Source organism: Cyanobium sp. NS01 (assembly GCF_014280235.1).
GTDB lineage: Bacteria > Cyanobacteriota > Cyanobacteriia > PCC-6307 > Cyanobiaceae > NIES-981.
In genome coordinates this window covers 883,122-1,318,897 of record NZ_CP047940.1, presented here as the reverse complement: position 1 = coordinate 1,318,897, position 435,776 = coordinate 883,122, and the positions used below count along the sequence as shown (strand labels likewise).

The window sequence follows — 435,776 nt, the reverse complement described above, 5'->3', positions numbered from 1 at the left end:
GCGCTTCGGTTCGGTGCAACCCATCGGCAGCAAGGGCGTGGAGTTCCTGTTTGATTACGACGGACGCATCTTCTCAGCCACGGCCGATTGCCAGCGAGGGGAACTCAATGGGGAGCGCCCCTATACCCCGGCTGAAGCCGAACTGCTCAATGCGGCCTGTGCCGTGGCTTTTGCGTCGTTCTGAACAAACCCCGAACCCTCAGGATGTTCACCGATGAAACTTCTATCAAGTCTGATGGCTTGCTTCTTCCGCTTCTGTGGCGAACACTGATTTGCTCAACCAAGCGCGCTAAGCGTGATGCGCTCCTGCATGTAGGCGATGGCTTCCGCCTCCACTCGCTGCAGCGGAATGCCCTTGAGATCAGAGACAGGCCGAAACCCGGCAACTCTGAGCTACTCCATTGCAGGCTGAATCGAAACCTGCGTTCGCCCATGGCGGCTGGAACGGGATGACGCTGAAGGGATGAGACTGCTGGCCCTGAATGACAGCGAGCTGACGGGGGGTGGGCAGATTGAGGGCGCTGATCAGGAGGCGGCCGCTGCTGGTGATCATGACGCTCAAAGCTTTCAAAGCTGAGCCGCATGGGGTGCATCTTTGGCCATGGGATCTGGGCGACGGCGCAGCAGTCAGGCCTGAGCCACGCCAGCCTGAATCTCGCCAGAGGGATCCAATCGGGATACGGGCTCACCGGCTGACTGCCAGCCGGCAAAGCTGGGCGGGAATCCCCTGACCTGATCAAATCCCTGCAACTGGAGTGCCATCACTCCCATCGCTGATCGGTAGCCCGTCGAGCAATACAACACCACGGCTTGATCCGTGGGGATGAGGTTGAGGCGGTGCTCGAGATCCTTGAGAGGAATGTTGATGGCTCCTGAGATATGTCCTGCCTGGTATTCAGAGGGCTGGCGCACATCAACCAGCAAGGCCTCGTCACTTCCGATCAGGCGCTTCAAGGCTGGAACTGTGCGAACAGCGTAATAGTCTCCCGGCATGGAAACGAGATAACGATCAACGGCGCTCTCCAATGTGGGCTCAGGTGGTGTGGAAGCAGCCATGGCGATCGGCTGAGCTCCCACGCCAAGCAGAACGCAGGCCATCAGGATCAGGCCAACAACCGCCGTTTCAAGTGATATCCAGATGCGCTGGTGCCAGATGGGACGGTCTTGACCATGATCGTCTTGAAACGGTTTCACTGCTCTTGCCTGGCTCGGCCACGCCGGCCCCTGGAGTTGCAGGGTGAAACTCCTGTGCACATTGCACTCGTGCATCGCCATCCGTGAGGGAGGCAGGGAGGTTGTCGTCATCGTCAGACATGAGAACGGGATGGGCTGGAGCCGCAGGAGACGCTGATGGCCCCGCTCCAGCGGGGGCTCGACCTGGCACCCGATCCTCCTGTTAACACAGTAGCGTTGAACGACGTTATGTTGCGATAGGCGTTATGGGCATTCCTGTTGCCGTGGATCGAGTGGCTGGCCGCCCGGGTCACTGCTGCTCGCCTGGGCCCTTGCTGAGGTCAGTGGCTGCAGCTGTTCTGCTTGCTCTGGTGTTGATGGTGCTGCCACTCCAGGCCACGGCAGCGGACGATCCGCTGCGCTGGAGCCTCACCGACTCCTCGGGCCATCTCTGGGGCCTGACCCTGTTTGAGCAGCCCGATCCCGCCTACCCAGCCGGCTGGCGCCTGCGCCTGAACGCCCGCTCACCCGGGCAGGCGGTGGATCACCAGCGGCCGCTGCTGCTGAGCGATGCACTCGGCGGCGACTGGCTGCTGCCGAACCGCAGTGGGGAATTGGTGGCCCTCGGAGCGGAGGATCTCCCTGAGACCTCGGCCCAGTTCGACGCCGACGCCATGGAACCGAGGCCGAGTGAGGTGCTGCCGCTGCAGCTGCAGGTGCCGACCGATGACCGGGAGGGCGCCGTGAAGGTGATGCTGCCACCCGACGTGGTGCAGGTCCTGCATGGCCTGCCTCCGCACCGCTGACATCACTGGGCTGAAGCCATGAGCTCCCCCCCCCCCCTGTTTCAACCAACCTCACGATGCCGAGCCACCTCAACGAACGACTGCAGAAATGGGGCTTCTCCTGGGAAGGTCTGCGGAACAACCGCCATGGCGAGTGGTGGGTGCTGGCCCAGATGATCCTGATCTCCGCCCACTGGCTGCCACCAACGCCTGCCCCGGCGGCACTGGGGATTCACTGGCCGCTGGCGATGCGACTGATCGGTGGGTTCACGATCCTGACCGGCCTGTTCATCGGCGGCCAGGGAGCTCTGAACCTGGGGGACAGTCTCAGTCCGCTGCCCGAACCGATCGCCGGAGCGCCCCTGGTCACCGAAGGCGCCTACGCCCGCTGCCGCCATCCCCTGTATCAGTCGCTGCTGCTCTGTTCCCTGGGGGTGACGCTGGCTCTCGGCAGCCTGCTGCATCTGGGCCTGCTGCTGGCCTTGGCGACCGTGCTCAGCCTGAAGGCCCGTCGCGAAGAACAGCGGCTGTGCTCCATGCACGCCACCTATGCCGACTTCATGGCATCCACCCCGGCGATCATTCCCTTTGTTCCAGGCCTCGACTGGCGCTAGCCCCTGCCTGCAGCACCGCTGTCCACCCGTCAGGCCATTTCTGGGCAAGGCGTGCGCCATTTCGACATCAGCTGGTGGCCGAGTGTCAATTCACCAAACTGGCGGCTCAGGATTCGCGGCAAGATTTCCACTGGATCAGCATGACTTTGCCCCGAAAAAGAAGCGGGCACTTTCCCCCTCGCCCTCCCGCTCACTGGCTCCTAGCGAGCGATCATCCTTCTGGTCGGCATCGGGCTGCCCGCCACGGCAAACCAGCAGCGTGGTGAACAGCCCGACCACATCTGAACAACTGTGGCGGGACTGCCATCGTTCGTGGCCGAGTGATCCCGCCTGTGTCAGGGACTGATGCGACCCACCGCCCTCCTGGCCTGGTTGAGGATGTTGCCCTCCAGGGGCACATAGCCGAGGCTGGCAGCCTGGTTCTGAGCCGCCGGGCTGAGCAGGTGGTTCATCGCCGTGCGGATCGAGTTGGTTTTGGCGCCGTTACCGCGCTGGTAGGCCAGGATCCAGGTGAGGGTGGAGATGGGGTAGCTGTTGGCGCCGGCGGGGTTGGGATTCTCGCCGGCGAGGTTGCCATCCAGCTTGATGTTGTTCAGCGCCGCTGCGCCGCTGGCACGGGTGGGCATCACGAACCTGCCGGCCCTGTTCTGCAGTGCCGCTGATTTCAGCTTGCCCCTCACGAAGGCCTGGTTCACGTAGCCGATGCCGCCTGGGGTGTTGGTCAGCACGCCGGCGACGCCTTCATTGCCCTTGCCGCCCAGACCCACAGGCCACTTCACCGCCTTGCCCTCTCCCACCTTGCGCTTCCATTCGGGCGAGAAGGCGCTCAGGGAATTGGTGAAGGCGAACGTGGTGCCGGAGCCGTCGGAGCGATGCACCACGGTGATCTTGCCGCGACCACACCTGAGCTGCTCCCAGCTGGTGATCCTGCCCAGGAAGATATCCACCAGCTGCTTCTGGGTGAGATTCAGCTTGGCGCAGTCGGCTTTGTTGAACGCCACAGCGATGGTGCCGCCCACGGCGGGGAACTGCACCACACCTCGCTTCACCTTGGCCGATTCTGCAGACCTGATCGGCTCATCGGTGGCGCCGAAATCCACACTGCCGGCCACGAACTGACGCACCCCGGCACCTGAGCCCACCGACTGATAGTTGACGCGAACCCTGTTGGCCACACCGGCGAAGGCTCTCTGGTAGAAGGGCGCCGGGAAACTGGCGCCGGCACCGCTGATCGTGGCCTGGGCCAGGGAGGGATGGATCACGGCGGTGACTGCCGTCAGACCGGCAGCCGTGGCGCCGATGGCGATGCAGGCTTTCTTGGCGAACGTCATGGGTTGGGAGTGGACGGGGAAGTCACTCCCTTGTTAGCCGCATGAAATGGTCAGATCCCTATCGCCTGATTAACGAATGGTCAAGGCTTGGTGGCACGCCCAGATTCAGGGCTTCGAGCTGATCGCGGCGGGCGAAGATATCGGCGGGTGTGCCCTCCAGCACCAGCCGCCCGCCCTCGATCACGAACAGCCAGTCGGCCCAGCTGTTCAGGAACTCCATGTCATGGCTGGCCACCAGGATGGTGGTGCCGCTGGCATGAATCCGCTGCAACTGCTGCAGCAACGCCCGGCCATGGCCCGGGCTCAGATAGGCGGTGGGCTCATCGAGCAGCAGCAGCTCGGGCTCGAGCACCATCACATCGGCCAGGGAGAGGCTTTTTTTCTGGCCCATGCTGAGCATGTGGGTGGGGCGCTCCAGCAAGGCCTCCAGCCCGAAGGTCTCCGCCGCCTGTTGCATCCGGCGGCGGATTTCAGCCTCATCCAGGCCCAGATTCACCAGACCGAAGGAGAGGTCCTCCTCCACCGTGGTGGCCACCAGCTGATGTTCCGGGTTCTGAAACACCAGCCCCACCTGCTGGCGCAGGCGGCGCAGGGATCCGCGCGCGTAGCGGATTGGTGCCTCTCGCCAGCGGAGTTGGCCCTGCTGAGGGCGCAGCAGGCCATTGGCCAGCAGGAACAGGGTGGTTTTGCCGCAGCCGTTGTCGCCGATCAGGCCGCAGCGCCACCCCTCGGGCACGTCCAGGCTGAGGCCGCTGATGCACGCTTCGAGGGCGCAGGGGTAGCGGAAGCCCACCGCCTCGAAGCGCAGCAGGGTTGTTGCCGGCTTGCCGCCATCGGGGGGCTGCGCTGGAGTCATCGCCCCAGCCCCAAGGACAGGGCACCGAGCAGGGCACAGCCGGCGATGGCCTCTCGCTGATGGCGCGGCGAGCCCCGGTGTCGCTCTGCAGCCAGCACCCGCAGCTCGCCGTCAAACCCCCGGGCCGCCAGGCCCATGGCGAGGCCCCGGTAGCTCGCCAGGGAGCGATGCAATAACTGGGCCACCAGCACCCCCAGACTCTTCAGTCGCTGCCTCCAGCCGCGCCTCCCGGCCCTGGCCTGCTGCGCCACCCACAGCTCGCTGGCGATGCCCATCAGGGTGAAGATGAAGCCATAGGTGAGCACCAGCAGCTCCAGCAGCAGGGGCGGCAGTCGCAGGCGCCGCAGCACAGCGATCAGCTCACTGAAGGGCGTGGTGAGCAGCACGAACATCAGACAGCTGCTGGCGGCCAGCGAGCGGCTGATCAGCAGCGCGGCCTGCCCCACCCCCTGCTGGCTCACGTAAACCATCCAGCCGCCGGCCAGGGGCCGGGCCAGCTGCTGCCACACGTCCCCGCGAGCGGTGGCGGTGAAGGCGTCGAGCGGCACCGCCTGCAGCAGCAGGGCCGGCAGGCTGGCGATGGCGAACCCCAGCGGCAGCAGCAGCAGCGGCAGGTAGAGCCGCGCCGGGATCGCGGCGTACACCACGATCCAGAGCGCCAGCCAGAGGCTGATCAGGCCCTGGACCAGCGGAGGTGCCACCAGCCCCAGCAGCAGCAGCACCGCCGCAAAGGCCAGCTTCTGCCCCGGGGGCAACCAGCGCAGCCGGTTGCCGTAGGCCAGGGCGTCAATCCGGTGACTCATCGCCCCTGTTCAGAGCGCGTCCTTTGTAGAGCCCGATCACGTAGCCGATCACACCGGCGCCAAGGGCCGCCTGGCTGGCGAACAGCAGGCTTTCCACCTCGCCGCTGGGCAACGCCACCACCGCGTTGAACCAGGGCCTGTAGCTGGGCTGGATCTCGCTGATGGCGTCCATGCCCTGGCCGTCGGCGCCGGAGAATTCGCCGCGCACGACCAGCACGGGCAGGGCGCTCAGGGCCACCACGGCGAGCACCAGCAGCCAGTTGCCCTGGGGGCGTTGCTTTCCAGAATCGGTCATGGGGTCAGCTCTCCTGGTGGAGCAGGCGGAGGGTCTTGAGCTCGGGCTGGCCATAGGACTGCAACCAGTTCCACACCAGCACGGTGAGCAGGCCTTCGGTGATGGCCAGGGGAATCTGGGTGATCGCGAAGATGCTGCCGAATTTCAGGAATGAGGCCATCACCCCACCGCTGGCGGCGGGGAAGGCGATCGCCAGCTGGCCAGCGGTGACCACGTAGGTGGCCAGATTGGCGAGGGCGGCGGCGGCGAACACCGCCAGGCGCCTGTGGCCGCTGCTGCTGAAGAGCTGAAAGGCGCCCCATGCCACGAAGGGCCCCACGATCGCCATCGAGAAGATGTTGGCGCCCAGGGTGGTGAGCCCACCGTGGGCCAGCAGCAGCGCCTGGAACAGCAGCACGATGCTGCCGATCACGGTCATCACCGTGGGGCCGAACAGCATCGCGCCCAGGCCGGTGCCGGTGGGGTGGGAGCAGCTGCCGGTGACGGAGGGAATCTTCAGGGCCGAGAGCACGAAGGTGAAGGCGCCGGCCAGGGCCAGCAGCAGCTTCAGCTCCGGGTGGCTGCGGCTGATGCGCGTCAGCGACCGCAGGCCCACCGCCAGGAAGGGCAGCGAGATCAGCCACCAGGCCACGGCCCACTGCAGCGGCAGGAAGCCCTCGGCGATGTGCATCGCCTGCGCCGGGGCAGGCGTTAACAGAACAAGGCAGAAACTGAGCGCAGCCATCAACGACAGGCTGGCCAGCTTTGCTGGCGTGGTCTTCACTCTGTACCTCGCAGGTAAGACAGTTGAGTTGTGAAGAACGGCAGGTGTTCTGACTGATCAGGGTCCTGGGACCCTGAAACACAGTTGCGGGACAGCGGCCGATTTCAACGGCACTTTCCCTGTTGCCTCCGGCGGCTGAACCCCGCCGGAACCGTTCTGAATCCGAGCATACCCATGGCGGCTCAGCTCTTTCTCGCCCCGCTTCAGGTTTCGTGTCCGATTTCAGGGAGGCCGGCGTGCTCAGTAACCTGGGTGCTCCGTGTTCCCCCCGCGTCCATGGACTTTTTCGAAGTGCTCTGGCACGGCGAGGGCATCGGTGATGGCGGCGATCTGGAGGAGGCCCTGATGGCCTATGCCCTGGTGAAGCCCGACGACGGCGACTGGGCCGCCGCCTGCAGCGCCCCCGGCGCCGCTCCCTGCATCCGTCGCTACGCCTCCTTTGACGCCTTCCTCGACAACGCCGATGAGCTGGAGACGATTCCGGTCACGGCGGCGATGATCGAGGCCTGCCTGGCGCAGCTGCCCTGAGTTCCGCCCCACGACGAGCCCGGCCGCAGCGCTGATCCCGCCTGTCACTGCGCCAGCACCCGTGGGATCGCCTCCAGCCGCGTGGTGGCGGCCCGGGAGAGCCTGTCGCGCCGCATCGCCCAGGGCGGTTGCAGTCCGCAGGCGGCCCACTGCACGGTGCCGCGCCCGTAGCGGCGGTTGAGCCGGTCCACGGCGGCCATCAGGGCAGCGCGGCGCTGCTGCTGCTCCGGCGGCATCGGTTGCAGCAGGTGGTGTTGCAGCAGCTCCTCGCCCTGCAGCTGCAGCAGCAGCACGCCGGCCTTCTGCAGCGGGTGCTGGGGACGGAACAGGGCCTCGGCCAGGGGCAGGGCCGCCGCCAGCAGCACGGCGGTGTCCTGGCTGGGCAGCGCCAGGGTGAGGGTGGCGCTGTTGCTGTAGAAGCTGGTGCCGTTGAACGGGTTGCTGCGCACGAACACGCTCAGGGCCCCGGCCCGCTGCCGTTGGCGGCGCAGCTTCTCGGCCGCCCGCACCGTGTAGGTGGCCACCGCCTGGCGCAGCTCCGCGGCCGTGCGCACCGGCTGGCTGAAGCTGCGGCTCACGCAGGTTTCCTGCTTCGGCGCTGGCACCAGGGTGAGCGGCAGGCAGCGGTGGCCCCGCAGTTCCTGCTGCAGCCGCAGGCCCACCACGCCGCACTTCTGGCGCAGCTCACCGCTCGGCATGTCGCGCAGGGCGAGGGCATGGGCGACGCCCCGCAGCCGGCACCAGCGGGCCAGGCGTCGGCCGATGCCCCACACGTCTTCGATCGCCACCTGCTGCAGCCAGGCGGAGGGGTCGCTGCAGGCTCCCAGGTCGAACACATGGCCATGGGCCGGTTGCCCCTTGGCGAGGCGGTTGGCCAGCTTGGCCAGCACCTTGGTGGGGGCGAGGCCCACCGCCACCGGCAGCCCCAGCTCCCGCTGCACCGCCCGCCGCAGCTCCAGCCCCCAGGCGGTGAGATCGCTGCCCGGCGGCCGGGGCAGCAGGCCGAAGGCCTCGTCGATCGAGTAGATCTCCAGCTCCTCCACCCAGCGCTCCAGGGTGGCCATCAGCCGCTGGCTCATGTCGGCGTAGAGGGCGTAGTTGGAGCTGCGCACCACCACGCCGAGGCGCTCCAGCTGGCGCTGCACCTGGAAGTAGGGCTGGCCCATGGCGACGCCGAGCCGCCTGGCCTCGGCACTGCGCGACACGATGCAGCCGTCGTTGTTGGAGAGCACCACCAGCGGCCGGCCCAGCAGGGCGGGCTCCAGCACCGCCTCGCAGGAGGCATAGAAGTTGTTGCCATCGATCAGGGCGATGGCCGTGCTGGTCGGCATGGCCCCCTCAGCAGCGGCGGATCACATGGGTGGCCACCCCCCAGATGCGGGCGTCGGGATGCGGGTGCAGCGGCAGGGACGGGTAGGCGGGATGGGCCGCCTCCAGCCACTGCCGGGTTCCGCGGCCGGCCAGGCGTTTCACGGTGAAGCCGCCATCGAGCAGGGCCACTACCACCAGGCCCGCCCGCGGTTCGAGCTGCCGGTCCACCACCAGCAGGTCGCCGTGCCGGATGCCGGCATCGCGCATCGAGTCGCCGGCCACCCGCAGCAGCAGGGTGGCGCCGGGGTGGGGCACCAGCAGCCGCTGCAGGTTGAGGCCTGGCTGGGCGGTGGCCTGGCTTCTGGCCTGGGCGCTGGCGTGTGAGCTGGCCTGGCTGTTGGGGCGGCGCCTGGAGATGTCGGCCACGCCGCGGGGATCGTCAATCCACAGACTAGTACAGATGTACTGAGTGGATGCGGTGTCAGGGGCGCTGTTCTCCATACCATGGGCTCAACACCGCAGCCGATCAACGGTGGCCACGGGGATGGGCGCAACCACGCTGAGGCTGGGCACGGCGGGGGCGGGGCTGCTGCTGGTGCTGTTCCTGCTGGTGCATCTGGCCGGCGTGCTGCCGGCGGTGCTGGCCCCCGAGCGCTTTGAGGCCTATGCGGCCGGTCTGCATCGCGCCGCCTGGCTGCCCCTGGTGGAGCTGGCCCTGCTGGCTGCGGCACTGCTGCATCTGGGCCTGGGGCTGGCCAAGGTGATCGCCAACCGTCGCGCCGGCAACAGCGCCAGCCTCAGCAGCCGTCGCGGCCAGCCGCTGGCGGCTCTGGCGGCCCGCAGCCAGGCGATCGGCGGCGTGGGGCTGCTGCTCTTTCTGGCGGTGCATCTGGGCCAGCTGCGCTGGCCGCGCCCGCCGCAGGGGGCCGAACGGGCCGCCCTCGAGGCAGTGCTGCGCCAGCCGGCCATGCTGGCCCTCTACCTCGCCGCCGCCGCCGCCGTGGGACTGCATCTGCTGCATGGCTCGGAGGCCGCCCACCGCAGCCTGGGCCTGCTCGATGCCGGCAACGGCCCCCGCATCCGCCTGGCGGGGCGCCTGCTGGCCCTGGTGGTGGCCATCGGCTTCGCGGCGGTATCCGTGGCGCTGGCCCTCGGCCTGGGGCTGCCTCTGCAGCCGGGGCCATGAGCGGACTGCCCGATGCCCAGCTGCCCGGTGGTCCGCTGCCGCAGGCCTGGCAGCACTGCAAGGAGGGGCTGCCCCTGGTGAGCCCGCAGCGCAAGCGGCAGCTGCGGCTGCTGGTGGTGGGCAGCGGCCTGGCCGGCGCCTCGGCGGCGGCCACCCTGGCCGAACAGGGCTACCAGGTGCGGCTGCTCAGCTTCCATGACAGCCCGCGCCGGGCCCATTCAGTGGCGGCCCAGGGGGGCATCAATGCCGCCCGTCCCCGGGCCGCCGATGGCGACAGCATCAGCCGCCTGTTCGCCGACACCGTGCGCGGCGGCGACTTCCGCGCCCGCGAGGCGGGCTGCTGGCGGCTGGCGGAGATCAGCAGCGGCATCATTGATCAGTGCGTGGCCCAGGGCGTGCCCTTCGCCCGGGAGTACGGCGGCAGCCTGGCCACCCGCAACTTCGGCGGGGCCCTGGTGAGCCGCACCTTCTACGCCCGCGGCCAGACGGGCCAGCAGCTGCTCTACGGCGCCTACCAGGCCCTCATGCGCCAGGTGGCCGCCGGCCGGGTGGAGCTGCTCTGCCGCCGCGATGTGCTGGAGATCATCACCGTGGAGGGGGTGGCCCGCGGCGTGGTGGCCCGCCATCTGATCAGCGGTGAGCTGGAGGTGCACACCGCCCAGGCCGTGCTGCTGGCCAGCGGCGGCTACAGCAACGTGTATTTCCTCTCCACCAACGCGCTCAAGTCCAACGCCAGCGCCATCTGGCGGGCGCATCGCCAGGGCGCCCTGCTCGCCAACCCCTGCTTCACCCAGATCCACCCCACCTGCATCCCCAGCGGCGACGCCTACCAGAGCAAGCTCACCCTGATGAGCGAGAGCCTGCGCAATGACGGCCGCGTGTGGCTGCCGCTCCAGCCGGCCGATCCGCGCCCGCCGGCCGAGATTCCCGAGCAGGAGCGCGACTACTTCCTGGAGCGTCTCTATCCCGCCTACGGCAACATGGTGCCCCGCGATCTGGCCTCCCGGCGGGCCCGGGAGCTGTGCCAGGCCGGCCATGGCGTGGGGCCCGGCGGCCGCTCGGTGTACCTCGATCTGCGCGATGCGATCAGCAGCCAGGGCGCCAGCACGATCGAGAGCCGCTACGGCAATCTGCTGCAGATGTATGAGCGGATCACTGGCGAGGATCCCTACACCACGCCGCTGCGCATCTACCCGGCGCCCCACTACACGATGGGCGGCCTGTGGGTGGACTACCGGCTGATGAGTTCGATTCCGGGGCTGTTCGTGCTGGGTGAGGCCAACTTCTCCGAGCACGGCGCCAACCGGCTCGGGGCCAGCGCCCTGATGCAGGGCCTGGCCGATGGCTACTTCATCGCACCGCTCACGGTGACGGCCTGGCTGGCGGGCCATGCCACCCCTGCCATCGCGGCAGACCACCCGGCCTGCCGCGAGGCCCGCGCCCGGGCCGCTGGCCGCATCGCCGCCCTGCTGCAGGTGGCGGGCCCACGGCCCGTGGATGCCTTCCACCGGGAGCTGGGGGCGGTGATGATCGAGCGCTGCGGTATCAGCCGCGACGCCGCCGGCCTCAGGGCCGGGCTGGCGGAGGTGGCGGCGCTGGAGCAGCGCTTCCATGCCGAGGTGCGGCTGCCGGGCACGGCGGCGGGGCCCAATCCGGAGCTGGAGAAGGCGCTGCGGCTGGAGGATTTCTTCGGCCTGGCCCAGTTGATGCTGCGTGATGCCCTGGCCCGCGAGGAGTCGTGCGGGGCCCACTTCCGCGAGGAGCACCAGACCGCCGACGGCGAGGCCAGGCGTGATGACAGCCGCTTCGCCCACATCGCCGCCTGGGAGCACCGGGGCGGCGCCGACCCCGTTCGCCATGCTGAACCCCTGCGCTTCACCAGCCTCGAGCCCAGTGCCCGCAGCTACCGCTGAGCCCCACCCATGAGCAGTCGCACCCTCTGCCTGCATCTGCGCATCTGGCGCCAGGAATCAGCCCAGGCTCCTGGCGGCTTCTGCGACTACACCCTGGAGTCGGTGTCGGCCGATCTGTCGCTGCTGGAGGCGCTGGATCAGCTCAATGAGCAGCTGATCACAGCGGGCGAGCGGCCGGTGTCGATGGAGCACGACTGCCGCGAGGGCATCTGCGGCAGCTGCGGCTTCCTGGTGAACGGCCAGGCCCATGGCCCCCGCGCCGCCACCAGCGTCTGCCAGCTCTATCTGCGCCAGTTCAGCAGTGGTGAGCGGCTCACCCTCGAGCCCTGGCGTGCGGCGGCCTTCCCCCTGGTGCAGGACCTGGCCGTGGATCGCTCCGCCCTCGACCGCCTGATCGCCGCCGGTGGCTACTGCTCGGTGAACACCGGCCAGGCGGCGGATGGCAACGCCATGCTGGTGGGGGCCGAACAGGCCCGATCCGCCTTCGACACAGCCACCTGCATCGGCTGTGGCGCCTGCGTGGCCAGCTGCCGCAATGCCTCCGCCAGCCTGTTCGTGGCCGCCAAGCTGGCCCACCTGGGCCAGCTGCCCCAGGGCCAGCCGGAGCGCGCCCGGCGGGCGCGGGCGATGCAGCAGCAGATGGGTCAGGAGGGTTTCGGCAGCTGCAGCAGCCATCTGGAATGCGAGGCCGTGTGCCCCCAGGAGATCTCCGCCGACTGGATCAGCTGGATGCACCGCGAGGAGCGCCGAAGCGCCGGATGAAGGCAGCCAGGGCCATCGGCCCGCAGCGCCGCTGCCAGCCCACCTCACCGGGATACTGCCGCCAGCAGGAGAGGTGCACCCCGCTGGAACGCAGGCAGAGGAGGTAGCGGTAACCCGCCTGACGGCAGGCGGGATGGGCCTCCGCGGCAGCGATTGCCGGCAGGGGAGCAAAGATCTCGGCCAGTTCCGCCGCGCTGGCCGCCGGCTGGCCCGTGGCCTGCAGCGGCGCCGCCAGCAGGCCGGCGATCCGCTGGGGGAAGCCATCCCCGGCCAGCCACCAGTGGCGCTGGGCGGCACTGCGCAGATCCACCAGGGAGATCAGCGCTCCGCCGGACCCTAGGGGGCAAGACCCGGGGGCAGACGGAAGGGCGCTGGGCGGAGCAGCAGGTGAAGGGGCTGTCGGTGCGACGGCCTGGCGAAGGGGCACGGCGGAGCAGAAGCGATCTCCTGTTCAGTGCCCCGGGCGTCTCAACCGGGTTCAGAGCGCCACGGAGGGCTGGCAGAACAGCACGATCAGCCAGATAGCCCCCACGATCGGAATCAGGCTGAGCAACAGCCAGGGCCAGGGCTTGCCGATGTCCCGCAGGCGCCGCACACAGATCAGAATCCCCGGCAGCCGGGATCGCTAGGACGACAAACCCGTACCTGAGTACCTCCAACGGTTGCCCAGTACTTCGGCATTGAAGACACTTCCAGGTGAAAGGCGATTCAATTATGAAAAACCTGGCCCCTACTCGTGTTCTCCACTGAGCAAGCAAGCCGATTATAAGCGGATGGACTTAGATGACTCCACTGGGAGTCGAGCGATGACATGAGGGGATGCTGCCTAGCGTATTGCATCAATTGCTTGACGTCTCTCCGATTCAAGCTAATCTTTAATTGAAGGTGTAGCTTCTATGGAACAGTCTTCTCCGGGACTCGAGGATGCACGAGCATACTCTCAGAGAGTCAAAGATCTGAGAGAGCTCAAGCTTGCGTCCATAAGGATCGGATGGATGTTTGCATTCCACCTGTTCTTAGGCTTCTTTGCATCACTTTACTATTCTATCAGGACAGGCCATTGGAAGCCTTTTTGGTGTGCAACCATTGTTGGGGTTCCAGTTGCAATTTTTTATTTGGCAGCGATTAGCACAGCTTCTTCAGATGTATCTGGAGCGATTGCGCTGCTTTCGGTGCTAGGGTTTATTCCGCCGCTTATGTCATTTCTCATGTTTAGTAGTAAGGCAAATGAAATGAGAGTACGCCGTAAGATAGCCGATCCAATAGAGGCTGATATGATGATCTATCAAGCGCTCTCTGGCAAAGCCAGCTCGCGCCCTTAAGGCGGAGTCCGGCTCTAAAAACATCGAATTACTTCCCGATCACCCATGGCCATGGTTGTTCATGAAACCGTGGCCATGTGCTGCATCAGATCGATGCACTTGCAGCTGTAGCCCCACTCGTTGTCGTACCAGGCCACCAGCTTCACGAAGGTGTCGGTGAGGGCGATGCCGGCGCCGGCATCAAACACCGAAGTGCAGCTCTCACCGAGGAAGTCCGTGGACACCACGGCGTCTTCCGTGTAGCCGAGGATGCCGGCCATCGGCCCTTCGCTCGCGGCCTTCATCGCCGCCTTGATCTGGTCGTAGCTGGCCGGACGGGCCAGGTTCACGGTGAGGTCCACCACCGACACATCGGGGGTGGGCACGCGGAAGGCCATGCCCGTGAGCTTGCCATTGAGCGCCGGGATCACCCGGCCCACGGCCTTGGCCGCACCGGTGGAGCTGGGGATGATGTTCTGGCCCGCGCCACGGCCACCGCGCCAGTCCTTGGCCGAGGGGCCGTCCACGGTCTTCTGGGTGGCGGTGGTGGCATGCACGGTGGTCATCAGCCCGCTCTCGATGCCGAAGCTGTCGTGCAGCACCTTGGCCATCGGTGCCAGGCAGTTGGTGGTGCAGCTGGCGTTGGACACGATCGCCTCGCCGGCGTAGCTGCTGTGGTTCACGCCCATCACGAACATCGGCGTGGCGTCCTTGGAGGGGGCGCTCATCACCACGCGCTGGGCGCCGGCCTCCAGGTGGGCCCGGGCGCTGGCCTCGGTGAGGAAGAAGCCGGTGCTCTCGAGCACGTAGTCGGCCCCGATCTCGCCCCAGCGCAGGTTGGCGGGATCCCGCTCGGAGCTCACCCGGATCGCCTGGCCATTCACGATCAGTTTGTCCCCCTCGACACTCACCTCGCCGGCAAAGCGGCCATGGGTGGAGTCGTGGCGGAGCATGTAAACCAGGTAGTCGAGGTCGATCAGATCGTTGATGCCCACCACTTCCACGCTGCCGAGACTCACGGCGCGGCGGAAGGCCAGGCGTCCGATGCGGCCGAAGCCGTTGATGCCGATGCGGAGGGTCATGGGTGACGGCGCAGCAGAAGGGAGCTCAGGATTCTGAGCCTACGGACTGAGCGGGCCTGGGCTGAACACCGCGCTCGGGCAGAGGCTGCTGCGGCCATCGGCGAAGGCCATGCCGATGCGCACGTTGCGATGGGCGGTGGCGCCGTCAGCAGACTCGGTGAGCACGGCCATCAGCTGTTCGCTGTAGCGCTGCCGCTGCGTCGCGGTGATCAGGCCATCGCGTTCGAGGGCACAGAGGGTGCGCATTGCCCCGTTGCCCTTGCCGAACATCAGCATGAACGACTCCTTCTGCGTGGCTCCGGTGCCTTCGGGGGGCGCCTGGGCAGCGGCTCGAGTGCCAGCGAGCACTGTGATCGCCAAGGCACTGAGCCCGATCGAACCCAGGCGGGTCACGGCACGCCTGATGGAACCGAGCCCGACCAAGGCGGTGACTTTCCCTGCGCTGAAGGCCTGGTGGCGCAGGCTGGTCAAGGCAGGGCTTCGTCGTCTTCCAGCAGCAGTTGCTGGAAGGCCGTGTAGAGCTCCTGATGTTCGCCGATCAGCCGGGGGTCGGGGCGGCCCAGACCCTTGCCGTTGCTGCTGGCGTTGGCTTTGCCGGGGCGGGACGACTCCCGATTTGATGGCGCTTCGGCCCTCGAGCCAGGCGTTGTCGCAGGCGCCGGTTGGCGCTTCAGACGGGCGGCCTCCAGCGTCCGCAGCCGATCCAGCAGGTGCGGCGGCACGGTGCCATCGGCGCTGGCCTGAATCAGCTCAGCGAAGAGCGTCTCCGGATTGGTCTCCGTTTCCAGCTTGTGGCGGGGCTGGTCGGCCCTGGGTCTGCGGGCCGCGGGGGGCTCGGGGACGGGCAGGGGCTTGGGCAGCGAACGGCCCAGCTGACGCAGGCGCTCCAGGCTTTGGGCGTCGAAACTCATGGCACAGGTGAGGCGGATCTGGGTCGGCGCTCAGCCGCAGTTGAGGCTGTCCCGGGTGTCGCGCCCGGTGATCGGATTGGTGCCCCGGGCCGCCGCGCAGAGCACCTTGAGAGCATCGCCGCGCAGGGGCACATTGGTGAAGTCGGCGCCGTCAATGATCACGTCCGTGAACTTGGCGTTGAAGGCGAAGGCATCCTCCAGCACGGCGTTGGTGAGATCGGTGCCGTTGAACACCGCTGAATCGAGGGTGGCCTCGCGCAGGTTGGTGTTGCTCATGTCGGCATCCTGCAATTTGGCGCCGTAGAGGCTCGCTCCCTGCAGATCGGAGCCCGAGAGGTCGGCGTCGCGCAGGTTGGTGAGGTTGAAGGTGCCGCCGCGCAGGTCCTGGCCGTGATAGTCGGCACCGATCAACACCTGCTTGGCCACATCCACGGCGGCGAAGGCCGATGCCGGACTCCACAGGATCAGAGCCAGCACCAGACTGAGCCACACCCCGCCACGCCGGGGCCACCAGCCGGCCCGGCCGGGTGCGACGGCAGAGAGCGGGCTCTCAGGAGTGGGGGGCACGGCCATCGGGCTGATGCGGCCGCTGGCCGCTGGATCGGACAGCTCATGCTGATGCACCGCATCGGCTCCTGTGGCACCCGCTTGGCCAGCGGCTGTGGCAATGCTGCCCGGCAGGATCGGGCGCCGGCCGCCGGCGCCCCCAGCGGAGCAGGGAATGGCGGCGCGATCGACCCTGCAGCGGCGGGGAGACTGGGCCGAACAGCGGGCCCTGCGCCTGCTGGGCTCCCGCGGCTGGACCCTGCACTCGCGGCAGTGGCGCTGCCGCTGGGGCGAGCTCGACCTGGTGCTCAGCAAGCCGCAGCGGCTGCTGCTGGTGGAGGTGAAGGCCCGCTCCCGCTGCGGCCCCGACGGCTGGGGCCAGGCGTCCCTGGGGCCCCGCAAGCGGCTCAGGCTGCAGCGGGCCTGGAGCTGCTGGCTGGAGGCCCACCCCGCCTGGGCCGACTGCCCCGTGGAACTGGTCTATGCCCTGGTGGCGCTGCCCCCCTCGCGCCGGGCGGTGCGCTGGATTCAAGTGAGCTTCTGAACGGGCGCCGCAGGCCGGGCCCCCTGTTCAGGGTGTGGCCTCCTGGGCGCCATCGCCGCTCGGCGAGGGGGCCGCGGGGTCGAACCACACGGTGCAGCGATAGCGCACGTTGTTCATCCCCACCTCAATCTCCTCACAGCGCTCCCGGGTCTCGGTGGCTCCGGCCGGCATCTGTTCGCGGGCCCGCTGCAGCGCATTCTCCCGGTTCCAGATCGACGAGGCCGTGGCACTGCCGGCCAGGGCTGGCGCGGCCCCTGCCAGAGCGGTGGCCACCGCAGCGGCCAGGGCAGCGGCCAGGGCGCAGACCGGAGCCAGGGGGGGAGAAGCGTGAGCCATGGCGCCAGCAGAAGGGCTACACCCTTACTAGCGGCGCTGGCGCCGGCGGACAGGCAGGCTGAGGTCCGTGCCCGCCCCACCATGACCTTCGCCGCCCATCGCGCCCGCAAGCGCTTCGGCCAGCACTGGCTGATGGACGGGGCCGTGCTGGATCGGATCGTGGCGGCCGCCGAGCTGGAGGCGGGGGAGGTGGTGCTGGAAATCGGTCCTGGCCGGGGCGCCCTCAGCGAGCGCCTGCTGGCCAGCCCGGCCGCCCGGGTGGCTGCCATCGAGCTCGACCGCGACCTGGTGGCCGGCCTGCAGCAGCGCTTCGGTGCCGATCAGCGCTTCCAGCTTCTGGAAGGCGATGCCCTGGCCGTGCCCCTGCCCGAGGCCCACAAGGTGGTGGCCAACATCCCCTACAACATCACCGGTCCACTGCTGGAGCGGCTCGTGGGCCGGCTCGATCAGCCCGTGAGCCCGCCCTACCGGCGGCTGGTGCTGCTGCTGCAGCAGGAGGTGGGCGAGCGGATCCGCTGCCGGCCGGGCAGCTCCGCCTATTCCGCCCTCAGCGTGCGCATGCAGCTGCTGGGCGAGTGCCGCGGCGTCTGCGCCGTGCCCCCCCGTTGCTTCCAGCCCCCGCCGAAGGTGCATTCGGAGGTGATCGTGATTGATCCCCACCCTCCGCAGCAGCGGCCGGAGCCCGCCCTGGCCCGGGCCACCGAACAGCTGCTGCGCCGCTGCTTCGCCACCCGCCGCAAGATGCTGCGCAACAGCCTGGCGGGCCTGGCCTCGCCGCCGCAGCTGGATGCCGTGGCCGAGAGCGCCGGTGTGAGCCTGCAGCAGCGGCCCCAGGAGCTCGCGCCGGCGGCCTGGCTGGCCCTGGCGGCGGGCTTGAATCGGCCCAGTTGAATCGGGTGCCGTTGCCCGGGCGCAGCCATGGCTGAACTGATCGTGTGGTCCCCGGCCAAGATCAACCTGCATCTGGAGGTGCTCGGCCTGCGCGGCGACGGCTTCCACGAGCTGGCCATGGTGATGCAGACCATCGCGCTGCTCGATCGGCTGCGGCTCAGTCCCAGCGCCGATGGCCGGATTCAGCTGAGCTGCGACAACCCCAGCCTGCCCACGGACGGCGCCAACCTGATCGTGAGGGCGGCTGAGCTGCTCAAGGCCCGGGCAGGACTGCCCGAGCTCGGCGCTCACCTGCACCTCGACAAGCGCATCCCCGTGGGAGCCGGCCTGGCGGGGGGCTCCAGCAATGGCGCCGCCGCCCTGGTGGGGTTGAACCATCTCTGGGGTCTGGGCTACAGCGAGGCTGAGCTGGCGCTGATGGCGGCCGAGCTGGGCTCCGACATGCCCTTCTGCATCGGCGGCGGCACCCAGCTCTGCTTCGGGCGGGGGGAGCGGCTCGAAGCCCAGCCGGCGCCCCGGGGTGGCGGTTGGGCCGTGCTGCTGCTCAAGCATCCGGCCGCCAGCGTCAGCACCCCCTGGGCCTACCGGCAGAGCCGCCAGCAGCGGCAGGCGAGCTACCTGGAGGGCGAAGCGGCCTTCGAGCAGCGGCGCCAGGCCCTGCGGCAGGGGCCATTGCTGCGGGCCCTGCAGGGTCTGGAGGCGCTGCCGCCCCTGCGCAACGATCTGCAGGCGGTGGTGGAACCTGCCGAAGCCACGGTGCGCCAGGGGCTGGCCCTGCTTCGCCGCGCCGACGCGGCCCTGGCCGTGGCGATGAGCGGCTCCGGGCCCAGCCTGTTCGCCCTGTTCGCCGATCTGGAGGCGGCCCGCCGCAGCCAGGCCAGCCTTGCCTCCGATCTCGCCGCCGCTGGATTCGACAGCTGGACCTGCCCCCTGCGGCCGCAAGGTGTCAGCCTGGAGGCGTGACTGAGCTCCCTTCCCCATCCAACGACGGCCCCGCCGGTGCCTCCTCAGAGGCCCCCAGCGAGAGACCCCGCAAGGGGCCCCTCAGTTTTCTATCGGGATCTCTGACGGCAGGGATGCTGGGCTGGCTCACCCTGGGCCTGAGCCAGCGCGTGGTGCTGTACTACGGCGCCCACCCGCCCCACTACGACTCCGCCATCGCCCAGAGCATCGCCACGGCGCTCAAGACGCTGATCATCGGCATGAGCTTCCTGGCCACCTTCACCTTCGGCTTCATCGCCCTGGGTCTGGGCCTGGTGTTCGTGCGCAGCCTGGCGCCTGGATCCCCATCCGCTCACAGCGGCGACACCGAAGCGGAGGAGGCCACCTAGCCTGCCGTCATGACACTGCACGATCTGGGCCTGCTGGTCACCCTGCTGCTGCCGGGCATGTTGCTTTCGGTGCTGATCCTCAGCACCTTTGCCGCTGGCGGCTGAGCGCTTCAGGCCGAGATGCGCCTGAGGCTGAGATAGGTTGGCGCCCAGTCGGTGCTTGCCAACGCGTGGCCGAAACGCTGCTGTTCAACGCTCTCCGCGAAGCCATCGACGAGGAGATGGCCCGCGATCCCTATGTCTGCGTGATGGGGGAGGACGTGGGCCAGTACGGCGGCTCCTACAAGGTGACCAAGGACCTCTACGAGAAGTACGGCGAGCTGCGGGTGCTGGACACCCCGATCGCCGAGAACAGCTTCACCGGCATGGCCGTGGGGGCTGCCATGACCGGCCTGCGGCCGATCGTGGAGGGCATGAACATGGGCTTCCTGCTGCTGGCCTTCAACCAGATCTCCAACAACATGGGGATGCTGCGTTACACCAGCGGCGGTAACTACACGATTCCGGCCGTGGTGCGCGGACCCGGCGGCGTCGGCCGCCAGCTCGGCGCTGAGCACAGCCAGCGGCTCGAGGCCTACTTCCATGCCGTTCCGGGCATCAAGATCGTGGCGGTGAGCACGCCCACCAATGCCAAGGGGCTGATGAAGGCGGCGATCCGTGACAACAACCCGGTGCTCTTCTTTGAGCACGTGCTGCTCTACAACCTCAGCGAAGACATTCCCGAAGGCGATTACATCTGCGCCCTCGATCAGGCCGAGGTGGTGCGCGAGGGCAGCGATGTGACGATCCTCACCTATTCGCGCATGCGGCAGCACTGTCTCAAGGCCGTGCAACAGCTCGAGGCTGAGGGGATCGATGTGGAGCTGATCGACCTGGTCAGCCTCAAGCCCTTCGACATGGCCACCATCGCCCGTTCGATCCGCAAGACCCACAAGGTGATCGTGGTGGAGGAATGCATGAAGACCGGCGGCATCGGCGCCGAGCTGCTGGCCCTGATCACCGAGCACTGCTTCGACGACCTCGACGCCCGGCCGCTGCGGCTCTCCTCCCAGGACATCCCCACCCCGTACAACGGCGGGCTCGAAAACCTCACGATCATCCAGCCCCATCAGATCGTCAAAGCCGCCCAGGACCTCACCAGCGGGTCGTTCTGAGATGGCACGACAACAGGGGTGGTTCGCCCTGATCCTGGCCCTGGCGATCGCCGCCTCGGCCCTGCTCGTCACCTTCCCGCTGCAGCTGGGCCTCGACCTGCGCGGCGGTAGCCAGCTGACCCTGCAGGTGATGCCCGCCGGCGCGATCACGTCGGTGGATCAGGAACAGCTCGAAGCGGTGAAGGAGGTGCTGGAGCGCCGCATCAACGGCCTCGGCGTGGCCGAGTCCACCCTGCAGACCGTGGGCAACGACCAGCTGGTGCTGCAACTTCCCGGTGAGCAGGACCCCAGCCGGGCCGCCAAGGTGCTGGGCTCCACTGCCCTGCTGGAATTCCGCGCCCAGCGGGCCGGCACCGAACAGGAGATGCAGGGGCTGCTGAGCCTCAAGCGCCAGGCCGAGGCCGTGCTGAACCTTGAGCGCCAGCGTCGCAGCGCCCTCAACAACCCCGCTGCGGCCGGCGCTGATAACGAGGCCGCCCAGCCCCCCGCCGATTTTCCTGAAGACCAGCTGGCCCAGGCCCTGCGACAGCTCGACATCGCCGTGCCCGCTGGCGCCAGCGAGATCGACCAGTTGGAGCTGCTGCTCGACGCGGTGAACACCCAGATCGTGGCGCTCTACGAGCCCGCCGCCTTCACGGGCAAGGAGCTGGTCACGGCCGGACGCCAGCAGCAGCAGAGCGGCAGTGGCTGGGAGGTGACGCTCAGCTTCACCCAGACCGGTGGTGAACAGTTCGCCAACCTGACCCGCAACATCGCCGGCACGGGGCGCCTGCTCGGCATCGTGCTGGATGGCCGTTCGATCAGTGAGGCCAGCGTGGGGCCCGAGTTCCAGGCCGCCGGCATCGCCGGCGGGGCCGCCAGCATCACCGGCAACTTCACGGCCGAAGAGGCGCGGGATCTCGAGGTGCAGCTGCGCGGCGGCTCGCTGCCCCTGCCGATTCGGGTCGTGGAGGTGCGTACCGTCGGTCCCTCGCTCGGCGCCGACAACATCCGCTCCAGCCTGGTGGCCGCCCTGCTGGGCCTGGCACTGGTGGCGGTGTTCATGGTGCTGGTGTACCGGTTGGCCGGAGTGGTGGCCGTGCTGGCCCTGAGCCTCTACGCCCTGTTCAACCTGGCGCTCTATGCCCTGATCCCCGTGACGCTGACCCTGCCGGGCATCGCCGGCTTCATCCTCTCCCTCGGGATGGCGGTGGACGCCAACGTGCTGATCTTTGAGCGGATCAAGGACGAGCTGCGCTCGGGCAGCACCTTGATCCGCTCGATCGAAACCGGCTTCAGCCTCGCCTTTTCCTCGATCCTGGATGGCCAGCTCACCACCCTGATCAGCTGCGTGGCCCTGTTTGCCCTGGGCACGGGCTTCGTCAAGGGCTTCGCCGTGACCCTGGGCATCGGCGTGCTGCTCAGCCTGTTCAGTGCCTTCACCTGCACCCGTACGCTGCTGCGGCTGCTGATGAGCTATCCGGCCCTGCGCCGGCCCAGCTACTTCCTGCCGCGGATCCAGCTGCCCGCGGCCACCTCCTGATCTCCCTGCCCCGCTCCGTGTTGTTCCCTTGGCGCCGATGACTCTTCTGAGCAGCCTGCTGGGTGTGCGGGTCAACCGCCGCCGCCGCCAGTTCTGGGCCATCTCCGCCGTGGCCCTGGCGCTGAGCCTGCTCGGTCTCGGACTCTCCTGGAGGGCGCCCAGCATCGGCGCGCCCTTGCGCCTCGGCCTGGATTTCACCGGCGGCACCCAGATCCAGATTGCCCGACTCTGTGGAGAGCGCTGCGCTGAGCTCGGCAGCGACGCGGTGGAAGTGCGGCTGGAAGGCCTCACCCTGCCCGTTGAAGACGACGGGGCTCGGCCCCCCAGCCTGGGGGGCTCCTCTGTGCAGCTTCTCGATGGCGGAGAGCAGGTGCTGCTGCGCCTGCCCAGCCTCAGTGCCGCCCAGGGCCAGGCCGTGGTGGATGGTCTGCAGTCCCTGCTGGGCCCCACCGATCCAGCCGGTCTCGCCGTGGAGACGATCGGCCCCACCCTCGGCGCCCGACTGCTGCGGGCCAGCCTGATCTCCCTGGCCGTGAGCTTCGTGGGCATCTCCGCCTACATCACCTTCCGCTACGACCGCCTGTTTGCCCTGCTGGCCCTGCTCTGTCTGGGCCATGACGTGCTGATCACCTGCGGGGTGTTCGCCTGGCTGGGGCTGCTGGCCGGGGTGGAGGTGAACAGCCTGTTTGCGGTGGCCCTGCTCACCATTGCCGGCTATTCGGTGAACGACACCGTGGTGATCTTCGATCGCATCCGCGAAAAACGGGGTCAGCTCAAGGAGTTGCCCCTGGCCGATCAGGCCGATGCCGCCGTGTCCGCCACCCTCACCCGCTCCATTTACACCACCTTCACCACCCTGTTGCCGTTGGTGGCCCTGATTCTCTTCGGTGGCAGCACCCTGTTCTGGTTCGCCGTGGCCCTCAGCGTGGGCGTGCTGGTGGGCGCCTGGTCGAGCGTGGCGGTGGCGCCGACCCTGCTCCCCGTGCTGGCGAAGTCCTGAGAGCCATCCCCCCCATGAGCTCCCTGCCTTGAAGCGCCCGATTCCGGCCCTGCCGATCCTGCTGGGCCTGCTTGCCCTGGTGGATCTGCGCTTCGATCTGCGCCTGCTGGCCGACCACTTCACCTTCACCACCCTCTGGAACACCGTGGTGCATCACGCCCTGGCGGTGCTGGTGCTGCTGCTGCTTCCGGACCTCTGGCGCCGTTACCGCTGAGCCGGGCTCAGCTGGTCCAGCGGTCCATCACCCGCTGCACCACCACGGTGCTGAAGATCACCTGGAGCACCACCACCAGCGGCAGGGCCAGCAGCACCCCCGGCAGGCCCAGCAGGGTGCCCAGGCTGAGCTGGGCCATCAGGGCCACGGTGGGCAGCAGATTCACCGTGCGGCTGAGCAGGATCGGGGTGAGCAGGAAGGCCTCGCCGTTCTGCAGCACCAGGCGCAGCACCAGCACCTGCAGCACCTTGGTGGGCGACACCAGCAGCGCCACGGCCAGTGGCAGCAGGGTGGCGGCGGTGGGGCCGATCGTGGGCACGAAGGTGAGCAGGCCGCACACCAGGGAGCTGAGCAGGGCCAGGGGCACCTGCAGCAGGCTCAGGCCGGCCCAGGTGAGCAGAAACACCGTCACCGCCGAGAGGGTCATGCCCGCCAGCCAGCCCCCCAGGGCCTCGCGGCACTCCTCGAGCAGCTGCACCATCTGCGGGCGCCACTTGGCCGGAGTGATCGCCACCACCAGCTGTCGGTGGTGCCGGGGGTCGAGGGCCAGCAGAATCGCCAGCAGCACCATCAGCAGCAGCTGCACCGTGCTGTTGGCGGCTCCCCCTGCCACGCCGAGCAGCTGGGCGCCCAATGGCTGCAGGCCCTCCCAGCTGTTGAGCCGCTCCAGGGTCTGGTCGAGCCTGGGCAGCCAGGTCACCCGGGCGATCAGCTCGGCCAGCCGAGCCCCCACCTCCGGGATCAGTTGGCCCAGCTGGCTGATCTGGCCCAGCAGCTCCGGCAGCAGCTGCTGGGTGAGCCAGGCGCCAAGCACCAGCAGGATGGCGATCACCAGGGCCAGGGCCTGGGTGCGCTGCAGGCGCAGCCGCCGCATCAGCAGTGTGGTGGGCACATCCAGCGACACCGCCAGCACCACGGCGCCGAACAGCACCAGCAACACCCAGCGCAGGGCCCAGGTGAGCATGGCCAGCAGCACCAGCACCAGCACGCCCAGCACAGTGCGTCCATCCAGTCCCGTGCTGGGCCGGCGGCGCGGACTCCTGGGCGGGTGGGCAGGAGGCACGGCTGCCATCAGCTGGCCAGGGGCGGCCGCTTCCAGCGGTCGAGCACATCGTGGATCAGCACCTCCTTCACCACCACCTGGAGGCACACCGCCAGGGGCAGGGCCAGCAGCAGCCCGAGCGGGCCGAACACCACGGTGAACAGCAGCTGGGCCGTGAGGGTGAGGCCGGGCAGCAGATTGAGCTGGTGCTGCATCACCGAAGGGGTGATCAGATAGCTCTCCAGGTTCTGCACCGCCACATAGAGCAGCAGCACGGCCAGGGCCTTGATGGGGCTGTCCAGCAGCGCCACCGACATCGGGAACACGGTGCTGAGCGTGGGGCCGATGTTGGGAATGATGTTCAGCAGCCCCGCCAGCACCGCATTGGCGGCCACCAGCTTCACCCCCAGCAGGCTCAGGCCGATCGCCGCCAGCACCCCCACGCACAGGGAGCTGATCAGCACGCCCACCATCCAGCCGCTGAGGGCATCGCCGCAGCTCACCAGCACCTTGCGAAACCGCCGCCTGTAGAAGGAGGGCACCAGCAGCACGGCGATCTCCCGATAGGCCAGGGGCTGCAGGGTGATCATCAGGGCCACAGCCACCACGAACAGCAGCTGCAGCAGGCCCGTGCCCAGGCCGCCGGCCAGGCCCAGCAGCTGCAGGGCTCCACCCCTGAGGTTGCTGGGTTCACCGCCGCTGAACAGACCCTCGCGCAACCAGTCCAGGCCGCCATCACTGCGGCCGTAGAGCATCTGGCTGGCCCGGGAGATCAGGTCGCGGGTGAGATTCAGCAGGGTGGTGGCCGCTGCGGGCAGCTTTGACACCAGTTCCCCGAACTGCTCGACGAAGGGCGGGATCACGGCCGTGGCCAGCACCGCCAGCACCACCGACACCAGGCCGAGGCTGAGCACCACGGCGAGGGGACGGCCGCATCCCAGCCGCTGCCGCATCCAGCCGATCAGGGTGCAGAGGGCCATGGCCACCACCACGGCCGCGAACAGGGTGAGCAGGCTCTGGCGCAGGGTCCAGAGCAGGGTCAGGGCTGCCACCAGGGCCAGCAGGCCGAGCCATTGGCCGAACCGCAAGGTCTCAGTCCTCGCTGGGGGCGTCGCTGGCGGCTTCGCCCTGGTCAGCGGCGGGCTCAGCGCCGCCCCCGCTCGAGAAGCCCAGCTCGTGGCTGTCCGCATAGCGCTGGGCAAAGCGCATGAACCGCTCGAAATCGGCGGTGGTCTTCCAGGTGTAGGTGGCCTCGAGGGCGCTGGCCTTGCCGTTCACGAAGCGCGCCTTGACCTCCCGGGTCACCATCTCCCCCTCCTCATCCACCAGGAACATGCCGGTGATGTCTCCCATGGTTTCCGGGGCCAGGGCCTGGGGCTCCTCGAACACGAACATCGCCTGGCCGGTGCGCCCGTCCCGGGAGCGCGTCAGCCGAATGTCGGGCACGACCGGTTCATCCACACCACGGAAGAACTGAATGGCTGCACCCATGGGGAAGAGGCAAAGGTCAATCCTAGGCAGTGGCCCTGGAATGGCCCCACCATGGCGCTCAACCTGTCTCCTGGCCTCGCTGCCGCCTGACATAGTGGAACCAGCGGGCCCTGCTCAGACACGCTCAATCCATGCTCTCCGGCGCACCGGTTTCCGCCAACGTCAGCCCTGAGGATCTGCTCCAGCGCTTCCAGGCGGCCACGGCCCGGCAGCGCCGCGCCCTGCTGGGCCCCGTCCAGCAGCGGGTCGCAGAACTGCGGCCGCTGCTGGCCGATCACCTGGCCGGCCTGGATGCCACAGGCGACGACTGGGCTGCCGGCGCCCTGATTCAGTTGCTGCTGGAGACCCCCAGCGCCGAGGCCCAGGCCTTTCTGGACCTCCATCCCCAGGGCTGGCTGGCCACGTCCAGTGCCGCAGGCATCGACTACGCCCCCTTGCAGCTGCAGCTGGCCCGGATGGCCTTTGAGGAGGCCGATCGCCTCACCAGTGCCATCCTGCGGGAGCTGGCCGGCGCCGCCGCGGTGACCCGTGGCTACGTCTATTACAGCGAGGTGCCTGCCATGCCGGCTCCAGATCTCGAAGCGCTCGATCGTCTCTGGGTCTGCTATTCGCGCGGGCGCTTCGGTTTCTCGGTGCAGGGCCGACTGCTGCAGGCTTGCCAGGGGCGGTGGGAGCAGCTCTGGCCCCGTCTGGGCTGGAAGCAGGACGGGCGCTGGACCCGCTATCCAGGCTCCTTCGCCTGGACCATCGACGCTCCTGAGGGCCACATGCCCCTGGTGAACCAGTTGCGAGGGGTGCGCCTGATGGATGCGCTGCTGAACCAGCCGGCCCTGCAACAACGCATCAACCGATGACGCCCCAGGCCTGTTGCACCACCCCCCTGCCATCTAGGGTCAATCCAAGGCCAAGAACCTGCGGTTGATGGCGCTTCGCTGGTCTGATTTCATCACTCCCTCCACACTGCAGCTGGCGCCTCTGGTGGAGTTGCTGCTGGAACCTGTGCGCTGCCTCCAGCTGCAGGCCGAGCTGCAGCTGGGGCTGCAGGAGGCTCTGGTGAATGCCGTGCGCCATGGCAATGGCTGTGATCCGGCCAAGTGTCTGCGCATTCGCCGGATCGAGACACCCCGCTGGGTGGTGTGGCAGGTGCAGGACGAGGGCCCTGGGGTGCCTGAATCGGCGCGCTGCTGCCAGCTGCCCCTGGCCCTGGACTCCTGCGATGGCCGGGGCCTGTTCCTGATTCACCACTGTTTTGACGACGTGCGCTGGAGTCCGCGCGGCAACCGCTTGCAGCTGGCCGTGAGGCGCGAGCGGCTGCGGCCGGCGCTCAGCGCCCGTGGCTGGGGCAGCCTGGATCGCTGATCTCGGCCCTCAACCAGAGCAGGGCGTGCTCCACCAGGGCGAGGGCCTCCTGCCTGGCCGGCGTGCTCTGACGGCTGCCGGGATCATCGCAGCTGGTGAGCTGCACGAGGGCGGCGGCCAGCTGTTCGGCGCCGCGGCGGCAGCGCTGAGTCTTGAGGGCGTGCCAGTCGCGGTCACCGATCGTGAGCGAGCGATGCAGGCAGCGGGCCTGGTCGGCGGCCCCGTCGGGCCAGCCAGCGCCTGCAGTGGTCGACGAAACCCCAGAGGGCCGTGTTGAAGCCGTGTCCACTGGACGAAACTGCATCGGCTGAACCATCCTGACGCTTCTGCCGCGCACCTGGGCTGGAACCACCGATGCGGACTCCGCCTCACCGTCTGCGCCGCCGCGGCGCCCATGGGCCTCGGCGACCCGTGGCCCTGCTGCACCATCTCGATGGCCTGCTGACCCTGGCGGCCATGGCGGCGCGGGTCAGCGGCGTTCGGCAGCGCCGCCAGCGGCAGCGGCTGGCCCTGGCTCAGCGCCTGCTGGATCCCCTGCCGGGGGAGCTGGCCTCGCCCCAGCGCATGGAGGTGTGGTTCTGGCGCCTGTGGCGCTGGGGCACCCCCGGCTTGCTGCTGGCCTGGTGGTTGAAGAGCTGAAAGGCTGTGCCTCAGTGCTAGTTTCTGCGCCGCAGACAGAGCGGCGGCTTGGGATGGGACTGTTCGATTCCCGGGATCGATTTCTGCAGTTCTGTGAGCCCTTTCAGCAGCTCACCAATTCCCAGAGCCTGCAGGATCTGTTTGCTCTCTATTGCCAGGGTCCCAAGCCAGGCTATTTCCTCGAATTCGGCCTCGCTAACGGCAGTCGCCTCTCCAACACCCTGCTGCTTGAGATCATGGGCTGGAAGGGTCTGGGAGGAGAGCCCAATCCCCTGTTGCGGCGCGATGCTGAGGCCCGGCGTTCGATTCCGGTGGTGGCTGAGGCCCTCTATTCCCGCAGCGGCGACACGCTGAGCTTTGCCTGCAACGGCCTCTACGGCGGCCTGGACGCCACGGGCGAGCGCCGGGTGATGGAGCCCCGTTCCGGTTTCACCGACACGATCGAGGTTCCCACGATCACCTTGGGAGACCTGCTGGATCGGCACAACGCCCCCAAAGTGATCGACTATTTCTCCCTGGATGTGGAGGGGGCCGAGCTGATGGTGCTCAGCCATCTCCCCCTGGATCGCTATCGCTTCCGTTGCTTCACGATCGAGCACAACTTCTCGCCGGAGCGGAAAAAGATCCTGCGGCTGATGCAGCAACAGGGATTCCGCCGGGTGTTCAAGCAGCTCAGTGGTCACGACGACTGGTACGTGAACACGGCGTCCCGTTTCCGCGGCTGGCCCACGCGGTTGCTGAGGCGCCTCGATGACGAGCGCGGCCGTCTGCACCTGGCCCGCATTCAGGCGGGCGTGCTGCACGATCCGGAGCAGGGGATCGCCAGGCTCTACGCCGTGATCTTCTCGAAGGCCAGGCCCCACCCCCGCGGCTTCCTGGAGTTGGCCGCCCTGCTGGAGTCCCAGGGTCGCCCTCTGGAGGCAGCGGGCGTTCTCGAACGTGGCCACCGGCTTCACCCTGCCAATGCCCGGCTGGCCGGTCGCCTCTCGGCGGTCAGGGCCAACGGGGAAACCATGCCGAGAGATCCCGCCCCTGCCCTGGCCCCCGGCTCAGGCCAGGGCTCAGCCAGCCACGAACTGTGAAGGAAAACCGGCGTTGGTATTGATGGCTACAGACCTGGGCGAGACTCGATGCCACGAAACCCTCCAAGAGACGTCATGGCTGCCCGTCCCCTGCCGATCCCGCTGCCACTGAGGACGCCTGGCGGGCCCCGACCCGATCCCACCTTCCTGGCCTGGGCCCAGCAGCACAGCCGCGAACGGCGTCGCCATGACGCCGAGCTGGCCCAGATCAGCCGCCATCCCGAGCTCAACCCCACCGCTGATGCGGCGCATCAGCTCAGGGCCTGGGCCACCCGCCACGCCCATCAGAAGCATCTGCACGACAGCGCCCTGGCCCAGATCCGCCCTCACGCGTCGTAGTACATCACGAACTCGTGGGGATGGGGCCGCTGGCGCAGCTGCTGCACCTCCTCGTATTTGAGATCGATCCAGTTGCTGAGGAAGTCGGCGCTGAACACGCCACCCTCCATCAGGTAGTGCTTGTCGGCATCGAGGGCTTCGAGCGCCCCATTCAGGGAGGCCGGCACCGTGGAGATCCGCGCCAGCTCCTCAGCGCTGAGCTCGAACAGGTCCAGGTCGGTGCCGTCGCCGGGGTCGATCTGGTTCTTGATACCGTCGATGCCGGCCATCAACATCGCCGCAAAGCCCAGGTAGGGATTGGAGAGGGCATCGCCGGAGCGGAACTCCAGGCGCTTGGCCCTGGGGCTCGGGCCGGTCAGCGGAATCCGCACGGCTGCTGAGCGGTTGCCCTGGGAATAGACCAGGTTCACCGGTGCCTCGAAACCGGGCACCAGACGCTTGTAGCTATTGGTGGTGGGATTGGTGAAGGCGAGGAAACTGGGGGCGTGCTTCAGCAGGCCACCGATGTACCAGCGGGCCGTCTGGGAGAGGTTGGCGTAGGTGCCTTCACCGAAGAACAGGGGATCGCCTCCCTTCCAGAGGCTCTGGTGCACATGCATGCCGCTGCCGTTGTCGGCGAACACCGGTTTGGGCATGAAGGTGGCTGTCTTGCCGTATTTCTTGGCAACGTTGCGCACCACGTACTTGTAGATCATCACGTTGTCTGCGGCACGGATCAACTCGGCGAACTTCATGCCGAGCTCGTGCTGCGCCGTGGCCACCTCATGGTGCTGTTTCTCGATCGGCACCCCCAGACTGGCCATGGTGAGCAGCATTTCGCTGCGCATGTCCTGCATCGTGTCGTTGGGACCAACCGGGAAGTAACCCTCTTTCAGGGCGATTTTGTAGGCCAGGTTGCCCCCTTCCTCCTGACGGTTACTGTTCCAGGGAGCCTCGATCGAATCGACGCTGTAGAAGCTGCTGCCGTTGCCGGAGTTGAAGCGCACATCGTCGAACACGAAAAACTCCGGCTCGGGCCCGAAGTAGGCCATGTCGGCGATGCCGGTGGAGCCCAGATACTCGAGCGCCTTCTGGGCCAGGGCGCGCGGGCAGCGCCCGTAGGGCTCACCGCTGCGCGGCTCCTGGATCGAGCAGATCAGGCTGAGGGTCTTGTGGCTGTAGAAGGGGTCGATCCAGGCCGTGGCCGGGTCAGGCACCATCGCCATGTCCGACTCATTGATGGCCTTCCAGCCGCGGATGGATGAGCCGTCGAATGCCACCCCACTGGTGAAGGCGTCCTCGTCGATCAGATCCCTGTGGACAGTGAGGTGTTGCCACTTGCCATGCAGGTCAACGAACTTGAGGTCGATCAACTCAATGCCGTCGTCCTGGATCTGACGCAGGACGTCCTGAGCGGTTTTGGCCATGGAGCAATGCAGGGGTGGTGCCGGCCCTTGGCGGCGTGGCCGGAAGGTAGGGAGCCCGCCAACCGTCAACCTGTAGCGCTTGCTACCGAAGTTCCAGGCCTGCTTGCGTAACTGTTTCTCTCAGATCGGCCAGATCGCGCCCTACGCCTGGGTTCTGGCCAGTCATGAGTGCTAGCTTCCGCCGCAGGTGCGTCGAACTTTTCGAACCATGCGCGATGCCATCACCGGTCTGATCGGCCTCTACGACCAGCTGGGCCGCTACCTCGACCGGGATGCGATCGATCGCATCAATGCCTACTTCGCCGAATCGGCCCTGCGGCTGCGGGCCGTGGAGCTGATCAACCGCGAGGCCGCCGCCATCGTGCGCGAGGCCTCCCAGCGGCTCTGGCTCGATGACCCCGAGCTGATCCTGCCCGGTGGCAACGCCTACACCTCCCGCCGCCTCTCGGCCTGCCTGCGGGACATGGACTATTTCCTGCGCTACGCCAGCTATGCCCTGGTGGCCGCTGATGCCTCGATCCTCAACGAGCGGGTGCTCAACGGCCTCGACGACACCTACAAGAGCCTCGGGGTGCCTACCGGCCCCACGGTGCGCAGCATTGCGCTGATGGGCGATGTGGTGTGCGAGCTGCTGGCCGCCGAAGCCAACGCTGACCCCTCGGCCCTGGCCGCCGTGGTGCGCCCGCCCTTCGAGCACCTCTGCCGTGGGCTGGGTGCCAGCAACGTGCGCGCCCGCTGAATCCTCCCGACATCCTCCTGACGGTTGGCCTGCGGTGGTGCTTCGTAGGCTGACTGTCAGGATCTGAGTCCGAACGTTCACCTTTTCCTCCCCCGGCCCCTTGTCTGCGCTGCCCTCCGTCAACAACGCCCATCGCCGTGCGCTCGGGCCCATTGCCACGCCCGATCGTCTGTTGCTTGGCCCAGGGCCCTCCAATGCCCACCCCACGGTGCTGCAGGCCCTGGCCCGTACGCCGATCGGCCACCTCGATCCGCTGTACGTGGAGCTGATGGGTGAGGTGCAGGAGCTGCTGCGCTACGCCTGGCAGACCGACAACCGGCTCACCATCCCCATGAGCGGCACGGGCAGCGCCGCCATGGAGGCCACCCTGGCCAACACCCTCGAGCCGGGTGACAAGGTGCTGGTGGCCGTGAAGGGCTACTTCGGCCTGCGGCTGGTGGACATGGCCAGTCGCTACCGCGCCGAGGTGGTGACGATCGAGCGGCCCTGGGGTGAGGCCTTCACCTACGAGGAGATCGAGGCGGCCGTGAAGCTGCACAGGCCGGCGGTGCTGGCCATGGTGCATGCCGAGACCTCCACGGGCATCTGCCAGCCGATGGATGGCATCGGCGACCTCTGCCGTTCCCACGACTGCCTGCTGCTGCTGGACACGGTCACCTCGCTTGGTGCCGTGCCCGTGTACCTCGATGACTGGAAGGTGGATCTGGCCTACAGCTGCAGCCAGAAGGGTCTCAGCTGCCCTCCCGGGCTGGGTCCGTTCACGATGGGGCCCCGGGCTGAAGCCAAGATGGCAGCCCGCCAGGGCAAGGTGCCCAACTGGTATCTCGATGTCACCCTGCTGAACCGCTACTGGGGCAGCGACCGGGTGTATCACCACACCGCTCCGGTGAACATGAACTTCGGCATGCGCGAGGCCCTGCGGCTGCTGGCCGAGGAGGGGCTGGAGCAGGCCTGGGCCCGCCACCGCCGCAACGCCGAGCGGCTCTGGGCCGGCCTGGAAGATCTGGGCCTCTCCCTGCATGCCCCTGAGCACCTGCGTCTGCCCACCCTCACCACGGTGCGCATCCCCGAGGGCGTGGATGGCAAGGCCTTCTGCCTGCACCTGCTCAACGCCCATGGCATCGAGGTCGGTGGTGGTCTCGGTGCCCTGGCCGGCAAGGTGTGGCGGATCGGGCTGATGGGCTTCAACAGTCAGCCGGAAAACGTGGATCGCCTGCTGGAGCTGTTCCGCACCGAACTGCCAGCCTTCCATCCTGGTGCGGCATCGGATCGGCCGGCTGCCGTCGCTGTCTGAACCAGTGCCGAAGCTGGCGGCCGGCAGCTTCGGCCTCCACGCCGGCCACCACGCGCATGTGATGGTGGGCACTGGGATGGCGCACCAGATCCAGGGCTCCTCCCACCCCACCGCGCTTGGGGTCTGGGGCGGCGTACACCAGGGTGCCGAGGCGGGCCTGCACCAGGGCTCCGGCACACATGGGGCAGGGCTCGAGGGTCACCAGCAGGGTGCACTGGTTCATTCGCCAATCGCCCAGCAGGCGGCTGGCCTGGGCAATCGCCACCAGCTCCGCATGGCCGAGGGGATCCTGGCGGTGGTGGCGGCGGTTGCCCCCCCAGCCGATGCAACGCCCGCCGGCATCGAGCACCACCGCCGCCACCGGAATTTCGCCGCTGGCCCCGAGGCGGCCGGCGCAGCGCAGCAGGCGCTCCATCCAGAAGCTGTAGTGCACCCGCATGTCGCCGGGGGCGTCGTGGCTGGCGCTGCTGGCCATTGCTGCTCCCGCAGGCCCTGGTTGCTTGTGGCTCCGCGAGCCTGCAGGTGAGAATGGCACGATCCGATCGTCCGCCGTTGGCTAGCGCGCCACCAGCCCCGAGGGCGATTCCGCCCCTGCCCTTCGCCAGCCCGCACCAGCTCGATCAGCGCCTGCAGGAGTTTCTGGAGCAGGCCTCGCAGCAGTTGTGCGCCTGGCTGGCCAGTGCGTCCAGCCGAGGGCCCCTGCCGGCGCTGAGCGTGCTGCCCGGCGTCGAACCCGAGCAGGGCGGTCTGGCGAACGCGCGGCTGCTGGCCGATCTTCAGCTGGTGATGGACGGCGCCTACAACCCTGCCCACCCCGGCGCCCTGGCCCACCTCGATCCGCCGCCCCTGCCCGCCTCGATCGCGGCCGACCTGATCTGCGCCGGCCTCAACAACAACCTGCTGGCCGAGGAGCTCTCCCCCAGCCTGTCTCGCCTGGAGCGCCACCTGGCCTCCTGGCTCGCCGAGCAGCTGGGCCTCGGCCCCGGCAGTGGTGGCGTGGCGGCCAGCGGCGGCACCCTGGCCAACCTGATGGCCCTGGTCACCGCGCGCCAGCAGGCTGGCCTCGGCTGCCGCGCTGATGCTGTGGTGGTGGCCAGTGCCGATGGCCATGTGTCCCTCAACAAGGCGCTCACCGTGATGGGCCTGCCGCCGGCGGCCCTGTGGGCCGTGCCCACGGCCGCCGACGGCGGCATGGACCCCGCCGCCCTCGATCACACCCTGCAGCACCTGGCGGCCCAGGGGATCCCGGTGATCGCCGTGGTGGCCACCGCCGGCACCACCGTGCGCGGCAGCGTCGATCCCCTGGCCCGCAGTGCGGCGCTCTGCCGCCGCCACGGCCACTGGCTGCACGTGGATGGGGCGATCGGAGCCGTGTTCGGCCTCAGTCCCCGCCATCGGCACCGGGTGGAGGGGCTGGCGCTGGCGGATTCCGTCACGATCAACCCCCAGAAGCTGCTCGGCATCACCAAGACCTCCTCCCTTTTGCTGCTGCGCCGGCCCGAGGCCCTCGAGCAGGCCTTCGGCACCGGCCTGCCCTACATGGAGCCGAGCTGGGGCGGCGGCCACGGCGGCGAGTGCGGCCTGCAGGGCACCCGCCCCGCCGACGTGCTCAAGCTCTGGCTGGGCCTGCGGCAACTGGGCCTCGACGGCATCGAGGCGGTTCTGGACGGCGCGATCCAGCGCCGCCGGCAGCTGGTGGAACTGCTGGGCAGCCTTCCCGCCCTGGAGCTGCTGCAGGGGAGGTTTCACCTGCTGGCCTTCACGCTGCGCGGCGCGGAGGCCAGCGCCGCCGAGACCTGGAGCCTCACCACGCGGCACCGTCTGCTGGAGCAGCAGCTGATGCTGTCGCGGCCCCTGCACGGCGGTCGCCATCACCTCAAGGCCGTGCTGGGTAATCCCCACACCACTGGGGCTGAGCTGCAGCGGCTCAGGGCCGTGGTGGCCGCCTCCCTGCCGGTCCGTTCGGGCCACCTGTCGCGGACCAGCCGATGACCCCTGACCCCAGTCCGCGCTCCAAGTGGGTGGCGATCATCACCGGGGCGATCTCGATCCTGGTGGCCGTGCTCTACCTGGGCCTGATCCTGGTGCTCGACAGCCGGGGCCCCTTGCAGCCGCCCCCGCCGGAGGCCCTGGGGTTCGGCAGCGTCGGCGCTTCGAGGCCGGCCGCCGGCCTCACGCCCCGGGTCTGGGGGGCAACTGCCGCTCCTGCTGCCGCAGGGGTTCCACCACACGCCTGAAGGCCTCGGCCAGGAAGCGGCGCAGGTCGCCGTCGCGACGGCCCAGGTCGTAGTGGCGCTGCACCACCTCCTGCATGCCGCCGTCGCCCCAGTCCTGGTCCCGCTCGAAGTAGGTGATGAAACTCTGGCCGGCCACCCGCGTCAGCCAGGCCGCACTCACCGCCTGGATCGCCCGGCTCACCACCAGGGCCGGCAGCGACAGGCTCAGGGCCGCACTCACCAGGCTCACGCCCCCCTTCACCAGTCCCAGACCCGCCAGGGTGCGGCCCACCGACAGGGCCAGCTCCTGGGCGTTCTGGCGGCTGAGATTCACCCCGTAGACCTTGGCGATCTCCACCACCATCTGGGCATTCACGGCCGCCGCGCCGAGCAGATCGACTCCCGGCAGGGGCGTCACCGCCAGCACCGCGGCACCGATCCAGCTGTAACGCTCCACCACGGCGTCGGCGTCAGCCCGGCGCTGTTCTGCCAGCAGCTGGCGGCTGGCCTCGCCCAGCTGCCGGCACTGCAGCAGCAGGTTGTCGGCAATCAGTTCCTCCCCCTCGGCGTGGAGCACGGCGGCGAGCCGCCGCAACAGGGCCGCCACCTCCGGGGCGGGCTGCAGCGGCCGTCCCCCTGGCATCGGCACGCTCTGGGGAGCAGCGCTGGCCGGCAGCACATCCTCTGGCGCGAGCAGGGCGCTGCAGCGGCGGCGCAGCAGGGCGAGCAGGCGCTGCTCCTCCTGCTCGCCGCGCAAATCGCACTTGTTGAGCACCAGCAACAGGCGCTTGCCCAGGCCGGCCAGGGTTTCCAGCACCTGGAACTCCGTGGCCCGCAGGTCGCCATCCACCAGCAGCAGCAGCAGATCGGCGCGGCTGGCCTGGGTCCGGGCCAGCCGCTCGCGTTGCTGGCCGGCATCCCCCGCTTCCAGGATCCCGGGGGTGTCCACGAGCCACACGGCCCGCCGCAGGCCCTGCAGGCGCAGCCGGTAACGGCTGCTGCGCTCGGTGACCCCCATCGGCGCCCCCACCTCCCCCACCAGCTGCCGCAACAGGGCCCGGATCAGGGAGGTCTTGCCGCAGGAGCCGCTGCCGAACACCACGATCACCAGGTCACCCCGCTCCAGCTCAGCGGCCATGCGCTGTTGACGGTCCTGGAGGGCCTGGCGCTCCACCGCGTCGCGCACGCGCTCGAGGGTCTGATCGATTGCTTCCAGCTGGCGGGCTGCGGCTTCGCGGCGGTTGCCCGGCGGCTCAGCAGGGGGGCGGGCGCCGGCGGCCTGGCCGGGCCCGCGAGCCCCGCCCCGGCCCAGCCCCCGCAGCCAGGGCCAGGCCAGCTGCGCCAGCAGCAGGGCCAGCGCCAGCAGCAGCACGGCCACCACCGGCCCCACCAGGCCGTAGGGCAGCACGGCACTCAGCTGCCACACCAGCTGGTTGATGGCCTGCAGCACCACCCCCACCACCACCAGCGCCAGCAGCAGCAGGCCGGCGGCGATCCAGAGGCGGGTGCGCTGTTTCACCGTTCAGGAGGTGGCGCGCAGGATCTCGGCCCACAGCCCGGCAGCCAGGGCACTGGAGCCCCGGGTGGGACTGTTGTCGTCGTTGCCCAGCCACACGCCCACCACCCAGTGGCGCTCGGGAGCGATCCCGATGAACACCAGATCGCGGTTCTCGTTGCTGGTGCCCGTCTTGCCGCCTTCGCGGCCCCCGAGCCGCGCTGCCCGCCCGGTGCCGCTGGTCACCACGGCCCGCAGCATCTGCTGCATGGAGCGCGCTGTCTTCTCGCTCACCACCCGCCGGCCCGGTGCGGTGCTGGCCGCGCTCTCGGCCGCCTCGCGGCGGCAGCTGGCGGGATCCTTGCCCCGGCAGGTCTCGGCGTCCACGAGCCGCTTGATCGTGCTGGGGGCGTGCCAGGTGCCGTCATTGGCCACGGCGCCATAGGCGGAGGTGAGCTCCAGCAGGGTCACTTCGCTCTGGCCCAGGGCCAGGCCCGGGATGGGGCTGAGGGGGCTGGTGACGCCCAGATCCCGGGCCTGCTGCACGACGGCTTCGAGGCCCACCTTCTGGGCGGTGCGCAGGGCGGCGGTGTTGCTGCTGCGGGCGAAGGCGCTCAGCAGGCTGAGCTTGCCGCTGCAGTCGCTGCTGAAGGTCTGGCCACGCCAGCGCAGGGGCCCGCAGTTCACCCCATCGCCGGATCCGGCGCCCCGCTCCAGAGCCGCCAGGTAGGGGAACAGCTTGAAGGTGCTGCCCTGGGAGCGCTGGGCCATCGAGGCCCGGTTGTACTGGCTCTGCTGGTAGTCGCGGCCGCCGGCGATCGCCACGATGCCACCGTTGCGCACATCGAGCACCACCACGGCACCCTCGCTCACATTGAGTCCACGACTGCTGTTCAGCCGCTGCCGCAGCACCCGCTCCACCTGCTCCTGGACGCCTGGATCGAGGTGGGTCTCGATCAGAAAATTGCCCTCGGCCGCCACGGCCGGACCCACCAGGTCCTGCAGGTCGCGGCGCACCTGATCGGTGTAGAAGGGCGCACCGCGCCGCTCGGCGGCCCGCTTGCAGGCCTCGGGCGCCACCTGCACCGGGCTGCGGCGGGCGGAGCGGCCGGCATCCGCACCGAGGCGGCCGGAGTCCACCATTTTGCGCAGCACCGCGTTGCGGGATTCCAGGGCGGCCTGGGGCGCCACACAGGGGTCATAGCCATTCGGCGAGGGCAACAGGCCCACCAGCAGGGCCGCTTCCTGCAGCTCCAGCTCGGCGGCGGGCTTGCCGAAGAAGTGCCGCGAGGCATCCTCAAAGCCCCAGCCCACCCCGAGATACACCCGGTTGAGGTAGCTGAGCAGCAGGTCGTGCTTGCTGAACAGGGCCTCCAGCTGCAGCGCCACCAGCAGCTCCCGCCACTTGCGCCCCAGGGTCTCCCCCTGACCCACCTGGTCGGGATAGAGGCTGCGGGCCAGCTGCTGGGTCAGGGTGCTGCCCCCCTCCAGCACCCGGCCGCCGGCGAGGTTCGTCACCAGGGCCCGGGCCGTGCCCACCGGGTCCACGCCGGGGTGCCACCAGAAGCGAGCGTCCTCACTGGCGAGCAGGGCGTCCACGAGCACCGGCGGGTAGTCGCCCAGCTTGGCCAGCTCGCGGTGCTCCAGGCCCTGCACCGAGTTGATCGGCTTGCCCTGCCGGTCGTAGAGGGCCAGGGGCCCCCGCACCGTGGCCAGGCTGCCGCGGATCGGCCCCTGGGCCACGGACAGCGCCAGCAGTGCCAGGCCGCCGCTGGCCACTGCCGCCAGGCCAAGGGCCAGGCCCCGCAGCAGGCGCTGGGAGCGGGGTTGGGGGCGGCGCTGGAAGTCCAGCTCGGGCAGGCCTGGTTGGTGGGTGGGGCCGAACCGCACCGTGTCGCCATCGCGCAGCAGCAGGTGCTGGATGCGGCGGTTGCGCCACCACAAGCCGTTGGTGGAGCCGTTGTCGGAGAGCAGCCAGGCGCCGCCGCGCTGCTCCAGCAAGGCGTGCTGACGGCTCACCGCCGTGTGCTCAATCGGAATCTGGCCGTCGGCATCGCGGCCGATCCGGTAGGCCCCGCTCTGGATCGTCACCGTCCGGCTGGGCAGGCCAGGCACATGGATCTCCACCTGGCACTGGCCGGGTTGGCGCCAGCGGCGCCAGCGCCGGCGCAGGGTTTCAAGCACGCCGCGACCCCCTGTCGCCCAGCAGATCGATGGCCAGGCAGAGCACGGCCAGGTTGATGGCGATGTCGGCCAGGTTGAACACCGGAAAATTGATCGGCACCAGGGCCAGGAAGTCCACCACGGCCCCCAGCCGCCAGCGGTCGATGCCGTTGCCGACGGCGCCGCCCAGCAGAAAGCCGAGGGCCAGGCTGCGGGACAGTCGCATCGTCCCCTGGCGGGCGATCGCCACCACCAGGCCTGCTGCCACCGCCAGGCTGATCACGCCGAGGGCCTGGGTGGCGCCGCTGAACAGGCTGAAGGCCGCCCCCGTGTTCCAGGTGAGCAGCAGCTCCAGCAGCCCGGGCAGGAACGGGCGGGGCAGGCCGGGCTGCAGGGCCTGCTGGGCCCAGGCCTTGCTGGCCTGGTCGGCCAGCACCACCGCGGCCGCCAGCAGGTAGCTGATCCTCTGCTGGCGGCTCATGAGGGCACCAGCAGCAACTTGCGCAGGGCCACCGCCGCGGTGGCCACGGCACAGCACAGCAGCAGCTGGCTCAGCAGCGGCCCCACCGAGAAGCTCATCAGCAGCGGCAGCACGCCGCCGGGCCAGCGCCCGGCCAACGCACCGATCAGCAGGTTGAGGGCACCGCACACCTGAATCACGCCCACTCCCACCGCGCTGGCCAGGGTGAGGTTGAGCAGGTCGCCCATGCCGCGCTGCCGGGCCAGCCGGCCCGTGAGCCAGGCGGCGGGCACGAAGCCGGCCAGGTAGCCGAAGCCCGGATCCAGCAGATAGGCGCTGCCACCGCCGCCCTGAAACACCGGCAGCTGGAACAGCCCCAGGGTGAGGTAGGCCAGGGCGGCCAGCAGGCCGCTGCGGGGGCCGCAGACCACCGCCGTGAGCAGCAGGGCCGGCACCTGCAGCGTGATCGGCAGGGCCGTGAGGGCCCACTGCCCCTGGCCCACCGGAAGGGGCACAGCGGCCTGGATCAGGCCCCCCACCAGGATCAGCAACAGGCCTGCAACCGCTCCAATCCAGTTCGCCAGGGCCCGCAAATCGTCCAGGAATGGTCTGGCCACAGTCTGCCGCGCCGTGGACACGCTGCCAGGGCACCATGATGACCAGGCCCGTCTGGGCGCACTGCCGGCGCCGCACCATGACCAGCACCCCCCAGCCAGAGCAGCAGCCGAGCCAGGAGCCCCAGTCGAGCCTGGAACCGGTTGAGCCGGCCTGGGCGATCGGCGCTGCAGTGTGCCTGCAGCACACTCCCCGCTATCTCAAGACTGCGGACCCCATGCCGATGCTGCGCCCCCCCGACCTGGTGGATCTGAATGAGGTGGGCACCGTGGTGGGCCAGCGCTCGATGGGGCAGCTGGCGGTGCGCTTCCGGCGCGGCACATTTCTGATCGCGGCCGCAGCTCTCGTGGCTGCCCCTGATGGCCAGCCCGCGAGCCCCTGAGTCCTGGCGTTTGGCCTGAGCGGCCCTGCTTCAGCCAGCCTTGCTGGCGCTGGGCCGCAGATTCTGCAGGCCGCTCAGGAACATCGGCACGAAGCGATCGAAGAACTGCTCCGGTTCCTGCTCCCAGACGCGCTTGGCCGCCAGGAAGCGGGACTTCTGCAGGTCAGGAGCCAGCAGGGTCTGGGGCAGGCGCTCCAGCAGGTAGGCGGGCCGTTGCCAGGCAGGGATGGTGCCGGCGATCTCCACCAGGTTGGAGAGGCGCCGCAGTTCGGCACCTGCGGTGATGTCCATGCCGGCGGCGTAGGCGGCGTGCTCAATCAGGGAATAGCGGTGCTTGGCCTCATCCACCCTGGCCCGATCGGCGGGGCTGCGGCTGGCAATGGCGTTGAGCCAGCGGTTGCCCCAGCGCACGTGGCCGGCTTCTTCCGGCAGGATTTTCTCCAGGGTTTCCCGGATCCTGGTGTTCTCCTCGCTGGCCGGGGCGCTCTTCAGGGCGTGAATGTGGGCCGAGAAGGTCTGGCAGCCGCGCTTTTCCGTGGCATTGATGGAGGCCAGGGCAGCCACGACGCCCTCGTCCTTGCGCCCGTCCGATGCGGAGCTGTCCAGCAGCCGGTTCAGTTCATCGATGTAGGAGGACGTGGGTGGATTGCCGATCGGCACATCCATCTCGAAGAGCAGGTCGGTGAGCCAGGCCGCGTGGCGGGCCTCATCGTTGACGTGGTGGGAGAGATCGCGCACCAGTTCGGCCGGCTCACCGTCAAGCAGCTCGATCAGGCTGGTGAGCTCCAGGCAGGAGCGCTGTTCGTTGAAGCGGTAGCCATTCAGAAACAGCACCTGAAGTTCGCGCTTCTGCACCACCTGAGCCATCACGTCCCGGGCGCTGAGATTGTTCGAGAGCTTCCGGGGATAGGTGACAGGCATTGCTGGCCAGAATCGTGGGCTGACGTTAACGACTCCCTGAAGTCGCCGGCGGCAGCGCTGCCCTGCTGCTCCAGGAGCTCCACACGGCCTCGGCCGCCGCCACCGCCGTTGCCGCACCACACAGGCTGAGGCGGGGCTCAGCCAGATGGCGCCGCGCGGCAGCCAGCAGGTCATCGGCGCTGAGCTGCTCTGCCGCCAGCAGGGAGCGGGCGACGTAGCCGTCGCCCAGGCCATGGCCCATCACCAGCGCGTGACGATCGGCGATCTGGCCGCAGGTCTGGCGGCCCATGGCGTCCTGCCCCCGGAACTTGGCCCTGGCCAGGCTGAGTTCCGCGGTACTGAGGGGCGTTTCCAGCTGGCGCTGCCACTCCTCCAGCAACGCGGCCATCGCTTCCCCAGCCCGCTCAGTGGAGCTGGAGCAGTGCCACACGAAGGGGCTCGGGCCGCAGCGGGCCGGCAGGTGCACGCCCACGTCGTAGGCCAGGCCCCGTTCCTCCCGCATCACCACGAACAGTCGACTCGACATGCCGAGGCCGAAGTGGGCCTGCAGCAGGCGCAGGGCCAGGGCGTCCGGGTGGCCCAGAGGCACAGTCGCCGCCCCGAGCATCACCACCACCTGCTCGGTGTCCTGGCACAGCAGCACGGGAGCCACTCCTGTCCCCGCCGCCGCCGTCGGCTGGGGCACGGGCAGGGCTGTCTGCCACGGTGTCAGGCCCAGCTGGCGGTTGAGCTGGCCCTGCAGATCGGCCGCCGCCGGCAGGTCGCCGCAGACGGCCAGCAGGGCTCCCTGGCGGCCGAGGTCGTCCACCAGGGGGGCCAGGGCGGCGGCCGTGAGTTGCTCCAGCTCGACTTCCACCCCGAGCGGATCGTGGCCGTAGGGGCCGTTGGCGTAGAGGAGCTCCCGCAGCCCGTCATGGGCGAGCTGGAAGGGGTCCTCCCGCTGGCGTTGCAGGCTCTGCAGGTTGAGTTGCCGTTCCAGCTGCACCTGCTCCGGGGCAAGGCCGGGCTCGCGTGCCATCGCCAGCAGCAGCGGCAGCAGTTCCGAGGCATCGTCACTGGCGCACTTGAGGCTGATCACCAGGGCGTCCTCATGGGCCTCACAGCGCAGGGCGGCGCCGCGGCCCTCCACCAGGTCGGCGAGCTGTTCGGCCGTGAGAGCTCCGCAGCCACGGGTCATCACCCCAGCCAGGAGCTGCATGGCGCCCCGGCCGCCAACGGGATCGCGGCTGCTGCCGCCCCGGATCCAGAGCCGGGCTGCCACCAGACCCACGCCCGGTCGTTGCTGCAGCAGCAGGGGAAGGCCGCCGGCGAGCGACAGGCAGGTCCAGCTGCTCATGCGGGCACCGCCTCAAGCACACAGGCCAGGGCGGGATCGAGCAGGGGCACCAGCTGTCGCTGCAGGGCGTCCGCGGTCCAATCGTGCAGATGCTCCAGAGGCAGCCCCAGGTCCTGGGGCCGCCCCCAGAGCAGGTTGTTGCCGATGGTGCCGGCCACCCCAGCGGGTGACTCCAGCGAAAAGCGGTAGCCGTTGGCCACCAGGTGCAGGGCCCGCTGCCACTCCGGCTCGCCGATCGCCTCCTGCTGCAGCTGCAGCCAGGCTGCGTCGATGGCCTGACGCACCGCGCCGAGATCCTCGGGTTCGCAGATGGCCTCCAGCAGGGCGAAGCTGCCGCACTCCATCACGTGCAGATCGAGGTCGATGCTCTCCACCAGCTGCAGCTCCTCCCGCAGCAGGGCCACGAGCCGGCTGCGGCGGCCTTCCGCCAGCAGGGTGGTGAGCAGATCCGCTCCCATCACGGCGGCGAGGTCGCTGGCGGGAGGCAGGGCCCAGAGCATCAGCAGCCGGGCGGCTTCCAGCCGGGGCAGGGCCAGCCGGTGCGTGCCCGGCACCACGCCCATGGGCGAGCGGCGCGGCGGCTCATCCCGCCGGGGCAGGCCGGCCAGGGGGCTGGCGCCGATGCGGCTCTTCAGTGCTGGTGCGAGGCTCTCCAGGGCGCCGGCCACGGCGAGCACGCAGCGCTCAGCGCCGTACAGGCGCTTCTGGAAGGACGCCATGGTGGCAGGCGTGTGGGCCAGCAGGGCCTGGCGTTCCCCCAGGATCGGCGCCCCGTAGGCGTGGCTGCCGCAACCCAGCCGCAGCAGCCGCTGCAGGGCCACATCGTCCGGCTGGTCCTCGCTCTGGGCCAGCTCCTCGAGCACCACCTGGCGCTCCATCTGAAAGGGCTCGTCCACCAGGGCGGGCTCGAGCACCAGATCCAGCAGCAGATCCAGGGCCTCAAGGGCGGCCTCCGGGGGGATCAGCACGTGGTAATGCACATCGTCGAAGCCCGTGGCCGCATTGCTGCTGCCGCCCAGGGCCTCGATCCGCCCATCGAATTCGCCTGGCCCCAGCCGCGCACTGCCCTTGAACACCATGTGCTCCAGGAAGTGGGCCAGACCGCTCTCGCCCGACTCCTCGAACACGCTGCCGGCCCGGCACCAGAAGTCGAGGCACACCAGGGGACTGTCAGCCAGGGGCAGCAGCACACTGCGGGCGCCGTTCGGCAGGGTGTGGATGTGCGGTGACGCCAGGCCTGGCAGCAGAACGGGGGTGGAAGCCAGGGGCAAGGCGAAGGGACGTGGCAGGATCTGCATTCTGCTGACTGGGGACACGGCTGTGAGCACCGTCGACGCCGGATCTGCCCGCAGCGGCGCCCAGTCCGGGGGCATTCATCCCCTGGTGGATGCCCTGGCCGCGCGCATCCGCGCCAGCTGGGAGCGCATGCCAGAACTGGCCCCCCTGGCCATCGACCCCGACCTCGAGGCCATCAGCGGCAGCCTCGACGGCGAGAAACTGTTCATCCGGAACGAGCTGCGCCAGTGCCGCGGCCTGCGCAAGCTGCACCTCGAGACCGCCCGGCTGGGGGCGGGGCTGCAGATTCTGCACTGCGTGCTCTTCCCCGACCCCCGCTTCGACCTGCCGGTGTTCGGTGCCGACATCGTGGCCGGACCGGCCGGGGTGTCGGCCGCCATCGTGGATCTCTCCCCCGTGGCTGACGCCCTGCCTGGAGCCATCGAGGCGGCCCTCGCGGCTCGCCCCCGGCGCAGCTACGCCCAGGAGCGGGAGCTGCCGGGCTGGGGCTCGATCTTTTCGCCCCATGTGCGCTTCATCCGCCCCGTGGGTCCGGAGGAGGAGCAGGCGTTCATCGACGAGGTGGGCGAGGTGCTGGAGGTGCTCACCGCCGCGCTGCGGGACACCCCGCCTCAGCCCCTGGACGACCCCGCTACCGTCGATCGATGGAACGGCCAGCTCCGGTACTGCAAGCAACAGAAACAAAACGACAAGACACGGCGGGTGCTGGAGAAGGCCTTCAGCCCGGACTGGGCCGACCGCTACATCGAAGAGCTGCTTTTCGACGATCCACCGGCCCTGTGAAGCTGCTGGGTGTGGAAACCTCCCGGCGCAGGCTCCTTCTGGCTGTGGGCGGCACCGTGCTGGTGGTGCTGGTGGGTTGGGCCGTGGCGCAGCGGCTGAGGACCGCGTCCACGTCGATGCCGGCCCAGACCGCTGGCAGCGCTGAGCGGCCCGCCGCCCCGGAGGCGGTCGCGGCCCTGGGCCGTCTCGATCCGAGCGGCGAGGTGCGCAGCCTGGCCGCCCCGATCAGCGGCATCGGCGGCAGTCCTCGCATCACACGTCTTCTGGTGCAGGAGGGCGATGCGGTGAGCGCCGGCGACCTGCTGGCGGTGTTTGACACGGCCGCCCCGCTGCAGGCCCAGCGCCGCGTGGTGGAGGTGCGCATCGCCAATCTGCGCAGCCGCCTCACCGTGCAGACCCGCGACATCGCCCGCTACCGCTCCCTGAGCCGCCAGGGCGCCATTCCGAGCGGTGAACTCGACACCCGCGAAACCACCCTGCTCGAGCTCGAAGGTCAGCTGCAGGAGGCCCTGGCCGAGCGCGATCGCCTTGAGGCCGATCTGAAGCTCACCTCGCTCAGGGCCCCGATCAGCGGCACGGTGCTGCGGCTCCATTCGCGGGTCGGCGAGCGCCCGGGTGAAGACGGCGTGCTCGAACTGGGGGCGAACCAGCGCATGGAGGCCTTGATCGAGGTCTACGAGAGCGACATCAACCGGGTGCGGCTGGGGCAGGCCGTGACCATGACCAGCGAAAACGGCGGCTTCGAGGGCAAGCTCAGCGGCGAGGTGGTGCGGATCAGTCCCCAGGTGCGCCAGAGGGCCGTGCTCGAGACCGATCCCACCGGCGACGTGGACGCCCGCATCGTGGAGGTGCGGGTGAAGCTCGACCCCGATGATGCCCAGCGGGTGCGCGACCGCACGGGCCTCAAGCTGATCGCCCGCTTCACCCCCTGATGTTGCAGCGCCTCTGGCAAGCGCGCCGGATTCCCCTGGCCTGGCTGCTGCTCTCCCGCCAGCCCCTGCGGCTGGCGGTGGCCCTGGCGGGGATCTCCTTCGCGGGGATCCTGATGTTCATGCAGCTGGGTTTCCGCGATGGGCTGTTCGACGCCAGCGTCACGATCCACAAGCTCTTCGACGCCGATCTGGTGATGATGAGTCCCCGCACCATGAGCTCGATCGGCATGGCTGGCTTTCCCCGGCGCCGGTTGATCCATGCCATGGGGGACCCCGCCGTGCAGGGCGCCACCCCCGTGCACTGGAACCTGCTGCTCTGGCGCAACCCCGTGAGCGGCAACACCCGCTCGATCCTGGCCCTGGGCTTCGAGCCGGCCGATCCCCTGTTCCTCGACCCGGAACTCGCTGAGAAGGCCCGCAGCCTCACCCAGAAAGGGCGGGTGCTGTTCGATGAGCGCTCCAGGCCGGAGTTCGGCCCGATCGCCGAGTGGTTCAAGCAGGGCCGCACGGTGGAAACCGAAGTGGCGGGCACCCGGGTGCGGGTGTCGGGGCTGGTGACCCTGGGCCCCTCCTTCGGCGCGGACGGCAACATCCTCACCAGCCGCGAGACCTTCCTGCAGCTGCTGCCGGGCACGCCCCCGGGCAGCATCGAACTGGGCCTGATCCGGCTGCGGCCCGGCAGTGACATCGAGGCGACCCGCCAGCGCCTGGAGAGCAGCCTGCCCAGCGACGTGCGGCTGTTCACCAAGGCGGGCTTCGAGGAGTTCGAGAAGACCTACTGGCGCACCAGCACGGCGATCGGCTTCATCTTCACCCTGGGGGCCGCCATGGGCTTCGTCGTGGGCTGCGTGATTGTGTACCAGATCCTCTATTCCGATGTGAGCGACCACCTGCCTGAGTACGCCACGTTGATGGCCATGGGCTATCGGCTGCCGATTCTGCTGGGGGTGGTGGCGCGGGAGGGCCTGATTCTGGCGGTGCTGGGCTACCTGCCGGCCTATGCCGCCGGCCTGGGCCTCTACGCCCTGGTGCGCAACGGCACCAACCTGCCCGTGGCCATGAACAGCGTTCGGGCCACGGTGGTGTTCAGCATGATCCTGGTGATGTGCCTGGGATCGGCGGCCCTGGCCATGCGCCGCCTCGGTGACGCCGACCCCGCTGAGATCTTCTGATGGCCCGATCCCCGAGTGAGCCCCTGGTGGCCGTTGAGGGCCTGAGCCATTGGTATGGCGAGGCAGAGATGCGCCGCAGGGTGCTCCAGGACGTGACGCTGACCATCGCGCCAGGGGAGGTGGTGCTGCTCACGGGGCCCTCCGGCTGCGGCAAGACCACCCTGCTCACCCTGGTGGGAGCCCTGCGCAAGGTGCAGGAGGGCTCGGTGCGCCTGTTCGGCTGCGAGCTGCACGGGGCGGGTCGTTCGATCCGTCAGCAGCTGCGCCAACGCATCGGCATGATCTTCCAGGGCCATAACCTGCTGCGCTGCCTCACTGCCGAGCAGAATGTGCAGATGGGGGCAGACCTGCTGCCGGGCCTGGGCTACCGCGCCCGCCGCGATCAGGCGCGCGAGTGGCTGCGGGCGGTGGGCCTGGGCGACCACCTCAACAAGCTGCCCCACGACCTCTCCGGCGGCCAGAAGCAGCGGGTGGCGATCGCCCGGGCCCTGGCCGCCCAGCCCCAGTTGCTGCTGGCCGATGAACCCACCGCCGCCCTCGACAGCCAGAGCGGCCGTGAGGTGGTGGGGCTGCTGCGCCGCCTGGCCCGCGAGCAGGGCTGCGGCGTGCTGATGGTGACCCACGACCCCCGCATTCTCGATGTGGCCGATCGGCTGCTGCAGATGGAGGATGGCCGGCTGGCCGAGGCCTCCCTGGAGCTGGCGGGGGCCGTCGGCCCTTGAGGGAAGGGCGGTGAGTAGGATCCAGTCATCTCAACCCCCACGATGCCTCCCGTATGTCCAAGCGCAGGAATCTGAAGAAGGAAAAACAGGAACGCAACCGCGCCTACGCGCGCAAGTTCAAGAAGCGCAAGCTGCGCAACGATGGTCGCGGTGAAGGCGTGGGTAACGGCGTGACCGGCACGGCCAACAACGGCGGCGCCGCCGACTGATCAGTCGGCCTGGCTGGCGAGTGGCTCGGTGGCTGAACAGCTCTCCGCGCCAGAGCAGGGACCCCGAGGGGTCCCTTTCTCTTGGCCCTGCCCTCGAGCCTGAAGACCAGACCGTGATGCCCAGACCATGATGATGGTGGCCAGGTCATGGCAGCCGGTTCGGTGCGCTGCAGCGGGTTCATGTTTCTCAGCGTTGTCATCCCGACCTACAACCGCCTGCCGATCCTGCAGAAGTGCCTGGCGGCCCTGGAGCAGCAGGATTTTCCTGCCAGCGCAGGCGACTACGAGGTGGTGGTGGTGGATGACGGCTCCACCGACGCCACCGTGGCCTGGATCGAGGCCGAGGCGGCGGCCCTGCCGCACGTGCGCCTGCTGCAGCAGAGCCATGGCGGTGCGGCCGCGGGCCGCAACCGCGGCGTTGAGGCCGCCCGGGGCGAGGTGGTGGTGTTCATCGACAGCGACCTGGTGGTGACCCCGTGCTTCCTGCTCTGCCACACCCAGGCTCTGGAGCAGGCCTGGCAGCGCCTCGGCCACCAGCGCTGCTTCACCTACGGGGCTGTGATCAACACCTCCAACTTCAACGAGCCCACGGCGGAGCGCCACAAGTTGCGCGATCACTCCTGGGCCTATTTCGCCACCGGCAATGTGGCCATCGCCCGCGAGCTGCTGGAGCAGGCCGGGCTGTTCGACACAGGTTTTCAGCTCTATGGCTGGGAGGATCTGGAGCTGGGCGAACGGCTCCGGCGCCTGGGGGTGGCGCTGATCCGCTGCCCCGAGGCCGTGGGCTACCACTGGCACCCGGCCTTCCGGCTGGAGCAGATCGCCGACCTGATCCGGGTGGAGCGGGAGCGGGCCAGGATGGCCCTGGTGTTCTTCCGCAAGCACCCCAGCCAGCGGGTGCGGATGATCATCCAGTTCACCTGGTATCACCGCCTGCTCTGGGAGCTGCTCACCCTGGGCGGCCTGCTGAATGAGCGCAGCCTCAGGCCGGTGCTGGCCTGGCTGGTGCGCCGCGATCGGGCGGCCCTGGCGCTTGAACTGTTGCGGATTCCTCTCAATCGCCTCGGGGTGCGCACCCTGCAGCTGGAGGCACGGCGCCAGGGCCTGGCCTGAGCGCATGTTCCAGGGTCCGTGAGGCATCGCTTTGATAAGGTGCTCTGGTCCAACTTCATTCCGCACACCTGCGTGTTTCGGGTGATCACGGGCTCCAACCCAACCGGGGACGCCACCGCAATCGGTGCTGTCTGCGGAGAGTGGAGCGCTTCGATCCCTAGGCAGGTGGAGGCAAACCCGAAACCCCCCACACCATGGCTGTTGTCACTCTCTCCGAAATGATGGAGGCTGGCGCCCACTTTGGGCACCAGACCCGTCGCTGGAATCCCAAGATGTCGCGCTACATCTACTGCGCGCGCAATGGGGTTCATATCATCGATCTTGTGCAGACTGCTGTCTGCATGAATAACGCCTACAAGTGGGTCCGCAGTGCGGCTCGCAGTGGCAAGCGTTTCCTGTTCGTGGGCACCAAGAAGCAGGCCTCCGAAGTGATCGCCCTGGAGGCCAGCCGTTGCGGCGCCGCCTATGTGAACCAGCGCTGGCTGGGCGGCATGCTCACCAACTGGACCACGATGCGGGCCCGGATCGAGCGCCTCAAGGATCTGGAGCGCATGGAGGCCTCAGGCGCGATCGCCATGCGTCCCAAGAAGGAAGGGGCTGTGCTGCGCCGCGAGCTCGACCGCCTGCAGAAATACCTGGGTGGCCTGAAGAGCATGCGGCGCCTGCCCGATGTGGTGGTGCTGGTGGATCAGCGCCGTGAAACCAACGCCGTGCTCGAGGCCCGCAAGCTCGATATCCCCCTGGTGTCGATGCTCGACACCAACTGCGACCCCGATCTCTGCGACGTGCCGATCCCCTGCAACGACGACGCCGTGCGTTCGGTGCAACTGGTGCTGGGCCGGCTGGCTGATGCCATCAACGAAGGCCGCCACGGCGGCGAGCAGGGTCAGAACGACGAGGCCTGAGCAGACCAGCCTGAGCCGGAGCCCACGCTCCGCCCCCTGACTACCCTTTCACCCTGAGTTCCTCACCCATGGCTGAGATTTCAGCAAAGCTGGTCAAAGACCTGCGCGACAAGACCGGCGCCGGCATGATGGATTGCAAGAAGGCGCTCACCGAAACCAAGGGAGATGCCGACAAAGCGATCGAGTGGCTGCGCCAGAAGGGCATCGCCTCCGCCGAGAAAAAATCGGGCCGCACCGCTGCCGAAGGCGCCATCGGCTCCTACATCCACACCGGCGCGCGGGTTGGCGTGCTGGTGGAGGTGAACTGCGAAACCGATTTCGTGGCCCGCGGCGAAATCTTCCAGGAGCTGATCCGCAATGTGGCGATGCAGATCGCAGCCTGCCCATCGGTGGAGTACGTGAACACCGATGCGATTCCAGTTCAGATCGCTGAGCGGGAAAAGCAGATCGAGATGGGCCGCGATGATCTGGCCGGCAAGAAGGAGGAGATGAAGGAAAGGATCGTGGCCGGCCGGATCGGTAAGCGCCTCAAGGAACTGGCCCTGATGGATCAGCCCTACATCAAGGACAACACCCTCAGTGTGGCTGAACTGGTCAAGCAGGTGGCCGGCAAGGTGGGGGAGAACATCCAGGTGCGACGGTTCGTACGCTTCAATCTCGGTGAGGGGATTGAAGTGAAGCAAATGGACTTCGCCGCCGAGGTGGCCGCCATGCAGGCCTCCTGATCTGCTGGACCCCGACCCGATCCGATCCATCCCAGCGGACCGTTCCGCCCCCCCTGCCGTGGAAGCACTCCAGGATGCCCACCGCAGACTCGGCGCCATCAGGGCGGGGCTGGAGCAATCCAACCCCGAGCTCTACCGCCACCTGGCTCTCTACCTCCAGGTGCTCAGAGACGCTCTGCTGAATGCGATTCAGCAGGCCTGTTTCCATCTGGCCACCCAGATCGAGCCGGAGCGCTACGCCAATCTCTCCGCCCGGCAGCGCCGGCAGTGGCACCTGCGCATGGCCGACCTGGCCAGGCGGGCCAAGACCCTGCTGACGGTGGAGCAGGTGGCGGCCATGGCGGCCCAGATGGCACGGCTGCGCCAGCGTCAGGCCAAGGAGGAACGGGCCCGGTTCCAGGACTCCCTGGCCCAGGAGCCCGGCCGAACTGAATCCGGCACCCCCGAGGGCTCCAGCCGGTCGGGCCGCTCGATCGAGCTGGGTCTGGAGCCGCCGATCGATCTCCAGCGGCTGGGCTCAAGCGGCCCCGATCTGACAGGCCTGCTGCAGGGGCTCGGCCCAGGTTCGGGTGCTGGGTTCAAGCCTGGATTCAGCCCGGATGTCAGGCCTGAGCCTGCCCACCAGAACTCCATCGAGCCCTCTCCCCCCGAGCCTGCGCCATCGGAGCCAGCCCCAGCCGAGCAGCCCCCAGCGGATGCGGGCCCGGCTCAGAGCCTCCAGGCCATGCTGCAGGCCTTCTCCGAGGCTCTCGAGACTGAGCGCCCAGAGGGCCCCGCACCGACCGATGCTGATGCCGGCGGCAGCGATGGCCACGGCGGCGCGGCGGGCCCGCCCTGGCAGCAGGCCGACCGTGAGCAGGACGCCCGCCACCCCTGGAGCGGCAGCCGCCTCCCCACCGACCCCATCGACCTGCTCATCTGGCTGGAGGGCTACGAGAATGCGCTCAGCCGGCGGCTGCGCAATCTCTCCCATGCCCTCAACGTCGATGGCCTGCGGCTGGGTGTGACACCGGGGTTGTTGCCCGTGGGCCTGCTCGATGCGGCCCTGCAGGGTGAGGTGGACGTGCTGCCGGCTCCCCCCAACCTGCTGCGCTTGCAGGTGCCGGCGGAGGAGAACGGCTCGGGACCCTCCATCGTCCTGGCGGCCGTGCTGCTGCGGCTCGCTGATCTGGAGTTGGAGAACCCTCGCCTGCGCACCTGCCGGCAGCGGCTGCAGCAACACGGCCTGGAGGTGCGCAGAATGGCGCAGCGTTACCGCCGGGTCCAGCGGCGGGTACGAATCCTGGAGGCGGAGCAGCTGTGGCTGGAGGACAACCGGGAGTCCACCGGTCGCCCCCCCCCGGGCAACCCCTAGACGCCACGCCCGGCTCGCCGGGCCCTGCCCCAGCCAGCGAGTGGCTGCGCCTCCTGCAGCAGGCGTTGCTGCTCGAAAGTGAGCGTGGTTTCGCCGATCTGCTCGGGCGGCGGGAGCGGTTCAGCAGCTTTCTGGCCCGCAGCCTCCAGGCCCCGCCCCAGGAGATCACTGCCGGCCACTCCCGCTGCCTCGAACTCGCGGCTGCCTTTGCGGGCTACCAGGGGCTGAGTTTGGCGCGGCGCCAGAGCCTGGTGCGCGACTGCCGCCAACATCTGCACCAACTGCGCCAGGGCCTGGAGCCAGCCAGGCCGATGGGGCCGCCCCGGCTGCGGCTCATGGCTGCGGCACCGCCGCCAACGCCCACGGCTGCCGGCGGCCTGCTCCCCGACACGCCCCTGGGGGAGATCCGTGGCGTCGGTCCACGCACGGCAGCCCGGCTGGCTCAGCTGGGGCTGTTCGTGGTGCGCGACCTGGTGCACTACTACCCCCGCGACTACCTCGACTACGCCAACCTGGTGCGCATCGAGGGGCTGCGGGCTGGCAGCACCGCCACGATCGTGGCCACGGTGCGCCGCTGCCTCGCCTTCGCCAGCCCCCGTAACCCCAACCTGGCGATCCTGGAGCTGCAGCTCAGCGATCCCACCGGTCGCCTGCGGGTGAGTCGCTTCATGGCCGGCAAGCGCTTCACCAGCCCGGGCTGGCTGAAGAGCCAGCAGCGCCTCTACCCGCCGGGCGCCAGCCTGGCCGTGAGCGGTCTGGTGCGCGAGACGCCCTATGGCCCGGCCTTTCAGGACCCGCTGATCGAAGTGCTGGAGAGCCCCCAGGCGCCCCTGCGCTCCGAGGCGATCGGCCGGTTGTTGCCGGTCTACGGGCTCACTGAGGGTCTCGGGGCCGACCGGCTGCGCCAGGCCGTGGCCAGCGTGCTGCCTCTGGTGGAGTCGTGGGGAGACCCGCTGCCGCCCCCTCTGCGCCGCGCTGAAGGGCTGATGGCCAGGCCTGAGGCCCTGCGCCAGATCCATGCCCCCCGGGATCAGGAGAGCCTCAGGGCCAGCCGCCAGCGGCTGGTGTTCGATGAATTTCTGCTGCTGCAGCTCGGCCTGCTGCAGCGCCGCCGCGCCCTCACTCAGCGGCCCTCCCCACCCCTGCAGAGCCCCAGCAGGAACAGCCTGGTGGCGAGGTTCCTGGAGCTGCTGCCCTTCCAGCTCACCGCGGCCCAGCGGCGCGTGCTGGAGGAAATCCGCGCCGATCTGGCCCGTCCCCAGGCGATGGCCCGGCTGCTGCAGGGGGACGTGGGCAGCGGCAAGACCGTGGTGGCGATCGCCGCCCTGCTCACCGCCATCGACGCCGGCTGCCAGGGGGCCCTGATGGCCCCCACCGAGGTGCTGGCGGAGCAGCATTACCAGAAGCTCTGCGGCTGGCTGCCCCAGCTGCACGTGACCTGCGGGCTGCTCACTGGCTCCACCCCCGCCCGCCTGCGCCGCCAGCTGCTCAACGACCTGACCCAGGGCACCCTGCAGCTGCTGGTGGGCACCCATGCCCTGCTGGAAGATCCCGTGGCCTTCGCCCGGCTCGGGCTGGTGGTGGTGGATGAACAGCACCGCTTCGGCGTGGCCCAGCGCAACCGGTTGCTGGCCAAGGGCCTCCAGCCCCACCTGCTCACCATGACGGCCACGCCGATTCCCCGCACCCTGGCCCTGTCGGTGCACGGCGACCTGGAGGTGAGCCAGATCGACGGCCTGCCGCCGGGCCGCACGCCGATTCAGACGCGCCTGCTGCGCGCCGGCGAGCGCCAGCTCGCCTACGAGCTGATCCGGGAGGAGGTGGCCAGGGGTCAGCGCGCCTACGTGGTGCTGCCCCTGGTGGAGGAGTCTGAAAAGCTCGACCTCCGCTCCGCCGTGGCCGTGCACCGCCAGCTCAGCGAGGAGGTGTTCCCGGAGCTGCAGGTGGGCCTGCTGCATGGCCGCCTGGCGGGTCCCGACAAGCAGGCCACTCTCCAGGCCTTCGCGCGGGGGGAGAGCCAGGTGCTGGTGAGCACCACCGTGGTGGAAGTGGGTGTGGATGTGCCGGAGGCGAGCGTGATGGTGGTGGAGCACGCCGAGCGCTTCGGGCTCGCCCAGCTGCACCAGCTCAGGGGCCGGGTGGGCCGGGGCGCGGCAGCGTCCCACTGCCTGCTCATCAACGACAGCCGCCAGGCCCTGGCCCGGCAGCGGCTCGATGTGCTGGTGCGCTCCAGCGATGGTTTCGAGATCGCCGAGATGGACCTGCGCCTGCGGGGGCCTGGCCAGGTGCTGGGCACGCGCCAGTCGGGCCTGCCTGATCTGGCCCTGGCCAGCCTCATCGACGACGGAGCGGTGCTGGAGCAGGCCCGCGACGTGGGGGGGCGGATCCTGGCGGAGGACCCATCCCTGGAGCGTCACCCCCGGCTCCTGGCCATGCTGCAGAGCCAGCGCGCCAGGCTGACTGCAGGAGCCCGGCTGAACTGAGGGCCCGAGGCCCGCTGAACGCAGCGGCACGCCGTCAGGCCACACTGAAGGCTGCACTGGAGTGGCGATGCCGCGGCGTCCCTGGAATTCCGTCCCCATCGAGCCGCGGCGGGATCCCCTGGTTCCCCTGCCGCCCAACCTGTTGCGACTGGAACCCCACCCCTACACAGCCCTGGGGGCTCCCTATGGCCCTGGAGGATCGCCGTTTCAGCTGCGCCAGGAGGTGATCGACCGACTGCTCGACTCCCAGGAGGCTCTGCAGGAACAGCAGCCCGACTGGCGCCTGGCCATCTTTGATGGCTGGCGGCCCCTGGCCGTGCAGGCCTTCATGGTGGAGCACACCATGCTTGAGCTCTGCCGCAAGCGCGGCGTGGATCCGGCCGAAACCAGCCCTGCCCGGGAGGCCCTGACGGCGGAGGTGGGGCGCTTCTGGGCCGATCCTGATGAGGATCCAGCTGCCCCGCCCCCCCACAGCACCGGCGCAGCCGTGGACCTCACCCTGGTTGACCATCGGGGTTTGCCCCTCGACATGGGCTCGGCGATCGACGCCATCGGAGCCGTGTCCTCACCGGACCACTTCGAGTCTGTGGCCCAGGGAGCGGCCAAGCCGGCCCAGCGCACCTGGGCGCGGGGCTGCCACAGGCGACGGCGTCTGTTGCGTCAGGTGCTGCAGCAGGCCGGCTTTGCCCAGCACCCGAATGAGTGGTGGCACTTCAGCTGGGGCGATCAGCTCTGGGCCTGGAGCCGGGGCGAAGCCAAGGCCTGCTACGGAAGGGTGGAGCCGGAGCCGGGCTGAGCGGTGGCCGGCGGCGCGGAGGAGGATGCCGGCGCCATCAGATCCAGGTAGAGCGCATTGGCCTCATCGCGCTGCATCAGGCCCTTGGCCACGCAGCGTCGCAGGCTTGAAGCCGTCATCTCCCCCTGCAGGGTCCTGAGCCGGGCGATCACGGCCGGGCTCTGGTCGGCGAAGGGCTCCAGGTGGCGCTCGAACGCCTCGCGGATCGCCTCGGCTTGGCAGCTGAGCGGATCCGGGTCATAGATCGTCGGTGTGGAGGGGGGCGGCGCTGGCGACCTCCGGCCCTGGGCGGCCAGAGGGGTGACAGTGGCGGAGCTGAGCAGGGCCAGGGCAAGCGATGCGGCCCACACGGGGGGGGGGCCGCAGGAGCGGCCGCGCCGCGGAACGGTGCCCACGTCAGGCCGAAGCCAGCAGGGCCTGCACAGCAGGCCGTCCGCTTCTGGCCACGAAGTCGCCGAAGCTCAGCCGGCCCCCGGCGTCCTGCCAGGCCCGCAGCAGCGGCTCGAGGGTCTGCTCCAGGTCGTCGAGGGGCATCTTCTCGAGATAGGGCTCCGCCAGCCGACTGAGGTTGGGGGTGCCGCCCAGCCACAGCTGGTACTGGTTGACGCCGCTGCCCACCAGCCCGATCTCCGCCATGTAGGGCCGGGCGCAGCCGTTGGGGCAGCCGGTCATGCGCACCAGCACTGGCTTGCTGATGGCGAGCCCCTGCATCAGGGTGTCGAGCCGGCCGATCACATCGGGCAGGATGCGCTCGGCCTCGGTGACGGCCAGGCCGCACAGGGGCAGGGCCGGGCAGGCCAGGGCATGGCGCTCCAGGGGGGGCGGCGCGTCCGGTGTCTCGAAGCCGAGGGCGATCAGCTCTGCCCGGATGCTGGCCTTCTGGGCGGTGCCGATGTTGCAGAGCAGCAGATCCTGGTTGGGCGTGAGCCGCAGATCCAGCTTGTAGGTGTCCACGAGGTGACGCAGGCCACGCTTGAGCTCGCCGCCGATGCGGCCGCAGAGCACCGGCAGGCCCACGAACCAGAGCCCGGGGCTCTGGCGATGCCAGCCCAGGTAGTCCTCCAGCCTTGGCTTAGGCTCCTGGCGCATGGCCTTGATCGGATGGGCGAAGTAGCGCTGCTGCAGCTCCTGCCGGAACCAGTCCACGCCCCGGTCGTGGATGAGGTACTTCATCCGCGCGTGGCGGCGTTGGTCGCGGTCGCCATGGTCGCGCTGCAGAGCCACGATCGCCTGCACCAGATCGAGGATGTGCTCGTAGGCCACTGACCCGAGCGGATCGGCGGTGCGGGCGAAGGTCTCCTCCTTGTTGTGGGTGCGGCCCATGCCGCCGCCCACGTAGACGTTGGCCGCCAGGGGCCGGCCCTGGGGGTTGCAGAACAGCACCAGGCCGATGTCCTGGGTGAGCAGATCCACCGAGTTGTCCCCGGGCACCGTGACCGCCACCTTGAATTTGCGCGGCAGATAGGTGCCGCCATAGAGCGGCTCGGCGGCATCGCCGCTGAACACGGCGCCCTCGGCCTGGCGGGCCTTGGCGCGGCGCACCGGCAGGTTCGGCTTGATGCGGTAGCTCAGATCGCCGTCCACCCAGAGGTCGAGATAGGAGCCCTCGGCGGCCTGGGGAGCCAGCAGATCGGCGATGGCGTCAGCGAGATCGCGGGCCGCCGGGTACCCGCCCGTGCTGTAGGGGGCGGCGGGCGCCATCACGTTGCGGTTGATGTCCCCACAGGCGGCCAGGGTGGACCCCAGGGAGCGCACGATCGTGCCGATCACCTCCTTGAGGTTCTCCTTGCGCACCCCATGCATCTGGAAGGCCTGGCGGGTGGTGACCCGCAGGGTGGCGTTGCCGAGCCGATCGGCCAGCTCGTCGATGGCGAGATAGAGCTGGGCCGGAACGCGGCCAGCCGGGTTGCGCAGGCGCAGCATCATCTGCCACTCCTTGTCGTGGCCCTTCTGGCGCTTGTCGCGGTTGTCCTGCTGGTAGCTGCCGTGGAACTTGAGAATCTGGACGGCGCTGTCGGTGAAGTTGGGCGCCTGATTGCCCAGCTCGCTCAACAGCGGTTCGCGCAGGTGACCACTGCTGGCCTTGAGTTGTTCGAACTTCGTCGGCCCTGACGTCACGATTGCGGCAACCACCCAAAAGCCTGTTGACGGTAGCGAACAAGGCCCACCAGCAGCCTGATCGGTTGCAGACGGCTCCATACAGTTGGCGGTTGCTGTTGCGGTTGGCGTGTCCACCTTTCTGCTGGAGATCGGAACCGAGGAGCTGCCGGCCGATTTCGCTCGCCTGGCCGTGCCCCAGCTGCAGGCGCTGGTGGCCCGCGACCTGGACGACCAGCGCCTCAGCCATGGCCGCCTGGAGGTGACCAGCACACCACGGCGCCTGGCCGTGGTGGTGGACGGGCTGCCCGCCTGCCAGAGCGAGCGGCGGGAGGAGCGCAAGGGGCCGCCAGCCAGTCAGGGCTTCAAGGACGGCATGCCGACCCAGGCGGCTCTGGGCTTTGCCCGGCGCTGCGGCGTCGAGCCGGCGGCGCTGGAGGTGCGCCCCACGGCCAAGGGCCCGTTTGTGTTCGCGCGGCTGCTGGAGCCTGGACGGCCCACCCGTGAGGTGCTGGCGGAGTGCATTCCCGCTTGGATTCAGGGGTTGCAGGGCCGCCGCTTCATGCGCTGGGGGGAAGGAGACTTCCGCTTCTCCAGGCCGGTGCGCTGGCTGGTGGCCCTGCTCGATGCCGAGGTGCTGCCGGTGCGGCTGCCGGGCAGTGATCCAGAGGTGCGGGCCGGCCGCCTCAGCCGGGGGCACCGGCTGCACCCGCAGCCGGTGTCGATCGCCGCGGCGGACCAGTACGGGGCCAGCCTCGCCGCCGCCGGGCTGGAGGTGCACCGGCAGCTGCGGGCCGAGCGGATCAGCCAGGGCATCCAGCGGGCGGCCGACGCGCTGGAAGGCCGTCCGGACCTGCCCGGCGACCTGCTGGAGGAGCTCACCGATCTGGTGGAGCAGCCGCTGCTCCTGCAGGGGGCGCTGGACCCCGCCTACCTGGCCCTGCCAGCCGAGGTGCTCTGCACCGTGATGCGGGCCCACCAGCGCTACGTGCCGCTCTACCGCCGCAACGCCGCGGTGGATCCCCTCGCCTTTGAAGCACGGGATGTGCTGCTGCCCGCCTTCCTGTGCGTGGGCAATGGCTCGCCGGACTCCCTCGACACCGTGCGCCGCGGCAACGAGCGTGTGCTGCGCGCCCGGCTCGCCGATGCCCGTTTCTTCCTGGAAGCCGACAGGGCCGTCTCCAGCCTGGAGCGGCGCGAACAGCTGGCCCGGGTCACCTTTGCCGAGGGACTGGGCTCCCTGCGCGACCGGGTGGAGCGACTCGAGTGGTGCAGCCAGGAGCTGCTGCAGGCCCTGGCGCTGCCCCCGGACGTCGCCGAGGCGGCCCTGCGGGCGGCCCACCTCTGCAAGCACGATCTGGTGAGCCAGATGGTGGGCGAATTCCCCGAGCTGCAGGGGATCATGGGCGCCAAATACCTGCTGGCCGAGGGCGAGCCGCGGGCGGTGGCCCTGGCGGTGCTCGAGCACTACCTGCCGCGGGGTGCCGCAGACGCGCTGCCCCAGAGCGCTGCCGGGGCCGTGGTGGCTCTGGCCGAACGCCTGGAACTGCTGTTCAGCATCTTCGCCAAGGGTGAGCGGCCCAGCGGCTCCTCCGATCCCTACGGCCTGCGGCGGGCGGGCAATGGCCTGCTGCAGATTCTCTGGCAGCAGGGTTGGCGGCTGGATCTGCAGGGGCTGCTCCTGGCCGGCAGCCGCCGCTGGGCCAGTCAGTTTCCTGAATTCCGGATCGAGCCGGCGGCCCTGGCGGCCGACCTGGGCGACTTTCTGGCCCAGCGCATCGCCAGCCTGCTGGAGGAGGAGGGCCTGGCGGCCGACCTGGTGGCGGCGGTGGCTGGAGCCGGGCTGCCGAGGCAACGGCTGCTGGCCGATCCCGGTGCGGTCCGTCAGCGGGGGCTGTTGCTGCGCGAGCTGCGTCAGCAGGGGCGGCTGGCGCCGTTGCAGGCTGTGGTCACCCGGGCCACAAGACTGGCGGAGAAGGGAGCTCTCGATCAGCACACGCTCAGCCCCGAAGCCGTGGTGGAGCCGGCCCTGTTCGAGAAGCCCAGCGAGGCGGCCATGCTTGCCGTGCTGCAGCGGCTGGAACCACTCGCCAAGGAGGCTGCTCAGAAGGCCGCGTTGCCTGGCTTGGCGGCGCTGGCGGCGGCCCTGCAGGAGAGCGCTGCTGCCCTGGCCGCCTTCTTTGATGGCGACAGCAGCGTGATGGTGATGGCTGAAGACAGTCGCATCCGCAGCAACCGTCTGGCCTTGTTGAGCGTGCTGCGCAACCAGGCGTCGGTGCTGGCTGATTTCAGCGCACTCCAGGCCTGAAGCCTCGCTTCAGGCGCTCCGCCGGATCACTGGCCGGCCAGCACAGGTTCCCGTTCCTGATCGGCTGACTTGTCCTGGCTCTTGCCGGTGCCATTCGCCGGGCTGGCTGCTGCCTGGGCAGCCAGTTCACCGCGCATCTTGATGCCGCCCTTGATGGTGCTGACAGCCAGCATGGCGGCCACTTCATCGTCATCGCGCACGGCGCTGTCGACGGGTTTGTAGGTCTGGGGGGCAAGGGCATTGCCGCGCAGCACGGCGGCCATGGTGAGCACGGTGAGCTTGATCTGTTGCCAGGGGTTCATCGCCACCACCCGCTTGTAGAGGTAGCTGTCAAAGGTGAGGCGCTGCACATCTTTGTCATCGCACATCTCCACGAACGCTTCCCTGGCAGCGTCATTGGAGTAGAAGATGTTCTGCAGAATCTCAAGCACCTTGTAGGTGGCACCGTACTGGCGATCCCAGGTCTTGATGTATTTCTTGAGATCGGCCTGGGTGGGAATGCGCTGTCCCGCCTGGCTGCTGGCCACGATCTGCTCGGCGCACATGCGGCCACTTTTGGCTGCAAAGTAGATGCCTTCGCCGGAGCTCTTGGTCACGTAGCCTGCGGCGTCGCCCACCAGGGCCATGCGGCCCACCACGCGGCGAGGCCTGGGATGCTCAGGAATGGGGTGGGCTTCCACCTTGATCACCTCGCCATTGACGAGCCGCTTGCGGGCCCGCAGCCGGATGCCTTCCTGCAGACCCTTGATCAGAGACTGGTTGTTCTGCATGGTGCCGGTACCGACGGCCACATGGTCGTACTTGGGGAAGACCCAGGCGTAGAAGTCCGGCGAAACGTCGGTGCCGACGTACATCTCAGCGAGGTCTTCGTAGTAGCTCATCTCCTTGGCCGGCAGCCGGATGCGCTCCTGGAAGGCGATGGCCACGTTGTAGTCGCCGGCATCCATCGCCTTGGCGACCCGGCTGTTGGCCCCATCAGCGCCCACGATCAGGTCAACTTCGAGGGTTTTGCTCTCACCGGTGGCCTCGCCGGTGCCGTAGTCGGAGTAGGTGAGGGTGTACGGGCCCTGGCGGTTGACGCCGGTGTCGATCTTGGTCACCAGACCGTTGACCAGATGGGCACCGAGATCAGCGGCGCGGTTGCGCAGGAAGGAGTCGAGCACCTCCCGGCGGCACATGCCGATGTATTCGTTGTTGTTGTCCAGATGAATATCCACCTCCCGGTTGGAGGGAGAGATCATGCGCATGTTCCGAACCTTGCGATCGATGATCGAATCGGGAAGGTCGAATTCGGAAACCATGCAGAGTGGAATCGCCCCACCACAGGGTTTGGCGTTGTCGAGCTTGCGCTCGAAGATCCACGTCTGGATACCGGCCTTGGCAAGCACCTCGGCGGCACAGGACCCACTGGGGCCACCGCCCACCACTGCGACACGCAACATCAGTTGAATGCTCCGCCAAAAGAAAGCTGTTGGCCGAAACTAACACCGCTGCCTGGTCTGGCGGGGGGATTTCCGGTTTCGCCAAGGAGATTGTGATTTGCCGCCGGCAACAACGGGCCGACATGGATGCAATCGCATTTACCCCAGAGGCCGAATCGTGGCGCGAGTATGACGAAGCTGTAACAATTTAAGGCCTTGGTTTGGGGCGCCCGTCGGCCTGGCGCGCCTCACTGGCTCTTGGGCCCCGGGTCCGCTTGCATGGGTGCTGTGATGCCGCCCTGGCGTGGCGCTGAACCCCAGACTGCCCACCCACCGCTCCTCTGGCGTCGTGCAGCCCGATGACATCCCTGTGGCTCGCCGGCAGCTGCCTGCGGCAGCACCGACGCACCCACTGGCGCGGCTGGGGCGGCTGGGCCTCTCTCTGGTTCTGGTGCTGCTGGCCGGGGGGCTGCTGCTGCCCCAGAGCCGCCAGGCCCTGCAGCGGTGGCTGGCCCCCAGGCCGGTGGAGGGCCTCGATGCCAGCCAGACCGCCGATGGCCGCCTGCTGGGTCACTTCCCCTATGACGAGGCCGACCCCGCCGTCCTGGTGAGCGTGGCGCCGGGGCAGGAACTGCATCGCGACGCCGCCGAAGCCCTGGCCGCCATGCGCCGGGCCGCGGAGGCCGACGGCATCTCCCTGGTGCTGCTGAGTGCCTACCGCTCCAGGGCCCTGCAGCGGGAGATCTTTTTCGATGTGAAGGCGGAGCGCAACCAGAACGCCCGCGAGCGGGCCGAAGTGAGCGCACCGCCCGGCTTCTCTGAACACAGCACGGGGTATGCCATCGATCTGGGCGATGGCCGCATGCCCCAGACCCATCTCTCCGAGGACTTTGCCGCCACGCAGGCCTTCCGCTGGCTGGAGGACCATGCCCAGCGGTTCCATTTCACCCTGTCGTTTCCCGCAGGCAATCCCCAGGGCGTGAGCTACGAACCCTGGCACTGGCGCTTCGAGGGCACGGCCGAGGCGCTGAAAGTGTTCGAGCCCGCCCAGCGTCTGGCCCCCTGAGCCGGGATCAGCCTGGCAAGGGGATGGAGTAGTCTGTTTTCTTGGCTACAGACTGAACCGTAGGAATTCTCAATTTATGAGCGGCGCACATTCAGGCACGCCGATTCGCAATATTGCGATCATTGCCCACGTTGACCACGGCAAAACCACCCTCGTCGACGCGCTGCTGGCCCAGTCGGGCATCTTCCGCGACAACGAAGCGGTGCCCACCTGCGTGATGGACTCCAACGATCTGGAGCGCGAGCGCGGCATCACGATCCTCAGCAAGAACACGGCGGTTGATTTCGAAGGCATTCGCATCAACATCGTCGACACCCCTGGTCACGCTGACTTCGGCGGCGAGGTGGAGCGCGTGCTGGGCATGGTGGATGGCTGCCTGCTGATTGTGGACGCCAACGAGGGGCCCATGCCCCAGACCCGTTTCGTGCTCAAGAAGGCCCTGGAGAAAGGGCTGCGTCCGATCGTGTTTGTCAACAAGATCGACCGGGCCCGGGTGGATCCGGAGATCGCCGTGGACAAGGTGCTCGACCTTTTCCTCGAGCTCGGTGCCGACGACGACCAGTGCGATTTCCCCTACCTGTTCGGCAGCGGCATGGGCGGCTACGCCAAGCCGGACATGAAAACAGAGAGCGACACCATGCGTCCGCTCTTCGACGCCATCCTGCGCCATGTGCCGCCGCCGGTGGGGGACCCCGCCAAGCCGCTGCAGCTCCAGGTCACCACCCTTGACTACAGCGATTTCCTCGGCCGGATCATGATCGGCCGCATCCACAACGGCACCATCAAGGCGGGTCAGCCCGCTGCTCTCCTGCGCGATGACGGCAGCGTCAAGCGCGGCCGGATCAGCAAGCTGCTCGGTTTCCAGGGCCTGCAGCGGGTGGAGATCGCCGAGGCCAGCGCCGGCGACCTGGTGGCCGTGTCCGGCTTCGATGAGGTGAACATCGGCGAGACGATCGCCTGCCCGGACAATCCCGAGGCGTTGCCTTTGATCAAGGTGGATGAGCCCACCCTGCAGATGACCTTCGTCATCAACGACTCCCCCTTCGCCGGCAAGGAGGGCAAGTTCGTCACCAGCCGTCAGGTGCGCGATCGGCTGCAGAAGGAATTGCTCACCAACGTGGCCCTGCGGGTGGAGGACACCGACTCACCCGACCGCTGGTCGGTGAGCGGCCGGGGTGAGCTGCACCTCGGCATCCTGATCGAAACGATGCGCCGCGAGGGCTATGAGTTCCAGGTGAGCCAGCCCCAGGTGATCTTCCGCACGATCGATGGCACCCCCAGCGAGCCCTACGAAACCCTCGTGCTCGACGTGCCGGAAGCATCCGTGGGTGCCTGCATCGAGAAACTCGGTAGCCGCAAGGCGGAAATGCAGAACATGGAAACCACCAGCGACGGCCGCACCCTGCTGGAATTCGTGGTGCCGGCCCGCGGCCTGATCGGTTTCCGCGGCGAGTTCATCCGTGCCACCCGCGGTGAGGGAATCATGAGCCACTCCTTCCTCGACTACCGGCCCATGCAGGGCGATGTGGACACCCGCCGCAGCGGCGTGCTGATTGCCTTCGAGGAGGGCACGGCCACCTTCTATGCCCTCAAGGGGGCCGAAGATCGCGGCCAGTTCTTCATCACTCCTGGCACCAAGGTGTACAAGGGCATGATCGTGGGTGAGAACAGTCGGCCCCAGGATCTCGAGCTCAACGTCTGCAAGGCCAAGCAGGTGACCAACATCCGCTCCGCTGGCGCCGAGGTGCTCGACACCCTGCAGTCACCTGTGCAGATGACTCTGGAGCGCGCCCTTGAGTACATCGGTCCCGATGAAATGCTGGAGGTGACACCGGAATCGATCCGGCTGCGCAAGCTGCCCTCCAAAAAGGCGGCCAAGCGCTGAGCGTTCAGGTTCAGATCAAGGTCCGATCCAGGTCCAGCTCCATGCTCGATCCCGAAGAGTCAGCCCTGCTGGGCGATGCCCGCCTCGGCGCCGCCATCGCCCAGTTCAATGCCGGCGACTGGTATGGCTGCCACGACGGCTTTGAGGAGCTCTGGCACGAGACGGCAGGCCCGACCCGTCCGGTGCTGCAGGGCCTGCTGCAGATTGCCGTGGGCCAGCTTCACCTCGAACGGGGCAATCGGCGCGGTGCCACCATCCTCACGGGTGAGGGGCTGGGGCGCTTGCGCGACTGCCCGCAGGACGCCCTGGGCCTGGATCTCGCAGCCGTTTGCCGCAGTGCCGGCCTCTGGCTGCAAGCCCTGCAGGGCCCTGAGCAGAACCCGGACCTGGAGCCGCCCCGGCTGCTTCCAGCCAGGGCAGCGTCGCAGCCCTCTGTAGATTGAATTCTGCGTTCAGGCAGCCCCGGTCCTTGCCCCTGTCTGCCTTCCATCCCGCCAGCGTTGCCCTGCTGGGTCTGGCTGCGTTTGGCCTCCCCGCCTCCACCCTGGTGGCAGGAGCCAGGGCCCAGGAGATGGCCTCGCCAGCGGCCGCACCCGAGACGGCCCCTCTGACCGGCGTGGTGACGATCGAATCCGACCTGCAGAGCGCCGACAACGCCACCGGAATCCTCTCCGCCAGCGGCAATGTGCGGATCGTCTACGGCGATCAGGGGGTGGTGGCCACGGCCCGCCAGGCCCAGTACTTCAGCCGTGAGGGTCGCCTGGTGCTGAGTGGCGATGTGGACGTGCTTCAAGGGGATGGCAACAGCATCCGGGCCGAGCGGCTTGTGTACTTCGTGGAGAACGAACGGCTGGTGGCCGAATCGGCCCCCGGCGAACAGGTGACCACCCTCTACCGCTTCCCCCCCACCCAGGCTCCGGCCCCCGCCGCCCTGCCATGACGCTGGAGCTGAAGCAGGTGGTGCTGGCCATCGGCGGCCGGGTGCTGGTGGACCATGTCTCCCTGCACCTCGAACCGGGCGAGGTGGTGGGCCTGCTGGGTCCCAACGGCGCCGGCAAGACCACCACCTTTGGCCTGGTGACGGGCCTGATCCGCCCCGACGCCGGGGCCGTGCTGCTTGACGGCCGCGAGATCAGCAAGGTGCCGATGCCCCAGCGGGCCCGCCTCGGCATCGGTTACCTGCCCCAGGAACCGAGCGTGTTTCGCCAGCTCGACGTGCGCAACAATCTCAGGCTGGCCCTGGAATCCAGTCGCACCCCCAGGCCTCTGCGCCGCGAGCGGCTCGAACACCTGATCGAGGATTTTCACCTCAGCGCCTTTCAGCACCGCCGCGGCTACCAGCTCTCGGGCGGCGAGCGGCGCCGCACCGAGGTGGCCCGCGCCCTGGCGGTGGGAGCGGAAGGCCCCCGCTACCTGCTGCTGGATGAGCCCTTCGCCGGGGTGGATCCGATTGCCGTGGCCGATCTGCAGGACCTGATCCAGCAGCTGCGCGGCCGGGGCATGGGGCTGCTGATCACCGACCACAACGTGCGCGAGACCCTGGCCATCACCGATCGGGCCTACATCCTCTCGGAGGGCGCCATCCTGGCTTCAGGCACGTCCGAGCATGTAGGGAACGATCCCCTCGTGCGGCAGCACTACCTGGGGGAGGGTTTCAGACTGTGAGCGGCACCCCTCTGGCCCTGGATCGGCTGCAGCGCCAGGTGCTGGCGCCCTGGCGGCGGCTGCCGCTGCTGGATCGCTGGCTGCTGGGCGAGTTGTTCGGCCCGCTGGTGTACGGCGTGGCGGCCTTCACGGCGGTGTCGCTGTCGGTGGGGGCCGTGTTCGAGCTGGTGCGGCGGGTGGCGGAATCGGGCCTGCCGCTCGACGTGGCCCTGCAGGTGCTGCTGCTGGAGCTGCCCTCGTTTCTGGTGCTCTCCTTCCCCATGGCCACCCTGATGGCCACACTGCTCACCTTCAGCAAGCTCTCCGGCAACAGCGAACTCACGGCACTGCGCAGCGTTGGGGTGCCCACCTGGCGGATGGTGATGGCGGCCGTGGCTCTCTCGCTGGTGATGACGCTGCTCACCTTCGGCTTCAACGAAGCGGTGGTGCCGCGCACCCTGAGCCAGGCCGAGGCCACCCTGAGCCGGGCGATCGGCAGGGCCGTGGCCGGCGAGCAGAAGGACAACGTGCTCTATTCCCGCTACGGCAGGGTCGAGCAACCCGATGGCAGCACCAGGCGCGGCCTCACCCACATCTTCTATGCCCAGCGTTTCAACCAGGGTGTGATGGAGGATGTGACCCTGGTGGACATGAGCCGTTCGGCCCATCGGGTGATGCTCACGGCCAAGCGGGCCCGCTGGAGTGATGCTGAGGCCCAGTGGGAGTTTCTCGATGGTCGGGTGTTCGGCATCGGCGGCGCCGATTCCGACGCGATCACCTCCGCCCGCTTCGATCGCTACCTCTATCCGCTCGGCAACCAGCCGATGCGGGTGGCCAAGCTGCCCACCGACGCCAACGAGATGACCATCGGTCAGGCGCGTACGGCGGAACGTCTGCTGCGGGAATCGGGCGACGAGCAAGCGGCGCGCAAACTGCGGGTGAGGATCGAGGAGAAGTTCGCCTTTCCGGCGGTCTGTCTGGTGTTTGGCCTGATCGGCAGCAGCCTGGGGGCCAGGCCCCACTCGCGGCGCAGCCGCAGCCAGGGGTTCGGCCTCAGCGTGCTGCTGATCTTCGGCTATTACCTGGTGGCCTTCAGCTTCAGTTCCCTGGGCGTCAAGGGCACACTTGAGCCCCTGTTCTCCGCCTGGCTGCCCGTGGTGATCGGCCTGGTCACAGGCTTCGTGCTGTTACGGCAGGCCAGCCGCTGACAAGCTGACGCCATCACCAGCCAGACTGGGAGATGACTCTGCGCTGAAACCTTGCCTGATCTGCTCCACGATCCGGTTCTTGCCCTGGGCCTCGCCGCCTTCGCCCTGCTGCTGCTGGTGCTGCCTCTGGCGTTCTGGGCCCTGAGTGGCGGTCGCAACAGCTCCGTGGTGCGGGTGCTGATCGCCACGGCCAACCTCTGTCTCACCGCCCAGCTGGTGCTGCGCTGGATCGATTCCGGCCATTTCCCGATCAGCAATCTCTACGAGTCGCTCTGTTTCCTGGCCTGGGGCTGCACCCTCACCCAGCTGCTGGTGGAGCGCAGCTGGCCATCACCGCTGGTGCCGGCTGCCGCCACGCCGATGGCGCTCGGCTGCGTGGCCTTCGCCAGCTTCGCCCTGCCCGATCGGCTTCAGGAGGCCTCCCCCCTGGTGCCCGCCCTGCGTTCCAGCTGGCTGGTGATGCACGTGAGCGTGATCATGTTGAGCTATGCGGCCCTGCTGGTGGGATCGCTGCTGTCGGTGGCTGTGCTGTTCACCGACAGGGGCCGGGCCCTGGAGCTGCGCAGCAGCTCGATCGGCAGCGGCGGCTATCGCCAGGCCCAGCTGGCCTGCGATGGTCCGGGTGCCATGGCGGCGCCGATGAAGCTCTCCAGCGTGTCGATTCCGATCGCCGAGCAGCTCGATTCACTCAGCTACCGCACGATCACTGTGGGCTTTCTGCTGCTCTCGGTGGGATTGGTGAGCGGCGCGGTGTGGGCCAACGAGGCCTGGGGCAGCTGGTGGAGCTGGGATCCGAAGGAAACCTGGGCCCTGATCTGCTGGCTGGTGTATGCCGCCTACCTGCACACCCGCCTGATCCGTGGCTGGCAGGGTCGCCGCCCGGCGATCGTGGCCTCGGTGGGTCTGGTGGTGATCGCCGTCTGCTACATCGGCGTCAACCTGCTGGGCATCGGCCTGCACAGCTACGGCTGGTTCTTCGAGAGCTGAGCGCTGAGACACCAGATCTCCCCCTCGGGGGAGCCTGGCCGGTTCAGCTGTTCAGACCGCCACGGGGGCGGGCCGGCGGCTCTGACGGATGCCGGTGATGGCGTCGGCATAGCTGGGCTGGTTGAACACGCCCGAGCCGCTCACGATCGCGTTGGCTCCGGCTTCGATCACCTTCCAGGCGTTCTCGGCCTTGATGCCGCCATCCACCTCGATCCAGGGATCGACGCCCTTGGCATCACACATCCGCCGAAGGTCACGAATCTTGTCCACCTGGCTGTCGATGAAGCTCTGGCCCCCGAAGCCGGGGTTCACGCTCATGACGAGCACGAGATCGCAGAGTTCAAGGCAGTACTCGAGCGTGTCGATCGGGGTGCTGGGGTTCAGCACAGCACCGGCCATCTTGCCGAGATCGCGGATCTGGGCCAGGTTGCGGTGCAGGTGCGGACAGGCCTCCACCTGCACCGAAATGATGTCAGCGCCGGCCTTGGCGAAATCAGCCACATACTTTTCGGGCTCCACGATCATCAGATGAACGTCCAGCGGCTTGCTGGTGACCGGCCGCAGCGCCTGCACGATCAGGGGGCCGATGGTGATGTTGGGCACGAAGCGGCCGTCCATCACGTCCACGTGGATCCAGTCTGCACCGGCCGCATCGACGGCCCGCACGTCATCCCCGAGCCTGGAGAAGTCGGCGGAGAGGATCGATGGTGACACCACCAGGGACTTGCTGCTCATGGGACGGCCGCTGGGCTAGGGGAAATTCAGTGTAGTTAAGGCCCCGCCAGGCCCTTGGCTGCGCCCCCGGGCCGGCCGGGAGGCGCTGCCATCGCTGATACAGTGAGGCCCGCTTCCTGACTGAGATTCCGCACAGCAGCTGCCATCTCAGGCCCGATCACGAAGCCTCCTCCCCTCTTGCCGGACCACTGTGGATCGCACCCTTATCCAGGAAATTCTCGAAGTTGTCGAACAGGCCGCCATCGCCTCGGCCGAACTCACGGGCCTGGGCAAGAAGGACGAGGCTGACGCGGCTGCCGTGGAGGCGATGCGCAAGCGCATGGGCCAGATCGCCATGCAGGGTCGCATCGTGATCGGCGAGGGCGAGCGGGATGAGGCGCCCATGCTCTACATCGGCGAGGAGGTGGGCAGCGGCACCGGCCCCGGCGTGGACTTCGCCGTGGACCCCTGCGAGGGCACCAACCTCTGCGCCAACAACCAGCGCGGCTCGATGGCGGTGCTGGCCGCCTCAGATCGTGGCGGCCTGTTCAACGCCCCGGACTTCTACATGAAGAAGCTGGCGGCGCCCCCGGCCGCCAAGGGCAAGGTGGACATCCGCAAGAGCGCCACCGAGAACATCGAGATCCTCAGCCAGTGCCTCGGCATGGCCAAGAGCGACCTGGTGATCGTGGTCATGGACCGTGCCCGCCACAAGGACCTGATCGCCGAGATCCGCGCCACCGGCGCCCGGGTTCAGCCCATCTCCGACGGCGACGTGCAGGCCGCCATCGCCTGTGGCTTCGCCGGCACCGGCACCCACTGCCTGATGGGCATCGGCGCCGCACCTGAGGGCGTGATTTCAGCCGCCGCCATGCGCGCCCTTGGTGGTCATTTCCAGGGCCAGCTGGTGTACGACCCTGCCGTGGCCCAGACCAAGGAGTGGGAAGGGCTCACCCGGGAGGGCAACCTGGCCCGCCTGGCCGAGATGGGCATTGCCGATCCCGACAGGATCTACGAAGCCAACGAGCTGGCCTCCGGAGAGAACGTGGTGTTCGCTGGCAGCGGCATCACCGATGGCCTGCTGTTCCACGGGGTGAAATTCGAGAAGGACTGCACCCGCACCAGCTCGCTGGTGATCAGCACCCTCGACAACTCCGCACGCTTCACCGACACCGTGCACATCAAGGCCGGTGCCCAGAGCATCGCGCTGCGCTGAGCCGGCACCGATCAGCTCACACCGCGCTGCCACCATGCACATCGCCGTTGTCGGTCTGAGTCATCGCACGGCTCCAGTGGAGATCCGGGAGCGCCTCAGCATCCCGGAGCAGGCCATGGATGCCTCGCTCCAGCAGTTGCGAGACGACGATCAGGTGCTGGAGGCCTCCATCCTCAGCACCTGCAACCGGCTGGAGATCTACACGCTGCTGCGCCATCCGGAGCAGGGCATCTCCTCGATCGGGGCCTTCCTCAGCCAGCACTCCGGCCTGGCGGTGGATGAGCTCACCCCCCACCTGTTCACCTACCACCACGAACAGGCTGTCGACCACCTGCTGCGGGTGTCGGCCGGTCTGGATTCGCTGGTGCTGGGCGAGGGCCAGATCCTCTCCCAGGTGAAGAAGATGGTTCGGCTCGGCCAGGAGCACCGCTCACTGGGCCCGATTCTGAACCGGCTTCTGAACCAGGCGGTGAGCACCGGCAAGCGGGTGCGCACCGAAACCAACCTGGGCACGGGTGCCGTCTCGATCAGCTCGGCGGCGGTGGAGCTGGCCCAGCTGAAGGTGGGCCAGGCGCGGGGGGTCGATGACCTGGTATCCCTCGATCAGGAGCAGGTTGCCGTGGTGGGGGCCGGCCGCATGGCGCGGCTGCTGCTGCAGCACCTGCAGGCCAAGGGATGCCGGGGTGTGGTGCTGCTCAACCGCACCGTGACCCGAGCCGAACAGCTGGCGGCCGATTTTCCGGTATTGCCGGTGCAGTGCCGCCCCCTCGAGGATCTCGACCACTGCCTCAGCACCTGCTCGCTGGTGTTCTGCAGCACGGCCGCCGAGGACCCGATCATCAGCGCCGAGCGCCTGACCGGCCTCAACCGCCGCAGCTCCCTGATGCTGGTGGACATCGGCGTCCCCCGCAACATCGCCGCCGACTCCGCCGAGGTTCCTGGTGTGCAGGCCTACGACGTGGATGACCTGCAGGAGGTGGTGGCCCGCAATCAGGAAGCCCGCCGTGAGATGGCCGCCGAGGCCGAAGGACTGCTGCATCAGGAGTCTCGCCTGTTTCTGGAATGGTGGGACGGTCTGGAGGCGGTGCCCGTGGTCAACAGACTGCGGGTGCGGTTGGAGGACATCCGCGAGCAGGAGCTCCAGAAGGCCCTCAGCCGCATGGGGCCCGATCTGTCAGCCCGGGAACGCAAGGTGGTGGAAGCCCTCAGCAAGGGCATCATCAACAAGATCCTTCATACGCCGGTCACCAACATCCGGGCACCCCAGCCGCGCACCCAGCGGCGCTCGGCGATGCGGGTTCTGGAGGAGCTGTTTGAGCTTCAGGAGGACGATCCCAGGCCGTGATCTCCCTTTACGTGACCTGCATCACCTGATCGAGGTGTTGGTCACCACAGTTGAAGCCGGGCCCGCGCCCGGCACTGCCCCGCCGGAACCCCAGTCCTGTACGGTCGCCCCATCAGAGTAGGAATCAGGAAACATGAAACGCGTTCTAGCCATCATTCTCGGAGGGGGAGCCGGTACACGCCTCTACCCACTCACCAAGATGCGTGCCAAGCCGGCGGTACCTCTGGCCGGCAAGTATCGCCTGATCGATATTCCCATCAGCAACTGCATCAACTCAGAGATCAACAAGATCTATGTGCTGACCCAGTTCAACAGTGCCTCCCTGAATCGACACCTGTCGATGAGCTACAACCTCTCCGCCGGCTTCGGCCAGGGCTTCGTGGAGGTGCTGGCTGCCCAGCAGACCCCCGACAGCCCGAGCTGGTTTGAGGGCACGGCCGATGCGGTGCGCAAGTATCAGTGGCTGTTCCAGGAGTGGGACGTGGATCACTACCTGATCCTCTCCGGCGACCAGCTCTACCGCATGGACTACAGCCTGTTTGTCCAGCACCACATCGACACCGGTGCCGATCTCTCCGTGGGCGCCCTGCCGGTGGATCCTGTCCAGGCCGAGGCCTTCGGCCTGATGCGCACCGATTCCCAGGGCCACATCCAGGAGTTCCGGGAGAAACCCAAGGGTGCCGACCTGGAGGCGATGCGTGTGGACACCGAGAGCCTGGGCCTCTCCCACGAGGAGGCGGCGCTGCGGCCCCACCTGGCTTCCATGGGCATCTATGTGTTCAGCCGCCAGACCCTCTTTGATCTGCTGAACACCAATCCCACCGCCAAGGACTTCGGCAAGGAGATCATTCCCATCTCGTTGGCCCGTGGAGATCAGCTGCGCAGCTACCTGTTCAATGACTACTGGGAAGACATCGGTACAATTGGTGCCTTCTATGAAGCCAATCTAGCTCTCACCCAGCAGCCCAACCCTCCATTCTCGTTCTACGACGAAAGGTTTCCGATTTACACACGCCCCCGCTACCTGCCGCCCAGCAAGCTTCAGGACGCCCAGGTCACCGAGTCGATCATCGGCGAGGGTTCCCTGCTGAAGGCCTGCAGCGTGCATCATTGCGTGCTGGGGGTCAGGAGCAGGGTTGAAAACAACGCGGTTCTGCAGGATACCCTGGTGATGGGCTCGGATTACTTCGAGTCCTCCGAGGAGCGCAAAGCCCTGAGGCAGAGCGGCGGCATTCCGATGGGCGTGGGCAGTGGCACCACCGTGAAGGGCGCCATTCTCGACAAGAACGTGCGCATCGGCAAGGACGTGACCATCATCAACAAAGATCACGTGGAGGAGGCGGATCGCCCCGAACTGAACTTCTACATCCGCAACGGAATCGTGGTGGTTGTGAAGAACGGCACCATCGCTGATGGCAGTGTGATCTGAGGCTCCAGGGCCTAATCAGGCCAGGAGATGCTGACACAGGCGCCCGGGTTGTGACGGTTCAGCCCCGCAGGCCGGTGCTCTGGCCACACTGAGGGCACAGCCCTTTTTCCAACTGCATGGGTACGGCACATTTCGGTCTGATCGGTCTCGGCGTGATGGGCGAGAACCTGGTTCTCAATGCCGAGCGCAACGGGTTTTCGAGCGTTGTCTACAACCGCACCTACGCCAAGACGGAGGCCTTCCTGCAGGGCCGGGGCGCCGGCAAGGACATCGTTGGCGCCAAAACCCTGGAGGAGTTCGTAGCGGCCCTGGAGCAGCCCAGGCGGATCCTGATGATGGTGAAAGCCGGCCAGCCGGTGGATGACACCATCGCCTCGATTGCCCCCCTGCTGGCGGAGGGCGACCTGCTGATCGATGGTGGCAACTCCCTCTACACCGACACGGAACGGCGGGTGGCGGAGCTGGAAAGCAAGAGCTTCGGCTACATCGGCATGGGGGTGTCCGGCGGCGCCAAGGGAGCCCTGGAGGGCCCCAGCATGATGCCCGGCGGCACCCGCAGCGCCTACGACGCCATTGAGCCGCTGGTGCGCAAGATGGCGGCTCAGGTGGAGGACGGCCCCTGCGTCACCTACATCGGTCCAGGCGGTGCCGGTCACTTTGTCAAGACCGTGCACAACGGCATTGAATACGGCATTGAGCAGATCCTGGCCGAGGCCTACGACCTGATGAAGCGCTGCAGCGGCATGGGCGGCGACGCCATGGCCGATGTGCTGGGTCTGTGGAACAGCAGCGAGGAACTGGCCTCCTTCCTGGTGGAGATCACCGAGGTGTGTCTGCGCACCAAGGACCCCGCCAGCGGCGGCGATCTGGTGGAGATGATCGTGGATGCGGCCGGCCAGAAGGGCACCGGACTCTGGACGGTGGTGAGCGCCCTGGAGATGGGGGTGCCGGTGCCCACCATCTATGCGGCCCTGAATGCCCGGGTGATGAGCTCCCTGCGGCCGGAGCGCCTCGAAGCCGAGGCGGTGCTGCCCGCCCCGCCGGCCCATGCCGTCGATCTCGGCGATGCCGCTGCGGGCCTGCCCCCCCTGCGCGATGCCTGCATCGCCGCCTGCATCGTGAGCTACGGCCAGGGCATGGCCCTGCTGCAGGAGGCCTCCAAGCTGCACGACTACGCCCTCGACTTCGCGGCCATCGGCCAGATCTGGAAGGGCGGCTGCATCATTCGCGCCCGACTGCTGCAGCGCATCCAGGATGCCTACACCGCAGCGCCCGAGCTGCCGAACCTGATGCTGGATCCCTGGTTTGCCGAGCAGATCAACCAACGGCTGCCGGGGCTGCGCCAGATCGTGGCCGGGGCCGCCCTGGCTGGGATCCCTGTGCCCTGCCTCTCGAGCACGCTCGACTACATCGACAGCTACCGCACCGCTCGCCTGCCCCAGAACCTGGTGCAGGCCATGCGCGACTGCTTCGGCTCCCACACCTATGAGCGGGTCGATCAGCCAGGATCGTTCCACACCGAATGGATCAGCTGAGGCGCAACCGATGCAACCTGCCAGCACCCGATCGGAGGGCACGGCCTACAGCGTGGAGCGATGGGACAGTGGCGAGCAGCTGGCCCACCGCGCCGCCGAGCTGATCGCCACGGCCATCGACCTGGGCCTGGCCCAGCGGGATCGCTGCCAGATCGCCCTGGCCGGTGGCACCACCCCCGAGGCGGCCTACAGCCGGCTGGGGCAGGAGCGGCTGGCCTGGGATCGGGTGGATGTGCTGCTGGGCGATGAGCGCTGGGTTCCAGCCGATGACCCGTCCAGCAACACCCTGATGCTGCGGCGTTCGCTGCTGGCCCAGCCCCCCGGCAGCGGCGCCCGCCTGCACCCGGTGGCCACCGACCTGGCCAGTCCGGAGCAGGGGGCCAGGGCCTATGCCGAGCTGCTGCGCCTGCTCTGCCCCGGCGATCCGCCGATTCTGGATCTGGTGCTGCTCGGCCTCGGCGACGATGGCCACACCGCCTCTCTGTTTCCGGGCACCGGCGCCGCCCTGGAGCGCCAGCGGCTGGTGACGGTGGGCGAGGGCAAGGGACTGCCCCGGATCACGCTCACGGCGCCTGTGCTCTCGGCAGCGCGGCGGGTGATCTTCCTGGTGAGCGGTGCGGCCAAGGCCCAGGCCCTGCAGCGGCTGCTGGATCCGATGGAACCTGCGGAGCGCACCCCGGCGCGGCTGGTGCAGCCCTCCACCACCATCACCGTGCTCGCCGACCACGGGGCGGCAGGGGCGCTGGCGTGATCGAGATCGTCACGGGGGATGGTTTCAGCGGCTGGCAGGCCCTGAACGACACGATCATGGGGGGCCGCAGCCAGGGGCGCTGTCAGGCCGGTCCTGGCGGTCTGCAGTTTCAGGGCGAGCTGGTGGAGGAGGGCGGCGGGTTCGTGAGCTGTCGCTCGCCCCTGTTCTCTCCGCCCCTGGATCTCTCCAGCGCTGAAGGCCTGGAACTGGAGCTGGCGGGCGGTGGGCGGCGCTTCAAGCTGGCGCTGGCCTGCGCTGACGGAGTGGCCGGACTCACGGAACTGATCCCCGGCGGTCTGCGCTGGGTGGTGGAGTTCGCCACCCAAGCCGAAGGCAGCACGCAGCTGAGCGTTCCCTTCAGCAGCCTGCGCCCCTCGGTGCGGGCCCGGCCGGTGGGCCTGCCGCTGCGTTTCGATGCCTCCCGCATCAACCGGCTGCAGTTGCTGCACTCCCGCTTCGGCGATGACGGCAGCCCCAATGCGGGTTTCCGGCCCGGCCCGATCAGCTTCAACCTCCAGGCCATCCGTACCTATCCCTGACCCCAGCGACCTGCCCGAGGCCGACCTGGCCCAACGCGTGGCGGCGGCGGCCGACCTCTGCCGCAAGCCGCTGCGCCACGCCGTGCTGGCCGCCACCGATCCAGCCAAGCCGGACGCGCCCAGCCTGGAGCAGATGGCCGAGCTGCAGGACTGCTGCCTGAAGCTGGAGGTGCGCAGCCCTGCCGGAGAGCGCCTTCCTGAGGAAGACCTGGAACTGGAGCTCTACCGCAGTGGCGATGACCTCCACCTCACCCTGGCCTGGGCTGCGGACCCGGAGCTCCCCATGCTCTGGCAGGGGCGCCATCCGGTGTGGATGAGCAGCAACGGCAGTCGCTGCGAACGGCCAGGGGCGGGGCTGCCGCTAGAAGCGCTGGCGCGGCGGCTGCGGGCCCTGCTGAGGCCGGAACCGCCCGCTCCGGATCTGCTCAAGCCAGATCGGTGACAGCTCCGAGGCTGCTGCTGCTCACCAGGCGGGCGTACTTGCCCAGCACGCCCGTGCGGTAGCGGGGTTCGGGGCGCACCCAGGCCGCCCTTCGGCGCTCCAGCTCTTCAGCAGCCACGTTGAGCTGCAGCAGCAGCTGATCGGCATCCACGGTGATGCTGTCGCCCTCCTCCACCAGGCCGATGGTGCCGCCAACGGCCGCTTCCGGCGCCACGTGGCCCACCACCAGCCCATAGGAACCCCCGGAAAAGCGACCATCAGTGATCAGGGCCACCGATTCCCCCAGCCCCTGGCCCACGATCGCGGCGGTGGGGGAGAGCATCTCGCGCATGCCGGGGCCGCCCACCGGCCCCTCGTAGCGCACCACCACCACATCCCCGGCATGGACAGCGCCGGCCAGGATCGCCTCCAGAGCACTCTCCTCACTCTCGAACACCCGCGCCGGCCCGGTGATCACCGGGGTCTTGACGCCGGAGATCTTGGCCACGGCTCCCTCTTCCGCCAGGTTGCCCTTGAGGATCGCCAGATGGCCCTTGGCGTAGAGGGGCCGGCTGAGGGGGCGGATCACATCCTGGTCTGCCGGTGGGGTGGAGGGCACGTCGGCCAGCACCTCGCGCAGGGTGCGGCCCTCGATGGTGCGGCAGTCGCCATGCAGCAGGCCGGCCTCCAGCAGCAGCTTCATCACCTGGGGGATGCCCCCGGCCCGGTGCAGTTCCACCGTCACATAGCGGCCACTGGGCTTGAGATCGCAGATCACCGGCACCCGCTGGCGGATCACTTCGAAGTCGTCGATGCTGAGGGGCACGCCGGCCGTGCGCGCGATGGCGAGCAGGTGCAGCACCGAATTGGTGGAGCCGCCCACGGCCATGATCACGCTGATGGCATTTTCAAAGGCCTCCCGGGTGAGCAGGTCGCGGGGGCGGATGTCGGCGGCGATCGCCCGCACGAGCACTTCGGCGGAGCGGGCGGCACTCTCGGCCTTCTCCGGGTCTTCGGCCGCCATGGTGGAGCTGTAGGGAAGGCTGAGGCCGAGCACCTCGAAGGCCGAACTCATCGTGTTGGCGGTGAACATGCCACCGCAACTGCCGGCACCGGGGCAGGCGTTCTTCTCGATGGCGGTGAGCTCGGCCTCGTCGATGCGGCCGCCGGAAAACTGGCCCACGGCCTCAAAGGCGCTCACCACGGTGAGATCGCAGGGCCCGAGTCTGCCGGGCTTGATCGTGCCGCCGTACACGAAGATCGCCGGGATGTTCATGCGGGCCATGGCCAGCATGGCTCCGGGCATGTTCTTGTCGCAGCCGCCCACCGCCAGCAGGCCGTCCATGCTCTGGGCGTTGCAGGCGGTTTCGATGGAGTCGGCGATCACCTCGCGGCTCACCAGGGAATACTTCATCCCCTCGGTGCCCATGGAGATGCCATCGCTCACCGTGATGGTGCCGAAGGTCTGGGGCATCGCCCCCGCCAGCTGGGCAGCCTGCTCGGCCCGGCGGGTGAGGTCGTTGAGGCCGAGGTTGCAGGGCGTGATCGTGCTGTAGCCGTTGGCGATGCCGATGATCGGCTTGCCGAAGTCGCCGTCGCCGAAGCCCACGGCCCGCAGCATGGCCCGGTTCGGGGAACGCTGAACGCCCTGGGTGATGGCAGCGGATCGGAGCATGGCCTCAGCGGAAAGTGCCTGCAAGCAACTTACCCCGAGCCCTGACGGCCAATGCTGAGGGTTTCCAGCTGACGGCGCACATCCTCGATGGCCTCGTTGAGCTGGTGCACCTTCTGGTGCAGCTCCCGGTCATTGCTGGCCGTCAGGGAGGCCGGTGCCGGCAGGCCCTCCACCGCCCCACCGCTCTCCTGCAGCCGCGAGAGCCGCAGCACCCGCTGCTGGCGCATGCTGCCGCGGCGCTGATCCGCTTTCGACAGCAGCCACCAGCCCAGGCCGGCCGCGCCGAGCACGGCTCCGGCCAGGGCACTGATCAGAAGGGCCGAGGAGTCGCCGGCAGCGGCGCCGGCCGCCGCACCGCCTGGGTGTCTCTGACCAGCCTGGCGATCAGCCATCAACAGTGCACAAGTGTTCCAACCCTAGGCAGAGGCAGCGGCCGGGACGACAGCTCCGTTTCCGGGGATGCCGAACAGCCTTTCAGCTACAGCGCCGATACCCGGCTCAATCGCCCCATCGCCGGTCAGATCAGGATCGATGCAGCCGGCGTAGAGGGTGAGGCTGGGGAACTGCTCACCGATGGCCTTCAGGCCCGGCGAGGCCACCAGGGCCGTGATCACCCGCAGCCGGTCGCCCTCAACCCCCCGCTGCCGCAGTTGGTGCAGCAGCTCCAGCAGGCTGTGGCCGGACGCCACCTCCGGTGCGAACACCAGCACGCCGCAACGGCTCTCGATCTCTGCTGGCAGCAGGGTGCCGAGGCGATCCACGTGGCGCACACGGGCCGCCGGCAGCACCGCCCGGGCCCCATCCCAGAGCCCCAGCCCGGCCGTGAGCACGGGCAGGGCCAGGATCGGCACCTCCCCATCCACCACCCGCCCTTCGGTGGCGCCCAGACAGCCCTCGATGGCGGTGTTGCGCTGGGGCAACCAGTCGCGCACGGCCTCGTAGGTGAGCCAGCGGCCCAGCTCAGCTGTGGCGGTGGCGTAGACGGCTGCTGGGGTGTGCCTGCTGCGCAACACACTGAGCCAGTGGCCGATCAGGGGGTGGGGGGGAACCACCACCCGCAGGGTCATCCCCATGGTTGCCATAACTTGATGCCTCACCGTAGTTGTGCGTCCATGGCCGGCATCCGCTCGCCGCTCCAACCCCTGCCGCGCCTGCTGCTGCTGGGCGTTCTGTTGCTGGGGGTTCTGGTCGGCGCTTCGCCGGCGGCTCTGGCGATCACCGCCCCCGAGCTGCGCGGCCAGCGGGCCGTCCAGGATCTGCAGCCGGACATGCACGGCCGCAACCTGCGTCAGCAGGAATTTCTCAAGGCCACGCTGGATGGCTTCGACTTCAGCGAGGCCGACCTGCGCGGCGCCGTGTTCAACGGCAGCTCCCTGCGGCAGGCCAATCTGCAGGCAGCCAACCTCGAAGACGTGGTGGCCTTCGCCAGCCGTTTTGACGACAGCAACCTGGAGGGGGCCGTGCTGCGCAACGGCATGCTGATGCAGAGCCGCTTCCGCGGCAGCCGGATCGACGGGGCCGACTTCACCGACGCCGTGCTCGACCTGCCCGAACAGAAGGCGCTCTGCGCCCGGGCCAGCGGCACCAATCCGCTCACGGGAGTGAGCACCCGCGAGAGCCTCGCCTGCCGCCCATGACCACCCAACCTTCCGTCCGTCTTCCCGTCACCGTGGTGACCGGCTTCCTGGGCGCCGGCAAGACCACCCTGCTGAGGGAGCTGCTGCTGCATGGAGGCCAGCGTCTGGCGGTGCTTGTCAACGAGTTCGGCGAGGTGGGGCTCGATGGGGCCCTGCTGCGCAGCTGCGGCTTCTGCCCTGAGGAGGAGATCGGCTCGCGCCTGGTGGAACTCACCAACGGCTGCCTCTGCTGCACGGTGCAGGACGATTTCCTGCCCACCATGCAACAGCTGCTGGAGCGGGCCGACCAGCTGGACGGCATCCTGGTGGAAACCAGCGGGCTGGCCCTGCCGGAACCGCTGCTGGCGGCTCTGGGCTGGCCCGAGATCCGCAGCCGCACCTGGGTGAATGGCGTGGTCACAGTTGTGGATGGGGCCGCCCTGGCCCAGGGGTCGGTGGTGGCGGATCCTGCGGCCCTGGAGGCCCAGCGCCTGGCCGATCCAAGCCTCGACCACCTCACCGCCATCGATGAGCTGTTCGCCGAACAGCTGGAGTGCGCTGATCTGGTGCTGGTGAGCCATGGCGATCAACTCGATGCCGCTGGTCTCGAGCGCATCCAGGAGCGGGTGACGCCGCTGGTGCGCCCCGGCACGCCGCTGCTGCCCATGGAGCGCGGTGGCATCGATCCGGCATTGGTGCTGGGGCTGGCCGCAAAGCAGCCTGACGGCTCTGCCGCTGAGCATCTCAGTGCCGATGACCACCCCCACGACGGCGACAACCACGACCATCACGACCACACCCATGTGGCGATGGAGTCGGTGGCGCTGGAGTGGAACGGTGAGCTGGAGCGCTCATCCCTGGAGGCTGCCATCCGCCGCCTCTGCCAGGAGAAGGGGATTGTGCGGGTGAAGGGCCGGCTCTGGATGCGCGGAAAGGACAGGCCCCTGGTGCTGCAGGCGGTGGGCCCGCGGCTGGAGAGCTGGTTTGAGCCTGCCCCCCAGCCCCATGCCCCCGGGGTGGAGCTGGTGCTGCTGGGCTTCGGGCTCGACCGGCACCAGCTGGAGCAGGCCCTGATCCAGCAGCCCTGATCCGGGGCTAGCGCCTAATCCAGGGGGAAATCGCCCTGGGCGCAGACCCCGTTCCAGCAGAGGGCGGGGTCGTCTGTCCAGCGGGCCTCGACGGGAATCCAGACAGGCGAAGGATTGCCAGGGCTGGGTCGCTGCATGGTCACGGCCCCGCGGCCGTCATGGCGGAACTCCAGGCGCTGATCGTCGAGCAGCAGACTCCAGCGCTCTCCCAGCCTCTCCACCAGCAGACTGCAGGCGCGCCACGGGCCTGAGCTCTGGCGACAGCGCAGGGGAATCGGCTCGAGTGGCCGCACAGGTTCACGCTCCGCATGGGACCCTTCGGCCTGCGTCCCACCGGCCGGGGGCCCTTCAGGTGGAGGGCTGGCCAACGCGGGCAGCAGCAGCAGCAAGGCCACCAGGCAGCCGTGACCGAGGCAAGCCAGCATGCGGTGCCCTGCACAACGACCCCTTCAACCTGTCCACGGGGCGGGGATGGGGGCCATTGGGCTGCCAAGATTTAACAAACAACGGCTGTGTCGTGCCCGTCTTCAGCGCTCGCGTGCAGGTCTCCCTGCGACCTTCGGTTCTCGACCCTGCTGGGGAGGCCACCAGGGCGGCAGCGGCCCGCCTGGGGGTGACCAGCCTGCGCCGACTGCGCATCGGCAAGGCGATCGAGCTGGAACTGGAGGCTGCTGATGCCACTGCAGCCAGGCAGCAGGTGGAGCTGTTGGCGCAGCGGTTGCTGGCCAACCCGGTGATCGAGAACTGGAGCCTGGAGCTTCAGGAGCACGGCCAGGTCCAACCCACAGGAGCGCCGCTGTGAGCGTGGGGATCGTGGTGTTTCCCGGCTCGAACTGCGACCGGGACGTGCGCTGGGCCCTGGAGGGGTGCCTGGGGCTCGAAACCCGTTTCCTCTGGCATGAAGAGCGCGACCTGGGCGGGCTCGATGCCGTGGTGCTGCCGGGGGGCTTCAGCTATGGCGACTACCTGCGCTGCGGCGCGATTGCTCGCTTTGCTCCCGTGCTCGAGGAGGTGCGCAGCTTCGCCGAGGCCGGAGGGCCGGTGCTTGGCATCTGCAACGGCTTCCAGGTGCTCACCGAAATGGGCCTGCTGCCCGGGGCACTCACCCGCAATGGCCGCCTGCACTTTCTGTGTGAGCCTGCTCTGCTGGAGGTGAATCCCGGCCCGTGCCGCTGGCTGCAGGGCTACGGGGAGAAGGAGCGCATCAGCCTGCCGATCGCCCATGGAGAAGGCCGCTATCAGGTGGAGGCTGATGATCTGAAAGCCCTGGAGGAACACGGCCAGGTGGCGATGCGCTACGCCGCCAACCCCAATGGATCAGTGGGCGATGTAGCCGGCCTCTGCAACAGAGCCGGCAATGTGTTGGGGCTGATGCCCCACCCGGAGAGGGCCTGTGACCCAGTCCTGGGGGGCATCGATGGCAGCCGGCTGCTGCAGAGCCTGCTCAGCTGACGGCAGCGAAGAAGTCTTTCGACTTCACGGGGTCGGGGTTCATGGTCTTGTCGCCGGGCTGCCAGTTGGCGGGGCAGACCTCATCGGGGTGGCTCTGCACGTACTGGAAGGCCTGCAGCACCCGCAGGGTTTCGTCGACGCTGCGGCCCACGGGCAGGTTATTGATCGTGCTGTGCATGATCACGCCTTCGGGATCGATGATGAACAGACCGCGCAGGGCGACGCCGGCGTCTTCGTCCAGCACCTCGTAGGCGCGGGCAATCTCCTTCTTGAGATCGGCCACAAGTGGGTAGCTGATGTCGCCGATGCCGCCATTCTTGCGGTCGGTCTGAATCCAGGCCAGGTGGCTGAATTCGCTGTCCACGGACACGCCCAGGACTTCGGTGTTCTTGGCGGCGAAGTCGCCGTAACGGTCGGAGAAGGCGGTGATCTCCGTGGGGCACACGAAGGTGAAGTCGAGGGGATAGAAGAACAGCACCACGTACTTGCCGCGGTACTGGGAGAGGGAGATCTCCTTGAACTCCTGATCCACCACGGCAGTGGCGGTGAAATCAGGGGCCTGCAGGCCGACGAGGCGGGTCATGCGCAAGTGCGAGCGAAGGGGGTGGAGGACGCCATCGGGCTCAGCTGAGCGAACTCGATCCGACTTCCAGTTACATCCTACAATTTATCACAAGCTTCTGCAGGCCAGGCCATAGGCTGGCAGCAACTCGTGGAGTTGATGGAATGGGTTGGGATCCAGGCGTGCTGCGCAAATACAACACCACAGGCCACTTCCGCCTGCTGAGCCAGCTGCGCGGCGAGCTCAAGGCCCATCCCCTGGTGCGCCCCAAAGAGGGCCAGACCATCGGTGAAGTGAATCGCAGCAAGGGGCTGATCCGGGCGATGGAGGCCCGGGGCACCGGTCGCAGCCGCCGCGCCGTGGCGGCGGCCCAGGCCGCAGCGGCCTTCCCGGTGGTAGTGAGCGACGAGAGCCTGGAGGCCGCCCAGCGCGACCCTGAACTGGGCCTGTTGCCCAACGCCACCGCTCTCGACTGAATCAGCTGGGGCTCAGCGCAACACGACACAGGTCTTGTTCAAAGACCCAAGAAACGCTGGTCATGCCAGGAGAGGCCAAGGCGGCATGGCTCGGGGGAGACTTGAACTCCCGACCTTGGGGTTATGAATCCCACGCTCTAACCAGCTGAGCTACCGAGCCCTACTGGCCTCTCCAGCCGGCTGACTGTATCAGGCGCGGGGTGGCAGGAACTGGAGCGGGTTGGCTGCACCCCGGGAGGGGGGATGGATCTCGAAGTGGAGGTGGGGACCCGTGCTGCGGCCTGTGCTCCCCATCAGCGCAATCAGGGTGCCCTGGGCCACGTCCTGGCCGGCCGTCACCATCAGGCGGCTGTTGTGGGCGTAGAGGGAGCGGCTGCCGTCTGCGTGGGCGAGGGTCACCAGATAGCCGTAACCGCCGTCATGCCAACCGGAGAAGGCCACTCGGCCCCTGCGGGCCGCCACGATCGGCGTGCCCACGTTGTTGGCCACATCAATGCCCTTGTGCATGCGTCCCCAGCGCCAGCCATAGCCGGAGGTGAACACGCCCTTGGTGGGCCAGATCCAGCCATCGGGAACAGGCTGTCTGCTGTCGAAGCTGTTGTTTTCCGTGCCGAGGCCAGGAATCTGGGGCCAGCTGAGGCCGCCGCTGGTGGAGGGCTTCAGGCCCAGGACTGCCCGCTGCCGGACCGGTTCGGCCTGGACCAGCTTCACTTCATTGCCGGCCACCAGACGGGCGGTCTGCATGCCGGGGTTCAGCTTCAGCAGCTCAGCCATGGTGAGGCCGTAGCGCTGGGCGATGGCCATCACGGTATCGCCGAGGCGCACCACACCCTTGGACTGCAGCGGGGGAGGGGACTGAAGGGGAGGCGTGCGGCGCAGCTCAGAGGTGTCGACCGAGGCCAGCAGCTTCACGGCGCGGGTCTGCTGCGCCGGTACCACCAGCCACTCACCGCGATCAAAGCGATGGTCGGTGTCCACGTCGTTCAGATTGGCCAGCCGCTCGCTGCCGATGCTGAGGTCGCGGGAGAGCTCATCGATGCTCACCGGCTGGCGCACCTTCACCCAGAGCTTCTGGGCGCTGGGGCGTGGCCGGGCCGCCAGCAGGGTGTCGATCGAGGCGTCATCCGACTCTGCGGGAGTGAAGGCCTGGGTGACGGCAGGCACGGTGGCCGCCAGGGCTGCAGAGAGAAGGATGGACGTTTTGATTGGTGACAAAGGCTTCAAAGGTTGTTCCCCAAAACGACAAAGCTCAGTAGAGAAGCCGAGATCCCTGAGCCGCGCAGACCGTAGCGGACGAGCCCCCCAGGATCAAGTGCGTCTCGACACGGAATCCATCGGGACGGTTGCTCCCGCCCGCTGCCCAGGGACCGCACCAGGCGGGGGCACGCCTGCCTCAGCCTGGGATCTCAGCCGCTGATCGGCTCCTGCTGACGCAGGGCCTCGAACAGCACAATCCCCACCGACACCGACAGGTTGAGGCTGCGCACCCCGCCCTCGGGATGCTGGCGTGAGCGAGCCATCGGAATGGTGATGGCCTCGTCGGCCTGGGCCAGCACGGGGGGGGGCAGCCCATCGCTCTCGCGGCCGAACAGCAGCCAGTCGTCGGGCCGGAAGCGGATGGCGGTGTAGGGGGTGGTGGCGAGGGCGCTGAGGGCCAGCAGCCTTCCTCCGCACTGCTGGCGCTGACGCTCGAAGGCGGCCCAGTCGGCGTGGCGGCTGAGGGGCACGTAGGGCCAGTAGTCGAGCCCGGCCCGCCGCAGGCTGCGGTCGCTGATCTCGAAGCCGAGGGGCTCCACCAGATGCAGCTCCTGGGCCGTGGCGGCGCAGGTGCGGGCCACATTGCCGGTGTTGGGCGGAATCTGGGGCTGATAGAGCACGATTCGTGGCATGGGATCAGCGCGGCACAGGCTCACTGATGGCCTGCAGGTCAAGGGCCCGGCCGGCCACCACCAGCCAGGAGCGCTGGCAGCGGCGGGCCAGTTCCTGCTCCAGGGCGCCGAGCCGGTCGCGGAACAGGCCGCCGATCGCCGTGGGGGGGACCACGCCCCAGCCCGTCTGCTCACTCACCAGGATCAGCCGTCCCGGGCAGGCTTCCACGGCGCTGGCCAGGGCCTCCACACTGGCCTGCCAGCTGAGCGGCGGCTGCTCCAACCCCCAGGCCACCCAGGAGCCGAGCGCATCCACCAGCGCCAGTTCAGTCGGCTGCAAGTGGCTCAGGCCCTCCGCCAGCCCCTCCTGCAGCTCCGCCAGAGCCCAATGAGGCGGGCGGCGTTGGCGGTGGATCTCAAGCCGGGCCTGCCAGTGGGGATCCTCGAGATGGCGCCCGGCGGTGGCGACATACAGCACCGGTCCGGGATGCTGCCGTGCCAGGTGCTCGGCCCAGCGGCTCTTGCCACTGCGGGCCGGGCCGGTGACCAGCTGACGGCGGGGGGCCAGGGCCCCGCCGCTGGAGGCCGGAGAATCAGCCGCCACCATTCATGTTGCGCAGGGTGGCCACAGAAGAGGGCGACACGCGGTTGAGGTAGCGGAAGATCCAGTACTTGAACACCGTGGCCAGGATCACCGGGAAGGTGGCAATGAACAGCAGGATGAAATTCGCCTGGGCGGGAAGACCGAAGTGGTTGGCCACCCCATCCAGCAGCACGGTCCAGCCCTCGGGGCTGTGAAAGCCCACAAAGATGTCTGTGAACAGAATGATCGCAAAGGCCTTGGCGCTGTCGCTCAGGCCATACACCAGTTCATCCAGAAAACTGCGCAGCACCTGCAGGTCGCGGCGCCACACCACGCACACCAGCACGAAGCCCACCAGCCCGCCCAGGTCGGCGAGCACGTTCTTGATGGCGTGGGTGCTCTCCTGATCCGCCTCCTGTTTCAGCTCCTGGGCGCGCTGGGCCAGCTTGGTGTGCAGCTCGGTGGCACTGGGCAGCTCCTGGCCCCTGAGCAGCGAATCGAATTCGATTTCGGCCCGGTACACCCGCAGTTGCTCGACGGCCCGCTCTTCCAGCTGGGGTTTGGGGTAGCTCAGAAAGGCATAGTCGGTGGCGAAGCGATCCACCAGGGGCGACACAACATAGGTGCGGCTGATCTGCTGCACGAGCACAGGCACCAGCACCAGCAACAGCAGAATCCGCAGCGACACCAGGGTGGAATCGCGGCGCCGGCGGAAGCCGGCCACCATGTTGGCCTCAGCCTCCGGATCGAGCTGGCGGCGCACCTGGTTCACCACGCCCAGCAGGCTGCGGGGCAACACCTCGGGTGTGCGGCTGATGGCGGGCAGGGGATTGCGCCTGCCGTCGTAGCGTGCCAGCACCGATTCGATCAACTGCAGCTGGCGCAGCTCCTGGCCGACCAGCTCACTGCGATGCTGCCCCAGGCTCGCCAGGCTCTGCCGGCAGACCTCCAGGGCCGCCTGGAAACGGCGCAGCAGCTGCGCCTGGGCGCCGGCGGGCAGGGGCAGCACGATCTCAGGCCGCACCGGGCGGTCGTTGTAGTGCTCCAGCTCGATGGTCTGAATCAGCAGGGCAGCCTCATAGCCCCGCTCCAGGTCGTGGCTGAGGTCGAGCGCCTGGGCGCGGCGGAAGGAGCCGAGCCAGTTGGTGATGGCCATGGATGCTCAGCGGGAGAAGACCCACCAGGTGGCCATCGGCACCACCGTGCCCACCACCAGCAGCACGATCACCCAGGTGAAGGCCTTGCTGTCAGCGGTCTCCTCCCGGGTGGGCACATTGGTCGGCAGTGTGGAGGCCTCCACCTGCAACGGCTCGCCGGGATCCTCTCCGGTGTCCAGCACGGTCTGCAGGCGGGCGATGCCATCGAGGCTGGCCTGGCGGAAGCGGGCCCCTTCGCGGATCGGCTGGGCCATGGTGGTGCGGGCCGTGCTCTTGAGCAGCTCGGCGTTGAGCCGGCTGTCGAGGGCCGCAGACGCCACCACGGCGGCGGTGTTGGTCTTGGTGTCGATCAGAAACAACAGCTGGCCCTTGTCACTGCCCTGCACCGCCCAGCGCTCCAGCAACTGCTGACCGAGCTGGCGCAGGCTGATGCCGTAGTCCAGCCGCTCCACGGTGACCAGATGGGCCTCCACCTGGGCGGCCTGCAGAGCATCCAGCTCCCGGCTCAGCTCGCCATTGGCGGCGCGGCTCAGCACCTGGGCCTGATCAAGCACCCGCTCCTGGGGCGCACCGGCAGGAAAACTCGCCGCCGACACAGCCAGGGCAGGGGTGGCGGCCCCGAACAGGAGCAGCAGGCTCACCAGCGCCGCCCAGCAGCGCCGCAGGCTGGGGCCGATGGGGCGTGGCTGGGACAGGGGCATCATCAAGGGCCTGGGCGCGCGTGCCTTTAGTTTGCCTGCTCTGGCCAGGCCTGGCTGAAGGTCGCCTGGTTCCCATCGCGCCGCCGCTGCCATGAGCCTGCCCGCGCCAGCGAAGCTGTGCCTCAGCTGCGGGCTGCTTGGCCTGGCGCTCACGGTGTCGAACCAGCTCACGGCCGGAAGCCTCAGCCCCCCCCTGGAACGGGCCGGCGTGCTGGCCAGCCTGCTGGCGGTGGGGCTGATGCTGGTGGCCGTGCTCTGGACCAGGGCCGTGCCGGAAGCGGCGGCCCGCGCGCCGCTGACGGGCCGGGAGGGGTTGGAGCTGGCCGAGGGGCTCTCCGCTGCCGTGGCCGAGGAGCTGGGCTGGGGCAGCCGGATGCTGCTCACGGCCACCCCCGCCGCCGTGGTGCTGGTGCAGTGGAACCAGAACTGCCTGCTGCGGCGTGGCCTGTTGGCCGACACCCCCTTCACGCCAGGGGCCATCTGCCGCCAGGCCATGGCCAGGGGCCGGGTCATCTCCCTGGTGAACCTGGCGCTCTACCCCGGCCGGGAGGAATTTGCGGCCCTGTTGCCAGAGTTGCCTGCCGTGGTGGTGCAGCCGCTGGGGGAGGCGGGTGTGCTGGTGGTGGGGGGCTGGGCGCCGCGCTGTTTCAGTCGCGCCGACCTCACCTGGATCGAGGGCTGGAGTCAGCGGCTCACAGAGCGATTGGCGGGCGTTTGCGCTCCCCCCGGGGTGCCGCCGGATCCGGCCCCAGGGACGGAGCGCGGGGAACCTGCAGCTGGGTCCTGACGCGACCGGAGCCACCGCCCCCGAAGCGGACAAAGCCATTCTCCGCCACCTTGCCCGTGAGGCGATCGGCCCGGGTCAGCTGCTTGTTGGCCTCCCGGCGCAACACCACGCCACCGCTAGCCTCCAGGGCCCCACTGTCCCAGTTCCACTGGCAGCGCTGGGCGGTGAGGCGGTCACCGGGTTGGCTGAGCTGGCAGCCGGAGCCCACCACGGCCAGGGAGGTGCCGAAATCGATGCTGAGTTGATCCCCCACCAGACGGGCTTCCCCCATCTGGGCCTCGAAGGGCGAGTCGGTGCTGAGCAGGCGGCGGGGGAGGTCGATGCGGACGTCCCGGGCCGTGAGTGTGCCGTTGCGGTCGGGGTCGTCCACCCGAACGGGGCCCTGCAGATCGATGGTCTGGCGGCGGGTATCGGCGGTGAGCGACGGTGCGGTCAGCCGCTGGGGAGCGCGGTCTGGCAGCTGGCGCTCGCCCCGCACCGGCCCGCGGCCCTGCAGGGAGCCGGTGCGGGGCAGCCAATCAACGCCTTCCATGGCCAGGCGGAGGGGATCGGGCCCGCTGCGCACCAGGGTGGGAGCACCCCGCAGCTCCAGGCGATCGGCATCGATCAGAAAGCGCGCCCGCTGGCTGGTGAGCCGCAGGTCGGCCTGGGTGGCCACGGGGTTGCGGTCCAGTTCCATCAGCTCGCGGGCCGGATACCAGCGCACCCGCTGGGCGGTGATCACCAGGGGCTCGGCCCCATCCTCGAGCCGCTGCAGCCGGGTCGCTCCCTCCAGCTGCACCACCTCGCCGTCATTGAGCACCACGCCGTTGGCGGCCGTGAAGCGGTAGGCCGGCTTGCCGTTGCTGTAGAGCACCCCCTTGAGATCGCGTGACTGAGCCACCCGGCGGCTGAGGTCGTAGCGGGTTTCCGGGCTGGTGAGTTCCCAGAGGGGCCGCCCCTGGGCGTCCTGCTGGCGCAGGTTGAGGCTGCGGAACACAAACGGCTGGGCCGCCTCCGGTTCACGCGGGCGGCTGCGGCAACCAGCCGCCTGAAGCAGCAGAGCCAGGCTGAGCAGGGCAGCGCCGAAACGCCTCACAGGGGGCCGTCGAGCTCGAGCCGCAGCATCACGGGCTCCGGTTCAGGCAGGGCCTGGCCTGGCTCCAGAACGCCCCAGCGCTGGGCCTCCAGCCAGGGGGAGGCCGCCGTGGCCAGCGAGGAACCTGGCCCTGGGCCGGAGTCAGCGTCGCTGCCCAGGGGCTCCTGAGCCAGCTGGGCCAGCATCCGGCCGGAGAGCTCCGGCACCAGCGGCGCCAGCAGCACCGCCACCCAGCGGGCCGCTTCCAGCACGGCATAGAGATCAGCGGCCACCGCCGCCTCCTGGCCCGGTTGCTTCATCTGCTTCCAGGGGGCCTGATCGTTCAGATAGCCGTTGGCGGTGCCGGCCAGCTGCAGCACGGCCTCGGCGGCGCGGCGAAATTTGAGGGCATCGAGACCCTCGCGCACCTCGCCGGCGGCATGGGCAGCCGCCAGAGCCAGGGGGTGCTGGTCGCTGAGGGCGGTGCCGGCTGGTGGCACGGCAGCCGCGAACCACTTGCGGGCCATCGAACTGGTGCGGTTGAGCAGGTTGCCGATCGTGTTGGCCAGGTCGTTGTTGACCAGATCGCTGAAGCGTTGCTGCTGGAAGTCGCCATCGTCCCCGAATGGGATGTCGCGCAGCAGATACCAGCGCACCGCATCGCGGCCGCAGCGCTGCAGCAGCACGTCGGGATCGAGCACGTTGCCCAGCGACTTGCCCATTTTCTGCCCCTCCCGCGTCAGAAAGCCATGGCCGAAGACCCGCTCCGGCAATGGCAGGCCGGCGGAGAGCAGCATGGCCGGCCAGTAGACGGCATGGAAGCGCAGGATGTCCTTGCCGATCACATGCAGCTGGGCGGGCCAGCCCTGCTGCAGCAGCTGATCGAGGTCCGGTGGCGCCGCCCCCGGGGCTGGGTCCTCCAGCAGGGCCGACAGATAGCCCAGCAGGGCGTCAAACCACACATAGAAGGTATGGCCCGGATGGCCCGGCACCGGGATCCCCCAAGGAAGATCGAGGCGGGAGATGGAAAAATCGCGTAGGCCCTGGGCCACGAAGTTCTCCACCTCACGGCGGCGGCTGGCCGGTTCAATGAAACCGGGCTGGCGGATCAGGCTCTCAATGGCCTCCTGGTAGCGGGAGAGCCGAAAGAACAGGTTCAGCTCATCGCGCCATTCCAGGGGCTTGCGGTGGATGGAGCACTCCGGATCCTGGGCCTCGTGGGGATCGTCCTTGAACTCCTCGCAGGCCACGCAATACCAGCCCTGCTGCCGGCCCTCCACCACATCGCCACTGGCCTCCACCCGGGCGAAGAACTGCTCCACCAGCTGGCGGTGGCGGGGGTCGGTGGTGCGGATGAAGCGGTCGTGGCTGATCTGCCAGCGCTGCCAGAGATCCCGGTAACCGGCACTCACCTGGTCGCAGTGGTCCTGGGGGGAAACGCCGGCGGCCTCGGCGGTGCGTTGGATCTTCTGGCCGTGCTCGTCGCAGCCGGTGATGAAGGTGACCCGCTCACCCCTCAGGCGCTGGTAGCGGGCCATGGCGTCGCAGGCGATGGTGGTGTACGTGCTGCCCAGGTGGGCGCGGTCGTTGACGTAATAGAGCGGGGTCGTGAGGGTGTAAGACATGCGGCGGGAAATGGCCCTGTGCCGGTGCCGGATCCTACTGAGCACTCCGCTGCCTCCTCCGCCGATCAACCCCATGCAAGACGAGCGGTTTCCCATCGTGGTGTGGGGCGGCGGCAGCGGCGGTGTGGCGGCCGCCCTGCAGGCAGCCCGGGCCGGCAGTGCCACCCTGCTGCTCACCCCGGGGGGCTGGCTGGGCGGCATGGTGAGCGCCGCCGGCGTCTGCTGCCCTGACGGCAACGAGCTCAGCCCCTGGCAGAGCGGCCTCTGGGGGGCCCTGCTGCGGGAGCTGGCCCGCCGCGAACCCGGTGGGCTCGATCACGACTGGGTGAGCTGCTTTGGCTACCGGCCGGCCACGGCGGAGGCGATCCTGCGCCACTGGGTGGCCGGCACAGAGGGGCTCACCTGGTGGCCCTGCTGCCGCCTGCGGCAAGTGGATCGCCAGGGTGACCGCATCAGCCGGCTGCTGGTGGAGCGCTCGGGCCCTGGGGGGCCTGATGGCGCGGGAGCCCCTGCGGACACCGTGGCGCTCCATCCTGAGCTGGTGATTGATGGCAGTGATCGGGGCGAGTTGCTGGCCCTGGCCTCGGCCGGTTTCCGCCTCGGCTGGGAGGAGCAGGAGCTCTGGCAGGAGCCCAGTGCCCCGTCGCGGCAGCGCCTCAGCAGCGAACCCTTCTTTCAGGCCCAGCCCGTGCAGTCGCCCACCTGGGTGGCGATGGGCCGCCTGCGCGCCCAGCAGGGGTGTCCCGCCGGCAAGCGCAGCCTGCCGCCACCCTTCGCCGGTGCCACCAGCCGCTTCGGCCTGGAGCGCACCCTCACCTATGGCCGCCTGCCCGGCGACCTGGTGATGCTGAACTGGCCCCTGCACGGCAACGACTGGCACGGCCAGGGCGACTGGCCCAGTCAGCTGGAGCGGGCCTTCAGCCTTGAGGCGGCTTCAGATCCCTGCGCCCAGGGAGAGCTCGAGCAGGCGATGCAGGCCCATAGCCTCGCCTTTGCCGCCGCCCTCGAGGAGGCCAGCGAGGGCTGGCTGCAGCTGGCCGAGCTGTTTCCCCTGCACCCCGGCAGCGCCGACCTGGCGGGGCCGTCGCCCCTGGCCCTGATGCCCTACTGGCGCGAGGGCCGCCGGCTCAAGGGGCTGAGCACGGTGCTGGAGCAGCAGCTGCTGCCCCAGGCCGAGGGTGCCTCCATCGCCCCCCTGCCCTGGCGGCAGGGCCGCATGGAGGCGATCGCCGTGGGCAACTACGCCAACGACCACCACTACCCAGGCCCCGACTGGCCCCTGGCCCCGAAGAGCTGCCGCTGGGGCGGGCGCTGGAGCGGAACCCCCTTCTGCATGCCCTATGGCGCCCTGGTGAGCGCCGACACGGTGAACCTGCTGGCAGCCGACAAGGCCACCAGCGTGAGCCACATGGCCAACGGCGCCACCCGCCTGCAGCCCCTGGTGCTGAACGTGGGTCAGGCCGCGGGCCTGGCGGCGGCCCTGTGCCTGCGGCTGGGCTGTCGGCCGGCGGAGCTGCCGGTGCTGCAGCTGCAGCAGGCCCTGGTGCAGGACACCCTGGCGCCGGCTGGCCCCCTGCCCCTGTGGGATACGCCCTGGCATCACCCCCACTGGCGGCAGCGCCAGCTGGCGGCCCTGGCGGATCCGGCCCTGGTGGGAGTCGATGGCGCCCTGGCCCGGGGCGGTCGCGCCGAACGCGGTGCAGATCTGGACCCCCACCAGGCCCCGGCCGAACCCCACGAGCAGATCTGGTCTGGCCTGTTGACCCCAACCGGCGACGGAGGCTACGTGCTGGAGCAGCGAACCAGCCGCTGGCCCGTGATCAGCCTGGAGCCGGCCCTGCACGGCTGGCTGCAGGAGTTGTCCGGTCCTAGGCAGCTGAGCCTGGTGGGCTGCGCCAACCCCTGGGGCCCCTGGTTGCGGGTGTCGAGGCTGGCGAGCTGATCAGCTCCTGGCGATCAGTCGCAGCTGGTCGCGCAGCGGATCCACCTGCTGCACTCTCACCAGCAGGGAATCGCCTGGCTGGGCCCCCGCTGAGCACTCCGCAGCCAGATCCATGGCCAATGTCTCCAGGTGCAGCAGACCAAGCCCGTCCTGGGGCCGAAGCCAGCGCAGGAAGGCCGCCTCCCACTGCTCGCTGCGATGGGCTTCGAACCACACCTGCTGCCAGTGGCGCTGATCGTCACGGCTGATCTGGATGCCCTGGCGGATCGGCGCCTCGATCGCCTGGAGCACCTCCTGGAGGGCCTCGGCATCGAGGGTGGGCTCCCCCTGCTGCTGGGCCCAGATCTGGCGCTGCACCAGCAGGTCGCCGTAGCGGCGGATCGGCGAGGTGGCCTGGACATAGGCCTTGAGGCCGAGGCTGAAGTGCGGGCTCGGCTGGCTGCCCGTGTGCCCGCGGCTGAGGCAGCGCTTGAGGGCCGCATGGCGCACCGGCCCGGCGGGGAGGGCCTTGAGCTCGGCGTCCGGTGGCAGTTCGGCCGGCAGCTGGCTGCGGTAGGGCAGGGCCAGCCCGTGCTCCTGCCCGTAGCCCGCCACCACGGCACCGGCCAGGATCATGGCCTCGGCCACCAGCTGCCGGGACGCCCCGGGCTCGGTGATTTCCAACTGGGGCTCGCCGTCAGACACCCGGATGCGTCCTTCCGGCTGATCCATCAGCAGCGCCCCCTGGGCCAGCCGCCACTGGCGACGCCGCTGCAGCAGCAGATCCAGATCGCTGAGGTCCGGGTCCTGCGGTGGCGCCAGCTCGATCAGCTCATCGGCGTCGGCATAGCTGAGCCGGTAAACCGGCCGCACCCAGCTGCGCAGCAGGCGGCTGCTGGCCACGGCCCCTTCCTCGGTGAGTTCCACCCCCAGGCTCCAGGCGGCATTGCGGCAGCCGGCCCGCAGGCTGAGGGGCCCGGTGGCCAGGGCCGTGGGGAACATCGGCAGGGTGCCGCTGGCCAGGTAGAGGCTGCTGCCGCGGCGCCGGGCTTCCAGGTCCAGCGGTGACCCCGCGGCCACCAGGCGGCCTGGGTCAGCCACGTGGATCCACAGGCGCAGGCCGCCCTGCGGCAGGCGTTCGAGGGCGAGGCCGTCGTCGATGTCCCGGGTGTCGGGGTCATCGATGGTCACGCAGTGCTGATGGCTGAGATCCAGGCGTTGCTCATCGCCGGGCTGGGGCTCGGCAGCCTGGGCGATCAACCGCTCGGCTTCCGCCTCCAGCGCGGCGCTGAAGCCCTGCTGCCAGCTGCTGGCCTGCAGGGAAGGCAGGCGGTGGCGGTCCCAGTGGCCCAGGTCCACCAGCAGGTGGCGAATGGCGCCGCCATCGGTCGTGCAGCGGGCCGCGTGCAGGGCGCGGGCCAGCTCCACCGGCAGGGGGGTGTCCTGGTCGCCGCTGGCCCAGGCCAGTAGCAGGTCGAGTTCAGCCTGGTGCTCCAGCGCCAGCGCCTGGCGCTGGATGGGGGCCCGCCGCCGCAGGGCGTCATGCCACTGGGCCTGGCGCTGCTGCTGCCGGGCCAGGCGATGGCGCTCCTGCCTCAGGCGGCGCAGATCGTCGAGGGGTCGGGCGCTGATGCCCTGCTGGCGGCTGCGGAACCAGAGCTGGGGGCCCTGGAGCCACTGCCAGCAGGCGGCCATCACCTGGGGTTGGCGGCTGGAGGCCACCAGCTCGGCCCAGTCGTGAAAGGGCCAGAGGTCCTGGTCTTCGCTGAGCAGAAGCCAGGCGGCGGCGAAATCGCGGCGTCGCGGCAGGCTCTGCGCCACCTCGGCCTCGCTGAAATCCCAGGGGGCAACCCCCAGCCGTGGCGGCGCTGAGGCAGCACCGGCAAGGGGAAGGATCAGCTCCACCTGGCGGCGGGGGAGCTGCTGCTGGCGGTGGTGGAAGCCCACGCTGAGCTCCAGCCTGGATCCCTGGATCTGGAGCACCACAGCGAGGTGGGCACCCCGCTCGTCGCTCACGCCGACCAGATCGCCGGGATGGAGTGCGGCCTGGGCCAGAGGATGCTCAGCCTTCGGGGTTCACGAACGGCAGCAGCGCCACGATGCGGGCCCGTTTGACGGCGTTGGTGAGGTCACGCTGCTGCTTGGCGGTGAGGCCGGTGAGGCGGCGGGGAAGGATCTTGCCGCGCTCGGTGATGAACTTCTTGAGCAGATCGACGTCCTTGTAGTCGATCGGATCACCGGGCTTGATCGGCGATAGACGCTTCTTGAAAAATGAACTGGCCATGGGAGAGAACGAAGGGAGAGGGGGAAGAAGACAGGCAAGGCCGTTGCGTCACCTGGCCACGACCAGCGCGCGGCTCAGGTGGTCGGGTTCACTTGATTTCCTTGTGAACCGTCGACTTGTTGCAATGGGGGCAGAACTTCTTCAGCTCCATGCGTTCGGTGGTGTTGCGGCGGTTTTTCTCCGTGGTGTAACGGGAGACACCAGGAGACCGCTTGGCGGGGTTGGACCGGCATTCGGTGCACTCGAGAGTGATCACGATCCGGACGCCCTTGTTCTTAGCCATGAAGGACGTTGCGCCGCGTGTGCGATGCGAAGGGGACAAGGATGGACTTTACCTTCCCGCCCCACTCCCCCCCGGCTTCCGCCAGTCAGCGGGGGCCAGCCGCCCGTGGCTCCCTAGGATCCGCCCCTGGCTGACGCAGAACGGGAACCATGCGGGTATCGCTCCAGTGGCTGAAGGAGCTGGTCCGCATCCCGGAGTCCGGCCGATTCAGCTGGCCGACGCCTGAGGCCTTGGCGGAGCGGCTATCCGTGGCCGGCTTCGAGGTGGAGGCGATCGAGAACCTCGCCGAACGCGCCGCCGGCGTGGTGGTGGGCCTGGTGCAGGCGCGCGATCCCCATCCCGACGCCGACAAGCTGAGTGTCTGCCGGGTGGACGTGGGCGCCGCCGAGCCGCTGCAGATCGTCTGCGGGGCCGCCAACGTGCGCGCCGGCATCCACGTGCCGGTGGCCCTCGTGGGCACCACGCTGCCGGCGGTGAACCTCACGATCAAGCCGGCTGAGCTGCGCGGTGTGGCCAGCAGCGGCATGATCTGCTCGCTCAGTGAGCTGGGGCTCGAAGGCAGTTCGGGCGGCATTGCCGTGCTTGAGGAGCTCGTGGCTGAGCTGCCGGCGCTGGGCAGCCCGGTCGGTCCGTGCCTGGGGCTCGACGACGTGGTGCTGGAGCTGGCGATCACCGCCAACCGCCCAGACGGGCTGGCGATGCAGGGCATGGCGCGCGAGGTGGCGGCGCTGCTGGGGCTCCAGACCTGCCTGGATGTGCCCCCCCAGGCCTGCGCTTCTGCGCCCCTGCCGGTGAGCCCTGCCAGCCGGCAGGTGATGCAGCGCGGCGGACTGTTCAGCCTCACAGCCCTCACAGGCCTACAGGTGGCAGAGTCGCCAGCGTGGCTGCAGCGCCGCCTGCACAAGGCCGGCATCCGGCCGATCAACAACGTGGTGGACATCACCAATCTGGTGATGCTGGAAACGGGCCAGCCCCTGCATGCCTTTGACCGCGACCGCGTGGCTGCCCTCAGCGGCGGTCAGCCCGATCCGGCCCTGCTGGGTCTGCGCCAGGCCACGGATCAGGAGCCGTTCACAGCCCTGGATGGGGAGAGCCGCCAGCTCAGTGACGAGGCCCTGGTGGTGACCTATGCCGACCAGCCGATCGCCCTGGCCGGCCTGATGGGCGGCGCCGCCGAAGCCGTGGCGCCCGACACAACCGCCATCTGGCTGGAAGCCGCGGTGTTTGCCGCCCAGGACGTGCGCCGCTCGGCCCGCAGTGTGGGCCTGCGTACAGAGGCCAGCAGCCGCTTTGAGAAGGGCCTGCCCCTGGAGGCCACCCTGGCCGCCAGCGACCGGGCCTGTCAGCTGTTCCAGCAGCTCTGCGGCGCCCGGGTCGAGCAGCGCTGGCTGCAGCAGCGGCCCCTGAGCCCGGCAGCTCCCCTGCACCTGCGCCGCGATGCCCTCAACAACCTGCTGGGCCCGGTGCTGATCGAAGGGCAGCCCCAGGATCTGGAGGACAGCCGCATCGAGGCAACCCTGGCCGCCCTGGGCTGCAGCCTGGAGCCCGACGACGAGGGCTGGACCGTGCAGGTGCCCCCCTCCCGGGCGATCGATCTACAGCGGGAGGTGGACCTGATCGAGGAGGTGGCGCGGCTGGTGGGCTACGACCAGTTCGCCAGCCACCTGCCCGACCCGATGGAGCCGGGCGGGCTGGAGCCGGCCCAGCAGGCGGAGCGGCGGCTGCGCCGAGCCCTCTGTGGCGCCGGCCTGCAGGAGCTGTGCAGCTTTTCCCTGGTGGCCGAGGCACCGGGCCGGTTGCCGCTGGCCAATCCCCTGCTGGCCGACTACGGCCATCTGCGCGACAGCCTGCACGGAGAACTGCTGGCGGCGGCGCTGCGCAACCTGCAGAGCGGCCAGCAGGGCTTCTGGGGCTTTGAGATCGGCGCCGTGTTCACGGCAGACGGCGATCAGCGCCAGCTGCTGGCCGGGGTGATCTGCGGGGAGCGCCGCTCAGAGCGCTGGACCAGCAGCGGCAAGCCCTGCCCCCCCGATTACTTCCGCGCCCGCGGGATCCTGCAGCAGGGGCTCGCGGCCCTGGGCCTCAGCACCGAAGACCGCCCCCTCGCCGACGAGACCCTGCTGCATCCGGGCCGGGCGGCCCAGATCGTGCTGGAAGGCCGCCCGGCCGGCTGGTTCGGTGAGCTCCACCCCGCCGAGGCCGATCGGCTGGACCTGCCCCAGGGCTGCCATCTGTTCCAGTTGGAGCTGGCTCCCCTGCTCGCCGCCGCCACCCGTGCCAACCGCTGGCAGCCGGCGTTCCGTCCCTTTGCCACCGTGCCGGCGGCGGAGCGGGACCTCGCCCTCGTGGTGCCGCTGGCCACCCGGGCGGCCGCCCTGCTGCAGGTGATGCGCAAGGCGGGCAAACCGCTGCTGGAGCAAGTGGAGCTGGTGGACCGCTACCAGGGCGCCCAACTGGGCGCAGACCAGTGCAGCCAGGCCTTCCGGCTGCGCTACCGGGAAGCCGGCCGCACCCTCACCGACGCCGAAGTGGAAAAGGCCCATTCCAAGATCCGTCAGGCCCTGGAAACCCAGCTCGGGGCACAGCTGCGCAGCTGAGTCGCCTGCCGGCGCCCTCAGCCGTGGGCGGGTGGCCTGGCATCGGATCGGCGCAGCACGGCCAGAGTTTCCACGTGGCTCGTCTGGGGAAAGAAATCCAGCGGCTGCAGCTGATCCAGTGCGAACAGCTCGCCTTCCAACAGCAGTGCCAGGTCGCGGGCCAGGGTGGCAGGATCGCAGCTGAGGTAGAGGAGGCTGGCGGGAGGCTGGTGGCGCAGCGCCTCCAGCACCGCCGGCTCCAGCCCCTTGCGGGGAGGATCGAGAAACACCGCCTGGCAGCGCTCCAGCCAGGTCGGCAGCAGCTCGGCCACCGCTCCAGCCTCAAAGCTCGCCACAGCCTCGAGGCCATTGGCCGCCGCGTTGTGTTCGGCCAGCCGCACCGCCTCGGGATTGCGCTCGAGGCCGTGGACGCGCCAGCCGCAGCGCGCCAAGGGCAGGCCGAAGGTGCCGATGCCGCAGTAGGCGTCGATCAGCAGGCCGGGCAGCTGGCTGGCCAGGGCGTTCTGCAGCAGGGGCACCACCCGTTCGGCCTGGGGGGTGTTCACCTGAAAGAAGGTGTCGGAAGCGATGCGCAGCTCCAGGCCGGCAAAGCGCTCCACCAGCCAGCTGCGGCCCGCCACCAGCTCCGTGCAGGGGCCCAGCAGGGTGTTGGTGGCCAGGGGCTGCAGGTTGAGCGTCACCCCCACCAGCTCCGGCCAGCGCTTCAGCCAGCGGTCCGCCCAGCGGGGCAGCTGATCCAGCTCAGCGTGGCTGCTCACCAGGGTGAGCAGCAGTTCTCCGGTGTGCTGCCCCAGCCGCAGGGCCAGATGGCGCAGACCGCCATCGGCCTCCAGTTCCCGGTCCACCGGCCAACCGGCGTCGCTGAGATCGGCCTTGAGCGGAGCGATCAGGCCATCGAGCCGCGGATCGAGCACCGGGCAGTGGTTCATGTTCACGATCCGGTGGGTGCCGCGGCGGTAGTAGCCCGCCCGCACCAGGCCGTCATCCCGGCGTTCCAGCGGGATGATCGCCCGGTTGCGGTAGCCCAGGCTGGCCGGTGCGGCCACAGCAGGAGCCACGCTGCTCTGCAGCCCCCCCAGACGTTCCAGGGCCTGCTGCACCCGGCTGCCTTTCCAGGCCAGCTCCGCCCCATCCTCCAGATGCTGCAGGCTGCAGCCGCCACAGCGCTGGGCCAGGATGCAGGGGGACTGACGGCGCTCGGGGGCCGGTTCGATCACGCCCACCAGCTCGGCAATCCAGTGACGCCTGGCCCGGTGCACCAGCTGGGCAGCCACCATCTCGCCGGGCAGGGCGCCTGGCACGAAACAGGCCATGCCATCCACCCGGCCCACGCCCTGGCCGTCATGGGTGAGACCATCCACCCGGAGATCCACCCGTTGCCCCACCGTTGTGCTCACCACTGAGCCTCGACCCTAGGCCGTGCAAAGGGGCGTTACACCTTGAGTGCTGATGTCGGCTTGGCGCGCCGGAGTCGATACAGTGACGCCTGCATCTGGTCGCTGCAATGAGCGTCGTTCGGGATCTGATCCTTCAGGCAGACGACCAGCTTCGCTATCCAAGCGGCGGCGAGCTGCGATCGATGGTGGACTACCTCAGCGGCGGCGCCCGGCGCCTGGCGGTGGTGCGTTCCCTCACCGACAACGAGAAGAAGATCGTTGACGAAGCCGCCAAACAGCTGTTCAGCCGCAAACCCGACTACGTGGCTCCCGGCGGCAATGCCTACGGCCAGAAGCAGCGGGCTCAGTGCCTGCGCGATTACAGCTGGTACCTGCGCTTGGTCACCTACGGGGTGCTGGCTGGCAGCACCGAACTGATCCAGCAGATCGGCCTGGTGGGAGCCCGCGAGATGTACAACAGCCTGGGCGTGCCGATGCCCGGCATGGTCGAGGCGATGCGCACCATGAAGGATGCCGCCCTCTCCCTGCTGTCCACCGACCAGGCCGCCCTCGCCGGTCCCTACTTCGACTACCTGATCCAGGGGATGCAGACCCCCACCTGAAGCCTTTCGGCTCCGGCACTCAGCGACTCACCACCTCCCAGGCCCCACGATCTGCCGCACCCTGCAGCTTGTGGGGCTTTTTCGTGGCGAACGCTGCCGCTGCATTGGGCGACGCGTAGCGAGCCACTTTTCGCATCCAGCTCGTCCCGCCCTGGTCTCTCGCCGGGACCCAGAGCGAGTCCCAGGAGAGATGATCGAGCCACCCTCAAGGCCTCCACCCAGATCTGTCGCATAGGGGGACATCGGTAGCCAGCCAACAAGCCACGCATGTGTCCCCCGCCAGCAGAGCAGCTCAAGATCCTGAAAGCAGGCCCTGGCGCCGAGCCTGGAACCACTGGCCACCGAGGCTGCTCAAGCCATTGGACCAAGCCAGAGAAACCCTGGGCGCGCTCATGAAGACAGTCTCAGCGGTCGCGCGTGAGTCCCTATCACAGTCTCGCTAAGAGCCGTAACTGGGACTCTCTAGAGAGCCCAGCAGGTTGGCGACTTCCTTCCCTGCCAGCGACCCTGCGTACCTGCATTAGACACAGGTACGCAGGGTCAGAGAGTTCAGTGTCTGCAGTGTCTTTCAACAGCAGGGCCAGTTTCTGGACACGATGCGAGAGGCTGTCTGGACAAGGCAATCCTCGCTCCTGAGCCCATGCATCAGTGTTGAGCCGTCTCCATGCGCAGCTCACCAGGGCTTGCGGGAGTGGACGGGAAGCCGTTCAAAGCGTAACGACGAGTGTCTGCCGCGAGCGAGCAGCCGAGTCAAGGCTGGTTCCTCCAGGGTCCAACGGCCCGGAAAGCGCAGGTGAAAACACTGAAAAAACACGATCCCACCTGTCGCTCTCAGGTCCCAGTCGGGACGCGCAGGTAGTCCCACATGGGACTGGCAAGAACAGCGTAAGACGCAGGGGCGACTCCGCGCTCCAGCCGGGTGGTGTCTCCAGCCAATCAGGTTGAACTGCGTCTTTGGGCCCCCACGCACTCCGTGTGCGAAGTCGCCCGCCCGCAAGGCTGGACGGGCGCCCCCGTTTCTGCGCCAGCGAATTCGATGGCTTGTGACAGGACGATCGGGGGGCCAAGCGAGAGGCGCAGGCGTCTCAGTCAGGTCTCGGCAAGGGACCCATAGCGGGACTCGACCGGGTCGTGTGAGATGCCTATGTTCGATGCCATTCCCGCCTCTGACGGACATCAGCATCAGCGCGTGCGGTACAGCTCCTTGAGCAGCTGGTAGGCCTCGTTCAGGCGACGCATCAGATCATCCGACCCTCCCGCGTCTGGATGGTGGGCCATGGCCATCTCGCGGTAGGCCTCGCGGATCTGGGGCAAGGTGAGTCGTTCGCCCGGATCCGTGGGCAGCTCCAGCAACTTCAGGGCCCCCAGCAACGTCATGGTGTGCTCCAGGCTCTGGAACGAAGTGCCGCTGCGGCGCTGGCGGAAACGGTGCACGAAGCGTCGGATCAGCGTGGGGATGCGGAGCTCGAGGGTGGCACTGCTGAAGGGGTCTTCCAGCACGCCGGCCATCACCATCACCTTGGCGAAGCTGGCCGGACCCTCAGGCCAGGACGGAGCCACCAGACGCATCACCTCCCGGCCCAGCGACCAGGTGAACAGCCGCCCCTCGCTCTGGTCACTCTGGGGCCAGATGTCCTGGGCGATCCAGAGCATCGCGGCCTCGAGCACCGGCGCCGAGGCGGGCTGGGCATAGAGCTCCTGCCAGTGCTGATCTGCCCTGGCCAACGCCAGGGTGAGGCGTTCAACCGGCACCTGGGGCATCGGCTCCAGGCGGGTGGGGGGTTGCTTGGCCTCTGGATCGAGGCTGCGCCGCAATTGGTCACTGCGGCGTTGCACGAAGCCCGGCAGGTCGATGCCGCGCCTGGACCGGCGGGAGCCTGAACCACCGCTGGACTCAGGGTCCACCCGCTCGTCGGCGGCGGGCTGATCCCGGCGTGACAGCTCCGAGAGGGGATCCACCAGCAGCTCTCCCGGTCGGCTGCCGGCCAGGAGTACAAGGGCGCCGCATTCATCGAAATCGCCGTTCTGCTCAGGCGACGCTGCGGAGGATCCTGCCGCCGCTGACAGCGGCGGGGCCAGGCTGGGCGGGTCACCTGCCTGGCAGGGGTGCTCCACTGGTGCCGCCGACACGACTGCCACGCCAGGCTGGGGCGGCTCCAGAGCAGGTGGATCGACGACTGACTGGCCGCCTGAGCCTGCCGAGGGTGCTGCGGCGTCGGCCCCCAGCTCCAACTGCTGTGGTGCCAGGGATGCAGAGCCATAGAGATCCACCTCCTCGCCCTCAGGACCGAGCAGGTGGTGCAGAAGCCGCTCCAGCACAGCGCCGCGACTGCGGCAGCCGAGTTCTGATTTGAGCACGTCGATGCGGCTCACCAGCTCGGCTGAGAGGCGCAGGCTGACCTGCTTGAAGTCCCTGGGGTCGTCGTCAGCCATGCCGCCCCGAGCCCGGGAGCCAGCTCACCGCTGCATCAGCTCACGCATGATCCGTCGCTGGGCATCGAGGGCCTCCTGGTAGCGATCGAGCAGATCGGGATTGACCGTGGTGGCGGCCTGTCCCCTTGGCAACGCAGCTGGGCGGGTGACCGCAGGGCCGGGGCGCGCGGCCTGGGGAGCGGGCATGACGCGGGCGGGCGCGGGGTTGACTGCCCTTGGTGGGGCGGCCGCCCTGGGAGCCGGGGCCGGCTGGCGGGGAGCGGGAGCCACTGGCCTGGGGGCAGGAGTGGCCGGGCTGGAAGCGGCCTGGGCCTGTTGCCGCGCCTGCACCATGGCGAGCTGGCTGATCGGAACCACACTCAGCAGATGGCCGGGCGTGGCATCAGCGGGGTAGACGAGACTGACGCGCACCGGATAGCTGCTCCCCCCACCAGGAAGATTGAGCGTGGCGAGGGAGAGACTCTCGCCCGAGCGCATACCCACATGGACCTCCTGCAGTCCTTCGGGTGTGCGGATCTGAATCGAGCCGCGGAAGGCGGTGAAGGTGTTGACGCCCGGGATCGTGGGATGACTCATCACCAGCTCGTAGGGACCGGAACCTTTCAGGTTGAGATCCACATCGAAGCGCACGCCGTAGGTGCCGACGTTGTCGAGAGAGGAATCGATCATGCGGCTGGCCAGCTGGTTCACCTGCACATCACGGGTGCCGAAATGATGGCGGTCAGTGCTGGTGAGCGGCACATGCAGGGGACCTTGGCGCTTCAGGTCATGGGTGATGGAGGCCTGATATTCATCCCCCAGGGCCACCCCGCCGACCCGGGAAAACACCCGGCGATTCTTGATCGCGGCGAGCTGATTGAGATACACGCGCCCAGGTGCCAGGCGTCGTTGATCCAGAACCCTGACCAGATCTGCATCGCTGTAGGGATTGCTGGCAGCCACCACCGCCATCTGGAACGGCCCGTTGCTGCGTCCCCGCAGCAGGGCATTGGCGATGCCGAGGGCCGGCAACTGGGTGCGGAACAGCACCACGCGGCTGCGGGCGGGGATGGTGATCGTCTCACTGAGACCACGATCCAGACTGCCCCGCAGCATCTGGACCGCCGTGGCGTCCCCGGGGCCGGTGTTCCAGGGGCGGACACCCAGGGGTTTGACGCCCATCAGGTTGTTGGCCAGGTAGGGCGCCTCGAAGCTGTTGCGAACGGCACCGCGATCAAAGCTGATCTGAATGGGCCGTTGGCCCGGGTTGATCAGGATCAGCCCAAGGGTGAGCTCGGTGCGGCGCTCACCGGGGCGGATCTGCTTGCGGTAATCCGGGAAATATTTGTGGTGCATGTGCACCCCGAAGTCACCGTTGAAGGTGAACTCAGCGTTCTTCAGGGCAGCGCCGTTTTCTGCCGCGTAGGTCACCCCTGGTTCCGTGGTGATCAGAATGCCCGGACCCTCCACCTCCTCGGGCTGGTTGGAGTGCAGCACCGGTACGCTGTTGAAGTTGCCATTGAGTGCCCTGGCCCGTTGACCGGCCATCAGGGCCACGGCCGCCTGGGCGGGCTGGGCAGCGACCCCCACCGTGGCAATGGCCACCACCAGGACCATGCGACAGAGGCCGCCTGGGTTGGGCAGCAGCCTTGGAGCAACCAACGATCTCAATCGTCTAAGGGGGGAGAGTGCTGTGGTGCTGCGGTGCCCTTGGACGGGTCGGCGCCGCAGAGAATGCCTTGGAGAGCAGAAGCCGTTCAGGGAGCAACCACGCAGGCGAGGGCCATGCAAGGACGTCCGCGGCGCTGCATCTGAGCGGGAGAATCCGGATCACCTTACCGGAGCCGATCCCCGCTGGGTTCAGCCGCTGCTCCGCCGGGGCATGGATCGAGGGCCCGCTCTCAGGCGGGCCTGGCCACCGCTAGAACCTTGTTCTACGACTCCACTTCCATGTTTCCCCCCTTCGGTTGCTGTGGCCCTGCTGAGGCCGCCGGCGATGGTCTGCGCCGCCACCAGGAGCGCAAGCTGCGCATGCTGCGCTTCTGGCGCGATGGCATCGAGCGCCAGCTGGCGGCGGTGAGCGCGGCGATCAGCACCCTGGAACAGCAGATGCAGCGGGATGCTGCTGAACCTCAGGGCTGAGCAGCCAGCCCCGCAGCTCGGCGAGCCCCTTGCGCAGCCGGCGTTGCACCGTCATGGGGCTCACCTGCAGGGCCGCTGCCGTTCTCCTGTAACTCCAACCCCCCAGGATCACCTTCTCCACCACGAGCCGCAGGGGTTCCTCCAGCCGGGCCAGCAGCAGCGCGGGAGCCTCCTGTGAGCCGTGGTCATGGTCCTCGTGGCTGGCGCCATCCCCGTGGCCGGCCTCAAGCTGCAGCTCCTCCAGCGAGGGCAGACGCACCAGTCGCTCGGCGGCCATCAGCTGCTGCCAACGGTCCTGGCTCAGGCCCAGCTGGCGGCGCAGCTCCTCCTCCGTGGCGGGGCGATGGTGGGTGGCGAACCACTCAGCTCTCAGCCGGGCCAGCCGCTGCCGCTGTTCATCGAGGCGCCGGGGCAACCGGATCGGCAGAGCCACGTCGCGGAGGTAGTGGAGCAGGGCCCCCCGGATGTGGGGCCGGGCGAAGGCCTCGAAGGGCGTGGCCATGGCGGGCCGGTAGAGCTCGGCGGCCCGCAGCAGGCCCATCAACCCCACCTGGATGAGGTCGTCGAGGGGTTCCGGGCAACGGTGGTGGTAGTGCAGGGCAATCGGCCGCACCAGGGCCCTGTACTGCTCCACGCGGCGGTTGCGGGCCGCGACGCCGCTGGCGCCTGGAGCTGGGGCGAGGCCAGCGACGGATTTGGAACGAGTGGCTGTAGAGGTTGTCATAGGAGGGTGCCAACGGAAGAGTGGCTAAGAGCAACCCCATCGGGCTGCCTTGTTTCCAGCGACGCCCATCCCCCGCTGCCCTGGCAACCGTGGAACCACTGAATCTCGGGGCCTGGGCCTCAGAGCGGTGTGGCCACCCGCCGCAGCAGCTCCCAGGGGCCGTGGCACAACAGCCAGGAGAGATCGGAGCGCTTCGTGGCCAGCAGATAGCCGGCGAACCCGAGCCCGTTGACGCTGTAGCCGGCGCAGTGCTCCTGCTCCCGCCGCACCGTCAGAAACCACTCGTCATCGAAGAGCAGGTTGTAGGGATGGCGTGGCTGGGGATCGTGCCGGGGATCCCCCAGGCCGAGCTCTTCCGCATGGCGCAGGTAGAGCGCTTGCAGCTCCGAGGGATCGTTGGGGCACTGGCGGGCACTGAGCCGGTAGCACCAGGGCCAGGCAGGGCTCTCCTGGCGGAGCTGGCTGCGGAACGTCTCCACCAGGGGACAGCTGGCTTCGCCGGCGTGGCGAGGCAGCAACTGCAGATGGCGATGGGGCTGGCTGGCCCCCGCAGCGGCGCAGCTGTTGAAGAACCAGAAGCCCGCGGTGTCCTCGGCCAGGTAGGCCACGGCCTGCCAGTCGGCCAGGGCGATCCAGCCGGCCTGGGGCGCCCAGTCCTGCGTGATCACCAGCAGGTGGCCAGGCTGCACGGGGAACTTGTTGAGCAGCAGCACGTGGCTGTGGCCCAGTCGCTCCACCTCCAGCGCCCGATCCCAGGGCAGGAAGGGATTGGGCCGAGGCCCCTCCCGGCGCAGGTGCTTGGGAGTGGCGCTCAGCAGGCGGCGCAGCACGAAGGGCTGCAGGGCGGGCTGGGCCACCAGCTCGGTGCGCAGGGGCACCAGATCACCACTGCCCTGGGCGGCCTGGGAGATCTCCAGCGCCGCCTTCCAGAGCCGTTCAACCCGCACCGGCCTTCAGACGCGCCAGCGAGGCCCCCTGGTAGTAGTGGCCGAGGATCTGGTTGTAGCGGTACCCCTGCTTGGCGAGGTCCTGGGCGCCGTGCTGGCTCATGCTGGCGCCGAGATGGCCGTGGGCTTCCAGGCTGATCTGTCGGTTGGCGGCGTAGAGGCTCTCCACGATCGCGCCCTGGTAACTGAGGATCAGGCCCGCAGTGGAGGCGGCAGCCTGGCGGGTCGGCTCGCTGACGCTGGCCATGCCTCGGTAGGCCTGCCAGCGGGTGGTGTCGCCGAGATGCCAGTGCCGGTCGGCGGGCCTGGCCATGTGGGCCAGGGCATAGGAGCGGGCCGCCACCGCCTGGGCCCGCAGGGCCTCCGGCGACCAGCTGCTGGGCATCTCCGCCCCTACCACCGAGGTGATGTAGGTCTCGAGGGGGAGGTGGTTCACCAACCGCAGCCGGCCCTGCTGCTGGATCAGCCGGATGCGGCCGGCATAGGGCTGACCGTTGACCAGCAGCGCTTCGCCGCTGGTCTGGAACCAGGCTTCCGGCACGGCCTGCAGCGCACCAGAGAGACGCACCCTCTCGCCGGCACCACCCTGCTGGAGCAGGGCCCCGTCGCGGCTGAGCAGTTGCCAGGGTCCCCGGGCCGAAAGGCTGGGGTCGGCGCCGGCCCGTAACAGGGCCACGCGGATCTCGAGGTCGAGCGGGGCGGCGGCGGCGGGCTCAGCCAGCCCCAGCGAAGGGGCCTCAGGGGTGGGCAGGGGGTCCATCCTGCGGGCCTCGAGGCTGCGCAGCTGGTCGGCGTCGTCATCCGTGTCAAGGGCCGGCGGTGGCACCGCCATCAGCGTGTCGAGCAGCTCCCCCTGAACGCTGCCGTAGGACTGGGGAGCCAGGGTCTGGGCGGCAAAGCCGGTGGCCACGGCCACGACGGCCAGGGGCGTGGCCACCAGCATCTGCCGGGTGAAGGGGCTGTTCAACCTCAGCCCAAGCGGCCAGGAAAGTCGTCTCCAGAACCGAGATGCACGTGTCCGTCCCAAAGGAGATGCCCCGATCCGCTCAAGCGGATCATGCCTGAAAACGCGGCCTCGCACACCATGCCGCCCGGCCTGGGGGAACACTGCCAGCCCGCCACCCTGGGCAGCTCCAGCTGCTGCAGCCACCAGGGCGCTACCAACGCATGGGCAGAGCCCGTGACGGGGTCTTCATCGATGCCCAGCCCGGGCGCCAGAAACCGCAGCTGGTAGCGGCAGGTCTCGTTGAGCACAGCCGGCGCCGCCGGCCCCTCAGCAGCGAGTGGCTGCATCAGCACCAATCCAGGGCGTTGGCCGGGCGGAATGGCGCTGGCCGGCAGAACGGCTGAGGCCAGGGGGGCGGAGGCCGGCAGCAGCAGCACCGTGTAGCCGAGAGGGGACGTCCAGTGGCCCTCAACGCCGCAGGCCAGCCATGTGCTCACCAGGTTGCCTAGTTCCTGGGGCAGCGGGGCAGGCACCAGGCCACTGCTGGGCAGCACGATCCAGCCGGCAGCCAGGCCAGCCGCCATTGTTGCGGGGCTGGTGAGCAGCCTGGCCTCCAGGGGGCCGCTGAGGCTGTGGAAGCGCAGCGTCGACCCCGGCGCCACCAGGCCCCAGTGGCCCAGGGCCAGCAGCGCCGCCAAGGTGGCATGGCCGCAGAGGGGCACCTCACAGGTGGGCGTGAACCAGCGGAGCTGCCACTCCTGCTGCTGCCGCCAGAGGAAGGCGGTCTCCGATTGGTTGAGGCTGCGGGCCAGCCCCTGCAGGCAGCTGTCCGGCAGCGGCTGGTTGACCAGCACCACAGCCGCTCCGTTGCCGCTGCAGGGCCCTGAGGCAAAGGCCTCCACCAGCACGGCGGGAAGCTTCATGGCTGCGCCCACGGCTGTGGCTGTGGCTGACCCTGGACCTCGGGCCGCAGCTGGCGCTGCATCAACGCCTGGGCCGCCTGGTCTGGACTGCAGCGACCATCCAGCAGAGCCACCACCTGGGCCGTGATCGGCAGCTGCCAGCCATGGCGATCCGCCAGCACCAGGGCCGCACGGGCCGTGCGCAGGCCCTCCACCGTGGCCCCGATGCTGCGCTCCACCTCCGCCGGGGCCAGCCCCTCCGAGAGCAGCCGGCCGCTGCGGTAGTTGCGACTGAGGTCGCTGGTGGCCGTGGCCATCAGGTCGCCCAGGCCAGCGAGGCCATAGAGGGTGGCGGGCTGGCCCCCGAGACCGGCGAGCACCACACCGATCTCCGCCAGGCCTCGCGTCAGCAGGGCAGCCCGGGCGTTGGCCCCCAGGGCGAGACCGTCGGCAACGCCGGCCGCCACGGCGATCACGTTCTTGAGTGCCCCTGCCACTTCGGTGCCGACCGGATCGGGATTCGTGTACAGCCGCAGGGTGCTGCTGCTGAGCTCGGCCTGCAACCGCTGGGCCAGCGGCAGGTCGTCGCTGGCGAGCACCGCGGCGGCGGGCAGGCCCTGACGCAGTTCCGCAGCCAGGTTGGGGCCGCTGAGCACCAGCAGCGGCACCGCGCCGAGCTGGCGGCGCCAGAGCTGGCTCGGAGTGGCCAGCAGGTCGAGGTCGAGGCCCTTGGTGCAGCTCAGCAGGGGCGTGCCCGAGGGCCAGTGGGGCCCAAGCCAGCGGGCCAGGCCTTCGATGCCCGCCATCGCCACAGCCGCCACCACCAGATCGGCCCCAGGCAGCACCCCGGCGGGGGCGACCCCATCGCGCCGGGACCAGCTGCTGAGGCTGTGGCCCTGCTGCTGCCACAGCTCAGCCAGGGTCTGGCCCCAGGCTCCGCGGCCGAGCACGGCGATGCGAAGGGGCATGGGGCAGCGCGGCGAGGGAGCCGTCAAGGTTGGCACCATGGGGCCTCCTCGGCTCCCCCCCGGGCCCGCTTCTCCTGAGCCGCCATGGCCCGTGCCGATTCCGTCTTCCGCTCCTGGTGTGGTCGGGCCCTGGTGGTGGGCTGCGGCGGCATCGGCCAGGCCCTGCTGCGGGAGCTGGCCCGCCGTGCGCCGGCTCTGGAGTTGCTGGGGGCCTCCCGGCGCGACTTCCGCACGGCTGAGCCTGCCGTGGCCTGGCTGCCTCTGGATGTGACCTGTGATCACAGCCTGCAGCAGCTGGGCGAGTCCCTGGCGGAGGGGCCACCGCTACGGCTCGTGCTCAACAGCACCGGGCTGCTGCATGACACCGAGCTGCAGCCCGAGAAGCGGCTGTCCCAGGTGAGCCGCTCGACCCTGGAGCGCAGCTTCGCGGTGAACGCCTTTGCCCCGATTCTGCTGGCCCAGGCGATCGAGCCGTTCCTGCCGAAGCAGGAGCCCTTTCATCTGGCCAGCCTCTCGGCCCGGGTGGGCAGCATCGGCGATAACGGCCTGGGGGGCTGGTATGGCTACCGGGCGGCCAAGGCCGCCCAGAATCAGCTGTTGCACACCCTGGCCCTGGAATGGCGCCGGCGGCTGCCGCTCGGCTGCGTCAGCCTGCTGCATCCCGGCACCACCGCCACGGCCCTCTCAGGGCCCTTTCAGGCCAATGTGCCCCCCGAGCGGCTGTTCAGCCCCGAGCGGGCCGCTGGCCACCTGCTCGATGTGCTCGAGGGGCTGGGGCCGGAGCAGAGCGGGCGGTTCTGGGCCTGGGATGGAGCGCCGATCCCCTGGTAGCGACAACGGGCTGGGCACCAGCTCAGGCGGCGTGCTGACGCAGCACCTCCAGGGGGATCACCTCCAGGGTGCTGGCCTCGGTGGCCTGCAGCCGCACCGGTGGCGCCATGCCGTCTTCGTAGGCCTCCAGCCAGCGCGGTGCGCAGACGCACCAGTGGTCGCCGGCTCGCAGGCCGGGGAAGCCGTACTGCGGCGCCGGGGTGCTCAGGTCGTTGCCCTGGGCGCGGCTGTAGTTGAGAAAGGCCTCGTTGACCACACAGCACACGGTGTGGCGGCCCAGGTCGGCGCCGTTGGTGCGGCAGTTGCCGTCGCGGAACCAGCCGGTCATCGGCTCACAGCTGCACAGCTCCAGGGGCTCCCCGAGCACGTTCTGGTCGGCCACCGGCCTGGTACTGGTCTGGGTCACGTGGTCCAAACAGACTGCGTTGGCCAGTCTGGCGAATGTGACGGACTGCCCGCCATCTCGGCAAAGTTCGGCCAGATGGTTGACGGATTCCGGGGGGGAGGCGTTAAAGGTCGGAGAGCGCGATCCAACCGTCGTTCTGTGCGCCCCCCTACATGAGCTGGGAATTCACCGAGGATGCGGCCTTCCTGGCCCTCTGCGATGCCTACAAAGAAAGTGGTGAACCCTCCGCCATGGAGTTCCTGGCCCACGGGGAGGGGGCGTTCCATTTCCAGGAGCTCACCCAGAACGCTGCTGGGGAGGGCCTCGACCTCAGCGACTCCTCTGACCTGGAGCAGTTCCAGCAGGAGGTGATCGACAGCCTCGAGGAGATGTGCAGCTGAGGCCGGAGCCCAGCCCCGGCGCTCAGCCTCGCCAGCTGCTGTGATCAGGCGTAGAAGAAGGCGATCTCCTTGGCCTTGAGCCCCTCCCAACCGGCCGCCTTGAGGCGGGCATCGAGGCTGGCCTGGTCCAGATGCTTGGAGCCGGTCTTGACCACCCGGTTGCGCATCGATTTGGTCACGCCGCTGCGGGCCCGGCGGCTTTCGAGCTCCATCACCTCTCTGTAGAGGCTGAGCATGCCTGCGGGGATGGGTGAACCGTCCAGGTCCACTCCCGCCTGGATGGCGGCATCGACACCATCAGGACCGGCAATCGCCATGGAAACTCCAGGGAGGAGCCCCCAGGCTACGGGGCCTCCAGGGCCCCCTGGCGCGCCGTCAGGCACTGAAGTAGCGGGCTTTGCTGTGCAGGGCCACCAGGGCCGTGGTGCTCTGCTCGGGCTCCAGCTGGTCGCTCTCGTCCATGCTCAGCCCGATGCGCTCAGCGCCGAGCCACGCCAGTTGCTGGCGCGAGTCGGCCACGTTCGGACAGGCCGGGTAGCCGAAGGAGTAACGGCTGCCCCGGTAGCGCTGGGCGAGCACGTCGCGCAGTGCCTGGGGCTCCTGGGCCGCGAAGCCCAGCTCGCGGCGGATGCGGGCGTGGAGCCACTCGGCGAGGGCCTCGGCCATCTGCACGCCCAGGCCGTGGAAGTAGAGGTAGTCGGTGTACTGGTCGGCCGCGAACAGCTCCCGGGCAAACTGACTGGCCCGCTCGCCCATGGTCACCGCCTGCATCGGCATCACGTCGGTGGCCACGGGCTCGCCGGCGGGGCCGCTGGCCAGGTCGCGGTAGAAGTCGGCGATGCAATAGCGGTTGCCGCCGCGCTGGCGCGGCAGTTCGAAGCGGCCCAGCTGCTGAGCGGGGTTCCGGGGGTCAAACAGCAGCACGGCATTGCCCTGGCGGCCGCAGGGGAAATAGCCATAGGCCACCCGGGGAGTGAGCAGCTGCTCCTCGAGGCAGCGCTGCTGCCACTGCTGCAGCACCGGCTCCGCCTTGGCGACCAACATGGCCTCGTAATCCTCGCGGCTCTGCTGCTGGGTCTTGCGCAGCTGCCACTGACCGGCAAAGAGGGCGTTGCGATCGAGATAGGCGAACACCTCGTGCAGGGGAATCTCGGCCTCGCTGAGCACGCGGCTGCCCCAGAAGGGCGGTTCCAGGGCCTGCTCCTCCGGCACGGTGTCGGAGCGGTGATCGTTGGGGCCCGCCTGGGCTTTCTGGAGGGCTTCTGCCAGCGCCGCCTCGGCACCTGTGGCTTCCCCGTCATCTGGCCGGGTGGACGGGCTGTCGCCGGGCTCCACAGCCGGACCGTCACTGAGGCCCACACCCTCCGGGGTGCCGTTGAGAAACCCTTGCCGGTCGTCCCAGCCCTCGGCCGCCTTGGCCTCCATCAGGGCGTCCATGAAGCGCAGATCCGCAAAGGCATCACGGCCATACACCACTTGGCCCGCATAGGTGGCGCGGCAGTCGCCGTGCACGAAGCGGGGCGTCAGCGCCGCGCCGCCGAGAATCACCGGGGCCGTGATGCCCACCTCATTGAAGGCCGCCAGATTGTCCTTCATGAAGGCGGTGGACTTCACCAGCAGGCCACTCATGGCAATGCAATCAGCCTGGTGCTTCTGCTGGGCTTCGATGATGGCATCACAGCTCTGCTTGATACCCAGGTTAATCACTTCGTAGCCATTATTTGTGAGGATGATATCAACGAGATTCTTGCCGATGTCGTGCACATCGCCCTTCACGGTGGCGATCAGAAACTTGCCCTTGCTGGAGCTCTCGCCTTCGAGCCGCTCCATGTGTGGCTCCAGGGTGGCCACGGCAGCTTTCATGGTTTCGGCGCTCTGCAGCACAAACGGCAGTTGCATCTGCCCTGAGCCGAACAGCTCGCCCACCACCTTCATGCCATCGAGCAGGAAGGTGTTGACGATGTGCAGGGCCGGGTAACGCTGCAGCGCCTCTTCAAGCGAGCCCTCCAGCCCGATGCGCTCACCATCGATGATGTGCTGCTTGAGCCGCTCTTCCACCGGCAGATCAGCCAGGGAAGGGCCTGAGGCACGGGCCTCCTTGGCGCTCACTCCTTCAAACAGGGTGGTGAGCTCTGTGAGGGGGTCGTAGGTGCAGATGGCCCCCGGCTGGTCACTCTCGAAACGGCGCTCGTCGTAGATCAGATCACGGCACACCTGCTGGTGCTCCTCACTGATCTTGACCAGTGGCAGGATCTTGGCCGGGCTCACGATGGCCGCATCCATGCCGGCCTGGCAGCACTCGTGCAGAAACACCGAGTTCAACACAATGCGGGAAGCTGGTGAGAGTCCGAAGCTCACATTGCTGACACCGAGCACCACGTGAACACCCGGCAGGTTCTCGCGGATCATGCGGATCGACTCCACCGTGGCCATGGCATTGCCCCGGTCTTCCTCGATACCCGTGGAGATCGGCAGAGCGAGGGGATCGTAGAAGAGCTCATGGGCCGGAATGCCGAACTCCAGGGCATCCCGGTAGGCGCGCTGGGCAATCGCGAACTTGCGCTGCGCCGTGCGGGCCATGCCTTCCTCGTCGATCGTGCCCACCACCACGCCAGCCCCATACTGGCGGGCCAGTTCAAGCACCTTGAAGAAGCGTTCGTCGCCGTCTTCGTAGTTGGTGGAGTTGAGGATGCACTTGCCACCGGCCACCTTCAGGCCCGCCTCCATCTTCTGCCACTCGGTGGAATCGAGCATCAGCGGCAGGTTCACATTGGTCACCAGCCGACTCACCAGGTCGTGCATGTCGCGCACGCCATCGCGACCCACATAGTCCACGTTCACATCGAGCACGTGGGCGTTCTCCTTCACCTGGCCGCGCGCCACCGCCACCAGGCCATCCCAGTCCTCCTCGGCCAGCAGCTCGCGCACCTTTTTGCTACCGCTGGCGTTGAGGCGTTCGCCGATGATCAGGAAGGAATTGTCCTGGTGATAGGGCGTGGTGCCGTAGATCGAGGCCGCCGCCGGCTCCACCTGCAGCAGCGGCCGCGCATGGCGGGTTTCGGGGGTACGCACGGCCCGTGGCGCCGGCCTGAGGCTGGCCGCCATCTCCGTGAGGGCACCGATGTGAGCCGGGGTGGTGCCGCAGCAGCCGCCGATCACCTGCACGCCGAGATCTTCGACGAAGTGCATCAGCTGCATCGTCATCTCCACCGGCGTCAGCCGGTAGTGGGCCACGCCGCCCACGTTCTCCGGCAGACCCGCGTTCGGGATGCAGCTCACCACGAAGGGACTGTGGGCGCTGAGGTAGCGGATGTGCTCCTTCATCTGCTCCGGCCCGGTGGCGCAGTTGAGGCCCAGCACATCGATCGGGAACGGCTCCAGGATCGCCACCACAGCCGCGATGTCGGAGCCCACCAGCATGGTGCCGGTGGTTTCCATGGTGACGCTCACCATCAGTGGCCGGCGCTCACCGGTGCGCTCGAAGGCCACCTCGATGCCCTGCAGGGCGGCCTTGATCTGCAGCACGTCCTGGCAGGTCTCCACGATGAAGAGATCCACATCGCCGGCCAGCAATCCCTCGGCCTGCTCGGCGAAGGAGGCCTTCATGGCGTCGAAGTCCACATGGCCCAGGGTGGGCAGCTTGGTGGTGGGGCCCATGGAGCCGGCCACGAAGCGGGGCTTGTCGGGGGTGCTGTAGGCGTCGGCCACCTCGCGGGCCAGTTCGGCGGCGCGCTTGTTCAGCGCAAAGGCCTGGTCGGCGATGTCGTATTCGGCCAGCACCAGGGAGGTGGCCCCGAAGGTGTCGGTTTCGATCACATCGGCGCCCACCTCCAGGAACTGCCGGTGCACGGCCTGCACCGCATCCGGACGGCTGATCACCAGATACTCGTTGCAGCCCTCCAGGGCCGCACCGCCGAAGTCCTCGGCGCTGAGATCCATCTGCTGCAGCGAGGTGCCGGTGGCACCGTCGAACACCAGCACCGGGCGCTCAGGGGCGTGCAGGCGCTCGAGGAAGCCCAGGCGCTGGGGCTTGGATCCCTCCGCAGCGGCCGCAGCGGCCGGACTCGATGACAGGGCTGGGGTCATGGCGACGTGGTCATGGCTGGGGCGTCAGCTGTCGAGGCGAAGGCGGGTCACCCAGTGCTCATAGGCGGGATCGCGGCCTTCCGTGATCGCCACGAGCCGCTCGCGCAGCCGCTCCATCACCGGACGCTCCGTGGGCAGGTCGGTGGTTTCCACCCGCCGCACCGGCGTCACCTTGGCGGCCGTTCCGCTCAGGAACACCTCCTCGGCGATGAACAGCTCGCTCTTGTCCACGCCGCGCTCGATCACCTCCAGGCCCATGGAGCGGGCCAGTTCGATCACGCTGGCGCGGGTGATGCCCTCGAGGATGTCCTGATCCACCCCGGGGGTGATCAGCTGGCCGTCGCGCACGAGGAACAGATTCATGCCACTGGCCTCGCTCACCTTGCCGCGGCTGTTCATCAGGATGGCCTCGTCGAAACCGCTCTGCACGGCCTCCGTCTTGGCCAGGGAGCTGGTGATGTAGGCCCCACTGATCTTGCCGCGCAGGGGCAGGGAGCGATCCTCCTGACGGGTCCAGGAGCTGATGCGGCAGCTCACCCCCTCCGGCGAGAGGTAGTCGCCCAACTCGAGCCCGTAGATCAGGAAGTTGGTTTCGATGTTATGCAGGCGCGGAGCGATGCCGAGGTCGCTGGTATAGACAAACGGACGCAGATACACCGGGCAGCTGGGCTGGTTGGCCTGCAGAAAGGCCACGATGGCCTCGTGGATCGTGGCCTCAGGCAGATCGGTGAGCAGCAGCCGTGCGCTCTGGCTCAGGCGCCGGGCATGGCGATCAGCCCGGAACAGCAGAATCTCCCTGGGGTCGGCCGGATTGGGCAGGGCGCGCATGCCGCCGAAGGCCCCCGTGCCGTAGTGCAGGGCGTGGGTGGCCACCGAGAGCGTGGCGTCCTCGAAGCGCACAACCTTGCCACCGAACCAGGCATAGGGCAGGAACTGATGCATGGGTGCGCGGGCTGCGGGTAGGGCCTGGGTGCCCCGATCTTCTCACTGCAGCCAGCAGGATGGGGGGCATGCACAGGCTGGCGGCGCAACCGGGGGGATCGGAACAGGCTGATGCTGGCGCCTATGTGGAGCAGCCCGCGGCCCCGGTGCTGCTGCTCACCAGCGCAGACACCGATCTGGTCAGCATCGAGCGGGTGCTGTCGGCTGAGCCGGCACTGGTGGGGGCTGAGCTGCGGGGCCTGAACCTGGCGGCCCTGGCCCACCCGGCCGTGATCGACCACTACCTCTCCAGCACCGTCCGCCACGCCCGGCTGGTGGTGGTGCGTCTGCTGGGTGGGCGCGGCCATTGGAGCTACGGGCTCGACCAGCTCAGGCTCTGGGCACAGGGGAGCCTGGCTCCGGGCGGCCAGGGGGGCAGCAGGCTGGCTCCACGGCAGCTGGTGGTGCTGGCCGGCACGGCGGAGGATGAGCAGGCGCTGGCTTGCTGCGGCACGGTGGACCCCGAGCTGGCCCTGGCCCTGGGGCGCTGCCTGCGCGAGGGCGGAGCGGCCAACGTGCGGCTGGTGCTGGCTGCCCTGGGTGCGCTGGCCCGGGGGCAGGTGCCGGCGACCCCAGTGCCGCAGCCGCTGCCGGACCCCACGCCCCACGACTGGCGCGACGAAGGCGGACCGCGGGTGGGGGTGATCGCCTATCGCGCCCTGCTGCAGGCCGGCGATGTGGACCTCATGGAGAGCTGCCTGGCGGCCCTGCGGCGCCAGGGCCTCTGCCCCCGGGGTCTGTGGGTGAGTGGTCTGCGCGAGCCGGCCGTGCAGCGGGGGGTGGCCGATCTGCTGGGCCGCGAGGCGGTGGAGGCCGTGCTGTGCAGCACCTCCTTCGCCTCGGTGCAGTTCGAGGAGGCCGGCCTGGGCGCGCCGCTGTGGGAGGCCCTGGCCGTGCCGGTGCTGCAGCTGCTCTGCAGCAGCCGGCCGCGCCAGGACTGGCAGGCCAGCAGCATCGGCCTGGCCCCCACCGATCTCACTCTGCAGGTGGCACTGCCGGAGCTGGACGGCCGCATCACCACCCGGGTGGGGGCCTTCAAGCAGACGCGCCGGGCCAGTGAGCAGCTGGCCTCCGCCCTGCAGGGGTACCACCCGGACCCGGAACGGCTCGACTGGATCGCCGCCCTCACGGCCCGCTGGGTGACGCTGCGTCGCACCGCGCCCCAGGAGCGCCATGTGGCCCTGGTGCTGGCCAACTACCCCACCCGCAACAGCCGCCTGGCCAATGGCGTGGGGCTGGACACACCGGCCTCCACCGCCCTGATGCTGCGCTGGTTGCGGGACGCGGGCCTCAGCCTTGGTGACGGCCCCCTGCCCGAGGACGGTGACGCCCTGATCCAGCAGCTGCTGGCAGGCCTCACCAACGACGCCGAGAGCGGCCACCGCCCCGCCCTCGACCAGTTGCCGTTGGAGCACTACGAGGCCTGGTATGGCGAGCTGCCGGTTGAGGGCCGCAATCGGCTGGAGGCGGTGTGGGGGCCACCCGGCCAGGACGCCGGCCTGGTGCCGGGTCGCCACGGGCGGCTGGCCTTTCCGATCCGGGGGCTGCGCTTCGGCCACGTGGTGGTGCTGATCCAGCCCGAGCGCGGCTACGACCGCGACCCCAGCCTCTGCTATCACTCTCCCGATCTGCCGCCCACCCACGCCTACCTGGCCCAGTACCTCTGGTTGCGGGAGCTTTTCGGCGCCCATGTGGTGGTGCATGTGGGCAAGCACGGCAACCTGGAATGGCTGCCCGGCAAGGGCCTGGGCCTCTCGAATCAGTGCTACCCGGAGTGGGCCCTGGGGCCGATGCCCCACCTCTATCCCTTCATCGTCAACGACCCCGGCGAGGGATCCCAGGCCAAACGCCGCAGCCAGGCAGTGATCCTCGACCACCTCACCCCGCCCCTGGGCCGGGCCGGCCTGCACGGTGAGCTGCAGCAGCTGGAGGCCCTGCTGGATGAGTACTGGGAGGCCTGCCAGCTGGGCAGCGAGCGACGCGTACCGCTAAGGGCCACGCTGCTGCAGCGGCTGCAGTCCCTGGAGCTGCCCCTGGGGAACGTGGAGGAGCGCAGGGAGGCGGAGCTGGAGGCTCGGCTGGAGGCTGCGGACGGCTACCTGTGCGAGCTGAAGGAGGCCCAGATCCGCCTGGGGCTGCACACCTACGGCCAGCTCCCCGCCGAGGCGCCCCTGGCGGAGCTGCTGCTCTGCCTGGCCAGGCCCCCCCAGGCGGGGGTGGCGGGCCTCACCCAGGCCCTGGCGAGGGACCTGGGCCTGGAGCTCGATCCCTGGGCCGACACCGAAGAGCTGCCCCTGTCCACCGGTGACCGCCAGCGCCTGCTGGCCCGCGCTGCCGGCAACGCCACGGCCCTGAGAAGCGTGGGCGATGCGGTGGCCTGGCTGGAGGAGCACGCCCTGGAGCTCTGCCAACGGGAGCTGGACGATTCGCCCAACCGCGGCAAGGAGGCACCCCAGACAGCGGTGGGGGTCCTCGTGATCGGTGAGAGCACTCAGGCGACCCTGCAGCACCTGCGCCAGCAACTCCTGCCACGCCTGCTGGCCTGCGCCGACGCGGAGAAGCAGGCCTTCCTGGGGGGCATCGCCGGCGAGCGCATCGCCGCGGGCCCGGCCGGCGCCCCCACCCGCGGCCGGCCCGACCTGCTGCCCACCGGCCGCAATTTCTACTCGGTGGATCTGCGCGGCCTGCCCACCGAGGCCGCCTGGGACCTGGGCCGCCGCAGCGCTGAGCTGTTGCTCGAACTGCACCTCCAGGACGAGGGGGAGCCCCTGCGCCAGCTCGCCCTTTCGGTGTGGGGCACCAGCACGATGCGCAACGGCGGCGAGGACATCGCCCAGGCCCTGGCCCTGCTCGGGGTGCGGCCGGTCTGGGACGGCCCCAGCCGCCGGCTGGTGGATGTGGAGGTGATTCCCCTGTCCCTGCTGGGGCGCCCCCGGGTGGATGTCACCCTGCGCATCTCAGGCCTCTTCCGCGACGCCTTCCCCCAGCTGGTGGCCTGGGTCAACCGGGCCACGGCCCTGGTGGCCGGCCTGGATGAGGACGGCAGCGCCAACCCCCTGGCGGAGGCGGCCCGGCGCGAGGGCCACAGCGCCCGGGTGTACGGCTCCGCCCCGGGGGCCTACGGCGCCGGCCTGCAGGGCCTGATCGACAGCGGGGCCTGGGAGCAGCGGGCCGAGCTGGGGGAGGCCTTCCTGGCCTGGAGCAGCTGGCGCTATGGCCCCGCAGACGGCACATCAGGCGGGGCCCCAGCTGCTGGCCTGCTGGCCAGCCCAGACCGGGGTGGCCTGGAGCAGCGGCTGCGGGCCGTGCAGGTGGTGCTGCACAACCAGGACAACCGCGAGCACGACCTGCTCGACTCCGATGATTACTACCAGTTCCAGGGGGGCCTCAGCGCCGCTGCCGAAGGCCTGCAGGGCCGGGCGCCGGCACTCTGGTTCGGCGACCACTCGCGCAGCTCACGCCCCCGCCTGCACCGGCTGGAGAAGGAGTTCGACAAGGTGCTGCGCAGCCGGGTGCTCAACCCCCGCTGGATCGACGCCATGCGCCAGCACGGCTACAAGGGCGGCTTCGAGATGGCCGCCAGCCTCGACTACCTGTTCGCCTACGACGCCAGCACCGGCCGGGTGCCGGACTGGAGCTACAGAGCGATCTGCGAGCGCTGGCTGCAGGATCCCGAGGTGCGCGCCTTCCTGGAGCAGCACAACCCCTGGGCGCTGCGGGACATGGGCGAACGTCTGCTGGAAGCCCACCACCGCGGCCTCTGGGAGGGGGCCAGCGACACCCAGCTCGCCGGCCTCAGGCAGTTGGTGCTGAGCAGCGAAGCCAGCATCGAGCAGGCCTGAGCTCAGCTGTTGAGGTCCTTGACCATCTGGCGGAAGGGATCGATGGCGCCGGGCTTGCCCGTGGGCTGCTGGGTGATCTGGGGCTGGGCGGTCTTGGCGGCGGCGGCCTCCTCCTTCTCCTGCTTGATGGCCGCGGGCCCCCCGGGCACGTTCACCCCGGCGGAGGAGCCCTTCTTGCGCTGGTCCAGCTGGGCCGCGGACATCTGCTGGGGGAAGGTCTTCTTCACCGGCGTGGGCACGCCTCCGGAGAGGTTCAGCCGCTGATCAGAGGCGACACCGCCGGGCATGCCTTCGGACATCCTGTCGAGCTTGGTCTCCATCGAGGAGACCTCCACCACCATCTCCTTGTTGCCGGGGTTGTCGGCGCTGCCTGGGAAGGTGTGGCGAATGGTGTTGGAGCGCTTCATCAGGTTGACGTCGCCCAGGCTGCTGGAGGCGTCGGGGTCCAGGAACATGGCCTCCGTCTTCTTGGCGGGCTGGCGCTTGGTGACTGGGGCGCTCTTCGCATCGGAGCCGGAAGAGAACAGGCGATCAAACAGACCCATCGACTACCAAGAGAATGCTTCTACAAACCCTAGCGGCCATGGAGGTGCAGGCCATGGGTATCCGTACCACAACTCATCAATAGGCCCCGGGCCAGCAGGTCTCTGGCGATCGCCTCGCAGACGAGCGGGGTGGGCTGCCAGCGGGGCTGCATGCCGTAGTCGTACCAGGCCTCAGCGCCATCGAAACCGAGCTCGGCCGCCGCGGCGATCAGCCGCTGGAAGGGCAGCCGGTAACGGGCCGGATGGGCCAGCAAGGCCAGGCCCCCTGCGGCATGGATCGCCTCCACCACGGCGGCGGCCCGCAACTCAGGACCCACCACGGCCTGGCCCAGCAGGTAGGGCGCCAGGCTGGGGTGCTGTTCGGCGAAGCCGAGGGCAAGCACATGCACCAGGCAACCCTCCAGCAGGCAGCTGATCTCAACGCCCCGCCAGAGGGTGGGGGCCCGGACCCCGGCGGCTTCTGCCGCCTCAAACGCCTCAAGCACCAGTGGGTAGGAGCCGAGGGCGTGGTGGTCGGTGACGGCCAGGTGCTCCAGGCCGATGGCCAGGGCCTGCTCGGCGAGGCCACCCGGACTGAGGCTGCCGTCGCTGCAGGTGGTGTGGCAATGAAAGTTGAGCTTGCTGGGACAGCTGCCAGGCTCCACATCGGCCAGCACCGCCGCCAGGGGATGCTGCGATCGAATCAGGCTGCCGGAGCGCATCGCCATCACCCCGTTCAGGCCCCGCCGGCCAGCTGCTCAGCCCTGAGCCGCCGCCAGCGGGCATAGAACTGGATCGAGGCCGCCATGGCCACCACCAGGGCCACCAGGAACCAGGTGGCCGCTCCGGTGGGGAACTGGTTCTTGAACACCACCAGCATCACCACCACCACCAGCAGCAGGGTGGGAAGTTCATTCAGGGCCCGCAACTGGCGGCCGCTCCACTGGCAGTCCTGGCGCTGCAGCTGACCCATCAGCCGGTAGCAGAAGGCGTGGTAAGCCAGCAGCGCCACCACGAAACCCAGCTTGGCGTGCATCCAGCCCTGCTGCAGCCAGGCGGGATTCACCAGCAGCAGCCCTACCGCACAGACCACCGCCACGACCATCCCCGGGGTGGTGATGATGTTGGCCAGGCGCCGCTCCATCAGGCTGTATTGCTGGTGGAAGGCCTGCTGCAGGGGCGGCTCCAACGCCTCCGCCTCACGGTGGTAGATGAACAGCCGCACCAGATAAAAAAGCCCGGCGAACCACACCACCACTCCCACGATGTGGAGGGTCTTGAACCACAGGTAGGCCTCAGGAGGCCAGGTCATGGCGAGCAACATGCCGCACTGGTGGGGCTTGTTCAGGGTAGGGGGCACCACCGGCGGCGGCCGGTGGCCTCCGAACGGGTCAGCTGATCGCCAGCATGGAAGCTGTCTGGAGCAGGCCGTGATACAGCCAGCCTCCCCGATCGTGCTGGTCTTCGATGGGGGTTGTCCCTTCTGCCGCCACTTCGCTGAACTGAGCGAGCTGCGCAGCGGCATCCCCCGCCTCGAGATCCGCGATGGACGGGCCGACACGGCCCTGCGCCGGCAGCTGGGCGCCCGCGGCTATCACCTGCGCGACGGTGCCATGGTGCTGGAAGGATCCAGGGTGTGGCATGGCGCGGAGGCAATCGCCTGGATCTGCGCGCGAATGGAACCCAGCGCGGCTCTGCTGCGGGTGCTGGCCCCGCTGATGGCCGACAGCCAACGCAGCCGCATGCTCTACCCGGGGCTGTTGCTGGCCCGGCGCCTCGCCCTCGGCTGGCGCGGCCTGCCGGTGGATCCAGAGAGCGAGGGCCTGGCCGGGAGCGGCTGAGGCCTCAGAGTGAACGGCCTCAGGAAGAAGCGCGGGCCTTGCCTGCAGCGGCGGCGGCCTCCCAGGCGGTGACGCCGGCCAGCACAAGAAACCCACTTAGGCCGATCAGCTGGTTGCGTTGCATCAGATCAGGCTGCAGAACCGGGTCGAATCCCTGGGCCTGCAGGGCCCCGGCCACGAACCAGGCCGTGGCCAGGGCTGAGGTGATCCAGTAGGCCTTCCAGCGCCGTTGGTAGATGTAGCCCGTGCCGAGCCCCGGCACCAGGTTCAGCACAACCGCCACCCAGAGGCTGCCGCTGGCCAGGATCTGCTGCTTGCTGAGGGGTTCCATGGGCGGCAAGGGGGAACAGCCAGGCACGTTGGCCCCACCTCTAGCGCACGGGAATGGGTCTGGCGCACTGGAATGGGCCCTAGGCTCCTCGCCAGCGCAGGTCCAGTCCATGGTCACAGAGAAGATGAAGCAGTACATCCCGCCGGCGGGCTCCGAGGCATTCAGCTACGAGCCGGTGGAGCGTTTCGGCGAAGGTCTCACCACCAACCGGCCCTGGAATGTCTCTGCCCTCAGCGGCGTGGAGCGGCTCAACGGCCGGGTGGCGATGCTCGGCTTCCTGGCCGCCGTGGTGGGGGAACGGCTCAGCGGCGAGGGCATCGTGGGCCAGCTGGCCGCAGTGCTGCGCTGGTATCTGGGCTGATGCCGGTCATGATCCAAGGCATGCTCGCCTGCCTGGTGGCCCTGCTGCTGCTGGTGCCCGCCCCGGCCCTGGCCACCGACCTCCAGCTGGAGCTGCGCCGCATTGATGCCACGGGCGTGGGCGATCCGATCGGCAGCCTCAGCCTGCGCGACACACCCGGGGGCCTGGAGATCCAACCCGCGCTGGCAGGCCTGCCCCCCGGGGAGCACGGCTTTCACCTGCATGCCCTCGGCAGCTGTGAGCCTGGCATGGGTGAGGCAGGGCCTGTGGCCGGCCTCGGCGCTGGCGGCCACTGGGATCCGGACGGCAGCGGCCACCATGACGGCCCCAACGGCAACGGCCACCGCGGCGACCTGAGCCGCCTGATCGTGGCTGCCGATGGCAGGGCCCACGAGGCGGTGCGGGCCCCACGGCTGCAGGTGAGCGACCTGGCCGCGAAGGCCCTGATCGTGCATGCCGGCGGGGACACTTACACCGACACGCCGCCGCTTGGGGGTGGTGGAGCCCGTATCGCCTGTGCGGTGGTGCCCGCCTGATCCGGGCTGAAAGGTTGCACTCGGAGCCCTAGGGTGGACCCGGGTAACAGCAACCTTTGGGTGTGATCAACATGTTCACAATTGAAAAGGCCACCAGCATCTTTCCGGAGACACTCAAGGCGGATGTGGTGCCTGCCATCACCGCCCGCTTTCGTCTCCTGAGTGCAGAGGACCAGCTGGCACTGATCTGGTTCGCCTATCTCGAGATGGGGCGCACAATCACGATCGCGGCTCCTGGCGCCGCCAGAATGCAGTTCGCGGAAGGAGTGCTCAATCAAATCAAGGCGATGAATTTCGCCGAGCAGAGCCAGGTGATGTGCGATCTCACCAACCGCACGGATTCACCGATCTGCCGCACCTATGCGAATTGGTCTGTGAACATCAAGCTGGGCTTCTGGTATCAGCTTGGCGAGTGGATGGCAGCGGGCCTGGTGGCTCCGATTCCCGAGGGATACAGCCTTTCGGCCAACGCGGTGGCCGTCCTGAGCTCGCTCAAGGAAGTGGATCAGGGCCAGCAGATCACCCTGCTGCGCAACTTTGTGGTGGACATGGGCTTTGACCCGGCCAAGGGTGAAGGCCAGCGGGTGATGGAACCCGTGGTGGCCCCCACGCCCGAAGACAGCCGCCAAAAGGTGTTCATCGAGGGGGTGATCAACCCCACCGTGAACAGCTACATGGACTTGTTGAACGCCAACGATTTCGACAACCTGATCCAGCTCTTCCTGCCTGACGGAGCCCTGCAGCCGCCGTTCCAGAAGCCCATCGTGGGCACTGATGCCGTGCTGCGCTTCTTCCGGGAAGACTGCCAGAACCTGCGGCTGCTGCCTGAGCGGGGCTACGCCGAGCCCGCCGACGGCAATTTCACCCAGATCAAGGTCACCGGCAAGGTGCAGACCCCCTGGTTCGGAGCTGGAGTGGGCATGAACGTGGCCTGGCGTTTTCTGCTCGATCCCGAGGGCAAGATCTACTTCGTGGCGATCGACCTGCTGGCCTCACCGGCTGAGCTGCTGAAGTTCGCCCCTTGAGCCCATCGCTGTGAGTGGCACCAGTTGCAGGGGCTTGCTTCTCGCCGCTGGGATCGTGCTGGGCTGGCTGCTCAGCCTGGTCGCCCTGGTCGCCCTTGACGCGCTGGGGCTGGCTGGGGGCCTGCTCGCCGTGGCGGTGATGGCCCGCACCCTGGCCCAGACGGGCCTGTTCATCGTGGGACATGACGCCATGCACGGTGTTCTGCTGCCGGAACATCCCCGTTGGAACGACCGGCTCGGAGCCGCCAGCCTGGGGCTCTACGCCGCCCTTCCCTACGGCCGCTGCCACCGCAATCACCTGTGCCATCACCGCGAGGAAGCGACTCCTGGAGACCCGGACTTCCACCCGGATCCCCACGCCGGCCCGTTGCGCTGGTATGGCCGCTTCATGGGGGGCTACCTCTCCAGCAGCCAGATGGCCAGGTTGTTGGTGGGCTGGATGGGGCTCACCGTGCTGCTGCACAGCCTGGCTGGGCTGGGCTGGGACAGGGCGGCCCACAGCGTGCTGCTCTGTTGCACCCTGCCCCTGCTGCTCAGCTCCCTGCAGCTGTTCCTGGTGGGCACCTATCTGCCCCATCGCCAGCAGCGTTCCGGCTCCGGTGGTGCCACCAGCCTGGATCTGCCGGTCTGGGCATCGTTACTGGCCTGTTATCACTTCGGCTACCACCGGGAACACCATGAGGCGCCCAGCGTCCCCTGGTTTGCCCTGCCCCGGCAGCGACTCGCGTCGGGCGACGCAGGCTCGGTATCCTTGGACACAAGGAATTGCTCGGACCGCTTGCCGTGATAGAGACCACCCTGGAGGGATGGACAGAGACTGAGCAATCAATCGCCCGCGAAGCCTTTGATCGGGCCTACCGCCGCGCCATCGCCAAGCTGATCGCCAGGGTGAGGGCGAGTGTGGAGGAGTTGGAGAGCGCCGACACCGTATGGCGTCTGCACGACTACCTCAGCATTGAGCGCCACACCATGGAAGGTCGCTTCGACTTCCGCCTGCAGGGCATCCTGTTTGTGTTTGCCAGCCTGGTGAAGGATGGCCTGCTTGACCTCAGCGAACTCGACGGTCTCGAGACGCAGAAACTGGCCAAGATCACGGCGATGTCGCGCTTCTAACCCCCCTCTGACGGACCTGGGGAGACTCCCCAGAGCCCATGGGAGTGGCCTGATCAGGGCAGAAAACCCAGGTCCCGGAGCTGGGGCACCAGCCATAGGGGGATGCCATCCAACTCCCAGCGCCAGAAATCACCACGACCCAGGTAAACCGCCTCCCGACTGAGAAACGCCTGAGCGAGGGTGGCAAGGTCGATCTGCCGAAGCGCGTCCTCGCGGTTGGAGCGACGCAGCCGGGCTGAGGCTGACTGAGCTTTGGGGCGAGCTCGGCCAGGCCATCGGGTGAGTCCCTGCAGGTCAACGGCAGTGGTGCCTGTCATGGGCTTCCGGCTGACTCCGGTAGCTGAAGAGGCCCAAAGGTAACCGCACCTGTTCCAAAACGCTCACAGCTGTGCTGCCCAGTGCAACAAACCGCCCAGCGGCAGAGGGGAACCCAGCCGACCAGAATGGCCCTATGACCCATGGCCAGCTTGGTTTTTCCTCCCCCGCCCTGCTGCTCTGGTGCGGGCTTGTGGCACTCAAGCTGGTGGGCTGGCAGCAGCGCTGGCGCCAGCATCAGGCTCGGCAGCTGGGCCAGGCCTTCCAGGTCGAACTGCGGCGGCGCCAACAGGCCAGGCCGTCTTACTTCTGGAAGCGCTGATCGGTTTCCAGCCAGCGTTCCAGGGCAGCCAGGCCCTCGATCGAGGCCCAGATGGTGAGACCGAACACCAGCACCCCACCGGCCGCCAGGATCGTGGCCACCAGCAGGGGAATGGCCGCCAGAGCCACCAGGGGGATCACCACCACGGCACCCACGGCCGCCAGGCCCAGCACAGGGGCCACGAGGGCCGATGGGGGACCATGCCGGAGCGATTGAAGCGAGGCCATGGCACCCTTAGCCCATCAATGGATCCATTCTGCTCTGCACTCCCCGTGGCTTGCGTTGCCCCTGGGACGGTGAACCGCACCACCTGCAGGGCGGTGGCCAGCGGGCCTCAGGTGGGCAGGCTGTGGCGCAGGGTCTGCTCGAACTGCACCAGGTGGCGACGGTTTTCCTCACTGGGGTCCTGCAGGTAGCGCTGGCGCAGGTCCTGCAACAGGGCCGCCATGCTCGGCGGCAGCAGCGGGTGCTGCCCGGCGGCATCCAGCCCCAGCAACAGCGTTTCCACGCCACAGCTCTCGAGCAACTCCGGATCCTGGGGAGCGGGCCCATAGATCAGCACCGTGGCGCCGGCGGGGGCATGGAAGGTGAGCAGCTCAAAGGGGAAAATCACCCTCTCAAGGGCGAAGCCAGTCGATCCGCTGCAGCAGAGCATCACCAGGTGGGAGCGCTCATTGCGGTAGCCACAGTCGAGCATCGGTTCGAGCATGGGTCCACGCGCCTGGAACACCACTGTTTCGGGTCTGCCCCAGGCAAATCCGTGGTAACGCGCACCGAATCAGCCCGATGAGCAACTGCACTCATGGGCAAACGGGCTGTTTGGTGGCAGCCCCACAGAGGGATGTGGTCAGTTCTTCCTGCGGCAGTAGCCACCACCCACGTTCATCCAGCCCTCCAGGCACGCCTTGCCGTTGGTGGGCGTGACCGTGTAGTTGAAGGCCCCCAGGTTGCTGCACTTGCCGTTGAACAGATCCACATAGCCCAGCGGACAGATGGTGCCGATCTTGGGCACCACTTTCTGGGCCATGGCCGGAGGGGCGATCAGGGCCAGGCCCGAGCAGGCCAGCAGAGTGGCCAGGGAGCGAGGCAGGAGAGGTCGCAGCACGGGTCGCAGCAGGAAAGAAAGAACGTTGTCCTCAGCATGCCTCAAAGAGCCGGCCAGAGCACCTCAATCCAGCGATCACCGCTGAACAGCCCCTGCCCCCAGCGCTGCTCGAGGTCGGCCAGGGGCTTGGCGGCCACAGCCTGTTCGGCCCCGAGCCCCTGCTGCTTCAGAGCCGTCAGGCGCTGCTGGGCCGTGGCGAGCATGGCCCGGTAGGTGGCGAGGTCGTCGCGGCTGCCGACGCTGCCATGGCCCGGAATGATGCGAGTGTCGGGCCCGGCCAGGGCCAGGACCCGATCGACGCCGGCAATCGCCCCCGCCAGGGTGCCGCCGTTGCCGGCGTCGATGAAGGGATACATGCCGTTGAACCAGACATCCCCGGCATGGATCACATCCGCCTGCTCGAAGCGCACCAGCACGTCGCCATCGGTATGGGCCGCCGGCAGGTACTCCAGATCCAGCTGTTCGCCGTTGAGCGAGAGCTGCAGGCTCTGCTCGAAGCTCACCACAGGCAGGGCCTCCGCTGGAGCCGGAGGGGTCACCAGGTTGAAGGCCGGAATGCTGGAGCCCTCCGCCAGGCGGCGACGCACGTTCTGGTGGGCCACGATGCGGGCGCCGGTGCGGGCGAAGCCGGCATTGCCGTCGGTGTGATCGAAGTGGAAGTGGGTGTTGATCAGCCAGGTGGGGTCGCTGCCTCCCAGGGCCCTCACCGCCGCGCGCACGGCGGTGCCCAGACGCTCGAACTTGGCATCCACGAAGAGAGTGCCCTCGGCTCCGGTGAGCACGGCGATGTTGCCGCCCTCGCCGCCGATCACCGCCACTGCCCCCCGCACGGGTGAGGCCAGAAAGGGTTCGGCTGCTGCGCCATGAGCACTGCGCAGCCAGGGACTGTGCCATGGACTGAGCAGCCCCACGGTCAGGGCCGCACTGAGGGCAAGGACAGGCAGCCAGCGGGAGCGGGGCGGCACGGCTGTAAGACAGAGAGCAGCACCATTCTCCCGGCGGCCGGACTCCGCAGAGCTGCGGCCGCCGGGGCTCTGCGATTTCAGGCCCAAGCTTCCTCCCGCAGGGCCTGCCATTGGGTCTGCAGCGATTCCGGCACGCGCCTGGGCAGGTAATCACGGGGATCGCTGGGGCCGTGACGCAGCACAGCGTTCACCAGCAGAGCTGGGGTGCGCCCGCGGTTGATGGCGCCGTGGGGAACGCCGGGGGGGATGCGCACCCAGACGCCTTCGTCTTCCCGCAGACAGATGCGTCTCAGGCTCCTTTCCTGGAGCACCACCAGGTCGATGCAGCCGCGCAGCACCATCAGCTGATCGGTCTGCTGTCGATGGCAGAAGAGCTCACAGGCCGCCTGGGGGCTGATCTCGGCGATCAACGTTTCATCACAGGGCTGGGGTCTGGAGAGAAAGGCTTGGCCGGAACGGCTGCCGGCGAAGGGCAGGAGTTCCACCTGGCGCGCAAGGGACATCAACGAAATCACAAGTGCGTGAAGTTTCGCGACCGGTTCGGCCTTGATGTCGCATTAGCTGATACCCAATGGGCCAACTCCCCTGGCCTGTGACGGTTTCCGCACGGCGGGGGAGCGGGCCAAGCGGGCGCTCAGGCCATGTCGAGATCGGCATGCAGCAGATCCATCGCCGCGTGCACCGGGATCGTCACGGCGTCGCCCAGCTGGAGTGTGGCGGCCAGGTTGCTGAGGATGTTGCGCTCGTCGTCTTCCAGGGGGCCATCGGAGCGCATGATCTCCGCCGCCACGGCATAGGCGGTGGCGCGCTGGCCGGCGTTGAGCACCTCAGCGGCACGCACCATCAGGTGCTGGGGACCATCGCGGCGCAGGGTGGCCATCAGGCCATCCATCAGGCCCACCATCTGCTCAGGGGTGTAATCGCGGTAGGGATGGCGGTAGTCGAGCGCATGCCGCAGAGCCCTGGAGCCGGCCATGGTGAGGCTGCCGTCCCAGGAGACAGCCGCCAGGGCCAGGGCCACGAAGGCCACGGCGGGATCGAGGGGCGCTGTGGTGTCCAGGGCCGTGGGAGAGCTGAGCGTGGAGGTCATGGGGAGCGACGGCGAAGGGCCCTGGTTCCAGGGAGAACTCCAGCCAAGACCTGGGCCACAGCCCTTGGCGGTAGCGATGCAGACCATGCCGCCACAATGAAGAGGAATACTCAGCCCACCCCTGGACCCGGCGCTGCATCGTCCGTGGGGCCGTCGACCCAGCCCTGGTAGAACGCCTCGATCTGGCCGGAGCGCAGCATCCGCAGCAGGCTCACGTCCAGAGGCTTCTCCAGGGGGCTGTTGAGCGGCATGGCAAAGCCGTAGGTCTCCTGGGCCAGGCTGAACGGCGCCAGCTTCAGATCCAGCCGGGGATTCTGGCTGAGGTAATAGCGCAGGGCTGGCGAGTCGTAGATCACGGCATCCACCTTGCCGGCCGCGAGCTTGGCCACCGCCGCCTGCAGGGTGGGTTGCTGGCTGAGGCTGGCCCCGCTCAGACGCCCCCACTTCTCACTGGTGGTGCCCTTGACCACGGCCACGGGGCGGTTGCGCAGGCCCTCCACCGACTGGATGCCGCCACCGGGCACCCGGGCCAGGGACACCGTGAAGGCCGAGGCCAGGCCGGCGGTGATCGAGGACACGGCCAGCAGAGTGATCATCATCCACACCGCGGCAATCACCCGGCCCAGACGAGTCACCGGGGCCCGGTCGCCGTAGCCCACCGTGGTGAGCGTGACGATCGCAAACCAGAGGCCGTTGCCCACCCCGTGGAGGTAGTGGGGTGGGAAATGCTCTGGATTGCGGCGTCGCTCCGCCAGCCAGATCAGGTTGCCCACCACGAACAGCGACAGCAGCAGCAGCCCGATCGACGACAGCGCCGCCACCTGAAAGAAGGGCCTGACTCGCGCCCACAGCCCCCCATCCCGCAGGGGCACCAGCACGCCCACCTGGCCGAAGAAGTAGGGCTGGGTGAACTCGATGGCCCCACTGCTGAGGCGCTCAGGGGTGATGCTGATCGGGCCGATCGCCAGGTCGAGTTCACCGCGCTCCAGGGCCTTGAGGTTGGCGGCGGTGTTCGCCTTCGGTACGAGCTCGGCCTGGAAGCTGTTCTCCTCCGCCACCACGCGCCAGAGATCAGGTGTGATGCCTTCCAGCACATCCCCCCGCCGGATCAGGAAGGGCGCGTTGCCGCTGATCCCCACCCGCAGGGGCCTGGCTGAGGCAGGTTGCAGCCCCAGGGCGGTTGGCAGCAGCAGCGCCGCGCCGACCAACGCACGACAGAGCAGGGAGGCGGCGCGGCCGGGGATGTTCAACACAACAGCTGTCGCGACCCTGGCGACCCTAAGGGCCGCGAGCCGGCTCAGCAGCAGCGCTTCAGCGGCGGCCGGAGCGCATCAGCGAGACCACCAGCCACACCCCCAGCACGTTGGCGGCCACGAACAGCCCCTGGCTCACCTGGCGCAGCAGCTGCAGCTCCGACTGGGTGGCCATCACCGTGGCACTGAGCAGCAGGGCCGCCACCAGGATCGCCAGAGCGATGCGCCGCGAGAGCACATCAAGGTTGCCCAGCACCCGGTCCAGGCCCTGCAGCTGAAAGGCGAACACCAGTTCGTCGCCGCTGAAGCGCTGGAGCAGGCCACTGAGCTGGCGCGGGGAATCGAGCAGGAGGCTGCGCAGGTCGAGGCCGAACTGCATCACCCTCTGCTGGGGAAGCAACAGGGCGCGGGCCATCAACCGGCTCACCAAGGGCTTCATCGCCTCGCTGAAGCTGAACTCCGGCGACAGCTCCCGTCCCACCCCCTCCAGGTTGGTGATCGCCTTGACGAACAGGCCGAGGTTGCCCGGCACCTGCAGGCCGGTGCTGCTTGCGATCTGCAGCATGTCGGCCAGGAAATGGGCGAAGTTGAGCTGCTGCAGGGGCTTGGCGAAGTTGGCGCGGATCAGCTGGTCGAGCCGGCGCCGCAGCCCGCGCCGATCGACGCTGCTGGCCAGGGGCGGCGCCAGATGCACCAGCAGATCGGTGGCCCGGGCCGGATCTTCGTTGATCAGGGCCAGCACCAGATCCAGCACCATCGTGCGGGTGCGGGGATCGAAGCTGCCCACCATGCCCAGATCCAGGATGGTGATCGTGCCGTCGGCCGCCACCATCAGGTTGCCGGGATGGGGATCGGCGTCGAAGAAGCCCTCCACGAAGAACTGCTCCACGAAGGCGCCCAGCAGGGCATCGGTGGCGGCCTCCACCCCACCGGAGCACTGCTCCAGGGCGGAGCGGGCCTCAGGGCTCAAGATCGGATCCCCCGCCAACCACTCCAGCACCAGCACCGCCGGGCCGCTGAACTCCCGGAACAACCCGGGCACCCGCAGCCGGCCATCGCCCACGAAGCTGGAGCGCTTCAGCACCTCCGCCAGCCGTTCGGTGTTGCCGGCCTCGCGGCGGAAGTCGATCTCACCCTCGAGGGCAGCCACCAGTTGCTCCGCCAGGCCCGGCAGGTCGTAACTCGAGCCCAGCGGTGTCTGGGCGGCGAGGGCGGCGATCTGGCGCAGCAGCTGGCCGTCCTCCTCCACCTGGCGCTCGATGCCGGGGCGGAGCACCTTCACGGCCACGGCCCGGCCATCGGCCAGCTCCGCTCGGTGCACCTGGCCGATGCTGCCCGCCGCCACCGGAGTGGTGTCAAAGCTGGCGAACACCTCCTCCGGGGAGCGCTGCCACTGCTCCAGCAGGCGGCCCTCCACCTCGGGCCAGGGGGCCGGTGGCACGGAACTCTGCAGCCGCGCCAGGGCTCGAACGTAGGCATCCGGCAGCAGGTCGGGGCGGGTGCTGAGCAGCTGGCCCACCTTCACGAACACCGGCCCCAGCTCGGTGAGCATGCGGCAGAGCACCTCCGGCGCCGGCAGGCTCGGCTGGGTGTCGGCAGCGGCTCCGAGCTGGGCGCTGAGCAGACCAAGCAGGTAATCCCACTGGTGCTGGGACACCACCTTGACGATCTCGAGGGCGCGGGAAGAGCCACTCAGCATGCGGAGCCTGATCAAACACTGCCGCCATGGTGGCGGCTGGGAGCAGGCTGGAGAGCCCGGGCAGGCCTGCGATGGGCGAGGCATGATCGAGCGCCAAGCTGATGGCGGCAGCGTCAGGGCTCCAGGCCTGATCCGGCCGCTGGCTCCCCGGGACATTCCCCAGGTGGTGGCCTGGGCCCGCGCGGAGGGATTTTGTCCCGGCCAAGGAGATGTGGCCAGCTTCCGCCACACCGACCGCCAGGGACTGTGGGTGAAGGAGCTCGACCAGCGGCCGATCGGCTGCATCGCCGGCGTGCGCTACAACGCCAGCTACGGCTTCATCGGGCTGTTTCTGGTGGATCCGGCCCAGCGGAGCCGGGGCCACGGCCTCGACCTGTGGCGCACCGCCATGGGCCACCTGGCTGCCCTGCCCTGCATCGGCCTGGAGGCGGCGCCCGAGCGGGTGGAGGACTACCGCGGCTGGGGCTTCCGGCCGGCCTCCCCCACCCGGCGCTGGCAGGTGATGGCGACGGGAGACGAGCGCCCGATCGATCCCCACGACGGCCTCGACCTGCTGCAGGGGAAGCGGTTGCCGCGGCGGGCCGTGCAGGCCTACGACGCCCTGCGCGAACCGAGCCCACGCCCCCACTTTCTGGCCGACTGGCTGGGCCAGGAGGCCGGCAGCGTGCTGGCCCTGATCGACGGGCAGGGCCAGTGCCACGGCTTCGGCCGGATCCGGCCCTGCCTGCTGCGGCGGGGAACGGGCTGGCGCATCGGCCCCCTGCTGGCCGACAGCCCGGCGCTGGCCGAACGCCTGCTGCTCGGCATGCTGGCCCGCCACCCCGGCGTGGTGCTGATCGATGTGCCGGGCGCCAATCCCCACGGGGATCCGCTGATGCGGCGGCTCGGCTTCCAACCCCTGAGCACCGTGCTGCGCATGTACCGGGGGGAGCCACCGCGGGTGGGACTGGGCGACGTCTACGGCCTGGCCTGCCTGGAGCTGGGCTGAGACAGCCGCTGCCTGCCGCCAATCCGCCACGCGATTCCGGCTGTAGACCAGAGACAGGATTCAGGGATCACCATGCCCCGGCTCAAGATGGGATGGCCACTTCTGGCCTCACTCGGCGCCGGCCTGGCTGGGCTCCTGGTGCTGCCGCTGCTGATGCCAGGCCAGCTGCCCCTGCGCCCCGGTGCCGCCAGCGCCGCCGCCCTGCCCGATCCGGCCCTGGATCCGGGCCGTCGCCCCGGCCCCGACCAGACAGCCGTGCTGGCGGGTGGCTGTTTCTGGGGCATGGAGGCGATCTTTGAAGAGGTGCGGGGGGTCCGCAGCGTCGAGACCGGCTATGCCGGCGGCTCCGGCGCCACGGCCCGCTACGCCGAGGTGAGCCGGGGCACCACCGGCCACGCGGAGGGCATCCGCATCACCTACGACCCGGGCCAGGTGAGCTACGGGGAACTGCTGAAGGTGTTCTTCGCCGTGGCCCACGACCCCACCGAGGTGAACCGCCAGGGGCCCGATGTGGGCGAGCAGTACCGATCGGCGATCTTCAGCGACGATCCTCTCCTGCAGAACGTGGCGCGGCAGTACATCGCCCAGCTCAATGAAGCCGGCAGCTTCGCGAAGCCGATTGCCACCCAACTGGAGAGCAGCGCCCGCTTCTACCCCGCCGAGGACTACCACCAGGACTTCGTGCGGCGGAATCCACGCCACCCCTATGTGCTGGTGCACGACATCCCGAAGCTGGAGACGTTCCGCAGCACCTTCCCTGAGTTACGGCAGTAAGGACCGGTGGCCGGGGCCAGCAGCTTCGGGTGCATGGTGGGGTCCACTACCCCATGCACCAACACCCCGATGAGCCAGCCCAAGGAGCCGCCCTGGCAGGGGTTGAACCAATCGGCGCTGCTGCGGTTCCTGCTGCTGCTCGCCTGCGGCTGGGCGCTGGTGCAGCTGGTGGCGTTCTTTCGGCCGGTGCTCACCCTGTTCATCGCCGCCGCGGTGCTGGCTGTGCTGCTGGAGTATCCGGTGCGGCGGCTGGTGGGCCTGGGGTGCAGCCGGGGCCTGGCGATCCTGATCACCGGCCTGGCCGCCTTCGGCAGCGGCAGCCTGTTGGTGGCCGTGCTCGGCTTCCAGCTGGTGAACCAGGGCAGCAGCCTGCTCAACGACCTGGTGCTGGGGCTGCAGCGCCCCGATCTGCCCTTCCACGACTACTTCAGGACGATCCAGCTCGCCCAGGTGCTGGACCTGCTGCGCGACAGCCTCGGCAGCGGCCTGGGAATGATCGGCGGGGCCTTCTCGAACCTGTTCGCCGGCGTGATTCTGCTGGTGATTGTGATCTACATGCTGGTGGACAACGGCGCCACCTGGAGTCAGGTGCTGCAGCTGTTGCCTGAGGTGGTGCGCGGGCGTTTCGACCGCAGCGTGCAGAAGAATGTGCTGGGGTTCCTGCGCGGCCAGATCACCCTGATGCTGTTTCTGAGCCTGGCCAGCTTTCTGGTGTTCGCCCTGATGGGGGTGAAGTTTGCCCTGATCCTGGCGATCGTGGTGGGAGTGCTGGATGCCATCCCCGGCATCGGCGCCACCCTGGGCGTGATCGCGGCCAGCAGCGTGGTGTTCCTCACCCAGGGCCAGTGGCTGGCCCTGCAGGTGGTGATCGCTTCGGTGGTGCTGCAGCAGATCCAGGACAATCTGATCCACCCACGGGTGATGGGCCGGGCCCTGCAGATCCGCCCGGTGGTGCTGTTCTTTGCCCTGTTCGTTGGAGAGCGGCTGGCGGGCCTGCTGGGAGTGTTCCTGGCCATTCCCGTCACGGGGATGATCCTGGGCTGGGGTAAGGAAGAGGAGCAAGACTCCGCCTCCAGCCCTCAGCGGGGTGGCCCGTTGTAGATCAGTTCGTCCACGATCGTTCCATCCGGAGAGATACGAATCTCCGTTTCCAGGCTGGGGGCAAGATCTCGCTCCTGCCAGGCCGGTGGGCCGCCCATGAAGCTGAAGACGAAACCGTCGCTGTCGCTGCTCACGAGGCAGGGATTATCGAGGGCTGCGGTGGCGAACATGCAGCTTGCCGGGCGGTAGACCTGAAGCCCTCCGTTGATCTTCACGCTGCGGGTGCGGGCCGTGTTGATGGCGCGGACAGCCTCAATGGGCACCCGGTCCTGGGCCTTCAGGGCCGGAGCGGCGCCCAACAGGGCGGAAAGGACGCCGAACACCATGAAGGCACGGGCAGCGCCTGGCATCGGGATCTGCATGACGGGCAATGGCGGCTTGATCCGATCTAGTTCCTGACCCGGTGGAAGGCAAGACCGCAGCGCAGCTTCTTCAAGACCCACCCAGCTCAGGAGAAAGGCATCTCAGGGGGAAGTCTGCTCAGGGCGGGGTCTGCTGAAGGCGGGGCCACCGTGGCGCGCCGGAGGAAGGCTTCGGCTGCAGCAGCCAGGCCATCGCGACGTTGGCGATCCATGCGATCCAGCAGGCGCACCATCATCGAGAGGCGGGGATTGGCCTGGAAGAAGGCCCGGTGGCGCTCGATGAAGCGCCAGTAGAGACCATCCCAGATGTCACACCAGGGGCCCCGTTTGACATCGCTCATCTTGAGGATGTAGTTGGAGCCGCAGATGTAGGGCTTGGTGGCAAACAGGCCACCGTCACTCATCAGGCCCATGCCGTAGACGTTCGGCCCCATCACCCACTCATAAGAATCCAGGTAGCGCTCCATGAACCAGCGGTGCACCTCCAGAGGCTGGATCTCGCAGAGGAGCATCAGGTTGCTGATCACCATCAGCCGCTCGATGTGGTGGTTGTAGCCCGTGCGGTTCAGCCGTCCGATCGCCGCATCCAGTGGTGGCAGGCCGGTGCTGCCATCGCTCCAGCAGGGGGCCAGCCGGCGCTGGTGGTTCCAGAAGTTGCTGGCGGCCTGACGCTCGCCGTGGACGCGATCGATGCCGCGCACGAACTCCCGCCAGCCGATCACCTGGCGCAGGAAACCCTCCAACGAGGCGATCGGTACCGGCGCGCCGGCGGCATCCCGGCGGTGCGCATGGGCCAGGGCGGCCTGGATCACCCCGGCCGGGCTCAGCAGGCCGATGTTGAGCAGGGGAGAGAGCAGGGAATGGTGCAGGGTGCCCCGGCTCTGGCTGAGGGCGTCCTCGTAGGGGCCGAAGGCATCGAGCCGCTCCTGCAGAAACCGCTGCAGCCAGGCCTCGGCGCCGTCGTGATCGAATGGAATCCATAGTTCCCCCAGCTCGCCGGGGTGAGTGGCGAAGTGGGTGGCGATCAGCTGCCGCACCGCCGCTTCATGCGGGCTGGCCGCCACGGTGGGGAGCGGTGGCTCCTGATAGTTCTTCGGCAGCCGGCGGCGGTTCTCGCTGTCGAAGCTCCAGCGGCCGCCGCTGGGGGTGCCGTCGGCCTCGAGCAGCAGTCCCAGGCGACGGCGCTGCCGCTCGTAGAAGGTCTTCATGAAGGGGCGGCGCCGCCCTTCGAACCAGCCGCGGCTCTCGGCCACCGACTCCAGGAAGGCTGGGGAGGGCAGTAGCGTCAGCCTCACCTCATGCTGCCGGCAGAAGCCCTGCAGCCGCTGCTCGAAGCCCCAATCGGCGATCTCCGCCACCCTCAGCTCCTGTTCTTCGCCCAGCTCCGCCGCCAGCCGCTCCCAGAACGAACAGCCCGCCGAGGCCGGCAGCTCGAAGTAGCGCACGGCCACCCCCTGCCCGATCAGGGCGTCGCGGAAGCTGCGCATCGCCACGAAGGTGTGGAGCAGGCGAAGTTGGTGGTACCGATAGGCGGAGGCCACGGCGAGGTCTTCGATCATCAGCACCCGGCTGGCGGCACCGAGCAGCAGTGATGGGGCGCTGAACCACTCGCGGTGCAGCTGATCGCCCAGGATCAGGGTGAGGCCCATCAAGGGCGGTGCAGCAGATGGAGCTCCTAGCAGCTCCTGGTCCAGGGCAGCCCTCCGTCGGGCCGGTGGGCGCGCGCTCCGGGTTCCGCTTGGCATAGCTTGAGGAAACTTGAATAGCCTGTGATTTCGTACCGACCCCTGGTTCTGGTTCACGGGCTGCTCGACACTCCAGCGGTGTTCAACAGACTCCAGCGGGCGCTCGGGGGGCAGCGACAGAGCGTCCTCATCCCGGCCCTGCCCCTGCGCCTGGGTCTCACGCCGATCGAAGAGGCCGCTGATCTGCTGGGAGCCCACATCCGGGAGAACCTGGGGCTGCACGACTCCATCGACCTTCTGGGTTTCTCGATCGGAGGCGTGATTGCGCGTACCTGGATTCAGCTCCAGGGAGGACACGAGCGGACACGACGCTTCATCAGCGTGGGCAGCCCCCAGCAGGGGACCCTCACGGCACAGCCATGGCCAGGACGCATCTTCAAGGGACTCGCTGATCTCAAGTGGGGCAGCGGCCTGCTGAAAACCCTGAACGGCAACCTGGACACCCTCCAACGGGTCGATTGCCACAGTTTTTACTCTGCCATTGATCTGGCCGTGCTGCCGGGCTGGCGCGCCGTGCTGCCAATCGGCACCAGGACCCAGCTGCCTGTGGCGACCCATCCCCAGTTGCTGCGAGACCAAGCCGCCATCCGTCCCCTGTCCGAGGCGTTGATCCGCCTGTGATTGAACCCTGGGGGTCCCCCCTCCCCCCTCCCCCCTGCCCATAGGGTGAGTTGGTACAGCGGGTGCGCTGTCTATGGGCTGGGTTGGCGGTTCAATCGTGGTTCGGTGGCTCCTGGGGTGGGTTCTGGGCCTACGTCTGCCCGTTCTCCCCGTCGGCTCGCCTGTTGATCCGCCCTCGGTGTCGGTGCTGATCCCCGCCCGCAACGAGGAATCCACACTTCCCCATCTGCTGAGTGGTCTGGCCCGGCAGAGCCTCATGCCCCTGGAGGTGATCGTGGTGGACGACCACTCCACGGATCGCACCACCGCTATCGCCGCTCAGCCCTGGAGCGGCCTGGCTGTGACCGTGTGCAGTGCGCCCCACCTGCCCCAGGGCTGGTGCGGCAAGACATGGGCGCTGCACAACGGCGTGTTGGCCAGTCGTGGCGAGCTGTTGGTGTTCCTCGATGCCGACACGGAACCCACCCCTGACTTCCTCCACTGCCTGGTGGCAGCGCACCAGAAGCTCGGTGGGCTGGTGACGGTGCAGCCTTACCACCGCACCGAGAAGCCGTATGAGCAACTCTCGCTGTTGTTCAACCTGGTAGGGCTGATGGCCGTCCCCCTGGGAGCCAACTGCGGGGTGGCCTTCGGGCCGGCGATGGTCAGCCGCCGCACCGACTACGACCGCAGCGGCGGTCATGAGGCCGTCGCCGGCAAGGTGGTCGAAGACTGGTACCTCGCCCATGCCTACGAACGGGCCGAGCTGCCGGTGAGCGCGTTCCTCGGCGATGGCCAAATCGCCTACCGCATGTACCCGGGCGGGCTGCGCGACATGGTGGTGGGGTTCAACAAGAATTTCGCCACTGCTGCCGGTGAAGTGCGCTGGAGCTGGATGCTGGCGGTGGTGCTCTGGCTCTCCGGGCTGTTCTGGGCCGCCTGGTGCCTGCCGGCCTCACTGCTGGGCTGGCCACTGGTGGGTGACCACTCCATTCTCAGCAATGTGCTGGTCTACGGGGCCTATGTGATCCAGCTGCTGGTGATCAGCCGTCCAATTGGTCGCTTCACCTGGATCAATCTGCTGTTTCCGATCCCGGTCCTGTTCTTCCTCGGGGTGTTTCTGCAGGCGATTTTCAAGCTGGAAAGTGGCGAGGTGCTCTGGAAGGGGCGCCTGTTCAGCACCCGTTAATGGCCCCATTCAGTGGCTGGGGTGCGGTGGCCGCTACGGCGATCCTGTGGCTGTTCTGGTCGCTGCTGATCGGGGCCCTCGCCAACCAACTTCCGGATCGGCTGCTCGGCGGGCGTGATCCCTGCCGAGCTGACCACCCGGGTGCTGCACCGCTGCGGTTCTACGAGCGATGGCTGGGGATTCGGATCTGGAAGCCCTGGATTCCCGATGCCGGCAACGCCCTACCTGGAGGCATCCGCAAGGGGAGCCTGGCCCGTCGGGACCCGCGGGCCCTGCAACGGCTGAGCCTGGAGACCCGTCGGGCGGAGCTGGTGCACTGGGTGCTCTGGCCCGCCTGGATGGTCACGACCCTCTGGCTGCCTCCGTCTGGGGTGCTGATCAACCTGATCTTCGCGACCCTGTTCAACCTGCCCTGCCTTCTGCTGCAGCGCTACAACCGATTGCGCCTCGGCAGGACGCTGAGCAGGGCACTCCGCAGTCATCACCCCAACAAGCGGCCCTCCACGGGGGCATGAGGCCGGGGGCTGAGGGGGGGTGAACATCCCCGTCAGCGACACACCAGCGCAGCATCCAGCTCCAGCTCCAGCTCCAGGCCCTCCTCCTCCACATGCCTGGCCAGGACAAGCCGGTGGACTCCCCCTTCGGTCACGAAGCCATCCTGGACCGGCTCAAACGTGGCGCAGGCCCGCAGGGGGATGTCCAGAGTGATGCGCCGGGATTCACCAGCGGCGAGAAGCAGGCGCTGGAACGCCACCAACGTTCGAGCCGGACGCTCGATCTCCCGAGCGGGCGGCTCCAGGTACAGCTGAACCACCTCGGCCGCCTCCATCTCGCCTGTGTTGGTGATGGTGACACTCGCTTTCAGCTGATCCATCCGCCCATCGGCGCGCTGGAGCTGAGCTGTCAGGGCGGACGCTGTGAACCGGCTGTAGGACAGCCCGAAGCCAAAGGGATAGGCGGCGGGATGGCCGTCACGCTGCAGGCGCCGGTAGCCATGCCAATGGTCGTAGACCACATGCCGTGCCCGGGGTTCGAAGGGCGGCAGGTAGGCGGTGTCAGCCGCCATCGAGAAGGGCAGGCGCCCGGAGGGCGACACCCGGCCGAGCAGCACATCGGCCAGAGCCGCACCTCCTTGCTCACCCGGATACCAGAGCAGCAGCAGGCCAGGGACCAGTTGCCGCCAGTCCTCGATCAGCAGGCCCCCGCCGCCCATCAGCACCACCACGGTGCGGGGATGGGCGGCGGCGACCTGGCGAATCAGGGCCACCTGATCCGCCGGCAGGCTCAGGTCGGTGCGATCCCCGGCGGCAAAGTCGCCGCCCTGACGGGCGGAGGCAAAGCTGGTGGTCCAGGCGATCATCTCGGCGACAGGTCGCCAGAGCGGCATCAGCCGGCGCCGCCCCAGCAGCCGCAGCAACCAGCCAGGCGGGGGGATCAGGCGCAGGATCGGGGCGATGTCCCCGGGGTGGATGTGCTCCCCCTCCAGGCGCCAGTCGAGCCCGACCACCACCAAGGCGGCATCACAGCGGGCCGCCAGCTCCGCCGCCTCCTGGGGGCTGTCGCCACTGGCCTGCTCGATCCGCAGCTCTGAAGCCGCGTCCCGCAAACCCTGCAGCGGCGTCACCACCGCTCCGGGCAGGGGTCTGGTGTCTGAAGAACCGCGATCGCCCAGGTTTGGCAGCGACGCCAGCCGGCCGATCACCGCCAGCGAGGTGAGACCGCGGAAGGGCAGCACCTGCCCTTCGTTGCGCAGCAGCACGATCGAGCTGGTGGCCGCTTCGCGGGCCAGGGCCCGGTGCTGCTGGCACGAGCGCAGCGAGGCTGGGTACGTTCCAGGTGGCACACCCAGCTGCACCTGCAGCAGCCGCCGCACGGCCTCGTCGACACACCCCATTGGCACCCGGCCATCGGCCACGGCCTCGGGCAGGCAGCCTGCGAACACCATGGGAAAGGGCATTTCCAGGTCCTGGCCCGCCAGCAGGGCGGCGACGCCATCCCGCAGGCCGAAGATGAAATCAGTGACCACGAAGCCACTGAATCCCCACCGCTCCTTGAGGATCCGCCGCAGCAGCTCAGGCTGCTGACCGCACCAGTGGCCGTTGACCTGGTTGTACGCGCTCATCACCGAGCCGGCGCCGGCCTCCACGCAATCGCGGAAATGGGGCAGATACAGCTCATGAAGCGCCCGCTGCCCGACCTGCACGTCCACCAGGAACCGGGAGCTGTCGATCGAGTTGAGGGCGAAGTGCTTGACGCAGGCCACGGCATGGCGTTCCAGCCCCCGGGTCATGGCGGCCCCCATGGCGCCCACGTGCACCGGGTCTTCCCCATAGGTTTCCTGGGCCCTGCCCCAGCCAGGGTGACGCAGCAGGTTGACGCATACCCCGGCCACCCAGTTGGCCCCGAAGGATCGGGCCTCAACAGCGATGGCCTCGCCGATGCGCTCCTCCAGCTCGGGGTCCCAGCAGGCACCGCGCGCCATCGGCACGGGGAACGTGGTGGCGCCACCCTCGAGCACCACGCCCCGGGGACCATCGACGAACTGAAGGCCCTTCAGGCCCAGCCGAGGCAGCTGCCCCGCCGGCCAGGGATGGCGGTGGGAGGCCTGAGTCAGAGCAATGTCCGCCATGCCGGACCAGAACGGCGTGTCGCCATCGAGCAGGGCCAGCTTCTCGGCCGTGGAGACCTGTGCCAGCAGCTCCTGGGCCCGGGCCTCGAGCCTGGACGCGGGGTCATTCATGGTTCCCCCCGAGGCCCTTGCTGCGTGGACCTATCCAAACCGATCAATCCCAGGAGCAGAGAACCTGTTGATCAGTCTCAAGCCGAGACGATCAGCCCTGGGACCCCTCGCCGGCCAGACGGCAGGCGCGGCGGGCCACCGCCGCCGCGTAGCCCCTCTCCACCGTGCCGCTCTCGGGGCTGAGGTGGCCGTCACGGCAGTCCACCACCAGCCGTTCCCGATGGCCCCGCTGGTCGTCCACCCGCAGTCGCAGCTGCCAGTGGTGCTTGGCACTGCGGGTGATCTCATCGGCGCACACCGGCCCCACGCAGAGGCCCGGGGCGGCCAGGGCCGGCACCGGCGCCAGCAGGGTGGCCAGCTGGAGCAGGCCGCCCAGCACCAGGGCCAGCAGCAGGGGCCAGGGCCGCCCTGGGACACGCTGAGCGCTGAGCTCCCTCAACTGGCCAGCTCCAGGGGCTGGTCAGCCTCCCGCTCGGCCGGCGGCTCCCCCCTCTCGCCGCTTTCCGCCTCGCCCTGGGGATGGAAGTACTCCCACACCTGGCGGGCCAGGGCCGGCCCCATGCCGGGGGCGGTGGCGATCTGCTCGGGGCTGGCCAGCTGGATGGCATCGATCGAGCTGAAATGGGCCAGCAGGTCCTTGACCCGCTTGGGGCCCAGACCGGAGATGTCGGAGAGCCGGGAGCGCTTCATGCGCTCGCCGCGCTGCTGGCGGTGGAAACTCACCGCGAAGCGGTGGGCCTCATCGCGCAGCCGCCGCAGCAGCTGCAGCCCCAGCTGCTCGGGCTCACTCTCGAGCGGGCTGGTCGCCCCAGGCACGAACACCTCCTCCCGCTGCTTGGCCAGGGAACACACCACCAGGTCGTCGTGGAGGTTGAGTTCCCGCAGGGCCTCCATCACGGCGGAGAGCTGACCCTTGCCGCCGTCGATCATCACCACATCGGGCCAGTCGTTGAGGCCGCCGGTGTGCAGGGCGGTGCCGGCCTGACGGCGCAGCTCCAGCAGGTCGGCGCCCTCGGCCTTGGCCTGGGCCCAGCGGCGGAAACGGCGCCGCATGATCTCGGCCATGGCCATGAAGTCGTCGGAATGGCCGGCGCGGATCGAACTGCTCTGGATCCTGTATTTGCGGTAGTGGTGCTTGGCCGGCAGGCCGTCGATGAACACCACCTGGGAGGCCACCGCATCGCTGCCCTGGATGTGGCTGATGTCGTAGCCCTCCACCCGGCGCGGCGCCACCGTGAGCTCCAGCAACTGGGCCAGATCCTCCGTGGCCAGCAGGTTCTGTTCGCTGGCCCGCTCAGCCCGCAGCAGCTCATAGCTGGCGTTGCGCACCACCAGATCGATCATCTCGGCCTTCTGCTGGCGCTTCGGCACCGCCAGCCGCACCTTGCGCCCCCGCTGCTCACTCAGCCAGCTGCTGATCAGCTCCTGCTGGGGCAGAGGGAACTGCAGCAGCAACTCCGGCGGGATCTCCACCGACTCCACCTGGCTGTAATGCTCCTCCACCACCCGTTGCAGAATGCGTCCCAGGGCGCCCTCCTCGAGGGCTGGCAGCTCCGTGACCTCCGCCATGTAGCCCAGCCGCCCCACCAGCTTGCCGGCCCGCACCTGGAACAGCTGCACCGCCGCCACCCGTTCGCCGGCGGCCAGGGCCACCACGTCGCGGCTCACCGAGCTGTCGCCGCTGCTCATCTTCTGGTCGGCGGTGAGGGTGTCGATGCCCTGGAGCTGATCGCGCACGCGGGCGGCACTCTCGAAATCCAGCCGCTCGGCGTAGCGCTCCATCTGGCCCTGCAGCAGGGCCAGCAGCTCGTCGTTGCGGCCCTGGAACACCATCGCCACCTGGCGCAGCGTCTGGTGGTAGTCCTCGGAGCTGATCTTCTGCTGACACACGCCCGGACAGCGGCCGATGTCGAAATTGAGGCAGGTGCGGTCGCGGTACAGGGGCCGGGGCCGCTGGCGCAGGGGGAACACCCGCTTGACCACGGCGAGGGTGCGGCGCAGCAGGCCCACGTCCACGTAGGGGCCGTAGAAGCGATCCAGGGGGGAGCGAAAGCGGCGCTGGCGGGTGATGAAGATGCGGGGGTAGGCCTCGCTCCAGGTGATGCAGAGGTAGGGGTATTTCTTGTCGTCCTTGAGCAGCACGTTGAAGTGCGGCTGATGGTGCTTGATCAGGTTCGACTCGAGGGCCAGGGCCTCGGCCTCACTGTCGGTGACGATGAACTCCAGCTCGCAAACCTGGCGCACCATCAGGGCGATGCGGGGGCTGTGGCCGTGGCCGCTGCCGCTCTGGAAGTAGCTGCGCACGCGCTGGCGCAGCACCTTCGCCTTGCCGATGTAGAGAATGCGGTCGTCGCTGTCCCGCAGCAGATAGCAGCCCGGCTCGGAGGGAACCTCCTTGAGCCGGGCCGCCAGCCGCTCGGGTTGCTGGATCAGGGGCGAAGTGCTCACCGCCGGCGCCGCCCTGGCGAGGGCCTCAACCGCCGTACTTCCAGCCCGTGCTGCCCAGCTCCAGGGCATCGCCGTCACGGTGCAGGGTGGCGGCCTTCACCTCGCCCACGAACACGGTGTGGTCGCCCAGGGCCACCTGGCCCACCAGCTCGCACTCCACGGCGCCGAGGGCGTTGTCCAGGATCGGCAGGCCCAGCTCGCCCATCTGGAAGGGAGCGGCATCGAAGCGGCCACCCATCCCCTTCTGGGGCTTGAAGAACACGGCGGCGAGATCCTTCTGGTCGGCGGCGAGCACGTTGAGGGCGAACTTGCCGGTGCGCTGGATGATGCCGTTGCTGGTGCTGTCGGCCCGCACGGCCATCACCACCAGGGGGGGCTCGAAGGAGCCCTGGGTCACCCAGCTGGCCGTGAAACCATTCACCTCCTCCCCCTCGGCCACCCCGCAGATGAACACCCCGTGGGGAATCTTGCGCAGCAGGGTTTTCTTGGCTTCAGCGTTGAGGGTGGAGGTGGCCATGGCGGACGGGAGGCCCCGGGGGGGCACATGGAACAATCCCAACTCTAGAAACCCGGCAGGGGCAGGCATGGAGCGGGCCTCACCCATAGGCTGGCCGGATGCGCGCCCTCTACCCCGGCAGCTTCGACCCCCTCACCCTCGGCCACCTCGATCTGATCGAGCGGGCCAGCCGCCTGTTCGATGGCGTGGTGGTGGCCGTGCTCCAGAACCCCGGCAAGCAGCCGGCCTTTCCGCTTGAGCAGCGACTCGAGCAGATCCGCACCGCCACGGCCACGCTCGGCGGGGTGGAGGTGGGCAGCTTCGATGGCCTCACCGTGGAGTGCGCCCGTCGCAACGGCGCCCAGGTGATCCTGCGCGGTCTGCGGGCCCTGAGCGACTTCGAATTCGAGCTGCAGATCGCCCACACCAACCAGAGCCTTGAGCCCCGGGTGGAGACGCTGTTCCTCGCCACCGCCGTGCACCACAGCTTTCTGAGCAGTTCCGTGGTGAAGGAGGTGGCCCGCTTCGGCGGTGATGTGCACCACATGGTGCCGTCTGGAGTGGCAGAAGACCTCTCCAGGCTTTTTAATCGGACGGAATGCGGGACGTCCAGCCATGGCTGAAGCCAATATCACGGTGCTCGATCAGCTCGACCAGATCGAGGATCTGCTGCTGGAGGGCACCCGGGTGCCGTTCAGCGGCGGCCGCCTGGTGAATGAGCAGGACGCGATCGAGGTGATCGATGCGGTGCGGGAGGCCCTGCCCAGCCAGCTGACCCAGGCCGTGGATCTGCTGCGTCAACGGGAGGACTTCATCGCTCAGGCCCGCAAGCAGGCCGAGGAGATCGTGGCGGTAGCCAAGCGGGAGCGCGAACAGCTGATCAGCTCCGCCTCCGTGCGGCAGGAAGCCGAGAAGCAGGCCGCCGAGTTGCGGGAACAGGCCCGCCAGCAGGGCGACCACCTGATGATGCAGATCCGCCAGCAGGCCGCCAGCGCCGAGCAGGAGCAGCAGACCCGCCTGGCCCAGATGGAGAACCAGTTCGCCACCAGGCGTCAGCAGCTGGAACAGGAGGCGGCTGAGCGCAACAAGGTGCTGATCGAGCAGCACGAGCGCAACCGCCAGCAGGCGATGGCCGAGCTGGAGCAGGTGCGGCAGGAGGGCCTGCGCGTTCAGCGCGAAAGCCAGGCCGAAGCCGAGCGGCTCCACAACGATGCTCTGCAGTTCCGCCAGCAGACTCAGCAGCAATGTGACGCCGCCATTGCCCGCACCCGCCAGGAGGCCGCCGGCATCAGCGAGGGCGCCAACCGCTACGCCGAACAGGTGCTCGGTGAACTGGAAGGCCGGCTGAAGGAGCTCAACCAGGTGGTGGTGAGTGGCCGGCGCGAGCTGGTGCGCCTGCAGACCCCCGACATGCAGCAGGAGACCACCAAAGCGGCCGCATCGGTCGAGCCCACGGCGATCGGCGGCGGTGGTCGCCGCCGCCGGCTTGCCAACCGCCTGGGCCAGCTGGCCGGCTGATCAGGCCGGGCAGAGTTGGGTCTGCTGCGCCTGGCGCAGCAGCTGACCGATGCGGGTGTCCGGGTTGCCGGATCCATTGCTGATCGCGCTCACGTAGCGGGGGCCTCGGCTGGTGAGCAGCACCCCACTGATCGAACGCACGCCCCTGAGGGTGCCCGTTTTGCCGAAGAACTGGCCCTGCAGGGGTGTGCCCTTGTAGAGGTGCCGCAGGGTGCCGCGCTGGCCGGCCACCGCCATCGAGGCCAGGTAGTTTCGGCTGTAGGGGTGCTGGTCCATGCGCAGCAGCAGGGCCGTCACCGAACGGCTGGTGAGGCGATTGGTGCGGTCCAGGCCACTGCCATCGGCAACGCGCACGCCCTGCATGGGTACGCCCTGCTGGGCCAGCCACTGGGTGGTGAGCTGCTGGGCCTGGGCCAGATTCCAGCTGCCGGCGGCCTGACGCATCAACACCTCGGCGGTGAAGTTGTGGCTCTCGGTGTTGGCCAGGCTGAGCAGGTTGTGCATGGGCGCCGAGTTCTCCTGGTGCAGCAGCACGGCATCAGCTGGAACCGGGTTGGCGGCCACAAACACCACCTGAAGGCTGCCGCCCTGCTGGCTGGCGCTGCGCTGCATCAGGGTCTGGAGCCGGGAGGGTGGGTTCAGCACCGAGTCGTGGATGGCGTTGCTGGTCACCGCCAACCGGGTGATCGGTGCGCCGTAGGCGTAGTAGCGGTCATCGACGCTCCAGCCCCGCGGCCACCAGGCCTGCTTGGGTTCCTCGGCCACCTGCAGGCGCACCTGAGAGCCGGGTTGGCCGCTGGAGCCGCCGGAGCCCATGGCCAGTTTCGTGAGCCGCTGCAGCTGGGGCAGGGCCAGATCGGGGTCGCCCTCGCCGGTGAGCCGCAGGGAGCCATCGGGAAGGCGCCAGAGGCGGGTGGCGAGGCGGTAGTCCGGCCCCAGCCGATCGAGGGCGTAGGCGGTGCTCACCAGCTTGGCGTTGGAGGCGGGCACCCGCGGCCGCAGGCCATTCACATCGGCCAGCAGCTGGCCTCGGCCATCGGCGATCGTGACGCTCCAGACACCGGCCTCGCCACCCAGCACGCTCTGAACCCGCTGCTGCAGGGCTGGACAGCTGACCTGGGTCTGGAGCTTGGGCAGGCCGATCGGCGGTGGCGCCGCCGGCAGCTGGGCCAGGGGGGCTGGCTCCAGCTCGAAGGCCCTGATCGCCGGCCTGGTCTGGGCCTGGGCGGCGCTGGCCAGAAGGGGCAGGCCAAGGCTCAGGGGCAGGGCCAGGCCCGGCGCCAGGCAGGTCAGACGGCGGTTGAACCCAGCCATGTCAGCCCTCCTCGATGGCGATGCCGGTGACGTTGCCGTTGACCCGGTAGCCCTGGCCCTCGATCTCGATCGGAGCTCCGACCTTCACGGTCTGGTTGCCGAACACCACGCCGCCGCTCGCCTTGCGGCCCTGGGCCTTGAGCACGAAGCGGGCGTCGAGGTTGCTGAAGTCGCGGCCGGTGGGATCAGTGGCCGTGACCACGGAGCCATCCGGCTGAACGGCCAGCAGGCGCCGCTGCAGGGGCTGGATGCGCTCGATATCCACCGAGCCGTGGGGTTGGTTGCGGATCACGATCGCCACCTTGCCCTCGGCCCTGGCGGCCTCAATCAGGCCGGCAGGGTCGGCCACGGGCACGCCGCGCACATCCACCAGCACCGTCACGGGCACCACATCGCCAGTGGCCTGGGCCACGGCCCCGGAGAGCTTCGGGCTCCAGATCACGCCGGCGGCGGCGAGCACCACGGCAGCCAGGGCAGCGGCATCCACCACACTCCAGCGACGGGGCCTGGCGGCAGAGGTCTCGGGGCTCATCGGCAGGCGCGGCGTTCGGCGCACTGTAAAGACGTTGGCCAGCCCGCACCAGTTGGCCCTGAACGGTTGGGCGCCGCTTCAGTTCTGCAGGCCCTCGATGAGGCTGTCCAGGGCCTTGAGGCTGCCGGCCATGCCGGCACCGCCCTCACCCGCCAGGGCCTCGGTGCGCTGCTCGGCATCGGGTTTCTGCTCAAAACCGGCCACAAAGCGATGGCCGTCGGGGTCGCGGCGGTAGAGCTCCCAGGCGGCGGGGTAAGCGCGCCGCAGCGCTCCATCGCCCAGGGGAATCAGCGCGTAGGCGCTCTGCCAGCCGGAGAGGAAGCCCTTGCGGCGTTCGCGGGCCACGCTGCCGATGCCCACAGCGGCATCCTCCAGGCTGCCGTTCAGCATCAGCACCAGTCCCCGGTGCAGGGCGCACACCTGCTCCACCTCCTCGTAATCGGCCGGGGTCGGCGCCACCAGAAGGATCACCCCCTCGCTGCCGCCATCGGCCTGCTGCAGCCGCATCTGGTCCCGCAGGCTGCCCAGCTGGGGGGCCAGGTCAGGGGCATCGCGCTTGGCCAGAGCCGTGGCGCCGGCGTCTGGGAACAGCATGCGGAGGTCATCGCGGCCCTGGCCAAGGTTCGCCAGCAGGCGCAGGGCCACGGGCATCAGCCTCAGCCCCTCGAAGCGGAGCTCGGCGGTCCAGAGGCCTTTGCTGGCGCTGTCGAGGGCAGCCTGAATGGCCTGCAGGGCCTCGGCCTCGGCTGTTCGCAGATCGGCAGGGAGCATGGTCAGGCCGGGGGTTCCACGGGCCGGGAGTGGGGCGACCTTAACCAGGGCATCGCTGATCCAGCTCCCTCCAGGCTGCCGCCAGGGCCGGCGGCACCAGCTCCAGGCTGGCGGCATCAAGCCAGGGGCCCAGGCTCAGCCGCAGGCCCGCGGCGGCCGCAGCCGTGGAGTACCCCATCGCCCGCAGCACCGGGCTGGCCCCCAGCCCGGTGGCGCTGGAGCCACTGCTGCAGGCCGAGCCACTGCTGGTGGCCAGGCCATGGCGCCACAGAGCCCGCACCAGTTGCCGTCCCGACAACGGCTCGCCGCCGCTGCCGCGCGCCAGCAGGCTGATGTGGTGCGGCAGCCGCTGCAGTGGGGCCTGGCGTGGATCGACACCGGTGAGCTCCAGGCCGGGCTGCCGCAGCAGCGCGGCCAGCAGCTGATCGCGCTGGGCAGCCAGCGGGTCCTGGCCGTCGTGCTGCCGAAGGCGCTCCTGGGCCAGCTCCAGGGCCGCTGCAAACCCGGCCACCAGGGGCACGGGCTCGGTTCCGCCGCGGCGGCCGCCCTCCTGGCCGCCACCGCGCATGGGCGCAACGAAGGGCAGCCCTGGCCGCACCAGCAGGGCTCCCACGCCCCTGGGCCCCTGCAGCTTGTGGGCAGCGCAACTGAGCAGATCGACCGGCAGTTGGTCGAAGTTGACCAGCCGGTGGCCCACCAGCTGGACCGCATCCACATGCAGGGGCACCCCGGCCTGGCGGCAGCGGGCACCGATGGGCTCGATCGCCTGCACCGTGCCCACCTCGCTCTGGCCCCAGATGATCGACACCAGCCGGGTGGGCGGCTCCAGCAGCGCCTCGAACGCCGCCAGGTCCAGGCGGCCGGCACGGTCCACCGGCACCGTCTGCACCTGCCAACCCCGCTCCTCAAGCCGTGCCGCCGCTGCCGTGGTGGCGGGATGCTCCACCGCCGAGAGCAGCAGGCGACCCGGCGCCAAGGGAGCCGCCGCACCGAGCAGGGCCATGTGGATCGCCTCGGTGCCCCCCGAGCTGAACACGAGGGCGTCGGCGCCGCAGCCGAGGCCAGCGGCGATGAGCATCCTGCAGCGCTCCAGCAGGTCGGCGGCCTCCAGGCCGAAGCCGTGCAGGCTGGAGGGGTTGGCCCAGGCGGTGCGCTGGGCCGCCGCCATGGCCGCCAGCACCTCCGGCGCCGGCGGAGCGGTGGCGCAGGCATCGAGGTAGAGCGGTGCCGGATCAAGCGGTGCCAGCTCAGCCACCACCGCGTCAGCCGCCGAAGCTGGAGGGGCGTTCAGCGCGGGCGCGGGTGCGGTCCTCCAGAGACGTGGTGGCCAGGTTGACCAGGTCGTCGAGGGAGCTGGAGCTGAGCAGGGCCGCCACTCGGGCCCGGGCCTCGGCGGAGGGGCAGGCCTCCGGGCGGATGCAGCCCTGGGCACACACCGTGGCGCAGTCGATGGCGGGGGGTTGGTCAGGGTCCGCAGGCAGCACGGTGGAGTCGGCCAGAGGCTCAGAAGCGGCAGATGCTGCCTCGGCGGGGATCTCTGCTGGGGTACCGGCCTGGTCCCAGACGGAGGGGGCCAGCACCGCATCGAACACCGCCTCGGCGGGGCCGGTCATCAGCAGGTGGTCGCTGTCGGAGTCCCACGCGATCAGCAGCGGGCCCCCGGGCAGGTCGAGACGGGCGCGCCGATCGGCCAGGCCAAGGCGGTGGCACACCACCAGGGTGGCGCAGGCGCCGGTGCCGCAGGCCAGGGTGGGGCCAGCGCCGCGCTCCCACACCCGCATCACCAGATGGCCGGGATCGAGCACCTGCACGAAATGCACGTTGGTGCGGGCGGGGAAGGCGGGATGCACCTCCAGCGCCGCGCCAAAGCGCTCCAGGTCGATCGCCTCCACATCCGGCACCGGGATCACCACGTGGGGATTGCCCATGCCCGCGGCCCCCACCGCGAAGCGCTCGCCGGCGGCCTCCAGGATTCCGGCGGGGATGCCGGCCTCGCCGCGCTCCAGGGTGGTGGGAACGGCGTCTGGCTCCAGAAAGGGAGCCCCCATGTCCACCCGCACGCTGCCATCGGCCTGCAACTCGGGAACGATGGGACCCGCCAGGGTTTCGATCTGCCAGGAGCGGCCGGGGAGGTCGCCGTCGCTGTCGGCGAGAAAGCGGGCCAGGCAGCGGATGCCGTTGCCGCACATCTCCGGCTCGCTGCCGTCGGCGTTGAAGATGCGCATCCGCAGCTCGCCGCCCTCTCGGGGCGGCAGGGCCAGGATGAGGCCATCGGCGCCGATGCCGAAGCGCCGATCACAGAGCAGCTGAATGCGCTCCGCTGTGAGCCCGAAGCCGTCATCGCTGCTGGCGGCCTCGCGTGCATCGAGCATCAGGAAGTCGTTGCCCAGCCCTTGGTATTTGCTGTACTGCAGCACGATGGGAGGTCCCCAGCCTGATGTGAATCCTATGCAGAGCTTCCTCGAAGCCCGCTCCAGCGTTCTCGACACCTCCCTGCCCAGCGTCCGCCACGTGCAGGACCTGATCCGCCGGCGCCAGACCGTGGCGATCCAGGTCAGCGGCGGACCGGCCCTCGAAGGGGTGATCCGCTGGCAGGACGTCCACGCCATCGCGCTGCAGCAGAGCAGCGATCCCCCCGAGGGACCGCCGCTCATCCTGATCAACCGCGACCAGGTGAGCCTGATCCGCTCCCTGGGCTGAGATCGACGCTCCCCAGGCCTGTGGCACGATCACAGCTGGGATTCCGACCTGCTGACGTGAGCGAGAGCAACCGCTACCAACCGCAGGTCATCGAAGAGCGCTGGCAGGCGATCTGGGAGGAGCAGCAGGCCTACCGCACCCCAGCGGCCCCAGCCTCCGAGGCCGAGCCCTTCGTAGCCCTGTCGATGTTTCCCTACCCCTCGGGGAACCTGCACATGGGCCATGTGCGCAACTACGTGATCACCGATGTGATCGCCCGGGTGCAGCGCATGCGCGGCAGGGCGGTGCTGCAGCCGATGGGCTGGGATGCCTTCGGGCTGCCGGCGGAGAACGCGGCGATCGAGCGGGGCGTCGACCCCGGCGCCTGGACCGACCGCAACATCGCCGCCATGCGCAGCCAGCTGCAGCGGCTGGGCCTCTCGATCGACTGGGACCGGGAAGTGGCCACCTGCCACGCCGACTACTACCGCTGGACCCAGTGGCTGTTCCTGCAGTTCCACGCCGCCGGCCTGGCCTATCAGAAGGAGGCCACCGTGAACTGGGACCCGGTGGACCAGACGGTGCTCGCCAACGAACAGGTGGACGGTGAGGGCCGCTCCTGGCGCTCCGGCGCCCTGGTGGAGAAGCGTCGCCTGCGCCAGTGGTTCCTGAAGATCACCGCCTACGCCGACCAGCTGCTCGACGACCTGCCCAGGCTCACGGGCTGGCCGGAGCGGGTGCGCACGATGCAGGCCAACTGGATCGGCCGCAGCACGGGCGCTGAACTCAGCTTTGCCGTGGTCGATGCCGACGGCCGCGACACCGACCAGCGCATCCGCGTGTTCACCACCCGCCCCGACACCCTCTACGGCGTGACCTATGTGGTGCTGGCGCCGGAGCATCCCCTGGTGGCGCCGCTCACCAGTCCCGAGCAGGAGCTGGCGGTGACGGCCTTCTGCGATCTGGTGAGCCGCCAGAGCGACCTGGAGCGCACGGCAGACGACAGCCCCAAGCGCGGCATCCCCATCGGCGCCCGGGTGCGCAACCCCGCCAGCGGCGCCCTGATCCCGCTCTGGATCGCCGACTACGTGCTGGCTGACTACGGCACCGGCGCCGTGATGGGCGTGCCCGCCCACGACCAGCGCGATTTCGTGTTCGCCCGGCAGTACGAGCTGCCGGTGCTGCAGGTGATCATCCCGGAGGGCAGCGACGAGCACGCCTACGAGGGCGGCGCCTGGACCGAACCGGGCATGCTGATTCACTCAGGCCCCTTCACCGGACTCGCCAGCGCCGAGGCCAAGGCGGCGATCACCACCGCCGCCGAGCAGCAGGGCTGGGGTGAGGGCACGGTGCAGTTCCGCCTGCGCGACTGGCTGATCTCCCGCCAGCGCTACTGGGGCTGCCCGATCCCGATGATCCACTGCGAGAGCTGCGGCGTTGTGCCTGTGCCGGCCGAGCAGCTGCCGGTGGAGCTGCCCCGGGATGTGGCGATCAGCCGCAAGGGCGGCTCCCCCCTGGCCCAGCTGGAGAGCTGGTGGCAGGTGGACTGCCCCAGCTGCGGCCGGCCGGCCCGCCGCGAGACCGACACCATGGACACGTTCATGTGCTCCAGCTGGTACTACCTGCGCTACAGCGATCCCCAAAACAGCGCCCTGCCCTTCGGCCGTGAGGCGGTGGACCGCTGGCTGCCGGTGGACCAGTACGTGGGCGGCATCGAGCACGCCATCCTGCACCTGCTCTACGCCCGATTCTTCACCAAGGTGCTGCGGGACCGCGGCCTGCTGGGCTTCGATGAACCCTTCCAGCGGCTGCTCACCCAGGGCATGGTGCAGGGCATCACCTACAGGAACCCCGGCAGCGGCCACTACATCGCCCCGGCCGATGTGGCTGACCCCACCGACCCCCGCGATCCGATCAGCGGCGAGGTGCTCGACACCTACTACGAAAAGATGTCGAAGTCGAAGCACAACGGCGTCGATCCAGCCCGGGTGATCGAGCGCTACGGCGCCGACACGGCCCGCATGTTCATCCTGTTCAAGGCCCCCCCGGAGAAGGATCTCGAGTGGGACGATGCCGACGTGGAGGGCCAGTTCCGCTTCCTGCAGCGCCTCTGGCGGCTGGTGGAGGCGGCCCAGGCCAGGGGTCTGCGGCTGGCTGGGTTCAGTTCGGAGGGCCCTTCCAGCGGCCTCGGCAGCGCTGACCCGCCGCAACTCAGCCCAGCCGAGCGGGAGCTGCGCCGCGCCGTGCACACGGCCATCGCGGCGGTGAGCGACGACCTCGACGGCGATGTTCAGTTCAACACCGCCATCGCCGAGCTGATGAAGCTCAGCAATGCCATGGCCGAACACCTGGAGGCCAGCGGCACCGCCGTGGCCCGGGAGGCCCTGGCCAGCCTGCTGCTGCTGCTGGCACCGTTTGCTCCCCACCTGGCCGAGGAGCTCTGGAGCCAGCTGGAAGGCGGTGGCAGCATCCACGGCCAGGCCTGGCCCCAGGTGGATGCCACGGCCCTGGTGCGCGACACGATTCCCCTGGTGATCCAGGTGAAGGGCAAGGTGCGCGGCAACCTCGAGGTGCCGGCCGATGCGGACAAGGCCACCCTGGAGCGGATCGCCCTGACCAGCGACATCGCCGCCAAGTGGCTGGAGGGCAAGCCCCCCAGCCGGGTGATCGTGGTGCCGGGCAAGCTGGTCAATCTGGTGCCGTGACAGCGTCGCTGCCGCCCCGCAGCTGGCCGGCATGGAGCTGGCCCGCATAGGGGCCCCGGCCATCGAGGCAGGCGCTGCCGCAGTGGCAGCCCAGGCTGATCGCCAGTGCCGCCTCCCAGCCCGCCGCCAGGCCGGCGCTCACTCCGGCGGCGAAGCTGTCGCCGGCGCCGTAGCTGTCGAGCACGGGGCGCTGCCGTGGGGGCGCCAGGAAGGCCCCGAACGGCCAGGCCTCGCCGCCGGCTGCCCCCGCGGTGGCGATCCGCAGGGTCGGGGCGGGATCGAGGGCCCCCGGCGGCACCTGCTCGGCTGGATCGAGGCCGCTGCCGATCAGGGCGTCGAGCCGCACCCCGGCCTGCTGCAGCACCGGCAGCCGCACCCGGGGCGTGGCCGCCAGCAGCCGCGCCGCCCTGGCCTGGCGCAGGGCCGCGACATCGGCGGCCGTCACGAACACGCCATCCAGCCCGGCCAGGCTCTCCCAGGGCAGGGGATCGGCGGCCTCGGGACTGAGCCGCTCGCCGATCACGGTGATCGTGCGCTCGCCGCTGCGATCCACAAAGGTGAGGCCGCGGCGGGTGGGCGCCTGACGCCAGGCGACTTGGAGGTCGAGGCCGAGGGCCGTGAGCGCCGCCGCCGCCTGCTCCCCCACGGCATCCCTCCCCAGGGCGGTGAAGAAGGGCACCGGCCGCCCCAGCAGCCGCGCCAGCTGCACGGCCACCACGGCGCCGCCCCCCGCCGGCAACTCCAGGGCGGAGGGGCAGGAGAGGATCTCGCCCGGCCGGGGCAGGTGCTCCACCTCCAGGAACGTGACCACCTCCACATGGCCCACCACGGCCAGCTGCAGCGGCGGTAGCGGCGGCAGGGCCTCCAGGGGCAGGGGCGCAAAAGGGCTGATCGGCGCAGTGGACAACGGCATCGACGCGGCCGGGCCGTGCCCGGCGACCGCAGGCTCCACAATGGCGGTCAGTGAGGGCTCCGCGGTGCGGCTGCTGCACACCTCCGACTGGCATCTGGGCCGCAGCTTCCACGGCCACGACCTGCTGGCCGCCCAGGCCGAGGCCATGGACCGGCTGGTGGAGCTCAGCCGCGAGGCAGCGGTGGAGCTGGTGGTGATCGCCGGCGACCTCTACGACCGCGCCATCCCCCCGGCGGAGGCGGTGCGCCTGTTCACCGACACCGTGGCCCGCCTGCGCAGCAACGGGGCGGCGGTGGTGGCGATCGCCGGCAACCACGACTCCCACGTGCGCGTGTCGGTGTACGACGAGCTGCTCTCGGCGCTGGAGGTGACGATCCGGGGCCGCTGGCAGCGCTCCGATCAACCCGTGCTGGTCAGCCCCCGCTCTGGCGGCGGCCCCGTGGCCATCTATCCACTGCCCTACCTGGAGCCGTTGCTGGATGGGCCCGGTCTGCAACAGGACACGGAGCAGCCCCTCACCAGCCAGCGCCTGCGCCACCCGGAGGTCACCGAGCTGGCCCTCAACCGCATCCGTGCCGACCTGGCCCGCCGCCCCGGCAGCCGCTCGGTGCTGGTGGCCCATGCCTTCGTGGCAGGCGGCAGCAGTTCGGAATCTGAGCGGGAGCTCTCGGTGGGCCATGCCGAAGCGGTGCCAGTGGCCATGTTCGGGGGCTTCCACTACGTGGCCCTCGGCCACCTGCACCGCTCCCAGCAGCTGGATGGCCCGCGCCTGGCCTACAGCGGCACCCCCCTGCCCTACTCCTTCTCGGAGGAGAGCCACGTGAAGTCGGTGCGGCTGGTGGAGCTCGCCGCCGATGGCACCCCCAGCGTGGAGGTGGTTCCCCTGGGGGTGGGGCGGCCCCTGCGCAGCCTCAGCGGTGACCTGGAGAAACTGCTGCAGGATCCCGAGCTGGCCGCTGCCGAGCAGGCCTGGGTGCGGGCCGAGCTCACCGACCCGCTGCTGCCCCAGCAGGCGATGGCGCGGCTGCGGCAGCGCTTCCCCCATGTCGTGGAACTGAGACACCGGCGGCCCGAGGGCGAAGCCCTGAGCAGCAGCGCCCGCAGCCAGCGGATCCGGGCCGCCCGCAGTCCTGAACAGCGCCTGCTGGCCTTCTTCGCCGATCAGCAGGGCCGCCCTCCGCTGCCGGCGGAGGAGCAGCTGCTGCGGCAGGCCCTGGCGGCAGCCGGCAGAACGGGGGAGCGATGAGGCCGCACCAGCTGGAGATGCAGGCCTTCGGGCCCTACGCCGAGGCGGTGACGATCCCCTTCGATGCCCTCTCCCGCGATGGCCTGTTCCTGATCCACGGCAGCACCGGTGCCGGCAAGACCTACCTGCTTGATGCCCTCTGCTTCGCCCTCTACGGCGACGTGAGCGGGGAACGCAGCGTCAAGGGCCTGCGCTCCGACCATGCGCCGCCCCAGGCCATTCCCCAGGTGGCGCTTGAGTTCTCCGCCGCCGGAGCACGCTGGCGGGTGGAGCGCCAGGCCGCCTGCGAGGTGGCCAAGAGCCGCGGCGAGGGCACCACCAGCAAGCCCGCCAGGGCCAGCCTCTGGCGCTGCCAGGGGGAAGAACGGCAACCGGTGGCCTCCGGGATCGCCGAGGTGGGGCGCGAGGTGGGGCGGCTGGTGGGGCTGGACGCCGCCCAGTTCCGGCAGGTGATCCTGCTGCCCCAGGGCCGCTTCGCCGATGTGCTGCGGGCCAGGCCCGAGGAGCGCGAAACCCTGCTCAAGACCCTCTTCGACACGGCCCTCTACCAACGGGCCACGGAGTGGCTCTCGGAGCAGGCCAGACAGGCCCGGGACCAGCTGGAGCAACGGCAGAGCCAGCAACGGCAGACCCTCAGCCAGATCGCCGAGGCCTGGGCGCCCTGGCAGAGGGAGTGGCCGCAGCAGCTGGAGCTCATCGATGGTGGCCCCCCCGAGCGCGCCGCCGTGCAGGCTGCGATCGAGGGCCTGCTGCGGCAGGCCAGGGAGCAGCTTTCAGCGGCTGAGGCGGCCTTCAGCGGCCGCCAGAGCGCCCTGGGAGACTGCCGAAGCCAGCTGGAGCAGTGGCAACGGCGCCAGCTGGCGCGCCTGCGGCTGCAGGCCCTGGAACAGGAGCTGCCGGCGATCGCCGCCCTGAGGCAAGGTGTTGAGCGCGCCGAGCGCGCCGAAACCGTGCGCGCCAGCCTGGAGGCCGCCGCCGCCGCCGAGCAGCAGCTGCAGCAGGCCGCCAGCAGCTGCGCTGAGCAGCTCAACCAGTTGCGGCAGCAGCGGGATCGGGCCCAGCAGCTGCCTGAGGCCGTGGCCCAGCTGGATCTGAAGCAATGCCCCGAGCCCCGGCTCCTCAGCGGCTGCCTCAACCTGCTGGCCACCCGGGAGCGGGAGCTCGAGCACGTGCTGGGGCTGGCCAGGGAGGTCCATCAGGCCAGGCAGGCGATTCAGGAGGTGAGCCGGGCGCTCCGGGAGGCCACGGACCGCAGCCGCCAGGGCGAGGAGAAGGTGGCTGAGCAGGAGCAGGGCCGCAGCGCCCTGCAGGAGCGGCTGCAGGCCTGCCGCTCCGCCCGGGATGGGCTGGCGGGGCTGGAACAGAGGGCCAGGGCGGCCCAGTCCCTCACCCAGACCCTGCAGCAACGGCAGCAGGTCCAGCGGCAGCTGGGCAGCGCCGCTGGAGCCGCCCTGGAAGCGGAAGCCCGGCAGCAGCAGGCGCGAGGCCACCAGCTCGACCTGCGCGAACGGCAGCTCCAGGGCATGGCAGCTCGCCTGGCCACTGGCCTGCAGGCCGGCGAGGCCTGCCCGGTGTGTGGCTCCCTGGACCATCCCCAGCCGGCGGCGGCCCAGGCCGATGCCGTGGCCGATCAGGCCATGGAGGCAGCGGAGCGCCAGCTGGAGCTGGCCAGCCTCGCCCTTTCCCAGGCCCGCGCCGGGCAGGCGCGACAGCAGGCGCTGCTGGAGGGCCTGGAGGCCCAGCTGCGGCAACTGGCCTGGGGCGAGAGCCCTGAGACCAGCCCGGCCCAGCAGGCCCCCGCGGCAGCCCAGGCAGCCGAGGCAGCTCAAGCGGCCCTCACCAAGGCCCAGCAGGAGGCCAAGGCACTGCCGCAGCTGGAGCAGGACGTCGCCAGCGTCGATCTGCGGCTGCAGCGCTACCGCAAGCGGCTGGAGGCGCTGCGGGAGGAGGGCGGCAGCCACCGTGAGCGGCTGGCCCAGCAACAGCAGCACGCGGCCACGTTGCAGGCGCGGCTGGAGCAGAGCCTGGGGGGCGACCACGACCCCACAACCCTGCTCGAGCAGGTCCAGGCGCTGCGGGCGGGCTTCGAAAGCCTGGCGGAGGCGGCCCGGCTGTGGAGCACGGCGGCGGCCCGGGAGGCGGAGGCGCGGCGCCGCCTTGACGCCGACCTGGCGGCCGCGCACTTCGCCGATCGCCGCGCCCTGGCCGAGGCCCTCGCCGCGGCGGAGCAGCGTCAGACCTGGACCACCCGTCTGCGGCAGTTCGAGCTGGAGCTGCAGCTGCAGCAGAAGGTGCTGGCCGAGCCGGCCCTGCAACAGCTTCCCGAACCCAGCCCAGACCTGGCCGGCGCCGAGGCGGCCCTGGCCGCCAGCGATGCAGCCCGAAGAGCCGCCCTGGCCCGCTTCACCCGCGCCGAAGGCGCCTACGCCACCATCACTGACCTGCTGGCGCGGCATCGGCAGGGGGAGAACGAGCTCGCCGCGGAGCTGACCCACAGCGACCTGGTGCAGGGGGTGGCGGCCCGCTGCCAGGGCAGGAGCGAGCCGAACATCTCCCTGCAGCGCTGGGTACTCTCCGCCTACCTGGAAGAGATCTGCGGCTACGCCAACCAGCGGCTGGGTCAGATGACCGCCGGCCGCTACGAACTGCGGCTCTCCGATGCCAGCGGCCAACGGCGCGGCAGCCAGGCGGGCCTCGGCCTGCGGGTGCTGGACGCCTACACCGCCGAGGAGCGGGAGGTGTCGAGCCTGTCGGGGGGTGAGACCTTCCAGGCCTCCCTGGCCCTGGCCCTGGGGGTGGCGGATACGGTGCAGGCCCACAGCGGCGGCGTGGCCCTGGACACGCTGTTCATCGATGAGGGGTTCGGCAGCCTCGATGCGGACAGCCTGCAACTGGCCATGGATGAACTGGATCGCCTGCGGGAGGGCGGACGCATGATCGGCCTGATCAGCCACGTGGGCGCCCTGCGGGAGCGGATCCGCTGCGGGCTTGAGGTGATCGCTTCGGAGCGGGGCTCCCGGGTGGTGCTCGGTACCGTGACGTCACCATGAGCAGCCCTGTCCGTCTGAGCGCGCTCCAGGCTCTGCTGGGGGGGCTGCTGGCCCTCGTGCTGACCCTGCTGCCCCTGGGCCCGCTGCGGCCGGGGCTGCAGGCGATGCCGCTGCGCCAGGGCAGCCCGGAGCGGCCCCTGCCGGAGAGCAGTGAAGCCCTGGCCAACCGTTCCCCGTTCAGCCAGAGCGCCTACTACCCCCTGGCCCTGCAACCGGATCGGCAGCTCTACCGGCCCCATGCCGACTGGCTGGGACAGCTGATCCTGCCCTCGGTGGAGGAGAAGGCCCTGCGCCGCGGCGACTGGGTGTGGCTGGATCTGGAGCAGGCGCCACCGGGCCAGGAGGCCCTGATCGGCCAGCGGCTCGGCCTCACCTGGGCCGACCAGCCCCGCCTGCAGGCGATGGTGGAGGCCGTGAGCACCGATGTGCGCCTGGGCCAGGCCGCCCGTGACGCCGCTGCCGCCGCCAACGTTGTGCCCACCCGCCTGGATGGCCGCCTGGCCGTGGGGCCGCTGCAGTCCCTGGCCGGAGCCCGCCCCCAGGACAGCGTCAATGTGCGGCTGGAAGGGGTGAGCCTCGAGGGCGACACGCTGCGGATCAGCAAGCCGCCGCTGCAGACCACTGGGCGCTGGCTGGGGCTGGTCACCGTGCTGGGGCGCGACAGCAGCAGCGGCGATCCCCACCGGTGGCGGGTGCGGCACTACGACCGCTCCGACGCTGACTTCTCCGGGGTGGAGGAGTCGATCAGGATTCCGAAGCTGCCTCCGGATCGCTTCGGGCGGGTGATGCTGGATCCGAGCGGGCTGGTGGCCTCGGAGCTCAACCCCGAGGGCTGGCTGATCAGCGGCGCCCCGGGCCCCGATGGGGTGTTCACCGTGCAGGCGCTGCAGCCGCGGGCCCTGCTGAGCCTCAAGCCCACGCGGGTGGTGCGAGGCACGGCCGCAGGGCTGAGGGAGATCGACCGCGAAAACTGGGCGAAAGCAGCCCTGCGCCGGGGCACGCTGACCAGCACCGCCATCACCTCGAAGCCAAAGGAGCTGCCCCTGGCGCAACCCGGGCAGCGGGCTCTGCTGATCCATCTGTTCGGCGGCATCGGCGGACGCGATGGCGAACCTTCCCCGGCCTGGACCACCACCGGCCATCTGGCCCTCGGCGAGGCCGAAGTGGTGCTGGATCCATTCAGCGGCGAGCCCCAGCTCGATTTGCGCTACCACCAGATCTATGCCAACAACCCCAACGGCATCGTCTCGGGCAGCCAGGACTGGAGCGCCTACGCCGGCAACCTGCAGCGGGGCTGGCTGGGCACCCGCCCCTTCTCGGATGTGCTCGTGCCCCTGGACGGGCCGCTGCTGGATGCCCTGGCCCTGCAGGCGGAAATCATCAGTGCCCGCTACCGCACGGGCGATGGCCACGGCGTGGCGCTGGTGACGCCTGCCACCTCCTGTGTGCAGGATTCCAGCCAGGCCCTCTGGATCGCCCTGGATCAACTGCGCGCCGAACAACGGCTGGCCGGGATCGCGCCTGATCCGGACAGCCGTCTAAGTCGCCTGGGGCGTGGCCTCGAGGAGCTGCTCACGCCCTTCGGCATGGTGCGCCCCGACTGGCGCCACAACGCCCAGGTGACCGCCATGGCCGGCACGGGGTTGCGCCAGGACTCCCCAGGCGGGCCCGCCCAGCCCGCCTTCATGGCCAACCAGGGGCCGGTGGCGGTGCTGCTCAGCCTGCGCTCGATGCTGCCGCGCCGGGCCCATGACGGCCTCGCCTCCGTGTTCCTGCGCCAGGGGCTGCCGCTCTGGATCCTGCGCACCAACCAGATCCCCGGCAACAACCCCGCGCTGGAGCCGGTCGCCCCCACCACCGTGCTCGGGCATCTGCCGGTGGTGGGCACCTTGGTGCCGCGGCTGATGGATGGCCTGGTGCCACCGTTGCTGGGGGCTCCCCTCGGCTTTTCGGTGCTGGTGCTGCTGCTGTATGGCGCCCTGGCCCTGGGGATTGGATTCGCCAGCGGCTTCCTGAACGGAGCCTGGCGCTGGGGAGGGCAGGGCGGGGCAGGCTGGCCCGGCCTGCTGCGCCGCGCCGCTGCTCTGCTGGTGCTGCCGGCGCTGGTTGAGGAGCTGATCTTCCGAGGCCTGCTGCTCCCCCATCCGCTCGAAGGGGTGCCTGGCCCTGCCATGGCGGCCTGGGGGGCCCTGAGCGTGGGTCTGTTCGTGGCCTACCACCCCCTGGCGGCCCGCCTCTGGTACCCCCAGGGCAGGGCCGTCTCTGACGACCCCCGCTTCCTGTTGCAGTGCACCCTGCTGGGCAGCGCCTGCGTGCTCGTCTACGGCCTCACCGGCTCGCTCTGGTCGGCGGTGGGGCTGCACTGGCTGGCTGTGGTGGTGTGGCTGGAAGCCCTGGGGGGCCAGCAGCGGCTGGAGCCCAACAGCCTGGACTGACCAGCCGCCATTCCCCTCGTGCAGCGCCCAGAGCTCAGTCGAGCGGCACCTCGACAAACTCCACCAGCCCCTCCCGCAGCAGCACTTCAGCGATGGCCGGGCCCGTGGACACGGCGCGGATGCGCTCGCTGACGCGATCGAGGGCCTGCTGGGGATCGCTGCCCTGGGGCAGGGTGGCCAGCACGTCGGGAAGGGCCAGCTGACCGATGGCGATCACTGGCTGACCGGCCACCATGCCGGCCTGCAGGAACTCCGTGAGGGTGAGGATGCCCAGGGGCGAGGCGGTGCCGGTGGCCAGGGCCAGGTTGGTGAGGCGGGTGGCGATGCTGGTGCAGCGGTGGGCGATCGATCCGGCACCCACGGCCCCGGTGATCTCAGCCACCGGGGCCAGATTCGTGGAGCTGAGGGCCGGCACCGCCATCGGGTTCGTCACCACATTGAAGGAGGGTTTGGGGATCAGGCCGAGGCCGATCCAGTAGCTCCCCTCGGCTTCGACACAGCCAAAGCCGTAGACGGCCTCACCGCTCAGGCGGGCCACGCCGGGTTCACCGGCCCCGGAGGCGGGCATGGCAGCGGCGGCGGCAGGCAGGGCCAGGGGCAGGCCGACGGCCAGGGCCGCGCTGGCCAGCAGCTGGCGCCAGCGCCGTGCGGCCGGGTCAGGGGAGAGGGCGGTCTTAGGAGCAGGCAGATAGGGTGCTGGGCGTGGCTCAGGCATTGGCTGCTGGTGGATCGGCAGCCCCCATGATTGCCGCAGCAGGCCCCACTGACAGGGCTTCGTCGCCATCGGCCGGGATCCGCTCCGCCAGGGCCAGGCAGGCATCCATCTCCTGCCAGAGCAGTTCTCTGCGCTCCGCGGTGACGGCATAGGAGCGGTGATGCAGATCCCGCCCCATGTAGAGGAGGGCGGCGCGGACCCGGCGCCAGTCGTCCGGGCCCAGGGGCGAAGCCGGCGACGGGCCCGCTGGGCTGGCCCCGCTCATGCCACCAGCACAGGGGCCGAGCGGCGACGGGCCCGGGGGGATGGCGGCCGGGCAGGTCCAGCCACCACGCGGGCCTTGCCATGGGCAGCGCTGCTGACAGGGGCCGTGGGGCGACGCCTGAGGCCCTGGCGCAGGGCCAACCAGCCATCGACCAGCCAGACCACGGCCATCAAAACCAGAACCAGGAGCTCGGGGGCTGACGTTGAGGTGCCCGGAGCTGAGGTGGCCGGAGCTGAGGTGGCTGGGGTTGGCTGCGCTTCCACGGCAGGCTGGACCAGAGCCAGAGTCTGGAGGGCCACCGGGGTTTCCAGCAGCGCGTCCCAGGGGGCCGCCGGATGGGCCCGGAAGAAGCCATCCGAACGCCTGCTCAGCAACCGTTCCGAGAGGGTGGGATTCATGGGCGCCCTGGCGCTGCGGCGCCCAGCTGGTGCTCCTGTCTTAACGCCCTTTGGCCCAACTGCCAGTGGCAGGGGAAGCGGCCTGGCCCGGGTCCGTTCCAGCGGTGGCGTCAAGCCGAGGCGGCCAGGCGCTGGCGCAGCAGGGGCAGTTCCCGATCGATCAGCTCCCGGGCCTCCTCCAGGTTGGAGACCTGGCCGAGGGGCACGCCGCTGCCATGGGTGATGCGGAACAGCGGCGGGGCCGAGGGTTCGGCGGCCAGCTCAACGCTGCAACCGCGGTGGCTCCAGGAGGCAAGGGCTGGGGGTCGGTCCATCACGCTCTCCCTTGAGTCTCATGCCTTGATTCCACTGAAGGGGAAGGGTCTTGGTTTGGCAAGGCCGCGGTGTGCGCCTGCGCACCGGGCGGTGGCGAGCGGGCAGGATGGGCCCACTGACGGATGGACCATGGAAGCGAGCTGGAAAGGTGCCGTGATCGCCAGCAGCGACGACATCGTGATGGTGGAGGGGAACGCCTACTTCCCCGCCGAGGCCCTCAACAGCGCCCTGGTGCGGCCCTCCGAGCACCGCAGCGTCTGCGGCTGGAAGGGGGAGGCCCACTACTACGACGTGGTGGTGGACGGAGCGGTGAACGCCAATGCCGTGTGGACCTACCCGGAACCGAAGGAGGCCGCCCGCCAGATCCAGGGCCGGGTGGCCTTCTGGAAAGGCGTCAGCGTGCGCTGAGCAGCGCCGCGATGCCTGCCGATCCGGCCGTTCTCGACGTTGACCTGCTGCGCTTCGAGCGGGGCGATCAGCGTGCCCGTGAGGCCGTGGTGGACGGGGTGCGCCGCAGCCTGGCCACCGGCTTCGTGACCACCAGCCACGACCTGCCCCTGGACCTGCTGGATGAGGCCTATGGCCTGCTGGAGCAGTTCTTTCAGCTGCCCCAACCCCGCAAGCAGGCCTTCCGGGTGGAGGGCGCCAGTGGCCAGACCGGCTACACCGGCACCCTGGTGGAAACCGCCGCCGGGGCGTCCCTGGCCGACTGGAAGGAGATGCTCAACTGGGCGGAGCCGATTCCGGCGCACCACCCCCTGCGTCGGCGCTACCCCCTCCTCTACCCGGAGCAGGGCCTGCCCGAGGCCGCGGTGCCGGGTATCAGCGCGGTGCTCACCGCCTTCCACGCGGCCATCGCCGCGCTACAGCGCCGTTTCCTGCGGGTGATCGCCGTGGGTCTGGGGCTGGATGAGGCGATCTTCGAGGCGATGGTGGCCGAGGCGCCCACCCTCACCCGGGCGGTGCACTACCCGCCCATGCCCCAGGCACCGGCGGGGGGCCACCTGTGGGCTGCCCCCCACGCCGACATCAACCTGATCACGGCCCTGCCCCGGGCCACAGCGCCGGGGCTGCAGGTGTTGGTGGGGGAGCAGTGGCTGCCGGCCACGCCGCCCGAGGGCCATGTGATCCTCAACAGCGGCCTGATGCTGGAGCGCCTCAGCAATGGCCTGATCCCCAGCGGCTGGCACCGGGTGATGGCCGATCCCGCCGCCAGCGGCTCCCGCCTGAGCGTGGTGCAGTTCTGCCATCCGCGACCCACCACGGTGCTGCAGCCCTTCAACGCCTGCTGCAGCGCCGAGCGCCCCCAGCGCTGGGCAGGGGAGCTGGTGGCTGATGTGCTGGAAGACACTCTCTACCGGATCAATCTGCTGACCGCGGATGGTGACGGGGGCAGCCAGGCGACTGCTCCAGCCGCCTAGCCACGCTGGTCGGCATGCTGGAGCCCTGATCCCACCCCCTCGCGATGGCCTGTTCCAGCTGCGGCAGCTGGTCGGTGAAGGCAGACCGCAGCCTGGCCGGCCGCTTTGTTTGCGGGCGCTGCGGGCGCCCGCTCGGCCTCAAGGCCGAGAAGCAGGTGAGGCGCCGCAGCGGAGGCTCGGGGCGGCGCCTGCCCCGCCCACGGCTTTGGTGGCTGCTGGGTCTGCTGGCGCTGGGAGCCCTTCTGGCCAGTCTGGAACCGGGCCGACGCAGCCCCAGGCCGTTGCCGCCCTCAGGCTCCCAGCCACCGGGACGGGCGCTCTGACCCCCTGAAGCCAGCAGCTAGCGGGAAGCGGAGCCACGGGCTGCCGCCTGGTCGCCATCCCACTGGAAGCCATCATCGTTCCAGGCGCTGGGATCCTCGATCGGCTCCAGGTGGGTCAAAACATGGCTGCGGGGCAGGGCAGCGGCAATGTCGTGCTCCAGGGCGGAGCAGAAGTCATGGCCCCGCTGCACGCTCCAGTGGCCCGGCACCAGCACGTGCAGGCTCACGAAGCGGCGGGAGCCGGCCACCCGGGTGCGCACGGCGTGGAAGGCCACCTGATCGCCGCTGCGGGCTGCCAGCAACCGGGCGAGCCGCTGCTGGTCGGGCTCGGCCAGGGAGCGATCCATCAGCCCGGAGGCCGTCTCACGCAGCAGCTGCCAGCCCGTGAACAGGATGTTGGCCGCCACAGCGATCGCCACCAGGGGATCCAGCACCGTGAGGCCCGTGAGCGGCACCAGCACCAGGGACACAACCACCCCAAGGGAGGTCCAGACATCGGTGAGCAGGTGCTGGCCATCCGCCCGCAGGGTGATCGAATCAAAGCGCCGCGACGCCCGCAACAGCAGCACCGCCACCAGGCCGTTGAGGGCCGTGGCCAGCAGCGACAGCATCAGGCCCAGGCCCACCTGCTGCAGGGGCTGGGGGTTCAGCAGCCGGCCAAAGGCGCTCTGCAGGATCAGCAGCGCCGCCAGCACGATCAGGGCGCTCTCGAGGCCGCTGGAGAAGTATTCGGCCTTGAAGTGGCCGTAGTTGTGCTCGCGATCGGCGGGCCTGGCCGCCAGGGTGAGGGCCCAGAAGGCCCCCAGCGCCGCCGCCAGATTCACCAGGGATTCGAGCGCGTCGGAGTACAGGCCCACCGATCCCGTGAGGCGCCAGGCCGCGAGCTTGATCACCATGGTGCTCACGGCCGCCCCAACGGACAGCAGGGTGTAGGAGCGGGGCGAACGAAAGCCGATCACAGGACCCTGGCGGGCTCGCATTGTGAAGCCCCCCGGAGCCTGGCGGCGGTCTGCTGGGCGACCGTGGGCCAGGCGAGGGCCTAATTTGCGGGCCTTGGTGTCGTCCGTTCACGCCCCTCTGCCCATGCGGTTTCTGGCCCTGCACCTCGAACCAGGCAGCGACGTGCGCCAGTCCCTGGAGCAGCTGGCCGCCCAGGAGGGCGGCCACGGCTTCGTGCTGAGCGTGGTGGGGAACCTCACCCAGGCCTCCTTCCAGTGCCCCGGCGAGGCCGGCCCCACCGTGCTGACGGGAGAGCTGGAGATCATCACCCTGCAGGGCACGGTGGCCGCCCGGGGGGTGCACCTGCACCTGAGCTTCTCCGACAACGCCTGCCAGGTGTGGGGCGGCCACCTGGAGCCCGGCACGCTGGTGTACAAGGGCGCCGACCTGCTGGTGGGGCTGTTCGATGCGGAGCCGGGCCCCGAGCAGCAGAGCGCTGAACCCCTGATGGTGCCCCTGGCCCAGGCCGCCACGGTGCCCCGGGTGGAGGTGGCGGTGCTGCCGGGCTGCCCGTTCTCAGCGCGGGCGCTGCGCATGCTGCGCACCCTTGGCATTGCTCACCGGGTGATCGAGCCCAGCCAGCCGGGCAGCGTGCCCCAGGTGTTCATCGACGGCGCCTTCATCGGGGGCTATGACGCCCTCGCCGAGCTTCACGCCCGCGGCAGCCTCGATGGCCTCCGCGGCGCCTGAAGGGTTGTGTCCGCTCAAGCCCGCCTGTTGCCATGACCAGCCTGCAGCTGCACACCCAGGCGGGCTGCGGGCTGGCGATCGGCCGCTACCCACGCTTCCGCTACGACGCCCGGGGCGGCAGCGGCAGGGCAACCTGCACCCCTGTTGACGACAGGCTGGAGATCGTCTTCGACCCAGCCGACCTCAGCATCCCCCCGCTGAACTGGCGCACAACGCAGGTGCTGGTGCTGCCCCTGCCGCCGGGGCTGCAGATCGCCATCGAACCCCTCACTCTCGCCGGCCAGCTCGTGCCGGCCAGCGGCGCCGTGACGCTGCGCTTCGAGGCGCGCTTCCATTGCAGCTGGGCCGGGCTCTACCGTCCGCCGCCGCTGCTGGTGACCACGGATCTCAGCACAGGATCGGTGGCTGGCCAGCGCCACCACGCCAAGGGCAGCCCCCTGGATGCCCGCGGCCAGGGTTGTCTGGTGGGCGTGGCGCGGGTGCCCCCCAGCGGCGATCCCTGGCTCGACGGCTTTCTGGGCCTGCCGGATGACGCCCTGGCGGTGCTGCGCTGTGGGTTTGATGGGTTGAAGGGGGAAAGGAGTGCAATGGATGCCGCAGACCTTCCATAGCCAGTCGTGTGATTTACATCATTTCGGGCCGGATGCGGTTTCCCGAATCTCCATTGAGGACTACAGCCGGGGTCTGCAACTAAGAACTGCAGCTGCAACGCCACCTACAGGAAGCCATCGAGATCACCAGCCGTGGAGTGAGCTTTGTGGTCAGCTCGGGCACCGGTTCAGGGCAGTCAATCGGCTTGCTCATGCCGATCGGCACTGGACAGGATCAAGGGATCCGAAGGTGATCGATGATGCCCAGGGCCTGGAGATCCCGGTGCTCGGGGTGCGAGTGGAACCGGAAGTAGGGCGTCAGCTCGGCAAGAGCCACAGCACCTGCGTGTGTAAGGCCCTGCACCACTACCTGCAACGCTTCGGCAACGCCGAGGAGGCCAGGCGACAGTCCCAGCTGCTGGCGGCCCAGGAGCCTCAGGGGCATTGGAGCGAGCAGCTGCCGGATTGGGGCGACTGGACGGCATGACGGCGCTGCTCTTGAGCCGCGGCACCGTGGTGACTGTGGCCAGTGCCGGGGTGTACTCGGGCAAGCCCAGGCCGACAGTTGTGGTTCAAGCTGATCGCTGGCTGCAGGCGCACCCCAGCGTCACGCTCTGCCCGCTCACCAGCACCCTGTTGGAGGCCCCACTGGTGCACATCGCTGTGGCACCAAGCGATCGCAACGGCCTGCGCAAGCCATGTCAGCTGATGGTGGACAAGTTGTTCACTGTTCCGGTCGTTGCCATCGGCGGCATCCTGGGCCAACTGGAGCCCCAGCGGCTCATCGAGCTGGACCTGGCCCTGCGTGGCTGGCTGGAGCTGCCATGAGGTAGCCAAAGCTCGCTCGTTCGGTTTGTCATCCCCAGGCCCGGCTTGGTCGTGAAGGTGCTTGCTGGGCCCGGCCCTTCCACCACCTGGATTCGCCTTGGCCTTGGAGCAGATCGCTGAACGGCTGCTCCAACAGGGCAAGATCATCAATCGTTCCAAGCCAGTTCGCGACGCACGCAATCCCTGTTCAAGCTCAGGATTCATCAGCACCGGAACTCACTCCTCCAGCCTCGCGGTGGTGCCACTCGGCACAATGGCGAGGCCGATCGGGGCCAGGGCGATCAGCGCCAGCTTCACGTGCTGGATGCCGAAGGGGATGCCCACGATGGTCACGAAGCAGGCCAGGGCCGAGCTGAGGTGGCCGATGGCCAGCCACCAGCCCGCCAGCAGGAACCAGATCACATTGCCCACCAGCCCCAGGGGGCCGGTGCCGAAGTCGGAGCGGCCGGTGAGTTCCTGGCGGCTGATCGCCTCCTTGCCGAAGGGCCAGAAGGAGAAGTTGCCGATCACGAAGCAGGCCCGGGCCCAGGGAATCCCCACCACGGTGAGGGCCGCCACCAGGCCGGCCAGCCACTAGCCCAGGCCCATCACAAAGCCCCCCAGCACAAACCAGAGAACGTTCAGCAGAAAACCGAGCATCCCTTCACCTCTGCGCAGCAGTGTGGCGCTGGCGCAGCTTCAGCCTGCCCCGGCTGCCCTAGTTTGACCCGGTGGCCCTGGCCCTGGCGCCTGACGCTGCCCCCCCATGTTCTTCCGGATCCACCACACCCTCCACTACCACTACGACCAACCCGTGTTCCTGGAGCCGCACACCCTGCGGCTCACCCCCCGGCAGAGCGCCACGCAGCGGCTGCTGAGCCACACCCTCACAGTGCGGGAACCGCCGGCCGGCAGCACGCCAGTGGAGGAGCCCGGCGGCGCCGACACCACTGAGATCTGGTTCACGGGCCTGCGCCAGGAGCTCTGGATCCACACCACCACCGTGGTGGAAACGCTGCGCCGCAACCCCTTCGACTGGATCCTCACCGATCCCAGCGCCCAGACCCTGCCCCTGCGCTACCCCCCCGCCACCGCGGCGGCCCTGGCCCCCTTCCTGGGCCAGGCGGAGCCGAGCGTGGCGGCCTGGGCCGCAGAGCTGGCGGCCGAGGCCGGCCAGCGCAGCACGGATCTGCTGCTGTTGCTGGCCGACCGCATCCACCACGGCTTCGAGCACATCGGTCGCTTCGACGGCGAACCGATGGCGCCCGCTGACACCCTGGCCCAGCGCCGCGGCGCCTGCCGCGACACGGCCATGCTCTACGTGGCGGCCTGCCGCAGCCTCGGCCTGGCGGCCCGCTTCGTGAGCGGCTACTCGATGCACCACCCGCCAGAGGTGAGCGAGCACGAGCTGCATGCCTGGGCGGAGGTGTGGCTCCCCGGCGGCGGCTGGCGCGCCTACGACCCCAGCCTCGGCCTGGCCGTGGCCGATGGCCACGTCACCCTGGTGACGGCCGCCGATCACCACCTGGCGGCGCCCGTGAGCGGCCACTACCGGGGCACCGGTGTGGGCTCCCACATGCACTACCGGGTGAGAGTGGAAGCGGGGCCTGATCCCGAGGGATTCCAGCCGCGCCAGGGCATGGCCGTGCTGGCCGACCCACGGCTGAACCGCGACACCGCCTTCAGCCCCGAGGAGCGGCGCAGCCTGCAGCTGGAGGCCCGGCTGCCAGCAGCGGTGGAGAGCCTCGAGCAGCAGGTGGAACGGGTGTGGCAGGGCTTCGCTGGCCTGCAGGGCAGCCTCGAGCGCTTCACCTACCTGGACCGGCTGCGCCGCAGCAACCGAACCCTCTTCCACGCCTTTCTGCAGGAGCACATCGAGGCGGCCCTGCCCGTGGTGTACACCCCCACCGTGGGGCGGGTGATCCAGGGCTTCAGCTACAGCCACCAGCCGCCTGACCTGGGCGCCTACCTCACGCCGGAGATGGAACCGCGGCTGCCCGAGCTGCTGCGCCAGGCCGCCGAAGGCCCGGTGGATCTGATGCTGATCACCGATGCGGAAGGAATCCTGGGGCTGGGCGACCAGGGCGTGGGCGGCATCCACATCTGCCAGGGCAAGCTGGCCGTCTACACCCTCTGCAGCGGCCTCCACCCGGGCCGGGTGCTGGCGGTGGCGCTCGATGTCGGCACCGACAACGCCGCCCTGCTGAACGATCCCCTTTACCTCGGCAGGCGTCAGCCGCGGCTGCGGGGCGAGGCCTACGACCGCTTCCTTGACGCCGTCGTGGCGGCGGCCCAGCAGGTGTTCCCGGGCGTGTTTCTGCACTGGGAGGACTTCGGCAAGCTCCAGGCCCGGCGGGTACTGGATCGCTACCGCGAGCAGGCCCCCAGCTTCAACGACGACATCCAGGGCACCAGCGGCGTGGCGGCGGCGGCGGTGCTGGCGGCCTGCCGGGGGCTGGGCACCGGTCTGGCCGAGCAGCGCATCGTGATCTTCGGTGCCGGCACAGCCGGCTGCGGCATCGCCGAACGGCTGCTGAGGCTGCTGCAGGCCGCCGGCCTGAGCGCCCTCCAGGCCCGCCAGAGGATCTGGGGCCTCGATCGCCGCGGGCTGATCGTGGCAGCGCCTGGATCAGAACCCCCCGCCGCCCTGGCCCGGCCTGCCGAGGAAGCGGAGCGCTTCAGCCGCAACGGCCAGGGGCAGATCGGGCTGCTGCAGGTGGTGCAGCAGGTGCGGCCCACCGTGCTGATCGGCACCTCCACCGTGGCCGGCGCCTTCGACCAGGCAGTGGTGGAGGCGATGGCCGCCGGCACCGAGCGCCCCGTGATCCTGCCCCTCTCCAACCCCACCAACCTGGCCGAGGCCAGCCCCGCCGATCTGCTCGCCTGGAGTGGCGGCAGGGCCCTGGTGGCCACGGGCAGCCCCTTCGCCCCGGTGCCCTGGGACGGCCAGGAGCGCGTGATCGGACAGTGCAACAACTGCTTCCTCTACCCCGGCCTGGGCTTTGCCTGTGTGGCCGTGGGCGCGACCCGGGTGAGTGAGGCCATGATCGATGCGGCCCTGGAAGCCCTGGCGTCCACCATTCCCGCCGCCCGGGATCCGCTGGAGCCGCTGATGCCACCCCTCACCCGGGTGCAGGCCGTGTCCCGGGCGGTGGCGGAGGCGGTGGCCCTGATGGCCGTGCAGCAGGGGCTGACGGAGCGGGCCAGCACGCCGGCCGAGGCGCTCCAGTGTCTCGATGCAGCCCGGTGGGAGCCCCGTTACACCGCCAGCTCGGCCGTGGGGTAGGCCCGTGGCGGCACCGGCCGCTGGGACCGGGCGGGGGCGGTCAGCTGGATCGGCACCAGGCTGCGCCGGAACCAGTCGTCGGGGGGAATAGGGCTGAGCAGACGGCCCAGCACCGCCAGCAGGGCCAGTGGCTCAAACGGCGCCCGCCGGTGGGGCCAGAGGCCGCTCTGGCGGTAGAGCCGCTGCTGCAGGGTCCGCTGCTGGCGGGGGCTGAGGCCACTCCAGAGGGCTCCGAGGCGATGGCCGCGGCACGCCGCCAGCTGCAGGGGCCAGCACTCCTGGCCCCAGGTGAGCTGCAGCAGTGAGGCAGGACCAGCCAAGGAGAGCGCCACCTGGCCAGCCTGCCGAGCACCTGGAGCCAGGGCCAGCTCCACCCCCTCCTCGCTGATCGCCCGCAGCAGCACCGGCTGGCCATCCAGGCAGGCGGGTTCACGCACGGCGAACCAGGGCAGAGCGGAACGTCGCGGACGGTCCCAGCAGCAGCGCAGGGCGAGCAGCAACAGCAGGGCGTTGATCAGGCTCCAGCTCACCCCCAGAGCCAGGCTGGCAGGGGTGACCGGCGCCAGCGCCGGCCCAGTGGGATCCTGCGCCCAGCCGAACAGATTGAGCAGGGCCAGCAACTGCAACAGCAGCAGCACCAGCAACGGCAGCCAGAGGCGGGGATCGGCGGCCTGCCTGCCGGCTATGGCCAGAGCCTTGGGGGTCACCTGGAAGCGCAGCGGGCGCTGCAGGGCCCAGCGGCAGATCGTCGCCACCAGCGGGATCAACACGATCCAGCGGTAGAGCTCAGGCAGCAGGCCGGTACGGGCCTGGTTGCTGAACCAGCGGGCCAGCAGCAGCTGGGCGCCAAAGAAGGGCAGGGCATAGCGCAGCAGGCCTGCGGCGGTGATCTGCAGAGGCAGCACGCCCAGCACGCCGATCATCAGCGGCATCAGGGCCAGCAGCAGCTGCGGCAGGGCGTTGAACCAGTGCAGGATGCCCTCCAGAAAGGCAAGCCGCTGCAGGGGCGTCAGCCCGGCAATGCGCAGCGGACTGGCGCCGGTGCGCAGGGTCTGGAGGGTGCCGCTGGCCCAGCGGCAGCGCTGGCGCACCAGGGCCGAGGCCGTGAACGGCGCCAACCCGGCGCTCAGCTTTTCGGGCAGATACACGCACTCCCCACCCGCCGCCGTCAGCCGGATGCCGGTGGCCAGGTCCTCCGAGGAGGTGCCCGTGTCGAAGCCCCCCACGGCCAGCAGGGCCGAACGGCGCACCAGGAACGACGTGCCGGCGCACACCACAGCGCCGACGCCCTGGCGCACCGGTTCGATCCAGCGGTAGAAGCTCTCCTCGTCGGGCATCAGCCAGCCCTCCAGCCGCAGGTTGCGGATCACCGGATCGGCGGTCATGTAGGTCTGGGGCGACTGCACCAGCGCCACCCGGGGCTCATCGAACAGCCCCACGCTGCGCAGCAGGAACGTGTTGAGCGGCACCACGTCGGCATCGAACACGGCGATCAGCTCGCCCTGCAGCAGGGGCAGCACGTGGTTGAGGTTGCCGGCCTTGGCATGCTCGCGGCCCCGGCGGAAGCTGTAGCGGCAGCCCAGCCGCCGGCAGAGCGCCTTCAGCTCAGGACGAGCGGCATCGTCCAGCAGCCACACCTGGGCCCGGGGATAGGTGAGCGCCAGGCAGCCCAGCAGGCAGCGCTCCACCAGCTCCAGTGGTTCCCCGCAGGTGGGAATCAGCACATCCACCCAGGGCAGGGGCAGCGAGGCGGATCCCGCGGGCTCCAGACGACGCTGCAACCGGGCGGCTGCCCGATCCGCCCGAGGGGTGATGCGCGGGTCAGGGGCAAGGCTGAAGCCGAGCTGCAGGAAGCTGTGGGCCAGCAGCCAGGTCTCGGCGAGCAGCACCAGCACACTCATCGAGCCGCTGAGCCAGTCGTCCAGCACCAGGGTGCTGGTGAGGCGCCACCACCAGTAACGGCCAGCCAGCAGGGCCAGCAGGGCCACGGCCCAGGGGAGACGCATCAGAGCAGGTCAGGGCTGGGGCGCCGGCGCTGGTGCCGGCGGTGGACACACCTTGTTGGTGAAGTCACAGGCATAGACAACCGACTTCTGCCAGCTGAGCGGAATCTCCAGCAGATCCCGCGGGCCGCTGATGCCCTGGGCCACGAAAATCAGCGCCGCGATCACATTGGCCGTGATGTGCAGCCGCCGCCAGCGCAGTTGCCGCAGAATCTCAGGCCGGGCCGCCACTGAGAACAGCATCAGGCCGGTGAGCCCCATGCCGCCCCAGAAGTGGGATTGCCAGAAGGCCGGATCGAGGGGATTGTCACTGAGGCGCCACACCTCCGGCTGCAGGCCCAGACCAATCACGCCGGCCCAGCAGAGCAGGGCGAAGCTGGCCCGGTAGATCGCCTCCTTGGCACGCCAGAGCGCCACCAACGCCGCCACGGTGCCAGCCAGCACGAGGAGCAACAGGCCGCTGCGGCCGGGCGTGAGTGCCGAGGGCTGCTTGGTGCTGATCACCACCACCATCGCCAGCAGTTCGATGCCCACCACCGCCGCCGCCAACCAGCGGCCGAAGTCCACATGCTCGCCGCCCACGCTGGGGGGCAGCTTCAGTTTCTGCACGCGCCGCTGGCGGGTCTGCTGGGCCAGGCGCAGCACCAGGCCGAGCAGGGGGTACACCAGCACCACCGCCAGGGCGGGATGCAACACCCAGAGCCAGTCCGTCGTTGTCATGGGCGTAAGGGCGCTGAGCAGAAGCTGCTTGTCAACTACAACCTAGGAAGCGGATTGGATTGGGCACGATCGTCAACACCTGCTGACGACCACGCGATGACGGGATCAATCGACCAGGAGCAACAGCTGCTCACCATTCACACCACCGTGGCCAACCTGGACGACGCCAGGCAGCTGGCGCGCCGGGTGGTGGCGGGAAGGCTGGCCGCCTGCGCCCAGCTGCAGCCGATCGACAGCCTCTACTTCTGGAAGGGCGAACTGGTTGAGGAGCAGGAGATCCGCATCAGTTTCAAGACCAGCAGGGGGCAGCAGCCGGCCCTGATGGAGCTGATCCGGGAGGCACACCCCTACGAGCTGCCGGAGATCTCCACCACCCCGCTGCAGGATGTCGATCCGGCCTATCGGCGCTGGCTGATCGAGCAGGTCCAGCCCTCAGGGGCGCCGGCTCCAGCACAGGAACCGAAGAAGGAGCCGGAGCAGGAGCCAAAGAGCCCCTGGCAATCCGATCCCATCGCCGAACGGTAGTCATGGATACAGGCACGCCCTGGGCAGCCTGTGCTCCCTTGCGGAACAAACCATGACGACTCTCCTCCAATCCCTGGCCCTGGCTGTGGTGCTGGCCGGCTCCTTCGGCGGCCTGGCCCAAGCCGAGCAGCGCGGTGGCCCCCATTCCGGTGGCTACCGGCCGCTCTCCCCTGCTGAGCACGCCCAGATGAAGGACGACTGCGCTGCCCCCAGCGCTCCCTGCGGCTGGTGATCCCAGCCTCTGGGCAGCACGGCTGAACTGAAGCGCCATTGCACCCCGCTTCAGCCCGGCCTTCACTGGAGCCGGCCAGACAATCCGGCTCCTGGCCGTCGCCATGCTGCTCTCGTTGCTGCTGATCGCCCTGCTCACCGGGGCTGGCTGGTGGCTGGCCGAGGCCACCGCGATCGGCCGTCAGCTGGGCACCACCCTGTTGGTGCTGTTCCTTGGCCTGCTCACCACCAACCTCTTCGGCTGGAAGGCCGAGGCGGCGGCCGAAGCCGTGGTGACAGGGCCGCTCACCTCCCTCGCCATCGCCCTGTTGCTGCTGGCGGTGGATCTGCGCCGGGTGTGGCCCGGGGCGCAGCGGCTGCTGCAGCCCTTCGCCACGGCGGTGCTGGCGGCCGTGCTGGGCACCGGCCTGGGGGCATGGCTGCTGGGCGGGCGGCTCGGTGCCGATCTGCCGGCCCTCAGCGGTCTGTTCACGGCCACCTTCAGCGGCGGCAGCCTCAACTTCGTGTCGGTGGCCCGCACCCTGCAGCCCCCTGAGGGCCTGGTGCTGGTGGCCACCGCCGCCGACCATGTGGTGTTCAGCCTCTGGTTTCTGATCAGCCTGGCCCTGGGACGCCGCCACAGAGCTCACCCAGCCGAATCCCTCAGCGCCACAGCCGGCGCCGAGCACTCGGCCAGTCCTGAACAGATCGCCAGCTCCGCAGCCTGGGAGCCCACCAGTGCCCGCCCCCGCGACCTCCTGAGCCGGGCCGGCGGCGTGGCCCTGCTCTGGGGGGTGGTGATCGTGGTGATCAGCGAGGCGGCCACAGGCGTCCTCCAGAACTGGTGGCCCGGCGCCCCCGGCATCCTGGTGCTCACCAGCATCGCCCTGGCGGCGGCCCAGCTACCGGCCCTGTCCCAGTTGCGGCTCAGCTATCCGCTGGGGCTGCTGCTGATCCAGCCTTTCTTCACCGTGATCGGTCTCAATTCACCCGTGCAGGGCCTGCTGGGGGAAGGCCGCTGGGTGTTTGCCCTGGCCAGCCTGATCGTGGCCGTGCAGGCGCTGGTCGTGCTGCTGGTGGGCCGCTGGCGGCACTGGGGACTGGCCGACAGCCTCGTGGGCTGCCAGGCCGCCGTGGGTGGCCCCAGCACCGCCCTGGCCCTGGCCGGCGCCCTCCAGCGCCCCGATCTGGCCCTGCCGAGCGTGGCGATCGGCCTGCTGGGCTATGTGGTGGGCACCTACCTGGGCCTGGTGATGGCAGGCCTGCTGGCGGGCTAGGGGATTGGCCGCCGCCGGGCCTGCCGTTGCTGCCATCGGGCCCCCAGAATGCCGACCGGTTCGGAGGCGCGGCGATGCCGATCATCGACGTGCGCCAGTTGAGGAAGCATTACCGGGTGGCCGAGAAGCGCCCGGGGCTGCGCGGCACCCTGGAGCACCTGGTGCAGAGGCGCCACCGAGATGTGCCGGCCGTGCAGGGGGTGAGCTTCCAGATCGAACCCGGCGAAATGGTGGGCTTCCTGGGCCCGAACGGCGCCGGCAAGACCACCACCCTCAAGATGCTCACCGGCCTGATCCACCCCAGCGGCGGCTCCGTGCAGGTGGCGGGCTGTGTGCCCTTCCAGCGCCAGGAGCGCTTCCTGCAGCAGATCACCCTGGTGATGGGCAACCGCCAGCAGCTGATCTGGGATCTGCCGGCCCTGGACAGCTTACGCGTCAATGCCGCCGTCTACGGCATCGATGACAGCACCGCCGAGCATCGCATCGCTGAGCTGGCCGAGATGCTGGAGCTGGGCAGCGAACTGCGCCGTCCGGTGCGCAAGCTCTCCCTCGGGCAGCGGATGAAGGCCGAGCTGCTGGCGGCGCTGCTGCATCGGCCGGCCGTGCTCTTTCTCGATGAGCCCACCCTCGGCCTCGACGTCAACGCCCAGGCCCGCGTGCGGGAGTTCCTCGCCGACTACAACCGCCGCACCGGTGCCACGGTGCTGCTCACCAGCCACGACATGGGTGACATCACGGCGCTGTGTCCGCGGGTGCTGCTGATTCACCAGGGCCGGCTGTTCCACGACGGCTCATTGGAGCGGCTCACCCAGGACCTTGCCCCCCACCGCCAGGTGCGCCTGGAGCTGCAGCAGCTGCAGCCGGCCGGCTGCTTCGAGGCCTACGGCCTGGTGGACGAGCACCAGGGCCACCATGTGCGGCTGCGCATCCCGCGCCAGCAGCTCACGGAGCAGGTGGCCGCCCTGCTCAGCCGCTTCGAGGTGAGCGATCTGGAGGTGGCCGACCCCCCGATCGACGAGCTGATCGGCGGGCTGTTCCGCCGCGAGGCCGGCCGATGAGGGGCCTATGGCGCCCGCGACGGACCTGGCGCATCGCCCGGGCCCTGCTCGTGACCCAGTACGCCTACATGCTCGAGTACCGGGCCGAAATCGCCCTCTGGGCGCTCTCGGGCGTGCTGCCGCTGATCATGCTGGGGGTGTGGAGCGGCGCTGAGGCCAATGGCGCCTCCGGGCTGGATCCGATCCAGCTGCGCCGCTATTTCCTGGCCGCCTTTCTGGTGCGCCAGTTCAGCGTGGTGTGGCTGATCCACGTGTTCGAAGAGGACACCCTGCAGGGCAAGCTGTCACCCCTGCTGCTGCAACCCCTGCTGCCGTTGTGGCGCTATCTGGCCGCCCACGTGGCCGAGCAGGGCACCCGGGTGCCATTCGTGGCCCTGATGCTGCTGCCCCTGGCCCTGCTGCTGCCCGGCGGGCTGTGGCTGCCCCCGGCCCCGCAGTTGCTGCTCGGCCTGGTGGCGATCGGGGCCGCCTTCCTGCTGCGCTTCCTGCTGCAGACCGTGGTGGCGATGGCCTGCTTCTGGACCGAGCGCGCCGCCGCCCTGGATCGGCTGCTGCTGATTCCCTACCTGTTTCTCTCCGGCCTGGTGGCCCCCCTCGACAGCTTCCCTCCGGGCCTGCGACGGCTGGCCCTCGCCACCCCCTTCCCCTGGATGGTCGACTTCCCGGCCCGGCTGCTGGCGGGGTTGCCGGTGTCGGCCCCACTGGGCTTCGCCACCATTGCCGCCTGGTGCGCCCTGTTGCTGCCGATCGCCGCCTTCCTCTGGCGCCGGGGATTGAGGCGCTATTCCTCCATGGGGGCCTGATGACGACACCCCTGCTCGCCTCCAGGCTCGGGCGCTACCGGCGCAGCCTGGGCCGCTTCTGGGCCACGGCCCTGAGCGCTGAGCTCGAATACCCGGCCAACTTCTGGATCGAGGCCCTCTCGGTGCTCGGCAACCTGGCCGGCAGTGTGTTCGTGCTGGGGCTGCTGTTCGGAGGGCCGCAGCGGCAGAGCACCGCCAACCTGGGCGGCTGGAGCTGGGATGAGGCCCTGGTGGTGCTGGGCCTCTACACCGTGCTGGATGGCTTCACCACCAGCCTGCTGCAGCCCAACCTGAGCCGCATCGTGGGGCATGTGCAGAACGGCAGCCTCGACTTCGTGCTGTTGAAACCCCTGGACAGCCAGTTCTGGCTCTCCACCCGCATGATCTCGCCCTGGGGCCTACCGGGGATCCTGGCCGGTTTCGCTCTGTGCGGCTGGGCAGCCGCCCGGGCCGGGGCCAGTTGGACTCCCCTGGGGCTGGCCCTCAGTGCCGCCCTGCTGGTGGCCAGCGCCGTGATCCTCTACAGCCTCTGGTTCGTGCTGGCGGCCCTCAGCATCTGGTTCGTGAAGGTGTGGAACGCCACCGAGGTGCTGCGCTACACCCTGGTGGCCGGCCGCTATCCGGTGACGGCCTACCCCCAGGCCCTGCGGCTGGTGTTCACCTTTGTGCTGCCCGTGGCCTTCCTCACCACGGTGCCGGCCGAGGCAGTGCTCGGGAGAGGAGAGCCCCTGTGGGTGGTGGGCGGCCTGGCCATGGCGACGGCCACCTTCCTGGGCAGCCGCTGGTTCTGGCGCTACGCCCTGCGCCACTACACCAGCGCCTCCAGTTGATCGGGCTGGGCCACCACGAGTTCCTCGGGGCGGCCCCAGTCGCCCTCCACGACGTAACCGGGCTGGTTGGCGCAGAGGTGGCGCAGGATCCAGAACAGCGGCTCGGCGGAGGGCACCTCCAGGGCCTGGCGCATCTGCTCCAGGCTGCGGGGCTGGCCATCGGCGAGCAGCTCATGCAGGCGGCCCTGCAGTTCCAGGATCGAGGCGGCGGCCAGCTTGCCGGCCTCCACGCCGGGTTGGTCGTAGGCGTTGATGTTCACCAGTTCGGCGTAGAAGCCCACGGCGCGCTCGAACAGGGCCACCAGCACGCCCAGGCTGCGGGCATCGAAGCGGCGCAGGGTGATCGAGAGGCTCTGGCGGCCGCTCTCCATCAGGGCCGTGCGAGTGCCCTGCAGGAACCCCTCCAGCACGTCCCCGGGGCACTCGCCGTTGAGGGCGGGAAGGTCAGCGGGGTCGTCGAGGGCCTCGATGAAGGTCACGAAGAAGTTGTCCACGCCATCGCGCAGCTGCTGCACATAGGCGTGCTGGTCGGTGGAGCCCTTGTTGCCGTACACGGCGATGCCCTGGTTCACCACCTGGCCGTCGCGATCGAGACGCTTGCCGAGGCTCTCCATCACCAGCTGCTGCAGGTAGCGGCTGAACACGGCCAGCCGGTCGCGGTAGGGCAGGAGCACCATGTCGCGCTGACCGCGGCCATGGCCGGCCACGTGCCAGGCGGCTGCCATCAGGGCCGCGGGGTTCGCCTCCAGCTCGGGGCAGCGGGTGGCGGCATCCATCTGGGCGGCGCCATCGAGGAAGGCGCGCAGATCGGCCCCCACCAGGGCGGCGGGCAGCAGCCCCACGGCGCTGGTGATGCTGGTGCGGCCCCCCACCCAGTCGAACATGTCGAAGCGGGCCAGCCACTGCTCCTGCACGGCAAGGCTGTCCAGACGGCTGCCCACCATGGTCACCGCCACGGCCTGCTGGGCCCAGTGGCCGCCGAGGCTGCCCAGCCGTTCGCGCACCTGCTCCATGGCGATGCGCGGCTCGGGCGTGCCGCCGGACTTGCTCACCACGATCACCAGGGAGGTACGCAGGCGCTCCCCGAGCCGGGCCAGGGTGCGGCTGATGCCCTGGGGATCGACGTTGTCGATGAAGTGGAAGGGCAGGCCGCAGCCCTCCTGTTGCAGGGCCTCGATCACCAGCAGGGGGCCAAGACCCGAGCCGCCGATGCCGATCCAGAGCACATCGCTGAAGGGCACCCCTCCGGGGGCCTGCAGGCTGCCGGAGAGCACCCCGGCGCCGAAGGCCTCGATCTGGTCGATCTCGGCGGCGATGTGATCGGCGGTGGCGGCATCCGGTGCCAGCTCGGGGGCCCGCAGCCAGTAATGGCCCACCATCCTCTGCTCATCGGGGTTGGCGATGGCGCCCCCCTCCAGGGCCGCCATCGCCGTGAAGGCCGAGGCGAAACCTGGCGCCAGGCGGCTGAGGTCGGCCTGGTTCAGGGCCATCCGACTCACATCGAGCCAGACTCCCAGGCCATCGTGATACCAGAGCAGGTCACAGAAACGGCTCCACTGGGTGGCGGGGCTGGAACCATCGAAGTCGGCAGGCATGGAGTCGGCTGGGGTTGCGCCCTGGGGCGCCGGGTCTGACGCCCAGAAACTAGGGCTGATCCCGGCGGGCCCCTGTATCAAGTGCCGGCCACAGGACCGTTCGGCTCCGGGATCAAAGGCTGGACAGGCTTCTTAAGATGAACTTTGGCTTTGTTGTGTTGCCTGTGCCCCTGCCTCTCACGCCCGAACTGCGCCCTGCAGGGCAGTCGTGTCGCCGCCGTGCTGGGCTGTGATCGATTGCGCCCTGCCGGCAATGAGGCCCCTCGGGGGAGGGGTGCGGCTGAGGCGGCGGTTCGGCGTGCTGGCGGCCCTCGGCTTGGCCCTGCTCAGTCCGGCGGGGCGCTTGGAGCCCCAGTCGCCGCTGCTGATCGATCCGGGCCTGAGCGGCAGCGTCAACACGCCCGATGGCGGCACCCAGGCCGATCCGCTGCAGTTTTCGGCCAGTGAGCTGCAGGAGCTGCAGCGCCGTTTCGGTGTGCATGGCCCCCAGCCCCGCCTGGCCCAGCTGTTCACCGAGGGCATCGACCAGTTCGAGCCCCTGCGCAGCCATGCCCTGGGGAGGCTGGAGGAACTGCGGCCGGTGATTCTGAGCGAGTCGGCCCGCCACCACATCAACCCGATGCTGGTGACGGCCGTGTTGTTCGATGAGATGCGCCACGCCAAGCCAGGGGAAGATCTGCCCCTGGCGGCCCACTCCGGCCTGTTCAGCACCCATGGGCCCGCTCAGCTGGGCCTCGGCGAGATGGTGCACCAGGGGCTCCTGGAGGCCGACGCCTCCGACGAGCAGGTGATGGAGGCGCGTCGTCAGTTGCTCGATCCAGAACAGAACGTGCGCCTGCTCGTGGGCAAGTTCGCCCGCCTCAGCCACGATCTGGACTTCCCCACCGACCGCGTGCTCCAGGCCAGTGCCAGTCCCCGTGAGGCCAAGGCCCTGGCCACCCTCGCCTACCTGCACAACGGCAAGCTCGACTATCACCGCCGCATCCTGCGCTCGATGCAGGATCCGGAACTGCACGCCCTGCTCTACGGCCAACGCCGGCCGGCCCTCTCGCCCCTGATCTGAATTCAGCTGCGGCTCAGGTCAGTTGAGGGCCGTGGTGGTGGCGGGGCGGTCGCAGAAGGCCTGCAGAGCTGAAAGCCTCGTCTTCAGGGCCTGCCAGTCGAAGCTGCGGGGATCCATCCGCTCGCCGCCCAGATCCACCGCCTGGTGGGTGGTGATGTGGTCAGGGGAAATGGGGAAACGCTCCATCCAGTCGGCCAGCAGCACCGCCAGGGCGTCGTATTGCGCCGGCGTGTAGCCGCTGTGGCTGGGGCCGGTGTCCTCGCCATCGAGGGGAGTTTCCAGGCTCACATGCAGGGCGAAGTTGTTCACCGAGCCGTTGAAGTCGGGATTGGTCACCACCCACTGGCCTCGGAAGGCGGAGTTGCCCGCCCCGAAGGCACGGGAGCTGGGGTCGAGCAGCAGCACCGTCTTGCCATCCAGGCCGATCACGGCGTGGTAGCTCACCTGGTCTTCGTCGCGGGGATGGGGGGTGAGGAAGGTGTTGATCGCCGAGCCGATGCCGAAGACCGTTTCATGGAGAATCACCACCCGGGGGGTGGGATCGAGGGGGTTGCCGAAGGCATCGCGGTTGAAGCGGGTGCCGTAGTTGCTGGGGTCGATCCTGAGCCGCAGGGGTGCGGTGCGCAGGCGTTCGAGCTGGGCCCGCAGCCGCGGTGAATCGGCTGAACCCGAGCCCGCACAGGTGCCGCCCGCCAGGGGCGAAGTCCAGTCGCTGGGAGCGGGGGGAGCGGGGGCATTGCGCCGGCCCGCCCGGGGCGCCATGGGGGGCGAGCGCACCTCCTCCAGCAGTTCCATCAGGGTGGCCTGGCTGGGGTCTCCAGCCGAGGCGCCGCCCAGGGTGGCTGCGAGCCAGCCGATGCCGGCGAGAAGAAGCACACCCGAGGCCGCGACGCCGGCCACCATGTAAGGACGCTGGCGCAGGTTCACGGCAGCTCCAGGGACAGCCAGCGATGGCGGCGGTCCAGGCTGGCCGCGTCCGCCTCGGCGTCTGGCTTGAGGTCCCAGGCCTCAATGGCGGGGGAGGCTGGTCTCAACAGGGTGGTTTTCACCTGGCCATCGCGGGCATAGAGCAGCGGGATGCCGGCTTCAGCCGTGCTCAGGGCAGCCTCGGGCTGCAGCAGCTGGGCCACGTCGTCTGGTTGATGGAGGCGCCACCCGTGCAGGGCCAGCAATTCATCGCCCACCATCAGTCCAGCCTGCTGGGCAGGAGAGTCCCGCACAACGCGCTGCAACGTCAAGCCCCCTGTGCCACTCTTCAGCCGCCACCCCACCCAGGCGCCACTCTGGCTGCGGGGCTGGAGGCTGAGTCCCACATCGGCCAGATAGGCGGCCAGGGGGGGATCCTCCAACCCCTCCAGCCACGCCGGCAGCAGGGCCTGCAGATCCGGGGCCTGGGCGGCGAAGGCCTCCAGCAGATCGGTTTCGCGGTAGCCCCGGCCCACGCAGCCGAGCCGGCGCCAGAGCTGGCGCAGCACCACCGGCAGCCCACTGCCGACGCGGCGCAGGTGCAGGTCGAGCGCCAGGGCCAGCACCGCCCCCTTGAGGTAGTAGCTGATCTGATTGTTGGGGGCATCAGCGTCAGCGCGGTAGAGCTTCACCCAGGCCTCCTCGCCGCTCTGACGCAGGCTCTGCACGGCCCGGCCCGGGGTGAGCAGATAGCGGCTGAGATCGGCGCCGAGATCGTCGAGCACCTCAGCGGCGCTGCACAGCCCGGCGCTGTGGGGCAGGAGCTGGTCCACGTAGCTGGTGATGCCCTCGGCAAACCAGAGCGTGGGGATCACCACAGCCTGGCCGTAGTCGTAGGGACTGAGCTCGGCCGGCCGCAGCCGCCGCACGTTCCACTGGTGCAGGTATTCGTGGGCCACCAGCTGCAGCAGCTTGCGGCGCCCCGCAGGCTGCGCCAGGCGGCGCCGGCCGAACTGCAGCACCGTGCTGCTGTCGTGCTCAAGGCCGCCATAGCCATTCGCGTTCAGATGAAGCACGAACAGATAGGCAGCGGCGGCAGGCCGCTCCACCCCCATCAGGCGGCAGCAGGCCAGACACACCCGTTCAACATCCCCCAGCCAGCGGGGGGCCGGCGAGGGCAGATCCTCCCCTGAAAGAGTGCGGCCCCAGCTCACCCAGCGATGGGGGACCCCGGCCACGCTGAACTGGTGACAGCGGTGAGGCCCCACCTCCACCGGCGTGTCCACCAGCTGATCGAAGCTGGTGGCCCGCCAGCCGCCGGAGGGGTCCTCAGGCAGGGGAACAAAGGCCTGCCACTGCGGCGGCAGCCGCAGCTCCAGGGTCTGGGGGCTCCAGCGCTCCCCCTCCAGCTCGAGCACCACGGCGGCCAGGGCCAGAAAGCCGTGATCGCCGTCGAGGTGGCAGGTGCGCACCGTGAGCTCGGTGGCCAGGATCCGGTAGCGGATCTCCACCGGTTCCAGACTGGGCAGCGCCACCTGCCACTGGCTGGTGCCGACGCGGCGCAGAGGCAGGGCCTGCCCCCCCTGGTGCAGCTCCAGACCCTCCAGCTGCCGCACGTAGTCGCGAATCAGGTAGGAGCCGGGCGTCCAGGCCGGCAGCGCGAAGCGCAGCTGCGGGCGCCGGGGCGTGTGCTGCAGCCTCACCCCCACCAGGTGGCTGCTGGGCTGACTGAGATCGAGCTGAAAGCGAGGGCAGGCTGGGGCAGGCGACGACACAGGCTGGTTCAGGTGCTGACGCTCACCTGGGCATCGCTGAAGTGGAGCGCAGCGTCCCTGAGGGCCATCCGGGCGGCGTAGGCGCGGGTGAGCCGACCCAACAGCCCCTGCAGGGAGCGGCTGCGGCTGAGGCGCTGCAGATCGCCCACCAGAGCGAGGGAGTTGTCGGGCTGGCGGCGCCAGCCCAGGCACAGATCCGCCTCCACCCTCACCTGCAGCGCCACGGACTGGCGCTCATCGGCGAAGCCCCGCAGCACCCCGCCGTAGCTGGGGGTGAGCCCGAGGGCCTCAAGGCTGGCGGCCAGTCCCTCAACGTCGCGGAACTGGGTGGGCAGGATGGAGAGATGGGACATGGAGCCGAGGCCCGCTTTGTCTGACCCTAGCGATCACTGGCCCAGCATCCAGTGGCCGTTGCCACCCCAGGCCGCTGTCGGTGGCGGCCAGGGGGACCGGCCGTTGCGCCTCGGCGTGATGGCCTCCGGGGCAGGCAGCAATTTCGAGGCCCTGGTGGAGGCCACCCGCCGCCCGCCTCCGGCCCTGCAGGCCGAGGTGGTGCTGCTGGTGGTGAACAACCCGGGCTGCGGTGCCCAGCAGCGGGCCGAGCGGCTGGGGGTTCCCTGCCAGCTGCTCGATCACCGGCTGCAGCCCAGCCGCGCCGCCCTCGATGCCGCCCTGATCGCAGCCTTCGATCAGGCCCGGGTGGATCTGGTGGTGATGGCCGGCTGGATGCGGATCGTCACGCCCTCGTTGATCAATGCCTTTCCGCAGCGGTTGGTGAACCTTCATCCCTCCCTGCTGCCCAGCTTCCGCGGCCTCGATGCCGTCGGCCAGGCCCTGGCGGCGGGGGTCACCCTGAGCGGCTGCACCGTGCACCTGGTGAGTGAGACGGTGGATGCGGGCAGGATCCTGGTGCAGGCGGCGGTGCCGGTGCTGCCGGGCGACAGCCGCGAGCAGCTGGCGGCACGCATCAGGCCGCTGGAGCATCGCCTCCTGCCCCTCGGGGTGTGCCTGGCCGCCCAGGCGCTCGGACTGGCGAGCTAGGGGTAGAAGGGCAGCAGGGGCAGGCCGGCAGTGGCCTCCAGGCCGGCCATCAGATTGAGGCACTGCACTCCCTGGCCCGCCTGGCCCTTCACCAGGTTGTCGATCGCGCCCATCACGATCAGCTGGCCCGTGCGCGGGTCGGCCTGCACCGAGAGCAGGGCACGGTTGGTCTGCCGCACCCACTTGGTGGAGGGGTAGGTGCCCACCGGCAGCACCTGAACGCAGGGGCTGTTCGGGTAGGCGGAGCTCAGCACCGTGCGGCAGTCCTCCGCGGTGAGGCCGGGGTCGCGCAGGCGGGCGTAGAGGGTGGCCAGCAGGCCACGCACCATCGGCACCAGGTGGGGGGTGAACTGCAGCTGGATCGGTTGGCCGGCCACCTGAGCGGCGATCTGCTCGATCTCGCTGGTGTGGCGATGGCCCACCACGCCATAGGGGGCGATCGCCTCGGCGGCCTCAGCCAGCAGCAGGTTTTCCTTGGCGGCGCGACCGCCACCGCTGGTGCCGGTCTTGGCATCGATCACGATGCCGCTCGTTTCGATCAGGCCCTGCTTGAGCAGGGGCAGCAGACCCAGCAGGGAGGCGGTGGGGAAACAGCCGGGGGAGGCCACCAGGCGCGCTGTGGCCAGGCGGCGGCCCTCCCACTCGGGCAGGCCGTAGACCGCTTCGGCGCAGAGGTCGGCATCTGTGCGGGGGACCGCCTCGGCCTCGGCGCTGTACACCGCCTGCCAGGCCTCCAGGGAGCGGTAGCGGTAGTCGGCGGAGAGATCCACCACCCGCACGCCGCGCTCCAGCAGCGGCGGCACCAGCCGGGCGGCGAGGCCGTTCGGCAGGCTGAGCACGGCGAAGTCGGCGGCGGCGGCGATCGCGTCGGGGTCAGGGCTCTGCACCAGCGGATCGCCCGGCAGGGGCAGGAAGGGCGTGATCGCGCTCCAGCGTTTGCCACTGCTGCGCTCGCCGCCCAGGAAGCTCACCTCAAAGCCGGGATGGCCCTGCAGCAGCCGCAGGGTCTGGAGGCCACCATAGCCGCTGGCACCGATCACCGCGACGCGCTTTCTGGCCATGGCGGAGCCCCGATGGAGAGGTGGTGCGGGCTTTATAAAGGATGATTGCACCGGGCCCCTGGGTCCGACCGCCCCCGTTGACCGCCCTGAGCAACCCATCCGTCGCCAGCTCCGAGGCGACCGTGACCGGTGCCATCCGCTTCGATGCCATCGCCGATGCCCTCGCCGCGATCCGCAACGGTGAGTCGATCGTGGTGGTGGACGACGAAAACCGCGAAAACGAAGGCGACCTGATCTGCGCCGCCCAGTTCGCCACCCCCGAGCAGATCAACTTCATGGCCACCGAGGCGCGGGGCCTGATCTGCCTGGCCATGGAGGGCGAGCGCCTCGATGCCCTCGATCTGCCCCTGATGGTGGATCGCAACACCGACGAGAACCAGACGGCCTTCACCGTGAGCGTCGATGCCGGCCCGGAGAACGGGGTGAGCACTGGCATCTCGGCCGATGACCGGGCCCGCACCATCCAGGTGGCCATCCATCCCGGCAGCCGCCCCAGCGACCTGCGCCGGCCGGGCCACATCTTTCCGCTGCGGGCGCGCCAGGGGGGCGTGCTCAAGCGGGCGGGCCACACCGAAGCCGCCGTCGACCTGGCCCGGCTGGCCGGCCTCTACCCCGCCGGAGTGATCTGCGAAATCCAGAATGCCGATGGCTCGATGGCGCGGCTGCCCCAGCTGGCCGCCTACGCCCGCCGCCATGGTCTGCGCCTGATCAACATCGCCGATCTGATCGGCTACCGCCTCGACACGGAGCGCTTCGTGCGCCGTCAGGCCGAGGCCGCCCTGCCCAGCAGCTTCGGGGAGTTCAGAGCGATCGGCTACCGCAATGAGCTCGATGGCAGCGAGCATGTGGCCATCGTCAAGGGCCATCCCGAGCAGGCCAGCGCGCCCGTGCTGGTGCGGGTGCACAGCGAATGCCTCACCGGCGATGCCTTCGGCTCCCTGCGCTGTGACTGCCGGCCCCAGTTGGAGGCAGCCCTGCGGATGCTGGAGGAGGCCGGCGAAGGGGTGGTGGTGTACCTGCGCCAGGAGGGCCGGGGCATCGGCCTGATCAACAAGCTCAAGGCCTACTCGCTTCAGGACACGGGCCTGGACACGGTGGAGGCCAACGAGCGGCTGGGCTTCCCCGCCGACCTGCGCAACTACGGCGTCGGCGCCCAGATCCTCAGCGACCTGGGTGTGCAGCGGCTGCGGCTGATCACCAACAACCCCCGCAAGATCGCCGGCCTGGGCGGCTATGGGCTGGAGGTGGTGGACCGGGTGCCCCTGGTGATGGATCCCGGCACCCACAACGCCGCCTACCTGGCCGTGAAGCGCTCCAAGCTCGGCCACCTGATGGGAGACGGGCCGAGCTGCCCCCTGGGGCTCACCGCCGTACTGGCCTGGAGTGGCGTCGCCGACGAGTCAGGCGGACGACCGGACGCCGCCCGGTCGGAGCGGCTGGACCATCTGCAGGCCTGGGCCCTGGAGCAGGGGCTGCTGCTGGGGCGCGAGGAGCACCCCCGCCTGCTGGCCCTGCTGAACCAGCCCGGCCTGGCTCTGCTGCTCAGTTCAGGGAGGGGGGCAGACGGCCTGCGGGAGCAGGGCATCAGCGACCTTCTACGCCGGCTGGCCGCCTGGCCCCACACCGAAAGCGTGGCGCTGCTGCTCACCCCCGATGCCCAGCGCACGGCCCATCCCAGCGCCCAGCTGCAATGCCAGCACCGCCCCCTGGCGGAGCTCCAGGGGGGCGGTGTGGCGGGGCTGCCGCTGCAGGCCGAGGCCTTTCTGGTCTGGCGCTGAGCCCGGCAGCGACCGCAGCGGATCGGTCGCGCGGCAAGCTCAGTCCTGAATGGTCAGCTTGTTGATCTTGCTGCCGTTCTTGAGGGCCTGCACCACATCCATGTTGGTGGTGTGGCCGAACACCGTGTGCACGCCGTCGAGGTGGGGCTGGGCCTCATGGCAGATGTAGAACTGCGAGCCGCCGGTGTTCTTGCCGGCATGGGCCATGGCCAGGGTGCCCGACTTGTGCTTCTGGCCGTTGATCTCGCAGTCGATGTGGTAGCCGGGGCCGCCGGTGCCGGCCATGCCGGGGGCACCATCACGGCTGTTGGGGCATCCACCCTGGGCCATGAAGCCCGGGATCACGCGGTGGAAGGCGAGGCCGTCGTAAAAGCCCTCCTTGGCCAGCTTGGTGAAGTTGGCCACGGTGTTCGGGGCGTCGGCATCGAAGAGCTCGAGCTCGATGCTGCCGGCATCCGTCTCCATCAGGGCTTTGGTCATGGGGGAATGGCTGAAAACACGACTGTATGGGGCCGGCACGACAATGGGGCCGGTTTGCGCCGCCCGCCAGAGCGCGGCTCCCACCCGAAGCCCCCGATGCCAACACCCCCCATCACCACCACCCCCGCCCCTGCCGAGCAGGCCCCCACCAGCGCCGCTCCCGATCTGCGCCGTGCCCGCCTCGGCGTGCTGGGGGGCAGCGGCCTCTACGCCATGGACGGGCTGGAGGACATGCGCGAGATCAGCGTCGAGACGCCCTTCGGCCCCACCTCCGACAGCCTGCGGCTTGGGCGCATCAACGACCTGGAGGTGGTGTTCCTGGCCCGCCATGGCCGCCACCACAGCTTCACGCCGAGCGAGGTGCCCTACCGGGCCAACCTCTGGGCCCTGCGCTCGCTGGGCGTGCGCTGGATCCTGTCGGTGTCGGCGGTGGGATCCCTGCAGGAGCAGTTCCGGCCCCTCGACATGATGGTGCCCGATCAGTTCATCGACCGCACCCACCAGCGCCCCCTCACCTTCTTCGGCGAGGGAGTGGTGGCCCATGTGACCGCGGCCGATCCCTTCTGTGGCGCCCTCAGCCGCCTGCTGGCCGATGTGGGCGACAGCCTGATGCCGCCGGGCCGCCACATGCACCGCGGCGGCACCTACCTGTGCATGGAGGGGCCTGCCTTCTCCACCCGGGCCGAGTCCGAGCTCTACCGCAGCTGGGGCTGCGGCGTGATCGGCATGACCAACCACACCGAGGCCCGCCTGGCCCGCGAGGCCGAGATGGCCTACGCCACCCTGGCGATGGTGACCGACTACGACTGCTGGCACCAGGAGCACGCCTCGGTGACGGTGGAGCTGGTGATCGACAACCTGCGCTCCAATGCCGCCCTGGCCCAGCAGATCGTGCGGCTGGCGGCCGAGCGGGTGGGCGAGCTGCGACCCAGCAGCAGCTTTCACCAGGCCCTGCGTCATGCCCTGATGACGCCGGCCGAGCAGGTTCCCGCCGAAACGCGCCGCCGCGTGGACCTGTTCACCAGCCCCTACTGGGGGCCGTTCAGCGGCTGATCGCCCCGGCCGCTGCAGGGTCTGCTCAGCCCAACGTGGCTCCCAGGGCAGCGAGGGTGCGGCGCAGGCTGGGCCCATGGGCCGCCAGGGCCTCGGCTGCAGCGGCGGCCTCCAGCCCAGCGGCCTGCATCAGCAGGGCCAGTTTCACGGAACCGCCGGAGCGCTCCAGCAGTGTCATGCCTGCGCTGCGCTCCACCCCGGCCAGGTCGCGCAGGATGCGCAGGGCCCGGTCCTCCAGCTTGGCGTTGGTCACCGCCACATCCACCATGCGGTTGCCGTACACCTTGCCCAGGCGCACCATCACGCCGGTGGAGAGGATGTTGAGCGCCATCTTGGTGGCCGTGCCCGCCTTGAGGCGGGTGGAGCCCGCCAGCAGCTCGGGGCCGGTGAGCAGGCGGATGTCGATGCTGCAGGGCATCGGCACCTGGTCGGCGGGCACGCAGGCCATGGCGATGGCCAGGGCGCCGATGGCCGAAGCATGGGCCAGGCCGCCGAGCACATAGGGGGTGGTGCCCCCGGCCGCAATTCCCACCAGGCAGTCGCCGGGCCCGAAGCCCAGGGCCTGCAGATCGCTGCGGCCCGCGTCTTCCAGGTCTTCCAGCCCCTCGGAGCTGCGCAGCAGGGCCGGCGCGCCGCCTGCCAGCACCCCCTGCACCAGCTCCGGCGGGCTGCAGAAGGTGGGCGGGCACTCCGCCGCATCCAGCACCCCCAGCCGTCCGGACGTGCCGGCACCCAGGTAGAAGAGACGCCCCCCGGCCCGCAACCGGGCGGTGATCGCCTCGATGGCGCTGCTGAGGGCAGCGGCGGCGGCGGCCACCGCCCGCTGGGGTTCGAGGTCGTTGTGGATGAACAGCTCCACGAGCTCGGCGGTGGGGAGCTGATCAAGGCTGGCGCTGAGGGGATTGGCCTGTTCGGTGAGCAGATGGCCCCGATCGGCCCCCGTGGCGGCGGCCGGACTCACAGCAGGCCCTCCAGCTGGCGCCGAAAGGCCTCAAGCTCGGGATCGCCGCTGCTGATCGGTTCGGCCGGGGTCTGCTCAACGGCAGGATCAGCACCTTGCTGGCCGGAGGCTTGGGGGGCCTCCGAGGCGGCCACGGCGCCGGCGGCGGCGGTCTGCTCCTGCCAGGTGGTCACGTCCATGTTGCGCTCCGGCGGCGCGATCAGCAGCCGGTCCTCCGGGCTCTGGGGCAGGAAGCCCACGGGCACGAAGCGGGCCTCATAACCCGATTCCTGGCAGAACTGCTCCATCTCAGGTCGCTCGAGGGCCTCCACACAGGGCACGGGGAAGTCCTGGGCTTCCAGCAGACCCGCATAGCGCTCGGCGTCATCGCGGGCCTCGAACAGCAGCACCACCGTGCGGCCGTTGATCTCGAGGGAATGGATCCCCTCCTGATCGGTTCCGGGATCGAAGAGCAACACGTGCACCGGCATGGGAGGAGCTGGGAGGAGGGGCGCAGGAGCTCCACTCTCTCATCGCCCGCCTGATTCCTGGGAAGCCTCCTGAGCGGGCTCCTCGGCAGCCTGGTCGGCCAGCTCCTGGAGGCGGCCATAGAGGGCCTCTTCCGCATCGGCCAGTTGATCCGGCAGCACGATGCGCACCTCCACCAGCTGGTCGCCCCGCTGGTCGCCCCGCTCCATTCCCCGGCCCCGCAAGCGCAGCAACCGACCACTGGACGAGCAGGGCGGCACCGTGAGTTTTACCGGGCCGCGCAGGGTGGGCACCACCACCACACAGCCCAGGGCCGCTTCGGCGGGAGTGAGATCAAGGCTGTACTGCACCCGCAGGCCATCGATGCGCAACCCCTCCTCCGTGCGCACCCGCAGCTGCAGAAAGTGATCCCCACCGCCGGGGGCGACGCCCTCCAGGCGCAGCCGCCAGCCATCGCCCGCCATGGCCGGTGTCCACACTTCCACGGCGGTGCCGTCGGGCAACTCCAGCTCCACCCGCTCCCCGTGCAGCGCCTGCTCGGGGCTGAGGACCACCGTGCTCTCGGCATCCGTGCTGGCCTGCACCGGAGGCGGCGGGGCTGGCGAAGGCGTCACGGAGCCGCCCGGCCCTCCCCAGTCACTCGCCGGGTCAGCGCTGCCGTCGGCATCGCCTCTGCCGCTGTGGGCATCGAAGCCATCCTCCGCAAATGGCTCCTCCTCGAAGGGTTCCGACGACGTGGCGTCAACACCCGATGCCCCGTCATCGAACGGAGTGGAGCGAGAGCGCTGCCGCTGCCCGAAGAGCGCCTCGAGGTAAGTTTCGAAACGCGGAAAGCCGCTGGCGAAGGGATCCGTGGGCACCGCCGTTCCGGAGTCTTCGCCTCGCTCCCAGGCCGCTCGGCGGCGGGGGTCGGAGAGCACCGCATAGGCCTCGTTGACCAGCTTGAAGCTCTCCTCGGCGCTGGGGTCGTTGCCGTTGAGATCGGGGTGAAAACGCCTGGCCTGGGCGCGGAAGGCTCGCTTCAGGCTGGGGAGATCGGCACCCGGGTCAAGGCCGAGCACCGCCCAGTAGTCCGATGGGGCCGAGGAACGCACTGCCACAGGAGTCAGCCGTCAGCCCAGGGATCGTCATCGGGCACCCGGGAGACAGGCCTTCCCTGGCGGGAGGCGCCCTGGAAGGAGCCCCGGCCGGTGGGGTCCGCTGGCTGGGCAGGACGCGAGCGGGGCCGGTTCAGATCGAGGTCTGGATCGTCTGACCGACCACCCCTGGCACCACCCCTGGCACCATCCCAGCGATCCTCATCCCAGCGGTCGTCATCCCTCTGGACGTCGGCCCTCTGGTCGTCCAGGTCAAGCTGATCAGAGCCTGAGTAGCCCATTGGCTGCTCACCACGGCCGTAGCCCCGATCTCCATAGCCGCTGGCGGCAGAGCTGCGGTCGCCGTAACCGGGCTCGGCATAGCTGCGGTCGGTGTAGCTGCGGTCGTCGTAGCCGGGTTCGCTGTAGCCGTAGCCCCGATCGCGTTGATTGCGGCCTGGCGAGCCCAGGTTGTCGTAACCACCACGGGAACGGCCGGCGGGCATGGCCCAGGGGTCACTGCCCGGCCGACTCCAGTCATCCCAGTCGTCATCGTCGGCAAACAGCTCATCCTTGAGCGAGCCCAGGGTGTTCTTGAGGCCCTGCAGCGGACCCTGCTCACTGCGACGCTCGCTGAGCAGGCGCCGGTTCAGGGCGTACACGGCCTCCTGCAGTTGGCTGACAGCCAGCTCCAGCTCCCCGACATCGCTGCTGCCGCTCTGCTCCAGGGCCATCAGGTCCTGCACGTCGCGCAGAGCCAGCTCCACAGCCCGCTGCTGGCGCTCGGCACCGTAGGGGCCCAGTTCCACAGAGGCATCCCGCAGCCGCCGCTCCGCCTGGGCGATCAGGGTGAGGGCCTTGTTGCGGCGGTCGAGTGCGGAGCGCTTGCGCCTGTCCTCCGCCGCCTTCTCCTCAGCCTCCTGCAGCAGCCGGGCGATCTCCTCCTCGCTGAGGTTGGAGCCTCCCTGGATGCTCACGCTCTGCTGGCGGCCCGTGGTGCGGTCAGTGGCAGACACCTGCAGCAGGCCGTTGGCGTCAATGTCGAACGACACCTGCACCTGGGGCACTCCGCGGGGAGCCGGCGGGATGCCGGAGAGGCGGAAGCGGCCGAGACTCTTGTTGTCGGCGGCCATCTGCCGCTCCCCCTGCAGCACGTGGATCTCCACGGAGTTCTGGTTCGCCTCCGAGGTGCTGAACAGGTCGCTCTTGCGCACCGGGATCGACGTGTTGCGTGGGATCAGCACCTTCATGGCGCCGCCGATCGTCTCCAGACCCAGACCGAGGGGCGTCACGTCGTTGAGCATCAGGTCGCGCAGCTCACCGGTGAGGATGCCGGCCTGCACCGCGGCGCCGATCGCCACCACCTCATCGGGATTCACCGACTGACAGGGCTCCCGCGGCACCAGGGTGCGCACCATCTCCTGCACCATCGGCATGCGGGTGGAGCCCCCGACCAGCACCACGTCGTCGATCTCATCGGCGGCCAGGCTGGAATCGCGCAGGGCGCGCTGCACCGGGCGCAGCAGCCGATCCAGCAGATCGGGGCAGAGGGCCTCGAAACGGCGGCGCTCCAGGCTGGTTTCAATGTGCAGCGGGCCGTCGGAGCCCGTAGCGATGAAGGGGAGCGAGATGGGCGTGCTCTGGACCCCACTGAGCTCCATCTTGGCCTTCTCCGCCGCCTCGGTGAGGCGTTGCAGGGCCTGGCGGTCACGGCGCAGGTCGAGGCCGTGCTCCTGCTGGAAGCCATCGGCCAGCCAGTCCACGATGCGGCGGTCCCAGTCGTTACCGCCCAGCTGGGTGTCACCGCTGGTGGCCTTCACATCGAACACCCCCTGGGCGATCCGCAGCACCGACACGTCGAAGGTGCCGCCGCCGAGGTCGAACACCAGCACCCGCTTCACGGCGGAGCGATCGAAGCCGTAGGCCAGCGCCGCCGCCGTGGGCTCGTTCAGGATCCGCTCCACGCTGATGCCCGCCAGGCGGCCGGCGTCGCGGGTGGCCTGGCGCTGGGCGTCATTGAAGTAGGCGGGCACGGTGATCACGGCCGCCTCCACCGGCTCACCGAGGTAGGTGGCGGCATCGTCCACCAGCTTGCGCAGGACGCTGGCCACCAGTTCTTCCGGCGCGTACTCGCGCTCGGTGGCGGGGCACACCACCCGCACGTTGCCCTGGTCGTTGGCGCGGATCGTGTAGGGCACGCCCAGGCTCGATTCCTCGAGCTCGTCCCAGCGGCGCCCCACGTAGCGCTTGAGGTTGGCAAAGGTGTTGCGGGGATTGAGCACCAGCTGCCGCCGCGCCAGCTGCCCCACCAGCAGCTCCTGGTCGCGGTTGAAGCCCACCACCGAGGGGGTGGTGCGGCTGCCCTCGGCGCTGGCGATCACCGCCGGACGGCCGCCCTCCAGCACCGCCACCACCGAATTGGTGGTCCCGAGGTCGATGCCGACGATGCGACCCATGAACTGCGCGGCCCCGTCACCCCTGTGGCGCCCCAAAACTACCGGGCTGGCCGGCGTTAATCACGACTTAATGCACCGGCAGGGAGCGCTTCGTACATTCCTGGGGACCGGACCGCCCGTGGACTGACCACAGCGCGCCCGGATCGCCATGACCGCAGCCGTGCCCCCCATAGCCAGCGACGACGCCTTCACGCTGCGCCGCCGACCCCCCTCAGACAAGCTGGTGGACATCGGTTTCCGCCAGCTCACCCTCTGCCTGGCCTCGGTGGTGGCCATTGCCCTGCTGGGCATCTTCATCGTGGTGCTGCGGGGCTCCCAGGACGCCATCCAGGCCTTCGGACTGCGTTTCCTCACCACCTCGGCCTGGGATCCGGTCAACGATCAGTACGGCGCCCTGATCGCCATCTACGGCACGCTGGTGAGCTCGCTGCTGGCCCTGCTGATCGCCGTTCCCCTCGGCGTGGGCACGGCGATCTTCATCACCGAAGACCTGGTGCCGACGTTCGTGCGCAACGCCGTGGGTCTGATGGTGGAGCTCCTGGCCGCCATCCCCTCGGTGGTGCTGGGCCTCTGGGCCATCTTCGTGATGGAGCCGGCCATCCGGCCGGCCCTGAATCTCCTCCACGGCCTGCTGGGCTGGTCTCCGTTGTTCGACACCGTGCCGCGCGGGCCAGGCATGGCCCCAGCGATCCTGATCCTGGTGGTGATGATCCTGCCGATCATCACCGCGATCTCCCGCGATGCCCTCAACCAGGTGCCGGTGGAACTGCGCCAGGGGGCCTACGGGGTAGGCACCACCCGCTGGGGGGCCATCACCAGCGTGATCCTGCCGGCGGCCGTCTCGGCCATCACCGGCGGGGTGATGCTTGCCCTGGGCCGCGCCATGGGGGAAACCATGGCCGTGACCATGATCATCGGCAATGCCCTCAACTTCAGCTTTTCGCTGCTGGCTCCGGGCAACACGATTGCGGCGATGCTTGCCAACCAGTTCGGGGAGGCGAGCGGCATCCAGGTGTCGGCTCTGATGTATGCGGCCCTGGTGCTGATGGTGCTCACCTTCCTCGTCAACGTGTTAGCCCAGTGGCTGGTGCGTCGTCTCAGCCTCCGCTACTGAATTCCCACCCATGGCGACCATCTCCACCGCCCGCGACGAACGCGAGCTCACAGAGAGCCTTTTTGCGAGGCGGCCTCTCACTTTCGATCGCTCCCTGAAGCGCAACAGGATCAACCGGCTGTGCACCGGCATCGCCGGATTGTTTGCCTTGACGGCGGTGCTCCCCCTGTTCCTGGTGATCCTCTACGTGCTCCTGCAGGGCGGCCGGCTGATCAGCTTCAGCATGTTCACCGAGCTGCCGCCCCCTCCTGGCCTGGACGGCGGCGGCATCGGCAATGCCATCCTGGGCACCATGCTGGTGACCCTGATCGCCTCCCTGATCGCGGTGCCGATCGGTGTTGGCGGTGGCATATACCTCACGGAATATTCCCAGAGAGGCTGGTTTGCCAAGTTCGTGAGCTTCGGCAACGACGTGCTGGCCGGCGTGCCCTCGATCATCTGCGGCGTGTTCGTCTACGGCATCGTGGTGGCCACCCGCATCTTCTTTGATCAGAGCTACAGCGCCATGGCCGGTGGCATCGCCCTGGCCACCCTGATGTTGCCCACGGTGATCAAAACCACCGATGAGGGCCTCAAACTCGTGCCCCAGGAACTGCGCTGGGGGGCCTACGGCGTGGGGGCCTCCAAATTTGTGACGGTGATGCGCATCACCCTGCCGGCGGCGTTCACGCCCATCGCCACAGGCGTGGTGCTCGGCATTGCCCGGGCCGCCGGGGAAACCGCCCCGCTGATCTTCACGGCTCTGTTTTCACCCTTCTGGCCGGAGGGGGTGTTCAACCCGATTGCCACCATGTCGGTATTGATCTTCAACTTCGCGATCATGCCCTACGAGGCCCAGAACGAACTGGCCTGGGCGGCCTCCTTCGTGCTGGTGATGATGATTCTCGTGGCCAATCTGCTGGCCCGCTGGATCGCCAGTTTCTCTCGCGCCTGAGCGCCACCTGGTTCTTCCCTGCACCTCCAACACCATGACCACCGCCAGCACGATCAGCATGTCCCACACTCCGGCCTCCGCTCCCGACACCTGCCTGGCCCTGGAGAACGTGACCATCTCCTACGGCAGCTTCGAGGCGGTGAAGAACGTCTACATGGACATTCCACGCGGCAAGGTGACGGCCTTCATCGGCCCTTCCGGCTGCGGCAAATCCACGGTGCTGCGGGCCCTCAACCGCATGAACGACCTGATCCCCGGCTGCCACCTCAAGGGCCGCGTGGTGTTCGACGGACATGACATCTACGCCCCCAACGTGGATGCGGTGGAGGTGCGTCGGCGCATCGGCATGGTGTTCCAGAAACCCAACCCCTTTCCCAAGACGATCTACGAAAACATCGCCTTTGGAGCCCGCATCAACGGCTACCGGGGCGACATGGATGAACTGGTGGAGCGCTCCCTGCGCAAGGCAGCGGTATGGGATGAGTGCAAGGACAAATTGAAAGAGAGTGGTCTGGCCCTCTCCGGCGGCCAGCAACAGCGCCTCTGCATCGCCCGGGCCATCGCCACCGAGCCGGAAGTGATCCTGATGGATGAACCCTGCTCCGCCCTTGACCCGATCTCAACCCTCAAGATCGAGGAGACGATGCATGAGCTCAAGCGCAGTTTCACGATCGTGATCGTGACCCACAACATGCAGCAGGCCGTGCGGGTGGCAGACCTCACCGCCTTCTACAACGCCGAGGCGGTTTCAGGTGGCTCCGGCAAGGTGGGCTATCTGGTGGAGTTCAGCGAAACCGAAAAGATCTTCAACAATCCAGCCCAGCAATCCACGCAGGACTACGTCACCGGCCGCTTCGGCTGAAGCCAGCCTTTTGGCGAGCATGAAAAAGCCAGCACAAAGGCTGGCGGGGAAGCGGAGAGGGAGGGATTCGAACCCTCGATAGAGTTGCCCCTATACAGCATTTCCAGTGCTGCGCCTTCGACCACTCGGCCACCTCTCCAGCGGCTAAATGGGGCACTCAGGTGGCAATGTAGCAGCATGACCACGACCTACCCGATCACCGTCCACTGGCGCCAGAGCGGACGCACCATCCGCCATCAGGTGCCGGAGGGGGCCTACATCCTGCGCAGTTTTGAGGAGCAGGGTGATCCGCTGCCATTCAGCTGCCGCAACGGCTGCTGCACCGCCTGTGCCGTGCGGGTGCTCAACGGCCAGATCGACCACCGCGAAGCCCTGGGCCTGTCGCGCGAACTGCGCGAGCGCGGCTACGGCCTGCTCTGCGTGGCCCGGGCCATCGGCCCCCTGGAGGTGGAAACCCAGGATGAGGATGAGGTCTACGACCTCCAGTTCGGCCGCCACTTCGGCCGCGGTCAGGTGAGCCCCGGCCTGCCCCTGGAGGAGGAATGAGCGGCCCCGCAGCGGCCTCCGATCGGGCCCTGGTCGAGTCGGGCCTGACGCCCTCCGAGCGGGACAACCTGGTGGCGGTGGCCCGGCGGGCTGCCGAGGCCGGGGGCGCCCTGTTGAGCGAGAAGTACGGCCGCGTGCGCCAGGTGCGGGAAAAGGGTCGCTGTGGCGATCTGGTCACGGAGGCGGACCTGGCCGCCGAGGCCGCCGTGCTGGCCCTGCTGCAGCGGGAAACGCCTGAGTTCGGGGTGCTGGCCGAGGAGAGCGGCCGCCGCAGTGGCCAGGGCTGCTTCGAGTGGTGCGTCGACCCCCTCGACGGCACCACCAACTTCGCGCATGGTTATCCGTTCTTCGGCACTTCAGTGGGGCTGTGCTGGCAGGGCACACCCCTGCTCGGCGCCCTGGCGGTGCCGGCTCTGCAGGAGCTCTACTGGGCCGCGCCGGGCCTGGGCAGCTGGTGCGACGACCAGCGCCTGGGCTCCAGTCAGCGGCTGCAGGTGAGCGACTGCGCGCGCCTCCAGGACGCCCTGCTAGTGACCGGCTTCGCCTACGACCGCTTCCAGCGGCTCGACAACAACTACGCCGAGTTCGCCCACTTCACCCACCGCACCCATGGGGTGAGACGCGGCGGGGCCGCCGCGGTGGACCTGGCCTTCGTGGCCGCCGGCCGCCTGGATGGCTACTGGGAACGGGGCCTCTCCCCCTGGGACCTGGCCGCCGGCGTGGTGCTGGTGGAGCAGGCCGGCGGGCGGGTGAGCAGCTATGGCGGCGGGCCCCTGGTGCTGGAGCAGGGCCGGCTGATCGCCTGTGCTCCAGCCCTGCAGCCAGCCCTGATCGAGGGCCTGGCCGCCTGTCGGCCCCTGACCGGCGCCAGCTTCGGAGCTCCGGAGCTGGATGGGGCCGCCGCCCAGGCCGCTCCATAGGATCGGGCGGCGTTCCAACCGCCTGCCTCCATGGCCCTGCAACCCGCCGCCGGCGCCCGGGATCTCAACCCGCGCCAGGTGGAGCGCAACCGACGCATCTGTGCCGATCTGGCGGCGATCTACCGGCTGTGGGGCTACCAGGAAGTGGCGCCGCCCGGCTTCGAGCGGCTCGACACCCTGGCCGCCGGCGGGGGCATCGATGGCCGCGAGTTGGTGCGCCTCGCCGCCGACGAGCCGCTCGGGCTGCGGCCTGAGTTCACCGCCTCGATCGCCCGGGCCGCCGGCACCCGCATGGCCGAGCGCCCCAGGCCCCTGCGCCTCTGGACCGAGGGCAGCACCTTCCGCAGCAGCGTGGGCGATTCCGGCCTGCAGCGCATCCACGAGCAGCTGCAGAGCGGCGTGGAGCTGCTGGGAGAAGCGTCGGCGGCAGCCGATGCCGAACTCACCCGGCTGCTGCTGGCGGCAGCCGGCAACCTCGGTCTGCGCCTGGAGCACAGTCCGAGGCTGCTGGTGGGGCATCACGGCGTGCTCGGCGCCCTGCTGCAACAACTGCCCGCCGCCCAGCGGGCAGCCGCCCGCGCCGCCCTCACCAGCTTCGATCCGATCGCCCTGGAGCAGCTCCAGCTGCAGGGCACCGATCGTCAGCGGCTCAGCGCCCTGATGCGGCTGCGGGGCGAGGCCTCCCAGGTGCTGTATCAACTGGAGCAGTGGCTGGGTCCGATCCCCTTGCTCGAAGAGCTCAGCCACACCCTGGCGGTGGTCACCCCGGCGGCGCAGCGGCTCGGGGTGGAGGTGCAGCTCGATCCCACCTACCAGCCCCACTTCGCTCTCTACGACGGGCTGGTGCTGAAGCTGGTGTGCCAGGGACCCGACGCCCCGGTGGCGATCGCCGGTGGCGGCCGCTACGACGCCCTGGTGGGGCGCTTCAGCGGCGAGGGCCAGGCCGCCGCAGGCGTGGGCTTCGCCTTCCATGTGGAGGCCGTGCGCGAGCTGCTGGCCACGGGGGCGGGCAGCAGCGCCTTGAGCGAGCCCGGCAGCGGCCCCGAGCTGGTGGCCTATGGCGCCCCGCAGCAGCTGGCCCAGGCCCTCGACAGCCTCGAAGCCCTGCACCGCAGCGCCATCAGGGCCGAACTGCTGCCGAGTCCATTCAGCAGCCACGCCGCCGCTGAGGCGGTCGCCCGCGAGCGGGCCTGCTCCAAACTGCACTGGCTGGCTCCCTAGGATCCGCCGCAGTCACGCCTGTCCTGATGGCCCACACAATCGTCACCAACGTCTGTGAAGGGGTGGCCGATTGCGTCGATGCCTGTCCGGTGGCCTGCATCCACCCCGGCAAGAGCGCCAACAGCAAGGGCACCGGCTTCTACTGGATCGACTTCGACACCTGCATCGACTGCGGCATCTGCCTGCAGGTGTGTCCCGTCAACGGCGCCATCCTGCCCGAGGAGAAGCCGGGGTTGCAGCAGGGCGGCTTCCAGTAGGTTTCAGGCTCCGAATCCTTTTTATGTCCTGGATTGGCGGGAGCCTTGCGATGCTCTCCACCCTCTCGATCACGGCTGTGGCGGGGCTCAGCCCGGCCCAGGCCAGCTGCAGGTTCCTGGTGCCCCTGGGCGGGGGCGGCGATCCGGTGGTGGCCAAACAGATCGGTCCTGACCGGGCCCTGGGCCGCACCAACTGGAACACCGATTTCGTTGTGGATCGCGACTACAAGAGCTACCGCTTCTTCTTCACCTCCGCCTCCACGGAGCGGGCCCTGTTCCCGATTGCGGGTTTCATGGTGTTCACCGATGGGGCCAACCTGCAGGTGATCAATGAAACGCCCACGTTCAATCCAGGCGAGGGCCGCGAGTTCGGCCCCTTCAAGGCCGTGCCGGGCCGGCGCAGCCGGCTGATGAACTTCCGTGTGGGCTCCAGCAACCACCCAGGCTCCCTGGGCTTCAGCTATCGGATTTCCGTGAAGGGCTGTGAGTAGGGGGCGTCGCCAGGGACAGGCTGGGTGAGTCGTCCAGGCGTCAGACGCTTCTGGTCGTGGTTGAGCACCTGGCTGGTGCTGGCGGTGCTGGCCTCGGCGCTGCTGCCGGGCTCGGAGCCCTTGCGCCAGGAGCCGGCGGGGGCGCCGCCACCACTGCGCCGGGAGCTGCGCAAGTTCTGAATGGGGCCGGCAGGTCAGCAGCAGACTGGCTCCCCAGTCGGCTCGGACACCTGTGGTCTTCAATCAGCAGTCCCTCGATCGAATCGGCCGCTTCGGGATCCGTGCCCTGCGCATCGTGGCCAGCACCATTGCCATCGTCGCCGCGGTGCGGGGCGACTGGGGCACCGGCGTCAGCGGCGGCCTGGCCTGGCTGCTGTTCGTGCAGGTGGAGCGCAACCTGCCTCCGGCGGCGGAGGTTGACAGCGACATTGCGGCTGCCAACAGAGGCAAGGTTGAAAGAGATACGAAACCAGGGGAGGACGTGCTCACTGATTGATGGCACCGTCGCCAGGCGAAGGGCTGACGGGCACTGGCTGATCCAGGGTGATCTGTCAACCACTGCTGGCCAGAAGTCCTTGGCCTTGTTGTGTCCAGGCTGACGCCTCAGCGGCAACCCCTGCCCACATGCATCCTGATCGACACCCGTTTGCCCTCGGGCCTGTGCTGCAAGCAAGGGCCGAGTCCCTTTGCGTGGGCTCAATCCCGAGGCCTGTGACCTGATCGGGTAGGGGTGATCAGAGAGGCGAAGCGGCGGGGAACTTGTCCATGAGCATCGTGATTGCCTGATCCCAGTGCTGCAAATCTACCTAGGCCTCGGGCTGAACGTCCGGGGATAGAAGATGAACTCCAACAACCCATTGTAGGGGGCCTGTCCCTGGGTAGCTGACACCCTGGCAGATGCGGCCAGCGGAAGGCCCATGGCAATCAACAACCAGGAATTGCAGCAGCCTGCATTACCAGTTCACTGGCGGCAGAACCTCAGTTGGGCATGGGCTGCTGCAGGGAAGGTAGCAGCGCTGCCACCGGCGTCACAGGCGGCCCCATTGCTTTCCGCAGGGACTGGTAACGACGGCAGTTCAGCACTGTTAGGAGGCCTGCACCTAGTCCTTCAAGCGACTCTAGTCCTTGTGGCAGCCTGCCCCCTCAGCCCAATAAAAATGATAAGAAATCCTACTAAAACTCCGTTTAGCATTCAGAACAGCCTGAGATCAGATAGGAAGGTATCGATAGTGCTTTCCTGGGGTCTATGCCGCGTTTCAACAATACCGGCCAGTCTGGAGCCGACGGCGCAAACGCAGGCACCAATGGGTCACGAGGTTTTTCCTTTCAAATCTTTTCAAGGGCATCTAGCGGCTTCACGGGTTTTAGAGGAGATAATGGGGTACTAATAGTCTCTCCAAGCGGCAAGAATGGAGGCACCGGCGGCACTGGATTCACCGGACAATCTGGTGGGAATGGTGGGGACGGAACAAATGGAGACTCGGGTGGTAATGGAGCCTTCGGGCTGACGATCGCACGGCGTCAATTGAGGAAGGCCCGTTCCAGATTTGTCATCAGAGGCACTGGTGGAAACGGTGGCGCTGGCCAAGATGGAGGATCTGGAGGCTTTGGTGGTAGAGGCCAGGGTGGCGGAAGAGGAGGTGCAGGAGGTGCAGGAGGCAACGCCTTTCCTACTTCTTTCTCCCTTGGAGGTGTTGGAGGTAACGGTGGCAGAGGAGGTCGGGGTGGCAATGGTGGTGCGGGCGGAGATGGTGGAGATGGCGGAGATGGTGGGGACGGCGGGAACGGGATCATTTTCCAAGGCCGTCGCCTCAAACTCGGCAACAAGTCAGACAGAATCATCGGCAGAGGCGGATTAGGTGGCAACCAGGGTGCAGCAGGATTCAGTGGCTCAGGTGGATCCCGAGGCGATCGCGGTTTTGGTGGTAGCGGGGGCCAGGGTGGGTTGAGTGGAACCTTGTTCATTAGGAGGTCATCAGGATCCTCTGGCCCTCGTGGTTTTTTTGGCTCCTTCGGCGCACAAGGCCAGGCTGGTGAGACAGGCTCGGCTGGCAAGCGGGGTTTTGGCATCTTTTTAGCTGGCAAGCTCAACACGCGTGGTGGCCGCGACAGGGTTGACGCGCGCGTTGGAGGCTTCGGAGGCGGTGGCACCTTGCTTCTTGGCGGTGACAATGACAGAGTTTTTGGCTTCGGAGATATCACGTTGAATGGCCAGAGCGGTAGAGACAGACTCTCTCTTCCTGGCACTGCCAGTGATTACACACGATCCCAAAATGGAAGGAGAACACGCTTCAGCCAAGGAGGAGTCACCATGACCGTGATTGGCTTTGAATCCATCTCCTTCTTAGGCTAATCATCACACTCTCATCACCTCAATCTAGTTCAACCAGGACTGAGCACTTCGTGAGTGATTGTCACCACGGTTTACTCTTCGTGACGATCGATCACGGTGGATCTGAAGGCATTGCAGGTTACACCTTGAATAATTGCATCAGCATGAAATCCTCATGCATTGGGGCCTAACGCTCCCCTAACAAATGTGCTTCGGAACTGTCAACACACTTTCGCTGCCACGAACAGATAAATCAGCAGATATTGACCGGCCCAGCGAGCCCCGACCACCAGTCTGCGGTCTATCAGTTTTGCGTATCGCCGCTCGCCCTCCCGGCTCAGCCGGGGCATGGCGATGCCATGTGCCGCACGCATGGCCGTTGACAGTCACCCGATTCATCGCTAGTACGTGCGTACTACGCGTCATGAAGAATGACGATCGCCTCCCCTTACGCCGTCTTCCGTGCCGCCGATCTGGGCTGGTCTCACGCTGCCTTCCTGCCCCTTGGGGCACCCGTTGGTTCGACTGGCCAGAGACGACCCAGCAAGCGTTCACCCCGCCGGCTGATCCTGGAACCCAGGACACTGGAGCAGCTTGAGCTCTGGACAATTGAGTCCGACGTCTTGGCCTCCCCATGAGTTCCAGACCGGCGTCCAGGGCAGCCATAGCAGCGACTGGCTGCGGCCAGGGCTGGAGAAGCAGGACGGTTTCCTGCCCATGGCGCCCCCTTGGCGAGACGCCGTGCAGCGATGGATCCTGAAGGTCACGACATTGCCAGCGGAACTGTGCTTCAAGCCGAACAGGGCCAGATCCAGATCCATACCGAGAACATCTTCCCGATCATCAAGAAGGCCGTCTACAGCGGCCATGAGGTGTTCCTGCGGGAACTGGTGAGCAATGGCGTCGATGCCATCAGCAAGCGCCGCATGGCCGCCATGGCCGGCGACTGCAGCGAGGGCGAGGAGGGCAGGATCCAGATCCGCGTCGACCGCGAGGCCAAGACCCTCACCATCTCGGATAACGGCATCGGCATGAGCGCCGACGAGGTGAAGCGCTACATCAACCAGGTGGCCTTCTCCAGCGCCGAAGACTTCCTCGAGAAATACAAGAACGAGGGTGATGCCATCATCGGCCACTTCGGCCTCGGCTTCTACTCCAGCTTCATGGTGGCCAGCCAGGTGGAGCTGGTGACCCTCAGCGCGCGGGAGGGCAGTGAGGCGGTGCGCTGGAGCTGCGATGGCTCCCCCAACTTCAGCCTGGAGGCCTCAGAGCGCAGCGAGCCAGGCACCGATGTGATCCTGCATCTGATGGAGGAGGAACTTGAGTACATCGAGCCCTCCCGCATCCGCACCCTGATCACCACCTACTGCGACTTCATGCCCGTGGCGGTGCAGCTGGAGGGTGAAACCGTCAACAAGCGGGAGGCTCCCTGGCGCAAGAGCGCCCGCGAGCTCAGCGACGACGACTACATCGAGCTCTACCGCTACCTCTACCCCTTCCAGGGCGACCCCCTGCTCTGGGTGCACCTCAACACCGATTACCCCTACACCCTGCAGGGCATCCTCTACTTCCCGAAGTCCAGCGGCCGGGCCGACTGGGAGAAGGGCGAGATCAAGCTCTACTGCAACCAGGTGTTCGTGAGCGATTCGATCAAGGAGGTGGTGCCCCGCTATCTGCTGCCCCTGCGCGGCGTGATTGACTCGCCGGACATCCCCCTCAATGTGAGCCGTTCGGCCCTGCAGACCGATCGGCGTGTGCGCTCAATCGGTGGCTTCGTGGCCAAGAAGGTGGGCGATCGCCTCAAGGAGCTGCACCGCGACGACCCCAGGCGCTATGCCGAGATCTGGGAGTCCGTGGCTCCCTTCATCAAGATCGGCGCCATGGAAGACGACAAATTCGCCGACCAGGTGGCGGATCTGGTGCTGTTCGGCACCACGGCTGCAGCCGCTGCCTGTGAACCCGACGGCGAAGCCACCGAGGGCAGCAGCCTCGATCCGATCCCGGCAGAGGGCGGCAAGGCCTTCACCACCCTGCTGGGCTACCGCGGCCGCCTCAGCGGGGATCACGACAAGCGTGTGCTCTATTGCACCGACGAGGCTGGCCAGGCGGGCCCCCTGGCCCTGTGGAAGAGCCAGGACGCCGAAGTGCTGCTGGCCGACACCTTCATTGACACCCAGTTCATCCCCTGGCTGGAGATGCGCCACGAGGATCTCAAGTTCCAGCGGGTCGATGCCGAGCTGGATGACTCCCTGCAGGAGAAAGAGAGCGAACTGGCCGATGCCGAGGGCAAGGACAGCTCGGAGAAGTTGCGGGAACTGTTCAAGAGCGCCCTCAACGACGACCGGGTGACCCTCCAGATCCAGGCCCTCAAGGGCGACAACGCCCCCGCCGCCCTGATCCTGCTGCCGGAGCAGATGCGCCGCATCAACGACATGGGCGCCCTGATGGAGCAGCGCCTGCCGGGCCTGCCCGATCACCACGTGCTGCTGATCAACCGCCGGCACCGGTTGGTGGAAGGACTGCTGAAGCTCAGCGCCGGCTCAGTGATCACCGGTTCGGGCAGCTCCCCCAGCCAGGAGCTGGCCAGCGCCCTCAGCGCCCACCTCTACGAGATGGCCCGCCTGGCGGTGGGCGGCCTCGAGCCCAACCAGCTGGCCGGCTTCCAGCAACGCAGCGCCGACCTGATGGGTCAGCTGATGGAGCGCGGCCTCTGAGCCCCTGCGGAGACGGCACTCAAGGCCTCGACTCTTTGGTAAAGTCTCCGCTTGGGCTGATGCCCAGAAGTTGTTCTGAACGGTTGTAGGTCATGTCCCGGGTCTGCCAGCTCACCGGCAAGCGCGCCAACAACGGCATGGCCGTCTCGCACTCCCACGTGCGCACCAAGAAGCTCCAACAGGTGAATCTCCAGGAGCGCCGCCTCTGGTGGGCCGAGGGCAAGCGCTTCGTGAAGCTGCGGGTGTCCACCAAAGCCCTCAAGACCATCCAGAAGAAAGGCCTCGGTGCCTACGCCAAGGAACTGGGTGTGAACCTGGCCAAGCTCTGAGTACGTGCTGCCCTCCTGACTCCGGCCTCATGCTTCGCCGCAAGCTCCTGGCCAGCGCCGTGCAGGGCAGCCTGCTTGCCGCGGCTTCGCTGCTGATCCGTCCGGCTGGTGCTTGGGCTCTTGGTGGAACACTGCCTGAACTCAACGCTCCGGCACCCCAGTTCCGGTTGCCCGGTGTGGCCCCCGACCCGGCTGGCCTCCGCGGCCCAGCCGATCCGCTGCCCACGGAGCTGTCCCTGGCAGATTTTGCCGGCCGCTGGTTGGTGCTCTATTTCTACCCGCGCGATTTCACCGGCGGCTGCACTCTCGAAGCCCGCGGTTTCCAGAACGACCTGCAGGCCTTTCAGCGGGCCGGCGCCGACGTGGTGGGCGTGAGCGCCGACGACGCCGACTCCCACGCCTCCTTCTGCAGTGAGGAAGGGCTGGTGTTCCCGCTGCTGAGCGACCCTGGCGGGAAGGTGAGTCAGCGCTACGGCTCCTGGATCGCTCCGTTCTCGCAACGCCACACCTTCCTGATCGACCCCAGCGGGGTGCTGCGCAGCCGCTGGGTGGCCGTGCGCCCCAGCGGCCACAGTCGTGAGGTGCTGGCGGAACTCTCCAGGCTGCAGGCGCTTTCGGCCTGAGCTGAGCGTCAGCCCTTCACTCCAGAGCCTCCTGCTGGGGGGCAACGGCTGGCTCAGTGTCCGGTAGGTCGAACAGGAAGGTGCCGGCCAGTCGCTTCAGCAGCTTGTTGGTGGTGGCGGAGGCGGTGCTGATCTGCTGCAACGTCTCCACCAGAACCGGAGACGTGGTTTTCATCACCTCGGTGGCCTCGGATGAGGCCTCCCCCATAGCCGCGCCGGTCTGCTGGTAGAGCCTGAGGGTGTCGCGGGTGGCCTTGGCGGTCGCACCCGACTCCCGCTCCAGGGTGCCGACCAGGCGGCGCACATCCCCCAGGGTGCCATCGACCTGGTTGGTGACCGTCGGGAGGTCTTTCTCCACCACCGCCGCAATCGCCTGAAGAGTGCGATCGAGCTGCAGGCGGGTCTTGGCCAGGTCACTCAGCAGGTCGGCGGGAGAGCTGGAAGGATTGAAGGGAACGGTGAGCGCGGCAGGAGGCCCATCGGCGTCAGGGGGGGCGATGTCCGGGGAGAGCGTCACCACGGTGTCGCCGATCAGCCCCTCCTGAAGGGCCGTGGCCCGGCTCTTCGGGCCTACCAGGCGGCGGTAGGCCGAGGCGATGCGCAGCCTCACATCCACCCGACCATCACTGGCGAGCTTCACGGACTCCACCTTGCCGATGCGGTAACCGGAGAGGGTCACATTCACCCCCGGCCAGAGGCCCATGGCCTTGTCGGTGCGGAAGTCCACCACACTGCTGCCGCGCCAACGCATGCGCTCATGGATGAGGTTTCCAGCCACCCAGCCCATCAGGAGCAGGGATCCGGCCAGGAACAGCCCGCCCAGCCGGCTGACTGGTGGGCGCCAGCCGGGCTGGGTGGAAGGAAGCTCAGCGAGCGCAGGCCCATCGCCGTTGGCTGGGGAACTCATGCGTAGGTGCCGTGCAAGGGGGTGAGCAGGGTCAGCCAGACCACCTCAAGCCCAACGACCACCAGAAGGCATTCGGGCAAGGCATCGGCCAGCAGGGGAGCGAGCTCAGCCTGGCGGTCATTCGCCTGGGCAGCTTTGCGCAGGCACACACACTGAGCGGCACCGGTCAGAACTCCGGCGCGCAGCAGGCACCTGAGCAGATCGGACGCTTCCATGAGGCCGATGAGTTCGTGGACCTCACTAACAAGACCCAGGCCTGCGCGCGGTGTGGCCAGCAGCCCGCCCAGCAGCAGCCCCCCCTCGAACCACGGCACCAACAGCATGGCACTGCAGACAGCGGCCCCGAGCTCGCCCCGCTGACCCCTCAACCAGCGCAGCGCGGTGGTGGAAGGCGCAGCTCGATCCAGCCGCCGCACAGCATGGGCCAGCCTGAGCGGAGCACAGCGGCAGATCCAGATCAGGCTCACTCCCATCGGCGTGACCAGCTGCAGCGATCCCAGCACAAGCACCTCCAGGCTCTCGTTGCTGCTCTCGCCAACGCTGGCTGTGAGCAGGCGCACCATGACCATGCCCACCAATGCTCCAACCAGGAGGGCCAGCGGGGCCGTTTCGGCAAGGTCCTGGAGAATCCTGCGCCGCATGGCGGGCTGATCGGGGTTGAAACGGCGCCACCCTATGGGCCTGAGGCCCACGATGCTGATTGCTGGCAGGGTGGCTCGGGGCCGGAAAAGATGCTTGATTTGCGCAGTCACATCAGCCATCCCCCCAATAACCATGAGGTCCAAGACGCTGCAATGGCCTTCTCGCTGGAACCCAGCCGGCGCACTGGCAGCGCTCCTGGGACTGGGCCTGGGGCTGGTCCTGGGTGCCTGTGTCCAGAAGACGAGCACGTCTGCGGCACCGGAAGCGGAGCAGGCGGCCAGCCCAGCCTCCGCGGTGGCGGCCGAGCCCGGGCTGAGCTCCTCGTCGAAAGAGGGCAAGCCTCGTAGCTGGGTCGTGCGCGGCGATGGGGTGAACCTGCGCGAGAAGCCGTCCCTGTCCGCTGCCGTGCTCACCACCTTCCCCGAGGGGAAGGTGGTTGACAATCTCGGCTGCAGGCAGGCGGAGGGGCGCGACTGGTGCGATGTGCAACCTCTCGGTGGCGGGCCCAGGGGCTTCGTGGCAGCCGAGCTGCTGAAGCCTGCGGTGTCGCCCGATGGCGCCGTGGCCCGGGGGGACGACACGTCCGCCTTGCGTGCCGGGGAAGGTGATTTCGATGCCACCGGCACGATGCCCTGCGCCATGGCCCAAGGTCAGCCGATGGGCACGTGTCCGTTCGGTGTAGCGCGAGCCGGAGGGGGTGACGCCACAGTGGTGGTGACCCGCCAGGATGGCCGCAAACGGGCCCTGTTCTTCCGCATGGGCAAGGCCATCGGCGCTGACACCAGCCAGGCCGATGGCAACCCCGCCTTCTCCTCCAGCAAGGAGGCGGACCTGTACACCATCCGGGTTGGCAACGAGCGCTACGAATTCCCGGAGGCCGTGATCTTCGGCGGCTGAGTTGGCTGGTCTGAAGGCCAAGAACAAGTTCACAGCTCTGCTTTCACCGCCGACCAGGCGGAGCGGCCTTGGAGCGTCTGCCATCTCTGCACAGCTGCATGGTTAGAAGCACTGCAGCGATCGCAAGAACAGAAGCTGATTGCAGCAAAGGAATGGTGATTACACTGAAACGCTGCACCAGTCTGTGCGCCGGCACGGTGTGGAAGTGATAGCTATCCACTCCGAACAGGATGATGCCTACAAACGACACAATCAGCACAGCGATAAATACTGGCAGGGAAGAGCGTTGCCTGCGACGCTGCCAGCAGGCCAAGAGCCCCAAGAGCCAATAGGGCATCGCCACAAGGAGCAAGTAGGGCAGATCACTGCTGCGCAGACCAGTGCTGCTGCTGGTGATCAAGATCAGGCTGAGCGCTGTGGCAAGACAACACAGAAGGATGCTCCAGTGGCCCATCACCGGCAGGAACGAGAGACCCAGTGCGGCCATGGGAAAAGCAATCCCAGATGGGCTCCAGTGCAACAGGCCACCACCAGGATCATGACGAGTGGCTTGCCAACCAACAGAGAGAACAGTATCAGTTCGCCATCACGCTGAGGTCCTGCACATCGGCACAAGTCGAGACGAGACAGCGCCTCGCCTCGTTACTGCAACTGCCGCACACACCATTGGGGCGCAGCATCACTGCTGAGTTGACCTGGGGAAAACTCGCTACTCACAATCATCTTATTGCGCCTAGTGCCACCAAGTCCGGCGAAAGCATAGCCAGGATGCCAAGATCAGAGCTTCTGTTTAGCAAGCAGGAATGAACAAAGACTGGAGCGATCAGAAGAAGGGGAGATTTCGAGCCCACCCTTGCTGATGATGATGATGACAACAGAAGCCTCATCAGCGCTGCAAGTAGCTGCTGACATTGCGCACAGCCTGTTCTGCATACGCATCTCCAGGTTTCACCCGTAGGGCTGCCTCAAAGTGGTTGAGTGCCTGCTGAAAGTGCTGCCGCTGAGTGGCGTCATAGCCCAGTCGCATCAGTCGATCGTAGGTCGCCGTATCCACTTGGGCAGGCGTACCGGCACTGCTACTGATCAAGGCATGCTTCTGATTCCAGTAAGCAATTGTGGCCATACGGTCATCCGGCCGCTCGTAAAGAGCACTGCGGAAGTAGTCCGCAGCCTGGCTGAACTGGCGCTCCTTGGCGGCAGCGTAACCAAGGCGCATGTAACGGTCGTACGCCGATTCACCGCTGTAGTGGCCGGAGGCAACAGTCAGATCAGCGGCCTCAAGACTGGGGAGGGACTGGCCCTTCTCGCCTGCGATGTAAGCCGTGACGTTCCGCACAGCCTGGCTGGCGTAATAGTCGCCGGGACGCTCCGCCAGGGCCCGGCGGAAATTGATCAGGGCTGACTGGTAATCGCGGGCCTGTGTCTCGTCGTAGCCAAGGCGCATGGAGCGGTCGTAGGCACTCTCTAGCGGTGTGGAATCAACCGGAGCTTGCTGGTCATGCAGTGCCCGCCGCTCGTTCCAGTAGGCAATGGTGGCCTCGCGGTCTTCGGGCACGTAGAAGAGGGCATCCCGGAAATAGGTGATGGCGCTCAGGTGGTCGCCCCGGCGAGAGGCGGCATAGCCAAGCCGCATGTAGCCGTCGTAGGGACTTACGCTGGCTGGCCCTGGGACGCCCTGCGCCAAGAGCGAACCGGTGGGCCGAGACTCGACGACAACGGACGCAGCGACACGAGCTTCAGCGCCACCGGCAGCAACGGATACGAGCGCGATCCCGAGAATCAACGGAGCCAAGTCCAAGTCGGGTATCGATGGAAAAAGGCGATTCATTGACGCTTTCATGACACGCAGCGAGGCTTGATGCCCGCCGCCTAGCAGGTCGGTGATCATTTCCGGGTGATGATGATGTAGATCGCGTGGATGATCGCTACCGGCCACATGATCCCCATCAAAGGAAGCCCAAGGGCACCGAAACTCAGCAACCAGAAAACCAAGTTTAGCCAGAATGGCCCGCTGAATCCCACCTGGGTGGCGACTGCAAAGGGTGGCAGAATGAAAGCCAGAATGATGCGAAAGATGTCACCAACTGTCATGGAGATTTCTTGTGGCGATGATTAGGTCATCAGAGCTACAGACTACAGCGGATCTGAAGAAGCGTCAGTCCCCACAGTATGCAGGTGCTGACGCGGAAGCGGACCCTGCGATCAGTTGCAGTAGCTCTTTTCGGTGTAGACGATCTGCTGATACCGGCCGTCGCTGGTCTGAATCCCCACGCAGTTGCCGGTGCGAGGCTGCTGCCAGTAGGAGAAGGAGCTGTCCAATGCCTTGGTGCCACCGCGGTACTGATAGCCCTTGCTGATCAGGTTCTGTTCAGCCTGACCACCCCTGGCCCCCACCAGATCCTGGAGTTCCCTCACCGGTGCGCCAATCGTTGCGGGCTCCGGTGCGTTGCTGCTGTTCTGTCCAGAGATCAGGGCACCGATCAGAGCGACGGCTGCTGCACCGCCAGCGATGGCGGCCACGGTGGCCTTGTCGGAGTCATCGTCAAACTCGGCATCCGCGTTCTGGACGTGATCCAGCTTGACCGATAGGCGACGCTTCTCGCCATCATCCCATCGGAACACATCATGGCCATTCTTGGCGTTGTGCTTGACGTTGAGGATGCCCCGGTAGGTCTGCACACTGAGAGCATCGGGGTTGGGACCGCGGAAAATGTAATCGGAACCATCATCCAGCTTCACCACATAGGCATCGGTGCCCCCGGCCCTCTTGTGCTTGAAACTGCAGTGGCCGTTGAAGGCCACATAGCCACCGCTGACCATCTTGCAGCGGCCCTGGGCCTTCACCAGAACTCTGGCTGACGCCGCAGACGGGAAGGCCGAGACGGCGCTGAACAGGAACAGCCCGGAGCTGGCAAGACAACCGAAGGAGCGAAGGAGCGAACTCACGTGTTACAAGAAAATAAGGGTGTGGATCAGGAGCGGACGCGCTGAACACGTTTTCATCACCTGATCAGTACAAGGGTAAGGTTCCGCCCTTACACGGGCAAGCGCATGGGCAGCTCGATGGCGCGCCACATACCCCCCGCGATGACTGGACACTGCAAGGCAGGGCAGCCACCGATCACCACGGTGGTGCGGTCCCTCCTGGCCCTGCTGATGCTCACGGTGTTCGCGGGCCGAGCGGCCACAGCTAGGGAGGACCAGCCAGTCCTGGCCGACAGCACCTGGCGGCTGGTGGAGATCCGCTCGATGGATGGCAACCAGGGGGTTCGCCGTCCTGCAACACCCTCCCGATACAGCCTGCGCCTGGAAGCCGATGGCAGCGCGCAGCTCAGGCTCGACTGCAATCGGGCCCAGGGTGCGTGGAGCATCAGTCCAGGCACTGATCCGAGCATCGGCGGTTTCCGCTTCGGGCCCCTGGCCACCACCCAGGCTCTCGGCTCGCAACCCAGTCTCGGCAAGGCGCTGGGCGTGCTATTTGCACGCCGCGACGGATCTGAACGGCGGTGGCCAGGGCGAGGTGCTCGTCTATCTGATGGGGTCATGGTTCTGCGGCACCCTCGGCTGCACCCTGCACATCGATCGGCCCAGCGCGGAGGGTTACGACCTGGTGCAGGACATCCCGTTGAGCCGGATGCCTGTGGTGGCCGCTGACAGCCACAGTGAGGGCTGGCGTGATCTCTGGCAGCTGCAGTCCGGCGGCGGGATGCCGGCAGGCTTCATCCGCTATCAGTTCGATGGCTCCCCCTACAGGCAGACGGAGCGGATTCCCGCCGATCAGAGGCGACCGAAGGGGCTGCTGCTGCTCTCGGGCAACCCCAGCCTTGCCGGTGGCCAGCTGGAGGCCTGAAGGTCATCCAGCTGGCGGTCCGAAGGCTCCCTCCAGGACGCGGCGGTGCACCGCCGTGGACCGCCGCAGCGCTTGAATCCGCTGGTCGTTGGGAGGCCTGTCGAGGCTCTGGCGCCACTGGATCAGCAAGGCAGCGGCATCGACGGGGCGATTCAGCTCTGCCAAGGGGCAGTCAAGTGAGAGGGCGGCGGCGCTGACCTTGGGGTCGTAGCTGAGGGCCGCCACGGGCGCTCCGGCCGCCGCCGCCAGGATCAACCCATGCAGGCGCATCGCCAGCACCAGCCCGGCGCCGGCGCACACGGCCATGGCCTCGCGCGGGTGGTCGCAGCAGAGCTCCCGGCTGCGGGCCGCCAGCCCAGAACCCAGCAGACCCTGGCTGAGCAGCGAGGCCAGCAGGCCGCGGTCCTCCACCGCATGGAAGGGCAGCCAGATCACGTCGCGCTCGGGTGCCAGGAGCTCCAGGGCCGCCAGCCAGGGCCGCCAGGCTTCTCCCTTCAGATGGACCGTCGGCCGAAAACAGAGCACAAGCGGGCCGCCCATGCCATGCCACGGCTCGGGAGCCACGCTCCACACCGGGTCAGCACCCACCAGGGGCTCGGCCCTGGCCCCGAGACGCCGGGCCAGGGAAGCCGAGGTGGCATCACGCCAGCTCACTGTCGTGATCGCCGGCAGCAGGCCCCGCACCAGCCAGCGGCTGCGACGGCGGCGCAGGGGCCCGAGCCCCTGGCCCCAGAGCAACACGGGCTTGCCCAGGCTGCGGGCCAGCAGCACCAGACAGCCGTAGTACACCAGGCTCAGGAAACTGGTGGAGTCCTGCAGCAGGCTGCCGCCGCCGAACACCAGGGCATCGCAGCCGCCCAGGGCCGCCATCACGGCGCCCAGGTCGGTGCGATCCACGCAGGCCACGCCGAAGCGTTGCCGCACCAACGCCTGATCCCGCGCCGTGACAACGGGGCGGCAGCCCGGTGGCAGGCTGGCCAGCAGCACCTCCAGCAGGGCGTCGTCGCCGAGGTTGTGCTCGCCGTAATAGCCCACCAGCAGGGGGCGTTCACGCAGGGGCATGGCGGGCAGGGGGGCAGGCGCCATCCCTACCACCGCAAGCGGCCGGGGTCGCCCGGGGAGCCGGGGAGCCGCTCAGACAGTGGTGCTCCCACCCAGGCCGCCAGCACCCCGGCGCCGAAGCCCGAGGCATGGCCGATCCAGCTGACCCCCGGCGGACTGAACAGGGGCAGCAGCGACGGCAGCAGCCCCCCGTAGGCCACCACGCAGCCCACGGAGAGCAGGATCGGCCAGGGCCGCCGCTCCACCAGGCCCACCGCCAGCAGGTAGCCCAGCAGGCCGTAGACCACCCCGGAGAGGCCATGGCTGGCGTTGTGCCACAGCAGCCACACCGGCAAGGAGCAGAGCAACACCGAGGCCCAGACGCGCAGGTAGGGCCGCAGGCCGCGGGAGAGCACCAGCCAGGAGAGCGGCAGGAACCAGAGCGAATTGCTGAACAGGTGCGCGAAGCCGCCATGGCTGAAGGGCGCCGTGAACACCCCCCACACCGGCCCTCCCGGCACCAGCGGCAGGTTCCAGCGGCCGCCGAACAGCAGCTGATCCAGCAGCTCCTGCAGCCAGGGCACCGCCAGGATCAGCACGGGAAGCAACAGGCGGGCGCGCAGGCCCATGGGCTCGGTCGCCACGGAGGGGTGGATCTCAGTGCCAGAGTCTGGCCATGCACGCGCTCTCCCTGCCGACCTGGTGGATCCACATCGCCTCGGTGCTGGAGTGGATCGCCGCCATCGCTGCCGTGCACAGCTACGGGCAGCGGCGGCGGGAGGGCGGCTGGCGCTGGCTGGCGCTGGCCATGCTGCCGGCCCTGGTGAGCGCCATGGCCGCCTGCACCTGGCACCTGTTTGACAACACCGCCGCCCTGGAGGGCCTGGTGGTGCTGCAGGCCGGCTGCACCCTGCTGGGCAACGGCGCCCTGGCCATCGCCGCCCTGCACCTGCTGCGCCTGCAGCGCGCTTCACAACCCCCAGGCGCCGGATGACAGCGTTGCCGCAGCTGATGCAGGCCCTGCTGGAGCGGCTGGGCTCGGTGGATCCAGGACCCCTGTTTGTGCTCTCCCTGCTGCCCTATCTGCTGTTTCTGTGGTGGGCGCGGCAGGTTCAGGCCTTCCCCAGGCTCGCCCTGCGGGGTTTTCAGCTCACCCTGCTGTTCGTGGCGGTGACGATCGTGGCCGCCGTGGCGGCCGAGCAGTTCTGGGGCCGCCAGCTGGCCGATGTGGATCCGCTGCACGGCGGCGCCGAGGTCTTTCTCACCCTGGCCAACCTGGTGGTGGTGCTGGGCTTCGTTGGCCAGAGCCCGCCACCGCAGCCACCGGAGCCCGGAGCCGGCGGATGAACAAGTCTTAAGGCGCGCGGCCCAGGGCTGCGCAGCCCCAGAAGATGGGGCGTCGGCTCCTGATCCATGTTCGCTCCTCTTCTGGCTGTGGCCCCCGCCACCCTCACCTGGTCGCCGAAGGTGGCGTTGGTGATGATCATCTGCAACGTGATCGCCATCGCGATCGGCAAGGCCACCATCAAGCAGCCCAACGTGGGTCTGCAACTGCCCAACAGCTCCCTGTTCGGCGGCATGAGCCACGGGGCCATGCTCGGCACCCTGAGCCTGGGCCACATCCTCGGCATCGGCACCATCCTGGGCCTCGCCTCCCGCGGCGTCGTCTGAGCGCCTCAGCGCCAACCCAGCAGGTAGGGCAGGGCCCGCAGCCCATAGCGCTCAAAGCGGTAGTCAAACAGCAGGGCGGAGAGATCCTCAGCCCTGCGGGTTTCCAGGCCCCTGAGCAGGCCGTCGAGATGACGATCGCCCGCCCCCTGATCCAGGCCAAGCCAGATACGCCGGGCCAGACGGCCACTCAGGCTCCAGCGCCATCCCAGGGCTGAAGCCAGCCGACGTCGATACTCGCGCAGCAGCGCCCCGGGCCCCAAGCAGTCCTGTAGGAGCAGTGGCCCGAGCACATCGGCGCTGGCCATGGCGTGGCGAATCCCCTCGCCGCCGAGCAGATTGGCGGTGCTCACGGCATCCCCCAGCCCCAGCAGCCGGCCGTGGCCATGGGCCTCGCGGCGTTGCACCGTGCTGCGGATCAGGCCGCCGTGGCGATCCAGCACACGGGCCCGGTCCAGCCCCAGCCGTTGCAGCAGGCGCGCCAGCTCCGGGCCGAGGGGCAGGTGTTCGCTGCGGTCATCCAGCAGCCGGCAGACCCCCACCTTGAGCTGGCCGGGGGCCATCGGGAACACCCAGCCATAGCCCTGACGCACCCAGTCGCTGCCAAGGCAGAAGGTGAGCCGATCGGCCCAGCGCTCGCCCAGCTTCGGGTCCACCTCCAGCAACCACTCCACCCCCAGGCCTCGCACCAGCGTCCCCTGGCCCGGGGCGGGCTCACCCAGCAGCGCCCGGGCCTGGCCGCTGGCATCCACCACCCAGCGGCTCTCGATACTGCGGGGCGTGGTGCTGCCCGGGGGACACAGCCAGGTGCGCATGGCCTGGCCCCCTGAAGCCCCGCAGGCCACAGCACGCCAGCCGAGCCGCAGTTCCACCCCCAGCTGACGGGCCTGCTCCGCCTGCCAGCAGCGCAGAGCACCGAAGTCCAGCACCGCACCCAGAGGGCGCCGGCCCCACCACTGCCGTTGCCCGGCGGCGGGGCCCAGCAACTGCCAACCGCTCCAGCGAGAAGCGATCACCTGCTCGGGTAGTCCGAGGCCCTGCAGCGCCGCCAGCGGCAAGGCCGCGCTGCTGAAGGCCGCCTGGGCCAGATCGGCCAGCCGATCCGCCAGCATCACCCGGGCGCCGGCCCGGGCCAGCTGCAACGCCAACCTGCCGCCGGCCGGGCCGGCCCCCACCACAAGCACATCGAGACGCTCGCCCGGGCTCCCCACAGGAGCCAAGGGGCTCAGACCGCCAGGGGCTTCACCGGCATCGAGAGCCGCAGGCCGGTCCCGAAGCGCTCCAGGATCCTGTCCGCCATCTGGGGCGGTGTGAGGCCGAGGGCGCTCTTGCTCTGGGCCGGTGAGGCGTGGTCCACCAGCTGGTCGGGAATGCCGATGCGCAGCACCGGCACGAGCACGTCGTGGTCGTTGAGGCACTCGGTGATGGCGGCGCCGAAGCCCCCCGGCAGACAGCCCTCCTCCATGGTCACCACCCGGCCGATGCGCCGGGCCATCGGCAGGATCAGGGCCTCATCCAGGGGCCGGATGAAGCGGGCATTGATCACGGCGGCCCGGATGCCCTGCTCCTGCAACAGACCGGCGGTGGCCATGGCGGGATACACCATGGCGCCATAGGCCACGATCAGCAGGTCATCGCCATCGGCGAGCAGCTCGCCTCGGCCGATCTCCAGAGGCTCGAAGCCCTCCTCGGCCAGGGGAGCCCCTTCGCCCTCGCCCCGGGGAATGCGCAGGGCGCAGGGTCCGCTGTGCTGGATGGCGGTGATCAGCATGCGCTGCAGCTCGGCCTCATCCTTCGGGGCCATCACGGTGAAGTTGGGCACCGCCCGCAGGTAGCTGATGTCGTACTGGCCCTGGTGGGTGGGGCCGTCGGCGCCGACGATGCCAGCGCGGTCGAGCACGAAGGTGACCGGCAGCTTCTGGATGCCCACGTCGTGGATCAGCTGGTCGAAGGCCCGCTGCAGGAAGGTGCTGTAGATGGCACACACGGGGCTGAGGCCCTCGCAGGCCATCCCGGCCGCCATGGTCACGGCGTGCTGCTCGGCGATGCCCACATCGAAGTATTGATCAGGCACAGCCTTCTCGAGCAGGTCGAGGCCCGTGCCGGTGGCCATGGCGGCGGTGATCCCCACCACGAGCGGATCCTGCTCGCAGATCTTCACCAGCGTCTGGCCGAACACCTTGCTGTAGCTGGGCGGCTTGGGCTTGCTGGAGGGGTAGGCCTTGCCACTGACCAGGTCGAAGGCGCCCTGGGCGTGGTAACCCACCTGATCGGCTTCGGCGTAGGGGTAACCCTTGCCCTTGGTGGTGGCCACATGCACCAGCACCGGACCGTCGTGGGCGTGGGCCTGCTGGAACACCTTCACCATGCCGGCGATGTCATGGCCGTCGATCGGGCCCATGTAGGTGAAGCCCAGCTCCTCGAACACGGCGCCCAGCTTGGGCACCGCCAGCCGCTTCATGCTCTCCTTGAGGTTCTTCAGTTCAGGCGGCAGCTCGCCGTGCATGAACGGCAGGTGCTTGATCGCCTCCTCGGCGTTGTCCTGCAGGAACTGCAGCGGCGGGCTGTGCCGCATGCGGTTGAGGTGGGTGGAGAGGGCCCCCACCGGCGGGCTGATCGACATGTCGTTGTCGTTGAGCACCACCAGCAGCCGGGTGTGGGGCAGATGGCCGGCGTGGTTGATCGCCTCCAGGGCCATGCCGCCGGTGAGGGCACCGTCGCCGATCACGGCCACACATTTGAAGTCTTCGCCGCGGCGGTCGCGGGCCAGGGCCATGCCCAGAGCGGCGGAGATCGAGGTGCTGGCGTGGCCGGCGCCGAAGTGGTCGAAGCTGCTCTCGCTGCGCTTGAGATAGCCCGCCACGCCTCCCTGCTGACGCAGGGTGTGGAAATCCTTGTAGCGACCGGTGATCAGCTTGTGGGGATAGGCCTGGTGGCCCACATCCCATACCACCTTGTCGTGGTCGAGGTCGAGGGTCTGGTACAGGGCCAGGGTGAGTTCCACCACTCCGAGGCCCGGACCGAGGTGGCCGCCGCTGGTGCTCACCACCTCGAGGTGGCGCTCCCGGATCTGGCGGCCGATCGCTTCGAGCTCGGCGGTACTGAGGCCGTGCAGCTGGTTGGGGTGGCTCAGCTCGCTGAGATGCATCACGACCCTGGCGTTGTGAGCAATCTAGGGGGTTCCGCTGGGGCACCTGCGCAGATTGCGACACTGGGGACATGAGCCAGCAGCCCCGAAACCCCAGCGCCGATGTCGCTCCGGCAGAGGTGGCCCCAGACCCCGACGGCTATCTGCAACGCATCCTGCGGGCCAGGGTCTACGACGTGGCGATCGAATCGCCCCTGGATCCGGCCCCCAACCTCTCCAGCCGGCTGGGCAACCAGGTGCTGCTCAAGCGGGAGGATCTGCAGCCGGTGTTCAGCTTCAAGCTGCGCGGCGCCTACAACAAGATGGTGGGGCTCAGCCCGGCGGAGCTGGAGCGGGGCGTGATCGCCGCCAGCGCCGGCAACCACGCCCAGGGGGTGGCCCTCGGCGCCCAGCGGCTGGGCTGCCGGGCCGTGATCGTGATGCCGGTCACCACGCCTGAGATGAAGGTGCGGGCCGTGGCCGCCAGGGGCGCCGAGGTGGTGCTGCACGGCGACACCTACGACGACGCCTACGGCCATGCCCTGCAGCTGGCGGCGGAGGCTGGCCTCAGCTTCATCCACCCGTTCGACGATCCCGATGTGATCGCCGGCCAGGGCACGATCGGCCTCGAAATCCTGCGCCAGTGCTCCCATCCACCCGATGTGATCTACGTGGCGGTGGGGGGCGGCGGGCTGATCGCCGGCATCGCCGCCTACGTCAAGACCCTCTGGCCGGGGGTGCAGATCGTGGGGGTGGAGCCACGCGATGCCGACGCCATGGCACGCTCCCTGGCCTGTGGCGAGCGGGTGCGGTTGGAGCAGGTGGGGCTGTTTGCCGATGGCGTGGCCGTGCGCCAGGTGGGTCGCCACACCTTCGCCCTGGCCCAGCGCCATGTGGATCGGATGGTGACCGTGAGCAGCGACGAGATCTGCGCCGCCATCAAGGACGTGTTCGAGGACACCCGCTCGATCCTCGAGCCCGCCGGCGCCCTGGCCGTGGCCGGCATGAAGGTGGACGTGGAAGGCCAGGGGCTCCAGGACCGCACCCTGGTGGCGGTGGCCTGCGGCGCCAACATGAATTTCGATCGGCTGCGCTTCGTGGCCGAGCGGGCCGAGCTGGGCGAGGAGCGCGAGGCGATGCTGGCCGTGGAGATCCCCGAGCAGCCCGGCAGCCTGCGGCGCTTCTGCCAGATGCTGGGGGATCGCAGCCTCACCGAGTTCAGCTACCGCCTGGCGGACCCTCGCCGGGCCCACATCTTTGTGGGAGTGCAGATTCAGGGCCATGCCGACACCCGGGCCCTGCTGGCCAGCCTGGAGGCCTCCGGCTTCCCCTGCCTCGACCTCAGCTGCAACGAGCTGGCCAAGCTGCACCTGCGCCACATGGTGGGGGGGCGGCTGCCGGCCAGTGCGGGCAAGGCCCTCGACCAGGGCGAGGAACTGCTGTACCGCTTCGAGTTTCCCGAGAAGCCCGGCGCCCTGATGGCCTTCGTGAACGCCCTGCAGGCCAGCTGGAACATCAGCATCTTTCACTACCGCAACCACGGCGCCGACGTGGGGCGCATCGTGGTGGGGGTGCAGGTGCCGCCCGGGGAGCGGGGAACCTGGCAGGAGTTTCTGGACGGGCTGGGCTACAGCCACTGGGACGAGAGCACCAACCCGGCCTACCGGCTCTTCCTCGGCTCCAACGGCTGAGGGGAGACATCCCTGCGGCTCTCCCTTAGTTTGCTGGCACCACCAGGGCCGAGTGCCATGGGTGTCGACCCCGAAGCCAGCACGCCTGAAACCGAGAACCCGGAGGCCGGTCCTGCTGGGCCGAAGCCCCTGAACCTGTCGCTGCCGGCCCACCTGGAGGCGATCCTCTATCTCAAGGGCCGCCCCCTGAGCCTCTCCGAGCTGGCCGCCATTGCCGGGGTGGACAACGACAGCGCCGAGCTGGGCCTGATCACCCTGATGGCCGACTACGCCCACCGCGACACGGCCCTGGAGATCAGCCAGGACGGCCACACCTACGGTCTGCAACTGCGCGAGAGCCTGGCGGATCTGGTGCAGAACCTGGTGCCGGTGGACCTCTCCACCGCGGCCCTGCGCACCCTGGCCACGATCGCCCTCAAGAAGCGCATCCTGCAGTCGGAGCTGGTGGAGCTGCGCGGCTCCGGCGCCTACGACCACATCAAGGCCCTGCTCGCCGAGGACTTCATCGAGCGACGGCGCCAGAGCGATGGCCGCTCCTACTGGCTCAGCCTCAGCGAGAAATTCCATCGCACCTTTGCGGTGAAAGCCGAGGAACTGCAGCCCCGGCCGCGCCGCTCTGCATAGAGTCGGGGTTCATCCCACAGGCCCATGCAAGTCGCCGCCCAGGTGCTGAGCGTTCTGAGCAACACGCTGCAGATCTATTCCCTGCTCCTGCTGGTGCGGGTGCTGCTCAGCTGGTTCCCCAACCTCGACTGGAGCAATCCGGTGCTCTCGAGCGTGAGCTCGATCACCGATCCCTACCTCAACGTGTTTCGCGGCCTGATCCCGCCGATCGGCGGCCTCGACCTCTCGGCGATCCTCGCCTTCCTCGCCCTCAGCCTGGGCCAGCAGCTGCTGGGCAGCGCCAGCGTCAGCATGATGGCCTCCCTCTACTGAGCCAGCTCCTGTTCCAGGGGCAGCAGTTCGTCGTCGGCTCCGGCGCGGACGCGTACCGGGGCGCTGAAGCCCCGGGCCTTGACGTTGCGGAAGCGAATCGGCTCAGGCGTTCCCGCCGGCACCGAAACACGCAGGGCGAAGGTGGAACGGCCTGGCGGCACGTCGCCGATGGATCCCACCCTGGAGCGGTTCTGGAGCACCGGTTCACCGCTGGCATCCACGATCAGGGCGAACACATCGGTGTCGACCACGGGCTTGCGGCTGCTGTTCAGCACCGTGCCCCGCATGGCGTAGCAGCTGGGGGCTGCGGCCCGCCTCAGATCGGGCTGGGCGGCCACATCATCCGCCGGGCAGGGATCCAGGGTCACGTCGTTGACCTTGAGATCGAGGGCCCAGGCCGGCGGCGCCAGCACCAGCAGCAGGGCGAGCAGCAGCGCCGGCAGCCACCGACGCTGGCCAAGCGGCCTGACAGGGCTCCCAGAGCGCGTCCGGTGGGACAACGGAACAGGGGCTGAGCGGAACTGGAGCATGGGGGAACCTGGCTGGGAAGCAGAGCTGGGTCGCGCCTCAGCGCAGGTCACCATCGCCTGAGATCACGTTACGGGCGGCGCGACTCGCCAGTTTGTCCAGGTTGGCACTGGCCACGGCGTCGAGGTCGAGCTCCAGCTCGGTGGCCAGCTGGGCCACGTACCAGAGCACATCGCCCAGTTCGAGCTGCAGGGCCTGGCGCACCTCCTGGCTGAACACGCCGCCGCGGTCGCGCAGCACCTTCTTCACCTTGTCGGCCACCTCGCCCGACTCGCCGCACAGGCCGAGGGTGGGGTAGATGGGATTCTCACCGGCGCCGGGATAGACAGCGGTCTGGCGCGAGCGCTCCTGGTAGGTCCGAAAGTCCATCCAAGCCAGCACCAAAACTGGGCCGATGGTAGTTTCAACCTATAGATCGCCACTGCGATGCCCCAACCCGATCTCATGCGTCGCACCAAGATCGTCGCCACGATCGGGCCCGCCACCGAGTCCCACCAGCAGCTCAAGGCTCTGATCCACGCCGGGGCCACCACGTTCCGACTCAACTTCTCCCACGGCGATCACAGCGAACACGCCGCCCGCATCGAGGCGATCCGCCAGGTGTCCGTGGAACTCGGCGAACATGTGGGCATCCTCCAGGACCTGCAGGGCCCGAAGATCCGCCTGGGGCGGTTCGTGGATGGCCCGATCACGCTGGCGCAGGGGGCCCGCTTCAGTCTCACCTCCAGAGATGTGGCCTGCAACCAGGAGATCGCCACCGTCACCTACGGCAGATTGGCCGATGAGGTGACTCCCGGCAGCCGCATCCTGCTGGATGACGGCCGGGTGGAAATGCTGGTGGAAGAGGTGGACATCCCCCAGCAGACCCTGCACTGCAGCGTCACCGTTGGAGGTGTGCTCAGCAACAACAAGGGCGTGAACTTCCCGGATGTGCAGCTCTCGATCCGGGCTCTCACTGACAAAGACCGCGAGGATCTGGCCTTCGGGCTTCAGCACGGCGTCGACTGGGTGGCTCTCAGCTTCGTGCGCAATCCCTCCGACCTGCTGGAGATCAAGGAACTGATCGCCAGCCACGGCCACGACACACCCGTGGTGGCCAAGATCGAGAAATTCGAGGCCATCGATCAGATCGATGACATCCTCATGCTGTGCGACGGCGTGATGGTGGCCCGCGGCGATCTGGGCGTGGAGATGCCGGCTGAGGAGGTGCCGCTGCTGCAGAAGGAATTGATCCGCAAGGCCAACAGCCTGGGCATTCCGGTGATCACGGCCACCCAGATGCTCGATTCGATGGTGAGCTGTCCGCGGCCCACCAGGGCCGAGGTGAGCGACGTGGCCAACGCCATCCTGGATGGCACCGATGCCGTGATGCTCTCCAACGAAAGCGCCGTGGGCGACTTTCCCGTGGAGGCCGTGGCCACGATGGCCACCATCGCCCGTCGCATCGAGCGCGACTACCCGATGCGGCAGATCGACAGCCGCATGGCCACCACCATTCCCAATGCGATCTGCCAGGCGGTGAGCAACATCGCCCGCAACCTCAATGCCGCAGCGATCCTGCCCCTCACCTCCAGCGGCGCCACCGCCCGCAATGTGAGCAAGTTCCGGCCCAGCACCCCGATCCTGGCGATCACCAGCGAAGCCCAGGTGGCCCGCCAGCTGCAACTGATCTGGGGCGTGAATCCTCTGCTGGTGGCGGAGCAGACCTCCAGCACCAGCACCTTCAGCCTGGCCATGGGCCTGGCCCGCGACCGGGGCTACCTCCAGGACGGCGACCTGGTGGTGCAGACGGCCGGCACCCTCTCCGGGGTGAGCGGCTCCACCGACTTCATCAAGGTGGGGATCGTCACGGCCGTGCTCTCCCAGGGAGTGGGCATCGGCACCGGCTCGATCAGCGGCCGGGTGCGGATGGTGGGTTGCCCGGAGGAGGCCGCCGCCATCCAGATGGGCGAGATCCTGGTGGTGCGCGAAACCAGCGCCGCCTACGTGGAGGCCTTTCACCGGGCCAAGGCCGTGATCACCGAAAGCGGCGGCCGTGAGAGCCATGCCGCCGTGACGGCCGAGCTCACCGGCATCCCCGCCATCGTGGGGGTCACGGGCGCCCTCGAGACCCTGCTCGACGGCGAGATCGTGACCCTGGATCTGCTGCATGGTCTGGTGCACCGGGGGGCCAGGAGCCACAACGCCGACCCCATCGGCGCCATCGTCTGACCATCCCGTTCTGCCCCACGCCATGGCCTCGAAGCTGCCCCTGGGCGAAACCGTGGGCATGGCCCTCTCCACCCTGAGGGCCAACCGCCTGCGCAGCCTGCTCACCATGCTGGGCATCGTGATCGGCAATGCCTCGGTGATCACCCTGGTGGGGGTGGGTAGGGGCGCCCAGAACCTGGCCGAGGGCCAGCTCAGCAATCTGGGCGCCAATGTGCTGTTTGTGGTGCCGGGCAACAACGACACCCGGCGCCAGGGGATCGACTTCCCCAAGACGCTGGTGCTGGAGGACGCTGAGGCGATCGCCGAACAGGTGCCCTCCGTGAAGCGGGTGGCGCCCCAGATCACCCTCAGCGAGGTGGTGCAGGCGGGGGGGTTGAGCAGCACCGCCTCGGTGAATGGCATCACCCCGGAATTCCTGCCCGTGCGCCAGTTCGAGATGGCCCGGGGGCGGTTCATCTCGGCCAACGACATGGAGGCCGCCGCCAGCGTGGCCGTGATCGGCCCCGACCTGGCCGACAAGATGTTCCCGGGGGGCACTGCCGTGGGGCGCACCCTGCGGATCCGCACCCAGCCCTTTGAGGTGATCGGGGTGCTGGAGGCTAAAGGGGCTGTGTTCGGCCAGAACCAGGACGAAAACGCCTACGTGCCGCTCAGCGCCATGGTGAGCAAGCTCTCGGGGCGGGATCCCACCTATGGGGTGAGCCTCAACTTCATCAGCGTGGAGGCCCGGGATGGCGACAGCACCGGCGCCGCCGCCTTCCAGATCACCAACCTGCTGCGCCAGCGCCACAACATCCTGCGGGAGGACGACTTCGCCGTGCGCTCCCAGCAGGATGCCCTCACGATCGTGACCACGATCACCGGCGGTCTCACGCTGATGCTGGCCGCCATCGGCGCCGTGTCCCTGCTGGTGGGCGGGATCGGCATCATGAACATCATGCTGGTGTCGGTGAGCGAGCGCACCGAGGAAATCGGGCTGCGCAAGGCCCTGGGGGCCCGCAGTGGCGACGTGCTGCTGCAGTTCCTGGTGGAATCGCTGGTGCTGGCCAGCCTGGGTGGGGCGATCGGCACTGCGGTGGGCATCGGCACGGTGAGCCTGGTGGCCCTGGTGACGCCGCTACCAGCGACGATCGGCGCCGGCACGGTGCTGCTCACCGTGGGACTCTCAGGATCCATCGGCCTGTTCTTCGGGGTGGTGCCGGCGCGCCGGGCCGCCGGCCTCGACCCGATCGTGGCCCTGCGCAGCCTCTAGCCCCAATCCCAAAGAAAACCTTAAGACAGGCAAACCGTGGCGAAGGCCACCAAGCGGGCGATTGATTCGATGCGTTTATGGGTGGTATCGAATGTGGTGAGACCCTTGGGCTGGCTGGAATGCGGCTACCGGAACAGCAGCGATCGCATGGTGATCGCCCGCTGCGTGGGGCCTGAGGAATTTTTCCTCGAGCGCGTCGTGTTCCCCTTCGAACTGCTCAGCTTCTCCTGCCCGGCCGACTCCGAGCTCAAGATCTGGACCCATGGCCTGGGCGGGCCTGAACTGCTGGAAACCGTGGCCGTGGACGACCTGGTGATCGAGACCGGCTCAGCAGCCATCCCCCTGACCCAGGCTGACCCTGAGCTGGACGAGAGCCATGGCACACCGCTTGTTCCTCAGGAGCTGATCCAGCCGCCCTTCTCTGCTCCAGGACCGGAAGCAGGCCCAACCCCCCGCAGCCAGTACGCCAACCCCCTGACGTACCAGGCCATCAGCGCCGCCGCTCTGGTGCAGGCCTGGGGCACCGCTGGCTGAATCCAGGCTGCGGCGGTCCGAAAGCCAGGCGGCACCGTTACACTTGTTAAGAAAGTGTCTCAGCTATGAATCAGCGCTGGCGATTGATTGCTCTCTGGTTGCTGCCGCTGGCGGTGGTTGCCTTCCTTGGCTGGCAGATCCTCAGCAGCGGAGGGATCGCCAATCCCAGCCAGGGCGGACCCACCACCGCACCACGCAACGCGGCCGTGGCCCGCATGAGCTACGGCCGCTTCCTCGACTACGTGGATGCCGGCCGGGTCACCGCGGTGGACATCTTTGACGGTGGCCGCAGTGCCGTGATCGAGGCCGTGGATCCCGAGCTCGACAACCGGGTCCAGCGCCTGCGGGTGGACCTGCCGGGCGTGGCTCCCGAGCTGGTGAACCAGCTCAAGGAGCAGGGCATCAGCTTCGACATCCATCCCCCCAAACAGGCCCCACCGGCCCTCGGCATCCTGGGCAACCTCCTGTTCCCCCTGCTGCTGATCGGCTCGCTGATCTTCCTGGCTCGCCGCTCCAGCGGCATGCCCGGCGGCCCGGGCCAGGCGATGCAGTTCGGCAAGACCAAGGCCCGCTTCGCCATGGAGGCCGAAACTGGCGTTCAATTCGATGACGTGGCCGGCGTGGAGGAGGCCAAGCAGGACCTCGAGGAGGTGGTGACCTTCCTCAAGACCCCCGAGCGGTTCACCTCCGTGGGGGCCAAGATCCCCAGAGGCGTGCTGCTGGTGGGCCCTCCTGGCACCGGCAAGACCCTGCTGGCCAAGGCCATCGCCGGCGAGGCCGGTGTGCCCTTCTTCTCCCTCTCCGGTTCGGAGTTCGTGGAGATGTTCGTGGGCGTGGGTGCCAGCCGGGTGCGCGACCTGTTCAAGCGCGCCAAGGAGAACAGCCCTTGCCTGATCTTCATCGATGAGATCGACGCCGTCGGCCGCCAGCGAGGCGCCGGTGTGGGCGGCGGCAATGACGAGCGGGAGCAGACCCTCAACCAGCTGCTCACCGAAATGGACGGCTTCGAGGGCAACAGCGGCATCATCATCATCGCCGCCACCAACCGGGCCGACGTGCTCGATTCAGCCCTGCTGCGACCGGGTCGCTTCGACCGCCAGGTGCAGGTGGACGTGCCCGACATCAAGGGCCGCCTCTCGATCCTCAAGGTGCACTCCCGCAACAAGAAGCTCGGCGATGACGTGAGCCTGGAGATGATTGCCCGCCGCACCCCGGGCTTCTCAGGTGCCGACCTGGCCAACCTGCTCAACGAGGCCGCCATCCTCACGGCCCGCCGCCGCAAGGAGGCCACCGGCCTGGCTGAAATCGACGATGCCGTGGATCGCGTCATCGCCGGCATGGAGGGCAAGCCCCTCACCGATGGCCGCAGCAAGCGGCTGATCGCCTACCACGAGGTGGGCCATGCCCTGGTGGGCACCCTGGTGAAGGCCCATGACCCGGTGCAGAAAGTCACCCTGATCCCCCGCGGCCAGGCCCAGGGTCTTACCTGGTTCTCCCCCGATGAGGAGCAGATGCTGGTGAGCAAGGCCCAGCTGCGGGCCCGCATCATGGGCGCCCTGGGGGGCCGTGCCGCCGAGGAGGTGGTGTTCGGCCATGCCGAGGTCACCACCGGCGCCGGGGGTGACATCCAGCAGGTGGCCTCGATTGCCCGCCAGATGGTCACCCGCTTCGGCATGAGCGACCTGGGCCAGTTCTCCCTGGAAGCCGGCAACCAGGAGGTGTTCCTGGGCCGCGACCTCATGACCCGCAGCGACGCCTCCGACCGCATGGCCAGCCGCATCGACGTGGCCGTGCACCAGATCGTCGAGAGCTGCTACAAGGACACCGTGAAGCTGGTGGCTGAGCACCGCACCTGCATGGACCGGGTGGTGGAGCTGCTGATCGAGAAGGAGAGTCTCGATGGCGAGGAATTCAGGGCCATTGTGTCTGAATTCGCCACCGTTCCCGAGAAGGAGCGCTTCTCGCCCCTGATCGTCGAACCGGCCCTGCCCAGCAGCTGACCACCACTCTGAACAGCACAAAGCCCGGCCTAGGCCGGGCTTTTTTGTTCAGACCGGACGCACGGCTTTTCAGACCGGACGCACGGGGCGTTTTTCGATCACTTTGTCGATCAGGCCATAGCCCACCGCTTCGGCCGGCGACATGAAGAAATCGCGGTCTGTGTCCTCTTCAATCCGGGGCATGGGCTGGCCGGTGCGATCAGAGAGCTCCTGATTCAGCTTCTGTTTGAGGTAGAGGATCTCATCGGCCTGGATACGGATGTCGCTGGCCTGACCGCGGGCGCCCCCCAGGGGCTGGTGGATCATGATCCGGGAATGGGTGAGGCTGCTGCGTTTGCCCTTGGTGCCGGCACAGAGAAGAAAGGCGCCCATCGAGGCGGCCAGGCCGACGCAGACCGTTTGCACATCGGGCTTGATGTGCTGCATGGTGTCGAAGATCCCGAGGCCGTCATACACCGATCCCCCCGGGGAATTGATGTAGAGGAAGATGTCCTTCTCAGGATCTTCCGCTTCCAGAAACAACAGCTGGGCAACGATGCGGTTGGCCGATTCGGCTGTGACGGGCTCTCCGAGAAACACGATCCGCTCGCGCAGCAGCCGCGAGTAGATGTCAAAGGCGCGTTCCCCCCGGCCCGACTCCTCAATCACAATCGGAATCATGGACCTGGACAGTGAACTGGCTCGATCCTACTGAGCGTGGGCGGCTAGGGTCGCCGCACCTGAACCGACAAGCAGCGTGAGCGCCGCCCTGACCGTCTCCGACAGCAAGCGCGCTTTTCATCGCGCCTTCCCCCATGTGATCGCGCCCCTCTACCGGCGCATGGTGGATGAACTGCTGGTGGAACTCCACCTGCTGAGCCGCCAACAGGGCTTCTCGGCCAACGGCCTGTTCGCCTGTGGCCTGGTGCAGGTGTTTGACGGTTTTGCCCGTGGTTACCGCCCGCCCGAGCACAAGCCCCAGCTTCTCGCGGCCCTCTGCAGTGCCACCGGCTTCGATGCCGCCCAGCTGCGCCAGGAATCGGACAGCTGCCGCGCCGCCATGGGCCACCACAGCGTGGATGCGGTGAAGGGCTGGATCGAGGCCCAGGGGGAGGGTGCTCCTGAGCCCCTGGCCTCCGCCCTGGCCAGCATCCGTGAGCCTGGCTTCCACTACTCCCGCTTGATGGGCGTGGGGCTGTTGAGCCTGCTGGAGCAGGCCCAGGGCGCCGATGCCATGGATCCCGCCACCCTGCGCGGCTACGCCCACGACCTCGGCGGCGCCATGGGGCTGCTGCGGGAGCGGCTCGACAAGGACCTCAGCCTCTACGCCAGCAACCTGGAGAAGCTCGCCCAGGCCGTGGAGCTGATGGAGGAAACCGTGGCGGCCGAGCGCCGCAAGCGCGAGCGTCAGCAGGCGGGCCTCAGCGGCGTGGCGCCGGCGGAGGATCCTGCGGCCGGGGAGACTCCGGCACCGGAAGGGGCTGAGAAGACGGAGCCGCAGGCGTCAGCCGCAGACGCGCCCACAGCCGGCTGATCGCCTCGTTCTGATCGGCCGGGCGCTGCGCTTCCACATCCAGGCTCTCCGCCTGCATCAGCGGTCCAGGCAGGGTTTCGGGCAGCAGGCCCAGGGCCCCGAGCTGGCGGGGGCGCAGCATGAGGCTGAGCAGCGGGGCGGCGTCCCCCTGCGCCAAAGCAGCTCCGGGACCAGCCGTGGGGGCAGGCCCCAGGAACATCAGCAGCTCCGGGGCACTCCCGGGCCGGTTCAGCCAGCGCCAGCCTCCCACCACCTGGCCGTCCTGCCGCTGCCAGAGGCTGGTGGGCAGGGTGGCTGAGCCGCCAGGGGGTCCACCAGCCGCCGGGGGCAGGCTCTCCAGGCCCTCGCCCTCCAGCACCGGCCCAAGGCGGCCCAGGAATTCCGCCCAGGCCTGGCGCTGTTCTGCTGCAGGGGCGAGCTGCAGCGTGATCGCCGCCTGGAAGGGGCCCGCCCCCACGGCCCGCACGCCGAGACGGAACGGGGTGCTGCGCAGGCGCCGCAGGTCGGCGTCATCGACGCCATAGCGCGACAGCAGCGGATCACGGATCAACTGCCGGTTGAGCAACCCCTGCAGCAGCACCTCCAGCGCGCGGCCCTGCAGGGTGAGCAGGCTGCCCGGTGGCCAGGCTGGAGCCGAGGCCCCAGCCGGCCGGGCGGCGGCCTCCGCCCGTGGCACAGAGGCCAGCAGAGCCGTGCTGCCCGCCGCCTCGCCAGCAGCCAGGAGCTCCTCCCCCTCCAGCGCCAGGCTCACGCAACCCTCCTGAAAGCTCTGGAGCAGGGGCGCCAGCGGCCCCACCATCCCCCCGAAGGCCACGGGCGACCAGAAGGCCGCCTGCTCCGTCTCCAGCCGCTCCAGGCAGCGCTGCTCCAGACCACGGCGCTGGCGCGGCAGGGCCTGGAGCTGGTCGGTGAGCAGGCGGTGGGAGAGAGGGTCAGCGGCCACCACCAGCAGGTCGTCCACCTGAACACTGTGGGGAGGCCTGGCCAGGGCACCGGTGAGCATGGGCCTGGGCAGCGGCAGCACCAGATAGGCCCCACCATCGCCCTGGCTGCCCCAGAACTGCCACCACAGATTGCGCTGCTGGCCCCAGAGGCGTTCGGCGCTCTCGGCCCCCAGGCGCTGCTGCCACAACTGGGGCACCGGCCGGGAGGGGGCCGCGGGAAAACTCTGCAGCAGGGCGGCCTGGGCCAGCAGGCGGCCGAGACCTTCCGCCCTGGGGCGGGGCAACATCCAGAGGGCCAGGGCAGGCCCCAGCAGCAGCAGCAGGGTGACGCCGGCGGTGACCCGCAGGGGCAGGCGCGGCAGGCGCGGCAACCGCAGGCTGCGCAGAGACTCCACCAGAGCGAGGCGCTTCATGCCAGGGCCCCGTAGAGGGTGGTGCGCTGCCGCACCGGCCGGCCCAGGTGGGTGGCGGCGGCGCGCAGGGCGGCGGGGGTCTGGGCGGTGCCGCCCCGGGCGCCGGCCATGGTGGTGATGTGCTCCTCCATCAGGGTGCCGCCGAGGTCGTTGCAGCCCCAGCGAAGCGCCTGCTGGGCCCCCTCCAGGGTGAGCTTCACCCAGCTGGGCTGGTGGTGCGGCATCCAGGGGCCAAGGATGAGGCGGGCCTGGGCGGTGAGCAGGAGCATGGCGTCCAGGTCGGGCTGGTCGCGTCCCACCCGGGAGCGCAACGGGGCCGGGGCGGCGGTGCCCACAAACGGCAGCAGCACGAATTCCGTGAACCCGGTCAGGCCCCTGGCCAGGGCCCGGCTCTGCAGGCTCACGAGGGTGAGCAGGTGGGCCGCGATGTCCGCCGCCGCCTCGATGTGGCCCGCCATCAGGGTGCTGGTGGACGCCAGGCCCTGCTGATGCACCTCGAGCATCACCGCCACCCACTGGCGCGCTGTGAGCTTCTCGGGGCAGAGCTGACGACGCACCCGCTCACTGAGCACCTCGGCGGCGGTGCCGGGCACGGAGCCCAGGCCGGCGGCCCTGAGGCGCATGAGCACCGTGGCCAGGGGCAGGCCGTCCTGCTCCGCGAAGAAGAGCAGCTCCTGGGGGGAGAAGGCGTGCAGGTGCAGGCCTGGCGCGGCCTCACCCAGCTCGATCAGCATCCGCTCGGCGTAGGCGAGCTGGCTGCCGTGCAGCCGGGCCTCCGGATTGAGGCCCCCCTGCAGACACAGTTCGGTGGCGCCCTCCCTGCGGGCCTCGGCGGCGCGCTGCATCAGCTGCTCGGGCTGGAGCCAGTAGGCCCCGGGCTCGCCCGCATCCCGCCGGAAGGCGCAGAAGGAGCAGTGCTTCACGCAGTGGTTGGACATGTTGAGGTTGCGGTTCACCACGTAGGTGACCGTCTCGCCGGCCAGCTGCCGCCGCAGGCCGTCGGCCCGCTGGCGCAGCGCCTCCAGATCCGCTCCCGCCCACGGCCGTGACAGCACGGCCAGAGCCAGCCGGGGCAGCTCAGCTGCCTCCAAGGCTGCGGCATCGAGACCCTGGCTGAGCAGGGAGGTGTGGGCCTGCTGCAGGGCATCCAGCAGAGCGCAGGCCTCCTGCACTCCACTGCCGCTGGATCCAGGCCGGGAGTTCCGTTCCAGGGGAGGGTCGGCCTGGGGGGGCCGCACCAGCAGGTCAGCCGCGTCGCGCCAGGCCCAGGCGGCGATCGGCGCCGCTGCGGCGGAGCGCAGGAGTGGGGAGGGCGTCACGACCGGGGTGGGCTGCCGCTGCTGCTGGAACGGCGGCCGGCCCTGATGCCGGACGAGGCCTTGCCGCTGCTGGCGGACTTGGCGGCTTTGCTGCGGGCACCGGGCTTGAGCGGTGCTGCGGAGCTGTCGCGGCGGCGGCGGCGCCGATCGCGCCACTCGACGGTGGAGAGATAGACCACGCCGAGACTGACAAACAGCAGCAACGCAGAAGCAACGCCAGCGAGGAGCTGGGTGCTGCTGAAGGGCAGATCAGCCACCGGAAGGGAAGGGTCGGGGGTCGGGAAGGGGGCAAGGGCAGACGCCCCAGCGGCGGCCCATGGGCTGGGCGATCAGAAGCTGATGCTGTTGTCGCCGTGACGGCCCCAGACCACCATGGCGATCGAGAAGGTGAACAGGGCAGCCAGGGAGGCCCAGCCCAGGGTGATCAGCATGGTGGAAACGCGTGGCGTAGCGGCAGTGTACCTAGGCTCCACCCACTCCGGACAGGTCATCACCATGGTGAGTTCGTCCCCGACTGCCGTGCGCGAGCGGCAACTGGTGCGTCAGCCCTACCCCAACTATCGGGTGGTGGTGCTCGACGACGACGTCAACACCTTCCAGCACGTGGTGGAGTGCCTGGTGCGCTTCATCCCGGGGATGCAGCCCGACAAGGCCTGGGACCTGGCCCAGCGCATCGACGGCGAGGGCTCAGCCGTGGTGTGGAGCGGTCCCCAGGAGCAGGCCGAGCTCTACCACCAGCAACTGGGGGCCGAGGGCCTCACCATGGCTCCACTGGAGCGGGACTGATGGGCCGGGTCGTGGTGACCCACAGCACCTACCTGGAGGGGTTGATCCCGCTGTTGCGGCGCCTGGCCAGATTGCCCCGCATCGACACGGTGACCCCCGCCGTGATCAGCAGGGTTAAGGGCCGCAGTCCGAACCTGCGGCTGCGGGTGTCCACACCGATCCGGGGGGGCCACAAGCTGGTGGCGCGGCGGGGCTCCAGTGCCCAGGAGGTGTTCGTGGTGACGACCTGCAGCGGCGAGCAGCTGCAGGCCCTGGTGGATCAGCTGCTGGAGGGGTGAGGCGCCTGGGCCAGGCTCAGGCGCAGCTGGCTTGCCCCCTGGCGCTCATACACCGCCGGGGCTGTGAAGCGCGCATAGGCCCCACCGCCGCGGAACCACTGGTCGCTCTGGAGCTCCAGGTCTTCCGGCTCGAGCAGCCAGCGCTGGCGCAGATAGGTGAGGTAATCGGCCGGGTTGGTCTGGGGGGCATGCCAGTGCACCACGGCGAAGGCGGCAGCCCGCACCCGGTAGACCCCGTCGCTGCCCTCCTGGATCTCCTCCTGGAGCAGGAAGCTGCGGAAGCGGCTCTGGCTGGCCTGAGCCTCCAGCTGGGCGGGGGAGCCTTCGAGGGGGTACTTGCGCAGGTAGAGCTGCCTGGCCCTCGGGAACACGGGCCCCGGAGCCAGGGAGAGGAGGGCGATGAACGCCTCCTGGAAGGTCGGTGCCGGCGGCTGAACGGAGGCTGAGGGGTCCATCACGGCTGGCTGCGTCCACACCCTCCCACCTTGGCGGCTGATCGACCAGACCTGACAGCAAAAACCCCCGGGCCCGTAAGCGCCGAGGGAGAGGAAGAGGATGGACCGCCGTGCCGTTTTGCCCCAGTGTTCGACCTGGAGTTACCAGAAGGGGTGTCAGGAGCGGGGCTTCATTTCCGGCTACGAGGCCGGTTTACGTCGCTTCCGCCGCAGACTCCCCATGTCGAAAGAGGAGTCAGATCGGAAAACTGTAAAAGGCAGTCACCAACAAGGTAGTCCGTAGAAAGCTTAGGGCCTCTGGCCGGTTTCCGAGCCCCTCAACGCAAGAGGACAAACTCAATAGCTGGGGTTGGGCCAGATCGCCCGCACCTGCTCGAGGCCATGGCGCGCCTGCCGCCTGCGTTCTGCGGCGGTGGCGCCATCGAGGAGCAGGGTCACATGGCCGAGCTTGCGGCCGAGCGCAGCCCCCTGCTTGCCATACCAGTGCAGGCTGGCGCCGGGGAGGGCGGCCAGGGCCCGGCGCTGCTGGGCGTAGCTGGCCCTGGAGCGCTCGTAGCCGAGCAGGTTCACCATCAGGGCACCGGGCACCTTGAGCTCCACCTCCCCCATGGGCAGGCCGGCCACGATGCGGGCCTGCTGGCTGAACTGGCTGGTGTGGGCGGCCTCGATCGTCACGTGGCCGGAGTTGTGGGTGCGGGGAGCGATCTCGTTGATCTGCAGGCCTTCGGGGCCATAGAAGAACTCGATCGAGAGCACGCCCACGTAGTCGATGGCCGTGAGCAGGGACACGGCGATGTTGCGGGCGAAGGCCTGCACGGCGTGGGGCACGTCGGCGGGCGCCAGCACCCAGTCGCAGACGCGGTGGTGCTGGTGGGTCTGCACCAGCGGATAACAGCGCACGGCGCCCTGGGCGTCACGGCAGACCAGCTGGGAGAGCTCGATCTCGAAGGCCACGAAGCGCTCCACGATCCAGTCCGCCGGGTCCACGCTCTCGAGCAGCTCGGCCAGCTCGCCGGCGTCCCGCAGCACCAGGGTGGCCTTGCCGTCGTAGCCGCCGGTGGCGGCCTTGGCCATCAGCGGGAAGGTCCAGCCGGCGGGCAGCTGCGGCGGGCCGGGAGTGGGTGCTGCGGGGAGCAGATCGGCCAGGTCGAACCAGGCGGGGGCGGGCAGCTGGAGCTGCTGCAGCAGCTGCCGCTGGCTGCGCTTGCTCACCAGCGGGGCGAGAGCCGCCACGCTGGGCACGAAGCGCACACCTTCGGCCTCCAGCTGGGAGAGCAGCTCCAGGTCGACCCATTCGTTCTCGAAGGTCACGGCGCTGCAGGCGCCGGCCAGCCGCCGCAGGGCAGCACCATCGCCGGGATCGCCCAGCACCACAGCGGAGGCCAGGCGGCTGGCGGGATCATCCGGCGACGGCGTCTGCACCACCAGGGGGATGTGGAGCTGGGCGGCGGCAGAGGCCAGCATCCAGGCCAGCTGGCCGCCCCCCACCACGCCGATCCGCGCCTCACCCTCGGGGGCGATCGGGGCCAGGGTTTCGGCCTTCAACGGGAGCACGGACACGGGCGGCAACGACGGGTCCAGGTGCCTGGAACGAACCGCCCAGGCCCCGCCCGAAAAGATGAAGACAAGGTTAGGGCGCCGGGGGGCTGGGCCTTTTCTCAGGTGAGGCCCTGGTCGCCGGCGAAGGCGAAGCGGATCAGGCTCAGCACCAGCACGATCAGGAACAGGGCCAGGCCCACCGTGCAGGCGTAGGCGATCTCCAGTTCCGAGAAGGCCTGCTCATACACGTAGTACACGATCGTGCGGGTGGAGTCGGCGGGGCCGCCCTGGGTCATCAGGAACACCTCCTCGAACACCTTGGTGGCGGCGATCGCCGAGATCACGGCCACCAGGGTGACGTAGGGCCGCAGCAGCGGCAGTGTGATGTCCACGTGCTTGCGCCAGCCCTCGCTGCCGTCGAGGGCGGCGGCCTCGTAGAGGTCGGCCGAGATGCCCTGCAGGCCGGCCAGGAAGATCACCATGTAGTAGCCGAGCCCCTTCCACAGGGTCACGAGCATCACCGAGGGCAGGGCCAGCAGCGGCGAGGTGAGAAAGCCGATCGGGCTGAAGGCGTCGCCCAGCAGGGCGCCCAGCCAGCCGTTGATCAGGCCGTTTTCGGCATAGAGCCAGCGGAAGGCGATGGCCGCCACCACGATCGACACCAGCACCGGCGTGTAGAAGGCGGCCCGGAACCAGTGAATGCCGGGAATCTGCCGGTTCACCAGCACGGCCAGGGCCAGGGCGCCGAGAACCACCGGTGGCACCACACCAATGAGATAGATAAAGGTGGTGCCGGTGACCCGGAAGAACATCGGATCGGTGAGCAGGCGGCGCACGTTGGCCAGCCCCACGAAGCGCAGGGGCTCACTCACGTCGAGGCCGGTCTCGGTGAAGCTGATCACCAGGGCCATCGCCGCCGGGATCAGCACCGAGAGGCTGATCAGCAGCAGGGCCGGAGCCAGAAAGCCCCAGGCGGCCCGATGGCCGGGGGCCCGGGGAGCGGGTTTCGCGGGTGAAGTCGCCATCACGGCCCACGGGATGGGGCCATTGTGGAAGATGCCGTGACCGATGCTTCCGCAGCAAGCAGCCCCCTGAGCGCCATGGTGCAGCCAGACCGGCCAGCTGCCGATCCGATGGCCGTGTTGCGGCACGTGTTCGGCTACGCCAGCTTCCGCGGGCCCCAGGAGGAGATCGTGCGCCACGTGCTGGGCGGCGGCTCCGGCCTGGTGCTGATGCCCACCGGGGGCGGCAAATCCCTCTGCTATCAGGTGCCGGCCCTCTGCCTGCCCGGCGTGGCGGTGGTGGTGTCGCCCCTGATCGCCCTGATGCAGGACCAGGTGGAGGCCCTGCAGCAGGCGGGGGTGCGGGCAGCGGCCCTCAACTCCTCGCTCACGGCAGCGGAGGCCAGCGCGGTGTGGCGTCAGCTCAGCCAGGGCCAGCTCGACCTGCTCTACGTGTCGCCGGAGCGGCTGCTGGGAGGCGATCTGCTGGAGCGGCTGGCGGCCCTGCCCCTGGCCCTGTTCGCCATCGATGAGGCCCACTGCGTGTCGCAGTGGGGCCATGACTTCCGCCCCGAGTACATCCAGCTGGCGGTGCTGGCGGAGCGCTTCCCCCGGGTGCCGCGGCTGGCCCTCACCGCCACCGCCGACCCCCGCACCCGCGAGGAGATCGTGGCGCGGCTGCGGCTGGAGAGCGGCAGGGTGTTCCTGGCCAGCTTTGATCGCCCCAACATCCGCTACCTGCTGCGGGCCAAGGACGACGCCAAGGGCCAGCTGCTGCAGTTTCTGGAGCAGCACCGGGGCGAGTCGGGCATCGTCTATGCCCGCTCCCGGGCCCGGGTGGACCGCTTTGCGGCAGACCTGCGGGCGGCGGGCTACGAGGCGCTGGCGTACCACGCCGGCATGGAGGCCGAGGCCCGCAGCCGCACCCTGCAGCAGTTCCGCAACGGCAGCGGCGTGGTGGTGGTGGCCACGATCGCCTTCGGCATGGGCATCGACAAGCCGGACGTGCGCTTCGTGGCCCACCTGGACCTGCCCAAGAGCCTGGAGGCCTACTACCAGGAGACCGGCCGGGGCGGCCGCGACGGGCTGCCGGCAGAGGCCTGGATGGTCCATGGCCCGGGCGATGTGCCCCAGCTGCGCCGCTTCATCGACGACTCCGACGCCCCCGAAGCCCAGAAACGCATCGAACATGGCAAGCTCGATGCCCTGATCGGCTTCACCGAGGCGCCCGGCTGCCGCCGCCAGGTGCTGCTACAGCACTTCGGCGAGGCGCTGGCCGAGCCCTGCGGCAACTGCGATGGCTGCCTCGAACCCCAGGCCCGGGTGGATGTGACCGAGCCGGCCCGCAAGGCCCTCTCAGCGGTGTACCGCACCGGCCAGCGCTTCGGCGCCGCCCACGTGGTGGATGTGCTGCTGGGGGGCAACACCGAGCGGATCCGCCAGCTGGGCCACCAGGAGCTGAGCGTGCACGGCATCGGCCAGGAACTCGACCGCAGCCAGTGGCGCACCCTGCTGCGCCAGCTCACCAGCGCCGGCTACCTGCAGCCCAGCCCCGACGGCCACGGCGGCCTCTGCTTCGGCGCCGAGGCCCTGGTGAAGCCCCTGCTGCGGGGGGAGGCCAGCCTGGCACTGCCGTTGCCGCCCCCCCAGAAGGAGCGGCACCGCAGCGGCCGGGCCGGAGACGGCCGTGGGGCTGGGGGGCAACGGCCCGAACTCGACGCAGAAGGGGCCGATCCGGCCCTGGTGGCGGCCCTGAAGCTGTGGCGCCGCGACCAGGCCCGCCAGCAGGCGGTGCCCCCCTACGTGGTGTTCCACGACCGCACCCTGCTGGAGCTGGCCGTGCGCCAGCCCAGCAGCCTCGACGAGCTGGGCCAGGTGAGTGGCATCGGCGCCGCCAAGCTGGAGCGCTACGGGGAAGCGCTGCTGGCGGTGCTGCGGCAGCAGGCGGAAGGGGGGAGTGAGGGAGTCAGTCCTCCGTCTTGAGGAAGCGCCCCGACAGGCGCACCCCCATCACCAGGGCGGCGAGGCCGTAGGCGGCAAAGGTGAGCAGCTGGCCACTGGTGCCGGTCTCGTAGGTGCCGCGCTGCAGCAGCACGAAGTCGGCGAGGGAGGAGGCGGTGCCCCAGAGCAGCACCCACACACTCACGTAGGTGATGCCTTTGACGGTCTGGTTCATGCCTGCACCTCAGTGGGAGAAAACTAGACGCGGGCCCCAGCGCAGCGGAGGCGGTACAACGCGGTGGCTGCCGCCGCCATCGGATCGATGCTGCCCGTCTGCCAGCCGCTGTGGGGCCAGCCACTGTGGGGCCTGCCGCTGTGGGGCCTGGTGCTGTGCAGCCTGCTGGGGGAGGCCAGCGCCGCGGGGCCACTGCACTCGCCACTTCATCAGCCCCTGCCTCCGCCACCGGTCGGCCCGCAGGCGTCCCTGGAAGCACCCATTCCCGACTCAGCGAGCGGCGCCGGCGCCACGCTCGCCCCCACGTACGAACCCACTCGCACGCCGGAGCCCAAGCCAGCTGGAGATGCCACCACCAAACCCAAACGCCCAGAGCTGGTGCCCCAGCAGGTTCCCGTCGGCGATCTCGCCCTGCAGCAGCTGCCGCCCGATCCAACCCCGAGCGCATCCCAGCCCCCCGGCCCCCTGCACTACCCCCTGGCCGTGGCCGCCTCGGAGCAGGCCCCCTGGGGCTGGCGCTATTCCCCGGCGCGGGGCGCCTGGCGCATGCACACCGGGCTGGATCTGATCGCGCCGGAGGGCACCGCCGTGCTGGCGGTGCTGCCGGGAACGGTGCAGCGGGTGGCGGAGATCAGCGGCTACGGCCTCACGGTGCTGATCGACCACGGCAGCGGCTGGTCGAGCCTCTACGCCCACCTGCTGCGCACCAGCGTTGTGGCCGGCGACAGCGTGACGGCGGGTCAGACCGTGGGCCTGGTGGGCCAGAGCGGCAACGCCAGCACGGCCCATCTGCACCTGGAACTGCGGCAACGCCAGCCCCAGGGGCTGGTGGCGGTGGATCCCACGCCGCTGCTGCCGGCAGCCCCGAGCGGGGGCACACTGGCAACAGAGGCGCCAACCCAGCCCATTGATGGCCGATCAGGACCAACTGGACGACTTCCTCGAAGCCCTGGAAACGGCCGGCAGCCCCGTCAAGAACCCAGCCCTGCGCCAGGCGCTCAGCTGGGACGAAGGCCTCTACGAGGAGGTGAAGACTGAGCTCGTTGGCAGGGGGATTGTGAAACGCGGCCGGGGCCGCAGCGACAGCGTGTCGCTGGTGGGAGCCGAACCGGTGGCGAAGGCCACGGCACAGGCGAAGAACGGCCGCAAAGCCAGGGCATCCAGCAACGGCACCGCCAACCTGGGCTTTGAGGCCAAGCTCTGGCTCACGGCCGACAAGCTGCGCAACAACATGGACGCGGCCGAGTACAAGCACGTGGTGCTCGGCCTGATTTTTCTTAAATACATCTCAGACAGCTTCGAAGAGCAGCGCGCCAAGCTGCTGGCCGGCGAGGGCGACTACGAAGGCGCCAACCCCGAAGACCCCGACGAATACAAAGCCGAGAACGTGTTCTGGGTGCCGGCCGAGGCTCGCTGGCATCAGCTGCAGGCCAACGCCAAACAGCCCACCATCGGCAAGCTGGTTGACGACGCCATGGTGGCGATCGAACGCGACAACCCCCGCCTCAAGGGGGTGCTGCCGAAGGACTACGCCCGTCCGGGGCTGGACAAGCAGCGCCTCGGCGAGCTGATTGATGTGATCGCCACGATCGAACTCACTGCTTCCAGAGAGAGCGGCGCCAGCGAGGGGGAGCAGACGCATCGCTCGGTGGATCTGCTGGGCCGGGTGTACGAATACTTCCTCACCCGCTTTGCGTCGGCCGAGGGCAAGAACGGCGGCCAGTTCTACACGCCGAGCTGTGTGGTGCGCTGCCTGGTGGAGATGCTGGAGCCCTACAAGGGCCGCATCTACGACCCCTGCTGCGGCTCCGGCGGCATGTTCGTGCAGAGCGAGAAATTCGTGGAAAGCCACGGCGGCAAGCTGGGCGATATCTCCATCTACGGCCAGGAGAGCAACGCCACCACCCGCCGCCTGGCGGTGATGAACCTGGCCCTGCGCGGCATCGAGGCCGACTTCGGCCCCGAACACGCCGACAGCTTCCGCCGCGACCTGCATCCCGATCTGCGGGCCGACTACGTGCTCGCCAATCCGCCGTTCAACGACTCCGACTGGGTCCGCCGTGACGACGACGTGCGCTGGCAGTTCGGCGTGCCGCCCAAGGGCAACGCCAACTTCGCCTGGGTGCAGCACTTCCTCCACCACCTGGCGCCCCAGGGCATGGCCGGCTTCGTGCTCGCCAACGGCAGCATGAGCTCCAACCAGAGCGGCGAAGGCGAGATCCGCAAGGCCCTGATCGAGGCGGATCTGGTGGACTGCATGGTGGCCATGCCCGGCCAGCTCTTCTACAGCACCCAGATTCCGGTGTGCCTCTGGTTCCTGGCCAAGAGCAAAGCTGCCGACAGCCAGCGGGGCTTCCGCGATCGACGCGGGCACACCCTGTTCATCGATGCCCGCAAGCTGGGCAGCCTGATCGATCGGGTGCACCGAGAGCTGCTGGAGGCCGACCTGGAGAAGATCAGCGGCACCTATCACCGCTGGAGGAGCGCCGACAGTGTGGGCAGCTACGACGATGTACCGGGGTTCTGCAAGTCCGCCACCATCGCCGAGATTGCTGCCCATGGGCACGTGCTCACACCGGGGCGGTACGTGGGCGCGGAGGAGGTGGAAGATGATGGAGAGCCGTTCGAGGAGAAGATGCCGAGGTTGGTGGCGGAGCTGGAGGCCCAGTTTGCTGAATCCGCGAGGCTTGAGCAGGCCATCAAAGCTAACCTGAGGGGGCTGGGTTATGGCGCGTGACTGGCCTCATTTACCCAAGCTCCAATCTGAGGACGACGCATTCTCCGTCGCTCCCGAAGGGTGGAGCACGTGTCAGATTGAACACATCTTCGAAAAACTGGAGATTGGTAAGCGCTTTGACCAGAAAACATCTTTCCCGTCTGGCAAGATTCCCGTCATCGACCAATCGGCATATGGGTTCGTCGGCTACCATGACGAAGAGCCGGGCGTGGTTGCAGCCAAGACTTCGCCTGTCATTACGTTTGCGAACCATACCTGCGAAATGCGGGTCATGCGGCGACCTTTTTCCGTAATTCAAAATGTATTCCCGATGGTGGGAAGGCCAGGTGTTTGCGAAACGCTGTTCTTCTACTACTCGACGAAAGGCCGTGTTCATCTTGAGGAATACAAAGGTCATTACCCGGACTTTCGTCGGCTCTGGATAAATCTCCCACCCCTCGCCGAGCAAAAAGCCATCGCGGCGGTGCTTGGGGCGCTGGACGACAAGATCGAGTTGAACCGGCGGATGAACGCGACGCTGGAGGCGATGGCGCGGGCGCTGTACCAGAGCTGGTTCGTGGATTTCGATCCTGTGCGGGCGAAGTTGGATGGGAGGGAGCCTGTTGGGCTTGATCCAGCAACAGCAGCTCTCTTCCCTGAGCACTTCGTGGAATCAGCGCTCGGTCCAATTCCGCAGAGATGGGAAGTCTGCTCTCTCGCAAACAAGATCGAACTCCTCAGCGGCGGCACGCCCAAGACATCCGAACCGAATTATTGGGACGGTGACATCCCATGGTATTCCGTGAAAGATGCTCCGTCTGAAACCGACATTTGGGTAATTCAGACAGAGAAGCAGGTCACGAAGCTGGGAGTCGATAACAGTGCGACCCAAGTCTTGCCGGAAGGGACGACCATCATCAGCGCACGCGGCACTGTCGGGAGACTCGCTCTCGTCGGCACCCAGATGGCAATGAACCAATCCTGCTATGGCGTGCGAGGCGTGAATGCCTACGCTGATTTCTTCACCTATTTCTCGCTCCGCCAAGCCACCGCCGACCTCCAGCAACGCACCCACGGGACGGTTTTTGACACGATCACGCGCCAGACCTTCGAGACACTCGACTACATTTTCCCGCCAGCCCCTCTGATGCAAGCGTTCGACCGGACTGTCGAACCTTCGCTCGCGCAAATGCGCGCCAATATCCACCAATCCCACACCCTCACCACCCTGCGCGACACGCTGCTGCCGAAGCTGCTGAGCGGGGAGTTGATGGCGAAGGATGCGGAGTCGCTCATCGGCAAGGTCGCCTGATGAGAACGACGTCTGAGCAGATTAATCTCTGGCGGCAGGCACCGTCTGAAAGCCAGCGCCTGGAGTTCAAGGAGGCAAAACAGCAGTTCGACACACGCAAACTGAGCGAATACTGTGTTGCGATCGCCAACGAGGGTGGCGGCGTGCTGATGCTTGGGGTGGCGGATCAGCCACCGCGCGCCGTCGTTGGAACGCAGGCCTTTCCCAATACCGTTGATGCTGCCGAAAGGCTCTTTCAGTCGGTTGGCTTCCGTGTGGACATTGAGGCAGTGGCGCATCCCAATGGGCGTGTGCTCGTGTTCTACATTCCGTCGCGTCCTCGGGGTACGGCCTATCACCATGATGGCAAATACTTGATGCGTACCGGCTCCTCGCTCATGCCGATGAGCGAGGACCAGTTGCGGCGGATCTTCGCAGAAGGGCAGCCCGACTGGCTGGAAGAGCCATCACGTACTGGCCTCGATGAACAGCAGGTGGTGGAACTTCTCGACACACAGACCTTCTTCGAGTTGCTCAACCTCCCATACCCAACCGTACGCGCAGGCGTGCTTGAGCGGCTGAGAAGCGAGGGCCTTATTGATCAAGATGGAAGCACATACACCATTCGCCGACTCGGGGCGTTGCTGCTGGCGCGGCACCTTGAGCAATTTTCTGATGTCTCACGCAAGGCGCCTCGTGTTGTCGTCTATGCAGGCGAATCAAAGCTGGAAACCCGCCTCGACCAGACCGGCGGCCGTGGATATGCCGTTGGTTTCCAGGGCTTGGTTCTCTTCGTGATGTCCCAGTTGCCCCAGAACGAGGTCATCGAGGATGCCTTGCGCAAGGAGGTCAAGCTGGTGCCCGACGTGGTGATGCGAGAGCTGATCGCCAACGCCTTGATCCACCAGGACTTCACAATCCAAGGCGCGGGAGTCATGGTAGAGATCTACAGTAACCGTGTTGAGATCTCGAATCCAGGTGAACCGTTGGTACCTGTGGAGCGTTTCATCGACGCTTACCAATCACGCAACGAAAGGCTCGCAGACCTGATGCGCCGCATGGGTATTTGTGAGGAAAAGAGCAGCGGCATCGATCGTGTCGTGCAGGCGGCCGAGGTGTACCAGTTGCCGGCACCCGATTTCCGCTCCATCTTCCGGCGCACATCGGTGGCGATCTTCGGCCCAAGGCCGTTTGAGCGGATGGATCGCAACGACCGTGTACGCGCCTGCTACCAACACGGCGCACTGAAATGGGTGATGGCTCAGCACATGACCAACCAGTCGCTGCGCGATCGTTTCCATCTTGCTGAGGACAAGGCCGCCATCGCCTCCCAGGTGATCGCGGCCACGATTGAGGCTGGCCTGATCAAGCCGGACCAAAGCGTGGGCGGCTCCCGGAAATTTGCCCGGTACCTACCGTTCTGGGCCTGAGCTTCATTTAATTCCTTCGCACCGAGCTGGGTGGCCTTTCCTCCAAAAGCCTTGCAGCGCAAGCACTTTCTTTTTTAAGGCTATCCCCGATCCCGGCACCCAAGCGAAGCCGGTGCCTTGACCACCCCCCTCCACCGAGTCCATCGCAGACGAAGACCCCGACCACGAGCGACAGGAAAACACCGCCAAAAACCACCTCACTCCATGACTACCACCCGCCCATTCGCCCTGCGCTTGTTCGTGCCCTCTGGGCTGCCGGAGGGGATGCGAATCGTGGAGAAGACGAACTGGAGCGGCATCGGCTACGTGATCCCTCGCTCCCAGCTCAAGGAGTTCACCCAACGCCCGGAGGCAGGACGCCCTGGCGTGTATGTGCTCACAGGCCCCGACCCTGAGGACGGCGGCGCCGACCTTGCGTACATCGGGGAGGCGGACCCCCTCGGGCGGCGCCTGGAGCAGCACCAGGCCAAGGAGTTCTGGACCACCGCCTACGCCTTCACCTCCAAGGACGGCTACCTGAACAAGGCCCACGCCCAGCACCTGGAGGCCCGGCTGATCGGCCTGGCCCAGGCGGCCAAGCGCTGCCGGCTGGAGAACGTGGTGCAGGGCCACGCTGTGAACCTGGCCGAGATGGACCGAGCGGAGGCCGAGGGCAGGGGATACGAGTCACCAAACGGGTTCACCGTTCTCAAGGGGGCCAAGGGGCGCCGCGACTTCGTGGCCAGCTCTCCCGACGGCCTGATGCGCACGCGGGAGCAACTCATCCGGCAGGGCGTGCTCGCCAAGCTGGACAACCAGGTGGAACTGCTCCAGGACTATGAGTTCAAGTCACCGTCCCAGGCGGCGGGGCTGCTTCTCGCCCGCAGCGCCAACGGCCGGCTTGACTGGAAGGATGCTGCCGGGATCAGCCTCAAGGATCACCAGGAGCGGGCGGCGGCGGCGGCCTCAAGAGAGGCTGAACCCTGAAATCCAGCCGGCTCGACTGAGGGTGCCGGCGGATGGATCCCATCGAGAATCTGGCCATTTCCGCCGGTCACCGCAACGTCCGCAGGATGTCCTTCATCAGCAGCACCAGGTGCAACGGGTCGGTGGGGGAGGGCTCGAACTCCGGAATCAGGTGCAGGTAGAACGCCCTGGCCGCCGCGCTCTCGGCATGGACGAGCAACCAGCGGCAACCCACTTCGGAGCCGATCTGCGCGGTGCGGCTGATCACATCCGCCAGCAGAGCGGCACCGAGGCCCCGTCCTTCATGTTGAAGGCCAACCCCGAGCCGGGCCAGCAGGGCAATGGGCTGGGGATAGCGGCCGGCGCCTTTGCGCAGCCGCGGCGGGGCCTGCGCCGGCGTGATGCTGGCCATGCACCAGGCATAGAAAGCCACCACATCGCAGCCACCCGCTTCGGTGACCACGAACACCCTGCTGGTGCCGCCACGGGCATGGGCCTGGCGGGCGTGCTTTCTCAACCAGAGCGTCTGCTCCTCAGACCGGCATTCGAAACCATCGAGGCGATCGGCGGAGGCCAGCAGCCGGGGCGACAGGTAGCCGGCGCTCACTCCTGAAACGGTGAGGGCCGATCCATCAGCGCACGCAGCCCCTTCAGCGAACGTGCCGGCCGTTCGTTGATGCGCTCCCAGGCGTCGAGAGCCTCGGGGTCAAGGCGGAATTCCTCGCGGTCGGCCAGCACCTGCTGGGCGGCCAGGCGCAGATGGGTGATCACGAACCCGGTGAGATCGGTGCCGGAAGCGATGACGGCCCGATCAATCAGTTGGCGATCTTCAGCCGTTGCCCTTACTTCGATGCGTCGATTGCGGGAACGGGTGCTGGCGGCGTCCAAGGTTTTGCCTCTCTGTACGGCCATTGTACGGCCACTCAACAGGCCATCGGGGACTGGCACGAGACCTGTCAACACCCCAGGCACCGACTAGCCTCTGGCCAGAGGATGGCAGCGTTGCCAAGACCATGATGAGCGTGGACGTCACCGGCAAGCCCTGGGCGGTGACCCCCGAGAAGATCGCAGAAGCCCTGCGCCGGTTGGTGGATGCCGCAGCCCCCACGCGCCTGATCGCCTTTGGCTCTGCTGCCACCGGCGATCTCAGCGTTGCCAACGACCTTGACCTTCTCGTGGTGGAAGCCCAGGTGGCCGACCGATACCAGGAGATGCTGCGCCTGCGCCGTGTCCTGCGCGGGCTGCTGATGCCGATCGACCTGATCGTCACCAGCGAGGCCCTCTATGACTCCCGCGCCCAGGTGCCGGGCACGGTGGAGTTCGCTGCCCGCACGCAAGGCCGGGTGCTCTATGCGGGCGATTGAGCAGGCCCAGCTGCTGCAACGCAAGGCTGCACAAGACCTTGCCGTGCTGCGGAAGCTGATCAAGGCGTTGCTGGCGCTGGGCGGTCACGACTACCCCCGCACCCATGATCTGGGCCTGCTGCTGGATCTACTCGCTGCCGTGGATGTGCGTATTCCCGAGGCTCTGCTGACGGTGGAAAACCTGACCCCTTTCGCCACCGTGTTCCGCTACGACGACCTCCCGTTCGAAGCCACCATCGAGCGGCAGGAGTGGCTGCCAATACTCTTGGCGTTGGAGGAGTTCGTGGGCGGGGTCATCGCGGCGGCGACTGATCCGTTGGATCCGCCATCACTCTCAACGAAGCCCTCATCGAAGAGGCGGCCCTCGGCTGGCGCCCGGCCAGTTGCAAGGCTTCGCCAACAACCGTTGCAATATCTGCAACAGTTCAATCAAGAAGCTGGCTGAACTCATGAGCGACGAAGTTTTGCCCGGTTCCGAAATCATCCTCTACCAGACAGAAGATGGCCGCACGCGCATCCAATGCCGACTAGAAGATGAAACCCTGTGGCTAACCCAGGCACAGATGGCCGAGCTGTTTGAAACGACTCCCCAGAACGTGACCCTGCATTTGAAGAGCATCTTTGCCGAGGGTGAGCTGGTCGAATCGGCAACTTGTAAGGACTACTTACAAGTTCGCTTGGAGGGTGGGCGAGAAGTCTCGCGCAAGCTTCGCCATTATCGACTTGAAGCGGTTCTGGCCGTCGGTTTCCGCGTGCGCAGCCATCGAGGCACCCAGTTCCGCCAGTGGGCCATCGGCTGCTTGAACGAGTATCTGGTGAAGGGCTTCACCATGGACGACGAGCGGCTGAAGAATCCCCCTGGCAAGGGTCAGAGAGACTATTTTGACGAGCTTCTGGATCGCATCCGCGACATCCGCTCGTCGGAACGTCGGTTTTATCAGAAGGTGCTGGATATCTACGTAACGAGTGTGGACTATACGCCTGATGCGGAAACAACTCAGCTGTTCTTCGCTACTGTGCAGAACAAGATGCATTGGGCAGCCCATGGCCATACGGCGGCTGAAGTGATCGCCGAGCGGGTGGATTCGCCGAAGCCGTTCATGGGCCTGCAGACCACACGACCAAGCGGTCTCGTTCGTAAAGGTGACGTGTCTGTCGCCAAGAACTACCTCTCAGCAGATGAACTACAGGTCTTGAACCGTATCGTTAGCCTCTACATCGAATATGCGGAGCTCCAGGCGCTGGAGCGCAAGCCAATGACAATGCAGGCCTGGATCACGAAGCTGGATGAATTCCTGGCCATCTCCGGGCGTGATGTCCTGGATCACGCAGGAAGTGTTTCTGCTGAGTCTGCCAGGAGGAAAGCAGAGCTGGAGTATGGCCGGTATCGGGCGCTGCTCGATGGGCAACCTCAGCGTATCGATGTGGAATTTGAGAAGGCTGCCAAGGACTTGAAGAACTTGCCGAGGCCGAAGAAGCCCAAACGGCCCAAGCCATGACCCTCAACGAAGCCATGGTCGAAGAGGCGGCTCTCAGCTGGTTCCAGGAACTGGGCTATGTCGTGCTCCCCGGCCCCCAGCTGGCTCCCGGCGAACCGGCGGCGGAGCGCGAGTCGTTCAGCGATGTGGTTCTGGTGGGCCGGCTGCGCGACACCATCCGCCAGCTCAACCCGGCCATTCCTGAGGAGGCCCGGGAAGAAGCGCTGCGCAAGCTCTTGCGCCTCGCTACCCCCTCGCTGGTGCAGACCAACCGCGCCTTCCACCGCCTGCTGCGTGAGGGCGTGCCGGTGGAATACCCCCGGCCCGATGGCAGCATCGCCGGCGATCACGTGCGGCTGGTCGACTTCGCCGCCGCCACTGCCAACGACTGGCTGGTGGTGAACCAGTTCTCCGTCAGCGATGGCCAGCACAACCGCCGGCCCGACCTGGTGGTGTTCCTCAACGGGCTCCCCCTCGGCCTGATTGAGCTCAAGAACGCCGCCGCTGAAGACGCCACCATCTGGAGCGCCTACGCCCAGCTGCAGACCTACAAAGCTGAGATTCCCTCACTCCTCCAGTACAACGCTGCCCTGGTGGTGAGCGACGGCCTGCAGGCCCGCATCGGCTCGATCACGGCCAACCAGGAGTGGTTCAAGCTGTGGCGCAGCATCGATGGCGAAGCCGACGCGCCGACCACAGCCCTGGAGCTGGAAACGCTGATTCGTGGCGTGTTCGCGCCGCAGCGCTTTCTCGATCTGCTGCAGCACTTCATCGTCTTCGAGGAAGACCCGGATTCAGGTGCCCTGCACAAGATCATCGCCGGCTATCACCAGTTCCATGCCGTGAACGCGGCGGTGCAGGAAACCGTGCGCGCCAGCGGCATGGGCCCTGCGTGCCGCAGCCAGGGCGGCCGGCCGGGCGACCGCCGCGCCGGCGTGGTGTGGCACACCCAGGGCAGCGGCAAGAGTTTCACCATGCTCTTCTTCGCCGCCCGCATGATCCGCGCGGCCGCGATGCAGAACCCCACCCTGGTGGTGCTCACCGATCGCAACGATCTCGACGACCAGCTCTTCGGCCAGTTCCAGCGCTGCGCCGACATCCTCGGCCAGACACCCGTGCAGGCCGCCAGTCGCGAGCAGTTGCGCGACCTGCTCAACCGGGCCAGCGGCGGCGTGGTGTTCACCACCATCCAGAAGTTCATGCCGGAACGGGGCGAAGCGATGCCCGAGCTGAGCGCCCGGCAGAACATCGTGGTGATCGCCGATGAAGCGCACCGCAGCCAGTACGGCTTCGGCGCCAAGGTGAACGAGAAGACCGGCGAAATGTCCTACGGCTTCGCCAGCAACCTGCGTGAGGCCCTCCCCAATGCCTCCTTCATCGGCTTCACCGGCACGCCGATCGAGCAGACCGACGCCAACACCCGGGCGGTGTTCGGCGATTACATCTCCATCTACGACATCCAGCGCGCCGTGGCCGACAAGGCCACCGTGCCGATCTACTACGAGAGCCGCATCTCCAAGCTTTCCCTGAATGCCGCCGCGCTGCCCGGTCTGGACGCCGAGTTCGAGGAGATCACCGAAGGCGAGGAGCTCACGCAGAAGGAAAAGCTGAAAACCAAATGGGCCGCCCTCGAAGCCTTGGTGGGCGATCCCGATCGCCTCGCGCTCGTGGCCGCCGACCTGGTGGCTCACCTCGAGAAACGCCTGGAGGCGATGGACGGCAAGGCCATGGTGGTGTGCATGAGCCGCCGCATCTGCGTCGATCTCCACAACGCCCTGATCCAGCTGCGGCCCGAGTGGGCACACGACACCCTCAAGGTGGTGATGACCGGCAGCGCCGATGACGGCCCCGACTGGCAGCCCCACATCCGCAGCAAGGAAGCCCGTCGCCAGCTGGCCAACCGCTTCAAAGATGCCGCCGACCCCTTCAGGATCGTGATCGTGCGTGACATGTGGCTCACCGGCTTCGATGCGCCCTGCCTGCACACCATGTATGCCGACAAGCCGATGCAGGGCCACGGCCTGATGCAGGCGATCGCCCGCGTCAACCGGGTGTTCCGCGACAAGCCCGGCGGCCTGGTGGTGGATTACCTCGGCCTCGCCGATCAGCTCAAGCGCGCCCTGGCCAGCTACACCGAAAGTGGCGGCCAGGGCGACCCCACCTTCGACCCCGCCCAGGCCATCGCCGTGATGCTCGAAAAACACGGCATCGCCTCGGATCTGCTGCACGGTTTCGACTGGTCGGTCTGGAGCAGCGGCACCCCCAGCGAGCGCCTGCAGCTCCTTCCCGCCGGCCAGGAGCACATCCTGCTGCAGGAGAACGGCAAGCAGCGCTGGCTGCAGCTGGTGGCCGAACTCTCCCGCGCCTTCGCCCTCAGCGCCGCCAGCGATGAGGCCACCGCCATCCGCGACGACGTGAGTTTCTTTCAGGCCATTCAAGCGGCCTTCTCCAAGGCAACCAGCGGCACCAGCCGGGCGCCCGAGCAGATCGACGCCGCCATCCGCCAGCTGGTGAGCAAGGCCATCACCACCGATGGCCAGGTGATCGATGTGTTCACCGCCGCCGGCCTGCCCAGGCCCGACATCTCCATCCTCAGCGATCAGTTCCTGGCTGAGGTGCGGGGTCTCAAGCACAGGAACGTGGCCGCCGAGCTGCTGGAGAAGCTGCTCAAAGACGAACTCAAAGTGCGCTCCAAGCGCAACCTGGTGCAGAGCCAGGTGTTCTCCGAAAAGCTCAAAACCACTCTGAATGCCTATCACAGCCGCGCCATCACCACAGCCCAGGTGATCGAAGAGCTGATCGCCCTCGCCAAGGAACTCGATGCCGCCAGCAAGCGCGGCGAATCCCTTGGCCTCAGCCACGACGAAGTCGCCTTCTACGACGCCCTCGCCGCCAAAGACAGCGCCGTGCAGGCGATGGGTGACGCCAAGCTCAAACTTATTGCTGCTGAGCTGATCACCCAGGTGAAGAAGAGCGTGTCGATCGACTGGACCCTGCGCGAAAGTGCCCGCGCCCGGATCCGCGTGATGGTGAAGCGCATCCTCAACAAATACGGCTATCCCCCCGATCTGCAGGACGCCGCGGTGAAAACCGTGCTCGCCCAGGCGGAGCTGCTCTGCGCCGCCTGGGTATGAGAGCATCGCCAGATCATGATGCAGGCTCATGAGCAAGCAGCACCCCTCCCCCGTTCAGTCGATCGAGGAGATGCAGAACAATCTGCCCTACGCCGAAACGATCGACAAGAAGCACTACAAGCGCGACCTTGAATCGCTCCAGATTGAACTGCTCAAAGCGCAGCGTCACATCAAGGCTGTCGGAGAGCGCGTGGTGATCCTGTTCGAAGGTCGCGATGCGGCGGGCAAGGGTGGATCGATCAAGCGGTTCCGCGAACACCTCAATCCACGCGGTAGTGAGCATGTGGCGCTGGCCAAACCCAACGATGCCGAAGCAACCCAGTGGTACTTCCAGCGCTATGTTCCGCACCTGCCAGCGGCGGGAGAAATCACGATGTTCGACAGGTCCTGGTACAACCGGGCCGGCGTCGAAAAGGTGATGGGCTTCTGTACACCGCAGCAGCACGCCCTGTTTCTGCGCCAGGTTCCCGGCTTTGAGCAGTCCCTCGTGAGCAGTGGAATTAGGCTGTTCAAGATGTGGTTCACCGTGTCGCAGGGCAGGCAGAAACTGCGTTTCGACGATCGACGCGACGATCCGCTCAAGCAGTGGAAGATTTCGCCCATCGACGAAGCCAGTGTGGCGAAGTACGACGCCTACACCGAAGCCCGCAACGAGATGCTGCTCGCCACCGACACCCTCGTGGCGCCATGGACGATCGTCAACTCCAACGAGAAGAAACGGGCCCGCCTCGGTGCCATCCGCAGCGTCCTCCATGCCCTGGACTACGAGCACAAAGACCAGGGCGTCGCCTGTGAGCCCGATCCACGGGTCGTGCGCACGGCCCATTCGCTGTTCATCGACAACTGATCAGCGCGCTTCACCTCAGCGGCTCGCTGCCGGAACGAGCAGCCGTGGCGCGAGATTGTGTTGTCTGAGGCGTCGCCCGAAGCCGCGATCAGCAAACGACGCCATCGACGCGCAACTGCGGCAGCTGGCATGGTGCAGGCCTGGCCGGTCTTCTGCCGTGAGGCCGGGATGGGCCAGCAGGTGATCGAACACCTGCCTCGATGCGGGGCCGGTGGTGATCAACCTGATTGTGTGTGGCGAGATCGCCTTCGCCTGCGAGCGGATTGAGGGGTTGGATGAAATTCTGCCGGCCCGCGTCTACGACTACCGCGCCATCCCGAGCGGTGAGCGCAAAGGAGGCGATCCGGGCATCCATCAGCTTTCGATCTTCTGGCCGAAGCGGAGGCCATGGCGCTGTCAGCCTCCGCGCCGCAGAAACCGCCCCACCTGAGCCGGCCAGTCGCCCGGCAGGTCGCCCTTTTTCAGAACTGGGCTTGCCATCGAGTTCAGCAGCGGCCAGCCCCCCAGCCGCAGGCTGTCGCCCACGTGCACCAGCACGGCCAGGCCGATCAGCAGCCAGCCCAGCAGGTGAAGGCCATACACCACATGGTGCAGCTGGCCTTCCCTCAGCCAGTCCTCCTCCATCAGCTTTCCCGTGCCGATCGCCACGGCCAGGGCCTCCAGGGTCAGGCTGTTGGTCAACCGCCGCAGCCGCGAGCGGCCCAGGGTGAAGGCATAGGCCACGAAGGGCAGGGCCAGCACCAGCAGCCCAACGCCGATCAGACCATGGATGTCGATCCAGTCTCCAGCCGGGGTGAAGGGCAGTCGCCCCCAGCGGCCGTCGTAGCGGCTGTAGACGAACAGGCCACTCAGCCAGCAGCCCAGCACCAGCAGGGCCGTGCCCCCATGCAGCAGGCGCAGCAGAGAGGGTTGGTAGGGGCGCGCCATGGCATCAGGCGAAGGTTTCTTGCAGCGTGCCATGGGCCTGCTGCACCTCGGCGATGAACACGGCATCCAAGCCGCGCAGATCGCCCACTTTGAAATCGACGGCCTTGTCATCGGAATCGTTCTCCTTCACGAGGGCCGGAGGGCTGGCTTTCGTGCCATGGCAGACCAGCCCCACGCGCCTCCGATCGAGCTGCACCATCTCCACCACCGCTTTGGCCAGGCCGGCCGCCAGATCGAGGGGGAGGTTGCGCACGTTGCGCTCATGCATGGCCTCGATGCCCAGACCGCCGCGGTGAGGATCGAGTGGTTGACGACGGTGGCACTCCCCAGTGCAGCCGTCCCACCGCCTTGGCCACCCGCGCCGTCTACTCCTTTACTGGCTTCCCAGGGATACCTGAGTGCCATCTCTACCTCCACCACGACGGCTATCCCACCGGCGCCGCCTGGCGGTTCGCCACCGCCCTGCGGGAAGGCGGTGATGCCTCCACGTTCCTCGCTGCCTTCCTGAGCACCCAGGCCAGGGCAGAACCGCTCACCGCGCCTGATCAGGCCGCCGACGCGGAGTACCGCTACGGCATCGAACTCATTCCGGGGGCGGATCCCCATCTGCTGGTGCAGTGCTGGCGCCGCCTGCCCGGTGCCAGCTGGCACCCCCGCTGCGGTCCCACCCCGATGGCCCTGTTCATCAGCCGGTTTCTTCCTGCGGCGCAGCGTCCGGCCGCCCCATGAGCCCTAGCCTCGCTCCACCCCCGCCCTCGCCCATGGCCGCCACCCCCGCCGCGATCCGCACCATCGCCGTGGAGCTCAGCACCAACCCCTACCCGGTGGTGATCGGCGAAGGCTGCCTGGCCCAGCTGGGCGAGCGGCTGCGGCAGCTGGGCCCGAAGGCCGGCACCAAGGCGCTGGTGGTGACCAACCCCGATGTGGACCGCCCCTACGGCGCCACGGTGCTGGCCAGCCTGGAGCGGGCCGGCCTGGCCGCCGAGCGGCTGGTGATCGAAGCCGGGGAAGACCAGAAAACCCCCGCCACCGTGGGCCTGATCCACGACGCTGCCTTCAAGCAGCGGCTGGAGCGCGGCTCGTTGATCGTGGCCCTCGGCGGTGGCGTGGTGGGTGACATGGCCGGCTTCGCCGCCGCCACCTGGCTGCGGGGCATCGCCGTGGTGCAGGTGCCCACCACCCTGCTGGCGATGGTGGATGCGGCGATCGGCGGCAAGACCGGCGTCAACCACCCAGGCGGCAAGAACCTGATCGGCGCCTTCCACCAGCCGCGTCTGGTGCTGATCGATCCGCTGGTGCTCAGCACCCTGCCGGAGCGGGAGTTCCGGGCCGGCATGGCCGAGGTGATCAAGTACGGCGTGATCGGCGATCCCGGGCTGTTCGACGCCCTCGAAACGGCAGCGCGGCAGCAGCCCGGCACTGCCCTGGCCAGCCGCGAGGCGGTGGGCGCCGAACTGCTGCACACCTTGCTGGAGCGCTCCGCCGCCGCCAAGGCCCGGGTGGTGGCGGCCGACGAACGGGAGGGCGGCCTGCGGGCGATCCTCAACTACGGCCACACCCTCGGCCACGTGGTGGAGACCCTCTGTGGCTATGGCACCTGGCTGCATGGCGAGGCCGTGGCGATCGGCATGGCGGCGGCCGGCGAGATCGCCGTGGCGATGGGGCTCTGGAGCCGAGCCGACCAGGCCCGCCAGCTGGCCCTGATCGACGCCGCCGGCCTGCCCCGGCAGTGGCCGCAGCTGGACCCCGAGGCCGTGCTGCGCTGCCTGCAGGGCGACAAGAAGGTGCGCGAGGGCCGGCTGCGCTTCGTGCTGCCCACGGCGATCGGCAGCGTGGAGATCCGCGACGACGTGGAACGCGCCACCATCCTCGAGGCCCTGCGGGCCTGCGCTCAGGGGTCGGAGCTGCTCTCGGGGTAGTCCTCCTCCAGGGCCGTTTCCAGGGTGGTGAGCAGCAGCACCAGGGCCGCCCGCGACTCCAGCTCGGCGCCGCTCACCTCCCGGATCCAGCGATGGCACAGGTCTTCGATCTGCTGGAACACGCCGGCACCGCGCCGCAGGGTGGCCATCACCCGCTCCACGCTCTCCTTATCGGTCTCCGGCGGCAGACCCACCACGTAGCGGCGTCCGTCAGCGCCGATGTAGGTGAGCTGCCCCTCCACATCGAGGATCGGCGCCGCATGGGGCGTGATCGGCTGATTGTCCCCGGAGTCGGGCGGCAAGCGATCCATGCAAATCCTTCGCCCTTCCTCCTCTGCATAGCGACACCTCAGCCCTTGCCAACCCCGGCGGCCTGGCAATCAGCACGTCTGATCGGTCGGAGCCCCCGGGCGGACGGTAACGGGCGGAACCTTGCTGTTCGCCGCGACCACGGGCAAGGTGGTGATGTCCACTGAGCAGGCCCCCAGAGGCGCGATCGGCGATGAGCTGGAGTGAACTGGAACGGTTGGTGGAGAGTGCCGAGGCCGACAACGCTCTGCGCCGGGCCCTGAGCCACTGCCGCAGTGAGCCTGAGCTGGTGCTCGCCGCCCGCACCCTCGGCTACCGCATCACCTCACTGGATCTGGCGCGCGCGCGGATCGCCGATCGGAAGGGGCAGCCGATGCGGCAGGAGCCCCAGGACGGCCAGGCTCTGGAGCATTGCGGGGGGGCAGGCCTGCCCCTCGGCTGAGGCCCTCCAGCCAGCCCTCCAGCTGAGCCAGCCCCAACCAGCCTGCCAGGCTCAGCAGCCCCGCACCCATGCAGGGGAGCCAGCCAGCCCCCAGGCCGACGCCGCCAGCCAGGGCCGCACCAGCCAGGGCGGCCGTGGACACCAGGGCCAGGCCGGTGAACAGCTGCAGCCAGGGCCGCAGCCGGCGCAGGCCACGCTGGGCACCGGAGCAGGCCCGGCAATGGCTCGTGTGGGCCTGCTGTCGCTCCATCAGGGCGTCGCCACCGAGCCGGGGGGGCAGGGATCTGCCGGGGAAGGGCTCACCGCCATGGTTCTCCACCCAGGCGTGCAGGGCCCGGACGTACACATCCGAGCTGGTGGGCAGGAAGCAGGCCTGGGCGAAGGCTGAGCGGCCACCGCGCTGCTGCAGCCGCCGCTCCTGGCCGTGCAGGAACACCTGGTCGTCCTCCAGCACGATGTGGTTGGCCAGGTGCTGCAGCCAGCGAGGCCGCAGGGGCAGCAGCAGCTTCGGCAACGCCGATTCGAACTGGAACGGGAAGCGGGCGAACAGGCGGCATTCCCCAGGGCGGATCGGCGTGGCGTACACCACGGTGAGGATGCGGGCAAAACCCTTGGCGGTGAGGTCGTGCCACATCAGGCCCGGCGCCGCGAAAGTGGTGAACTGGCTGCCGAGCTTGCCCCGCCGGGGCCCCTCCTCCCATGTGGCCGTGAAGCCCTCGGCCCCCTCGCTGGTGATCAGGGCCTCCACCGGCGCCGCGTTCTCGCGCCGCCCCACGGTGAGGTGGTGGGTGAAGGGCACATGGCTCACATCGAGCACATTCTCGAGCAGGGTGAGGGCGTCCATGGGAAGGTCCCGGAAGGTGTCCTGCACCAGCCAGCCGGGCTCTTCCAGGGTGGGCACCAGGGGCAGGCGCCGATGCTCCGCCAGCTCCGCCTCCCCCGCGAACACGAACAGCAGCCCCTGGCCGGTGGCCGTGGCAAACACGCCGCAGCTCGAGCGGGCACTGGCGCAGGCGGTGCCCGCCTGGGCGGCGTCGGCCTGGGGGATGGTGGTGCAGTGACCGCTGCCATCGAAACTCCAGCCGTGGTAGGGGCACTCCAGCTCTCCACGGCCGTTGAGCCGCCCCTCACTGAGGGGAACCAGGCGGTGCGGGCAGACATCGGCGAAGGCGCGCCATTGCTCGGCTCCGGCGTCCCACCAGAGCACCAGGTCCTGCTCCAGCAGGGTGAAGGGCGTGGGCCTGGTGCGATCGAGATCGTCCAGATAGGCCACGGCATACCACTGGTTGTTCCAGCCCATGGCGACGCGTCAGAAAGGCGGTCAGGCGAGCCTCGAAAGCTGCCCTATGGGCCGACCTTAGGGACGGGTAACCCTGCGGCGAGGCTCGAGGCCAGCGGAGCAGAGGGCGAGCCCGACGAAGAAGCCATTGGTTTTCTAGGGTCGAGCATGTGATGTGCCCCCCCGGGCCTGAAGTCGACCCATGGCAACAATCGCAGTGAGCGGAGCCTCGGGCAAGACAGGCTGGCGGGTCGTTCAGGAGGCCCTGCAGCGCGGCCATCAGGTGAAGGCCCTGGTGCGGCCAGCCTCCCAGCTGCCCGCCGGACTGGAGGGGGCCGAGGTGGTGCGGCTGGAGTTGTCGGACAGCACGGCGCTGCAGACCGCGCTGCGCGGCTGCGAGGCCCTGGTGATCGCCACCGGCGCCCGGCCCTCGGTGGACCTGGCCGGCCCGCTCAAGGTGGATGCCTTCGGGGTGCGTGAGCAGATCAGCGCCTGCACCGCCGTGGGCGTGAACCGGGTGGTGCTGGTGAGCTCGCTCTGCGCCGGCCGCCTGCTGCACCCGCTGAACCTGTTCGGCCTGATCCTGATGTGGAAGCGGCTGGGGGAGCGCTGGCTCGAGCAGAGCGGCCTGGCCTGGACCATCGTGCGGCCCGGCGGGCTCAGCGAGCGGGACGAGGGCCTCGAGGCCGAGGGCGTGGTGTTCAGCGGCCCCGACCAGCAGGAGAGCAACAGCATCCCCAGGCGGCTGGTGGCCCGCGTCTGCCTCGACTGCCTCGACACGCCCGCTTCGGTGGGGCAGATCGTGGAGATCACCAGCAGCCCCGATCAGCCGCCCCAGCCCCTGGGCAGCTGGCTGGCCGCCAGCTAGAGCAGGCCCCGGTAGCGCACCAGCAGCTGCACCATCGCCCAGGAACCCAGGGTCACCTTCACGGCCACCAGCACGTTGAGCAGGGGGATCCAGCCGCCGCTGTCGATCGTGCCGAAGCTGCCGCTGCCCCAGGGAACCAGCCCCTCCAGGCTGAGCAGCGCCACCAGCAGGAAGGCCACCACCGCCGCCTTCTCCCACAGGTCGGCCCGATAGCGCTGGTAGAGCCGGTCGGCCAGCCGCACCGAGCCGCTGATCAGCAGCAGGCCGATCGCCGTTCCCCCCGACACCCCGGCCGCGAAGCCTCCCCCCGGCGAGAGGTGGCCGCGCAGGGCCAGCTCCACCGCCACCAGGGCGCAGACGGTGGAGCCCAGCTGGCACAGCACCACCGAGGGGGCGTCCTGCAGACCGCGGATACGCCGCTGGCTCGGCTCACCGCTGAAGATCCAGCGCACACCGATCGAGGCCAGGGTGAACACCACCACCTCCGACACCGTGTCGTAGAGGCGGGTCTCGAGGATCACGGTGGCCACCAGATTGGGCACATCCCCGGTGCGCAGCAGCAGCTCCAGCACCTGATCGAGCGGCGCCGGCTCCGGCATGGCCAGCGCCAGGGGCGCCAGGCAGAGCATCACGGCCGCCAGGGCATAGACCCAGTTCATGGCGCCACCTCACCAGGCGCGCCAGAGCCGCCCGCCAACGCCGGCGCCGGCACGGGGCCCTCGGCCCGGATCAACTCGAGCCGGTGGCCCTCCTGCCGCCAGCCGTCAGCCCCGGGCAGGGAGGCCAGGTGATCGAGCAGCTGGGGGCGATGTAGCAGCAGGGCGTAGGCGGATTCGGCCTCGGCCCGGATCAGGCGGCCGTGCAGGCCGGGTTCGCCGGGCTGGGGCTGGGGCACCAGCTCCAGGCGCAGGTGCAGCGGCTCCAGCCAGCTCCGCAGGCGCTGGCTGACCGCTTCGGGCGGCATCGCCCCGCCAGGCAGGGACAGCCGCAGCACCATCGAGGAGCGCAGGGCCACGGCATAGAGGGTGGTGGAGAGCAGGGTGCCCACCAGGGCCTCGGTGAGGGCCACATCGGCGGCACCGAGCAGGGCGTAGATCAGGGCCGCCACCGCCCCGAGAATGCCCCGCATCACCAGGGTCTGATAGGGGTTCGACTGGGCCACCAGCAGGATCGCCGTGAGCGGCAACAGCGCCGTGATCGGCAGCAGCAGGGCCGCATCCGTGGTGAGGGTGAAGTCCAATGCGTTCACGACGGGTCCCCTGCCGAGCGCCTGGGCTCTGCGGCGGGGCGCTCAGCCTCCTCGGCCGGGGGCGGCAGCAGCGGCTGGGAGCAACTGGCTAACACGTAGCCGAAGATCGTGTTCCACACCACCAGCGACAGCAGCGCCAGCAGCAGCAGGGGCCATTCCGGCACGAAGCGCAACAACAGGCCCACCACCATCAGGGCGGAGCCGAGGGTGTCTGCGATGCCCAGGTAGTGGAGCTTGCGCAGGAAGCTGGAGCGGCCCAGCAGGGGCCAGGTGCCGGAAAACCAGAACACCAGGCCGCTGAGCAGCAGCACCATGCTCACCAGGCTGAGGTTCATCGGTCCACCCCCCGCAGCAGGTTGGCCAGCAGCATCACGGCGGCATTACCGACGCTGAGCACGATCACGCCCACGATGCCCAGCATCCAGTCGTCGCGCACCACAGACACCGCCAGCATCATGATCGCCACCTTGGTGGACACACTCGCGAAGGCCGCGAGGCGATGCCAGACATCGGTGGAGCGGCAGGCCACCAGGATCGGCAGCAGCAGGGCCAGCACCATTCCCAACAGGATCAAGCTCATGGCTTGGCCTCCGGCCGTGCCATGCGGTGCACCCGGTAGGAGCGTCCGTCGCGCTCCACCCCCAGGGCGATGGTGAGCGGTGTGAGGGTGATGCGAAACACCTCCAGGAAGGTGAGCAGGGCCGAGCCCCGGGATCGCACCGGCGAGGGTTCCACCCGGCCCTTGAGCCGTGAACCCAGCACCAGAAGGCTCAACGCCTCTCCATAGGCCACCGGGATCGCCACCAGGCTGGCCAGCAGAGAGCTGACCAGCTGGGTCAGGGGCACGTGGCGGCTGCGCCGGGCCATGGGCAGGGCCAGGGCCACGGCCAGGCCGATCGCCACATTCGTGGTGCCCAGATCGCCGCTGAGCAGACACCAGATCAGCAGCCTCATGGCCACGGTGATCAGCCTGGCCATAGCGCCTCCCTCGGCATCAGGGCCGCCACAAGGGCGGCACCCACCACGGCGATGCCGCCGAGCAGCTCCTGGAGCCGCTCCATGTCAGGCAGCGGCAGGGGCAGGGGTGGCGGATCCAGCCCCGGGGCCGGCGCCAGGGCTGCCTGCCGGCGTCGGCGCAGCGCCTGGGCCATCAGGCTCAGGCCGCCGTGCACGGCCGCACCTGCCGCAATCACCCCCAGAGCCTTGATGACGCCTGCGGCGGAGGGGAGGGGTCCCTGCAGCAACCCCAGGGCCACGACCAACACCACCAGCACCGCCACCCCGGGCGAAGGAAGGGGCCCCTGCCAGCGGATCGGCCGCCAGCAGAGCCGGGCATAGACCGCCGCCGTGCCCACCATCGCCACCAGCATGGTGCGCTCCAGCAGGGGTGAGAGCTGGGACGCCATCGCCACGCTGAGCTGGGTCTTGGTCCAGTAGCCCACCAGCAGGGGCGCCCCGGCAATCGAGAGCGAGGCCAGCAGCAGCGGCAGCGCCAGGCCGGCCTCGAGGGGCTGCTGCCGCCAGCGGCCCAGATCGCGGCTGCCGGCGCGGCCCGCCACCAGGAACAGGCAGGCCTTGGCCAGGCCATGGGCGAGGGCATAGATGCCGCCACTCACCGGGCTGAGGATCACCAGGCCCACCTGGCCCAGGGTGCTCCAGGCCAGCACGCGCTTGAGATCCGTTTCCGCCAGGGCGTAGAGCACCCCCAGCAGGGCACTGGCCAGGCCGATCAGAATCAGCAGCGGCTGCAGCTGGGGCAGCTGGGTCTCGAGGCGCAGCAGGGGGCAAAGGCCACCTGCCACCACCGACCCCGAGAGCAGGGCCGACACCTCCGAGGGCGCCTCGGCATGGGTGCGCGGCAGCCACAGTCCAGAGAGGAACACCCCGGACTTGGCCAGCAGACCCACCAGCAGAAAGGCCACCACCACCGCCAGGCTGCGGGGCTCCATCGCCGGACTGGAGAGGGCCGCGAGGCGGAAGCTGCCGGTCTGCAGGTAGAGCAGGGCCGCGCCCACCAGGTACATGGTCATCACGCTGTTGCTGACCAGCAGATAGCGCAGGGCGATCCAGAGCTGCTGGGGCTGGCGCTTCTGCAGGATCAGCAGGAAGGCCGTGATGCCCACCACTTCGAGCGCCACGTAGAGGCTCACCAGATCGACGGCCAGGAAGGCCGAATTGAGGCCTCCCACCAACACCATCACCAGCAGCAGGAAGGGTCCCGGCGGCGGCCGGCGCCAGGTATCGAGCAGCACCGCCAGCGCCACCAGCCCATTCAGCAACAGGAAGGGAGCTGCCTGGGCATCGGCCTGCAGCAACACCCCCAGGGGCCCGGTGAGCTCCAGCGCCCAGGGGGAGGTGAGTGGGAACAACAGCACGCCCACTGCCGTGGTGCTGAGGGCGCAGGCCAGGGTGAGCCAGCGCGCCAACGAGGGCAGCAGCGCCGCCAGGAAGGCCCCCAGGAAGGGGAACAGCAGCCAGGCGATCAGCAGGGAGACGGTGGTGGTGGACATCAGGGGCCCCTCATCGTGTCGGCGCCGGGACCGGCGCACTGGCAGGCCCCGGCGGTTCTTGGATCGCCTCGGGCTGCTCGAAACTGAGCGCCTCCAGCAGGGGGTCCACCGCCGAGAGCCGGGTGATCACCACCAGCAGCAGGGCCTGGATCGAGAGGCCGATCACAATCGCGGTGAGGATCACGGCCTGGGGGATCGGATCAGCCCAGGCGGTGATCGTGTCCAGGCTGTCGGGGTTGGCCACGATGGGGGTGCGCAGGCCGCTGCGGGCCGCCACGAGCACGAACAGGGCCACGGCGGCCGTGCCCATCACATCCATCGCCAAGGCCTTGAGGAAGAGATTGTTGCGGCCGATCAGTCCCAGCAGTCCCGCCAGGAGTGCACCCAGAACCAGGGCTTCCAGCAGGCGGAAGGTGTCGATCAGGGGTGGGGCTCCCGGGCGGGACTGAGAGTAACCGCTTCCAGCTGGAACCTGGCACCAGCAGAGGCCTTTTGCAGCGATCCCGGCCGCGGCTCATGCGCTCCGGAGGAGCGCTTCCCCCCCGAGCCCGCCGGGTTCCCGCAGAAACAGAGGCGGCTCCACGGCCTCGGGGAGAGCCCCCCGGCTGAAGGCCAGCCAGCGGAAGTCGCCGAGGGTGTGGGGGTCGACCAGGCGCAGCAGGGCCTCGCGGCTGGCCAGCAGGGCCGCCAGGCCGGCGCCATGGCCCTGCTGCAGCCCGTGCAGGCGCTGCGCCAGGCCCAGGGCGAGCAGGGCTTCCCCCTGGCGACACTGACCCAGGTTCCGCCAGCCGGCGGCCCTGGCCTCGGCCTGCAGGCTCTCGATGCAGAGGTGGGCGGTGAGATCCCAGGCGCCGGGCTCCTGCAGCGGATCCTGGCTGGCCTGCTGGCCGCGGTAGGCCATCAGGGTGCCAGCCGAGCGCTGCGGAGCGTAGTAACGCCACGCCTCCAGGGCGTAGTCGATCACCAGCAGCTGGCCCGCCTCCAGGGCCTGGCCGCAGGCCGCCAGCCAGGGGCCGACGCCCGGGTGCAGCTCCGTGCACCAGCCGGCCCCCCGCTGGGCCCCAGGCGGATCGAGGCCAAGGGCGCGCAGGGATGCCGCCGCCTGGGGCGGCAGGGGCCCGCCGGGCTCCAGCACGAGCAGGGGCCGGGCCGGGTGCTCATCCCGGAGCCGCACCTGCTGCTGGCGCCAGAGCGCCCCGTCCCACTCCACCCTCTCCACGGCCAGGGCATCGAGCACCTCATGGGCCAGCACCACGCCGCGCAGGGGCGCCTGGGCCAGCTCGGGCCAGTCGCTCCAGCGGCAGGGCAGGGGCGAGGCCTGCAGCAGCTGGCGCTGGCGCTCCGCCATGCCCGCATTGGGCTCCACCAGCACCAGGGTGAGGCGGGCGGCCAGATCGGGCCAGCCCAGCTGCAGCGCCTGGGCCAGCTGCAGGGCCAGGGATCCTTCGCCGGGGCCCGCCTCCACCAGGGCCAGGGGCCCAGGCCCCAGGGCCGCCAGCCAATCGGCCACCTGGGGTGCCAGCAGAGCCGCGAAGTCGCCCCCCAGCGAGGGGGCGGTGGCGAAGTCGCCGCCGGGGCCGATGCGCAGCCGGCCAGCGCCGTAGGCCCCGTGCTCGGGGTCGTGCAGGGCCCAGGCCATGAAGGTGCTGAACGGCACCGCCCCAGCGGCTGCGCGCAGCCGCTGGGCCAGCCAGGCGGGGCAGGGGGCAGCGGGATCCGTCACGGCCGGAGCGGAGCTCGGGGAGAATGCATCTTCTCGGAGACAGGCGCATGGGCAGGGTTCTGGCAACACGGGCCGCGGCGACCCTGGCGGCGCTGGTGCTGCTGCTCGGCACCATGGTGGGAGCCGTGGTGGGCGTGGGCGTGGCTCCAGCCATGGCCTACGACAACCCGGAGCTGCTGCCCGACCACCCCACCCCGGTGATCGACCTGGCCCGGGCCCTCACTGATGGCCAGCGGGCCGACCTCGAGGAGCACCTGAGCCGCTTCGAGGCCGACAGCGGCTGGAAGCTGCGGGTGCTCACCCAGTACGAGCGCACGCCGGGCCTGGCGGTGCGCGACTTCTGGAATCTCGATGAGCGCAGCCTGCTGCTGGTGGCCGACCCCCGCGGCGGCAACCTGCTCAATTTCAACGTGGGCGATGCCCTGTTCGCCCTGATGCCGCGCACCTACTGGGTGGAGCTGCAGACGCGCTTCGGCAACCAGTACTACGTGCGCGACCACGGCGAGGACGGTGCCATTGTCGATGCCCTCGCCGCCGTGGAGACCTGCCTGGAGCGTGGCGGCTGCCAGGTGGTGCCCGGCCTGCCCAACGAGCAGTGGGTGCTCACCCTGGCCACCTCGATCGTGGGGGGGCTGATCGTGGGCTTTGCCGCCTACCCGCGCCATGAGGGGCGCCGGGTGGAGTGGGCCTGGGTGCTGCTGCTCTCGCCCCTGTGGGTGATCCTGTTCGGCATCTTCGGCGTGGCCCCGATCGTGACCCGCACCGACGACCTGCTGCCCCTGCTGCGCAACGCCATGGGCTTCACCGGCGCGATCGCGGCGGCCTATCTGATCGCCCAGAACACCGTGGGCCGCAACCGCATCAAGCCTGACGAAACCTGATCAGCCGCGGCGCCAGCCGTCGATCAGACCCCGGTTCTGCGGGGACCGATCTCATCCAGGGCCTCCAGCTGACAGCGCAGCGAATCTGCGGGCAGACAAGGGGGCTTGGGCGGCGTTTCGGGAACCACCGCCACGGTGTTGTTGAGGGCGTATTGAGCCCGCAGTTCGCTGAGGTTCTGCTCGTAGAAGCGGCGCAGTTCATGGAAGCGCTTCACCGGCTGGCCATAGAAGCTGTGGCCGGCCAGGGTGGGGAACGACGCCCACTCCGGCGCCAGGCGATGGGCCAGGTAGGGGGTGAACTGGCCCTGGTCAGCCAGCTGCAGCACGCCGCGGCGCTGGATCAGGTAGATGGCGGCCTGGTCCTGCACCGCTGGACCGAAGGCGTTGGGGCCGTGGAGCCGGAAGCCGATGGCGCGGGAGGCCATCGCCCAGGTGGGCGGCATGAACTGGTAGGCCCCGGCCGCGGCGCTGGCGTAGCGGGCCGTGCGGTTGACCCGGTTGGGGTGGCGATCCAGAGACGCCATCAGGCTGCCGCCGAACATGATCCGGTAGCCCTTGTCGTGGCCGCCGGCCCAGGTGCCTTCGGCGAAGCGGATCGTGTTGAGCAGAGCCCGTCGCTCGGGGGTGAGCGCGAACACCCGGGCGGTCGGGGGCGGCAGGGGCACCGACAGAGCCAGGGAATGGGGCAGCACCTGGGTGGGCTGCTGCTGAGGCTGGGCCTGGCGTTGCTGCGGTTGGCTGCGCAGCGGGGCAGGAATCACCATGGTGCTGCTGCCGGTTCTCAGCACCGTGCCCAGGGTCGTGGCCGTGGCCTGGGCGGGCCGAGCCTCAAGCAGGGCAAGGGGAGTGGCAAGCAGGGAGAACGATGCGACCAGCAGAGCGTTCGTTGTTTTGGCGAAGGACAAAACCAAATGCGAAAACAACATTACGGGCAGCAATTTGGCGACCGCTGGCCCGAAACTGTTGCTATCAGTGCCAATCGCACAAGCGTCCACTCAGGTGATTGACAGCACCAAACAGTTCAAAACACTGTGAGGGAGCGAATTTGCCCGCTTCTGAGTAACAGCAGAGCCGATCATGCCGGCGTCAACGATCGGATCTGCTGATCAGCCCAGGCCACGCTGCTCTGCCAGCTCGGTGATGGCCAGGGCTCCGCTGCCGGCACCGTCCTGCGGCAGGGGCTGGCCGGAGGGCGGCAGCAGGGGTTGATCCAGCTGCCAACGGCCCGCCAGCAGGTCGGCGCGGCTGAGCAGGCGGTGCTGGCCGTGGCGCCTGAGGGCCTGCTCCAGCACCGGCGCCTCGGCGAAGCCATCCCGGTGCACCAGGTGGATGCCCACGTTCTGGCTCATGGCCTCACAGAAGCTGCTGTAGCCCGGCTTGGTGATCAGGCGCGAGCAATGGCGCATCAGCTCCAGGGGCCGCACCTCCGCCGGCAGAACCCGGCCGTTGTCCGCCTCAGCCAGGGCAGGGTCGTGGCCCAGGAAGGTCCACTGGGACCAGAGGCCCAGCAGGGCGGGATCGAGCGCCAGGCCCATCCCGCCGAAGGTGAGCAGGGCGCAGCGGTCCGGCTCGTGCGGCAGCTGCAGCTGCCGCACCAGGCCCTCCAGATCCAGGCGGGGCTCGCCGGCTGTCAGCCCGATGCGGCGGCGTGGGATGTCCCAGGGCATCGGCATGGCCAGGGGGCACTCCAGCAGCAGATCGCCGCGGCGGTAGAGGGCCAGGCAGTGCTCGGCCCAGGCCTCAAAGCGGCCGCCGAAGGGCCGGTAGATCACATCCCAGCCGAAGCTCGCCAGCCAGATCAGGGGGGCTCCCACCGCCTCGGCCAGCAGGGCTGCCGCCGGAGGAACGTCGCCGATCACGAGCACGGGCTCCCCCTGGGCCCGCAGCCAGGCCGCCTCCCGCTCCAGCTGGGCGGGCAGCTGGCCCTCCAGCTGCTCGAGGGCCACCAGGGTGGCGGCGGGATCGGAGCCCAGAGCGTCAGCCTGCAACACCCCCACATCCCAGCGGCAGGGACGGTGCTGCACGGCCAGCGGCGCAAAGGCCGTGGCCAGGAAGGAGGGCGGCAGGGCGGTGGAGAGCACCAGCCGCCAGTGGGGCCTGAGCCGCTGCAGTGCCGCCAGCACCGCCGCGCTGCGGGAGCCGTGGCCGAAGCCATGGGCACTGATGCAGGCGTAGATCAGCACGGCACGGCCGGAGCCGGAGCCACCTGGTGCAGCACCTCTTCGTAGTGGAGGCAGCCATCGAGCCCATACCAGTGGTGGCTGGCCCGGCGCACCAGGGCACCGCCGCCGCCCAGGGGCTCGAGTTCCACCCAGGAGAAGTGGCGCAGGGCGCGACCAGCCAGGTCGTGGCCGTGGCGCGCCACAAAGGCGGCATTGAGATAGATGGTGCCCTCGCGGTCCACCGCCAGGCTGCGGCGATGGCCCTGGCCCCGGCGCAGGGCGTGGTGCATGTGGCCGAACACCACCAGGGGCACAGGACGATGGACCCGGATCTGGCGGATCGCCAGGGTGAGGTCCTGGTCGCCCCAGTCGCAGGCGGGCTTCTTCCAGTCGCGACCACAGGGGTCATCGACGCCACTGCCCAGGCCCGCCGGGCCGCAGTGGGCCAGCAGCACCAGGGGCAGGGCCGGGTCAGCGGCGAGGGCGGCGGCAGTGATCCGATCAGCGGAGTCCTGGAGGGTCATCGGCCCGAAGGCCGCCAGCACGGCGCGGGAGAGGTGAAAGCCACCGCCGGCGGTGCCCGGGCGGGCACCCACCACGGCGACCCCCGGCGGCTCCAGCTGGCGCAGGCCCCAGCCGCAGTGCAGCTCCCCCAGGCAGGCGATCTGGCGCAGCAGGGTGCGGCCTGAGGCATCCCTGCCGGCGTCGTGGTTGCCGAGCACGCAGGCCAGGGGCAGGGGCAGCCGGTTCAGGCGAGCCGGGATCTCGGGGCAGCCATCACTGAGATCCCCCACCACCAGCACCGCATCGGGGCGCAGCAGCTCCAGCAGCTTGTGATCGGATTGATCCCAGGCGCCGTGGGGATCTCCCACCACGGCCAGACGCAGAACAGGCATCCACCACTACCTAGGCCGGCCCATCCTGGCCAGTGGGGGTCCCGGTTGGTTTTGACGGGCGCCCAGAGCACACACATCCGTACGCCATGGACTGCAGTGCTGCGCGCTCCGAGCTCAGCGGGCCTCTGGGGGGAGGGAGGAGCGGGACTCGCGCAACAGATGGGAGGGCTTCACGTGGAAGCGCTGCTGAAACTCAACGCTGAACAGGCTGAGGGATCGGTAGCCGCAGCGGGCGGCGACGCTGGTGATCGTGTCGCCGGGGCAGGGATGCTGCAGATGCTGGCGGGCAAGGTCGAGCCGCTGGCTGCGAATCCACTGCGTGGGGGTGCAGCCAAGCCGTTCGCGGAAGGCGTACTGCAGGGCTCGACGCGAGTAGTGGCTGTGCTCCTCCAGCATCGTCAGGCTGAGGGGCACTGAAAGGTTGAGTCGGATGTAGTCGATCAACTCATCAAAAGTGTCGCGGCCTTTGTGATGCTTCTGGGTCAGACGGTCGAGGGGGCACTCCTCACGGACCTCCGGCAGCAGCATGGCCGCCATCAAGCGGTAGATCCGATCGTCCACCTGCAACCTTGTCATGAGCCCATCGCCGTAGCCAGCCAGCCGGTCCGCCAGCACCATTTCCTGGCGCAGCGTCTCGTGCAGGGGAGTGCCGTAAGGCGTCCAAGCGTGGGGCTGCTGAAGCAGGGCCATCCAGGGGTCGGGGCACTCCAGAAGACCCGCCATGGCGATGGCCGTGTGCAGGAGGCGGTCCGGTTCGAGCTGGAACGCCACAAGGCTCAGTGGTGAGTTCCGCGCGGCGAAGCTCTCACCGGGCAACATCAGACAGCCCCCCTCCAGACACGACCAGCGCCGGGAAGCCTGGCGGATCTGCTGATCGCCGCCGTAACCGAGCAACACCGTGAGCCGGCTCTGATCGGCCGTGATCAGCCTGGCCGGCGCCAGGATTCCGGCAGTGACGACGATGCTCCCCACCCAGATGTTGACGCCGTAGTGCCACCAGCCTGCGTCCGGCAGGGCGGGTCGGAGATCGCGCAGGGGCAGTACCGCACCCAGAAGCTGGACACTGAGTGGAAGCTCTTCGACAAGCACGAAATGGCTGCGGAAGGGGTTCCCCAGACCATCAGCCGCCTGGTGGCGGAAAACTGCACTGGTGCGTCCAGTTCCTAGTCTCAGGTTGGAGCTTAAGATAAGCTAGCAAAGCATGGAACCTTGACTAGATCTTGATAGATCCAATCAAAATCGGGGCGCGGAATGCGAAAAATTTGAGAAAGAGGCACAGCGTAAGGACTCCCGGGCGGCGAAGCCAGACCGGCAAGGCAGCGCCACCCACAGAGCCACCGGCCTCCAATTCGGCTGATGGGCCAAGGCCTGAGGGCGTGACCCATGTGGTGGGGATCGGGGCCTCAGCCGGGGGGCTGGAAGCCCTGCAGGAGTTCGCGGCAAGCCTGGTGAGTGGCGCCGGCCTGGCCTACGTGGTGGCCCAGCATCTGGCGCCCGAACACCGCAGCCTCATTGTTGAGCTGGTGGCCCATGTCACCGCTCTACCGGTTCTGGCTGCTGTGGACGGAGCCCCGATCCAGGCTGATGTGATCACCATCTCCCCGCCCAACCACGACCTCACCGTGGATGGCAACAGGCTGCGCCTCAGCACTCCCGTGCCCCGCTTCGGCCCCAGCCCGTGCATCGACCTGCTGCTGGAGTCGATTGCCGACCATTGGGGCGAACGCGGCGTCGGTGTGGTGTTGTCCGGAACCGGGTCTGACGGCGCCCGCGGCATTCGGGCCCTGAGCACCGCCGGCGGCCTCACCCTGGCCCAGTCGCCCGAGAGCGCCAAGTTCGACGCGATGCCCCGGGCCGCCATCGGCCTCGGGGGCGTGGACCTGGTGCTGGCCGCAGGAGCCATGGGCCCTCGCCTGGCCGAGTTGATCGGCTCTGGAACAGCCAAGCCCGGCGAGCGGAAGGATGGCCAGGATCCGCTGCAGCTGGAAGCCGTGACGGCTCAGCTGAAGCACAGTTGCGGCATCGACTTCTCCCAGTACAAGAAATCCACCCTGAGCCGGCAGGTGCAGCGCCGGATGGCAGTCAGGCAGGTGGGAAACCTGGAGGAGTATCTGCCCTTGCTCGCGACAGAGGGAGATGAGGCCCGGAGGCTGGTCCACAACGTGCTGGTGGCCGTGACCGCCTTCTTCCGAGATCCCCAGGTCTATGGGGCCCTAAAAGAGCGGCTGGGCGACTACGTGAGCAAGAGGACGTCGCCGGAACGGCTGCGGGTGTGGGTTCCAGGCTGTGCCTCAGGGGAGGAGGTGTATTCGATCGCGATGGTGATCAGTGCGGTGCTCGGCCATCCCGCAGACCTGGCCGCCAATCTCAAAATCTTCGCCACGGATCTCGATGAGAAGAGTCTGGCGATCGCTCGACGTGCCCGCTACCCAGTGTCGGCGGCCAGGGCCATCCCAGATGAGTATCGCGAGCGCTTCGTGATCGAGCACGGCAGCGAGATCGAGATCAGCGAGGCATTGCGCGCCTGCGCAGTGTTTGCCCAGCACGATGTGGGCGAACACCCGCCATTCCCCAGCCTCGATCTGATTTCCTGCCGCAACACGCTCATCTACTTCACCCTGCCCATGCTGGAGCGGGTGATCGAGCGGTTCCGTTTTGGCCTGCTCCCCGGAGGCCTGCTGCTGCTGGGCAACTCCGAGGTGCTGGGGCGGAATACAACCGGTTTCGCCATGGCCGATGCCGAGCATGGCCTCTACACCCGCACAGCGGAGGGGGCCCGGCGGCCCCGCGCTGCCCGTTCACCCCTGGCGCCACGCCCCAGCCAGAGCCTGCCTGCCGCGGGCAGGGTCTCCGTGCTGCGGGAGTCCGTACCCGAGCAGCACATGGCCCTGCTGGAGGCGTTGACCCGAGCCCTCTGCGCTCCTGCCCTGGTGATCGATGAGGGGCACGACCTCGTCGAGGTGCTGGGCGATGTCAGCCCCTTCTGCCGTCTTCCGGAAGGCCGGATGAAGAGCTCTGCCCATGCCTACCTGCGACCGGAGCTGCAGACGGAGGCCAGGGCCCTGCTGGTCCTGGCCAGGGCGGATGGTCTTGCCGTCAGCAGTCAGGCGCTGCAGCTTGAGGGCATCGATGGGACCCTGCGCCTCGAAGCCCGCCAACTGTGGGTCGGGGAGAGTCAGCTCACCGTGCTGAGCTTTCTGCGCCTGCCGCCGACTGGTGGGGATGAGCCGAAACAGGGTCAGACCAGGGACCGGGACGCCGCCTTCGATCAGGAGATCGAGCGCCTCGAGGACGAACTGCTGGCCAGTCAGGACACGCTGCGCCGCTCCCTGGCGGAACTCGAGCAGACCAACGAGGAGCTGGAGGCCTCCTCGGAGGAGTTGCTGGCCTTCTCGGAAGAGCTGCAGTCGTCGAACGAGGAACTGGAGGCCTCGAACGAGGAACTCCAGGCCACCAATGAGGAACTGGGCACCTTGAACCAGCAACTGGGTTCCCGCAGTGACCAACTCGAGCAGCTCAATGTGGAACTGGAGAACATCCAGACCTCCCTGAGCCAGGGCATGGTGATCGTGGACAGCGATCTGCGGGTCACCCGCTTCTCACCGCTGGCGGTGCGGGTGTTCGGCCTGGTGGATGCCGACATCGGCCAGCCGCTGCTGGATGCACCCACCACCATTCCCCTGCCAGGGCTGAAGGAGGCCCTGAAGGCCGTGGCCGACGGCGGCCAGCGTCAGACCATTGAGGCCAGCAACGAAGATGTGGCCTACCTCGCCCAGGTGCTGCCCTTCCTGGAACGGGACGGGCGGCGGCGCGGCGTCATCGTGACCCTCACGGAGGTGTCCGAAATGGTGGCCGTGCGTCAGGCGGCGGAAGCCACCCTCCTCGAGTTCTCCACCCTCACCAATGCCCTCGATGAAGTGGTGTGGAAATGGGACCAGAGCTGCACAAGGCTGCTCTATGCCACCAAGCGGATCCATGCCATGACGGGATGGACCTCGGCGGAGCTGTGTGACCGGCCGGAGCTGCTCAAGGAGGCCATCGCCTTGGAGGACCGCGTCCGGGTTGGTGCTGCCCGAGACCTCCGGAAGGGTCACTGGACCGTGACGTACAGGATCACCAGCCGCGATGGCCGGCAGATCTGGGTGAAGGAGTCGGCCAAGGTGGTACGCCATGGTGCCGAGCGTTTCGTTGTCGGTACCCTCGCCGACGTCACCGCCGCGCACGCCCTGGAGGCTCGCGCCAACGAGCTCACAGCGATCTTCGAGTCCGTCTTCCACAGCGAGAGCTTCGGGGTGGCCGCTCTCGATGAGGGCCATCGCGTCGTGATGGCCAACGCTGTGTTCTGCGCCATCGTCGGCTTTGACCTGGCCTCCATCGTGGGGGTCTGCGTGGAGATGCTCTGCCCCGAAGCGGAATTCGAGGCCCTGATCCTGGAGACCCGGGAGTCAGGCGATGGGAAGAAGAAGCCGAAGTCCCGGCCCATGCTCCCCTTGAAGAGCCGGGATGGGGGGCTGCAATGGCTTCCGGTGGAGGTGCGAACCCCACGACAACCCTCTGAGAGGGGCCTGATCAGCCTCATCGTGCACCCACCGCTCTGAAACGAGCCTTCCAGGCAGCCAGCAGGGACACCTGAGGCGCATGGGCGGTTTGAACCATTGCAAAGGTGCCATTTTTGTGCTGAGGTGCAATGGTCTGGAGGGCTTGAGAAGCAGGCTGATATGACGGCTTACGGTAAAGATCTGCACACAGAAAAGTCGGCTGCAGGTCATGGTTTCCAAGCCGGTAAACGATCAGAGCTACCCATCCCAGAATTCAGGTCTGCGGGTCTTGGCGTCTCCTTCAGGGGAGTGCACTTCACCGCCAAATACCCTTGACGATCACGGTCCAGCCAGATCGCTTGGAACTCATCAGGAGCCGCACTTCCGCGGTGGGGATGGAGTCAGCGATTATCTGAGACTAATGGCCAGAATTCCCCTGCTGACCCCCGCCGAAGAACTACATCATGCCGGCATAGTGCAGGACTGGCTGAACCATCCAGATCCACCTCCATCGCTGCGGCGTCGGGGCACAAGAGCGCGTAACCGCATGGTGACGGCCAATCTCCGTCTCGTTGTGATGGTATGCCGGCGCTATCGGGGCCGGATCAGCAATCTCCAGCTCGAAATGCTTGATCTCTACCAAGCCGGGAATCTTGGTCTGATGCGAGCCATAGAACTCTTTGATCCTTCGCGGGGCTACCGATTATCCACCTATGCGTTTTCGTGGATTCAGCAAGCGGTCCAGCGCTGCATGAGCGCAACGGGCAATGGCATCCATATTCCCACGGCACTGCGCACCATCGCCTACCGCGCCCAGCGACTGGAGGCATGCACGGCGCAGCGTCTCACGATCGATGCCATGGCCGACCTCCTGGGTGAGAAAGAGAAGCGCCTTCAGACTGCCCTCACCGTTGTGCGTCAGTGCAGCACGACATCACTGGACAAGCCCATTGGAACCTTGGAGGAGAGCACAACTCTGATTGAACTCATCCAGGCCGAACATATGAACGACCCTGAGGACGATTACCGCTGGCTCCATGAACACCTGGAAGCCCTCGATCCGAAGCAGCGACAGGTGCTGGAGCTTCGCTACGGCGGCGATGAGCACTGTTCCAGTGCCAAGGCAGCGCTCGTGATGGGGGTAACCAAGAGCTATATCCAGAGCGTCGAACGCAGGACCCTACAAACGCTTCGGCACCGTTTGGGGCCCATCCTGGATCCCACCCAGGGCTGAAGACGTGACCTCCAACGACAGGGTCCCCTTAGTTGCAACCACGATTATGACCGACGACCTCCCCTGGATCTGGAGCCTGTTCATCTGTGGCGGTACGCCAGCCTCAACTGCAACCCTGCGCCGTCTGCGTCACCTCTGCGATCACGATCTGAGCCCCCGAGTGAAGCTCAGAGTAGTCGATGTCCACAGCGATCCGGAGCTGGCTCTCAGGGCCGGCGTGCGTGCCATTCCCTGTCTGGTACCTGATCCGTTAGCGCCATCGGATCCATCGTTTCCTGCAGTCCCCAGCAGTTCCGAGGGATTGCTGCGTCAGCAGCTGCAGTATCTGCAACAGGAGTACAGAGCTCAGGAGGCCTTGCTGGAGGTCATCACCAGCGGTCAAGCCGATGCCCTGGTTGTAAGCGGCAATGTGTATCTACAAGACAGCAGCAACACCTCCTACCGCCATTTAGTCCAGCAGATGGGTGAGGCCGTCGCCACCCTCTCCTCAACGGGGGTCGTGCTGTATGCCAACCCCCGTCTCGCAGAGCTGCTGGATCAACCCCGGGATGTCCTTCTCGGCCGACCGCTGGGCGACTACCTGTCGCAGGAGCAAGCGGTGATTTTCGATCGGTTGCGCATGGTCTGTCCCGGCAGAATTGAGCAGGCCGAACTGGAACTCGTTGGCCGCGATGGCACCGTGAATCCAGTGCTGGCCACCATCAGCGGCCTCATCACCGATGGCGCTGCCACCCATAGCCTGGTACTGACCCACTTGGGTGGTCTGCAGCCACGGAGAATGGCCCAGGCGATCGACACCGATCTCGGTTACCTACTCGCGGAAATCGCCGGAGCTTTTATGATAGAAGTTGATGCCTCCCGTCGGATCCGTTGGGTCACACCATCCGCTCAACGCCTTCTGGGCTGGACTGCCCAAGCGCTCGTTGGGTTTCCCCTCAGCGACCTGCTTCACCCGGACGATGACCTTTTCGAGACGCTCTGCAACCAGGATGCCCCTCCGCTGGTGCGGCTGAGACAACAGCACGGAGGCCATCGTTGGATGAGAAGGCGTGTGTGCCGGGCTCAGAGCGGCGAAGGCCGAACAGCCACCGGCTGGATCCTAGGTTTTCAGGATGTGGAAGAAATGGTGCAGCAGCGTCGCGCCTGCGCCATCAAATGCGCTCAGCTTGCCGCAATGGCGAGACACACCAACAGCGTGGGGCTCAAATCGGCAGCTTCAAAGGCCCCCCACGCCGTAGCTGCTGTGCAAGAAAACAATCGGTTCCATCGCTGCCGGAGGGAGCCACAAGGCAAAACGGCCCCGATGACGGCTGCAGCAGCAGACGTGCTGGGCTCCTTAGCCCGCTGGCATCGCCAGGCGGACAGGACCCAGCCGCTCGCTCTTCTCCTGTGCACACTTTCAGCGGCTCAGACTCTCCGCTACCCGAAGGGCACAGGCAAGGGTGATCTGCTCTGGGAAACCATCACAGATCGCCTTGCTGAGGTGGTATCACCCCAGGGTTTCGCGGGCGACCTCGGTGAGGGCAAGTTTATTGGCGTCACAGCGGGCGTAGCCAATCTCAGGGAGGCGACGATCCTGGCAGAAAGGGTTTACACGTCCCTTGCCCTGCCCGTGGTCGTGGAAGGTTCCCCGGTTGCGACTCAGCCCTGTCTGGGTATCGCGCTGGAAAATCCTGGCAGCACTCTCCAAGGACTGATGCTGCGGTCACAGCAGGCGCTCGAGCAGGCGATTCGGTGTAACACCCGACACAATCAGGCAATCGCCATTCTTTGACCCACAAGAAAGTATGCAAGGAGGTTCTTAGTCTGCCCCATGCAGAACAGCGGGATTCTCCCATAAGGCCCGCAGGGCCTTATGAAATCTCCGGGAGACATCGTTGACGAATCCAGCGAAGCCCATACCCAAGACCCTCATAGCAGCAGAATTCGATCCAGCTCCAGCAGGGCCAAGACTCGCTCGAGCGCACTGATATTTTTTCCCTCCAACAATTCCTGATAGAAAGAGAAATCTATTCTTGCCCAACATCATGGGTAAGCACCTAGGCCCTGCCCTCAACGAAACTTCCCAGCACGGCACTGGGCTTCGATCAATATGCATTGGTTCGTGTGTGTGGCATTCAGTCATCGGAACAGAAGAGAAGACCGTTGGAAATACCGATCGGCCCCACACCCCCAAAAACGTGATCAAGCCGGATCCGCTTCTGCCGGTCAGGATTGAATCGATCCCATGCTCCGGGCGGATCTCCCGCCACGGCCAGACACAGACCCCGCCGACGTCGCTCCCTAGGCTGTCTGAACCAGCACCGTAGGGAACCAGGTTGGTGTTCACAGCCGCCCACAGCGCAGCACTTCACACGCCAGGACCTGAGGCTGCAGCGCAGCGTCCCCCGGCGGCCAACGGACTGCCGGAGGCCATCGAGGCCCTGCGGCGGCAGCGCAATGCCGTGATCCTGGCCCACTACTACCAGGAGGAGGCCGTGCAGGACATCGCCGACTTCATCGGCGACTCCCTGGAGCTGGCCCGCAAGGCCGCCGCCACCGACGCCGATGTGATCGTGTTCTGCGGCGTGCACTTCATGGCCGAGACGGCCAAGATCCTCAATCCCACCAAGACGGTGCTGCTGCCGGATCTGGAGGCGGGCTGCTCCCTGGCCGATGCCTGCCCCGCCGAGGCGTTCGCCGCCTTCCGGGCCGAACACCCCGAGCACCTGGTGGTGAGCTACATCAACTGCTCGGCGGCGGTGAAGGCCCAGAGCGACCTGATCTGCACCAGCAGCAACGCGGTGGATCTGGTGCGCCAACTGCCCGCCGACCGGCCGATCCTGTTCGCCCCTGATCAGAACCTGGGCCGCTGGGTGCAGAACCAGAGCGGCCGTGAGCTCACCCTCTGGCCTGGCAGCTGCATGGTGCACGAAACCTTCAGCGAGCAGGCCCTGCTGCAACTGCAGCTGGAGCACCCCGAAGCCGAGGTGCTGGCCCACCCCGAATGCCAGCAGCACCTGCTGGATCTGGCCGACTTCATCGGCTCCACCAGCCGGCTGCTGGAGCGGGCGGCGGCCAGCGAGGCGCCGGACTTCATCGTGCTCACCGAGCCTGGGATCCTGCACCAGATGCGCCAGCGGGTGCCGGCCAAGGCCTTCTTCGAGGTGCCGGGCGCCGATGGCTGCAGCTGCAACGCCTGCCCCTACATGCGCCTGAACACCCTGGAGAAGCTGTGGCAGTGCCTTCACAGCATGGCTCCGGCGATCGAGCTGGAGGAGGAGCTGCGCCAGCGAGCCCTGGCGCCCATTGAAAAGATGCTGGCCATGAGCCGCTGATCAGGCCCGAGATCGCAGGTGCCGGTAGAGGCGGTAGCCGCGCCGCAGCCGCTCCAGCAAGGGGGTGGGAACCCGCAGACGCAGCGGGGCGATCACGGGGCGGTAGAGCAGGTGGTAGGCCCGGCGCAGGTCACGCCAGGCATCGCAGGGCTCGGGATTGAGGAAGTCGGAGATGTCCACGATCCGGCCCCGGTCCCGGTGCAGCAGCACGTTGCGGCCATGCACATCGTGGCCGTGCAGGCCGCGGCTCTCGGCGTAGGCGATGGCGGCGTCGATGTCCCGCACCAGCTGCAGCGGTATCGGCACCCCCTCACGCACACAGTCGTAGAGCGTGGTGCCCTGAAGGCGCTGCAGCACCAGGTAGCCCTGGCCCACGTGGTGGCAGACAGAGAAGGCTGGGTGGGTGCCAATGCGGCGATACACCTCGGCCTCCCGGGTCAGACCCGGGCGACCCGGGGCATACACCTTCACCACCAGCTCGCTGTGGCGGGGATGGTGCAGCACCGCCGCATAGTTGCCGCTGCCGAGGCTGCGCCAGGGCGCGGGCAACTGCTCCACCACCACGGGGTCATGGGGGTGAGGGCTGCGGATCACCAGCTGCGGCAGCAGTTCAGCTTCCACCAGCTCGACAAGGCCCTCAGGAACCGGCTGGCTGCTGCGGGCGTGCACAGATCCGGGGCGGAGCAGTCAGAGGCTACGAGCAGCACAAGCCAGGAGGCCGATGGGCCAGTAGGTTTGCGCTCATTCGCAGCGGTGGGGGAACCACCATGCTCTGGCAGGCCGTGCGAGGCAGCCTGGGAATCCTGCTGCTGCTTCTGGTGGCATGGCTCTTCTCCCAGGATCGGCGGGCCACGCCGTGGCGGTTGATCGGGGTCGCCATGGCCACTCAGCTGGGCCTCGGCCTGCTGCTGTTCCATGCCGCGATCGGACAGTTGGTGTTCTCCTGGCTGAATGGAGCCGTGGTGGCGCTGCTGGCCCCGGCCCGCACGGCGGCGGAATTCGTGTTCGGTCCGCTGGCGGTGCCCGGCGGGGAAGAGGGCAGCCTCGGCCTGATCCTGGCCTTCCAGGCTTTCCCGATCGCGATCTTCTTCTCGGCCCTCACGGCCCTCCTGTACCACCTGGGGGTGATGCAGCGGGTGATCCACGGCCTGGCCGGCTTTTTCCGCCGAAGCCTCGGAATCACGGGGGTGGAGGCCACCGTGGCCGCCAGCAATGTGTTCGTGGGGATCGAATCGATGCTCACGATCCGGCCCTATCTGGCCACGGCACGGCCCCATGAGCTCGCCGTGGTGCTCACAGCGGGGATGGCCACCATTGCCAGCACGATGCTGGGGCTCTACGTGGGGGTTTTGCAACCCTACTTTCCCGGCATTGCCGGCCACCTGATCACCGCCAACCTGCTGAGCGCGCCGGCTGCGGTGATGATGGCGCGCATCCTGGTGCCCGAGCCGCTACCGCAGGGCACGCTGCAACAGCAGCCCCAGGCCCGCCCTGAGCCGCGCGGGCTGCTGCCAGTGCTGGCGGAGGCTGACCGCTGCGGCAGCAGCGTGGAGGCCATCACCCAGGGAGCCAACGATGGCCTGAAGCTGGCGCTGGGAATCACCGCTGTGCTGATCGCCTTCGTCGGACTGCTAACCCTGGCCAACACCGGCATCGGCTGGCTCGGCAGCTGGGTCGGCCAGCCCCAGGTCAGCCTGCAATCCCTGCTGGCCTGGGTGTTTGTTCCCTTTGTGTGGATGATCGGCTTGCCCTCTGCCGACGCTCTGGCCGCCTCTGAACTGCTGGCTCTGCGCCTGGTGGCCACGGAGGTGCCGTCGTTCGTGAGCCTGGCCGCCAGCCTCGAGGCCGGGACCTGGAGCGATCCGCGCTCGGTGGTGATCCTCGCCTACGCCCTCTGCGGCTTTGCCCACCTTCCCTCGCTCGGGATTTTTGTGGGTGGATTGTGTGCCCTGGCCCCAGAGCAGAAGGGCGTGGTGGGCAAGCTGGCCTGGCGGGCGCTGCTGGCGGCCACCCTGGCCTGCCTGCTCACTGGAGCCGTGGCAGGGTTGCTGGGGGGATTCACGGGGTTGGCTCTCACTGCCTGAGGCCGGAGTGTGCCGGCTGGCCGGGCCCTCAGGGCTTCGGCAGCCTCAGCGGCAGAGGCTCGTCGGGCACAAGATGGGCGCCGATGGCATGAAAGATGCTGGCGGCTGCGTTGCTGTAGGCGCCGGTGTTGTGCAACGACAGGGGGGCGTAGATCCGATCCTGGATCAGCGCCGGGAGTGATTGGCCGGTGATGCGCTCGAGGGCCAGGCCAAGCAGCACATAGTTCGTGTGGGCGTAATTCGAGTTCGCTCTCGGCTCGTAGAGGAGCTCGTGCAGATTGGCGTAGGAGAGCTTCTCCTGGGTGGTGATCTGCCGGAAGGGATCGGTGAGCTGATTCTCGATGAAGGCATCGTTGCCAATCAAGTAGTGGCGATAGCCGGAGGTCATCCGGGCGAGCTGGCCGTGCGTGACCCGATCGGCATTCGGAATCGACGGCAACCAGGCGGAGTGCTTGTCATCGAGGCTCACCCTGTTGTCGTCCACCAGTTGCAGCAGCAGGGTGGCCAAAGAGGAGATGGCGACGGCGCCATTGCGGAAGTGCATGACCGGGCTGGCGGGCACCCCCGTGGTCGACTCTCCCCCGGCCCCGGTGACCACCTCCCTTCCATCGGTCGTGACGCGCACGATTACCCCCCGAGCTGCTCTGAGGCCATCTGCTCAAGCACGATGCGCAGGATGGCGGCCACCCGGGCCCCATCCGCCGCTCTTGCGGTGGCGCCGAGGCCGGCCAGCGGCGCGGCGGAGCTGAAGGCCAGGGCAACGAGCAGGGTGGCCGCCAGGCCCAGCAGCGGTTGATGGCAGAGTGCGTTGGGACCGTGCATCAGCGACAGCCTCAATAGCTGTAGTTGGCCTCAAACAACGGCGCGTCGTCGGAGGGCTCGGAACCTGGCACGTAGGCCCCTCGGGCTGCCTGGCCGTTGGCGCGGGCCCGGGCCAGCAGGGCCGCCTGGCCGGCGGCTCGGTCGCGGCCCGCCCAGTGCTTCAGGCAGGAGTGCTGCAGGGCCCGGCCAAAGGAAAAGCCCAGATGCCAGGGCGCAGACGGGGCCGCCTGGTTGATGGCATTGAGATAGAGGCTGGCCTCCTCCTCACTGAGGCCACCAGAGAGGAAAAGCACCGCGGGCACAGCGGAGGGCACGGTGCGCTCCAGGGTGCGCAGGGTGTAGGCGGCGGCCTGCTCCGGCGACGGCGCCTGGGGGCAGGCCCGGCCGGGGAGGGTGAGGGAAGGCTTGAGCAGGGTGCCTTCCAGAAACACCCCGTGAAGCCCCAGGGCCGCATAGACACTGCGCAGCACCCACTCCTGCACGGCGGCTGTGGTCTCGATGTCGTGGTCGCCGTCCATCAGGATCTCGGGCTCCACGATCGGCACCAGCCCCACCTCCTGCACGGTGCGGGCATAGCGGGCCAGCCCCCAGGCGTTCTCGCGCACGGCCAGCTCCGAGGGCGCTCCGCCGCTGGAGATGGTGAGCACCGCCCGCCACTTCGCAAAGCGGGCGCCGTGGGCATGGGCCCGCGCTGCCCGCTCCAGCAGCCCCTTGAGCCCGGTGCACCAGCTCTCGCCCGGCAGGCCACCGGGCAGGGGCTCCACCCCCTGATCGAGCTTGATGCCCGGCACGATGCCCTGGGCCTGGAACAGCTCCACAATCGGCGGCCCCGGCCGGCCCGCCGCATCCACGCTGTGCTGGAACAGCGTTTCCTCATAGAGAATCACACCGCTGATCGCCTCCGACAGGCCCTCGCTGCTGGCCAGCAGGCTGCGGTAGGCACAGCGGTGGGATTCGCTGTTCTCCACGCCGATGGACGCGAAGCGCTTGCCGATCGTGCCGGTGGATTCATCCGCCGCCAGCAGACCGCTGCCTGCCCGGGCCAGGGAGGACGCGGTGGCCGCAAGCTCGTCGCGGAAGATGTCGAGCGCCATGGCAGGGGCAGAGATCAAGGTGCAAACCAGACGGGGCGGCTCAGCCAGTGCCCCACGGATCCAGGCAGGTCATATCCTTACAGAACGAACACTTTCAGAACGTATCCGTCCATGAAGGCCAGACCTTCGTAACGGTGTTTTCTTACAGCGAACCAGAGATTTTCTCCAGGAGCCACTCAAGGGATGGCCAGAGTTTGGCCTCAATCTTGAGGCCAGTGTTGCGCGGAATGTCAACGCCTCGACTGGCTTTTGAAGGTAAGACCGTTCGGTGACATCTGGCAGCTCGTCCATCTGCCAGGATTCGCCCCTCCGAACTCGCCTCAATGAAGCGCCAGCCCTGGCTCCTTGTGTGGGCTGCCACTGCAGCCACCGCAGCGGCTGTTCCGGGCACCCTGGCCCTGGCGCAAGGCCCGGGCCAGGGTGCCCAGAGGGCACTCTTCAACACCAAGGCTGAGGCCGAAGCGGCCGCCAGGCAGTTCAACTGCAAGGGCGCCCACCGGATGGGGAACCAGTGGATGCCCTGCGCCAGCCACGCTGGAGCCTCCGGCCAGAAGGCCAAACCCTCCCCCCAGCACTCCACACCAGTGATGCCTTGATGCCAGCTCCACCTGTTGCGGCACCCCCAGCCGCCACGTCCAAGCCCAGCTGCGGAGGCAAACCGAAGATCGTGGCCATCGGCATCGCTCCTCTGGGGATCATCTCGATCGGCATCGTGCCCATGGGCGTGATCAGCATCGGCGTGGTGCCCATGGGAGTGCTCAGCATCGGCGCCGTGGCGATGGGCGTGATCAATGCCTCCGTGGTGGGGATGGGCGTCGTGATCGCCGGGGTCAATGTGATGGGCGTCTGGTGGGCGGGGCTTGAGGGCATGGGCCCCTACCGCCTGGGGGGGGGGCAGGGGCACGGCCACCAGCACGGCGCAAGCCAGGAGAATCTCTACGCCTACCCCGACCGGCAGACCGCCGAACAGAAGGCCAGGGAGCTCGGCTGCGAAGGCGTCCATGCCATGGGCTCGCTCTGGATGCCCTGCCAGGAGCACCCCGAATCGGCGCCCGCAGCGGTAACGCGCTGATGCCAGCAGCCCCCGCTCACACCAGCTCCGCCAAGGGCACGAAGCGGTAGCCGCGGCGGCGCAGGTCGGGGATGATCAGGCGCAGGATCTGCAGGGTGCGGCCGCTCAGGGCCGGCGTGTCGTGCAGCACCAGGATGCCGCCGGGGTGGGCGTTGATCGCCACGAACCGGCGCACGAACCAGATCGGCGGCCGCAGTGTGTCCCAGGGGAAGATGGAGCCGAGCACCAGCCGGTAGCCCTGCGGCGCCAGCCAGGCCAGCATCGCCGGGTGAAACCAGGCCTGCCCGGGCCGAAACCAGCGCCAGGAGAGGCGCTGCGGCGCGGCTGCCGCCTCGATCGCCCGCTCCGTGGCCTGGAGCTGCCGCAGGAACACGGGCCGGGGCAGGGCGCTGGCCCGTTCATCGCGCCAGAGGTGATTGCCGAGGCTGTGGCCCTGCTCCAGGGCCCGGCGGGGAAAGGAGGGGTCCAGGGGCAGATGAGAACCGATCAGGAAAAAGGTGGCCGGCAGCTCCAGCTGCCGCAGCAGCTCCAGCAGTGCCTCGGAGCCTGGCCCACTGGGGCCGTCATCAAGGCTGAGGGCCAGGCGCCGCTCCTGGCCTGGCCCACAGAACAGCACCTGCGGGTTGAGCGGGGCGAGCAACCCGCGGATCAGCCAGCTGGGAACCAGCAGCACGGCGCCGGCCAGGCCCAGCACCAGGGCGGCCACGACCAAACCGGGCAGCACAGACCCTGCCATCTCGGCGAGCCCCGCCAGGGCCGGCACGCTCAAGGCCCCGAAGGCGGGGGGGACAACCATGGCGGCAACGGCAGAAGACGCAACGGCGATCACTCAAGAACGATGACACCCACCGCCGCCCCAGCGTTCGTTCCGGCGGGCCGGGCTAGGGCTGGAGCAGAGGCCATCCTGTGCCCCCCTCCAACGCCATGGCCACCGCCAAGAAGCCCACCGGCCGCAGCCGCCGCTCCAGCACTGCCCACAGCTCCGCAGCCACGGCAACGGCCCTCGCCGCTGCCCGCACGGTGATCTACTGCCACGGCATCTCCAACATGCCGCCGGAGCGGGAGCTCCGCTCCCAGTGGGATCAGGCGCTGTTTGGCGCCGAGCAGGGCGAGAGGACCCGCATGGCCTACTGGGTCGACCGCGAGCGCTACCCCCAGGCGGCGGGTGTGTCGATCCGCTCGATCGGGGAGGAGAACGCCCTGCTGCAGCCCCAGGGCGCAAGCCTTCTGGAAGCCTCGATCAGCCACAGCGACGCGCCGGTCGAGTCGCAGGCCTTCGTGGAGGCCTTGAGCGAGCAGCTGCAGCAGGCCGCTTTCACGGCAGCCCAGCAAGGCGCCCCCCTGGGGGGGCCTGCGGCGTTGTCGATGGAGGCCAAGGGCTTGTGGAGTCCGGTGACGGCCCTGTTCACCAAGGTGTTCATGGCCGACGTGAACGACTTCCTGTTCAACAAGGCCAAGCGCGCCCGCATGGTGCAGACGGTGAAGGAGCGGGTGGTCACCGGAGGCGGCCCCTTTGTGGTGATCGGCCACAGCCAGGGGAGCATGGTCACCTACCAGGCCCTGATCGAGCTGGCCGAGGAGCGGCCCGGGCTGGAGGTGGACCTGTTCCTCACCATCGGCTCCCCCCTGGGGCTGCCCCAGGTGACGGATGTGCTCCAGAAGTGGCACGGCAAGGCGCTGCCGATTCCCGCGGCGGTGAAGCGCTGGGTGAACATCGCCCAGGACGGCGACATCGTCTGCCTGGATCAGTCCCTGGCCGATGAATACAGCGCCGCGGGCAAACCCGCCGTGGTGGATGAACGGGTGGAGGGGCTGGTGTGGCCGCCGAGCAAGGCCCACGCCGCCGAGCGCTACCTGAGCCGCCGCGACACCCAGGTCACGGTGATGGGCGCGGTGGACCGCTCCCGTTTCCAGCCTGTGAGCCCCGTGACGGTGGCCCGCAACCTGGCCGACTCCCTCGATGACGACGCCAGGAAGCGGCGGCCGGTGCTGATCGAACTGATCGACCGTGCCCCGGCCGGCGCCCAGCAGGCCCCTGGGGCAAAGGGGGGGGACGCTTCCCTCCAGGCCACCAAGGCCAGGGTGCTGGCCTGGATCGACAGCCATGTGCTCCAGGGTCCGATCACTGCCGACACGGTGTTTCTGGAAGACCAGCTGGAGCACTACGTGGCGGTGAACCTCAACCGCGCCGAGGTGGAGACCCTGGCCTGCGACCTGAGCCAGCACTACGGCAGCGCCTCCCCGGCGGTGTACCGGATGTTCAGCAACAGCAAGAAACGGGCCCTGATCCGGCACTCCATCCACACGGTGCAGGCCCGCACCGCCCAGCTCGGCTACAACGCCCACGGCCAGGGCATCACCTGGGCCGTGCTCGACACGGGCATCGACCGCCACCATCCCCATTTCCACAACCCGGCCTTCGGCCCGGAGGGCAGCATCGCCGCGGACTGGGACTGCACCGGGCGCGGCGCCGTGCAGCCCGCCAGCGGCAATGACCCCAACGGCCACGGCACCCACGTGGCGGGGGTGATCGCCGGGGGCCTGATCCTTGCTGGCGGCGCTGAGGGGGCCGAGCCGATCGAGATGCTGGGCATGGCCCCGAGGGCCCGCCTGGTCACCTACAAGGTGCTGGCCGACAACGGCAGCGGCTACGACGCCTGGATCCTCAAGGCCATCGACCACATCTGGCACCAGAACCAGAGCAGCCGCCGTCTGACGATCCAGGGGGTGAACCTGAGCCTGGGGGGCGCCTTCGATCCGGCCAGCTTCGGCTGCGGCGATTCGCCCCTGTGCGCCTCCCTGCTGCGGCTGGTGCGCCAGGGAGTGCTGGTGGTGCTGGCGGCGGGCAACGAGGGCAGCGGCGACATCGTGGTGAATGGCGCCAGCTCCACCCGCTCCTTCGATCTCTCGATCGGCGATCCCGCCAACCTGGAGGAGGCGATCGCCGTGGGCTCGGTGCACCCCACCCTGCCCCACCGCTACGGCACCTCCTACTTCTCCTCCCGGGGCCCCACGGCCGATGGCCGCCTCAAGCCGGATCTGGTGGGTCCGGGGGAGCGGATCCTCTCCTGCCGCAGCAGCAGCGATCCCGATCGCAGCGCCAGCCACGACCCGGGCCAGAGCCTCGATGAGCTCTACATCCCTCTCTCGGGCACGAGCATGGCGGCGCCCCACATCTCCGGCGTGCTGGCCGCCTTCCTCTCGGTGCGTCCGGAGTTCATCGGCTATCCCGAGCGGGTGAAGCAGATCCTGCTGGAGCACTGCACCGACCTCAAACGCGACCGCTACCACCAGGGCGCCGGGCTGCCCAACCTCTCCAAGATGCTGTTGCACACCTGAGCCCAGGCCGTGGGAGCGACCGAGCCGATGCCCCTGCCCCCGGACGCCCTGCTACAGCTCAGCCCCCAGGGCCTCTACTGCCCGGCGGCGGCGGCCTGGATCGACCCCTGGCGGCCGGTGCCCCGGGCCCTGATCACCCACGCCCACGCCGACCATGCCCGCCCCGGCTGCGGCGAGTACTGGGCGATCGAGGCCAGCGAGCCGATCCTGCGCCAGCGCCTCGGCGCCGCGATCCAGCTGTTGCCGGTGTCCTACGGCGAGGTGCTGCGCATCGGCGACGCCCGGGTGTCGTTCCACAGCGCTGGCCACGTGCTGGGCTCTGCCCAGATCCGCGTCGAGGCCGGCGGCGAGAGCTGGCTGGTGAGTGGCGACTACAAGCGCTGCGCCGACCCCAGCTGCGCCCCGTTCGAGCCGGTAACGGCCGATGTGTTCATCACCGAGGCCACCTTTGCGCTGCCGATCTACCGCTGGCAGAGCGGCGCCGCCGTGGCCGGGCAGATCCGCAGCTGGTGGCAGGCGGCGCCGGAGCGGCCCTCGCTGCTGTTCGCCTATGCCTTCGGCAAGGCCCAGCGACTGCTGGCGGAGCTCCACGCCATCGGCGTGGGCGAGGAGGTGCTGCTGCATGGAGCCGTGGACACCCTGATGCCGGCCTACCGCCAGGCCGGGGTGGCGATGCCGCCCACCCGGCCGCTGACGGCCCTCGACAAGGGCGAGGCCCTGGCGGGCCGGCTGGTGATCGCACCGCCCTCCGCCCACCGTTCCGCCTGGATGAAGCGGTTCAAGGGTCCCCAGACGGCCTTCGTGAGTGGCTGGATGGCGGTGCGTGGCGCCCGCCGCCGCCGGGGCTATGAGCGCGGTTTTGTGATGAGCGACCATGCCGACTGGGACGGCCTGATCCGCAGCGTGCGCGACAGCCAGGCCCAGCAGGTGTACGTGACCCACGGCAACAGTGACGGGCTGGCCCGCTATCTGCGGGAGGTGGAAGGCATCGCCGCCGACCCCCTGGATGGCCACTTCAGTGAAGAGCGCGGCCAGGAGGAGAGTCAGCCATGAGCACGGCATGGGCTGAAATGAAAAATCCCTGCGGTGCAAGGGCACATCGCAGGGATGGAATAGATCAGGACCAGATCAGAACTTGTGCGCTCGCAAAGCCTCAACCGTAGAGATGTAGGTAATACAGGAAAAGTTTTCAAAATACTTTTCGACGACCTTATTCTGGATGGCGTCAGCCATTTCACGGCTGGATGTCAACACCTCGAATTTAATGTTGGAGAAGGTATGCGACACACTGGGCTCACCGGTTGATCGCACATTGCGGCTGCCTTCACCAGCGGCCGCAAGGATGGTGTAACCGGTAGCACCCTCTGCCTTGATGATCTTGGCGATCTTCTTGAGCAGAATTTCTTCTGTGATGATGATCAACTTAAAGACTGGCTGGCTCATGGAAAAGGACCTCAGATTGAAAGCATGGTGAACAGCCTAGTATCTAGGCTTACTGGGCAAGCATGTACTCCGCAAGCCCGATGAAGAGCGGAATGCCGATAGCGATCGCTACTGGCGTTCCTATGGCGGTGGAGGCACCTAGATAAGCAGAGGGATTCGCGGTAGGAATACCCGCTCGAAGAGTCGGCGGCCCAGAGATATCAGAACTGGATGCAGCGATCACAGCCAGCACAACAGCGCCACCGATGCTGAAGCCAGTGATCTTGTGAATGATCAGGCCGACGCCAAAGGCAATAAAACCATGAAGTAGAGGCGAAATGAAGGCATAGATGGCAAACCACTGGGCCACCTTGCGCAGCTCATTCATACGCTGTGCAGCCTCCATACCCATGATGATCATGAGGATTGAAAGGAAGCCGCGGAAGAGAGGATCAAAAAATCCTTCATAGACACGCTCAGGCCTGGTCAAGATGCCAAGACCAACACCAAGCAGCATCGCCGTGACAGCAGAGCTCTGCAGGCTGTCTTTGATGATCGGCCAGATTTCGACTTTCTCGGACGTGTCAGCGGATTTACGACCTGTGTAAACGCTGGCCACCACGATCGCCGTCACCAGCGCCGGGATGTCCATGAACGGATAAAGGGCAGCGCTCCAAGCCTCGTACTGGATTCCTGCCGACTCAAGCTGGGGCAGAACGGCGGCGAGGGTGGAACCACTCACAGCGCCAAAAAGTCCACCTGTTGCGATGGCATCAGTGAATTTGATGCCTGGCATCTTTCCTAGAGTGTACTGAGCAATCAGTACAATCAGGATGCCGATCAGCACAGCGGCAAGGGCTGGCAGCAGAATTTCTGCAAGGTTGGAGTTGCGAATCGCAATACCTGCGCTCAAACCAATCTTCAAAAGCAAGAAGAAAGTGATGAACTTGTAAATTGCATCCGGGATTGCCAGCTGGCTACCGAATGAGGCGACAACGATGCCACCGATCAGGAAGCCTAGGGTTGGAGACTGAATCTGCTTTATGAAAAGCTCAAGAAAGTCAGACAATTCAAATCCTCTGTTGGTTTAGTGATTGAGGTCGCTAAGAAATCAGGTCGTCGTGGAAGGATCCCGGACAAGTCTGCAACCAGATTGCCTGGTTCCAGAGCTTGTCTTCAAGCATCTCCAGGTGGGTACCGGAGATGCCGTCATCGCCACAGAATGGAGCAGAACCACACTCCGTGATTTTGGAGCCCAGGGGGGGGGGTGGGGGGAGCTCAGGAGGGAAGATAAACCCAAGGGGTTCTCCTCGTGCTTGATTCTGAGCACGCAGACCAGAGACGTTCAACTGGCCCAAAGACAGAGCTTTTGAGCCATGCTGATTGACCAGAAAAAGGCTGAGAAAGTCCTACAGGGGAAGACCCCGCCGTGTGTCTCTTCAGTGAAAGGTGGTGGTTTGACGGAAAAAGGGAATGAGGCCATGGACGGTTCGCTCCAACCCATCCAGTCAGGTTCAGATCGCGCATGGGAGCTGACGACCGCACCAGACCGTGAAGGCTGAATCCCCAGAGGGGCTAGGGGCTCTCAACAGGCAGACATGACTGGCAGCAGCAAAGGTTGGGTGACATTAATTCCATCTGAATGGGGTTGGGCGCTTGATGGACAAAGAGTTGCAGATCCTACAGATAAGCCTGGATTATCCGACAGGATCATGGTATGGGCTTTCGACTCAGCAACGAATCTAATCCCTGTCTACCGCAGCCACCAGTTGGCCAATTCGCATCAGTGCGGACCGAGCTCTGATGGCCCAAGGCACACGTTTCCGGCGTGTTGTGAGACACAATCACCTGTTTAGCTCGAACATGACACATGCTTCTTCTATACCAGCAATACGTTCCTGCAGTGCGGCTGCGGCGTCCCAGGTAGTGGTGTGAATCTGTAGGATCAGCACCTGCTGAGCTGGGGCTGACGGCTCACCTCCCTGAGATCTCAGCTTTGGCAATGAGTGGGCCAGTCTGTGACCCTGTTCGGAGCACAACCAACAAACCGAACACCGACCATGATCCTCACCCATCGTGGTGGCTCCGAGCTGAGCCAGTTCAAGGAGGGCGGCACCGCAGGCGCCCTGATCCCAGAGATCGTGCGCCGGGGCTTCCAGGACCTGCTGGAGGCCTGAGGTCAGATTGACTCCACGTCGGGGTCTCCCAGAGCAAACCTGGCTCGATTGAGGCCGTGCTGGCACGGGATGGCGTTGTGCGGTGGGATCAACGTGCCTGCACTGCAGTAGCCGATGCGGAGCTTGTTGCCATCTGATCCAGAACCATCCCAGCGAAGGAGAGTCACCTCCTGCCCACAGATCGGAGGGTGTCCCCTGCCAGACGCTCACTGAATCCAGCAATGAACGCCACCAGAAAGATCTTGTAAAGCTCCTGTGAGTCTAGATCGCCCAGCGGATCAACCCCTGCCGCCAGGCTGGCTGGGCCAGAAGCTGAAGCATCCATGCTCTGGACCGTGTGGTCATGGAGGCGGAAGTTAGCTGGCATGAAGTCAATCACATTTGTGGTGAGAACCATGAAGATGACAATTCCAAAAACAGCACCTATAACCGGCTTGAGTGCACCAACAACAAAGGGGTTCCTCACATTCTGTTCATCGACATGATCCAACCGAATCAAAATGCTCATGATGCTGCCCAGAGCACCGGCAAAGGCGGCAATGGCAAGGCGACGCGAATGCTTCAGCAGAACGGGATCCTGCAATGGCCCGGCCAGGGTGTCAATCCAAACGCCATACCAGTTTGACTCGGCCGGGTTGTCTGGCAGCCCTTGCTCAGCAGGCTGCAGTGGCCGAGACTGAGTTGTGGTGATGTCTTCATACAGCAGAGTGAGTCGCGAAATTGCTCGGCTGAACTCACGGTCCTTCTCGGCTTTCTCACCCAACACAAGATTGCGCTCTCTATTGAGATTTTCCAGCACTCGAATGTTTTGCTGCTGGTTCTCAACTCCAGGCTGCTGAGCGGCAGGCTGTTCAGCTTGCTCAGGTTCCACCAAAAGAGGTTTCTTTGCCAGTTCAATCGAAGGCTGGAGGGCTTCGAGGCTGGCATCGATATCTCTGTTCTGGTTATTGATGTCCAAGAGTCGCTTCACCTCCACGGTGAGATCCTGGTAATTGCCAATGAGCTCGGCTTGCCTGTTCGCCGTGTTGATCGCAGACAAGGCTCCAAGCACCGTTGTCGCCGTGGTTGTCGCCAGCAGAAATAGCACGGAGATGGTCAACGACACCCCAAGCCCCGCCAGCATCCTTCCCTGAACGGACTCCTGGCGTTGCAGTGTTCTGACCCTCCTGACCAGTTTCTGCACATTCAGCACCGGCAACCATGGTCGACGCTGCTTGAAGCCAACCCATTCAAGGCGATCCTCCACCTGATCAAGGCGGCCAGACCAGAACTGGATGTGATCGCCTGAATCGGTTTTCAAACCCTTGGCAATGTCTTCCAGCTGCATGGCCAACAACAGCAGCTCCAGCATCAGGCTCTGCCGGCAACCCTTGAGGAGGTAGCGGCAGCGATACGCGGCGATGCTGAGCTGATGCAGCGCTTCGCGGTAGGCAGGCTGCTGATGCCGCTGAGCCTGCAGCGATCGCAGCAGACGCGACTCCATCGCCAGCCGCTGAATCACCTCATCCGGCAGCATTCCGGGCTGCCACGACCTCGGCGAGGTGCTGGACACCAGCAGCTGCCGCCAGCCGCTCTGGAGCAGATCAAGGCCACTGAGTCCATACTGAAGCCGAGCACCAGGATCGTCCGGCCTTGGCACTGAGCCGTCTCTGGAGCTGCCAGCCAGGGAGATCAGCGCTTCGGCTCCGTCGAGGCTCGACACGGCCAGGGAGCGTTCATCGTCAGACACTCCCTCGAGCCCAACGAGCGACTGCCTCATCAGGGCCAGCAGGGCACTGATGCGTTTCAGGGCCTGCTCCAGCAGCGCGTCGATCTGCTGGTCGTTGCCGCTCCCCTGGGCCTGCAGTGCCTCAAGCTGGGCCAGCGTGCGATCAACACGCTCTCGCACCTCCCGTTCACTGGACTCTGAACGCCCTGCACCAACGGCGCCGGCTGAAGGAGGAATCGGTTGGTCACCGGAAGAATCCATGCCGATGTCCCAAGGCCGGAGGCGAAGCTTAAGCGCGCTGCCTGGGATTGGTCGTCATCCCGGTTGGCGGGTCAGGGCCAAAACGGCATGGTTCAGGGCCTGAAACCGGTCGAGATCAGTGTGATCGTGGGGAAGCTGTTCATAGAGCTTGAGTTGCTCCAGCCGTTGCAGGGTGGTGCCACGGGCTCCCACCACATACACGTTGCGGCCCACTTCGATGGCCTCCTCCACGGCATTCTCGATCGCCAGGGCAGCGGTCAGCCCCAGATGCACCACCTCGCTGAGGTCGAAGATCACCGCATCACAGTCGCCGATGGCGTTGTGTTCCCGGTTGATCGCCTTCGCCACCCCGAAGATCATCGAACCATTGAGCTGGAACAACAGCACCCGCCCCCCGGCCGCATTGAGCAGATGCCGTTCCTCCGGCGTCAGTTCACCGGCGTCGTCACCGGTGCTCACCAGCCGCACGCCGCGGGTCTGCATGGCGCTCATCTTGTCGATGGTGAGGATGTTGGCGATGAAGATGCCCACCCCCACGGCCACCATCAGATCCACCAGCAGGGTGAGGGCGATCACCACATAGGTGATCAGGGCGCCCTTGCCGGAGAGCTTGGGGACGCGGGCGAGAAAGCCCCAGTCCACGATGTCGATGCCAACTTTGAACACGATCGCGGCCAGTACGGCCAGGGGGATCTGGGCCGCCAGGCCCGACCCCGCCAGGATCAGCACGGCCAGGATCACGGCCCGCAGCACCCCTGAAAGCCCCGTGCGTCCGCCCGCCTGGATGTTCACCACCGTGGCGGTGGTGGCCCCCGAGCCGGGCAGGGCCCCGAACAGGCCCGCCGCAATGTTGGCCACCCCCTGACCCACCAGCTCCTTGTTCGACTTGTGCTCTGTGCGGGTGAGGCTGTCGGACACCAGGCAGGTGAGCAGGCAGTCGATCGAACCGAGCATGCCCAGCAGGGCCGCATTGACCAGCACCAGCTGCCAGACATCAGCCGAGAGGGCCGGCAGGGTGAACTGGGGCAGGCTGCTGGAGATCTCGCCGATACGGCGCAACTCCACCCCCCGGAAGGCCACCAGGGAGAGGATCGTGCCCACGATCAGGGCGAACAGCTGGGCGGGGATCAGACGCTTGATCCGCTCGGGCGTCAACCACAGCACCAGCAGGGTGAGCAGCGCCAGCAGGGTTTCCAAAGGCTGAATGCCCTGCAGCAGCTGGGGCAGGCTGCGCAGGGTGCCCATCACCCCCCCGAGGGGCGGCTCCTGGCCGAGCAGCGGCCCGATCTGGAGCACGATCAGAATCGTGCCGATGCCGCTCATGAACCCGGAGATCACCGTGTACGGCATCTGGGTGATGTACTTCCCGAGCCGAAACACGCCGTAGAGGATCTGGAACACCCCCGAGAGCATCACCACGGTGAAGGCGATGGCCAGGGCCTCAGCCGGACTGCTCGCCCGGGTGGTGAGGGTGGCCAGCACGGCGGTGAACACCACCGTCATCGGGCCGGTGGGCTCCGAGATCAGGGCAGGCGTGCCCCCGAACAGGGCCGTGACCAGGCCGATGATCGCTGCCGACCACAGTCCCGACGCCGCGCCCGCCCCGGAGGCCACGCCAAAGGCCAAGGCCATCGGCAGGGCGATCACGGCGGCGGTGAGCCCTCCGTAGAAGTCGCCCCGGATGTTGTTGCGGCCGATGTAATTGAAGATCCGGCCGGCCTTGGGGGGCGTTTGCGCCGGGGTGCTGGGGGCTGCTGTCATCAAGCCATCGCGGGGGTCTGGAGAGCCATCGGGCCGGGGGCCTGGCCATCGGGCTCGGCCTAGGGAACGGACCGCAAGGGTTCTACCCCATGGGCCAATCGCGCTTTGTTGATGCCGAAGTCGACACCAGCGTGGAGCTGAGCCCTGCCAAGGGCGCCCTTCAGGCTCCTCAGCTCCTTTGGGCAGCACCGGGGCCAGCGCCGCCACGCTCAGCCAGGGGATGGGGACGCTGCAACGGCTGCGGGAGCCGGCAGCAGGGCCTCCAGGCTGAGGTCGTCGCGGCGCAGCAGGGCGAACAGGGTTCCCGCATTGCCGCGGCAGAGGCGCAGCTGATCGTCGAGCACCGTGATGTCGAGCCAGGCCGGGAAGCCAGGCGTCACCCGGCGCAGCAGCTGCAGCCGGGTCTGGCCCATGGCGGGCCCCAGCCAGCCGCCCCGCTGGAAACGCACCTCCACCCGCTGGGCCGAGCTGATGGCGATGCGCGCCTCCACCGCGATCCCCCCGAGCGGGGCCAGGGGCCCCGCCGGCAGCAACAGGTTCATGGCCCTCCCCTGGGTGGGGGCCAGCAGTTGCAGGTTCTGCAGCCAGGGGGAGGCCTTGAGGTAGGGCTGTGAGCTGCTGCTCCAGCGCAGCTCCCACACCCCCTCCAACTGCTGCCGGGCTGCATCGCTCTGGAGATCGGCCGGCGAGGAGGCCTCCAGGGCCGTGATCAATGGCCGCACCTCGCCATCACGGCGGTGGGCGCTGCCCCTGGGGCCCTCCTGCAGCAGGGAGAGGAGCTGCAGCCGCTCAGAGTTGCTCATCGCAGTCGACGGCCTCCCGGAGGGCCTCTGGGGGTGTGGGGTCACGGGCCAGTGTGGCGCCATCGACCCCGAACAGGGCTGCTTCCACGGTGAGCCCCGGACCGAATCCCAGGGCCAGGCAGGGGCCCGGGCCGGGGCCCTGTCCCTGCCGCAACCGCTGCAGGATGAACAGCAGGGTGGCGGACGACATGTTGCCGAACCGGCGCAGCACCGCCCGCGACACGGCCAGGCGCTCATCATCGAGCTCGGCGCTCTGCAGCACCGCCGTGAGGATGCGGGGACCGCCGGGATGCACGGCCCAGTGGCGAATCGCCTCGAGGCTGAGGCCCAGCCTGGCCAGCCAGCCATCCAGCCAGGGCCGCAGCTGCGCCTGGATCACTGCCGGCACCCGCGCCGAGAGCGCCATGGAGAAGCCGTGGTCCTCGATGAGCCAGGCCATCGCCCCGGCCGTGTGCGGAATCACGGTGGAGCCACTGGCCAGCAGCTGCAGGCCTCCCTGCCTGGGCGCCTCCCTGCCTGGACTGCCCTGCCCCGCCACGGCCACCACGGCGGCGGCGCCGTCGGCGAACAGGGCGTTGGCCACGATGTGGTCGGGGTTCCAGCCCTCCTGCAGGTGCAGGCTGCACAGCTCCACGGCGCAGAGCAGCACGCAGGCCCTGGGATCGGCCTCCACGAAGGCCCGCGCCACCCGCAGACCATTGAGGGCGCCGTGGCAGCCCATGAAGCCCACATGGGTGCGGGCCACGTCCGCCGCCAGGGGCAGACCGGCCACCAGAGCCAGGTCAAAGCCTGGCGCAGCAAAGCCCGTGCACGACACCGTGACCAGATGGGTGATGGCGGTGCCCGCCACCCCGGCCTCGGCCAGGGCCGCGCGGCTGGCCTGCAGTCCCAGCTCCAGGGCCGCGGGGCCATAGCGCCGCATGCGCACGGCGGTGCTGGGGTTGGGGTCGTCATCGGGGGTGATGCAGTGGCGGTTCTCCACCCCGCAGCGCTCGTAGATGCGGCGCAGCAGCCGCTGCTGGCGTGGGCTGGCCCCGCGCATCTGGGGGGCGCGGGCCAGGGCCTCGGCCTGGCTGAGCCGCAGCTCCGGCACCGCCGTGCCGAGGCCGAGCAGGGTCATCGCCACGGCGCCGCCTCCAGGGGGGAAGGCACCGCTGGGGTGGAGATCAGCGGCGGCAGAGCGGTGTGCTGCACCCGCTGCAGCAGCGGCCCCGCCACGGACGGCAGCAGGGCGGCGGTGCGCTGCAGCGCCGCGGTGGCCGTGGGATGGCGCAGCAGCAGGGCCAGGCCGCGGCAGACCGTCTGCCGGCGCGCCACCCAGTGGCGGTGCTGCTGGTGCCAGTCATGCGCGAGGGCCGGGTCCCACTCCACCAACCCCCGCCGCACCAGGGGCAGGCAGGCCAGCGCCGCGGTGAGCGCCCAGCCCATGCCCTCGCCCGTGAAGGGCTCCACATAGCCGGCGGCATCCCCGAGCAGGAGCAGGCGATGGCCGGCCAGGGGCCGGGTGCGGCGCGTCAGGGGCGCGGTGAGCTGCCAGGACTGTTCAGCGGGCTGTTCGACCAGGGGGGGGAAGCCCGCTTCGGCCAGGATCGCCACGGCCAGGGGCGCCGGCCCACCGGCGCGGCGAAGGGCGGCGGGATCGAAGGCGCAGGCCAGGTTGAGAGCGCCGGTCTCCACCCGCACCGCCCCCACATAGCCGCCCCTGCCCACCGCCATGTGGATCACCCCAGAGGGATAAGCCTCCGGCGGGCCGGCGCCATCGCCTTCCAGCACGCAGCCCGCCCCAACCCGGCTGCCGGGGGCAATCCGGGTGTGCAGGGCCGGCTCCTGCCGGGGGCCCCGGTGGGTGAGGCCCGCCGCCAGCAGCACCACGGCAGCCCGCAGGCGCTCCTTCCCGCCGCGCCGGTGCAGCACCAGCTCCCGCCAGCCGGGCTGCACCGGCCCCAGCTCAGCCCGGCTGCCGAAGCGCACCGCCGCCCCGGCGTCTGCGGCGGCCTGCAGCAGGGCCTGATCCATGTGGTGGCGCGACAGGGCACGACCCTGGCGCAGCGGCAGGGGCAGGCTGCAGCCGGCCACCCCCAGCTGGAGCTGCTCCAGGGGCACACCGGCCGCGGCGATGTGGTCCAAACCCATGGCCTGCAGCACAGCCAGGGCCTGGGGGCTGAGGCAGGCGCCACACACTTTCCAGCGGGGAAACTGGCGCTGCTCCACCACCAGCACCCGCGCCCCCTGGCGGGCCAGGCCCAGGGCCGCCGCCGCCCCCGCCGGGCCGCCGCCCACCACCACCACGTCCCAGATCACGGCAGCCTCATCCAGCCGGAGCCGTGGCGGAGCCGGCCTCGCCCGTTCCCCGGCGCCAGGAGAGCAGGAACCGCTCCGGCCAGAACCGCCGCAGCTGGGCCCCCTCCAGGCCGGCGGCGGCGGCCAGGGCCGCCACCTCGTCGAGCCGGAAGGCGCCGCCCACCGAGAGGGGCCCATCCACATGCACCACCGGCGAACGGCTCAACAGCCTGGTGCCGGCCCAGGTGAGCAGCAGATCGAGGCGGGTGCGCAGCAGGTCGTGCAGCAGCAGCTGATCGTCGGTGGCGGCCGCCATGTGACGCAACAGGGTCTGGGCCTGGGCGCTGCTGAGGTGATGCAGAAACAGGGAGCAGACCACCAGCTGATAGCCGCCGGGCAGCGGCTCGCCCAGGGCATCGGCCTGGAAGAAGTGGGCCTCCACCCCCTCGGCAAGCGCCAGATCGCCAGCCATGGCCATGGCCTCGGCACTGAGGTCGCAGCCGTGCAGCTCCAGATCGAGGCCCAGGCGCCGGCCGAGGCGGCCCAGGGCGCGCAGGCTGTCGCCGCTGCCGCAGGCCACATCCAGCAGCCGCAGCCGCTGGCCGGGCCTGCGCAGGGCCAGCTGGCGCAGGGCCGGTGCAAAGCAGGCCGCACTGCGGGTGAGGGTGTTGATGCGGGCCAGACCGCGCAGGGCATCGCGGTGCACCGCCGGATCGAGCTCCGGCTGATCCATCACCTCCGCGCGCAGCCGCCGCTGTGGCAGGCCTGCCCACAGCTCAGCCAGGGGCACCGAGAGGGTGTCGATCAGCTCGGCCGAGCGCCCACCCATCCCTGCGCCCTGCCTGTGTCACAACGGCTAAACCCTAGGAACCTCCTCCCCGCGGCAGACCAGGCCGCATCCGATCGCCGCCGTCGCCAGTACTTCCAGAGCCCCTGCCAGCGACGATCGTGGAACTGGGACCCGCCGGGCGTGGATCCGATGCGCCACCCACACTCGATGCCAGCGGCCGACCCGGGGGGACCACGACGATGACCACAGCCCGTCCTGCCACGCCCCTGGATGCCGTGCTGGCGATCATTCCCGTGCGCAACGAGGCGGCCACGATCGCCGCGGTGATCGAGGGCCTGCAGCGCCAGGGCGTGGGCCGGATCCGTGTGGTGGACAACGGCAGCAGCGACGCCAGTGCCGCCATCGCCCGCCACTGCGGTGCCGAGGTGCTGAACGAACCGGTGCCGGGCTACGGGCGGGCCTGCTGGCGGGGGCTGCTCGACCTGCCGGAGCCGATCGGCTGGATCCTGTTCTGCGACGGAGACGGCAGTGACGACCTGGGCGTTCTGGACCAGTGGGCAGGCCTGATGGGCAAGGCCGATCTGATCCTGGGCAACCGCATGGCCAGCCCGGCCGGGCAGCGGCTGCTGACGCCGGCGCAGCGCTTCGGCAATGGTCTGGCCACCCGCCTGATCAGGCTCGGCTGGGGGCACCGCTTCGCCGACCTCGGTCCGCTGCGCCTGATCCGCCGAGAGGCGCTGCTGGCGCTGCGGATGCACGACCGCGGCTTCGGCTGGACGATCGAGATGCAGGTGAAGGCCGTGGAGGCCGGCCTGCGGATCCAGGAACAGCCCGTTGAGCCCCGCCGCCGCGCGGGCGGGGAGTCCAAGATCTCCGGCACGGTGGCCGGCAGCGTCGGGGCCGGCGTCGGCATCCTCACCACCCTGGGTGGCCTCTACCTGCGCAAGCTGCTGCGCCCGCAGCAGCCGGCCAGGAGGGGCGCCTGATGGCGAGCTGGGCGTTGCCGGGCAGCTGTCTGCTGCTGGTGCTCGGCGCGGCGCTGATGGCGCCCCAGGGTCTGTTGCACGATCCCCAGGTGATGCCGGGCTTCTGGCGGGCCGCGGCGGTGCTCGGCGCTGGCTTCGCCCTCTCCTGGCGGCTGCGCTGGGTGGGCGCCGCGGCCTTCTGGGGCGTGGCCGTGCTCACCCGGCTGTTGCTGCTGCCCATGGAGCCCAGCGATGACATCTGGCGCTACCTCTGGGAAGGCCAGATCCAGCGGTTTGGCTTCAATCCGTTCCTGCTGGCCCCGGACGCGGCCCTGCTGGAGCCGCTGCGCACCCCCTGGTGGGGCCAGATCAACCATCCAGACGTCACGGCGATCTACCCGCCCCTCACCCAGCTGCTGTTCCGGCTGCTGGCGGCGCTGTCACCGGCGGACCTGGGCCCGGCGGTGCTCCCGTTCAAGCTCGCCTTCGTGGCGGCCGATCTGGCCCTCTGCGCCCTGCTGGCCCGCCGCTTCGGCCGGCTGCCCAGCCTGCTCTACGCCTGGAACCCGCTGGTGCTGGTGAGCATCGCCGGGGGCGGCCATTTCGAGAGCTGGTTCCTGTTGCCCCTGGTGGGCGCCTGGCTGCTGATCGAGCCCCACTCCACCGCCACGCCCTCCAGCCAGGACCCCGCCCAGACCCCCACCCGCCGGCTGATCACAGCCCTGCTGGTGGGCCTGAGCGTGGCGATCAAATGGGTCTCCCTGCCGATGCTGGGCCTGCTGTTGTGGCGGGCGATCCGGGAGCGGGGCTGGCGGCTGGCGGCTGCGACGGCGCTGCTGGGGGTGCTGCCGATGGCACTCGCCTCGCTGCCGTTCTGCGGCGCCAGCGGCTGCCCGCTGATTCCCGTGGGCTCCAACTTCGTGCGTCAGGGCCGCAGCGCCGAACTGGTGCCCCACCTGGTGGGGCAGCTGTGGGGCTGGTCCCGGGCCCACAACAGCCTGTTTCTGGGGGCCCTGGCGGCCGTGGCCCTGGCGCTGATCCTCACCAACTCCGCCTTCGGGGTGTTCAGCCGCCGCTACCTGATGGCCCTGCTGCTGCTCTCACCGATCGTGCACGGCTGGTATCTCACCTGGCTGATGCCCTTTGCGGTGCCCACCCGGGCCTGGGGGGCACGGCTGCTGAGCCTCTCGGGGTTTGTCTATTTCGTGCTGCCCTCGCGCCTGCCCGACTGGAACCTCAGCGGGCCGGAGCGCTGGCTGTTGTGGGGCCCCTGGTTGATCGGCCTGGCCCTGGAGATGGGGCTGCGCTGCCGCGGGGACCCTGCCGCGCCCCCAAAGCGGGCCTGACAGGTCCCCTCTGTTCCCTTCCTTCCCTGATCACCCCATGGCCTCCCCCATCCGGCCCCGCACCCTCCTGAAACGGCCCGCGCCCCGCCGGCTGGCCCTGGCCCTGAGCCTGGTGCTGGTGGCGGGCTGCGGTCCGCTGGCACTGCCCTGGCCGTCCCCGGAATCGCAGGGAGGCGGCAGCGCGGCCAGCACCAGTGCCAGCACGGCCCTGACCCCGCCCCTGGACCATGCCCGCTACGCGGTGGTGCTGGAGCGCTTCGTCGACGGCAGCGGTCTGGTCAACTACACCGCCCTGCAGAAGGATCCCGGCGATCTGGAGGCCTACGTGGCCGAACTGGCTGCCGTGACCCCCGCCAGCTTCCAAGCCTGGGACGAACCCGAGCAGATCGCTTTCCTGCTCAATGCCTACAACGCCCTCACCCTGGAATCGATCATTGAGCAGAAGCCGCTGAAAGCCAGCATCCGCGACATCCTCGGGGTGTGGAAGCTCAACCGCCATCAGGTGGCCGGCGAGTCGATGACCCTCGATCACCTGGAGCACGGCATCATGCGCAAGGACTACAACGAGCCCCGCATCCACGCGGGCCTGGTGTGTGCCGCGATCAGCTGCCCGCCCCTGCGGCGCGAGCCCTACGTGGGCTCCAGGCTCGATGAGCAGCTCGACGACCAGGTGCGGCTGTGGCTGGGCAGTCCCCAGGGGCTGGTGATCGATCAGGGCACCGGCACGGTGGCGATCTCGGCCATCTTCCAGTGGTTCGCGGAAGACTGGAACGCCTCCTACAGCACCGACAGCGGCTACGGCCGCCACACCAAACAGCGGCCCGTGCTGCACTTCATCAGCGGCTACGTCAGCCCCGCCGAGCAGGCCTACCTGCGCAAGGGTGACTACAACCTCACCACCCTCAACTACGACTGGTCGCTCAATGGCCAATGAACGGGGGCGCCGATGCGTCAGTTCACCGCGCTGATCGAGCAGCTCGATGGCTGCCCCGGAACGCTGGCCAAGGTGGAGGCCCTGCGGGTCTGGTTCGCCGCCGCCCCGGCGGCCGATGCCGCCTGGGCGCTGCACTGCCTGCTGGGCAAGCAGCGGCGGCGGCTGATCACCGGCCGCCGCCTGCGCCAGATCTGCCTGGAGGCCTCAAGCCTGCCGGAGTGGCTGTTCGACGACTGCCACGCCCAGGTGGGTGATTCGGCCGAGACGATCGCCCTGCTCTGGCGCCGGCAGCCCTGCCTGGAGGGTCACCCCCGGGGCGGCACCCCCCAAGCCTCCCTTCAGGAGTGGATGGAGGAGCGCCTGCCGGCCCTGGCGGCTCTCGAGGGCGAGGCCCAGGCCGAGGCGGTGCAGGCCCTCTGGCAGGGGCTGGAGCCCGATGAGCTGCTGGTGGTGAACAAGCTGCTCACGGGCGGCTTTCGCATCGGCGTGGGCCAGGGCCTGGTGCTGCGCGCCCTGGCCAGCCACAGCGGCCTGGAGACCTCCCTGCTGGCCCACAGGCTGATGGGTGGCTTCTCGCCCAGCGCCGAGGCCTGGACAGCCTTGCTCGCCCCCGACCGGGGCGACGAGCACCGCAGCAGCCGGCCCTATCCCTTCTTTCTGGCCTCACCTCTGGAGCTGCCGCCAGACCCCCAGCAGCCCCCCCTGCCCGGCGGCGCCGGCGCCTGGCTGGCGGAGTGGAAGTGGGACGGCATCCGCGGCCAGCTGATCCGCCGGGGCGACAACAGCCTGCTCTGGAGCCGCGGCGAGGAGCTGATCAACCCCGCTTTCCCCGAACTGATCGCCCTGGCGGACAGCCTGCCCCAGGGCACCGTGCTCGACGGCGAGATTCTGGTGTGGCAGGCGGAGGCGCAGCAGCCGGAAGCCTTTGCAGCCCTGCAGCGGCGCCTGGGCCGCAAGGCCCCGGGCCGAGCGCTCCTGGCCGCCTGCCCCGCCGTGTTCCAGGCCTACGACCTGCTGGAACTGGAGGGCCAGGACCTGCGCCAGCAACCGCTCAGCCAGCGCCGCGCCGCCCTGGAGTGGCTGATCCAGCAGCACCGGGCAGCGGCACACGCTGCCGCAGCCGGGCACCTGCGCCTCTCCCCCCAGCTGGCCCTGCAGCGCTGGGAGCAGCTGGAGCCGTTGCGGCAGCAGGCCAGGGCCGCCGGCGCCGAGGGGCTGATGCTCAAGGCCCGCGACTCCCCCTACCGCTCCGGCCGCCGCCGCGGCAGCTGGTGGAAGCACAAGCTCGAGCCCTACCGCCTCGATGCCGTGCTGCTCTACGCCCAGGCCGGCAGCGGCCGCCGCGCCAATCTGTTCACCGATTACACCTTCGCCCTCTGGGACGACCCCGAGCCCGCTGCTGTGGGGCCCGCGGCTGCCGCAGTGGAGCAGCGGCGGCTGGTGAGCTTCGCCAAGGCCTACTCCGGCCTCGATGCCGCCGAGATCGCCAGCCTCGATCGCTGGATCCGCAGCCACACCCTGGAGCGCTTCGGACCGGTGCGGGCAGTGCAGCCGCTGCAGGTGTTCGAGCTGGCCTTCGAGGGTCTGCAGCCCTCGCGGCGCCACAAGAGCGGCATCGCCGTGCGCTTCCCGCGCATCAGCCGCTGGCGCCAGGACAAACCCGCCGCCGAGGCCGACAGCCTGGCCACGGCCCGGGCCCTGCTGAGCGCGCCGGCACGGGGATGAGACTTCGCGCTGCAGGGTCGTGATGGCAGGCCTCGCTAGCTTTGAAGCGGCGCTATCCCCTCACTGATCCAGCCGATGACCAGCCTCCTGCTGCAGTTGCTGTGCGCCTTGGGGTGGACGGTGACAGGGGTGATGCTCATCGGCGCCGGCCCTGGCGTCGACCGGCTGGCCACCTGAGCACGCCGCCGCGGTGAGCCCCTCCATGGCGGCGCAGCTGGCGCCAATCGAAGCCTGGTTCAAGCAGCAGGGCTGGCGGCCGATGCCCTTCCAGCGCCAGTGCTGGCTTGCCTACCTGCAGGGCCGCAGCGGCCTGATCCAGGTGCCCACCGGCTCCGGCAAGACCTATGCCGCCGTGATGGGCCCGATCGCCGCCATGCTGGCCGACATCCAGGCGGGGGGTGCCCCAGGCCTGCGCCTGCTCTATCTCACCCCGCTGCGGGCCCTCAGCCGCGACCTGGCCCTGGCGATCCAGGCCCCGATCACCGCCATGGGCTGGCCCCTGCGGGTGGCGATCCGCAATGGCGACACCCCCAGCAGTGAGCGCACCCGCCAGATCAGGCGGCCGCCGGAGATCCTGATCACCACGCCGGAATCCCTGTCGTTGCTGCTGGCCAGTGCCCACACCGAGGCGCTGTTCGGCCAGCTCCAGGCGGTGGTGCTCGATGAGTGGCACGAACTGATGGGGAGCAAACGAGGCAGCCAGAGTGAGCTCTGCCTCAGCTGGCTGCGGCAGCGCCGCCCGCAGCTGCGCACCTGGGCGATCAGCGCCACCATGGGCAACCTCGAGGATGCCGCCCGGGCGGCGGTGGGGGTGACGCCCCAGGAGCCGCTGCTGATCAGCGCCAGGCTGCGTCGCGGCACGGCCATCCGCAGCCTGCTGCCCGATCAGATCGATGGCTTCCCCTGGGCCGGCCACCTGGGGCTGCGCATGCATGAGGAGCTGGTGGCGGGCCTGGATCCAGCCACCCCCACCCTGCTGTTCACCAACACCCGCAACCAGGCCGAACGCTGGTACCAGTGCCTGCGCTTCGCCTGCCCCGAGATGGAGGGGGCCCTGGCCCTGCACCACAGCGCCATCGACCGCGCCGAGCGGGAGGCGATCGAAGCCGGCGTCAAGGCCGGCCAGCTCAGCTGGGTGGTGTGCACCAGTTCGCTGGATCTGGGGGTGGACTTCCAGCCCGTGGAGCGGGTGGTGCAGATCGGCAGCGCCAAGAACCTGGCCCGGCTACTGCAGCGGGCCGGTCGCAGTGCCCACAAGCCCGGCGGCACCTCCCAGGTGCTGTTCATGCCCACCCATGCCCTGGAGCTGCTGGAGGTGAGCGCCATGCGGCGGGGCCTCGCCGAGGGGCTGGTGGAGGAGCGGCGGGCTCCGCAGGCCCCGCTCGATGTGCTGCTGCAGCACCTCACCAGCCTGGCCTGCGGCCCCGGTTTCCATCCCGAGCGGGAGCTGGCTGCGGTGCGCAGCGCCTGGAACTACCGCCACCTGAGTGAGGCCAGCTGGACCTGGTGTCTGCGCTTCCTGGAGCAGGGGGGCGACTGCCTCGGCGCCTACCCCCGCTTCCGCAAGCTCGAGCGCCAAGGGGCGGGGGAGGGCCTGCGGCTGGTGGTGAGCGAGCCCGCCATCGCCCGGCTGCACCGGCTCAACATCGGCACGATCACGGCAGACCGCGCCGTGACCGTGCGGGTGGTGCGCGGGGCCGTGCTCGGCCATGTGGAGGAGAGCTTCATCGGGCGCCTCAAGCCCGGCGATGTGTTCTTCTTCGCCGGGCGGCAGCTGGAGTTCGTGCGGCTGCGGGAGATGACGGCCCAGGTGAAAGCCACCACGCGCAAGAGCCAGGCGGTGCCGGCCTGGGCCGGCGGCCAGATGGCCCTCTCCGACCTGCTCAGCCACCACCTGCGCCAGGAGATGCACCGGGCGGCCTGCGCTCTTGAGGATCCCCAGGCGCCGCCCCTCGACACCCCTGAGCTGAAGGCCCTCGAACCGCTGCTGCGCCGCCAGGCCGACCTCTCCGCCCTGCCGCGCCAGGACCAGTTCCTGGTGGAGTTCTGCAGCAGCCGCGAGGGCCGCCATCTCTACGCCTACCCCTTCGAGGGGCGCTTCGTGCATGAGGGGATCGGCTTTCTGTGGGCCTGGCGCCTGGCCCGCCATGCCCCCAGCACGATCACCGTGTCGGTGAACGACTACGGCTTCGAGCTGCTGGCACCCCGCGGCTATCGCTTCGAGGAGCTGTTCGAGCAGCACGCCGACGAGCTGCTGGACGAGGGCGACCTCGAGGCCCATCTGGAGCAGGCCCTGAACGTGTCGGAGCTGAGCCGGCGGCGCTTCCGGGCCATTGCCCAGATCAGCGGCCTGGTGCTGAACGGCTATCCGGGCCAGGGTCGCAGTGGCGGCCAGCTGCAGATCAGCGCCGCCCTGCTGTTCGATGTGTTCCAGCGCCATGAACCCGGCAACCTGCTGCTCGCCCAGGCCCATGCCGAGGTGCTGCAGCAGCAGCTGGAGCTGCCCCGCATCGCGGCGGCGCTGCGGCGGCTGATGGGCTGCCGGCTGCTGCTGCAGCGCACCCCGCGGCCCGGGCCCCTGGCCTTCCCCCTGCTGGCAGAACGACTCAACAGCCGGCTCAGCACCGAATCCCTGCTCAGCCGGCTGCAGCGCCTGCGGGAGCAGGCCGAACGCCTGGAGGCCTGCTGAGCATGGACGGCGCTGCAGCTCAGGCCTGCTCGAGTTTCTTGACGATGAAGGCCATCAATCCCAGCGAGGCGGCCAGGGCAATCAGCAGGGCCAGGGTCATGGAGCAGCACGCAACTGAGGGGAATTATCGCCGGGTGTTCGTTTACGGAACGCTGCAGCGGGGGCTGGTGAACCATGGCTGGCTGGCGAAGAGCCCCTTCCTGGGGAACGACAGCCTGCCGGGCGCCTGGCTCCACGACCTGGGCCCCTTCCCGATGGCGGTGCCCGACCCCTCCGGCGACGCCGGGGCGCTGGTGCATGGAGAGCTGTTCGCCATCACCGAGGTCACCCTGGTGCAGCTCGATCGCCTGGAGGGCGCCCCGAGGCTCTACCAGCGCCACTGGCTACCCCTGCTGTCAGGCGCCAGCGCCTGGGTGTATCTGGGCCGCGCGCCACAGGTGCGTCACTCCCCCAGGCTCCTGGACGGCCGCTGGCGGGGCCGCCGCCGCTGAGGCACGCCGGCCGGCCTCCTACAGAGCCACCAGCCAGCGCCCACTGGCCGCCAGCAGCAGCAGGCCGGATCCCGCCAAGGCCAGGCCCAGGCGGCCGGGCTGCAGCAGGCGCAGCACCAGCGGCAGGCAGGCCAGGGCGCCCACCAGCACGCTGAGGCTCTGGCAGAACGCCAGCACGTGGGGATCGGCGCTCCACTCGGGCAGGGCGGCGATCCAGATCTGAACGCCGCTGAGGGATGAGCCCAGCCCAGCCGCAGTCACGGGCAGGAGGCGCCCGGCCTCGAGCAGGCCATGGGGCAGGTGGCGCGCCAGCAGCAGACCCCAGAGCAGGGGCAACAGGGCATAGGGCACCAGGCGCCAGCGCTCACGGCTCAGCAGCAGCCGCAGGGGCAGCAGCAGCAGGGCGGGCAGCGCCAGGGCCAGGGCTGCCACGGCCAGGCGGATCAGCAGGTCGCCGCTGTGCAGGGAAGCCGGTGCCCAGGGCAACCAGCCCAGCAGCCGCTGCCAGTGGTTGAGGCACACCCCACCGGCCAGCACCAGGATCAGGGCAGCCTCGCCGCCCGGGGGATCCATGGTCCGCTGCAGATCGGCGGCCGGCGGCCGCAGCCGCAGCTGCACCGAGCGATGGGGACAGGCCTGCGCGCAGTTGAGGCAGAGCACGCAGTTGCGGTTGTCGCTGAGGTGGGCGGGGTGGGTGCCAAGCGGACAACCCTCGCTGGCCAGGCCCTCCCCCTCCGCCGGGCCGCCCTTGAAACAGGCGTAGCTGCTGCAGCTGCCGCTGCAGGTGCCCGCCTGGGCCCGCAGCTCCAGGATCGAGAGCTTGGCGAACAGGCCGTTCATCCCCCCCACCGGGCAGAGGTAGCGGCACCAGAAGCGCTTCTCGAACGCCAGCGAACCCAGCACAGCCCCAGCGGTGATCACCAGCAGCAGGGCGCTGCTCAGCCAGGCCGTGTTCTCGAGGTTGCCCAGCTCCTCCCACACCAGGATCGCCGCGAATCCGGCCGCCAGCAGGGGCGCCGCCCAGCGGTCGGTGTCGCCGCGGGGCCAGGGGCGAGGCTGCCAGCCCAGCCAGCGCGCCAGCCGCTGCGTGATCTCGCCCCACACCATGAACGGGCAGAAGGAACACCAGAGGCGCCCCACCAGGGGATAGCCCAGCAGGATCAGGGGCCACCACCAGGCCCAGAAGAGGTTCAGGGCGCCGTTGTGCTGGCGGTCCTGGGGGCCGAACCACAGCCACAGGTTCACCAGCACGAAGACCCAGCTCACCAGGCCGAACAGCAGCGTGTTCCAGAGCCGCGGCGAGCGCATCAGGTTGCGCAGGCCGGGCTTCCAGCGCCAGAGGTCGAAGCGCAGCCGGGAGGGTCGGGTCGGTGTCCAGAACACGTCCTCGGGGAGCGTCTGAGCCGCGGCGGCCGTGGCCATCGCCGCACCGCCCCCCTGGCGCCGGGCCTGCTGCAGGGCCCTGGCCACCAGGGCGTCCAGCTCCCGCAGGTTGTTGGGGAAGTCGTAGGCCTGGAGCCGCTTCACCACCGCCTCGCTCACCCGGGGGGCGACCGTCCAGCCGAGCCCAGGGGCTCTCAGGCGCACGATGTAGCGCAACCACTCACCCAGGTCCTGGCGCCGCACCCGCAGCGGCGGCACGCGGATCACCTGGCACAGCCCATCGAGCTGGGGCTGGGCGCACTCCGCCGTGAACAGAAGCCGCCCGCGGAACTGACGCCACGGGCCATTCCCAGCGGGGGCCCGCCAGCGCCCCGTGGCGGCCAGCTCCAGGAGGGCCGGCAGCAGGGCCTCTGGCACCTGGTCCACCTGGTCAATGAGCAGGGAGCCTTCCCCGAGGGAATCCAGCAGGAAACCGACGCCGTCGCTGCCGGAGGGGCCGAACAGGTTGGCCCCATCGCCGCGCAGGCTGGCCCCGGCGAGGCGCACCAGCAGCCGGCGCCGGCATGGCGAACCGAAGTGAATCAGGGCGGCGATGTTGTCTTTCTCCAGCCCGGGCTCGCCGCTCACCAGCACGGCCTTCCTGGCCGGGTCTGCCGCCGCCTGGCGAATCTGCTCCCTCAGGCGAGAGGCATAACGACTGCTGCCCACAACCCCACGCCGGGCACGCCCCACCAAAAAGGGTGCCAGCTTGAGATAGGCGGCTGAGGGATCAGAAGCTGGGATTGGGCTAGCAGACACTGCTCTGGCGGCAACGACAATTCAGTCAGCCCGGCCGCTGCTGCGACAAAGCTTGGTGAGTGGATCAATTCACACTGAGAAAGTGTTGTCGGAAGCCAGCCATCGCAGGGTTAAAGATCCTTCTACCACCCAGCCTGAACCACCGTGTTCCGGGCAAGATTCTAATGTTGAGCGGGAGGATGCTGCGGTTGTCACTCATCCTGAACACGCTTGTTTTGCAAGGCTAGTCCAGTTGCCGCTGAACTCCCCAGGCGTGGCGCTAATGAGTTGAACTTCTTGACTCACCTGGTGCCAAGATGCAACTTATTGCGCTCATTCAAGGCCTCGATGCCCCCATCATCCTGTTCTGCGGCCCACAACCCCACGCCGCAGCTTGAGGGCAGCACAGTCAGCTTTCACTGGCAGGGCCAGGTCCTTGAGCTCCTGGGCGGCCGCGCCGCCTGGGATCCCCAGCGGCACGTGCTGCTATTGGCCGACCTGCACCTCGGCAAGGCCGAGAGCTTCCAGGCCCACGGCATCCCCCTGCCCAGCGATGGCGATGCCGCCACCCTGAACGCCCTGCTGGCCCTGGCCCATCCACTGCGGCCCAGCCGGGTGGTGGTGCTGGGCGATCTGATCCACAGCCGCCACGGGCTCACCGCCGAGCTGCGGGCCAAGCTGGCGGCCCTGCCGGAGCTGCTCGGCTGTGGCCTGCAGCTGGTGGGCGGCAACCATGAGCGCGGCAGCTGGATCGATGGCCTGCCCCAGGAACCCTCCCAGGCGCTGGGCCCCTGGTGGCTCAGTCACAGCCCTGAATCCAGCCCCGGCCGCCTCAACCTCTGCGGCCACCTGCACCCGGTGGCCCTGGTGGGCCGCGGCGCGGACCGCCTGCGGCTGCCCTGCTTCAGCTACTGCGCCAGCCAGGAGCGCCTGGCCCTGCCGGCCTTCGGCGCCCTCACCGGCGGCCACCCCACGGCCCCGGGCGAACGGCGCTGGCTGGTGGCCGACGGCCAGGTGCTCGCCTGGGACGGCTGAACGGGGGGGAGGCAAGCCCTGCCCGTTCAAGCGGTATCGCTCAGGCGCCGGCCTGGGCCAGGGCCCGCACCACATCCCCGCGGGTGAGCACGCCCACGGGACGGTGCCCGCCATCCACCACAAACAGCCGCTGGGTGCTGCTTTCGTGCAGCTGGCGGGCCGCCGCCGGCAGGGGCAGCTCGGCCGGGCAGGTGTGGGGGCTGGGGCGCATCACTTCCCCCACGGTGCTGCCCAGCACCTGGTGCACCTGCTTGTCCCACTGCAGGGGATTGCGCAGGTAGATCACGGCATCGAGCAGCATCACGTAGGGGCCGGCATCGAAGCCGCTCTCGCGCACCATCAGGTCCTGTTCGGTGAGCTCGCCCACCAGGGCGCCGCCCCCATCCACCACCGGCAGCCCGCCGATGTGGTGCTCGCTCATCAGCTTCACCGCCTCCTGCAGGGGCGTGTCCACCGCCACGCTCAGAACCGGGCTACTCATCACGGCGGAGACCGACTGTTGGACCATGGGCTGCTGGAGCGGCGTGTCGGCCATTCTGAGCCTGTGGCCGGGAGCCGGGATGAAGGGCAACAGGATGCGACGCCTGGCCGATGGCCTCACCGTGCTGCGGGCCGTGCTGGGGCTCCCCCTGCTGCTGGCCCTGCTGGCGGGCCAGCCCGTGCTGGCCTGGCTGCTGCTGCTGCTGGGGGGGCTGAGCGACTGGGCCGATGGCGTGCTGGCCCGCCGCGCCGGCGGCGGCTCGGTGTGGGGTGCCCGCCTCGATCCGCTCACCGACAAGATCCTGATCAGCGCGCCGCTGCTGTGGCTCGGGGCCCAGGGGGTGCTGCCCCTGGCGGCCGTGTGGCTGTTGCTGGCCCGCGAGCTGCTGATTTCCGGCTGGCGGGCCGGCCAGGGCGGCGGCGGCCCCGCCTCCCTGGCCGGCAAGCTCAAGACCGTGCTGCAGTTCAGCAGCCTGCTGCTGCTGCTCTGGCCCTGGCCGGGCCAGGCGCTGCTGGTGCCGCTGGGCTGGTGGCTCTTCTGGCCCTCCCTGCTGCTGGCCCTGAGCTCAGCCTGGGGCTACCTGCGCCGCGCCTGAACCGCTGAGCAGGACCTCGTCGGCGGAGAAGTCGGGGGTGCCGGGAGCCCGCAGGGCGTAGTCGTGGCTGTAGCTGTCCTTGAGGGTGGCCTCCAGGTCGAAGGCGGGCTCCCAGGCCAGTTCGCGCCGCACCCGGGTGGTGTCGGTGAGGAAGTGGGCCAGCCGCAGCGGGAAGGCCTTGCGGGCCTTCTTGTCCAGGCCGGCGGGATCGAAGCTGCGCACGTCCACGCTGGCGGGATCCTGGCCGCAGGCCCGGGCTGCGGCATCCACCAGCCCCCGGAAGGTCACGCCCTTGCTGCCGGTGCAGTTGTAGATGCGGTTGGTGGCGGTCTCCACCTCGATGCAGCGCGCCATCGCGGCCGCCAGGTCCTTCACGTGGCCCAGCTGGGTGATGGTGCTGCCGTCGCCCGGCAGGGGCAGGGGCCGGCCATGCAGGATCCGATCGAAAAACCAGCTCTCCACAGGGTTGTAGTTGCCCGGACCCACGATGTAGGTGGGCCGGAAGCTGGTGAAGGGAATCCCCTGCTGGCGCAGCCAGGTTTCGGTCTCCGCCTTGCCGGCGTGGCGGCTGGCCGGATCGGTGGGGGCGTCCTCATCCAGGGGCCAGAGCTCGGAATCGGCATAGACCCCCGCCGAGCTCACATAGACGAAGCGATGGCTGGGGGGGCCGGTGCGCTCCAGCACGGCGCGGGAATCCTCCAGGCTGCGGCCGGAGCTGTCCACGATCACATCGAAGCGCTCGCCGGCCAGCAGCTCCAGGGCCGCAAGGTCGCTGCGATCCCCCACCAGGTGCCGGGGGCCGGCCGGCACCGGGTTGCGGCCACGGGTGAACAGGGTGAGCTCATGGCCGCAGGCCAGCAGCTGCTCCACCAGGGGCTTGCCCACAAAACGGGTTCCGCCCATGACGAGGATCTGCATGGCACTGCTGCGCAACTGGAGCGCCATTCTCCAGGCTCACCCCTCCAGCCCCCCCCGCTCCGATGCCGTGGAACCGATGCGCCTGAGCCAGGCCTACACCGCCCAGCCCGCTGCGCCGCAGGACACCCGCGGCTATCGCCACTTCGCCCTGGTGGGCCAGCGGGGCAAGGCCGCCGGCCGCGCCGTGGAGCTGGCCGCCGTGCTGGATCCAAGCCTGCGGCTGCTGGTGCCGCTGCAGCAGCTGCGCGACAGGCGGCTCTGGCAGCCTGGCTGGCAACAGCTGCGGCGCCCCATGCAGATCATTCCCGCCATCGACCTGCTGGACGGGCACTGCGTGCGTCTGCACCAGGGGGATTACGACCAGGTGACGCGCTTTTCAGGCGATCCGGTGGCCCAGGCCCTGAGCTGGCAGGCCCAGGGCGCCCAGCAGCTGCATCTGGTGGATCTGGATGGGGCACGCACCGGCACCCCACTCAACGACGCCGTGGTGAAGGCGATCACCGCCGCCCTGACGATCCCGGTGCAGCTGGGGGGCGGTGTGCGCACGGCGGAGCGGGCCGAGGAGCTGCTGGCCTGTGGGCTCGAGCGGGTGATCCTGGGCACGGTGGCCGCCGAACAGCCGCAGCTGGTGGATGAGCTGGCCCGCCGTCATCCGGGGCGGATCGTGGTGGGAATCGATGCCCGTGACGGCAAGGTGGCCACCCGCGGCTGGCTGGATGGCAGCAGTCTGGAAGCCACGGCATTGGCCAGGCGCTTCAACGGCAGCGGCATCGCGGCGATCATCAGCACCGACATCGCCACCGACGGCACCCTGGCCGGCCCGAACCTGGAGGCCCTGCGGGCCATGGCTGAGGCCAGTGCGGTTCCGGTGATCGCCTCCGGGGGCGTCGGCTGCCTGGAGCACCTGCTCTCACTGCTGAGCCTGGTGCCGCTGGGGGTGGAGGGGGTGATCCTGGGCCGCGCCCTCTACGACGGCCGTGTCGACCTGGCTGAGGCGATGGCCGCCGTGGCCGATGGCAGGCTTCAAGACGTGACGACCCCACCGGAAAGCGCATCGATCGCCTGAGCCTGGCCGGCCCAGCCATGGCGCCTTGGCCTGGGCGTACACGGACCACTTGTGGGTTGGCCTATAACAGAGGTGCTCCCTTCCAGGTGGTTCGCTTGAGCACGGCGGCCCAGACAGCTCAGACAGGCACGGTGGCCGAGCCTGAGACCAGGGCCGTGCCTGACTGCGCCGAAGCGGTGTATAGACGCTGCAGGGATCTGGGCATGCGGCTGAGCCGCCAACGTCGCATGGTGCTGGATCTGCTCTGGGCCGAGAAAAGCCATCTGAGCGCCCGCGACATCTTCGAAAAGCTCAACGACCTGGGCCGCAACATCGGCCACACGTCCGTCTATCAGAATCTGGAAGCGCTGCAATCGGCAGGAGTGATCGAGTGCCTCGACCGCGCCAGTGGCCGCCTCTACGGCTACCGCAGTGATCCCCACAGCCACATCACCTGCCTCGATTCCGGGGCCATCGAGGATCTCGATGTGGCCCTGCCCGCCGAACTGCTGGAGCAGATCGAGCGGTCCACCGGCTACCGCATCGAGTCGTACACCCTCAACCTCACCGGTCGTCGCCCCAGCGGCAGCAGCTCCGATCAGCCTGTGGATCTCCGTGGCTGAGGCCGTTACCTTGGGCCATCACCAGGGCCTGGGTGCGTGACTCCGCAGCTACTGCTGTTCGCTGAACCCCTGGTGGCCGGCGGACTGATCCGCCTCATCCAGGACCATGGCGATGACCTGGTGGTGGTCACCAACCCCTCCGAACTTGTGGGGGCCCCCCAGCTGGTGATCTGGCGCCCCGCGGCTGCCACCAGCGCAGCCGACCTGAGCCGCGAGTCGCTGCTGCTGCGGGAGCGATGGCGGCCTGCGCCCCTGCTGCTGCTGCTGGCTGCGGGCCATGGCATCGCCGCCTCATCACTGCTGCAATTGGGGGTCCACGGGCTGCTGGAGGCCCCAGGCAGCGACGAGCTGCTGGAGGCGATCCGCACCCTGCGGGCCGGCGGCCGGGTGCTGCAGCTGCAGGCCCCCACGCTCCCGGGCGATGCCGCCAACCCCGCCAGCTCGAACCAGGCCGCCGGCGGCGCGGGCAGCGGCTGGGCCACGGGCCTGGGCCAGCGCCTCCTGCTCGACGGCCTCGAGCAGATCGATGCCGCCAGCGCCCTCTGCCTGCGGCTGCTCGATCCGCCTCCCCAGGCACCCCTGCAGCGCTGGATCCTGGAGGGAAGAGTGCGGGAACTGGCCTGTGCCCGCCAGCTGCTGCTGCTGATCTGGGGCCCGGTGAGCCTGGCCTGGGGCCTGCCGGAGCAGCAGACACCGCCCCCCACGTCCACCACCAACCCCGGCCGGGGCACGAGTCTCACCCTGCAGCAGCGCAACGCCGCCGGCATCTGGCAGGCCGTGCGCCTGCGGCTGGAGACGGCCATCGGCCCTGGCCTCGACAACCGCAGCGGTCAGCTGCTGGCCATCGAGGGGCTCAGTCCACAGCGCTGCCGCGACCTGCTCCTGGCCCTGCTGGACCAGCTCGAGAGTCTGCGCTGCCAGCTTGCCGACGAGCCTGGCGCGGCGAACACGCTGCTGCAGCGCTGGCTCGAACTGCAGCCCCAGCTGCGCGAGCAGGCCCTGCGCAGCATGGCCAGCCCCTACGTGCAGCTCCCCCGCCTGGGCACGCTCGAACCGGTGGCCACGGCCCTGGTGCAGACCAGTGATCTGGCGGCCAGCGACCCCGAGCTGCCGGACGCCCAGGCGATGCTGGCCACCCTGGTGCTGGCCCAGCCGCTGCTGGTGGAGGGCCAACTGGTGGCCGCCGATGAGCTCCAGGCCCTGTTGCACCTGGAACGCCTGGTGGCCAACTGGCTGATGCGCACCGCCGAACTGCTGGCGGCGGAGGTGCTCAGCTGCTGCGGCGCCTGGCCGGAGCTGCGCCGCTACCTGCTCAGGCCCGAGCTGCTCTCCACCCGCAACCTGGAACGGCTGCGCAACCAGCTCAATGCCCAGCAGCGCTGGAGCGAGTGGTTCGAGCGCCCGATCGCCATCTACGAAAGCCGCCGCCAGCTGCTCTGCGTGGAAGCCGGTCGCATCGCCACCCTCCACCTGGTGGAACCCCGCGACGGGGAGCTGCGCCGGCTCGGTCCCCTGCAGCAGCTGGTGACGCTGGCCCTGGAAAGCCGCGACGCCGTGGCCCCTCAGCTGCGCCAGCTGATCCAGGGGCTCGGCAACCTGGTGGTGGTGCTGCTCACCCAGGTGGTGGGCCGGGCGATCGGGCTGATCGGCAGGGGCATCCTGCAGGGGATGGGCCGGCGGCCCAGCAGCCCCTAGCCCGCGCGCAGGCCGGCACCATCGGCCCTTCACAATGGGCCCATCGCCGGGGCCCCGATGTCAACGATGCAACGCACAGTCACAGGCCGGGATGGCCGCCCGCGAGCGGCCCGGCCAGGCGCGTGGCACCTGAGCGGCGAGCGGTGCTCCCTGCTCAGGACACTGCTGGGCCCTGCCCTGAGCCTGGTTCTGGCCCTGGGGCTTGGTCTTGGCCTCGGCGGTGCTCCCGCCCAGGCGGCCCTCACCACCAACAGCTACGACGGCAACATCTACGCCCTCTACGCCGGCAACGGTTCCCTGGTGCCGCCGCGCACCAGCCTGGCCAAGACCCTGGAGGAGCACAGGCCGGCCCTGGTGGTCTATTACCTCGATGACGACAGCGCCAGCAAGGCCTTCGCGCCGGTGGTGTCTGAGCTGCAGCGGCTCTGGGGCACCAGCATCGAGCTGATCCCCCTGGTCACCGATCCCCTGCAGAACCGTCCCACCACGGGGCCCTCGGATCCGGCCTACTACTGGCACGGCCACACCCCCCAGGTGGTGGTGCTCGATGGCGACGGCCAGGTGCTGCTCGATGAGGAGGGGCAGGTGGGCCTGGATCGCATCAATCCAGCGGTGAGCCAGGCCACCGGCCTGGAGCTGCCCGACAGCTTCAAGAGCAGCGGCAGCATGAGCTTCAACGAGCTCAACACCGAGGTGCTGAGCGGGCGATGAGCAGCGATGGCCACGCCACGCGGCTGGAGAGCGACAGCCTCGGCAGCCTGGCCGTGCCGGCCGAGCACTACTGGGGCGCCCAGACCCAGCGCTCGATCCACTTCTTCCCCTTCGGGCAGGCCATGCCCCTGGCCGTGGTGCACGCCTTCGGCCAGCTCAAGGCCGCCTGCGCCGAGGTGAACGCCGCCGAGGGCAAGCTCACGCCTCACCTGGCCGACCTGATCGTGGCGGCGGCCGAGCAGGTGGCCCGGGGCGAGCTCGATGCTGAATTCCCCCTGAAGGTGTGGCAGACGGGCTCCGGCACCCAGACCAACATGAACGTCAACGAGGTGATCGCCAACCGGGCGATCGAAGCCTGTGGCGGGGTGCTGGGCAGCAAGGCACCGGTGCACCCCAACGACCATGTGAATCTCAGCCAGTCGAGCAACGACACCTTCCCGGCTGCCCTGCACGTGGCGGTGGCGCTGCAGCTGGAGCGGGGGCTGATCCCGGCGCTGCAGGCCCTGCAGCAGGAACTGGCTCAGAAGGCGGCAGCCTTCAGCGGCATCGTCAAGATCGGCCGCACCCACCTCCAGGATGCGGTGCCGCTCAGCCTCGGCCAGGAGTTCAGCGGCTATGCGGCCCAGTTGCAGCTTGGGCTTGAGAGCCTGACCGCCACCTTGCCCCAGGTGAGGCAACTGGCCATCGGCGCCACCGCCGTGGGCACGGGTCTCAACGCTCCGGCGGGCTTTGGTGAGGCCGTGGCCGCCCGGCTCTCGGCCCGGCTGGCGCTGCCGTTCACCAGTGCCCCCAACAAGTTCCAGGCGCTGGCGGGCCATGAGCCCCTGGCTGCCCTGCACGGAGCCCTCACCGTGCTGGCCGGATCCCTGCTGAAGATCGCCAACGACATCCGCTGGCTGGCCAGTGGACCCCGCTGCGGCCTTGGTGAGCTGGTGTTGCCTGAGAACGAACCGGGCAGCTCGATCATGCCTGGCAAGGTGAATCCCACCCAGTGCGAGAGCCTCACCATGGTGGCGGTGCAGGTGATGGGCAACAACACCGCCGTGCAGATGGCCGCCAGCCAGGGCAACTTCGAGCTGAACGTGTTCAAGCCCCTGATCGCCCACAACGTGCTGGAGAGCATCGCCCTGCTGCAGGGAAGCTGCACGGCCTTCCGCCAGCATTGTCTGGAGGGCCTCCGGGCCGATGAGGCCCGCATCGCCACCCTGCTCGACCAGAGCCTGATGCTGGTCACGGCCCTCACCCCCGTGATCGGCTACGACCGTGCCAGCGCCATTGCCAGCCACGCCCACCGGCAGGGCCTCAGCCTGAAGGAAGCGGCCCTGGTGCTGGGAGAGCTGAGCGGGGAAGACTTCGATCGCTGGGTGCAGCCCAATCAGATGCTGGGATCGGCAGCGCAGGGCTGAGCTGGCGCCGGCTTCGAGCCCCGGTAACAATTACCACAACGCTCAGCCAACACCTGGGAGAGGGTCTGAGGGCGGAAGCAGTTTCTAGGGTTCCGGTCCCGTTCAGCGATGGCCCCAGGGTCCTGCTGAAGAGACGTCTGGTCCGAGAGAAGCTCACCGGGGCCACCCGGTTGCACGGAGGGATAAAAGCCCGGGAGACCGCAACCCCCACCTCCGTGTTGTGCCATGACCGCATCGCCAGGCCCTGAAGGGGCCTTTGACCGCCGCACCCCGGCGCCGCCTGGCCGTCAGGGCGCTGAAGCCCTTGAGAAAGAAGCCCGCCTGCCGCTCACCGGCTGGCAGCAGGAGGTGGACCAGGGCCTGCGCTACGGGCTGGAGGCGGCTGAGAGCATCGTGGACCGGCGCATCTCCACCTTTTCGCGCGGCGAGCTGCCCCACTACGCGGGCATCAACACCTTCATGAAGGCGCCCTACATCGAAGATGTGAATCGCGTCGGCGAATTCGACGTGGCGATCCTGGGGGTACCCCACGATTCCGGCACCACCTACCGGCCCGGCACCCGCTTCGGCCCCCAGGGCATCCGCCGCATCTCGGCCCTCTACACGCCCTACAACTACGAGATGGGGGTCGACCTGCGCGAGTCGATCCGGCTCTGCGATGTGGGTGACATCTTCACGATTCCCGCCAACAACGAGAAGAGCTTCGATCAGATCTCCAAGGGCGTGGCGCACGTGTTCGCCAGCGGCGCCTTCCCGATCATCCTCGGCGGCGATCACTCGATCGGCTTTCCCACCGTGCGGGGGGTGTGCCGCCACCTGGGCGACAAGAAGGTGGGCATCATCCACTTCGATCGCCACGTCGACACCCAGGAGATCGACCTCGACGAACGCATGCACACCTGTCCGTGGTTCCACGCCACGAACATGGCCAACGCCCCGGCCGAAAACCTGGTGCAGCTGGGCATCGGCGGCTGGCAGGTGCCGCGCGAAGGGGTGAAGGTGTGCCGCGAGCGGGGCACCAACGTGCTCACCGTCACCGATATCTGCGACATGGGCCTGGAGGCGGCCGCCCAGTACGCGATCGAGCGCGCCACCGATGGCACCGACTGCGTCTACATCTCCTTCGACATCGACTGCATCGACGCCGGTTTCGTGCCCGGCACCGGCTGGCCAGAACCCGGCGGCCTGCTGCCCCGCGAAGCCCTCAAGCTGCTGGAGCTGATCGTGCGCAACGTGCCGGTCTGCGGCCTGGAGCTGGTGGAGGTGTCGCCCCCCTACGACATCAGCGACATGACCTCACTGATGGCCACCCGGGTGATCTGCGACACCATGGCCCACCTGGTGGTGAGCGGCCAGCTGCCGCGCCAACAGAAGCCGGCCTGGCTGCATGAGGCCTGCAACATGCAGGTCGATCAGAAGTGGAGGTGAGTCATGCATGAAGTCGACATGACCCGCTGCCTGCTGCTCTCGATGGAGGAGTGGAAGCGGGGCCACGCCCCGGCCACACCGAAGGTGACCACCGTGCACCTGCTGGTGGGCAGCTTCACCTGCGTGGAGCCCGAGCAGCTGGTGACCACATGGCAGGTGGCCGTGCAGTCGAGCTGGCTGGCCGGGGCCCGGCTGGTAATCGAATCGGTGCCCCTGCTGGGCCGATGTGTGCTCTGCAACGGCACCTACGCGCCCAGTGCCGAGCAGGGCTACCGCTCCCCCTGCTGTAAGCACCCGATGGAGGAGATCGTGCAGGGCCGTGAGCTGAAGATCCGCTCGATTGATTACAGCCTCTCTGGCCAATCCTCGTCCCACCTCGCTCCCTGCCGCTGATCGCCATGCACATGCCCCTGGAAGACACCCTCGGCCTCAATCTGCTGGCCGCCAATGACCATCAGGCCGCCCACAACCGCGAGCACTTCGACACCTGGCAGCTGCTCTGCCTCAACGTGATGAGCAGCCCCGGCGCCGGCAAGACCTCCCTGCTGGAGCGCTCCCTGGCCCAGCTGGCCGGCACCTACGCCATGGCGGTGCTGGAGGGCGACATGACCACCCAGCTCGATGCCGAACGGCTGCAGGCCGTGGGGGTGCCGGTGGTGCCGATCACCACCGGCCGCGCCTGCCATCTGGATGCGGCGATGGTGCGTGGCGGCCTCCGGCTGCTGGGCCAGCGCCTCGATCCCGCCGGCCTTGATCTGCTCTGGGTGGAGAACGTGGGCAACCTGGTGTGCCCCGCCGAATTCGCCATCGGCGAGCACCGCAAGGTGGCCCTGCTCAGCGTCACCGAAGGGGAGGACAAGCCGCTCAAGTACCCGGTGATGTTCCGGGAGGCCGACTGCGTGCTGATCACCAAGACCGACCTGCTGCCCCACCTGCCGGTGTCGGTGGAGCGGATCGAAGCCCATATCCGCCAGGTGAACCCCCGCTGCGCCGTGATCCGGGTGTCGGCCACCAATGGAGAGGGCCTGGATGCCTGGCACGCCTGGCTGGAGCAGCAGCGGCAACAGCTGGCTGCGGCACGCAGGGCAGACGCTGCCAAGGCCGCTGGCCCTGCCTCGGCCCAGGCCGCTGCCCCGGCTATGGCCGAAGTGCCGGCGCTGGTGAGTCCATGAGCTCCCGAACTTCCCAGTCCTGGGCCCAGCCCGCCCCACCCAGGGCGTCGCCTCGGTGATCTACGCCTTCGTCAACGTCCAGGGCCCCTTGCCCCGCCTCCAGCACCCATTCCGCTTCCAACCCCATGACCACCCCCAACCCCCCGCGCCGCTTCCGCCGCTCCCGCACCCGGTTGCTGGCCACCCTGCTCCTGCTCGGCCTGGGCGCCGGTGCCCTCACCGCCTGCGGTGGCCAGGGCGGCGGCGGCTCCGATGCGCCGGTGCGGATCGGCTACAGCGCCTGGCCCGGCTGGATCCCCTGGAAAGTCACCGAGGAGAAGGGCCTGTTCGGGCTGCCGGTGACGCTGCAGTGGTTTGACGGCTACCTCGATTCGATCAACGCCCTCAACGCCGGCCAGCTCGACTGCAACAGCCAGACCCTCGGGGACACGATCAGCTCGATCGCCGGCGGCGCCGAACTGCAGGTGGTGCTCACCAACGACAACTCCACCGGCAACGACCAGATCATCGTGGCGGAAGGGATCACCAGCCTTGCCGATCTGAAGGGCAAGAAGGTGGCCGCCGAAGAGGGCACGGTGGATCACTACCTGCTGCTGCTGGGCCTGGAGCAGGCCGGCCTCAGCGCCGATGACATCACCTTCGTGCCACTGGAAACCGGCGCGGCGGCGGCCGCCTTCGTGGCCGGCCAGGTGGATGCGGTGGGCGTGTTTGCTCCCTTCACCACCCAGGCCCTGAAGCGCGCCGGCAGCACCACGTTGTTCTCCTCGGCCGACTTCCCCGGCGCCATCAGCGACCACCTGGTGTGCCGCACGGAGTTTGTGGCCAACAACCCTGAAAAGGTGCAGAAGGTGGTGGATGCCTGGTTCGCCACCCTGGCTGAAATCAAGGCCAACCCCGGGCCCTCCCTGGCCATCCTCAGTGCCCGGGCAGGCGTGAGTGAGGCGGAGTACAAGGAGTACGACGCCGGCACCACGATCTTCAGCCTGGAGGACAACCTCAAGGCGCTGCAACCGGGCACCACCATGGCCTCCCTGCCCTTCGCGGCGGAGCAGATCAGCACGTTCCTGCAGGACGTGGGGCTGGCCACCAGTCCTCCCGACCTGGATGGCCTGTTCGCGGCGCAGTTCGTGGAAGCGGCGAAGACCCCGTGAACCGGGCTCGTCTGCGGCGACTGGCCCTGCACCCCTGGGTGCTGGGGCTGGTGGGGATCCTGGCCGTGGTGGCCATCTGGAGCGCCGTGACAGCGGCTGCTGTGGTGGATCCCCTGTTTCTGCCCAGCCCCTCGGCCGTGCTGGCCGCCGGCAGCAGCCAGGCCCGGGAGGGGTTGCTCTGGGCCGACCTGCTGGCCAGTGTGGGGCGGGTGTTCGCCGGTTTCGGCCTCTCGGCGCTGGTCGCCCTGCCCCTGGGGATCGCCATGGGCACCAGCACCTTGATCAACCGGCTGCTGGAGCCGCTGATGGGCCTGATCCGCTACATGCCGGCTCCGGCCTTCATCCCGCTGTTGATCATCTACTTCGGGCTGGGTGAACTGCCCAAGATTCTGCTGATCTTCATCGGCACCCTCTTTTTCAACACCCTGATGATCATGGATGCGGTGAAGTTCGTTCCCAACGAGCTGATCGAAACAGCCCGCACCCTGGGGGGCCGCCCCTCCCAGGTGCTGCTGCGGGTGATCACCCCCTGCATCGCCCCCCAGGTGCTGGATGCCTACCGGATCAACATGGCGGCTGCCTGGAACCTGGTGATCGTGGCGGAACTCGTGGCCGCCAACGAAGGCCTGGGCAAACGCATCAGCCTGGCCCAGCGCTTTCTGCGCACCGATCAGATCTTTCTCGGCCTGATTGTGATCGGGCTGATCGGGCTGCTGATCGATCTGGGCTTCCGCTTCACGATGCGGCGAGCCTGCTCCTGGGCCAACTGAACCCCCAACCGATGCAGCTCGTTGTCGATCAGGTGTCCAAGATGTTCGGGCTGGGCCGCAGCGCCAGTTGTGTGCTCGAGGACATCAGCTTCAACGTCAACAGCGGTGAATTCGTGGCCCTGGTGGGCAGCTCAGGCTGCGGGAAATCCACCCTGATGCGCCTGGTGGCTGGCCTGGACCGCCCCAGCACAGGGGTGGTCACGGTGGACGGCCAGCCCGTGCGCGGCCCTGGTTCCGACCGCGGCATGGTGTTCCAGAAGTACAGCCTCTACCCCTGGCTCACGGCCGCCCAGAACGTGGCCTTCGGCATGGAACTGCAGGGCCTCAGCAGGCCCGAGATCCGCGAGCGCACGGGCTATTTCCTGGAGGTGGTGGGCCTGGCCGATGCGGCCCGGCGGCGGCCCCGGGAGCTCTCGGGGGGCATGCAGCAGCGCGTCGCCATCGCCCGCGCCCTGGCCGCCCAGCCCAAGATCCTGCTACTGGATGAGCCCTTCGGCGCCCTCGACCTGCAGATCCGGGAGTCGATGCAGGAGTTTCTGCACGGGCTGTGGCAACGCACGGGCCTCTCAGCGCTGCTGATCACCCACGACCTTGAGGAAGCGCTGCTGCTGGCCCAACGGGTCCACATCATGGCGCCGAGGCCGGGGCGGATCGTGCGCAGTGTCCAGGTGGATCTGGACCACGGCAACATGGCCCACCTACGAGTGTCGCCACCCTTCCTGGCCCTGCGGGAGGAGTTGGCCACCTGTCTGCGCGGGATGGAGCCTGCCCTGGCCTGAGCCCTCGCCTCAGGCGGGGTCAGTGAACTCCCCCGGAAGGATGTTCAGGTAAACGGCTTCCTTGAACAGTCCCTGCTTGGCGAGCGGATCCTGCCGACTCTGGGCAGCGGCGTAGCGGTGGCGCAGCGACTCCACGAGGGTCTGACGCCGCCGTTCCTGAGACTGGAGGGCTTGGTCTGGGCTGGCCATGACAGTAACGACCACTACATTTCCTTGCCTGACTTTAGGGCCGTGGACGTCGCTGCCGTCGCATTGCCTACCGCAGTGGCAGTAGGCCAACTGCTGGACTACCTCCTATGGCATCCACGTCCACCGGTCTGATTGACCGCCAGGCCCTCAGTGAGCTCAACAGCCTGCGGCAGGGGCCCGCCTGGCTGAGGCTCAGCACCCACCTGCTCCTCGTGGTGATGGCGGGATGGCTCTGGCGCCAGCCCGATCTGGCCCTGCCCTGGCGGGCCACCGCTCTGCTGCTGAGCGGCATCGCCCTGGCCACCTGTTTTGCCCCCCTGCACGAGTGCTGCCACCGCACCGCCTTCCGCAGCCGGGCCACCAACGATGCCGTGGCCTGGCTGGCGGGGGTGCTGAGCTTCTACAACGCCACCTTCTACCGGCGCTACCACCAGTGGCACCATCGCTTCACCCACCAGCCCGGCCGCGACCCGGAACTCGAAGATCCGGCGCCCACCTCCTGGCCCGGCTACCTGAAGGAACTGAGCGGCTGGACCTGGTGGAGCGGCAAGCTGCGTGGCCATGCCCGTCTGCTATTGGGCGACCTCAGCGCCCTGCCCTACCTGAATCCTGAGGTGATCCCCCAGGTGCGTCGTTCAGCCCGGCTGCAGGCTCTCGTCTATGCCCTGGTGCTGACCGTCTCCTGCGTAGGCGCGAACGGCTTTCTGTTCTGGAGCTGGCTGCTGCCCCTGGCGGTGGGGCAACCCTTCCTGCGCTTCGTGCTGCTGGCCGAGCACAGCGGCTGCAGCTTCAGCGACGACGGCACCGCGAACACCCGCACCACCTTGACCCTGGCGCCGCTGCGCTGGCTGATGTGGAACATGCCGTTTCACGCCGAACACCACCTCTACCCCTCCCTGCCCTTTCACGCTCTGCCCCAGGCCCACGCCCTGATCGCCCCCCAGCTGCGCCACCTCGACCACGGCTACCTGCGGGTGCATCGCCAACTGCTGGCCGACCTACCCTCCCTGGCCATCCCCGCACCTGGGCGAGCGTGACGCCGCCGAGCCGGCATCACCAGCTGGGCGCCTGGCCCCTGGCCTGCGGCCGGGTGATCCCCGAGGCCCGGATCAGCTACCTGCAGCTGGGCGAGCTGAACAGCGCCCGCTCCAACCTGATCCTGATGCCCAGCGCCTATGGCGCCCGGGTGGAGGATCTGGCCTGGCTGGCGGGGCCGGTGCTCGACCCCGAGCAGTGGTGCATCGTGATCGCCGGCCAGTTCGGCAACGGCGGCTCCAGCAGTCCCAGCCACGGCGCCATGGGCCTGGCCGAAACGGGCTGGGTGGTGCATCACAGCGACAACGTGGCCGCCCAGCGCCGGCTGCTGGCCGAGGTGTTCGCCGTGGAGCGGCCGGCCCTGATCTACGGCTGGTCGATGGGGGCTCAACAGGCTTACCAATGGGCGGTGCAGCATCCCGAACAGGTGGAGCGGATCTGCTGCATCGCCGGGACGGCGCGCACTTCCCCCCACAATCGCCTCTTCTGCCTCAGCCTGCGGCAGGCCCTCACCGCAGACCGCCACTGGAATGGCAGCGGTTTTGATGCCGTGCCCGAGCAGGGGCTGCGCACCTTTGCCCTGATTTACGCCAGCTGGGCCGCCAGCCAGCCCTTCTTCCGCACGGTGAACGGCTCGATCGAGGCCCATGTGGAGCAGCAGTGGCTGCCTCACTACCGCCGCCATGACCCCCGCGACCTGATCGCCATGCTCGACACCTGGCTCGCCCATGACGTGGCCGGCGGCGGCGATCTGACCGCTGCCCTCGGCCGCATCACGGCCCGAACCGCCGTGGTGGCCTGCAGCCACGACCTCTACTTCCCCCCCGCCGACCTGGCCGCAGACGCATGCGCCATCCCCGGCGCCTGCCTGCACACGATCCACTCCGAACTCGGCCACCGCGCCGGCAATCCCCACAGCAGCACCGCGGAGCAGCTGCAGCTTCGCCACATCACCAGGGAGCTGCTGCGGCTCCCCACCCCCCATCTCACCAGCCGATGACCCCCCTCGCCCAACGGCTCCAGGAGCTTGAGCTCTCCTTCCTGCTGATCTCCTTCACCGACCTGTTCGGCATCCAAAGGGCCAAGCTGGTGCCCGCCTCCGCCGCCGAGGCGATGGGCCGGGACGGCGCCGGCTTCGCCGGCTTCGCGGCCTGGCTGGATCTCTCTCCCGCCGACGGGGACGTGATGGCGATCCCAGATCCCGCCAGCCTCACCCCCCTGCCCTGGCAGCCGGGCGTGGGCTGGGTGGCGGCGGAGCTGGTGCTGGCCGGTGAGCCGATGGCCCAGTGCCCGCGCCGCCTGCTGCGGCTTCAGCAGGAGCGGGCGCTGCAGCTGGGCTTCGAGCTGCGCAGTGGCGTGGAGGCCGAGTTCTTCCTGCTGGGCGCCGATGGCGCCGGCATCGCCGATGCTGCCGACCACCAGGAGAAACCCTGCTACGACCAGCTGGCCCTGATGCGCCGCTACGGGCTGATCGGGCCGCTGCTGGAGGCGATGGAGCAGCTGGGCTGGGGGCCCTACCAGGCCGATCACGAGGATGCCAACGGTCAGTTCGAGCTGAACTGGACCTTCGCCGACGCCCTCACCACCGCCGACCGCCACGCCTTCTTCAAGGTGATGGTGAAGACGCTGGCGGAGCAGCAGGGCCTCAAGGCCAGCTTCATGGCCAAACCCTTCGCCGAGCGCACCGGCAACGGCTGCCACACCCATCTCTCTCTCTGGGGTGCACCCGGCAACAGCAGCGCGGGCGTCAACCTCTTCCACGATCCCGCCGGTGAACTGGGCCTCTCAACCCTGGCCTATCAGTTCCTGGCCGGTCTGCTGGAGCACGCGCCAGCCCTCTGCGCCCTCTCCAATCCCACGGTGAACAGCTACCGGCGGCTGGCGGCGCCGCCCACCACCTCGGGGGCCACCTGGAGCCCGGCGGGGATCAGCTACAGCGGCAACAACCGCACCCACCTGCTGCGCATCCCCGATGACCAGCGCCTGGAGCTGCGGCTGCCCGATGGCTCAGCCCATCCCTATCTGCTGCAGGCCGCCATCCTGGCGGCGGGCCTGGACGGCATCGAGCGAGGGCTCGAGCCAGGACCTCGCCATGACAACGACAACTACGCCGCCCCGCTGGGACCGGAGATCTGCCCAAGGCTGCCGGCCGATCTGGGCGAGGCCCTCGATGCCTTCGACGCCGACACCGGCCTGCGCCAGGCCCTCGGAGAGGAGTTCTGCCAGGCCTACGGCAAGCTGCGCCGCCGCCAGTGGCAGCGGGAACGGGGCGACATCAGCGACGCCGAACGGTGCACATCACTGGATTGCTGAGATGCCTGGGCAGCCGTGGCAACTCTGAGTCGACGCCATGGCGCAGGCCCCCATGCCAGAGCAACCCAAAGCTGCAGGGCTGATCCAGCGCTACCGGGAGGAACTGCAGACCCGCCACTACGCCCGTCGCACGGTGAAGACCTATGAGCAGTGGCTCAGAAGGTTTCTGCGCTTCCACAACCTGCGACACCCCAGAGAGATGGGCAGCGCCGAGGTGAATGCCTTCCTCAGCCATTTGGCCGTGAATCGGCAGGTGAGCCCCTCTACCCAGAACCAGGCACTGTCGGCGCTGCTGTTCCTGTACCGCGAACTGCTGGAACGGGACCTGGAGCTGGAGGGTGTGGTGCGGGCGCGCACGCGCCGCAGGCTGCCGGTGGTGCTGACGGTGCAAGAGGTGCGGGCTGTGCTGCAGCGGCTGGTGGGTGCCGAGGCGCTGGTGGCGGGGCTGCTCTACGGCAGCGGCCTGCGGTTAATGGAGGCGTTGCGGCTGCGAGTGCATGATCTGGACTTCGGCCGGCAGGAACTCACGGTGCGCGACGGAAAGGGCGGGAAGGACCGACGCACCCTGCTGCCCCTTCGCGTAGCGGAGCAGCTGCGCTCCCATCTGGTGGACGTGCGGGTGATCCACCAACGGGATCTGGCCAAGGGCTGGGGGCGGGTGCAGCTGCCCCATGCCCTCGCCCGGAAGTATCCGAATGCCTCTGTCGAATGGTGTTGGCAGTGGGTGTTCCCACAACACAGCCGCTGGTTCAATCCGGCCACCGGTGAAGAGGGCCGCCACCACCTTGATCCCAGCCTGATCCAGAAAGCGGTGCGCAAGGCGGTGCTGGCAGCTGGGATCAGCAAGCCGGCCACCTGCCACAGCCTGCGCCATTCGTTCGCCACCCACCTTCTGGAACGCAGCCAGGACATCCGCACCATTCAGGAGCTACTGGGGCACAGCGATTTGAAAACCACGATGATCTACACCCATGTACTGAATCGGGGCCCAATGGGCGTCACCAGCCCTGCCGATGAACTCTGACTGTGTATCAGGTGTGCCATACGGTTATCGGATCCGCATAAAACCCCTCATCCAACTGGCCTGGCCATCAGAAACCAATGCGCTGGAGTCAAGTTGATGTGGACCCCGGAAACCGGTCCAGGGTGAATGAGAGTCTTCAGCCGGCCAAACTGGGCCGGGGACTCGACCATGAAACGCACCAGGCACACAGCCGAGCAGATCATCCGCAAGCTCAAGACGGCCGAGCAGTTGATCGCCCAGGGAAAAACCGTCGCCGACGTCTGCCGCGTCATCGAGGTCACGCAACCGACCTACCACCGCTGGAGGCAGCAGTACGGGGGCATGCAGGCCGAGGAGGCCAGACGGCTGACCCAGCTGGAGAAGGAGAACGCCCGGCTCAAGAAGCTTTTGGCGGAAGCAGAGTTGGAGAAGGCCATGCTCAAGGACCTCGCCGAGGGAAACTTCTGAGCCCGGAGCGTCGCCGCAGGGCCGTCACGGTCCTGCAGGAGCGTTACCGGGCCTCTGAACGCCTGGCCTGCCGAGTGGTGGGCCAGCACCGCAGCACCCAGCGCCATGGCGGCAAGGTCGTCTCGATCGAGGAGGCCAAGCTCCGGCAGCGTCTCCGCGAGATCGCCGCGGACCACATCCGTTGGGGCCGCCGGATGGCCTACCGCCTGCTGCGGCGGGAGGGCTGGACCGTGAACCACAAACGGGTGCAACGGCTCTGGCGCGAGGAGGGGCTGCAGCGGCCCACTCCCAGGAAGCGAAAGCGGGCACGGCCCGCGGACGGCTCGGTGCGGCGTCATCGGGCTGAGCATCCCCACCAGGTGTGGGCCATGGACTTCCAGTTCGACGCCACCGCTGATGGGCGCAGGCTCAAGTTCCTGAACGTGATCGATGAGCACAGCCGCCTCTGCCTGGCGATCCGGGTCGGCAGGCGCTGCAAGGCCAAGGACGTGGTGGCCGTGCTGGAGGAACTCACCAGCCTCTACCCAGCACCGGCGTACATCCGATCGGACAACGGGCCGGAGTTCATTGCCCAGGCCCTACGGGACTGGTGCGAGGCCAGCAGCACTACCAGCACGGCCTACATCGAGCCAGGATCCCCGTGGGAGAACGGATTCGCCGAGTCGTTCAACGGCCGGTTCCGGGATGAGTTCCTCAACACCGAGCTGTTCACAACAGCCCCCGAGGCGCAGATCCTGGCCGATCGTTGGCGCTGGGAGTACAACTCACTCAGGCCGCACTCGGCCCTCCAGGGGCGTACGCCCCTGGAGGCAGCTCAACAGGGAGCTGCAGCATGACCACAACCACCCACTCTCATAAGCCCTGGACCGATAAAGGGGGTCACGTCAAAGTTGGCGCCCATGGCCGAGTGCACCGAGAAGAGATAGGCTGACAGGGGCGCGTGGGTTGAGGTAGATACCGGACCCGCCCATTCAGCGTTGCTTCGACCGTGTTTTTACGGTTTTTCTCGGTGCCTAGGATATCTGCACGGCTAAGCAACAGCAAGCTCGAGCCGACACCGCCTGCTAGCCGAACGACGTTCGTCAAGAACGGCGGTGCGGCTCAGCTAATCGTTAGGTGGCTATCGCCATTAGTATAGTTGTTTCAAAAGTCTTTCTCCAAGGTGTAGCGAGATGGAATTTCAGCTCAGTGAATACCGCCAAGGAGTCACCGGAGATGAGTTGACAGAAGATGTCAGGAAAATTGCAAAGCTTGTTGGCAATAAGTATCTTTCATATCAGCGATATAGAAAAGCCGGTGGTCGCTACGGGGATCATACGTTCAGGAGACGATTTGGATCTTGGACAAAAGTTCTAGCGGTGTCTGGGCTAGAGCAGGTCAAGCCTCGTTCCGAAATGAAGAAGGTTGATCCTGATAACATCATTTCTGACGTCAAGCGTATCGCGGCTGAGCTGAACACATGCATTGTTACGTCAAAGCAGTATGAAGCCCTTGGAGCTTATGCATTCCCAACGGTAATAGAGAAGTTTGGAAGTTGGAAGAACTTACTTGAGAATGCCGGTCTTTCTGTAACCGGCTTTATTGCGAAATACTCCGACATTGAAGTATTCACAGAGACAGAAAGAATATGGACAGCCCTTGGCAGGCAGCCTACGACTACTGATCTTAAACGAGGAATCTCAAGAATATCCTTGGAAGCGCTTAGCCGTCGGTTTGGTGGATGGAGAAATACGCTGGTAGCATTCTTGGAATATGTAAGCGACGGTAGCTCTCCGAATCAGGACGACCTTGACAATGTAGCAAGCGAAGAGTCAGTCATCCCATATACGGAAGTGGACGCTGCAGGAGAAAATAGAAAGAAGAGAACGCCGAGGAATATAAATCTTAGGTTGAGATTTCGAACCTTACAGCTGGATGCATTTAAGTGTCGCGCTTGTGGTGCGTCTCCTGCCAAAAACCCTGAGACCGAGCTCCATGTAGATCATATTGTTCCATGGTCAAAAGGTGGCGAAACAGAACTCGACAACTTGCAGACGCTTTGCTCGAAATGCAATTTGGGAAAGAGTAATTTGCACAATCTGACTCATACCACCTAACATCGCCATTCACCTGAGCCGCCACCGCAAGGCCATTTCCTTTATGCCTCACTCACAGCGGCCAGGTGATGGCAAGCGTTCGAAGGATGTGTCGTCTTTGATGGGAGCCAGCAAGGCAGCATTGCGTGGCCGTAGCCAAGAGGCTACAGTTGGGTTATGGTTGAAGTCCGCCAGACAGAGCGTTTCGTCCAGTGGCTTGCGGGTCTGCGTGATCTGAGGGCCAGAGCGAAGGTTCAGGCCAGGATCGAACGCCTCATCGGCGGCAATCCTGGTGACGTCAAACCCGTCGGGGCCGGCGTGTCTGAGCTGCGCATCAACTATGGCCCTGGATACAGGGTCTATTACCTGCAGAGGGGCTCCGCATTGATCATCCTGTTGGCTGGAGGAGACAAGTCCTCACAGGCCAAGGACATTGATGAGGCGCTTCTGCTGGCAGACAACCTGAGTGAGGAGATCTGATGAAAGTCACGACCAGCCCCTACGACGTTGCCAAGCATCTACGAACCCAAGAGGAGATGGCGGCCTATCTGGAAGCCTGCATCGAGGAGGCGGATGGAGATGTGGCTTTCATTGCCAAGGCCCTTGGTGACATCGCACGCGCCCAAGGGATGACCAAAGTGGCCAAGGATTCAGGGCTATCCAGAGAAAGTCTCTATAAGGCACTCTCGGGGGACCGCAGTCCGAGCTTTGACACGATCCTCAAGGTCGTGTCGGCCTTGGGGCTTAAGTTGAGTGCCACTGTGAGAAGTGAAGCTGAGGTGGCTTGAGCTCTGCTGGCGAAGCGACGGTCTGCAATCGCTGCCTGTTGAGAAGCGACACCTTCGAACAAGCCCCTTGAGTGGACAGGCCTTAGTCAATTCTCGATGGATTGCGATAGCTTCTTGCCTGCCACTCAGGGACAGCGTTCGAAGGATCGGTAAGAGCGAGCAGAAATGCCCCGTGGAGGAGGCCGCTGCTGCTGGCATAAGTAGACCCTGCAACCAGTTCCGCGAAAAGCCCGCCAACGATGGCCGTAATACCGTTTGGCAGCTGGTATGATGATGGAGTAGAAGCGGGGTGCTTGCCATGGCTGTGATCTCACTCAAGTTGACCGGAGCCCTTGATGCGCAGCTCACGGAGCAGGCTCATCGTCGTCGGCTGAGCAAGTCTGAGTTGGTTCGACGAGCATTGACAGCGTTTCTCCAGTCCTCAGAGCAGGGTGTGGAAGACTCAGCACCACAATCCGCCGCTGATCTGTTAGCCGATTTGGTTGGTTGTTGTGAAGATGGACCAGTAGATCTGTCATCTAACCCTGCTTACATGTCTGACTTCGGTACAAACTGATTATGGCGGTGCTGCTGGATACAGGCCCTTGGGTTGCCGTGTTGAGTCGCAACGACACCCACCATAGATGGGCTATTGAACAGTTTCGGTGTTTTCAGCCTCCGTTGCTGAGCTGTGAGGCTGTCGTTGCGGAGACTTGTTTTCTGCTGAAGCGCTCCGGTTTTGATCCTTCCCTGGCGTTGCAGTTCATTGAGCGAGGGGTCGTTCAATTGCCTTTCGTTCTCCAGGAGCAGATCGGCTCTGTGAGTTCACTCTTCAAGCGGTATGAGAATGTTCCTGCATCTCTAGCTGATACTGCTTTGATTCGACTGTCGGAGATGAACGACTCACCATTGCTTCTCACTACCGATAACGACTTCCATATCTACCGCCGCCATGGAAGGCAAACGATTCCTTTGGTCAGCCCGCGATAACTCTGGATCCTGCAGTAGATGCGAAGGTCTGCGGAGGTTGTCTATAGAGAAGCGACACTTCGAACACACCCCTCGAGTGGACAGGGCACCACCAACTCTATGGTGCCCCACGCCAGGCTTCATGCCTGCCACTCAGGGGCAGCGTTAGCTCTGCAATGAGGTGTGCAAGGCCAACGACGCGGAGGAATGCTGCCGATTGAACGAGTCTCACCTCGGATAGAGATGGGGTTCCCTCGATTTCTTGTCTATCGATGAAGGGTTCAGAAGAACGAGTGTAGGAGCAACGATGAATCGCTGCTCATAGTGTGGCGCCGGCGCCGGCAGCGCTCCGAGCAGTACCGCACCTCCTCCCACACGTCCTTCCATTTCTTACGCCATTGAAACGGTCGCCCACACACGGGGCAGATCTTGCTGGCGCGCTCTGCGGAATTGGTCATCGGGAATTCAGGGGAAGGTTCAGATCAGATCCGCAGGGAATGAGCTGGTTCCATGGGGGATTGGATGACAGCTCCAAGGAACCAGGTCAGACACGACATGCCGTGACAACGCGCATTCCAAAGACGGAACAGCTCCTGAGTCTCCTCAAGGTTCTCGAACTCAGCCACGCTGATGCTCCCCCAGCCGTCATGGCTGAAGACGCTTTAGGACTTGCGCTGCTGGGGCATGGCTGTCAAAGCAGATTCGCCGCCAGCTCCGCCAGTGGTGAGCGCTCACCGCGCATCAGCGTCACATGGCCGGCCAGCGGCTGGCCCTTGAAGCGCTCCACCAGCCAGGTGAGGCCATTGCTCTCCGCGTCCACATAGGGATTGTCAATCTGATAGGGATCACCGGTGAGCACGATCTTGGTGCCCTCACCCACCCGGGTCACGATCGTCTTCACCTCATGGGGAGTGAGGTTCTGGGCTTCATCCACCACCATGAACTGGCGGGGAATCGAGCGGCCGCGGATGTAGCTGATCGCCTCCACCTCCAGCAGTCCCATGCCCTTGAGATCCGACCAGTTGCCGCGCTGAGAGCGCTGACTTCGCCCACCTCCTGTGCCCCCAGGGCCGTTGCTGCGACCCGCCTCCTCCGCACTGCCACCCAGCAGGAAGTCGAGGTTGTCGATGATCGGCTGCATCCAGGGACCCATCTTCTCTTCGAGATCGCCGGGCAGGAAGCCCAGCTCCTTGCCCAGAGCGATCACCGGCCGGGTCACCAGCAGGCGTTCATAGAGGCGCTCATCGGCCACCTGGTGCAGGCCGGCCGCCAGGGCCAGCAGGGTCTTGCCCGTGCCCGCCTTGCCCACCAGGGTCACCAGCTGGATGTCGGGATCGAGCAGGAGGTCGAGGGCGAAGGTCTGCTCCCGGTTACGGGCCTGGATCCGGCCCAGGCGAACCTTCTGGGCCCGCTGCAGCGGCTGCAGGGTGCCCGTCTGGGCCTGGAAGCGACTCAGCAGGGTGTGGGCTGGCTGGGCCAGGTCGATCAGCATCACCCCCTCGTTGGCCTGGGGAGGCGCCGGCAGTTCCAGGCCGTCGACGCTCAGCCCGGCCCCCTGCTTCACCTGATCCATCTGCTCGGCACGGGCCCACAGCTCGCAGACCCCCGGATAGAGGTCGTCGATCGCCACCTTGTCGGTGCTGTAGTCCTGGGCGATCAGACCCACCGCATCGGCCTTGATGCGCAGGTTGGTGTCCTTGGTGACCAGCACCACCGGCGGCTGGCTGCCGATCACCGCCTCCAGCCGCTGGGCCTCAAGGGCCACAGCGAGGATGTTGTTGTCGCCGTTGCCGGCCTTCAGCTCCGGGGGCAGCTGCGCCAGGGTTTCGGCGCGGCAGAACACCACCTTCAGGGTTCCCCCCTGGTCGCCGTTGGGCACGCCGTCGGCCAGGTTGCCTTGGGCCCTGAGGTCGTCGAGCAGACGTGACACCTGGCGGGCATTGCGACCCTTTTCGGCGGGGTCGCGCTTGAAGCGGTCGATCTCCTCCACCACTTCGATCGGGATCACGATCGCGTTGTCTTCAAAGCGGGTGAGCGCGGCCGGATCGTGCAGCAGCACGTTGGTGTCGAGCACGAAGGTCTTGCGCATCCCCAGGCCGCACGGCCAGCTGGCAGCGACGCTAGATCCCCGGCTGCACGTACGCTCCGGCGAGCCACACGCCGTTGCCGTTGTTCCTCGCTGCCGTGTTCAAGATCGTCCTGGTGCTGGCCCTGCTGCTGGGGCTGCTGCTGCTGTGGCTGGAGCTGCGCCACCGGCTGCGGCCGGCGTCTCCTCTGAGGCTCAGCGCCGATGGATTCACCGTGGAGCGTTCCCCCGCCGATCTGCCGGGGGGCTACCGGGTGAGCGGCACGATCACGATCCGCAACCCCCACCCCCGCATGGAGGTGTTCGTGCCCGAGCTGGAGCTGCGCCCCACCCTGTTGGGTCGCGGCGACCTGGCCGGCGTGCAGCTGCTCAGCCGGGTGCGTGCTGACCATCCCGACGAGGAGGGCCGCGCCGATGGCTACTGGGCCGCCTACATCGTCAAGGGCCGCAAGGCCACCAGCGCGCGCCTCAGCCTTGAGCTGCGCCCCGGACCCGGCCAGGACCTCGACGCCCTGCTCGACACCCTCTGGCTCGAAGTGCTGTGGGTCAACTACGGCCCGTTCGGCCGCCTCTGGCGCCGGGACGGAATTCTGGTGCCGCTGCGGCTGCCCACCCCGGTGGAGCCCGCCACCGCCACCTGGCGTGCAGGGGAACGCTGTGCAGTGCTGCCCGTGCGCACCCACCTGCTCGGCAGCCTCGATGACGCCGAGGCCGTGCTGCGTCGCTACGCCGGTGCCCTGCTCCAGCCAGGTGACGTGCTCACCCTGGGGGAGACCCCCCTGGCGGTGATGCAGGGCCGCTACCAGCACCCGGAGATGGTCACACCCTCAGGCCTGGCGCGGCTGCTCTGCCGGGTGTTCCACCCCACCAGTTCCCTCGCCACCGCCTGCGGGCTGCAGACCCTGATCGACCTGGTGGGCCCGGCCCGGGTGCTGGGCGCCTGGCTGGTGGGCACGGCCCTCAAGCTGGTGGGCTCCAAGGGCTGGTTTTACCGGCTGGCCGGCGAACAGGCCCGCCTCATCGACGACGTGACCGGCACCACGCCCCCCTACGACCAGACGATCGTGCTGGGGCCCCACCAGCCGGAAGTCTTCTGCGCCCGCATGGCGGCGGCCCTGGGGGTGGCGGTGGCCGTGGTGGACGTGAACGACCTGGGCCGGGTGAAGGTGCTGGCCTCCAGCAGTGGCTGCGACGAGACCCTGTTGCAGCGCGCCCTGCGCCCCAACCCGGCGGGCAATGCCAACGAACGCACCCCCGTGGTGCTGGTGCGGCCGGCCTGAACCCCACGGCCCCAGCCGCCGCGGCGGCCAAGCGGTGCCGCCTCAGCGGCGATAGCATCGGCCCAGGGTGGCTTGGTTTGAGCCAGTCCACTGCTCAGCCCACACTCGAGCCTGTCAAGGTCCATTCCGAGGTCTGCCAGGGATGTCGGTGCTTCCCCCATCCACTGCCCGCACCCCCATGGAGGCTCCACCGAGCCACGGCTCTCCTGGCGGCGAAGGCTCCGGGCTCGATACAACTCTGCGGCTGGATCCACTGGCTGGCTGGCACATTCCGCTGCTGCATGATCCCGCCTACCTGCCCCTGCACCCGCTGCTGCAGCGCGCCGTGCTGCTCACCATGCCCCAGAGGCTGCTGCAGCTGCTGACCAGCCGGCCCTCCCTGGGCCCGCAGGTGCTGGTGGCCCTGCGCCAGCAGACGCCCCAGGGATTGATCGTGACCCGGCGGCTCAACCGCAGCGGCAGCTGCTGGCAGGTGCAACACCTGCGCCTCTCGGCCACGCAGGCGCGGCGGGAGCTGGCCGGCACCCTGCTGAGGGAGGCGATCCGGCGGGGCCGGGGGGCCAGCAGCTGGATCGCCACCGCCTCCAGCCTCGACCGCGACCGTCTGGCGGTGCTGCGGGAGCAGGGCTTTCAGCCGCTGCGCACCGATCGGCTGTGGCGCTGGCCCCCGACCAGCCCCTGCCGTGGCGACGCCGCCGGCCTGGAGCTGCGCCCCCTCAACCGACGCACCGCGCCCGAGCTGTGGCATCTGGAGCAGGCCGCCTGTGCCGCCCAGCTGCGCCAGCTGCTGGACCGACGCGTTGACGACCTCCTGGCCCAGAGCCACGGCCGCGGCTGGATGCTGTTCGATCCCTGCCGGGAGCAGGCCGTGGCTGCGGTGCGCTGGATCGGTGAGCACGCCGGTGGCGGCCACGACGTGAAGCTCACCGTGCATCCCGGCTGGCAGCACCTGTTCGGAGACGCCACCGCGCTGCTGCTCAGCCAGGCCCAGCACAGCTTCGCCGAGGGTCATGCCCTCTGGCTCGGCTGCGACGTGAGCCAGGAGAACGGCCAGCGCTGGCTGGCCCAGAGCGGTGCCGAGGAGCGCGGTGAGCGGGTGCTGATGGCCCGCAGCGTCTGGCACCGGCAGGAGCTGCGGGCCCCTGCCCAGCTGGCCGCCCGTCGTCTGGAAGCGGTGTGGGAACAGTGGCAGCCCCGTCGCCAGCCCATGCCCACGCCGGTGGGCCCAGGGCAGGGCGGTGTGGCCGATGCCCCCTGAGGCGCTCGCCGCAGGCAGGCGGCGGCAGGCCCCGCGCCCCCGCTCGGTGCTGGCGGTTGATGTGGGCCGCCGTCGCATCGGCCTGGCCGGCTGCGACCCGCTGGGCCTCACCGTGAGCCCCCTGCCGGCCCTGGCCCGGGGGCGCTTTGCGGTTGACCTGACCCGCCTGCAACCCCTGATCGCGACGCGGCGGGTCGAGGCCCTGGTGGTGGGCCTTCCCCTCGACAGCGCTGGCCAGCCCACCGAGCAGTGCCGCCACTGCCGCCGCTACGGCGAGCAGCTGGCCAAAGCCACCGGCCTGCCCCTGGCCTGGGTGAACGAGCACGGCAGCAGCTGGTCGGCGGCCGAGCGCCATGGCCTCCACGGCGACCGCTCCGGTGCCCTCGACAGCGCGGCCGCCCAGCTGCTGCTGGAGCAGTGGCTGCAGGAGGGTCCGGAACCCGCCATGCAGGCGCCGGTGGAGCGGGCGACCATCGCCAGGGGCGCGGAGTCCCACGTTGCACCATCCTGAGGGGCACAGCTCCTCCGATGGCGAGCACCGCAGGTTCATTCATGACTGGCTCCGGCGAGATCCGCTCCGATGTGCCCACCCTCCTGGTGCGGGATCAGCAGGGCCGCCAACTGCTCTGTTTCCTGGAACAGCTGATTCCCCTCGATGGCCACGACTACGGCCTGCTGACGCCGGTGGACACGCCGGTGTGCCTGTTCCGCCTCAACGACGATGACGACCTGCCCGAGTTGATCGACACCCTGGAGGCCAGCGAACCGATCCTCTCGGTGGCCGATGTGGTGCTGCAGGAGCATGACCTCACCCTGGTGCGCTCGGCGGTGACCCTCACGGTGAGCGGCGAACTCGATGAGCCCGATCCCGACGAGCTCGAGGAAGACGAAGAGGATGACGAGACAGAGACCTACGAGCTGCTGGTGACCTTCATGGCCGACGAGCAGGAGTACGGCCTCTACATCCCCCTCGATCCCTTCTTCGTGGTGGCCCGCATGGAGGGCAACGGCGCCCTGGTGGTGGAAGGCGAGGAATTCGATCGGGTGCAGCCCCGCATCGAGGCCGAGCTGGAGGAGCGGGAGGGGCTGGCGTGATGCTGCGTCAGCTGCTGCGGCCGAACTGGCTGATCGATCGCACCCTGGCGGAACTGCCGCTGCAGGACCTGCTGGATCAGGGCATCCGCGCCCTGGTGCTCGATGTGGACCGCACCCTGCTGCCCAGGGGCACGGCCACGATCCTGCCGGAGAGCGCCCTGCGCTGGCTGCAGGCGGCCCGCGAGCAGCTGCCGATCCACCTGTTCAGCAACAACCCGTCGCGGCAACGCATCGGCGCCGTGGCCCGGCAGCTGGACCTGCCCTTCACCACCTCAGCCGGCAAACCCCGCCGTGGCGCCCTGCGCAAGGTGCTGAACCAGTTCGCCCTGCCCCATCACCAGGTGGCCCTGATCGGCGATCGGCTGTTCACCGACGTGATCGCCGGCAACCGGCTGGGGCTGTTCACGGTGCTGGTCAAACCGATCGATCCCCAGGGGCAGCCCTGCCGTCGCGATGGCCTGCAGCGGCTGGAGCTGCGCATGGCCCACTGGCTGGGCAGCGGGCTGGGCAGTGGGATGGGCAGTGGCCGGGGCCGATGAGCACCACCCCCCTGCGCCGGGTGGTGAAGGTGGGCACCAGCCTGCTGCGCGGCTCGGCCGAACGACCCACCGCCGCAGTGATCGCCGACCTGGCAGCCAGCCTCAACCGGGCCCGCCGCCAGGGCGACAGTGTGGCCCTGGTCACCAGCGGTGCGGTGGGGCTGGGCTGCTCCATTCTTGGCCTGGCCCGCCGCCCCACGGAGGTGGAAGCCCTGCAGGCCGCCGCCGCCATCGGCCAGGGGCGGCTGATGGGCCTCTACCAGGACGCCTTCGCCGTGCGCGGCCTCAAGGCGGCCCAGGTGCTGCTCACCCGGGGGGATCTGGCCTCGCGGCGGCGCTATCAGAACGCCTGCCGCACCCTGGCCCAGCTGTTCGCCTGGGGGGTGGTGCCCGTGGTGAACGAGAACGACACCCTGGCCACCGATGAGCTGCGTTTCGGCGACAACGACACCCTCTCGGCCCTGGTGGCCGTGGCCGTTGGCGCCGACGAGCTAATCCTGCTCACCGACGTGGACCGTCTCTACTCGGGCGATCCCCGCCAGGACGCCAGCGCCGAACCGATCAACGAGGTGGGCAGCCTGGCGGAGCTGGAGCGCCTCAGCCAGGGAGCCAGCGGCGGTGGCCAGTGGGGAACGGGCGGCATGACCACCAAGCTGGCGGCCGCCCGCATCGCCACCTCCAGCGGCATCCGCGTGCACCTGGCCGATGGCCGTGATCCCGCCGTGCTCGATGCCCTGGTGGCCGGCAAGCGGGTCGGCACCCTGTTCCAGCCCGCCGCCACCCCCCTGCCCGACCGCAAGCGCTGGCTGGCCCATGCCCTGCTGCCCCAGGGCAGTGTGCGGCTCGACGTGGGGGCCGAGCAGGCCCTGATCAGCCATGGGGCCTCCCTGCTGGCGGTGGGCGTGCTGGCCGTGGAGGGCGACTTTCTGCCCCGGGAGGCCGTGCGTCTGCTCAGCAACGACGGCCGTGAGCTGGGCCGGGGCCTCGCCACCCGGGGCAGCGCCGAGCTGCGCCAGCTGATCGGCCAGGCCGGGGTGGAGGTGGTGCACCGCGACCACATGGCCCTGGTGGGTGAGGCCGCGGTCGGTCACCGCGATCGCTCTACGATCCGGCCCAGCTCGTAGTTCCAGCGGCCATGCGCTTCAGCGACCTGCTCGGCCTCCTGAGCGACGTGCAGGCCGCCGGTGGTGCAGGGGCCGTGGCCCACCACCTGGCTGGCGACCCCGGCATCGAGGGGGCTGCCGCCCTCGACCAGGCCGGGGCCGCCCAGATCTGCTTCCTTGAGCCGGGCCACGCCCTGCGCGCAGCCCTGGAGGGCTGCAACGCCGCCGCCGTGCTCCTGCCCGCGCGGGGCGAGGAGGCCCAGGCTCTGCAGGAGCTGGCCAGCGCCCGCGGCCTGGCCTGGGTGGCCCTGCCCGACCCGCGGCTGGGCTTCGCCGAGGCACTGGAGGCGCTGTTTCCAGCCGACCCCCTGCCGGCGGGCGTGGCCCCCAGCGCCGTGGTGGACCCATCAGCGCAGCTGGGGCTCGGCAGCCACATCGGCGCGAACGTGGTGGTGGGGGCCAGGGCCGCGATCGGGGCCCACTGCTGCCTGCACCCTTCCGTGGTGCTCTACGACGACGTGGAGCTGGCCGAGGGCTGCACGCTGCACGCCGGCGCGGTGCTCCATGCCGGCACGCGCCTGGGCCGGGGCTGCGTGGTGCACGCCAACGCCGTGATCGGCAGCGAGGGCTTCGGCTTCGTGCCCACCGCCGCCGGCTGGCGCAAGATGCCCCAGACCGGCCGGGTGGTGCTGGAAGACGGCGTGGAGGTGGGCTGCGGCAGCACCATCGACCGCCCCACGGTGGGCGAAACCCGCATCGGCGCCGGCACCAAGATCGACAACCTGGTGCACATCGGCCATGGCGTGACCACGGGCCGGGGCTGTGCCCTGGCCGCCCAGGTGGGGATCGCCGGCGGAGCGCGCCTGGGGGACGGCGTGATCCTCGCCGGCCAGGTGGGGCTGGCCAACCGGGCCGTGATGGGCAACGGGGCGATCGCCTCCTCGAAGTCTGGGATCCACGGCAGCGTGGCCGCCGGCGAGGTAGTGAGCGGCTATCCCGCCATCCCCAACCGGCTGTGGCTGCGCTGTTCGGCGGCCTTCAGCAAGCTGCCCGAACTCAGCCGCCAGCTGCGGCAGCTGGAGAAGCGCCTGGGCGCCCAGGAGCAGGCCGGGGGCGAACGCTGAGGCCGTTGAGGCCGACGCGTAGCCTCACGCTCCAGGCTCGGTCGCCTCCCTCCATGTCCTCCCGCCACCGGATCACCCTGCTCGCCGGCGACGGCATCGGGCCGGAGATCCTGGCCGTCGCCCGCCAGCTGCTCGACGCGGTGAGCCTCCGGCACGGCTTCAGCCTCGACTACGACGAGCAGCCGATCGGCGGCGCCGCGATCGACAGCTGCGGCGTTCCCTTGCCGGAGAGCACCCTGGAGGCCTGCCGGGCCAGTGATGCGGTGCTGATGGCCGCCATCGGCTCACCCCAGTACGACAGCCTGCCGCGCCAGCAGCGCCCGGAAACCGGCCTGCTGGGCCTGCGGGCCGGCCTGGGGCTGTTCGCCAATCTGCGGCCGGTGAAGATCCTGCCCGCCCTGATCGAGGCCAGCAGCCTGCGGCGCGAGGTGGTGGAGGGGGTGGATCTGATCGTGGTGCGGGAACTCACCAGCGGCATCTACTTCGGCAGCCCCAAGGGACGCGTCGAGACCGACGCCGGCGTGCGCGCCTTCAACACCATGGCCTACAGCGACCACGAGATCGACCGCATCGCCAAGGTGGGCTTCGAGCTGGCCAAGGAGCGCAGCGGCCGGCTCTGCAGCGTGGACAAGGCCAATGTGCTGGATGTGTCGCAGCTGTGGCGCGAGCGGGTGGAGAGCCTCCACGCCAGCGCCTACCCGGAGGTGGCTCTCAGCCACCTGTACGTGGACAACGCCGCCATGCAGCTGGTGCGCCAGCCGCGCCAGTTCGACGTGTTGCTCACCGGCAACCTGTTCGGCGACATCCTCAGCGATGAGGCGGCGATGCTGAGTGGCTCGATCGGCATGCTGCCCTCGGCCTCCCTGGGCAGTGACGGGCCTGGCCTGTTTGAGCCGATCCACGGCTCCGCCCCGGACATCGCCGGCCAGGACAGGGCCAACCCGATGGCGATGGTGCTGAGCGCCGCCATGATGCTGCGGGTGGGCCTGCAGCAGGAGGTCGCCGCCGCCGCCCTGGAGAGCGCTGTGGATCTGGTGCTGGCCCGGGGGTATCGCACCGGCGACCTGATGGCCCCCGGCTGCACCGAGCTGGGCTGCGCCGCCATGGCCGACCAGCTGCTGGCCGCCCTGGAGGGCTGAGCCTGCAGCTGGTCGGGCCAGCCGGCTGGCCAGGCAACGTTCCATGGGGCTTGGCTGGGCCTGGGGGGGCGACCTGTCAAACTCAGCCGGAGTTTCACTGATCCCCGCGCATGTCGAAGCGTCATCCGGTTGTTGCTGTCACCGGGTCGTCCGGCGCGGGCACCAGCACTGTGAAGCGGGCTTTCGAGACCATCTTCCAGCGCGAGGGCATCACCCCGGCCGTGGTGGAGGGCGACAGCTACCACCGCTATGAGCGCGGGCCGATGAAAGAGGCGATGGCCAGCGCCCTGGCCAATGGCGAGAACTTCTCCCACTTCGGGCCCGAGGCCAATCTGTTCGACAAGCTCGAGGAGCTGTTCCGCTCCTACGGCGAAACCGGTGGCGGTCAGAAGCGCTATTACCTCCACTCCGCTGAGGAGGCCGCTGAGCACAACGCCCGCCTGGGCGTCACGCTCGATCCCGGTCAGTTCACCCCGTGGGAGCCGATTCCCGCCGGCACCGATCTGCTCTTCTACGAAGGCCTGCACGGCGGCGTCGTCGGCGACGGCTACGACGTGGCGGCCATGGTTGACCTGCTGGTGGGGGTGGTGCCGATCACCAACCTGGAATGGATCCAGAAGATCGCCCGCGACAACGCTGAACGCGGCTACTCGGCCGAGGCGGTTGTGGACACGATCCTGCGCCGCATGCCGGACTACATCAACCACATCTGCCCCCAGTTCAGCCTGACGGACATCAACTTCCAGCGGGTTCCCACGGTGGACACCTCGAACCCGTTCAAGATCCGCAACATCCCCACCCCGGATGAGAGCTTCGTGATCATCCACTTCCGCAAGGGTGCCCGCGAGAAGTGGGGGATCGACTTCGCCTATCTGCTCGACATGATCCACGACTCCTTCATGTCCAGCCCCACCTCGATCGTGGTGAACGGCGGCAAGATGGGCTTCGCCATGGAGCTGATCCTCACCCCGATCATCCACCGCATGATCGAGGTGAAAAAGGCCGCAGCCTGAGCTGGCCAGCAACGGCTGCATCCGCATAACGGCAACAGCGCTTATGCTGTGCTGAGCAATCTGGAGGCGGTGAGACCATTAGCAACGCCCCATCCGGACCACTCTGTCCTTCCTTTCTGATCCCTGGAGCGTCTGTTTCTCCCGGATTGAATCTGCGTCTGGATCGCATCAACAGCCAGCAGGTGGTGCTGCTGGCCCGCCGGGCCCTGTTCAGCTACATGGAGCGCTGCCCCGGCGGCCCTGATCCCTGCGGCGTGGTGCTCCAGGCCGAGCGGGGACGCGTGGTGCTGGAGATGCCGGTGTTGCTGCCGGATGAGCAGTTCATTCCGATCGAGCTGATCCGGGGCCGGCTCACCCGGGGCGGAGGCAGCCGCCTGCGCTGGGCCAGGCCCAGCTGAATCCCCAGCCATGGCGCCCCTCCTGTCCAACCTCACGGCACCGGCCCCCTCACCGCCGGAACTCTGGCTGTGGGGAGCCTGTCTGCTGGGGGCCTGCGTCGGCAGCTTTCTGAATGTGGTGGTGTGGCGCCTGCCCCGGGAGGAATCCCTGCTGAGCCCCCCGAGTCACTGCCCCCGCTGCGGCACCCGCCTGGCCTGGTTCGAGAACATCCCGCTGCTGAGCTGGCTTGGGCTGGGCGCTCGTTGCCGCCACTGCCGCAGCCGGATCCCCGTTCGCTATCCCCTGGTGGAGCTGCTCACCGCCGGGCTCTGGGTGGCAGCCGTGCTGGCCGTGCCCAGCGCCATGGGGCCTGAACCGTTGGCCTGGGGAAGGGTGCTGGCCGGCTGGCTGCTGCTCAGCTGGCTGATTCCCCTCACCCTGATCGACCTGGATCGGCTGTGGCTGCCCGAACCGCTCTGCCGCTTCGGACTGCTGCTGGGTCTGGCCGCCACGGCCCTGCTCGGCCTGGCCCAGGGGGGGGCGGTCGGCCGGGCCCTGGTGCTGAACCATCTGCTGGCCGCCGGGCTGGGGCTGCTCGGTTTTGAAGCGATGAGCGCCCTCGCTGAACGAGTGGTCGGCCAACCGGCCCTTGGCCTGGGCGATGCCAAGCTCGCTGCCCTGCTGGGCGCCTGGCTGGGGCTGGGCGGCCTGGGGATCACCGTGGCGCTGGCCGTGGGCTCTGGCGCCCTGGTGGGGCTGGCCGGTCGGCTCAGCGGCCGGTTGGCCCGCCACGATCCAATGCCCTTCGGCCCCTTTCTGGCCAGCGGCGGGGCCGGGGTGTGGCTGCTGGGCAACGGCTTCTGGATCGAACTGCTGGGGCGCTGGGGTCTGGTGGGAGCTGGCTGATCGGCAAGCGCCTTAAATGGTGCCTCCAGCCCGATGCGTCTCGCCCTGCGCCGATGTCCCTGTTCGACTGGTTCGCCGATCGCCGCAAGCCGCCGCCGGTGGTGCGCGTCACCCAGGAGCCGGAGGAGGGGGATGGCCTCTGGAGCAAGTGCCCGGACTGCGGCCTGGTGGTGTACCGCAAGGACCTGATCGCCAATGCCAGTGTCTGCAAGGGCTGCGGCCACCACCACCGCATCGACAGCGAGGAGCGCATCCGCCTGATTGCCGATCCGGGCAGCTTCGAGCAGCTCGATGCCGACGTGGCCCCCACCGACCCCCTCGCCTTCAAGGACCGGCGCAGCTACACCGACCGGCTGCGCGACTGCCAGCAGAACACCGGCCTGCGCGATGCCGTGGTCACCGGTCTGTGCCGCAGCAGCGACCTGCCGCTCGCCCTTGGCGTGATGGACTTCCGCTTCATGGGCGGCTCGATGGGCTCGGTGGTGGGGGAAAAACTCACCCGCCTGATCGAAACCGCAACGGCACGGCGTTATCCGCTGCTGATCGTGTGCTCCTCCGGCGGTGCGCGCATGCAGGAGGGCATGCTCAGCCTGATGCAGATGGCCAAGGTGTCCGGCGCCCTGCAACGCCACCGCGCCGCCGAACTGCTCTACATCCCCCTGCTCACCCACCCCACCACCGGTGGGGTGACCGCCAGCTTCGCCATGCTGGGAGATCTGATCCTGGCAGAGCCCAAAGCCCTGATCGGCTTTGCGGGCCGGCGCGTGATCGAGCAGACCCTGCGCGAAAAGCTGCCCGACGACTTCCAGACCGCCGAATACCTCCAAGACCATGGCTTCGTAGATGCGATCGTCGCGCGTCCCGACTTCCGGACCACCCTGGCGGAGCTGCTGCGCCTGCACGGCTGCCGCGAACAGGTGGCGGCAGGAGCCACCCCATGAGAGCGCGCCAGTCGTTGTGGTCGCTGTTCGCTGGCCTGGTGCTGGCCCTGCTGCTGCTGGCACCGTTGCCTGGCCTGGAGCTGGGACGGTGGCTGGACGTGGCACCGGCCGCTGCCGGCTCGGTGGACTGGCACGAGGTGCCTTCAACGGACGAGGGGCGCCAGTGGTGGGATGCCGGCAGCCTGCGCCGCAGCCGTGACGGCTACCTCTCGGTGCTGAGCCGTTTCCAGCCCGCCAGCGACTCTGACCGGCCCCGCATGGGAGATCTCTATGTGATGGAGGTGGACTGCGGCCAGAAGCTCTACCGGGACACCTCAATCAATGGCCTGCCCCAGTTCGGCTCCGAGTGGCAGCCCGCCGCCGGCGACGACCTGATCAGCTCGGTGATCGCCGAGAGCTGCCAGGCCGGTGCGGCGCTGCTGCAGGCTGCCTGAGTCCCTTCTCCCTGCTCCGATGGCCGTGAGCCCCGCCTCCCTCTCCCAGCGCCCCCTGGGCGTGGCCGTGGCCGGCCTCGGCTTCGGCGCGAGCGTGCACCTGCCGGCCCTGCGGGCCTGTGCCGGCACTGAACCGGTGGCCCTCTGGCACCCCCGCCAGGAGCGGCTGGACCGCGTCTGCGGCGAGCAGGAGCTGCCCGGCCACAGCGACTTTGCCGCCCTGCTGGCCGATCCCAGTGTGGAGGCGGTGGTGATCGCCACGCCGCCAGGACCCCGCTTTGCCCTGGCCCAGCAGGCGCTGGAGGCGGGAAAGCACCTGATGCTTGAAAAGCCCGTGGCCCTCAACGCCGGCCAAGTGGAGGAGCTGCAGCGGCTGGCCCTGGCCCGGCGGCTCACGGTGGCGGTGGACTTTGAATACCGGGCGGTGCCCCAGTTCCAGCAGCTGGACGCCCTGCTGCGCAGCGGTGAGCTGGGCGATCTGGTGCTGGTGAAGCTCGACTGGCTGATGGGCAGCCGGGCCGATGCCTCCCGGCCCTGGAGCTGGTATTCCCAGGCCGAGGCCGGCGGCGGAGTGCTGGGGGCCCTCGGCACCCATGCCTTCGACATGCTGCGGTGGTTCGTGGGTCCGGGCCGGCGGGTGCATGGCCAGCTCAGCACCGCCATCGGCGAACGTCCCCTGCCGGATGGCAGCGGCCGGCTGGCCGCCGTGGACGCCGAAGACGTTGCCCTGGTGCAGCTGGAGCTGGAGGCGGCCGATGGCCGCATCGTGCCCGCCCAGGTGGCCCTCTCTTCGGTGGCCCGCCGCGGCCGCGGCTGCTGGCTGGAGCTCTACGGCCGCCAGGGCACGGCCGTGCTGGGCTCCGACAACCAGGCCGACTACGTGCACGGCTTCCAGCTCTGGTGCTCCCAGGCCGGGGAGCCGCTGCGCCGGCTTGAGCCCGATCCGGCCCTGGCCTTTCCGCGCAGCTGGGAGGACGGCCGCATCGCGCCGGTGGCCCGCCTGCACGGCTGGTGGAGCCAGGCGGTGCGGCAGGGGCGGCCGATGGTGCCGGGGCTGGCCGAGGCCGCGAGCAGCCAGCGCTGCTGCGATGAGGCCCGCCAGAGCACCTGACGAAACACCGGCATTCGGTAACAACCGCTACGATTCAGGGGCGTTGAGCCCGGGCTTCACCGGGTGCGCCCTTTCGGAGCCACGTCCATGTCCATCACCACCGCCCGTCAGCTGGCCCGCCAGGCCGAGGCCGCCCGCCGCGCCGCCAAGCAGGACGCGTTCAGCCTGCAGGCCCTGCGCCGTCAGCACCTGATCGACTGAGTCGCCTCGCTTACCACGCCACGAGCCAAAGCCGCGGGGGGCATCACCTAGACTCGCCTCCAGTTCCGTCTCCTTTCTGCGAGGTTTCCCATGGCGTTGGTTCCGCTTCGGCTGCTGCTTGATCACGCTGCCGAGAACGGTTACGGCATTCCCGCGTTCAACGTGAACAACCTGGAGCAGGTGCAATCGATCATGGAGGCGGCGTATGAAACCGACAGCCCCGTGATCCTGCAGGCGTCCCGCGGTGCCCGCGCCTATGCCGGTGAGGCCTTTCTGCGCCACCTGATCCTGGCCGCCACCGAAACCTATCCGGACATCCCGGTGGTGATGCACCAGGACCACGGCAACAGCCCCGCCACCTGCTTCGGCGCCGCGGCCAACGGCTTCACCTCGGTGATGATGGACGGCTCCCTGGAGGCCGATGCCAAGACACCCGCCTCCTATGAGTACAACGTGCGCGTCACCAAAGAGGTGGTGGACGTGGCCCACGCCATCGGCGTGAGCGTGGAGGGCGAGCTGGGCTGCCTCGGCTCCCTTGAAACCGGCAAGGGTGAGGCCGAGGACGGCCACGGCTTCGAGGGTGCTCTCTCCAAGGAGCAACTGCTCACCGATCCAGCCGAAGCCGCCGACTTCGTGGCCAAGACCAAGGTGGACGCCCTGGCGATCGCCATCGGCACCAGCCACGGCGCCTACAAGTTCACCCGCAAGCCCACGGGCGAGGTGCTGGCGATCAGCCGCATCGCTGAGATCCACAAGGCTCTGCCCAACACCCACCTGGTGATGCATGGCTCCTCCTCGGTTCCCCAGGAGTGGCTCGACATGATCAACAAGTACGGCGGCGCCATCCCCGAGACCTACGGCGTGCCCGTGGAAGAGATCCAGGAAGGCATCCGCAATGGCGTGCGCAAGGTGAACATCGACACCGACAACCGCCTGGCCTTCACCGCTGCGGTGCGGGAAGCAGCCGCCAAGGATCCCGCCAACTTCGATCCCCGACACTTCAACAAGCCTGCCCGGGCCTACATGAAGCAGGTCTGCCTCGACCGCTACCAGCAGTTCTGGTGCGCCGGCAACGCCAGCAAGATCAAGCAGCGCGACATCAACTACTACGCCGCCCTCTACGCCAAGGGCGAACTGGAGCCCAAGGTGGCCGTGCCCGCCTGATCGCTTCTACTCCCACGGCCCGCCAAGGCGGGCCCAAACCATGCAGGGGGCCTAGGCCCCCCTTTTTTGTTTGCTTCGTCGCCGATGATCCCGCCTTGGAGCGAGCCTCGATGAGCGGCCAGCTGGGCATCTTTGACCCCTCCCTCAGCGCTGCTCCACATACCCAGGAGTTACCTGGCCTTGCCCTGCGCTTCTGGCCCAGCTGGGCCGGCCCCGGGGCCGACAGGTGGATGGAACAACTCAGGCGTGAGGTGCCCTGGAAGCATGACTCCATCACCCTGTTTGGCTGCACCCACCCCGTGCCACGCCTCACCTGCTGGGTGGGAGATCCGGGTTGCTCCTACACCTACAGCGGCGTTGCCGACCCGATCGAGCCCTGGTCGCCCCTGCTCCAGCAGCTTCGAGAGCGGGTGCAGACCGCGGCGGGCTGCCGCTTCAACTCCCTGCTGCTGAACCGCTACCGCGATGGTCGCGACGCGATGGGCTGGCATGCCGATAACGAGCCGGAGCTCGATCCCCGGGCGCCGATCGCGTCCCTGAGCTTCGGGGCTCCCCGCAGCTTCCGGCTCAAGCCCAGGGCCCCTGGCCGCAATCAAGGCAAGCCGCTGGTCTACGAGCTGGGCCATGGGGATCTGCTGGTGATGGATCCCCCCACCCAGGAGCATTGGCTGCACCAGGTGCCCCGGCGCCTGCGACTGCGCCAGGAACGCATCAACCTCACGTTCCGTCGGATCCGTTCAGCGGCTCCACCGCCGTGGCCGCTGTGGAGCGGCCGGGGTCGAGCAGGGCCTCGAGGGCTTCGCTGAGGCTGGCCTCCATCGCAATCCGAGAGCTGTCGCTCACCACCACCCGCGTCAGGGTGGGCAGGCCGCCGGCCCGGGCCTGCAGGTACACCGGCTCCACATAGAGCAGACCCTCGCCGATCGGCACCACCAGCAGATTGCCCTGGATCACCTTGGAACCGGCCCGGTCCCAGAGGCCGAACTGCTGGCTGATCCGCGGGTTCTGGTTGATCAGGGCCTGCACCTGCTCAGGCCCGTAGATGGGCAGCTGGCTGGGGAAGCGCAGCAGGGTGAGTTCGCCGTAGTGGGGGGCATCACTCCGGGCGGCCAGCCAGCCCACCAGGTTGGGGCGGGCCAGCGGGGTGAGGGGCTGCAGCAGCAGAAACTCCGGCTCCTTCTCCCCCGGCAGCTGGGCACTGGCGTGGAAGGGCTCCACCCGCACCTGCTCCTCGCCGTAGAGCTCCTTGGGCACCTGCCACACGTCGTCGCCGCTGTAGAAGATGCGCGGATCGGTCACGTGGTAGCGGAGCAGCTGGGTGGTCTGCACCTCGAACTGCCAGCGGGGATACATGATGTGCTCCCGGATCGCCGCGGGCATCGCCGTGATCGGCTGGAACAGCTCTGGAAACAGCTTCTGCCAGCTGCGAATCAGCGGATCGGCGGGCTCCGCCACGTACAGCACCATCTGGCCGGTGAAGGCATCCACCACCGCCTTCACCGCATTGCGGGCGTAGCGCAGTTCAGGCCGGTCCGGCACCGCGGCGCTGTAGGGGTAGAAGGCACTGGTGGTGAAGCCATCCACGATCCAGTACTGGTGCTGGTCGGCGCTGAACGGTGCTGAGCCATCCAGCTGCACCGACACCAGGTAGGGATCGGCCTCAAAGCGCACGAAGGGAGCCGCCGTGCGCAGCCGGTCGCGCACTTCCCGGTGCAGCAGCAGGCGGGTGTCGCCGGTGAGTTCACCACCCACCAGCAGCTTGGGCTCCCCCAGGTAGATCGCTGCGGCCAGGCGCTGCCAGCCCTGGGCCAGGGGCACCCCGGCACCGCCGCTGTAGTGGATGTAGAAGTTCTCGTCGCCCTGGGGATAGTTGAACTCCTGCACCGCCGTCGGCGCCAGCGCGTAGGGGGAGGGCAGAGCGCCGAAGTAGAGGAAGGGGTCCTGAGTGGGCACCACCTGCTGCACCTCGGCCTTGGTGATGCCCAGCTGGCTGTTGCCCTCCACCCGGGTGGAGGGGCCCAGATCGGAGATGAAGAAGTCGGGCAGGCCCTCGGGGCCGCTGGTATTCACCGGCGACAGGGTGAAGCCGTTGCCGTGGGTGAACACCAGGTGGCGGTTCAGCCAGGTGCGGGCAGTGCTGGGCAGGGCTCCCTGGTCGAGTTCCCGGGCCGCCATGAACACCTGCTGGCGCCCCAGGCCCTCCTCGGAGCGCAGCCGGTAGCGATCCACCACCGGCTCTGAGAAGCGGTAGTACACCCGCAGCTGCTGGAGCTGGCGGTTGGTGGCCAGCAGCGGTTCGCTGTCCCAGAGGCGCACGTTGCTGAGGGTGGCCTCGCCGGCGGTGAGGTCCTGGCGCGTGAGGCGGGCGCTGGGCACCCGATCCACGATCGTCATGCCGTCGAGCTGGAAGGCCCGGCGGGTGGCCCCGATCGAGCGGGCCAGGTAAGGCAGCTCCCGCTCCAGCTCCTGGGGGTTCACCAGCAGGTTCTGGAGCAGGGGGCCGAGCAGCCCCTCGGCCAGGGGCAGCAGGGGCAGCAGCAGCGCCAGGCCCAGGGCCAGCGGGGCCCGCCGCCCTTCCCGGGCCAGCGGCACCAACAGCACCACCGCCAGCAGCAGGGCCACGGCGGCGGCTGCAGTGCGCAGGGGCAGGGCCAGATGCACATCCAGCCAGCCAGCCCCCGGCACGCTGCCGGTGGTGCTGAGCAGCAGCTGGTGGCGGCCCAGCCAGAAGGCCAGGGCGAGCAGCAGCGCCAGCAGGGCCAGGGGCGCCCGCAGGGCCAGCAGCTGGGGCGGGCTGAAGCCCTCAAAGCGGCCGTCGCTGAGCTGGGAGCCCCGTGCCAGCAGGCCCCAGAGCGCCAGGCAGAGGCTGCCCAGCACCAGAGCCAGGGCCAGGGTGAGCGCCAGGGCCAGGGCGGGGAAGCGCAGCAGCACAAAGCTCACGTCGGCGCCCAGCAGCGGCTCACGGATGCCGCTGGGCTCGGCCACCACCGCCAGACTCCAGAGACCCCAGCCCCGCCCCAGCACCAGGGCCAGGCCGAGCCCCAGGACGGCGTGCAGCAGTCGCGCCCCGGCTTCGGGGCGAAACCCCAGCAGCACGGCGGCCACCACCGCGGCCAGCAGCAGCGGACCGGGACTGAGCCCCGCCAGGCCGATCAGGCCGTGCAGGCGCTGCGGGTCGAAGGGCTGAAAGGCCAGCCGGGCCGTCAGGCCCCAGACCAGGGCCAGGGGAACCAGAGTGCCCGCCAGCAGCACAAGCAGCAGCAGGCCGTAGGGAAGCGTCGGCAGGGGCAGACGCCCCCTGGCGGCGCCGGGCAAACGCCAGAACCAGAGCAGCCAGGCCTGCAGCAGGGCCGTGAGGCCCAGGCCCAGGCCCAGGCCGAGCAGCTGCAGGCCCCAGCGGCGCAGCAGCACGGAGTCGAGCGAAAACTGGGAGAACCAGCTCCACTCCACCCAGAGCCGGGAGGCCAGCACCGCGGCGAGGCAGGCAGCCAGCAGCAGCAACGGCAGGCCGAGCCGCCACGGGAGGCGGCCGCGGGGTGCTGGGCGGTCGGAACGGGTCACGGGCTGAGGCTAGGCAGCCTGCTCAAAGCGACAAGCCCCAGCGGCAGAGCTCACCGGCTCAGACCCTGGAATTAATTCCGATCCCAGAACTCGGCATTAAAACGAGTCCCTGGAAGGCGCTGTTAGGGTTCGGCATCAACAACGGGCGATCGCTGTGACGGCCACCCTCTCCCGCTCCACCTTCACCGGTCTGCGCTGCAAGGAATGCGGCCACGCCTATGAAGCCGCCGCCCGCCACGTCTGTGAAGACGTCTGCTTCGGGCCCCTCGAGGTGGTGTACGACTACGAGGCGATCCGCAACAAGGTGAGCCGGGCCACGATCGAAGCCGGCCCCGCCTCGATCTGGCGCTACCGCGACTTCCTGCCGATCGAGGGCGACCCGATCGACGTGGGCACGGGCTTCACGCCGCTGCTCAAGGCCAACAACCTGGCCAGGCGGCTCGGTCTCAAGAGCCTCTACATCAAGAACGACGGCGTCAACATGCCGACGCTCTCCTTCAAGGATCGGGTGGTGTCCGTGGCCCTCACCCGCGCCAAGGAACTCGGCTTCAAGACGGTGAGCTGCGCCTCCACCGGCAACCTGGCCAACTCCACCGCCGCCATCGCCGCCCACGCCGGCCTCGAGTGCTGTGTGTTCATCCCCAGCGATCTGGAGCTGGGCAAGGTGCTCGGCACCCTGATCTACAACCCCACCCTGATGGCGGTGCACGGCAACTACGACCAGGTGAACCGCCTCTGCTCCGAGGTGGCCAACACCTTCGGCTGGGGCTTCGTGAACATCAACCTCCGTCCCTACTACTCGGAGGGCTCCAAGACCCTCGGCTACGAGGTGATCGAGCAGCTCGGCTGGCAGCTCCCCGATCACATCGTGGCGCCCCTGGCCTCGGGCTCCCTGTTCACCAAGATCCGCAAGGGCTTTGATGAGTTCATCAAGGTGGGCCTGGTGGACGAAAAAGCGGTGCGCTTCAGCGGCGCCCAGGCCGAGGGCTGCAGCCCCATCGCCCAGGCCTTCGCCGCCGGACGTGACTTCATCACCCCGGTGAAGCCGAACACCATCGCCAAGTCGATCGCCATCGGCAATCCGGCCGATGGCCCCTACGCCATCGACATCGCCAACCGCACCCAGGGCAGCATCGCCGCCGTGAGCGACGCCGAGATCATCGAGGGCATCAAGCTGCTGGCCGAAACCGAGGGCGTGTTCACCGAAACCGCAGGCGGCACCACCATTGCCGTGCTGAAGAAGCTGGCGGAACAGGGCAAGATCAATCCCGATGAAACCACCGTGGCCTACATCACCGGCAACGGCCTCAAGACGACCGAGGCCGTGGCCGACGTGATCGGCGAGCCCTACACCATCGAAGCCCAGCTCGACAGCTTCAAGGCGGCCTGGCAGCAGGCCCAGGCCAGCCACGCAGCTTGAAGGTTCCCGCCCCGAGCAGGACAACCTGAAGGTTCCGGCCCCACGCCTCGCTGTGCTCAAGCCAGGTCATTTTCCTCCTCCCGTCCCCCCGCTTCCCCCCATGGGCATCCAGGTTCTGATCCCCACCCCCCTGCAGAAATTCACCAGCGAGGAGGCCAGCGTGGAGCTGGAGGCCTCCAGCATCGACGGCCTGATCGAGGCCCTCGAGGGCCGCTTCCCAGGCCTCAAGGCCCGTCTCTGCGATGAAAACGGCAAGCTGCGCCGCTTCCTCAACATCTACGTGAACAGCGAGGACATCCGCTTCCTCGAGAACCAGACCACCGCCCTCAAGGACGGCGACGAGGTGTCGATCGTGCCGGCCGTGGCCGGCGGCTGAGCCGAAGCGCCCGGGCCGTAGCCATGGCGGCAGTCAGGCAGTCGGGGTTGCTGCTGAATAACGTCACTCAACGCAACGTTTCCGCCCTTCCCCGCGAAGCCGGCGGAGCGCCTACCCGGCCCATCCCATGACCCAGGTTCCCCTGCAGCCCCTGAGCTCTTCCACGGCCCCCGCGGCCAGCAGTCCAGACGCCTGCCGCTGGCAGGAGAAAGCCCAGACCTTCGACTACCGCCAGGCCGCCAATCCGATCCGCCGCGGCCTCACCGAGCCCATCCCCGATCACCACTGGGGCCCCGAAGTGCACCGCTCCGGCCCCACCGGCGTGATCCCCCTCGACATCAGCGCCACCCTGGGCTGCAGCGGCCCTGCCACCAGCCCCGCCCTCTCGGCCAACTTCCTGCGCATCCTGGCCGGCGAGGGCCTCAAGGCCGCCGCCGCTGCCACCAGCGCCCTCTTCTACGTGCTGCACGGCGAGGGTGAGCTGCACTGGGGCGGCCGCAGCCTCAGCTGGCAGCAGGGGGATGTGATCACCCTGCCCAGCGGCGATGCCCCCCTGCTGCAGGCCAGCTGCGACAGCGTTCTCTACTGGGTGCACGACGCTCCCCTGCTGCGCTTCCTAGGCGCTGAGCCCACCACGCCGCGCTTTGAGGCCACCCACTTCCCGGCCGCGATGCTGGAGCGGGATCTGCAGGCCCTGCTCGCCGATCCCAGCTCGGCCCGCAGCAACCGCCTCAGCCTGCTGCTGGCCAACGCCGACTGCCCCACCAGCCGCACCGCCACCCACACCCTCTGGGCCATGCTCGGTTTGGTGCCGGCGGCCACGGCCCAGCGGCCCCACCGGCACCAGTCGGTGGCCCTGGATCTGGTGATCGACTGCGATCCGGGCTGCTACACCCTGGTGGGCACCGAGCTCAACGAGGACGGCACCATCCGCAACCCCAGCCGCTCGATCTGGGAGCCCGGCGCCGCCTTCGTGACGCCGCCGGGCCACTGGCACGCCCACACCAACGAGAGCGGGCGGATGGCGCGGCTGCTGCCGATCCAGGACGCCGGCCTACACACCTACCTGCGCAGCCTCGACATCCGCTTCAGCGGTGGCCTGGCCGGCTGAGGCCTGGGCATCGGCCTCCAACAGGCTGCGGAAGCTGTCGCCGTCGATGGTCTCCTCAGCGATCAGCCTGTTCACCAGGGTGTCCATCAGGGCCCGGCGGGGCCGCAGCTCCGCCACGGCCTGCGCCAGGGCCCGGCGGGCCAGGTCGCGCACCTGTGCATCGATGCGGGTGCTGGTGTCCTGGGAGTAGGGCGGCTCCGAGCGCAGCCAGTCACGCCCGAGGAACACCTCGGCACCGCTGCCCTCGAGGGCCTGGGGTCCCAGGCTCGAGAAGCCGTAGAGGGTCACCATCTCGCGGCCGATGCGGGCCACCAGTTCCAGGTCGCCGACCGCGCCCTGGGTCACCTCGCTCGGTCCGAACACGACAAGCTCGGCCGCCCGGCCGCCCATGGCCACCACCATGCGGGCCTGGAGGTAGGCCTTGCTGATCAGCCCGGAATCGAGCACCTCTTCATCCGGCATCGTGCGGGCGAAACCGCCGACGCCGCCGGCCCGGGGCAACAGCGTCACCTTGTCCAGCCTGTCGGCATGGGGAACCACGCTGGTGAGCAGGGCATGGCCCACTTCGTGATAGGCGATCAGGCGCTTCTTGGCCGAATCCTGCAGCGGGGCCACCGCCAGGCCCATGGTGATGCGCTCCAGGGCATCACTGAGGGCCTGGTTGTCGATGGCATTGAGCCGGCGCCGGGCCGTGAGGATCGCCGCCTCGTTGAGCAGGTTTGAGAGATCGGCGCCGGAGAAGCCCGGCGTGCGGCTGGCCCAGCTGGCCAGGGACACCTCCTCCGCCAGGGGGCGGGTGCGGGCATGCACGGCGAGAATCTCCTCCCGCCCGCGGCGGTCAGGCAGATCCACGGTGACGCGGCGATCGAAGCGGCCGGGGCGCATCAAGGCCCGATCGAGCACATCGGCCCGGTTGGTGGCGGCCACCAGAATCACGCCGGAGTTCTCCTCGAAACCGTCCATTTCGGTGAGCAGCTGGTTGAGGGTCTGCTCGCGTTCGTCGTTGCCGCCGCCGATGCCGGCGCCCCGCTGCCGGCCCACCGCATCGATCTCGTCAATGAAGATGATGCAAGGGGCCTTGGCCTTGGCCTTGCGGAACAGGTCCCGCACCCGGCTGGCTCCCACCCCCACGAACATCTCCACGAACTCCGAGGCCGCCATCGAGAAAAAGGGCACCCCCGCCTCGCCGGCGATGGCGCGGGCCAGCAGGGTCTTACCCGTGCCCGGCGGCCCGATCAGCAGCACCCCCTTGGGAATGCGCGCGCCGATGGCGGTGTAACTCTCCGGCGCCTTGAGGAAGGTCACCACCTCCTGCAGCTCCTCCTTGGCCTCGGCGATCCCGGCCACGTCCTCAAAGCGCACCTGCACGGTGTTCTCAGGCTGGACCCTGGGCTTGCTGGCTCCAAAGCCCATGGCCCGGTTGGCCACCTTGGTGCTGCGGCGCAGCATCAGCACCAGGGCCCCCACCAGCAGCAGCACCAGCAGGCCGTTGGAGAGGAAGGAGGCCGTGGCCAGCTCAGCGCGGTCATCGCGCACGGTGAGCGGCACATTGGCGGCCGCCGCGGTGTTCAGCAGCAACTGGTCGTTGCTGAACACAGGCACGCGGGCCTCCCTGCCGTCCTTGAACGTCACCGCCACATCGCGGCGGCGGGGTGAGAGCACCAGCTCCTGCACCCTGCCCTCGCGCAGATCGGCCAGCAGGCCGCTGTAGGAGGGCGCTTCTGTCGTGGCCGGCGCAGGGTCAGCGTCTGGAGCTGGGGCCGCTGCAGGGGAGGAGCCTGGCCCTGGCACGGGGGCGCTTTCGGAATCAGGAACGCTTGCAGCAGCCGGAGACGGGCTCTTGCTCACGGGGGTCCGGCTTTCAGGCGACTTTAGCGATTTGACGAAAGGCCAGACGGCAGCGGAGGATCCTTGTTTGGTTGTGAGAGATCTGGGATGGCTGTCCCCAAGAAGAAAACATCGAAGGGCAAGCGCAACCAGCGCCACGCCCACTGGAAAGCCAAGGCGGCCACCGCCGCCGGCAAGGCTCTGTCGATCGGCAAGGCCGTGCTGAGCGGCCGCGCCCAGGGCTTCGTCTATCCCATGGACAGCGAAGAAGAGTCCGAAGACTGATCCCCGCCGGCTTCTCCGCCGGACGTGCATCGAACACAGCGGCGCCGACCATCGAGTAGCGCCACCACCCTGCCGGGCTGCGAGGCGAGGGGATCCTGATAAGGGCCCGGCGGCAGGCTGCACAGGCTGGCGCGCACCAGCCGATCCAGGGCGGCGCCGCTCAGCCATCCCTCGCCAAGGCTGTCGCCACGTCTCCGTTGGCGGGCTTCGGCCTGGAAGCGCCAACGTCTGGGCAGGCTCCAGTGGAGCGGCCGCAGCAGCCAGAGCTCCTCGAAGCGCCGCCACAGGGGCTGATAGGTCTCCAGCGCCTCGTCCCAGTGGGGCAACCAGAGCCTTTCCCTGGCCGTGAGCTCCGGCGCACCCGGGGCTCCAGCAAAGAGCTGGGCTCGCTCGAGGCCAGCAGGGCCCAGCGGCTTGCAGCCCAGCAGCCAGCCCTCCAGCACCACGGCCTCGCAGGTCACCATGTCCATGCCGGCACGGTCACCCTCACCGCCGCGCAGGCGCTTGTCGAAACGCGGCAGCTGCCAGGGCTCCCCCGCCGCCCAACCCTCCAGGCTCTCGGCCAGCAGGGGCAGGTCGTGACTGCCGGGCGGCACGCGGCTGACGCCGAAGGGGTTGCCGGCCATGGCCCGCTGGCGCTGCGGCCAGGGCAGGTAGTAGTCGTCGATCGAGGCCACCCCCAGCCGCAGCCCGAAGCGGGGAGCCAGCTGCAGCAGGGCGCGCCCCAGGCTGGTCTTGCCGGCCCCCACCGGGCCGTTGAGGGCCAGGATCGGCCGCGCCCCCTGGCCGACCCGTCGCTGCAGCCGCGCCAGCAACGGCAGGGCAAAGGCCTCGGCCAGGCTGACCTGGATCGGCAGCTCCGCCAGGTGCTCGGCGGTCCAGAGCCGGCGCCACGCCTCGAGATCGGCGATGCCGCAGTGCCGTTGCAGCCAGGGATCCATCAGGTGCCCAGCTTGAAGGCCTCCAGCACCACGGCATACACCAGGCCGATGCGCAGGTTGTCCAGCACCACCCAGCCCAGCCCGGGCCTTTCCTGCACCAGCCGGCCCCGCAAGCGCACCACCAGCTCCAGCAGCAGCACCAGCGCCAGCACCGCCATCGGCCGCCCGCCGGGGAAGAAGAGCAGCAGATAGCTGGTGAGGTTGCCGCCGGCATAGAAGCCCAGCAAGAGGGCCAGCAGCACCACGCTGCGGTGACGCCAGTTGCCGCGCAGGCTGGCCAGCAGTCCCTGGGCCAGGCCCACACTGAACCGGTTGAAACGGGTCGACTGCAAGGGGTGGGATCTCAGAGCAGGCTCTGCAGATAGGAGAGCGTGATCCGCCCAGCCTGGCAAGGCGGGCCCCGAAGCACCATGGCGTCAGCGCCGAGGCCACTCACCACCGCCCGGGCCGAGGCGAAGCGCTCCAGGGGCAGCGGGCGGCTGTAATGGCTGAGGGTGAGCAGGCAGGGCAGCCCGGCCGCCGTGGCCGCCGCCAGGCCCTGGGGGGAATCCTCGATGGCCAGCAGGTCGGCGGCCGGCCAGCCCAGGGCCGTCACGGCCCGCTGATAGGCCTCGGGATCGGGCTTCTTGCGTGCCACGTCCTCCCCGCAAAGGCGCAGGCTGAAGGCCGGACCCATGGATCCCAGCAACTGCTGCTCCAGGCCCTGCAGGGCCTGGCGGCCGCTGGTCGTCACGATGGCCTGCGCCAGGCCGGCGGCCCGGGCCTCCGCCACCAGCTCCGCCACCCCCGGGCGCAGGCCCAGGCCACCGGCGGCCAGGAGGCTGGTGTAGTGGCGCTGCTTGCAGACCTGCAGAGCCCGAACCCGCTCCGGCTCGGGGGGCTCCCCCTCCAGCTCCGTGAGAGCGAAGCGCAGCCGCTCATGGCCACCGCTGATCTCCAGCCAGCGGCCGTAGTCGCCCTCCTGCCAATGGAGCGGCAGCCCGGCCTCGGCAAACGCCCGGTTGAACGCCACGCGGTGGCCGTCGCGCTCGGTTTCGGCCAGGGTGCCGTCCACATCCCAGAGCAGGGCACGCAGGGCCATCGAGCCAGGGGGAAGCGTCGGGTGCCCACCAGAATGGCCCTCACCCTCGCCGATGGCCCCGTTGCTGCCCCCGCTCGACGAGCAACGCTGGCACCTGCCCACCCCCCTGGGAGAGCTGGCCGATCCCCAGGCCCTGGCCCAGCTCAATCCCCCCGGGCTGGCGTCCCTGCCGGCGCCGCTGCTGGCGCTGCTGGCCCGCCGCGGCCACCGAACCAGCGCGGCCATCACAGCCCTGCTGGAGCCGCCCGCCGCACCAGCAGCCCTGGAGCACTTTCCGGATCTGGGCAAGGCCCTGGAGCGGTTGCAGCAGGCCTGCCGCCAGGGCGAGGCGGTGGCGATCTGTGGCGACTACGATGCAGACGGAATGACCAGCACCGCCCTGCTGCTGGGGGTGTTCAAGCGACTCGGAGCCCAGCCGCTGGCCGCCATCCCCAGCCGCCTGGAGGAGGGCTACGGCCTCAATCCCGCCATGGTGGAGCGGCTGGCAGACCAGGGCGTGACGCTGCTGGTGACCGTGGACAACGGCATCGCGGCGGCGGCGGCCTTGCTGCGGGCCCGGGAGCTGGGGGTGGAGGTGATCGTGACCGATCACCACACGATCCCGGCCGTGGTGCCGCCCTATCTGGCCCTGCTGCACCCCCAGCGCACCCCGGAGCACTCCCCGTTCCGGGGCCTGGCGGGGGTGGGGCTGGCCTACGTCCTGGCGGCGGCCCTGTGTGAGGCGCTGCGGCGCCCCGATGCCCTGCAGATGGCCCGCGACCTGTTCTGCATCGGCACCATCGCCGACATGGCGCCCCTCAACGGCGTGAACCGCCGCTGGCTGCTGGATGGCCTGCCGCACCTGCGCCGCTCGCCCCTGGCGGGGCTGCAGGCCCTGCAGCGGCTGGCCGGGGTGGAGGAGGCGCCCCTCGATGCCCAGGCCGTGGGCTTCCAGATCGCCCCGCGCATCAATGCCGTCGGCCGCCTGGGCGATCCCGCCCTGGTGGTGGAACTGCTCACCACCGAGGACGGGCAGCGGGCCCTGGAACTGGCGCGAGAGTGCGAAGCGCTCAACCGCCAGAGGCGTGAACTCTGCGAGGCGATCGAAGCCGAAGCCCTGGCCCTGCTGGAGGCCGACGGCCCCCAGCGCAGCCCCTTTGTGCTGCTGGCCCAGGGCCACTGGCACCACGGCGTGATCGGCATCGTGGCCGCCCGGCTCGTGGAGCGCCTCGGCCTGCCGGCGGCCCTGCTGGCCGGCGAGGGGGGGGGCAGGCTGCGGGCCTCGGTGCGGGCCCCGCGGGGCTTTGCCGTGGACCAGGCCCTCAGCCACTGCGCCGACCTGCTGGAGCGCCATGGCGGCCACCCGGCAGCAGGGGGCTTCACGGTGCGCGCCCAGCACGTGGCGGCCCTGCAGGAGCGGCTCAACGGCCTGGCCCGCGCCTGGCTGGAGATCCAGGGCGGCGGCCACCCGGTGGAACCCGAGGTGCTGCTCCGCCTGGAGCAGATCGACCGCGACTTCCTGCACCAGCAGCAACGGCTGGAGCCCTTCGGCATCGGCCATCCCCAGCCGGTGTACTGGAGCTCGGCCTGCCGCGTCAGCCAGCAGAAGCTGCTGCGGGGCGGCCACCTGCAGCTGGAGCTGCGTCAGGGTGACTGCAGCCTGCGCGCCATGGGCTGGCGCTGGCAGGGATCGGCCGACCTGCCCGCCTGGGTGGATGTGGCCTACCGGCTGCGGCTGGATCGCTGGCAGGGCCAGGAGCGGCTCCAACTGGAACTGGTGGGCCTGAGGGGCTGCGGCGACCCCGAGAGCCAGGGGGAGGTGCGCCTGCAGCGCTGCGGGCGCTCCTACTGGTGCCGCCGCCAGGGGAATGGCGTCGTGGTGCGCAACGCCGCCGGGGAGGAACTGCTCAGCAGCAGCACGCCTGAACACCCCTATCTCCGCGCCCTGCTTCAGGATGCGGCCCTGGCCCTCGGTCTCGCCGCCTGATGTCCCGCCTGCCCCTGCACCGCCACGACCTGGGCAGCCTGGCCCGGTTGCTCCTGGTGGGGGTGGCCGTGGGGCTGACCTGTCTGCCCCTGAATCTGGTGGACATGGCCCAGGCCTTCCTGCAGCAGAAACTGCCGGCCTTCACCGGAGCTGGCTGGACGCCCCTCACGATCGCCATTGCGGCGGCGCCTGTGCTGGTGATGCCCCTGCTGCTGGCCCTGCAGGCCCGGCGCCTGGCCCATGGCGCAGGCTCTGGCATCCCCCAGACGCTTCGCAGCCTGGAGCATCCCGAGCGGGCCGAGAAGCTGCTGGGAGCCAGCCCCACCGTGGCACGCATCGGGCTCTGGACAGCCGCCAGCCTGGCGCTGATGCCCCTCGGGCGCGAGGGCCCCGTAGTGCACCTCGGTGCCGCCGTGGCCGAGTTTCTGCAGCGGCGCTTTCCGCGCCTGTTCAAGGGGGTACCGACCCGCGACCTGATGGCGATCGGGGCTGGAGCCGGCCTGGCCGGGGGCTTCAACAGCCCGTTGATGGGCACCCTGTTCGTGATGGAGGAGCTCGTTGGCCGCTACAGCAGTTCGCTGGTGTGGCCTGCGCTGGTGACCTGCTCGGCAGCCGCCCTGATCAGCAACCTCAGCGGCATTCCGCTGTTCCCCCTGGGGCTGCTGGACGTCAACATGCCCGAGTGGCAGCAGCTGGCTCTGGCCGTGCCGATCGGGGTGGGCGGCGGCCTGCTTGGCGGCCTGTTTGCACGCCTGCTGCTCAACGTCAGCGGCTGGCTGCAACCGCGGGTGCGCAGCCAGCCCTGGCGCTGGGGCCTGGCGCTCGGAGGCGGGCTGGCCCTGATGGCGCTGGGCAGCGGCGGTTGGAGTGGCGGCGATGGGGAGGCCCTGATGGGCCAGCTGCTGGTGGAGCGCGGTCCGCTGCCTGTTCCAGGCTCACCCCTCGGCCAGATGGGCTGGCTGCTGGTGCTGGCGTCACGGCTGCTGGCCCCGCTTCTGGCCCTGGGGGCCGGGGTGCCTGGCGGCCTGATCGATCCAGCCCTGACCATCGGGGCGGTGTTCGGCAGCGGTGTGCTGGCCCTGTTGGGATCCAGCGCCCAGGTGGGCGTGGCCCTCGGCATGGCCGCGGGGCTGGCCGGTGCGACCCAGCTGCCGATGATGACCGTGCTGTTTTCGCTGCGGCTGGCCGGTGACCAGCAGCTGCTGTTCGGGATCCTGCTCAGCGCCGTGCTGGGGGCCTATGCAGGACGCAGGCTGGAGTCAAGGCCCATCTATCACGCCCTCGCCGACCTGGACGGCGAAGCCAAGAAGGACGCTCAGAGGGCGCCGCGGCGGTAGAAGAGGATGAAGATCACGGCGGGGCCAGCCAGGGTGATCAGAGCCAGGGCACCGAAGTTGGCAATCAGGTGAAAGTCGATGCCCATGGCAACCGGCGCTGGATAGGGAATGCGCGGGATTCTACTCGCCTCTCCCTTGATCTCTCAGGGCGCCTCGGAGGCTGTGACTGGTTGTCACAGGGCCTGCTCTGGCCGGGCCGGCGCCATGACGGCGCTTTGGATAGGGTCGAGCGGGGCCAATCCGTTGGCGATGCCCGTTCGGGGAAGCCATGGCATCACGGCAGCAGCGGCACTGGCAATGCATTCAGGGCTGCGGCGCCTGTTGCCGCCTCGATCCCGCCCTGCGGCCCGAGGCCATCGCCGCCCTCAGCCCAGACCAGCAGACCCGCTACCTCTCCATGGTGGGAGCCGATGGCTGGTGCATCCATTACGACACGGGCGGGCGTCGTTGCCGGATTTACGAGGAGCGGCCTGATTTCTGCCACGTCAGCACCCTGGTGCCCCTCTTCGGTGGCCTGATGGATGGTGCTGACGGCGCGGCCCAGGCCGAACCTGGTGCCATGGCCATCGCCTGTTGCCTGGAACAGATCCGCTCGGAATACGGGGGCCGTGACAAGGTGATGCGTCGATTTCTGCGGACGATCCGGCGGCGGCCATGAGCAGCGACAGCCAGGGCAGCGCTCACCCAGCGACCGAACGGAGCAGCTGGGGGGTGGCGTTCATCACCACCTTCACCACCGTGTTCCTGGCCGAACTCGGCGACAAGACCCAGCTGGCCGCCCTGCTGCTCTCGGCCCAGTCGGGCCGCCCGCTGCAGGTGTTTCTGGGGGCCTCACTGGCCCTGATCTGCTCCAGCCTCGTGGGGGTGCTGCTGGGGCGCTGGCTGGCCCGGGTGATGCCGGCCCAGCAACTGGAACGGCTGGCCGGCGGGCTGATGGTGGCCCTGGGGTTGTGGCTGGGCCGGCAGGCGGTGCTCCACCTGGTGGCCCCCGCTCCGAGCCTGCCCCCCCTCTCCTGAAGCCCGATGGATCTTGCCCTGCTGGCCTCCACGTTTGTCACGGTGTTTCTGGCCGAACTCGGCGACAAGACCCAGCTCGCGATCGTCACGATCAGCGGCACCTCGCCGCGGCCCGGGGCGGTGTTTGCCGGCAGCTCCAGCGCCCTGGTGCTGGCCAGCCTGCTGGGTGCCGGGGCCGGTGGCTCCCTCTCCGCCGTGATTCCCACCGACACCCTGCAGCTCGCCGCCTCAGTGGGCTTTCTGGTGCTGGGCGTTCGGCTGCTGCTGATGGCGGCAGCCGAAGAGGAGCACGCCCAGGCCATCTCCGTGGGCGGCACGGATCCAGCCTTGGCGCCTGATGCCCAGGGGCCGCCCAGCGATCAGGACGCGAGCTCCTGAGGGGCGCCGGGAGTGCGCCGGATCGTACGGGCCCTGCCCCTGCCCACCCGGCTGCCTAGAGTCGCCACTGATTGAACGGACGTCTGTGGACATGGGCATCGCTCCGAGCCCGGTTCATCGCCTCCCCCACGCCGCCGCCGGCCCCCTGGGCTGCCCCCCGGCGGATCCCGCCACCCAGCTGCTGAATTGATGAAGTTCTCGGTCGCCGACCTGCTCGACCAGCTCCCCGCCGGAGAGCCGCTGCCGATCACGAAATTGGAGAAGGCCCTCGGCCTGAGCAACTCCCGCGACAAAGCCATGCTGCTGATCGGCGTGGACGCCCTGGTGAAACTGGGACTGCTGGAGCAGGCCGAGCAGGGGCTGCAGCGCTGCGACACCCCCGAGCTGATTCAGGCCCGGCTGCGCTGTTCCAGCAAGGGCTTCTGTTTTGCTCTGCGGGAGGACGGCGGCGAGGACATCTACATCCGTGACCACGAGCTCAACCACGCCTGGAACGGCGACCGGGTGCTGGTGCAGGTGACCCGCGAGGGCGGCAGGCGCCGCTCCCCGGAGGGGGGGGTGCGCTGCATCCTGGCCCGCCAGACCACTTCGATGCTGGCCCAGGTGGAGGAGCAGAACGAACGCCTGGTGGCCCTGCCCCTCGACGACCGCCTGCTCACCGCCGTCACCCTTCCGGCTGGCGATTCGAGCTATCTCGATCCCGAGCAGAATTCCGTGGTGGAGGTGGCGATTGATCGCTACCCCGTGGCGCAGTTCGCTCCCCAGGGCCACGTGGCCCGCCGCCTGCCGATCCGGGGCGGCGAGGCCGCCGACCTCGACCTGCTGCTCACCAAGCACCGGCTCAACACCCGCTCCACGGCGCCCCGTACGGCGCTGAAAAGTCTTGCCGCCAAGGAGCGTGCCGATCTCACCAGCGAGCCCTGCCTGCTGATCAGTGGCTGGCAGGGACGCAACGCCCCCGAGCTGGCGGCTCTGGCCCTGGAGGAGCGGGAGGGGGGCTGGACCCTGTGGGTCCACAGCCCCGCCGTGGCTGAGCGGCTCAGCGCCAACGGCAGCCTCGACCTCTGGCTGCGCGAGCAGGCCGACGCCCTCTGCACCGGGCGCCAGTGGCTCCCCCTGCTCAGCCCCGGCCTGATCAAGGCCACGGCCTGGAAGCCGGGCGAGAGCCAGGCGGCGCTCTCGGTCGCCCTGGAGCTCAGCCCGGAAGGCGTGCTGGAGCACTACCGCTTCTGCCGAAGCCTGGTGAAGCCCGTCGCCACAGTGGGAGCCGAGGCCCTGGAAGCCCTGGCGGAGCGCAAGCCCAAAGCCCGCACCACCCCGGCGGCCCTCAAGCCGATCAAGGAGCAGCTGGGCCAGCTGGAGGCTCTGGTGGGGCTCACCGCGCAGCTGCACCAGCGGCGTCTGGCCCAGGGCTCCATCGATCTCAAGCTGTCCATGCCCCTGATCGACAGCCTGGGCGACCTGGCCGTGCCGTCACCTGAAGGCGGCGGGCAGGGCTGGTTCGTGGAGCTGCCGGCCCATCACCCCACGGCGATCCTGCGGGAGGCCTTCCTGATGGCCGAGATGGCCCTTGGCGATCACCTCAGCGCCTTGAACCTCCCCGCCATCTACGCCCTGAACCCGCCTCCCGAGGCCGCCGATCTCAACGACGTGGCCCGGGCAGCCCTGGCTCTGGACATCCCCCTCGAACTCGGTGAGGAGGGCCACGCCAGTGGGGCCGAACTTGCGGCCGCCTTTGCTGCCACCGACCGCTGCCGTCCCCTGCAGCAGCAGCTTCGAGGCGTGCTGAAACCGGTGAGCCTCTCGGAGCAGCCCGGTCGCCATGCCGTGGCCGGACTCTCCGAGGAGGAACGCGATGGCAGGCCGGCGGCCCTGGCCCCCTGGTGCTGCCCCACCCTCCACTACGTCGACATCTGGAACCAGCAGCTGCTGACCCTGCTCCTCAGCGAAGGCAAGGACCGTCCCAGCGTGCGCCACAAGATCGGCGTAGACCTGGCCGCCGATTCCTGTCACGGCACGATCGACTGGGCGTTGCTGCCCAACAGCGCCCTTGCTCCGTTCCAGCAGACCAGGGACCAGGGCCTGCTGCAGCGGCTCAACGGGCGTCGCCGTTTTCTGGTGGAGTTCGAGGCGGATCTGCTGGCCATGGCCCAGGCGCGCCAGGCCGAGCCCCTCGTCGGCCAGGTGCTGCCCGGGGTGATCAGCGGCGTGCAGAGCTATGGCTTCTTCGTGGAAGTGCCGCCCTCCCAGGTGGAGGGGTTGGTGCACGTGAGTTCGCTCAAGGACGACTGGTACGAGTACCGCTCCCGCCAGAACCGGCTGGTGGGGCGCAAGAACCGCCGCACCTACATGCTCGGCGACGCCGTGGAGGTGGAGATCCAGAAGGTGGATGCCCTGCGCCATCAGATCGATCTCGCCGTTCCCATGGCAGAGGGCGCCGATTCCAGCGAGGCAGCCATCCCTGACACCGAGAGCGGGGATCCTGAGATCGACCCCTTCACCCCGGTCGCCGTGCTGAGCGAGGCCTGAACCGATGGATCCCGTCGTGCTGGCCGTTTCCGGGGCCTCCGCCCAGCCCCTGGCCCAGCGGGCTCTGCAGCTGCTGCTCCAGGCCGGTGAACGGGTCGAGATGGTCACCAGCCGCGGCGCCATCGGTGTGTGGCAGGCGGAGCTCGGCCTGCGGGTGCCGAGCGAACCGGAGGCTCAGGAGCAATTCTGGCGCCATCAGACCGGCTGCCGGAGCGGCAGCCTGCGCTGCCACCGCTGGAACGACCAGGCCGCCGGCATCGCCAGCGGCAGTTACCGCACCAAGGGCATGGTGATCCTGCCGGCCTCCATGGGCACGGTGGGGCGGATCGCCTCAGGAGTGGCCCTCGATCTGGTGGAGCGGGCGGCCGATGTGCATCTCAAGGAGGGGCGGCCCCTGGTGATCTGTCCCCGGGAGACCCCCTGGAACCTGGTGCATCTGCGCAACCTCACCGCCCTCGCCGAGGCGGGCGCCAGGATCGCCCCACCCGTGCCGGCCTGGTACCAGCAGCCCAGCACGATTGAGGACATGGTGGATTTCCTGGTGATCCGGGTGTTTGACGTGCTCGGCTACGACCTGGGTGACCTGCAGCGATGGCAGGGCCCGGTCCGCGGGATGGGGACGCTGGAGCCACGGCCCGAAGGGATCCCCACCCAGGTCTGAACCCTTGACCCCCCTGCTGCGCCAGCTGCTGCTGCTCCCCCTGCTCGCCCCGTTGCTGGCAGCCCTGCTGATCGGCGCCTTCAACCCCAGGCCCGCCGTGGCGCTGCGCCTGCTGATCTGGACCTCGCCGGCCCTGCCGATCGGGGTATGGATCATGGTGGCGGCCACGGCCGGAGCCGGCCTCAGTGCCCTCGGCACCGGCCTGGCCCTGGCCGCCGGCCAGCAGCGACCCCTGCAGCGACAGGTGCGGCAGCCTCTGGAACGGGAGAACGGCAGCCGCGGGCGCCCCTGGCCTGAGCCCGACGCAGGGGATGACGCCGGCCAGCCGGAGCCCTGGAACACCCCCGTTCCTGCCCCACAGCCGCCTCTCGACACCCCAGTGGCGGGGCCGACCCGGGCGGCCGGTGAGGCCGTGCCCACCGTGGCCGTGCCCTTCCGGGTGATTCGCCGGGCCACCGCCGCAGCCCCTGCCAGGGCCAAAACCGCGGCCTCCCACGCAGCCCACGCAGCAGCGCAACACACGGCGCAGGCGGCCCCCAGGGCCAGCCAGCCGGCTGCGGCGTCAGGCGATGACTGGGGCAGCCCGCTCCAGAACGAGTGGTGATCAGCGAGGCGACCTGAGCACCTTGATGCCGCTGAAATCGCCCTACAGTTCGGCCATTCCTCGTTGAGGCGTGAGTCGGTGCCTGAGTCGGTGAGTGACGCCAGCAATCCCAAGCCAAGCAGCGCTGCGGCTGCCGAAGCAGCCCCGGCAAAGCCCAAACCGGCCGCCAAGGCAGCCGCCAAGCCCCCCGCTCCCGAAGACCAGCCCTTCGGCTCGTTCGTGCCGAACCTCTTGATCCCGGCCCTGGAGAAGGAGATCCAGGCCTACGGGGGGCCGGCACCCCAGCTCTCCTTCCAGCAGGGGCCGATGCCGGTGGTCGGCATGGACTGCTCCATGGTGGTGGGCACGCTTCCTGGCCAGCGCCGCTTCTGGCTCTGCTTCACCAGTGAGAGCCTCACCGCGGCGAAGACCGTGATCGTGGCCGAGTCCGGCGCCGAACCCTCCCAGGTGGAGTCGTTTCTGATCGACGAGAAGAAAGTCACCCTGCCCCTGCTGGTGTCGCGCGTGGTGTCGCGCCTCAACGGCCAGAAGTGGCTCGGGCCCAACTGAGCGAGCCGACCGGTGGTGTCGATTCAGCGTTCCGGCTGACCTGACCGATCGGCGTTACATCCCCGCCGCACCCTGGCCGAGGCCGCCTACGATGCCGCCACGCCCTGTGCAGCCCATCGAATGGTGCCTCCCACCGCCGTAGCCGACCCGAGCGCCACGCCAGGCGCCGCTATCGGCACCCCGGATGGCCCGGCCATCAAGGATCCGGCCAAGGACACGATCCTCACGCCCCGCTTCTACACCACAGACTTCGAGGCCATGGCGGCCATGGATCTGCGGCCGAACGAAGTGGAACTCGAGGCCATCTGCGAGGAGTTCCGCAAGGACTACAACCGGCACCACTTCGTGCGCAATGCCGAGTTCGATGGCGCTGCAGACAAGCTCGACCCCGAAACCCGCAAGGTGTTCGTGGAGTTCCTGGAGCAGAGCTGCACCTCGGAGTTTTCCGGCTTTCTGCTCTACAAGGAACTGAGCCGCCGCATCAAGCAGAAGAACCCCCTGCTGGCGGAGTGCTTTGCCCACATGGCCCGCGATGAAGCCCGCCATGCTGGCTTCCTCAACAAGGCGATGAGCGACTTCGGCCTCCAGCTCGACCTCGGCTTCCTCACGGCCAACAAGGCCTACACCTTCTTCAAGCCGAAATTCATCTTCTATGCCACCTACCTCAGCGAGAAGATCGGCTACTGGCGCTACATCGCCATTTACCGCCACCTTCAGGAAAACCCTGAAAGCAAGATCTTCCCGATCTTCAACTTCTTCGAAAACTGGTGCCAGGACGAAAACCGCCATGGCGATTTCTTTGATGCCCTGATGAAGGCCCAGCCTGACACCGTGCGTGGTCTGCAGGCAAGGCTCTGGTGCCGCTTCTTCCTGCTGGCGGTGTTCGCCACCATGTATGTGCGCGATGTGGCCCGCAAGGAGTTCTACGAAGCCCTGGGGCTCGATGCCCGCGCCTACGACAAGTACGTGATCGACAAGACCAACGAGACCTCCGCCCGGGTGTTCCCGGTGGTGCTCGACGTGCGCAATCCCCGCTTCTGGGTGCGGCTGGAGCGTCTTGTTGACAACAACGCCGCCCTCACCAAGGCCGATCAGAGCACTGCTCCGGCGCCCCTCAAGGCCCTGCGCAAGCTGCCCTACTGGATCGCCAACGGCGCCGAGATGGCCAAGCTGTTCCTGATGAAACCCATCCGCAGCGAAGCCTTCCAGCCGGCGGTGCGCTGAGCACGGCCCACCCCTGGTCCAGGCCCTGCGGCCCAGGGGTTTTTGCTACAACCGTGTTCCACGCTCACCCGAACGTTTCCCGTGGTTCTCTCCGCCGCAGCGCCGACCCTTGAGCTGTTCGACCAGAGTTGGCAAGCACGGCTGGAGTTGCTGCTCGCCACGGGTCGGGCCGCCGGAGCGGACCTGGTGGAGGTGTTCCTGGAGCGCACCGACCACCTGGGCCTGCTGGCCGAACAGGACACGATCACCAGTGTGAGTCCCTCCTTCGGCATGGGGGCGGGCCTGAGGGTGTTCCGCGATCTGCGCGATGGCTTCGTGAGCACCAACGACCTCTCCGAGCGGGGGCTGCTGCAGGCCCTGGAGCAGGCACTGGGCATGCTCGGCCTGGAAGCTCCTGCCCAGAACAGCGGCGCCCTGCGGAGCGCCTTCGCCGGCCTGCCGGCCTTGAGAGATTTCGCCCAGACCAAACGCGACTGGCTGCAGCGCTGCCCCGTTCTGCAGGAGAGCAGCGACAAACTGCTGCAGGCCACCGCCAGGCTGGAGCAGCACGGACGCCACCTGCAGGCCCGCCGCAGCCAGTACGCCCGCGACTGGCAGGAGATCCTCGTGGCCGCCAGCGACGGCACCTTTGCCCGCGACATCCGGCTGCACCAGTCCGTGGGCCTGAACGTGCTCGCCGCCGACGGCGACCATCGCGCCGGCCTCGGCCGCCGCTACGGCACCTCAGGCCGGCCGGACGACCTGCGCCACTGGGACGTCGAGGCCAGCGCCGTGGACGTGTGCAGCAGCGCCGCCAGCATCCTCTACGCCGACTATGTGCAGGCGGGCCAGATGCCCGCCGTGCTGGCCAACCGCTTCGGCGGCGTGATCTTCCACGAGGCCTGCGGCCACCTGCTGGAAACCACCCAGGTGGAGCGCGGCACCACCCCCTTCGCCGAGAGCATCGGCGAGCCCATCGCCCACAGCGCCGTGACGGCCATCGATGAGGGCCTCAGCGACGGCGCCTTCGGCTCGCTCTGCATCGACGACGAGGGCATGGAGGCCCAGCGCACGGTGCTGATCGAGAACGGCGTGCTGCAGCGCTTCATCAGCGACCGGGCCGGCGAAATGCGCACCGGCCACCAGCGCACCGGCAGCGGCCGTCGCCAGAGCCACAGCTTTGCGGCCGCCAGCCGCATGCGCAACACCTACATCGCCCCGGGCCCCCACAGCCCCGAGGAGCTGATCGGTTCCGTCGACAAGGGCCTCTACTGCAAGTCGATGGGGGGCGGCAGCGTCGGCCCCACGGGCCAGTTCAACTTCGCGGTGGAGGAGGGCTATCTGATTGAGGCCGGCGCCCTGACCCGCCCGGTCAAGGGAGCCACCCTGATCGGCGAGGCCAAGGAGGTGATGCCCCGCATCTCGATGTGCGCCAACGACCTCGACCTGGCCGCCGGCTTCTGCGGCTCGGTAAGCGGCAGCATCTTCGTCACGGTGGGCCAGCCCCACATCAAGGTCGACTCGATCACCGTGGGGGGTCGCTGACCATGACCACCCTCAACGCCACGACGCTGCAGCAGCGTCTCGCCGAACTGGCCCAGCGTCACGGCATCAGCCAGTGGGATCTGGGGGCCTCCTGCAGCACCGACACCTCTGTGCAGGTGGACCGGGGCGAGGCCAAGCAGATGAAGGGTGCCCAGCGCAGCGCCATCACCATCCGCGTCTGGAACGGCGATGGCCTGGTGGGAGTCACCAGCACCTCCGACCTCTCCGATGGTGGCCTCGACAAGGCGCTGGCCGGCGCCCAGGCGGCCAGCGCCTTCGGCAACGCCGCCGACACACCCGCCTTCTCCCCCCTGGCCACTGCCCCGCTGGCCACGCTGGAGCAGCCCAGGCACGCTCCCAAGCCGATCCTTGAGCTGCTCGGCACGCTCAAGCAGGCCGAGCACCAACTGCTGGAGCGGCATCCCGCCATTGCCACCGTCCCCTACAACGGCCTGGCCCAGCGCAGCAGTGAGCGCCTCTACCTCAACAGCGATGGCGCCTGCCGCCAGCAGCAGCTCACCACCGCCAGCCTCTACCTCTATGCCCGCGCCGAGGAAGCGGGCCGCAAACCCCGCAGTGCCGGCGCCATGCGCCTGGCCTATGGCGCCGGCGCGCTGGACATCGACGGCTGTGTGCAGGAGGCCGCCGAACGCACCATCAGCCACCTGGACTACGGGCCGATCGCCACGGGGCGCTACACCTGCGTGTTCAGTCCAGAGGCCTTTCTGGATCTGATCGGCGCCTTCAGCAGCCTGTTCAACGCCCGCGCCGTGCTGGATGGCGTCAGCCTCAGCAACCGCGACTCCCTCGGCCAGGCTCTGGCCGTGCCCTTCCTCTCGATCCACGACAACGGCCTCCACCCCGGCAACATCGGCGCCGCCGCCTTCGATGGCGAGGGCACCCCGACCCGGCGGCTGGCCCTGGTGGAGGGCGGGGTGCTGCAGAACTTCCTGCACTCGGAAGCCACCGCCCGGGCCTTCGGCGCTCAACCCACCGGCCACGCCGGCATGGGCGCCAAGGTGTCGGTGGGGCCCGACTGGTTCGAAATCGGCGCCACTCCAGGCAGCGGCGGCGGCGCCCAGGGGCTGGATCGCCTGGCGGCCGACACGCCGTTGGTGTGGATCGATTCGCTCTCCGCTCTTCACGCCGGCGTCAAGGCCAGCCAGGGTTCCTTCTCCCTGCCCTTCGACGGCTGGCTGCTCCAGGGCGGCGAGCGGCGCTCGATCGAGGCGGCCACCGTGGCGGGAGACATCCGCGAGCTGCTGCAGGCGGTGGTGGGATTCGAAGGCGAAGCCAAGCTGACCCCTGATGGCCTCTGTCCCCTGGTGTGGGTGGACGGCCTCTCGGTGACCGGCGAAGCCTGACCCCCGGCCCCCATCGCGATGCGACTGCTGTTCTGGGGCACACCCGCCTACGCCGTGCCCAGCCTTGAGGCCCTGGTGGCGGCCGGCCACAGCGTGGTGGGGGTGGTGAGCCAGCCCGATCGACGCCGCGGTCGCGGCCAGCAGCTGCTGCCCTCACCCGTGAAGCAACGGGCCCTGGAGCTGGAGCTGCCGGTGATCACGCCGCAGCGGATTCGCCGCGACCCCGAGACTCAGGCCCAGCTGGCGGCCCTGGCTGCCGACCTCTCGGTGGTGGTGGCCTTCGGCCAGATCCTGCCGCCGGAAGTGCTCGCCCAGCCCCCTCTGGGCTGCTGGAACGGCCATGGCTCACTCCTGCCCCGCTGGCGCGGTGCAGGGCCGATTCAGTGGAGCCTGCTGGAGGGCGATGCCGAAACCGGGGTGGGCATCATGGCGATGGAGGCCGGCCTCGACACGGGCCCGGTGCTGCTGGAGCAGCGCCTGCCCATCGGCCTGCTGGAGAATGCCAGGCAGCTGGGCGAGAGGCTCTCCCGGCTCACCGCCGAACTGCTGCTGGAGGCGCTGCCCCGCATTGCCGCCGCCGGCAAGGGCCCTGAAGCTGAGCGCTGGCGGCGGCTGGGCTTGCGCCCCCAGAGCCCGGAGGGCATGACCTACGCCCGCCTGTTGACCAAGGACGACTACCGCATCGCCTGGAGCGACTCGGCCCTGGCGATCCACCGCCGTGTCATGGGCCTCTACCCCGGCGCCCACACCTGCTGGCGGGGCCAAAGACTGAAGCTGCTCGCCACCGAACCCCTGGTGCAACGCCTGGCGGGACAGCTGAGTGGCGAGGCGGCCGCCCTCTGTGGCCGATGGCCAGCCGCTGCTGACCCACCAGCCACGCCATCGCCGCAGCCCGGCACCGTGCTGGCCGTCGAGCCCGGCCTGGGGCTGGTGGTGGCCAGTGGGGGCTGCCCCGTGCTGGTGCGCGAGGGTCAGCTGGAGGGCAAGCGGGCCTGCTCCGGCCAGGCTCTGATCCAGCAGCTCAGCGCCCTTCCGGGCGAGGCCCTGGGGGCGGTTGCGGGTGAGCCTGCAGCAACGGCGACCCCGGCCTGACAGCTGCACCGCCGCCGCCGCCAGCCGCTCTCAATACGTTCTGTGTGGTTAGGGTTCGCACACAGCAGGCGGCCATCCTGGGGCGTTAGAGCTGAGGGGTCTGGTCTTGAGGCAGGTGCCATGGCCAACGGTTTCCCTTCCAAGTCCCACGCCGAGGGCAGCCCCGCTGGCCAGGCGGATGTGGCTGCAACCGTGCTGTCACCCCTGAAGCGGGCGATCGCGGCCGGCGGGGCTGGGATCACCCAGGGCTCCCTCACCTATGTGGCCGAGGCCAGCCCCGATTGCCAGATCTTTCGCGATCTGGCCAGGGGCTACCTGGTGTGCCACCGGGACCTGCCAGGCGGCCTGAAGCGTGTGGCCACCCTGGCCTGTGCCTACAGCCTCTGCCATGACATCGAGCACCCGTCTGAGCTGAATAGCGCTTTCGGCTAACGGCCAGCTAGCTGTTGCTGCGCCGATAGAGGCCGTGCAGCCCCTCCAGCTGATTGTGCACCGACCGCAGCTGGTCACGGATGTGGGCGCTGTTCTCAATGCGCCCAAGGGCCAGCAGCATCGACTCGATCTGACTCTTGCAGTCGATCAGCACGCGACATTCGGTGGAACCGGGCTCGTAAGGCATGGGGTCGTTCGGTGCGGTGCCATCCGAGCCGAGAGCGGCCAGGGCGGTTGTGTCCATTGTTGCCGTTTTCAGACCCGCAGCCGGCCTGGTCAGCCGCCAGTCAGCGGCTGGAACGCCCCCCAGCCCCGCCGCGTCCGCCGCCCCGGCCACGGGAACCACCGCCACCAGCACCACGGCGTCCTCCCCGGCCACCACTGAGGTCCAGGGGTGGCGCGTTCAGCACGGTGGGCTCGAATCCGGCCACGGGCTGCCTGGGCAGCCTGGAGCCGAGCAGGCCCTCGATCGCCGCGAGCAGTTCCCTTTCCTCCGCGGCCACCAGCGAAATCGCCTGGCCGGGGTGACCCGCCCGGCCCGTGCGCCCGATCCGGTGCACGTAGTCCTCGGCCTGGTTGGGCAGATCCAGATTCACCACGTGGGGCAGCTGGTGGATGTCGATGCCCCGGGCGGCCAGATCGGTGGCCACCAGCACCCGCACTGAACCGCTCTTGAATCCCGCCAGGGCACGGGTGCGCGCCCCCTGACTCTTGTTGCCATGGATCGCGGCGGCCGCCATGCCGGCCTGGCTGAGGCGGTCGGCCATGCGGTTGGCGCCGTGCTTGGTGCGGGAGAACACGAGCACCTGCTGCCAGCCGTTGCTGGCGATCAGATGGGTGAGCAGCTCAGGCTTGCGGGCCATGTCGCAGGGGTGGAGCAGGTGCTCCACGGTGGGAGCCGCCTGGTTTTCAGGAGTGGCCTGGAGTTGCACCGGCTGGTGCAGCAGACCCTGGGCCAGCTTGCGGATCGAGGGGCTGAAGGTGGCGGAGAACAGCAGGTTCTGCCGCTTCGGGGGCATCAGGGCGATCAGCTTCTGGATGTCGCGGATGAAGCCCATGTCGAGCATGCGGTCGGCCTCATCCAGCACCAGCACCTCGACCCGATCGAGGCGAAGCGCACGCTGCTGCTGCAGATCGAGCAGCCGGCCCGGCGTGGCCACGAGGATGTCGGCACCGGCCCGCAGGCGGTTGATCTGGGGGTTGGCCTTGACGCCACCGAACACCACGTCACTGCGCAGGTCGAGGTAGCGGCCATAGGCCGCCACGTTCTCGGCCACCTGGGCGGCCAGCTCCCGGGTGGGGGTGAGCACCAGGGCCCTCACCACGCTGCCGCGGGCATGGGGGCCATGGCGCAGGCGCTCCAGCATCGGCAGGGTGAAGCCCGCCGTCTTGCCGGTGCCCGTCTGGGCGGCCGCCATCACGTCGTGGCCGGCCAGCACGGCGGGGATGCACTGCAGCTGGATCGGCGAGGGGGTGGTGTAGCCCTTCTCGGCCACCGCCTTGAGGATCGGCAGGCCGAGCCCCAGATCCCCGAAGCCTGGAGCCGGGCTGCCCTCGCTGGAGAGAGGGGCCGCGGTGGTTGCAGCGGAAGCCTGCCCCCTGCGGGGGATGGGGGCGGCGGGGCGGGATGAGCGGGTGATGGGGGGCAGGTGGAGAGCTTGCAGACCTTCACCCTACGGGCGGTGCGGATTCGTCAGCGCAGCGGCTCGAAGTGGCTGCAGCGCTCACAGGGCCCCTCCGGCAGCACCGCGCAGCGCAGCAGGGGGCTGCGGGCGTTGTAGCGGCAGTCGGGGTCGCCGATCACCCAGCCGTGGCCCCAGGGCCTGGCATCGGCGGGCTGGGCTTCCAGCTTCACCTGCAGAGCCACGCTGCCCAGCGCGTAGCGGCCATTACTGAGGCGGTAGCGATGGCGGCGCTGCAGCACCAGAACGCTCTGGTCACCCAGGTTCAGCCAGCGGCCCGGTTGCGGAATCTGTCCCTGGTGCTCCACCTCGTAGGTGTCGAGCAGCCGGTCGCTGCCGATCAGTCGCACCTCCACCTGCATGGCTCAGCTCAGGGGAGCCGCTGGCTCCACCGCTTGTTCCACCGGTTGTTCCACCGCCGGCAGCTCTTCAGCGCACTGCGGCCCAGGGCTGCGGCGCACGGAGAAGCCCCAGACGAACAGGGCGGCCACGAGAGACAGCAAGGCCCACTCCGGCAGCTCCAGCTGAGGGCTGGCGAGGCGCAGCAGCAGCCGCAGACCCACCAGACCCACGGCCAGATAGCCGGCGGTTTCCAGGTGACGGAACAGCTCGATCCAGCGGATGAACAGCTCAGCCGTGAGCCGCAGGGCAATCACGCCGATCACGCCACCGGCGATCACCAGGGGGAGACGATCGGTCACCGCCACGGCGGCGGCCACGCTGTCCACCGAGAAGGCCAGGTCCGTCACCGCCAGGGTGGCCACGACGCTGGCCATGCTGGCGGTGACGGCCCCAGGGGCCTCGGCTTCCGTCAGCTCCTGGACCTGCGGGGCGCCGGCGGCCAGCTGGACCAGATGGCGGCCACACAGCCAGAGCAGATAGCTCGAAGCGGCCAGTTGCAGGGGCCAGAAGTCCAGCACCCAGCGGGCGGCCAGGATCAGACCCACCCGGAACACCAGGGCCAGCAACAGGCCCAGGTTGAGGGCCGTCTCCTGGCGGGAACGGTCGTGGAGACGGCGGGAGATGGCCGCCAGGGCAACGGCATTGTCGGCGGACAGCACCGCCTCCAGCGCCACCAGCAGGGGCAGCACGAGCAGGATTTCATGCCAGCGGTCGACCTCCTGCAGCAGCGGGGTCAGGGATTGAATCGACTCGGCTTCCATCAGACCCTGCAAGAGGATCACTCTAGGAAGACCAGTCCCCGAGCCGAACTCCCGATGCAACTGCAGGTCCGCCTGGTCCACGCCGAGCCCGGGCAGCGGGTGGTGGAGGTCACGGCCTATCGGCAGGGGGAAACCCTGGGCAGTGCCCTGGGGGAGGCCCAGACGGCCGAGGAGGCTGAGGACAGGGCCCGCGCCCGCCTGGCGAAGCAGTTGGCTCCCGCCATCCCCGCGACTGTGGCGGTGCCCATCGCCAAGGCTGGACCAGGTTCTGCCCCTGCCCCGATGCCACCAGCAGCTCCCGCGGCTGCGCAGGCTGCAGCAACGGCCTCTCCAGCCAATCCACCTGCAGTGGCCGCTGCAGCGGCCGAGCGCCCCCAGGAACCGGAGCCTGACCCCGAGGACTGGAGCAGCGAGCTGGCCCAGATCGACCTCCAGCTGGGCCGGCTGAGCTGGCAGCGCGAGCAGGAGGGCGTCTATCTGGAGCGGGCCTTCGGCCATCCCAGCCGCAGCAGGCTCACCGCCTACGCCGACCTGCAGAGCTACCTGCAGGCCCTCACAGCCCTGCCCGCCGGCAGTGATCCCACCAGCGCAGCAGTTCCTCTGCGACGCCGCGACCTGCTGGCCCAGTGCGATCTGCTGCTGGGTCAGCTGGGCTGGGACGCCCAGCAGGGTCGCCACTGCCTCGATCAGCTCTTCGGCCTGAGCAGCCGCCAGCACCTCAACGACACCCAGCTGCTGGAGTTCAACATGCAGCTGGAGGAGAAGCTGCTGGCCGCCAAGCCCTCAGCTGGCGCCGGCCAGGCTTCCCCCGCCACCTGAAGGAGGTGCCGCCAGCCCGCAGTGCTGCCGCACCAGCCGCAGGCCCAGATCCAGCCATTTCTGGTTGGCATAGGCCTCCTTTTCCAGCTCCTTCATCTGCGGCGACGCGCTCAGGTACACCGCATCGCCGAGCACCGCGTCGAGATGGGGCGGGAGATCGCGGCTCAGGCCCAGCAGGCCCGGCATGGCCCGCACGCCGCCATTGCTGCAGCTCTGGGCCACGTGGATGGCTTCGTGGTTGAGCACCTCGGCAAATTCGGTGCTGCCGCTGGCGATCACCCGGGGCTTGATGCGCAGGGTGCGGACCTGGGGGTCCCATTCAGCCGCCGCCCCGGACTTGCGGGGCGGCGCCAGCTCGATCTGCACGCCCGCCTGGATCAGCACCTCGATCAGATCCCTGATGGCGGCCTGCTCGGCATCGAAGCTGGGGGGATTGGCCATCTTGTGGCGGATCTCAGCCAGGGAGAGCTGGGGCTCGCCGGCCCGGCGCTGGTAGTGGTAGCGGGTGCTGCCGTCCGGGAACCGCTCAGCCGTGGGAATCCAGGCGGCATCGGCCGCTCTCAGCTGCTGCAGCAACATCTCCTGGTCGATGTTCCGCAGGCCGCCGGGCTGGGGCGCCAGGGCCAGGGCGTCCCACAACGGCTGCAGCGGCGGCGCCAGCTCCGAAGCGTCCTTGAGTTTCTGCTGCTCTGCGGCCAGCTGTGTGGTCGGCACGGCAGCAGACTCCCGCAGCCGCCAGCGATTCGGCAGCAGCGTCAGCCCCACCCCCAGGGACAGCAGCAGGCCGGCAACCACCGCCACGGGCGCCACCCGGGGCAGCGCCATGACCCGCCTTGCCGGCAGCCGCCGCAGGAGATCGCCGCAGCGGCCGCAGACCCAGACGCCATCGGGCTGACGCCGCGCGGTCAGGGGTCTGGGATGGCAGGAGGGGCAGAGGAAGGGTGCCACGCGCGCATTCTGTCGTCTCCGCCGCGGGGTGCCGGTTGGCAAGATCGGTGGCTGCCTCTGCCAGCGTGCCGCCATGCCCCTCTCCGCCCTGGTGCGCCAGTTGCAGCAGGCGCCGCTCACCGCTGAGCTGCTGGAGCGCAGTCGGCGCAGCACCAGGTTGCGGCTGAGCGGCGCCGGCCGGGCCGCCCGGACCCTGATCAGCAGTGCCCTGGCCGGCGTGGCCGAGGCACCGCTGCTGGTGGTGGTGCCCACCCTGGAGGAGGCCGGACGCTGGGCGGCCCTGCTGGAACTGATGGGCTGGCGCAGCAGCCAGCTCTACCCCACCAGCGAGGGCAGCCCCTACGAGGGCTTCGACCCCACCAGCGAGATCACCTGGGGCCAGCTGCAGGTGCTCAGCGAGCTGCTCGATCGGGAATCGAGCGCAGCCGATCGGCGCCGCCTGGCGATCGTGGCCACAGAGCGGGCCCTGCAGCCCCACCTGCCCCCTCCAGCCGCCCTCGAGGCCCGCTGCATCAGCCTGCGCAAGGGCCAGACCATCCCCCTGGAGCAGCTCGCCGCCACCCTGGCCCAGCTCGGCTACGAGCGGGTGCCCACGATCGAGCAGGAGGGCACCTGGAGCCGCCGCGGCGACATCGTGGATGTGTTTCCGGTGAGCGCCGAGCTGCCGGTGCGGCTTGAGTTCTTCGGCGAGGAGCTGGAGAAGCTGAGGGAGTTCGATCCCACCAGCCAGCGCTCCCTCGACACCACCGAGGTGGCGCGCCTCACCCCCACCGGCTACACGCCGCTGATCGCCGAGGCCCTGCGGCAGTCGATGCCGGCTGAGCTGGATCAGCTGCTGGCCCCTGAGGCCCTGGAGCAGCTGCTGGAGGGCGGCACCCCGCCGGGGCTGCGGCGGTTGCTGGGCCTGGCCTGGCAGCAGCCCGCCTCCCTGCTCGACTACCTGCCGGAAGGCACCCTGATCGCCGTGGACGAACGGCGCCAGTGCCTGGCCCATGGCCAGCAGTGGTTCGAGCACGCCGAGGAGCACCACGCCGAGCTGGAGCTGGAGCTGGGCGGGCCGCTGCCGGCCGGGCTGCACCGCCCGCCTGAGCAGGCCCTGGCGCAGGCCCAGGCCTTCGCCGGCTTTGATCTGGCCGAGCTGCACGAGAGCGATGGCCATGCCAACAGCTTCGATCTGGCCTCCCGCTCGGTGCCGGCCCACCCCAATGCCTTCGGCAAGCTGGCGTCGCTGATCAAGGGGTTCCAGCAGGACCGCACCCGGGTGTGGCTGCTCTCGGCCCAGCCCTCGCGGGCGGTGGCCCTGCTGGAGGAGCACGACTGCATCACCCGCTTCGTGCCCAACCCAGGCGATCAGCCGGCGATCGAGCGCCTGATCGAGCAGAACACGCCGGTGGCGCTCAAACTCCGCGGCACCGCCGAACTGGAGGGCCTGCAGCTGCCCGCCTGGAAGCTGGTGCTGATCAGCGACCGGGAGTTCTTCGGCCAGCACGCCCTGGCCGCCAGCGGCTACGTGCGCCGTCGCCGCAAGGCGGCCAGCCGCACGGTGGACCCCGGCAAGATGCAGCCCGGCGACTTCGTGGTGCACCGCAACCACGGCATCGGCCGCTTTCTGCGGCTGGAGAAGCTGGCGATCGGCGGTGAGGAGCGCGACTACCTCGTGGTGCAGTACGCCGATGGGCTGCTGCGGGTGGCCGCTGACCAGCTGGGCAGCCTGGGCCGCTACCGCGCCACCAGCGAGAGCCCGCCCCAGCTCAACCGCATGGGCGGCACCGCCTGGACCAAGGCCAAGGAGCGGGCCCGCAAGGCCGTGCGCAAGGTGGCCCTCGATCTGGTGAAGCTCTACGCCGCCCGGCTCAAGGCCCAGGGTTTCGCCTTCCCCGCGGACGGCCCCTGGCAGGGCGAACTGGAGGACTCCTTCCCCTACGACCCCACCCCCGATCAGGTGAAGGCGATCGCCGATGTGAAGCGCGACATGGAGAAGCCCGAGCCGATGGACCGGCTGGTGTGCGGCGATGTGGGCTTCGGCAAGACTGAGGTGGCGATCCGGGCGATCTTCAAGGCCGTCACCGCCGGACGCCAGGTGGCCATGCTCGCCCCCACCACCGTGCTGGCCCAGCAGCACTGGCGCTCCCTGAGCGAGCGCTTCGCGCCTTACCCGATGAAGGTGAGCCTGCTGAATCGCTTCCGCACCAGCGCCGAGCGCAAGGTGATCCAGGAGGGTCTGGCCGCCGGCACGGTGGATGTGGTGGTGGGCACCCACCAGCTGCTGGGCAAGAGCACCAGCTTCAAGCAGCTGGGGCTGCTGGTGGTGGATGAGGAGCAGCGTTTCGGGGTGAACCAGAAGGAAAAGATCAAGGCGCTGCGCAAGGACGTGGACGTGCTCACCCTCAGCGCCACGCCGATTCCGCGCACCCTCTACATGAGCCTGTCGGGGGTGCGCGAGATGAGCCTGATCACCACGCCGCCGCCCCTGCGGCGGCCGATCAAGACCCACCTGGCCGGCCTCGATGAGGAGGCGGTGCGCAGTGCCATCCGCCAGGAGCTCGACCGCGGCGGCCAGATCTTCTATGTGGTGCCGCGGGTGGAGGGCATTGAGGAGGTGGCCGAGGGGCTGCGGCAGATGCTCCCGGGCCTGAGGCTGCTGGTGGCCCACGGCCAGATGGCCGAGGGGGAACTGGAGAGCGCCATGGTGGCCTTCAACGCCGGCGAGGCCGATCTGATGCTCTGCACCACGATCGTGGAGAGCGGCCTCGACATTCCCCGGGTGAACACGATCCTGATCGAGGACGCCCACAAGTTCGGCCTGGCCCAGCTCTATCAGCTGCGCGGCCGGGTGGGCCGCAGCGGCATCCAGGCCCATGCGTGGCTGTTCTATCCCGGCGATGCCTCCCTGAGCGAAGCGGCGCGCAAACGGCTGCGGGCGATCCAGGAGTTCGCCCAGCTGGGCAGCGGCTATCAGCTGGCCATGCGCGACATGGAGATCCGCGGTGTGGGCAACCTGCTGGGGGTGGAGCAGAGCGGTCAGATGGAGCTGATCGGCTTCGACCTCTACATGGAGATGCTGCAGGAGAGCCTGGCGGAGATCCAGGGCCAGGACATCCCCGCCGTGGACGACACCCAGATCGACCTGCCGATCACCGCCTTCATCCCCGGCGACTGGATCAGCGAAAACGACGAGAAGATCGCCGCCTATCGCGCCGCCGCCGGCTGCGGCAGCAAGCAGGCCCTGGTGGAGCTGGCCGCCGGCTGGGTGGACCGCTACGGCGCCATTCCCGCCCCGGTGAACGCGCTGCTGCAGCTGATGGAGCTGAAGCTGCTGGCCAAGCGCTGCGGTTTCTCGCGCATCAAACCCGAAAAACCGAACATCGCCCTGGAAACCCCGATGGAGGAGCCCGCCTTCCGGCTGTTGCGCCAGGGGCTGCCCCAGCATCTGCACGGCCGGCTGGTGTACCAGGGCGGCAGCGGCAGCACCGCCAAGGTGCTGGCCCGGGGGCTGGGGGTGCTGGCGATGGAACGGCAGCTGGAGGAGCTGATGGGCTGGCTGAAGCAGATGGAAGCCCAGATCCCCGGCGCCGATGGCCTCAACGAAACCCAGCGGGCAGAACAGGCCGCCGCCCGGAACGAGGCGGTGCTGGCGGTGTGAGCCGGCACTCGAGCCCCTGGAACCCCCCAATCCCGCCCCATCCCCTCATCTGCGCAAAACTTCGTTACACTCTCGGAAACGAGAGGGTTTCATGGGTGAGTTTGTTGGTTCGGCTGGTGCGCTGGGTGTCCAGAGCGGCATGACCTTCGTTTCAGGAGTGGTGAGCCTGCTGGCCCTGGGTCTGTATGCCCTGTTCAGCGACTCCAACGAAAACAACGACGATGATGACTCCAGCCCCGGTGGAGGCTTGATGCAGCCGGTGGCCTGAGCCCCTGGGTGGCTCCATCGCCAGAGCTAAAAGCACCGCAGCCGCTGTTGCACCCGCAGGTCGAGCTGCATGTGATCACGGCGGGCAGCACTGGTTTTCTGATCCATGGGGATGCCACCGACACCTCCCCTCGACCCCATCCCTCCCCTTGTGTTCTGAGGGCCGAACGCACCGCCGGGGCGGCGGCTTCCCCTAGCTGATCTCCTGGGACTGGCGGGCATAGGCCGTGGGAACCACCACCAGAAACAGCCACCACCACAGGGACACAGCCACCCCCAGCGGTGCGGTGAGCCACCAACGACCGAGCCACAGCCAGCTCAACACCACTACGACCACCCCGCTGAGCACGATGCTCCAGGGTTGACACCACCAGGGCTTGACAGACCAGAGGTTGTCGCCTGAGCCCCTGCTGGGATCAGTGTCGCTCACACCAGATCCTCAAGGTTTGGAGGAGGCTTCCAGGGCAGCCGGAACGTTGGCTTCACCGGGCCTGTAGGAGCGACCCACGGTGCTGGCGGCCTTCAGCTTCTTGCTCAGGGTGGTTTCGGCCACCCGGTACTGGGTGTCCTTGTTGGTGCCGAGATCCTCCAGGCTGAGGCGCTGCGCCTCCTGCTCACTCATCTTCGCCTGGACATCCGGGTCAATCCCGTACTTGTGGATGTCGCGGCCCTCGGGGGTGAGGTACTTGGCGATGGTCACGGTCATGCCGGAGCCATCGGAGAGGCCCCGCACCGACTGCACCAGCCCCTTGCCGAAGGTCTTCTGACCCACCAGCACGGCCCGGTTGTTGTCCTGCAAGGCACCCGAGAGAATCTCGCTGGCACTGGCCGAACCCTCGTTCACCAGCACCACCAGGGGCTTGTCGGTGAGGGCACGGCCGGTGGCCCGCTGGATGTCGGTGATGCCGTTGCGGGTCTTGGTGGACACGATCGTGCCCTCGTTCAGCCACTGACGCGCGATCTCCACGCTCGCCCCGAGCAGGCCACCGGGGTTGCTGCGCAGGTCCAGCACATAGCCCTGCACGTCCTCGCCCTCCATCTCCCGCAGGGCCGCCCGCATGTCCTTGGTGGCATTGGCGTTGAACTGCTTCAGGCGGATGTAGCCCACCTTCACCCCATCGGGCGTCACATTGATCTGGCTGTCCACCGCGTGCAGCTCGATCCGGTCGCGCTCCAGCGGCACACTCAGCGTCTGGCTGCTGCGGCGCAGGGTGAGGGTCACGGTGGTGCCGGCCTGGCCACGGATCAGCTTCACCGCGTCCTCGGTGCTCATGCCCTTGGTGCTGGCCCCGTCGATGGCCGTGATCACGTCCTTGGGCATCACGCCGGCCCGGGAGGCGGGCGATCCCTCGATCGGGGCCACCACCACCAGCTCCTTGGTGTCCTTGTCGAGGCTCAGCTGGATGCCCACCCCGGAGAGCTCCCCGGAGGTGTCGATCTGCATCTCCTTGAACTCCCGCGGATCCAGAAAGCGGGTGTAGGGGTCATCGAGGGTGGCGAGCATGCCACGGATCGCGTCGTAGGCATCCTTGGGCGTGCCGTAGCTCTTGGCCAGCACATCGCGGCGCAGATCGCGCCACTGCTGCGGCGTGTACTTGCCGTTGACGTCGAGATAATCGCGGAAGACAATCTGCCAGGTCTGGTCGATCACCTCCTTGGGGCTGTCGGAGATACGGCCGACACCGCCGGGGGAGGTGACCGCCTCGCGTGCCATCACGGCGGTGGCAGCGCAGGCACTGACACCCACCAGCACGATCAGACTGGTGCGGCTGCGACCCATCGGAGCAGACCTGGAAGGCCAGGGAAACGTTCAGTCAAGCTAGCGCCGCAGAACGGTGTGCCCATGGAGGGGTGACCGGTCTGGAAAGGGAACCCTGATCACGGCCTTCAGGGATCCACCCAGCGGCCGTCCTCCTTGATCAGGGCGATCAGGGCCTCCACCCCCTCGGCCTCCGGCACCCGGCGGATCTCGTCGCGGCCGCGGTAGAGGGAGATGGTGCCAGGCGTCTTGCCCACGTAGCCGTAGTCGGCGTCGGCCATCTCGCCGGGGCCGTTGACGATGCAGCCCATCACGGCGATGTCGAGGCCGGTGAGGTGGGCGGTGGCGTTGCGCACCACGTGCAGCACCTCCTCCAGGTTGAACAGGGTGCGGCCGCAGCTGGGGCAGGCCACGTACTCCACCATCGTTTTCCTCAGGCCCAGGGCCTGCAGGATCGAATAGCAGACAGGGATCTCCTTCTCCGGCGCCTCGGTGAGCGACACCCGGATCGTGTCACCCAGGCCCTCGGCCAGCAGGGTGGCGATGCCGGCGGTGCTCTTGATGCGGCCGTAGTCGCCATCACCGGCCTCGGTGACGCCCAGGTGCAGGGGGTAGTGGAAGCCTTCGGCGTCCATGCGGTCAGCCATCATCCGGTAGGCGGCCAGCATCACCGGCGCCCGCGACGCCTTCATCGACACCACGATGTTGTGGAAGTCGAGGCGATCGCAGATGTGGATGAACTCCATGGCGCTCTCCACCATGCCCAGGGGCGTGTCGCCGTAGGTGAACAGCATCCGCTCGGCCAGGGAGCCATGATTCACCCCGATGCGCAGGCCCTTGTCCTGCTCCTTGAGCAGGCTCACCAACGGCTCGAGCGTGGCCTGGATGCGCTGGCCGATCGCCGCCACCTCCTCAGGGGTGAATTCGGTGCGGTTGGGATCGGGCTTGTCGAACACATACAGCCCCGGGTTGATGCGCACCTTGTCAACGTGCTGGGCCACCTCCAGGGCGATCTTCATGCCGTTGTGGTGCACATCCGCCACCAGTGGCACCGGCTGGTAGGTGTCTTCCAGGCGCTGGCGGATCTCCTTCACCGCCTTGGCATGGGCCAGGGAGGGCACCGTGAGCCGCACGATCTCGCAGCCCGCCTCGTGCAGGCGGCGGATGCCGGCCGTGGCGCCCTCAATGTCGAGGGTGTCCTCGTTGATCATCGACTGCACCACCACCGGGTGCTCGCTGCCCACCCACACGTCGCCCACCCGCACGCTGCGGGTCTTGCGGCGCCGGATCAGGGTGTCGTAGCGGGGGTTGCTGGCCCAGTCGGCGGGGAGACCGGCTGGCGGGGCAGCGGCGTCAGGGCGAGCCAGAGTACCGGTCATGGCGGCGGGCCGGAGAGTGGCCAAAGCCTGTCACAGGAGAGGGCTCAACCGGCGGCTTCGGTCGCGAGCTGGTCCAGCCGCCGGCGTACGTCCTGGAGGTCCTGCCAGGTGAGCCACTTCGGACTGCCCTGCTGCCGCGAGGGGTTACGCAGCAGATAGGAGGGGTGAAAGATCGGCATCAGCCACCGCCCCTGCAGTACACCGCCATGGCCCTGGCGCCACTGGCCGCGCAGCCGGGTGATGCCTCCCTTCACCCCCAGCACCCCCTCCATGGCCGTGGCGCCGGCCAGCAGGATCACGGCGGGATCCACCAGGGCGATCTGGCGCTCCAGCCACGGCAGACAGGCGGCCATCTCCGCCCCGCTCGGTTTGCGGTTGTCAGGAGGGCGGCACTTCACCACATTGCCGATGTAGGCGTCGCGGTTGGAATCGATGCCCACGCTGCCGAGCATCTGATCGAGCAACTGCCCGGCCCGGCCCACGAACGGCTCACCGCTGGCATCTTCCTGGGCACCGGGACCCTCACCCACCACCATCAGGCGGGCGGCGGGATGGCCACGGCTCACCACCACCTGCTGACGACCCGCCGCCAGACCGCAGCGGCGGCAGGCGCTGCAGGCCGCCGCCAGCGCCTCCAGGCCCAGCTGGCCTTCTGCGCCTTGGGCAGGGGCGCTCAAGCCGAAGAGGTCGGACTGCTGGGCCTCTCCGGTCATGGGTGCAAGGCAGGGGACGGACATGGCCATCCTGTGACAGAGCTGGACAAAACAGGCGTTTTCGTGCCACCTCGAACCTCTCTGCGGGTGAGGAGTGATGCAGGATGGCCTCTTGATGTAGCCGAGCTCACCAAATGCCGGCCCGACGCCGATGCCGAACCCTGGGATGTTGGCCGCTGTGGCCCCGACAGCGGCCCTGAAGATGGCCGCTCCGCTTCATCCATCCCTCGATTCCACGGCGCCCCGGATACAGCCCCCGGCTGAGGCCGTCCAGCTCTCCCAGCGGGCCCGGGGGCTGCACCCTTCGCTCACCCTGGCCATCGCCGCCAAGGCGCGGCAGTTGAAGGCCGACGGCCAGGACATCTGCAGCCTCAGCGCCGGTGAGCCGGATTTCGATACCCCCGCCTTCATCCGCCAGGCGGCGGCCCAGGCCCTGGAGGCGGGCCACACCCGCTATGGCCCCGCCGCCGGGGAGAGCGCGCTGCGGGAGGCCATTGCCGGCAAACTGAGCCGCGAGAACGGAGTGCCGACCAGCCTTGGCCAGGTGCTGGTCACCAATGGCGGCAAGCAGGCCCTGTTCAACCTGTTCCAGGTGCTGCTCGATCCCGGCGACGAGGTGTTGCTGCCGGCGCCCTACTGGCTCAGCTACCCCGAGATCGCGCGGCTGGCCGGAGCCAGCGTCACCGTGCTGCCCTGTGAGGCCACCGCTGGCTTCCGGCTCGACCCCCAGCAGCTGGAGCAGGCGATCAGCCCAGCCACCAGGCTGCTGGTGCTGAACAGCCCCGGCAATCCCACCGGGATCGTGATCAGCCGCGGCGAACTGGAGCAGCTGGCCGCGGTGCTGCGGCGCCATCCCCGGGTGGCCGTGGTGTGCGATGAGATCTACGAATACCTGCTCGCTCCAGGCCTGGTCCACCACAGCCTGGCCGCTGTGGCCCCCGACCTGGCCGAGCGGATCTTCATCGTCAACGGCTTTGCCAAGGGCTGGGCCATGACCGGCTGGCGGGTCGGCTGGCTGGCCGGTGCCGAGCCGGTGATCCGGGCCGCTTCGGCCCTGCAGAGCCAGTCCACCAGCAACGTCTGCAGCTTCGCCCAGTTCGGCGCCCTGGCCGCCCTGGAGGGCCCGCGCGACTGTGTGCAGACCATGGCAGCCGAGTTCAACCGCAGGCGCAGCCTGCTCAGCGAGGGCCTGCGCCGCCTGCCCGGGGTCACCCTGCCCCAGCCCCAGGGCGCCTTCTACGCCTTCCCGGATGTGAGCGCCTGCGGGCTCGACTCCATGACCCTCTGCGATCGCCTGCTCGACAGGGTGGGGCTGGCCGTGGTGCCCGGCGTGGCCTTCGGCGACGATCGCTGCATCCGCCTCTCCTGCGCCGCCTCCCCAGCCGCGATCGAGGACGGCCTGCAGCGCCTGGAGCGATTCTTCGCGGGGCTCTGACGACAGGCCTGAGCTCGGGAGGGCAGGATCATCGGGTCTTTGCCCCCGGATCCGTGACCACCCGAGAACGCTGGGCCGTTGCGCTTGCCGGCCTCCTCCTGATCGGCCTGCTGCCAACGGCCTGCACCCCGCGCCCCGACGGCGCCACAGCACCTAACGGCAGCAGCAGCGAGGCTGCCAGGCCCAACGAGAAACGGGTGCTGCGCATCGGCGCCATCCCCGATCAGAACCCCGAGAAACTGAACCGCCTCTACGGCCTCGTGGCCGAAGAACTCAGCGAGCAGCTCAAGGTGCCCGTGCAGTTCGTGCCCGTCACCGACTACACCGCCGCCGTGAGCGCCTTCCGCACCGGCGACCTGGACCTGGTGTGGTTCGGCGGCCTCACCGGCGTCCAGGCCCGGCTTCAGAAACCCGGTGCCCGGGCCCTGGCCCAGCGCGACATCGACCGCTCCTTCCACAGCGTGTTCATCGCCAACCCCAGCAGTGGTCTCAAGCCCTTCAGCGCCCAGAGCGACCTGACCCAACTCAAGGGCAAGCGCTTCACCTTCGGCTCCGAGAGTTCCACCTCAGGCCGGCTGATGCCCCAGTACTTCCTCGACCAGGCGGGCGTGCAGCTGAGCGACTTCGCCGGTGGCAACCCGGGCTTCAGCGGCAGCCACGACGCCCTGATCGCCCTGGTTCAGAGCGGCACCTACGACGCCGGCGTGGTGAACGAGCAGGTATGGCGCAGCCGGATCGAGGAGGGCAAGGTGGACACCACAAAGGTGGTGGAGCTGTGGCGCACCCCCGGCTACGCCAACTACACCTGGGTGGTGCAGCCCGGCCTCGACAAGGACTACGGCGAGGGCTTCACCGAACGGCTGGAGCAGGCCTTCACCGGCCTCGACCCCTCCGATCCCCGCCAGGCTCAGATCCTGGAGCTGTTCGGCGCCGAGACCTTCGTCCCTGCCAGCAACAAGCAATACGAGGCGATCGAGGCGGTGGGGCGCCAGGTGGGCAAGGTCCGCTGATGGATCCCTGCTGGGTGCTGGAGCTGCAGGACGTGAGGGTGCCTGGCCGTGGCCGCCCCCGCCTGGAGGCGGTGACGCTGCAGCTGCAGCCGGGCGAGCGCGTGGCCCTGCTGGGCCCGAGCGGTGCCGGCAAGAGCACCCTGCTCAGCGTGGCCAATGGCCTGCTTCAGCCCGAGGCCGGTGAGGTGCGCTGGCAGGGCCGGCCCCTGGCCCGCTCCAGACGCGCCCGCCGCCTGCAGCAGGCCCGCATCGGCACCCTCTGGCAGGACCTGCGCCTGATCGAGGAGCTCAGCGTGCAGCAGAACCTCAATGCCGGCCGCCTGGCCGTCTGGGGCTGGCCGCGGGCGTTGCTCAACCTGCTGCTGCCGCTGGAGAGCGCCGCCTGCAGCGCCGTGCTGGCCCGCCTGGATCTCGATCCGGCCCTGCTGGATCAGCCTGTGGCCCGCCTCTCGGGCGGTCAGCGGCAGCGGGTGGCCCTGGCCCGGTTGCTGCGCCAGGAGCCGGTGCTGCTGCTGGCCGATGAGCCCCTGGCCAGCCTGGACCCCCGGCTGGCCGAAGACCTGCTGCACCTGCTGCTGGAGCAGGGCCGCCAACCCCGCGCCCTGTTGCTGAGCCTACACCGCCCGGACCTGGTGGCTGGCTTCGATCGCGTGCTGGGGCTGCGCCAGGGCCGACTCGTGTTCGACCTGCCGGTGAGGGGCCTCACCAGCGCAAGGCTGGAGGCGCTCTACGCCGAAGCGCCCGTGGGGCGATGAGCAGTGGGGCGATGAGGAGTGTGGCCCTGCGGCCGGCGGCGCCGCTGTGGTTGCTGCTGCCCGCCCTCGCGGCGGTGCCGCTGCTGATCGCGCTGCCGGGCATCAGCCATGGCGGGGGCTGGAGCCTGATCGGGCGGTTCCTGCTGGGCGCGCTCCAGCCCTCCCTGGATCCGGTGGTGCTGCGCTCGGTGCTGGAGGGGCTCGGGGTGACCCTCGCCATCGCCCTGCTGGGCTGGGCCTTCAGCATCGTGCTCGGCCTGAGCCTGGGCGTCGCCAGCTCCCGGCGCGTGTGGCTCACCTGCCTGGGAACGGCCCGGCCGGCCGGGCTGATCCGGCGGCTGCTGGCTCTGCCCCGCTCGATCCACGAGCTGCTCTGGGGCCTGGCCCTGCTGCAGCTGCTGGGGCTGCAGCCGGTGGTGGCGATCGCGGCGATCGCCCTGCCCTTCGGCGCCCTGGTGGCCCGGGTGGTGAGCGATCAGATCGACAACCTGCCCACCACGGGCCTCGAGGCCCTGCGCTCCAGCGGGGCGGCGGCACCGGCGGCCCTGCTCACCGCCCTGGGGCCACCGCTGCTGCCCCAGCTGATCAGCTACGGCGGCTACCGGCTGGAATGCGCCCTGCGCAGCGCCACCCTGCTGGGGGTGTTCGGGCTTGGCGGGCTCGGCACGGAGCTGCGGCTCACCCTGCAGTCGCTCGCCTTCCACGAGCTCTGGAGTGGGCTGTGGCTGCTGCTGGCCGCCATGCTGGCGCTGGAGGCGCTGCTGGGCTGGCTGCGCCGTCGCTGGGCGATGCCGGAGCGCCTCAGCCTCGGCCGCGGCGGCGTGGGCTGGCGGGGGCGAGAGCTGCTGCTGGCCGGCGGGCTGCTGCTGCCGCTGCTGCTGGCGCTTGCCTGGGCCCTGCAGGTGAATCCGGCCAGCCTGCTGCAGTGGCAGAGCTGGCCCCCCATGGGACCCGCCGACTGGCCTGCCGTGGCAGCCCTGCCCTGGCCCAGGCTGGTGGCCAATACCCTCAGCCTCACGCTGCTGGCCGCGGCCCTGGCGGTGGGCGTGGCGCCCCTGCTGCTGCTGCTGGTGGAGCCCTGGCCCATGGCCCGGACCGCGCTGCGGGGGCTCTGGGCCATGGGGCGACTCTGGCCGCCGCCGCTGACGGCCCTGCTGCTGCTGTTCGTGCTGGAGCCGGGGGTGATCACCGGAGCGCTGGCCCTGGGCTTTCACAACCTGGGCGTGCTCGGCCGCCTGCTGCTGGAGAGCACTGAATCCAGCCCCGCCGGAGCCCAGCAGGCCCTGAGCTGTGCCGGGGCGGGCCCCCGCCAGGCCCTGCTCTACGGGCGCTTCAGTGGCCTGGCCCGTCCCTACCTCGCCTACAGCGCCTACCGCGCCGATGTGATCCTGCGGGAATCGGTGGTGGTGGGGCTGGTGGGCGCCACGGGCCTGGGCAGCCAGCTGATGGAGGCCCTCAGTTCCTTCGCCTACGACCAGCTGCTGGCCCTGGTGCTGGTCTACGCCCTGCTCACCCTGCTGGGGGAGGAGGGCAGCGATCGGGCCCGGCAGCGCCTGCTGGCGCCCCGGCCGGCAACCGGCTGAGCCGCACCAGTCCCTGCTCCAGCAGCTGGTCTGCCGCCTGGGCCTCATCCAGCCCCTCCAGGGCAACGGACTGGCGCCCTCCATGGCGGCCCAGGTCGTGGTCGTAGCAGCGGTCGTAGTAGTCGAGCATCTGGCGGCAGGCCAGGGGCCAGTCGCCGGCAGCGATCGCCGCCAGGGCCACGGCCGTGCGCTGGGGCCCCAGCCGGCGGCTGATGCGACGGGTGGCCTCCGCCAGAGCCTCAGGATCCTGGCCGCCGTAGATCCGCACCAGCTGTTCCACCCGCTCCTCCAGGGGCCGCAGCACCTCCAGCACCGGGGCCTGCTCCATCTGGCGCCAGAGACCGATCGGGATGCGGCAGCGGCCCACCTGGGCACTCTCGGCCTCCAGCCAGATCTCAGCGGCCCCGTCGAGGGCGGTCAGGGCCGTGGCCAGCCGGTTTTCGTAGTGCTCGCTGCTGGGCTGGGGTGGCAGGCCCAGACCACCGAAGCTGCTGCCGCGATGGTGGGCCAGTCCTTCCAGGTCCACCACCGCCACGCCGCGCTGGGCCAGGCCCAGCAGCAGGTCGGTCTTGCCCGTGCCCGTGCGTCCGCCCAGCAGGCGCAGGGGCCAGGGCCGCTCGAACAGCTCCAGCACCCAGCGGCGGTAGGCCTTGTAGCCGCCATCGAGCAGCAGGGCCGGCCGATCCAGTTGCTCCGCCAGCCAGGCCACGCTGGCGCTGCGCATGCCGCCCCGCCAGCACATCAGCCGCAGGGGCCCCGGCGGCAGGGCCGCCAGCTCCGCCGCCATCGCCTGCAGCCGCGGGCCCACCAGGCCCAGGCCGCGCAGCACGGCGGCCTCGCGACCGGCCTGCTTGTAGAGGGTGCCGATCTCGGCCCGCTCCTCATCGCTGAACAGGGGGAGGTTGATCGCCCCCGGCCGATGGCCCTGGCTGAACTCCGCTGGACTGCGCACGTCCAGCAGCGGCCCGGCTTGGGCGAGGAAAGCGGCCACCGTCAGCCGGGGTGCCATGGCGATCGCGGCGTCAGGGAGCCAATCCTCCCCGGCCGTGGGCCGCAGCGGCCGGCACCGGGGTGCTGCAGGATCAGCAGCGGTTCCCTTCCCGGCCGTCTCGCCATGGGTCTCCAGGTTCCCCGCAAGCTGATCGTGATCGGGGACAGCGGCGTGTACGGCTGGGGCGATCCCGAGCAGGGGGGCTGGTGCGAGCGGCTGCGGCGGCACTGGATGGCCCTGCCCCAGGCCCCTGTGGTGTACCCCCTGGGGGTGCGGGGCGATGGGCTGGAGCGGGTGGCGGCCCGGCTGGAGCGGGAGGTGGGCTGCAGGGGTGAGCTGCGCCGCCAGAGGCCCCAGGGGATCCTGCTGTCGGTGGGGGTGAACGACACGGCCCGGGTGGGTCGTCCGGACGGGCGCCCCCAGCTCGATGCCGATGGCTTTCTCTATGGCCTGCAGCAGCTGCTGCAACGGGCGGGCCAGCTGGCCCCCGTGCTGGTGGTGGGCCTCACCCCGGTGGTGGAGCAGGCGATGCCCTTCGCCGATGTGCTGTGGTATTCCCAGGAGCAGCTGCGGCGCTACGAGGCCCTGCTGGAGCTGGCCTGCCTCGAGGCCGACGTGCCCTTTCTGCCCCTGCTGCGCCCCCTGCTCTGCGACACGAGCTGGCCCCGCTGGCTGTGCGCCGACGGCCTTCACCTCAACGGCAGCGGCCATGCGGAGGTGTTTCGTCGCCTGCGCGAGTGGCCCGCCCTCAACAGCTGGGCTGGACTGACCTCGGCAGCCGCGCCTCACCCATTCGGGTGAGAGCGGATCACTCCCGGCGGCGAGCCAGTCCGGCGCCAGGCCACAGAGCGTGGAGATGGATCCCCGTCCCCGCTCCACCGCCATGCAGGCCAACACTGCCGCCCCTCGGCGCCGCCCTCCTCTCCGCACCGCTTCCACCCGGCTGCGGGCCGCCTCTCCCGACCACAGCAGCCACAACCGCACCCTGCTGCGGCGGCTGGGCCGCTCCGGGCCCAGGGCGGTGCAGCTGCAATGGCGCAACGCCCTGGTGGTGAACAACCTGGCCCTGGTGCGGATGGTGGCCCAGCGCGAAAGCCGCCGCACCGGCCAGCCCTTCGACGACCTCTGCTCCGTGGGCTACGAGGGGCTGGTGCGGGCCGTGGACAGCTTTGACACCAGCCGCCCGGTGAGCCTCAGCACCTATGCGGTGCCCTGCGTCAGGGGCGCGATGCAGATGGAGCGCCGCGACAGGCTGCAGCCCCTGCAGACTCCCCGGCGGCTGCGGGAGCTGAACCAGCGGGCCGATCGCTGGCTGGAGCAGCGTCGCAGCGCAGGGTTGCCGCCGCTGAACCTGGCGGCAATGGCCACCGCCCTGGGCTGCACGCAGGCCCAGCTGGAGGAGGCCGGCCGGGTGCGGCGGGCCCTGCAGCTGAGCAGCCTGGATGCGCCCCTGGGCAGCGATGGCGACGAGGGCGCCCCGCCGTGCCGGCTCGACCTGCTCGCTGATCCCGTCAGCACCGCCTGCGACCATGCGGCGGACCAGCACGATCCCCAGCTCGCCTGGCTGCGCCGACACCTGGCCCGCCTCGCGCCCCTGGACCGGCAGCTCCTGGAAGGCCGCTGGATCGATGGCCTCACCTGGAGCGACCTGGCCGGGCAGCTGGGGCTGGCCCCCCAACACTGCCGGCAGCGGGGCGGTGAGCTGCTGGCCCAGCTTCAGGGCGAGGCCCACCAGAGCCAGAGCACAATCGCCAGCACCGCGGCCAGGGTGGTCTGAAGGCCATTCACCAGCTCGTTGCTGAGCCAGGCGAGGCGGGGCTGCAGGGTGGCACCGATCAGGCTTTCCACCAGGGTGGCCAGCAGTCCCACGGCCGCCACCAGCCCGGCGTCTGCCCAGCCGCCCAGCAGGCCCAGCAGGAGCATCCAGGCGGCCATCACCACGCTGCCCAGCAGGCTGGCCGCCGTGCCCTCCAGGCTGATCGCCCCCTCGGTGCCGGGAGGTACGGGCCTCAAGGTGGTGATCAGCAGGGTGTGGCGGCCCCAGCGCTTGCCGATCTCGCTGCCACAGGTGTCACCGAGCTTGGCGGCGAAGCTGGCGGCGAAGCCCACCAGCAACGGTGCCAGCCAGCTCATGGGCGCCAGGGCGGTGAGCATGGCCAGGGCGGCGCCGGGAGCCGCCGAGCCCCACACGTTCTCGGGTCCACGCCGGCCGCCGCGCGCCTCCGCCAGCCCGGCGCGCTGCTTGTGGCGCAGGCCCAGCCGGGTCACGGCCGAGCCCAGGGCCAGATAGCCCACCACCGCCAGCCAGCCCAGGGGCCCGAGGCAGCCCCACAGCACGGTGCCGAGGGCGCCGGCATGGATCCAGCCGGCGCGGGTGAGCACAGGCAGCCGTTGGGCCGCGCTGATCAGGGCGGCATTGACCGCCAGGGCGACCAGCCAGGGGATTGGCTGCTGGGGAGGTGGAACGAACACGAACGCAGGGCGGCGCCGAGGGATCGCGGCGGGGCTCCCCAGTGTGTGGCAGGGAGCATGTGTTGCACTGCCCTAAGCAGCAGGCCATGGCGGCGCCGGCCCAACGGATAATCGGCCACAGATGTTGCCGGCTCAGTCGCGATGGTGTTCAAGCGCAAGGGCTCCTTCTTCCTCGACCTCACCGGCGCCGGCGACACCAAGGCTGAACCGGTGCAGGTGGCAATCGCGGAGGCCCCCCCCGCCAGCTCCAAGGGCACCAGCACGGCTGAGGTCACCGCCACTCCCGAGCCCGCCGCTCAGCCGTCGGCCCAGCCCGCCGCCAGCACGGCGCCCCCGGCCGCAACGCCGCCATCCCCGGCCAAGAGTCCTCTCACCACGGCCGAGGCCATCGCCGCTGAACTGCGAGCCGCCCAGGAGGCTCTGCCGCCCCCTTCCCAGGTCACCTACGCCCCGGACTGCCTCAACCCCGCTAACGCCCTGCCGATGGGTCGGCGGCGGCCCGGGGCCAATCTGGGCGTGTTCAAGGGGATGGTGTCGGAGATGTTCCGCAACTGAACCCCAGCCCGCCGCGCCAGGCCGCCAGCAGGCTCGCCGCTGCCACGGCGGCAGTGGAGGTGCGCAGGATCCCCTCGCCCAGCTGCACCGCCTGCCAGCCACGCTCCAGGGCTGCCGCTTCCTCCGCGGGGCTCCAGCCCCCTTCCGGGCCGATGGCCACCCTCACTGGTTGAGGGGCACCCCGGGGTTGAGTGGCACCACTGGGCTGCGCAGCTGACGCCCGAGGCCAGAGCGCATGGAGGGCCTCGCCCAGCGGCAGGGCCGTGGGCCGGCGGCTGGTGGCCAGCAGCCGCACCCCGCTCGTTGCCGCCGAGAGCCAGGCCAGGGCCGGTTGCGCCGGCAGACAGTGGGGCAGCCACAGCCGTTCGCACTGCTCCAGGGCCTCGCGCAGCACGGCCTGCTGGCGCTCCGGGCGGATCGCTGCCTCCGCCACACTGCGCTCGGCCTGCAGCCACTGGAAGCTGTCGATGCCCAGCTCACAGGCCATGCGCAGCATCACCTCCGGATCCCGGCGCGGCAGGGCCACGGCCAGCTGCAGGCTGGGCTGTGGGGCCGGAACGCTCAGCAAAGGCGCCTCCAGGCTCTGTTGCAGCACGGCCCAGCCCTGCTGCCGCACCGGGCCCGGCTCGAGAGCCGCAGACCAGAGCCTGCCGCAGCCATCCACCAACCCGAAGACCTGCCCCGCTCGCAGCCGCAGCACCCGCCGCAGGTAGTGCAGCTCCTGAGCCTCAAGGGCCAGGCGCCCCTCGGCGCCCTCGAGGCGAGGGCGCTCCACCAGCAGGCGGCGCAGCTCGCGGACCATGGCGCGCTCAGGAATCGGGGATCGAATCCAGCAGCTGGTCAATGGTCTCAGGCTGCTCGTCGATGGCCCAGTCGTCGTTGAGGCCACCGATCAGCACCTGCTCCACCTCCACCACGTCGTTGTTGAGCTGGCGCAGGGTGTTGATCAGCACGTCGAGGGCGAAGGCATCACTCGTGCCCAGATCCAGCCAGCAGCGCGCCCACACTCCCTGATATTCCATCGGGCCCATGTTGTGCATCAGGGCCGGCAGGGCCGTGGCGGCGGCCTGCTGGTCGTAGGCCATCCAGCTCAGTTCCGCCCCCTCCTCATGGACCTGGAGCGACTCGGCATTGAAGCCACCCAGCTTGCCCAGAAAGAACCAGCTGTCGAAGACGGTTTCCAGATAGCCCTTCTCGCCGCTGCCGAGTGGATCGGCAAAGCGCATCCAGATCCAGCAGTTGAAGGGGTCGAGCTCACGAAATTGAACGTCCATCGGCACCGATCGGGCTGGGCCGCAGCCACAACAGCAGAGGCCACTCTCCCCCACCGCAGGCATGCTGGAGCCATGCTTGAACTGCGCGGCCTCGGCTACCAGCCCGCCACAGCCCCCCAGCCGGTGCTGCGCGAGGTGAGTCTGGTCCTGGAGCCCGGGGCGATCGGCCTGGTGGCCGGCCGCAGCGGCGGCGGCAAAACCACCCTGCTGGAGTTGATCAGCGGCCTGGCCGACCCTGATCAGGGCACGATCCACTGGAACGGAGAACGCTTCCGGGCTCGCCAGCGCCGCTGGCTGTGCGGCCTGGTGTTCCAGTTTCCCGAGCGCCATTTTCTCGGGCTCACGGTGGGCCAGGAGCTGCGGCTGGGCCAGCGCCGCGTGGAGTCCGAGCGGCTGGAGGCGGTGCTGCAGCGGGTGGGCCTCGCTGGGCTCAGCCTCCAGCAGCGGCCTGAACAACTGAGCGGCGGCCAGCAGCGGCGCCTGGCCCTGGCGGTTCAGCTGCTGCGCCACCCCCAGGTGCTGCTGCTGGATGAACCCACCGCCGGGCTGGACTGGACGGTGCGGGGCGAGATCGTGGCTCTCCTGGAGGGGCTGGCCCGGGAGCGGGCCGTGCTGGTGGTGACCCACGAACCGGAGCTGTTCCAGCGCGCAGCAGGCAGGGCCTGGCGCCTGGAGCAGGGCACGCTCACCGATCTGCAGACGAGCGAGCTCCTTACGATGGTCTGAATGAGCACCGGCTGCATGAGCGAGTCCTGCCTGAGCGACAGGCTGCTGCGGGCCACAGCTGCCGACGGCGGCATCCGGCTGGTGGCTGTGTCCACCACAGCCACCAGCCGCGCCGCCGCCGAGCACCACCAGCTCTCCTTTCTCACCACGGCCCTGCTCGGTCGGGCCATGGGAGCTGCTCTGCTGCTGGCCAGCTCGATGAAAATCAGCCACAGCAGGGTGAACCTGCGCATCTCCTCAGACAGTGCGCTGAAGGGCCTGATGGTGGATGCCGGCCGGGATGGCACCGTGCGCGGCTACGTGGGCAATCCGGCCCTGGAGCTCGACCCGATCACCGGCGCCGACGGCTCACCCCAGCTCGATCTGGCGGGCGCCACCGGAACGGGCTATCTCCACGTGATGCGCGACTGGGGCCGGGGCCAGCCGTTCAGCTCCACGGTGGAACTGGTGAGCGGTGGCATCGGCGATGACGTGGCCTCCTACCTGCTCCACTCCGAGCAGACCCCCTCGGCGGTGTTCGTGGGTGAACGGATGGACAGCGGCGGCCTGCGCTGCAGCGGCGGGGTGCTGGTGCAGGTGCTGCCCAAGGCGGCCCGGGAGCCCGCCCTGGTGGCCCTGCTGGAGGAGCGGTGCCGGGCGGTGCAGGGCTTCAGTGCCCGCCTGGAGGCCTGCCAGGGCAACCTGCTGACGCTGCTGGAGGCCATCTTTCCCGACCTCGACCCCCAGCCTCTGGAAGCTGAGGCTCAGCCTGTGCACTTCCACTGCCCCTGCAGCCGCCAGCGCAGCCTTGGCGCCCTCAAGCTCCTGGGCCGCGACGAACTCAGCAGCATCCTCGAGGAGGATGGCCGGGCTGAGCTCACCTGCCACTTCTGCAGCTCGGTCTATGAGGTGAGCGGCCGGGAGCTCGAGGGCCTGATCGCCGAACTGGAGGAGGCTGGCGTCGCCTGAGCGGCTCAGGCCACAAACAGCGCCGCCAACAGCAGCAGCACGAAGGCGGGCAAGCTCTGCAGCTGTTGCAGGGAGAGCGGCAGCCCCAGGGGCAGGCCGGATCCGGCCAGGCCGGCCACCAGGCCACCCAAAACCAGCCCCAGCGTGAGCAGACCGAAGCCCCAGCCCACAGCCGCCAGGAAGCGGCGGCGGCGGCGTTGCAGACACACCACCGTGAGGGCGGTGGCCAGGGCCAGCAGAAATTCCGGTGAGGCCGAGGGCACCAGCAACAGCAGGGCCAGCAGCACCCCGAAGCCGCCGAGGGCCAGGTTCAGAACACCGCCCTCGGCCAGCTCCAGCCCGGGCATGCTCAGGGTCGGCGCCGCCACCTTGGGCAGGGGCAGCTGGGGCAGGGCAGGCATCGCCAGGCGAGGCGGAGGCGGAGCGATCTGCTCCCGTGCCGAAGCCGTTCGGGCCGCCGTGCTCACCCGACCCTGCTGGCGCTGCTTGAGGCGCTCCATCAGCAGGGTGTCGTAGGCCGCCTCAATGCGCGAGCGGGCCATGGTGTCCTCACCGGCCTCGTCGAGGCGGGCCTGCTTGGCCGCCTGCACCTCCTCGAAGCTGGCGTCGGGGCTGATGCCAAGGCGTTGATAGGGCTCCAATGGCTCGGCCGCTGGGGGTTGCGGATCGGAAGGGTCGGGCATCACCATCGCCGGCGGACAACTAAGCCTGCATAGAGCGTATCGAGGCCGGCCTAGAAGAGGGGCTCACTGAAACGGAAGCCACCTTCCTGTTCCAGTCGCAGCCTCCAGCGCTCGGCCTCATCGGGATCAAGCCGATGCCGCCGCTTGAGCAGGGGCATCTGGGGTGGGAGATGGCTGCCTTCCCGCATCTCAACAGAGCCGGTGAGGGGTGGTCCACCGAGGGTCTCGAATTGGAAACTGACGTAGTCGCAACCCCCGTCGGGGCGGGGACGCACCAGCCAGAGCGGCTTGAGCATCGCCGTGATGGTTCGTTACACAACACTCTGGCGCAGCCGTCAGGCGACTGCGAAGACCAGCCACCGAATCCCGGCCCACTGCGGCGCTGGGCCAGCACGGCCCAGGGCCATCACCGCTGTGGGCTTCCAGTCCCTCAGGCCCCCGCGGGATGGAGATCGGTGACCGCGGCGGCTCTGGCGCCAGGGCTGATGGCGAGGCCCTCCACAGCCCTGCGCAGGGCCTCCTCCCGGCTGAGCTGATGGTGCTGCGGCGGCAACTTGGCGTAGAGGCCGAGCTTCTCGAGCCGCTGGCGGGTCGTGCCGCTGGCCCCCACCACGAACACCTCACGGCCCTTCTCGATCGCTTCCTCCACGGCGTTCTCCACCGCCAGGGCGGAGGTGACGCCCAGGTGGGACACCTCGGTGAGATCGAACACCACCGCCTTGCACTCGCCGATGGCGTTGTGTTCGCGGCCGATCGCCTTGGCCACACCAAAGATCATGGCGCCGGTGAGCTGGAACAGCAGCACCTGGCCCTTGCCCTGATCCAGCAGCGCCTTCTCCTCGCCGCTGAGCAGCAGGTCGCCATCGCCGGTGGAGATCGACTTCACCGAGCGGCTCTGCAGGGCGCTCATCTTGTCGATGGTGAGGATGTTGGCGATGAACACGCCGATGCCCACCGCCGCGATCAGGTCCACCAGCACGGTGAGGCCGATCACCAGATACATGATCAGCGCGCCGGTGAGCGAGATCTGGTGGGCGCGCTTGAGAAAGCTCCAGTCGACGATGTCAAAGCCCACCTTGAGGGCGATGCCGGCCAGCACGGCCTGGGGGATCTGGGCGGCGAGGCCACTGCCGGCCAGGATCACCAGCATCAGGATCAGGGCACGGCTGAGGCCGGAGAGGGCACTGCGGCCGCCGGCCTGGATGTTCACCACGGTGCCCATGGTGGCGCCGGCACCGGCGATGCCGCCGAACAGGCCGGAGACGAGGTTGCCGAGGCCCTGGCCGATCAGCTCCTTGTTGGAGTTGTGCTCGGTGCGGGTGATGCTGTCGGCCACCACGGCGGTGAGCAGGGCGTCGATGCAGCCCAGCATCCCCAGCACGGCCCCGTTCACCAGCATCAGCTGGAGCTGAGAGACCTCGAAGTGGGGCAGCTGCAGCCTCGGCAGGCCGGAGGCGATGGCACCGATGCGGCGGATGCCCTCCACTTCAGCCGAGCCATCGGCGCCGCTCAGCAGGGTGAGCGAGAGCACGGTGCCGGCGATCAGGGCGATCAGCTGGGGCGGTGCCACCTTCTTCAGCCGCGCCGGCGTCAGCCACAGGATCGCCAGGGTCACCACAGCCAGGGTGACTTCCGCCGGGCGCGCCCCGGCCAGCAGGGAGGGGAGGGCACCGAGGGTGCCGAGCACACCGCCCTTGGGGATGGCCTGGCCCAGGAAGGGGCCGATCTGGAGAATGATCAGGATCAGGCCGATGCCGCTCATGAAGCCCGAGATCACCGTGTAGGGCATCTGGGTCACGTAGCGACCCAGCCTGAGCAGGCCGAACAGGATCTGGAACACCCCGGCCAGCATCACCACGGTGAAGGCCATGGCCAGGCCGTTCTCCGGGTCCTGGGCGGTGAGGCTGGCGATGACGGCGGTCATCACCACGGTCATCGGGCCGGTGGGCTCGGAGATCAGGGTGGGGGTGCCGCCGAACAGGGCGGCGAACAGACCCACCAGCACCGCCCCCCAGAGGCCGGCCGCAGCCCCGGCACCGGAGGCCACCCCGAAGGCCAGGGCCATCGGCAGGGCAATCACCGCCGCGGTGACCCCCCCGAACAGATCCCCCTTGATGGTGTCGAGGCTGAAGTGGTTCAGCAGCCGCAGGGAGGGGTGCCCCGATGGCGTCGTGGCGGTGGCCATGGCACGAGACCCCGGCTCAACAGCGAGCGTGAAGGGATCCTGAACCCTAGGCAGGGGGGTTCCCTAGGCTGAGGCTCAGGTAAGGCGTTCAGCAATGGCGGTCTACGCCGACAACAGCTTCACGATCGGCAAGACCCCCCTGGTGCGGCTCAACCGGATCACTGAGGGCTGTGGCGCCACCGTGCTGGCCAAGATCGAAGGGCGTAATCCCGCCTACTCGGTGAAGTGCCGGATCGGCGCCGCCATGATCTGGCAGGCCGAACGGGATGGGCTGCTGGGCCCCGGCAAGGAACTGATCGAGCCAACCAGCGGCAACACCGGCATCGCCCTGGCCTTCGTGGCGGCCTCGCGCGGCATCCCCCTCACCCTCACCATGCCGGAGACGATGAGCCTGGAGCGCCGCAAGCTGCTCACGGCCTACGGCGCCCGGCTGCTGCTCACCGAGGGGCGCCAGGGGATGCCCGGTGCCATCAACGTTGCCCGCGAACTGGCGGAATCGGAGCCAGGCCGCTACGTGCTGCTGCAGCAGTTCGCCAATCCCGCCAACCCCCGCATCCACCACGACACCACAGGCCCGGAGATCTGGGACGACAGCGACGGGCAGATCGATGTGCTGGTGGCCGGGGTCGGCACGGGGGGCACGATCACGGGCGTCAGCCGCTACATCAAGACCACGCTGGGCCAGCCGCTTGAATCGGTGGCGGTGGAGCCGCTCACCAGCCCGGTGATCAGCCAGACCAGGGCAGGGGATGAGATCAGCCCGGGGCCCCACAAGATCCAGGGGATCGGCGCGGGCTTTGTTCCAGGCAACCTCGACCTCAGCCTGGTGGACCGGGTGGAGACCGTGTCTGACGCCGAGGCGGTGGCCATGGCCCGGCGGCTGATGCGGGAGGAAGGCATCCTGGCGGGCATCTCCTGCGGTGCCGCCACCTGCGCGGCGCTGCGCCTGGCCGCCGATCCCGCCTATGCCGGCAAGACGATCGTGGTGGTGCTGCCTGACTCCGGCGAGCGCTACCTGAGCTCGATGCTGTTCGAGGGGGTGTTCAACGAACGGGGTCTGGCCCTGGTGTGAGGCCGTGGCCGGCTTGGGGACAGCACCGCCGCAGGGACAGTGGCTCGACCGACCGGGCCTGGATCGGTTCAGGATGATCGCCTCCTGAGCCACCCCGGCTGCCCGGCGCCATGGCCCGTTCCCACCGCATCTGGGTTGTCGACGATGACGCCGAGCTACGTCAGATGCTGCAGCGCTATCTCGGTGAACAGGGCTACGAGGTGCGCTGCCTGGCCAATGGTCAGCAGCTCACGGCGCGGCTGGAGAGTCAGCGGCCAGACCTGCTGGTGCTCGATCTGATGCTCCCCGGAGACGACGGCCTGCTGGTGCTGCGGCGGCTGCGCGACGGCGGCGATGACCTGCCGGTGCTGATGCTCACCGCCAGGGGCGATGCGGTGGACCGGATCATCGGGCTGGAGCAGGGCGCCGATGACTACCTGGCCAAACCCTTCCTGCCCCGCGAGCTCATGGCCCGCATCGAGGCGGTGCTGCGCCGGCGTCAGCAGGGTCCGCCGGGCACGCCGCGGCCTGACGCCAACCCGATCGGCTTCGGGGCCTGGCAGCTGGATCCCAGCACGCGGCGGCTGGAGCGCGACGGCGAGCCGGTGACGATCACCAGCGGCGAATTCAGCCTGCTGCTGGCCCTGGCCCAGCACCCCCACAGGCCCCTGTCGCGGGAGCGGCTGATTGAACTCTCGCGGGGACCCACCAGCGAGACCGACGCCCGCAGCATGGATGTGCAGGTGTCGCGGTTACGGCGGCTGGTGGAGGCGGACCCCTCCCAACCCCGCCACATCCAGACGGTGTGGGGCTATGGCTACGTCTTCGTTCCCGATGGCCAGCCGCGTGCCTAGCCGCTCTGCGGCGGGATCCCGCCGATGGCTGAGGGTGCTGGCCTACGGGGCGGGCGGCCTGGGGCTCTGGCTGCTGAGCCTGCTGCTGGTTCAGACCCTGCTCAGCCGCCGGCTGGCCCGCAGCCAGATGGTGCAGCTGGGCTCGGAGGTGGCCTTCAGCCTGCGCCTGGGGGAGCTGGCCCTGGAGAGCTACCCGATGGAGTCTGTGGCGGAACTCAGCGGCCTGGAGCTGGCGGAGGACCATCCGCCGGCAGGGGACAGGGGCGGAGCGGAAGCCGAGGCTCTCCACGCCGAGCTCTGCAGCCAGCTGGGCTTCTGCCGGGAGGTGGTGGCCGCTGGAGGCAGCCTCTGGGTCGAAGTGGTGTCGCCCTTCGAGTCGATCTGGCTGGCGGTGGCCATTCCCGACCCGCGGCGCTGGCCCCCCGACCCCCTCTCGCTGATCCTGTCGCTGGGGGCCGCGGGCCTGGCACTCTCCACCCTGGTGCTGAGCCTGGAGGTTCAGCGCCCCCTGCGCCAGCTGGAGAACTCCCTGCAGCAGCTGGGCACCAGCCAGGACCCCGAACCGCTGCCGGAGCGCGGCACCAGGGCGGTCCGCCAGATCACCCGCCGCTTCAACGGCCTGCTTGAGCACCTGCGGCTGGACAGGCAGGAACGGGCCACGATGCTGGCCGGCATCGGCCACGACCTCAACAGCCCGATCACCAGGCTGCGCCTGCGCCTGCACCTGGCCGAGGGCCAGCCGATGTCCACCGCCGAGAGCACCAAGGCCCAGGGCGACCTCGATGCCCTCGAACGGATCACCAGCCAGTTCATCGCCTTCGCCCGGGGAGACGCAGAAGAGCAGCCGGTGCGGGTGGACCTGGCGGCCCTGCTGGCCGAAGTCGCCGGCCAGAGCGGCCTGAGCAACCTGAGCCTGGACCTGAAGCCTCTGCAGGCCTGGGTGCGGCCCATCGCCCTCACCCGGGCGGTGGGGAACCTGCTCAGCAACGCCGCCCACCACGGCCACCCCCCCTACCAGCTGAGCCTGCAGCCCTGGGACGCTGGGGGCTTTGCGATCGCCGTGAGTGACGCCGGCGAGGGGATTCCCGAGGCGCTCTGGCACCAGGCGCTGCAGCCCTTTCGACGGCTCGATGAGGCCAGGGGCGGCGACGGCCACTGTGGCCTCGGCCTGGCCATCGCCCAGCGCGTCGCCCTGGAGCATGGCGGCGAACTCTTCCACCACCGCCCCGGCCAGGGGGGCTTCACCCTGGGGTTGCGGGGGCGATCTCTGTCAGATCTGGTCACATCTTCGCGCTCTCCAGACCGATCTCATTCAGACCAGCAGGACAGGATGAATGGCGTTGAACATCCCTGAGCCATGACCATTTCCTCCATCTGCCTGTCCCGTCGCCTCGTGCGCACCGGCCTGGCCACCGCCGCCGGTCTCAGCCTCGCCCTGGGCAGCCTGGGCCCCGCCCTGGCCCAGACGTCCGCCCCCCCCGAGCGGCTCACCCCGGCCCAGCGGGAGAAGATCTTTCCGGAGCGCAAGGCGCTCACCCTCAAGCTGCAGAAGGAGCGCTCCCAGATCCAGCAGAAGAGCGAGCGCTGCGTGTCGGGGGCGTCCAACCAGCAGGAGCTGCGCAGTTGCCGCAAAGACGAGCGCAAGGCCAATCAGAAGCTGCGGGCCCAGTACCGCGACGAGATGCGCAAGATCTATGAGCGCAATGGCATCGAGGCGCCCGTGGGAGGCCCCGGCAAGGGCCGCAGGGGCGGCAAGCGCCAGGCGACGCCCGGTAGCTGATCACCGCCACGGCAATTCGTCATACCCCCACACATCTCGTCACGGCCTGAAGGTGGTGCGTGCTGGGGCTGCTGCCTAGGTTGAAACCACCCCTCGGGAGGACCACCATGCGCACTCACGACCTCGAGAACCACGACAATCTCTACGCCGACGAGATTGCCGCGGTAGCTGGCGAAACTCCCGCCGACGCCACGTCCCACGCCCTCTGGGCCGTGGCTCTGATCGCGACGATGGTGGTGGTGCTGGGCGCCTCCCTCGCCGTGTTCTGATCGGAGCAGGGCCTGGCCTCCCCCTGAGCCGCCCTGCCCAGCCACTCCCTCACGCCGATGCATTGCTCCCGACGGCATCTCCTGCAGCTGGCCGCCGGGGGGGCCGGTTTCTGGCTGGCCCGGCCCCTGTGGAGCAGGTCGGGCAGCGCCGCCAGCCTCACGCCAGGAACCGGCGCAGACGACAGCCCCCTGCGCATCGCCCTGATCAGCGATCTCAACAGCAGCTACGGCTCCACCACCTACGTGCCCCAGGTGCAGCGGGGGGTGGCTCTGCTGGGCCGCCTGCGCCCTGAGCTGGTGCTCTGCGCCGGCGACATGGTGGCCGGCCAGAAACGGGGGCTCACGGCCAGCCAGCTGCAGGCGATGTGGCGCAGCTTCGGGGTGAACGTGCTCGATCCCCTGCTGAGCGATGGCCTCGCCTTCGCTGCGGCGATGGGCAACCACGATGCCTCCAGCAGCCAGCAGAACGGGCGCTACGTGTTCGCCCTGGATCGCCAGGAAGCCAGCCGGTTCTGGCTCGCCCAGCGCTCCCGCCTCAGGATCACGCTGCTGGACGGCTCGAACTTCCCCTTCCGCTACAGCCTGCTGCACCGAGGCGTGTTCGTGCTGGTGCTGGACGCGTCCTCCGCGGGGCTGGGGGGGGAGCAGCTGCGCTGGGCGGAACGGCAGCTCGCCAGCCCCCAGGCCCGCCAGGCCCGGCTGCGGCTGGCGATCGGCCACCTGCCCCTCTACGCCGTGGGCCAGGGCCGGGACCGCAGCGGCGAGGTGCTGCATCAGCCCGCCCTGCTGCGGGCGCTGCTGGAGCGCCAGGGGGTCGCCCTCTACATCAGTGGCCATCACCACACCTGGTTCCCCGGCCGGGTGGGGGGCCTCAACCTGCTCAGCCTCGGCGCCATGGGCAGCGGCCCGCGCCAGCTGCTCCAGAGCACCGCCCCGCCGCAGCAGAGCCTCACCCTGCTGGAGCTCTCCGGCGGCGCGGGCGGACTGAGCGAAACCACCTACAGCCTCAACAGCCTGGAGCCGCTGGCCGCCGGCTCCCTGCCCCAGGCGATCCAACCCAGCCAGGGGCCGCGTCTGCAGCGGCGCCCGCTGCAGATCGGGATCAGCTGAGCGGGGATGCCGGGGTCGTCTGCACGAGCAGATCGAGCAGATTGTCGATCAGGCGGCGCCCTTGCCGCTCGGCCCTGGCGCCCCAGCGGCGCGTGTCGGCGTGGATCCGCTCCACCCCCCCAGGGCCCAGGGCGGCCGCCACATAGGCCGCGTCCTCCTCCAGCCAGCGCTGCAGATCCCGCTCCAGCACCTCGCCGTGACACTGGAGGCCGTAGGCCCGCGCGCCGAGGCGGAAGATCTGCTCAGGGCAAAGCAACGTGGAGCCCAGCAGCTCGGCACCGGCGGGCAGACGCACCCGATCGCCATGCCAGTGCAGCATCAGTTCACTGGCCTCCAGCCCCCGCAGCAGGGGCTCCTGGCTGGGGTCCCCCAGGAAGCTCACCGCCCCCCAGCCCACCTCCCGCACCTGCAGCGCTGGAACCCCGCAGGTGAGCGGCTCCACCGTGCCTCCCGCCGCATGGGCCAGCAGCTGGGCGCCCAGGCAGATGCCGATCACGGGCTGCTGGCGTGCCAGCACCCTCTTCAGCAGGGCCACCTCCTCGGCGAGCCAGGCAAGGGCGGGGTCGCCCAGTTGGGCCACACCCATCGGCCCCCCCAGCACCAGCAGGATCTCGTCGTCGAGGGGATCGCGCAGGGGCTGGGCCAGGTCGGGACGCAGCACCTCCAGCTGCCAGCCCCGGGCAGCCGCTGCGGCGGCAAACTGGCCCGGGCCTTCGCGCTCCAGGTGCTGGATCACGAGCAGTCGGGCCATGGCCACCTTCCAGTGACCCCCATCCTGGCCGGCCCATCCGAGCGGAGGCCACCTCGCTCTGTGCCATCGGTTGCCCGCAGGCGTCACCTGACGGCTCGACCGGGGGAGCGGTGAGCGGCAGTCTGAACGCAACCGCACCGGCACCCATGCTTCGCATCCGTGGCAACCAGCTCAGCCTGCTGGCGGCGCTCAGTGCCCACTGGGCCCATCAGCAGCTGGCCATCCCCAGGGTTCATAGGCTGGCCTCCAAACCCAACCGTGGCCCCGCTCCCCTGCGATGAACCAGCTCACCACCGCCATCAACCGCCATCTGGAATCGGAGTTTCAGGCCAGCCACAGCTACCTGTCGATGTCGATCTGGCTGCGGGAAAAGGATCTGGCGGGATTCTCCAAGTACATGCTCGAGAAGAGCAACGAGGAGCGCGCCCACGCGGCGCGGATGATCGCCTATCTGGTGGACTGTGATGAGGAGGTGATCCTGCCCACGATCCAGGCACCCCAGCGCGACTGGCAATCGGTGCAGCAGCTGTTCGACCGGGTCTCGGAGATGGAGAAGGAGGTGACAGCCTCCATCAACCGGCTCTATGGCCTGGCCGAGGAGAACTGCGAGCGCAGTGCCTCGGCGATGCTCGACTGGTTCGTGGAGGAGCAGATCAAGGAGGAGGCGGAGGCCCGCTTCGTGCGCAAACGCCTGCGGCTCGCCGGGGACAATTCGGCAGCACTGCTGCTGCTGGATCAACAGTTCCTCGAAGGGACAGCCCTGGCCCACGTCAAGGCCACAATGGTGGGTTACGGCGCCGCTGGCGGCGCCTGAAGGCCCCCTTCGCCCAGCAACAATGGCCAGGAGCATCGCCTGGGCCCATGAGTGAACTGCGCGCCATCATGCAGCGCCTTGGCCAGCGCCTGGATCACCAGGCCGCTGTCCGGCCAGCCGGCGCGCCTGAGCGGCCTCCGGCCGATCTCTACGTGAGCGAGCTGGAGCACTGCAGCGACGCGATGCTCCACTACGAATGGAACTGGCTGGAGCAGCACCTTCAGGACCTTGCCCTGTGCCGCTCCAACGAGGCGATGCTGAAGGCGGCAGGAGGCCAGCAGCACCTCAACGGCCTGATCGCCCAGAGCGAGCACTACGCCGCACAGCTGCAGAAGGCCTTCGCCCAGCGGGCTCTGGTTCCCTGCCGCCAACCCCACAACGTCGCCCCCTCCGAGCACGCCTGGGAGCTGAGCAACCCGGGGCTGAGGGCCCAGTGGGGCTTCGAGCCGAGGGCCAACGCAGGTGCCCCCGGAGTCGACCCGGCCAGCTAATGACGCCAGCTGGCGCAGACTGGGCTCGTCCCTAGTTGGGCATCGTCACGAACTCCTCCGCCACCGTGGGATGGAGGGCCATGGTGCGGTCGAAGTCAGCCTTGGTGGCCCCCATGCCGATCGCCACAGCCGCCATCTGAATGATTTCAGCCGCGTGCTCTCCCACCATGTGGCAGCCCAGCACCCGGTCACTGGCCTTCTCCACGATCAGCTTCAGCAGCACCCTGGGCCCCCGGGCCGGCAGCGCCTGACTCATCGCCCGGAAGCGGGCCCGATGCACCTGGATCGCCGCGGCGCCATGGCGCTCATAGGCCTGCTCCTCGGTGAGACCCACCCCGGAGAGCTCCGGCTGGGAGAACACGGCGCTGGCCACCAGGTCGTGGTTCACCTGCCGAGGCCGCTGCCCGTAGACCGTGTCGGCAAAGGCCCGGCCCTCGTCCACCGCCACCGGCGTGAGGTTGATGCGGTCGGTCACATCGCCCACGGCATAGACATGGCTCACGTTGGTGCGCTGGTCGGCATCCACCGGGATGGCATCGCCTTCCACAGCGACGCCGGCCGCCTCGAGGTTGAGGTTGTCCAGAAACGGCTTGCGCCCGGTGGCCAGCAGCACTCCACCGCAGGCAATCTCCTCGCCGGACTGGGTGGTGAGAGTGAGGCCGGCGGAGCTGGCGGCCTGGGTGAGCGCCTTCGGGGTGTGGGCGAAGCGCAGATCGATGCCCTGCTCCTGCATGGCCTCACTCACGGCCTCGCTGGCCTCGCGGTCAAAGCCCCGCAGCAGGTGATCGCCCCGCACCAGCTGGGTCACCCGCACGCCGAGGCCGTTGAGGATGCAGGCGAATTCGCAGGCGATGAACCCGCCGCCCACCACGGCCACCGCCTCAGGCAGCCTCTCCTGCAGAAACATGTCATCACTCACCCAGGCCAGCTCGGCGCCTGGGAAGGGGGGGCGATAGGGCCGGCCGCCAACGGCCACCAGGATGTGATCCGCCTGCAGCTGCCGCTCAGAACCATCGGCGCCCTGCACCGCCACGGCATCGGCAGACACAAAGCGCCCCCAGCCCCGCACCAGGGCCACGCCGGCCTTCTCCAGGAAGCCGATGTGCAGGCTGTTGAGCCGATCCACCTCGGCCCGAACCGCCGCCAGCAGCCGCGCCGGATCGCTGCGCCAGGGGGCCAGCGCCCAGCCGTAGCTGGCGGCATCGGCGAGCAGGTGGCTGTAGGCCGAGCCATAGACAAGCAGCTTCTTGGGGACGCAGCCACGGATCACGCAGGTGCCGCCCACCCGATCGCCCTCCACGATCGCCACCTTGGCCCCGTAACTGGCCGCCCGCTTGGCGGCAGCCAAGCCTCCGGAGCCGGCACCGAGAACGATCAGATCGAAGCGGTCACCCATGGAGACAGACGCAGAGGACGGCGGGGAAGAACCCCCAGCTTGCTTGGTCGGGGTCCGGCTCGGAGAACGCCCGAGGGGTCCCAAACAACAAAAAACCCACGGCAGAGCCGCGGGCTGATGGCAGCGAACGCCGAGGCCTGAGCCCCGGCTCGCAGCGTTACTTGGCGCTGGCAGCGAAGTCGGGGTAAGACTCCATGCCGTGCTCGCTGATGTCGAGGCCTTCGATCTCCTCCTTCTCGGAGACGCGGATGCCTCCGAAGATGGCACCGATGATCGACCAGGTGATCAGGGAGGCCACGATGGCGAAGATCCCGTAGGCAAGAACGCCGACGATCTGAAAGCCGAGCTGGGAAGCACCGTGGCCGGTGAACAGACCCTTGTCCATGTTGAACAGACCCACGGCCAGGGTGCCCCAGATGCCGCAGGTGCCGTGCACCGAGAAGGCTCCCACGGGGTCGTCGATCTTGAGGCCGTCGATGAAGGACACCGAGAGCACCACAAGAGCGCCACCGATGAAGCCCACAACCCATGCTCCAGCCATCGAGAAGCCGTCACAGCCCGCCGTCACAGCCACCAGTCCGGCCAGGATGCCGTTGATGGTCATGGTCAGGTCGGGCTTGCCGCCCCTGATCTGGGACACCAGTGTGCCGGCGATACCGCCGCCAGCGGCGCCCAGGGTGGTGGTCACGGCCACGTAGGGAACCGTTTGATCCATGGCCAGAACAGAGCCTGGGTTGAATCCGTACCAGCCGATCCAGAGAATGAGGCAGCCGAGGGTGGCAATGGCCATGTTGTGGCCTGGCAGGGCCTGAGGCCTGCCTTCGGCGAACTTACCAATCCTGGGGCCAAGCAGGATCGCTCCGATCAGGCCGGCCCAGGCCCCGAAGGAGTGCACGATCGAGGAGCCGGCGAAATCGATGAATCCAAGCTCTGAGAGCCAGCCACCATTCCACTGCCAGGAGCCGGAGATGGGATACAGGATCCCAACCAGAACCAGGGAGAAGACCACGAACTCACCAAATTTGATGCGCTCGGCCACCAGTCCGGAGACGATGGTGGCTGCCGTGGCGGCGAAGGCCACCTGGAAGAAGAAGTCGACGGTGGGAACGAGAGAGCCTTCGCTCACCATCTCAGGGGTGACGGTGGGATCGAAGAACAGGCCCTTGAAGAACAGCCAGCCGCCCAGCACCGAATCGCCGTACATCACCGAGTAGCCGATGAACCAGTAGGCGGTGGCCGCCAGGGCGAAGACGATCAGGTTCTTCAGCAGGATGTTGACCGCATTTTTCTGGCGGCACATACCCGACTCCACCATGGCGAAGCCGGCATTCATGAAGATGACCAGAACCGCGCAGATGAAAATGAAGAGGTTGTTGGCCAGGAAGGCGGCCGTGAGTTCCGGGAGCTCAGCAGCGTGGGCTGAGAGGTTGAACACTCCCAGGCCGAAGAGTGCCAAAGGAATGCAGGCGAACCAGATGAGGCCGCGCTGGGAAGAAAGACCTCGGATCCTGCTCATCAGCAGGGCTGGTCCTTCCATCAGACTCGCCTCTTGCAGGCGTTTCGTACGCCTGGGAGGGTGCGAAGCAATGGTCATGGGCAGATCAGAAAGACGGCTGCACGATGGAGTTTTGGATGCCGCAAGACATCCATTGCGACTGACAATGCGCTCTGACGCTGCCGGCTGATGTTGTTTTCGCTACAAAATGGCTCCCGGCGGCCTCGGTTGCCGAACCCGGGACATCAGCAGCGGTGATCTCCCAGGCGTCGCCCAGCGCCGCGGGGCGCGCAGCACGCCCGCCAGGCACACCCAAGGATTGCAACGTTTCAGCACGGTTTCCGAGATCTGTTCGCAGTGGACAGAAATCTCGGCTTTGATGAGGTCTCAGGACAAAACGTTGGGCCTGTGCACGCTCCGCCGGACTCCCCCGAGCCCTGCAGGCCGTGTCTGCTGGAAGTAGCCCGATCCTCGCGTTGACCCCGGTCGCCGCGGGCACGGACGAAGCAACGCTCCTCCATGTCAAGGGGGCCGTCAACGACGCCCAAGCGCTCCGCGCCGCCCCACTTGGCCCTTCTCTTCCAACTGAGGACGCCACCATGACCAACTCCCCTCTGCGCTATCGCGGCGTGGCTTACGACGCCAGCCAGCATGAGCATCCCTCCACTGAGGCGGTGGAGCACACCTACCGAGGCCAGCACTACGTGGCCCCTCTGCGCCATGAGCCTGCACCGGCAGACCCCTCCACGGATCTGCAGTACCGCGGTGCCCACTACCACCACTGAGCCCCAGAAGGGACTCTGCAGGAGGATGGCCATCGGCCCTTGTTGCGGGCCGTTCCATCCTCTGGCTCACCCCCTGCCTCAACCCGAACGGTTCAGCCGTGTCGGCGTTCGACAGATACGCCTGCAGAAAGCCGTCATTGCTACAGAAGCGGGCGCTCCCAGCCTCTAGAAGAGGCTGGGTCAACCTGGTATCACGTGAAACAAATTCAAGCCATTGTGCGCCCTGGAAAGCTGGACGCTGTCAAGGATGCCCTTGTGGCCATCGGCATCAACGGCATCACAGTGTCAACGGTTCAGGGCTTCGGACGCCAGATGGGTCACACCGAGGTCTACCGCGGCGTCAAGGTGGAGGCCAAGCTGCTCACCAAGATGCACATCACCACCGTGGTGACGGATCAGGTGGTGGACAGCGTTGTGGAAGCGATCAAGAGCGCCGCCCACACCGGGGAGATCGGCGACGGCAAGATCATCATCAGCCCGGTGGACAACACCATCCGGATCCGCACCGGCGAATCCGGAGACGACACCCTCAATCCCTGAGGGCGGCACCAGCACCGCTGCACTCCCAGTCACCCAGTGGCCGGCCCCTGGCCGGTCACTGGGTCCAGCCAGCGGCCCCATGGCGGAAGCCTGTCCAGCGGCACCACCTCACCCCAGTTGAGTATCGCCATGCAGGCTCCGTCCCCCGAGACGATGGGCGAACCAGGGTTGGTCACCACTACCGGCTCGCCTCTTCCACTGCCATGGTCCGAGCTTGCCACCTGGGCGCAGCCTGAGGCTGATCGCGTCCAGGGCAGCACCAACGCCCAGGCCCTGCTGCGACTGTTCGGTCAGCCTGAATCAGCGCTGAGGGTCACCTTTTACCGCGATCATCACGCCTGGTGCCCCTATTGCCAGAAGGTGTGGCTCTGGCTGGAGGAGAAGCGGATTCCCTATCGAATCCGCAAGGTCACGATGTTCTGTTACGGCGAGAAGGAGCGCTGGTACCGCCAGCTGGTTCCTTCCGGGATGTTGCCGGCCTTGGAACTCGATGGAGAGCGGATCACCGAGAGTGATCGCATCCTTGAGTGTCTCGAACGGGCCTTCGGGCCCTTGGTGGCAGGCCTGGGCCATCCCCAGGTCCTGCCGTTGCGACAGCTGGAAAGACACCTGTTTCGCGCCTGGTGCCAGTGGCTGTGTCAGCCCCAGCCCGGCCCAGCCGCCGAGCAGGACGCCCGCCTGCGCTTCCAGCGCACGGCCGCCCGGCTGGAACAGGCCCTGGAGGAAGGACCCGGGCCCTTCCTGCTGGAGGAGCTCAGCAGCGCAGACCTTGTGTTTGTGCCCTACCTGGAGCGAATGAACGCCTCCCTGGCCTACTACAAGGGCTTTCTGCTGCGCCAGGAACACCCGGCGATCGACCGCTGGTTCGCCGCTCTGGAACAGCGTTCCTCCTACCTCGGCACCCAGAGCGACTTCCACACCCACGCCCACGACCTGCCACCCCAGATGGGCGGCTGCTACGTCAGCGGCAGCGCCGCACAACAGACCCTGGCCGCCCGCATCGACCGGGGCCCCTGGCCATTGCGTGACGCCTCGGGCACCGATCCGGAAACCTCTGCCCCAGAACCAGTCGATGCCGCCGTCGTGGCCCTGGGCCGCATGCTGCGCCACCGGGTCACCCTGCAGCAGCGCCCGGCCCTGGCCGGACCTGTCATGGACCAGGCCCTGCGCTGTGCCCTCACTCACCTGGTGCACGGCACACCCTGCCCGCCACCGGCGGGCACGGCCGTTGGCCTGCGCACCCTGCGCGATCGCATCAGCGTGCCGCGCGACATGCCCCTGCATGCGGCCCGACGCCTGCGGACCAGCCTGGAAACCACCGCCGCGCTCGACCCCACAGACCCCTCGGCCCAGCCCGAGGCCCTGCCCGTCCACCACCGGCGCGACCAGGATCCCCAGCCCTTTCTCAGCTCCGCTCCTAGCGTCTGAGGGCAAGCCGACGTTCGCGCCCATGGCCCCTCTCAGCCGTCATGCCGGTCCTGGGCAGCCCAGCCAGGAGCGCCACCTGGGCAGCGCGACCATGGGCCTGGCGTTGCTGGCCCTGCTGGCTCCGGCCCCGCTGCGGGCTCTGGAGTTGCGCGGCAGCACCTACTTCACGCGCCCGCCCTGGAAGGTGGATCTGGTCAGCTACTACACCACCGTGTCCCAGCCCGCAGCGGAGTACTACTTCAGTGTGGAGCTGGCGGCCGACGCCGGCGCCTCCCTGGGAGGCCTGACGGTCCGTCAGACCCGTGGCGTCGACACCCACTTCCCATTCAGCCCTGAACGCACCAGGGCCTTTGTCGGCAGGCCGCGCCGGGAGGGTGCTGCGATTGCGGTGGAGGCCAGCTTTGACCCCGGGAAACGGGAGGTGCAGGTGACCTTTCCCGAACCCGTGGCACCCGGTCAGACGATCACCGTGATGCTCAAGCCCTGGGCCAATCCATCCATGAGCGACACCTACATGTTCCAGGTGCAGGCCATCCCGGCTGGCCCCCAACCCACGCCCTCGTCGCTGGGCTTCGCCACCCTGCGGATCTATCAGCCGGACTGGCGCTGAACCTGAAGGGGTTGGCGATCAGGCGCTGCCACCCGGGTAGCGCAAGGTGCGCCAATCACCGCTGGCCGTGCTCACCTCAACGCCGATCTCCACCGGTCCCTGGCTGGCACCCACCTGCTCCTGCCACCATCCCATCGCCTCGGCCCAGGCGGCGTCGAGCGAGTCGTAGAGGTCGTCCAGCACCGGGTGGGGTGAGCCCTGCTGATCAACAAGGCGGTAGTGACGCAAATGCTGGGCATGAACTGAAGCCATCTCCCACAACGCGAAAGCCTGTTCTGATCATCGCCCTTGTGACAGCCAGAAACTGTCACCTTCACAACATCTTCGGGTCAGGCGGGTGGCTGCAGCCTGGACAGCCGCCCTCAGGTGAGGTAGCGGCGGATGCTGGGACGGCACCAATAGACCAGCGCCGCCGTGTTGGCGGCCCAGAGAACACCAGCCACCACGGCGGTCAGGCCACGGCCTTCGCTGAACAGGGCCAGCCGCACGATTCCGTACGGGAGCCCCACCGCCAGGCTCATGGCCAGGGCCACGATCACCACGATCTGGCCCCAGGCCCGCCACTTGAGCAGCGCGATCGTGCCCACCAGGCCCACCACCGCCGTGGGCAGCACCGCACTGGCCCCCACCACGATGTGCACCGTGCGCCAGGTGGGCTCCCGCAGAATCACCCAGAGCATCAGCGGCAGCACCAGGAGATTCGCCACCAGACCCAGCCAGCTGAGGGTGAGGTAGCCGCGGGGGGGCTGAAGCATGGCAAGCCGGGCGGGGAGCACGGGGTCCCCCATGGTCGGATACGGCGGACGTACGGCCATCAGTGCTGCCCCTCAGCCCAGCTCAAACAGCAGCAGGTCGGCACCGCCGGGGCCGGCGCTGAAGGCCCGCAGGCGATCCGCCCCGAAGCCCAGGCCATCGCCGCGCTGCAGCGGCCGGCTCCGTTGATGCTCGCCGGAGGCTCCAGGCGGCTCAGCCGCAGCCTGCACCGCGCCGGTGCCATCGATCAGCTGCAACCAGCCGAGCCCGCCGGGGGCCAGGGGCAGATCCAGCACGTCGCCGGCCCCGGGCCTGGCCCGCCACAGACGGATCGGCCGCCGCACCGAGAGAGCACCTGCGGCACCGGCAGGATCCAGCAGGGGTGTCCAGTCGGCACCGAGCTGGAACGGCTTCTGGCCGTAGACCGGCGGCAGACCGGCCTGGCTGGGCTCGATCCAGATCTGCAGCAGCCGGCAGGGGCGATCGCCCTGGTTCATCTCGCTGTGCAGCACGCCCGTGCCGGCACCCATCACCTGCACCTCTCCCGCCTCAATCACCGCAACCTGGCCCATCGAATCGCGATGGCTGAGCTGGCCCTCCACCATCACCGTGATGATCTCCATGTCGCGGTGCGGGTGCATGCCGAAGCCCCGACCAGCGGCGATGGTGTCGTCATTGATCACGCGCAGTGGTCCGAAGCCCATCCAGGCCGGATCGTAGTGATCGGCAAACGAGAACGAGTGCCAGCTTTCCAGCCAGTCGAACCGGCTGTGGAACCGCTGCGCCGCCGGACGCAACAGCGGTGCGGGGGCCGCGGCAACGTCGGTGGTCATGGGCGGGGTGCCTGCATGGAGCTCAGCCGCTCCACCAGATCGGCGATGCTGCTCTCCTTGGCGGGATTGGCCCCATTGCTCACCAGCTGGCGGCCCACCACATGGGCCCCCAGGTGAGCCAGCTGCAAGCGCAGCGCCGCCAGCACGGTGTGGCCGCCCCCACCCGAGTGGGTGGCGATGGCAATCGGCCGCTGGTTGAACAGGGCCCGGAAGTCGCTGCCCTGCACGGAGAGCCAGGCGATGGCACTGGTGAGCACCGGCGGAATCGAGCCGTTGTATTCCGGCGCACAGATCACCCAGCGCGGCGCCGCCGCCAGGGTGGTCTCCAGGGCGGGCAGGACGGCGGGCGTCCCCGCGGCCTGGGCCCTGGGGGAATACAGCGGCAGCTCCAGGGCGGTGAGGTCGAGCACCTCGGCCCTGAGCTTGTGCGCCGTGGCCGCCGCCACAAAGCGCTCGGCCAGGCGCAGGTTCTCGCCGTTGCTGGCGGCGAGCACAAGCAGATCGTTCATGGTGGCGGCGTGTTGAGCGTGGGCCCCCTCGACGGGATCCGGAACTTAGTCACGTCCCAGCTTGGCGCGCCGGCCCACGCATCCTGAGCTGAACCACTCCGAAGGTCTGACAGGGTCGCTCTGACAGGGCCGCCACAACACCCTTGGCTTGCAAGCGGCCATGGATAGCGTGATGGCGGTCGTCCATCCATCCGGCGGTCCCGCTCCTCTTCCTCCAGGCCCATGCCCCCCTCCAGGCCGGACCAGCGGCCATTGATCGACACGCCGATCCCTGACGATGGCCTCAGCCCCGCGGCAGGATTGTCCTGATGCACTCCCGGCTGATCACCGGGCTGGTGCTGGTGGGGCTGGCCGCCACACCCTCGAGCCGTGCCCTGCAGCAGCCGGAACTGCCGGTGGCCGTGTGTGTGGTGGCGCCGCGCGTGGAGCCGGTCGAGATGGCCGACGCCCTCGGCGTTGTGCCGGTGTCCCGCCCCCGGCTGGTGCTGGTGGAACCCCTGCTGGAGCTGCGCATCGAACGGCCCCGAGCCGACACCTGGCGCCTGGTGAGCAGCCCCGACCAACCCATCCGCACCCCCCTGGACTGGCCCACCACGCCGATCGGGCCCGGCGAACCGGTGCTGTTGCAGCTGCGCCCCGAGGAGGCGTCCGCTGAGGCCTTTGCCCATGTGCACCTGGTGGGTGCCTCGGCCAGCCGCATGGCCCAGAGCCAGCGGCTGATCGACCAGCTCAGCGCGGGGGGGCAGCCGGCCGGGTGGCTGGGAGCCATTGACAGCGCCCTGCGGGAGGGCGATGTCCCCCTCGCCTGGGCGCTGCTGTTCGCGCCCCAGATCCCCGACGATGGCCAGCTCAGAGCCCTGCAGCAGGAGGTGATCCGCCGCGGCTGCGGCGACTGACACCGGCCGCCCCAGAGGTGCAGTACAAATGTACGCATCAGACTGGGTTGGAGCTGGATGGGCCGCCTTGACAACACCGCCCAGCGAGCCGATCTGCGCTGGCTGGGCGCCCTCAGCGACGAGGCCTCAGGTGAGGCGCTGCCGCTCGCCCTGGAGAGCGTGGCGGCGGGGTTTCCCAGTCCTGCTGACGACTACGTGGAGGCGTCGATCGACCTGAACACGGCCCTGGTGCCGCGGCCCACCTCCACGTTCCTGATGCGGGTGGAGGGCGACGCCATGCAGGCAGCCGGCATCCAGCACGGCGACCTGCTGGTGATCGACCGGAGCGTGGCCGCGCGGCCGGGCTGCACGGTGGTGGCCATTCACGAGGGGCGCTTCGTGCTGCGACAGCTGCGCGGCGAGCGGCCGCCATGGCACCTGGTGGCCAGCGATCCCGCCATCCCCGCCATCCGCGTGGACGACCCCGGCGGAGAGCTGCTGATCTGGGGCGTGGTGATGCATGCCGTGCACCACCTGCTGCCGCGGCGTCAGCGGGTCACCAGAAGCCCTGGGAGCGAAGCCACAGCCCCAGCAGGGCCATGGGCACAAACACCGCCGCCATGATCTGCAGCTTCACGACCCTTGGAGAGGGCGTCTGGGAGGGAGGCATGGAACGCAAACCGGGTCTCTGACAGTGTCAGAGACCCGGTGAGGAGCCCAGCCCGGAGGCTGGAGAACAGGGTGTCCTGGGCTTGTTTTCTGGAATCAGAAGAGGGGATGGGGCGCAGCCACGATCGGCACGGAGCCGAACAGTCTGAGCCCGCAAGCAGGTGAACTTCAGCCGAGACCAACCTGGGCCAGGATGCCTTGGCCGGTGAGGATTTCGGTGGCCAGGCCGATGACGAAGCCCATCATGGCCAGACGGCCATTCCAGGTTTCAGCGAAAGCAACGAAGCCGAAGCGGGAAGCGGTGTTGTCGGCCATGGGAGGCGGGTGACGAAACGTTGCGTGGAGTGTAACAGAACATGAAGGGGTGCGGGTCAAAGGGGGCGAGCGTCATGAGGTGCTGACGCAGGCGCCCCTGACCTCAGGACCTGCCGCACCTAGCGTGAAACGATCAGGTCCGTGGCCGAGGCACACCGTGGAGATCGACTGCCCGGGGGCCCGCCCCCTCAACGCCGAGGAGGAGGCGCTGCTGGAGCAGTTCCGCCAGAAGCTCCATGCCAGGACCCTGCAGGGAGGCCTGGCCCCTGAGGATGTCCAGCGGATTGTCGCCGGGATCAAGGCACACCCCGCCGCCAGCCAGGCGGTACTGGCCGCGATCTTCGAGGAGCAGGCCAAGCTGGCGCCGGGCCAGCGGATGCTGCGCCTGGATGGTTGAGGCAGCACCACCCCTGGTGCTGGTGCATGGGCTCTGGGACACCCCGCGGGTGTTCAACCCCCTGATCCGACACCTGGACGGCAGGCGCCAGCCGATCCTGATACCGCATCTTCCCCATGGCATCGGCCAGGTTCCCCTGGAAAGGCTGGCGGAGCAGCTGGCCGCATATCTGACCACCCACGTGGGGACGGAACAGCCGATCGACCTGCTGGGCTTCTCCATGGGCGGGGTGATCGCCCGCATCTGGCTGCAGTGGCTGGGGGGCCATCGGCGCACCCGTCGGTTCATCAGCCTGGGCAGTCCCCAGCAGGGCACCCTCAACGCCCTGGCCTGCCCGCCCTGGCTGCTGCCCGGCATCGCCGACATGGGCCGCGGCAGCTCCCTGCTGCGGCGCCTCAACCAGGACAGCAGGGCCCTGCAGCAGCTGGAGTGCGTGAGCCTCTACACCCCATTCGATCTGATCGTGACGCCGGGGTGGCAGGCGGCGCTGCCCTGGGGCCGCCGCGAGGAACTGCTGGTGTGGACCCACGACCAGCTGCTGCGTTCACCGCTTGCCCTGGAGCGGCTGGGCAAGGAACTGCTGAGGCCGTGAGCGGCGAGGCGGTGAGCGGCGGGCGGGTGGGCTCGCCAATCCTGGAGAAATCCGGAGGCTGGACCAGAGCGCAGAGCCTGCCCCCAGAATGGTCCGATGGTCGTGCCCAATCCAGAAGGTCGGTATCGCGTGCGCCCCAAAGTTGAGCGCGAGCAGAGTGTGCCCCAGCAGGTGATCGCGCCCAGGTTCTGGGACCGGGATGAGGCCGAGACCTTCGCCCAGACCCTCGCCCAGCAGCAGCACCGCAGTGTGGTGGTGGAGAAGCTGGCACCCAGCGGCTGCTGGCTGCAACTCAACACGGTGACCTCAATCCACTGAGCCAGGCTCAGGACTCGGCGGGCCTGTCGCGCTGCAGGGCGATCACCTCAGGAGCAAACACGAAGGTGAGGGGATCGAGGCACTCGGCCTGCCCATCGATGGCGCAGACGCCCCCGGCCACAAAATCGATCAGGCGCTGGGCCTCGGCCCGGTCCATGGCACCGGCATGGACCACCGCGGTCTTGAGCTCCCGCACCGCCTCAACGATCGCCTGGGCATCCTCGAAACCGATGGGGTGGAACACCACCACCTCCGGCAGCCAGTCGCCAAAGGGACTCTGCATAGCCGTGCCGTAGGACCGAAGGTTACTCGGGGGGAGCGGGTGGCGTCCATCCGGAAACGGCTGCCAAGCAAAAGGGGCTCCGCAGAGCCCCATCTCGGAAAACGCCCCCAACGGATTGGGGACATCGTCCACCTCGACCTGTCGACGCTACCGGGACGCGGCAGCAGCTGGCGAGCCTGAAGCGGGCAGAGCCGAGCAGGCGAAGCTGGTCTGCTGGGCCTGCTGCAGCAGCAGGGTGGGCCGACTTGGATCCTCGAGGCTCCACCACCAGCGGCCATCACCGAAGCTGGGAGCTCCGGCATTGTTGGTGCGGGGCAGCTGCAGGTGCAGCTCGCGCCAATCGATCACCACAAAGGCCCCTGGCAGGGTGCCGGCCAGGGTGTTGGGGATGCCGGGAGCATCAACCGCGCCGTTCTCGACCCGGGCCAGCAGCAGGTCGCCATCGCAGCTGTAGCGGCTGGGCTGGTTGGCCGCCTCCAGCCCCCAGGCCGCCGAGCCTGGGCCCAGCAGCAGCAGTCCCAGGGCCAGCAGGGGCGACAGCAGCCATCGCGTTGCAGCCGCGGAAATCAGCAGGTGGGACGGCATCGGGCGCTCCCGGCTCTAGGTCAGTCCAGCTTGCAGCAGGGAAGCGGCCAGCTGTTCGGCGCTGTGCAGGGCACCCTCAATGCGGCCAAAGCCCTCGCCGTCGAGGTAGTCGCCGCAGAAGCCGACGCGGCTGAGCGGGCACAGCCGCAGGGACGGGGGCAGACCTGGCGCCACCGGGAAGGCCGCCGCCCAGCGCATCAGCTGCGGAGAAGCACGCTCCAGGGTGAGGTCATCAATCCAGGGGGCCAGGCACTCCATCACGGCCCTGGCCAGGGCCTGGATCACATCCTCCTCACGGCCGGCATCGACGGGAAGATCCAGCAGCCGGGCCACGGCGGAGTGGGATCCATAGACATCGAGGTGGTCGGCCGCAAAGGCATCGCTGGAATGGGCAACCACGGCGCAGCGGCCGTCCGGGAGCGGCTGGATGCTGATCCGGCGCAGGCCCCAGCGCTGCTGAGCCGCTGGATCGAAGTTCACCAGGGAGAACGGCAGTGAGCTCCAGGGGAGCGCGTCCTCGGGGGGGAACAGCAACAACAGGTTGCTGCGGGCCTCGGCGCGGATGCCCGCAATGGTGGTGAGGGCGTGATCGAGCTGCAGATCCCCCAGCGATGCGGCCGCCCGCACCAGCGGCACCTCCGGCCACTCGAACAGCAGGCAGCTGCGGGGGTGAGCCAGCAGGGTGCTGCTGAGCACCAGCCAGTCGGCCTCGCCCTGGAGCTCTCCCTGGCGATCCCGCAGCAGCCAGCTGCCGCTGGAGGCGCACTCCAGGGAGCGGATCAAGGTGCCGTAATGGGCCTCGGCAGCGGGCTGGGCACCACTGGCCCCCAGCTGCAGCAGGCCGCGGCAGAGACCATCCATCCCGTCCGCACCCCGGTAGAGCTGGCCGATCCCCAGGACATCGGGGCGCCCGATGTGCAGGCGCGACTCCCCCTCCAGCAGGGCCATCAGACCGCTCCACGGCGTGATCCAGCCCCCCTCCAGCAGGGGCTCCAGCAGCTCCGGGGGCCGCTCGCTGCGGATGTTCAGCAGGGGGGCCCCATGGTCGATGGCCAGGGCACCATCGCCCCGGGAGCGGCGTGTGCTGGCCCGCCCGCCCGGGCCGCGCCCGGTCTCCCAGAGGCTGATCCGGCCATCAAAACCGGCCCGACGCAGCTGGGCGGCAGTGGCGCAGCCAGCGACCCCAGCCCCAATGACAGCAACGGATCCCGATCCAGACCGGGCCATGACGGGGCCACCACCCAGTAATCCCTCAGGATGCCAGCGCCGCCGCACAGGTGCAGAAGCCGAACCGCGACCCCAGCAGGCCGCCAAGCTCGCAGGGCCCCGGTCGCAGTAGCGTCGAGCCCGACGTAAGCGTCCATGGCGCGATTTCTGCTGGTGCTCAAGCCTGAAGGCCACCCCGAGTCGGGGGCCATGCTCAAGGCTCTCGACCCGGTGCTCAGGGACCTGAACGCCGAGGTGGATCACCGCACCTCGGCCCACCTCGGCGCCATGGTCAAACAGGGCGGCGAAACCCAGCGCATGCAGCTCTTTGCCGACGTGCAATCCAAGGCCGATGGCAGGGTGCTGGAACTAGTGCTGCTCAGCCGCGAGGCGATGGGCCTGCGAGCGCCCAAGACCCACCAGACCTTCATGCGGCTGCTGGAGCTGGTGAGCCAGCATCTGGGCGGGATGACGCTTCAGTTCCGTTCCGACCTGGATGGCCCCATCCCTCAGACGCGCCGCTCCGCCGATCCGGCGGCAGCCGGGTGATCACCCAGGCAGGATCACCCGATCGATCACGTGAACCACGCCGTTGTCGCAGACCACATCGGCAGCCACCACCGTGGCGTTCTTCACTTCAAAGGGCTCTGCCCGCCGGATCGCCACGGGAGCTCCCTCCAGGCTGTCCCACTGGGGCTGCTGCACCAGCTGCTCGCGGCGATGGTCGCCGGAGAGCACATGGAACTTGAGGATGCGGGCCAGCTGGGGTGGGTTGTCCACCAGGGTCTGGACGGTGCCGGGGGGCAGGGCCGCGAAGGCATCATCCACAGGGGCAAACACGGTGAACGGCCCCGGTCCCTCCAGAGCGCCCCGCAGGCCAGCGGCATCAACGGCGGCAAGAAGGGTCTGAAAGCTGCCCGCAGAGGCAGCCGTTTCGAGAATGGTGGCCATGGAAAAAGGGCGAGGGGCCAGGAGAAGGGCAGGCAGCTGTGCCGCCTGGGGGACGGATCAGCGGTAGTCCTGGGTCTGGATGGCGGTGAGGCGGGCTTCGGGCCGCAGGAAACGGTCCATCTGGGCTTCAAAGAACTGGCGATTGGCGCGCAGGTGGGCGGGATCAGGGTCGTCGAGGGGGTACAGCAGAGCGCAGCGCAGAGCCTGGATCACCGCGGAGGTGACGTTGTACATCGAGCGCTGGAAGGTGATGCCCAGCTGAATCAGCTTGTCCTCATCACCGCGCTTGTGGTTGCGGTACATCACCTCCAGATAGGGAGGCAGAAAGTGCAGCATGTCCTGCATCAACAGGGTGGGAGGGATCCCCGCTGAGCCCACAGGGAACACATCGGCATAGAGGATGCCGTAGTGAAAGTCGGCCTGATCAGCGGGCACCTGCATCGCCTGGGCGTTGTAGCTCTTGGTGCCACGGAAGGGCGAGGTGCGATAGAAGACAGCCTCCACATAGGGCAAGGCCGCCTCATACAGCCAGGTGAAGCCACAGCTCTTGGGAATGATCTCGAAACATTCGCCCCGGATGAACACATGGTGATAGATCGGTCGGCCGGCGACGGCAAAGATCCCGTTCACCAGGAAGTCCATGGCCGCAGGCACCGAGGTGAGTTTGCCCTCGTCGTAGAGGTCACTCATCTCGAAGAACACCGGGGCCATCACCTCCCAGAAGAGGCCCAGATTGGCGTAGTAGGAGAGTTTGCGCACCTGCTCAAGAAACAGATCCGGGAACAGTCGGTAGAGGCCCAGCATCAGGGGATTGCCCTTGAAGTAGGCCTTGATGGCCCGGTCTGCCTGCTCCCGATAGGGCTCGGAAACGAGGTAGTCGTTGAAGCGGCCACCCATGCCCTGGTGCCAGAACATGGCATCCATGCAGGCCTCCGCGAACTCCATGTTCACCCGGTCGTGCCAGAGGTGATGCAAGAGTTTGGACATGGAGCCGGTTTCACCCTTGGCCATGAACTCCAGCAGTTCGGGATGGGCCTTTTCGCCACCTCGCCAGATCCGAAGTTGAGACTGATCGCCTGAATAGCTGTTGGGCCGATCCAGATACTCCTGAGAAATGAAGTACTTGAAGGCCGGTAACGGGTTCAGGAAAACCTTCTCGGCGATGTAGAGAAGGTCGCGCCAATAGAAATCCATCGGCACGGCATAGGCCTTGTAGATGCCGATGATCTGCTGCAGATTCTCCGGATTGTCAGGCAGCATCGAGCCACCGGCCTCAAGGCGATGGATCACCTCGGCGTAGGGGTGGGTGGAGGGGGGAATCGGCGGGGCCTGGGCCTCGGAGGGGGCCAGGGCGGCTGGAGGGGTCATGCCAGGAGCTCCTTGGTGGCGGCAGAGGGAAAGGCAGGGGCTGGAGGTAGGGCAGCGGCAATGGCGGCTGCTGTCGCCGTCGACCGGGAGAGCAGGGTGGAGGTGGTGCCTGTGGACTGTCTCAGGGCCAGAAAGGCCGTGGTGGATTCACTCCATCCGGTCAACAGGGCCGGGCGGAGTCCAGCAAACAGAACCAGGGCTGAAAGCACGATCGCCGGAGCCCGCTCAGCCCATGTCGTGGCCAGCCAGTCGGCGCGGTCATTGTCCAGACGTCCAAAGCCCACACGGTTGAACAGCCGCACCGCGTAGACGGCGGTGAACCCGGAAGCCACAAGGCACACCAGCGTGGCCCTGGGGAAGGTGACCCAGCTGCCTTCAAACACCAGCAACTCAGCCGGAAAGCCCGCCAGTCCAGGAATACCGGCGGCAGCCATCAGGGCAATCAACAGCATGCCCGTGGTGAACGGCAGGCCGCGAATCGGGTTCATCAGGCCCGAGAGTTCAGGGATGGAGGTGGTGCCCGTCTTGCGTTCGATCAGCCCCACACAGGAGAACAGCAGGGCCGTGATCAACCCCTGGGCCAGCACCTGAGCCACGGCGCCCTGCAGGCTCATCGGCGTGGCGGCGGCCAGGGCCAGGGTGAGCAGTCCCATGTGGCCCAGGGCGCTGTAGGCCATCACACGGCGGATGTCGGTCTGGGCAATGGCGTTGAGGGCGCCGTACACCGCGCTCACGGCTGCCGCCGCCGCAATCCAGGGCGAGAAGCTGGCCCACGCATCCGGCAGCAGACCCACGCCGAAGCGCAGCAGGCCATAGGCCCCCAGCTTCGACACTGAGCCGCTGAGCAGCATCACCACAGGGATCGGTGCCTCGGCGTAGGTGATTGGCTGCCAGCCATGCAGGGGCACGATCGGCAGCTTGAGGCCGAAGCTCAAAAGCAGCAGGCCCAGGATCCAATGGCCCGCCGATGGACTGAAGCTGGCGTTGGCGAGGGTCTGGAAACTGAACAGCGTCATGCCGGCGGCGGCATCAGCCCCAGGCTGGGCCAGCCAACCGAAGGCGAGCACCGCGGCCAGCAGGGCCAGGCCGGACACCGCCCCGTACATCAGATAGCGAATGGCGGCTCCGCGGCCATTGGCCCGTCCCCAGATCGCCACCAGCAGGGTGGTGGGGATGAGCACCAGTTCGAAGGCGAGCAGAAACAGCAGGGCGTTCTGGGACAGGAAGGCTCCCACCAGACCGAGGTTGGTGGCCAGCAGCAGGCTCACGTAGAGCCGCGGCCGACTCTGATCGGCAGGGGAGGCCAGCAGCACCAGCATCGTGAGCAGAGCGGTGAGCAGCACCACCGGCAGGGACAGGCCGTCAAGGCCCAGCTCCAGCGCCAGTCCCAGCTTCGGCAGCCAGGCCAGGGCCAGGTCGGCCGGCTGACTCAGCCAGCACAGACCCCCGAGCAGAAGCTGAACGGAAACGGCGGCGAGGGCCAGGGTGCGGGGCCGAACGGCTGCCTCGGCGGGCAGCACGGCCACCGCAAGGCCGGCGACCAGGGGCACCAACAGCAACAGGATGAGCAGCGACATGGCCGGAATTCAGGGCAGGGTCGTGGGAAGGAGCGGGGTGGGATTGGCCAGCAGCCAGGCGGCCATCAGCACCACGCCGACGATCAAGGTGAGGGCATAGAGCTGAGTGCGGCCGCTGGTGGTGAAGCTGAGCCGGCGGGCGCTGGCCATGGCCGCAGCGCCGGTGCCGGTGCTGAAGCCATCCACCACCCGTCCATCACTCCAGGCCCCGAGCCGGGCCAGGGCCAGCACCAGGGCCACCACCGTGCGGTGATAGAAGCGCTCGGTGTCCATGTCGTGGGCCAACCAGCGCTGGAAGCCGCCCATGGCAGCAGGCAGCTTCGCCAGAGGGTGCGGGCGCAGATAGAACACGGCCGAAAGACCGCAGCCCGCCACGGTGCTGAGCAGCAGCGGCACGGCCATGGGGCCCCAGGCCGGCAGGGCTGAGAGCCCGAACACGCCGCTGCTGGTCAGGATGATCGGCAGATGCAGCACCAGACCCATCAGCACGGTGGTGGGAAGCACCATCAGCCAGAGAACCTCAGCCGAACGAGCGGTGAAGGCCGAAGGGCTGCCCCCCCAGATGAGGCCGAACACCCGGATCAATCCGGCGGCGATCAGGCCATTGCTCAGCAGCACCACGCCCGAGAGCAGAACGGGATGGGTGCTGCCGGCGGTGAGAGCCAGCAACTCGCGCAGGGGTGAAAAACCAGCGAAGGGCGGCAGGCCGATCAATCCGGCGCTGCCCACGAGAAAGGCCAGACCGGTGAGGGGACGCCGGCTCCACAGGCCCCCGAGCTGGGTGAGGTCCTGGGTCACATTGCTCACCAGCACGGTGCCCACCACCATCAGCAGCAGGGCCATGGGCAGGGGGTAGACGAGCAGCAGGTGGTTGGCCACGGGAACGCCGCCCAGACCGACCGCAACAAACAGGAGGCCCAACCAGCTGCTCACCAGGAAGGAGAGCGCTCGCTTCACATCCACCTGGGCCAGGGCAATCAGGGCGCCCACCAGGGCCGTGGAACCTCCCACCACCACCAGCACCGAACCCACCAGCGGGCTGAGGGCCAGCAGCGGCTGCAGCCGCAACAGCACCCAGGCCCCACCCAGAACCACCACGGAGTTGCGCAGCACCGTGGAGGGCAGGGGGCTCTCCATGGCCTCATCGAGCCAGAGGTGCAGGGGAATCTGGGCACATTTTCCCATCGGCCCGGCAATCAGGGCCAGCAGGATCAGGGTGACACTGAGTGGCAGGGTGACATGGCCATCGGGGCTGGCGGCGATCTGAGCCTCGGCCCAGGCCTGCAATCCATGGAAGTTCCAGGTGCCGGTGATCGGCAGCAGGGCGATCACGCCGGCCAGCAGGATCAGGTCTCCGATCCGCTTGGTGAGGAAGGCATCCCGGGCCCCCTTGACCACGAGCGACTGGTTGTACCAAGTGCCCACAATGAGGTAGGTGCCCAAGGTGAGCAGCTCGAGAATCACATAGCTGAAGAAGAGAGAGTCTGTGAGCACGAGGGCACACAAGCCGGCTTCGAAGCAGCTGAGCGAGCCGAAGAAACGAGCCCAGCCCCAATCCATTTCCAAATAGCCAATGGTGTAGATCTGCACGAGCACATGCAGACCGGTGATCACGATCATGGCGATCAGGGCTGGCTCGGTGATCAGCCCATCGAAGCCGATCTTCAGGCCTGCCGTGTCCATCCAGGTCCAGCCGAAGCGCACCGGTTCCAGGGCCGTCGCGTCGACGGCCAGCTGCCTGGCGTGGAGCCCGAGCAGTGCCAGCACGGCATGGCAGAACGCCACACTCACCATCAGCAGGTTGAGGTAGCCGCAGGGGCGGGGTCCGGTGCGCCAGATGACGCCGGGTGACCAGGCGAGGGAGAGGAAAGCGGCAGCGAGTGGATAGAGCGGCACAAGCCAGGCCGTCTCCAGAAAGGCGACAGTCATGATGACGACAATTCCGGTGGCATCTGAACGGGAGAACGTCAGTGAGAGGATGAAACTACGGGTCCTGAACTAAGGGCCCTGAAGACCTTGGCAGCGATTGGGACATTGATGGACTGATAGCTCGGAAGCAATCTGCCAACTTAATGATGCCCCGGGGAGAAGCCAGCAAGCTGAATCAGGGGAAGAACGGCCACAATCCTGAGATCCAGAAGAACCAGGAGTGGTGCCATCAGGCACACGTGGATGGCCGTGGCGAGCGACTGCCCAGGCCGTGCGGGAAATGGTGATTGAGCCTCGTCAAGAGCAGCTCAACTCAAGGAACAAGGGTTTGATGCGATGGCGAGTGGCTGGAGTAGGGGGTTGCGAAGGAAACCTTAAGCGGGTTCTTTGCCCGCTGGGCAGGCGTCGCGAAGGAATGTCCTATGGCTTCAAGAAGGAGGGGTGATCCAATCCAATCGGGGGATGGTTCCGGCTCAGGATTGCCGTCGCTGCGGCTGGGCCAACAGGCGCGTCCCGATCACCCCCAGCCCCAGCAGCAGGGTGGCCAGCAGCAGCACGCGCAGCATCTGCCCATAGGGCTCCAAGCGCTCGGCCACCAGGGAATACTGCTGCCCAAGCAGACGGCGGGCCAGGATCAGGGCGAAACTCCAGATCAGGCTTCCTGCAGTGGTCCAGGCCAGGAAAGGCCACTGGGGCATCCGCTCGAGGCCGGCGGGAACCGAGATCAGCGTGCGCATCCCAGCCGCCATGGCGTTCCAGCCATCCCTCCAACCGCGGCCGCGGCACCAGCCGACCCACCAGATACCAGATCACCTCGGGCCACGCCATAACCCGCCAGGGGCAGGATCACCTCCGAGGGGATGGGCGGGATCAGGTTTTCCAGCAGCATGGCCAGGGCGATGGCGCCGTAGCCGTGCCAGGGATCCAGCTGGGCGGCCCGGTCGATCAGCTGGGGGAGATCGGGAAACCAGGCCAGCAGCGGGGGCAAAAGCCAGGGTGTGAGGGGGTTTAGGTTAAGCGGCTCCGGCCTGGACCCTGCGGCGATGCCGCCCCCTGACATCGCCCTGCAAGACAGCCATCTGCGCCGCAACGCTCGCACCGGCCCCTGGGAGGCCCTGAAACGCTGGCGCCACGCCCTCACCGTGCCTCAGTTTGCGGTGGTCACCGGCGCTCTGGTGATCGCAGCCGGCACCCTGGTGATCTCCAGTCCGCTCTGCTCCTCGCCCGAGGTGGGGCTGTGGGAAGCGCTCTTCACCGTGACCTCCGCCATCACGGTCACGGGGCTGACGGTGATCGACATCGGCACCGACCTCACCCTGCTGGGGCAGGTGGCCCTGGCGGGCCTGATCATCACCGGCGGGCTGGGCTTGATGGCCATCACAACCTTCCTGCAGGGTTTCGTGCAGGGCCACTCCGGGCTGCGCTCCCGTCTTGACAAGGGCCGTGCCCTCGATGAATTCGGCGTGGGCGGGATCGGCCCCACCTTCAACAGCATCCTGGTGGCGGGCTGCTGGGTGATGGGTCTGGGCACCGTGCTGCTTTACAGCTTTGGCTTCACCGACATCGCCAACCCGCTGGAGCGGTTCTGGGCCTCGCTCTTCCATGCCATCAGCGCCTACAACAATGCGGGCTTCGGGCTGTGGAGCAGCAGCCTGGAGCGCTACCGCGACAACGCCGTGGTGAATGGTGTGATCGCCACGATGATCGTGGTGGGGGGAATCGGCTGGCGGGTGATGAATGACCTTTGGGCCAACCGCGCCACCTGGCGTGGCATGCGCCGACTCAGCCTGCACACACGCCTCGTGCTGCGCTCCACCCTGCTGCTGGTGCTGTTCGGCACCCTGGGCCTGGTGTTCACCGAATCCTTCGCCACGGGGGGCGTTGTCCAATCGCTCGGTGGGCTGCAGCGGCTTCAGGTCTCCCTGTTCCAGTCGATCAGCACCCGCACAGCGGGGTTCTCCACATTGCCCCTCTCGGTGGAAACGATCTCCGACGCCGGCTTGCTGCTGGTGATCGTGCTGATGTTCATCGGCGCCAGTCCGGGCGGCACCGGCGGTGGCATCAAGACCACCACCTTTGCCACCTTGATGGCCACCACCCGCTCCACCCTGCAGGGGAAAGAAGAGGTGGTGATTCACAACCGCCAGATTCCTGATCGGGTGGTGATGCGAGCCATCGGGGTCACGATCGCCTCGCTGATTTTCGTGTTGCTGATGGCCCTGCTGCTGGGCCTGGGACCCACGGCGAGTGGAGCGGAAGGAGCCAACAGCTTCAACTTTCTCGAAAAGCTGTTCACCTGCATGTCCGCCTTCGCCACCGTGGGGCTCGATCTGGGCGTCACGGCCCAGCTGAACCGCTGGGGCCAGCTGGTGCTGATGGTGGGAATGTTTGTGGGTCGGCTGGGCATCCTGCTGCTGCTCTCGGCGCTGTATGGAAGCCGCCGCCAGCCGCGGGTGGGCTACCCCCGCGAAGACCTCTACATCTGAGGCAGGCGACGGGCCAGGGTCGGGCCTTGAGCGAGGATCCACTCATCTGGCCCCGCGCGACTCCCGGCAACCATGAGCAACTGGTGGAACTGGAATCCAGCCGAGAGCCGGGCCCTGGGCAGCTTCGCGGTGATCGGGATCGGGCGCTTCGGCACGGCCCTCTGCCTGGAACTGAGCAAGGGCGGCGCCGACGTGCTGGCGATCGACAATGACCCCTCCGCCGTGGATCGGATCAACAGGCAGGACCCTTCGATCACGGCCCGCAAGGTGGAGAGCACCGATGAAGAGGCCCTGCGGGCCGCGGGGGTGCTCGATGTCACCACGGTGGTGGTGGCCATGAGTGAACCGATCGAGGTGAGTGTCACCGCCACCCTGATCGCCAAAGACAGCACAGGCAGCCAGGTGAAGCAGGTGATCGCAAGGGCCACCAACGACCTGCACATGAAGATGCTGCAGCGGGTCGGTGCCGACCGGGTGATCTTCCCCTCCAAGATGCAGGGCCAGCGGCTGGGGCTTGAGCTGGTGCGCCCCAACCTGCTGGACCGGCTTCGGCTCGACGACCGCAACAGCATCGAGGAGATCCGGGTTCCCGGACCGTTCATCGGTCAGTCGCTGCGGGATCTCAACCTGCGCAAGAACTTCAACGTGAGTGTGCTGGCCGCCGGGCCGGACAACCAGCTCACCGTGAATCCCCCCGCCTCCCATGTGCTGCAGAAGGGGGAACTGCTGGTGGTGATGGGCGCCACAGAGGATCTGGCCGAGCTGCCGGGGAGCTGACCCCCAGGGGGCCGCGGCAGCGAAGCCCCTACATTCAGGCGGCGTCGGCGCCTGGCCTTTGCCCCCCCTGCTAGAGGCCGTTCTCGCCCCCCAGGCCCTGATCACCCTGGCGGTGATGGTGCTGTCGGTGGTGCTGTTCATCGGCAGCTGGATTCCGGCGGAAGTCACCGGCCTGCTGGCCGTGGGGCTGCTGATGGCCCTGGGGGTGCTGAAGCCGGCCGAGGCCCTGGAGGGCTTCGGCAGCCCGGCCCTGCTCACCCTGGTGGGCCTGTTCGCCCTCTCGGCCGGCCTGTTCCGCTCGGGTGGCCTGGACCGGCTCCGGGGACTGATCGGCTCCGATGCCGTGCGCAGCCCCAGGCGCATGATCCTGCTGCTGGCTGGGGTGGTTGGACCGGTCTCGGCCTTTGTGCCGAACACGCCGATCGTGGCCTCATTGCTGCCGGTGATCGAGAGCTGGTGCCACAAGCGCCGGATTGCCCCCTCCAAGGTGCTGCTGCCCCTCTCCTTCGCCACGGTTCTGGGCGGAACCCTGACGCTGCTCGGCAGCTCGGTGAACTTGCTGGCCAGCGAGGTGAGCAACACACTGGGTTACGGCGGCTTCGAGCTGTTCACATTCACGCCCATCGGCCTGGGCGTGTGGATGGCGGGCAGCCTGGCCATGGTGCTGCTCTCGGATCGCTTCCTGCCGGATCGCGGCAACGACGACACCGATCTGGCCCGGGGCTTCGCCCGCAGCGGTTACATCACCGAGGTGGAGATTCCGAGGGGTTCGGAGCTGGTGGGCCAGTCGCTCCTTGGCAGCCGGCTGCAGCGACGCTTCGATGTGGACGTGCTGGAGCTGCACCGGGATCAGGAGCGTTTTCAGCCGCCCCTGGCCGACCGGCGCCTGGAGCTGGGCGATCGGCTGGTGCTGCGCTGCACCCGCAACGACCTGCTGCGGCTGCAGCAGGAGCACACGGTGGTGCTTGCGCCCACGCCGGAGGAGGGGGCCTCCAGCCCTCCGATTCCCGACGCCCAGAACAGCCAGCGGATGGTGGAGGCCCTGCTGCCGGCAGGCTCGGCCCTGGCGGGAAGCTGCCTGCGCGATCTGCGCTTCCGTCAGCGCTACAACGCCACCGTGCTGGCCCTGCGCCGCGGCAGCGCCGTGGTGCGGGAACGCCTGGGCAAGGCCCAGTTGCAGGAGGGCGATGTGCTCCTGCTGCAGGGACCACAGGATGCCATCCGCGGTCTGCTGGCCGGCAACGATCTGGTGGTGCTGGAGCAGATTGAAGACGACCTGCCCACCGTGAGCCGCAAGCGTGTGGCCTTGGCCATCGTGGGCCTGTCGATCCTGCTGCCGAGCCTGCAGGTGCTGCCCCTGGTGGCCTCTGTGTTGCTGGGCAGTGTGGCCATGGTGGTCACCGGCTGCCTGCGGCCAGGGGAGCTGCAGCGCTCGATCCGGCTGGATGTGATCCTGCTGCTGGGGTCTCTGGCCAGCTTCAGCGTGGCGCTGCAGAAAACGGGTCTGGCGGAGGCTCTGGCCCAGGCACTGATCCGAGGCCTGGATGCATGGCCGCTCTACTGGGCCCTGGCGGTGGTGTTCCTCTTCACCACCCTGCTCACCGAAGTGATGAGCAATGCCGCCAGCGTGGCGATGCTGATCCCGATCGCGGCTCAGCTGGCCCTGGGGCTGGGCATGCCACCGATGGCCGCCATCTTCGCCGTGCTGTTCGGGGCCAGCCAGAGCTTCCTCACCCCGGTGGGCTACCAGACCAACCTGATGGTGTTCGGACCGGGACGCTACCGCTTTCTCGATGTGGCCCGCTACGGCTTTCCGCTGACGCTGCTGATGACGCTGCTGGTGCCCTGGCTGATCTGCAGACAGTTCGGGCTCTGAGGCGGCAGGCCCATGGTCAGACTCCGGCCTTGCGCTCATGCCGCCAGCGCAGGGCCTGCCACACCAGAAACACCAGCACCAGCGGCACCACGGCGGTGAGGGTAATCAGTCGGTATTCATCGGTGAGGCTGCTGACGCTGTTGCTGAGCACCTGCTCCCCCAGGTACAGCGCGTACAGCATCACCAGGATCCCCCCCTCCAGCCGGGTGATCTGGCCATGGCTCCAGAAAATCGGCAGACAGGCCAGGGTGGTGACCACCATGACCGGTAGATCGCGTTGGATCAGCACGGGGTCCACCGCCAGGCCCCTGCCGCCTGAAGCCGTGGCGCAGACTCCGAGGATCAGGAACAGGTTGAGCAGATTGCTGCCCACCACATTGCCGATGGCCAGATCCACCTTGCCGCGGTAAGTGGCCACCAGCGAGGTGACCAGCTCCGGCATCGACGTACCGGCCGCCACGATCGTGAGCCCCACCACCGTCTGGCTGACGCCAAGGCCCAGGGCGGCCGTGGTGGCCCCACGCACCAGCACCTGGGAGCCCACCACCAGCAGCGCCAGCCCGCCCAGCAGGCGCAGTCCGGCGACCAGGGCCGAAAGGCGCTCGCTGGCGTCGAACTCCCCCGCCTCCTCGGGGTTTTCCCCGGCCGTACGGATCTCCCAGACCAGATTGATCAGCAGTCCCACCAACAGGGCCACGCCGGCCTGCCAGGTGAGCTGGCTGCCACTGGCCATACCCCAGACCGCCATCGAGAGGGCCACCAGCAGGGGCACATCGCGGCGCACCAGGCGGCTGCGCACGCTCAGGGGCATCACCAGGGCACTCATGCCGAGCACCACCAGCACGTTGAAGATGTTGCTGCCCACCACATTGCTCATGGCAATGGCCTCGTTGCCCTGCACCGTGGCGATCAGGCTCACGAACAGCTCCGGGGCGCTGGTGCCCAGCGACACCACCGTGAGGCCGATCACGATCTGGGGGATGCCCAGCATCAGGGCCACCGCGGTGGACCCCGCCACGAACAGCTCGCCACCACCGAACAGCAACAGGATGCCCAGCAGGATCTGCAGGAGGCTGGGGAGCAGGTTGGTCACGCGCGAGCCGTCGCAGGGTGAGTCTGCTCAATTGTGGGGCCAGGGGGTTGGTGGCCAAGCCGGCGGCGAGGCGGCGGCAAAGATGGGGCCTGCTGCCGCACCACAATGACGAGCCTCGCCCTGCCTGCCCTGGTGACCCTCGCGGGCCTCAGCCTCTATCAGGGCACGGCGCTGGCGGTGGGCCGGGCACGGTTCAAGCACCTGGTGAAGCCGCCGGCCATGGACGGCCCCGAGCCGTTCCAGCGGGCCGTGCGGGTGCAGCAGAACACCCTTGAACAGCTGGTGTTCTTTCTGCCCAGCTACTGGCTGGCTTGCCTCTGGAGTGAGGCGGCACTGGCCAACCTGCTGGGGATCCTCTGGGTCGCAGGCCGTGTGGCCTATGCCGTGGGCTACCTGCAGGCGCCTGAACGACGGGGCCCTGGCTTTGGCATCAGCTTTCTGAGTGCCGCAGGGCTTTGGGTGCTGGCCCTGATCGGTGCCATCCGCGAGCTGGGCTGATGGGCGGCTGGGCCGCGATGGGTCTCAGCGCTGGCCGAGCAGGTCTTCCCAGGTGATCGGCTGGGGAGCTCCCGACTGTCGTGAGCCGCTGCTGCCCAGGGGTCGCAGCGGGCAGCACGGGCCGGAAGGACCGCGACCCGCAGAGGCCCCCCTCAGGGGGCGTTGGCGGTTGGAGCGATGGAATGTGGTCATGGTGATGGGGTGAAAAACGAGGGTGGAACAAACTGAATCCATGGACTGGCCTGGACGCCGAAACGCCATTGCAGCGAGGCCCCATGGCCTGACGGAGATATCGGCATGACGCACCGGGAACGACCCTTCCCGCGCTGACGGGACTCTCCATGGGTTGTGACCTTCAGGCCTCCCGGCCCGGGCTGCTCTGCCGGAAAGCACGGAGAGCGAGGGTGCTGTAGCGGCGGCGAGAGCAGAGCGGGCTTACGGCGATGGCCCGAACTGCCTGCTTTGGCCACCCAGAACACTACCGCATGTGCTCGCAACAAGCAAGCTGTTATCCCGCAAGGCTGGGCATCGGCCGTGCCGGGGAGGGGCCTGGTGGTGAGATCGTGCTTGGGATGACCCCTGCACCCGATGGCGCTGTCTCCAACCCTCAGGCACTGGAGCTGCTGCAGTTCTGGTTTGAGACCATCGAGCCCCGGCTGTGGTTCGCCAGGGATGGGGCCTTCGACGCCCGCGTGCGCCAGCGCTTCCTTCCGCTCACCGAACAGGCCGCCGCGGGAACGCTGCTGAGATGGGGGGACGAGCCACTCGGGGCTCTGGCCCTGGTGCTGCTTCTCGACCAGCTGCCACGCCAGATCTGGCGTGGCAGTGCCCGGGCCTTCAGCACGGACCCTGAGGCCCTGGCCCTCAGCCAGGCCGCCGTGGCGCGGGGCTGGGTGGCCACTGAGCCCGCCAGAGCCCGCCGGCAGTTCTGGCTGATGCCGATGATGCACAGCGAGGACCTGGCCGTGCAGGAAGCCTCCCTGCCCCTGTTCGCTCGCTGGAGCGACCCTCGCACCGCCCTGTTCGCCCAGCGGCACCACGCTGTGATCGCCCGCTTCGGGCGCTTCCCCCACCGCAACCAGCTGCTCGGGCGCCCCTCCACGCCGGAGGAGACGGCCTTCCTGCTGGAGCCGGGATCCCGTTTCTGAGCAGAGCTGCCTGCCGCCTGGGCAGCAGTTCAGCCAAGGGGGCCAGCCCTGGACTCCTCACTGCGGCGGCTGCAGGGCCTCGAGAGCACACCGGAGCGAGGGGGCGATGGCGCGGTGTTCCCCCAACCTCGGACTCCATGCCCGGCCGCTGCGCAGCTGAGCAGGACAGGCCAGCGCCATGTCCTGACCCTCCAGGAGCTGGAGCGTCTGCAGGGGCATCGGCAGTGGGGCGCGGAAGACATGGGCGACCCGATCGGCATTGCGATGGGAGAACCAGAAGGGCAGCGGGGCGGGGGGCCACCAGCCGATCTCCTCGAGCAGCTCGCGGCGCACCGCCTCTGCGGGGCTCTCACCCGGGTCGAGATGGCCCCCGAACAGTCCCCAGGCCCCAGGGGCCACGATCCCGGGGATGTCATCCCGCAGCTGGATCAACCACTGGCCGCCCTGCTCGAGCACGGCCAGGGCCACCTCCACAGGAGGGGATGGGCGGTTCAGGGTTCGATCCCCCAGGGCTGCCAGCCCGATTGCCGGAAGATGGCGTAGGCCACGCTGCTGTTGACCAGAGGGTCGAGCAGCTCCTCGGGGCTGCGAATGCCCATCGCGGCGATCAGACCCCGGTTGGCGCCGAAGTGGATCTGAAACAGGCCGAAGCAGTCCCCACCGCAGCCACGGGCCGTGGGGGTGAGGCCGCTTTCCAGATGGGCCAGGCGGATGGCACTGTCGAGGTGCTCCTGGGGCCACACCTGGCGGATGGCCTCAAGCGCATCGGCCCTCGGCGTGCCGCGCGCCAGAGCGGCCGGGGAGAGGGTGCCGAGGGCCCCAGCGACCGACAGCAGCAGGGGCAGCAGCAGGCCGCCAGTGGAACGAAGGGACCAGGCAGGCATGCCTGTGGGCCAGTGACTCGCCGGCAACGTATCGGCCCCGAACCGTTGCCGCCAGGGTCCGGGGTGGTTGGATCCGGCCTCAGACCCCCGGGGCTGGAGCCGGAGGAGGAATGGCACCCTCCGGCGAGGCCTGCACCTCATCACAGAGGTCAAGCACGATCTGTTGTCCCACGGAGCGAGGCTCCGGCACCGCCCAGGCCTGCCAGGCCCCATCCACACGCCAGGTCTGGCGCAGGCTGCTGCACTGCACCGCCACCGCCGTGGCCCTGGCCCGGGAGGCCCCCACGTCTTCGGCGGCGGGCTGAACCACCGTCACCCGCAGCCCACCGGGATGAAGCTTCCAGCTGCCCCAGTCCACAAGGGTGTTGCCGAAATAGCGCCAGCGGCCCTGCTGGGGCTTCTCAGCGGGGGTGGCTTCGGCCGCCTGGGGCTCAGCCGGCTCAGCCGGCTTGGTCTGGGTGGGGGCAGTGGCTGGGGTGGGGGTTGCAGGAGCCGTGGTGGCCGGTGCCTTGGCGGCAGGTTTGACGGCAGCGGGTTTCGCCGCTGGAGCCGGCTTGGCAGCGGGGCGCGCAGCGGTGGCGGGGGGGAGCTTGAGCACCTGATCGATCTGCAGGGTGCGCGGATCGCTGATGTTGTTGAGACGCTGCAGGGCCTCCACGGACACCCCGTGGCGTCCGGCAATCACCTCGAGGGTGTCACCCTCCTTCACCGTGACCTGACGCGGCCTGGCGGCCGCCTGGGCCAGGGCGGGCCGGGCTCCGGGCAGCAGCACCGCTGTGGCCAGCACTGTCCCGAGCCCCCCCAGAACCCAGAGGCTGCCGAACAACCCGAACAACAGGCCAGAGGCCCCAACGGAAGCGATCTGCCGGCCTGAGCCTGATTCCAGAAACGGGCTTGGTTGCTGGGGTGGGCTTGGATGCTTTGCTGGGCTTGGCAGCGAGGCTGAGGCTGGCTGCTGGGCTGGGACGTCTCTCACCACCCTGGATCCCTTCGGCTTGGTTCGACCCTAGTGGGGGCAGGGGGACTTGAACCCCCACAACCTCGCGGTCTGCAGATTTTAAGTCTGCTGCGTCTACCGATTCCGCCATGCCCCCGGCAAAGGCACTCTAGATTTGCCCCATCGATGCCACTTCGGCCGTGTCCCTTCTTGGTCTTCTGGGAGCGCTGCCCTCCGGGGTGCTGCCGGTGCTCGCCCTCTACGTCGCCCTCGGCGGGGCCTATCTGGTGGTGATCCCCCTGGCCCTGTACGCCTGGATGGTCAAGCGCTGGACAGTGATGGGCAAAGTGGAGCGCTTCGGGATCTATGGACTGGTGTTCCTGTTCTTCCCTGGCCTGATTCTGTTCGCGCCATTCATCAATCTGCGCATGGCCGGCCAGGCTGCCCGATGACCAAGGGTCAATCCCTGCTGCTCGGGCTGGCGGTGTTCGGCCTCGGGGCCTTGGGCTATGCGCTGTTCCAGGCCAATGGTTTCGAGGGCTTCTCCGCCGGCATCGCCGCGTCGGCCCTGCTGATGGTGCTGGTGGTGGGCTGGACCGCCACCTACCTGCTGAGGGCCCTCAGCGGCAACATGACCTACATGCAGCAGCGCCGCACCTATCGCGAGGCCTACGACGCCGCGACCACCGAGGCGCTGCAACGCAAATTCGATGCCCTCAGCCCTGAAGACCAGCTGAGGCTGCTGCGCGACACCGGCCAACTCAGCCCGGAGGCGGACGAGCCCGACTCGGCTCCAGCCTCAGGCGAGACCACGACCGCTGAGACCCTCCACGGCGAGGCATAGGCTCACAGACCAGCCCCTGCCGCCGCTGTGTCCGTCGCCCCAACTCCGATTCAGCAGCGCTTCGATCAGCTGGAGCAGCAGGGTCGCTGTGCCCTGATGCCGTTTCTGATGGCCGGGGATCCGGATCTGGCCACCACCCGGGCCGCCCTGCTGGCCCTCGAGGCGGCCGGCGCCGACCTGGTGGAGCTGGGCATTCCCTACAGCGATCCCCTCGCCGACGGCCCCGTGATTCAGGCGGCGGCCAGCCGGGCCCTGGCGGCCGGCACCACCCCCGCCAGGGTGCTGGAGATGCTGGCCAGCCTGCGCGGCGAGCTCAGGCTGCCGGTGGTGCTGTTCACCTACAGCAATCCACTGCTCAACCGGGGCATGGAGGCCTTCTGCCAGGCCGCCGCGGCCAGCGGTGCCGCCGGCCTGGTGGTGCCGGACCTGCCCCTGGAGGAGGCCGAGAAACTCTCCGGCATCGCCGCCGCCGCCGGGCTCGATCTGGTGCTGCTGGTGGCCCCCACCACCCCGGCCCAACGCATGGCCCGCATTCACCAGGCCAGCCGCGGCTTCACCTATCTGGTCAGTGTCACCGGGGTCACGGGCGTGCGCGCAGGGCTCGAGGCCCGGGTGGGCCCCCTGGTGAGCCAGCTCAAGGCGCAGGCAGACACCCCGGTGGCCGTGGGCTTCGGCATCTCCGGGGTGGAGCAGGTGCGCCAGGTGCGCGACTGGGGAGCCAATGGCGCCATCGTGGGCAGTGCCCTGGTGCGGGTGATGGCTGAGGCCCACACCCAGCAGGCCGATGTGGCCGCGGCCGCTGGCCGCTTCTGCGCCGAGCTGCGGGCCGGACTGGACCCCTGAGCTTCTCAAGCGAACCGTGATGCTGTACTCCCCTGCCTGCGACCGCAACGCGGCTCCGATCCTGGCGGTGCTGCGCCAGTGGCTGCCCGCGGGGGGCGCGGTGCTGGAGGTGGGCTCCGGCAGCGGCCAGCACGGGGTGGCCTTCACCAGGCAGTTGGCGCAGCTGATCTGGCAGCCGAGTGAACGTTCCGAAGGGGTTGGCCCCCTGCAGGAGCGCATCGACGCAGAGGGGGCTGAGCACGCCGCCCCAGGGTCGCGGCTGCTGCCGGCGATGGCGCTCGATGTGCTGGAGGCACACGCCTGGCCGGCAGGGCCCTACAACGCCGTGTTCAGTGCCAACACCGCCCACATCATGGGCGAGCCCGCCGTGGCGGCCTTTTTCAACGGCAGCGCCGGGGTGCTGGCTCCCGGGGGCCTGCTGCTGCTCTATGGACCCTTCTGCGACAACGGCGTGCACACGGCGGAGAGCAACGCTGCCTTTGATGCCCACCTGCGCAGCATCGACCCAGCCATGGGCGTGCGCGACAGCCGCGATCTGATTCAGCTGGCCAAGGGAAAGGGGCTGGAGCCGGTGGCGGATCTGCCCTTACCCGCCAACAACCGCGTGCTGATCTGGCGCCGGCAGCCCTGACCCCCGGGAACGACACCGCGGTGGCGACGGCCCAGGGGGCTCAGAGGTTGTACTTCTTGGCCGTGCGGGCCTTGCAGGTGGTTTTGGCCTGCTCCTGACTGCTGCCGCTCTTCATCTGCTGCACCACGCAGTCGCAGGTGTAGTCGGCCATGCCGGCCGGCGCCGGCTTCCCGGAAGCCTTGACCTCATCATTCACCGCAGCGAGGCAATACTTGCGGATCATGAAATCCATCATGTTGGCTTCGGCTGGCAGCTCAGACACCAGCGCTCCGAAGGCCAGGAACACCAGGGCAGCGGCACGGATCAACATGGCTGGAGAAGGGCGCGATGGTCGTCGTGCTGTCCTATCACCTTGAGGTGGGGCTGAGGGTGGCGTTGGCGCCAGCGCGTTCCGCTTTGTGCACCGGCACCGATAGGGTCGAGGCCCTCCACCACTCCGCCATGGCCCGCTTCGTGCTCTGGGGCACCTACTGCAACGATGCGCTGGACAAGCGCACACCGTTTCGGGAGGAGCATCTCGCCGGGCTCAAACGGCAGAAGCAGGCGGGAACGCTGATCACCCTGGGACCCACCGAAGGCAGCACCCATGTGTTCGGTATCTATGAGGCCGACAGCCGTGAGCAGGTCGAGGCCCTCGTCAAAGGGGACATCTACTGGCGAGAAGGCATCTGGACTGCCGTGGAGATCCATGGCTGGATTCAGGCCTTTTGACCCTGCAGACAAACAGGGATGGGATCAGCTGCGGGGCCAGCCCGCCTGGGCCTGATCCCAGACCCAGGCCGCTACAGCCTGGACGCCGTCCTCGCCGAGCACGTTCGCGTACCCCCCCATCTGGCCCACACCAGCTGCTGCAATCGCAGCAATCGCGGCCTCGGAGGCAACGCCCTGGCGCTCCAGGGCAGCCAGCTTGAGGGTTTTGCCCCGACGCAGAACATTGCCGCCATGGATGTGGCAGCCGGCGCAGTGATTGGCAAACAGCTGGGATCCGTCGCTGCTGGTCATGGCGGCGTGGGCTGGAGGCACCAGCGCCACCAGCGCCACCAGAGCGACCCACACCAGCATCACCACGTCCGCAAAGCCCCTGCTGAAAACCTCCTGGAGCCGTTGAGCAGCAGGAGGTCGGATGGAGAGAACACTGGATGGCATCGGCTGAATCACACCTGCTGATCCATCAGGTTGGCACCCCGATGGAAATCAGCAGCAGGGGGAGAACGTCGCCATCCAGACTGGCTCAGCTGCGGCGCTGAGGCAGCCGGCGAAGCATCACTCCTCGTCTTCGTCGGTGGCGCCTGCGGGGATCAGACGGATCTGCTTCCGTCCCAGCTTGATTTCAAACTCATCGCCGGGCTTGAGATCCAGCAGGGCGGTGTAGGCCTTGCCGATCAGCAGATTGCCATTGCCCTGCACGGTGGCCACATAGCTGAGCTTGCGCCCACCTTTGCCGACCTTGCCCGTGCCACCGAGCTCGACGCCCTTGGCTTCGAGCAGGGCTTCATAGAAGGCCGTGAAGTTGAGGCGATCGCCGCCGTCCTTCTTGGTGGAGACGTAACCGCAGGCGCGGACGATCTCCGACTTACTCACGTCACCAAGCTCTTTGACCTTGG

The 435,776-nt window shown here is 68.6% G+C and carries 463 protein-coding genes, 3 tRNA genes, 1 other RNA gene, 5 pseudogenes and 2 riboswitches (2 of these 474 cut by a window edge); of the genes and pseudogenes, 264 read left to right on the top strand and 208 right to left on the bottom strand.

Annotated features, from left to right (window positions below; genetic code table 11):
- Positions 1-184 carry the 3' end of a hypothetical protein gene (locus tag CyaNS01_RS06860; RefSeq protein ID WP_186699880.1) on the top strand. Its footprint begins 746 nt before the window's first position, so 184 of the gene's 930 nt are visible here — the last part of the coding sequence; its start codon lies off the left edge, out of view; the stop codon is at positions 182-184.
- A gap of 443 nt (positions 185-627) precedes the next feature.
- On the opposite strand, the gene CyaNS01_RS06855 is transcribed toward CyaNS01_RS06860, so the two are convergent.
- A complete protein-coding gene (locus CyaNS01_RS06855; RefSeq protein ID WP_225875874.1) occupies positions 628-1,275 on the bottom strand; it encodes a rhodanese-like domain-containing protein in 648 nt (215 codons plus the stop codon).
- Between the two features lie 242 nt (positions 1,276-1,517).
- Between CyaNS01_RS06855 and CyaNS01_RS06850 the strand changes: the two genes are divergently transcribed.
- Both CyaNS01_RS06850 and CyaNS01_RS06845 read left to right on the top strand, forming a co-directional pair.
- On the top strand, positions 1,518-1,979 hold the full coding sequence (locus CyaNS01_RS06850; protein WP_225875873.1) for a DUF3122 domain-containing protein: 462 nt from the start codon (positions 1,518-1,520) through the stop codon (positions 1,977-1,979).
- Between the two features lie 56 nt (positions 1,980-2,035).
- Complete coding sequence (locus tag CyaNS01_RS06845) at positions 2,036-2,572, top strand: isoprenylcysteine carboxylmethyltransferase family protein (protein WP_186699876.1); 537 nt, start codon at positions 2,036-2,038, stop codon at positions 2,570-2,572.
- Positions 2,573-2,907: 335 nt separating this feature from the next.
- On the opposite strand, the gene pstS is transcribed toward CyaNS01_RS06845, so the two are convergent.
- The 5 genes from pstS to CyaNS01_RS06820 are packed head-to-tail and all read right to left on the bottom strand — an operon-like array spanning position 2,908 to position 6,527.
- Positions 2,908-3,903 (bottom strand): phosphate ABC transporter substrate-binding protein PstS, encoded by a 996-nt coding sequence (pstS, locus tag CyaNS01_RS06840; protein ID WP_186699874.1) that lies wholly within the window; start codon positions 3,901-3,903, stop codon positions 2,908-2,910.
- A 58-nt stretch (positions 3,904-3,961) separates the two neighbouring features.
- The gene (locus tag CyaNS01_RS06835; protein WP_186699872.1) at positions 3,962-4,759 is read right to left on the bottom strand and encodes an energy-coupling factor ABC transporter ATP-binding protein; all 798 of its coding nucleotides are present in this window, start codon (positions 4,757-4,759) and stop codon (positions 3,962-3,964) included.
- Positions 4,756-5,562, bottom strand: coding sequence for a cobalt ECF transporter T component CbiQ (cbiQ, locus tag CyaNS01_RS06830; RefSeq protein WP_186699870.1), 807 nt, complete (start codon positions 5,560-5,562; stop codon positions 4,756-4,758). Before cbiQ ends, CyaNS01_RS06835 begins: the two co-directional genes overlap by 4 nt.
- Positions 5,546-5,857 (bottom strand): energy-coupling factor ABC transporter substrate-binding protein, encoded by a 312-nt coding sequence (locus CyaNS01_RS06825; protein ID WP_186699868.1) that lies wholly within the window; start codon positions 5,855-5,857, stop codon positions 5,546-5,548. The genes cbiQ and CyaNS01_RS06825 overlap by 17 nt, the downstream gene beginning before the upstream one ends.
- Before the next feature lie 4 nt (positions 5,858-5,861).
- Positions 5,862-6,527, bottom strand: coding sequence for an energy-coupling factor ABC transporter permease (locus CyaNS01_RS06820; protein ID WP_222934207.1), 666 nt, complete (start codon positions 6,525-6,527; stop codon positions 5,862-5,864).
- Positions 6,528-6,641: 114 nt separating this feature from the next.
- Positions 6,642-6,791, bottom strand: a riboswitch (cobalamin riboswitch).
- Positions 6,792-6,896: 105 nt separating this feature from the next.
- Here CyaNS01_RS06820 and CyaNS01_RS06815 point away from each other — a divergent pair.
- Complete coding sequence (locus CyaNS01_RS06815) at positions 6,897-7,148, top strand: hypothetical protein (RefSeq protein ID WP_186699864.1); 252 nt, start codon at positions 6,897-6,899, stop codon at positions 7,146-7,148.
- Positions 7,149-7,192: 44 nt separating this feature from the next.
- On the opposite strand, the gene CyaNS01_RS06810 is transcribed toward CyaNS01_RS06815, so the two are convergent.
- Together CyaNS01_RS06810 and CyaNS01_RS06805 are read right to left on the bottom strand one after the other, a co-directional pair.
- Positions 7,193-8,479: a Y-family DNA polymerase gene (locus CyaNS01_RS06810; RefSeq protein ID WP_186699863.1), complete on the bottom strand. Its 1,287-nt coding sequence runs from the start codon at positions 8,477-8,479 to the stop codon at positions 7,193-7,195.
- A gap of 7 nt (positions 8,480-8,486) precedes the next feature.
- Entirely contained in the window at positions 8,487-8,960 is a 474-nt protein-coding gene (locus CyaNS01_RS06805) for a LexA family transcriptional regulator (protein ID WP_186699861.1), read from the bottom strand.
- A gap of 43 nt (positions 8,961-9,003) precedes the next feature.
- Between CyaNS01_RS06805 and CyaNS01_RS06800 the strand changes: the two genes are divergently transcribed.
- Genes CyaNS01_RS06800 through CyaNS01_RS06790 form a run of 3 tightly spaced genes read left to right on the top strand, consistent with a single transcriptional unit; the run spans position 9,004 to position 12,320 of the window.
- Positions 9,004-9,645 (top strand): succinate dehydrogenase, encoded by a 642-nt coding sequence (locus tag CyaNS01_RS06800; RefSeq protein ID WP_186699859.1) that lies wholly within the window; start codon positions 9,004-9,006, stop codon positions 9,643-9,645.
- Positions 9,642-11,558 (top strand): fumarate reductase/succinate dehydrogenase flavoprotein subunit, encoded by a 1,917-nt coding sequence (locus tag CyaNS01_RS06795; protein WP_186699857.1) that lies wholly within the window; start codon positions 9,642-9,644, stop codon positions 11,556-11,558. The genes CyaNS01_RS06800 and CyaNS01_RS06795 overlap by 4 nt, the downstream gene beginning before the upstream one ends.
- Positions 11,559-11,567: 9 nt before the next feature.
- The gene (locus tag CyaNS01_RS06790) at positions 11,568-12,320 is read left to right on the top strand and encodes a succinate dehydrogenase/fumarate reductase iron-sulfur subunit (RefSeq protein WP_186699855.1); all 753 of its coding nucleotides are present in this window, start codon (positions 11,568-11,570) and stop codon (positions 12,318-12,320) included.
- On the opposite strand, the gene CyaNS01_RS06785 is transcribed toward CyaNS01_RS06790, so the two are convergent.
- Together CyaNS01_RS06785 and CyaNS01_RS06780 are read right to left on the bottom strand one after the other, a co-directional pair.
- Positions 12,280-12,630: a hypothetical protein gene (locus CyaNS01_RS06785; RefSeq protein ID WP_186699853.1), complete on the bottom strand. Its 351-nt coding sequence runs from the start codon at positions 12,628-12,630 to the stop codon at positions 12,280-12,282. The genes CyaNS01_RS06790 and CyaNS01_RS06785 overlap by 41 nt on opposite strands.
- A 168-nt stretch (positions 12,631-12,798) precedes the next feature.
- Positions 12,799-12,924, bottom strand: a complete 126-nt coding sequence (locus tag CyaNS01_RS06780; RefSeq protein WP_370561795.1) for a DUF805 domain-containing protein — start codon at positions 12,922-12,924, stop codon at positions 12,799-12,801.
- Between the two features lie 391 nt (positions 12,925-13,315).
- Between CyaNS01_RS06780 and CyaNS01_RS06775 the strand changes: the two genes are divergently transcribed.
- Complete coding sequence (locus CyaNS01_RS06775) at positions 13,316-13,642, top strand: hypothetical protein (RefSeq protein ID WP_186699851.1); 327 nt, start codon at positions 13,316-13,318, stop codon at positions 13,640-13,642.
- 59 nt (positions 13,643-13,701) lie between these two features.
- Here CyaNS01_RS06775 and gap read toward each other — a convergent pair whose 3' ends face one another.
- The 4 genes from gap to CyaNS01_RS06755 are packed head-to-tail and all read right to left on the bottom strand — an operon-like array spanning position 13,702 to position 16,187.
- Positions 13,702-14,703 carry a type I glyceraldehyde-3-phosphate dehydrogenase gene (gene gap, locus CyaNS01_RS06770; RefSeq protein ID WP_186699849.1) on the bottom strand — a complete coding sequence of 334 codons (1,002 nt, stop codon included), beginning with the start codon at positions 14,701-14,703 and terminating at the stop codon, positions 13,702-13,704.
- Positions 14,704-14,742: 39 nt separating this feature from the next.
- Positions 14,743-15,174: a hypothetical protein gene (locus CyaNS01_RS06765; RefSeq protein ID WP_186699847.1), complete on the bottom strand. Its 432-nt coding sequence runs from the start codon at positions 15,172-15,174 to the stop codon at positions 14,743-14,745.
- A complete protein-coding gene (locus tag CyaNS01_RS06760; RefSeq protein ID WP_186699845.1) occupies positions 15,171-15,614 on the bottom strand; it encodes a hypothetical protein in 444 nt (147 codons plus the stop codon). Before CyaNS01_RS06760 ends, CyaNS01_RS06765 begins: the two co-directional genes overlap by 4 nt.
- 30 nt (positions 15,615-15,644) lie before the next feature.
- Positions 15,645-16,187 carry a pentapeptide repeat-containing protein gene (locus CyaNS01_RS06755; protein WP_186699843.1) on the bottom strand — a complete coding sequence of 181 codons (543 nt, stop codon included), beginning with the start codon at positions 16,185-16,187 and terminating at the stop codon, positions 15,645-15,647.
- A 148-nt stretch (positions 16,188-16,335) separates the two neighbouring features.
- Between CyaNS01_RS06755 and CyaNS01_RS06750 the strand changes: the two genes are divergently transcribed.
- On the top strand, positions 16,336-16,704 hold the full coding sequence (locus CyaNS01_RS06750; protein ID WP_186699841.1) for a YraN family protein: 369 nt from the start codon (positions 16,336-16,338) through the stop codon (positions 16,702-16,704).
- Positions 16,705-16,731: 27 nt separating this feature from the next.
- Here CyaNS01_RS06750 and CyaNS01_RS06745 read toward each other — a convergent pair whose 3' ends face one another.
- A complete protein-coding gene (locus CyaNS01_RS06745) occupies positions 16,732-17,040 on the bottom strand; it encodes a hypothetical protein (RefSeq protein WP_186699839.1) in 309 nt (102 codons plus the stop codon).
- A gap of 81 nt (positions 17,041-17,121) precedes the next feature.
- On the opposite strand from CyaNS01_RS06745, the gene rsmA reads away from it, so the two are divergent.
- From rsmA to CyaNS01_RS06710, 7 genes are all read left to right on the top strand, one after another.
- On the top strand, positions 17,122-17,931 hold the full coding sequence (gene rsmA / locus CyaNS01_RS06740) for a 16S rRNA (adenine(1518)-N(6)/adenine(1519)-N(6))-dimethyltransferase RsmA (RefSeq protein WP_186699837.1): 810 nt from the start codon (positions 17,122-17,124) through the stop codon (positions 17,929-17,931).
- 27 nt (positions 17,932-17,958) lie between these two features.
- Positions 17,959-18,894 carry a 4-(cytidine 5'-diphospho)-2-C-methyl-D-erythritol kinase gene (gene ispE, locus CyaNS01_RS06735; RefSeq protein ID WP_186699835.1) on the top strand — a complete coding sequence of 312 codons (936 nt, stop codon included), beginning with the start codon at positions 17,959-17,961 and terminating at the stop codon, positions 18,892-18,894.
- Positions 18,891-19,262, top strand: a complete 372-nt coding sequence (locus tag CyaNS01_RS06730) for a DUF3082 domain-containing protein (protein ID WP_186699834.1) — start codon at positions 18,891-18,893, stop codon at positions 19,260-19,262. Before ispE ends, CyaNS01_RS06730 begins: the two co-directional genes overlap by 4 nt.
- 170 nt (positions 19,263-19,432) lie before the next feature.
- A complete protein-coding gene (locus tag CyaNS01_RS06725) occupies positions 19,433-20,416 on the top strand; it encodes a pyruvate dehydrogenase complex E1 component subunit beta (RefSeq protein WP_186699832.1) in 984 nt (327 codons plus the stop codon).
- Position 20,417: 1 nt separating this feature from the next.
- A complete protein-coding gene (gene secD / locus CyaNS01_RS06720; RefSeq protein WP_186699830.1) occupies positions 20,418-21,938 on the top strand; it encodes a protein translocase subunit SecD in 1,521 nt (506 codons plus the stop codon).
- A gap of 37 nt (positions 21,939-21,975) precedes the next feature.
- Positions 21,976-22,938, top strand: a complete 963-nt coding sequence (gene secF, locus CyaNS01_RS06715; RefSeq protein WP_186699829.1) for a protein translocase subunit SecF — start codon at positions 21,976-21,978, stop codon at positions 22,936-22,938.
- 28 nt (positions 22,939-22,966) lie between these two features.
- Entirely contained in the window at positions 22,967-23,152 is a 186-nt protein-coding gene (locus tag CyaNS01_RS06710) for a hypothetical protein (RefSeq protein ID WP_186699827.1), read from the top strand.
- 7 nt (positions 23,153-23,159) lie between these two features.
- Here CyaNS01_RS06710 and CyaNS01_RS06705 read toward each other — a convergent pair whose 3' ends face one another.
- From CyaNS01_RS06705 to psb28, 3 genes are read right to left on the bottom strand one after another with little or no spacing between them, the layout of a single operon-like run.
- Positions 23,160-24,164, bottom strand: a complete 1,005-nt coding sequence (locus CyaNS01_RS06705) for an AI-2E family transporter (protein ID WP_186700423.1) — start codon at positions 24,162-24,164, stop codon at positions 23,160-23,162.
- Between the two features lie 59 nt (positions 24,165-24,223).
- Positions 24,224-25,282, bottom strand: a complete 1,059-nt coding sequence (locus CyaNS01_RS06700) for an AI-2E family transporter (protein ID WP_186699825.1) — start codon at positions 25,280-25,282, stop codon at positions 24,224-24,226.
- Positions 25,283-25,286: 4 nt separating this feature from the next.
- The gene (gene psb28 / locus CyaNS01_RS06695) at positions 25,287-25,685 is read right to left on the bottom strand and encodes a photosystem II reaction center protein Psb28 (RefSeq protein ID WP_186699823.1); all 399 of its coding nucleotides are present in this window, start codon (positions 25,683-25,685) and stop codon (positions 25,287-25,289) included.
- A gap of 131 nt (positions 25,686-25,816) precedes the next feature.
- Between psb28 and CyaNS01_RS06690 the strand changes: the two genes are divergently transcribed.
- Entirely contained in the window at positions 25,817-26,539 is a 723-nt protein-coding gene (locus CyaNS01_RS06690) for a GUN4 domain-containing protein (RefSeq protein WP_186699821.1), read from the top strand.
- Between the two features lie 67 nt (positions 26,540-26,606).
- Positions 26,607-27,044, top strand: a complete 438-nt coding sequence (locus CyaNS01_RS06685; RefSeq protein ID WP_186699820.1) for an ATP-binding protein — start codon at positions 26,607-26,609, stop codon at positions 27,042-27,044.
- Here CyaNS01_RS06685 and CyaNS01_RS06680 read toward each other — a convergent pair.
- Positions 27,010-27,348: a DUF6439 family protein gene (locus CyaNS01_RS06680; RefSeq protein WP_222934206.1), complete on the bottom strand. Its 339-nt coding sequence runs from the start codon at positions 27,346-27,348 to the stop codon at positions 27,010-27,012. The two genes, CyaNS01_RS06685 and CyaNS01_RS06680, sit on opposite strands and share 35 nt — an antisense overlap.
- A 50-nt stretch (positions 27,349-27,398) precedes the next feature.
- Between CyaNS01_RS06680 and CyaNS01_RS06675 the strand changes: the two genes are divergently transcribed.
- From CyaNS01_RS06675 to CyaNS01_RS06665, 3 genes are all read left to right on the top strand, one after another.
- Positions 27,399-27,683 (top strand): hypothetical protein, encoded by a 285-nt coding sequence (locus tag CyaNS01_RS06675; RefSeq protein ID WP_186699818.1) that lies wholly within the window; start codon positions 27,399-27,401, stop codon positions 27,681-27,683.
- A gap of 53 nt (positions 27,684-27,736) precedes the next feature.
- Positions 27,737-28,765, top strand: coding sequence for an FkbM family methyltransferase (locus tag CyaNS01_RS06670; RefSeq protein ID WP_186699816.1), 1,029 nt, complete (start codon positions 27,737-27,739; stop codon positions 28,763-28,765).
- A 75-nt stretch (positions 28,766-28,840) separates the two neighbouring features.
- Entirely contained in the window at positions 28,841-29,104 is a 264-nt protein-coding gene (locus CyaNS01_RS06665) for a hypothetical protein (RefSeq protein ID WP_225875872.1), read from the top strand.
- Here the strand turns inward: CyaNS01_RS06665 and glnA are convergent.
- Entirely contained in the window at positions 29,092-30,510 is a 1,419-nt protein-coding gene (glnA, locus tag CyaNS01_RS06660) for a type I glutamate--ammonia ligase (protein WP_186699815.1), read from the bottom strand. The genes CyaNS01_RS06665 and glnA overlap by 13 nt on opposite strands.
- A 208-nt stretch (positions 30,511-30,718) precedes the next feature.
- Here glnA and CyaNS01_RS06655 point away from each other — a divergent pair, with 208 nt between their 5' ends.
- Complete coding sequence (locus tag CyaNS01_RS06655; protein ID WP_186699813.1) at positions 30,719-31,249, top strand: allophycocyanin subunit beta; 531 nt, start codon at positions 30,719-30,721, stop codon at positions 31,247-31,249.
- Between the two features lie 100 nt (positions 31,250-31,349).
- Positions 31,350-32,543 carry an alanine--glyoxylate aminotransferase family protein gene (locus tag CyaNS01_RS06650; RefSeq protein WP_186699812.1) on the top strand — a complete coding sequence of 398 codons (1,194 nt, stop codon included), beginning with the start codon at positions 31,350-31,352 and terminating at the stop codon, positions 32,541-32,543.
- Here the strand turns inward: CyaNS01_RS06650 and CyaNS01_RS06645 are convergent.
- Positions 32,434-33,018, bottom strand: coding sequence for a nucleoside deaminase (locus tag CyaNS01_RS06645; RefSeq protein ID WP_225875871.1), 585 nt, complete (start codon positions 33,016-33,018; stop codon positions 32,434-32,436). The genes CyaNS01_RS06650 and CyaNS01_RS06645 overlap by 110 nt on opposite strands.
- A 77-nt stretch (positions 33,019-33,095) precedes the next feature.
- Here CyaNS01_RS06645 and CyaNS01_RS06640 point away from each other — a divergent pair, with 77 nt between their 5' ends.
- Together CyaNS01_RS06640 and CyaNS01_RS06635 are read left to right on the top strand one after the other, a co-directional pair.
- Positions 33,096-34,535: a pyridoxal-dependent decarboxylase gene (locus CyaNS01_RS06640; RefSeq protein WP_225875870.1), complete on the top strand. Its 1,440-nt coding sequence runs from the start codon at positions 33,096-33,098 to the stop codon at positions 34,533-34,535.
- On the top strand, positions 34,532-34,780 hold the full coding sequence (locus CyaNS01_RS06635) for a hypothetical protein (RefSeq protein ID WP_225875869.1): 249 nt from the start codon (positions 34,532-34,534) through the stop codon (positions 34,778-34,780). The genes CyaNS01_RS06640 and CyaNS01_RS06635 overlap by 4 nt, the downstream gene beginning before the upstream one ends.
- On the opposite strand, the gene CyaNS01_RS06630 is transcribed toward CyaNS01_RS06635, so the two are convergent.
- The 4 genes from CyaNS01_RS06630 to CyaNS01_RS06615 are packed head-to-tail and all read right to left on the bottom strand — an operon-like array spanning position 34,716 to position 39,470.
- Complete coding sequence (locus tag CyaNS01_RS06630) at positions 34,716-36,278, bottom strand: YcjF family protein (protein WP_186699808.1); 1,563 nt, start codon at positions 36,276-36,278, stop codon at positions 34,716-34,718. The genes CyaNS01_RS06635 and CyaNS01_RS06630 overlap by 65 nt on opposite strands.
- 3 nt (positions 36,279-36,281) lie before the next feature.
- Positions 36,282-38,438 carry a transglycosylase domain-containing protein gene (locus CyaNS01_RS06625; RefSeq protein ID WP_186699806.1) on the bottom strand — a complete coding sequence of 719 codons (2,157 nt, stop codon included), beginning with the start codon at positions 38,436-38,438 and terminating at the stop codon, positions 36,282-36,284.
- Positions 38,431-38,898, bottom strand: coding sequence for a signal peptidase II (gene lspA, locus CyaNS01_RS06620; protein WP_186699804.1), 468 nt, complete (start codon positions 38,896-38,898; stop codon positions 38,431-38,433). Before lspA ends, CyaNS01_RS06625 begins: the two co-directional genes overlap by 8 nt.
- The gene (locus tag CyaNS01_RS06615; RefSeq protein WP_186699803.1) at positions 38,895-39,470 is read right to left on the bottom strand and encodes a biotin transporter BioY; all 576 of its coding nucleotides are present in this window, start codon (positions 39,468-39,470) and stop codon (positions 38,895-38,897) included. The genes lspA and CyaNS01_RS06615 overlap by 4 nt, the downstream gene beginning before the upstream one ends.
- 101 nt (positions 39,471-39,571) lie before the next feature.
- Here CyaNS01_RS06615 and CyaNS01_RS06610 point away from each other — a divergent pair, with 101 nt between their 5' ends.
- Entirely contained in the window at positions 39,572-39,874 is a 303-nt protein-coding gene (locus CyaNS01_RS06610; protein WP_186699801.1) for an NAD(P)H dehydrogenase assembly family protein, read from the top strand.
- A gap of 30 nt (positions 39,875-39,904) precedes the next feature.
- Here the strand turns inward: CyaNS01_RS06610 and CyaNS01_RS06605 are convergent, their stop codons facing one another.
- From CyaNS01_RS06605 to CyaNS01_RS06595, 3 genes are read right to left on the bottom strand one after another with little or no spacing between them, the layout of a single operon-like run.
- Positions 39,905-40,795, bottom strand: a complete 891-nt coding sequence (locus CyaNS01_RS06605; protein WP_186699799.1) for a ferritin-like domain-containing protein — start codon at positions 40,793-40,795, stop codon at positions 39,905-39,907.
- A gap of 25 nt (positions 40,796-40,820) precedes the next feature.
- On the bottom strand, positions 40,821-42,131 hold the full coding sequence (locus CyaNS01_RS06600; RefSeq protein ID WP_186699797.1) for a pitrilysin family protein: 1,311 nt from the start codon (positions 42,129-42,131) through the stop codon (positions 40,821-40,823).
- Positions 42,128-43,402 carry a pitrilysin family protein gene (locus CyaNS01_RS06595; protein WP_225875868.1) on the bottom strand — a complete coding sequence of 425 codons (1,275 nt, stop codon included), beginning with the start codon at positions 43,400-43,402 and terminating at the stop codon, positions 42,128-42,130. Before CyaNS01_RS06595 ends, CyaNS01_RS06600 begins: the two co-directional genes overlap by 4 nt.
- 49 nt (positions 43,403-43,451) lie before the next feature.
- Here CyaNS01_RS06595 and CyaNS01_RS06590 point away from each other — a divergent pair, with 49 nt between their 5' ends.
- From CyaNS01_RS06590 to CyaNS01_RS06540, 11 genes are all read left to right on the top strand, one after another.
- Positions 43,452-44,210, top strand: a complete 759-nt coding sequence (locus CyaNS01_RS06590; RefSeq protein WP_225875867.1) for a phycocyanobilin:ferredoxin oxidoreductase — start codon at positions 43,452-43,454, stop codon at positions 44,208-44,210.
- A gap of 44 nt (positions 44,211-44,254) precedes the next feature.
- Positions 44,255-45,142, top strand: a complete 888-nt coding sequence (locus CyaNS01_RS06585) for an HlyD family efflux transporter periplasmic adaptor subunit (RefSeq protein ID WP_370561691.1) — start codon at positions 44,255-44,257, stop codon at positions 45,140-45,142.
- Positions 45,142-46,314 (top strand): ABC transporter permease DevC, encoded by a 1,173-nt coding sequence (gene devC / locus CyaNS01_RS06580; RefSeq protein WP_186699791.1) that lies wholly within the window; start codon positions 45,142-45,144, stop codon positions 46,312-46,314. The genes CyaNS01_RS06585 and devC overlap by 1 nt, the downstream gene beginning before the upstream one ends.
- Entirely contained in the window at positions 46,314-47,036 is a 723-nt protein-coding gene (locus tag CyaNS01_RS06575; protein ID WP_186699789.1) for a DevA family ABC transporter ATP-binding protein, read from the top strand. Before devC ends, CyaNS01_RS06575 begins: the two co-directional genes overlap by 1 nt.
- A 53-nt stretch (positions 47,037-47,089) precedes the next feature.
- Positions 47,090-47,245 (top strand): hypothetical protein, encoded by a 156-nt coding sequence (locus CyaNS01_RS06570; protein WP_186699787.1) that lies wholly within the window; start codon positions 47,090-47,092, stop codon positions 47,243-47,245.
- Between the two features lie 180 nt (positions 47,246-47,425).
- On the top strand, positions 47,426-48,358 hold the full coding sequence (locus CyaNS01_RS06565; RefSeq protein WP_186699785.1) for a glycosyltransferase family 2 protein: 933 nt from the start codon (positions 47,426-47,428) through the stop codon (positions 48,356-48,358).
- Positions 48,359-48,552: 194 nt separating this feature from the next.
- A complete protein-coding gene (rpsB, locus tag CyaNS01_RS06560) occupies positions 48,553-49,263 on the top strand; it encodes a 30S ribosomal protein S2 (RefSeq protein ID WP_186699783.1) in 711 nt (236 codons plus the stop codon).
- A 68-nt stretch (positions 49,264-49,331) separates the two neighbouring features.
- Positions 49,332-49,988 (top strand): translation elongation factor Ts, encoded by a 657-nt coding sequence (tsf, locus tag CyaNS01_RS06555; protein WP_186699781.1) that lies wholly within the window; start codon positions 49,332-49,334, stop codon positions 49,986-49,988.
- A gap of 58 nt (positions 49,989-50,046) precedes the next feature.
- Entirely contained in the window at positions 50,047-51,342 is a 1,296-nt protein-coding gene (locus CyaNS01_RS06550; RefSeq protein WP_186699779.1) for a hypothetical protein, read from the top strand.
- A 44-nt stretch (positions 51,343-51,386) separates the two neighbouring features.
- The gene (recG, locus tag CyaNS01_RS06545; protein WP_186700411.1) at positions 51,387-53,825 is read left to right on the top strand and encodes an ATP-dependent DNA helicase RecG; all 2,439 of its coding nucleotides are present in this window, start codon (positions 51,387-51,389) and stop codon (positions 53,823-53,825) included.
- A gap of 67 nt (positions 53,826-53,892) precedes the next feature.
- Positions 53,893-54,621 (top strand): M15 family metallopeptidase, encoded by a 729-nt coding sequence (locus CyaNS01_RS06540; RefSeq protein WP_186699777.1) that lies wholly within the window; start codon positions 53,893-53,895, stop codon positions 54,619-54,621.
- Here CyaNS01_RS06540 and CyaNS01_RS06535 read toward each other — a convergent pair.
- A complete protein-coding gene (locus CyaNS01_RS06535) occupies positions 54,591-55,016 on the bottom strand; it encodes a hypothetical protein (protein WP_186699775.1) in 426 nt (141 codons plus the stop codon). The two genes, CyaNS01_RS06540 and CyaNS01_RS06535, sit on opposite strands and share 31 nt — an antisense overlap.
- Before the next feature lies 1 nt (position 55,017).
- On the bottom strand, positions 55,018-56,754 hold the full coding sequence (gene sir / locus CyaNS01_RS06530) for a sulfite reductase, ferredoxin dependent (protein WP_370561688.1): 1,737 nt from the start codon (positions 56,752-56,754) through the stop codon (positions 55,018-55,020).
- A 94-nt stretch (positions 56,755-56,848) separates the two neighbouring features.
- Here sir and glyS point away from each other — a divergent pair, with 94 nt between their 5' ends.
- The gene (glyS, locus tag CyaNS01_RS06525; RefSeq protein ID WP_186700409.1) at positions 56,849-59,026 is read left to right on the top strand and encodes a glycine--tRNA ligase subunit beta; all 2,178 of its coding nucleotides are present in this window, start codon (positions 56,849-56,851) and stop codon (positions 59,024-59,026) included.
- 26 nt (positions 59,027-59,052) lie between these two features.
- On the opposite strand, the gene chlP is transcribed toward glyS, so the two are convergent.
- Entirely contained in the window at positions 59,053-60,468 is a 1,416-nt protein-coding gene (chlP, locus tag CyaNS01_RS06520) for a geranylgeranyl reductase (RefSeq protein ID WP_186699771.1), read from the bottom strand.
- A gap of 289 nt (positions 60,469-60,757) precedes the next feature.
- Between chlP and CyaNS01_RS06515 the strand changes: the two genes are divergently transcribed.
- The 7 genes from CyaNS01_RS06515 to ccsB all read left to right on the top strand — a co-directional run bounded on the left by CyaNS01_RS06515 (position 60,758) and on the right by ccsB (position 67,237).
- Entirely contained in the window at positions 60,758-61,513 is a 756-nt protein-coding gene (locus tag CyaNS01_RS06515) for a D-alanyl-D-alanine carboxypeptidase family protein (RefSeq protein ID WP_228007251.1), read from the top strand.
- Between the two features lie 76 nt (positions 61,514-61,589).
- On the top strand, positions 61,590-63,398 hold the full coding sequence (gene typA / locus CyaNS01_RS06510; RefSeq protein WP_186699769.1) for a translational GTPase TypA: 1,809 nt from the start codon (positions 61,590-61,592) through the stop codon (positions 63,396-63,398).
- Between the two features lie 41 nt (positions 63,399-63,439).
- Positions 63,440-63,841: a DUF309 domain-containing protein gene (locus CyaNS01_RS06505; protein ID WP_186699767.1), complete on the top strand. Its 402-nt coding sequence runs from the start codon at positions 63,440-63,442 to the stop codon at positions 63,839-63,841.
- Positions 63,842-63,867: 26 nt separating this feature from the next.
- Positions 63,868-64,338: an LptA/OstA family protein gene (locus tag CyaNS01_RS06500; RefSeq protein ID WP_186699766.1), complete on the top strand. Its 471-nt coding sequence runs from the start codon at positions 63,868-63,870 to the stop codon at positions 64,336-64,338.
- Positions 64,335-65,063 carry an LPS export ABC transporter ATP-binding protein gene (lptB, locus tag CyaNS01_RS06495; protein WP_186699764.1) on the top strand — a complete coding sequence of 243 codons (729 nt, stop codon included), beginning with the start codon at positions 64,335-64,337 and terminating at the stop codon, positions 65,061-65,063. Before CyaNS01_RS06500 ends, lptB begins: the two co-directional genes overlap by 4 nt.
- Positions 65,060-66,250 (top strand): LptF/LptG family permease, encoded by a 1,191-nt coding sequence (locus CyaNS01_RS06490; protein ID WP_225875864.1) that lies wholly within the window; start codon positions 65,060-65,062, stop codon positions 66,248-66,250. The genes lptB and CyaNS01_RS06490 overlap by 4 nt, the downstream gene beginning before the upstream one ends.
- A 51-nt stretch (positions 66,251-66,301) precedes the next feature.
- A complete protein-coding gene (gene ccsB / locus CyaNS01_RS06485; RefSeq protein ID WP_186699762.1) occupies positions 66,302-67,237 on the top strand; it encodes a c-type cytochrome biogenesis protein CcsB in 936 nt (311 codons plus the stop codon).
- Positions 67,238-67,288: 51 nt separating this feature from the next.
- Here ccsB and rpe read toward each other — a convergent pair whose 3' ends face one another.
- Positions 67,289-67,972, bottom strand: coding sequence for a ribulose-phosphate 3-epimerase (rpe, locus tag CyaNS01_RS06480; RefSeq protein WP_186699760.1), 684 nt, complete (start codon positions 67,970-67,972; stop codon positions 67,289-67,291).
- A gap of 190 nt (positions 67,973-68,162) precedes the next feature.
- Here rpe and glpX point away from each other — a divergent pair, with 190 nt between their 5' ends.
- The 7 genes from glpX (at position 68,163) to CyaNS01_RS06445 (ending at position 75,208) form a co-directional block, all read left to right on the top strand.
- The gene (glpX, locus tag CyaNS01_RS06475) at positions 68,163-69,167 is read left to right on the top strand and encodes a class II fructose-bisphosphatase (protein ID WP_186699758.1); all 1,005 of its coding nucleotides are present in this window, start codon (positions 68,163-68,165) and stop codon (positions 69,165-69,167) included.
- Between the two features lie 34 nt (positions 69,168-69,201).
- On the top strand, positions 69,202-70,512 hold the full coding sequence (locus CyaNS01_RS06470) for a glutamyl-tRNA reductase (RefSeq protein ID WP_186699756.1): 1,311 nt from the start codon (positions 69,202-69,204) through the stop codon (positions 70,510-70,512).
- Between the two features lie 133 nt (positions 70,513-70,645).
- Entirely contained in the window at positions 70,646-71,941 is a 1,296-nt protein-coding gene (locus CyaNS01_RS06465; RefSeq protein WP_186699754.1) for a glucose-1-phosphate adenylyltransferase, read from the top strand.
- Between the two features lie 116 nt (positions 71,942-72,057).
- Positions 72,058-73,476, top strand: a complete 1,419-nt coding sequence (gene gndA, locus CyaNS01_RS06460; RefSeq protein WP_186699752.1) for an NADP-dependent phosphogluconate dehydrogenase — start codon at positions 72,058-72,060, stop codon at positions 73,474-73,476.
- Positions 73,477-73,486: 10 nt separating this feature from the next.
- A complete protein-coding gene (pgl, locus tag CyaNS01_RS06455) occupies positions 73,487-74,227 on the top strand; it encodes a 6-phosphogluconolactonase (protein ID WP_186699750.1) in 741 nt (246 codons plus the stop codon).
- Positions 74,228-74,283: 56 nt separating this feature from the next.
- Complete coding sequence (locus CyaNS01_RS06450; protein ID WP_255460150.1) at positions 74,284-74,766, top strand: CIA30 family protein; 483 nt, start codon at positions 74,284-74,286, stop codon at positions 74,764-74,766.
- Positions 74,690-75,208 (top strand): hypothetical protein, encoded by a 519-nt coding sequence (locus CyaNS01_RS06445; protein WP_370561686.1) that lies wholly within the window; start codon positions 74,690-74,692, stop codon positions 75,206-75,208. Before CyaNS01_RS06450 ends, CyaNS01_RS06445 begins: the two co-directional genes overlap by 77 nt.
- On the opposite strand, the gene ilvD is transcribed toward CyaNS01_RS06445, so the two are convergent.
- From ilvD to upp, 3 genes are read right to left on the bottom strand one after another with little or no spacing between them, the layout of a single operon-like run.
- Entirely contained in the window at positions 75,192-76,862 is a 1,671-nt protein-coding gene (ilvD, locus tag CyaNS01_RS06440; protein WP_186699745.1) for a dihydroxy-acid dehydratase, read from the bottom strand. The genes CyaNS01_RS06445 and ilvD overlap by 17 nt on opposite strands.
- Positions 76,863-76,891: 29 nt before the next feature.
- Positions 76,892-77,254: a hypothetical protein gene (locus CyaNS01_RS06435; protein WP_225875863.1), complete on the bottom strand. Its 363-nt coding sequence runs from the start codon at positions 77,252-77,254 to the stop codon at positions 76,892-76,894.
- A 24-nt stretch (positions 77,255-77,278) separates the two neighbouring features.
- On the bottom strand, positions 77,279-77,935 hold the full coding sequence (gene upp / locus CyaNS01_RS06430; protein WP_186699743.1) for a uracil phosphoribosyltransferase: 657 nt from the start codon (positions 77,933-77,935) through the stop codon (positions 77,279-77,281).
- A gap of 39 nt (positions 77,936-77,974) precedes the next feature.
- On the opposite strand from upp, the gene CyaNS01_RS06425 reads away from it, so the two are divergent.
- Positions 77,975-78,499 (top strand): pentapeptide repeat-containing protein, encoded by a 525-nt coding sequence (locus CyaNS01_RS06425; RefSeq protein WP_186699741.1) that lies wholly within the window; start codon positions 77,975-77,977, stop codon positions 78,497-78,499.
- Positions 78,496-79,566, top strand: coding sequence for a cobalamin biosynthesis protein CobW (gene cobW / locus CyaNS01_RS06420; RefSeq protein ID WP_186699739.1), 1,071 nt, complete (start codon positions 78,496-78,498; stop codon positions 79,564-79,566). Before CyaNS01_RS06425 ends, cobW begins: the two co-directional genes overlap by 4 nt.
- Before the next feature lie 14 nt (positions 79,567-79,580).
- Here the strand turns inward: cobW and CyaNS01_RS06415 are convergent, their stop codons facing one another.
- The gene (locus CyaNS01_RS06415; protein WP_186699738.1) at positions 79,581-79,859 is read right to left on the bottom strand and encodes a hypothetical protein; all 279 of its coding nucleotides are present in this window, start codon (positions 79,857-79,859) and stop codon (positions 79,581-79,583) included.
- Positions 79,860-80,083: 224 nt separating this feature from the next.
- On the opposite strand from CyaNS01_RS06415, the gene purS reads away from it, so the two are divergent.
- Together purS and purQ are read left to right on the top strand one after the other, a co-directional pair.
- A complete protein-coding gene (purS, locus tag CyaNS01_RS06410; RefSeq protein ID WP_186699736.1) occupies positions 80,084-80,368 on the top strand; it encodes a phosphoribosylformylglycinamidine synthase subunit PurS in 285 nt (94 codons plus the stop codon).
- Positions 80,365-81,018: a phosphoribosylformylglycinamidine synthase subunit PurQ gene (purQ, locus tag CyaNS01_RS06405; RefSeq protein ID WP_186699734.1), complete on the top strand. Its 654-nt coding sequence runs from the start codon at positions 80,365-80,367 to the stop codon at positions 81,016-81,018. Before purS ends, purQ begins: the two co-directional genes overlap by 4 nt.
- Here purQ and CyaNS01_RS06400 read toward each other — a convergent pair.
- Positions 81,011-81,601: a peroxiredoxin gene (locus CyaNS01_RS06400; protein WP_186699732.1), complete on the bottom strand. Its 591-nt coding sequence runs from the start codon at positions 81,599-81,601 to the stop codon at positions 81,011-81,013. The genes purQ and CyaNS01_RS06400 overlap by 8 nt on opposite strands.
- 143 nt (positions 81,602-81,744) lie before the next feature.
- Between CyaNS01_RS06400 and CyaNS01_RS06395 the strand changes: the two genes are divergently transcribed.
- The gene (locus CyaNS01_RS06395; protein WP_186699730.1) at positions 81,745-82,056 is read left to right on the top strand and encodes a hypothetical protein; all 312 of its coding nucleotides are present in this window, start codon (positions 81,745-81,747) and stop codon (positions 82,054-82,056) included.
- An 86-nt stretch (positions 82,057-82,142) separates the two neighbouring features.
- On the opposite strand, the gene CyaNS01_RS06390 is transcribed toward CyaNS01_RS06395, so the two are convergent.
- The 6 genes from CyaNS01_RS06390 to psb32 all read right to left on the bottom strand — a co-directional run bounded on the left by CyaNS01_RS06390 (position 82,143) and on the right by psb32 (position 86,365).
- Positions 82,143-82,216, bottom strand: a tRNA-Met gene (locus tag CyaNS01_RS06390).
- 29 nt (positions 82,217-82,245) lie between these two features.
- Positions 82,246-83,220, bottom strand: a complete 975-nt coding sequence (locus tag CyaNS01_RS06385) for a M23 family metallopeptidase (protein ID WP_225875862.1) — start codon at positions 83,218-83,220, stop codon at positions 82,246-82,248.
- Between the two features lie 242 nt (positions 83,221-83,462).
- A complete protein-coding gene (locus tag CyaNS01_RS06380) occupies positions 83,463-83,945 on the bottom strand; it encodes a tRNA (cytidine(34)-2'-O)-methyltransferase (RefSeq protein WP_186699726.1) in 483 nt (160 codons plus the stop codon).
- A 4-nt stretch (positions 83,946-83,949) separates the two neighbouring features.
- Complete coding sequence (gene cobU / locus CyaNS01_RS06375; RefSeq protein ID WP_186699724.1) at positions 83,950-84,531, bottom strand: bifunctional adenosylcobinamide kinase/adenosylcobinamide-phosphate guanylyltransferase; 582 nt, start codon at positions 84,529-84,531, stop codon at positions 83,950-83,952.
- Positions 84,518-85,663 carry a proton extrusion protein PcxA gene (pxcA, locus tag CyaNS01_RS06370; RefSeq protein ID WP_186699722.1) on the bottom strand — a complete coding sequence of 382 codons (1,146 nt, stop codon included), beginning with the start codon at positions 85,661-85,663 and terminating at the stop codon, positions 84,518-84,520. The genes cobU and pxcA overlap by 14 nt, the downstream gene beginning before the upstream one ends.
- Positions 85,664-85,669: 6 nt before the next feature.
- Entirely contained in the window at positions 85,670-86,365 is a 696-nt protein-coding gene (gene psb32, locus CyaNS01_RS06365; RefSeq protein ID WP_186699720.1) for a photosystem II repair protein Psb32, read from the bottom strand.
- Between the two features lie 91 nt (positions 86,366-86,456).
- On the opposite strand from psb32, the gene CyaNS01_RS06360 reads away from it, so the two are divergent.
- On the top strand, positions 86,457-87,152 hold the full coding sequence (locus tag CyaNS01_RS06360) for a cofactor assembly of complex C subunit B (protein ID WP_225875861.1): 696 nt from the start codon (positions 86,457-86,459) through the stop codon (positions 87,150-87,152).
- Here the strand turns inward: CyaNS01_RS06360 and lptC are convergent.
- Positions 87,058-88,230, bottom strand: a complete 1,173-nt coding sequence (gene lptC, locus CyaNS01_RS06355) for an LPS export ABC transporter periplasmic protein LptC (protein WP_186699718.1) — start codon at positions 88,228-88,230, stop codon at positions 87,058-87,060. The genes CyaNS01_RS06360 and lptC overlap by 95 nt on opposite strands.
- Positions 88,227-89,834: a methionine--tRNA ligase gene (gene metG / locus CyaNS01_RS06350; RefSeq protein ID WP_186699716.1), complete on the bottom strand. Its 1,608-nt coding sequence runs from the start codon at positions 89,832-89,834 to the stop codon at positions 88,227-88,229. Before metG ends, lptC begins: the two co-directional genes overlap by 4 nt.
- A 73-nt stretch (positions 89,835-89,907) precedes the next feature.
- On the opposite strand from metG, the gene CyaNS01_RS06345 reads away from it, so the two are divergent.
- Positions 89,908-91,776 carry an FAD-dependent oxidoreductase gene (locus CyaNS01_RS06345; protein ID WP_186699714.1) on the top strand — a complete coding sequence of 623 codons (1,869 nt, stop codon included), beginning with the start codon at positions 89,908-89,910 and terminating at the stop codon, positions 91,774-91,776.
- Here CyaNS01_RS06345 and CyaNS01_RS06340 read toward each other — a convergent pair whose 3' ends face one another.
- From CyaNS01_RS06340 to rpmG, 3 genes are all read right to left on the bottom strand, one after another.
- Positions 91,777-93,771, bottom strand: coding sequence for a ribonuclease catalytic domain-containing protein (locus tag CyaNS01_RS06340; RefSeq protein ID WP_225875860.1), 1,995 nt, complete (start codon positions 93,769-93,771; stop codon positions 91,777-91,779).
- Between the two features lie 46 nt (positions 93,772-93,817).
- The gene (gene rpsR / locus CyaNS01_RS06335) at positions 93,818-94,039 is read right to left on the bottom strand and encodes a 30S ribosomal protein S18 (RefSeq protein WP_010308434.1); all 222 of its coding nucleotides are present in this window, start codon (positions 94,037-94,039) and stop codon (positions 93,818-93,820) included.
- A gap of 88 nt (positions 94,040-94,127) precedes the next feature.
- Positions 94,128-94,322 carry a 50S ribosomal protein L33 gene (rpmG, locus tag CyaNS01_RS06330; RefSeq protein ID WP_186699712.1) on the bottom strand — a complete coding sequence of 65 codons (195 nt, stop codon included), beginning with the start codon at positions 94,320-94,322 and terminating at the stop codon, positions 94,128-94,130.
- A gap of 149 nt (positions 94,323-94,471) precedes the next feature.
- Here rpmG and pheT point away from each other — a divergent pair, with 149 nt between their 5' ends.
- On the top strand, positions 94,472-96,919 hold the full coding sequence (pheT, locus tag CyaNS01_RS06325; protein WP_186699710.1) for a phenylalanine--tRNA ligase subunit beta: 2,448 nt from the start codon (positions 94,472-94,474) through the stop codon (positions 96,917-96,919).
- Positions 96,920-96,936: 17 nt separating this feature from the next.
- Here the strand turns inward: pheT and rlmD are convergent, their stop codons facing one another.
- A complete protein-coding gene (gene rlmD, locus CyaNS01_RS06320; protein WP_225875859.1) occupies positions 96,937-98,316 on the bottom strand; it encodes a 23S rRNA (uracil(1939)-C(5))-methyltransferase RlmD in 1,380 nt (459 codons plus the stop codon).
- 107 nt (positions 98,317-98,423) lie between these two features.
- On the opposite strand from rlmD, the gene CyaNS01_RS06315 reads away from it, so the two are divergent.
- Entirely contained in the window at positions 98,424-98,918 is a 495-nt protein-coding gene (locus tag CyaNS01_RS06315) for an allophycocyanin subunit alpha-B (protein ID WP_186699708.1), read from the top strand.
- A gap of 1,182 nt (positions 98,919-100,100) precedes the next feature.
- On the opposite strand, the gene CyaNS01_RS06310 is transcribed toward CyaNS01_RS06315, so the two are convergent.
- On the bottom strand, positions 100,101-101,351 hold the full coding sequence (locus CyaNS01_RS06310; RefSeq protein WP_186699706.1) for a J domain-containing protein: 1,251 nt from the start codon (positions 101,349-101,351) through the stop codon (positions 100,101-100,103).
- 24 nt (positions 101,352-101,375) lie between these two features.
- Positions 101,376-102,947 (bottom strand): DUF3370 family protein, encoded by a 1,572-nt coding sequence (locus CyaNS01_RS06305; RefSeq protein ID WP_186699705.1) that lies wholly within the window; start codon positions 102,945-102,947, stop codon positions 101,376-101,378.
- 333 nt (positions 102,948-103,280) lie between these two features.
- Here CyaNS01_RS06305 and CyaNS01_RS06300 point away from each other — a divergent pair, with 333 nt between their 5' ends.
- Positions 103,281-103,472 (top strand): sigma factor SigF, encoded by a 192-nt coding sequence (locus tag CyaNS01_RS06300; protein WP_186699703.1) that lies wholly within the window; start codon positions 103,281-103,283, stop codon positions 103,470-103,472.
- Here CyaNS01_RS06300 and CyaNS01_RS06295 read toward each other — a convergent pair.
- The 5 genes from CyaNS01_RS06295 to CyaNS01_RS06275 all read right to left on the bottom strand — a co-directional run bounded on the left by CyaNS01_RS06295 (position 103,420) and on the right by CyaNS01_RS06275 (position 107,959).
- On the bottom strand, positions 103,420-104,196 hold the full coding sequence (locus CyaNS01_RS06295; RefSeq protein ID WP_186699701.1) for a sigma-70 family RNA polymerase sigma factor: 777 nt from the start codon (positions 104,194-104,196) through the stop codon (positions 103,420-103,422). The two genes, CyaNS01_RS06300 and CyaNS01_RS06295, sit on opposite strands and share 53 nt — an antisense overlap.
- 119 nt (positions 104,197-104,315) lie before the next feature.
- Positions 104,316-105,143 (bottom strand): ATP adenylyltransferase, encoded by an 828-nt coding sequence (locus CyaNS01_RS06290; protein WP_186699699.1) that lies wholly within the window; start codon positions 105,141-105,143, stop codon positions 104,316-104,318.
- A complete protein-coding gene (locus CyaNS01_RS06285) occupies positions 105,133-106,110 on the bottom strand; it encodes a SpoIID/LytB domain-containing protein (RefSeq protein WP_225875858.1) in 978 nt (325 codons plus the stop codon). The genes CyaNS01_RS06290 and CyaNS01_RS06285 overlap by 11 nt, the downstream gene beginning before the upstream one ends.
- 2 nt (positions 106,111-106,112) lie before the next feature.
- Positions 106,113-107,012, bottom strand: a complete 900-nt coding sequence (locus CyaNS01_RS06280; protein WP_186699697.1) for a PhzF family phenazine biosynthesis protein — start codon at positions 107,010-107,012, stop codon at positions 106,113-106,115.
- Positions 107,009-107,959: an NAD(P)H-dependent glycerol-3-phosphate dehydrogenase gene (locus tag CyaNS01_RS06275; RefSeq protein WP_186699695.1), complete on the bottom strand. Its 951-nt coding sequence runs from the start codon at positions 107,957-107,959 to the stop codon at positions 107,009-107,011. The genes CyaNS01_RS06280 and CyaNS01_RS06275 overlap by 4 nt, the downstream gene beginning before the upstream one ends.
- A gap of 84 nt (positions 107,960-108,043) precedes the next feature.
- Here CyaNS01_RS06275 and CyaNS01_RS06270 point away from each other — a divergent pair, with 84 nt between their 5' ends.
- Complete coding sequence (locus CyaNS01_RS06270; protein WP_186699694.1) at positions 108,044-108,790, top strand: SDR family NAD(P)-dependent oxidoreductase; 747 nt, start codon at positions 108,044-108,046, stop codon at positions 108,788-108,790.
- Positions 108,791-108,812: 22 nt separating this feature from the next.
- Here CyaNS01_RS06270 and CyaNS01_RS06265 read toward each other — a convergent pair whose 3' ends face one another.
- On the bottom strand, positions 108,813-109,205 hold the full coding sequence (locus tag CyaNS01_RS06265; RefSeq protein WP_370561684.1) for a DUF2237 family protein: 393 nt from the start codon (positions 109,203-109,205) through the stop codon (positions 108,813-108,815).
- 143 nt (positions 109,206-109,348) lie between these two features.
- Here CyaNS01_RS06265 and CyaNS01_RS06260 point away from each other — a divergent pair, with 143 nt between their 5' ends.
- Complete coding sequence (locus tag CyaNS01_RS06260) at positions 109,349-109,576, top strand: hypothetical protein (protein WP_186699692.1); 228 nt, start codon at positions 109,349-109,351, stop codon at positions 109,574-109,576.
- A 44-nt stretch (positions 109,577-109,620) separates the two neighbouring features.
- Here the strand turns inward: CyaNS01_RS06260 and CyaNS01_RS06255 are convergent, their stop codons facing one another.
- The 3 genes from CyaNS01_RS06255 to CyaNS01_RS06245 are packed head-to-tail and all read right to left on the bottom strand — an operon-like array spanning position 109,621 to position 114,604.
- Complete coding sequence (locus CyaNS01_RS06255; protein ID WP_186699690.1) at positions 109,621-109,893, bottom strand: DUF4090 family protein; 273 nt, start codon at positions 109,891-109,893, stop codon at positions 109,621-109,623.
- A 58-nt stretch (positions 109,894-109,951) separates the two neighbouring features.
- On the bottom strand, positions 109,952-113,662 hold the full coding sequence (gene metH / locus CyaNS01_RS06250; RefSeq protein WP_186699688.1) for a methionine synthase: 3,711 nt from the start codon (positions 113,660-113,662) through the stop codon (positions 109,952-109,954).
- A gap of 24 nt (positions 113,663-113,686) precedes the next feature.
- Positions 113,687-114,604, bottom strand: a complete 918-nt coding sequence (locus CyaNS01_RS06245; protein ID WP_186699686.1) for a branched-chain amino acid transaminase — start codon at positions 114,602-114,604, stop codon at positions 113,687-113,689.
- A gap of 68 nt (positions 114,605-114,672) precedes the next feature.
- Here CyaNS01_RS06245 and cobN point away from each other — a divergent pair, with 68 nt between their 5' ends.
- Complete coding sequence (gene cobN / locus CyaNS01_RS06240) at positions 114,673-118,485, top strand: cobaltochelatase subunit CobN (protein WP_186699685.1); 3,813 nt, start codon at positions 114,673-114,675, stop codon at positions 118,483-118,485.
- Between the two features lie 2 nt (positions 118,486-118,487).
- Here the strand turns inward: cobN and CyaNS01_RS06235 are convergent, their stop codons facing one another.
- Genes CyaNS01_RS06235 through hemJ form a run of 3 tightly spaced genes read right to left on the bottom strand, consistent with a single transcriptional unit; the run spans position 118,488 to position 120,321 of the window.
- Positions 118,488-119,030, bottom strand: a complete 543-nt coding sequence (locus CyaNS01_RS06235) for a hypothetical protein (RefSeq protein ID WP_186699683.1) — start codon at positions 119,028-119,030, stop codon at positions 118,488-118,490.
- A 29-nt stretch (positions 119,031-119,059) separates the two neighbouring features.
- Positions 119,060-119,737 carry a PHP domain-containing protein gene (locus CyaNS01_RS06230; protein WP_225875856.1) on the bottom strand — a complete coding sequence of 226 codons (678 nt, stop codon included), beginning with the start codon at positions 119,735-119,737 and terminating at the stop codon, positions 119,060-119,062.
- Positions 119,738-119,745: 8 nt separating this feature from the next.
- Positions 119,746-120,321, bottom strand: coding sequence for a protoporphyrinogen oxidase HemJ (gene hemJ, locus CyaNS01_RS06225; protein ID WP_186699681.1), 576 nt, complete (start codon positions 120,319-120,321; stop codon positions 119,746-119,748).
- Positions 120,322-120,439: 118 nt separating this feature from the next.
- On the opposite strand from hemJ, the gene CyaNS01_RS06220 reads away from it, so the two are divergent.
- The gene (locus CyaNS01_RS06220; RefSeq protein WP_225875855.1) at positions 120,440-120,850 is read left to right on the top strand and encodes a DCC1-like thiol-disulfide oxidoreductase family protein; all 411 of its coding nucleotides are present in this window, start codon (positions 120,440-120,442) and stop codon (positions 120,848-120,850) included.
- A 19-nt stretch (positions 120,851-120,869) separates the two neighbouring features.
- Here CyaNS01_RS06220 and CyaNS01_RS06215 read toward each other — a convergent pair whose 3' ends face one another.
- Positions 120,870-121,181 carry a hypothetical protein gene (locus CyaNS01_RS06215; protein WP_186699679.1) on the bottom strand — a complete coding sequence of 104 codons (312 nt, stop codon included), beginning with the start codon at positions 121,179-121,181 and terminating at the stop codon, positions 120,870-120,872.
- A 109-nt stretch (positions 121,182-121,290) separates the two neighbouring features.
- On the opposite strand from CyaNS01_RS06215, the gene CyaNS01_RS06210 reads away from it, so the two are divergent.
- The 6 genes from CyaNS01_RS06210 to CyaNS01_RS06185 all read left to right on the top strand — a co-directional run bounded on the left by CyaNS01_RS06210 (position 121,291) and on the right by CyaNS01_RS06185 (position 124,853).
- Positions 121,291-121,542 (top strand): chlorophyll a/b-binding protein, encoded by a 252-nt coding sequence (locus tag CyaNS01_RS06210; RefSeq protein WP_225875854.1) that lies wholly within the window; start codon positions 121,291-121,293, stop codon positions 121,540-121,542.
- A gap of 20 nt (positions 121,543-121,562) precedes the next feature.
- A complete protein-coding gene (gene sodC, locus CyaNS01_RS06205) occupies positions 121,563-122,078 on the top strand; it encodes a superoxide dismutase family protein (RefSeq protein ID WP_225875853.1) in 516 nt (171 codons plus the stop codon).
- A 71-nt stretch (positions 122,079-122,149) separates the two neighbouring features.
- Positions 122,150-123,103 carry an orange carotenoid-binding protein gene (locus CyaNS01_RS06200; RefSeq protein WP_186699675.1) on the top strand — a complete coding sequence of 318 codons (954 nt, stop codon included), beginning with the start codon at positions 122,150-122,152 and terminating at the stop codon, positions 123,101-123,103.
- Positions 123,104-123,137: 34 nt separating this feature from the next.
- Positions 123,138-123,890 carry a fatty acid desaturase gene (locus CyaNS01_RS06195; RefSeq protein ID WP_225875852.1) on the top strand — a complete coding sequence of 251 codons (753 nt, stop codon included), beginning with the start codon at positions 123,138-123,140 and terminating at the stop codon, positions 123,888-123,890.
- On the top strand, positions 123,887-124,216 hold the full coding sequence (locus CyaNS01_RS06190) for a hypothetical protein (RefSeq protein ID WP_186699671.1): 330 nt from the start codon (positions 123,887-123,889) through the stop codon (positions 124,214-124,216). The genes CyaNS01_RS06195 and CyaNS01_RS06190 overlap by 4 nt, the downstream gene beginning before the upstream one ends.
- Positions 124,217-124,667: 451 nt before the next feature.
- The gene (locus CyaNS01_RS06185) at positions 124,668-124,853 is read left to right on the top strand and encodes a hypothetical protein (protein WP_186699669.1); all 186 of its coding nucleotides are present in this window, start codon (positions 124,668-124,670) and stop codon (positions 124,851-124,853) included.
- Here CyaNS01_RS06185 and CyaNS01_RS06180 read toward each other — a convergent pair.
- From CyaNS01_RS06180 to CyaNS01_RS06145, 8 genes are all read right to left on the bottom strand, one after another.
- A complete protein-coding gene (locus tag CyaNS01_RS06180) occupies positions 124,835-125,080 on the bottom strand; it encodes a glypican (protein WP_225875851.1) in 246 nt (81 codons plus the stop codon). The two genes, CyaNS01_RS06185 and CyaNS01_RS06180, sit on opposite strands and share 19 nt — an antisense overlap.
- A 107-nt stretch (positions 125,081-125,187) precedes the next feature.
- Entirely contained in the window at positions 125,188-125,562 is a 375-nt protein-coding gene (locus CyaNS01_RS06175) for a DUF1830 domain-containing protein (protein ID WP_225875850.1), read from the bottom strand.
- Positions 125,563-125,700: 138 nt separating this feature from the next.
- Entirely contained in the window at positions 125,701-125,958 is a 258-nt protein-coding gene (locus CyaNS01_RS06170; RefSeq protein ID WP_225875849.1) for a hypothetical protein, read from the bottom strand.
- A gap of 41 nt (positions 125,959-125,999) precedes the next feature.
- Positions 126,000-126,923 carry an MBL fold metallo-hydrolase gene (locus CyaNS01_RS06165; protein WP_225875848.1) on the bottom strand — a complete coding sequence of 308 codons (924 nt, stop codon included), beginning with the start codon at positions 126,921-126,923 and terminating at the stop codon, positions 126,000-126,002.
- A 77-nt stretch (positions 126,924-127,000) separates the two neighbouring features.
- Positions 127,001-127,426 carry a cupin domain-containing protein gene (locus CyaNS01_RS06160; RefSeq protein ID WP_186699665.1) on the bottom strand — a complete coding sequence of 142 codons (426 nt, stop codon included), beginning with the start codon at positions 127,424-127,426 and terminating at the stop codon, positions 127,001-127,003.
- Positions 127,427-127,557: 131 nt separating this feature from the next.
- Positions 127,558-128,013, bottom strand: a complete 456-nt coding sequence (locus CyaNS01_RS06155; protein WP_186699663.1) for a tellurite resistance TerB family protein — start codon at positions 128,011-128,013, stop codon at positions 127,558-127,560.
- Between the two features lie 110 nt (positions 128,014-128,123).
- Positions 128,124-129,266: a transporter substrate-binding domain-containing protein gene (locus tag CyaNS01_RS06150; protein WP_370561683.1), complete on the bottom strand. Its 1,143-nt coding sequence runs from the start codon at positions 129,264-129,266 to the stop codon at positions 128,124-128,126.
- Positions 129,267-129,324: 58 nt separating this feature from the next.
- Entirely contained in the window at positions 129,325-130,965 is a 1,641-nt protein-coding gene (locus CyaNS01_RS06145) for an AarF/ABC1/UbiB kinase family protein (protein ID WP_186699661.1), read from the bottom strand.
- An 82-nt stretch (positions 130,966-131,047) separates the two neighbouring features.
- Here CyaNS01_RS06145 and CyaNS01_RS06140 point away from each other — a divergent pair, with 82 nt between their 5' ends.
- The 3 genes from CyaNS01_RS06140 to CyaNS01_RS06130 all read left to right on the top strand — a co-directional run bounded on the left by CyaNS01_RS06140 (position 131,048) and on the right by CyaNS01_RS06130 (position 133,828).
- Complete coding sequence (locus CyaNS01_RS06140; protein ID WP_186699659.1) at positions 131,048-131,953, top strand: GNAT family N-acetyltransferase; 906 nt, start codon at positions 131,048-131,050, stop codon at positions 131,951-131,953.
- Between the two features lie 153 nt (positions 131,954-132,106).
- A complete protein-coding gene (gene msrA, locus CyaNS01_RS06135) occupies positions 132,107-132,727 on the top strand; it encodes a peptide-methionine (S)-S-oxide reductase MsrA (protein ID WP_186700377.1) in 621 nt (206 codons plus the stop codon).
- Between the two features lie 69 nt (positions 132,728-132,796).
- Positions 132,797-133,828 (top strand): AI-2E family transporter, encoded by a 1,032-nt coding sequence (locus tag CyaNS01_RS06130; RefSeq protein WP_186699657.1) that lies wholly within the window; start codon positions 132,797-132,799, stop codon positions 133,826-133,828.
- On the opposite strand, the gene CyaNS01_RS06125 is transcribed toward CyaNS01_RS06130, so the two are convergent.
- Positions 133,807-134,271 carry a hypothetical protein gene (locus tag CyaNS01_RS06125; RefSeq protein WP_225875846.1) on the bottom strand — a complete coding sequence of 155 codons (465 nt, stop codon included), beginning with the start codon at positions 134,269-134,271 and terminating at the stop codon, positions 133,807-133,809. The two genes, CyaNS01_RS06130 and CyaNS01_RS06125, sit on opposite strands and share 22 nt — an antisense overlap.
- 5 nt (positions 134,272-134,276) lie before the next feature.
- Complete coding sequence (locus CyaNS01_RS06120; protein ID WP_186699656.1) at positions 134,277-135,839, bottom strand: cryptochrome/photolyase family protein; 1,563 nt, start codon at positions 135,837-135,839, stop codon at positions 134,277-134,279.
- Between the two features lie 174 nt (positions 135,840-136,013).
- On the opposite strand from CyaNS01_RS06120, the gene CyaNS01_RS06115 reads away from it, so the two are divergent.
- The 3 genes from CyaNS01_RS06115 to CyaNS01_RS06105 all read left to right on the top strand — a co-directional run bounded on the left by CyaNS01_RS06115 (position 136,014) and on the right by CyaNS01_RS06105 (position 138,239).
- A complete protein-coding gene (locus CyaNS01_RS06115; RefSeq protein WP_225875845.1) occupies positions 136,014-136,556 on the top strand; it encodes a triacylglycerol lipase in 543 nt (180 codons plus the stop codon).
- A gap of 178 nt (positions 136,557-136,734) precedes the next feature.
- The gene (locus CyaNS01_RS06110) at positions 136,735-137,724 is read left to right on the top strand and encodes a glycosyltransferase (RefSeq protein ID WP_255460137.1); all 990 of its coding nucleotides are present in this window, start codon (positions 136,735-136,737) and stop codon (positions 137,722-137,724) included.
- The gene (locus CyaNS01_RS06105; RefSeq protein WP_186699652.1) at positions 137,724-138,239 is read left to right on the top strand and encodes a hypothetical protein; all 516 of its coding nucleotides are present in this window, start codon (positions 137,724-137,726) and stop codon (positions 138,237-138,239) included. Before CyaNS01_RS06110 ends, CyaNS01_RS06105 begins: the two co-directional genes overlap by 1 nt.
- A 32-nt stretch (positions 138,240-138,271) precedes the next feature.
- On the opposite strand, the gene CyaNS01_RS06100 is transcribed toward CyaNS01_RS06105, so the two are convergent.
- From CyaNS01_RS06100 to CyaNS01_RS06085, 4 genes are all read right to left on the bottom strand, one after another.
- Entirely contained in the window at positions 138,272-140,464 is a 2,193-nt protein-coding gene (locus CyaNS01_RS06100) for a beta-glucosidase (protein WP_186699650.1), read from the bottom strand.
- Between the two features lie 91 nt (positions 140,465-140,555).
- Positions 140,556-140,855: a hypothetical protein gene (locus tag CyaNS01_RS06095; protein ID WP_370561791.1), complete on the bottom strand. Its 300-nt coding sequence runs from the start codon at positions 140,853-140,855 to the stop codon at positions 140,556-140,558.
- Positions 140,856-140,899: 44 nt separating this feature from the next.
- On the bottom strand, positions 140,900-142,981 hold the full coding sequence (gene uvrC, locus CyaNS01_RS06090; protein ID WP_186700369.1) for an excinuclease ABC subunit UvrC: 2,082 nt from the start codon (positions 142,979-142,981) through the stop codon (positions 140,900-140,902).
- Complete coding sequence (locus tag CyaNS01_RS06085; RefSeq protein WP_186699648.1) at positions 142,938-143,429, bottom strand: flavin reductase family protein; 492 nt, start codon at positions 143,427-143,429, stop codon at positions 142,938-142,940. The genes uvrC and CyaNS01_RS06085 overlap by 44 nt, the downstream gene beginning before the upstream one ends.
- Positions 143,430-143,527: 98 nt before the next feature.
- Here CyaNS01_RS06085 and coaD point away from each other — a divergent pair, with 98 nt between their 5' ends.
- Together coaD and CyaNS01_RS06075 are read left to right on the top strand one after the other, a co-directional pair.
- Positions 143,528-144,031, top strand: a complete 504-nt coding sequence (coaD, locus tag CyaNS01_RS06080) for a pantetheine-phosphate adenylyltransferase (protein ID WP_186699646.1) — start codon at positions 143,528-143,530, stop codon at positions 144,029-144,031.
- A complete protein-coding gene (locus CyaNS01_RS06075; protein WP_186699644.1) occupies positions 144,024-144,926 on the top strand; it encodes a hypothetical protein in 903 nt (300 codons plus the stop codon). The genes coaD and CyaNS01_RS06075 overlap by 8 nt, the downstream gene beginning before the upstream one ends.
- Here the strand turns inward: CyaNS01_RS06075 and dacB are convergent, their stop codons facing one another.
- From dacB to dapF, 5 genes are all read right to left on the bottom strand, one after another.
- Complete coding sequence (gene dacB, locus CyaNS01_RS06070) at positions 144,927-146,240, bottom strand: D-alanyl-D-alanine carboxypeptidase/D-alanyl-D-alanine-endopeptidase (protein ID WP_186699642.1); 1,314 nt, start codon at positions 146,238-146,240, stop codon at positions 144,927-144,929. It abuts the gene before it with no gap.
- Position 146,241: 1 nt separating this feature from the next.
- On the bottom strand, positions 146,242-146,772 hold the full coding sequence (locus tag CyaNS01_RS06065; protein ID WP_186699641.1) for a DUF4330 domain-containing protein: 531 nt from the start codon (positions 146,770-146,772) through the stop codon (positions 146,242-146,244).
- 78 nt (positions 146,773-146,850) lie between these two features.
- Positions 146,851-147,543 (bottom strand): DUF1995 family protein, encoded by a 693-nt coding sequence (locus CyaNS01_RS06060; RefSeq protein WP_186699640.1) that lies wholly within the window; start codon positions 147,541-147,543, stop codon positions 146,851-146,853.
- Between the two features lie 40 nt (positions 147,544-147,583).
- Entirely contained in the window at positions 147,584-148,798 is a 1,215-nt protein-coding gene (locus CyaNS01_RS06055) for a cysteine desulfurase family protein (RefSeq protein WP_370561682.1), read from the bottom strand.
- Positions 148,799-148,805: 7 nt separating this feature from the next.
- A complete protein-coding gene (gene dapF, locus CyaNS01_RS06050; protein WP_186699638.1) occupies positions 148,806-149,960 on the bottom strand; it encodes a diaminopimelate epimerase in 1,155 nt (384 codons plus the stop codon).
- Positions 149,961-149,991: 31 nt separating this feature from the next.
- Here dapF and CyaNS01_RS06045 point away from each other — a divergent pair, with 31 nt between their 5' ends.
- Both CyaNS01_RS06045 and leuS read left to right on the top strand, forming a co-directional pair.
- Positions 149,992-150,243 (top strand): hypothetical protein, encoded by a 252-nt coding sequence (locus CyaNS01_RS06045; RefSeq protein WP_186699636.1) that lies wholly within the window; start codon positions 149,992-149,994, stop codon positions 150,241-150,243.
- Positions 150,244-150,263: 20 nt separating this feature from the next.
- Positions 150,264-152,927, top strand: a complete 2,664-nt coding sequence (gene leuS / locus CyaNS01_RS06040) for a leucine--tRNA ligase (RefSeq protein WP_370561681.1) — start codon at positions 150,264-150,266, stop codon at positions 152,925-152,927.
- Here the strand turns inward: leuS and CyaNS01_RS06035 are convergent.
- Complete coding sequence (locus CyaNS01_RS06035) at positions 152,911-153,840, bottom strand: PfkB family carbohydrate kinase (RefSeq protein ID WP_186699632.1); 930 nt, start codon at positions 153,838-153,840, stop codon at positions 152,911-152,913. The genes leuS and CyaNS01_RS06035 overlap by 17 nt on opposite strands.
- Before the next feature lie 40 nt (positions 153,841-153,880).
- Between CyaNS01_RS06035 and CyaNS01_RS06030 the strand changes: the two genes are divergently transcribed.
- Genes CyaNS01_RS06030 through CyaNS01_RS06020 form a run of 3 tightly spaced genes read left to right on the top strand, consistent with a single transcriptional unit; the run spans position 153,881 to position 160,571 of the window.
- A complete protein-coding gene (locus tag CyaNS01_RS06030) occupies positions 153,881-155,086 on the top strand; it encodes an exonuclease SbcCD subunit D (protein ID WP_186699630.1) in 1,206 nt (401 codons plus the stop codon).
- Positions 155,083-158,136, top strand: coding sequence for an AAA family ATPase (locus CyaNS01_RS14845; protein WP_186699628.1), 3,054 nt, complete (start codon positions 155,083-155,085; stop codon positions 158,134-158,136). The genes CyaNS01_RS06030 and CyaNS01_RS14845 overlap by 4 nt, the downstream gene beginning before the upstream one ends.
- On the top strand, positions 158,133-160,571 hold the full coding sequence (locus tag CyaNS01_RS06020; protein ID WP_186699626.1) for a type II CAAX prenyl endopeptidase Rce1 family protein: 2,439 nt from the start codon (positions 158,133-158,135) through the stop codon (positions 160,569-160,571). Before CyaNS01_RS14845 ends, CyaNS01_RS06020 begins: the two co-directional genes overlap by 4 nt.
- 34 nt (positions 160,572-160,605) lie before the next feature.
- Here CyaNS01_RS06020 and CyaNS01_RS06015 read toward each other — a convergent pair whose 3' ends face one another.
- The 4 genes from CyaNS01_RS06015 to CyaNS01_RS06000 form a co-directional block, all read right to left on the bottom strand.
- Complete coding sequence (locus tag CyaNS01_RS06015) at positions 160,606-161,286, bottom strand: hypothetical protein (protein ID WP_186699624.1); 681 nt, start codon at positions 161,284-161,286, stop codon at positions 160,606-160,608.
- Positions 161,279-161,551 (bottom strand): hypothetical protein, encoded by a 273-nt coding sequence (locus tag CyaNS01_RS06010; RefSeq protein ID WP_225875843.1) that lies wholly within the window; start codon positions 161,549-161,551, stop codon positions 161,279-161,281. Before CyaNS01_RS06010 ends, CyaNS01_RS06015 begins: the two co-directional genes overlap by 8 nt.
- Complete coding sequence (locus tag CyaNS01_RS06005) at positions 161,548-161,949, bottom strand: hypothetical protein (protein ID WP_186699622.1); 402 nt, start codon at positions 161,947-161,949, stop codon at positions 161,548-161,550. Before CyaNS01_RS06005 ends, CyaNS01_RS06010 begins: the two co-directional genes overlap by 4 nt.
- Before the next feature lie 110 nt (positions 161,950-162,059).
- Entirely contained in the window at positions 162,060-162,263 is a 204-nt protein-coding gene (locus tag CyaNS01_RS06000; RefSeq protein ID WP_186699621.1) for a hypothetical protein, read from the bottom strand.
- Between the two features lie 130 nt (positions 162,264-162,393).
- Here CyaNS01_RS06000 and CyaNS01_RS05995 point away from each other — a divergent pair, with 130 nt between their 5' ends.
- From CyaNS01_RS05995 to CyaNS01_RS05985, 3 genes are read left to right on the top strand one after another with little or no spacing between them, the layout of a single operon-like run.
- Complete coding sequence (locus CyaNS01_RS05995) at positions 162,394-162,672, top strand: DUF427 domain-containing protein (RefSeq protein ID WP_186699619.1); 279 nt, start codon at positions 162,394-162,396, stop codon at positions 162,670-162,672.
- An 11-nt stretch (positions 162,673-162,683) separates the two neighbouring features.
- On the top strand, positions 162,684-163,685 hold the full coding sequence (locus tag CyaNS01_RS05990; protein ID WP_186699617.1) for an isopenicillin N synthase family oxygenase: 1,002 nt from the start codon (positions 162,684-162,686) through the stop codon (positions 163,683-163,685).
- Between the two features lie 44 nt (positions 163,686-163,729).
- Entirely contained in the window at positions 163,730-164,008 is a 279-nt protein-coding gene (locus CyaNS01_RS05985) for a transcriptional regulator (protein WP_186699615.1), read from the top strand.
- Positions 164,009-164,025: 17 nt separating this feature from the next.
- On the opposite strand, the gene CyaNS01_RS05980 is transcribed toward CyaNS01_RS05985, so the two are convergent.
- Positions 164,026-164,964, bottom strand: coding sequence for a cation diffusion facilitator family transporter (locus CyaNS01_RS05980; RefSeq protein WP_186700365.1), 939 nt, complete (start codon positions 164,962-164,964; stop codon positions 164,026-164,028).
- Between the two features lie 127 nt (positions 164,965-165,091).
- Here CyaNS01_RS05980 and CyaNS01_RS05975 point away from each other — a divergent pair, with 127 nt between their 5' ends.
- The 4 genes from CyaNS01_RS05975 (at position 165,092) to CyaNS01_RS05960 (ending at position 167,115) form a co-directional block, all read left to right on the top strand.
- On the top strand, positions 165,092-165,697 hold the full coding sequence (locus CyaNS01_RS05975; protein ID WP_186699613.1) for a PCC domain-containing protein: 606 nt from the start codon (positions 165,092-165,094) through the stop codon (positions 165,695-165,697).
- 32 nt (positions 165,698-165,729) lie between these two features.
- Complete coding sequence (locus tag CyaNS01_RS05970; protein WP_186699611.1) at positions 165,730-166,308, top strand: hypothetical protein; 579 nt, start codon at positions 165,730-165,732, stop codon at positions 166,306-166,308.
- A gap of 229 nt (positions 166,309-166,537) precedes the next feature.
- Complete coding sequence (locus CyaNS01_RS05965; RefSeq protein ID WP_186699610.1) at positions 166,538-166,774, top strand: hypothetical protein; 237 nt, start codon at positions 166,538-166,540, stop codon at positions 166,772-166,774.
- Entirely contained in the window at positions 166,771-167,115 is a 345-nt protein-coding gene (locus CyaNS01_RS05960; protein ID WP_225875842.1) for a type II toxin-antitoxin system PemK/MazF family toxin, read from the top strand. Before CyaNS01_RS05965 ends, CyaNS01_RS05960 begins: the two co-directional genes overlap by 4 nt.
- A 216-nt stretch (positions 167,116-167,331) precedes the next feature.
- Here the strand turns inward: CyaNS01_RS05960 and CyaNS01_RS05955 are convergent.
- Positions 167,332-167,754 (bottom strand): annotated as a pseudogene (locus CyaNS01_RS05955) (YccF domain-containing protein).
- A gap of 106 nt (positions 167,755-167,860) precedes the next feature.
- On the opposite strand from CyaNS01_RS05955, the gene maeA reads away from it, so the two are divergent.
- Positions 167,861-170,380 carry an oxaloacetate-decarboxylating malate dehydrogenase gene (gene maeA, locus CyaNS01_RS05950; protein ID WP_186699608.1) on the top strand — a complete coding sequence of 840 codons (2,520 nt, stop codon included), beginning with the start codon at positions 167,861-167,863 and terminating at the stop codon, positions 170,378-170,380.
- On the opposite strand, the gene CyaNS01_RS05945 is transcribed toward maeA, so the two are convergent.
- Positions 170,353-172,386, bottom strand: a complete 2,034-nt coding sequence (locus CyaNS01_RS05945) for a glycosyltransferase (RefSeq protein ID WP_186699606.1) — start codon at positions 172,384-172,386, stop codon at positions 170,353-170,355. The genes maeA and CyaNS01_RS05945 overlap by 28 nt on opposite strands.
- 9 nt (positions 172,387-172,395) lie before the next feature.
- Complete coding sequence (locus CyaNS01_RS05940; protein WP_186699604.1) at positions 172,396-173,103, bottom strand: DUF4079 domain-containing protein; 708 nt, start codon at positions 173,101-173,103, stop codon at positions 172,396-172,398.
- Between the two features lie 96 nt (positions 173,104-173,199).
- Between CyaNS01_RS05940 and cutA the strand changes: the two genes are divergently transcribed.
- From cutA to CyaNS01_RS05910, 6 genes are all read left to right on the top strand, one after another.
- Positions 173,200-173,628, top strand: a complete 429-nt coding sequence (gene cutA, locus CyaNS01_RS05935; protein ID WP_186699602.1) for a divalent-cation tolerance protein CutA — start codon at positions 173,200-173,202, stop codon at positions 173,626-173,628.
- 52 nt (positions 173,629-173,680) lie between these two features.
- Positions 173,681-173,860 (top strand): hypothetical protein, encoded by a 180-nt coding sequence (locus CyaNS01_RS05930; RefSeq protein WP_186699601.1) that lies wholly within the window; start codon positions 173,681-173,683, stop codon positions 173,858-173,860.
- A gap of 103 nt (positions 173,861-173,963) precedes the next feature.
- Entirely contained in the window at positions 173,964-175,115 is a 1,152-nt protein-coding gene (locus CyaNS01_RS05925; RefSeq protein ID WP_186699600.1) for a DUF819 family protein, read from the top strand.
- A 74-nt stretch (positions 175,116-175,189) separates the two neighbouring features.
- Positions 175,190-176,173: an ATP-binding cassette domain-containing protein gene (locus CyaNS01_RS05920; RefSeq protein WP_186699599.1), complete on the top strand. Its 984-nt coding sequence runs from the start codon at positions 175,190-175,192 to the stop codon at positions 176,171-176,173.
- Complete coding sequence (locus CyaNS01_RS05915; protein WP_225875841.1) at positions 176,170-176,976, top strand: ABC-2 family transporter protein; 807 nt, start codon at positions 176,170-176,172, stop codon at positions 176,974-176,976. The genes CyaNS01_RS05920 and CyaNS01_RS05915 overlap by 4 nt, the downstream gene beginning before the upstream one ends.
- Positions 176,976-177,806, top strand: a complete 831-nt coding sequence (locus CyaNS01_RS05910) for an ABC transporter permease (RefSeq protein ID WP_186699598.1) — start codon at positions 176,976-176,978, stop codon at positions 177,804-177,806. Before CyaNS01_RS05915 ends, CyaNS01_RS05910 begins: the two co-directional genes overlap by 1 nt.
- Here CyaNS01_RS05910 and CyaNS01_RS05905 read toward each other — a convergent pair.
- Positions 177,785-179,401 (bottom strand): glucose-6-phosphate isomerase, encoded by a 1,617-nt coding sequence (locus CyaNS01_RS05905; protein ID WP_186699597.1) that lies wholly within the window; start codon positions 179,399-179,401, stop codon positions 177,785-177,787. The genes CyaNS01_RS05910 and CyaNS01_RS05905 overlap by 22 nt on opposite strands.
- A gap of 253 nt (positions 179,402-179,654) precedes the next feature.
- Here CyaNS01_RS05905 and CyaNS01_RS05900 point away from each other — a divergent pair, with 253 nt between their 5' ends.
- Positions 179,655-180,464, top strand: a complete 810-nt coding sequence (locus tag CyaNS01_RS05900) for a helicase DnaB (protein ID WP_225875840.1) — start codon at positions 179,655-179,657, stop codon at positions 180,462-180,464.
- A gap of 18 nt (positions 180,465-180,482) precedes the next feature.
- Here the strand turns inward: CyaNS01_RS05900 and CyaNS01_RS05895 are convergent, their stop codons facing one another.
- From CyaNS01_RS05895 to CyaNS01_RS05885, 3 genes are read right to left on the bottom strand one after another with little or no spacing between them, the layout of a single operon-like run.
- The gene (locus CyaNS01_RS05895) at positions 180,483-181,391 is read right to left on the bottom strand and encodes an N-acetylmuramoyl-L-alanine amidase (RefSeq protein ID WP_225875839.1); all 909 of its coding nucleotides are present in this window, start codon (positions 181,389-181,391) and stop codon (positions 180,483-180,485) included.
- On the bottom strand, positions 181,388-183,145 hold the full coding sequence (locus tag CyaNS01_RS05890) for a M61 family metallopeptidase (RefSeq protein WP_186699596.1): 1,758 nt from the start codon (positions 183,143-183,145) through the stop codon (positions 181,388-181,390). The genes CyaNS01_RS05895 and CyaNS01_RS05890 overlap by 4 nt, the downstream gene beginning before the upstream one ends.
- Positions 183,146-183,153: 8 nt before the next feature.
- Positions 183,154-183,498 (bottom strand): DUF1257 domain-containing protein, encoded by a 345-nt coding sequence (locus tag CyaNS01_RS05885; protein WP_186699595.1) that lies wholly within the window; start codon positions 183,496-183,498, stop codon positions 183,154-183,156.
- Between CyaNS01_RS05885 and purN the strand changes: the two genes are divergently transcribed.
- Positions 183,482-184,186: a phosphoribosylglycinamide formyltransferase gene (gene purN, locus CyaNS01_RS05880; protein ID WP_186699594.1), complete on the top strand. Its 705-nt coding sequence runs from the start codon at positions 183,482-183,484 to the stop codon at positions 184,184-184,186. The two genes, CyaNS01_RS05885 and purN, sit on opposite strands and share 17 nt — an antisense overlap.
- On the opposite strand, the gene argC is transcribed toward purN, so the two are convergent.
- On the bottom strand, positions 184,183-185,247 hold the full coding sequence (gene argC, locus CyaNS01_RS05875; RefSeq protein ID WP_186699593.1) for an N-acetyl-gamma-glutamyl-phosphate reductase: 1,065 nt from the start codon (positions 185,245-185,247) through the stop codon (positions 184,183-184,185). The genes purN and argC overlap by 4 nt on opposite strands.
- A gap of 77 nt (positions 185,248-185,324) precedes the next feature.
- Here argC and ribBA point away from each other — a divergent pair, with 77 nt between their 5' ends.
- Positions 185,325-187,025 carry a bifunctional 3,4-dihydroxy-2-butanone-4-phosphate synthase/GTP cyclohydrolase II gene (ribBA, locus tag CyaNS01_RS05870; protein ID WP_370561680.1) on the top strand — a complete coding sequence of 567 codons (1,701 nt, stop codon included), beginning with the start codon at positions 185,325-185,327 and terminating at the stop codon, positions 187,023-187,025.
- Between the two features lie 39 nt (positions 187,026-187,064).
- On the opposite strand, the gene CyaNS01_RS05865 is transcribed toward ribBA, so the two are convergent.
- Complete coding sequence (locus tag CyaNS01_RS05865; protein WP_186699592.1) at positions 187,065-187,505, bottom strand: peptidylprolyl isomerase; 441 nt, start codon at positions 187,503-187,505, stop codon at positions 187,065-187,067.
- Between the two features lie 96 nt (positions 187,506-187,601).
- On the opposite strand from CyaNS01_RS05865, the gene mtnP reads away from it, so the two are divergent.
- Positions 187,602-188,558 carry an S-methyl-5'-thioadenosine phosphorylase gene (mtnP, locus tag CyaNS01_RS05860; protein WP_186699591.1) on the top strand — a complete coding sequence of 319 codons (957 nt, stop codon included), beginning with the start codon at positions 187,602-187,604 and terminating at the stop codon, positions 188,556-188,558.
- A gap of 25 nt (positions 188,559-188,583) precedes the next feature.
- On the opposite strand, the gene murQ is transcribed toward mtnP, so the two are convergent.
- Genes murQ through dnaK form a run of 4 tightly spaced genes read right to left on the bottom strand, consistent with a single transcriptional unit; the run spans position 188,584 to position 193,519 of the window.
- On the bottom strand, positions 188,584-189,519 hold the full coding sequence (gene murQ, locus CyaNS01_RS05855; protein WP_186699590.1) for an N-acetylmuramic acid 6-phosphate etherase: 936 nt from the start codon (positions 189,517-189,519) through the stop codon (positions 188,584-188,586).
- Positions 189,516-189,989, bottom strand: a complete 474-nt coding sequence (locus tag CyaNS01_RS05850) for a DUF3110 domain-containing protein (protein ID WP_186699589.1) — start codon at positions 189,987-189,989, stop codon at positions 189,516-189,518. Before CyaNS01_RS05850 ends, murQ begins: the two co-directional genes overlap by 4 nt.
- A 39-nt stretch (positions 189,990-190,028) precedes the next feature.
- Complete coding sequence (locus tag CyaNS01_RS05845) at positions 190,029-191,081, bottom strand: DnaJ C-terminal domain-containing protein (RefSeq protein ID WP_186700352.1); 1,053 nt, start codon at positions 191,079-191,081, stop codon at positions 190,029-190,031.
- Positions 191,082-191,092: 11 nt separating this feature from the next.
- Entirely contained in the window at positions 191,093-193,519 is a 2,427-nt protein-coding gene (gene dnaK / locus CyaNS01_RS05840) for a molecular chaperone DnaK (RefSeq protein WP_186699588.1), read from the bottom strand.
- A 148-nt stretch (positions 193,520-193,667) separates the two neighbouring features.
- Here dnaK and pstC point away from each other — a divergent pair, with 148 nt between their 5' ends.
- Genes pstC through pstB form a run of 3 tightly spaced genes read left to right on the top strand, consistent with a single transcriptional unit; the run spans position 193,668 to position 196,429 of the window.
- A complete protein-coding gene (gene pstC, locus CyaNS01_RS05835) occupies positions 193,668-194,633 on the top strand; it encodes a phosphate ABC transporter permease subunit PstC (RefSeq protein ID WP_186699587.1) in 966 nt (321 codons plus the stop codon).
- 10 nt (positions 194,634-194,643) lie between these two features.
- Complete coding sequence (pstA, locus tag CyaNS01_RS05830) at positions 194,644-195,567, top strand: phosphate ABC transporter permease PstA (RefSeq protein ID WP_186699586.1); 924 nt, start codon at positions 194,644-194,646, stop codon at positions 195,565-195,567.
- Positions 195,568-195,625: 58 nt separating this feature from the next.
- Complete coding sequence (pstB, locus tag CyaNS01_RS05825; RefSeq protein ID WP_186700350.1) at positions 195,626-196,429, top strand: phosphate ABC transporter ATP-binding protein PstB; 804 nt, start codon at positions 195,626-195,628, stop codon at positions 196,427-196,429.
- A 52-nt stretch (positions 196,430-196,481) separates the two neighbouring features.
- Here the strand turns inward: pstB and CyaNS01_RS05820 are convergent.
- Positions 196,482-196,568, bottom strand: a tRNA-Ser gene (locus tag CyaNS01_RS05820).
- 38 nt (positions 196,569-196,606) lie between these two features.
- Between CyaNS01_RS05820 and CyaNS01_RS05815 the strand changes: the two genes are divergently transcribed.
- From CyaNS01_RS05815 to CyaNS01_RS05770, 10 genes are all read left to right on the top strand, one after another.
- The gene (locus CyaNS01_RS05815) at positions 196,607-196,975 is read left to right on the top strand and encodes a 2Fe-2S iron-sulfur cluster binding domain-containing protein (protein ID WP_186699584.1); all 369 of its coding nucleotides are present in this window, start codon (positions 196,607-196,609) and stop codon (positions 196,973-196,975) included.
- A complete protein-coding gene (locus CyaNS01_RS05810; protein ID WP_186699582.1) occupies positions 196,972-197,895 on the top strand; it encodes an inositol monophosphatase family protein in 924 nt (307 codons plus the stop codon). Before CyaNS01_RS05815 ends, CyaNS01_RS05810 begins: the two co-directional genes overlap by 4 nt.
- Before the next feature lie 30 nt (positions 197,896-197,925).
- On the top strand, positions 197,926-199,116 hold the full coding sequence (locus CyaNS01_RS05805) for an ATP phosphoribosyltransferase regulatory subunit (RefSeq protein WP_186699580.1): 1,191 nt from the start codon (positions 197,926-197,928) through the stop codon (positions 199,114-199,116).
- 26 nt (positions 199,117-199,142) lie between these two features.
- Positions 199,143-199,373, top strand: coding sequence for a ferredoxin family protein (locus tag CyaNS01_RS05800; RefSeq protein ID WP_186699579.1), 231 nt, complete (start codon positions 199,143-199,145; stop codon positions 199,371-199,373).
- Between the two features lie 50 nt (positions 199,374-199,423).
- Entirely contained in the window at positions 199,424-199,864 is a 441-nt protein-coding gene (locus tag CyaNS01_RS05795; RefSeq protein ID WP_186699578.1) for a hypothetical protein, read from the top strand.
- Positions 199,865-200,096: 232 nt separating this feature from the next.
- Positions 200,097-200,360, top strand: coding sequence for a hypothetical protein (locus CyaNS01_RS05790; protein ID WP_186700905.1), 264 nt, complete (start codon positions 200,097-200,099; stop codon positions 200,358-200,360).
- A 1,069-nt stretch (positions 200,361-201,429) separates the two neighbouring features.
- Positions 201,430-201,723 carry a hypothetical protein gene (locus tag CyaNS01_RS05785; protein WP_186699577.1) on the top strand — a complete coding sequence of 98 codons (294 nt, stop codon included), beginning with the start codon at positions 201,430-201,432 and terminating at the stop codon, positions 201,721-201,723.
- Positions 201,724-202,945: 1,222 nt separating this feature from the next.
- Positions 202,946-204,910, top strand: a complete 1,965-nt coding sequence (gene htpG, locus CyaNS01_RS05780; RefSeq protein WP_186699576.1) for a molecular chaperone HtpG — start codon at positions 202,946-202,948, stop codon at positions 204,908-204,910.
- 92 nt (positions 204,911-205,002) lie between these two features.
- A complete protein-coding gene (gene rpmB, locus CyaNS01_RS05775; RefSeq protein ID WP_186699574.1) occupies positions 205,003-205,239 on the top strand; it encodes a 50S ribosomal protein L28 in 237 nt (78 codons plus the stop codon).
- A gap of 29 nt (positions 205,240-205,268) precedes the next feature.
- On the top strand, positions 205,269-205,862 hold the full coding sequence (locus CyaNS01_RS05770) for a peroxiredoxin (RefSeq protein WP_186699572.1): 594 nt from the start codon (positions 205,269-205,271) through the stop codon (positions 205,860-205,862).
- Positions 205,863-205,878: 16 nt separating this feature from the next.
- Here the strand turns inward: CyaNS01_RS05770 and CyaNS01_RS05765 are convergent, their stop codons facing one another.
- Together CyaNS01_RS05765 and CyaNS01_RS05760 are read right to left on the bottom strand one after the other, a co-directional pair.
- Complete coding sequence (locus CyaNS01_RS05765) at positions 205,879-206,769, bottom strand: MlaD family protein (RefSeq protein ID WP_186699570.1); 891 nt, start codon at positions 206,767-206,769, stop codon at positions 205,879-205,881.
- Positions 206,766-207,410 (bottom strand): hypothetical protein, encoded by a 645-nt coding sequence (locus tag CyaNS01_RS05760; protein WP_186699568.1) that lies wholly within the window; start codon positions 207,408-207,410, stop codon positions 206,766-206,768. Before CyaNS01_RS05760 ends, CyaNS01_RS05765 begins: the two co-directional genes overlap by 4 nt.
- A gap of 295 nt (positions 207,411-207,705) precedes the next feature.
- Here CyaNS01_RS05760 and CyaNS01_RS05755 point away from each other — a divergent pair, with 295 nt between their 5' ends.
- Positions 207,706-208,308, top strand: a complete 603-nt coding sequence (locus CyaNS01_RS05755) for an SH3 domain-containing protein (RefSeq protein WP_186699566.1) — start codon at positions 207,706-207,708, stop codon at positions 208,306-208,308.
- 43 nt (positions 208,309-208,351) lie between these two features.
- Here the strand turns inward: CyaNS01_RS05755 and CyaNS01_RS05750 are convergent, their stop codons facing one another.
- The 4 genes from CyaNS01_RS05750 to CyaNS01_RS05735 form a co-directional block, all read right to left on the bottom strand.
- A complete protein-coding gene (locus CyaNS01_RS05750; RefSeq protein ID WP_186699564.1) occupies positions 208,352-208,795 on the bottom strand; it encodes a hypothetical protein in 444 nt (147 codons plus the stop codon).
- A gap of 399 nt (positions 208,796-209,194) precedes the next feature.
- On the bottom strand, positions 209,195-210,196 hold the full coding sequence (locus tag CyaNS01_RS05745) for a hypothetical protein (RefSeq protein WP_186699563.1): 1,002 nt from the start codon (positions 210,194-210,196) through the stop codon (positions 209,195-209,197).
- Entirely contained in the window at positions 210,193-210,399 is a 207-nt protein-coding gene (locus CyaNS01_RS05740; RefSeq protein ID WP_186699561.1) for a YqaE/Pmp3 family membrane protein, read from the bottom strand. Before CyaNS01_RS05740 ends, CyaNS01_RS05745 begins: the two co-directional genes overlap by 4 nt.
- A 111-nt stretch (positions 210,400-210,510) precedes the next feature.
- Positions 210,511-211,254 carry a hypothetical protein gene (locus CyaNS01_RS05735; protein WP_186699559.1) on the bottom strand — a complete coding sequence of 248 codons (744 nt, stop codon included), beginning with the start codon at positions 211,252-211,254 and terminating at the stop codon, positions 210,511-210,513.
- 105 nt (positions 211,255-211,359) lie between these two features.
- Between CyaNS01_RS05735 and CyaNS01_RS14925 the strand changes: the two are divergent.
- Positions 211,360-211,740: pseudogene (locus CyaNS01_RS14925) on the top strand (META domain-containing protein); the annotation flags it as partial.
- Between the two features lie 46 nt (positions 211,741-211,786).
- A complete protein-coding gene (locus CyaNS01_RS14495; protein ID WP_225875968.1) occupies positions 211,787-212,158 on the top strand; it encodes a hypothetical protein in 372 nt (123 codons plus the stop codon).
- Between the two features lie 3 nt (positions 212,159-212,161).
- Here the strand turns inward: CyaNS01_RS14495 and csaB are convergent, their stop codons facing one another.
- Together csaB and CyaNS01_RS05715 are read right to left on the bottom strand one after the other, a co-directional pair.
- Positions 212,162-213,244, bottom strand: coding sequence for a polysaccharide pyruvyl transferase CsaB (gene csaB, locus CyaNS01_RS05720; protein ID WP_225875838.1), 1,083 nt, complete (start codon positions 213,242-213,244; stop codon positions 212,162-212,164).
- A gap of 2 nt (positions 213,245-213,246) precedes the next feature.
- Positions 213,247-213,828: a rhomboid family intramembrane serine protease gene (locus CyaNS01_RS05715; protein WP_186700346.1), complete on the bottom strand. Its 582-nt coding sequence runs from the start codon at positions 213,826-213,828 to the stop codon at positions 213,247-213,249.
- A gap of 47 nt (positions 213,829-213,875) precedes the next feature.
- Here CyaNS01_RS05715 and CyaNS01_RS05710 point away from each other — a divergent pair, with 47 nt between their 5' ends.
- The 3 genes from CyaNS01_RS05710 to psaK all read left to right on the top strand — a co-directional run bounded on the left by CyaNS01_RS05710 (position 213,876) and on the right by psaK (position 214,870).
- Entirely contained in the window at positions 213,876-214,193 is a 318-nt protein-coding gene (locus CyaNS01_RS05710; protein WP_186699553.1) for a DUF2499 domain-containing protein, read from the top strand.
- Positions 214,190-214,546 (top strand): DUF3593 domain-containing protein, encoded by a 357-nt coding sequence (locus CyaNS01_RS05705; RefSeq protein ID WP_225875837.1) that lies wholly within the window; start codon positions 214,190-214,192, stop codon positions 214,544-214,546. Before CyaNS01_RS05710 ends, CyaNS01_RS05705 begins: the two co-directional genes overlap by 4 nt.
- 66 nt (positions 214,547-214,612) lie before the next feature.
- Positions 214,613-214,870 carry a photosystem I reaction center subunit PsaK gene (psaK, locus tag CyaNS01_RS05700; RefSeq protein ID WP_186699551.1) on the top strand — a complete coding sequence of 86 codons (258 nt, stop codon included), beginning with the start codon at positions 214,613-214,615 and terminating at the stop codon, positions 214,868-214,870.
- 5 nt (positions 214,871-214,875) lie between these two features.
- Here the strand turns inward: psaK and CyaNS01_RS14840 are convergent, their stop codons facing one another.
- Positions 214,876-216,078 (bottom strand): FAD-dependent monooxygenase, encoded by a 1,203-nt coding sequence (locus CyaNS01_RS14840; protein WP_370561785.1) that lies wholly within the window; start codon positions 216,076-216,078, stop codon positions 214,876-214,878.
- A gap of 14 nt (positions 216,079-216,092) precedes the next feature.
- On the bottom strand, positions 216,093-218,015 hold the full coding sequence (gene dxs, locus CyaNS01_RS05690; protein WP_186699549.1) for a 1-deoxy-D-xylulose-5-phosphate synthase: 1,923 nt from the start codon (positions 218,013-218,015) through the stop codon (positions 216,093-216,095).
- Positions 218,016-218,086: 71 nt separating this feature from the next.
- On the opposite strand from dxs, the gene ilvA reads away from it, so the two are divergent.
- From ilvA to CyaNS01_RS05675, 3 genes are read left to right on the top strand one after another with little or no spacing between them, the layout of a single operon-like run.
- A complete protein-coding gene (ilvA, locus tag CyaNS01_RS05685; protein ID WP_186699547.1) occupies positions 218,087-219,685 on the top strand; it encodes a threonine ammonia-lyase, biosynthetic in 1,599 nt (532 codons plus the stop codon).
- A gap of 57 nt (positions 219,686-219,742) precedes the next feature.
- The gene (gene scpB / locus CyaNS01_RS05680) at positions 219,743-220,309 is read left to right on the top strand and encodes an SMC-Scp complex subunit ScpB (RefSeq protein WP_186699545.1); all 567 of its coding nucleotides are present in this window, start codon (positions 219,743-219,745) and stop codon (positions 220,307-220,309) included.
- A gap of 24 nt (positions 220,310-220,333) precedes the next feature.
- Entirely contained in the window at positions 220,334-220,621 is a 288-nt protein-coding gene (locus CyaNS01_RS05675; protein ID WP_186699543.1) for a YggT family protein, read from the top strand.
- On the opposite strand, the gene CyaNS01_RS05670 is transcribed toward CyaNS01_RS05675, so the two are convergent.
- Positions 220,615-221,121, bottom strand: coding sequence for a hypothetical protein (locus CyaNS01_RS05670; RefSeq protein WP_370561677.1), 507 nt, complete (start codon positions 221,119-221,121; stop codon positions 220,615-220,617). The genes CyaNS01_RS05675 and CyaNS01_RS05670 overlap by 7 nt on opposite strands.
- A 67-nt stretch (positions 221,122-221,188) precedes the next feature.
- Positions 221,189-221,518 (bottom strand): nucleoside triphosphate pyrophosphohydrolase family protein, encoded by a 330-nt coding sequence (locus CyaNS01_RS05665; RefSeq protein ID WP_186699541.1) that lies wholly within the window; start codon positions 221,516-221,518, stop codon positions 221,189-221,191.
- A 57-nt stretch (positions 221,519-221,575) separates the two neighbouring features.
- Here CyaNS01_RS05665 and pyk point away from each other — a divergent pair, with 57 nt between their 5' ends.
- The 4 genes from pyk (at position 221,576) to ftsH (CyaNS01_RS05645) (ending at position 227,146) form a co-directional block, all read left to right on the top strand.
- A complete protein-coding gene (pyk, locus tag CyaNS01_RS05660) occupies positions 221,576-223,360 on the top strand; it encodes a pyruvate kinase (protein WP_186699540.1) in 1,785 nt (594 codons plus the stop codon).
- A 22-nt stretch (positions 223,361-223,382) separates the two neighbouring features.
- Positions 223,383-224,612: an ABC transporter permease gene (locus tag CyaNS01_RS05655; protein ID WP_186699538.1), complete on the top strand. Its 1,230-nt coding sequence runs from the start codon at positions 223,383-223,385 to the stop codon at positions 224,610-224,612.
- A gap of 36 nt (positions 224,613-224,648) precedes the next feature.
- Positions 224,649-225,146 carry a DUF1830 domain-containing protein gene (locus CyaNS01_RS05650; RefSeq protein ID WP_225875836.1) on the top strand — a complete coding sequence of 166 codons (498 nt, stop codon included), beginning with the start codon at positions 224,649-224,651 and terminating at the stop codon, positions 225,144-225,146.
- Between the two features lie 65 nt (positions 225,147-225,211).
- Positions 225,212-227,146: an ATP-dependent zinc metalloprotease FtsH gene (gene ftsH / locus CyaNS01_RS05645; RefSeq protein ID WP_186699536.1), complete on the top strand. Its 1,935-nt coding sequence runs from the start codon at positions 225,212-225,214 to the stop codon at positions 227,144-227,146.
- 69 nt (positions 227,147-227,215) lie between these two features.
- On the opposite strand, the gene clpP is transcribed toward ftsH (CyaNS01_RS05645), so the two are convergent.
- A complete protein-coding gene (gene clpP, locus CyaNS01_RS05640; RefSeq protein ID WP_186699534.1) occupies positions 227,216-227,806 on the bottom strand; it encodes an ATP-dependent Clp endopeptidase proteolytic subunit ClpP in 591 nt (196 codons plus the stop codon).
- Positions 227,807-227,882: 76 nt separating this feature from the next.
- Here clpP and psb29 point away from each other — a divergent pair, with 76 nt between their 5' ends.
- A complete protein-coding gene (gene psb29 / locus CyaNS01_RS05635) occupies positions 227,883-228,659 on the top strand; it encodes a photosystem II biogenesis protein Psp29 (RefSeq protein ID WP_186699533.1) in 777 nt (258 codons plus the stop codon).
- On the opposite strand, the gene CyaNS01_RS05630 is transcribed toward psb29, so the two are convergent.
- The 4 genes from CyaNS01_RS05630 to petN all read right to left on the bottom strand — a co-directional run bounded on the left by CyaNS01_RS05630 (position 228,547) and on the right by petN (position 231,766).
- Entirely contained in the window at positions 228,547-230,016 is a 1,470-nt protein-coding gene (locus CyaNS01_RS05630; RefSeq protein WP_186699531.1) for a hypothetical protein, read from the bottom strand. The genes psb29 and CyaNS01_RS05630 overlap by 113 nt on opposite strands.
- Complete coding sequence (locus CyaNS01_RS05625; protein ID WP_370561782.1) at positions 230,013-231,137, bottom strand: CofH family radical SAM protein; 1,125 nt, start codon at positions 231,135-231,137, stop codon at positions 230,013-230,015. Before CyaNS01_RS05625 ends, CyaNS01_RS05630 begins: the two co-directional genes overlap by 4 nt.
- Before the next feature lie 194 nt (positions 231,138-231,331).
- A complete protein-coding gene (locus tag CyaNS01_RS05620; protein ID WP_186700904.1) occupies positions 231,332-231,592 on the bottom strand; it encodes a hypothetical protein in 261 nt (86 codons plus the stop codon).
- Between the two features lie 72 nt (positions 231,593-231,664).
- The gene (gene petN / locus CyaNS01_RS05615; protein ID WP_186699529.1) at positions 231,665-231,766 is read right to left on the bottom strand and encodes a cytochrome b6-f complex subunit PetN; all 102 of its coding nucleotides are present in this window, start codon (positions 231,764-231,766) and stop codon (positions 231,665-231,667) included.
- A gap of 64 nt (positions 231,767-231,830) precedes the next feature.
- Here petN and clpS point away from each other — a divergent pair, with 64 nt between their 5' ends.
- Positions 231,831-232,121: an ATP-dependent Clp protease adapter ClpS gene (clpS, locus tag CyaNS01_RS05610; RefSeq protein WP_186699527.1), complete on the top strand. Its 291-nt coding sequence runs from the start codon at positions 231,831-231,833 to the stop codon at positions 232,119-232,121.
- Complete coding sequence (locus tag CyaNS01_RS05605; RefSeq protein ID WP_186699525.1) at positions 232,121-232,399, top strand: DUF2103 domain-containing protein; 279 nt, start codon at positions 232,121-232,123, stop codon at positions 232,397-232,399. The genes clpS and CyaNS01_RS05605 overlap by 1 nt, the downstream gene beginning before the upstream one ends.
- Here the strand turns inward: CyaNS01_RS05605 and CyaNS01_RS05600 are convergent.
- The 4 genes from CyaNS01_RS05600 to CyaNS01_RS05585 all read right to left on the bottom strand — a co-directional run bounded on the left by CyaNS01_RS05600 (position 232,381) and on the right by CyaNS01_RS05585 (position 235,418).
- Positions 232,381-232,854, bottom strand: coding sequence for a hypothetical protein (locus CyaNS01_RS05600; RefSeq protein ID WP_186699523.1), 474 nt, complete (start codon positions 232,852-232,854; stop codon positions 232,381-232,383). The two genes, CyaNS01_RS05605 and CyaNS01_RS05600, sit on opposite strands and share 19 nt — an antisense overlap.
- Before the next feature lie 98 nt (positions 232,855-232,952).
- Positions 232,953-233,136, bottom strand: a non-coding RNA gene (ssrS, locus tag CyaNS01_RS05595) — 6S RNA.
- 54 nt (positions 233,137-233,190) lie between these two features.
- The gene (locus CyaNS01_RS05590; RefSeq protein WP_255460148.1) at positions 233,191-234,408 is read right to left on the bottom strand and encodes a 5-(carboxyamino)imidazole ribonucleotide synthase; all 1,218 of its coding nucleotides are present in this window, start codon (positions 234,406-234,408) and stop codon (positions 233,191-233,193) included.
- A 104-nt stretch (positions 234,409-234,512) separates the two neighbouring features.
- Entirely contained in the window at positions 234,513-235,418 is a 906-nt protein-coding gene (locus CyaNS01_RS05585) for a carbohydrate ABC transporter permease (protein ID WP_186699521.1), read from the bottom strand.
- A gap of 36 nt (positions 235,419-235,454) precedes the next feature.
- Between CyaNS01_RS05585 and recQ the strand changes: the two genes are divergently transcribed.
- Positions 235,455-237,377, top strand: a complete 1,923-nt coding sequence (gene recQ, locus CyaNS01_RS05580) for a DNA helicase RecQ (RefSeq protein ID WP_225875833.1) — start codon at positions 235,455-235,457, stop codon at positions 237,375-237,377.
- Here the strand turns inward: recQ and CyaNS01_RS05575 are convergent.
- Positions 237,361-237,570: a hypothetical protein gene (locus tag CyaNS01_RS05575; RefSeq protein ID WP_186699519.1), complete on the bottom strand. Its 210-nt coding sequence runs from the start codon at positions 237,568-237,570 to the stop codon at positions 237,361-237,363. The two genes, recQ and CyaNS01_RS05575, sit on opposite strands and share 17 nt — an antisense overlap.
- A gap of 63 nt (positions 237,571-237,633) precedes the next feature.
- Here CyaNS01_RS05575 and CyaNS01_RS05570 point away from each other — a divergent pair, with 63 nt between their 5' ends.
- From CyaNS01_RS05570 to CyaNS01_RS14835, 5 genes are all read left to right on the top strand, one after another.
- Entirely contained in the window at positions 237,634-238,608 is a 975-nt protein-coding gene (locus CyaNS01_RS05570) for a M23 family metallopeptidase (protein WP_225875832.1), read from the top strand.
- Positions 238,598-240,307 (top strand): class I SAM-dependent DNA methyltransferase, encoded by a 1,710-nt coding sequence (locus CyaNS01_RS05565; protein WP_225875909.1) that lies wholly within the window; start codon positions 238,598-238,600, stop codon positions 240,305-240,307. The genes CyaNS01_RS05570 and CyaNS01_RS05565 overlap by 11 nt, the downstream gene beginning before the upstream one ends.
- Entirely contained in the window at positions 240,297-241,598 is a 1,302-nt protein-coding gene (locus CyaNS01_RS05560) for a restriction endonuclease subunit S (RefSeq protein ID WP_186699517.1), read from the top strand. Before CyaNS01_RS05565 ends, CyaNS01_RS05560 begins: the two co-directional genes overlap by 11 nt.
- Complete coding sequence (locus CyaNS01_RS05555; RefSeq protein WP_186699515.1) at positions 241,598-243,007, top strand: ATP-binding protein; 1,410 nt, start codon at positions 241,598-241,600, stop codon at positions 243,005-243,007. Before CyaNS01_RS05560 ends, CyaNS01_RS05555 begins: the two co-directional genes overlap by 1 nt.
- 204 nt (positions 243,008-243,211) lie before the next feature.
- Complete coding sequence (locus tag CyaNS01_RS14835) at positions 243,212-243,973, top strand: GIY-YIG nuclease family protein (protein ID WP_186699513.1); 762 nt, start codon at positions 243,212-243,214, stop codon at positions 243,971-243,973.
- A 67-nt stretch (positions 243,974-244,040) separates the two neighbouring features.
- Here the strand turns inward: CyaNS01_RS14835 and CyaNS01_RS05545 are convergent, their stop codons facing one another.
- Together CyaNS01_RS05545 and CyaNS01_RS05540 are read right to left on the bottom strand one after the other, a co-directional pair.
- Positions 244,041-244,559: a GNAT family N-acetyltransferase gene (locus tag CyaNS01_RS05545; RefSeq protein ID WP_186699511.1), complete on the bottom strand. Its 519-nt coding sequence runs from the start codon at positions 244,557-244,559 to the stop codon at positions 244,041-244,043.
- Positions 244,556-244,840, bottom strand: a complete 285-nt coding sequence (locus CyaNS01_RS05540) for a DUF1778 domain-containing protein (RefSeq protein ID WP_186699509.1) — start codon at positions 244,838-244,840, stop codon at positions 244,556-244,558. Before CyaNS01_RS05540 ends, CyaNS01_RS05545 begins: the two co-directional genes overlap by 4 nt.
- A 128-nt stretch (positions 244,841-244,968) precedes the next feature.
- Between CyaNS01_RS05540 and CyaNS01_RS05535 the strand changes: the two genes are divergently transcribed.
- The 6 genes from CyaNS01_RS05535 to CyaNS01_RS05510 all read left to right on the top strand — a co-directional run bounded on the left by CyaNS01_RS05535 (position 244,969) and on the right by CyaNS01_RS05510 (position 251,205).
- Positions 244,969-245,316: a nucleotidyltransferase domain-containing protein gene (locus tag CyaNS01_RS05535; protein ID WP_186699507.1), complete on the top strand. Its 348-nt coding sequence runs from the start codon at positions 244,969-244,971 to the stop codon at positions 245,314-245,316.
- Complete coding sequence (locus CyaNS01_RS05530) at positions 245,303-245,761, top strand: HEPN domain-containing protein (protein WP_186699505.1); 459 nt, start codon at positions 245,303-245,305, stop codon at positions 245,759-245,761. Before CyaNS01_RS05535 ends, CyaNS01_RS05530 begins: the two co-directional genes overlap by 14 nt.
- 4 nt (positions 245,762-245,765) lie before the next feature.
- A complete protein-coding gene (locus tag CyaNS01_RS05525; protein WP_186699502.1) occupies positions 245,766-246,815 on the top strand; it encodes a virulence RhuM family protein in 1,050 nt (349 codons plus the stop codon).
- Complete coding sequence (locus CyaNS01_RS05520; RefSeq protein ID WP_186699501.1) at positions 246,812-249,928, top strand: type I restriction endonuclease subunit R; 3,117 nt, start codon at positions 246,812-246,814, stop codon at positions 249,926-249,928. Before CyaNS01_RS05525 ends, CyaNS01_RS05520 begins: the two co-directional genes overlap by 4 nt.
- Positions 249,929-249,956: 28 nt before the next feature.
- On the top strand, positions 249,957-250,775 hold the full coding sequence (ppk2, locus tag CyaNS01_RS05515; RefSeq protein ID WP_186699499.1) for a polyphosphate kinase 2: 819 nt from the start codon (positions 249,957-249,959) through the stop codon (positions 250,773-250,775).
- A 214-nt stretch (positions 250,776-250,989) separates the two neighbouring features.
- Positions 250,990-251,205 carry a hypothetical protein gene (locus CyaNS01_RS05510; protein WP_186699497.1) on the top strand — a complete coding sequence of 72 codons (216 nt, stop codon included), beginning with the start codon at positions 250,990-250,992 and terminating at the stop codon, positions 251,203-251,205.
- Here CyaNS01_RS05510 and CyaNS01_RS05505 read toward each other — a convergent pair.
- Together CyaNS01_RS05505 and CyaNS01_RS05500 are read right to left on the bottom strand one after the other, a co-directional pair.
- On the bottom strand, positions 251,172-251,702 hold the full coding sequence (locus CyaNS01_RS05505) for a cytochrome b/b6 domain-containing protein (protein WP_186699495.1): 531 nt from the start codon (positions 251,700-251,702) through the stop codon (positions 251,172-251,174). The genes CyaNS01_RS05510 and CyaNS01_RS05505 overlap by 34 nt on opposite strands.
- A gap of 4 nt (positions 251,703-251,706) precedes the next feature.
- The gene (locus CyaNS01_RS05500) at positions 251,707-251,970 is read right to left on the bottom strand and encodes a DUF3365 domain-containing protein (protein ID WP_186699493.1); all 264 of its coding nucleotides are present in this window, start codon (positions 251,968-251,970) and stop codon (positions 251,707-251,709) included.
- A gap of 35 nt (positions 251,971-252,005) precedes the next feature.
- Between CyaNS01_RS05500 and CyaNS01_RS05495 the strand changes: the two genes are divergently transcribed.
- Entirely contained in the window at positions 252,006-252,431 is a 426-nt protein-coding gene (locus CyaNS01_RS05495; RefSeq protein ID WP_225875831.1) for a hypothetical protein, read from the top strand.
- A gap of 32 nt (positions 252,432-252,463) precedes the next feature.
- Positions 252,464-253,621, top strand: coding sequence for a 3-dehydroquinate synthase (aroB, locus tag CyaNS01_RS05490; RefSeq protein WP_186699491.1), 1,158 nt, complete (start codon positions 252,464-252,466; stop codon positions 253,619-253,621).
- Here the strand turns inward: aroB and CyaNS01_RS05485 are convergent.
- Positions 253,594-253,932, bottom strand: coding sequence for a hypothetical protein (locus tag CyaNS01_RS05485; protein ID WP_186699489.1), 339 nt, complete (start codon positions 253,930-253,932; stop codon positions 253,594-253,596). The genes aroB and CyaNS01_RS05485 overlap by 28 nt on opposite strands.
- A 191-nt stretch (positions 253,933-254,123) precedes the next feature.
- Here CyaNS01_RS05485 and CyaNS01_RS14740 point away from each other — a divergent pair.
- Positions 254,124-254,204, top strand: a pseudogene (locus CyaNS01_RS14740) (nitrogen fixation protein); the annotation flags it as partial.
- A 46-nt stretch (positions 254,205-254,250) separates the two neighbouring features.
- Here CyaNS01_RS14740 and CyaNS01_RS05475 read toward each other — a convergent pair.
- A complete protein-coding gene (locus CyaNS01_RS05475) occupies positions 254,251-255,672 on the bottom strand; it encodes a Rieske 2Fe-2S domain-containing protein (protein WP_186699487.1) in 1,422 nt (473 codons plus the stop codon).
- Between the two features lie 181 nt (positions 255,673-255,853).
- On the opposite strand from CyaNS01_RS05475, the gene CyaNS01_RS05470 reads away from it, so the two are divergent.
- Positions 255,854-256,519, top strand: coding sequence for an SDR family oxidoreductase (locus tag CyaNS01_RS05470; protein WP_186699485.1), 666 nt, complete (start codon positions 255,854-255,856; stop codon positions 256,517-256,519).
- On the opposite strand, the gene CyaNS01_RS05465 is transcribed toward CyaNS01_RS05470, so the two are convergent.
- The 8 genes from CyaNS01_RS05465 to CyaNS01_RS05430 all read right to left on the bottom strand — a co-directional run bounded on the left by CyaNS01_RS05465 (position 256,516) and on the right by CyaNS01_RS05430 (position 262,001).
- A complete protein-coding gene (locus CyaNS01_RS05465; protein WP_186699483.1) occupies positions 256,516-257,178 on the bottom strand; it encodes a Na(+)/H(+) antiporter subunit B in 663 nt (220 codons plus the stop codon). The two genes, CyaNS01_RS05470 and CyaNS01_RS05465, sit on opposite strands and share 4 nt — an antisense overlap.
- Positions 257,175-257,768, bottom strand: a complete 594-nt coding sequence (locus CyaNS01_RS05460; RefSeq protein ID WP_225875830.1) for a hydrogenase subunit MbhD domain-containing protein — start codon at positions 257,766-257,768, stop codon at positions 257,175-257,177. Before CyaNS01_RS05460 ends, CyaNS01_RS05465 begins: the two co-directional genes overlap by 4 nt.
- On the bottom strand, positions 257,765-258,103 hold the full coding sequence (locus CyaNS01_RS05455) for a monovalent cation/H(+) antiporter subunit G (protein ID WP_225875829.1): 339 nt from the start codon (positions 258,101-258,103) through the stop codon (positions 257,765-257,767). Before CyaNS01_RS05455 ends, CyaNS01_RS05460 begins: the two co-directional genes overlap by 4 nt.
- On the bottom strand, positions 258,100-258,348 hold the full coding sequence (locus tag CyaNS01_RS05450; RefSeq protein WP_186699481.1) for a hypothetical protein: 249 nt from the start codon (positions 258,346-258,348) through the stop codon (positions 258,100-258,102). Before CyaNS01_RS05450 ends, CyaNS01_RS05455 begins: the two co-directional genes overlap by 4 nt.
- Positions 258,345-258,722 carry a Na+/H+ antiporter subunit E gene (locus CyaNS01_RS05445; protein ID WP_186699479.1) on the bottom strand — a complete coding sequence of 126 codons (378 nt, stop codon included), beginning with the start codon at positions 258,720-258,722 and terminating at the stop codon, positions 258,345-258,347. Before CyaNS01_RS05445 ends, CyaNS01_RS05450 begins: the two co-directional genes overlap by 4 nt.
- A gap of 11 nt (positions 258,723-258,733) precedes the next feature.
- Positions 258,734-260,278, bottom strand: a complete 1,545-nt coding sequence (locus CyaNS01_RS05440) for a proton-conducting transporter membrane subunit (protein WP_186699477.1) — start codon at positions 260,276-260,278, stop codon at positions 258,734-258,736.
- A gap of 10 nt (positions 260,279-260,288) precedes the next feature.
- Positions 260,289-260,699 (bottom strand): cation:proton antiporter subunit C, encoded by a 411-nt coding sequence (locus CyaNS01_RS05435; protein WP_186700324.1) that lies wholly within the window; start codon positions 260,697-260,699, stop codon positions 260,289-260,291.
- A 93-nt stretch (positions 260,700-260,792) separates the two neighbouring features.
- The gene (locus CyaNS01_RS05430) at positions 260,793-262,001 is read right to left on the bottom strand and encodes a class I SAM-dependent methyltransferase (RefSeq protein ID WP_225875828.1); all 1,209 of its coding nucleotides are present in this window, start codon (positions 261,999-262,001) and stop codon (positions 260,793-260,795) included.
- A 47-nt stretch (positions 262,002-262,048) separates the two neighbouring features.
- Between CyaNS01_RS05430 and CyaNS01_RS05425 the strand changes: the two genes are divergently transcribed.
- Positions 262,049-262,882, top strand: coding sequence for a TPM domain-containing protein (locus CyaNS01_RS05425; protein WP_186699475.1), 834 nt, complete (start codon positions 262,049-262,051; stop codon positions 262,880-262,882).
- A 23-nt stretch (positions 262,883-262,905) separates the two neighbouring features.
- Here the strand turns inward: CyaNS01_RS05425 and CyaNS01_RS05420 are convergent, their stop codons facing one another.
- Positions 262,906-263,646, bottom strand: coding sequence for a glycoside hydrolase family 104 protein (locus tag CyaNS01_RS05420; protein WP_225875827.1), 741 nt, complete (start codon positions 263,644-263,646; stop codon positions 262,906-262,908).
- Between CyaNS01_RS05420 and CyaNS01_RS14475 the strand changes: the two genes are divergently transcribed.
- Positions 263,645-263,917, top strand: a complete 273-nt coding sequence (locus tag CyaNS01_RS14475; protein WP_225875826.1) for a hypothetical protein — start codon at positions 263,645-263,647, stop codon at positions 263,915-263,917. The two genes, CyaNS01_RS05420 and CyaNS01_RS14475, sit on opposite strands and share 2 nt — an antisense overlap.
- Positions 263,918-263,988: 71 nt before the next feature.
- Here the strand turns inward: CyaNS01_RS14475 and CyaNS01_RS05415 are convergent, their stop codons facing one another.
- The 3 genes from CyaNS01_RS05415 to CyaNS01_RS05405 form a co-directional block, all read right to left on the bottom strand.
- Entirely contained in the window at positions 263,989-265,065 is a 1,077-nt protein-coding gene (locus tag CyaNS01_RS05415) for a hypothetical protein (RefSeq protein WP_186699471.1), read from the bottom strand.
- Positions 265,059-265,940: a TIGR04168 family protein gene (locus CyaNS01_RS05410; protein WP_186699469.1), complete on the bottom strand. Its 882-nt coding sequence runs from the start codon at positions 265,938-265,940 to the stop codon at positions 265,059-265,061. Before CyaNS01_RS05410 ends, CyaNS01_RS05415 begins: the two co-directional genes overlap by 7 nt.
- A gap of 114 nt (positions 265,941-266,054) precedes the next feature.
- On the bottom strand, positions 266,055-266,912 hold the full coding sequence (locus CyaNS01_RS05405) for an AraC family transcriptional regulator (RefSeq protein WP_186699467.1): 858 nt from the start codon (positions 266,910-266,912) through the stop codon (positions 266,055-266,057).
- Between the two features lie 404 nt (positions 266,913-267,316).
- Here CyaNS01_RS05405 and CyaNS01_RS05400 point away from each other — a divergent pair, with 404 nt between their 5' ends.
- The 4 genes from CyaNS01_RS05400 to nadA all read left to right on the top strand — a co-directional run bounded on the left by CyaNS01_RS05400 (position 267,317) and on the right by nadA (position 275,029).
- Positions 267,317-270,538 carry a chemotaxis protein CheB gene (locus CyaNS01_RS05400; protein ID WP_186699465.1) on the top strand — a complete coding sequence of 1,074 codons (3,222 nt, stop codon included), beginning with the start codon at positions 267,317-267,319 and terminating at the stop codon, positions 270,536-270,538.
- Positions 270,539-270,707: 169 nt separating this feature from the next.
- Positions 270,708-271,712 (top strand): sigma-70 family RNA polymerase sigma factor, encoded by a 1,005-nt coding sequence (locus CyaNS01_RS05395; RefSeq protein WP_225875825.1) that lies wholly within the window; start codon positions 270,708-270,710, stop codon positions 271,710-271,712.
- Positions 271,713-271,758: 46 nt separating this feature from the next.
- Entirely contained in the window at positions 271,759-273,486 is a 1,728-nt protein-coding gene (locus CyaNS01_RS05390) for a PAS domain-containing protein (RefSeq protein ID WP_186699462.1), read from the top strand.
- A gap of 628 nt (positions 273,487-274,114) precedes the next feature.
- On the top strand, positions 274,115-275,029 hold the full coding sequence (gene nadA, locus CyaNS01_RS05385) for a quinolinate synthase NadA (RefSeq protein ID WP_186700318.1): 915 nt from the start codon (positions 274,115-274,117) through the stop codon (positions 275,027-275,029).
- On the opposite strand, the gene CyaNS01_RS05380 is transcribed toward nadA, so the two are convergent.
- On the bottom strand, positions 275,030-275,698 hold the full coding sequence (locus tag CyaNS01_RS05380) for a protein kinase family protein (RefSeq protein WP_186699460.1): 669 nt from the start codon (positions 275,696-275,698) through the stop codon (positions 275,030-275,032).
- Positions 275,699-275,796: 98 nt separating this feature from the next.
- On the opposite strand from CyaNS01_RS05380, the gene CyaNS01_RS05375 reads away from it, so the two are divergent.
- Complete coding sequence (locus CyaNS01_RS05375; RefSeq protein ID WP_186699459.1) at positions 275,797-277,113, top strand: NupC/NupG family nucleoside CNT transporter; 1,317 nt, start codon at positions 275,797-275,799, stop codon at positions 277,111-277,113.
- Positions 277,114-277,141: 28 nt separating this feature from the next.
- Here CyaNS01_RS05375 and CyaNS01_RS05370 read toward each other — a convergent pair whose 3' ends face one another.
- The 3 genes from CyaNS01_RS05370 to CyaNS01_RS05360 are packed head-to-tail and all read right to left on the bottom strand — an operon-like array spanning position 277,142 to position 279,029.
- Positions 277,142-277,738 (bottom strand): serine hydrolase, encoded by a 597-nt coding sequence (locus tag CyaNS01_RS05370; RefSeq protein ID WP_222934203.1) that lies wholly within the window; start codon positions 277,736-277,738, stop codon positions 277,142-277,144.
- A 2-nt stretch (positions 277,739-277,740) separates the two neighbouring features.
- On the bottom strand, positions 277,741-277,935 hold the full coding sequence (locus CyaNS01_RS05365) for a hypothetical protein (RefSeq protein ID WP_186699457.1): 195 nt from the start codon (positions 277,933-277,935) through the stop codon (positions 277,741-277,743).
- A gap of 11 nt (positions 277,936-277,946) precedes the next feature.
- The gene (locus tag CyaNS01_RS05360; protein WP_186700314.1) at positions 277,947-279,029 is read right to left on the bottom strand and encodes a class I fructose-bisphosphate aldolase; all 1,083 of its coding nucleotides are present in this window, start codon (positions 279,027-279,029) and stop codon (positions 277,947-277,949) included.
- A gap of 323 nt (positions 279,030-279,352) precedes the next feature.
- On the opposite strand from CyaNS01_RS05360, the gene CyaNS01_RS14920 reads away from it, so the two are divergent.
- Together CyaNS01_RS14920 and CyaNS01_RS05350 are read left to right on the top strand one after the other, a co-directional pair.
- Entirely contained in the window at positions 279,353-279,625 is a 273-nt protein-coding gene (locus tag CyaNS01_RS14920) for a DUF3721 domain-containing protein (protein ID WP_186699455.1), read from the top strand.
- Positions 279,625-280,101 (top strand): hypothetical protein, encoded by a 477-nt coding sequence (locus CyaNS01_RS05350; RefSeq protein WP_186699454.1) that lies wholly within the window; start codon positions 279,625-279,627, stop codon positions 280,099-280,101. The genes CyaNS01_RS14920 and CyaNS01_RS05350 overlap by 1 nt, the downstream gene beginning before the upstream one ends.
- Positions 280,102-280,117: 16 nt before the next feature.
- On the opposite strand, the gene CyaNS01_RS05345 is transcribed toward CyaNS01_RS05350, so the two are convergent.
- On the bottom strand, positions 280,118-280,897 hold the full coding sequence (locus CyaNS01_RS05345) for a polysaccharide deacetylase family protein (RefSeq protein ID WP_225875824.1): 780 nt from the start codon (positions 280,895-280,897) through the stop codon (positions 280,118-280,120).
- Positions 280,898-281,007: 110 nt separating this feature from the next.
- Here CyaNS01_RS05345 and CyaNS01_RS05340 point away from each other — a divergent pair, with 110 nt between their 5' ends.
- Entirely contained in the window at positions 281,008-283,440 is a 2,433-nt protein-coding gene (locus CyaNS01_RS05340) for a S8 family peptidase (protein ID WP_225875823.1), read from the top strand.
- A gap of 27 nt (positions 283,441-283,467) precedes the next feature.
- A complete protein-coding gene (locus CyaNS01_RS05335; RefSeq protein ID WP_186700307.1) occupies positions 283,468-284,493 on the top strand; it encodes a ligase-associated DNA damage response exonuclease in 1,026 nt (341 codons plus the stop codon).
- 75 nt (positions 284,494-284,568) lie between these two features.
- On the opposite strand, the gene CyaNS01_RS05330 is transcribed toward CyaNS01_RS05335, so the two are convergent.
- The 8 genes from CyaNS01_RS05330 to CyaNS01_RS05295 form a co-directional block, all read right to left on the bottom strand.
- Positions 284,569-284,883: a hypothetical protein gene (locus CyaNS01_RS05330; RefSeq protein WP_186699452.1), complete on the bottom strand. Its 315-nt coding sequence runs from the start codon at positions 284,881-284,883 to the stop codon at positions 284,569-284,571.
- A gap of 49 nt (positions 284,884-284,932) precedes the next feature.
- Positions 284,933-285,931, bottom strand: coding sequence for a sodium-dependent bicarbonate transport family permease (locus tag CyaNS01_RS05325; RefSeq protein ID WP_186699450.1), 999 nt, complete (start codon positions 285,929-285,931; stop codon positions 284,933-284,935).
- 1,271 nt (positions 285,932-287,202) lie between these two features.
- Complete coding sequence (locus CyaNS01_RS05320; RefSeq protein WP_186699448.1) at positions 287,203-289,008, bottom strand: hypothetical protein; 1,806 nt, start codon at positions 289,006-289,008, stop codon at positions 287,203-287,205.
- 54 nt (positions 289,009-289,062) lie between these two features.
- On the bottom strand, positions 289,063-290,769 hold the full coding sequence (locus CyaNS01_RS05315) for a SulP family inorganic anion transporter (protein ID WP_186699446.1): 1,707 nt from the start codon (positions 290,767-290,769) through the stop codon (positions 289,063-289,065).
- Positions 290,770-290,978: 209 nt separating this feature from the next.
- The gene (locus tag CyaNS01_RS05310; protein ID WP_186699444.1) at positions 290,979-291,572 is read right to left on the bottom strand and encodes a PAP/fibrillin family protein; all 594 of its coding nucleotides are present in this window, start codon (positions 291,570-291,572) and stop codon (positions 290,979-290,981) included.
- A complete protein-coding gene (locus tag CyaNS01_RS05305) occupies positions 291,559-292,698 on the bottom strand; it encodes a type III polyketide synthase (protein ID WP_186699442.1) in 1,140 nt (379 codons plus the stop codon). The genes CyaNS01_RS05310 and CyaNS01_RS05305 overlap by 14 nt, the downstream gene beginning before the upstream one ends.
- A complete protein-coding gene (locus tag CyaNS01_RS05300; protein ID WP_225875822.1) occupies positions 292,689-293,873 on the bottom strand; it encodes an NAD(P)/FAD-dependent oxidoreductase in 1,185 nt (394 codons plus the stop codon). Before CyaNS01_RS05300 ends, CyaNS01_RS05305 begins: the two co-directional genes overlap by 10 nt.
- 7 nt (positions 293,874-293,880) lie before the next feature.
- Positions 293,881-294,681, bottom strand: coding sequence for a methyltransferase domain-containing protein (locus tag CyaNS01_RS05295; protein WP_186699440.1), 801 nt, complete (start codon positions 294,679-294,681; stop codon positions 293,881-293,883).
- 200 nt (positions 294,682-294,881) lie between these two features.
- Between CyaNS01_RS05295 and CyaNS01_RS05290 the strand changes: the two genes are divergently transcribed.
- The 6 genes from CyaNS01_RS05290 (at position 294,882) to CyaNS01_RS05265 (ending at position 302,792) form a co-directional block, all read left to right on the top strand.
- On the top strand, positions 294,882-295,628 hold the full coding sequence (locus CyaNS01_RS05290) for a glycosyltransferase family 2 protein (protein ID WP_186699438.1): 747 nt from the start codon (positions 294,882-294,884) through the stop codon (positions 295,626-295,628).
- On the top strand, positions 295,628-296,953 hold the full coding sequence (locus CyaNS01_RS05285) for a hypothetical protein (RefSeq protein ID WP_186699436.1): 1,326 nt from the start codon (positions 295,628-295,630) through the stop codon (positions 296,951-296,953). Before CyaNS01_RS05290 ends, CyaNS01_RS05285 begins: the two co-directional genes overlap by 1 nt.
- Before the next feature lie 37 nt (positions 296,954-296,990).
- Positions 296,991-297,887 (top strand): DUF547 domain-containing protein, encoded by an 897-nt coding sequence (locus CyaNS01_RS05280; protein ID WP_186699435.1) that lies wholly within the window; start codon positions 296,991-296,993, stop codon positions 297,885-297,887.
- Between the two features lie 12 nt (positions 297,888-297,899).
- On the top strand, positions 297,900-299,612 hold the full coding sequence (locus tag CyaNS01_RS05275; RefSeq protein ID WP_186699433.1) for an ATP-dependent DNA ligase: 1,713 nt from the start codon (positions 297,900-297,902) through the stop codon (positions 299,610-299,612).
- A gap of 202 nt (positions 299,613-299,814) precedes the next feature.
- A complete protein-coding gene (locus CyaNS01_RS05270; protein WP_186700304.1) occupies positions 299,815-302,301 on the top strand; it encodes a ligase-associated DNA damage response DEXH box helicase in 2,487 nt (828 codons plus the stop codon).
- Positions 302,302-302,345: 44 nt separating this feature from the next.
- Positions 302,346-302,792 (top strand): gamma-glutamylcyclotransferase, encoded by a 447-nt coding sequence (locus tag CyaNS01_RS05265; protein ID WP_225875906.1) that lies wholly within the window; start codon positions 302,346-302,348, stop codon positions 302,790-302,792.
- Between the two features lie 18 nt (positions 302,793-302,810).
- On the opposite strand, the gene CyaNS01_RS05260 is transcribed toward CyaNS01_RS05265, so the two are convergent.
- On the bottom strand, positions 302,811-304,958 hold the full coding sequence (locus CyaNS01_RS05260; protein ID WP_370561775.1) for a 4Fe-4S binding protein: 2,148 nt from the start codon (positions 304,956-304,958) through the stop codon (positions 302,811-302,813).
- 342 nt (positions 304,959-305,300) lie between these two features.
- Here CyaNS01_RS05260 and pdeM point away from each other — a divergent pair, with 342 nt between their 5' ends.
- A complete protein-coding gene (pdeM, locus tag CyaNS01_RS05255) occupies positions 305,301-305,987 on the top strand; it encodes a ligase-associated DNA damage response endonuclease PdeM (RefSeq protein WP_186699429.1) in 687 nt (228 codons plus the stop codon).
- A 40-nt stretch (positions 305,988-306,027) separates the two neighbouring features.
- Here pdeM and CyaNS01_RS05250 read toward each other — a convergent pair whose 3' ends face one another.
- The gene (locus CyaNS01_RS05250; protein ID WP_186699427.1) at positions 306,028-306,468 is read right to left on the bottom strand and encodes a CBS domain-containing protein; all 441 of its coding nucleotides are present in this window, start codon (positions 306,466-306,468) and stop codon (positions 306,028-306,030) included.
- A gap of 94 nt (positions 306,469-306,562) precedes the next feature.
- On the opposite strand from CyaNS01_RS05250, the gene CyaNS01_RS05245 reads away from it, so the two are divergent.
- On the top strand, positions 306,563-307,063 hold the full coding sequence (locus CyaNS01_RS05245) for a CDP-alcohol phosphatidyltransferase family protein (RefSeq protein WP_370561772.1): 501 nt from the start codon (positions 306,563-306,565) through the stop codon (positions 307,061-307,063).
- On the opposite strand, the gene CyaNS01_RS05240 is transcribed toward CyaNS01_RS05245, so the two are convergent.
- A complete protein-coding gene (locus CyaNS01_RS05240; protein WP_186699425.1) occupies positions 307,034-307,981 on the bottom strand; it encodes an NAD-dependent epimerase/dehydratase family protein in 948 nt (315 codons plus the stop codon). The two genes, CyaNS01_RS05245 and CyaNS01_RS05240, sit on opposite strands and share 30 nt — an antisense overlap.
- On the opposite strand from CyaNS01_RS05240, the pseudogene CyaNS01_RS14465 reads away from it, so the two are divergent.
- From CyaNS01_RS14465 to CyaNS01_RS05185, 12 genes and pseudogenes are all read left to right on the top strand, one after another.
- Positions 307,965-308,246 (top strand): annotated as a pseudogene (locus tag CyaNS01_RS14465) (TIGR02450 family Trp-rich protein); the annotation flags it as partial. The gene CyaNS01_RS05240 and the pseudogene CyaNS01_RS14465 sit on opposite strands and share 17 nt — an antisense overlap.
- A 27-nt stretch (positions 308,247-308,273) precedes the next feature.
- Positions 308,274-309,047, top strand: coding sequence for a 1-(5-phosphoribosyl)-5-[(5-phosphoribosylamino)methylideneamino]imidazole-4-carboxamide isomerase (gene hisA / locus CyaNS01_RS05235; RefSeq protein ID WP_225875905.1), 774 nt, complete (start codon positions 308,274-308,276; stop codon positions 309,045-309,047).
- A gap of 203 nt (positions 309,048-309,250) precedes the next feature.
- Positions 309,251-309,649, top strand: a complete 399-nt coding sequence (locus CyaNS01_RS05230; RefSeq protein WP_225875904.1) for a transcriptional repressor — start codon at positions 309,251-309,253, stop codon at positions 309,647-309,649.
- A 36-nt stretch (positions 309,650-309,685) separates the two neighbouring features.
- Positions 309,686-311,344 (top strand): DUF3685 domain-containing protein, encoded by a 1,659-nt coding sequence (locus CyaNS01_RS05225; protein WP_186699423.1) that lies wholly within the window; start codon positions 309,686-309,688, stop codon positions 311,342-311,344.
- A gap of 66 nt (positions 311,345-311,410) precedes the next feature.
- Positions 311,411-312,055, top strand: a complete 645-nt coding sequence (locus tag CyaNS01_RS05220) for a thylakoid membrane photosystem I accumulation factor (protein ID WP_186699421.1) — start codon at positions 311,411-311,413, stop codon at positions 312,053-312,055.
- Complete coding sequence (gene fumC, locus CyaNS01_RS05215) at positions 312,052-313,461, top strand: class II fumarate hydratase (RefSeq protein ID WP_186699419.1); 1,410 nt, start codon at positions 312,052-312,054, stop codon at positions 313,459-313,461. The genes CyaNS01_RS05220 and fumC overlap by 4 nt, the downstream gene beginning before the upstream one ends.
- A gap of 73 nt (positions 313,462-313,534) precedes the next feature.
- Positions 313,535-313,660: riboswitch (guanidine-I (ykkC/yxkD leader) on the top strand.
- Positions 313,661-313,686: 26 nt separating this feature from the next.
- Positions 313,687-314,889, top strand: coding sequence for an agmatinase (gene speB / locus CyaNS01_RS05210; RefSeq protein ID WP_186699417.1), 1,203 nt, complete (start codon positions 313,687-313,689; stop codon positions 314,887-314,889).
- 3 nt (positions 314,890-314,892) lie between these two features.
- A complete protein-coding gene (locus tag CyaNS01_RS05205; RefSeq protein ID WP_186699415.1) occupies positions 314,893-315,282 on the top strand; it encodes a hydrogenase maturation nickel metallochaperone HypA in 390 nt (129 codons plus the stop codon).
- A 5-nt stretch (positions 315,283-315,287) separates the two neighbouring features.
- Entirely contained in the window at positions 315,288-316,061 is a 774-nt protein-coding gene (gene hypB, locus CyaNS01_RS05200) for a hydrogenase nickel incorporation protein HypB (RefSeq protein WP_186699413.1), read from the top strand.
- Positions 316,062-316,186: 125 nt separating this feature from the next.
- Positions 316,187-317,212, top strand: coding sequence for an ABC transporter substrate-binding protein (locus CyaNS01_RS05195; RefSeq protein WP_186699411.1), 1,026 nt, complete (start codon positions 316,187-316,189; stop codon positions 317,210-317,212).
- A complete protein-coding gene (locus CyaNS01_RS05190; protein WP_186699409.1) occupies positions 317,209-317,982 on the top strand; it encodes an ABC transporter permease in 774 nt (257 codons plus the stop codon). The genes CyaNS01_RS05195 and CyaNS01_RS05190 overlap by 4 nt, the downstream gene beginning before the upstream one ends.
- An 11-nt stretch (positions 317,983-317,993) precedes the next feature.
- On the top strand, positions 317,994-318,761 hold the full coding sequence (locus CyaNS01_RS05185) for an ABC transporter ATP-binding protein (RefSeq protein ID WP_186699407.1): 768 nt from the start codon (positions 317,994-317,996) through the stop codon (positions 318,759-318,761).
- Between the two features lie 9 nt (positions 318,762-318,770).
- Here the strand turns inward: CyaNS01_RS05185 and CyaNS01_RS05180 are convergent, their stop codons facing one another.
- Positions 318,771-318,950, bottom strand: a complete 180-nt coding sequence (locus CyaNS01_RS05180; RefSeq protein ID WP_186699405.1) for a hypothetical protein — start codon at positions 318,948-318,950, stop codon at positions 318,771-318,773.
- 107 nt (positions 318,951-319,057) lie between these two features.
- Here CyaNS01_RS05180 and CyaNS01_RS05175 point away from each other — a divergent pair, with 107 nt between their 5' ends.
- The 10 genes from CyaNS01_RS05175 to CyaNS01_RS05130 all read left to right on the top strand — a co-directional run bounded on the left by CyaNS01_RS05175 (position 319,058) and on the right by CyaNS01_RS05130 (position 327,601).
- Positions 319,058-319,987, top strand: coding sequence for a fatty acid desaturase (locus CyaNS01_RS05175; protein WP_186699403.1), 930 nt, complete (start codon positions 319,058-319,060; stop codon positions 319,985-319,987).
- Positions 319,984-320,985 (top strand): alpha/beta fold hydrolase, encoded by a 1,002-nt coding sequence (locus CyaNS01_RS05170; protein ID WP_186699401.1) that lies wholly within the window; start codon positions 319,984-319,986, stop codon positions 320,983-320,985. The genes CyaNS01_RS05175 and CyaNS01_RS05170 overlap by 4 nt, the downstream gene beginning before the upstream one ends.
- Complete coding sequence (gene glnT / locus CyaNS01_RS05165; protein ID WP_186699399.1) at positions 320,982-322,298, top strand: type III glutamate--ammonia ligase; 1,317 nt, start codon at positions 320,982-320,984, stop codon at positions 322,296-322,298. The genes CyaNS01_RS05170 and glnT overlap by 4 nt, the downstream gene beginning before the upstream one ends.
- A 37-nt stretch (positions 322,299-322,335) precedes the next feature.
- Entirely contained in the window at positions 322,336-323,322 is a 987-nt protein-coding gene (locus CyaNS01_RS05160; RefSeq protein WP_255460131.1) for an integron integrase, read from the top strand.
- 168 nt (positions 323,323-323,490) lie between these two features.
- A protein-coding gene (locus CyaNS01_RS05155) for an IS3 family transposase (protein ID WP_370561479.1) occupies positions 323,491-324,605 on the top strand; the annotation gives its coding sequence in 2 pieces (ribosomal slippage) (positions 323,491-323,752 and positions 323,752-324,605; 1,116 coding nt in all).
- Between the two features lie 336 nt (positions 324,606-324,941).
- On the top strand, positions 324,942-325,865 hold the full coding sequence (locus CyaNS01_RS05150) for a homing endonuclease associated repeat-containing protein (RefSeq protein ID WP_186699398.1): 924 nt from the start codon (positions 324,942-324,944) through the stop codon (positions 325,863-325,865).
- 156 nt (positions 325,866-326,021) lie between these two features.
- Positions 326,022-326,324: a type II toxin-antitoxin system RelE/ParE family toxin gene (locus tag CyaNS01_RS05145; protein ID WP_186699396.1), complete on the top strand. Its 303-nt coding sequence runs from the start codon at positions 326,022-326,024 to the stop codon at positions 326,322-326,324.
- Positions 326,324-326,632 (top strand): addiction module antidote protein, encoded by a 309-nt coding sequence (locus CyaNS01_RS05140; protein ID WP_222934202.1) that lies wholly within the window; start codon positions 326,324-326,326, stop codon positions 326,630-326,632. The genes CyaNS01_RS05145 and CyaNS01_RS05140 overlap by 1 nt, the downstream gene beginning before the upstream one ends.
- A gap of 298 nt (positions 326,633-326,930) precedes the next feature.
- Positions 326,931-327,188, top strand: a complete 258-nt coding sequence (locus CyaNS01_RS14915) for a ribbon-helix-helix protein, CopG family (RefSeq protein ID WP_186699394.1) — start codon at positions 326,931-326,933, stop codon at positions 327,186-327,188.
- 2 nt (positions 327,189-327,190) lie between these two features.
- The gene (locus CyaNS01_RS05130) at positions 327,191-327,601 is read left to right on the top strand and encodes a type II toxin-antitoxin system VapC family toxin (protein WP_186699392.1); all 411 of its coding nucleotides are present in this window, start codon (positions 327,191-327,193) and stop codon (positions 327,599-327,601) included.
- A gap of 260 nt (positions 327,602-327,861) precedes the next feature.
- Here the strand turns inward: CyaNS01_RS05130 and CyaNS01_RS05125 are convergent, their stop codons facing one another.
- Positions 327,862-328,038 (bottom strand): DUF2256 domain-containing protein, encoded by a 177-nt coding sequence (locus CyaNS01_RS05125; protein WP_186699390.1) that lies wholly within the window; start codon positions 328,036-328,038, stop codon positions 327,862-327,864.
- A gap of 233 nt (positions 328,039-328,271) precedes the next feature.
- Complete coding sequence (locus CyaNS01_RS05120; RefSeq protein WP_186699388.1) at positions 328,272-329,669, bottom strand: PhoH family protein; 1,398 nt, start codon at positions 329,667-329,669, stop codon at positions 328,272-328,274.
- An 80-nt stretch (positions 329,670-329,749) separates the two neighbouring features.
- On the opposite strand from CyaNS01_RS05120, the gene CyaNS01_RS05115 reads away from it, so the two are divergent.
- The 16 genes from CyaNS01_RS05115 (at position 329,750) to CyaNS01_RS05040 (ending at position 344,158) form a co-directional block, all read left to right on the top strand.
- Positions 329,750-330,946 carry a F420-0:Gamma-glutamyl ligase gene (locus CyaNS01_RS05115; protein ID WP_186699386.1) on the top strand — a complete coding sequence of 399 codons (1,197 nt, stop codon included), beginning with the start codon at positions 329,750-329,752 and terminating at the stop codon, positions 330,944-330,946.
- A gap of 178 nt (positions 330,947-331,124) precedes the next feature.
- Complete coding sequence (locus CyaNS01_RS05110) at positions 331,125-332,204, top strand: hypothetical protein (protein ID WP_225875821.1); 1,080 nt, start codon at positions 331,125-331,127, stop codon at positions 332,202-332,204.
- Positions 332,194-332,715, top strand: a complete 522-nt coding sequence (ruvX, locus tag CyaNS01_RS05105) for a Holliday junction resolvase RuvX (RefSeq protein ID WP_186699384.1) — start codon at positions 332,194-332,196, stop codon at positions 332,713-332,715. Before CyaNS01_RS05110 ends, ruvX begins: the two co-directional genes overlap by 11 nt.
- A 41-nt stretch (positions 332,716-332,756) precedes the next feature.
- Positions 332,757-333,299, top strand: coding sequence for a DUF3727 domain-containing protein (locus CyaNS01_RS05100; RefSeq protein WP_186700289.1), 543 nt, complete (start codon positions 332,757-332,759; stop codon positions 333,297-333,299).
- Entirely contained in the window at positions 333,299-333,838 is a 540-nt protein-coding gene (locus tag CyaNS01_RS05095; protein ID WP_186699382.1) for a YqeG family HAD IIIA-type phosphatase, read from the top strand. Before CyaNS01_RS05100 ends, CyaNS01_RS05095 begins: the two co-directional genes overlap by 1 nt.
- Complete coding sequence (gene proB, locus CyaNS01_RS05090; RefSeq protein WP_186699380.1) at positions 333,835-334,962, top strand: glutamate 5-kinase; 1,128 nt, start codon at positions 333,835-333,837, stop codon at positions 334,960-334,962. Before CyaNS01_RS05095 ends, proB begins: the two co-directional genes overlap by 4 nt.
- A gap of 11 nt (positions 334,963-334,973) precedes the next feature.
- Positions 334,974-336,065: a UDP-3-O-(3-hydroxymyristoyl)glucosamine N-acyltransferase gene (gene lpxD / locus CyaNS01_RS05085; protein ID WP_186699378.1), complete on the top strand. Its 1,092-nt coding sequence runs from the start codon at positions 334,974-334,976 to the stop codon at positions 336,063-336,065.
- A gap of 53 nt (positions 336,066-336,118) precedes the next feature.
- Positions 336,119-337,204 carry a 3-isopropylmalate dehydrogenase gene (leuB, locus tag CyaNS01_RS05080; protein WP_186699377.1) on the top strand — a complete coding sequence of 362 codons (1,086 nt, stop codon included), beginning with the start codon at positions 336,119-336,121 and terminating at the stop codon, positions 337,202-337,204.
- A gap of 110 nt (positions 337,205-337,314) precedes the next feature.
- Entirely contained in the window at positions 337,315-338,217 is a 903-nt protein-coding gene (locus tag CyaNS01_RS05075; RefSeq protein WP_186699375.1) for a phosphoribulokinase, read from the top strand.
- Positions 338,218-338,363: 146 nt separating this feature from the next.
- Positions 338,364-338,615, top strand: coding sequence for a hypothetical protein (locus tag CyaNS01_RS05070; RefSeq protein ID WP_225875820.1), 252 nt, complete (start codon positions 338,364-338,366; stop codon positions 338,613-338,615).
- A 10-nt stretch (positions 338,616-338,625) separates the two neighbouring features.
- Complete coding sequence (locus CyaNS01_RS05065; protein WP_186699373.1) at positions 338,626-339,501, top strand: A24 family peptidase; 876 nt, start codon at positions 338,626-338,628, stop codon at positions 339,499-339,501.
- 53 nt (positions 339,502-339,554) lie between these two features.
- Positions 339,555-340,442, top strand: coding sequence for an acetyl-CoA carboxylase, carboxyltransferase subunit beta (gene accD / locus CyaNS01_RS05060; RefSeq protein ID WP_186699371.1), 888 nt, complete (start codon positions 339,555-339,557; stop codon positions 340,440-340,442).
- On the top strand, positions 340,439-340,876 hold the full coding sequence (locus CyaNS01_RS05055; RefSeq protein ID WP_225875819.1) for a hypothetical protein: 438 nt from the start codon (positions 340,439-340,441) through the stop codon (positions 340,874-340,876). Before accD ends, CyaNS01_RS05055 begins: the two co-directional genes overlap by 4 nt.
- A 19-nt stretch (positions 340,877-340,895) precedes the next feature.
- Entirely contained in the window at positions 340,896-341,987 is a 1,092-nt protein-coding gene (locus CyaNS01_RS05050; RefSeq protein ID WP_186699369.1) for a Gfo/Idh/MocA family protein, read from the top strand.
- A 291-nt stretch (positions 341,988-342,278) separates the two neighbouring features.
- Entirely contained in the window at positions 342,279-343,352 is a 1,074-nt protein-coding gene (fba, locus tag CyaNS01_RS05045) for a class II fructose-bisphosphate aldolase (RefSeq protein WP_186699367.1), read from the top strand.
- A gap of 110 nt (positions 343,353-343,462) precedes the next feature.
- Entirely contained in the window at positions 343,463-344,158 is a 696-nt protein-coding gene (locus CyaNS01_RS05040) for an alpha-ketoglutarate-dependent dioxygenase AlkB (RefSeq protein ID WP_186699365.1), read from the top strand.
- Here the strand turns inward: CyaNS01_RS05040 and CyaNS01_RS05035 are convergent.
- Positions 344,070-346,913, bottom strand: coding sequence for a UPF0182 family protein (locus CyaNS01_RS05035; protein ID WP_225875818.1), 2,844 nt, complete (start codon positions 346,911-346,913; stop codon positions 344,070-344,072). The genes CyaNS01_RS05040 and CyaNS01_RS05035 overlap by 89 nt on opposite strands.
- A 154-nt stretch (positions 346,914-347,067) precedes the next feature.
- Here CyaNS01_RS05035 and thrC point away from each other — a divergent pair, with 154 nt between their 5' ends.
- From thrC to CyaNS01_RS05020, 3 genes are all read left to right on the top strand, one after another.
- The gene (gene thrC, locus CyaNS01_RS05030; protein ID WP_186699363.1) at positions 347,068-348,333 is read left to right on the top strand and encodes a threonine synthase; all 1,266 of its coding nucleotides are present in this window, start codon (positions 347,068-347,070) and stop codon (positions 348,331-348,333) included.
- A 100-nt stretch (positions 348,334-348,433) separates the two neighbouring features.
- Entirely contained in the window at positions 348,434-348,709 is a 276-nt protein-coding gene (locus CyaNS01_RS05025; protein ID WP_186699361.1) for a MoaD/ThiS family protein, read from the top strand.
- A gap of 127 nt (positions 348,710-348,836) precedes the next feature.
- Complete coding sequence (locus CyaNS01_RS05020) at positions 348,837-349,820, top strand: cupin (protein ID WP_225875817.1); 984 nt, start codon at positions 348,837-348,839, stop codon at positions 349,818-349,820.
- On the opposite strand, the gene ftsH (CyaNS01_RS05015) is transcribed toward CyaNS01_RS05020, so the two are convergent.
- The gene (ftsH, locus tag CyaNS01_RS05015; RefSeq protein ID WP_225875816.1) at positions 349,764-351,668 is read right to left on the bottom strand and encodes an ATP-dependent zinc metalloprotease FtsH; all 1,905 of its coding nucleotides are present in this window, start codon (positions 351,666-351,668) and stop codon (positions 349,764-349,766) included. The genes CyaNS01_RS05020 and ftsH (CyaNS01_RS05015) overlap by 57 nt on opposite strands.
- An 87-nt stretch (positions 351,669-351,755) precedes the next feature.
- Here ftsH (CyaNS01_RS05015) and rpmF point away from each other — a divergent pair, with 87 nt between their 5' ends.
- Positions 351,756-351,932, top strand: coding sequence for a 50S ribosomal protein L32 (rpmF, locus tag CyaNS01_RS05010; RefSeq protein ID WP_186699359.1), 177 nt, complete (start codon positions 351,756-351,758; stop codon positions 351,930-351,932).
- Here the strand turns inward: rpmF and CyaNS01_RS05005 are convergent.
- From CyaNS01_RS05005 to CyaNS01_RS04995, 3 genes are read right to left on the bottom strand one after another with little or no spacing between them, the layout of a single operon-like run.
- A complete protein-coding gene (locus CyaNS01_RS05005; RefSeq protein ID WP_186699357.1) occupies positions 351,896-352,873 on the bottom strand; it encodes a hypothetical protein in 978 nt (325 codons plus the stop codon). The genes rpmF and CyaNS01_RS05005 overlap by 37 nt on opposite strands.
- Complete coding sequence (locus CyaNS01_RS05000; protein WP_193815567.1) at positions 352,873-353,205, bottom strand: DUF565 domain-containing protein; 333 nt, start codon at positions 353,203-353,205, stop codon at positions 352,873-352,875. The genes CyaNS01_RS05005 and CyaNS01_RS05000 overlap by 1 nt, the downstream gene beginning before the upstream one ends.
- Before the next feature lie 11 nt (positions 353,206-353,216).
- Positions 353,217-353,954: an HAD-IA family hydrolase gene (locus CyaNS01_RS04995; RefSeq protein WP_186699355.1), complete on the bottom strand. Its 738-nt coding sequence runs from the start codon at positions 353,952-353,954 to the stop codon at positions 353,217-353,219.
- 52 nt (positions 353,955-354,006) lie between these two features.
- Here CyaNS01_RS04995 and recJ point away from each other — a divergent pair, with 52 nt between their 5' ends.
- Complete coding sequence (gene recJ / locus CyaNS01_RS04990) at positions 354,007-355,920, top strand: single-stranded-DNA-specific exonuclease RecJ (RefSeq protein ID WP_186699353.1); 1,914 nt, start codon at positions 354,007-354,009, stop codon at positions 355,918-355,920.
- A complete protein-coding gene (locus tag CyaNS01_RS04985; protein WP_186699351.1) occupies positions 355,920-357,257 on the top strand; it encodes a chloride channel protein in 1,338 nt (445 codons plus the stop codon). The genes recJ and CyaNS01_RS04985 overlap by 1 nt, the downstream gene beginning before the upstream one ends.
- On the opposite strand, the gene psb30 is transcribed toward CyaNS01_RS04985, so the two are convergent.
- Positions 357,236-357,343, bottom strand: coding sequence for a photosystem II reaction center protein Ycf12/Psb30 (psb30, locus tag CyaNS01_RS04980; RefSeq protein WP_006041509.1), 108 nt, complete (start codon positions 357,341-357,343; stop codon positions 357,236-357,238). The genes CyaNS01_RS04985 and psb30 overlap by 22 nt on opposite strands.
- A 182-nt stretch (positions 357,344-357,525) precedes the next feature.
- On the opposite strand from psb30, the gene CyaNS01_RS04975 reads away from it, so the two are divergent.
- The 12 genes from CyaNS01_RS04975 to CyaNS01_RS04920 all read left to right on the top strand — a co-directional run bounded on the left by CyaNS01_RS04975 (position 357,526) and on the right by CyaNS01_RS04920 (position 368,631).
- Complete coding sequence (locus CyaNS01_RS04975; RefSeq protein ID WP_186699349.1) at positions 357,526-357,915, top strand: YkgJ family cysteine cluster protein; 390 nt, start codon at positions 357,526-357,528, stop codon at positions 357,913-357,915.
- The gene (locus CyaNS01_RS04970; RefSeq protein WP_225875815.1) at positions 357,912-358,274 is read left to right on the top strand and encodes a TMEM165/GDT1 family protein; all 363 of its coding nucleotides are present in this window, start codon (positions 357,912-357,914) and stop codon (positions 358,272-358,274) included. Before CyaNS01_RS04975 ends, CyaNS01_RS04970 begins: the two co-directional genes overlap by 4 nt.
- Before the next feature lie 6 nt (positions 358,275-358,280).
- Positions 358,281-358,652 (top strand): TMEM165/GDT1 family protein, encoded by a 372-nt coding sequence (locus CyaNS01_RS04965; RefSeq protein WP_186699347.1) that lies wholly within the window; start codon positions 358,281-358,283, stop codon positions 358,650-358,652.
- A gap of 189 nt (positions 358,653-358,841) precedes the next feature.
- Positions 358,842-361,181, top strand: a complete 2,340-nt coding sequence (locus CyaNS01_RS04960; RefSeq protein WP_186699345.1) for an RNB domain-containing ribonuclease — start codon at positions 358,842-358,844, stop codon at positions 361,179-361,181.
- Positions 361,182-361,185: 4 nt separating this feature from the next.
- Positions 361,186-361,842, top strand: coding sequence for a flavin prenyltransferase UbiX (locus CyaNS01_RS04955; RefSeq protein ID WP_186699344.1), 657 nt, complete (start codon positions 361,186-361,188; stop codon positions 361,840-361,842).
- A 4-nt stretch (positions 361,843-361,846) separates the two neighbouring features.
- Positions 361,847-362,446, top strand: coding sequence for a LapA family protein (locus CyaNS01_RS04950; RefSeq protein ID WP_186699342.1), 600 nt, complete (start codon positions 361,847-361,849; stop codon positions 362,444-362,446).
- Between the two features lie 90 nt (positions 362,447-362,536).
- Positions 362,537-362,995 (top strand): DUF2996 domain-containing protein, encoded by a 459-nt coding sequence (locus tag CyaNS01_RS04945; protein ID WP_186699340.1) that lies wholly within the window; start codon positions 362,537-362,539, stop codon positions 362,993-362,995.
- A gap of 120 nt (positions 362,996-363,115) precedes the next feature.
- Complete coding sequence (gene acsF, locus CyaNS01_RS04940) at positions 363,116-364,219, top strand: magnesium-protoporphyrin IX monomethyl ester (oxidative) cyclase (RefSeq protein WP_186699337.1); 1,104 nt, start codon at positions 363,116-363,118, stop codon at positions 364,217-364,219.
- 81 nt (positions 364,220-364,300) lie between these two features.
- On the top strand, positions 364,301-365,743 hold the full coding sequence (locus CyaNS01_RS04935; protein WP_186699335.1) for a TldD/PmbA family protein: 1,443 nt from the start codon (positions 364,301-364,303) through the stop codon (positions 365,741-365,743).
- 2 nt (positions 365,744-365,745) lie between these two features.
- Positions 365,746-367,107, top strand: a complete 1,362-nt coding sequence (locus tag CyaNS01_RS04930) for a TldD/PmbA family protein (protein WP_186699333.1) — start codon at positions 365,746-365,748, stop codon at positions 367,105-367,107.
- An 18-nt stretch (positions 367,108-367,125) separates the two neighbouring features.
- Positions 367,126-368,199, top strand: a complete 1,074-nt coding sequence (gene fmt / locus CyaNS01_RS04925) for a methionyl-tRNA formyltransferase (RefSeq protein ID WP_186699331.1) — start codon at positions 367,126-367,128, stop codon at positions 368,197-368,199.
- A 120-nt stretch (positions 368,200-368,319) separates the two neighbouring features.
- Positions 368,320-368,631: a hypothetical protein gene (locus CyaNS01_RS04920; protein WP_186699330.1), complete on the top strand. Its 312-nt coding sequence runs from the start codon at positions 368,320-368,322 to the stop codon at positions 368,629-368,631.
- Positions 368,632-368,638: 7 nt separating this feature from the next.
- Here the strand turns inward: CyaNS01_RS04920 and CyaNS01_RS04915 are convergent, their stop codons facing one another.
- The 4 genes from CyaNS01_RS04915 to CyaNS01_RS04900 form a co-directional block, all read right to left on the bottom strand.
- A complete protein-coding gene (locus CyaNS01_RS04915; protein ID WP_186699328.1) occupies positions 368,639-368,818 on the bottom strand; it encodes a hypothetical protein in 180 nt (59 codons plus the stop codon).
- A gap of 100 nt (positions 368,819-368,918) precedes the next feature.
- Positions 368,919-370,127, bottom strand: coding sequence for a DEAD/DEAH box helicase (locus tag CyaNS01_RS04910; protein ID WP_225875814.1), 1,209 nt, complete (start codon positions 370,125-370,127; stop codon positions 368,919-368,921).
- Between the two features lie 197 nt (positions 370,128-370,324).
- Positions 370,325-370,675: a DUF6464 family protein gene (locus CyaNS01_RS04905; RefSeq protein ID WP_186699326.1), complete on the bottom strand. Its 351-nt coding sequence runs from the start codon at positions 370,673-370,675 to the stop codon at positions 370,325-370,327.
- A gap of 3 nt (positions 370,676-370,678) precedes the next feature.
- Positions 370,679-371,476, bottom strand: a complete 798-nt coding sequence (locus CyaNS01_RS04900; RefSeq protein ID WP_186700272.1) for a DUF475 domain-containing protein — start codon at positions 371,474-371,476, stop codon at positions 370,679-370,681.
- 54 nt (positions 371,477-371,530) lie between these two features.
- Between CyaNS01_RS04900 and CyaNS01_RS04895 the strand changes: the two genes are divergently transcribed.
- A complete protein-coding gene (locus CyaNS01_RS04895) occupies positions 371,531-372,295 on the top strand; it encodes a hypothetical protein (RefSeq protein ID WP_186699324.1) in 765 nt (254 codons plus the stop codon).
- On the opposite strand, the gene CyaNS01_RS04890 is transcribed toward CyaNS01_RS04895, so the two are convergent.
- Positions 372,260-373,243, bottom strand: a complete 984-nt coding sequence (locus CyaNS01_RS04890; RefSeq protein ID WP_186699322.1) for a hypothetical protein — start codon at positions 373,241-373,243, stop codon at positions 372,260-372,262. The two genes, CyaNS01_RS04895 and CyaNS01_RS04890, sit on opposite strands and share 36 nt — an antisense overlap.
- A gap of 73 nt (positions 373,244-373,316) precedes the next feature.
- On the opposite strand from CyaNS01_RS04890, the gene mfd reads away from it, so the two are divergent.
- Complete coding sequence (gene mfd, locus CyaNS01_RS04885; RefSeq protein WP_186699320.1) at positions 373,317-376,886, top strand: transcription-repair coupling factor; 3,570 nt, start codon at positions 373,317-373,319, stop codon at positions 376,884-376,886.
- Between the two features lie 139 nt (positions 376,887-377,025).
- Positions 377,026-377,154, top strand: a complete 129-nt coding sequence (locus CyaNS01_RS14735; protein ID WP_255460130.1) for a hypothetical protein — start codon at positions 377,026-377,028, stop codon at positions 377,152-377,154.
- Positions 377,155-377,346: 192 nt separating this feature from the next.
- Here CyaNS01_RS14735 and CyaNS01_RS04880 read toward each other — a convergent pair whose 3' ends face one another.
- From CyaNS01_RS04880 to CyaNS01_RS04865, 4 genes are all read right to left on the bottom strand, one after another.
- Positions 377,347-377,583 (bottom strand): DUF6737 family protein, encoded by a 237-nt coding sequence (locus CyaNS01_RS04880; RefSeq protein WP_186699318.1) that lies wholly within the window; start codon positions 377,581-377,583, stop codon positions 377,347-377,349.
- Positions 377,584-377,592: 9 nt separating this feature from the next.
- The gene (locus tag CyaNS01_RS04875; RefSeq protein ID WP_186699316.1) at positions 377,593-378,933 is read right to left on the bottom strand and encodes a S41 family peptidase; all 1,341 of its coding nucleotides are present in this window, start codon (positions 378,931-378,933) and stop codon (positions 377,593-377,595) included.
- 107 nt (positions 378,934-379,040) lie between these two features.
- Complete coding sequence (ispG, locus tag CyaNS01_RS04870; RefSeq protein WP_225875813.1) at positions 379,041-380,291, bottom strand: (E)-4-hydroxy-3-methylbut-2-enyl-diphosphate synthase; 1,251 nt, start codon at positions 380,289-380,291, stop codon at positions 379,041-379,043.
- 44 nt (positions 380,292-380,335) lie between these two features.
- Complete coding sequence (locus tag CyaNS01_RS04865; protein WP_222934201.1) at positions 380,336-381,004, bottom strand: uracil-DNA glycosylase family protein; 669 nt, start codon at positions 381,002-381,004, stop codon at positions 380,336-380,338.
- A 202-nt stretch (positions 381,005-381,206) separates the two neighbouring features.
- Between CyaNS01_RS04865 and CyaNS01_RS04860 the strand changes: the two genes are divergently transcribed.
- Genes CyaNS01_RS04860 through CyaNS01_RS04845 form a run of 4 tightly spaced genes read left to right on the top strand, consistent with a single transcriptional unit; the run spans position 381,207 to position 385,787 of the window.
- Positions 381,207-382,439: a pyridoxal phosphate-dependent aminotransferase gene (locus tag CyaNS01_RS04860; protein ID WP_225875812.1), complete on the top strand. Its 1,233-nt coding sequence runs from the start codon at positions 381,207-381,209 to the stop codon at positions 382,437-382,439.
- A gap of 53 nt (positions 382,440-382,492) precedes the next feature.
- Positions 382,493-383,449, top strand: coding sequence for a putative selenate ABC transporter substrate-binding protein (locus CyaNS01_RS04855; protein WP_186699309.1), 957 nt, complete (start codon positions 382,493-382,495; stop codon positions 383,447-383,449).
- Positions 383,449-384,204: a phosphonate ABC transporter ATP-binding protein gene (locus CyaNS01_RS04850; RefSeq protein WP_186699307.1), complete on the top strand. Its 756-nt coding sequence runs from the start codon at positions 383,449-383,451 to the stop codon at positions 384,202-384,204. The genes CyaNS01_RS04855 and CyaNS01_RS04850 overlap by 1 nt, the downstream gene beginning before the upstream one ends.
- Positions 384,205-384,215: 11 nt before the next feature.
- On the top strand, positions 384,216-385,787 hold the full coding sequence (locus CyaNS01_RS04845) for an ABC transporter permease (protein WP_186699306.1): 1,572 nt from the start codon (positions 384,216-384,218) through the stop codon (positions 385,785-385,787).
- Here the strand turns inward: CyaNS01_RS04845 and mnmH are convergent.
- Positions 385,714-386,796 (bottom strand): tRNA 2-selenouridine(34) synthase MnmH, encoded by a 1,083-nt coding sequence (mnmH, locus tag CyaNS01_RS04840; RefSeq protein WP_186699304.1) that lies wholly within the window; start codon positions 386,794-386,796, stop codon positions 385,714-385,716. The genes CyaNS01_RS04845 and mnmH overlap by 74 nt on opposite strands.
- 105 nt (positions 386,797-386,901) lie before the next feature.
- Between mnmH and CyaNS01_RS04835 the strand changes: the two genes are divergently transcribed.
- Positions 386,902-387,579 carry a GDSL-type esterase/lipase family protein gene (locus tag CyaNS01_RS04835; RefSeq protein WP_186699302.1) on the top strand — a complete coding sequence of 226 codons (678 nt, stop codon included), beginning with the start codon at positions 386,902-386,904 and terminating at the stop codon, positions 387,577-387,579.
- A gap of 55 nt (positions 387,580-387,634) precedes the next feature.
- Positions 387,635-388,555 (top strand): sigma-70 family RNA polymerase sigma factor, encoded by a 921-nt coding sequence (locus CyaNS01_RS04830; protein WP_186699300.1) that lies wholly within the window; start codon positions 387,635-387,637, stop codon positions 388,553-388,555.
- Here the strand turns inward: CyaNS01_RS04830 and CyaNS01_RS04825 are convergent.
- Positions 388,495-389,250, bottom strand: coding sequence for a DUF92 domain-containing protein (locus CyaNS01_RS04825; RefSeq protein WP_186699298.1), 756 nt, complete (start codon positions 389,248-389,250; stop codon positions 388,495-388,497). The genes CyaNS01_RS04830 and CyaNS01_RS04825 overlap by 61 nt on opposite strands.
- Positions 389,251-389,391: 141 nt before the next feature.
- On the opposite strand from CyaNS01_RS04825, the gene CyaNS01_RS04820 reads away from it, so the two are divergent.
- Positions 389,392-389,805: a hypothetical protein gene (locus CyaNS01_RS04820; protein ID WP_186699296.1), complete on the top strand. Its 414-nt coding sequence runs from the start codon at positions 389,392-389,394 to the stop codon at positions 389,803-389,805.
- On the opposite strand, the gene CyaNS01_RS04815 is transcribed toward CyaNS01_RS04820, so the two are convergent.
- Both CyaNS01_RS04815 and CyaNS01_RS04810 read right to left on the bottom strand, forming a co-directional pair.
- Positions 389,771-390,607 carry a 16S rRNA (uracil(1498)-N(3))-methyltransferase gene (locus CyaNS01_RS04815; protein WP_186699294.1) on the bottom strand — a complete coding sequence of 279 codons (837 nt, stop codon included), beginning with the start codon at positions 390,605-390,607 and terminating at the stop codon, positions 389,771-389,773. The two genes, CyaNS01_RS04820 and CyaNS01_RS04815, sit on opposite strands and share 35 nt — an antisense overlap.
- Positions 390,608-390,614: 7 nt before the next feature.
- A complete protein-coding gene (locus tag CyaNS01_RS04810; RefSeq protein ID WP_186699292.1) occupies positions 390,615-391,079 on the bottom strand; it encodes a DUF3531 family protein in 465 nt (154 codons plus the stop codon).
- 72 nt (positions 391,080-391,151) lie between these two features.
- On the opposite strand from CyaNS01_RS04810, the gene CyaNS01_RS04805 reads away from it, so the two are divergent.
- Both CyaNS01_RS04805 and hslO read left to right on the top strand, forming a co-directional pair.
- A complete protein-coding gene (locus CyaNS01_RS04805) occupies positions 391,152-391,805 on the top strand; it encodes an ABC transporter ATP-binding protein (protein WP_186699290.1) in 654 nt (217 codons plus the stop codon).
- Between the two features lie 30 nt (positions 391,806-391,835).
- Complete coding sequence (gene hslO / locus CyaNS01_RS04800; protein ID WP_186700268.1) at positions 391,836-392,753, top strand: Hsp33 family molecular chaperone HslO; 918 nt, start codon at positions 391,836-391,838, stop codon at positions 392,751-392,753.
- A 5-nt stretch (positions 392,754-392,758) separates the two neighbouring features.
- Here the strand turns inward: hslO and CyaNS01_RS04795 are convergent, their stop codons facing one another.
- From CyaNS01_RS04795 to CyaNS01_RS04785, 3 genes are all read right to left on the bottom strand, one after another.
- Positions 392,759-393,436 (bottom strand): CPP1-like family protein, encoded by a 678-nt coding sequence (locus CyaNS01_RS04795; RefSeq protein ID WP_225875811.1) that lies wholly within the window; start codon positions 393,434-393,436, stop codon positions 392,759-392,761.
- 50 nt (positions 393,437-393,486) lie between these two features.
- Positions 393,487-393,732: a hypothetical protein gene (locus CyaNS01_RS04790; protein ID WP_186699286.1), complete on the bottom strand. Its 246-nt coding sequence runs from the start codon at positions 393,730-393,732 to the stop codon at positions 393,487-393,489.
- A 134-nt stretch (positions 393,733-393,866) separates the two neighbouring features.
- A complete protein-coding gene (locus tag CyaNS01_RS04785) occupies positions 393,867-395,621 on the bottom strand; it encodes a SulP family inorganic anion transporter (protein ID WP_186699284.1) in 1,755 nt (584 codons plus the stop codon).
- A 94-nt stretch (positions 395,622-395,715) separates the two neighbouring features.
- Between CyaNS01_RS04785 and cysK the strand changes: the two genes are divergently transcribed.
- The 6 genes from cysK to CyaNS01_RS04755 all read left to right on the top strand — a co-directional run bounded on the left by cysK (position 395,716) and on the right by CyaNS01_RS04755 (position 400,685).
- On the top strand, positions 395,716-396,693 hold the full coding sequence (gene cysK, locus CyaNS01_RS04780; protein WP_186699282.1) for a cysteine synthase A: 978 nt from the start codon (positions 395,716-395,718) through the stop codon (positions 396,691-396,693).
- A 110-nt stretch (positions 396,694-396,803) separates the two neighbouring features.
- The gene (locus CyaNS01_RS04775) at positions 396,804-397,526 is read left to right on the top strand and encodes a response regulator (RefSeq protein WP_186699280.1); all 723 of its coding nucleotides are present in this window, start codon (positions 396,804-396,806) and stop codon (positions 397,524-397,526) included.
- Entirely contained in the window at positions 397,519-398,880 is a 1,362-nt protein-coding gene (locus CyaNS01_RS04770) for an ATP-binding protein (RefSeq protein ID WP_225875810.1), read from the top strand. The genes CyaNS01_RS04775 and CyaNS01_RS04770 overlap by 8 nt, the downstream gene beginning before the upstream one ends.
- Before the next feature lie 3 nt (positions 398,881-398,883).
- The gene (locus tag CyaNS01_RS04765; RefSeq protein WP_186699278.1) at positions 398,884-399,306 is read left to right on the top strand and encodes a hypothetical protein; all 423 of its coding nucleotides are present in this window, start codon (positions 398,884-398,886) and stop codon (positions 399,304-399,306) included.
- Positions 399,307-399,413: 107 nt separating this feature from the next.
- Positions 399,414-399,575 carry a hypothetical protein gene (locus CyaNS01_RS04760; RefSeq protein ID WP_186699276.1) on the top strand — a complete coding sequence of 54 codons (162 nt, stop codon included), beginning with the start codon at positions 399,414-399,416 and terminating at the stop codon, positions 399,573-399,575.
- A 57-nt stretch (positions 399,576-399,632) separates the two neighbouring features.
- Positions 399,633-400,685 (top strand): metallophosphoesterase, encoded by a 1,053-nt coding sequence (locus tag CyaNS01_RS04755; RefSeq protein ID WP_186699274.1) that lies wholly within the window; start codon positions 399,633-399,635, stop codon positions 400,683-400,685.
- Here the strand turns inward: CyaNS01_RS04755 and CyaNS01_RS04750 are convergent.
- The gene (locus CyaNS01_RS04750; RefSeq protein ID WP_186699272.1) at positions 400,678-401,436 is read right to left on the bottom strand and encodes a type 1 glutamine amidotransferase; all 759 of its coding nucleotides are present in this window, start codon (positions 401,434-401,436) and stop codon (positions 400,678-400,680) included. The genes CyaNS01_RS04755 and CyaNS01_RS04750 overlap by 8 nt on opposite strands.
- A gap of 146 nt (positions 401,437-401,582) precedes the next feature.
- Between CyaNS01_RS04750 and CyaNS01_RS14730 the strand changes: the two genes are divergently transcribed.
- From CyaNS01_RS14730 to CyaNS01_RS04740, 3 genes are read left to right on the top strand one after another with little or no spacing between them, the layout of a single operon-like run.
- A complete protein-coding gene (locus CyaNS01_RS14730; protein ID WP_255460128.1) occupies positions 401,583-401,717 on the top strand; it encodes a hypothetical protein in 135 nt (44 codons plus the stop codon).
- On the top strand, positions 401,714-402,250 hold the full coding sequence (locus tag CyaNS01_RS04745) for a ferritin (protein WP_186699270.1): 537 nt from the start codon (positions 401,714-401,716) through the stop codon (positions 402,248-402,250). Before CyaNS01_RS14730 ends, CyaNS01_RS04745 begins: the two co-directional genes overlap by 4 nt.
- Before the next feature lie 47 nt (positions 402,251-402,297).
- Positions 402,298-402,741 carry a hypothetical protein gene (locus CyaNS01_RS04740; protein WP_186699268.1) on the top strand — a complete coding sequence of 148 codons (444 nt, stop codon included), beginning with the start codon at positions 402,298-402,300 and terminating at the stop codon, positions 402,739-402,741.
- A 31-nt stretch (positions 402,742-402,772) separates the two neighbouring features.
- On the opposite strand, the gene gorA is transcribed toward CyaNS01_RS04740, so the two are convergent.
- Positions 402,773-404,137: a glutathione-disulfide reductase gene (gene gorA, locus CyaNS01_RS04735; RefSeq protein WP_186699266.1), complete on the bottom strand. Its 1,365-nt coding sequence runs from the start codon at positions 404,135-404,137 to the stop codon at positions 402,773-402,775.
- A gap of 157 nt (positions 404,138-404,294) precedes the next feature.
- Entirely contained in the window at positions 404,295-405,731 is a 1,437-nt protein-coding gene (locus CyaNS01_RS04730; protein ID WP_186699264.1) for an ammonium transporter, read from the bottom strand.
- Positions 405,732-406,231: 500 nt separating this feature from the next.
- Here CyaNS01_RS04730 and CyaNS01_RS04725 point away from each other — a divergent pair, with 500 nt between their 5' ends.
- From CyaNS01_RS04725 to CyaNS01_RS04710, 4 genes are all read left to right on the top strand, one after another.
- The gene (locus CyaNS01_RS04725) at positions 406,232-406,417 is read left to right on the top strand and encodes a DUF4278 domain-containing protein (protein WP_186699262.1); all 186 of its coding nucleotides are present in this window, start codon (positions 406,232-406,234) and stop codon (positions 406,415-406,417) included.
- 195 nt (positions 406,418-406,612) lie between these two features.
- Positions 406,613-406,957 (top strand): P-II family nitrogen regulator, encoded by a 345-nt coding sequence (locus CyaNS01_RS04720; protein WP_186699260.1) that lies wholly within the window; start codon positions 406,613-406,615, stop codon positions 406,955-406,957.
- 153 nt (positions 406,958-407,110) lie between these two features.
- Positions 407,111-408,385 (top strand): glutathione S-transferase family protein, encoded by a 1,275-nt coding sequence (locus tag CyaNS01_RS04715; protein WP_186700264.1) that lies wholly within the window; start codon positions 407,111-407,113, stop codon positions 408,383-408,385.
- Positions 408,386-408,407: 22 nt separating this feature from the next.
- Entirely contained in the window at positions 408,408-408,995 is a 588-nt protein-coding gene (locus CyaNS01_RS04710) for a DUF2808 domain-containing protein (protein ID WP_186699258.1), read from the top strand.
- A gap of 18 nt (positions 408,996-409,013) precedes the next feature.
- Here CyaNS01_RS04710 and CyaNS01_RS04705 read toward each other — a convergent pair whose 3' ends face one another.
- The 4 genes from CyaNS01_RS04705 to CyaNS01_RS04690 form a co-directional block, all read right to left on the bottom strand.
- The gene (locus tag CyaNS01_RS04705) at positions 409,014-409,247 is read right to left on the bottom strand and encodes a hypothetical protein (protein ID WP_186699256.1); all 234 of its coding nucleotides are present in this window, start codon (positions 409,245-409,247) and stop codon (positions 409,014-409,016) included.
- Positions 409,248-409,357: 110 nt separating this feature from the next.
- On the bottom strand, positions 409,358-409,750 hold the full coding sequence (locus tag CyaNS01_RS04700) for a Hepatitis C virus core protein (RefSeq protein ID WP_186699254.1): 393 nt from the start codon (positions 409,748-409,750) through the stop codon (positions 409,358-409,360).
- 72 nt (positions 409,751-409,822) lie between these two features.
- On the bottom strand, positions 409,823-410,581 hold the full coding sequence (locus CyaNS01_RS04695) for a pirin-like bicupin family protein (protein ID WP_186699252.1): 759 nt from the start codon (positions 410,579-410,581) through the stop codon (positions 409,823-409,825).
- Positions 410,578-411,090, bottom strand: coding sequence for an NADPH-dependent FMN reductase (locus CyaNS01_RS04690; protein ID WP_186699250.1), 513 nt, complete (start codon positions 411,088-411,090; stop codon positions 410,578-410,580). Before CyaNS01_RS04690 ends, CyaNS01_RS04695 begins: the two co-directional genes overlap by 4 nt.
- Before the next feature lie 308 nt (positions 411,091-411,398).
- On the opposite strand from CyaNS01_RS04690, the gene CyaNS01_RS04685 reads away from it, so the two are divergent.
- Positions 411,399-411,986 carry a hypothetical protein gene (locus CyaNS01_RS04685; protein WP_186699248.1) on the top strand — a complete coding sequence of 196 codons (588 nt, stop codon included), beginning with the start codon at positions 411,399-411,401 and terminating at the stop codon, positions 411,984-411,986.
- Between the two features lie 57 nt (positions 411,987-412,043).
- Complete coding sequence (locus CyaNS01_RS04680; RefSeq protein ID WP_186699246.1) at positions 412,044-412,589, top strand: LexA family transcriptional regulator; 546 nt, start codon at positions 412,044-412,046, stop codon at positions 412,587-412,589.
- Positions 412,590-412,802: 213 nt separating this feature from the next.
- Here CyaNS01_RS04680 and CyaNS01_RS04675 read toward each other — a convergent pair whose 3' ends face one another.
- Complete coding sequence (locus tag CyaNS01_RS04675) at positions 412,803-412,949, bottom strand: chlorophyll a/b-binding protein (RefSeq protein ID WP_186699245.1); 147 nt, start codon at positions 412,947-412,949, stop codon at positions 412,803-412,805.
- A gap of 157 nt (positions 412,950-413,106) precedes the next feature.
- On the opposite strand from CyaNS01_RS04675, the gene CyaNS01_RS04670 reads away from it, so the two are divergent.
- From CyaNS01_RS04670 to CyaNS01_RS04660, 3 genes are all read left to right on the top strand, one after another.
- On the top strand, positions 413,107-413,346 hold the full coding sequence (locus CyaNS01_RS04670) for a hypothetical protein (RefSeq protein WP_186699243.1): 240 nt from the start codon (positions 413,107-413,109) through the stop codon (positions 413,344-413,346).
- Entirely contained in the window at positions 413,339-413,938 is a 600-nt protein-coding gene (locus tag CyaNS01_RS04665; protein WP_186699241.1) for an alpha/beta fold hydrolase, read from the top strand. The genes CyaNS01_RS04670 and CyaNS01_RS04665 overlap by 8 nt, the downstream gene beginning before the upstream one ends.
- Before the next feature lie 96 nt (positions 413,939-414,034).
- Positions 414,035-414,256, top strand: a complete 222-nt coding sequence (locus CyaNS01_RS04660) for a hypothetical protein (protein ID WP_186699239.1) — start codon at positions 414,035-414,037, stop codon at positions 414,254-414,256.
- Between the two features lie 7 nt (positions 414,257-414,263).
- On the opposite strand, the gene sepF is transcribed toward CyaNS01_RS04660, so the two are convergent.
- The 3 genes from sepF to CyaNS01_RS04645 all read right to left on the bottom strand — a co-directional run bounded on the left by sepF (position 414,264) and on the right by CyaNS01_RS04645 (position 416,351).
- Positions 414,264-414,539 (bottom strand): cell division protein SepF, encoded by a 276-nt coding sequence (sepF, locus tag CyaNS01_RS04655; RefSeq protein ID WP_186699237.1) that lies wholly within the window; start codon positions 414,537-414,539, stop codon positions 414,264-414,266.
- 147 nt (positions 414,540-414,686) lie between these two features.
- On the bottom strand, positions 414,687-415,124 hold the full coding sequence (locus tag CyaNS01_RS14460; protein ID WP_225875808.1) for a hypothetical protein: 438 nt from the start codon (positions 415,122-415,124) through the stop codon (positions 414,687-414,689).
- A 15-nt stretch (positions 415,125-415,139) separates the two neighbouring features.
- Positions 415,140-416,351: an FAD-dependent oxidoreductase gene (locus CyaNS01_RS04645; protein WP_186699235.1), complete on the bottom strand. Its 1,212-nt coding sequence runs from the start codon at positions 416,349-416,351 to the stop codon at positions 415,140-415,142.
- A 135-nt stretch (positions 416,352-416,486) separates the two neighbouring features.
- On the opposite strand from CyaNS01_RS04645, the gene CyaNS01_RS04640 reads away from it, so the two are divergent.
- Positions 416,487-416,879: a hypothetical protein gene (locus CyaNS01_RS04640; RefSeq protein WP_186699233.1), complete on the top strand. Its 393-nt coding sequence runs from the start codon at positions 416,487-416,489 to the stop codon at positions 416,877-416,879.
- On the opposite strand, the gene CyaNS01_RS04635 is transcribed toward CyaNS01_RS04640, so the two are convergent.
- From CyaNS01_RS04635 to CyaNS01_RS04615, 5 genes and pseudogenes are all read right to left on the bottom strand, one after another.
- Positions 416,880-417,281, bottom strand: a complete 402-nt coding sequence (locus tag CyaNS01_RS04635) for a fasciclin domain-containing protein (protein ID WP_186699232.1) — start codon at positions 417,279-417,281, stop codon at positions 416,880-416,882.
- Between the two features lie 57 nt (positions 417,282-417,338).
- The gene (locus CyaNS01_RS04630) at positions 417,339-418,649 is read right to left on the bottom strand and encodes a CO2 hydration protein (RefSeq protein WP_186699230.1); all 1,311 of its coding nucleotides are present in this window, start codon (positions 418,647-418,649) and stop codon (positions 417,339-417,341) included.
- Positions 418,646-420,226 carry an NADH-quinone oxidoreductase subunit M gene (locus CyaNS01_RS04625; protein WP_186699228.1) on the bottom strand — a complete coding sequence of 527 codons (1,581 nt, stop codon included), beginning with the start codon at positions 420,224-420,226 and terminating at the stop codon, positions 418,646-418,648. The genes CyaNS01_RS04630 and CyaNS01_RS04625 overlap by 4 nt, the downstream gene beginning before the upstream one ends.
- A 9-nt stretch (positions 420,227-420,235) precedes the next feature.
- Complete coding sequence (locus CyaNS01_RS04620; RefSeq protein ID WP_186699226.1) at positions 420,236-422,155, bottom strand: NAD(P)H-quinone oxidoreductase subunit F; 1,920 nt, start codon at positions 422,153-422,155, stop codon at positions 420,236-420,238.
- A 473-nt stretch (positions 422,156-422,628) separates the two neighbouring features.
- Positions 422,629-423,044, bottom strand: a pseudogene (locus CyaNS01_RS04615) (DedA family protein).
- A gap of 154 nt (positions 423,045-423,198) precedes the next feature.
- On the opposite strand from CyaNS01_RS04615, the gene CyaNS01_RS04610 reads away from it, so the two are divergent.
- The 3 genes from CyaNS01_RS04610 (at position 423,199) to CyaNS01_RS04600 (ending at position 427,294) form a co-directional block, all read left to right on the top strand.
- On the top strand, positions 423,199-424,641 hold the full coding sequence (locus tag CyaNS01_RS04610) for a TrkH family potassium uptake protein (RefSeq protein WP_186699224.1): 1,443 nt from the start codon (positions 423,199-423,201) through the stop codon (positions 424,639-424,641).
- A gap of 72 nt (positions 424,642-424,713) precedes the next feature.
- Positions 424,714-425,418 (top strand): TrkA family potassium uptake protein, encoded by a 705-nt coding sequence (locus CyaNS01_RS04605; protein WP_186699222.1) that lies wholly within the window; start codon positions 424,714-424,716, stop codon positions 425,416-425,418.
- A gap of 58 nt (positions 425,419-425,476) precedes the next feature.
- Positions 425,477-427,294, top strand: a complete 1,818-nt coding sequence (locus CyaNS01_RS04600; RefSeq protein ID WP_370561668.1) for an SLC13 family permease — start codon at positions 425,477-425,479, stop codon at positions 427,292-427,294.
- Between the two features lie 16 nt (positions 427,295-427,310).
- On the opposite strand, the gene CyaNS01_RS04595 is transcribed toward CyaNS01_RS04600, so the two are convergent.
- Positions 427,311-428,387, bottom strand: a complete 1,077-nt coding sequence (locus CyaNS01_RS04595; RefSeq protein ID WP_186699221.1) for a calcium/sodium antiporter — start codon at positions 428,385-428,387, stop codon at positions 427,311-427,313.
- 105 nt (positions 428,388-428,492) lie between these two features.
- Here CyaNS01_RS04595 and CyaNS01_RS04590 point away from each other — a divergent pair, with 105 nt between their 5' ends.
- Positions 428,493-428,885: an MAPEG family protein gene (locus tag CyaNS01_RS04590; RefSeq protein WP_186699219.1), complete on the top strand. Its 393-nt coding sequence runs from the start codon at positions 428,493-428,495 to the stop codon at positions 428,883-428,885.
- 572 nt (positions 428,886-429,457) lie between these two features.
- A complete protein-coding gene (locus tag CyaNS01_RS04585) occupies positions 429,458-430,033 on the top strand; it encodes a DUF924 family protein (RefSeq protein WP_186699217.1) in 576 nt (191 codons plus the stop codon).
- Positions 430,034-430,090: 57 nt separating this feature from the next.
- Here CyaNS01_RS04585 and CyaNS01_RS04580 read toward each other — a convergent pair whose 3' ends face one another.
- From CyaNS01_RS04580 to CyaNS01_RS04565, 4 genes are all read right to left on the bottom strand, one after another.
- Positions 430,091-430,507 (bottom strand): NUDIX hydrolase, encoded by a 417-nt coding sequence (locus tag CyaNS01_RS04580; RefSeq protein WP_225875807.1) that lies wholly within the window; start codon positions 430,505-430,507, stop codon positions 430,091-430,093.
- 17 nt (positions 430,508-430,524) lie between these two features.
- On the bottom strand, positions 430,525-430,917 hold the full coding sequence (locus tag CyaNS01_RS04575) for a hypothetical protein (RefSeq protein ID WP_225875806.1): 393 nt from the start codon (positions 430,915-430,917) through the stop codon (positions 430,525-430,527).
- A 79-nt stretch (positions 430,918-430,996) separates the two neighbouring features.
- Entirely contained in the window at positions 430,997-431,752 is a 756-nt protein-coding gene (locus tag CyaNS01_RS14830; RefSeq protein ID WP_186699215.1) for a LysM domain-containing protein, read from the bottom strand.
- A 175-nt stretch (positions 431,753-431,927) separates the two neighbouring features.
- Positions 431,928-432,011 (bottom strand) — tRNA-Leu (locus CyaNS01_RS04565).
- A gap of 43 nt (positions 432,012-432,054) precedes the next feature.
- Between CyaNS01_RS04565 and CyaNS01_RS04560 the strand changes: the two genes are divergently transcribed.
- Genes CyaNS01_RS04560 through CyaNS01_RS04545 form a run of 4 tightly spaced genes read left to right on the top strand, consistent with a single transcriptional unit; the run spans position 432,055 to position 434,172 of the window.
- The gene (locus tag CyaNS01_RS04560) at positions 432,055-432,306 is read left to right on the top strand and encodes an NAD(P)H-quinone oxidoreductase subunit L (RefSeq protein ID WP_186699213.1); all 252 of its coding nucleotides are present in this window, start codon (positions 432,055-432,057) and stop codon (positions 432,304-432,306) included.
- Positions 432,303-432,698, top strand: coding sequence for a DUF3007 family protein (locus CyaNS01_RS04555; RefSeq protein ID WP_186699211.1), 396 nt, complete (start codon positions 432,303-432,305; stop codon positions 432,696-432,698). Before CyaNS01_RS04560 ends, CyaNS01_RS04555 begins: the two co-directional genes overlap by 4 nt.
- 27 nt (positions 432,699-432,725) lie before the next feature.
- Positions 432,726-433,541, top strand: a complete 816-nt coding sequence (gene trpA, locus CyaNS01_RS04550; protein ID WP_186699209.1) for a tryptophan synthase subunit alpha — start codon at positions 432,726-432,728, stop codon at positions 433,539-433,541.
- Positions 433,542-433,560: 19 nt separating this feature from the next.
- On the top strand, positions 433,561-434,172 hold the full coding sequence (locus CyaNS01_RS04545) for a DUF938 domain-containing protein (RefSeq protein WP_186699207.1): 612 nt from the start codon (positions 433,561-433,563) through the stop codon (positions 434,170-434,172).
- 40 nt (positions 434,173-434,212) lie between these two features.
- Here CyaNS01_RS04545 and CyaNS01_RS04540 read toward each other — a convergent pair whose 3' ends face one another.
- Positions 434,213-434,482: a hypothetical protein gene (locus tag CyaNS01_RS04540; RefSeq protein ID WP_186699205.1), complete on the bottom strand. Its 270-nt coding sequence runs from the start codon at positions 434,480-434,482 to the stop codon at positions 434,213-434,215.
- 131 nt (positions 434,483-434,613) lie between these two features.
- Here CyaNS01_RS04540 and CyaNS01_RS04535 point away from each other — a divergent pair, with 131 nt between their 5' ends.
- Positions 434,614-434,883 (top strand): YciI family protein, encoded by a 270-nt coding sequence (locus CyaNS01_RS04535; RefSeq protein WP_186700256.1) that lies wholly within the window; start codon positions 434,614-434,616, stop codon positions 434,881-434,883.
- A 24-nt stretch (positions 434,884-434,907) separates the two neighbouring features.
- Here the strand turns inward: CyaNS01_RS04535 and CyaNS01_RS04530 are convergent, their stop codons facing one another.
- Both CyaNS01_RS04530 and CyaNS01_RS04525 read right to left on the bottom strand, forming a co-directional pair.
- Complete coding sequence (locus tag CyaNS01_RS04530) at positions 434,908-435,318, bottom strand: c-type cytochrome (RefSeq protein WP_225875805.1); 411 nt, start codon at positions 435,316-435,318, stop codon at positions 434,908-434,910.
- Positions 435,319-435,435: 117 nt separating this feature from the next.
- Positions 435,436-435,776, bottom strand: partial view of an AbrB family transcriptional regulator gene (locus tag CyaNS01_RS04525; protein ID WP_186699203.1) — the 3' portion only. 25 nt of this gene lie beyond the right edge of the window; the window shows 341 of its 366 coding nt (coding positions 26-366); its start codon lies off the right edge, out of view; it ends in the stop codon at positions 435,436-435,438.

Bases quoted from the DNA above. Each gene is read 5' to 3' on its own strand.
- CyaNS01_RS06855 (WP_225875874.1), bottom strand. From the start codon at position 1,275: ATGGCGATGCACGAGTGCAATGTGCACAGGAGTTTCACCCTGCAACTC.
- CyaNS01_RS06845 (WP_186699876.1), top strand. From the start codon at position 2,036: ATGCCGAGCCACCTCAACGAACGACTGCAGAAATGGGGCTTCTCCTGG.
- pstS (WP_186699874.1), bottom strand. From the start codon at position 3,903: ATGACGTTCGCCAAGAAAGCCTGCATCGCCATCGGCGCCACGGCTGCC.
- CyaNS01_RS06835 (WP_186699872.1), bottom strand. From the start codon at position 4,759: ATGACTCCAGCGCAGCCCCCCGATGGCGGCAAGCCGGCAACAACCCTG.
- cbiQ (WP_186699870.1), bottom strand. From the start codon at position 5,562: ATGAGTCACCGGATTGACGCCCTGGCCTACGGCAACCGGCTGCGCTGG.
- CyaNS01_RS06825 (WP_186699868.1), bottom strand. From the start codon at position 5,857: ATGACCGATTCTGGAAAGCAACGCCCCCAGGGCAACTGGCTGCTGGTG.
- CyaNS01_RS06820 (WP_222934207.1), bottom strand. From the start codon at position 6,527: ATGCACATCGCCGAGGGCTTCCTGCCGCTGCAGTGGGCCGTGGCCTGG.
- CyaNS01_RS06815 (WP_186699864.1), top strand. From the start codon at position 6,897: ATGGACTTTTTCGAAGTGCTCTGGCACGGCGAGGGCATCGGTGATGGC.
- CyaNS01_RS06810 (WP_186699863.1), bottom strand. From the start codon at position 8,479: ATGCCGACCAGCACGGCCATCGCCCTGATCGATGGCAACAACTTCTAT.
- CyaNS01_RS06805 (WP_186699861.1), bottom strand. From the start codon at position 8,960: ATGGAGAACAGCGCCCCTGACACCGCATCCACTCAGTACATCTGTACT.
- CyaNS01_RS06800 (WP_186699859.1), top strand. From the start codon at position 9,004: ATGGGCGCAACCACGCTGAGGCTGGGCACGGCGGGGGCGGGGCTGCTG.
- CyaNS01_RS06795 (WP_186699857.1), top strand. From the start codon at position 9,642: ATGAGCGGACTGCCCGATGCCCAGCTGCCCGGTGGTCCGCTGCCGCAG.
- CyaNS01_RS06790 (WP_186699855.1), top strand. From the start codon at position 11,568: ATGAGCAGTCGCACCCTCTGCCTGCATCTGCGCATCTGGCGCCAGGAA.
- CyaNS01_RS06775 (WP_186699851.1), top strand. From the start codon at position 13,316: ATGTTTGCATTCCACCTGTTCTTAGGCTTCTTTGCATCACTTTACTAT.
- gap (WP_186699849.1), bottom strand. From the start codon at position 14,703: ATGACCCTCCGCATCGGCATCAACGGCTTCGGCCGCATCGGACGCCTG.
- CyaNS01_RS06760 (WP_186699845.1), bottom strand. From the start codon at position 15,614: ATGAGTTTCGACGCCCAAAGCCTGGAGCGCCTGCGTCAGCTGGGCCGT.
- CyaNS01_RS06755 (WP_186699843.1), bottom strand. From the start codon at position 16,187: ATGGCCGTGCCCCCCACTCCTGAGAGCCCGCTCTCTGCCGTCGCACCC.
- CyaNS01_RS06750 (WP_186699841.1), top strand. From the start codon at position 16,336: ATGGCGGCGCGATCGACCCTGCAGCGGCGGGGAGACTGGGCCGAACAG.
- CyaNS01_RS06745 (WP_186699839.1), bottom strand. From the start codon at position 17,040: ATGGCTCACGCTTCTCCCCCCCTGGCTCCGGTCTGCGCCCTGGCCGCT.
- rsmA (WP_186699837.1), top strand. From the start codon at position 17,122: ATGACCTTCGCCGCCCATCGCGCCCGCAAGCGCTTCGGCCAGCACTGG.
- ispE (WP_186699835.1), top strand. From the start codon at position 17,959: ATGGCTGAACTGATCGTGTGGTCCCCGGCCAAGATCAACCTGCATCTG.
- secD (WP_186699830.1), top strand. From the start codon at position 20,418: ATGGCACGACAACAGGGGTGGTTCGCCCTGATCCTGGCCCTGGCGATC.
- secF (WP_186699829.1), top strand. From the start codon at position 21,976: ATGACTCTTCTGAGCAGCCTGCTGGGTGTGCGGGTCAACCGCCGCCGC.
- psb28 (WP_186699823.1), bottom strand. From the start codon at position 25,685: ATGGGTGCAGCCATTCAGTTCTTCCGTGGTGTGGATGAACCGGTCGTG.
- CyaNS01_RS06690 (WP_186699821.1), top strand. From the start codon at position 25,817: ATGCTCTCCGGCGCACCGGTTTCCGCCAACGTCAGCCCTGAGGATCTG.
- CyaNS01_RS06685 (WP_186699820.1), top strand. From the start codon at position 26,607: ATGGCGCTTCGCTGGTCTGATTTCATCACTCCCTCCACACTGCAGCTG.
- CyaNS01_RS06680 (WP_222934206.1), bottom strand. From the start codon at position 27,348: ATGCAGTTTCGTCCAGTGGACACGGCTTCAACACGGCCCTCTGGGGTT.
- CyaNS01_RS06675 (WP_186699818.1), top strand. From the start codon at position 27,399: ATGCGGACTCCGCCTCACCGTCTGCGCCGCCGCGGCGCCCATGGGCCT.
- CyaNS01_RS06670 (WP_186699816.1), top strand. From the start codon at position 27,737: ATGGGACTGTTCGATTCCCGGGATCGATTTCTGCAGTTCTGTGAGCCC.
- CyaNS01_RS06665 (WP_225875872.1), top strand. From the start codon at position 28,841: ATGGCTGCCCGTCCCCTGCCGATCCCGCTGCCACTGAGGACGCCTGGC.
- glnA (WP_186699815.1), bottom strand. From the start codon at position 30,510: ATGGCCAAAACCGCTCAGGACGTCCTGCGTCAGATCCAGGACGACGGC.
- CyaNS01_RS06655 (WP_186699813.1), top strand. From the start codon at position 30,719: ATGCGCGATGCCATCACCGGTCTGATCGGCCTCTACGACCAGCTGGGC.
- CyaNS01_RS06645 (WP_225875871.1), bottom strand. From the start codon at position 33,018: ATGGCCAGCAGCGCCAGCCACGACGCCCCCGGCGACATGCGGGTGCAC.
- CyaNS01_RS06635 (WP_225875869.1), top strand. From the start codon at position 34,532: ATGACCCCTGACCCCAGTCCGCGCTCCAAGTGGGTGGCGATCATCACC.
- lspA (WP_186699804.1), bottom strand. From the start codon at position 38,898: ATGAGCCGCCAGCAGAGGATCAGCTACCTGCTGGCGGCCGCGGTGGTG.
- CyaNS01_RS06610 (WP_186699801.1), top strand. From the start codon at position 39,572: ATGACCAGCACCCCCCAGCCAGAGCAGCAGCCGAGCCAGGAGCCCCAG.
- CyaNS01_RS06605 (WP_186699799.1), bottom strand. From the start codon at position 40,795: ATGCCTGTCACCTATCCCCGGAAGCTCTCGAACAATCTCAGCGCCCGG.
- CyaNS01_RS06600 (WP_186699797.1), bottom strand. From the start codon at position 42,131: ATGAGCAGCTGGACCTGCCTGTCGCTCGCCGGCGGCCTTCCCCTGCTG.
- devC (WP_186699791.1), top strand. From the start codon at position 45,142: ATGTTGCAGCGCCTCTGGCAAGCGCGCCGGATTCCCCTGGCCTGGCTG.
- CyaNS01_RS06575 (WP_186699789.1), top strand. From the start codon at position 46,314: ATGGCCCGATCCCCGAGTGAGCCCCTGGTGGCCGTTGAGGGCCTGAGC.
- CyaNS01_RS06570 (WP_186699787.1), top strand. From the start codon at position 47,090: ATGTCCAAGCGCAGGAATCTGAAGAAGGAAAAACAGGAACGCAACCGC.
- CyaNS01_RS06565 (WP_186699785.1), top strand. From the start codon at position 47,426: ATGTTTCTCAGCGTTGTCATCCCGACCTACAACCGCCTGCCGATCCTG.
- rpsB (WP_186699783.1), top strand. From the start codon at position 48,553: ATGGCTGTTGTCACTCTCTCCGAAATGATGGAGGCTGGCGCCCACTTT.
- tsf (WP_186699781.1), top strand. From the start codon at position 49,332: ATGGCTGAGATTTCAGCAAAGCTGGTCAAAGACCTGCGCGACAAGACC.
- CyaNS01_RS06540 (WP_186699777.1), top strand. From the start codon at position 53,893: ATGCCGCGGCGTCCCTGGAATTCCGTCCCCATCGAGCCGCGGCGGGAT.
- chlP (WP_186699771.1), bottom strand. From the start codon at position 60,468: ATGTTGCGTGTCGCAGTGGTGGGCGGTGGCCCCAGTGGGTCCTGTGCC.
- typA (WP_186699769.1), top strand. From the start codon at position 61,590: ATGAGCGGCGCACATTCAGGCACGCCGATTCGCAATATTGCGATCATT.
- CyaNS01_RS06505 (WP_186699767.1), top strand. From the start codon at position 63,440: ATGCTCGATCCCGAAGAGTCAGCCCTGCTGGGCGATGCCCGCCTCGGC.
- lptB (WP_186699764.1), top strand. From the start codon at position 64,335: ATGACGCTGGAGCTGAAGCAGGTGGTGCTGGCCATCGGCGGCCGGGTG.
- rpe (WP_186699760.1), bottom strand. From the start codon at position 67,972: ATGAGCAGCAAGTCCCTGGTGGTGTCACCATCGATCCTCTCCGCCGAC.
- CyaNS01_RS06470 (WP_186699756.1), top strand. From the start codon at position 69,202: ATGCACATCGCCGTTGTCGGTCTGAGTCATCGCACGGCTCCAGTGGAG.
- CyaNS01_RS06465 (WP_186699754.1), top strand. From the start codon at position 70,646: ATGAAACGCGTTCTAGCCATCATTCTCGGAGGGGGAGCCGGTACACGC.
- gndA (WP_186699752.1), top strand. From the start codon at position 72,058: ATGGGTACGGCACATTTCGGTCTGATCGGTCTCGGCGTGATGGGCGAG.
- pgl (WP_186699750.1), top strand. From the start codon at position 73,487: ATGCAACCTGCCAGCACCCGATCGGAGGGCACGGCCTACAGCGTGGAG.
- CyaNS01_RS06450 (WP_255460150.1), top strand. From the start codon at position 74,284: ATGGGGGGCCGCAGCCAGGGGCGCTGTCAGGCCGGTCCTGGCGGTCTG.
- CyaNS01_RS06445 (WP_370561686.1), top strand. From the start codon at position 74,690: ATGACGGCAGCCCCAATGCGGGTTTCCGGCCCGGCCCGATCAGCTTCA.
- ilvD (WP_186699745.1), bottom strand. From the start codon at position 76,862: ATGCTCCGATCCGCTGCCATCACCCAGGGCGTTCAGCGTTCCCCGAAC.
- CyaNS01_RS06435 (WP_225875863.1), bottom strand. From the start codon at position 77,254: ATGGCTGATCGCCAGGCTGGTCAGAGACACCCAGGCGGTGCGGCGGCC.
- upp (WP_186699743.1), bottom strand. From the start codon at position 77,935: ATGGGGATGACCCTGCGGGTGGTGGTTCCCCCCCACCCCCTGATCGGC.
- CyaNS01_RS06425 (WP_186699741.1), top strand. From the start codon at position 77,975: ATGGCCGGCATCCGCTCGCCGCTCCAACCCCTGCCGCGCCTGCTGCTG.
- cobW (WP_186699739.1), top strand. From the start codon at position 78,496: ATGACCACCCAACCTTCCGTCCGTCTTCCCGTCACCGTGGTGACCGGC.
- CyaNS01_RS06400 (WP_186699732.1), bottom strand. From the start codon at position 81,601: ATGACCCGCCTCGTCGGCCTGCAGGCCCCTGATTTCACCGCCACTGCC.
- CyaNS01_RS06395 (WP_186699730.1), top strand. From the start codon at position 81,745: ATGGGTTGGGATCCAGGCGTGCTGCGCAAATACAACACCACAGGCCAC.
- CyaNS01_RS06380 (WP_186699726.1), bottom strand. From the start codon at position 83,945: ATGCCACGAATCGTGCTCTATCAGCCCCAGATTCCGCCCAACACCGGC.
- cobU (WP_186699724.1), bottom strand. From the start codon at position 84,531: ATGGTGGCGGCTGATTCTCCGGCCTCCAGCGGCGGGGCCCTGGCCCCC.
- pxcA (WP_186699722.1), bottom strand. From the start codon at position 85,663: ATGGCCATCACCAACTGGCTCGGCTCCTTCCGCCGCGCCCAGGCGCTC.
- psb32 (WP_186699720.1), bottom strand. From the start codon at position 86,365: ATGCCCCTGTCCCAGCCACGCCCCATCGGCCCCAGCCTGCGGCGCTGC.
- CyaNS01_RS06360 (WP_225875861.1), top strand. From the start codon at position 86,457: ATGAGCCTGCCCGCGCCAGCGAAGCTGTGCCTCAGCTGCGGGCTGCTT.
- metG (WP_186699716.1), bottom strand. From the start codon at position 89,834: ATGTCTTACACCCTCACGACCCCGCTCTATTACGTCAACGACCGCGCC.
- CyaNS01_RS06345 (WP_186699714.1), top strand. From the start codon at position 89,908: ATGCAAGACGAGCGGTTTCCCATCGTGGTGTGGGGCGGCGGCAGCGGC.
- rpsR (WP_010308434.1), bottom strand. From the start codon at position 94,039: ATGGCCAGTTCATTTTTCAAGAAGCGTCTATCGCCGATCAAGCCCGGT.
- rpmG (WP_186699712.1), bottom strand. From the start codon at position 94,322: ATGGCTAAGAACAAGGGCGTCCGGATCGTGATCACTCTCGAGTGCACC.
- pheT (WP_186699710.1), top strand. From the start codon at position 94,472: ATGCGGGTATCGCTCCAGTGGCTGAAGGAGCTGGTCCGCATCCCGGAG.
- CyaNS01_RS06315 (WP_186699708.1), top strand. From the start codon at position 98,424: ATGAGCGTCGTTCGGGATCTGATCCTTCAGGCAGACGACCAGCTTCGC.
- CyaNS01_RS06310 (WP_186699706.1), bottom strand. From the start codon at position 101,351: ATGGCTGACGACGACCCCAGGGACTTCAAGCAGGTCAGCCTGCGCCTC.
- CyaNS01_RS06305 (WP_186699705.1), bottom strand. From the start codon at position 102,947: ATGGTCCTGGTGGTGGCCATTGCCACGGTGGGGGTCGCTGCCCAGCCC.
- CyaNS01_RS06300 (WP_186699703.1), top strand. From the start codon at position 103,281: ATGTTTCCCCCCTTCGGTTGCTGTGGCCCTGCTGAGGCCGCCGGCGAT.
- CyaNS01_RS06295 (WP_186699701.1), bottom strand. From the start codon at position 104,196: ATGACAACCTCTACAGCCACTCGTTCCAAATCCGTCGCTGGCCTCGCC.
- CyaNS01_RS06280 (WP_186699697.1), bottom strand. From the start codon at position 107,012: ATGAAGCTTCCCGCCGTGCTGGTGGAGGCCTTTGCCTCAGGGCCCTGC.
- CyaNS01_RS06275 (WP_186699695.1), bottom strand. From the start codon at position 107,959: ATGCCCCTTCGCATCGCCGTGCTCGGCCGCGGAGCCTGGGGCCAGACC.
- CyaNS01_RS06270 (WP_186699694.1), top strand. From the start codon at position 108,044: ATGGCCCGTGCCGATTCCGTCTTCCGCTCCTGGTGTGGTCGGGCCCTG.
- CyaNS01_RS06260 (WP_186699692.1), top strand. From the start codon at position 109,349: ATGAGCTGGGAATTCACCGAGGATGCGGCCTTCCTGGCCCTCTGCGAT.
- CyaNS01_RS06255 (WP_186699690.1), bottom strand. From the start codon at position 109,893: ATGGCGATTGCCGGTCCTGATGGTGTCGATGCCGCCATCCAGGCGGGA.
- metH (WP_186699688.1), bottom strand. From the start codon at position 113,662: ATGACCCCAGCCCTGTCATCGAGTCCGGCCGCTGCGGCCGCTGCGGAG.
- CyaNS01_RS06245 (WP_186699686.1), bottom strand. From the start codon at position 114,604: ATGCATCAGTTCCTGCCCTATGCCTGGTTCGGTGGCAAGGTTGTGCGC.
- cobN (WP_186699685.1), top strand. From the start codon at position 114,673: ATGCACAGGCTGGCGGCGCAACCGGGGGGATCGGAACAGGCTGATGCT.
- CyaNS01_RS06235 (WP_186699683.1), bottom strand. From the start codon at position 119,030: ATGGGTCTGTTTGATCGCCTGTTCTCTTCCGGCTCCGATGCGAAGAGC.
- CyaNS01_RS06230 (WP_225875856.1), bottom strand. From the start codon at position 119,737: ATGGCGATGCGCTCCGGCAGCCTGATTCGATCGCAGCATCCCCTGGCG.
- hemJ (WP_186699681.1), bottom strand. From the start codon at position 120,321: ATGACCTGGCCTCCTGAGGCCTACCTGTGGTTCAAGACCCTCCACATC.
- CyaNS01_RS06215 (WP_186699679.1), bottom strand. From the start codon at position 121,181: ATGGAACCCCTCAGCAAGCAGCAGATCCTGGCCAGCGGCAGCCTCTGG.
- CyaNS01_RS06210 (WP_225875854.1), top strand. From the start codon at position 121,291: ATGGTCACAGAGAAGATGAAGCAGTACATCCCGCCGGCGGGCTCCGAG.
- sodC (WP_225875853.1), top strand. From the start codon at position 121,563: ATGCTCGCCTGCCTGGTGGCCCTGCTGCTGCTGGTGCCCGCCCCGGCC.
- CyaNS01_RS06200 (WP_186699675.1), top strand. From the start codon at position 122,150: ATGTTCACAATTGAAAAGGCCACCAGCATCTTTCCGGAGACACTCAAG.
- CyaNS01_RS06185 (WP_186699669.1), top strand. From the start codon at position 124,668: ATGACCCATGGCCAGCTTGGTTTTTCCTCCCCCGCCCTGCTGCTCTGG.
- CyaNS01_RS06180 (WP_225875851.1), bottom strand. From the start codon at position 125,080: ATGGCCTCGCTTCAATCGCTCCGGCATGGTCCCCCATCGGCCCTCGTG.
- CyaNS01_RS06175 (WP_225875850.1), bottom strand. From the start codon at position 125,562: ATGCTCGAACCGATGCTCGACTGTGGCTACCGCAATGAGCGCTCCCAC.
- CyaNS01_RS06160 (WP_186699665.1), bottom strand. From the start codon at position 127,426: ATGTCCCTTGCGCGCCAGGTGGAACTCCTGCCCTTCGCCGGCAGCCGT.
- CyaNS01_RS06155 (WP_186699663.1), bottom strand. From the start codon at position 128,013: ATGACCTCCACGCTCAGCTCTCCCACGGCCCTGGACACCACAGCGCCC.
- CyaNS01_RS06145 (WP_186699661.1), bottom strand. From the start codon at position 130,965: ATGCTGAGTGGCTCTTCCCGCGCCCTCGAGATCGTCAAGGTGGTGTCC.
- CyaNS01_RS06140 (WP_186699659.1), top strand. From the start codon at position 131,048: ATGATCGAGCGCCAAGCTGATGGCGGCAGCGTCAGGGCTCCAGGCCTG.
- msrA (WP_186700377.1), top strand. From the start codon at position 132,107: ATGCCAGGCCAGCTGCCCCTGCGCCCCGGTGCCGCCAGCGCCGCCGCC.
- CyaNS01_RS06130 (WP_186699657.1), top strand. From the start codon at position 132,797: ATGAGCCAGCCCAAGGAGCCGCCCTGGCAGGGGTTGAACCAATCGGCG.
- CyaNS01_RS06120 (WP_186699656.1), bottom strand. From the start codon at position 135,839: ATGGGCCTCACCCTGATCCTGGGCGATCAGCTGCACCGCGAGTGGTTC.
- CyaNS01_RS06105 (WP_186699652.1), top strand. From the start codon at position 137,724: ATGGCCCCATTCAGTGGCTGGGGTGCGGTGGCCGCTACGGCGATCCTG.
- CyaNS01_RS06100 (WP_186699650.1), bottom strand. From the start codon at position 140,464: ATGAATGACCCCGCGTCCAGGCTCGAGGCCCGGGCCCAGGAGCTGCTG.
- uvrC (WP_186700369.1), bottom strand. From the start codon at position 142,981: ATGCCCTGGAGCTGGGCAGCACGGGCTGGAAGTACGGCGGTTGAGGCC.
- CyaNS01_RS06085 (WP_186699648.1), bottom strand. From the start codon at position 143,429: ATGGCCACCTCCACCCTCAACGCTGAAGCCAAGAAAACCCTGCTGCGC.
- coaD (WP_186699646.1), top strand. From the start codon at position 143,528: ATGCGCGCCCTCTACCCCGGCAGCTTCGACCCCCTCACCCTCGGCCAC.
- CyaNS01_RS06075 (WP_186699644.1), top strand. From the start codon at position 144,024: ATGGCTGAAGCCAATATCACGGTGCTCGATCAGCTCGACCAGATCGAG.
- dacB (WP_186699642.1), bottom strand. From the start codon at position 146,240: ATGGCTGGGTTCAACCGCCGTCTGACCTGCCTGGCGCCGGGCCTGGCC.
- CyaNS01_RS06065 (WP_186699641.1), bottom strand. From the start codon at position 146,772: ATGAGCCCCGAGACCTCTGCCGCCAGGCCCCGTCGCTGGAGTGTGGTG.
- CyaNS01_RS06060 (WP_186699640.1), bottom strand. From the start codon at position 147,543: ATGCTCCCTGCCGATCTGCGAACAGCCGAGGCCGAGGCCCTGCAGGCC.
- CyaNS01_RS06045 (WP_186699636.1), top strand. From the start codon at position 149,992: ATGCAGAGCTTCCTCGAAGCCCGCTCCAGCGTTCTCGACACCTCCCTG.
- CyaNS01_RS06035 (WP_186699632.1), bottom strand. From the start codon at position 153,840: ATGCCGTTGTCCACTGCGCCGATCAGCCCTTTTGCGCCCCTGCCCCTG.
- CyaNS01_RS06030 (WP_186699630.1), top strand. From the start codon at position 153,881: ATGGCGGTCAGTGAGGGCTCCGCGGTGCGGCTGCTGCACACCTCCGAC.
- CyaNS01_RS14845 (WP_186699628.1), top strand. From the start codon at position 155,083: ATGAGGCCGCACCAGCTGGAGATGCAGGCCTTCGGGCCCTACGCCGAG.
- CyaNS01_RS06020 (WP_186699626.1), top strand. From the start codon at position 158,133: ATGAGCAGCCCTGTCCGTCTGAGCGCGCTCCAGGCTCTGCTGGGGGGG.
- CyaNS01_RS06015 (WP_186699624.1), bottom strand. From the start codon at position 161,286: ATGCCTGAGCCACGCCCAGCACCCTATCTGCCTGCTCCTAAGACCGCC.
- CyaNS01_RS06010 (WP_225875843.1), bottom strand. From the start codon at position 161,551: ATGAGCGGGGCCAGCCCAGCGGGCCCGTCGCCGGCTTCGCCCCTGGGC.
- CyaNS01_RS06005 (WP_186699622.1), bottom strand. From the start codon at position 161,949: ATGAATCCCACCCTCTCGGAACGGTTGCTGAGCAGGCGTTCGGATGGC.
- CyaNS01_RS06000 (WP_186699621.1), bottom strand. From the start codon at position 162,263: ATGGACCGACCCCCAGCCCTTGCCTCCTGGAGCCACCGCGGTTGCAGC.
- CyaNS01_RS05995 (WP_186699619.1), top strand. From the start codon at position 162,394: ATGGAAGCGAGCTGGAAAGGTGCCGTGATCGCCAGCAGCGACGACATC.
- CyaNS01_RS05990 (WP_186699617.1), top strand. From the start codon at position 162,684: ATGCCTGCCGATCCGGCCGTTCTCGACGTTGACCTGCTGCGCTTCGAG.
- CyaNS01_RS05985 (WP_186699615.1), top strand. From the start codon at position 163,730: ATGGCCTGTTCCAGCTGCGGCAGCTGGTCGGTGAAGGCAGACCGCAGC.
- CyaNS01_RS05975 (WP_186699613.1), top strand. From the start codon at position 165,092: ATGCGGTTTCTGGCCCTGCACCTCGAACCAGGCAGCGACGTGCGCCAG.
- CyaNS01_RS05970 (WP_186699611.1), top strand. From the start codon at position 165,730: ATGACCAGCCTGCAGCTGCACACCCAGGCGGGCTGCGGGCTGGCGATC.
- CyaNS01_RS05960 (WP_225875842.1), top strand. From the start codon at position 166,771: ATGACGGCGCTGCTCTTGAGCCGCGGCACCGTGGTGACTGTGGCCAGT.
- maeA (WP_186699608.1), top strand. From the start codon at position 167,861: ATGTTCTTCCGGATCCACCACACCCTCCACTACCACTACGACCAACCC.
- CyaNS01_RS05945 (WP_186699606.1), bottom strand. From the start codon at position 172,386: ATGCGTCTCCCCTGGGCCGTGGCCCTGCTGGCCCTGCTGGCTGGCCGT.
- CyaNS01_RS05940 (WP_186699604.1), bottom strand. From the start codon at position 173,103: ATGACAACGACGGACTGGCTCTGGGTGTTGCATCCCGCCCTGGCGGTG.
- cutA (WP_186699602.1), top strand. From the start codon at position 173,200: ATGACGGGATCAATCGACCAGGAGCAACAGCTGCTCACCATTCACACC.
- CyaNS01_RS05930 (WP_186699601.1), top strand. From the start codon at position 173,681: ATGACGACTCTCCTCCAATCCCTGGCCCTGGCTGTGGTGCTGGCCGGC.
- CyaNS01_RS05925 (WP_186699600.1), top strand. From the start codon at position 173,964: ATGCTGCTCTCGTTGCTGCTGATCGCCCTGCTCACCGGGGCTGGCTGG.
- CyaNS01_RS05920 (WP_186699599.1), top strand. From the start codon at position 175,190: ATGCCGATCATCGACGTGCGCCAGTTGAGGAAGCATTACCGGGTGGCC.
- CyaNS01_RS05915 (WP_225875841.1), top strand. From the start codon at position 176,170: ATGAGGGGCCTATGGCGCCCGCGACGGACCTGGCGCATCGCCCGGGCC.
- CyaNS01_RS05910 (WP_186699598.1), top strand. From the start codon at position 176,976: ATGACGACACCCCTGCTCGCCTCCAGGCTCGGGCGCTACCGGCGCAGC.
- CyaNS01_RS05905 (WP_186699597.1), bottom strand. From the start codon at position 179,401: ATGCCTGCCGACTTCGATGGTTCCAGCCCCGCCACCCAGTGGAGCCGT.
- CyaNS01_RS05900 (WP_225875840.1), top strand. From the start codon at position 179,655: ATGAGGCCCCTCGGGGGAGGGGTGCGGCTGAGGCGGCGGTTCGGCGTG.
- purN (WP_186699594.1), top strand. From the start codon at position 183,482: ATGGAGAGATGGGACATGGAGCCGAGGCCCGCTTTGTCTGACCCTAGC.
- CyaNS01_RS05885 (WP_186699595.1), bottom strand. From the start codon at position 183,498: ATGTCCCATCTCTCCATCCTGCCCACCCAGTTCCGCGACGTTGAGGGA.
- argC (WP_186699593.1), bottom strand. From the start codon at position 185,247: ATGGCCAGAAAGCGCGTCGCGGTGATCGGTGCCAGCGGCTATGGTGGC.
- CyaNS01_RS05865 (WP_186699592.1), bottom strand. From the start codon at position 187,505: ATGACCAAAGCCCTGATGGAGACGGATGCCGGCAGCATCGAGCTCGAG.
- mtnP (WP_186699591.1), top strand. From the start codon at position 187,602: ATGCCAACACCCCCCATCACCACCACCCCCGCCCCTGCCGAGCAGGCC.
- CyaNS01_RS05850 (WP_186699589.1), bottom strand. From the start codon at position 189,989: ATGCCGGTGCACGTGTTGCTCTTCGATCCCGGAACCGATCAGGAGGGG.
- dnaK (WP_186699588.1), bottom strand. From the start codon at position 193,519: ATGGGTCGCATCGTCGGCATCGACCTCGGGACCACCAATTCGGTGGTG.
- pstC (WP_186699587.1), top strand. From the start codon at position 193,668: ATGACCGCAGCCGTGCCCCCCATAGCCAGCGACGACGCCTTCACGCTG.
- pstA (WP_186699586.1), top strand. From the start codon at position 194,644: ATGGCGACCATCTCCACCGCCCGCGACGAACGCGAGCTCACAGAGAGC.
- pstB (WP_186700350.1), top strand. From the start codon at position 195,626: ATGTCCCACACTCCGGCCTCCGCTCCCGACACCTGCCTGGCCCTGGAG.
- CyaNS01_RS05815 (WP_186699584.1), top strand. From the start codon at position 196,607: ATGACCACGACCTACCCGATCACCGTCCACTGGCGCCAGAGCGGACGC.
- CyaNS01_RS05810 (WP_186699582.1), top strand. From the start codon at position 196,972: ATGAGCGGCCCCGCAGCGGCCTCCGATCGGGCCCTGGTCGAGTCGGGC.
- CyaNS01_RS05805 (WP_186699580.1), top strand. From the start codon at position 197,926: ATGGCCCTGCAACCCGCCGCCGGCGCCCGGGATCTCAACCCGCGCCAG.
- CyaNS01_RS05800 (WP_186699579.1), top strand. From the start codon at position 199,143: ATGGCCCACACAATCGTCACCAACGTCTGTGAAGGGGTGGCCGATTGC.
- CyaNS01_RS05795 (WP_186699578.1), top strand. From the start codon at position 199,424: ATGCTCTCCACCCTCTCGATCACGGCTGTGGCGGGGCTCAGCCCGGCC.
- htpG (WP_186699576.1), top strand. From the start codon at position 202,946: ATGGATCCTGAAGGTCACGACATTGCCAGCGGAACTGTGCTTCAAGCC.
- rpmB (WP_186699574.1), top strand. From the start codon at position 205,003: ATGTCCCGGGTCTGCCAGCTCACCGGCAAGCGCGCCAACAACGGCATG.
- CyaNS01_RS05770 (WP_186699572.1), top strand. From the start codon at position 205,269: ATGCTTCGCCGCAAGCTCCTGGCCAGCGCCGTGCAGGGCAGCCTGCTT.
- CyaNS01_RS05765 (WP_186699570.1), bottom strand. From the start codon at position 206,769: ATGAGTTCCCCAGCCAACGGCGATGGGCCTGCGCTCGCTGAGCTTCCT.
- CyaNS01_RS05760 (WP_186699568.1), bottom strand. From the start codon at position 207,410: ATGCGGCGCAGGATTCTCCAGGACCTTGCCGAAACGGCCCCGCTGGCC.
- CyaNS01_RS05750 (WP_186699564.1), bottom strand. From the start codon at position 208,795: ATGGCCGCACTGGGTCTCTCGTTCCTGCCGGTGATGGGCCACTGGAGC.
- CyaNS01_RS05745 (WP_186699563.1), bottom strand. From the start codon at position 210,196: ATGATCACCGACCTGCTAGGCGGCGGGCATCAAGCCTCGCTGCGTGTC.
- CyaNS01_RS05740 (WP_186699561.1), bottom strand. From the start codon at position 210,399: ATGACAGTTGGTGACATCTTTCGCATCATTCTGGCTTTCATTCTGCCA.
- csaB (WP_225875838.1), bottom strand. From the start codon at position 213,244: ATGGCGCCTGCCCCCCTGCCCGCCATGCCCCTGCGTGAACGCCCCCTG.
- CyaNS01_RS05715 (WP_186700346.1), bottom strand. From the start codon at position 213,828: ATGGGCCTGCGCGCCCGCCTGTTGCTTCCCGTGCTGATCCTGGCGGTG.
- CyaNS01_RS05710 (WP_186699553.1), top strand. From the start codon at position 213,876: ATGCACGCGCTCTCCCTGCCGACCTGGTGGATCCACATCGCCTCGGTG.
- CyaNS01_RS05705 (WP_225875837.1), top strand. From the start codon at position 214,190: ATGACAGCGTTGCCGCAGCTGATGCAGGCCCTGCTGGAGCGGCTGGGC.
- psaK (WP_186699551.1), top strand. From the start codon at position 214,613: ATGTTCGCTCCTCTTCTGGCTGTGGCCCCCGCCACCCTCACCTGGTCG.
- dxs (WP_186699549.1), bottom strand. From the start codon at position 218,015: ATGCATCTCAGCGAGCTGAGCCACCCCAACCAGCTGCACGGCCTCAGT.
- ilvA (WP_186699547.1), top strand. From the start codon at position 218,087: ATGAGCCAGCAGCCCCGAAACCCCAGCGCCGATGTCGCTCCGGCAGAG.
- scpB (WP_186699545.1), top strand. From the start codon at position 219,743: ATGGGTGTCGACCCCGAAGCCAGCACGCCTGAAACCGAGAACCCGGAG.
- CyaNS01_RS05675 (WP_186699543.1), top strand. From the start codon at position 220,334: ATGCAAGTCGCCGCCCAGGTGCTGAGCGTTCTGAGCAACACGCTGCAG.
- CyaNS01_RS05665 (WP_186699541.1), bottom strand. From the start codon at position 221,518: ATGGACTTTCGGACCTACCAGGAGCGCTCGCGCCAGACCGCTGTCTAT.
- pyk (WP_186699540.1), top strand. From the start codon at position 221,576: ATGCCCCAACCCGATCTCATGCGTCGCACCAAGATCGTCGCCACGATC.
- CyaNS01_RS05655 (WP_186699538.1), top strand. From the start codon at position 223,383: ATGGCCTCGAAGCTGCCCCTGGGCGAAACCGTGGGCATGGCCCTCTCC.
- ftsH (WP_186699536.1), top strand. From the start codon at position 225,212: ATGAATCAGCGCTGGCGATTGATTGCTCTCTGGTTGCTGCCGCTGGCG.
- clpP (WP_186699534.1), bottom strand. From the start codon at position 227,806: ATGATTCCGATTGTGATTGAGGAGTCGGGCCGGGGGGAACGCGCCTTT.
- CyaNS01_RS05630 (WP_186699531.1), bottom strand. From the start codon at position 230,016: ATGAAGCGCCTCGCTCTGGTGGAGTCTCTGCGCAGCCTGCGGTTGCCG.
- petN (WP_186699529.1), bottom strand. From the start codon at position 231,766: ATGCTGATCACCCTGGGCTGGGCCTCCCTGGCTGCCCTGTTCACCTTC.
- clpS (WP_186699527.1), top strand. From the start codon at position 231,831: ATGGTGAGTTCGTCCCCGACTGCCGTGCGCGAGCGGCAACTGGTGCGT.
- CyaNS01_RS05605 (WP_186699525.1), top strand. From the start codon at position 232,121: ATGGGCCGGGTCGTGGTGACCCACAGCACCTACCTGGAGGGGTTGATC.
- CyaNS01_RS05600 (WP_186699523.1), bottom strand. From the start codon at position 232,854: ATGGACCCCTCAGCCTCCGTTCAGCCGCCGGCACCGACCTTCCAGGAG.
- CyaNS01_RS05585 (WP_186699521.1), bottom strand. From the start codon at position 235,418: ATGGCGACTTCACCCGCGAAACCCGCTCCCCGGGCCCCCGGCCATCGG.
- CyaNS01_RS05575 (WP_186699519.1), bottom strand. From the start codon at position 237,570: ATGAACCAGACCGTCAAAGGCATCACCTACGTGAGTGTGTGGGTGCTG.
- CyaNS01_RS05560 (WP_186699517.1), top strand. From the start codon at position 240,297: ATGGCGCGTGACTGGCCTCATTTACCCAAGCTCCAATCTGAGGACGAC.
- CyaNS01_RS05555 (WP_186699515.1), top strand. From the start codon at position 241,598: ATGAGAACGACGTCTGAGCAGATTAATCTCTGGCGGCAGGCACCGTCT.
- CyaNS01_RS14835 (WP_186699513.1), top strand. From the start codon at position 243,212: ATGACTACCACCCGCCCATTCGCCCTGCGCTTGTTCGTGCCCTCTGGG.
- CyaNS01_RS05535 (WP_186699507.1), top strand. From the start codon at position 244,969: ATGAGCGTGGACGTCACCGGCAAGCCCTGGGCGGTGACCCCCGAGAAG.
- CyaNS01_RS05530 (WP_186699505.1), top strand. From the start codon at position 245,303: ATGCGGGCGATTGAGCAGGCCCAGCTGCTGCAACGCAAGGCTGCACAA.
- CyaNS01_RS05525 (WP_186699502.1), top strand. From the start codon at position 245,766: ATGAGCGACGAAGTTTTGCCCGGTTCCGAAATCATCCTCTACCAGACA.
- CyaNS01_RS05520 (WP_186699501.1), top strand. From the start codon at position 246,812: ATGACCCTCAACGAAGCCATGGTCGAAGAGGCGGCTCTCAGCTGGTTC.
- ppk2 (WP_186699499.1), top strand. From the start codon at position 249,957: ATGAGCAAGCAGCACCCCTCCCCCGTTCAGTCGATCGAGGAGATGCAG.
- CyaNS01_RS05505 (WP_186699495.1), bottom strand. From the start codon at position 251,702: ATGGCGCGCCCCTACCAACCCTCTCTGCTGCGCCTGCTGCATGGGGGC.
- CyaNS01_RS05500 (WP_186699493.1), bottom strand. From the start codon at position 251,970: ATGCATGAGCGCAACGTGCGCAACCTCCCCCTCGATCTGGCGGCCGGC.
- aroB (WP_186699491.1), top strand. From the start codon at position 252,464: ATGGCCGCCACCCCCGCCGCGATCCGCACCATCGCCGTGGAGCTCAGC.
- CyaNS01_RS05485 (WP_186699489.1), bottom strand. From the start codon at position 253,932: ATGGATCGCTTGCCGCCCGACTCCGGGGACAATCAGCCGATCACGCCC.
- CyaNS01_RS05475 (WP_186699487.1), bottom strand. From the start codon at position 255,672: ATGGGCTGGAACAACCAGTGGTATGCCGTGGCCTATCTGGACGATCTC.
- CyaNS01_RS05470 (WP_186699485.1), top strand. From the start codon at position 255,854: ATGGCAACAATCGCAGTGAGCGGAGCCTCGGGCAAGACAGGCTGGCGG.
- CyaNS01_RS05465 (WP_186699483.1), bottom strand. From the start codon at position 257,178: ATGAACTGGGTCTATGCCCTGGCGGCCGTGATGCTCTGCCTGGCGCCC.
- CyaNS01_RS05455 (WP_225875829.1), bottom strand. From the start codon at position 258,103: ATGAACCTCAGCCTGGTGAGCATGGTGCTGCTGCTCAGCGGCCTGGTG.
- CyaNS01_RS05450 (WP_186699481.1), bottom strand. From the start codon at position 258,348: ATGAGCTTGATCCTGTTGGGAATGGTGCTGGCCCTGCTGCTGCCGATC.
- CyaNS01_RS05445 (WP_186699479.1), bottom strand. From the start codon at position 258,722: ATGAGGCTGCTGATCTGGTGTCTGCTCAGCGGCGATCTGGGCACCACG.
- CyaNS01_RS05440 (WP_186699477.1), bottom strand. From the start codon at position 260,278: ATGTCCACCACCACCGTCTCCCTGCTGATCGCCTGGCTGCTGTTCCCC.
- CyaNS01_RS05425 (WP_186699475.1), top strand. From the start codon at position 262,049: ATGGGCAGGGTTCTGGCAACACGGGCCGCGGCGACCCTGGCGGCGCTG.
- CyaNS01_RS14475 (WP_225875826.1), top strand. From the start codon at position 263,645: ATGGTGCTGCTGCCGGTTCTCAGCACCGTGCCCAGGGTCGTGGCCGTG.
- CyaNS01_RS05420 (WP_225875827.1), bottom strand. From the start codon at position 263,646: ATGGTGATTCCTGCCCCGCTGCGCAGCCAACCGCAGCAACGCCAGGCC.
- CyaNS01_RS05410 (WP_186699469.1), bottom strand. From the start codon at position 265,940: ATGCCTGTTCTGCGTCTGGCCGTGGTGGGAGATCCCCACGGCGCCTGG.
- CyaNS01_RS05395 (WP_225875825.1), top strand. From the start codon at position 270,708: ATGGTTTCCAAGCCGGTAAACGATCAGAGCTACCCATCCCAGAATTCA.
- CyaNS01_RS05390 (WP_186699462.1), top strand. From the start codon at position 271,759: ATGACCGACGACCTCCCCTGGATCTGGAGCCTGTTCATCTGTGGCGGT.
- CyaNS01_RS05375 (WP_186699459.1), top strand. From the start codon at position 275,797: ATGCTCTGGCAGGCCGTGCGAGGCAGCCTGGGAATCCTGCTGCTGCTT.
- CyaNS01_RS05365 (WP_186699457.1), bottom strand. From the start codon at position 277,935: ATGCACGGTCCCAACGCACTCTGCCATCAACCGCTGCTGGGCCTGGCG.
- CyaNS01_RS05360 (WP_186700314.1), bottom strand. From the start codon at position 279,029: ATGGCGCTCGACATCTTCCGCGACGAGCTTGCGGCCACCGCGTCCTCC.
- CyaNS01_RS14920 (WP_186699455.1), top strand. From the start codon at position 279,353: ATGAAGCGCCAGCCCTGGCTCCTTGTGTGGGCTGCCACTGCAGCCACC.
- CyaNS01_RS05350 (WP_186699454.1), top strand. From the start codon at position 279,625: ATGCCAGCTCCACCTGTTGCGGCACCCCCAGCCGCCACGTCCAAGCCC.
- CyaNS01_RS05345 (WP_225875824.1), bottom strand. From the start codon at position 280,897: ATGGTTGTCCCCCCCGCCTTCGGGGCCTTGAGCGTGCCGGCCCTGGCG.
- CyaNS01_RS05335 (WP_186700307.1), top strand. From the start codon at position 283,468: ATGCCCCTGCCCCCGGACGCCCTGCTACAGCTCAGCCCCCAGGGCCTC.
- CyaNS01_RS05330 (WP_186699452.1), bottom strand. From the start codon at position 284,883: ATGAGCCAGCCAGTCTTTAAGTTGATCATCATCACAGAAGAAATTCTG.
- CyaNS01_RS05320 (WP_186699448.1), bottom strand. From the start codon at position 289,008: ATGGATTCTTCCGGTGACCAACCGATTCCTCCTTCAGCCGGCGCCGTT.
- CyaNS01_RS05315 (WP_186699446.1), bottom strand. From the start codon at position 290,769: ATGACAGCAGCCCCCAGCACCCCGGCGCAAACGCCCCCCAAGGCCGGC.
- CyaNS01_RS05310 (WP_186699444.1), bottom strand. From the start codon at position 291,572: ATGAGCAACTCTGAGCGGCTGCAGCTCCTCTCCCTGCTGCAGGAGGGC.
- CyaNS01_RS05295 (WP_186699440.1), bottom strand. From the start codon at position 294,681: ATGGGTGGGCGCTCGGCCGAGCTGATCGACACCCTCTCGGTGCCCCTG.
- CyaNS01_RS05290 (WP_186699438.1), top strand. From the start codon at position 294,882: ATGACCACAGCCCGTCCTGCCACGCCCCTGGATGCCGTGCTGGCGATC.
- CyaNS01_RS05285 (WP_186699436.1), top strand. From the start codon at position 295,628: ATGGCGAGCTGGGCGTTGCCGGGCAGCTGTCTGCTGCTGGTGCTCGGC.
- CyaNS01_RS05280 (WP_186699435.1), top strand. From the start codon at position 296,991: ATGGCCTCCCCCATCCGGCCCCGCACCCTCCTGAAACGGCCCGCGCCC.
- CyaNS01_RS05275 (WP_186699433.1), top strand. From the start codon at position 297,900: ATGCGTCAGTTCACCGCGCTGATCGAGCAGCTCGATGGCTGCCCCGGA.
- CyaNS01_RS05270 (WP_186700304.1), top strand. From the start codon at position 299,815: ATGGCGGCGCAGCTGGCGCCAATCGAAGCCTGGTTCAAGCAGCAGGGC.
- CyaNS01_RS05265 (WP_225875906.1), top strand. From the start codon at position 302,346: ATGAAGGCCATCAATCCCAGCGAGGCGGCCAGGGCAATCAGCAGGGCC.
- pdeM (WP_186699429.1), top strand. From the start codon at position 305,301: ATGCCCCCATCATCCTGTTCTGCGGCCCACAACCCCACGCCGCAGCTT.
- CyaNS01_RS05250 (WP_186699427.1), bottom strand. From the start codon at position 306,468: ATGAGTAGCCCGGTTCTGAGCGTGGCGGTGGACACGCCCCTGCAGGAG.
- CyaNS01_RS05245 (WP_370561772.1), top strand. From the start codon at position 306,563: ATGCGACGCCTGGCCGATGGCCTCACCGTGCTGCGGGCCGTGCTGGGG.
- CyaNS01_RS05240 (WP_186699425.1), bottom strand. From the start codon at position 307,981: ATGCAGATCCTCGTCATGGGCGGAACCCGTTTTGTGGGCAAGCCCCTG.
- hisA (WP_225875905.1), top strand. From the start codon at position 308,274: ATGCAGATCATTCCCGCCATCGACCTGCTGGACGGGCACTGCGTGCGT.
- CyaNS01_RS05230 (WP_225875904.1), top strand. From the start codon at position 309,251: ATGCGGCTGAGCCGCCAACGTCGCATGGTGCTGGATCTGCTCTGGGCC.
- CyaNS01_RS05220 (WP_186699421.1), top strand. From the start codon at position 311,411: ATGCAACGCACAGTCACAGGCCGGGATGGCCGCCCGCGAGCGGCCCGG.
- fumC (WP_186699419.1), top strand. From the start codon at position 312,052: ATGAGCAGCGATGGCCACGCCACGCGGCTGGAGAGCGACAGCCTCGGC.
- speB (WP_186699417.1), top strand. From the start codon at position 313,687: ATGACCGCATCGCCAGGCCCTGAAGGGGCCTTTGACCGCCGCACCCCG.
- CyaNS01_RS05205 (WP_186699415.1), top strand. From the start codon at position 314,893: ATGCATGAAGTCGACATGACCCGCTGCCTGCTGCTCTCGATGGAGGAG.
- hypB (WP_186699413.1), top strand. From the start codon at position 315,288: ATGCACATGCCCCTGGAAGACACCCTCGGCCTCAATCTGCTGGCCGCC.
- CyaNS01_RS05195 (WP_186699411.1), top strand. From the start codon at position 316,187: ATGACCACCCCCAACCCCCCGCGCCGCTTCCGCCGCTCCCGCACCCGG.
- CyaNS01_RS05185 (WP_186699407.1), top strand. From the start codon at position 317,994: ATGCAGCTCGTTGTCGATCAGGTGTCCAAGATGTTCGGGCTGGGCCGC.
- CyaNS01_RS05180 (WP_186699405.1), bottom strand. From the start codon at position 318,950: ATGGCCAGCCCAGACCAAGCCCTCCAGTCTCAGGAACGGCGGCGTCAG.
- CyaNS01_RS05175 (WP_186699403.1), top strand. From the start codon at position 319,058: ATGGCATCCACGTCCACCGGTCTGATTGACCGCCAGGCCCTCAGTGAG.
- glnT (WP_186699399.1), top strand. From the start codon at position 320,982: ATGACCCCCCTCGCCCAACGGCTCCAGGAGCTTGAGCTCTCCTTCCTG.
- CyaNS01_RS05160 (WP_255460131.1), top strand. From the start codon at position 322,336: ATGGCGCAGGCCCCCATGCCAGAGCAACCCAAAGCTGCAGGGCTGATC.
- CyaNS01_RS05150 (WP_186699398.1), top strand. From the start codon at position 324,942: ATGGAATTTCAGCTCAGTGAATACCGCCAAGGAGTCACCGGAGATGAG.
- CyaNS01_RS05145 (WP_186699396.1), top strand. From the start codon at position 326,022: ATGGTTGAAGTCCGCCAGACAGAGCGTTTCGTCCAGTGGCTTGCGGGT.
- CyaNS01_RS05140 (WP_222934202.1), top strand. From the start codon at position 326,324: ATGAAAGTCACGACCAGCCCCTACGACGTTGCCAAGCATCTACGAACC.
- CyaNS01_RS14915 (WP_186699394.1), top strand. From the start codon at position 326,931: ATGGCTGTGATCTCACTCAAGTTGACCGGAGCCCTTGATGCGCAGCTC.
- CyaNS01_RS05130 (WP_186699392.1), top strand. From the start codon at position 327,191: ATGGCGGTGCTGCTGGATACAGGCCCTTGGGTTGCCGTGTTGAGTCGC.
- CyaNS01_RS05125 (WP_186699390.1), bottom strand. From the start codon at position 328,038: ATGACCAATTCCGCAGAGCGCGCCAGCAAGATCTGCCCCGTGTGTGGG.
- CyaNS01_RS05120 (WP_186699388.1), bottom strand. From the start codon at position 329,669: ATGCGCAAGACCTTCGTGCTCGACACCAACGTGCTGCTGCACGATCCG.
- CyaNS01_RS05110 (WP_225875821.1), top strand. From the start codon at position 331,125: ATGGAGGCTCCACCGAGCCACGGCTCTCCTGGCGGCGAAGGCTCCGGG.
- ruvX (WP_186699384.1), top strand. From the start codon at position 332,194: ATGCCCCCTGAGGCGCTCGCCGCAGGCAGGCGGCGGCAGGCCCCGCGC.
- CyaNS01_RS05100 (WP_186700289.1), top strand. From the start codon at position 332,757: ATGACTGGCTCCGGCGAGATCCGCTCCGATGTGCCCACCCTCCTGGTG.
- CyaNS01_RS05095 (WP_186699382.1), top strand. From the start codon at position 333,299: ATGCTGCGTCAGCTGCTGCGGCCGAACTGGCTGATCGATCGCACCCTG.
- proB (WP_186699380.1), top strand. From the start codon at position 333,835: ATGAGCACCACCCCCCTGCGCCGGGTGGTGAAGGTGGGCACCAGCCTG.
- lpxD (WP_186699378.1), top strand. From the start codon at position 334,974: ATGCGCTTCAGCGACCTGCTCGGCCTCCTGAGCGACGTGCAGGCCGCC.
- leuB (WP_186699377.1), top strand. From the start codon at position 336,119: ATGTCCTCCCGCCACCGGATCACCCTGCTCGCCGGCGACGGCATCGGG.
- CyaNS01_RS05075 (WP_186699375.1), top strand. From the start codon at position 337,315: ATGTCGAAGCGTCATCCGGTTGTTGCTGTCACCGGGTCGTCCGGCGCG.
- CyaNS01_RS05065 (WP_186699373.1), top strand. From the start codon at position 338,626: ATGGCGCCCCTCCTGTCCAACCTCACGGCACCGGCCCCCTCACCGCCG.
- accD (WP_186699371.1), top strand. From the start codon at position 339,555: ATGTCCCTGTTCGACTGGTTCGCCGATCGCCGCAAGCCGCCGCCGGTG.
- CyaNS01_RS05055 (WP_225875819.1), top strand. From the start codon at position 340,439: ATGAGAGCGCGCCAGTCGTTGTGGTCGCTGTTCGCTGGCCTGGTGCTG.
- CyaNS01_RS05050 (WP_186699369.1), top strand. From the start codon at position 340,896: ATGGCCGTGAGCCCCGCCTCCCTCTCCCAGCGCCCCCTGGGCGTGGCC.
- fba (WP_186699367.1), top strand. From the start codon at position 342,279: ATGGCGTTGGTTCCGCTTCGGCTGCTGCTTGATCACGCTGCCGAGAAC.
- CyaNS01_RS05040 (WP_186699365.1), top strand. From the start codon at position 343,463: ATGAGCGGCCAGCTGGGCATCTTTGACCCCTCCCTCAGCGCTGCTCCA.
- CyaNS01_RS05025 (WP_186699361.1), top strand. From the start codon at position 348,434: ATGGGCATCCAGGTTCTGATCCCCACCCCCCTGCAGAAATTCACCAGC.
- CyaNS01_RS05020 (WP_225875817.1), top strand. From the start codon at position 348,837: ATGACCCAGGTTCCCCTGCAGCCCCTGAGCTCTTCCACGGCCCCCGCG.
- rpmF (WP_186699359.1), top strand. From the start codon at position 351,756: ATGGCTGTCCCCAAGAAGAAAACATCGAAGGGCAAGCGCAACCAGCGC.
- CyaNS01_RS05005 (WP_186699357.1), bottom strand. From the start codon at position 352,873: ATGGATCCCTGGCTGCAACGGCACTGCGGCATCGCCGATCTCGAGGCG.
- CyaNS01_RS04995 (WP_186699355.1), bottom strand. From the start codon at position 353,954: ATGGCCCTGCGTGCCCTGCTCTGGGATGTGGACGGCACCCTGGCCGAA.
- recJ (WP_186699353.1), top strand. From the start codon at position 354,007: ATGGCCCCGTTGCTGCCCCCGCTCGACGAGCAACGCTGGCACCTGCCC.
- CyaNS01_RS04985 (WP_186699351.1), top strand. From the start codon at position 355,920: ATGTCCCGCCTGCCCCTGCACCGCCACGACCTGGGCAGCCTGGCCCGG.
- psb30 (WP_006041509.1), bottom strand. From the start codon at position 357,343: ATGGGCATCGACTTTCACCTGATTGCCAACTTCGGTGCCCTGGCTCTG.
- CyaNS01_RS04975 (WP_186699349.1), top strand. From the start codon at position 357,526: ATGGCATCACGGCAGCAGCGGCACTGGCAATGCATTCAGGGCTGCGGC.
- CyaNS01_RS04970 (WP_225875815.1), top strand. From the start codon at position 357,912: ATGAGCAGCGACAGCCAGGGCAGCGCTCACCCAGCGACCGAACGGAGC.
- CyaNS01_RS04965 (WP_186699347.1), top strand. From the start codon at position 358,281: ATGGATCTTGCCCTGCTGGCCTCCACGTTTGTCACGGTGTTTCTGGCC.
- CyaNS01_RS04960 (WP_186699345.1), top strand. From the start codon at position 358,842: ATGAAGTTCTCGGTCGCCGACCTGCTCGACCAGCTCCCCGCCGGAGAG.
- CyaNS01_RS04955 (WP_186699344.1), top strand. From the start codon at position 361,186: ATGGATCCCGTCGTGCTGGCCGTTTCCGGGGCCTCCGCCCAGCCCCTG.
- acsF (WP_186699337.1), top strand. From the start codon at position 363,116: ATGGTGCCTCCCACCGCCGTAGCCGACCCGAGCGCCACGCCAGGCGCC.
- CyaNS01_RS04930 (WP_186699333.1), top strand. From the start codon at position 365,746: ATGACCACCCTCAACGCCACGACGCTGCAGCAGCGTCTCGCCGAACTG.
- fmt (WP_186699331.1), top strand. From the start codon at position 367,126: ATGCGACTGCTGTTCTGGGGCACACCCGCCTACGCCGTGCCCAGCCTT.
- CyaNS01_RS04920 (WP_186699330.1), top strand. From the start codon at position 368,320: ATGGCCAACGGTTTCCCTTCCAAGTCCCACGCCGAGGGCAGCCCCGCT.
- CyaNS01_RS04915 (WP_186699328.1), bottom strand. From the start codon at position 368,818: ATGCCTTACGAGCCCGGTTCCACCGAATGTCGCGTGCTGATCGACTGC.
- CyaNS01_RS04905 (WP_186699326.1), bottom strand. From the start codon at position 370,675: ATGCAGGTGGAGGTGCGACTGATCGGCAGCGACCGGCTGCTCGACACC.
- CyaNS01_RS04900 (WP_186700272.1), bottom strand. From the start codon at position 371,476: ATGGAAGCCGAGTCGATTCAATCCCTGACCCCGCTGCTGCAGGAGGTC.
- CyaNS01_RS04895 (WP_186699324.1), top strand. From the start codon at position 371,531: ATGCAACTGCAGGTCCGCCTGGTCCACGCCGAGCCCGGGCAGCGGGTG.
- mfd (WP_186699320.1), top strand. From the start codon at position 373,317: ATGCCCCTCTCCGCCCTGGTGCGCCAGTTGCAGCAGGCGCCGCTCACC.
- CyaNS01_RS14735 (WP_255460130.1), top strand. From the start codon at position 377,026: ATGACCTTCGTTTCAGGAGTGGTGAGCCTGCTGGCCCTGGGTCTGTAT.
- CyaNS01_RS04875 (WP_186699316.1), bottom strand. From the start codon at position 378,933: ATGGGTCGCAGCCGCACCAGTCTGATCGTGCTGGTGGGTGTCAGTGCC.
- ispG (WP_225875813.1), bottom strand. From the start codon at position 380,291: ATGACCGGTACTCTGGCTCGCCCTGACGCCGCTGCCCCGCCAGCCGGT.
- CyaNS01_RS04865 (WP_222934201.1), bottom strand. From the start codon at position 381,004: ATGACCGGAGAGGCCCAGCAGTCCGACCTCTTCGGCTTGAGCGCCCCT.
- CyaNS01_RS04860 (WP_225875812.1), top strand. From the start codon at position 381,207: ATGGCCGCTCCGCTTCATCCATCCCTCGATTCCACGGCGCCCCGGATA.
- CyaNS01_RS04850 (WP_186699307.1), top strand. From the start codon at position 383,449: ATGGATCCCTGCTGGGTGCTGGAGCTGCAGGACGTGAGGGTGCCTGGC.
- CyaNS01_RS04845 (WP_186699306.1), top strand. From the start codon at position 384,216: ATGAGGAGTGTGGCCCTGCGGCCGGCGGCGCCGCTGTGGTTGCTGCTG.
- mnmH (WP_186699304.1), bottom strand. From the start codon at position 386,796: ATGGCACCCCGGCTGACGGTGGCCGCTTTCCTCGCCCAAGCCGGGCCG.
- CyaNS01_RS04835 (WP_186699302.1), top strand. From the start codon at position 386,902: ATGGGTCTCCAGGTTCCCCGCAAGCTGATCGTGATCGGGGACAGCGGC.
- CyaNS01_RS04830 (WP_186699300.1), top strand. From the start codon at position 387,635: ATGGATCCCCGTCCCCGCTCCACCGCCATGCAGGCCAACACTGCCGCC.
- CyaNS01_RS04820 (WP_186699296.1), top strand. From the start codon at position 389,392: ATGGTGTTCAAGCGCAAGGGCTCCTTCTTCCTCGACCTCACCGGCGCC.
- CyaNS01_RS04815 (WP_186699294.1), bottom strand. From the start codon at position 390,607: ATGGTCCGCGAGCTGCGCCGCCTGCTGGTGGAGCGCCCTCGCCTCGAG.
- CyaNS01_RS04810 (WP_186699292.1), bottom strand. From the start codon at position 391,079: ATGGACGTTCAATTTCGTGAGCTCGACCCCTTCAACTGCTGGATCTGG.
- CyaNS01_RS04805 (WP_186699290.1), top strand. From the start codon at position 391,152: ATGCTTGAACTGCGCGGCCTCGGCTACCAGCCCGCCACAGCCCCCCAG.
- CyaNS01_RS04795 (WP_225875811.1), bottom strand. From the start codon at position 393,436: ATGCCCGACCCTTCCGATCCGCAACCCCCAGCGGCCGAGCCATTGGAG.
- CyaNS01_RS04790 (WP_186699286.1), bottom strand. From the start codon at position 393,732: ATGCTCAAGCCGCTCTGGCTGGTGCGTCCCCGCCCCGACGGGGGTTGC.
- CyaNS01_RS04785 (WP_186699284.1), bottom strand. From the start codon at position 395,621: ATGGCCACCGCCACGACGCCATCGGGGCACCCCTCCCTGCGGCTGCTG.
- cysK (WP_186699282.1), top strand. From the start codon at position 395,716: ATGGCGGTCTACGCCGACAACAGCTTCACGATCGGCAAGACCCCCCTG.
- CyaNS01_RS04775 (WP_186699280.1), top strand. From the start codon at position 396,804: ATGGCCCGTTCCCACCGCATCTGGGTTGTCGACGATGACGCCGAGCTA.
- CyaNS01_RS04765 (WP_186699278.1), top strand. From the start codon at position 398,884: ATGACCATTTCCTCCATCTGCCTGTCCCGTCGCCTCGTGCGCACCGGC.
- CyaNS01_RS04760 (WP_186699276.1), top strand. From the start codon at position 399,414: ATGCGCACTCACGACCTCGAGAACCACGACAATCTCTACGCCGACGAG.
- CyaNS01_RS04755 (WP_186699274.1), top strand. From the start codon at position 399,633: ATGCATTGCTCCCGACGGCATCTCCTGCAGCTGGCCGCCGGGGGGGCC.
- CyaNS01_RS04750 (WP_186699272.1), bottom strand. From the start codon at position 401,436: ATGGCCCGACTGCTCGTGATCCAGCACCTGGAGCGCGAAGGCCCGGGC.
- CyaNS01_RS14730 (WP_255460128.1), top strand. From the start codon at position 401,583: ATGCTTCGCATCCGTGGCAACCAGCTCAGCCTGCTGGCGGCGCTCAGT.
- CyaNS01_RS04745 (WP_186699270.1), top strand. From the start codon at position 401,714: ATGAACCAGCTCACCACCGCCATCAACCGCCATCTGGAATCGGAGTTT.
- CyaNS01_RS04740 (WP_186699268.1), top strand. From the start codon at position 402,298: ATGAGTGAACTGCGCGCCATCATGCAGCGCCTTGGCCAGCGCCTGGAT.
- gorA (WP_186699266.1), bottom strand. From the start codon at position 404,137: ATGGGTGACCGCTTCGATCTGATCGTTCTCGGTGCCGGCTCCGGAGGC.
- CyaNS01_RS04730 (WP_186699264.1), bottom strand. From the start codon at position 405,731: ATGACCATTGCTTCGCACCCTCCCAGGCGTACGAAACGCCTGCAAGAG.
- CyaNS01_RS04725 (WP_186699262.1), top strand. From the start codon at position 406,232: ATGACCAACTCCCCTCTGCGCTATCGCGGCGTGGCTTACGACGCCAGC.
- CyaNS01_RS04715 (WP_186700264.1), top strand. From the start codon at position 407,111: ATGGGCGAACCAGGGTTGGTCACCACTACCGGCTCGCCTCTTCCACTG.
- CyaNS01_RS04710 (WP_186699258.1), top strand. From the start codon at position 408,408: ATGGCCCCTCTCAGCCGTCATGCCGGTCCTGGGCAGCCCAGCCAGGAG.
- CyaNS01_RS04705 (WP_186699256.1), bottom strand. From the start codon at position 409,247: ATGGCTTCAGTTCATGCCCAGCATTTGCGTCACTACCGCCTTGTTGAT.
- CyaNS01_RS04700 (WP_186699254.1), bottom strand. From the start codon at position 409,750: ATGCTTCAGCCCCCCCGCGGCTACCTCACCCTCAGCTGGCTGGGTCTG.
- CyaNS01_RS04695 (WP_186699252.1), bottom strand. From the start codon at position 410,581: ATGACCACCGACGTTGCCGCGGCCCCCGCACCGCTGTTGCGTCCGGCG.
- CyaNS01_RS04690 (WP_186699250.1), bottom strand. From the start codon at position 411,090: ATGAACGATCTGCTTGTGCTCGCCGCCAGCAACGGCGAGAACCTGCGC.
- CyaNS01_RS04685 (WP_186699248.1), top strand. From the start codon at position 411,399: ATGCACTCCCGGCTGATCACCGGGCTGGTGCTGGTGGGGCTGGCCGCC.
- CyaNS01_RS04680 (WP_186699246.1), top strand. From the start codon at position 412,044: ATGGGCCGCCTTGACAACACCGCCCAGCGAGCCGATCTGCGCTGGCTG.
- CyaNS01_RS04675 (WP_186699245.1), bottom strand. From the start codon at position 412,949: ATGGCCGACAACACCGCTTCCCGCTTCGGCTTCGTTGCTTTCGCTGAA.
- CyaNS01_RS04665 (WP_186699241.1), top strand. From the start codon at position 413,339: ATGGTTGAGGCAGCACCACCCCTGGTGCTGGTGCATGGGCTCTGGGAC.
- CyaNS01_RS04660 (WP_186699239.1), top strand. From the start codon at position 414,035: ATGGTCGTGCCCAATCCAGAAGGTCGGTATCGCGTGCGCCCCAAAGTT.
- sepF (WP_186699237.1), bottom strand. From the start codon at position 414,539: ATGCAGAGTCCCTTTGGCGACTGGCTGCCGGAGGTGGTGGTGTTCCAC.
- CyaNS01_RS14460 (WP_225875808.1), bottom strand. From the start codon at position 415,124: ATGCCGTCCCACCTGCTGATTTCCGCGGCTGCAACGCGATGGCTGCTG.
- CyaNS01_RS04645 (WP_186699235.1), bottom strand. From the start codon at position 416,351: ATGGCCCGGTCTGGATCGGGATCCGTTGCTGTCATTGGGGCTGGGGTC.
- CyaNS01_RS04640 (WP_186699233.1), top strand. From the start codon at position 416,487: ATGGCGCGATTTCTGCTGGTGCTCAAGCCTGAAGGCCACCCCGAGTCG.
- CyaNS01_RS04635 (WP_186699232.1), bottom strand. From the start codon at position 417,281: ATGGCCACCATTCTCGAAACGGCTGCCTCTGCGGGCAGCTTTCAGACC.
- CyaNS01_RS04630 (WP_186699230.1), bottom strand. From the start codon at position 418,649: ATGACCCCTCCAGCCGCCCTGGCCCCCTCCGAGGCCCAGGCCCCGCCG.
- CyaNS01_RS04625 (WP_186699228.1), bottom strand. From the start codon at position 420,226: ATGTCGCTGCTCATCCTGTTGCTGTTGGTGCCCCTGGTCGCCGGCCTT.
- CyaNS01_RS04620 (WP_186699226.1), bottom strand. From the start codon at position 422,155: ATGACTGTCGCCTTTCTGGAGACGGCCTGGCTTGTGCCGCTCTATCCA.
- CyaNS01_RS04610 (WP_186699224.1), top strand. From the start codon at position 423,199: ATGCCGCCCCCTGACATCGCCCTGCAAGACAGCCATCTGCGCCGCAAC.
- CyaNS01_RS04605 (WP_186699222.1), top strand. From the start codon at position 424,714: ATGAGCAACTGGTGGAACTGGAATCCAGCCGAGAGCCGGGCCCTGGGC.
- CyaNS01_RS04590 (WP_186699219.1), top strand. From the start codon at position 428,493: ATGACGAGCCTCGCCCTGCCTGCCCTGGTGACCCTCGCGGGCCTCAGC.
- CyaNS01_RS04585 (WP_186699217.1), top strand. From the start codon at position 429,458: ATGACCCCTGCACCCGATGGCGCTGTCTCCAACCCTCAGGCACTGGAG.
- CyaNS01_RS04575 (WP_225875806.1), bottom strand. From the start codon at position 430,917: ATGCCTGCCTGGTCCCTTCGTTCCACTGGCGGCCTGCTGCTGCCCCTG.
- CyaNS01_RS04555 (WP_186699211.1), top strand. From the start codon at position 432,303: ATGACCAAGGGTCAATCCCTGCTGCTCGGGCTGGCGGTGTTCGGCCTC.
- CyaNS01_RS04545 (WP_186699207.1), top strand. From the start codon at position 433,561: ATGCTGTACTCCCCTGCCTGCGACCGCAACGCGGCTCCGATCCTGGCG.
- CyaNS01_RS04540 (WP_186699205.1), bottom strand. From the start codon at position 434,482: ATGTTGATCCGTGCCGCTGCCCTGGTGTTCCTGGCCTTCGGAGCGCTG.
- CyaNS01_RS04535 (WP_186700256.1), top strand. From the start codon at position 434,614: ATGGCCCGCTTCGTGCTCTGGGGCACCTACTGCAACGATGCGCTGGAC.
- CyaNS01_RS04530 (WP_225875805.1), bottom strand. From the start codon at position 435,318: ATGCCATCCAGTGTTCTCTCCATCCGACCTCCTGCTGCTCAACGGCTC.